387 protein-coding genes, 3 tRNA genes and 19 pseudogenes (1 of these 409 only partly in view) are annotated in these 461,373 nt (G+C 65.6%); 223 read left to right on the forward strand and 186 right to left on the reverse strand.

The window, feature by feature from the left end; translation table 11 throughout:
* The 7 genes in view from E1742_RS01435 to E1742_RS01465 are tightly spaced (at most 10 nt apart) and all read right to left on the reverse strand, a layout consistent with a single transcriptional unit that may run on beyond the window.
* Positions 1-260, reverse strand: the 5' end (the start) of a protein-coding gene (locus E1742_RS01435; protein WP_229466423.1) for a hypothetical protein. 1,330 nt of this gene lie to the left of the window's left edge; the window shows 260 of its 1,590 coding nt (coding positions 1-260); it begins with the start codon at positions 258-260; its stop codon lies off the left edge, out of view.
* 1 nt (position 261) lies between these two features.
* Positions 262-1,476, reverse strand: coding sequence for a type II secretion system F family protein (locus E1742_RS01440; protein ID WP_134383064.1), 1,215 nt, complete (start codon positions 1,474-1,476; stop codon positions 262-264).
* Position 1,477: 1 nt separating this feature from the next.
* The gene (locus E1742_RS01445) at positions 1,478-3,172 is read right to left on the reverse strand and encodes a GspE/PulE family protein (RefSeq protein WP_134383066.1); all 1,695 of its coding nucleotides are present in this window, start codon (positions 3,170-3,172) and stop codon (positions 1,478-1,480) included.
* A 10-nt stretch (positions 3,173-3,182) separates the two neighbouring features.
* Complete coding sequence (locus tag E1742_RS01450) at positions 3,183-5,030, reverse strand: tetratricopeptide repeat protein (RefSeq protein ID WP_134383068.1); 1,848 nt, start codon at positions 5,028-5,030, stop codon at positions 3,183-3,185.
* Positions 5,027-6,979 carry a pilus (MSHA type) biogenesis protein MshL gene (gene mshL, locus E1742_RS01455; protein ID WP_134383070.1) on the reverse strand — a complete coding sequence of 651 codons (1,953 nt, stop codon included), beginning with the start codon at positions 6,977-6,979 and terminating at the stop codon, positions 5,027-5,029. The genes E1742_RS01450 and mshL (E1742_RS01455) overlap by 4 nt, the downstream gene beginning before the upstream one ends.
* Positions 6,972-8,018: an ExeA family protein gene (locus tag E1742_RS01460; RefSeq protein WP_229466425.1), complete on the reverse strand. Its 1,047-nt coding sequence runs from the start codon at positions 8,016-8,018 to the stop codon at positions 6,972-6,974. The genes mshL (E1742_RS01455) and E1742_RS01460 overlap by 8 nt, the downstream gene beginning before the upstream one ends.
* On the reverse strand, positions 8,015-8,764 hold the full coding sequence (locus tag E1742_RS01465; RefSeq protein WP_134383072.1) for an ABC transporter ATP-binding protein: 750 nt from the start codon (positions 8,762-8,764) through the stop codon (positions 8,015-8,017). The genes E1742_RS01460 and E1742_RS01465 overlap by 4 nt, the downstream gene beginning before the upstream one ends.
* Before the next feature lie 127 nt (positions 8,765-8,891).
* Here E1742_RS01465 and E1742_RS01470 point away from each other — a divergent pair.
* The 19 genes and pseudogenes from E1742_RS01470 (at position 8,892) to E1742_RS01560 (ending at position 27,268) form a co-directional block, all read left to right on the forward strand.
* Positions 8,892-10,594 (forward strand): annotated as a pseudogene (locus E1742_RS01470) (GspE/PulE family protein).
* A gap of 26 nt (positions 10,595-10,620) precedes the next feature.
* Positions 10,621-11,847, forward strand: a complete 1,227-nt coding sequence (locus tag E1742_RS01475; RefSeq protein ID WP_134383074.1) for a type II secretion system F family protein — start codon at positions 10,621-10,623, stop codon at positions 11,845-11,847.
* A gap of 2 nt (positions 11,848-11,849) precedes the next feature.
* Positions 11,850-12,359, forward strand: a complete 510-nt coding sequence (locus E1742_RS01480) for a hypothetical protein (RefSeq protein ID WP_134383076.1) — start codon at positions 11,850-11,852, stop codon at positions 12,357-12,359.
* A gap of 75 nt (positions 12,360-12,434) precedes the next feature.
* Positions 12,435-12,890: a prepilin-type N-terminal cleavage/methylation domain-containing protein gene (locus tag E1742_RS27135; RefSeq protein WP_134383078.1), complete on the forward strand. Its 456-nt coding sequence runs from the start codon at positions 12,435-12,437 to the stop codon at positions 12,888-12,890.
* Between the two features lie 14 nt (positions 12,891-12,904).
* Entirely contained in the window at positions 12,905-13,501 is a 597-nt protein-coding gene (locus E1742_RS01490) for a prepilin-type N-terminal cleavage/methylation domain-containing protein (RefSeq protein ID WP_229466427.1), read from the forward strand.
* On the forward strand, positions 13,491-14,027 hold the full coding sequence (locus E1742_RS01495; RefSeq protein ID WP_134383080.1) for a prepilin-type N-terminal cleavage/methylation domain-containing protein: 537 nt from the start codon (positions 13,491-13,493) through the stop codon (positions 14,025-14,027). The genes E1742_RS01490 and E1742_RS01495 overlap by 11 nt, the downstream gene beginning before the upstream one ends.
* Positions 14,028-14,029: 2 nt before the next feature.
* Positions 14,030-14,857 carry a prepilin-type N-terminal cleavage/methylation domain-containing protein gene (locus E1742_RS01500; protein WP_134383082.1) on the forward strand — a complete coding sequence of 276 codons (828 nt, stop codon included), beginning with the start codon at positions 14,030-14,032 and terminating at the stop codon, positions 14,855-14,857.
* Positions 14,854-15,291 (forward strand): PilX N-terminal domain-containing pilus assembly protein, encoded by a 438-nt coding sequence (locus E1742_RS01505; RefSeq protein WP_134383084.1) that lies wholly within the window; start codon positions 14,854-14,856, stop codon positions 15,289-15,291. The genes E1742_RS01500 and E1742_RS01505 overlap by 4 nt, the downstream gene beginning before the upstream one ends.
* Positions 15,288-17,744 (forward strand): DUF6701 domain-containing protein, encoded by a 2,457-nt coding sequence (locus tag E1742_RS01510; protein ID WP_134383086.1) that lies wholly within the window; start codon positions 15,288-15,290, stop codon positions 17,742-17,744. Before E1742_RS01505 ends, E1742_RS01510 begins: the two co-directional genes overlap by 4 nt.
* Positions 17,699-18,433 (forward strand): DUF6701 domain-containing protein, encoded by a 735-nt coding sequence (locus E1742_RS01515; RefSeq protein ID WP_134383088.1) that lies wholly within the window; start codon positions 17,699-17,701, stop codon positions 18,431-18,433. Before E1742_RS01510 ends, E1742_RS01515 begins: the two co-directional genes overlap by 46 nt.
* A 161-nt stretch (positions 18,434-18,594) precedes the next feature.
* The gene (locus E1742_RS01520; RefSeq protein WP_134383090.1) at positions 18,595-19,560 is read left to right on the forward strand and encodes a type IV pilus biogenesis protein PilM; all 966 of its coding nucleotides are present in this window, start codon (positions 18,595-18,597) and stop codon (positions 19,558-19,560) included.
* Positions 19,557-20,243 (forward strand): PilN family protein, encoded by a 687-nt coding sequence (locus E1742_RS01525; protein WP_134383092.1) that lies wholly within the window; start codon positions 19,557-19,559, stop codon positions 20,241-20,243. Before E1742_RS01520 ends, E1742_RS01525 begins: the two co-directional genes overlap by 4 nt.
* Positions 20,240-20,980, forward strand: coding sequence for a type II secretion system protein M (locus E1742_RS01530; RefSeq protein WP_134383094.1), 741 nt, complete (start codon positions 20,240-20,242; stop codon positions 20,978-20,980). Before E1742_RS01525 ends, E1742_RS01530 begins: the two co-directional genes overlap by 4 nt.
* Positions 20,977-21,396, forward strand: a complete 420-nt coding sequence (locus E1742_RS01535; protein ID WP_189569276.1) for an MSHA biogenesis protein MshK — start codon at positions 20,977-20,979, stop codon at positions 21,394-21,396. The genes E1742_RS01530 and E1742_RS01535 overlap by 4 nt, the downstream gene beginning before the upstream one ends.
* Positions 21,397-21,410: 14 nt before the next feature.
* Positions 21,411-23,174 (forward strand): pilus (MSHA type) biogenesis protein MshL, encoded by a 1,764-nt coding sequence (mshL, locus tag E1742_RS01540; RefSeq protein WP_229466429.1) that lies wholly within the window; start codon positions 21,411-21,413, stop codon positions 23,172-23,174.
* On the forward strand, positions 23,174-24,064 hold the full coding sequence (locus E1742_RS01545) for an ExeA family protein (protein WP_134383098.1): 891 nt from the start codon (positions 23,174-23,176) through the stop codon (positions 24,062-24,064). The genes mshL (E1742_RS01540) and E1742_RS01545 overlap by 1 nt, the downstream gene beginning before the upstream one ends.
* Before the next feature lie 17 nt (positions 24,065-24,081).
* Positions 24,082-25,194 (forward strand): tetratricopeptide repeat protein, encoded by a 1,113-nt coding sequence (locus tag E1742_RS01550; RefSeq protein ID WP_134383100.1) that lies wholly within the window; start codon positions 24,082-24,084, stop codon positions 25,192-25,194.
* 139 nt (positions 25,195-25,333) lie between these two features.
* On the forward strand, positions 25,334-25,798 hold the full coding sequence (locus tag E1742_RS01555; RefSeq protein WP_134383102.1) for a hypothetical protein: 465 nt from the start codon (positions 25,334-25,336) through the stop codon (positions 25,796-25,798).
* Between the two features lie 144 nt (positions 25,799-25,942).
* Positions 25,943-27,268, forward strand: coding sequence for an ATP-binding protein (locus E1742_RS01560; RefSeq protein WP_134383104.1), 1,326 nt, complete (start codon positions 25,943-25,945; stop codon positions 27,266-27,268).
* A gap of 6 nt (positions 27,269-27,274) precedes the next feature.
* Here E1742_RS01560 and E1742_RS01565 read toward each other — a convergent pair whose 3' ends face one another.
* The 11 genes and pseudogenes from E1742_RS01565 to E1742_RS01605 form a co-directional block, all read right to left on the reverse strand.
* The gene (locus tag E1742_RS01565) at positions 27,275-27,793 is read right to left on the reverse strand and encodes a response regulator (RefSeq protein ID WP_134383106.1); all 519 of its coding nucleotides are present in this window, start codon (positions 27,791-27,793) and stop codon (positions 27,275-27,277) included.
* Complete coding sequence (nosR, locus tag E1742_RS01570; protein ID WP_134383108.1) at positions 27,790-29,115, reverse strand: response regulator c-di-GMP phosphodiesterase, NosR family; 1,326 nt, start codon at positions 29,113-29,115, stop codon at positions 27,790-27,792. Before nosR ends, E1742_RS01565 begins: the two co-directional genes overlap by 4 nt.
* Positions 29,112-30,158, reverse strand: a complete 1,047-nt coding sequence (locus tag E1742_RS01575) for an ATP-binding protein (protein WP_229466432.1) — start codon at positions 30,156-30,158, stop codon at positions 29,112-29,114. The genes nosR and E1742_RS01575 overlap by 4 nt, the downstream gene beginning before the upstream one ends.
* A gap of 15 nt (positions 30,159-30,173) precedes the next feature.
* Positions 30,174-30,281: pseudogene (locus E1742_RS27320) on the reverse strand (hypothetical protein); the annotation flags it as partial.
* Positions 30,282-30,430: 149 nt separating this feature from the next.
* Positions 30,431-30,559 (reverse strand): annotated as a pseudogene (locus tag E1742_RS27325) (hypothetical protein); the annotation flags it as partial.
* Positions 30,556-31,401 (reverse strand): HDOD domain-containing protein, encoded by an 846-nt coding sequence (locus tag E1742_RS01580; RefSeq protein ID WP_134383110.1) that lies wholly within the window; start codon positions 31,399-31,401, stop codon positions 30,556-30,558. The pseudogene E1742_RS27325 and the gene E1742_RS01580, both read right to left, overlap by 4 nt.
* Positions 31,398-31,724: a hypothetical protein gene (locus E1742_RS01585; protein ID WP_134383112.1), complete on the reverse strand. Its 327-nt coding sequence runs from the start codon at positions 31,722-31,724 to the stop codon at positions 31,398-31,400. The genes E1742_RS01580 and E1742_RS01585 overlap by 4 nt, the downstream gene beginning before the upstream one ends.
* A complete protein-coding gene (locus E1742_RS01590; protein WP_134383114.1) occupies positions 31,721-33,358 on the reverse strand; it encodes an EAL domain-containing protein in 1,638 nt (545 codons plus the stop codon). Before E1742_RS01590 ends, E1742_RS01585 begins: the two co-directional genes overlap by 4 nt.
* A gap of 229 nt (positions 33,359-33,587) precedes the next feature.
* Entirely contained in the window at positions 33,588-34,556 is a 969-nt protein-coding gene (locus E1742_RS01595) for an HD-GYP domain-containing protein (RefSeq protein ID WP_134383116.1), read from the reverse strand.
* A 2-nt stretch (positions 34,557-34,558) separates the two neighbouring features.
* Positions 34,559-35,740: a pyridoxal phosphate-dependent aminotransferase gene (locus E1742_RS01600; protein ID WP_134383118.1), complete on the reverse strand. Its 1,182-nt coding sequence runs from the start codon at positions 35,738-35,740 to the stop codon at positions 34,559-34,561.
* A gap of 63 nt (positions 35,741-35,803) precedes the next feature.
* Complete coding sequence (locus E1742_RS01605) at positions 35,804-36,262, reverse strand: putative toxin-antitoxin system toxin component, PIN family (RefSeq protein ID WP_134383120.1); 459 nt, start codon at positions 36,260-36,262, stop codon at positions 35,804-35,806.
* Positions 36,263-36,303: 41 nt separating this feature from the next.
* Between E1742_RS01605 and yaaA the strand changes: the two genes are divergently transcribed.
* Both yaaA and E1742_RS01615 read left to right on the forward strand, forming a co-directional pair.
* Positions 36,304-37,071: a peroxide stress protein YaaA gene (gene yaaA / locus E1742_RS01610; protein WP_134383122.1), complete on the forward strand. Its 768-nt coding sequence runs from the start codon at positions 36,304-36,306 to the stop codon at positions 37,069-37,071.
* Between the two features lie 19 nt (positions 37,072-37,090).
* Positions 37,091-37,495: an energy transducer TonB gene (locus E1742_RS01615; protein ID WP_229466433.1), complete on the forward strand. Its 405-nt coding sequence runs from the start codon at positions 37,091-37,093 to the stop codon at positions 37,493-37,495.
* Positions 37,496-37,706: 211 nt separating this feature from the next.
* Here E1742_RS01615 and E1742_RS01620 read toward each other — a convergent pair whose 3' ends face one another.
* A complete protein-coding gene (locus E1742_RS01620) occupies positions 37,707-38,510 on the reverse strand; it encodes an outer membrane protein assembly factor BamD (protein ID WP_134383124.1) in 804 nt (267 codons plus the stop codon).
* 65 nt (positions 38,511-38,575) lie between these two features.
* Here E1742_RS01620 and E1742_RS01625 point away from each other — a divergent pair, with 65 nt between their 5' ends.
* The gene (locus E1742_RS01625; protein ID WP_371860193.1) at positions 38,576-39,688 is read left to right on the forward strand and encodes an RluA family pseudouridine synthase; all 1,113 of its coding nucleotides are present in this window, start codon (positions 38,576-38,578) and stop codon (positions 39,686-39,688) included.
* 2 nt (positions 39,689-39,690) lie between these two features.
* On the forward strand, positions 39,691-40,488 hold the full coding sequence (gene pgeF, locus E1742_RS01630) for a peptidoglycan editing factor PgeF (RefSeq protein WP_134383126.1): 798 nt from the start codon (positions 39,691-39,693) through the stop codon (positions 40,486-40,488).
* Here the strand turns inward: pgeF and E1742_RS01635 are convergent.
* Positions 40,481-40,672: a hypothetical protein gene (locus E1742_RS01635; RefSeq protein WP_307721902.1), complete on the reverse strand. Its 192-nt coding sequence runs from the start codon at positions 40,670-40,672 to the stop codon at positions 40,481-40,483. The two genes, pgeF and E1742_RS01635, sit on opposite strands and share 8 nt — an antisense overlap.
* 61 nt (positions 40,673-40,733) lie before the next feature.
* Between E1742_RS01635 and phaC the strand changes: the two are divergent.
* Both phaC and phaR read left to right on the forward strand, forming a co-directional pair.
* Positions 40,734-42,451, forward strand: a pseudogene (gene phaC, locus E1742_RS01640) (class I poly(R)-hydroxyalkanoic acid synthase).
* Between the two features lie 239 nt (positions 42,452-42,690).
* Positions 42,691-43,254, forward strand: coding sequence for a polyhydroxyalkanoate synthesis repressor PhaR (phaR, locus tag E1742_RS01645; RefSeq protein WP_134383130.1), 564 nt, complete (start codon positions 42,691-42,693; stop codon positions 43,252-43,254).
* Positions 43,255-43,338: 84 nt separating this feature from the next.
* On the opposite strand, the gene E1742_RS01650 is transcribed toward phaR, so the two are convergent.
* Entirely contained in the window at positions 43,339-43,959 is a 621-nt protein-coding gene (locus E1742_RS01650; protein ID WP_134383132.1) for a hypothetical protein, read from the reverse strand.
* 185 nt (positions 43,960-44,144) lie between these two features.
* Here E1742_RS01650 and E1742_RS01655 point away from each other — a divergent pair, with 185 nt between their 5' ends.
* The 9 genes from E1742_RS01655 (at position 44,145) to E1742_RS01695 (ending at position 56,708) form a co-directional block, all read left to right on the forward strand.
* Complete coding sequence (locus E1742_RS01655; protein WP_229466435.1) at positions 44,145-45,518, forward strand: GH1 family beta-glucosidase; 1,374 nt, start codon at positions 44,145-44,147, stop codon at positions 45,516-45,518.
* Between the two features lie 75 nt (positions 45,519-45,593).
* Positions 45,594-46,868 (forward strand): ABC transporter substrate-binding protein, encoded by a 1,275-nt coding sequence (locus tag E1742_RS01660; RefSeq protein WP_134383134.1) that lies wholly within the window; start codon positions 45,594-45,596, stop codon positions 46,866-46,868.
* A complete protein-coding gene (locus E1742_RS01665) occupies positions 46,862-47,767 on the forward strand; it encodes a carbohydrate ABC transporter permease (RefSeq protein WP_134383136.1) in 906 nt (301 codons plus the stop codon). The genes E1742_RS01660 and E1742_RS01665 overlap by 7 nt, the downstream gene beginning before the upstream one ends.
* On the forward strand, positions 47,764-48,669 hold the full coding sequence (locus tag E1742_RS01670; protein ID WP_134383138.1) for a carbohydrate ABC transporter permease: 906 nt from the start codon (positions 47,764-47,766) through the stop codon (positions 48,667-48,669). Before E1742_RS01665 ends, E1742_RS01670 begins: the two co-directional genes overlap by 4 nt.
* A gap of 14 nt (positions 48,670-48,683) precedes the next feature.
* Complete coding sequence (locus E1742_RS01675) at positions 48,684-49,745, forward strand: ABC transporter ATP-binding protein (RefSeq protein ID WP_134383140.1); 1,062 nt, start codon at positions 48,684-48,686, stop codon at positions 49,743-49,745.
* Between the two features lie 100 nt (positions 49,746-49,845).
* The gene (locus E1742_RS01680) at positions 49,846-52,275 is read left to right on the forward strand and encodes a TonB-dependent receptor (RefSeq protein WP_166793384.1); all 2,430 of its coding nucleotides are present in this window, start codon (positions 49,846-49,848) and stop codon (positions 52,273-52,275) included.
* Positions 52,276-52,465: 190 nt separating this feature from the next.
* The gene (rimO, locus tag E1742_RS01685) at positions 52,466-53,881 is read left to right on the forward strand and encodes a 30S ribosomal protein S12 methylthiotransferase RimO (RefSeq protein WP_134383144.1); all 1,416 of its coding nucleotides are present in this window, start codon (positions 52,466-52,468) and stop codon (positions 53,879-53,881) included.
* Between the two features lie 114 nt (positions 53,882-53,995).
* Positions 53,996-55,168 (forward strand): cystathionine beta-lyase, encoded by a 1,173-nt coding sequence (locus E1742_RS01690; RefSeq protein ID WP_134383146.1) that lies wholly within the window; start codon positions 53,996-53,998, stop codon positions 55,166-55,168.
* A 130-nt stretch (positions 55,169-55,298) separates the two neighbouring features.
* The gene (locus E1742_RS01695; RefSeq protein WP_134383148.1) at positions 55,299-56,708 is read left to right on the forward strand and encodes a cytochrome B6; all 1,410 of its coding nucleotides are present in this window, start codon (positions 55,299-55,301) and stop codon (positions 56,706-56,708) included.
* Between the two features lie 103 nt (positions 56,709-56,811).
* Here the strand turns inward: E1742_RS01695 and E1742_RS01700 are convergent, their stop codons facing one another.
* The 3 genes from E1742_RS01700 to E1742_RS01710 all read right to left on the reverse strand — a co-directional run bounded on the left by E1742_RS01700 (position 56,812) and on the right by E1742_RS01710 (position 57,909).
* Positions 56,812-57,168 carry a DUF4870 family protein gene (locus tag E1742_RS01700; protein ID WP_134383150.1) on the reverse strand — a complete coding sequence of 119 codons (357 nt, stop codon included), beginning with the start codon at positions 57,166-57,168 and terminating at the stop codon, positions 56,812-56,814.
* A gap of 85 nt (positions 57,169-57,253) precedes the next feature.
* On the reverse strand, positions 57,254-57,490 hold the full coding sequence (locus E1742_RS01705) for a hypothetical protein (RefSeq protein ID WP_134383152.1): 237 nt from the start codon (positions 57,488-57,490) through the stop codon (positions 57,254-57,256).
* A 23-nt stretch (positions 57,491-57,513) separates the two neighbouring features.
* Positions 57,514-57,909 carry a c-type cytochrome gene (locus E1742_RS01710; protein WP_134383154.1) on the reverse strand — a complete coding sequence of 132 codons (396 nt, stop codon included), beginning with the start codon at positions 57,907-57,909 and terminating at the stop codon, positions 57,514-57,516.
* Between the two features lie 76 nt (positions 57,910-57,985).
* Between E1742_RS01710 and E1742_RS01715 the strand changes: the two genes are divergently transcribed.
* On the forward strand, positions 57,986-58,486 hold the full coding sequence (locus E1742_RS01715; RefSeq protein WP_134383156.1) for a TspO/MBR family protein: 501 nt from the start codon (positions 57,986-57,988) through the stop codon (positions 58,484-58,486).
* A 78-nt stretch (positions 58,487-58,564) separates the two neighbouring features.
* Here E1742_RS01715 and serB read toward each other — a convergent pair whose 3' ends face one another.
* The 5 genes from serB to E1742_RS01740 all read right to left on the reverse strand — a co-directional run bounded on the left by serB (position 58,565) and on the right by E1742_RS01740 (position 66,230).
* Positions 58,565-59,407, reverse strand: a complete 843-nt coding sequence (gene serB / locus E1742_RS01720) for a phosphoserine phosphatase SerB (RefSeq protein WP_134387922.1) — start codon at positions 59,405-59,407, stop codon at positions 58,565-58,567.
* A gap of 45 nt (positions 59,408-59,452) precedes the next feature.
* Positions 59,453-62,890 carry a transcription-repair coupling factor gene (gene mfd / locus E1742_RS01725; RefSeq protein WP_134383158.1) on the reverse strand — a complete coding sequence of 1,146 codons (3,438 nt, stop codon included), beginning with the start codon at positions 62,888-62,890 and terminating at the stop codon, positions 59,453-59,455.
* 128 nt (positions 62,891-63,018) lie between these two features.
* The gene (locus tag E1742_RS01730; RefSeq protein WP_134383160.1) at positions 63,019-64,035 is read right to left on the reverse strand and encodes a 5'-nucleotidase; all 1,017 of its coding nucleotides are present in this window, start codon (positions 64,033-64,035) and stop codon (positions 63,019-63,021) included.
* Between the two features lie 3 nt (positions 64,036-64,038).
* Entirely contained in the window at positions 64,039-65,238 is a 1,200-nt protein-coding gene (locus tag E1742_RS01735; RefSeq protein ID WP_134383162.1) for a GAF domain-containing protein, read from the reverse strand.
* Positions 65,235-66,230, reverse strand: a complete 996-nt coding sequence (locus E1742_RS01740) for a serine/threonine-protein kinase (RefSeq protein ID WP_166793385.1) — start codon at positions 66,228-66,230, stop codon at positions 65,235-65,237. The genes E1742_RS01735 and E1742_RS01740 overlap by 4 nt, the downstream gene beginning before the upstream one ends.
* 102 nt (positions 66,231-66,332) lie before the next feature.
* Here E1742_RS01740 and E1742_RS01745 point away from each other — a divergent pair, with 102 nt between their 5' ends.
* The 17 genes and pseudogenes from E1742_RS01745 to tagF (E1742_RS01825) all read left to right on the forward strand — a co-directional run bounded on the left by E1742_RS01745 (position 66,333) and on the right by tagF (E1742_RS01825) (position 88,794).
* A complete protein-coding gene (locus E1742_RS01745; protein WP_134383166.1) occupies positions 66,333-67,157 on the forward strand; it encodes a protein kinase domain-containing protein in 825 nt (274 codons plus the stop codon).
* A 114-nt stretch (positions 67,158-67,271) separates the two neighbouring features.
* The gene (gene tssA / locus E1742_RS01750) at positions 67,272-68,297 is read left to right on the forward strand and encodes a type VI secretion system protein TssA (RefSeq protein WP_134383168.1); all 1,026 of its coding nucleotides are present in this window, start codon (positions 67,272-67,274) and stop codon (positions 68,295-68,297) included.
* Positions 68,298-68,363: 66 nt separating this feature from the next.
* Positions 68,364-68,864, forward strand: a complete 501-nt coding sequence (gene tssB, locus E1742_RS01755) for a type VI secretion system contractile sheath small subunit (RefSeq protein WP_134383170.1) — start codon at positions 68,364-68,366, stop codon at positions 68,862-68,864.
* A 19-nt stretch (positions 68,865-68,883) separates the two neighbouring features.
* Positions 68,884-70,374 (forward strand): type VI secretion system contractile sheath large subunit, encoded by a 1,491-nt coding sequence (gene tssC / locus E1742_RS01760; RefSeq protein WP_134383172.1) that lies wholly within the window; start codon positions 68,884-68,886, stop codon positions 70,372-70,374.
* A gap of 102 nt (positions 70,375-70,476) precedes the next feature.
* The gene (locus tag E1742_RS01765; RefSeq protein WP_134383174.1) at positions 70,477-70,968 is read left to right on the forward strand and encodes an Hcp family type VI secretion system effector; all 492 of its coding nucleotides are present in this window, start codon (positions 70,477-70,479) and stop codon (positions 70,966-70,968) included.
* 64 nt (positions 70,969-71,032) lie between these two features.
* Positions 71,033-71,860: a type VI secretion system accessory protein TagJ gene (locus tag E1742_RS01770; protein ID WP_134383176.1), complete on the forward strand. Its 828-nt coding sequence runs from the start codon at positions 71,033-71,035 to the stop codon at positions 71,858-71,860.
* Positions 71,853-72,269 (forward strand): annotated as a pseudogene (tssE, locus tag E1742_RS01775) (type VI secretion system baseplate subunit TssE); the annotation flags it as partial. The gene E1742_RS01770 and the pseudogene tssE (E1742_RS01775), both read left to right, overlap by 8 nt.
* A 79-nt stretch (positions 72,270-72,348) precedes the next feature.
* Positions 72,349-74,250, forward strand: a complete 1,902-nt coding sequence (gene tssF / locus E1742_RS01780; protein WP_134383178.1) for a type VI secretion system baseplate subunit TssF — start codon at positions 72,349-72,351, stop codon at positions 74,248-74,250.
* Positions 74,235-75,269, forward strand: a complete 1,035-nt coding sequence (gene tssG, locus E1742_RS01785; RefSeq protein WP_189569288.1) for a type VI secretion system baseplate subunit TssG — start codon at positions 74,235-74,237, stop codon at positions 75,267-75,269. Before tssF (E1742_RS01780) ends, tssG (E1742_RS01785) begins: the two co-directional genes overlap by 16 nt.
* A 45-nt stretch (positions 75,270-75,314) precedes the next feature.
* Complete coding sequence (tssH, locus tag E1742_RS01790) at positions 75,315-77,978, forward strand: type VI secretion system ATPase TssH (protein WP_134383180.1); 2,664 nt, start codon at positions 75,315-75,317, stop codon at positions 77,976-77,978.
* Positions 77,979-78,002: 24 nt separating this feature from the next.
* On the forward strand, positions 78,003-78,392 hold the full coding sequence (locus E1742_RS01795) for a DUF4280 domain-containing protein (RefSeq protein WP_134383182.1): 390 nt from the start codon (positions 78,003-78,005) through the stop codon (positions 78,390-78,392).
* Positions 78,393-78,419: 27 nt separating this feature from the next.
* Entirely contained in the window at positions 78,420-80,393 is a 1,974-nt protein-coding gene (locus E1742_RS01800) for a type VI secretion system Vgr family protein (protein ID WP_134383184.1), read from the forward strand.
* A gap of 10 nt (positions 80,394-80,403) precedes the next feature.
* Entirely contained in the window at positions 80,404-81,888 is a 1,485-nt protein-coding gene (gene tagH, locus E1742_RS01805; RefSeq protein WP_134383186.1) for a type VI secretion system-associated FHA domain protein TagH, read from the forward strand.
* 11 nt (positions 81,889-81,899) lie between these two features.
* On the forward strand, positions 81,900-83,231 hold the full coding sequence (gene tssK, locus E1742_RS01810) for a type VI secretion system baseplate subunit TssK (RefSeq protein ID WP_134383188.1): 1,332 nt from the start codon (positions 81,900-81,902) through the stop codon (positions 83,229-83,231).
* A gap of 9 nt (positions 83,232-83,240) precedes the next feature.
* Positions 83,241-84,548 (forward strand): DotU family type VI secretion system protein, encoded by a 1,308-nt coding sequence (locus E1742_RS01815; RefSeq protein ID WP_134383190.1) that lies wholly within the window; start codon positions 83,241-83,243, stop codon positions 84,546-84,548.
* Entirely contained in the window at positions 84,545-88,096 is a 3,552-nt protein-coding gene (tssM, locus tag E1742_RS01820) for a type VI secretion system membrane subunit TssM (RefSeq protein WP_134383192.1), read from the forward strand. The genes E1742_RS01815 and tssM (E1742_RS01820) overlap by 4 nt, the downstream gene beginning before the upstream one ends.
* The gene (gene tagF / locus E1742_RS01825; RefSeq protein ID WP_206076723.1) at positions 88,093-88,794 is read left to right on the forward strand and encodes a type VI secretion system-associated protein TagF; all 702 of its coding nucleotides are present in this window, start codon (positions 88,093-88,095) and stop codon (positions 88,792-88,794) included. The genes tssM (E1742_RS01820) and tagF (E1742_RS01825) overlap by 4 nt, the downstream gene beginning before the upstream one ends.
* On the opposite strand, the gene E1742_RS01830 is transcribed toward tagF (E1742_RS01825), so the two are convergent.
* Complete coding sequence (locus tag E1742_RS01830; protein WP_206076724.1) at positions 88,763-89,635, reverse strand: PP2C family protein-serine/threonine phosphatase; 873 nt, start codon at positions 89,633-89,635, stop codon at positions 88,763-88,765. The genes tagF (E1742_RS01825) and E1742_RS01830 overlap by 32 nt on opposite strands.
* Before the next feature lie 250 nt (positions 89,636-89,885).
* Positions 89,886-92,300: a penicillin-binding protein 1A gene (locus E1742_RS01835; protein WP_229466437.1), complete on the reverse strand. Its 2,415-nt coding sequence runs from the start codon at positions 92,298-92,300 to the stop codon at positions 89,886-89,888.
* 185 nt (positions 92,301-92,485) lie between these two features.
* Between E1742_RS01835 and glpD the strand changes: the two genes are divergently transcribed.
* Together glpD and E1742_RS01845 are read left to right on the forward strand one after the other, a co-directional pair.
* Positions 92,486-94,018, forward strand: coding sequence for a glycerol-3-phosphate dehydrogenase (gene glpD, locus E1742_RS01840; RefSeq protein WP_134383196.1), 1,533 nt, complete (start codon positions 92,486-92,488; stop codon positions 94,016-94,018).
* A gap of 150 nt (positions 94,019-94,168) precedes the next feature.
* The gene (locus E1742_RS01845; RefSeq protein ID WP_371860220.1) at positions 94,169-95,368 is read left to right on the forward strand and encodes an ISL3 family transposase; all 1,200 of its coding nucleotides are present in this window, start codon (positions 94,169-94,171) and stop codon (positions 95,366-95,368) included.
* 56 nt (positions 95,369-95,424) lie between these two features.
* On the opposite strand, the gene E1742_RS01850 is transcribed toward E1742_RS01845, so the two are convergent.
* Positions 95,425-96,930 carry a peptide MFS transporter gene (locus E1742_RS01850; protein WP_134383200.1) on the reverse strand — a complete coding sequence of 502 codons (1,506 nt, stop codon included), beginning with the start codon at positions 96,928-96,930 and terminating at the stop codon, positions 95,425-95,427.
* A gap of 205 nt (positions 96,931-97,135) precedes the next feature.
* Between E1742_RS01850 and ppnN the strand changes: the two genes are divergently transcribed.
* From ppnN to E1742_RS01870, 5 genes are all read left to right on the forward strand, one after another.
* Positions 97,136-98,509 carry a nucleotide 5'-monophosphate nucleosidase PpnN gene (gene ppnN, locus E1742_RS01855; RefSeq protein WP_134383202.1) on the forward strand — a complete coding sequence of 458 codons (1,374 nt, stop codon included), beginning with the start codon at positions 97,136-97,138 and terminating at the stop codon, positions 98,507-98,509.
* A 9-nt stretch (positions 98,510-98,518) separates the two neighbouring features.
* Positions 98,519-99,025: an SLATT domain-containing protein gene (locus E1742_RS01860; RefSeq protein ID WP_134383204.1), complete on the forward strand. Its 507-nt coding sequence runs from the start codon at positions 98,519-98,521 to the stop codon at positions 99,023-99,025.
* Positions 99,026-99,056: 31 nt separating this feature from the next.
* Positions 99,057-99,206, forward strand: a complete 150-nt coding sequence (locus tag E1742_RS26035; RefSeq protein WP_166793386.1) for a hypothetical protein — start codon at positions 99,057-99,059, stop codon at positions 99,204-99,206.
* Positions 99,207-99,322: 116 nt separating this feature from the next.
* Positions 99,323-99,619: a hypothetical protein gene (locus tag E1742_RS01865; protein WP_134383206.1), complete on the forward strand. Its 297-nt coding sequence runs from the start codon at positions 99,323-99,325 to the stop codon at positions 99,617-99,619.
* A 200-nt stretch (positions 99,620-99,819) separates the two neighbouring features.
* A complete protein-coding gene (locus tag E1742_RS01870; RefSeq protein ID WP_134383208.1) occupies positions 99,820-100,938 on the forward strand; it encodes a PEP-CTERM sorting domain-containing protein in 1,119 nt (372 codons plus the stop codon).
* 70 nt (positions 100,939-101,008) lie between these two features.
* Here E1742_RS01870 and lysS read toward each other — a convergent pair whose 3' ends face one another.
* The 3 genes from lysS to prfB form a co-directional block, all read right to left on the reverse strand.
* Positions 101,009-102,538, reverse strand: a complete 1,530-nt coding sequence (lysS, locus tag E1742_RS01875; RefSeq protein ID WP_134383210.1) for a lysine--tRNA ligase — start codon at positions 102,536-102,538, stop codon at positions 101,009-101,011.
* 2 nt (positions 102,539-102,540) lie between these two features.
* Positions 102,541-103,251 carry an HAD family hydrolase gene (locus tag E1742_RS01880; RefSeq protein WP_134383212.1) on the reverse strand — a complete coding sequence of 237 codons (711 nt, stop codon included), beginning with the start codon at positions 103,249-103,251 and terminating at the stop codon, positions 102,541-102,543.
* A protein-coding gene (prfB, locus tag E1742_RS01885; protein WP_134383214.1) for a peptide chain release factor 2 occupies positions 103,252-104,356 on the reverse strand; the annotation gives its coding sequence in 2 pieces (ribosomal slippage) (positions 103,252-104,274 and positions 104,276-104,356; 1,104 coding nt in all).
* 132 nt (positions 104,357-104,488) lie between these two features.
* Between prfB and E1742_RS01890 the strand changes: the two are divergent.
* A pseudogene (locus E1742_RS01890) lies at positions 104,489-106,479 on the forward strand (bifunctional 2',3'-cyclic-nucleotide 2'-phosphodiesterase/3'-nucleotidase).
* 90 nt (positions 106,480-106,569) lie between these two features.
* Here the strand turns inward: E1742_RS01890 and E1742_RS01895 are convergent.
* Positions 106,570-107,004, reverse strand: coding sequence for a PACE efflux transporter (locus E1742_RS01895; protein WP_134383216.1), 435 nt, complete (start codon positions 107,002-107,004; stop codon positions 106,570-106,572).
* Between the two features lie 150 nt (positions 107,005-107,154).
* Here E1742_RS01895 and E1742_RS01900 point away from each other — a divergent pair, with 150 nt between their 5' ends.
* Positions 107,155-108,048, forward strand: coding sequence for a LysR family transcriptional regulator (locus E1742_RS01900; protein ID WP_134383218.1), 894 nt, complete (start codon positions 107,155-107,157; stop codon positions 108,046-108,048).
* A gap of 725 nt (positions 108,049-108,773) precedes the next feature.
* On the opposite strand, the gene E1742_RS01905 is transcribed toward E1742_RS01900, so the two are convergent.
* The 4 genes from E1742_RS01905 to E1742_RS01920 are packed head-to-tail and all read right to left on the reverse strand — an operon-like array spanning position 108,774 to position 111,131.
* The gene (locus tag E1742_RS01905) at positions 108,774-109,613 is read right to left on the reverse strand and encodes a DUF817 domain-containing protein (protein ID WP_134383220.1); all 840 of its coding nucleotides are present in this window, start codon (positions 109,611-109,613) and stop codon (positions 108,774-108,776) included.
* Positions 109,614-109,621: 8 nt separating this feature from the next.
* A complete protein-coding gene (locus E1742_RS01910) occupies positions 109,622-109,954 on the reverse strand; it encodes a DUF2288 domain-containing protein (protein WP_134383222.1) in 333 nt (110 codons plus the stop codon).
* Positions 109,944-110,693, reverse strand: coding sequence for an RES family NAD+ phosphorylase (locus E1742_RS01915; RefSeq protein ID WP_229466439.1), 750 nt, complete (start codon positions 110,691-110,693; stop codon positions 109,944-109,946). The genes E1742_RS01910 and E1742_RS01915 overlap by 11 nt, the downstream gene beginning before the upstream one ends.
* Positions 110,694-111,131, reverse strand: coding sequence for an antitoxin Xre/MbcA/ParS toxin-binding domain-containing protein (locus E1742_RS01920; RefSeq protein WP_134383224.1), 438 nt, complete (start codon positions 111,129-111,131; stop codon positions 110,694-110,696). It abuts the gene before it with no gap.
* 139 nt (positions 111,132-111,270) lie between these two features.
* Between E1742_RS01920 and E1742_RS27010 the strand changes: the two genes are divergently transcribed.
* The 7 genes from E1742_RS27010 to E1742_RS26565 all read left to right on the forward strand — a co-directional run bounded on the left by E1742_RS27010 (position 111,271) and on the right by E1742_RS26565 (position 117,621).
* Positions 111,271-111,777, forward strand: a complete 507-nt coding sequence (locus E1742_RS27010; RefSeq protein ID WP_166793387.1) for a type VI secretion system baseplate subunit TssF — start codon at positions 111,271-111,273, stop codon at positions 111,775-111,777.
* Between the two features lie 26 nt (positions 111,778-111,803).
* Positions 111,804-113,030, forward strand: coding sequence for a type VI secretion system baseplate subunit TssF (locus E1742_RS01930; RefSeq protein ID WP_166793362.1), 1,227 nt, complete (start codon positions 111,804-111,806; stop codon positions 113,028-113,030).
* A complete protein-coding gene (gene tssG, locus E1742_RS01935) occupies positions 113,027-113,881 on the forward strand; it encodes a type VI secretion system baseplate subunit TssG (RefSeq protein ID WP_166793388.1) in 855 nt (284 codons plus the stop codon). Before E1742_RS01930 ends, tssG (E1742_RS01935) begins: the two co-directional genes overlap by 4 nt.
* A 254-nt stretch (positions 113,882-114,135) precedes the next feature.
* Positions 114,136-114,603, forward strand: a complete 468-nt coding sequence (locus E1742_RS01940) for a YybH family protein (RefSeq protein WP_134383232.1) — start codon at positions 114,136-114,138, stop codon at positions 114,601-114,603.
* A gap of 53 nt (positions 114,604-114,656) precedes the next feature.
* Positions 114,657-116,252: a ligand-binding sensor domain-containing protein gene (locus E1742_RS26555; RefSeq protein ID WP_229466441.1), complete on the forward strand. Its 1,596-nt coding sequence runs from the start codon at positions 114,657-114,659 to the stop codon at positions 116,250-116,252.
* On the forward strand, positions 116,222-116,971 hold the full coding sequence (locus E1742_RS26560; protein ID WP_229466443.1) for a triple tyrosine motif-containing protein: 750 nt from the start codon (positions 116,222-116,224) through the stop codon (positions 116,969-116,971). The genes E1742_RS26555 and E1742_RS26560 overlap by 31 nt, the downstream gene beginning before the upstream one ends.
* Positions 116,972-116,979: 8 nt before the next feature.
* Complete coding sequence (locus E1742_RS26565) at positions 116,980-117,621, forward strand: sensor histidine kinase (protein WP_229466445.1); 642 nt, start codon at positions 116,980-116,982, stop codon at positions 117,619-117,621.
* On the opposite strand, the gene E1742_RS01950 is transcribed toward E1742_RS26565, so the two are convergent.
* The 4 genes from E1742_RS01950 to E1742_RS01965 all read right to left on the reverse strand — a co-directional run bounded on the left by E1742_RS01950 (position 117,615) and on the right by E1742_RS01965 (position 121,283).
* Positions 117,615-117,914 carry a hypothetical protein gene (locus E1742_RS01950; protein WP_134383234.1) on the reverse strand — a complete coding sequence of 100 codons (300 nt, stop codon included), beginning with the start codon at positions 117,912-117,914 and terminating at the stop codon, positions 117,615-117,617. The genes E1742_RS26565 and E1742_RS01950 overlap by 7 nt on opposite strands.
* A gap of 106 nt (positions 117,915-118,020) precedes the next feature.
* On the reverse strand, positions 118,021-118,461 hold the full coding sequence (locus tag E1742_RS01955; protein WP_134383236.1) for an FKBP-type peptidyl-prolyl cis-trans isomerase: 441 nt from the start codon (positions 118,459-118,461) through the stop codon (positions 118,021-118,023).
* A 54-nt stretch (positions 118,462-118,515) separates the two neighbouring features.
* Positions 118,516-120,210, reverse strand: coding sequence for a single-stranded-DNA-specific exonuclease RecJ (gene recJ, locus E1742_RS01960; protein ID WP_134383238.1), 1,695 nt, complete (start codon positions 120,208-120,210; stop codon positions 118,516-118,518).
* Between the two features lie 56 nt (positions 120,211-120,266).
* Positions 120,267-121,283: a hypothetical protein gene (locus E1742_RS01965; RefSeq protein WP_134383240.1), complete on the reverse strand. Its 1,017-nt coding sequence runs from the start codon at positions 121,281-121,283 to the stop codon at positions 120,267-120,269.
* Positions 121,284-121,410: 127 nt separating this feature from the next.
* Here E1742_RS01965 and E1742_RS01970 point away from each other — a divergent pair, with 127 nt between their 5' ends.
* The 5 genes from E1742_RS01970 to E1742_RS01990 all read left to right on the forward strand — a co-directional run bounded on the left by E1742_RS01970 (position 121,411) and on the right by E1742_RS01990 (position 127,019).
* Positions 121,411-122,673 (forward strand): lipoprotein-releasing ABC transporter permease subunit, encoded by a 1,263-nt coding sequence (locus E1742_RS01970; RefSeq protein WP_134383242.1) that lies wholly within the window; start codon positions 121,411-121,413, stop codon positions 122,671-122,673.
* A gap of 14 nt (positions 122,674-122,687) precedes the next feature.
* Positions 122,688-123,950, forward strand: coding sequence for a lipoprotein-releasing ABC transporter permease subunit (locus E1742_RS01975; protein WP_134383244.1), 1,263 nt, complete (start codon positions 122,688-122,690; stop codon positions 123,948-123,950).
* Positions 123,951-123,963: 13 nt separating this feature from the next.
* Positions 123,964-124,668: a lipoprotein-releasing ABC transporter ATP-binding protein LolD gene (gene lolD, locus E1742_RS01980; protein ID WP_371860194.1), complete on the forward strand. Its 705-nt coding sequence runs from the start codon at positions 123,964-123,966 to the stop codon at positions 124,666-124,668.
* 13 nt (positions 124,669-124,681) lie between these two features.
* Entirely contained in the window at positions 124,682-125,497 is an 816-nt protein-coding gene (locus E1742_RS01985; protein WP_134383248.1) for a TatD family hydrolase, read from the forward strand.
* 121 nt (positions 125,498-125,618) lie between these two features.
* A complete protein-coding gene (locus E1742_RS01990) occupies positions 125,619-127,019 on the forward strand; it encodes a T6SS phospholipase effector Tle1-like catalytic domain-containing protein (protein ID WP_134383250.1) in 1,401 nt (466 codons plus the stop codon).
* A 201-nt stretch (positions 127,020-127,220) separates the two neighbouring features.
* Here the strand turns inward: E1742_RS01990 and gudD are convergent, their stop codons facing one another.
* Positions 127,221-128,564: a glucarate dehydratase gene (gene gudD / locus E1742_RS01995; protein ID WP_134383252.1), complete on the reverse strand. Its 1,344-nt coding sequence runs from the start codon at positions 128,562-128,564 to the stop codon at positions 127,221-127,223.
* A gap of 322 nt (positions 128,565-128,886) precedes the next feature.
* Between gudD and E1742_RS02000 the strand changes: the two genes are divergently transcribed.
* A complete protein-coding gene (locus E1742_RS02000; protein ID WP_166793389.1) occupies positions 128,887-130,242 on the forward strand; it encodes an MFS transporter in 1,356 nt (451 codons plus the stop codon).
* Positions 130,243-130,278: 36 nt separating this feature from the next.
* Complete coding sequence (locus E1742_RS02005; RefSeq protein WP_134383256.1) at positions 130,279-131,307, forward strand: LacI family DNA-binding transcriptional regulator; 1,029 nt, start codon at positions 130,279-130,281, stop codon at positions 131,305-131,307.
* 4 nt (positions 131,308-131,311) lie between these two features.
* Here the strand turns inward: E1742_RS02005 and E1742_RS02010 are convergent, their stop codons facing one another.
* Positions 131,312-133,738: a membrane-bound PQQ-dependent dehydrogenase, glucose/quinate/shikimate family gene (locus tag E1742_RS02010; protein ID WP_134383258.1), complete on the reverse strand. Its 2,427-nt coding sequence runs from the start codon at positions 133,736-133,738 to the stop codon at positions 131,312-131,314.
* A 125-nt stretch (positions 133,739-133,863) separates the two neighbouring features.
* Here E1742_RS02010 and E1742_RS02015 point away from each other — a divergent pair, with 125 nt between their 5' ends.
* The 4 genes from E1742_RS02015 (at position 133,864) to E1742_RS02025 (ending at position 137,406) form a co-directional block, all read left to right on the forward strand.
* Positions 133,864-134,523: a TetR/AcrR family transcriptional regulator C-terminal domain-containing protein gene (locus E1742_RS02015; RefSeq protein ID WP_134383260.1), complete on the forward strand. Its 660-nt coding sequence runs from the start codon at positions 133,864-133,866 to the stop codon at positions 134,521-134,523.
* Positions 134,524-134,564: 41 nt separating this feature from the next.
* Positions 134,565-134,885 (forward strand): EthD family reductase, encoded by a 321-nt coding sequence (locus tag E1742_RS02020; protein WP_134383262.1) that lies wholly within the window; start codon positions 134,565-134,567, stop codon positions 134,883-134,885.
* A 92-nt stretch (positions 134,886-134,977) separates the two neighbouring features.
* On the forward strand, positions 134,978-135,724 hold the full coding sequence (locus E1742_RS27200; protein WP_307721903.1) for a ComEC/Rec2 family competence protein: 747 nt from the start codon (positions 134,978-134,980) through the stop codon (positions 135,722-135,724).
* Positions 135,649-137,406, forward strand: coding sequence for a DNA internalization-related competence protein ComEC/Rec2 (locus tag E1742_RS02025; protein ID WP_307721923.1), 1,758 nt, complete (start codon positions 135,649-135,651; stop codon positions 137,404-137,406). The genes E1742_RS27200 and E1742_RS02025 overlap by 76 nt, the downstream gene beginning before the upstream one ends.
* Positions 137,407-137,496: 90 nt before the next feature.
* Here the strand turns inward: E1742_RS02025 and E1742_RS02030 are convergent, their stop codons facing one another.
* Entirely contained in the window at positions 137,497-139,035 is a 1,539-nt protein-coding gene (locus E1742_RS02030; protein WP_134383264.1) for a hypothetical protein, read from the reverse strand.
* Between the two features lie 444 nt (positions 139,036-139,479).
* Here E1742_RS02030 and E1742_RS02035 point away from each other — a divergent pair, with 444 nt between their 5' ends.
* Both E1742_RS02035 and dcd read left to right on the forward strand, forming a co-directional pair.
* On the forward strand, positions 139,480-140,337 hold the full coding sequence (locus tag E1742_RS02035) for an alpha/beta fold hydrolase (protein WP_134383266.1): 858 nt from the start codon (positions 139,480-139,482) through the stop codon (positions 140,335-140,337).
* Positions 140,338-140,452: 115 nt separating this feature from the next.
* Positions 140,453-141,019 carry a dCTP deaminase gene (dcd, locus tag E1742_RS02040; protein WP_134383268.1) on the forward strand — a complete coding sequence of 189 codons (567 nt, stop codon included), beginning with the start codon at positions 140,453-140,455 and terminating at the stop codon, positions 141,017-141,019.
* A 23-nt stretch (positions 141,020-141,042) separates the two neighbouring features.
* Here the strand turns inward: dcd and E1742_RS02045 are convergent, their stop codons facing one another.
* Entirely contained in the window at positions 141,043-142,479 is a 1,437-nt protein-coding gene (locus E1742_RS02045; RefSeq protein WP_134383270.1) for a sensor histidine kinase, read from the reverse strand.
* 14 nt (positions 142,480-142,493) lie between these two features.
* Positions 142,494-143,183: a response regulator transcription factor gene (locus E1742_RS02050; protein WP_134383272.1), complete on the reverse strand. Its 690-nt coding sequence runs from the start codon at positions 143,181-143,183 to the stop codon at positions 142,494-142,496.
* Between the two features lie 192 nt (positions 143,184-143,375).
* Here E1742_RS02050 and E1742_RS02055 point away from each other — a divergent pair, with 192 nt between their 5' ends.
* The 11 genes from E1742_RS02055 (at position 143,376) to E1742_RS02110 (ending at position 153,636) form a co-directional block, all read left to right on the forward strand.
* Positions 143,376-143,927, forward strand: coding sequence for a periplasmic heavy metal sensor (locus E1742_RS02055; RefSeq protein ID WP_166793390.1), 552 nt, complete (start codon positions 143,376-143,378; stop codon positions 143,925-143,927).
* Positions 143,928-143,940: 13 nt separating this feature from the next.
* Entirely contained in the window at positions 143,941-144,804 is an 864-nt protein-coding gene (locus E1742_RS02065) for a dioxygenase family protein (protein ID WP_166793391.1), read from the forward strand.
* A 179-nt stretch (positions 144,805-144,983) separates the two neighbouring features.
* Positions 144,984-145,547: a hypothetical protein gene (locus E1742_RS02070; protein ID WP_134383276.1), complete on the forward strand. Its 564-nt coding sequence runs from the start codon at positions 144,984-144,986 to the stop codon at positions 145,545-145,547.
* 61 nt (positions 145,548-145,608) lie between these two features.
* Positions 145,609-146,313, forward strand: a complete 705-nt coding sequence (locus tag E1742_RS02075; protein ID WP_134383278.1) for a hypothetical protein — start codon at positions 145,609-145,611, stop codon at positions 146,311-146,313.
* 5 nt (positions 146,314-146,318) lie between these two features.
* A complete protein-coding gene (locus E1742_RS02080) occupies positions 146,319-147,596 on the forward strand; it encodes a hypothetical protein (protein WP_134383280.1) in 1,278 nt (425 codons plus the stop codon).
* 24 nt (positions 147,597-147,620) lie between these two features.
* On the forward strand, positions 147,621-149,807 hold the full coding sequence (locus E1742_RS02085) for an 8-amino-7-oxononanoate synthase (RefSeq protein WP_134383282.1): 2,187 nt from the start codon (positions 147,621-147,623) through the stop codon (positions 149,805-149,807).
* Positions 149,808-149,809: 2 nt separating this feature from the next.
* A complete protein-coding gene (locus E1742_RS02090; protein ID WP_229466768.1) occupies positions 149,810-150,871 on the forward strand; it encodes an aminotransferase class I/II-fold pyridoxal phosphate-dependent enzyme in 1,062 nt (353 codons plus the stop codon).
* Between the two features lies 1 nt (position 150,872).
* On the forward strand, positions 150,873-151,703 hold the full coding sequence (locus E1742_RS02095; RefSeq protein WP_134383286.1) for a GIY-YIG nuclease family protein: 831 nt from the start codon (positions 150,873-150,875) through the stop codon (positions 151,701-151,703).
* 43 nt (positions 151,704-151,746) lie between these two features.
* Positions 151,747-152,343 (forward strand): hypothetical protein, encoded by a 597-nt coding sequence (locus E1742_RS02100; protein WP_134383288.1) that lies wholly within the window; start codon positions 151,747-151,749, stop codon positions 152,341-152,343.
* 12 nt (positions 152,344-152,355) lie between these two features.
* On the forward strand, positions 152,356-153,087 hold the full coding sequence (locus E1742_RS02105; RefSeq protein WP_134383290.1) for an amidohydrolase family protein: 732 nt from the start codon (positions 152,356-152,358) through the stop codon (positions 153,085-153,087).
* Positions 153,088-153,147: 60 nt separating this feature from the next.
* Positions 153,148-153,636, forward strand: a complete 489-nt coding sequence (locus E1742_RS02110; protein ID WP_229466448.1) for a DUF4265 domain-containing protein — start codon at positions 153,148-153,150, stop codon at positions 153,634-153,636.
* 31 nt (positions 153,637-153,667) lie between these two features.
* On the opposite strand, the gene E1742_RS02115 is transcribed toward E1742_RS02110, so the two are convergent.
* The 4 genes from E1742_RS02115 to E1742_RS02130 all read right to left on the reverse strand — a co-directional run bounded on the left by E1742_RS02115 (position 153,668) and on the right by E1742_RS02130 (position 158,769).
* A complete protein-coding gene (locus E1742_RS02115; protein WP_134383292.1) occupies positions 153,668-155,029 on the reverse strand; it encodes a sigma-54-dependent transcriptional regulator in 1,362 nt (453 codons plus the stop codon).
* Positions 155,030-155,212: 183 nt separating this feature from the next.
* Positions 155,213-157,465: an arginine/lysine/ornithine decarboxylase gene (locus E1742_RS02120; protein ID WP_134383294.1), complete on the reverse strand. Its 2,253-nt coding sequence runs from the start codon at positions 157,463-157,465 to the stop codon at positions 155,213-155,215.
* A gap of 187 nt (positions 157,466-157,652) precedes the next feature.
* Positions 157,653-158,267, reverse strand: coding sequence for a DUF4337 domain-containing protein (locus E1742_RS02125; protein ID WP_134383296.1), 615 nt, complete (start codon positions 158,265-158,267; stop codon positions 157,653-157,655).
* Between the two features lie 7 nt (positions 158,268-158,274).
* On the reverse strand, positions 158,275-158,769 hold the full coding sequence (locus E1742_RS02130; protein WP_134383298.1) for a dihydrofolate reductase: 495 nt from the start codon (positions 158,767-158,769) through the stop codon (positions 158,275-158,277).
* 189 nt (positions 158,770-158,958) lie between these two features.
* Between E1742_RS02130 and E1742_RS02135 the strand changes: the two genes are divergently transcribed.
* The 3 genes from E1742_RS02135 to E1742_RS02145 are packed head-to-tail and all read left to right on the forward strand — an operon-like array spanning position 158,959 to position 162,574.
* On the forward strand, positions 158,959-160,491 hold the full coding sequence (locus tag E1742_RS02135) for a M48 family metallopeptidase (RefSeq protein WP_134383300.1): 1,533 nt from the start codon (positions 158,959-158,961) through the stop codon (positions 160,489-160,491).
* A 36-nt stretch (positions 160,492-160,527) separates the two neighbouring features.
* Positions 160,528-161,883, forward strand: a complete 1,356-nt coding sequence (locus tag E1742_RS02140; RefSeq protein ID WP_134383302.1) for a hypothetical protein — start codon at positions 160,528-160,530, stop codon at positions 161,881-161,883.
* A gap of 49 nt (positions 161,884-161,932) precedes the next feature.
* Complete coding sequence (locus tag E1742_RS02145; protein ID WP_134383304.1) at positions 161,933-162,574, forward strand: DJ-1/PfpI family protein; 642 nt, start codon at positions 161,933-161,935, stop codon at positions 162,572-162,574.
* Between the two features lie 128 nt (positions 162,575-162,702).
* On the opposite strand, the gene E1742_RS02150 is transcribed toward E1742_RS02145, so the two are convergent.
* From E1742_RS02150 to wrbA, 10 genes are read right to left on the reverse strand one after another with little or no spacing between them, the layout of a single operon-like run.
* Positions 162,703-163,674, reverse strand: coding sequence for a thymidylate synthase (locus E1742_RS02150; protein WP_134383306.1), 972 nt, complete (start codon positions 163,672-163,674; stop codon positions 162,703-162,705).
* Positions 163,675-163,733: 59 nt separating this feature from the next.
* Complete coding sequence (locus E1742_RS02155; RefSeq protein ID WP_134383308.1) at positions 163,734-165,128, reverse strand: DEAD/DEAH box helicase; 1,395 nt, start codon at positions 165,126-165,128, stop codon at positions 163,734-163,736.
* Entirely contained in the window at positions 165,125-166,240 is a 1,116-nt protein-coding gene (locus E1742_RS02160; protein ID WP_134383310.1) for a threonine aldolase family protein, read from the reverse strand. Before E1742_RS02160 ends, E1742_RS02155 begins: the two co-directional genes overlap by 4 nt.
* Positions 166,237-168,135: an ABC transporter transmembrane domain-containing protein gene (locus tag E1742_RS02165; RefSeq protein WP_134383312.1), complete on the reverse strand. Its 1,899-nt coding sequence runs from the start codon at positions 168,133-168,135 to the stop codon at positions 166,237-166,239. The genes E1742_RS02160 and E1742_RS02165 overlap by 4 nt, the downstream gene beginning before the upstream one ends.
* Before the next feature lie 45 nt (positions 168,136-168,180).
* Positions 168,181-169,275, reverse strand: a complete 1,095-nt coding sequence (locus tag E1742_RS02170) for a lipocalin-like domain-containing protein (protein WP_229466450.1) — start codon at positions 169,273-169,275, stop codon at positions 168,181-168,183.
* The gene (locus E1742_RS02175) at positions 169,275-171,833 is read right to left on the reverse strand and encodes an FtsX-like permease family protein (protein ID WP_134387933.1); all 2,559 of its coding nucleotides are present in this window, start codon (positions 171,831-171,833) and stop codon (positions 169,275-169,277) included. The genes E1742_RS02170 and E1742_RS02175 overlap by 1 nt, the downstream gene beginning before the upstream one ends.
* Positions 171,834-171,871: 38 nt before the next feature.
* Complete coding sequence (locus E1742_RS02180; protein WP_134383314.1) at positions 171,872-172,294, reverse strand: DUF4124 domain-containing protein; 423 nt, start codon at positions 172,292-172,294, stop codon at positions 171,872-171,874.
* Complete coding sequence (locus E1742_RS02185; protein ID WP_134383316.1) at positions 172,291-173,709, reverse strand: FAD-binding oxidoreductase; 1,419 nt, start codon at positions 173,707-173,709, stop codon at positions 172,291-172,293. Before E1742_RS02185 ends, E1742_RS02180 begins: the two co-directional genes overlap by 4 nt.
* A gap of 8 nt (positions 173,710-173,717) precedes the next feature.
* On the reverse strand, positions 173,718-174,134 hold the full coding sequence (locus E1742_RS02190; protein ID WP_134383318.1) for a DUF2069 domain-containing protein: 417 nt from the start codon (positions 174,132-174,134) through the stop codon (positions 173,718-173,720).
* Positions 174,134-174,748, reverse strand: coding sequence for an NAD(P)H:quinone oxidoreductase (gene wrbA, locus E1742_RS02195; protein ID WP_134383320.1), 615 nt, complete (start codon positions 174,746-174,748; stop codon positions 174,134-174,136). The genes E1742_RS02190 and wrbA overlap by 1 nt, the downstream gene beginning before the upstream one ends.
* Positions 174,749-174,825: 77 nt before the next feature.
* On the opposite strand from wrbA, the gene E1742_RS02200 reads away from it, so the two are divergent.
* On the forward strand, positions 174,826-176,196 hold the full coding sequence (locus E1742_RS02200; RefSeq protein ID WP_134383322.1) for a YihY family inner membrane protein: 1,371 nt from the start codon (positions 174,826-174,828) through the stop codon (positions 176,194-176,196).
* On the opposite strand, the gene E1742_RS02205 is transcribed toward E1742_RS02200, so the two are convergent.
* The gene (locus E1742_RS02205; protein ID WP_134383324.1) at positions 176,193-176,921 is read right to left on the reverse strand and encodes an alpha/beta fold hydrolase; all 729 of its coding nucleotides are present in this window, start codon (positions 176,919-176,921) and stop codon (positions 176,193-176,195) included. The genes E1742_RS02200 and E1742_RS02205 overlap by 4 nt on opposite strands.
* A gap of 288 nt (positions 176,922-177,209) precedes the next feature.
* Here E1742_RS02205 and E1742_RS02210 point away from each other — a divergent pair, with 288 nt between their 5' ends.
* On the forward strand, positions 177,210-177,677 hold the full coding sequence (locus tag E1742_RS02210; RefSeq protein ID WP_134383326.1) for a CBS domain-containing protein: 468 nt from the start codon (positions 177,210-177,212) through the stop codon (positions 177,675-177,677).
* A gap of 115 nt (positions 177,678-177,792) precedes the next feature.
* Positions 177,793-179,118 (forward strand): IS4 family transposase, encoded by a 1,326-nt coding sequence (locus E1742_RS02215; protein WP_134383328.1) that lies wholly within the window; start codon positions 177,793-177,795, stop codon positions 179,116-179,118.
* Between the two features lie 57 nt (positions 179,119-179,175).
* Here the strand turns inward: E1742_RS02215 and E1742_RS02220 are convergent, their stop codons facing one another.
* Positions 179,176-181,431 carry an EAL domain-containing response regulator gene (locus E1742_RS02220; RefSeq protein ID WP_134383330.1) on the reverse strand — a complete coding sequence of 752 codons (2,256 nt, stop codon included), beginning with the start codon at positions 181,429-181,431 and terminating at the stop codon, positions 179,176-179,178.
* Positions 181,432-181,683: 252 nt separating this feature from the next.
* On the opposite strand from E1742_RS02220, the gene aroC reads away from it, so the two are divergent.
* Complete coding sequence (gene aroC, locus E1742_RS02225) at positions 181,684-182,790, forward strand: chorismate synthase (RefSeq protein ID WP_134383332.1); 1,107 nt, start codon at positions 181,684-181,686, stop codon at positions 182,788-182,790.
* A 12-nt stretch (positions 182,791-182,802) separates the two neighbouring features.
* On the opposite strand, the gene E1742_RS02230 is transcribed toward aroC, so the two are convergent.
* Together E1742_RS02230 and E1742_RS02235 are read right to left on the reverse strand one after the other, a co-directional pair.
* The gene (locus E1742_RS02230; RefSeq protein ID WP_134383334.1) at positions 182,803-184,293 is read right to left on the reverse strand and encodes an HDOD domain-containing protein; all 1,491 of its coding nucleotides are present in this window, start codon (positions 184,291-184,293) and stop codon (positions 182,803-182,805) included.
* Complete coding sequence (locus E1742_RS02235; RefSeq protein WP_134383336.1) at positions 184,290-186,041, reverse strand: putative bifunctional diguanylate cyclase/phosphodiesterase; 1,752 nt, start codon at positions 186,039-186,041, stop codon at positions 184,290-184,292. Before E1742_RS02235 ends, E1742_RS02230 begins: the two co-directional genes overlap by 4 nt.
* Here E1742_RS02235 and E1742_RS02240 point away from each other — a divergent pair.
* The 5 genes and pseudogenes from E1742_RS02240 to E1742_RS02260 all read left to right on the forward strand — a co-directional run bounded on the left by E1742_RS02240 (position 186,022) and on the right by E1742_RS02260 (position 189,625).
* Positions 186,022-186,267 (forward strand): hypothetical protein, encoded by a 246-nt coding sequence (locus tag E1742_RS02240; RefSeq protein WP_134383338.1) that lies wholly within the window; start codon positions 186,022-186,024, stop codon positions 186,265-186,267. The genes E1742_RS02235 and E1742_RS02240 overlap by 20 nt on opposite strands.
* A 32-nt stretch (positions 186,268-186,299) precedes the next feature.
* Positions 186,300-187,987 (forward strand): annotated as a pseudogene (locus E1742_RS02245) (isovaleryl-CoA dehydrogenase).
* 111 nt (positions 187,988-188,098) lie between these two features.
* Complete coding sequence (gene upp / locus E1742_RS02250; RefSeq protein WP_134383340.1) at positions 188,099-188,749, forward strand: uracil phosphoribosyltransferase; 651 nt, start codon at positions 188,099-188,101, stop codon at positions 188,747-188,749.
* A gap of 12 nt (positions 188,750-188,761) precedes the next feature.
* Positions 188,762-189,100 carry an Hpt domain-containing protein gene (locus tag E1742_RS02255; protein WP_134383342.1) on the forward strand — a complete coding sequence of 113 codons (339 nt, stop codon included), beginning with the start codon at positions 188,762-188,764 and terminating at the stop codon, positions 189,098-189,100.
* Between the two features lie 321 nt (positions 189,101-189,421).
* Positions 189,422-189,625 carry a cold-shock protein gene (locus tag E1742_RS02260; protein ID WP_134383344.1) on the forward strand — a complete coding sequence of 68 codons (204 nt, stop codon included), beginning with the start codon at positions 189,422-189,424 and terminating at the stop codon, positions 189,623-189,625.
* A gap of 580 nt (positions 189,626-190,205) precedes the next feature.
* On the opposite strand, the gene E1742_RS02265 is transcribed toward E1742_RS02260, so the two are convergent.
* Positions 190,206-191,129 carry a LysR family transcriptional regulator gene (locus tag E1742_RS02265; protein WP_134383346.1) on the reverse strand — a complete coding sequence of 308 codons (924 nt, stop codon included), beginning with the start codon at positions 191,127-191,129 and terminating at the stop codon, positions 190,206-190,208.
* Positions 191,130-191,264: 135 nt separating this feature from the next.
* Between E1742_RS02265 and aceB the strand changes: the two genes are divergently transcribed.
* A complete protein-coding gene (gene aceB / locus E1742_RS02270) occupies positions 191,265-192,854 on the forward strand; it encodes a malate synthase A (RefSeq protein WP_134383348.1) in 1,590 nt (529 codons plus the stop codon).
* Between the two features lie 77 nt (positions 192,855-192,931).
* Here the strand turns inward: aceB and E1742_RS02275 are convergent, their stop codons facing one another.
* Positions 192,932-193,579 (reverse strand): 2-hydroxychromene-2-carboxylate isomerase, encoded by a 648-nt coding sequence (locus tag E1742_RS02275; RefSeq protein WP_134383350.1) that lies wholly within the window; start codon positions 193,577-193,579, stop codon positions 192,932-192,934.
* Between the two features lie 24 nt (positions 193,580-193,603).
* A complete protein-coding gene (gene gloB, locus E1742_RS02280; RefSeq protein ID WP_229466452.1) occupies positions 193,604-194,449 on the reverse strand; it encodes a hydroxyacylglutathione hydrolase in 846 nt (281 codons plus the stop codon).
* 18 nt (positions 194,450-194,467) lie between these two features.
* On the opposite strand from gloB, the gene E1742_RS02285 reads away from it, so the two are divergent.
* The 7 genes from E1742_RS02285 (at position 194,468) to E1742_RS02315 (ending at position 201,129) form a co-directional block, all read left to right on the forward strand.
* A complete protein-coding gene (locus tag E1742_RS02285) occupies positions 194,468-195,292 on the forward strand; it encodes a class I SAM-dependent methyltransferase (protein WP_134383352.1) in 825 nt (274 codons plus the stop codon).
* A gap of 52 nt (positions 195,293-195,344) precedes the next feature.
* Positions 195,345-195,785 carry a ribonuclease HI gene (gene rnhA, locus E1742_RS02290; protein ID WP_134387937.1) on the forward strand — a complete coding sequence of 147 codons (441 nt, stop codon included), beginning with the start codon at positions 195,345-195,347 and terminating at the stop codon, positions 195,783-195,785.
* 65 nt (positions 195,786-195,850) lie between these two features.
* Positions 195,851-196,552: a DNA polymerase III subunit epsilon gene (dnaQ, locus tag E1742_RS02295; protein ID WP_134383354.1), complete on the forward strand. Its 702-nt coding sequence runs from the start codon at positions 195,851-195,853 to the stop codon at positions 196,550-196,552.
* A 46-nt stretch (positions 196,553-196,598) separates the two neighbouring features.
* Positions 196,599-196,673: transfer RNA gene (locus E1742_RS02300), tRNA-Val, on the forward strand.
* A gap of 249 nt (positions 196,674-196,922) precedes the next feature.
* Positions 196,923-198,524: a glycosyl hydrolase family 18 protein gene (locus E1742_RS02305; RefSeq protein ID WP_134383356.1), complete on the forward strand. Its 1,602-nt coding sequence runs from the start codon at positions 196,923-196,925 to the stop codon at positions 198,522-198,524.
* Positions 198,525-198,672: 148 nt separating this feature from the next.
* On the forward strand, positions 198,673-200,130 hold the full coding sequence (locus E1742_RS02310; protein ID WP_134383358.1) for a Gfo/Idh/MocA family protein: 1,458 nt from the start codon (positions 198,673-198,675) through the stop codon (positions 200,128-200,130).
* Between the two features lie 72 nt (positions 200,131-200,202).
* Positions 200,203-201,129, forward strand: coding sequence for an alpha/beta hydrolase (locus E1742_RS02315; protein ID WP_134383360.1), 927 nt, complete (start codon positions 200,203-200,205; stop codon positions 201,127-201,129).
* On the opposite strand, the gene E1742_RS02320 is transcribed toward E1742_RS02315, so the two are convergent.
* The 9 genes from E1742_RS02320 to tssK (E1742_RS02360) all read right to left on the reverse strand — a co-directional run bounded on the left by E1742_RS02320 (position 201,121) and on the right by tssK (E1742_RS02360) (position 211,353).
* A complete protein-coding gene (locus tag E1742_RS02320) occupies positions 201,121-201,624 on the reverse strand; it encodes a hypothetical protein (protein ID WP_134383362.1) in 504 nt (167 codons plus the stop codon). The genes E1742_RS02315 and E1742_RS02320 overlap by 9 nt on opposite strands.
* A complete protein-coding gene (locus tag E1742_RS02325) occupies positions 201,621-202,154 on the reverse strand; it encodes a hypothetical protein (protein ID WP_134383364.1) in 534 nt (177 codons plus the stop codon). The genes E1742_RS02320 and E1742_RS02325 overlap by 4 nt, the downstream gene beginning before the upstream one ends.
* Positions 202,151-202,912, reverse strand: coding sequence for a sterol desaturase family protein (locus E1742_RS02330; protein ID WP_134383366.1), 762 nt, complete (start codon positions 202,910-202,912; stop codon positions 202,151-202,153). Before E1742_RS02330 ends, E1742_RS02325 begins: the two co-directional genes overlap by 4 nt.
* 64 nt (positions 202,913-202,976) lie before the next feature.
* Positions 202,977-203,549: a hypothetical protein gene (locus E1742_RS02335; RefSeq protein WP_134383368.1), complete on the reverse strand. Its 573-nt coding sequence runs from the start codon at positions 203,547-203,549 to the stop codon at positions 202,977-202,979.
* A gap of 368 nt (positions 203,550-203,917) precedes the next feature.
* The gene (locus tag E1742_RS02340; RefSeq protein ID WP_134383370.1) at positions 203,918-204,955 is read right to left on the reverse strand and encodes a hypothetical protein; all 1,038 of its coding nucleotides are present in this window, start codon (positions 204,953-204,955) and stop codon (positions 203,918-203,920) included.
* Positions 204,952-206,415, reverse strand: a complete 1,464-nt coding sequence (locus E1742_RS02345; RefSeq protein WP_134383372.1) for a hypothetical protein — start codon at positions 206,413-206,415, stop codon at positions 204,952-204,954. Before E1742_RS02345 ends, E1742_RS02340 begins: the two co-directional genes overlap by 4 nt.
* On the reverse strand, positions 206,415-209,186 hold the full coding sequence (locus E1742_RS02350; protein WP_134383374.1) for a type VI secretion system Vgr family protein: 2,772 nt from the start codon (positions 209,184-209,186) through the stop codon (positions 206,415-206,417). The genes E1742_RS02345 and E1742_RS02350 overlap by 1 nt, the downstream gene beginning before the upstream one ends.
* Complete coding sequence (gene icmH / locus E1742_RS02355) at positions 209,186-209,950, reverse strand: type IVB secretion system protein IcmH/DotU (RefSeq protein ID WP_134383376.1); 765 nt, start codon at positions 209,948-209,950, stop codon at positions 209,186-209,188. Before icmH ends, E1742_RS02350 begins: the two co-directional genes overlap by 1 nt.
* Positions 209,951-210,009: 59 nt before the next feature.
* Positions 210,010-211,353 carry a type VI secretion system baseplate subunit TssK gene (tssK, locus tag E1742_RS02360; RefSeq protein ID WP_134383378.1) on the reverse strand — a complete coding sequence of 448 codons (1,344 nt, stop codon included), beginning with the start codon at positions 211,351-211,353 and terminating at the stop codon, positions 210,010-210,012.
* 268 nt (positions 211,354-211,621) lie between these two features.
* Between tssK (E1742_RS02360) and E1742_RS26570 the strand changes: the two genes are divergently transcribed.
* The 9 genes and pseudogenes from E1742_RS26570 to E1742_RS02405 all read left to right on the forward strand — a co-directional run bounded on the left by E1742_RS26570 (position 211,622) and on the right by E1742_RS02405 (position 221,647).
* Positions 211,622-212,221, forward strand: coding sequence for a tetratricopeptide repeat protein (locus tag E1742_RS26570; protein ID WP_229466454.1), 600 nt, complete (start codon positions 211,622-211,624; stop codon positions 212,219-212,221).
* A gap of 106 nt (positions 212,222-212,327) precedes the next feature.
* Entirely contained in the window at positions 212,328-212,831 is a 504-nt protein-coding gene (gene tssB, locus E1742_RS02370) for a type VI secretion system contractile sheath small subunit (protein WP_134383380.1), read from the forward strand.
* A 2-nt stretch (positions 212,832-212,833) separates the two neighbouring features.
* Positions 212,834-214,330: a type VI secretion system contractile sheath large subunit gene (tssC, locus tag E1742_RS02375; protein WP_134383382.1), complete on the forward strand. Its 1,497-nt coding sequence runs from the start codon at positions 212,834-212,836 to the stop codon at positions 214,328-214,330.
* Between the two features lie 43 nt (positions 214,331-214,373).
* Complete coding sequence (locus E1742_RS02380) at positions 214,374-214,865, forward strand: Hcp family type VI secretion system effector (protein WP_134383384.1); 492 nt, start codon at positions 214,374-214,376, stop codon at positions 214,863-214,865.
* Between the two features lie 43 nt (positions 214,866-214,908).
* A pseudogene (tssE, locus tag E1742_RS02385) lies at positions 214,909-215,396 on the forward strand (type VI secretion system baseplate subunit TssE).
* Between the two features lie 2 nt (positions 215,397-215,398).
* Positions 215,399-217,243 carry a type VI secretion system baseplate subunit TssF gene (tssF, locus tag E1742_RS02390; RefSeq protein WP_134383386.1) on the forward strand — a complete coding sequence of 615 codons (1,845 nt, stop codon included), beginning with the start codon at positions 215,399-215,401 and terminating at the stop codon, positions 217,241-217,243.
* Positions 217,207-218,289, forward strand: a complete 1,083-nt coding sequence (gene tssG / locus E1742_RS02395) for a type VI secretion system baseplate subunit TssG (RefSeq protein ID WP_134383387.1) — start codon at positions 217,207-217,209, stop codon at positions 218,287-218,289. The genes tssF (E1742_RS02390) and tssG (E1742_RS02395) overlap by 37 nt, the downstream gene beginning before the upstream one ends.
* Positions 218,290-218,302: 13 nt before the next feature.
* Positions 218,303-220,972, forward strand: coding sequence for a type VI secretion system ATPase TssH (tssH, locus tag E1742_RS02400; RefSeq protein WP_134383388.1), 2,670 nt, complete (start codon positions 218,303-218,305; stop codon positions 220,970-220,972).
* A gap of 99 nt (positions 220,973-221,071) precedes the next feature.
* Positions 221,072-221,647: a hypothetical protein gene (locus E1742_RS02405; RefSeq protein WP_134383389.1), complete on the forward strand. Its 576-nt coding sequence runs from the start codon at positions 221,072-221,074 to the stop codon at positions 221,645-221,647.
* 220 nt (positions 221,648-221,867) lie between these two features.
* On the opposite strand, the gene tssA (E1742_RS02410) is transcribed toward E1742_RS02405, so the two are convergent.
* From tssA (E1742_RS02410) to E1742_RS02440, 7 genes are read right to left on the reverse strand one after another with little or no spacing between them, the layout of a single operon-like run.
* A complete protein-coding gene (tssA, locus tag E1742_RS02410) occupies positions 221,868-222,896 on the reverse strand; it encodes a type VI secretion system protein TssA (protein WP_134383390.1) in 1,029 nt (342 codons plus the stop codon).
* A gap of 32 nt (positions 222,897-222,928) precedes the next feature.
* Complete coding sequence (locus E1742_RS02415) at positions 222,929-223,726, reverse strand: OmpA family protein (RefSeq protein ID WP_134383391.1); 798 nt, start codon at positions 223,724-223,726, stop codon at positions 222,929-222,931.
* Between the two features lie 2 nt (positions 223,727-223,728).
* Positions 223,729-224,715 (reverse strand): type VI secretion system-associated protein TagF, encoded by a 987-nt coding sequence (gene tagF / locus E1742_RS02420; protein WP_134383392.1) that lies wholly within the window; start codon positions 224,713-224,715, stop codon positions 223,729-223,731.
* On the reverse strand, positions 224,712-228,599 hold the full coding sequence (gene tssM / locus E1742_RS02425; protein ID WP_134387939.1) for a type VI secretion system membrane subunit TssM: 3,888 nt from the start codon (positions 228,597-228,599) through the stop codon (positions 224,712-224,714). Before tssM (E1742_RS02425) ends, tagF (E1742_RS02420) begins: the two co-directional genes overlap by 4 nt.
* A gap of 43 nt (positions 228,600-228,642) precedes the next feature.
* Positions 228,643-230,055 (reverse strand): hypothetical protein, encoded by a 1,413-nt coding sequence (locus tag E1742_RS02430; protein WP_134383393.1) that lies wholly within the window; start codon positions 230,053-230,055, stop codon positions 228,643-228,645.
* Between the two features lies 1 nt (position 230,056).
* Entirely contained in the window at positions 230,057-230,320 is a 264-nt protein-coding gene (locus E1742_RS02435; protein ID WP_134383394.1) for a PAAR domain-containing protein, read from the reverse strand.
* An 11-nt stretch (positions 230,321-230,331) separates the two neighbouring features.
* The gene (locus tag E1742_RS02440; RefSeq protein ID WP_189569250.1) at positions 230,332-231,180 is read right to left on the reverse strand and encodes a M15 family metallopeptidase; all 849 of its coding nucleotides are present in this window, start codon (positions 231,178-231,180) and stop codon (positions 230,332-230,334) included.
* Positions 231,181-231,384: 204 nt separating this feature from the next.
* Between E1742_RS02440 and E1742_RS02445 the strand changes: the two genes are divergently transcribed.
* The 19 genes and pseudogenes from E1742_RS02445 (at position 231,385) to E1742_RS02530 (ending at position 261,494) form a co-directional block, all read left to right on the forward strand.
* Positions 231,385-232,245 carry a hypothetical protein gene (locus tag E1742_RS02445; RefSeq protein WP_229466456.1) on the forward strand — a complete coding sequence of 287 codons (861 nt, stop codon included), beginning with the start codon at positions 231,385-231,387 and terminating at the stop codon, positions 232,243-232,245.
* Positions 232,242-235,547 (forward strand): type VI secretion system Vgr family protein, encoded by a 3,306-nt coding sequence (locus tag E1742_RS02450; RefSeq protein ID WP_134387953.1) that lies wholly within the window; start codon positions 232,242-232,244, stop codon positions 235,545-235,547. Before E1742_RS02445 ends, E1742_RS02450 begins: the two co-directional genes overlap by 4 nt.
* Complete coding sequence (locus E1742_RS02455; RefSeq protein WP_166793392.1) at positions 235,513-236,358, forward strand: phospholipase D-like domain-containing protein; 846 nt, start codon at positions 235,513-235,515, stop codon at positions 236,356-236,358. Before E1742_RS02450 ends, E1742_RS02455 begins: the two co-directional genes overlap by 35 nt.
* Before the next feature lie 8 nt (positions 236,359-236,366).
* Entirely contained in the window at positions 236,367-236,975 is a 609-nt protein-coding gene (locus E1742_RS26325) for a phospholipase D-like domain-containing protein (RefSeq protein WP_503826305.1), read from the forward strand.
* A 127-nt stretch (positions 236,976-237,102) separates the two neighbouring features.
* The gene (locus E1742_RS02460; RefSeq protein ID WP_206076726.1) at positions 237,103-237,927 is read left to right on the forward strand and encodes a phospholipase D-like domain-containing protein; all 825 of its coding nucleotides are present in this window, start codon (positions 237,103-237,105) and stop codon (positions 237,925-237,927) included.
* A gap of 693 nt (positions 237,928-238,620) precedes the next feature.
* Positions 238,621-241,257 carry a type VI secretion system Vgr family protein gene (locus E1742_RS02465; protein ID WP_371860196.1) on the forward strand — a complete coding sequence of 879 codons (2,637 nt, stop codon included), beginning with the start codon at positions 238,621-238,623 and terminating at the stop codon, positions 241,255-241,257.
* A gap of 273 nt (positions 241,258-241,530) precedes the next feature.
* Complete coding sequence (locus E1742_RS02470) at positions 241,531-243,258, forward strand: hypothetical protein (protein WP_134383397.1); 1,728 nt, start codon at positions 241,531-241,533, stop codon at positions 243,256-243,258.
* Between the two features lie 568 nt (positions 243,259-243,826).
* Positions 243,827-246,582, forward strand: a pseudogene (locus E1742_RS02475) (type VI secretion system Vgr family protein); the annotation flags it as partial.
* A 2-nt stretch (positions 246,583-246,584) separates the two neighbouring features.
* A complete protein-coding gene (locus tag E1742_RS02480) occupies positions 246,585-247,505 on the forward strand; it encodes a DUF4123 domain-containing protein (protein ID WP_134383398.1) in 921 nt (306 codons plus the stop codon).
* 133 nt (positions 247,506-247,638) lie between these two features.
* Positions 247,639-247,983 carry a DUF3304 domain-containing protein gene (locus tag E1742_RS27330; RefSeq protein ID WP_166793393.1) on the forward strand — a complete coding sequence of 115 codons (345 nt, stop codon included), beginning with the start codon at positions 247,639-247,641 and terminating at the stop codon, positions 247,981-247,983.
* Between the two features lie 299 nt (positions 247,984-248,282).
* Positions 248,283-249,998 carry a T6SS phospholipase effector Tle1-like catalytic domain-containing protein gene (locus tag E1742_RS02490; protein WP_371860197.1) on the forward strand — a complete coding sequence of 572 codons (1,716 nt, stop codon included), beginning with the start codon at positions 248,283-248,285 and terminating at the stop codon, positions 249,996-249,998.
* Between the two features lie 212 nt (positions 249,999-250,210).
* Positions 250,211-252,871 (forward strand): annotated as a pseudogene (locus E1742_RS02495) (type VI secretion system Vgr family protein); the annotation flags it as partial.
* Positions 252,871-253,728 (forward strand): DUF4123 domain-containing protein, encoded by an 858-nt coding sequence (locus tag E1742_RS02500; protein ID WP_134383401.1) that lies wholly within the window; start codon positions 252,871-252,873, stop codon positions 253,726-253,728. The pseudogene E1742_RS02495 and the gene E1742_RS02500, both read left to right, overlap by 1 nt.
* A complete protein-coding gene (locus E1742_RS02505; protein ID WP_134383402.1) occupies positions 253,725-254,363 on the forward strand; it encodes a DUF3304 domain-containing protein in 639 nt (212 codons plus the stop codon). Before E1742_RS02500 ends, E1742_RS02505 begins: the two co-directional genes overlap by 4 nt.
* Before the next feature lie 2 nt (positions 254,364-254,365).
* Positions 254,366-256,006 (forward strand): T6SS phospholipase effector Tle1-like catalytic domain-containing protein, encoded by a 1,641-nt coding sequence (locus tag E1742_RS26040; RefSeq protein ID WP_166793395.1) that lies wholly within the window; start codon positions 254,366-254,368, stop codon positions 256,004-256,006.
* An 85-nt stretch (positions 256,007-256,091) separates the two neighbouring features.
* Positions 256,092-257,348 carry a type VI secretion system Vgr family protein gene (locus E1742_RS02515; RefSeq protein WP_307721904.1) on the forward strand — a complete coding sequence of 419 codons (1,257 nt, stop codon included), beginning with the start codon at positions 256,092-256,094 and terminating at the stop codon, positions 257,346-257,348.
* Complete coding sequence (locus tag E1742_RS02520) at positions 257,345-258,226, forward strand: lysozyme (protein WP_134383403.1); 882 nt, start codon at positions 257,345-257,347, stop codon at positions 258,224-258,226. Before E1742_RS02515 ends, E1742_RS02520 begins: the two co-directional genes overlap by 4 nt.
* 54 nt (positions 258,227-258,280) lie before the next feature.
* Positions 258,281-258,940, forward strand: a complete 660-nt coding sequence (locus E1742_RS02525) for a hypothetical protein (RefSeq protein ID WP_134383404.1) — start codon at positions 258,281-258,283, stop codon at positions 258,938-258,940.
* A gap of 253 nt (positions 258,941-259,193) precedes the next feature.
* Positions 259,194-261,494 (forward strand): hybrid sensor histidine kinase/response regulator, encoded by a 2,301-nt coding sequence (locus tag E1742_RS02530; RefSeq protein WP_134383405.1) that lies wholly within the window; start codon positions 259,194-259,196, stop codon positions 261,492-261,494.
* Here E1742_RS02530 and E1742_RS02535 read toward each other — a convergent pair.
* Entirely contained in the window at positions 261,491-262,621 is a 1,131-nt protein-coding gene (locus tag E1742_RS02535) for a sensor histidine kinase (RefSeq protein WP_134383406.1), read from the reverse strand. The two genes, E1742_RS02530 and E1742_RS02535, sit on opposite strands and share 4 nt — an antisense overlap.
* A 451-nt stretch (positions 262,622-263,072) precedes the next feature.
* Between E1742_RS02535 and E1742_RS02540 the strand changes: the two genes are divergently transcribed.
* Entirely contained in the window at positions 263,073-263,657 is a 585-nt protein-coding gene (locus E1742_RS02540; protein ID WP_134383407.1) for a hypothetical protein, read from the forward strand.
* Position 263,658: 1 nt separating this feature from the next.
* Here E1742_RS02540 and fdhD read toward each other — a convergent pair whose 3' ends face one another.
* Entirely contained in the window at positions 263,659-264,498 is an 840-nt protein-coding gene (fdhD, locus tag E1742_RS02545) for a formate dehydrogenase accessory sulfurtransferase FdhD (RefSeq protein ID WP_134383408.1), read from the reverse strand.
* Positions 264,495-266,783, reverse strand: a complete 2,289-nt coding sequence (locus E1742_RS02550; RefSeq protein ID WP_134383409.1) for an FdhF/YdeP family oxidoreductase — start codon at positions 266,781-266,783, stop codon at positions 264,495-264,497. Before E1742_RS02550 ends, fdhD begins: the two co-directional genes overlap by 4 nt.
* 168 nt (positions 266,784-266,951) lie before the next feature.
* On the opposite strand from E1742_RS02550, the gene E1742_RS02555 reads away from it, so the two are divergent.
* The gene (locus tag E1742_RS02555; protein ID WP_134383410.1) at positions 266,952-267,716 is read left to right on the forward strand and encodes a hypothetical protein; all 765 of its coding nucleotides are present in this window, start codon (positions 266,952-266,954) and stop codon (positions 267,714-267,716) included.
* 45 nt (positions 267,717-267,761) lie between these two features.
* On the opposite strand, the gene E1742_RS02560 is transcribed toward E1742_RS02555, so the two are convergent.
* Together E1742_RS02560 and E1742_RS02565 are read right to left on the reverse strand one after the other, a co-directional pair.
* Positions 267,762-268,232, reverse strand: coding sequence for a cyanophycin metabolism-associated DUF1854 family protein (locus tag E1742_RS02560; RefSeq protein WP_134383411.1), 471 nt, complete (start codon positions 268,230-268,232; stop codon positions 267,762-267,764).
* A complete protein-coding gene (locus tag E1742_RS02565; protein WP_134383412.1) occupies positions 268,219-270,504 on the reverse strand; it encodes a cyanophycin metabolism-associated ABC transporter in 2,286 nt (761 codons plus the stop codon). The genes E1742_RS02560 and E1742_RS02565 overlap by 14 nt, the downstream gene beginning before the upstream one ends.
* Positions 270,505-270,757: 253 nt before the next feature.
* Between E1742_RS02565 and E1742_RS02570 the strand changes: the two genes are divergently transcribed.
* Positions 270,758-272,953 (forward strand): cyanophycin synthetase, encoded by a 2,196-nt coding sequence (locus tag E1742_RS02570; protein ID WP_134383413.1) that lies wholly within the window; start codon positions 270,758-270,760, stop codon positions 272,951-272,953.
* 38 nt (positions 272,954-272,991) lie between these two features.
* Complete coding sequence (cphA, locus tag E1742_RS02575) at positions 272,992-275,562, forward strand: cyanophycin synthetase (protein ID WP_134383414.1); 2,571 nt, start codon at positions 272,992-272,994, stop codon at positions 275,560-275,562.
* 181 nt (positions 275,563-275,743) lie between these two features.
* On the opposite strand, the gene E1742_RS02580 is transcribed toward cphA, so the two are convergent.
* Positions 275,744-276,853 (reverse strand): LacI family DNA-binding transcriptional regulator, encoded by a 1,110-nt coding sequence (locus E1742_RS02580; protein ID WP_134383415.1) that lies wholly within the window; start codon positions 276,851-276,853, stop codon positions 275,744-275,746.
* 116 nt (positions 276,854-276,969) lie between these two features.
* Positions 276,970-277,155, reverse strand: a complete 186-nt coding sequence (locus tag E1742_RS02585) for a hypothetical protein (RefSeq protein WP_134383416.1) — start codon at positions 277,153-277,155, stop codon at positions 276,970-276,972.
* A 157-nt stretch (positions 277,156-277,312) separates the two neighbouring features.
* On the opposite strand from E1742_RS02585, the gene E1742_RS02590 reads away from it, so the two are divergent.
* The 4 genes from E1742_RS02590 (at position 277,313) to E1742_RS02605 (ending at position 281,328) form a co-directional block, all read left to right on the forward strand.
* Complete coding sequence (locus E1742_RS02590) at positions 277,313-278,563, forward strand: Hsp70 family protein (protein WP_134383417.1); 1,251 nt, start codon at positions 277,313-277,315, stop codon at positions 278,561-278,563.
* 9 nt (positions 278,564-278,572) lie between these two features.
* Positions 278,573-279,199, forward strand: coding sequence for a 3'-5' exonuclease (locus tag E1742_RS02595; protein ID WP_134383418.1), 627 nt, complete (start codon positions 278,573-278,575; stop codon positions 279,197-279,199).
* 165 nt (positions 279,200-279,364) lie between these two features.
* Positions 279,365-280,732, forward strand: coding sequence for a tetratricopeptide repeat protein (locus E1742_RS02600; RefSeq protein ID WP_134383419.1), 1,368 nt, complete (start codon positions 279,365-279,367; stop codon positions 280,730-280,732).
* A 206-nt stretch (positions 280,733-280,938) separates the two neighbouring features.
* Positions 280,939-281,328, forward strand: coding sequence for a PEP-CTERM sorting domain-containing protein (locus tag E1742_RS02605; RefSeq protein WP_134383420.1), 390 nt, complete (start codon positions 280,939-280,941; stop codon positions 281,326-281,328).
* Between the two features lie 6 nt (positions 281,329-281,334).
* Here the strand turns inward: E1742_RS02605 and E1742_RS02610 are convergent, their stop codons facing one another.
* Positions 281,335-283,125, reverse strand: coding sequence for a GGDEF domain-containing protein (locus tag E1742_RS02610; protein ID WP_134387955.1), 1,791 nt, complete (start codon positions 283,123-283,125; stop codon positions 281,335-281,337).
* 262 nt (positions 283,126-283,387) lie between these two features.
* On the opposite strand from E1742_RS02610, the gene E1742_RS02615 reads away from it, so the two are divergent.
* On the forward strand, positions 283,388-285,592 hold the full coding sequence (locus E1742_RS02615) for a prolyl oligopeptidase family serine peptidase (protein WP_134383421.1): 2,205 nt from the start codon (positions 283,388-283,390) through the stop codon (positions 285,590-285,592).
* A gap of 177 nt (positions 285,593-285,769) precedes the next feature.
* Positions 285,770-287,479 (forward strand): DUF4214 domain-containing protein, encoded by a 1,710-nt coding sequence (locus E1742_RS02620; protein ID WP_134383422.1) that lies wholly within the window; start codon positions 285,770-285,772, stop codon positions 287,477-287,479.
* Here E1742_RS02620 and E1742_RS02625 read toward each other — a convergent pair.
* On the reverse strand, positions 287,476-288,414 hold the full coding sequence (locus E1742_RS02625) for a sensor domain-containing diguanylate cyclase (protein WP_371860221.1): 939 nt from the start codon (positions 288,412-288,414) through the stop codon (positions 287,476-287,478). The genes E1742_RS02620 and E1742_RS02625 overlap by 4 nt on opposite strands.
* Positions 288,415-288,565: 151 nt before the next feature.
* The gene (locus E1742_RS02630) at positions 288,566-289,630 is read right to left on the reverse strand and encodes a sensor histidine kinase (RefSeq protein ID WP_134383424.1); all 1,065 of its coding nucleotides are present in this window, start codon (positions 289,628-289,630) and stop codon (positions 288,566-288,568) included.
* Positions 289,631-289,812: 182 nt separating this feature from the next.
* Between E1742_RS02630 and queE the strand changes: the two genes are divergently transcribed.
* The 8 genes from queE to nadC all read left to right on the forward strand — a co-directional run bounded on the left by queE (position 289,813) and on the right by nadC (position 297,518).
* On the forward strand, positions 289,813-290,448 hold the full coding sequence (gene queE / locus E1742_RS02635; protein WP_134383425.1) for a 7-carboxy-7-deazaguanine synthase: 636 nt from the start codon (positions 289,813-289,815) through the stop codon (positions 290,446-290,448).
* Between the two features lie 7 nt (positions 290,449-290,455).
* Positions 290,456-290,902 (forward strand): 6-carboxytetrahydropterin synthase QueD, encoded by a 447-nt coding sequence (gene queD, locus E1742_RS02640; RefSeq protein ID WP_134383426.1) that lies wholly within the window; start codon positions 290,456-290,458, stop codon positions 290,900-290,902.
* The gene (gene tadA, locus E1742_RS02645) at positions 290,892-291,464 is read left to right on the forward strand and encodes a tRNA adenosine(34) deaminase TadA (protein WP_259772421.1); all 573 of its coding nucleotides are present in this window, start codon (positions 290,892-290,894) and stop codon (positions 291,462-291,464) included. The genes queD and tadA overlap by 11 nt, the downstream gene beginning before the upstream one ends.
* 55 nt (positions 291,465-291,519) lie before the next feature.
* Complete coding sequence (gene ldcA / locus E1742_RS02650; RefSeq protein ID WP_134383428.1) at positions 291,520-292,455, forward strand: muramoyltetrapeptide carboxypeptidase; 936 nt, start codon at positions 291,520-291,522, stop codon at positions 292,453-292,455.
* 2 nt (positions 292,456-292,457) lie between these two features.
* Positions 292,458-293,756 (forward strand): NAD(P)/FAD-dependent oxidoreductase, encoded by a 1,299-nt coding sequence (locus E1742_RS02655; RefSeq protein WP_134383429.1) that lies wholly within the window; start codon positions 292,458-292,460, stop codon positions 293,754-293,756.
* A gap of 79 nt (positions 293,757-293,835) precedes the next feature.
* Positions 293,836-295,434, forward strand: coding sequence for an ABC-F family ATPase (locus E1742_RS02660; protein WP_134383430.1), 1,599 nt, complete (start codon positions 293,836-293,838; stop codon positions 295,432-295,434).
* Between the two features lie 52 nt (positions 295,435-295,486).
* Positions 295,487-296,599: a quinolinate synthase NadA gene (gene nadA / locus E1742_RS02665; protein ID WP_134387956.1), complete on the forward strand. Its 1,113-nt coding sequence runs from the start codon at positions 295,487-295,489 to the stop codon at positions 296,597-296,599.
* Positions 296,600-296,627: 28 nt separating this feature from the next.
* Positions 296,628-297,518 carry a carboxylating nicotinate-nucleotide diphosphorylase gene (gene nadC, locus E1742_RS02670; protein WP_134383431.1) on the forward strand — a complete coding sequence of 297 codons (891 nt, stop codon included), beginning with the start codon at positions 296,628-296,630 and terminating at the stop codon, positions 297,516-297,518.
* 219 nt (positions 297,519-297,737) lie between these two features.
* On the opposite strand, the gene E1742_RS02675 is transcribed toward nadC, so the two are convergent.
* Positions 297,738-299,444 (reverse strand): MFS transporter, encoded by a 1,707-nt coding sequence (locus E1742_RS02675; protein ID WP_134383432.1) that lies wholly within the window; start codon positions 299,442-299,444, stop codon positions 297,738-297,740.
* A gap of 250 nt (positions 299,445-299,694) precedes the next feature.
* Here E1742_RS02675 and E1742_RS02680 point away from each other — a divergent pair, with 250 nt between their 5' ends.
* The 5 genes from E1742_RS02680 to E1742_RS02700 all read left to right on the forward strand — a co-directional run bounded on the left by E1742_RS02680 (position 299,695) and on the right by E1742_RS02700 (position 303,654).
* Entirely contained in the window at positions 299,695-300,861 is a 1,167-nt protein-coding gene (locus E1742_RS02680) for an acetyl-CoA C-acyltransferase (protein WP_134383433.1), read from the forward strand.
* Between the two features lie 10 nt (positions 300,862-300,871).
* The gene (locus E1742_RS02685; protein ID WP_134383434.1) at positions 300,872-301,174 is read left to right on the forward strand and encodes a Dabb family protein; all 303 of its coding nucleotides are present in this window, start codon (positions 300,872-300,874) and stop codon (positions 301,172-301,174) included.
* Positions 301,175-301,176: 2 nt separating this feature from the next.
* Entirely contained in the window at positions 301,177-301,980 is an 804-nt protein-coding gene (locus E1742_RS02690) for an SDR family oxidoreductase (RefSeq protein ID WP_134383435.1), read from the forward strand.
* A gap of 26 nt (positions 301,981-302,006) precedes the next feature.
* The gene (locus E1742_RS02695; protein WP_134383436.1) at positions 302,007-303,002 is read left to right on the forward strand and encodes an NADP-dependent oxidoreductase; all 996 of its coding nucleotides are present in this window, start codon (positions 302,007-302,009) and stop codon (positions 303,000-303,002) included.
* A gap of 226 nt (positions 303,003-303,228) precedes the next feature.
* Positions 303,229-303,654, forward strand: a complete 426-nt coding sequence (locus tag E1742_RS02700; RefSeq protein ID WP_134383437.1) for a GNAT family N-acetyltransferase — start codon at positions 303,229-303,231, stop codon at positions 303,652-303,654.
* A gap of 1,305 nt (positions 303,655-304,959) precedes the next feature.
* Here the strand turns inward: E1742_RS02700 and E1742_RS02705 are convergent.
* Complete coding sequence (locus E1742_RS02705) at positions 304,960-305,883, reverse strand: LysR family transcriptional regulator (protein WP_134383438.1); 924 nt, start codon at positions 305,881-305,883, stop codon at positions 304,960-304,962.
* 101 nt (positions 305,884-305,984) lie between these two features.
* Between E1742_RS02705 and E1742_RS02710 the strand changes: the two genes are divergently transcribed.
* The 3 genes from E1742_RS02710 to nfsB are packed head-to-tail and all read left to right on the forward strand — an operon-like array spanning position 305,985 to position 308,774.
* Positions 305,985-306,998 carry a zinc-binding alcohol dehydrogenase family protein gene (locus E1742_RS02710; protein ID WP_134383439.1) on the forward strand — a complete coding sequence of 338 codons (1,014 nt, stop codon included), beginning with the start codon at positions 305,985-305,987 and terminating at the stop codon, positions 306,996-306,998.
* Positions 306,995-308,110 (forward strand): L-dopachrome tautomerase-related protein, encoded by a 1,116-nt coding sequence (locus E1742_RS02715; protein ID WP_134383440.1) that lies wholly within the window; start codon positions 306,995-306,997, stop codon positions 308,108-308,110. The genes E1742_RS02710 and E1742_RS02715 overlap by 4 nt, the downstream gene beginning before the upstream one ends.
* Before the next feature lie 10 nt (positions 308,111-308,120).
* Entirely contained in the window at positions 308,121-308,774 is a 654-nt protein-coding gene (nfsB, locus tag E1742_RS02720) for an oxygen-insensitive NAD(P)H nitroreductase (RefSeq protein WP_134383441.1), read from the forward strand.
* A 79-nt stretch (positions 308,775-308,853) separates the two neighbouring features.
* Here the strand turns inward: nfsB and E1742_RS02725 are convergent, their stop codons facing one another.
* From E1742_RS02725 to ygfZ, 3 genes are read right to left on the reverse strand one after another with little or no spacing between them, the layout of a single operon-like run.
* Complete coding sequence (locus tag E1742_RS02725; protein ID WP_134383442.1) at positions 308,854-309,675, reverse strand: NRDE family protein; 822 nt, start codon at positions 309,673-309,675, stop codon at positions 308,854-308,856.
* Positions 309,675-309,950, reverse strand: a complete 276-nt coding sequence (locus tag E1742_RS02730; protein WP_134383443.1) for a DUF4936 family protein — start codon at positions 309,948-309,950, stop codon at positions 309,675-309,677. Before E1742_RS02730 ends, E1742_RS02725 begins: the two co-directional genes overlap by 1 nt.
* Complete coding sequence (gene ygfZ, locus E1742_RS02735) at positions 309,950-310,990, reverse strand: CAF17-like 4Fe-4S cluster assembly/insertion protein YgfZ (protein ID WP_229466463.1); 1,041 nt, start codon at positions 310,988-310,990, stop codon at positions 309,950-309,952. Before ygfZ ends, E1742_RS02730 begins: the two co-directional genes overlap by 1 nt.
* Positions 310,991-311,106: 116 nt before the next feature.
* On the opposite strand from ygfZ, the gene mltG reads away from it, so the two are divergent.
* The 9 genes from mltG to E1742_RS02780 all read left to right on the forward strand — a co-directional run bounded on the left by mltG (position 311,107) and on the right by E1742_RS02780 (position 317,671).
* The gene (gene mltG, locus E1742_RS02740; protein WP_134383444.1) at positions 311,107-312,105 is read left to right on the forward strand and encodes an endolytic transglycosylase MltG; all 999 of its coding nucleotides are present in this window, start codon (positions 311,107-311,109) and stop codon (positions 312,103-312,105) included.
* 2 nt (positions 312,106-312,107) lie between these two features.
* Positions 312,108-312,725 carry a dTMP kinase gene (gene tmk / locus E1742_RS02745; protein ID WP_134383445.1) on the forward strand — a complete coding sequence of 206 codons (618 nt, stop codon included), beginning with the start codon at positions 312,108-312,110 and terminating at the stop codon, positions 312,723-312,725.
* Between the two features lie 56 nt (positions 312,726-312,781).
* Entirely contained in the window at positions 312,782-313,753 is a 972-nt protein-coding gene (holB, locus tag E1742_RS02750) for a DNA polymerase III subunit delta' (RefSeq protein ID WP_371860222.1), read from the forward strand.
* A 10-nt stretch (positions 313,754-313,763) separates the two neighbouring features.
* The gene (locus tag E1742_RS02755; protein WP_134383447.1) at positions 313,764-314,141 is read left to right on the forward strand and encodes a PilZ domain-containing protein; all 378 of its coding nucleotides are present in this window, start codon (positions 313,764-313,766) and stop codon (positions 314,139-314,141) included.
* An 8-nt stretch (positions 314,142-314,149) separates the two neighbouring features.
* Entirely contained in the window at positions 314,150-314,665 is a 516-nt protein-coding gene (locus tag E1742_RS02760; protein WP_134383448.1) for a GNAT family N-acetyltransferase, read from the forward strand.
* Positions 314,666-314,787: 122 nt separating this feature from the next.
* Positions 314,788-315,570: a TatD family hydrolase gene (locus tag E1742_RS02765; protein WP_134383449.1), complete on the forward strand. Its 783-nt coding sequence runs from the start codon at positions 314,788-314,790 to the stop codon at positions 315,568-315,570.
* The gene (locus E1742_RS02770; protein WP_134383450.1) at positions 315,570-316,286 is read left to right on the forward strand and encodes an ankyrin repeat domain-containing protein; all 717 of its coding nucleotides are present in this window, start codon (positions 315,570-315,572) and stop codon (positions 316,284-316,286) included. The genes E1742_RS02765 and E1742_RS02770 overlap by 1 nt, the downstream gene beginning before the upstream one ends.
* A 130-nt stretch (positions 316,287-316,416) precedes the next feature.
* Positions 316,417-317,352 carry a class I SAM-dependent methyltransferase gene (locus E1742_RS02775; RefSeq protein WP_134383451.1) on the forward strand — a complete coding sequence of 312 codons (936 nt, stop codon included), beginning with the start codon at positions 316,417-316,419 and terminating at the stop codon, positions 317,350-317,352.
* Positions 317,353-317,473: 121 nt separating this feature from the next.
* Positions 317,474-317,671, forward strand: coding sequence for a hypothetical protein (locus E1742_RS02780; RefSeq protein WP_134383452.1), 198 nt, complete (start codon positions 317,474-317,476; stop codon positions 317,669-317,671).
* An 8-nt stretch (positions 317,672-317,679) separates the two neighbouring features.
* On the opposite strand, the gene E1742_RS02785 is transcribed toward E1742_RS02780, so the two are convergent.
* Positions 317,680-318,690 (reverse strand): phospholipase A, encoded by a 1,011-nt coding sequence (locus E1742_RS02785; protein WP_229466465.1) that lies wholly within the window; start codon positions 318,688-318,690, stop codon positions 317,680-317,682.
* A 220-nt stretch (positions 318,691-318,910) separates the two neighbouring features.
* Here E1742_RS02785 and fusA point away from each other — a divergent pair.
* Both fusA and E1742_RS02795 read left to right on the forward strand, forming a co-directional pair.
* Positions 318,911-321,027: pseudogene (gene fusA / locus E1742_RS02790) on the forward strand (elongation factor G).
* Between the two features lie 163 nt (positions 321,028-321,190).
* Positions 321,191-321,754, forward strand: a complete 564-nt coding sequence (locus E1742_RS02795; RefSeq protein WP_134383454.1) for an SRPBCC family protein — start codon at positions 321,191-321,193, stop codon at positions 321,752-321,754.
* Between the two features lie 71 nt (positions 321,755-321,825).
* Here the strand turns inward: E1742_RS02795 and E1742_RS02800 are convergent, their stop codons facing one another.
* On the reverse strand, positions 321,826-324,213 hold the full coding sequence (locus tag E1742_RS02800) for a sensor domain-containing protein (protein WP_134383455.1): 2,388 nt from the start codon (positions 324,211-324,213) through the stop codon (positions 321,826-321,828).
* Positions 324,214-324,230: 17 nt separating this feature from the next.
* The gene (locus E1742_RS02805; RefSeq protein ID WP_134383456.1) at positions 324,231-324,713 is read right to left on the reverse strand and encodes a hypothetical protein; all 483 of its coding nucleotides are present in this window, start codon (positions 324,711-324,713) and stop codon (positions 324,231-324,233) included.
* Between the two features lie 172 nt (positions 324,714-324,885).
* On the opposite strand from E1742_RS02805, the gene E1742_RS02810 reads away from it, so the two are divergent.
* Positions 324,886-325,752: a M48 family metallopeptidase gene (locus tag E1742_RS02810; RefSeq protein ID WP_166793396.1), complete on the forward strand. Its 867-nt coding sequence runs from the start codon at positions 324,886-324,888 to the stop codon at positions 325,750-325,752.
* On the opposite strand, the gene E1742_RS02815 is transcribed toward E1742_RS02810, so the two are convergent.
* Positions 325,725-326,219 (reverse strand): arsinothricin resistance N-acetyltransferase ArsN1 family B, encoded by a 495-nt coding sequence (locus E1742_RS02815; protein ID WP_134383457.1) that lies wholly within the window; start codon positions 326,217-326,219, stop codon positions 325,725-325,727. The two genes, E1742_RS02810 and E1742_RS02815, sit on opposite strands and share 28 nt — an antisense overlap.
* A gap of 109 nt (positions 326,220-326,328) precedes the next feature.
* Here E1742_RS02815 and E1742_RS02820 point away from each other — a divergent pair, with 109 nt between their 5' ends.
* The gene (locus tag E1742_RS02820; protein ID WP_134383458.1) at positions 326,329-326,832 is read left to right on the forward strand and encodes a hypothetical protein; all 504 of its coding nucleotides are present in this window, start codon (positions 326,329-326,331) and stop codon (positions 326,830-326,832) included.
* Between the two features lie 121 nt (positions 326,833-326,953).
* Here E1742_RS02820 and E1742_RS02825 read toward each other — a convergent pair whose 3' ends face one another.
* Entirely contained in the window at positions 326,954-328,018 is a 1,065-nt protein-coding gene (locus tag E1742_RS02825) for a M35 family metalloendopeptidase (RefSeq protein ID WP_134383459.1), read from the reverse strand.
* A gap of 279 nt (positions 328,019-328,297) precedes the next feature.
* The gene (locus E1742_RS02830) at positions 328,298-330,265 is read right to left on the reverse strand and encodes a peptidase U32 family protein (protein WP_134383460.1); all 1,968 of its coding nucleotides are present in this window, start codon (positions 330,263-330,265) and stop codon (positions 328,298-328,300) included.
* Between the two features lie 166 nt (positions 330,266-330,431).
* On the opposite strand from E1742_RS02830, the gene E1742_RS02835 reads away from it, so the two are divergent.
* Positions 330,432-330,695, forward strand: coding sequence for a hypothetical protein (locus E1742_RS02835; RefSeq protein WP_134383461.1), 264 nt, complete (start codon positions 330,432-330,434; stop codon positions 330,693-330,695).
* 155 nt (positions 330,696-330,850) lie between these two features.
* Here E1742_RS02835 and E1742_RS02840 read toward each other — a convergent pair whose 3' ends face one another.
* The 4 genes from E1742_RS02840 to E1742_RS02855 form a co-directional block, all read right to left on the reverse strand.
* Positions 330,851-331,072 carry a hypothetical protein gene (locus E1742_RS02840; protein WP_134383462.1) on the reverse strand — a complete coding sequence of 74 codons (222 nt, stop codon included), beginning with the start codon at positions 331,070-331,072 and terminating at the stop codon, positions 330,851-330,853.
* Between the two features lie 188 nt (positions 331,073-331,260).
* On the reverse strand, positions 331,261-332,034 hold the full coding sequence (locus E1742_RS02845) for an XrtA-associated tyrosine autokinase (RefSeq protein WP_134383463.1): 774 nt from the start codon (positions 332,032-332,034) through the stop codon (positions 331,261-331,263).
* Between the two features lie 10 nt (positions 332,035-332,044).
* A complete protein-coding gene (locus E1742_RS02850) occupies positions 332,045-333,574 on the reverse strand; it encodes an XrtA system polysaccharide chain length determinant (RefSeq protein WP_134383464.1) in 1,530 nt (509 codons plus the stop codon).
* A 171-nt stretch (positions 333,575-333,745) separates the two neighbouring features.
* Positions 333,746-334,690 (reverse strand): EDSAP-1 family PEP-CTERM protein, encoded by a 945-nt coding sequence (locus E1742_RS02855; protein WP_134383465.1) that lies wholly within the window; start codon positions 334,688-334,690, stop codon positions 333,746-333,748.
* Positions 334,691-334,909: 219 nt separating this feature from the next.
* Between E1742_RS02855 and E1742_RS02860 the strand changes: the two genes are divergently transcribed.
* Entirely contained in the window at positions 334,910-335,656 is a 747-nt protein-coding gene (locus E1742_RS02860; protein WP_134383466.1) for an N-acyl amino acid synthase FeeM domain-containing protein, read from the forward strand.
* Position 335,657: 1 nt separating this feature from the next.
* A complete protein-coding gene (locus E1742_RS02865) occupies positions 335,658-337,295 on the forward strand; it encodes an FAD-binding oxidoreductase (RefSeq protein ID WP_134383467.1) in 1,638 nt (545 codons plus the stop codon).
* A gap of 133 nt (positions 337,296-337,428) precedes the next feature.
* On the opposite strand, the gene prsT is transcribed toward E1742_RS02865, so the two are convergent.
* The 6 genes from prsT to E1742_RS02895 form a co-directional block, all read right to left on the reverse strand.
* Positions 337,429-340,176, reverse strand: a complete 2,748-nt coding sequence (gene prsT, locus E1742_RS02870; RefSeq protein ID WP_166793397.1) for an XrtA/PEP-CTERM system TPR-repeat protein PrsT — start codon at positions 340,174-340,176, stop codon at positions 337,429-337,431.
* Positions 340,177-340,335: 159 nt separating this feature from the next.
* On the reverse strand, positions 340,336-341,004 hold the full coding sequence (locus E1742_RS02875) for a LuxR C-terminal-related transcriptional regulator (protein ID WP_229466467.1): 669 nt from the start codon (positions 341,002-341,004) through the stop codon (positions 340,336-340,338).
* Between the two features lie 171 nt (positions 341,005-341,175).
* A complete protein-coding gene (locus tag E1742_RS02880) occupies positions 341,176-341,652 on the reverse strand; it encodes an SEL1-like repeat protein (RefSeq protein WP_189569226.1) in 477 nt (158 codons plus the stop codon).
* Between the two features lie 285 nt (positions 341,653-341,937).
* Positions 341,938-342,336: an Hpt domain-containing protein gene (locus E1742_RS02885; protein WP_134383469.1), complete on the reverse strand. Its 399-nt coding sequence runs from the start codon at positions 342,334-342,336 to the stop codon at positions 341,938-341,940.
* A gap of 11 nt (positions 342,337-342,347) precedes the next feature.
* Positions 342,348-343,640, reverse strand: a complete 1,293-nt coding sequence (locus E1742_RS02890; protein ID WP_134383470.1) for an alpha/beta hydrolase — start codon at positions 343,638-343,640, stop codon at positions 342,348-342,350.
* A 59-nt stretch (positions 343,641-343,699) separates the two neighbouring features.
* Complete coding sequence (locus E1742_RS02895; protein WP_134383471.1) at positions 343,700-345,865, reverse strand: TonB-dependent receptor; 2,166 nt, start codon at positions 345,863-345,865, stop codon at positions 343,700-343,702.
* Positions 345,866-345,975: 110 nt separating this feature from the next.
* Here E1742_RS02895 and E1742_RS02900 point away from each other — a divergent pair, with 110 nt between their 5' ends.
* Both E1742_RS02900 and E1742_RS26045 read left to right on the forward strand, forming a co-directional pair.
* Positions 345,976-347,142: a PepSY-associated TM helix domain-containing protein gene (locus tag E1742_RS02900; protein WP_134383472.1), complete on the forward strand. Its 1,167-nt coding sequence runs from the start codon at positions 345,976-345,978 to the stop codon at positions 347,140-347,142.
* Positions 347,139-347,315 (forward strand): hypothetical protein, encoded by a 177-nt coding sequence (locus E1742_RS26045; RefSeq protein WP_166793398.1) that lies wholly within the window; start codon positions 347,139-347,141, stop codon positions 347,313-347,315. The genes E1742_RS02900 and E1742_RS26045 overlap by 4 nt, the downstream gene beginning before the upstream one ends.
* A gap of 117 nt (positions 347,316-347,432) precedes the next feature.
* Here E1742_RS26045 and E1742_RS02905 read toward each other — a convergent pair whose 3' ends face one another.
* The 4 genes from E1742_RS02905 to E1742_RS02920 are packed head-to-tail and all read right to left on the reverse strand — an operon-like array spanning position 347,433 to position 351,474.
* Complete coding sequence (locus E1742_RS02905; RefSeq protein ID WP_134383473.1) at positions 347,433-348,275, reverse strand: proteasome-type protease; 843 nt, start codon at positions 348,273-348,275, stop codon at positions 347,433-347,435.
* Between the two features lie 50 nt (positions 348,276-348,325).
* The gene (locus tag E1742_RS02910) at positions 348,326-349,129 is read right to left on the reverse strand and encodes a transglutaminase family protein (protein WP_134383474.1); all 804 of its coding nucleotides are present in this window, start codon (positions 349,127-349,129) and stop codon (positions 348,326-348,328) included.
* A gap of 9 nt (positions 349,130-349,138) precedes the next feature.
* Entirely contained in the window at positions 349,139-350,071 is a 933-nt protein-coding gene (locus E1742_RS02915) for an alpha-E domain-containing protein (RefSeq protein ID WP_134383475.1), read from the reverse strand.
* Positions 350,072-350,085: 14 nt separating this feature from the next.
* On the reverse strand, positions 350,086-351,474 hold the full coding sequence (locus E1742_RS02920) for a circularly permuted type 2 ATP-grasp protein (protein ID WP_134387964.1): 1,389 nt from the start codon (positions 351,472-351,474) through the stop codon (positions 350,086-350,088).
* Between the two features lie 259 nt (positions 351,475-351,733).
* On the opposite strand from E1742_RS02920, the gene E1742_RS02925 reads away from it, so the two are divergent.
* Both E1742_RS02925 and E1742_RS02930 read left to right on the forward strand, forming a co-directional pair.
* Entirely contained in the window at positions 351,734-352,246 is a 513-nt protein-coding gene (locus E1742_RS02925; protein WP_166793399.1) for a chemotaxis protein CheD, read from the forward strand.
* 64 nt (positions 352,247-352,310) lie between these two features.
* On the forward strand, positions 352,311-353,030 hold the full coding sequence (locus E1742_RS02930; RefSeq protein WP_134383477.1) for an SDR family oxidoreductase: 720 nt from the start codon (positions 352,311-352,313) through the stop codon (positions 353,028-353,030).
* An 82-nt stretch (positions 353,031-353,112) separates the two neighbouring features.
* Here the strand turns inward: E1742_RS02930 and E1742_RS02935 are convergent, their stop codons facing one another.
* The 3 genes from E1742_RS02935 to E1742_RS02945 form a co-directional block, all read right to left on the reverse strand.
* On the reverse strand, positions 353,113-354,237 hold the full coding sequence (locus E1742_RS02935; protein ID WP_134383478.1) for a hypothetical protein: 1,125 nt from the start codon (positions 354,235-354,237) through the stop codon (positions 353,113-353,115).
* Entirely contained in the window at positions 354,234-355,010 is a 777-nt protein-coding gene (locus E1742_RS02940) for a pentapeptide repeat-containing protein (RefSeq protein WP_166793400.1), read from the reverse strand. The genes E1742_RS02935 and E1742_RS02940 overlap by 4 nt, the downstream gene beginning before the upstream one ends.
* A 229-nt stretch (positions 355,011-355,239) precedes the next feature.
* Positions 355,240-357,381, reverse strand: coding sequence for a TonB-dependent receptor (locus E1742_RS02945; protein ID WP_229466469.1), 2,142 nt, complete (start codon positions 357,379-357,381; stop codon positions 355,240-355,242).
* A gap of 104 nt (positions 357,382-357,485) precedes the next feature.
* On the opposite strand from E1742_RS02945, the gene E1742_RS02950 reads away from it, so the two are divergent.
* Positions 357,486-358,721, forward strand: a complete 1,236-nt coding sequence (locus E1742_RS02950) for a PepSY-associated TM helix domain-containing protein (protein ID WP_134383480.1) — start codon at positions 357,486-357,488, stop codon at positions 358,719-358,721.
* A 155-nt stretch (positions 358,722-358,876) separates the two neighbouring features.
* Here E1742_RS02950 and E1742_RS02955 read toward each other — a convergent pair whose 3' ends face one another.
* Both E1742_RS02955 and E1742_RS02960 read right to left on the reverse strand, forming a co-directional pair.
* Positions 358,877-359,464 (reverse strand): hypothetical protein, encoded by a 588-nt coding sequence (locus E1742_RS02955; protein WP_134383481.1) that lies wholly within the window; start codon positions 359,462-359,464, stop codon positions 358,877-358,879.
* Positions 359,461-359,901, reverse strand: coding sequence for a hypothetical protein (locus E1742_RS02960; protein WP_134383482.1), 441 nt, complete (start codon positions 359,899-359,901; stop codon positions 359,461-359,463). The genes E1742_RS02955 and E1742_RS02960 overlap by 4 nt, the downstream gene beginning before the upstream one ends.
* A 535-nt stretch (positions 359,902-360,436) precedes the next feature.
* On the opposite strand from E1742_RS02960, the gene E1742_RS02965 reads away from it, so the two are divergent.
* Positions 360,437-361,534 carry a DNA-binding protein gene (locus E1742_RS02965; protein WP_134383483.1) on the forward strand — a complete coding sequence of 366 codons (1,098 nt, stop codon included), beginning with the start codon at positions 360,437-360,439 and terminating at the stop codon, positions 361,532-361,534.
* A gap of 36 nt (positions 361,535-361,570) precedes the next feature.
* On the opposite strand, the gene E1742_RS02970 is transcribed toward E1742_RS02965, so the two are convergent.
* The gene (locus E1742_RS02970; RefSeq protein WP_134383484.1) at positions 361,571-362,758 is read right to left on the reverse strand and encodes a tyrosine-type recombinase/integrase; all 1,188 of its coding nucleotides are present in this window, start codon (positions 362,756-362,758) and stop codon (positions 361,571-361,573) included.
* A 919-nt stretch (positions 362,759-363,677) separates the two neighbouring features.
* On the opposite strand from E1742_RS02970, the gene E1742_RS02975 reads away from it, so the two are divergent.
* On the forward strand, positions 363,678-365,603 hold the full coding sequence (locus tag E1742_RS02975; RefSeq protein WP_134383485.1) for an acyltransferase family protein: 1,926 nt from the start codon (positions 363,678-363,680) through the stop codon (positions 365,601-365,603).
* A gap of 360 nt (positions 365,604-365,963) precedes the next feature.
* On the opposite strand, the gene E1742_RS02980 is transcribed toward E1742_RS02975, so the two are convergent.
* The 3 genes from E1742_RS02980 to E1742_RS02990 are packed head-to-tail and all read right to left on the reverse strand — an operon-like array spanning position 365,964 to position 369,441.
* A complete protein-coding gene (locus tag E1742_RS02980; protein ID WP_134383486.1) occupies positions 365,964-366,317 on the reverse strand; it encodes a hypothetical protein in 354 nt (117 codons plus the stop codon).
* Complete coding sequence (locus E1742_RS02985) at positions 366,308-368,032, reverse strand: hypothetical protein (protein WP_134383487.1); 1,725 nt, start codon at positions 368,030-368,032, stop codon at positions 366,308-366,310. The genes E1742_RS02980 and E1742_RS02985 overlap by 10 nt, the downstream gene beginning before the upstream one ends.
* Positions 367,951-369,441 carry an exonuclease/endonuclease/phosphatase family protein gene (locus tag E1742_RS02990; RefSeq protein ID WP_134383488.1) on the reverse strand — a complete coding sequence of 497 codons (1,491 nt, stop codon included), beginning with the start codon at positions 369,439-369,441 and terminating at the stop codon, positions 367,951-367,953. Before E1742_RS02990 ends, E1742_RS02985 begins: the two co-directional genes overlap by 82 nt.
* 519 nt (positions 369,442-369,960) lie before the next feature.
* Here E1742_RS02990 and E1742_RS02995 point away from each other — a divergent pair.
* Complete coding sequence (locus E1742_RS02995; protein WP_134383489.1) at positions 369,961-371,178, forward strand: YeeE/YedE family protein; 1,218 nt, start codon at positions 369,961-369,963, stop codon at positions 371,176-371,178.
* 147 nt (positions 371,179-371,325) lie between these two features.
* Here E1742_RS02995 and E1742_RS03000 read toward each other — a convergent pair whose 3' ends face one another.
* On the reverse strand, positions 371,326-371,754 hold the full coding sequence (locus E1742_RS03000) for a VOC family protein (protein WP_134383490.1): 429 nt from the start codon (positions 371,752-371,754) through the stop codon (positions 371,326-371,328).
* A 165-nt stretch (positions 371,755-371,919) separates the two neighbouring features.
* Between E1742_RS03000 and E1742_RS03005 the strand changes: the two genes are divergently transcribed.
* The 4 genes from E1742_RS03005 to arsH all read left to right on the forward strand — a co-directional run bounded on the left by E1742_RS03005 (position 371,920) and on the right by arsH (position 375,140).
* A complete protein-coding gene (locus E1742_RS03005) occupies positions 371,920-372,567 on the forward strand; it encodes a cation efflux transmembrane domain-containing protein (RefSeq protein WP_134383491.1) in 648 nt (215 codons plus the stop codon).
* A gap of 88 nt (positions 372,568-372,655) precedes the next feature.
* Positions 372,656-373,138 carry an arsenate reductase ArsC gene (locus tag E1742_RS03010; RefSeq protein WP_134383492.1) on the forward strand — a complete coding sequence of 161 codons (483 nt, stop codon included), beginning with the start codon at positions 372,656-372,658 and terminating at the stop codon, positions 373,136-373,138.
* A gap of 4 nt (positions 373,139-373,142) precedes the next feature.
* Positions 373,143-374,423 (forward strand): arsenic transporter, encoded by a 1,281-nt coding sequence (locus E1742_RS03015; RefSeq protein ID WP_134383493.1) that lies wholly within the window; start codon positions 373,143-373,145, stop codon positions 374,421-374,423.
* Positions 374,424-374,432: 9 nt separating this feature from the next.
* On the forward strand, positions 374,433-375,140 hold the full coding sequence (arsH, locus tag E1742_RS03020) for an arsenical resistance protein ArsH (RefSeq protein ID WP_134383494.1): 708 nt from the start codon (positions 374,433-374,435) through the stop codon (positions 375,138-375,140).
* On the opposite strand, the gene E1742_RS03025 is transcribed toward arsH, so the two are convergent.
* Both E1742_RS03025 and E1742_RS03030 read right to left on the reverse strand, forming a co-directional pair.
* Positions 375,141-375,593, reverse strand: a complete 453-nt coding sequence (locus E1742_RS03025; RefSeq protein ID WP_166793401.1) for a nuclear transport factor 2 family protein — start codon at positions 375,591-375,593, stop codon at positions 375,141-375,143.
* 31 nt (positions 375,594-375,624) lie between these two features.
* A complete protein-coding gene (locus E1742_RS03030; protein WP_134383496.1) occupies positions 375,625-376,794 on the reverse strand; it encodes a glycosyltransferase in 1,170 nt (389 codons plus the stop codon).
* 239 nt (positions 376,795-377,033) lie between these two features.
* Here E1742_RS03030 and E1742_RS03035 point away from each other — a divergent pair.
* Both E1742_RS03035 and E1742_RS26050 read left to right on the forward strand, forming a co-directional pair.
* Positions 377,034-378,173 (forward strand): annotated as a pseudogene (locus tag E1742_RS03035) (putative O-glycosylation ligase, exosortase A system-associated); the annotation flags it as partial.
* 160 nt (positions 378,174-378,333) lie between these two features.
* The gene (locus tag E1742_RS26050) at positions 378,334-378,972 is read left to right on the forward strand and encodes an ABC transporter permease (protein ID WP_166793363.1); all 639 of its coding nucleotides are present in this window, start codon (positions 378,334-378,336) and stop codon (positions 378,970-378,972) included.
* Positions 378,973-379,007: 35 nt separating this feature from the next.
* Here E1742_RS26050 and prsR read toward each other — a convergent pair whose 3' ends face one another.
* Genes prsR through E1742_RS03050 form a run of 3 tightly spaced genes read right to left on the reverse strand, consistent with a single transcriptional unit; the run spans position 379,008 to position 383,843 of the window.
* A complete protein-coding gene (gene prsR / locus E1742_RS03040) occupies positions 379,008-380,366 on the reverse strand; it encodes a PEP-CTERM-box response regulator transcription factor (protein ID WP_134383497.1) in 1,359 nt (452 codons plus the stop codon).
* Between the two features lie 10 nt (positions 380,367-380,376).
* A complete protein-coding gene (gene prsK / locus E1742_RS03045) occupies positions 380,377-382,449 on the reverse strand; it encodes an XrtA/PEP-CTERM system histidine kinase PrsK (protein WP_134383498.1) in 2,073 nt (690 codons plus the stop codon).
* A 14-nt stretch (positions 382,450-382,463) separates the two neighbouring features.
* The gene (locus tag E1742_RS03050) at positions 382,464-383,843 is read right to left on the reverse strand and encodes a TIGR03013 family XrtA/PEP-CTERM system glycosyltransferase (protein ID WP_134383499.1); all 1,380 of its coding nucleotides are present in this window, start codon (positions 383,841-383,843) and stop codon (positions 382,464-382,466) included.
* 178 nt (positions 383,844-384,021) lie between these two features.
* On the opposite strand from E1742_RS03050, the gene nadB reads away from it, so the two are divergent.
* Positions 384,022-385,635, forward strand: coding sequence for an L-aspartate oxidase (gene nadB / locus E1742_RS03055; protein WP_134383500.1), 1,614 nt, complete (start codon positions 384,022-384,024; stop codon positions 385,633-385,635).
* A 1-nt stretch (position 385,636) separates the two neighbouring features.
* The gene (locus E1742_RS03060; protein ID WP_134383501.1) at positions 385,637-386,176 is read left to right on the forward strand and encodes a GNAT family N-acetyltransferase; all 540 of its coding nucleotides are present in this window, start codon (positions 385,637-385,639) and stop codon (positions 386,174-386,176) included.
* An 88-nt stretch (positions 386,177-386,264) separates the two neighbouring features.
* On the opposite strand, the gene E1742_RS03065 is transcribed toward E1742_RS03060, so the two are convergent.
* Entirely contained in the window at positions 386,265-388,358 is a 2,094-nt protein-coding gene (locus E1742_RS03065; RefSeq protein WP_134383502.1) for a 3-hydroxyacyl-CoA dehydrogenase NAD-binding domain-containing protein, read from the reverse strand.
* A gap of 64 nt (positions 388,359-388,422) precedes the next feature.
* Positions 388,423-390,153, reverse strand: a complete 1,731-nt coding sequence (locus E1742_RS03070) for a 3-(methylthio)propionyl-CoA ligase (RefSeq protein ID WP_134383503.1) — start codon at positions 390,151-390,153, stop codon at positions 388,423-388,425.
* Positions 390,154-390,204: 51 nt separating this feature from the next.
* Here E1742_RS03070 and E1742_RS03075 point away from each other — a divergent pair, with 51 nt between their 5' ends.
* The 6 genes from E1742_RS03075 (at position 390,205) to E1742_RS03100 (ending at position 395,028) form a co-directional block, all read left to right on the forward strand.
* A complete protein-coding gene (locus E1742_RS03075) occupies positions 390,205-391,785 on the forward strand; it encodes a protein adenylyltransferase SelO (protein ID WP_134383504.1) in 1,581 nt (526 codons plus the stop codon).
* A 13-nt stretch (positions 391,786-391,798) separates the two neighbouring features.
* Entirely contained in the window at positions 391,799-392,206 is a 408-nt protein-coding gene (gene msrB, locus E1742_RS03080) for a peptide-methionine (R)-S-oxide reductase MsrB (RefSeq protein WP_134383505.1), read from the forward strand.
* An 8-nt stretch (positions 392,207-392,214) separates the two neighbouring features.
* Complete coding sequence (locus tag E1742_RS03085; protein ID WP_307721905.1) at positions 392,215-392,847, forward strand: septation protein A; 633 nt, start codon at positions 392,215-392,217, stop codon at positions 392,845-392,847.
* On the forward strand, positions 392,844-393,131 hold the full coding sequence (locus E1742_RS03090; RefSeq protein ID WP_134383506.1) for a BolA family protein: 288 nt from the start codon (positions 392,844-392,846) through the stop codon (positions 393,129-393,131). The genes E1742_RS03085 and E1742_RS03090 overlap by 4 nt, the downstream gene beginning before the upstream one ends.
* Before the next feature lie 186 nt (positions 393,132-393,317).
* Positions 393,318-394,106 carry a peptidylprolyl isomerase gene (locus E1742_RS03095; protein WP_134383507.1) on the forward strand — a complete coding sequence of 263 codons (789 nt, stop codon included), beginning with the start codon at positions 393,318-393,320 and terminating at the stop codon, positions 394,104-394,106.
* A gap of 142 nt (positions 394,107-394,248) precedes the next feature.
* Complete coding sequence (locus E1742_RS03100; protein WP_134383508.1) at positions 394,249-395,028, forward strand: peptidylprolyl isomerase; 780 nt, start codon at positions 394,249-394,251, stop codon at positions 395,026-395,028.
* Between the two features lie 49 nt (positions 395,029-395,077).
* Here E1742_RS03100 and E1742_RS03105 read toward each other — a convergent pair whose 3' ends face one another.
* Positions 395,078-396,403 (reverse strand): IS4 family transposase, encoded by a 1,326-nt coding sequence (locus tag E1742_RS03105; RefSeq protein ID WP_134383509.1) that lies wholly within the window; start codon positions 396,401-396,403, stop codon positions 395,078-395,080.
* 276 nt (positions 396,404-396,679) lie between these two features.
* Between E1742_RS03105 and E1742_RS03110 the strand changes: the two genes are divergently transcribed.
* The gene (locus E1742_RS03110) at positions 396,680-397,180 is read left to right on the forward strand and encodes a VOC family protein (RefSeq protein WP_134383510.1); all 501 of its coding nucleotides are present in this window, start codon (positions 396,680-396,682) and stop codon (positions 397,178-397,180) included.
* Between the two features lie 113 nt (positions 397,181-397,293).
* On the opposite strand, the gene E1742_RS03115 is transcribed toward E1742_RS03110, so the two are convergent.
* Positions 397,294-398,208 (reverse strand): LysR substrate-binding domain-containing protein, encoded by a 915-nt coding sequence (locus E1742_RS03115; RefSeq protein ID WP_134383511.1) that lies wholly within the window; start codon positions 398,206-398,208, stop codon positions 397,294-397,296.
* 303 nt (positions 398,209-398,511) lie between these two features.
* The gene (gene purL, locus E1742_RS03120) at positions 398,512-402,537 is read right to left on the reverse strand and encodes a phosphoribosylformylglycinamidine synthase (RefSeq protein WP_134383512.1); all 4,026 of its coding nucleotides are present in this window, start codon (positions 402,535-402,537) and stop codon (positions 398,512-398,514) included.
* 378 nt (positions 402,538-402,915) lie between these two features.
* Between purL and E1742_RS03125 the strand changes: the two genes are divergently transcribed.
* The 3 genes from E1742_RS03125 to E1742_RS03135 are packed head-to-tail and all read left to right on the forward strand — an operon-like array spanning position 402,916 to position 405,149.
* Positions 402,916-404,553, forward strand: a complete 1,638-nt coding sequence (locus tag E1742_RS03125) for a tetratricopeptide repeat-containing response regulator (protein ID WP_134383513.1) — start codon at positions 402,916-402,918, stop codon at positions 404,551-404,553.
* Between the two features lie 60 nt (positions 404,554-404,613).
* Positions 404,614-404,811, forward strand: coding sequence for a hypothetical protein (locus E1742_RS03130; protein ID WP_134383514.1), 198 nt, complete (start codon positions 404,614-404,616; stop codon positions 404,809-404,811).
* On the forward strand, positions 404,808-405,149 hold the full coding sequence (locus tag E1742_RS03135; RefSeq protein WP_134383515.1) for a hypothetical protein: 342 nt from the start codon (positions 404,808-404,810) through the stop codon (positions 405,147-405,149). The genes E1742_RS03130 and E1742_RS03135 overlap by 4 nt, the downstream gene beginning before the upstream one ends.
* Before the next feature lie 171 nt (positions 405,150-405,320).
* Here E1742_RS03135 and E1742_RS03140 read toward each other — a convergent pair.
* Positions 405,321-408,925, reverse strand: a pseudogene (locus E1742_RS03140) (hydantoinase B/oxoprolinase family protein).
* 193 nt (positions 408,926-409,118) lie between these two features.
* On the opposite strand from E1742_RS03140, the gene E1742_RS03145 reads away from it, so the two are divergent.
* On the forward strand, positions 409,119-410,549 hold the full coding sequence (locus E1742_RS03145; protein WP_307721906.1) for an NAD(P)H-hydrate dehydratase: 1,431 nt from the start codon (positions 409,119-409,121) through the stop codon (positions 410,547-410,549).
* A 5-nt stretch (positions 410,550-410,554) separates the two neighbouring features.
* Here the strand turns inward: E1742_RS03145 and E1742_RS03150 are convergent, their stop codons facing one another.
* Positions 410,555-411,307, reverse strand: coding sequence for an ABC transporter ATP-binding protein (locus tag E1742_RS03150; protein WP_134383516.1), 753 nt, complete (start codon positions 411,305-411,307; stop codon positions 410,555-410,557).
* Between the two features lie 47 nt (positions 411,308-411,354).
* Between E1742_RS03150 and E1742_RS03155 the strand changes: the two genes are divergently transcribed.
* The gene (locus tag E1742_RS03155) at positions 411,355-411,993 is read left to right on the forward strand and encodes an arylesterase (RefSeq protein ID WP_229466776.1); all 639 of its coding nucleotides are present in this window, start codon (positions 411,355-411,357) and stop codon (positions 411,991-411,993) included.
* Complete coding sequence (gene mnmH / locus E1742_RS03160; protein ID WP_134383518.1) at positions 411,990-413,045, forward strand: tRNA 2-selenouridine(34) synthase MnmH; 1,056 nt, start codon at positions 411,990-411,992, stop codon at positions 413,043-413,045. The genes E1742_RS03155 and mnmH overlap by 4 nt, the downstream gene beginning before the upstream one ends.
* A 219-nt stretch (positions 413,046-413,264) precedes the next feature.
* On the opposite strand, the gene E1742_RS03165 is transcribed toward mnmH, so the two are convergent.
* The 10 genes and pseudogenes from E1742_RS03165 to E1742_RS03210 form a co-directional block, all read right to left on the reverse strand.
* Positions 413,265-415,166 (reverse strand): SurA N-terminal domain-containing protein, encoded by a 1,902-nt coding sequence (locus E1742_RS03165; protein WP_229466471.1) that lies wholly within the window; start codon positions 415,164-415,166, stop codon positions 413,265-413,267.
* 536 nt (positions 415,167-415,702) lie between these two features.
* Positions 415,703-415,779: transfer RNA gene (locus E1742_RS03170), tRNA-Asp, on the reverse strand.
* Between the two features lie 61 nt (positions 415,780-415,840).
* Positions 415,841-416,113, reverse strand: coding sequence for an HU family DNA-binding protein (locus tag E1742_RS03175; protein WP_134383520.1), 273 nt, complete (start codon positions 416,111-416,113; stop codon positions 415,841-415,843).
* Positions 416,114-416,521: 408 nt separating this feature from the next.
* On the reverse strand, positions 416,522-418,933 hold the full coding sequence (lon, locus tag E1742_RS03180; RefSeq protein WP_134383521.1) for an endopeptidase La: 2,412 nt from the start codon (positions 418,931-418,933) through the stop codon (positions 416,522-416,524).
* A gap of 293 nt (positions 418,934-419,226) precedes the next feature.
* Positions 419,227-420,494: pseudogene (gene clpX / locus E1742_RS03185) on the reverse strand (ATP-dependent Clp protease ATP-binding subunit ClpX).
* A gap of 251 nt (positions 420,495-420,745) precedes the next feature.
* On the reverse strand, positions 420,746-421,363 hold the full coding sequence (clpP, locus tag E1742_RS03190) for an ATP-dependent Clp endopeptidase proteolytic subunit ClpP (protein WP_371860224.1): 618 nt from the start codon (positions 421,361-421,363) through the stop codon (positions 420,746-420,748).
* Positions 421,364-421,459: 96 nt separating this feature from the next.
* Positions 421,460-422,799: pseudogene (gene tig, locus E1742_RS03195) on the reverse strand (trigger factor).
* A gap of 31 nt (positions 422,800-422,830) precedes the next feature.
* Positions 422,831-422,917 (reverse strand) — tRNA-Leu (locus E1742_RS03200).
* Positions 422,918-423,279: 362 nt separating this feature from the next.
* The gene (locus E1742_RS03205; protein WP_134383522.1) at positions 423,280-426,366 is read right to left on the reverse strand and encodes an efflux RND transporter permease subunit; all 3,087 of its coding nucleotides are present in this window, start codon (positions 426,364-426,366) and stop codon (positions 423,280-423,282) included.
* Positions 426,366-427,490 (reverse strand): efflux RND transporter periplasmic adaptor subunit, encoded by a 1,125-nt coding sequence (locus E1742_RS03210; protein ID WP_307721907.1) that lies wholly within the window; start codon positions 427,488-427,490, stop codon positions 426,366-426,368. The genes E1742_RS03205 and E1742_RS03210 overlap by 1 nt, the downstream gene beginning before the upstream one ends.
* 255 nt (positions 427,491-427,745) lie before the next feature.
* Here E1742_RS03210 and hpnC point away from each other — a divergent pair.
* From hpnC to E1742_RS03245, 8 genes and pseudogenes are all read left to right on the forward strand, one after another.
* Positions 427,746-428,563: pseudogene (hpnC, locus tag E1742_RS03215) on the forward strand (squalene synthase HpnC).
* Positions 428,564-428,740: 177 nt separating this feature from the next.
* Complete coding sequence (gene hpnD / locus E1742_RS03220) at positions 428,741-429,574, forward strand: presqualene diphosphate synthase HpnD (RefSeq protein ID WP_134383523.1); 834 nt, start codon at positions 428,741-428,743, stop codon at positions 429,572-429,574.
* Positions 429,575-429,587: 13 nt separating this feature from the next.
* On the forward strand, positions 429,588-430,892 hold the full coding sequence (gene hpnE / locus E1742_RS03225; protein ID WP_134383524.1) for a hydroxysqualene dehydroxylase HpnE: 1,305 nt from the start codon (positions 429,588-429,590) through the stop codon (positions 430,890-430,892).
* A 246-nt stretch (positions 430,893-431,138) separates the two neighbouring features.
* A complete protein-coding gene (locus E1742_RS27020; RefSeq protein ID WP_259772422.1) occupies positions 431,139-431,270 on the forward strand; it encodes a hypothetical protein in 132 nt (43 codons plus the stop codon).
* Between the two features lie 41 nt (positions 431,271-431,311).
* Positions 431,312-432,082 carry a DUF1700 domain-containing protein gene (locus E1742_RS03230; protein ID WP_134383525.1) on the forward strand — a complete coding sequence of 257 codons (771 nt, stop codon included), beginning with the start codon at positions 431,312-431,314 and terminating at the stop codon, positions 432,080-432,082.
* A 1-nt stretch (position 432,083) separates the two neighbouring features.
* Entirely contained in the window at positions 432,084-432,896 is an 813-nt protein-coding gene (locus E1742_RS03235) for a head GIN domain-containing protein (protein WP_307721908.1), read from the forward strand.
* 13 nt (positions 432,897-432,909) lie between these two features.
* Positions 432,910-433,623: pseudogene (locus E1742_RS03240) on the forward strand (IS3 family transposase); the annotation flags it as partial.
* 26 nt (positions 433,624-433,649) lie between these two features.
* A pseudogene (locus E1742_RS03245) lies at positions 433,650-433,981 on the forward strand (SDR family oxidoreductase).
* Between the two features lie 50 nt (positions 433,982-434,031).
* Here the strand turns inward: E1742_RS03245 and E1742_RS03250 are convergent.
* The 22 genes and pseudogenes from E1742_RS03250 to kbl form a co-directional block, all read right to left on the reverse strand.
* Positions 434,032-434,760 (reverse strand): EamA family transporter, encoded by a 729-nt coding sequence (locus tag E1742_RS03250; protein WP_166793403.1) that lies wholly within the window; start codon positions 434,758-434,760, stop codon positions 434,032-434,034.
* Between the two features lie 202 nt (positions 434,761-434,962).
* Positions 434,963-435,286 carry a hypothetical protein gene (locus E1742_RS03255; RefSeq protein ID WP_134383527.1) on the reverse strand — a complete coding sequence of 108 codons (324 nt, stop codon included), beginning with the start codon at positions 435,284-435,286 and terminating at the stop codon, positions 434,963-434,965.
* Positions 435,287-435,377: 91 nt separating this feature from the next.
* Complete coding sequence (locus E1742_RS03260; RefSeq protein WP_134383528.1) at positions 435,378-435,644, reverse strand: hypothetical protein; 267 nt, start codon at positions 435,642-435,644, stop codon at positions 435,378-435,380.
* A gap of 12 nt (positions 435,645-435,656) precedes the next feature.
* Positions 435,657-435,788 carry a hypothetical protein gene (locus tag E1742_RS27025; protein WP_259772423.1) on the reverse strand — a complete coding sequence of 44 codons (132 nt, stop codon included), beginning with the start codon at positions 435,786-435,788 and terminating at the stop codon, positions 435,657-435,659.
* 134 nt (positions 435,789-435,922) lie between these two features.
* On the reverse strand, positions 435,923-436,123 hold the full coding sequence (locus E1742_RS03265; RefSeq protein ID WP_134383529.1) for a hypothetical protein: 201 nt from the start codon (positions 436,121-436,123) through the stop codon (positions 435,923-435,925).
* Positions 436,123-436,353, reverse strand: a complete 231-nt coding sequence (locus E1742_RS03270) for a hypothetical protein (protein ID WP_134383530.1) — start codon at positions 436,351-436,353, stop codon at positions 436,123-436,125. The genes E1742_RS03265 and E1742_RS03270 overlap by 1 nt, the downstream gene beginning before the upstream one ends.
* A gap of 72 nt (positions 436,354-436,425) precedes the next feature.
* Positions 436,426-436,614 (reverse strand): hypothetical protein, encoded by a 189-nt coding sequence (locus E1742_RS03275; protein WP_134383531.1) that lies wholly within the window; start codon positions 436,612-436,614, stop codon positions 436,426-436,428.
* A 24-nt stretch (positions 436,615-436,638) separates the two neighbouring features.
* Positions 436,639-436,875 carry a cadherin repeat domain-containing protein gene (locus tag E1742_RS03280; RefSeq protein ID WP_134383532.1) on the reverse strand — a complete coding sequence of 79 codons (237 nt, stop codon included), beginning with the start codon at positions 436,873-436,875 and terminating at the stop codon, positions 436,639-436,641.
* Positions 436,876-436,880: 5 nt separating this feature from the next.
* Entirely contained in the window at positions 436,881-437,132 is a 252-nt protein-coding gene (locus E1742_RS03285) for a hypothetical protein (protein ID WP_134383533.1), read from the reverse strand.
* A 94-nt stretch (positions 437,133-437,226) separates the two neighbouring features.
* Positions 437,227-437,622, reverse strand: coding sequence for a hypothetical protein (locus E1742_RS03290; protein ID WP_134383534.1), 396 nt, complete (start codon positions 437,620-437,622; stop codon positions 437,227-437,229).
* Between the two features lie 98 nt (positions 437,623-437,720).
* Positions 437,721-438,668, reverse strand: a complete 948-nt coding sequence (locus E1742_RS03295; protein ID WP_229466474.1) for a hypothetical protein — start codon at positions 438,666-438,668, stop codon at positions 437,721-437,723.
* An 84-nt stretch (positions 438,669-438,752) separates the two neighbouring features.
* Positions 438,753-438,908: pseudogene (locus E1742_RS27335) on the reverse strand (DUF4236 domain-containing protein); the annotation flags it as partial.
* 222 nt (positions 438,909-439,130) lie between these two features.
* Entirely contained in the window at positions 439,131-439,814 is a 684-nt protein-coding gene (locus tag E1742_RS03300) for a hypothetical protein (protein ID WP_134383536.1), read from the reverse strand.
* Positions 439,815-439,979: 165 nt separating this feature from the next.
* A complete protein-coding gene (locus E1742_RS03305) occupies positions 439,980-440,237 on the reverse strand; it encodes an AbrB/MazE/SpoVT family DNA-binding domain-containing protein (protein WP_134383537.1) in 258 nt (85 codons plus the stop codon).
* Positions 440,238-440,312: 75 nt separating this feature from the next.
* A complete protein-coding gene (locus E1742_RS03310; RefSeq protein ID WP_134383538.1) occupies positions 440,313-440,984 on the reverse strand; it encodes a tyrosine-type recombinase/integrase in 672 nt (223 codons plus the stop codon).
* Between the two features lie 278 nt (positions 440,985-441,262).
* On the reverse strand, positions 441,263-442,525 hold the full coding sequence (locus tag E1742_RS03315; RefSeq protein ID WP_134383539.1) for a TIGR03862 family flavoprotein: 1,263 nt from the start codon (positions 442,523-442,525) through the stop codon (positions 441,263-441,265).
* A gap of 55 nt (positions 442,526-442,580) precedes the next feature.
* On the reverse strand, positions 442,581-442,838 hold the full coding sequence (gene moaD, locus E1742_RS03320; protein ID WP_134383540.1) for a molybdopterin converting factor subunit 1: 258 nt from the start codon (positions 442,836-442,838) through the stop codon (positions 442,581-442,583).
* Between the two features lies 1 nt (position 442,839).
* The gene (locus E1742_RS03325) at positions 442,840-444,030 is read right to left on the reverse strand and encodes a molybdopterin molybdotransferase MoeA (RefSeq protein WP_134383541.1); all 1,191 of its coding nucleotides are present in this window, start codon (positions 444,028-444,030) and stop codon (positions 442,840-442,842) included.
* Between the two features lie 22 nt (positions 444,031-444,052).
* Positions 444,053-445,549 (reverse strand): threonine synthase, encoded by a 1,497-nt coding sequence (gene thrC / locus E1742_RS03330; RefSeq protein ID WP_134383542.1) that lies wholly within the window; start codon positions 445,547-445,549, stop codon positions 444,053-444,055.
* A gap of 114 nt (positions 445,550-445,663) precedes the next feature.
* The gene (locus E1742_RS03335; RefSeq protein ID WP_134383543.1) at positions 445,664-447,040 is read right to left on the reverse strand and encodes an L-serine ammonia-lyase; all 1,377 of its coding nucleotides are present in this window, start codon (positions 447,038-447,040) and stop codon (positions 445,664-445,666) included.
* Positions 447,041-447,078: 38 nt separating this feature from the next.
* Complete coding sequence (locus tag E1742_RS03340) at positions 447,079-448,041, reverse strand: NAD-dependent epimerase/dehydratase family protein (RefSeq protein WP_134383544.1); 963 nt, start codon at positions 448,039-448,041, stop codon at positions 447,079-447,081.
* A gap of 18 nt (positions 448,042-448,059) precedes the next feature.
* Positions 448,060-449,265 carry a glycine C-acetyltransferase gene (kbl, locus tag E1742_RS03345; RefSeq protein ID WP_134383545.1) on the reverse strand — a complete coding sequence of 402 codons (1,206 nt, stop codon included), beginning with the start codon at positions 449,263-449,265 and terminating at the stop codon, positions 448,060-448,062.
* Positions 449,266-449,469: 204 nt separating this feature from the next.
* On the opposite strand from kbl, the gene E1742_RS03350 reads away from it, so the two are divergent.
* Together E1742_RS03350 and E1742_RS03355 are read left to right on the forward strand one after the other, a co-directional pair.
* Positions 449,470-450,042 carry a helix-turn-helix domain-containing protein gene (locus E1742_RS03350; RefSeq protein WP_134383546.1) on the forward strand — a complete coding sequence of 191 codons (573 nt, stop codon included), beginning with the start codon at positions 449,470-449,472 and terminating at the stop codon, positions 450,040-450,042.
* Positions 450,043-450,106: 64 nt separating this feature from the next.
* Positions 450,107-450,685, forward strand: a complete 579-nt coding sequence (locus E1742_RS03355; protein WP_134383547.1) for a hypothetical protein — start codon at positions 450,107-450,109, stop codon at positions 450,683-450,685.
* A gap of 51 nt (positions 450,686-450,736) precedes the next feature.
* Here E1742_RS03355 and E1742_RS03360 read toward each other — a convergent pair whose 3' ends face one another.
* Positions 450,737-451,009: a hypothetical protein gene (locus tag E1742_RS03360; RefSeq protein ID WP_134383548.1), complete on the reverse strand. Its 273-nt coding sequence runs from the start codon at positions 451,007-451,009 to the stop codon at positions 450,737-450,739.
* Positions 451,006-451,794 carry a DNA/RNA non-specific endonuclease gene (locus E1742_RS03365; RefSeq protein ID WP_134383549.1) on the reverse strand — a complete coding sequence of 263 codons (789 nt, stop codon included), beginning with the start codon at positions 451,792-451,794 and terminating at the stop codon, positions 451,006-451,008. The genes E1742_RS03360 and E1742_RS03365 overlap by 4 nt, the downstream gene beginning before the upstream one ends.
* A 227-nt stretch (positions 451,795-452,021) precedes the next feature.
* Between E1742_RS03365 and E1742_RS03370 the strand changes: the two genes are divergently transcribed.
* On the forward strand, positions 452,022-452,207 hold the full coding sequence (locus E1742_RS03370) for a hypothetical protein (protein ID WP_134383550.1): 186 nt from the start codon (positions 452,022-452,024) through the stop codon (positions 452,205-452,207).
* A 272-nt stretch (positions 452,208-452,479) separates the two neighbouring features.
* On the opposite strand, the gene E1742_RS03375 is transcribed toward E1742_RS03370, so the two are convergent.
* The 3 genes from E1742_RS03375 to E1742_RS03385 form a co-directional block, all read right to left on the reverse strand.
* Positions 452,480-452,821, reverse strand: a complete 342-nt coding sequence (locus E1742_RS03375) for a hypothetical protein (protein ID WP_134383551.1) — start codon at positions 452,819-452,821, stop codon at positions 452,480-452,482.
* 91 nt (positions 452,822-452,912) lie between these two features.
* Positions 452,913-453,884 carry a response regulator gene (locus tag E1742_RS03380; protein WP_134383552.1) on the reverse strand — a complete coding sequence of 324 codons (972 nt, stop codon included), beginning with the start codon at positions 453,882-453,884 and terminating at the stop codon, positions 452,913-452,915.
* Between the two features lie 11 nt (positions 453,885-453,895).
* Positions 453,896-455,242, reverse strand: a complete 1,347-nt coding sequence (locus tag E1742_RS03385; RefSeq protein ID WP_134383553.1) for a sensor histidine kinase — start codon at positions 455,240-455,242, stop codon at positions 453,896-453,898.
* Between the two features lie 204 nt (positions 455,243-455,446).
* Between E1742_RS03385 and E1742_RS03390 the strand changes: the two genes are divergently transcribed.
* Complete coding sequence (locus E1742_RS03390) at positions 455,447-456,538, forward strand: flavodoxin family protein (RefSeq protein WP_134383554.1); 1,092 nt, start codon at positions 455,447-455,449, stop codon at positions 456,536-456,538.
* Positions 456,539-456,541: 3 nt separating this feature from the next.
* Here E1742_RS03390 and E1742_RS03395 read toward each other — a convergent pair whose 3' ends face one another.
* The 6 genes from E1742_RS03395 to E1742_RS03405 form a co-directional block, all read right to left on the reverse strand.
* Positions 456,542-457,732, reverse strand: a complete 1,191-nt coding sequence (locus E1742_RS03395) for a nucleotide disphospho-sugar-binding domain-containing protein (protein WP_134383555.1) — start codon at positions 457,730-457,732, stop codon at positions 456,542-456,544.
* A 157-nt stretch (positions 457,733-457,889) separates the two neighbouring features.
* Positions 457,890-458,021, reverse strand: coding sequence for a hypothetical protein (locus E1742_RS27030; RefSeq protein WP_259772425.1), 132 nt, complete (start codon positions 458,019-458,021; stop codon positions 457,890-457,892).
* A 61-nt stretch (positions 458,022-458,082) separates the two neighbouring features.
* On the reverse strand, positions 458,083-458,745 hold the full coding sequence (locus E1742_RS26055; protein WP_166793404.1) for an ATP-binding cassette domain-containing protein: 663 nt from the start codon (positions 458,743-458,745) through the stop codon (positions 458,083-458,085).
* A gap of 11 nt (positions 458,746-458,756) precedes the next feature.
* The gene (locus E1742_RS26060; RefSeq protein WP_166793405.1) at positions 458,757-459,533 is read right to left on the reverse strand and encodes a hypothetical protein; all 777 of its coding nucleotides are present in this window, start codon (positions 459,531-459,533) and stop codon (positions 458,757-458,759) included.
* A complete protein-coding gene (locus E1742_RS26065) occupies positions 459,530-460,345 on the reverse strand; it encodes a hypothetical protein (RefSeq protein WP_166793406.1) in 816 nt (271 codons plus the stop codon). The genes E1742_RS26060 and E1742_RS26065 overlap by 4 nt, the downstream gene beginning before the upstream one ends.
* A gap of 74 nt (positions 460,346-460,419) precedes the next feature.
* Positions 460,420-461,301 (reverse strand): HEAT repeat domain-containing protein, encoded by an 882-nt coding sequence (locus E1742_RS03405; protein WP_134383556.1) that lies wholly within the window; start codon positions 461,299-461,301, stop codon positions 460,420-460,422.
* Positions 461,302-461,373: the final 72 nt, after the last annotated feature.

Below are 461,373 nucleotides of genomic sequence, written 5' to 3' on the forward strand. Positions count from 1 at the left end.
TGCTGGGCGAGCCGGCGTGCCCGCAGCTTGCGCCCGGCGCGTCCGCCCACGTGCGGCAGCAGGTGGCGCGTGAAGTCCTCCTCGATCAGGTCCGCGACGAGATAGGCCGGACGGGCGCCGTGTTGCTCCAGATAGCCGAGAAAATCGTCGACGCCGGTCCGGGTGGGAGGGAACACGGCGGCGTGCGACAGCGCGCCGCCGTGCCACTGCCAGGCCTGCAGTCCCTCGCTGGTGAGATAAAAGAGCTGTTTCGGCAGCATGTCAGATCCTGATCGCGCTGATCGTATCGTAGATGGGGCCCAGCACGGACAGCATGATCCAGCCCAGCAGCAGCCCCAGGACCACCGTCATGGCCGGCTCGATCATGGCCTGCACACGTTCGATCTGCTCGCGCACCTCGCGATTATAGAAATAGGCGACGTTGCGCAGCGCGCCGTCCAGAGCGCCCGTCGCTTCGCCCACTTTGAGCATGCGCACCACCAGCGGCGGGAAGATGCCCGTCGTGGCGAAGGCCGCTGTGACGCTGTGGCCCTCCGAGATCAGCTGCGCCGCGCGGCGCAGCGCCGCCGCCACGACGCGGTTGCCGACGATGCCCTCGGAGAGCCGGATGCAGTCGAGGATCGTGATGCCGGAAGCGTACATCAGTGCGAAGAACGTGGCAAAGCGGGCCAGGATGATCTTGTGCAGCACGGGGCCTACGGGCCAGGCACGCAGCTTGATCCGATCGAACGAGAACGCGGCGCGTTCGCTGCGCCCGAGCCACCAGCGGGCGCCGAACCAGACGGCGAATGGCAGCGCAAGCAGCACGAACCACCAGTCGATGAACACGTTCGAGACGGCGATCAGCACTTTCGTGTGCAGCGGCAGTTCGCGCCCCATGTTGCCGATGAAGTTCGTCAGCTGGGGCACCAGGTAGATCATCAGGAAGAACGTCACGGCCGTGACGACGACCAGCACCACGGCCGGGTAGGTGACGATCTTTTTGGTCTGCGCCGCCAGTTCGTCCTGCCAGCGCAGGCCGCTGGCCAGGTCGCGGAACACTTCGTTGACCTTGCCGCTTTCCTCGCCGGCCTTGACGAGGCTCGTGAACGTGGGGTCGAACACGTCGGGATGGCCCGCCAGCGCATCGGACAGTTGCAGGCCGCCCTCGATCTTCTCGATCAGGTCCGTGACGATCTCGCGAAAGCGCAGATGGTCCATGCTGTCGCGCAGGTCGTTCAGCGCGTCCAGGATCGGCACGCCCGCGCTGGACATCTGCTCCATGTGGAAGCAGAAGTTGATCAGTTCGCGCCGGCTGATGGCGCGCCGGCCGATGGCACCGAGCGGCACCTTGCGCTGGCGTGTCTGGCGGAAGTCGATCAGGTCCAGGTCCATGCGCGACAGGCGCATTTCCAGGTCCGGCAGGTTGAGTGCCTCCATGTCGCCAGGGACGATTTCGCCCGTGGGCGTCATGGCGCGGTAGATAAACTTCGGCATGTCAGGCCAGCCTGTCGGTCAGGTCGACGACGCGCGAGACCTCGTCCAGCGTGGTCGCGCCTTCCAGCACGCGGCGCATGCCGTCGTCCACCAGCGAACGGAAGCCGCTGGCCGCCGCCGCCGCGCGCAGCTCGCGCACCGAGGCGCGGCGCGCCACCAGTTCATCGAGCTCAGCGTTCATCTTCAGCAATTCCATGATGGCCAGGCGCCCTTTGTAGCCTTGATGCGCGCAGCGCTCGCAGCCCACGGCGCGATAGATCACCGCCTTTTCGCCCTCCGCCTCAAGCCCCAGCAGGCGCCGCTCCAGCGCGTCGGCCGTGAACGGCGCGCGGCAATGCACGCACAGGCGCCGTACCAGCCGTTGCGCGATGATGCCGATGATGTTCCCGGCCAGGACGTCGGCCACCACGCCGATGTCCAGCAGCCGCGAAACCGAACCGACGGCGGAATTGGTGTGCAGGGTCGAATACACCTGGTGGCCCGTCATCGCGGCGGCCAGCGCCATGTCCGCCGTCTCCTTGTCGCGGATCTCGCCGACCAGGATCACATCCGGGTCCTGGCGCAGGATCGAGCGGATGCCGTCGGCAAAGCCCAGCTTCGTCGATTCGTTGACGGAGGTCTGGCGGATCATGCTCATCGGGTATTCGACGGGATCCTCCAGCGTCATGATGTTGACCGCTTCCGTATTGATGTGGTTCAGGATCGAATACAGCGTGGTCGTCTTGCCGGAGCCGGTCGGGCCGGTGACGAGAATCAGCCCGTCGGGCCGGGCGATCATCAGCTTCAAGAGGTCCAGTTCGCGCTCGGCCAGGCCCAGGCCGTCGAGCGGCACGAGTCCTTTCTGGCGGTCCAGCACGCGCAGCACGAAGTTCTCGCCATGCGTGGTGGGCTGGGCGCTGGCGCGGAAATCGATCTGCCGGCCGGAGAACTTGATGGCAATGCGGCCGTCCTGCGGGGCGCGCGTCTCCGCGATGTTCATGTTGCTGATCACCTTCAGGCGCACAGCCATCGCCGGCCAGTAGGATTTGTGCAGGCTGCGGATCTGGCGCAGGATGCCGTCGATGCGGTAGCGGATGCGCAGGAAGCTGTGCTCCGGCTCGAAGTGGATGTCGGAGGCGCCGTTCTGCACGGCGTCCGCCAGCAGCGCGTCGATCAGCCGCACCATCGGGTGGCTGTATTCGTCCGACGTACCCTGGTACGACACCTCGCCCGTCTCGATCTCGTGCAGGATGCCGTCGATCGACAGCTCGAAGCCGTAATACTGGTCGATCGCCTTGACGATGTCCGATTCATTGACCAGCAGCGGCGTGATCGTGATGCCCTTGACCAGCATGGCGTGGATCTGGTCCAGCGCGACGATATTGCTGGTGTTGGACATCGCCAGCACGAGGTTGTCCGTATCGCGCTCGTAGACGATGGGGAAGACGCTGTAGCGCTTCGCCACGTCCTTCGGAATGAGCTGTAACGCGATGGCATCGACGACCAGGCTGTTCAGGTCGGCCGACTGCGTATTCAGGTTTTCCGACAGCGCTTCGCGCACCGTGGCTTCGGTGACGAAGCCCAGCGTGATGAGCAGGCGCCCAAGCGGTTCGTTGCCGCGTTTCTGCTCGATCAGCGCGATGCGCAGCTGGTCTTCGCTGATGACGCCTTTTTCGATCAGCAGTTTGCCGAGCGGGAGTTTTACGGGTTCTGCCATGTAGTCGTGTTCAGTTGCCCCGGTCCGGCCAGGCGGCGGCCGGCGCCGCCACCGCGGACGATGTGGACGGTGAGGGCGCAGGCGCGGCGGCGTCGCGCAGCTCGCGCACGCGCCGCTGCACGGCCGCGCGGTCGAAGCCGGCAGGTCCCGTGGCCGCCAGCGCCTGCTGGTAATACGTGACGGCGAGCTTGCCCTGGTTGAGGCGGTCCAGCCCGACCGCCAGGTTGAACGCATAGTCCGCATTGCCCGGCGCGGCCGTATAGGCGCGGAAATAGGCCTGCTGCGCCTCGGGCCAGCGGTTCTGCCGCGCGTACAAGTTACCCAGCGCGAACAGCACGGGCGCCGCGTCGGGGCGGCTTTTCAGCACGTTGCGCAACTGCGCTTCGCTGCGCGCCAGGTCGCCTGGCCGCAGCGCCACCAGGGCGGCCAGTGCATCCGGGTCGGCCGGATCGAGCTCCAGCAGCCGGGCATAGGCGGCCGCGGCCGCGACACCGCGGCTTTCACGCTGGGCGACGGCGGCGCTGCCCAGCAGCGCGTCGCGGTTGTTCGGGTCCTGGCGCAGGGCGTTGTCGTATTCCCGGCGCGCCGTTGCGTAATCGCCCGCCACGAACGCGGCATAGGCGGCGCTCACGGCGGGGGCGATGGCAGGACTGCTGCCGCGGGCGATGTGCACTTCGCCGCCAGCCGTTCCCCCGGACGGCGGCGCATACGCCGGAGGGGGGCGGGGGGCAGCACCGTTGCCGTTACCGCCGCCGGCGGCGTCGGGCGGCGCGAAGCCGCCCGCCGCGGCGCGCGCGCGTTCCTCGCGCATCATGCGTTCGGCTTCGTCCGGCTGGCCGGCACGCTGCAGCGCGGGATCGTCGGTCATGTAGCGCTGCTGCTGCGGCGGCGCTTCGGCGGGGGGCGCGGTAGCGGCCTGGGCTGGTACACCGGGGACAGCCGGCATCGAGGAAGGCGCGGTGAAAGGCGCGCCCCCTGCGGGCATCTCGCCGGCAGGCGGCGCCGTCGCGCCCGCCATGTCGCTGCCGGCAGTGGCCGGCGCAATGGGCGTGCCGGAACCGAACGGCGGCCCGGCTGGCGGGACGGCGATGCCCGTCGCACCCGTGGCGCTCGGGGGCGGCATGGGCACCATCGGCAACGCGGCGCCGGGGCCGGGCGCGGTGGTGGCGCGCCAGTAGACATAGCCAAACGTGGCGAGGATCACAAGCGCGATGCCGGACAGGCCGGCCACGCGCATCCGGGCCATGTCCATCCCCGGCGTTTCGGCCGCTGCGGCCCGTGCCCTTGCGGCCGCGCCGGCACGGGCCGCAGCCGCTTCCGGCCGCGCCGCGCCGGCCATTGGCGCCTTCGGCCGCGCCTCGGGCGGCGTGGCGCCTGTCCGGCCCGGTCCGGCCGGCGCACGGTTGCGCGCCGGTTCGTGGCGCGCCTGCGGCGGCACGGGATCGTGCACCGCCTCGGTGGCCGGTTCCAGCGGGATGGTCGGTTCGATATGGCCGCGCGTCCTGAGCGGTGCGGCGGCGGGTGCGGGCGGTGGCGGAGCCGGCTCCAGCGCCGGCTCCAGCCTGAGTTCCTGGCCGGCTTCCGGCAGCGGCTCGCGCCGTGGCCCGGACGCCGGCACCGCCGCATTGCCGGACGGTTCCGACGGCTGCAGCGGCTCCAGGCTCAGCTCTGCCAGTCCCGGCGACGGGCGCGGCGCGGGCTCGACGGCGGGAGCGGACACCGCGGCATCCGGCAAGCCGGGCGCCGGCCCGTCCGCGCGCGGCTCGAGGCCCCAGTCGTCCGGGGCGGCGGGTTCTTCCGGCAGGCCGTTCTGGCGCGCCCGTTCCGCTTTCTTCAATGCCTGCATCAGTAAGCTCATGGCTGTCCCTTGGCTGCCGGCGTACCGCCCGGCATGCTGTAAGGCTGCTGGTTCAGCGGGTCCTTGCCCGGCAGCAGATAGCGCAGGTCGCGGTAGTCGCCTTCCATGCTGGCGTCCTTGACGACGACGGCGCGCAGGAAGATCACCAGCTCCGTCTTGGCCGTGCCTTCGTTACGGTAGGCAAACAGGTCGCCCAGCACGGGAATGCGCGACACCAGCGGCACGCCGTCCTTGCGGTTGTCGACGGAATCCTGCATCAGGCCGCCCATGACGGCTGTCTGCCCGCTGAACAGCTTCATCACCGATTCGACCTCGCGCGCCTGGATCACGGGCACCTGGCTGACGACGTTCTGGCGCGCCAGTTCCGGATTCGGATCCTGCACATAGCTGACGATGCGGGTGATGGTGGGGCGCACGTTGATCGTGACCTCGTCATCTTCCGAGATCTGCGGCGTGACGCTCATGACAAAGCCCACCGGCACCGTCTCCACGCGCGACTCGTAGGTCGCCTGCGCGGCAATGCCGCCGGACGAGTTCTGGACGGCCGGCGTCACCTTCAGGGTAAAGAAGACGTTGTTGTCGACCACCTTGAGCAGCGCTGTCTGGTTGTTCAGCACGCTGATCTTCGGGCTCGACAGCACCTGCACCTTGCCGAACGACTCGAGCAGCTGGACAGCCGCCCGGACATTGCCGAGACCGCTGAGCGGGTTGGCATAGTTAAACGTGAACACGCCCGGCGTCGACGTGATGGGCGTGCCTGATGGCATGTTCGGCGTGTCGACGCGGCCTTGCCCCAGCGTCGACATGCCATTGGAAGAGACGCGCGACCAGTTGATGCCCTGCTGGTACTGGTCCGACAGCTTCACTTCCAGGATCGTCGCCTCGATCATCACCTGCCGCTTCGCGGCAGACTGGATGATGTCGAGGAACTCGCGCACTTTTTCATGCTGCCGGCCCGTCGCCCGGACGGCCACCAGCCCGCTCTCGGCATTGACGATGACGGACGGCGCGTTGCGCTGGGCCGCGCGGGCCGTCTGCGCCGCACTGGCCTGGGCACCGGGGAACGCCGTTTCCGGCGCCTGGCCCGTCGCGCCTGCGGCTGGCGTGAATGCGCCCTGGTAGCCGCCCTGGTAGCCGCCCTGGCCCGGCTGCCCGCCCTGCGGACCGGGCTGACCGGGCTGACCGGGTTGGCCCGGGATGCCCTGCGCCGCCTGCGTGACGGCATTGGCCTGCTCGCGCAGCTGCGCCAGCGGGTCCGTCAGCGGATCGTTCAGATTGGTAGGGCGCAGCATGTCGCGGATGTTCTTCTCGAGGCTGTACCAGAAGTTGTTGTCGGCCCGGTTCGACACGGCCGTCGTCGAATTGTTGTTGGCGCCGGACGACAGGCTGGTGCCGGCGCTGCCAATCGTGCCTTGCCCAGTGTTCGAGCCGGTCGTGCTGGTGCTGCTGTTGGCGCTGGAACCGCCCGTCGTCGAGATCTGCGTGGCGATGTTGACGCTGCTGTTGGTGCTGCGGGCGATATTGACGTAGTCGATGCGGTAGTTGCGCCAGTGCGGCTGGTCCGGCAGGACCAGCAAGGTGCCGCCCTGGATTTCGTAGCGCATGTCCACCTGGCGCGAGATCCGGTCGAGCAACTGCGGCAGCGTCTGGTCCAGCGCGTTCAGCGTGACGGTGCCTTCGATCGACGGGTGGATGTCCACGTTCAGGCCGGCATCGCGGGCCAGCGCGAACAGCACGGATTCGACGGCTACCTTGTGCACTGTGACGCTGTAGGTTTCCACCCGTGCGCCGGCGCGCGGCGGCGGCAGCGCCGGGCTGGCCTGCACCGGTTCGGGAATGGCGCCGGCCGGCCGGGGCGCCTCGGTGACGTGGGCCGGCGAGAGCGGCAGCTTCGGTGCAGCGCACCCTCCCAGGAGGGAGCAGAGCAGGGTTGCCGCGACTTTATTCATGGGATGCCGACAGGGGTTGTTTTGCTGGGTTAGCAAGGATCATCGTATAAATCCGGTCAAACTTCAATTGTGTTCGGGGCAGTGCCGCGGCTGGCGGGGCCGCCTTGCCTGGCTGCTGCTGCCGCGTCAGCATGTCCGGCAGTTGCGTTGCGGCCCATACCGCCAGCGCCAGCAGGCCCGCCGCGCCCGCGGCCACGGCCAGCCAGCCGTGCCGGCGCGGCAGCGGCCGGAACGGCGTCTCGGCAACCGCCTGGCGAGCGTGGCGCGCCGTGACCGCGACGGCATCCTCGGCATAGGCGGCCATCAGCGCCTTGTCGGCCAAAATATTGATGCGGCGGACAATGCCGCCGGACGTGCGCGCGATCAGCCGCACGGCGGCCGGGCTGAACAGCGGACCGCCCGTGTAGCCGGCCGCGCGCAGCCGGAACTGCAGGAACGCGGGAATCAGCTTCGGTGGCAGCGGCGGCACGAAAAAGCTGTGCGTGATGCGCTCGGCCAGCTGGCGCATGCGTGGCAGGGCCAGGTGCTCGTCCAGTTCGGGCTGGCCGAACAGCACGATCTGCAGCAGCTTGTACTGTGCCGTTTCCAGGTTCGTCAGCAGGCGCACGGCTTCCAGCGTCGCCAAAGGCATCGCCTGCGCTTCCTCGACCAGCAGGACGACCTGGCGGCCTGCCGCATGGCGCGCGATCAGTTCGCCGTTCAGCTGGCGCAGCACCTCGTCCGGGCGCCAGCCGCGCGCGTCCAGGCCCAGCTCGGCGGCAATGGCATACAGCACGTCGTCCGGCCCCAGGCTGGGGTTGACGAGGTAAATGGCGTCGATATGGGGCGGCAGCTGGCTTTCCAGCATGCGGCACAGCATGGTCTTGCCGCTGCCCACTTCGCCCGTCACCTTGACGATGCCTTCGCCATGCATGACGGCATACCGCAGCGCGGCCAGCATGTCGCCGCGCTCGTGGCCGCCGTAGAAAAACGCCGGGTTCGGCGTGATCGAAAACGGCGCCTGGCGCAGGCCGAAGTGCTGCAGATACAAATCGCTCATGACGGCAGCCCCATGGCACTCGCGCCGATGGCGCGCAGGAAGGCCGTTTCCAGCGTATCCGTGCCGTACCGGGCCCGGCAGGCCGCCGGGCTGCCGTCGAAGCGCACCGCGCCGTCGTGCAGGATGGCGATGCGGTCGCACGTCTCGTCGATGTCGGCCAGCGCGTGCGACGTCATCAACACGGCCGAGCCTGCATCGCCGCGCCGGCGCAGCGCCGCCTTGAACAGTGCACGCGCGTGCGGGTCGAGCCCGCTGGCGGGCTCGTCCAGTACATAGAGCGGCTTGTCCAGCAGCAGGCAGGCCGCCAGGCCCAGTTTCTGTGTCATTCCCTTGGAATACTGCCGCACGCTGCGCTTCAGCGCCGCCGGTTCCAGCTGCAAGGTGTCCAGCATGCCGGCGCACGATGCGTCATCGCGGCGCTGGCCGTGCAGTGCCAATGTATAACGGAGAAATTCGCCGCCCGTCATGTAAGCCGGCGGCAGGAAACGTTCCGGCAGGTAGGCCAGCGGCGCGCGCGCGGCGGGCCGGCGGTGATCGACCCCGAAGATGGCGATGCTGCCGCCGTCCAGCGGCACGAAGTCCAGCAGGCACTTGATCAGCGTTGTCTTGCCGGCCCCGTTGACGCCTGCCAGCCCCACGCACTCGCCCGCCCCCACGGCCAGCGACACGCCGTCCAGCACGGGGCGGCCGCGACGGGCGGCAGCGTGTCCGGTGACGGCGGTAAAGCGCAAAGCGGGTTCAAGCATGTCCACAATCGAAATATTGGCAGTCCGCCACTGTAGCAAAGATCAGACGGAGTGCGCTAGGGCACGCTGCGGATCGGGCACAATGAGCATACAATGCGCCGACACTTGACTTGAGGGAAGATTTGTTATGGCAAGGCCGGAGAAAGTAAGGCTGGGCGAGATTCTCGTCCAGCAGAAGCTGTTGTCGGAAGACCAGCTGGGCCTTGCCCTGGCCGAGCAGAAACGCAGCGGCCGCAAGCTGGGCCGCGTTTTCGTCGACAGCGGTTATGTCACGGAAGAGCAGATTGCCGGCGCGCTGGCGCGCCAGCTGAACATTCCATATATCAATCTCAAGTTCTACAATATCAACGCGGACCTGGTGCGGCTGTTGCCGGAGACGCAGGCCCGCCGCTTCCGCGCGCTGGTGCTGGAAGACCGCCACGGCACTTTGCTGGTCGGCATGTCCGACCCGACCGACCTGTTCGCCTACGACGAGATTGCCCGTCTCGTCAAACAGAACATCGAGCTCGCTGTTGTCAACGAAACGGAAGTGCTGGCCGCCATCGACCGCATCTACCGCCGCACCGAGGACATCACCGACCTTGCCCGCGAGCTTGAAGAGGAGATGGGCGACGCCTCCGTCGACTTCGGCGCACTGGCCGTCAATCCCGGCCTGGAAGAAGCGCCGGTGGTGAAACTGCTGCAGTCCGTGTTCGACGATGCGGCCCAGGTGCGCGCCTCGGACATTCATATCGAGCCGCAGGAAAACCGCCTGCACATCCGCTTCCGCATCGACGGCGTGCTGCACCTGCAGACGCAGGCGGACATCAAGATCGCGCCCGCGCTGGCGCTGCGCCTGAAACTGATGTCGGACCTGGACATTTCGGAAAAGCGGCTGCCGCAGGACGGCCGCTTCGCCGTGCGCGTGAAAAACACCCGCATCGACGTGCGTATCTCGTCGATGCCCACGCAGTTCGGCGAATCGATCGTCATGCGTCTGCTGAGCCAGGGCAGCACCAGCCTGCGCCTGGACGCGATCGGCATGCCGAAGGCGATGGTAGAGAAATTCCGCGCCATCGTGCAGCGCCCCAACGGCCTGGTGCTGGTGACGGGCCCGACGGGCTCGGGCAAGACCACGACGCTGTACAGCGCGCTGGCCGAGCTCAATTCCGTGGAAAAGAAGCTTATTACGGTCGAGGATCCCGTCGAATACCGGCTGCCCGGCATCAACCAGGTGCAGGTCAACGAAAAGATCGAGCTGGACTTCGCCCGCGTGCTGCGCTCGGCGCTGCGCCAGGATCCCGACATCGTGCTGGTGGGCGAGATGCGCGACCAGGAAACCGCGCAGATCGGCCTGCGCGCCGCCATGACGGGCCACCTGGTGCTGTCGACCCTGCACACGAACGACGCCGCCAGCACGCCGCTGCGGCTGATGGACATGGGGTGCCGCGCTACATGGTGGGCAGCTCGCTGCAGGCCGTGCTGGCGCAGCGCCTGGTGCGCGTCATCTGCGAGAGCTGCACGACGCCCTACACGCCGACGCCGACGGAAATCGAATGGCTGCGGCTGGAACTGAACGACAAGGCAGGGATGGCGCATTATTTCCATGGCAAGGGCTGCTCGCATTGCAACGGGATGGGCTACCGCGGTCGTACCGGCGTATATGAACTGCTGGAAATGACGAGCGCCGTCGTCGACGCCGCCAACGACCCCGATCCTGCCCATTTCCTGAAGGCGGCCTACGGGCAGATGGCCGGCGAGACGCTGCGCCGTCACGCCGTGCAGCTGGTGGTGCAGGGGCGCACGACGGTGGCCGAAGCCATGCGCATCAGCAATCAGCAAGACGAATAAACAGACAAACAACGGGACAACGGACGATGCCATTCTTCGCGTACAAGGCCAGGAACGGCCGCGGCGAACTGCTGCAGGGCGTGCTGGAAGGCGCCGACCCGGGCGCGGTGGCCGACCAGCTGATGGGCACGGGTGTCACGCCCGTCGAGATCACGTCCACGCGCGGGCAGACCGGGCAGGGCGGCGAAGGGTGGTGGGAGCGCCTGACGGAAAAGAGGGTCACGCCGCTGGACGTGCAGCTGTTTTCGCGCCAGATGTATACGCTGATGAAGGCCGGCGTGCCCATCATGCGCGGCCTGGCGGGCCTGCAGGAGTCGGCGATCTCGAAGTCGTTTGCCAAGGTCATCCGCGACCTGCGCGAATCGCTGGACGCGGGCCGCGAGCTGTCCGCCGCCATGCGCCGGCACCCGGCCGTATTCAACAGCTTCTACCTGTCGATGGTCAAGGTCGGGGAGATGACGGGCCGGCTGGACGACGTCATGCTGCGCCTGTTCGATCACCTGGAATTCGACCGGGAAATGCGCGCACGGGTCAAAAGCGCCGTGCGCTATCCCGTGTTCGTCATCGCCGCCATGGTCCTGGCAATGATCGTGGTCAACGTGTTCGTCATTCCCCAGTTCGTCAAGGTTTTCGAGAGTTTCCGTGCCGAGCTGCCTTTGATGACGCGCATCCTGATTGGTTTTTCCAATTTCACCGTTAACTACTGGTATCTGCTGCTGGGCGGCATGATCGCGGCCGTGCTGGCGCTGCGGGGCTGGATCAGGACGCCGGACGGACGGCTGAAATGGGACCGCTGGAAGCTGCGCATGCCGGTTGCCGGCAAGATCGTGCACAAGGCAACCATGGCGCGCTTTGCCCGCAGCTTCGCGCTGTCGTCGAAAAGCGGCGTGCCCATCGTACAGGCGCTGACGGTGGTCTCGCAGACGGTGGACAATGCCCACCTGTCGCAACGCGTGGAAGGCATGCGCGACAGCGTCGAGCGGGGCGAAAGCATCCTGCGCACGGCCGTGGCCGCCGGGATCTTTACCCCCATCGTGCTGCAGATGATCGCCGTGGGCGAGGAGTCGGGGTCGCTGGACGACCTGATGGACGAGATCGCGCAAATGTATGAGCGGGAAGTGGACTACGAGCTCAAGACGCTGGCATCGCAGATCGAGCCGATCCTGATCGCCTTCCTGGGCGTGATGGTGCTGGTGCTGGCGCTGGGCATCTTCCTGCCGATCTGGGACCTGGGCCGCGTGGCCCTGAAGTAGGGATGAATCGCCTTGCTGTAAGAGCACCAAGGGGCGCATCGCTGTTCGAATTTGCTCTTTGCGCGATCGTCTTTGCCGTGCTGACGGGGCTGCTGCTGGAGCGCCTGCTGCGTTACCGGGCCGATGCGGAGCGCGAGGGCGTCGTGCGGCAGGTGGAAAACATTCGCAGCGCGCTGCTCAGCCGGGTCCTGCAGACGGAGATTGCCGGCGACAGGACACAATTGCGCGCTCTCGTCGGCAGTAATCCGGTAGCGTTGCTGGTTCATGCTCCAGTCGGCTACCGTGGAGAATTTGACAATCCTTCTATGGGGAAAATACCACCCGGCAGCTGGTATTTCGACAGAAAACAACGGAAACTTGTCTACGTATTCACGCGAAATAAAAGTTTTCACGCGGGAAGTCCGGAGCGGTGGGAATTCCGGATAGAATTCATTCGCTTGCCCACAAACAACGCCAAGCCGTCAGGAACGCCGCCAAGCGCCGGTGTCGCCCTGCAAAAGATAGACGGTTGACCAGAATGCAAATCCTTCTCGTGTAGCTGCCGTCACAAACTTCTCAATTTCGTTTTGTCACGCCGGAGATTTAAAATGCAATTCAAACAAGTGGGTTCGCTGACTTCTTCCAAGCAGTCGGGTTTTACGCTGATCGAACTGATCGTTGTGATCGTTATTCTGGGCATTCTGGCTGCCACTGCGCTGCCGCGATTTGCCGACCTGGGTGCTGATGCGCGCTTCGCAAAGATGAAGGGTGCCCGTGGCGCCGTCCAGAGCGCGGCCGGTATTGCGCACGGCCAGTGGCTTGTCGACGGCACGAAAGCAGCCACGGTGACGCTGGAAGGCAAATCCATCTCCATGAGCGCCGCCGGCTTCCCGGATGCCAGCGGGATCGCCGCTGCGGCAGGCCTGTCCTCGACCGATTATGTAATCTCCGGCACTGCTCCGGTCGTGATCGCGACCGACAGCGCCCACGCAACCTGCGCATTTAACTACGATCCCGCGACCGGCACGGTCACTGAGGGTCCTGCCACCAAAGCCGCCTGCTGATACCTCAGCACGACGTGAGAAAGGCGATCAAGCAAGGTTCGCCAGCCACCCGACTGCCTGGCCGCCGCGCCGGGCAGTTTGGGTTTACGCTGGTGGAACTGATCATGGTCATCGTCATCGTCGGCATCATCGCCGCCGTGATGGGGCCACGTTTCTTCAGCCGCACCACGTTTGACGCTTCCGGCTACAACAATCAGATGGTGGCACTCCTTCGCTACGGCCAGAAGCTGGCGATCGCGCAGAACCGCAATGTCTTTGTCCGGCTGAACGGCAACAGCGTCGCGCTGTGCTACAACGCCACGTGCTCCGCCGGCGCCCGCGTGCTGGCGCCCGGCAGCACCAACACCGCCAGCGCCGCCACGCGCCAGCGCTGTGTCGATCCCGCCACCAATGTGTACGACGCGGGCTGGGCCTGTGAAGGCGTGCCGGACGGCGTGGCCATGACGGCCGCGGCCACGTTTTATTTCGATGCCGCCGGGACGCCATTCGCGTCGGCGGACGCGCAGCCGACGCTCGTCTCGACATTCCCGGACCGGCTGGCGCTTTCCGTCACGGGCGCCGGGGTCGCGCTGACCACCGCCATCGAAGGCGGGACGGGCTATGTGCGCTGAGCGTCGCCGCCGCCAGCAGGGTCTGACGATGATCGAGCTGATCGTCTTCATCCTGATCGTTACGATCGCCGTCATCGGCGTGCTGCAGGTCGTTGCGCTGAACACGGCGCGCAGCGCCGATCCCATCCGCCAGAAGCAGGCGCTGGCCATTGCCGAAGGGCTGATGAACGAGATCCGCTCGGCCGGCATGGCGCAGTGCGATATCAGCGATACCGTCAACTATGGCGTGCCGGGCGCCACCTGCGCCACGCCAGACAACGTGGGCCACGAGGGCACCGGCGCGCGGCCGTACGACAACGTCAACGACTACGTCACGGCGTGGAATACGGCGACGCCGTATGCGGCCGACGCTTCGAACAACGCCTTCCCGGCAGGTTACGTGGCAACCGTGACGATCCCCAACCCGGCCACCCAGACCGCCCCGTTTCCCGGCGTGCCCGCCAGTGCGGCGCTGCAGGTCATCGTCACCGTCAACTATGGCGGCAACAACAACGTCGTGCTGTCCACCTGGCGCACGAGGTACTAGCCATGAACGCTCCCCGCTACCGCCGTGCCGCCGGCTTCACACTAGTCGAGGCGATCGTCGTCATCGTCATCACGGGCATCGTCGCGTCGTTCGTGGCCGTCTTCATCCGGCTGCCCGTGCAGAGCTATGTCGAGACCACGGCGCGCATCGCGCTGGCCGACGCGGCCGACACGGCGTTGAGCCGCATGAACCGCGAGCTGCGCCTGGCACTGCCGAACAGCGTGGTCGTCCACAACCCGGGGGCCATCCAGTTCGTGCTGACCAAGGCGGGCGGGCGCTATGTCGATACCAGCAACCTGCCGCCGGCCACGATCCAGCCGCTGCAGTTCAATGTCGCCAATCCTTCGTTCGACATGGTCGGGCCGGCACCGACAGGCCGCGCCGCCATCCTGGCGGGGGACCTGGTCGTCATCAACAACACCGGTGCGGCGCCGGCCAACGTCTACGCGACCACGCGCGACAACGTGGCGACGGTAACGTCGGTCACGACCACGGCGGTGGGCGCGACGCGCATCGCGTTGAACGGCACCCTGGGCACGTCGGCACCGGCGCCATTCCGCTTCCGCGTGGCGATGGGCACGGTGACGTACCTGTGCCAGAACAACCAGCTGGTACGCTATTTCACGCCGTCGATTCCGACCACGGGGTTGACGGAGGCCGGCCTCGGCAAGGCTTCCGTGCTGGCGGACCGTGCCGCGTGCGTATTCAACAGCGTGGTCCTGCCGACGCAGCTGGGCACGTCGCTCGTTACCGCGTCGTTGCGGCTGTCGTCGCCCACGGGCGAGACCGCGTCCCTGATACGCCAGACCCAGGTGGAGAATTTACCTTGACCGCTTCCATTGTCCGCCGTGTGCGCCGCAGCCGCGGCGTCAGTATCGTCACCGCCATCTTCCTGCTCGTGGTGCTGTCGGGGATCGGCGCCGCCGTCGTCACGCTGTCCACGGCGCAGCACGCCAGCGCCTCGTACGACGTGCTGGGCGCCCGCGCCTACGAGGCGGCGCGCTCCGGGGTCGATTTCGCCATGTACGAGCTGGCCATCAACAAGCGCTGCGCGGCCACCAACCTGGCGCTGCCGGGCGGGCTGTCCGCTTTCACTGTCACCGTGCAGTGCGTCCAATCCTCGATGGTGATGAGCAACGGTACCGACCTGACGCCCGTGCGCATCACGGCCACCGCGTGCAACCAGCCGGCGCTTGGCGGCGGCTGCCCCAATCCCGCGCCGGGCCCCGATTACGTACAGCGCGTCGTGCAGGCCACCTTATGACAATGCGCGCACTTGTCACCTTCGTTCTGCTGTTTGCCCTGGCGCCCTGGGCGGCGGCCGACACGCCCATCACGCTGTTCAAGAGCTACGCCGGCTACGTCAACTTCACGGGCACGCAGGAAACGCTGCGCTCGCGCTCGAACGACAAGAATCCGTGCGCGATGCTCAATTCCGTGACGATGACGCTGTCCGGCATACCGAGCGGCGCCACGGTGCTGGCCGCCTACCTGTACTGGGCGGGTTCGGGCAGCACGCCCGATTACACCGTGACGTTCGACGGTGTGTCGTTCACCGCGCCCACGAGCCGCCAGTACGCGTCGTCCACCGTGGGCTACAACTATTTCGCAGGTGCCGCCGACGTCACCACCAGGGTACGTTCGCGCGGCAACAACACGTACACGGCCAGCGGCCTGGACGTCAACAACGGTGCCCCGTTCTGCGCCGTGCAGGGAGTGCTGGGCGGGTTCCAGCTGCTGGTCATCTACACCACCAACAACAGCAAGGATACGTTCCGGGTGCTGAACGTGTACGAAGGGTTCCAGTACATCCGCAACTCCCGCGTGGAGCTGACACTGGCGAACTTCCTGACGCCGTCGCCGGTCGGCACGGGGCGCGTCGGCCACATCACGTGGGAAGGCGATGCAACGCTGGGCCAGGATGGGGAGAACCTGGCGTTCAACAGCGTGCCCATGGCGGACAGCCTGAACCCGGCCGGCAACCAGTTCAACTCGATCAGCAACATCAACAACGACCAGAGCTCGTACGGCATCGACTTCGACGCCTACACGATCGCCGAACCGACCATCAACAGCGGCCAGAGGTCGGCCAAGACAGTCTACGAATCCGGCAGCGACCTCGTGCTGATGAATGCGGAAATCATCGCCGCGCCCAATGTGCCGGCCACCGACCGGGCCATTGCGATGACGGTCGACGGGGCACTGATCGAATCGACCACGACGAGCTACCGCATCATCGTCTCGAACAACGGACCGTTGCCGGAACCGGGGCCGATCGTCGTCAACGACCTGCTGCCGGCGTCGCTGATCGTCGGTACGCCGGGCGGCACCGGCTGGACGTGCACCAAGGATGGCCAGAAGGTCTCGTGCACCTACGACCGCTCGCTGACGCTGGCGGTGGGTGCCAGCCTGCCGCCCATCGTCATTCCCGTCACGCCCGTGCGCGGCGCATCCGGCCTGATCTCCAACAGCGCCACCGTCGGCGGCCCGCTGTTCGACTACTACGATGCCAACAACACGGCCACCGTCAGCGTGCGCACGGGCGCAGCGGACTTCATGCCGGTGTTCATGTTCACGGATGCCGTCTGCGCGCACAACAAGCCATTCGGCGACCCGGAACAGCCATGCAATCCCGTAAGCTTCGATCCTTCGCTGGCGAACACGGACCTGCGCATGTACATCTCCTATGTCGTCAAGAACGTGCCGACGGCCATGTCGAACGCCGACCTGACATTGCCGATGAAGTTCGCGTTGTCGTGCCATAACCCGACCGCCAACGCCGGCGTGCGGGCCACGTACAACATCCGCGCCACCACGCTGACGCTGCCGCTGTGCGAGTCCAGCGGCGCCATCCCCGTGCAGACGTCGGGCACCTGGAGCGCCCTCAACAACATTGTCTTCGGCGCCAACTCGCCCAGCACGATCCCGCCGACGCACCCGAGCGGACTGGGCGGCGAGTTCCTGCTGCGCTACCAGGACGTGGGCCGGGTCGAGCTGTTCGTCAGCGACAAGGACGCACGCCTCGGTTCCACCGGCTCGTTCGTGTCGCGGCCGGAAAAGCTGGTACTGCTGCCGTCGTCGATGAACGGGGCGAAAACGCCCGCCAGTGCCGGCGATGCTGCGTACGTGGCCGCCGGCGCGCCGTTCCAGCTGTCGGTGCAGGCACGCATGGTGGGCCTTGCCACGCCCGCGCCGAACTTCGGCCGCGAGACGGAAGATCAGCGCGTGACCGTGCAGCTGGTGGCGACGCCGGCCAAGATCGCCGGCGGCGGCGCCATGCCCGCCATGGTGGCGGACCGCATCCGGGACGACTATTTCAAGCCGGTGGACTTGCGCGGCGCATTCGATCCGTTCGTGGGCGGCGCGGCGACGGGGAGCAGTTTCGCCTACGACGACGTGGGCATCCTGCAGCTGGACGCGGCGCTGACGCCGCGTGCCGGCGAGAAGGAAGGCAGCTATCTTGGCAGCGGCAACGTGTACGCGGCTTCCGTCAACGTGGGCCGCTTCTTCCCCGATCACTTCGACGTGGCCGTGACGGGCCCGATGGGATGCGTGGACGGCGCCGGCTGCCCGGACAGCGGGACGGCCGTGCCGTCGCAGACCATCAAGACCATGGCGTATTCGCGGCAGCCGTTTGCCGTCAAGGTCAGCGCGATGGGGTGGCCAACAATGTGCTCAGGAACTACCGGCTGGAACTGGCGCACAACGTCACCCTGAGCCCGTACAAGGCGGCGAACGGCGGCTCGACGCAGGCGCAGAACCTGCCGGCGACCTCCACACTGAACGGCACGAAGATTCTCGCCGCCGCGGCGTTCGAGGCCGGCGTGGGCAACACCAGCGTGCAGTACGACTTCCCGACCGTATTCAGTGCCAGCTCCACGTCCAGCAGCTGGCCTCTGCCCGTCTCGGTGTACCTGCGTGCCAGCGAATCGCTCGACGACGACGGGGTGACCTCGAAGCGTGCCGCCGCCGTGGAAGGCGGCGTGCGCGTCGTCCTTGGCCGCGCGTACATCCCCAGCAAGCAGGGCGCGGCCGACCAGTCGCTGTCGGTGCCGGTGAAAGCGCAGTTCTACGGCACGTTCAATACGTTCAATGGCTGGTACGACAGTACGGCTGATTCAGCCAGCAAGATCAATGCGGCCACGCAGATCAAGTTTTCGGACCCATGTACCAACCTTGTCGGTGCCACGTCTTGCAACCTGACACTGAAGGTCGACGCCGCCACGACCGGCGCGTATACGGCCGGCATCAGCACGGTCAAGCTGGCCGCACCGGGGACGGGCAGCAACGGTTCCCGCGAAATGTACACGGAGGGCCCGCCGTGGCTGCCCAGCACGCGAGGCGTAATGACCTACGGCACCGTACGCTCGCCAACTATTTACACATATATACGTGAAATGTACTGACGGGAACGCTTTGACCCGCCATTGTTGCGACGCACAAGCGAAAGTGTCGCGCACGCGGCACGATGTGCCCGGCCATTCGAAACTTCTTGAATATAATCAAGCCATTGCGGCACAACCTGCAGGCGGCGTTTCAACCGCGGTTCAACCATAAACGGAGTGGCATGGCGTTCTGGCACAAGGCGAAGACGAAGGACGGCTGGCTGGCCATCGTGCCGGCGGGCGACGGCGTGCATGCCGCCGTGGTGCGCCGCGGTGCCGCGCCCGCCAGGCCCGCCGTGCTGGCCTGCGCCTGGCACCCCGGCAGCGTCGAACAGCTGGCCGCGCTGCTGACGCGCGTCGGCCGCGAGCTGCACGCCGGCCAGCATCATTGTTCCAGCCTGCTGCCGTTCGGCGCCTACCAGCTGCTGTCGCTGGAAGCGCCCAATGTGCCGGCGGCGGAAATGAAGACGGCCATCGGCTGGCGCCTGAAGGACATGATCGATTTTCCTGTCGCGGAGGCGACCGTGGACGTGGCCGATATTCCCGCGAATGCCAACGGCCCCGTGCACAACCGCCACGTGTTTGCCGTGGCGGCCCGCAATGCCGTCATCGAGGCGCACCAGAACCTGTATGCCGAGGCCAGGGTGGCGCTGGCCGCCATCGATATCGGCGAAATGGCCCAGCGCAATATTTCCGCGCTGCTGGAGCCGGAAGGCCGCGGGCTGGCAATGCTGTCGTTCGATCCGGGCGGCGGCCTGCTGACGGTGACGTTCAAGGGCGAACTGTACCTGGCCCGACGCATGGACGTTACGCTGGCCCAGGTGGAAGGCGACCCCGAGGGGCGCCAGCAGTATTTCGACCGCATCGCGCTGGAAGTGCAGCGCTCGCTGGACAATTTCGAGCGGCAGTTCCAGTACGTGGCTGTGTCCAAGCTGGTGCTGGCGCCGACCGGTTCGGACAGCCTGCACAACTACCTCTCCAGCAACCTGTACCTGCCCGTGGACATGCTCGACCTGGACACCGTGCTGGACCTGGACGAGGTGCCGGACCTGCGCGACGCGAAAGCCCAGAACGGCTTTTTCCTGGCGCTGGGCGCGGCGCTGCGTACGGCCGATGGCAGCGGCGCAGGCGCAGGGGGTGGCAAATGAGCCAGCAGATCAACCTGTACAACCCCCGCTTCGAGAAGCAGAAGCGTTACCTGACGGCGCCTGCGCTGGTCGTCGTGTTGGGCGCCGCGCTGTTCGGTTCGCTCGCCTTTGCCGTGGCGGCGCGGGCCCGCGTGACGACGCTGGAGGCGGAAGCGGCCCAGGTGAGCGGGCAGTTGCAGTCGGCCGAGAGCCGCAAGCAGTCGCTGCTGGGCGCGCTCGTGCCACGTACGAAGGACCCGGCCGTCGCGCAGCGGCTGGCGCAGGTGGAAACGGAAAACCGCGCACTGCATGGCGTGGCGAATATCCTGGAGCAGAACCGCGTGGGCAACCCGCACGGCTATTCCGCATATTTTCAGGCGCTGGCACGGGGCCGCGTGGGCGGGCTGTGGCTGACAGGCGTGCAGATCGACGGTCCGCAAGCCGACATCGGCCTGCGCGGCCGCGCCTTGCAGGCCGAGCTGTTGCCCGGATACCTGAACGGCCTGGCACGCCAGCCCGTCCTGCAGGGCAAGGCGTTCGGCCACGTTGAAATTGCGCGTCCGCCGGCTCCGGGTACGCCCGCGCAGTCCACGCTGGCCGTGCCGGCCGCGGCGCCAACGCAGTCTGCTGTCGAGCCTGCCATGGTGCCGTACGTGGAATTTTCGCTGCAGGCGTCGGGCGCGCGCCCGGGGGGCGGGGCATGAAGGCGCTCTGGCTGAAATACGCTGCACGCATCGACGCGCTGTCCGTGCGCGAACGGGTCATGATCGCGCTGGGTGGCGCCGCGGCCATCGTGTTCCTCGTCTATTTCGGGCTGATCGATCCCGCCCATGCCCGCGAGCGCACACTGCAGGCGACCATCGCCCAGCAGCGCAGCCAGCTGGCCGCCATCGACGTCGAAGTGGTCCAGAAACAGGCCGCGGCAATGGCCGACCCCGATGCCGACGCGCGCAAACGGCTCGTCACGCTGACGGCGGACAACGAGGCCCTGCGCGGTTCGTTGCGCGCCACGCAGAAGGCGCTGGTGCCGCCAGCGCGGATGAGTGCGCTGTTGGGGCAGATGGTGCAGCAGAACAGCCGGCTCAAACTGGTGTCGCTCAAAACGCTGCCGCCGGCAGGCACGACGGATGGCAACTTCGCCGACACCCCGGCCGACGCCGCTGCGCCCGTGCTGCCGCCCACGCCGCTGACGCTCGCGGCGCCCGGCACCGCGCCCGCGACGACGGACGAGGCCGCGCAGCCACTGCTGTACCGCCACGGCGTGCAGGTGGTGCTGCAGGGCGCGTATGCCGACATGGTCGCTTATATGGAGGCACTGGAACGCATGCCGGCGCAGGTATTCTGGGGCCGCGCCGTGCTGGACGCGACGGAACACGACAAGGCCACCTTGACGCTGACCCTGTACACCCTGAGCCTGGACGAAAAATGGATTGCGTTATGACCCCCCGACGCGGCGTAAGATGGGCCCTGGCGCCGTGGCTTGCGCTGCCCGCGTTTGCGCTGGCGCAGGCCGTGGCCGATCCGACGCTGCCGCCGCCTTCGTTGCAGGCGCCCGGTGCCACCGCGCCCGTCGTCGCACCGGCTCTGCCGGAGCTGCAGTCGATCCTCGTATCGCGCGAGGCAGGCGGGCGCCGCGTGGCCGTGATCAGTGGCGAAATGGTGCGGCAGGGCGGCCGCTACCGAGGCGCCGTCGTGGAAAGCGTGGGAGAAACGTCTGTCGTGCTGCGGCGCGGGCGCACCCGTGAAACGCTGCGCCTGTTCCAGGGCCGGGCGCCGAGCGCGTTGGCGCCGACGGCCGAGGCGGCGCCCATTGCCCCTCCGGCCAGGCCTGCCGATATGAAAAAAGAGACACAATGAACCAGCGGAGTACCATGCAAACACTCAAACGAACGGCGGCAATCGCTGGCCTGCTGGCACTGGCCGGCTGCGACACGGCGGCGCGGCGCGACACGTTCGATGAAATCAACCGCGAAATGCACACGGCGGCCAGGAAGAGCGCGGCGCGGCCGGCCACGCCCGATGCCGTCGAGGCGGCGCTGCTGCCGCCCGTGCCGGCGCTGGCCGCGCAGTTGCCGAAAGCCCGGGCCGTGCTGGAAGAGCGCTTCAACGTGGCGTTGAACAACGTGCCGGCCCAGCAGTTCTTCAATTCCATTGTCGCGGGCACCCGCTACAACATGCTGATCCACCCGGAAGTAACCGGCACGATCACGGCCAACCTGAAGGACGTGACGATCGCCGAAGCGCTGGACGCCATCCGCGAGCTGTACGGCTACGACTACCGCATCGAAGGCAACCGCATCTCGATCCGCCCGCTGACGATGCAGTCGCGCATGTTCCAGGTCAATTACCTGACGGCCAACCGCAAGGGCAGTTCCAACGTGCGGGTGTCGTCCACGTCGATCAATACGGTGGCGACGAACCAGAACGCCAGCGGCGCGGGCGGCACGGCCACCCCCACCAACAACAGTAACAACGGCCAGACGCAGAACGGCATGCCGGGCGGCGCCCAGGCCGTGCAGGAGGACGCCAGCAACGTCAGCACGTCGTCCGACACCAACTTCTGGGGCGAGCTGCGCGCCGCGCTGGAGGCGCTGGTGGGCGGCACGGAAGACGGCCGCAGCGTCATCATCAGCCCGCAGTCGGGCGTCATCGTCGTACGCGCGCTGCCCGAGCAGCTGCGTGCCGTCGAACACTACTTGCGCGCGACGCGGCTAGCGGTGGAGCGCCAGGTCATCCTGGAAGCGAAGATCCTCGAAGTACAGCTGAACAGCGGCTTCCAGTCGGGCGTCAACTGGGCAGCCTTCCGCCAGGGCGGCAACAGCCGCGGCTCGGCCGGCATCATCCAGCCGGGCACGACATTGTCCGGCCTGAACGGCGGCAATCCGGTCAGCCAGAGCAGCGGCGTCACGGGGATCGGCGCGCTGCCCGGCAGGACGCTGAACAGCGCCATCGACGCGGCCGGCACGATGTTCGGCCTGGCGCTACAGACGAGCAACTTTTCCGCGATGATCTCGTTCCTCGAATCGCAGGGCACCGTGCACGTGCTCTCCAGCCCGCGCATCGCCACCCTGAACAACCAGAAGGCCGTGCTGAAGATCGGCACGGACGAGTTCTATGTGACGGGCATCAGCACGACGACGAACGCCAACGTGGGCGGCAACACGACGACGCCGAACGTGACGTTGCAGCCGTTCTTCTCCGGCGTGCTGCTGGACGTGACGCCGCAGATCGACGAGGACGGCCACATCATGCTGCACGTGCACCCGTCGGTCAGCGAAGTGACCACGGTGAACAAGACGATCAACCTTGGCAGCGCGGGGTCGCTGAACCTGCCGCTGGCCGCGTCCAGCACGTCGGAGATGGACAGCATGGTGCGCGGCAAGGATGGCCAGATCGTCGCCATCGGCGGGCTGATGCGCCAGGCGACGAGCAGCGACCAGTCCCAGTTGCCGGGCGTGGGGGGCGTGCCCGTGCTGGGCGCGCTGTTTCGCAACAAGGACAGCGTCACGCAGAAGCGCGAGCTGGTCGTGCTGATCCGGCCGACCATCGTCGATGGCGCCGGCAGCATGACGCAGGACATGCAGGAGGCGGCGCGCCGCATCCAGTCGCTCGATCCGGCGCTGCGGAGCAACTGATGTATGAATCCCACTTCGGCCTGCGCGAGGTGCCGTTTTCCATCACGCCGGACACCAGCTTCTTTTTCGGCAGCCCCCACTCGCAGGAGGGGCTGAACACGCTGCTGGTGGCCGCCCGCAGCGGCGAGGGCTTCATCAAGATCACGGGTGAAGTGGGAACCGGCAAGACGCTGCTGTGCCGTAAATTCATGGCGATGCTGGGCGACGATTTCGTCACCGCCTATGTGCCCAATCCCTACCTGGAACCGCGCGCGCTGATGCTGGCGCTGGCGGACGAACTGGAAATCGCGTTGCCGCGCGACGTGGGCCAGCACGAACTGGTGAAGGCGTTATCGACACGGCTGCTGGAACTTGCCGCGCGCGGCAAGCACGTCGTGCTGTGCCTGGACGAGGCGCAGGCGCTGCCGATCGACAGCCTGGAAGCGCTGCGCCTGCTGACGAACCTGGAGACGGAGAAGCGCAAGCTGCTGCAGATCGTGCTGTTCGGCCAGCCGGAACTGAACGCCCACCTGGCCAGCCCGCAGATCCGCCAGCTGGCGCAGCGCATCACGTTCCACTACCACCTGGGCGCGTTGCGGCGCGACGACCTGGATTTCTACCTGGCGCACCGCCTACGCGTGGCCGGTTTCACGGGCGCGCGGCTGTTCGACAAGCGCGCCGTCAACGCGTTGTTCCGCGCTGCCGGCGGCATTCCCCGTCTGGTCAACATCATCGCCCACAAGGCGCTGATGCTGGCGTATGGCGAAGGGCGCCAGCAGGTGGCGAAGCGGCACGTGGCGCTGGCGGCGCGCGACACCGTCGGCACGACCCGGCGCGCCTGGCCATGGTTTGCCGGCCTTGCCGTGGCGGCCTCGCTGGCCGGCGGCATAACGATGGCGCTGACGCGCTAGAACGAGAATAAGCGACGATGAGCCTGATAAACAAGATGCTGCAGGACCTGGACGCGCGCGGCGGCGGTGTCGCCCGTGGGCCCGGGCCGTCCGTGCGTCCGGTGGACAAGGCGCCGCGCCACAGCCGTGCCGTTATCGTGGCCGGCGCCGGCGCCGGCGTGCTGGTGGCCGCGCTTGGCGGCGTCGCGTGGTATTTCCTGCACACGGTGCCGCCCGCGGCGCCCGTGCCGCTGCAGGCAAAGGTGCCCTTGGCGCCCATGCCCGCGCCGCCAGCCGCAGCGCCTGTCCCCGCACCGGCAGCGCCGGAACCAGTGGAGGCGCCGGCTCCGGCCGCTGACATGCCGGCCGCGGCGCCAGCGGCGTCATTGCCTGCCAGCGCGCCAGCAGCCGATGCGCCCGTGACTGCCGCCGCTGCCGCCCCGGCCGGCTCGCTGGATGCGCCGGTACCGGCTCCGCGGCTCCGTGTGGCGCGCGAGCGCCAGCCGGCCCGCACAACGCTCGCGGAAGGCCCGGCGCAGAGCGTCGCGCCTGCGTCGCCGGCGGCATCGGGCGACGCGGGCCAGAATGCCCAGGGGCAGGCGGAAAACGCCTACCGCCGCGCGCTGGCGGCGCTGCAGGACGGCCGCGTCGCCGACGGCATCGCAGGGCTGGACCGGGCGCTCTACCTGTACCCCCGCCATGAAGCGGCGCGCCAGACGCTGGTAGGGCTGCTGCTGGAAGCGGGCCGTGCCGGCGAGGCGCAGCAACAGATGGCGCTGGGGCTGTCGCTCAATCCGAACCAGCCGCAGGTGGCCATGCTGCTGGCCAGGCTGCAACTGGAAAGCAATGGCACGGCCGCGGTCGAGACGCTGCGCCGCACATTGCCCTTCGCGACTGGCAACGCCGACTATAGCGCCTTCCTGGCAGGCGCACTGCAACGCCAGCAGCGTCACCACGAAGCCGTCGAGCAATATGAAGCCGCTCTGCGGCTGGCGCCGCAGAATGGCGTCTGGTGGATGGGCCTCGGTATTTCACTGCAGGCGGAGCGGCGCAACACGGAAGCCCGCGCGGCCTTCGCGCGCGCCCGCCAGGCCGGGCTGAGCCCGGAGCTGCAGGGATTTGTCGAGCGCAGGCTGGGGCAGCTGGAGTAAGCGGCGCAGCCGGGAGCGCGCACCGGGCAGCTGTTTCACCGCCTTGACGGCGGCGCGGCATGCCGGCGCCAGCGTGGCGTCACAAGGATGGGCAGGTTGCTATAGTTCAGTGACCTTCTATCCATACAGGCTATCACCCATGAACCTGCGCAACCTGCTTCCCTCGATCCTGATCGGCGCCGTCGCCAGCGCCCGCTCCATGACCCCCATGGCCACCATCGCCACCGCACGCCTGGTCGGGCGCCAGACGTCGGGCAACCTGCTCCTGCTGGACCGGCCCCTGTTCAGGTACGGTGCGCTAGCGATGGGGGCGGGCGAGCTGGCGGGGGACAAGATGAAGTCGGCGCCCGACCGCACCGTCTTCCTCGGCCTGCTGGCCCGGATGATGAGCGCGGGCATCGCCGGAGCGGCGTTGGCGCCGCATGGCGAAGAAAAGGCAGGTGCCGCGGTCGCGGTTGCCACGGCCGTGCCGCTGGCGTACATCACCCTGGCCGGCCGCAAGCAGGCCATGGCCCGCATCGGCCAGACCCGCAGCGGTCTGATCGAAGACGCGCTCATCGTTGCCGCGGGTGCGGCGATCGTGGCGCTGGCAACGCGGCGCTGACACGCATTGGACACACGCAGCGGAGGACATGCAGCGGTGCGCGCTGCGCGCCCCTCAACGCAGCCATCGCGCGGTGGACGGCTGCGGCCCAAGGCATCATAATTGCCTCAAGCAAGGTGCTCCACCGCTCGACAAGGCTCCCTCATGCAATTTGAAGAGTTCGAATCGTTTTCCGACGCCATACCCGCGAACGCGGCGGCCGCGCCGCGAGGCGACGCGTCGCCCGGCGAAGCGTCGCCGCTGGTGCGCCTGCAATACCTGGTCGACAACACGCCGGCCATCATCTACTGTACCGTTCCAAGCGGCGACTTCAAGATGACGTTCGTCAGCAACAACGCCTACAACCTGCTGGGCTACCGGCCGGAGCAGATGGTGGCCGATCCGAACTTCTGGTTCGACCACATCCATCCCGACGACGCGCCGCACATTTTTTCCAGCCTGGCCAAGGTGTTTACGGAAGGCCAGCGCGCCTATGAGTACCGCTTTCGCATCCACGACGGCAGCTACCTGTGGATGCACGATTCGCTGCGGCTGATCCGCGACGAGCAGGGCAAGCCGCTCGAGGTGATCGGCTCGCTGACGGACATCACGCAGCGCAAGCGCATGGAGGAAACGCTGAAGGCGCGCGGCATCGAGCAGCGCCAGCTGATCGGGCAATTGCGCAGCGCCCACGAACAGCTGCTGCAGGCGGAGAAGATGGCGTCGATCGGCCAGCTGGCGGCGGGCATCGCCCATGAAATCAACAATCCGGTCGGCTTCGTCAATTCGAACATGGGTGCGCTGAAGAATTACGTCGGCACCTTGCTCGACGTGATCGACAGGTACGAACAGGCTGCGGCCGGCCATCCCGCGCTGGCGGCGCAGCTGGCGGCGCTGCGGGCCGAGGCGGACCTGGCGTTTCTGAAGGACGACGTGGTGGATCTGGTGCGCGAGTCGCTTGACGGACTGAAGCGGGTCAGGGATATCGTCCAGGCACTCAAGGATTTCTCGCACGTGGGCGAGACGGAGTGGCAGGTGGCCGATCTGCACCAGGGGCTGGACAGTACCCTCAACATCGTCGCCAACGAAATCAAGTACAAGGCCACCGTGGTCAAGGAATACGGCACGCTGCCGCCCATCAGGTGCCTGGCCTCGCAGCTGAACCAGGTCTTCATGAACCTGCTCGTGAACGCCGCGCACGCGATGCGCGAGCACGGCGTGATCACCTTGCGCACGGGGGCGTCGGACGACTGGGTATGGGTGGAGGTGGCCGACGACGGCGTCGGCATCGCCCCGGAAAACCTGAAACGCATCTTCGAGCCGTTTTTCACGACCAAGCCCGTCGGCAGTGGCACGGGGCTGGGACTGTCGCTGTCCTACGGCATCGTGCACCGGCACGGTGGCCGCATCGACGTCGCTTCCGTGGTGGGCAAGGGAACGCAGTTCAGGGTGCACCTGCCGGTCCAGCCGCCGGGGCAGCCCGACACGTAGGCGACGCTACAGGATCACCGAGCCGTTGGCGTCGCGCCGCACGGTCAGCAGGCCCGGCTCCTCCGCCTCGAGCCGGCGCGCCTCCAGCTCCTGCGGGGTCGGCGGCGCGCGATCGGCTGCCCGTGCCCTGGCCGCCAGCAGCGCCTCGCGCTGCGCCAGCCCGAGGCGGACACTTTCGGTCAGCTCGGCGCTGTCCCACGGCTTGCTCAGGAAACGGAACGCCTGCGCCTCGTTGATGGCGCTGAGGACCGTATCGAACGTGGCGGAGCCGCTCAGCATGATGCGCACCGTGTCGGGCGCCACGTCACGCAGCGCCTGGAGCAGCTCGCCGCCGCTCATCTGCGGCATCATGTAGTCACAGATGATCAGGTCGAATTCACAGACGCAGATGCGGTTGAGGGCGTCGAAAGGATTGGTAAAGCTTTCGATCTGCGGCGCGGCGGGGCCTTGCCATCCCTGCAGCAGCGCACGCTGCAGCGCGCTCAGTATGTTGGGGTCGTCGTCGACCAGCAGGATCTTGCTCATGGTGTCTTCCTTGGCACGCGCACGTGGATGGCCAGGCGGCGGCCGCTTTTCGTTTCGAAGTCCTGAACCTGCTGGATCATACGCGCATCCAGCACGTGGTCAACCGAGAGCAGCATCAGTCCGTCCCGGCTGACCAGGTCGCGCGCGAGCACCATGCCGGGCACCAGCTCGCCGGACAGCAGCTCGACCCCGGCAGCGTCGGCGCCGCTGCCGCCTTCGACGATCTGGCGGAACGCCACCACGACGTGCGGATCGTAGCGCGTGCCGCTGGCGCCGATGATCAGCGACTTGGCGCCTTCGGCGCTGACGTGGCGCTGCACCATCGCGCCCTGCTGCAGGTTGTAGTAGTCCGCCGCCAGCGCCAGGATGCGGGCGCCAACCGGAATGGCCAGGCCGGCCACGCCGTCGGGAAAGCCGGTGCCGTCGAAACGCTCCAGCTGGCCTCGCAGGATGGCCGCGCTGCCGCGCAGCTCTTCCAGCGGCATCAGCAGCTCGGCCGCACGCACGGGATGCTTGCGGAACTGGCCCAGCGCTTCGCCGTGCAGCTGCGTCAGCGGCGCGCCCAGCAGCGTGTCGGGAAAGCCGATCTTGCCGATATCGTGCAGCAGGGCAGCGATGAAGATGTCCTGGGTTTCCCGCGCATCGAGCGCCAGGTTGATGGCGATCTGGCGCGCCAGATCGGCCACGAGGCGGGCGTGGCCCGGCCGGTTGTGTGCGCGCAGTTCGATCATGCTCGACAGGATCTTGATCGTTGTCACGAAATTCTGCTTGAGCTTGCTGTTGGCCGCTACGGTGGCCTCGTGCTCGGTCTTGAGCTGGCGCGTGCGGGCCTCCACCTTTGCCTCCAGGCTCTGGTTGAGCGCCTTCAGCTCCTCGTTCTGGCGCACCGTCAACGCTTCCAGCCGCGCCTTTTCCAGCTCCAGCTGGCGCCGTTCCAGCCCGTGGCGCACCAGCAGCACGATATCGTGGTCTTCCCACGGCTTGGTGATATAGCGGTAGATCTCGCCGCAGTTGATGGCGTCCTGGATCGACCCGATGTCGGAGTAACCCGTCAGCAGCATGCGCAGCGTGCCGGGCCAGCGCTCGCGCACGCGGGCCAGGAAGCGGGCGCCATCCATGTGCGGCATGCGCATGTCGGAAATGACCAGGTCGACGGGCTCGCGCTCGAGGATTTCCAGGCCCAGGGCGCCGCTTTCCGCCGTCAGCACGCGGTAGCCGCTGGCGCGGAACAGGCGTCGCAGCGCCGACAGGATGTTCGGCTCGTCGTCCACGCACAGCAGCGTGGCGACGGGGTGTGCAGATACACCGATGGCCGCGCTCATGGCGCGCTCTCCTGTGCCGGCGCATGCTGGTGGACGGGCAGGACCACGCGGAACCGGCTGCCTTCGCCGGGCGTGGACACCACGTCGATGTGCCCGCCATGGCGCTGGACGATGCCGTAGGACAGCGACAGGCCCAGGCCCGTGCCCTTGCCCACCTCCTTGGTGGTGAAGAACGGGTCGAAAATGCGCGGCAGTACATCGGCGGGGATGCCGCAGCCCGTGTCGGCGATCTCGATCCAGACGCGATCAATGCCTGCGCGGCCCGTCGCCACCGTGATGCGCCCGCGCCCGGCGCGGAGCGCGTGCGCGGCGTTGACGACGAGGTTCATCACCACCTGGTTGATCTGCACCGGCAGACACTGGATATCGGGAATGTCGCCATACTCCTTGACGACGTCGGCCCGGTACTTGACTTCGTTGCCGACGATGTTGAGCGTCGAGTCGATGCCCTGGTGCAGGTTGGCCCAGACCCAGTCCTGGTTGCCTTCGGCTCGCGAGAAGTCCTTCAGGTCCTGGACGATATGGCGCACCCGCACGATGCCCTCGCGCGACTCGGCCATTAACGCCGGGATGTCCCCGCGCAGGAAGTCGAGATCGATCTGCTCGCGCATGGCCCGCAGCGCGCCCGCATCGGCCATGTCCGCTTCGGCGCGCGCATATTCGTCGAGCATCGCCAGCAGTTGCTCGAAGTAACCCTGCAGCGTCGTGAAGTTGGAGAAGATGTAGCCGATCGGATTGTTGATTTCATGGGCGACGCCGGCGGCCAGCTGGCCGATCGATGCCAGCTTGTCGGCCTGGACCAGTTGCTGCTGCGCGTGCGACAGGCGCTGGTTCAGTGCCGTCAGTTCCAGGTTGCTGCGCCGCAGTTCGGCCTCTGCCACGTGGCGCTGGCGGATGTCCTCCTGCAGCTGCTCGTTCATTTCAGCGAGTTGGGCAGTGCGCTGCTCCACCAGGTGGCCCAGGTTGTCGTGGGCACGGCGCAGCTCGTTCTCCGCGACGCGGCGGTCGGTCACGTCGCGCATCGTCTCGATCGCACCCACCACGCGGCCCGCCTGGTCGCGCAGCGGCGCGGCGGTGAAATGCAGCCAGTGACCGGCCGCGCCGATATTCGGAAAGAAGTCCTCCGCCTCGTAACCCCGGGGATCTGCGCCGAGCGGCGCCACTTGCCGGCATAGTGCTTTTCGATGGCCGCCTCGCCACCTTCGACGATCAGGTCGGCCAGCAAAGGCTGTTTATAACGGTACAACGCCTGCCAGTGGCGGTCCGTGCCGACCATTTCCACCTTGCTCCAGCCCAGCAGGTGCTCGCAGGCGCGGTTCCACTGCGTGATCACGTGGTCGGTGTTGATGGCAAACGTCGGCACCGGGTGGCCGTCGAAATAGTCCGACAGGGCCACGTCGCTGCCGTCCGGCAAGGTAGTGGAAAGGGGGGCGTGCCGGGTCATGACGCCAGGGCCCCGCACATTTCCCGGTACAGCTGCTCGGCTTCGCTGAACACGCCGTCCCAGGCGGCCTCGTCGAGAGCGAAGGCCCGCCAGACGGCCAACGACAGCGGCGGCGCCTGGTCATTTTCCGGGCCGCCCAGATCCAGCGCGTGCGCAAGCACGTTGGCCGCCTGCACCACGGTGGTCAGGTCGGCCGGCGCCAGGTCGTCATCCGGCAGCACCGTGTGATGCCCGGCCACGGCCGCCTGGATCTGCTGGGGAAATTTCCAGTGCGCAGCAAGGGCCGCGCCAACCGCGGCGTGGTCCGTGCCGAACAGCGCCTGCTCGGCCGTCGCGGCGGTGCAGTCATGCTCGCGCTGCCATGCGACCACCTGCGTGTACTCGTCCGGGAGGCGGGTCACCAGTACCAGCGTCCCCAGGTCGTGCAGCAGGCCGGCCGTGAATGCCGTTTCGACGTTCACGCGCAGGTGCCGCGCCAGCACCCGCGCGCAGACGGCGCTGGCGATGGCGTGGCGCCAGAACGCGGGAAAGTCGAACTGCCCGCCGGGGCGCGGCGCGAAACTGGCCGTGACGGAGCACGCGGTCACCAGCGTGCGGATGGCGTGAAAGCCCAGCACCGAGACCGCCTGGGCGATGCTGGTGACCTTCGACTGCAGGCCATAGAACGACGAGTTGGCCAGGCGCAGCGTCTTGGCCGTCAGCGCCTGGTCCTGCGTGATCCGGGCCGCCAGCGCGTGCGTGTCGATGTCCTCCTGCTCCATCGTTGCGAGCAGCTCGGCCACGATTCCGGGCAGCGAAGGCAGGTCGCGCACGCTGCGGATGATGTCTTCCGGTCTTTTCATGGCGCCACCTCGTCGCCGCCGCGGAATGCGCGCAGCCGGGCCAGCAGCAGGGCGCCGCCGGGTGTCGTGCCGACGTGGCGGAACAGCTGTTCCAGCCGGCGCAGCCGGCGCTCGCGTTCCCGTCGCAGCTCGGCGTCATCGACCGCCGCTTCCATCACGACCACGCAGCGCTGCACCCCGCGCCGGCGCAGCGCGCCCAGCAGGCTGTCCGTCAACGTGGCATTGCGCGGCACCAGTACGGCACCACCGTCGTCGAGCAGATCCTGCGCCAGCGTCATGCCGGCCGTGGCCTCGTCGAGGTCGATTTCGCTGGAACTGTTCATGACGCCTCCGTCCGGCTCAAGGTAATCAGGCTGCCGCGCGAGGCCGAGTGCTCGCCCATCGGATAGACGACGACAGCGTAGCGCTGGCCGTCGATCTCGGCCATGTGCGTGCGGCTGCTCTGGCCGGCGGCGCTGCCGGCATCGTCCGGCGGGAACAACTGCGGCAGCACGATGCCGGCCTCGTTGCCCAGCAAGGCGCTCTCGTGCCGGAACAGCGTCTCGGCCGCGCCGTTGATGAAGGCGATCATGCCGGCGTCGTCCATCCCGATCACAGGCAGTGGCAGGTGGCGCAGCAGCTCGCGGGCCACGTTCAGGCTGATCTCGTCGCGGCTGATCTGGCGCTGCTTCTCCGCCAGCAGCTGTTTCATGCGACGGTTGGCCGCGGCCAGCTCCTGGTTGGCCGTACGCACCTCCAGGTTCAGGCGCAGGTTTTCGTCGGCGATTTCCTTGACCCGGAATGCTTCGGCGATGTGGCCGCGCAGCTGCTCGTCGTCCCATGGCTTGGTGAGAAACTTGTAGATCGCCCCTTCGTTGACGGCATCGGTGACCGATTGCAGCTCCGTGTAGCCGGACAGCATGATGCGGATGGTGTCCGGATACCGTTCCTTCGCCTTGCGCAGGAAGTCGGCGCCCATCATTCCGGGCATGCGCTGGTCGGAGACGATGACGTCCACGGGCTGTTCGGCCAGCAGATCCAGGCCCTGCTGGCCGCTGTGGGCGGTATGAATCTGATATTGCTCGCTGCGCAGCAGGCGCTTCAGTGCGGACACGATATTCGCCTCGTCGTCCACCAGCAGCAGGCGGCGCAGCGGCTTATGCATGCGCAGCAGGTGCGGCGGCAGTGCGCGTCCCTCCGCCAGCAGCAGGTCGATGCCGTCCGGCGTCAGGGGCCGGGCAAAGAACCAGCCCTGGATGAAGTCGCACATATTGCGGCGCAGGAAGTCGCACTGGCTTTCCGTTTCCACGCCCTCGGCCACCACGTGCATGCCCAGGTGGTGCGCCATCGCGACGATGGTGCGGCACATGGCCGCGTCGTCGCTGTCGGTGACGACGTCGCGAACGAAGCGCGCATCGATCTTGAGGGCATCGAAGGCATAACGCTTCAGGCTGTTCAGCGACGAGTGGCCGGTACCGAAATCGTCCAGCGTCAGGTGCAGGCCAAGCACGCGGCAGCGCGCCAGCAGGGCGTCGCAGTCCGCGCCCGCCTCGGTCAGGGCCGTTTCCGTGATTTCCAGCGCCAGTTGCGACGGGTCGATGCCGCAACGCTGCATGGTCTGCGCGACGAACGTGCCGAACTCCGGGTCGCGGAACTGGACCGGCGCCACGTTGATGGCCAGCTTGACCGCACCGCTGCCGTGATCGCGCCAGTGCCGCGCATCGTGGCACGCGCGTTCCAGCACCCAGCGGCCAACGGCCGCGGTCATGCCCGCGGCGTCGATCGCGGCCATGATCTGGCCCGCTTCCAGAAGTCCATGGCGCGGGTGCTGCCAGCGCAGCAGCGCTTCCAGGCTGGCAATGGCGCCGGTTTGCAGGTCGACGAGGGGTTGATACAGCAGGGTCAGCTCGTCCTCGGCGATGGCGCGGCGCAAGGCGGCGCCGACATCCTCGCCGGCAAACGACGGTGGTGCGGACATGCCGCCGGCGGCGCAGAGAGCGGTAGGGCCTGCCGGGGAGCGCTCGGCTGGAAGCATCGGAGTCCCGTGATCGGTTGACGGAACAAGCGCAGCGGCTCCACCATGGAACCGCTGCCTTGCAGGCCGATTATATGCCCGTGTCGGAGCCGCGTGCGCCAGTCCGGCACCATGCCGACATAAGTGTTGCTGGGTGGAAACGGAATGTTGGCAGCGTGCTACCGGTGTGCCTTCAGCGTGCTGCCAGCGCGCCCCAGATGGCCTTCATCGCAAAGCGCAGGTCGGCGTCGTCCTCCGTCAAGGCACGCACGATATCGTCCTCCGAGTCGAGGCGGCGCACGTCCGGCGGCACCAGCGTCTGCCCGGCGCCGTTGCGCAGGCAGGCCACTTCCGGGCCTGTGCCGGCCAGTGCCGGACGGTAGGTGACGACGCCCGTTTCGCCGCATTGCAGTTCCACCAGCGTGCCCGGAGGGTAGCTGCCGATATGGACGGCGAATGCGGTTGCCAGCACCGTATCGTGGGCCACGGCGGCGCTCGTCAGTTCGGCCAGCGCCAGATCGGGCGACTGCGAGCGGCGATAGTTGCGCGCCGAGACGCGGGCGCACCACCGGTCGGCCAGACGAAGCAGCCGTGCGCCGCGCGGGATCTCGTGCGCACCCAGGCCATGCGGATAGCCGCTGCCGTCGTCGTCCTCGTGGTGGTGCAGTACGCTGGCCAGCCACTCCTCGTCGCCGATGCCGGCGCAGGCCAGCAGGCGGGCGCCATCCTCGGGATGGCGACGCAATCGGGCGCGCTCCTCGCCCGTCAGGCCCTCGCCCGCAAGCGACACGCGGCTGTTGAAGGTGTCGTGCGCATCGAGCATCGCGCAGTTCATCGTCAGCGCGGCGCCGGCCACGGCGGCCAGGCTGTCCTCCCCCAGGCCGATACCGCGGCCGACGATAGCGACGACGACAGCCGTCTCCACGCAATGGCGCACGGCATAGCTGCCGGCGATCTGGTTCAGCAGCACGCACGCCAGCGCCACGTCCTGGCCCATGTCGACGGTATGCAGCAGGTCGCGCGCCAGTTCGCGCAGCGCCGGTGCGGCCTCGCGGGCATCCTCGAGGCGTGCCAGCTGATGCTCCAGGCGGCGGTGCAGCTCGTTCAGCCCGCGCAGCACCGACGGCGCGGTCCCGGTGACTTCGGCGTGGCGGGCATCCATCGCTACACCCGGGCCAGCCGGTCCAGGGCGAGGCGCAGCGTGTCGTCCTGCTTGGCAAAGCAGAAGCGCACGACGCGCGACTCGACGCCGCCCCGGTAGAACGGCGCGACGGGAATGGCGGCGACCTTGATCTCCGCCGCCAGCCATTCGGCAAACGCCACCTCCGGCAGGTCGGAGATGGCCCCGTAACGCACGCACTGGAAATACGTGCCGTCCGCCGGCAGCAGCTCGAAGCGGCTGGCCGCCAGGCCGGTGCGGAACAGGTCGCGCTTGCGCTGGTAGAAATCCGGCAGCTCGCGCCAGGGCCGCGGGTCGGCCATGTAGGCGGCGATGCCGTGCTGCATGGGCGCGTTCGTGGAGAACACGTTGTACTGGTGGACCTTGCGGAACTCCGCCATCAGCGGCGCCGGTGCCGCCACGTAGCCGATCTTCCAGCCCGTGACGTGGAACGTCTTGCCGAAGCTGGAGACGACGAAGCTGCGCGCGGCCAGCACGGCATGGCGGCTCATCGACTCGTGGCGAGCGCCGTCATAGACCATGTGTTCGTAGACTTCGTCGGCCAGGATCAGGATGCCGGTGCCTTGCACGATGGCGCTCAGGGCGTCGATATCGGCCTGGCGCAGCACCGTCCCGGTGGGGTTGTGCGGCGTGTTGATGACAAGCAGGCGCGTTTTCGGCGTCACGGCCGCCGCGATCCTGTCCCACGGGATGGCATAGCAAGCGTCCGTGAGCGTCATCTGGACCAGCACGGGCACGCCGCCCGCCAGTTCCACGGTGGGCAGGTAGCTGTCGTAGGCCGGTTCGATGATGATGACTTCGTCGCCCGGATGCACGCAGCACAGGATGGCCGTCGTCAGCGCCTGCGTGGCACCGGCGGTGACGGTGATTTCCGTGTCGGCGTCGTACTGGCGGCCGTAGGTGGCGGCGATCTTGGCGGCGATGGCCTGGCGCAGCGCCGGTACACCCGTCATCATCGGGTACTGGTTGAAGCCGGCGCGCATGGCTTCGGTGACGGCGTCGACGAGCCGCGCGTCGCAGGCGAAGTCGGGGAACCCTTGCCCCAGGTTGACGGCGCCATGCTGCGCGGCCAGCATCGACATGTGCGTAAATACGGTGGTGCCGACACTGGGCAGGCGGGAGACGATGGCCGGCGTTACCGGGCCGGCGGGGGAAGTCGTGGACATGGGTTGTCGTAATGTGGCTGGTGGTCGTTCCATTCTAGCGCAGCCGGCGGGCGCCGGGCCGCATCAGACGGCCGTTGCAGGCGGCGTCCATTTTTCCGGCAGGATGACCCTGAACATGCCGGCTTTTTCCAGCCGTTTTGCCAGCTTGAGCAGGGCCTTGTCCTTCGTGATCAGCGTGCCGGCGCCCGCGTCGCGCGCCAGTTCCAGGAATTTCTGGTCGTCCGGGTCGGTGCAGACGGGCAGCCGCACGCCCGATTCGGGCGGTTGGACCACCTTGATCAGCGCGTCGAACCTGGCCGCCGCCAGCGGACGCGTGCTGTCGTCCAGCGGCAGGTGAGGGTAGTGCAGCACGATGTTGTATTCGTCGCGGCAGTCGGCGCGGGTGATCGCCTCGACCGTGCCGCTTTCCAGCGCGGCCAGCAGGGCGGCCCAGCGCGGGTCGTGGAACACGAACAGATCGAGGCAGACGTTCGTGTCGATAACGATGCGGTCCGGCAAGCTTTGGGTTGAAGCGGGTATCATGTGGGAATTCTTGTTTTCAAGTATGTCTGGTTCCGAATCATATGCTGATAGTGCTTTCCCCCGCAAAAAGTCTCGACCTGGAGACGCCTTCTCCCACCCCCCACGCCACCGAACCCGCGTTTCTCGATCATTCCGAGCAGCTGATCGCCCGGTTGCGCGACTTCTCGCCGGCCCAGCTGGCCGAGCTGATGGACCTGTCGGACGCGCTGTCCGCGCTGAACGTGGGCCGTTATGCGTCGTGGACGAAATCCACCGCCGAAGGCCGCCAGGCCGTGATGACGTTCAATGGCGACGTGTACGACGGCCTGGCGGCCCGCACGATGGCGCCATCGCAGCTGGACTATACGCAGTCGCGCGTGCGCATCCTGTCGGGCCTGTATGGTCTGCTGCGTCCCCTGGACCTGATCCACCCGCACCGGCTGGAAATGGGCACGCGACTTGCCAACCCGCGCGGCAAGGATCTGTATGCGTTCTGGGGCGACACGATTACCGACGCGCTCAACGCCGCGGCGAAGGAACAGGGCGCGCAGTACCTCGTCAACTGCGCTTCCGAGGAGTATTTCAAGTCCGTGCGCAAGGCCAAGCTGGCCGTGCCCGTCATCACGCCCGTCTTCGAGGAATGGAAGAACGGCAAGTACAAGATCATCTCGTTCTATGCCAAGCGCGCCCGCGGCATGCTGGCCCGCTATGCGGCCGATCGGGGCATCACCGAGCCGGAGGGGCTCAAGTCGTTCGATGTGGAGGGGTATGGGTTCGATGCGGGCGCTTCGAACGACACCACGTGGGTGTTCAGGCGCAAGGTGGCTTGAGGAAACGATCGGAGAGAAGATGATGTTTCGATTCGATTTACGCTTGCTCGGGATTGCGCTTCTGTGCGGCTCATTCGCGGGGCGGACTGCGTTTGCCCAGGAAGCCGAGCATCCGACGCATCAAGCGGACAGATCGGCTCGTGTCAACCTCCCAGGGTGCGCCAGGCCCCAATATCCCCGTTCCGCGCTGTTGTTAGAAGCGGAGGGTACCGTCACGCTGTCCTATTTGATCGGCGCCGATGGCACGGTAAAGGAGTCGAGAGTATTTCGGTCGAGTGGCAATGCAGAACTTGACGAGGCCGCCCGTATTGCGCTGGCAAAATGTCGATTCGATCCGGCGGTAGTTGATGGCCAGCCTGTCGAGGCATGGACAAAGATGCAATATCTCTGGAAGCTCGACGCAAGGCCGATGTACTCTTTCTAGGCATCGGTGGCACGGCTGTGGCCCTGAGACACACGGGGCGTCTCAGCGCACTGTGCGCGTGAGCAGGCCACCGAGACTGGATGGCTTTCGGCGCCAGAAAGTCGGGGACAGGCACCAATCTTCGCGTCTCCCGACTCGGAGATTGGCGCCTGTCCCCAGCTATCGCAAGTGCCGCAGGCTCATTTTTTGATCGCCGCGCACTGCGCGACGATCACCCCCAGAACTTCCACCACTTGCGTTCGGGCTTCGGCGCGCCTTCCTCGATGAATTTCGAGTTCGGGAAGTTCTGCTTGAAGACGCGCATCGCGTCGTCGCGCAGGGCGGTGTTGCCCAGTTTGTCGTAGCTGCGTGCCATGATCCACAGCGCTTCCTCGATCGACGGCGAGTCGCGGTAGTCGCGCACGGCGTCCTGGGCGCGGTTGGCGGCGGCCAGGTAGGCGCCGCGGCGGTAGTAGTAGCGCGCCACGTAGACTTCGTACTTCGCCATCGCGTTGATCAGGTACTTCATCCGCTCGACGGAGTCCGGCGCGTATTTGCTGTTCGGGAATTTGTCGACCAGCGCCTTGAACGCGGCAAACGCTTCGCGCGTGGCTTTCGGATCGCGCTCGGCCGGATCCTGTTCGTAGACGAAGTTCAGCAGGCTCAGCTGGTCATTGAAGTTGACCAGGCCACGCAGGTAGTACATGTAGTCCACGTTCGGGTGATTCGGGTGCAGCTTGATGAAACGCTCCACGGCGGCCAGCGCCTGGGCCTGGTCCTGTGCCTTGTAGTAGGCGTAGGCCACTTCCATCTGCGCCTGTTGCGCGTACACGCCGAACGGATAGCTCGCTTCCAGCTTCTCGTACAGCTGAATTGCACGCTCGTAGTGCTGGCCGGCCATTTCTTCCTTGGCCTCCGAGTATAATTTCGTTGCGGACCAACCTTTGGTCTCATCGGTCTGCTCAGGTAACAGGCCGCAGGCCGACAGACTGAGCAGTAAAACCGATGCTGCCACCACCTTGATTTTTTTTTGCATGTTCTCGTGCAAGAAGACGTTTAACAAGATACTACACTAGGCTGATTATAGCCGATGGGAATGCCGTGAAATTGAACACTGTGCCGAATCCGGCCGACGAACTGCCCGATCACGATTTTGACGCCGATTTCGATGGCGAGTTCCCGGCCGAAATCGCCGCTGAATTACCGGGCTTTGCCGCGCCGCTGGCCCCGATCGAACTGGAGCTGACGCCGGAAGCGTGCGGCGAGCGCCTGGACAAGGTGATCGCGAAACTCGTCCCGCAATTCTCGCGCGGCCGGCTGCAAAGCTGGATCGAGGAGGGCTTCGTCACCGTGGACGGCAAGCCGGCCAAGGTGCGTGCCACCGTTTACGGTGACGAAAAAATCGTCGTGCTGCCGCAGGCGGCGCCGGAAGACGTGGCGTTCACGCCCGAGGAAATGGACCTGAACGTCGTGTTCGAGGACGACCACCTGATCGTCATCAACAAGCCAGCCGGGCTTGTCGTCCATCCGGGCGCGGGCAACTGGTCCGGCACGCTGCTGAACGGCCTGCTGCACCGCTGGCCGCAACTGGGCGGCGTGCCGCGCGCGGGCATCGTCCACCGTCTCGACAAGGATACCTCCGGCCTGATGGTTATCGGCAAGGACCTGCCGACCCAGACGGACCTCGTCCGCCAGTTGCAGGCGCGTACCGTCAAGCGCGAATACTGGGCGCTGGTGTGGGGCACGCCGCGCCTGTCGGGAACCATCGACGCGTCGATGGGCCGCGATCAGAAGAACCGGGTCAAGATGGCGGTGTCGACCAGCCTGGGCTCGAAGCCGGCCATCACGCACTACCAGCGCCTCGAGTCGGGCGAGCTGGACCGCCGTCCAGTGACGCTGGTGCAGTGCCGCCTGGAGACGGGCCGCACGCACCAGATCCGCGTCCACATGGCGCACCTGGGTTTCCCGCTGGTGGGCGATTACGTCTACGGCAAGCCGCACCTGACGGGCGTGTTCCACCGCCAGGCGCTGCAGGCGCGCCGCCTTGGGCTGACGCACCCGGCCACGGGCGCAGCCTGCGAATGGATCATCCCGCTGGCCGACGACTTCCGCGCGCTGCTGGATCAGGCAGGCATCGAGGAGCCGCCCGAGACGGTCATCGGCGACGACTACGAGGATGCCGAGGACGACTACGACTACGATGACGAGGCGTGATCATGCGCAATCGCAACAGCGTGCAGTTCCTGGACCCGGACTGGCCCGACCTGCCTGAATCGGTCGGCGTGCTGTGCACCACGCGCCGCGGCGGCGTCAGCCCCGCGCCGTATGACGACGGGCAGGGCAAGGGCGGCCTGAACCTGGGCGTGCATGTGGGCGATTCGCCTCGCTGCGTCGAACGCAACCGCGATATCGTGCGCGCCGAGCTGCCGGCCGAACCCGTCTGGCTGTCGCAGGTGCACGGCACGGCGGTCATCGACGCCGGTACCGTCGACGTGCTGGCCCATGCGCCCGCGCCGACAGCGGATGCCAGCTATGCGCGCGAGCGCGGCGTCGTCTGCGCCGTGCTGTCGGCCGACTGCCTGCCGGTGCTGTTCTGCGATGCGGCCGGTACGATGGTGGCTGCGGCGCATGCAGGCTGGCGCGGTCTGGCCGAAGGCGTGCTGGAAAACACGGCCACTGCGATGTACGGGGCCGGCGCACGCGATTTGCGAGCGTGGCTCGGGGCGGCCATCGGTCCGGCCAAATTCGAGGTCGGCTCGGAGGTGCTGGCGGCGTTTCTGGTACGCGCCGAAGGGCATGAGGATCTTGTCCGCGCCGCGTTCGTGCCCGTGCCCGAGCGTCCCGGCAAGTATCTGTGCAACCTGTATGCACTGGCCCGCATCGCGCTGCAGCGCGCAGGCGTGCACCGGATTACCGGCGGCGACTTCTGCACCGTCTCGAACTCCGGCCGCTTTTACTCCTACCGCCGCGACGGCGTGACGGGCCGCCAGGCCAGCCTGATCTGGCTCAGGTAGTCGTGTCGTCGGCAGCCCGCGCCGCGGCCGCGCGCTGCCGTTTGCGCCGTTTGCCACCGGTCACATAGAATAGAATGCCCAGTGGCAGGGCACAGTACAGCAGGAACGTCATGATGCCCGCCACCACGGTGGGTTCGGTCAGCGCCATCAGCAGCACGACATAGATCCAGGCAAGCGCAGTCATCAGAAGCATAGATTCAGATTGTAGTCTTCGGTAACAAAGATCAATTCTAAATGGAATGCACATGAACAAGCCCGACCCGCAAGCGATCGCTTCCGCATGGATGTCCCAGCTCAGCGATCCGAATCACTGGCAGTCCTGGTTCCGCATGATGCCCGATATGAATGCCATGCCGGGCGCCGCGCTGCTGCGCGACGCCGGCGCCGCCATCCGTCCGGATGCGCTGGAGGCACTGAAGAACCAATACATCGCCGAGTTCGGCGCGCTGTGGCAGGAGTTCCTGGCCGGGCGCGCCCCGCAAGTGAAGGACCGCCGGTTTGCGGCGGATGCGTGGACAGCCAATCCCGTCTCCGCCTTCAATGCGGCCGCCTACCTGCTCAATGCGAAATTCCTGATCGCGATGGCCGACGCCGTCGAGGCGTCGCCGCACCAGAAACAGAAGATCCGCTTTGCCGTGCAGCAACTGGTCGACGCGATGTCGCCCGCGAACTTCCTGGCGACCAACCCGGAAGCGCAGCAGAAGCTGATCGAAACGAAGGGCGAAAGCCTGACCAAGGGGCTGGCCAATATGCTGGCGGACATGCGCCGCGGCCATATTTCGCAGTCCGACGAAAAGGCGTTCGAGGTGGGCCGCAACCTGGCCACGACGGAAGGCCAGGTCGTGTATGAAAACGCGCTGTTCCAGCTGCTGCAGTACAAGCCGCTGACGGCCAGGGTGCGCGAACGGCCGCTGCTGATGGTGCCGCCGTGCATCAACAAATACTACATCCTCGACCTGCAGCCGGACAATTCCCTGGTCCGCTACGCCGTCGAGCAGGGCAATACCGTGTTTCTGGTCTCGTGGCGCAATCCGGATGCGTCGCTGGCGCAGAAGGGCTGGGACGACTACACGGAGGAGGGCGTCATCGAGGCCATCCGTGTCACGCGGGAAATCAGCGGCGCTGACCAGCTCAACACGCTCGGTTTCTGTGTAGGCGGCACGTTGCTGGCTGCCGCGCTGGCCGTGCTGGCGGCGCGGGGCAGCAGCCAGCCGCCAGCGTGACGTTGCTGACGACGTTCCTGGACTTCTCCGATACGGGTGTGCTGAGCGTATTCGTCGATGAAGCGCAGGTGGCGCTGCGCGAACAGGCGCTGGGGCGGGGCGGGATCATGCCGGGGCGCGACCTGGCCAGCACGTTCTCCAGCCTGCGACCGAACGACCTTGTATGGAATTACGTGCAGTCGAACTACCTGAAGGGCAACGAGCCGCCGCCGTTCGACCTGCTGTTCTGGAATGCCGATTCGACCAACCTGCCGGGGCCGATGTTCTGCTGGTACCTGCGCAATACGTATCTCGAAAACAACCTGAAGGAGCCGGGCAAGCTCACCGTTGCCGGCGAGAAGATCGACCTGGGTGCGATCGATGCACCGGCCTTTGTCTACTCGTCGCGCGAGGACCATATCGTGCCGTGGCAGTCGGCGTTCGCCTCGACGGCGATCATGAATCCCGGCCGGCGCGAGCGCAACCGCTTCGTGCTGGGCGCTTCCGGCCATATTGCCGGCGTCATCAATTCGCCGGCAAAGAAAAAGCGCAGCTACTGGATCAACGATACGCCTGGCATCGGGGTGGACGGCTGGCTGGCGGGTGCTACCGAGCATCCCGGCAGCTGGTGGCCTGAGTGGGCCGCCTTCCTGGCGCAACATGGCGGTAGCGAGGTCAAGGCGCCCACGAAATTGGGCAACGCGACATACAAGCCCATCGAGCCCGCACCTGGCCGTTACGTCAAGGAAAAGGCCGAGTAAGGCGGGAAATTCCGCCATTTGTCCAGCGCTTATGTTAGTTGCGTTGTAATAAGCGCCGGGCGGGGGTTCCGCTGGGGGGAAACTTGTATCGATGCCACCATCCGGGGTTTTTTTCGCACTATAATAAGGTGATTCGTGGAAAGCGAACCGCCGTTCGCTTTTTTTACGATGATTTACCCTGGCAGTATTAACCCGGTGCGCGCGACAGGCGCCGCATTTAGTGGATGAGTGGACTTGTGATGAGTAGTGCAAAGAAAAGTGCTGAACGCCTGATCAAGAAGTACCCGAACCGCCGTCTCTACGATACGCAGACCAGTTCCTATATCACCTTGACCGACGTCAAGCAGCTCGTGCTCGATGCCGATCCGTTTACCGTTGTCGACGCGAAGTCGAACGAGGACCTGACGCGCAGCATCCTGCTGCAGATCATCCTGGAAGAGGAAGCCAGCGGCGTGCCGATGTTCTCCACCGATGTGCTGGCGCAGATCATCCGCTACTACGGCCACGCGATGCAGGGCATGATGGGCTCGTACCTGGAGAAGAACGTCCAGGCGTTTACCGACATCCAGCGCCGCCTGACGACGGGCGCCACCAATTTCGAAGGGAAGCCGTTCAGCCCCGAGATGTGGACGCAGTTCATGAACGTGCAGGCCCCCATCATGCAGGGCATGATGAACAACTACATCGACCAGAGCAAGAACCTGTTCGTGCAGATGCAGGAACAGATGCAGAACCAGAGCCTCAGCCTGTTCGGCGCGTTCCCGTTCGCGGTGCCGCCGACGGCGCCGCCCGAAAAGAAGTAAGTTTTACCGTCAGTTGCAGCGAAGCCGGCCTCGTGCCGGCTTTTGTTTTGTCGGCCGCGGGTTGCGCCGCCGGCGCATGGGCAGTCAGTCCGGCCCCGCCAGAATCGCCGCTTGCCTGTCTTTCAGGTAGGGATGCGCCTCCAGCAGCCTTGCGACCTCCTGTTCGATCCTCGCGATCGCACCATTCATCCACTCGAGATGGTCTTCGACATCTTTCGCCAGCTTTGCCGATCCGTCGCGCCGCAGCTGATCGAGATGCCTCGCCTCCGATTCCCGCAACTTCCGATACGCCGTCAGAGACTCGAGCGACACCTTCAGCAGGCGCTCCTCCAGCGGAGGCGGAATCCATGGGCCGGGGTTATTGGCGGCACAGTAGCGGGCAAGGGCCTTGGCGTCCGCCGCCGGGCTCGTCGCGGTCCTGGTGGCCGGTGTGGCCAATCCTTCCACAGCCGCACGATCCACCCGGCTGACAGTGGCGCCACTGTCGTGTAACGCCATTGCAAAGGCGCGCGCGTGGTCATCCGCCGCCTCGACACACACGTGCAGCGCGCCCGGTACGACACCCTGCTTGTCCAGCCAGGTCGTCAGTTCAGCCAGCGGCTTCTGCTCGCCCGCGAGCGCTTTCGTCTTCATCTTGCCATCGACAAGGAGCGCGACATTCCACTTGCACGCCGTGCCTTTGATCCCCAGGGTTGCTCCCGTCATCTCGTCTCCTGCAAGCCATCGGTTTCGCATGATGATAGCCGACGCCCCGGTCGCCACGCCAACTGTCGCGCAGGTGGAAACGTCACCACACTTCCGCGATATTTGTTGACCGGACAATTTTGTCGCTGTTACTATCATTTGAAACGACTGGAATCGTTTCCAGTGACGACAGCAAAGGAGACCCTGTGGCGCCAAGTACCCTGCCAAGTACCTTCAACCCGCCCGCGGATTCGATCCTGTGGCGGCCGGACTTCCTGCTCGGCGCGGCGACAGCTGCCTACCAGATCGAAGGGGCGGCACAGGAAGATGGCAGGCTGCCGTCGATCTGGGACACGTTTTCCGCCACACCCGGCAAGGTACTGCACGGCGACACCGGCGAGATTGCCTGCGACCATTACCACCGCTGGGAAAGCGACATCGATCTGCTGGCCAGCCTGAATGTCGATGCCTACCGGCTGTCGATTGCCTGGCCGCGCGTCATGGACGAAGCCGGACGGCCGAACGAGGCGGGCCTGGCGTTCTACCGCAAGCTGCTGCAGCGCCTGAAGGGCAAAGGCATCAGGACGTCCGTCACGCTGTACCACTGGGACCTGCCGCAGCACCTGGAGGACGAGGGCGGATGGTGCAACCGCGCTACGGCATACAGGTTTGCCGAGTACGCGGACCTGGTCAGCCGCGAGCTGGCCGGCCTGGTGGACTTCTGGTCCACGCTGAACGAACCGTGGTGCTCGGCGATGCTGGGTTACGGCACGGGCCATCACGCACCTGGGCGCAGCGACCTGCGGGCGGCCAACGCGGCGATGCACCACCTGCTGCTGGGGCACGGGCTGGCGCTGCGGGCGCTGCGCCGCAATGATCCGGCGTCGAGCAAGGGCATTGTCGTCAACGTCGGCCGCGGCACAACGGATGGTCCGACGCGGGACGACGAGCGTGCGGCCGAACTGTTTGAGCTGCAGCACAACGACTGGGTGCTGGATCCGCTGCTGCGCGGCCAGTATCCGGCGCGGCTGTACGAGGAGCTGTGGCCGGGCGCAAGGCCCGACATCGCGGAGGGCGACATGGCCATCATCGGCGCGCCGCTCGACTTCATCGGCATTAATTACTATTTCCGCACCAATGTGCGCAGCGACGGTGCCGGCGGGTATGTCGAGGTGCCGCTGGCCGATGTCGAACGCACGCAGATGGGGTGGGAGGTCTATCCGGATGGGCTGTCCGACCTGCTGGTCGCCTTCGACCGCCGCTACCCGAACCTGCCGCCCGTGTACATCACGGAAAACGGCATGGCCAGCGACGACGCCGTGATCGACGGTGCCGTCGTCGACGACCAGCGCATCGCTTTCCTGAACCGCCACCTGGCCGCCGTCGACGAAGCGGTGAGGGCGGGCGTGGACGTGCGCGGCTACTACATCTGGTCGTTTCTCGACAACTTCGAGTGGGCCTTCGGCTACGAGCGGCGCTTCGGCATCGTCCACGTCGATTACACGACGCAGCAGCGTACGCCCAAGCGCAGCGCGGAGCTGGTGCGCGATTTCCTGGCACGCCGCCGCGAGCGAGGCTGAACCATCGGCGTCCCCGTTTCACTTATCATTGGCAAGTAAAAAATACATAAGGCGCCACAGGCGCCAGGAGACAAGATGAACGATGCAAGCAGACGGACGCGCGCCATTGCGGCCGCCGTCCTTGCGGCCGCGTGCGCGGGCACGCGGGCCGCGCCACCCGTGCCGTCAGCGACAGCGCCGCTGAAGGCCACGGTATCGCATTGGTGGACGTCAGGGGGCGAATCGGCCGCCATCCGCCAGTTCGCCGACGCATTCAATGCGGCCGGCGGCCAGTGGATCGACCAGGCCGTCGCGGGCGCCGAACAGTCGCGCGCATCGACGATCAACCGCATCGTTGGCGGCAATGCGCCCGTGGCGGCGCAGTTCAACACGTCGCGCCAGTTCCGCGACATTGTCGACCAGGGCCTGCTGAACAACGTGGACGAGGTGGCGGCCAGGGGCAACTGGGACCGCATCCTGCCGCAGACGATCATCGACGTCATCCGCATCAATGGCCATTATTACGCAGCGCCCGTGGACATCCACATGCCGGCGTGGTTCTTCTATTCCAAAAAGGCATTCGCACAGGCGAAGATCAAGGACGAGCCGCGTACGTGGGAAGAGTTCATCGCCGCGCTCGACAAGCTGAAGGCGGCCGGCCTGATACCGCTTGCCTTCGGCGGCCAGGTCTGGCAGGAGAAGATCGTGTTCGACGCCGTGTTCGCCCAGCTCGGCGGACCAGAGCTGTTCCTGAAGATCTACCGGGACCGGGATGTCAAGGCGGTGGCGTCGCCGGCGTTTCGCAACGTGCTGGTGGCGTTCCGCCAGCTGCGCGCGTACACCGACCCGGGCGCGCCGGGACGCAACTGGAACGATGCCACGGCGCTGGTGGTGTCGAATCGCGCCGGCGTGCAGATCATGGGCGACTGGGCCAAGGGCGAATTCTCCGCCGCCGGCCAGGTCGCCGGGCGCGACTTCGGCTGCTTCCCCGGCTTCGGTCCGAAGGCGCCGTACATCGTCGCCGGCGACGCGTTTGTCTTCCCGAAAACGGCCAAGCCGAACGTCGTCAGGGCGCAGAAGCTGCTGGCAACCGTGATGACGGCGCCCGGCCCGCAGGCCGCGTTCAGCGCCCGCAAGGGCTCGATCCCGATCCGCCCCGACGTCGACCTGTCCCAACTCGACATGTGCGCCCGCATGGGCATCGCCATCATGCAGGACAAGTCGCGCCAGCTTCCCAACGCGGAAATGCTGGTGGAGCCGGACCTGAACGGCGCACTGCAGGACGTGCTGACCAACTACTGGAACCGCAAGCAGACGCCGGAGCAGGCGCAGGCCGCCTTTGCCCAGGCGATGAAGGACAACACATGGTAGCCGCCCGCGCATCGAGGACCAGAAGCCGCGCTGCCTGCTGGTCCGCATACATCGCGCTGTTGCCGATGGTTCTGACGGTGCTGGGCGCGTACGTTGGCACGATGCTGTGGACGGCGCGCGTGTCCGTCAGCAGCGCGCGCATCTTCCCGACGGGCGACTTCGTCGGTATCGGGCAGTACGAGCGGCTGTTCCGCAACGCGCGCTGGCTGCTGTCGCTTGAGAACCTGGCCGTCTACGGCGTGCTGTTCATCGCCGGCTCTCTGGTGCTGGGTTTCCTGCTGGCCGTCTTCATCGACCAGAAGGTGATGGGCGAGGGGACGCTGCGCACGGTGTTCCTGTATCCGTACGCGATGTCGTTTGTCGCCACAGGCCTGGTCTGGCAGTGGATCCTCAATCCCGAGCTGGGCATCCAGCGTGTCGCGCGCCAGCTCGGCTTCGAGGACTTCACGTTCGGCTGGATCGTCGACCAGGACAAGGCGCTGTATACCATCGTGCTGGCGACTGTCTGGCAGGCGTCCGGCCTCGTCATGGCGCTGCTGCTGTCCGGCCTGCGCGGCATCGATGACGAGTTGTGGAAGGCCGCCCGCATCGACGGCATTCCCGTCTGGCGCGTCTACATCAACATTGTTCTGCCGCTGCTGTGGCCCGCGCTGTCCACCGCGCTGATCCTGCTGTTCGCGCTGGTCGTCAAGCTGTTCGACGCGGTGGTGGCGATGACGCAGGGCGGCCCAGGCACCGCCACCGAAGTGCCGGCCAAGTTCATCATGGACTACCTGTTCGGACGCGCCAATATCGGCCTGGCCTCGGCCGCGTCGATCGTGCTGCTCACCACCGTGGTGGCCATTGTCGCGCCGCTGTACTACGCCCGCGCCAGGGCCGTGCAAAGGGGGCTGAAATGAAGCGCGACGCCATCCGCGACATCGCCGCCGTGCCGGTCCGACGCAAGCCCCGCAAGCTCACGCCGGCACGCATCGGCGTCTATGGCTTCCTTGTGATGGCGGCGCTGTTCTTCCTGGTGCCGCTGTACGTGATGCTTGTCACGTCCGTCAAGCCGATGGACGAGATCCGGCTGGGCAACCTGTTCGCGCTGCCGGCGTCGCCCACGCTGGCGCCGTGGCGCAGCGCCTGGCAGACCGCCTGCACGGGACTCGAATGCGAAGGCATCCGCGGCGGCTTCTGGAATTCCGTCCGGATCACGCTGCCCAGCATGGTGCTGTCGATCGCCGTCGGCGCCGTCAACGGCTACGCGCTGTCGTTCTGGCGGCCGCGCGGCGCCAACGCGCTGTTTGCCGTTCTGATGATGGGGGCCTTCATTCCGGGCCAGGTGATGCTGTATCCGCTGGTGCGGGCGCTGGCCGCGGTAGACCTGTACAGCACACTGCCGGGCATCGTGCTGGTGCACGTGATATTCGGCATGCCGATGATGACGCTGTTGTTCCGCAATTACTACGCCAGCCTGCCGGAGGAGCTGTTCAAGGCGGCGCGCGTGGACGGTGGCAGCTTCTGGCGCATCTTCCTCGAGCTGATGCTGCCGATGTCCACACCCGTCATTGTTGTCGCCGCCATCATGCAGGTCACGAACATCTGGAACGACTTCCTGCTGGGTCTTGTCTTCGCCGGCAGCGACAATCTGCCGATGACGGTCCAGCTGAACAACATCATCAACACGACGACGGGCGAGCGCCTGTACAACGTCAACATGGCGGCCACGATCCTCACGTCGCTCGTGCCGCTGGCGCTGTACTTCCTGTCGGGGCGCTGGTTCGTGCGCGGCATCGCGGCCGGCGCGGTCAAGGGATAACAAGGAAAACCATCATGGCCAATGTCTCCATCCGCAACCTGGGCATCCAGCTGGGTGCCAACCGCATCATCGAAGCACTCGACCTGGAAGTGCGCGCCGGCGAATTCATCGTGCTGCTGGGGCCTTCCGGCTGCGGCAAATCCACCCTGCTGCACAGTATCGCGGGCCTGAACGACGCCGCCGCGGGCAGCATCGAAATCGGCGGGCGCGACATGACGTACGCGGACCCGAAGGACCGCGGGATCGCCCTGGTGTTCCAGTCCTATGCGTTGTACCCGACCATGAACGTGGAGAAGAACATGTCGTTCGGGCTGCGCATTGCCGGCACGCCGAAGGCGGAGATCGAGCGGCGCGTCAACCGCGCGGCGGACATGCTGCAACTGGGCCCGCTGCTCAAGCGCAAACCGGCCCAGCTCTCGGGCGGGCAGCGGCAGCGCGTCGCCATCGGCCGCGCCATCGTGCGCGAGGCCGACGTGTTCCTGTTTGACGAACCCCTGTCCAACCTGGACGCCAAGCTGCGCACCGAACTGCGGCGCGAGCTGAAGCTGCTGCACCGCCAGCTGGGCGCCACGATGATCTACGTGACGCACGACCAGGTGGAAGCCATGACACTGGCCGACCGCATGGCCGTCATGAAGGGCGGCGTCATCCAGCAGTTCGATACCCCGGATGCGATCTACCGCCACCCGGAGACCCTGTTCGTCGCCACGTTCCTCGGTTCGCCTGGCATGAACCTGTTCCGCGGCCGCATCGCGCGGCGCGAAGGCCGCACGCTGTTCACGGACGGGCACCTGACGCTGGACGTGACAGGCTATCCGTTCCGCCAGTCTCCGGTCGACGGCCTGGCGTGCGTGCTGGGCGTGCGTCCCGAGGACGTCTCCCTGCGCGCGGACGGGCCGTTCCACGGCGGCGTCACGCTGGTCGAGGCGATGGGCGCGCATCGCGTCGTCTGGCTCGATCATCACGGCACCCAGCTCGCCGCCATCGTGCCGGATGGCCAGCCCGGCGGCGGGGCGTTCGCGCTGCGCGCGGACAACGTATCGCTGTTCGACGAGGCCAGCACACAGCGGCTCTGATTCGACGCTTCACCGATTGACGTGACACGGCCGCACGCAGCCGGGACCCGTCACGCCTGGACCACTGCAACCACGAACGATGGACGAAAGGGGAATACCGATGAAGAGACTGACCAGGACCACTCTGGCGCTGTGCATCGCGGCGCTGGGCAACGACGCCCGGGCGCAGGCGGGCGCGCAGGCAGCAACGCCAGCGCCGGACGGGCAGGGCGGCACGATGGAGCGCATCGTCGTCACGGCCAACCGGCGCGACCAGCTGGTGCAGGATACGCCGCTGGCCGTCACCGCGTTCACGCAGGACACGCTGCAGAACAACCAGGTCAAGGACCTCGCGTCGCTGACGTCGATGGTCCCCAGCCTCGTCGTCGAGCCGCACAGCGACTCGGGCGGCGTGCACGTCTACATGCGCGGCGTGGGCTCGGCCAATCACACGGAGCTGGGCGACCCGGCTGTTGCGTTCTATGTCGACGGCATCTACCTGCCGCGGCCGCAGGGTGCGACGGCGCTGATGTACGACTTGTCGCACGTGGAGGTCGCGCGCGGTCCCCAGGGGACCCTGAACGGCCGTAACTCGACGGCGGGCGCCGTCAACCTCGTCTCGGCGGCACCCAACACGACAAAGACAATGGGGTCGTTCAGCGTGACGGCAGGCGACCGGCACCGCATCCAGGCGCAGGGGATGATCAATATCCCGTTCGGCGACAACGTGGCGCTGCGCGTGGCCGCCATCAAGGACAGCCACGACGGCTACGTGGATTTCGCGCGCGGTTCGAACGTGCCGCCCGGCGCCGACAAGTACGGCGCGCAGGACCAGGCGGGCGCCCGCGCCACGCTGCTGTGGAAGATCACGCCGAATCTGCGCGCGAACCTCATCGCCGACTATTACGAGGACAAGGGCGCCGGCAATATCTACCTCGCACAGGAACCGGCGGCGGGGCAGGACCGCTGGAGCGCCGTCATCGACACGCCCGGCACGCTGAACCAGTCGATCACGACCTACAAGACGAAGTGGAACTGGGCCGCCAACGACTGGCTGGACGTGCAGTACCTGGGCAGCTGGAGCCGACTGAAGCGCAGCAACGCCAGCGACGCGGATGCCGGCATGTTCCTGGGCTTCAAGGCGGAAAACCGCACGGAGTGGGGCCAGTTCGACAGCCATTCGAACGAGCTGCAGTTGCGCTCCGCCGGCACCGGGCCGGTGGAGTGGGTGGCCGGCCTGTTCGAATTCGGCGAGAAGAACCGCATCCGCTTCGATATCGACCGCAGCCAGATCTCCGAGGCGGCGCTGCGCCAGGATCTGGCGGCGGGCAACGTCATCTTCGTGCAGCCGACGGTGGGCGAGTATGCGTCCGCGATGTCGTTCATCCAGGGCGACCGCCAGCTGAAATCGAAAGCCGTGTTCGCGCAAGGCAGCTACAGCTTCAACGAGCAGTACAAGTTCACGGCCGGCGCCCGCTACACGAAGGATCACAAGTTCGACAAGGGCGGCCAGAACTGGGCCTGCCCGAACTGGCCGGACAATGCGCCGCGCGGCACGACGGTCCTGACCCCGAACCAGATCGCCCAGCTGGTCACGCCCGGGACGGGGTTGATCAACACGCACAATATCGGTCCGGGCGGGCAGGTGGCGGTGGCGAACTGCGGCAATACGCCCGGCGACAACACGGCCGACCTGAAATACGGCCAGGCCACGTGGCTGGGACGCGTCGAGTACAAGCCTGCGAAGGACATCCTGGCCTTCGCTTCCGTCACGACGGGCTTCCATTCGCCGGCCATCGGCGACGGCGGCGCCACGACGAAGCCGGAGAAGCTGACCAGCTACGAGATCGGTTTCAAGTCCGATCTGCTGAACCGCGCACTGACCCTCAATCTCGACGCGTTCTGGATGAAGTACAAGGACAAGCTGGAATCGCAGGTCGTCAACAACACGCTGCAGAACTTCAACGCGGCCGGCGCCACCGTCAAGGGCATCGAGGCGGAGTTCGCGTGGCGTCCGCTGGACGCGGCCCGCATCAGCGGCAACGTGACGTGGCTGCGGGCAAGCTATGACAGTTTCCTGTCGTGCGACATCGACGCGGCGCGTGCCAACGGCCAGACCTGCGGCACGACTGCGCCGACCGAGGACGTAGGCGGCTCCGTGCTGAAACACGCGCCCCGGTTCGCGACGACCTTGATGGCGGAGTACGACCTGCCGTTGGCGGGCGGGCGGCTCACGCCGCGCATCCAGGCGCACCACGAGACGAAATCGTTCGTGGCCGCCGGCGCGTTCAACCGCGACGTGCCGGGCCACCCCGGCGTCAAGCAGCAGGACGCGTACACGACGCTCGACGTCAGCCTGCGCTACGAGCCGGCCAACAAGGCCTACACGGCCGAGCTGTTCGTCAACAACGCCACTGACAAGGAGGTCAAGTACGACGCGGTGGAAGTGTGTACGCAGGTGGGGGCGCCGTGCCAGCCGAACCAGCAGATCTGGGCCGCTTACTACAACCAGCCGCGCACGCTGGGGGCGCGGTTGTCGATGAAATTCTGAGCAGGCCGCAGCCTGGGGTCAGTCCCTCGACACGCCAACGGCAAGCGCCGGAGGTATCGCTTACCGGGACAGACCCCATGCCAACGGCAAGCGCTACGAGTATCACTTACCGGGGACAGACCCAACCCGCCGCAATCCGGTACAATGGCAGATTGGTCCGAACATTCGTTGCTACAAAAGCTAATCTGACATGCAATCCCAGCCACTCTCCCGCCTCAACAAGCCAGCCGCCGCCCCTGGCGCGCCCGCCAACATCTCCACGCCCGCCCCGAAGGTCGGTTTCGTTTCGCTCGGCTGCCCGAAGGCGCTGGTCGACTCGGAACAGATCCTGACGCAGCTGCGCGCCGAAGGCTACGAGACCGCCAAGTCGTATGAAGGCGCCGATCTCGTCATCGTCAACACGTGCGGCTTCATCGACGCGGCCGTGCAGGAATCGCTGGACGCGATCGGCGAGGCGCTGGCGGAAAACGGCAAGGTCATCGTCACCGGTTGCCTGGGCGCGAAGAAGGACGCGGACGGCAGCGACCTGATTCAGAAGGTCCACCCGAAGGTGCTGGCCGTGACGGGCCCGCACGCCGTGGCCGAAGTGATGGCGTCCGTGCACACGCACCTGCCGAAGCCGCACGAGCCGTTCATCGACCTGCTGCCGCCGCAGGGCGTCAAGCTGACGCCGAAGCACTATGCCTACCTGAAGATTTCCGAAGGCTGCAACCACCGCTGCTCGTTCTGCATCATCCCGTCGATGCGCGGCGACCTGGTGTCGCGTCCCATCGGCGAGCTGATGATGGAAGCGGAAAACCTGTTCAAGGCCGGCGTCAAGGAACTGCTGGTGATCTCGCAGGACACGTCGGCCTACGGCATCGATGTCAAATTCCGCTCCGGCTTTTGGAACGGCCGTCCTGTCAAGACGCACATGACGCAGCTGACGGAAGCGCTGGGCCAGCTGGCGGCGCAGTACGGCGCCTGGGTGCGCCTGCACTACGTCTATCCGTACCCGCACGTGGACGAGATCATCCCGATGATGAGCGGCGGCCACGTGCTGCCTTACCTGGACATCCCCATGCAGCACGCCCACCCGGAAGTGCTGAAGCGCATGAAGCGTCCCGCGTCCGGCGAGAAGAACCTGGAGCGCATCCTGAAATGGCGTCAGATGAACCCCGACCTGACGATCCGTTCCACGTTCATCGCCGGCTTCCCCGGCGAGACTGAAAGCGAGTTCGAATACCTGCTGGACTTCCTGAAGGAAGCGCAGATCGACCGCCTGGGCTGCTTTGCGTACTCGCCGGTGGAAGGCGCCACCGCCAACGACATCGCCAATCCGGTGCCGGAAGCGCTGCGCGAAGAGCGCCGCGGCCGCGTCATGCTGCTGCAGGAGGAAATCTCGAAGAAGCGCCTGCAGGCCAAGGTCGGCAAGACCGTCAAGGTGCTGATCGACGAGCTGACGCCGTCCGGCGCCATCGGCCGCTCGGCCGCGGATGCGCCGGAGATCGACGGCGTCGTGTACGTCAAGAAGCCGTTCGAGCCGCACAAGAAGCTGGCGGTCGGGCAGTTCTACGATGTCGAGATCACCCGCGCCGACGCGCATGATCTGTGGGGCGCTTCCTGAGCCTGGGGGCTCGGGAAGCGTCACACGACCAAGGGCGCGGCGTAAACGTCCCCCGCAAGCGCCAAGGTACAATGAAGGCGGACCAACCGGTCCGCCTTTTTTATTGTGCCCGCCATGACCGATCGTAAAACCCTGCAGACCGCCCTGATCCACCACGACTACGAAGCGCCGGGAGGTTTTGGCGCGTTCCCGCCCGCGATCCACCATGCTTCGACCGTCCTGTTCGAGAACGTGGCGGCGCTGCGCTCGGGCGACTGGAAGGACAAGAGCGGTTATACCTACGGCCTGCACGGCACGCCGACAACGTTCACGCTGGAAGCGCGGCTGGCCGCCATCGAAGGCGGCACGCACTGCCTGCTGGCGCCTTCCGGTCTGGCCGCCATCTCGATGGTCGATTTCGCGCTGCTGAAGACGGGCGACGACGTGCTCTTGCCGGACAACGTCTATCACCCCAGCCGCGTGCTGGGCAACTGGCTGCAGGAGTCGATGGGCGTCTCGGCGCGCTATTACGATCCGCTGGTCGGCGCCGGCATCGCGGAACTGATCGCGCCCAATACACGGCTGATCTGGACAGAGGCGCCCGGTTCCGTGTCGATGGAAGTGCCCGACCTGCCGGCCATCTGCGCCGCCGCGCACGCGCGCGGTGTCGTCGTTGCACTGGACAACACCTGGTCCGCCGGGATTGCGTTGCGCGCGTTCGACCTTGGTGTCGATATCGTCGTGCAGGCGCTGACCAAGTACCAGTCGGGCGGTGCGGACGTGCTGATGGGCGCCGCCATCACGCGCGACGACGTGCTGCACGCGAAGCTGTCCGGCTCCCATATGCGCCTGGGTCTGGGCGTGGGCGCCGACGACGCCTATCTCGTCATGCGCGGGCTGCCGACGCTGAAGCTGCGCTTCGACGCGCACGATGCTGCCGCGCGCAGGGTGGCCGCCTGGCTCAAGGCCCGGCCCGAAATCGTCCGTGTGCTCCATCCGGCGTTCGAGGACTGTCCCGGCCACACCACCTGGAAGCGTGACTTCACGGGTGCCGGCGGCCTGTTTTCCGTGCTGTTCGACGCCCGCTACAGCGAGGCCCGGACCGACCGCTTCGTCGACAGCCTGAAGCTGTTCCGTATCGGCTACAGCTGGGGCGGCCCGAACAGCCTGGCCGTGCCGTACCGGATGGCGGGCATCCGGCGCGACTGGATGGACGCCGGCACGCTGGTGCGCTTCAATATCGGCCTGGAGGACCCCGCCGACCTGATCGCCGATATCGAACGGGCCCTGTCGACACTGACGGATTGAAGGGGCCTATCGTGGCGATTGCGCAATACAATCGCGACCCTGAGGGCGAATTGCTTTTGTTTTATGGCCGCCGGTGCTTTAATGAACGAAGGAGATTGCTGAGTCCACTTTAAAACAAAGGGGGGATGTCATGAAAGCTTCGAGGATGGCCGCAGCCATCGCGCTTGCCGTGTTACCGGGCCTGGTCTGGACACAAGAGGGGGCGCCGAAGCGTCCCGCCGACCCACCCACTCAGCCGACCAGCTACGCCAAGGTCGACATCACGGAACCGTTCAACGTGACGCTGGAGCGCATGCGCGCGGCCCGTCCCGTGATCCAGAAACGGCAGCAGGACCTGCTTGCGCAACGCTACGATCTGTCCAACCGCCCCGCACCCGGGGTCACGATGTTCCGCGGCAAGCCCGTGCAGGAAGGCGTAAGGGTGAAGCTGCCGCGCGGCGTCACCTGGCAGGGGCTGGCCGCGCTGAGTCCCGACGACATCCGTAACCGCGACCTGTTCCCCGCCGGCTTCCTGCCGCTGCCGCACCCGAATCATCCGGAAGGCGGCATGCTGTTCCCCCAGTTCCACATCGACGAGATCATCCGCCAGGAAGCGCGCGACCTGAACCGCTTCGACCTGGCGTTCGACCTGCCGGACCACGTGCTGCCCGAGTTCCCGGCGCCCATTTTCCTGACGACGCATCCGGAACTGGGCGACGTGTCGAAAGGGAAGCTGATCACCATCGACAATTTCTACGACACGTTCAACGGCATCCTCAATCCGAAGCAGATCGAGGGCCTGCGCCTGCTGCTGACGCCTTTCGCGCAGCAGCAGTTCAACCAGACGGAGGACCGGCGTTCGATAAAACCCAGCCGCGGCGTGACCTGCTTCGACTGCCATGCCAACGGACACACGAACGCGTCGACACACCTTGCCGGCGACATCCGCCCGCAAGAGCTGCGCCACCGCATCGACACGCCGTCGCTGCGCGGCGTGAACGTGCAGCGCCTGTTCGGCTCCCAGCGGGCGCTGAAGACGGTGGAGGATTTCACGGAGTTCGAACAGCGCGCCGCCTACTTCGACGGCGACCCGGTCATCGCCACGAAGAAAGGCGTCAATATCCTGGAGCGGGGCAGCCAGGTGCACTTCATGGGCGAGTTCCAGGCGCTGCTCGACTTCCCGCCCGCGCCCAAGCTGAATGTCTATGGCAAGCTCGATGCGAAAAAAGCGACCCCGCAGGAACTGCGCGGCGAGGCGGTCTTCAACGGCCGTGGCCAGTGCGTGTCGTGCCACGCGGCGCCGTACTACACGGATAACCTGATGCACAACCTGAAGACGGAGCGCTTCTACAAGCCGCGTGTGGTTAACGGCATGAAGGCGGTGGGCGATGGCCCCATCAAGACGTTCCCGCTGCGCGGCATCAAGGAGTCGCCGCCGTACCTGCACGACGGCCGCCTGCTGACGTTGGAGGACACGGTGGAGTTCTTTAACCTCGTGCTGGAGACGAAGCTGACGGATGCCGAGAAGTCGGACCTGGTGGCGTTCCTGCGGGTGTTGTGACGAATGCAAAACCGGGGACAGCCACCTATTTGCCGGCAATATTGCCTGGAAATAGGTGGCTGTCCCGATTTCGGTTCTTGCGATTTTCGAAAAAGAGGCGCGGTCAGATCGGTTGGTTGTTGTTCAGGGTGACCCAGCCGCGGATCAGGCGATACGCCTTCCACAGCCACGCGCCGCACCAGATCAGCCATGCCAGCGGGATGCCGATGATCGTGGCGAACAGCACCCAGCCAAGCGCCATCCAGGCGACATACCACCAGAACGAGCGGATCTGCCAGCTGTGATGGCTGTGCACGAAGGTGCCTTCCGTCTCGGGACGCTTGACGTAGTTGAGGATCAGCGGAATGAACGAAAACGCCCCCAGCGTGAAGAGGAAGCTGATGCCGTGGGCGACATACAGCCACCACGCCCAGTTCTTTTGCGAGTCGGTCCGCGCGTCGAAAACGAGTTCCTGTGTCATATGCGCTCCTGTGTTGGCTCTTGTGTCGATTGATGCCCATACTATAGCAATTTTGCCAAGAGCCACACACAACAGGAGCGGACGGTCACCCCCCGCTCGACGCGAACTCGGCCGCCGCCTTCGCGGCCCACAGCGCTTCCTGCTGCGACGGGTACGGTTCCTCGTAGCCGTCCATCGCACCGTCCTCGCCGACGAACCAGACGGACCAGCCGTCCGCGTCGGGCCGAATGGCGATATCGTCCGGCTCGCACAGCGCGGCGATCTCTTCGCCCGGTTCCAGCGTGACGATGCGGGTGCGGCGGTGCAGGATGGTGGTGGACATGGCGGGCTCCTTGACTGGAAAGGCTATTTGACCGGAGGATACTGGCGCAGATAGGCCAGCAGGTTGGCGATCTTGCGCTCGTCGCCGATGCCCCACAGGCGCATCTTGGTGCCTGGCACGGTGTCACCGGGATCGCGCAGGAAGCGCGCCAGCGTCTGCTCGTTCCAGACAATACCGGATTTGCGCATCGCCGGCGAATAGGCGTAGTCGGCGAGCGTGCCGGCACGCCGGCCGATGACCCCGTTCAGCTGCGGCCCGAACACGCTGTGCGCGGACGGTCCCACCTGGTGGCACGACGCGCACATGCGGAACGCAGCGGCGCCGGCGGCGGGGTCGCCAACCGGGGACGCGGCGTGGCTCGACAACGTAGTGGCGAGCAGCATGGCGACAACAGGGCCTTGGCGAGACGATCGGTTCATGGCCGCATTATAGGCGCGTGTACGACGCACCGGAGCACGCGCTGCTATAGTCGGGTTTTCAACTTGCCGTTACATCATGAATACCAATCGACTCGGTGCCAGCGTCCGCAGCCTGGCCGCCTGGCTGCTCGTCACTTTCGTCGCCGCCGCGCTGGGTGCATGGGCATCGCGGGATGCGCCGGAGTTTTATCGGGAGCTCGTCAAGCCCGACTGGGCGCCGCCGGCGGGCGTGTTCGGCCCGGTCTGGACAGTGCTGTACCTGCTGATGGGCATTGCGGCATGGCTCGTGTGGAAGGTGCGTGGCTTCGCCACCGCGCCGCGCACGTTGACGTTGTATCTCGTGCAGCTGGCCGCCAACGCGTTATGGAGCTGGCTGTTCTTCGGCTGGCACCTGGGTGCCGCCGCGTTTGTCGAGGTGCTGATCCTGTGGCTGCTGGTGGGGGCAACCGTCGTCACGTTCTGGCGCGCGCGTCGCATCGGCGGCGTGCTCCTGCTGCCTTACTTTGCGTGGGTGACATTCGCCGGCGCGCTGACGTTCGCAGTCTGGCAGCGCAATCCGGGCTTGCTGGGTGGGTGAGGATCTAATGTCGGGGACAGGCACCGTTCTGCAGCGCGGTGATCCGCAGATCGATGCCTGTCCCCCGAAATTGCGCGCTTATGCCAGCAGGTTGAGGATGCCATCCAGCCCCGCGAAGTTCAGCGCGACAGTCGCCTGTTCCCGTACGACCGGCTTGGCGCGGAACGCCACCGACATGCCGGCGATCGCCATCATCTTGAGGTCGTTGGCGCCGTCGCCCATGACGATCGCTTCCCGGGGCGTGATGCCCAGTCCCGCGCAGACGTGTTCCACGGCGGCGCGCTTGGCATCGGCGTCGACAATCCCGCCCAGTACCTTGCCCGTCAGCTTGCCGTCCACGATCTCCAGCTGGTTCGCCTGCGTGTAGTCCAGGCCCAAACGCGTCTTCAGACGGTCGGTGAAGTAGGTAAATCCGCCCGACACCAGCAGCGTCTTCAGGCCGGCCGCCTGCACGGCCTGCAGCATCCGCTCGGCGCCGGGCGACAGGCGCAGGCGCTCGTCATAGACCCGTTCCAGGGCCGACGCGTCAAGCCCCTCCAGCAGCGCCACGCGGCGGCGCAGGCTTTCGGCAAAGTCCAGTTCTCCGCGCATCGCCGCTTCCGTGATGGCGGCCACCTGCGGTTTCAGGCCCTGCATGTCCGCGATCTCGTCGATGCATTCGATCGTGATCAGGGTGGAGTCCATGTCCATCGCCACCAGGCGGAATTCGTCCAGGCTGTGGCGGCCCATCATGTAGGTGGCGTCCAGCTGGGCCGCGTGGGCCGCCACTTCGATCGTCTGGCGCAGGGCAGGGGAGAAGGCAATGCCCTCGCAGCGCACGGCGCTGCTGCCGATGCGGGTAACGGTCCGCGGCGCCGTCAGCGCGGCAATGCGCTCAGCGCGGTCCAGGCAGTCGCCCGCGCCCTGCAGCACGAGGTTCATCGTGAATTGTTGTGCTTCGGTCATCGGAAATGAATCAGTTATGCGTCAATTGAGCAGTTGTTTGATGGCGGTCTTGATCTGCGCCACGCGGGCCGGCAGGTCCGGCATGGCGGCAGTGATCTTCAGTTTGTCCTGCCCATTGAGTTTGATATGGCGGTTCTTCTGGATCAGGGTGATGATGCGCATCGGGTCGATGGGCGGTTTCGGCATGAACTGCAGGTTGGCTGCTTCGCCATGCGCGTCGATTTTAACAATTCCCACGGTCTTCGCGGCAATGCGCAGCCGGTGCGTCTCGATCAGCGCCTTGGCGGGATCGGGCAGCTTGCCGAAACGGTCGATCAGCTCTTCCTGCAGGCCGTCAATGGCTTCCTGCGATGTGCAGTTGGCCAGGCGCTTGTAGATCGACAGGCGTTCGTGCACGTCGCCGCAGAAGTCGGCCGGCAGCAATGCCGGCACGTGCAGGTTGATTTCCGTCGTGGTGGACAGCGGCGCGGCCAGGTCGGGCTCCTTGCCGGCCTTGAGTGCCCGCACGGCCTCGTTGAGCATGTCGGTGTACAGCTGGAAGCCCACTTCCAGCATTTCGCCGGACTGGCTTTCGCCCAGCACTTCTCCCGCGCCACGGATTTCCAGGTCGTGCATGGCCAGGTAGAAGCCGCTGCCCAGTTCCTCCATCTGCTGGATCGCGTCCAGGCGGCGCTGCGCCTGCTTCGACAGGCTTTGCACGTCGTTGACCAGCAGGTAGGCATATGCCTGGTGGTGCGACCGTCCCACGCGCCCGCGCAGCTGGTGCAGCTGCGCCAGGCCGAACTTGTCGGCGCGGTGCATGATGATCGTGTTTGCCGTCGGCACGTCGATACCCGTCTCGATGATCGTCGTGCACAAGAGGATGTTGTAGCGCTGCGCCACGAAGTCGCGCATGACTTTTTCCAGGTCGCGCTCGTGCATCTGCCCGTGCGCCACGGCGATGCGCGCTTCCGGCAGCAATTCCGTCAGCTGTGCCAGGCGGTTCTGGATCGTCTCCACCTCGTTGTGCAGGAAGTAGACCTGGCCGCCCCGTTTCAGCTCGCGCAGCACGGCCTCGCGGATGATCGACTCGCCCTCGCTGCGCACGAACGTCTTGATGGCCAGGCGCTTCTGCGGCGCCGTGGCGATGACGGAGAAGTCGCGCAGTCCTTCCAGCGCCATGCCGAGCGTGCGGGGAATCGGCGTGGCCGTCAGCGTCAGCACGTCCACCTCGGCGCGCAGGGATTTGAGCGCCTCCTTCTGGCGCACGCCGAAGCGGTGCTCCTCGTCGATGATGACGAGCCCCAGGCGCGTGAACTTGACGTCCTCCGACAGCAGTTTGTGGGTGCCGATGACGATGTCGAGCGTGCCGTCCGCCATGCCCTTGATGGCGTTGGCGATCTCCTTGCCCGTGCGAAAGCGCGACATTTCCGCGATCTTCACGGGCCAGTCGGCGAAACGGTCGGCAAACGTCTGCGCGTGCTGCTCGGCCAGCAGCGTCGTCGGGGCCAGGATGGCCACCTGCTTGCCGCCCATGACGGCGATGAACGCGGCGCGCAGCGCCACTTCGGTCTTGCCGAAGCCGACGTCGCCGCAGACGAGGCGGTCCATCGGCTTGCCCGAAGTCATGTCGCGGATGACGTTCAGGATGGCCGCGGCCTGGTCGGGCGTCTCGTCGAAGCCGAAGCTCTCGGCGAAGCGCTCGTAGTCGTGCGACGAGTATTCGAACGCGTGGCCCTGGCGCGCGGCACGGCGCGCGTACAGGTTCAGGAGTTCGGCCGCCGTGTCGCGCACCTGTTCGGCCGCCTTGCGCTTGGCTTTCTCCCACTGGCCGGAGCCCAGCGCGTGCAGCGGCGCATCCTCGGGCGCACCGCCTGAATAGCGCGAGATCACGTGCAGCTGCGAGACGGGCACGTACAGCTTGGTGTCCTTGGCATACTCCAGGTGCAGGAACTCCGTCTCGCCTTCGCCCAGGTCCATGCTGACGAGGCCCATGTAGCGGCCGATGCCGTGGTTGATGTGGACGACGGGGTCGCCGATCTTCAGTTCCGACAGGTCGCGCACCATCGACTCGACCTGCGTGACCGCTTCCTGCTTCTTCTTGCCGACACGCCGGCCCGAGCCGGCGTACAGCTCCGTCTCCGTCAGGAACGCCAGCGGCGTGTCCAGCGACAGCTCGAACCCTTGCTGCAGCGGCGCCACGCCCAGCGCGAACGGCGCGTCCGACGCCAGGAAGCCCTGGTAGCCTTCCACCAGCGCCGGTTGCAGGCCGAATTCGCCGAAATACTGCTGCAAGGTCTCGCGCCGGCCGTTCGAATCGGCGCACATCATGACGCGCCGGCCCGGCTGCATCAGGTAGGCGCGCAGGTTGATCAACGGGTCGTCCAGATGGCGGTTCACGGCCACGTTCGGAATCGGTGCCGAGATTTCCGACGGCAGTCCGTCACCCTCGCGGGTGATCGCCACGCGTGCATGCTGCTTGGCGCACGTGAAGAACGCCTCGTCGCGCAGGAAGATCGATTCGGGCGGCAGCAGCGGGCGTTCGCGGTCGGACTTGAGGAATTTATAGCGCGATTCCGTGTCGGCCCAGAAGCGGCGGATGGCGCCGTCGATGTCGCCGATCAGCGCCAGTGCGGCGCCATCGGGCAGGTAGTCGAACAGCGTGGCCGTCTCGTCGAAGAACAGCGGCAGGTAGTATTCGATGCCGGCCGAGGCGATGCCGCTGCTGATGTCCTTGTAGACGACGGTGCGCGAAGGGTCGCCTTCGAACGTTTCGCGCCAGCGGCTGCGGAACGTCGTGCGCGCGGCTTCGTCCATCGGGAATTCACGGCCGGGGAGCAGCCGCACTTCCTTGACGGGATACAGCGAGCGTTGCGTATCGGCGTCGAACGTGCGGATCGTCTCGATCGTGTCGCCGAACAGGTCGAGGCGGTACGGCAGCGCGGACCCCATCGGGAACAGGTCGATCAGGCCGCCGCGCACGGAATATTCGCCCGGCGACATCACCTGCGTCACGTGGCTGTAGCCGGCCAGCGTCAGTTGCGACTTCAGCGCCGCCTCGTCCAGCGATTCGCCCTGCTTGAAAAAGAACGTGTAGGCCGCCAGGAACGACGGCGGCGCCATGCGCACCAGCGCCGTGGTGGCGGGCACGATCATCACGTCGCACTGGCCGCTGCGGATCTCGTGCAGGGTGGCCAGGCGCTCGGACACCAGGTCCTGGTGCGGCGAAAACGCGTCGTACGGCAGGGTTTCCCAGTCGGGCAGCAGGTGGCAGCGCAAGGTGGCGGCGAACCACGGGATCTCGTCCAGCAGGCGCTGGCCGTCGCTGGCCTGGGCGACGATCACGGCCAGCATCTGGCCGCGGCTCTTCAGTTCCAGTGCCGCCTGGGCCAGGGCCCAGGCATCGGACGAACCATATAACGCCGGCAGCACGAAGCGGTTGCCGGGCTTGGGAAGGGCTTTTTTTAAGTCGAAAGGCATGCAGGCGAAAGCGGCAGACGAGAGAGCGGTAAGTGGGGCAAGCCCCGGAGACAAACCCAGGGCGCAAACCATGGGCAAAATCGGGGTGGATCACCGCGGCGGACACGGTTCCCGGCCAGTTGCCCTCATTATAATCGAAGCGGTTTTTCCGCGTCGTCCGGCGCGGCGGTGGCTGCGCCAGGGCCGGCAACGTCCCGCGGCGCGTTCGCAATACCGAACGGCACGTGCACCATCGCCACGCGCTCCACCGGCGTCGTCAGATGGTCGCGCTGGTCGTCGAAGAAGATGTGCGGCTTGAACACGGCCAGTACGCGCGCCTTGTCCATGCCGCCAAGGAAAAACGTCTCGTCGGCGGAAACGCCCCAGCTTTTCAAGGTCGTCACGACTCTTTCGTGCGACGGCGCGTTGCGGGCGGTGACGATTGCCACGCGCAGCAGCTTGCGGTAGCCCGGCTGCCGCCGCGCGAACCGCGCCTCGATCCGCTGCATCGCGTGCAACTGGCGAAACAACGTGGCAAATGGGCCGGGGCCGTGCGGAACGGCCACGTGCCGGGTTTCATGGGTATGAAACTCGTTGACGTCATTATTGCGCTTGTAGACCGCCTCTGCCTCGTCATTGGCGATCACGCCGTCGTAGTCGAATGCGATGCGTAGTTCGTCGCCCGGTTCCTCCACCGCCCCATGGATGTCGCCGACTTGCGGCCCGGCGGGCAGCACCAGGCCGGCCGGGTGACCCGCAGCCAGCGCCTGGCGCACGTCGTCGTCGTTCGCACTGAGGAACAGGGCGGCATTGAACGCAGGCAGATAAGGATAAGGGGAGCTGCCCGTGACGAAGGCCGCTCGCGAGATGGCCAACTGGTAATGGGCGATCGACTTCATGACGCGCAGCCCCGTTTCCGGTGAATTGCGCGACAACAGCACCACCTCGACGGGCAGGCGGCGCCGGAAGCGCCCGTTGATGCCCAGGAAACCACGGATGAAGGGGAACGCTACGCCGGGTTTGAGCAGTACGTCCAGATGTTCTTCCTGGTAGCGGCGATACCCGTCTTCGCCGCTGTCCAGGAACACCCGGTGCGACTCGCGCAGGTCGAACAGCGCGCTGGAAGCGACGCCGATCACCAGTTTGCGTTCGATCGGGAAGGGCATCCGTCAACCCCTGCCGTGGGCGAGCACGCCCGTCACCGTGAACCGGATTGTCCCATCGGGCCCGCTTTCGGTGGCGATGTGCAGCTCCCGCACGCCCTGGCGCAGCGCCCCTTCCAGCAGCGGCAGGACGGCGCTGCCGACCAGCGCTTGCGACACGTCGGGGCGTGCCGGGCCGGGGCCGGGCCGGATCGTCGTCGCTTCGGCGCCGCCGTCGCTGTCCGCGCCAAAGAACTGCGTCGTCATCCAGCCGAATTCGCGCCGCGTCGTGACGCACCAGATGGGCGTGGCGTCGGGGAAGACGCGGGCGAAGGCGCCGCTGGCGCGGGCCGCGTCGGGATCGACGGCCAGCACGAACAGCCCGTTGCGGCCTTCCTCCAGCGGCATCCAGCCGTGGCGCACGACGAAGTCGCGGTTGAACGCATCCAGCAGCCGCTGCGGCCGGCGTCGCTCGACCTGGAACGTGAAGTAGGGGACGCCGTAGAATTGCGCCAGCGCCCGGCCGACGATGCCGATGCGGATACCCAGTTCGTCCAGCAGCACGTCCTCGATGTCCAGGCCGCGCGCCGCCGCGCTGCGCATTGCCGTCTCCAGCTGCGCGCGCGGCAGGACGGCATCGGGCAGCAGCAGGGCGAAGCGGCTCCGGTCGCGCTCCGGCGCCCCGGCGGCGCGGGCAAAGGCGGTGGCGATGGCATCGCACAGGATGCCGGTCGCCTCCTCGACGACGGCGCTGAACGGGCAGTTGCGCGTATTGTTGATCAGTTGCACGACGCCCAGCAGGCGCTCGCCGTCCAGGATGGGTGCCGCCAGCATCTGGCGCGTGCGGTAGCCGGTGCGGCGGTCGACACCCTGCTGGAAGCGCAGCGCCGGGTCGATGGCGCGCAACCCGGCTTCGTCGTAGACGTCCGCCAGGTTGACCATGCGCCGTGCCAGCGCCGCGTAGCCGGCCACGCTTTCTTTCGAAACAGGCAGCTTGAGCTGCTTGAACGATGCGAGCCCTGTCTTGAGCTTCGATTCCAGGCAGGCGCCGTCGGGCGACAGCGCATAGATCGTGATGCGGTCGGCGCAGAACAGGTTGCACAGCTCGGCCGACATCTCCAGCATGATGTCGTCCGCCTCCGGCGTGGCGCGGATGCGGCCGGTCAGCTCGCCCAGCCGCTGCAGGAAATGCAGCCGCTCCTGCGCCTCGCCGGCCGCCGCGTTCACCGCCGCGCTCCCGGCGGTGCCGTGCCGGCGACGATGGTGGCATCGGCGTCGGCCGCGTCGGCGTCCGTGGCCGCGGCACCGGCCGGCATGATGCGTACCGGTGCCCGCGCCGGCGCGGAAACGGCCGGCGCGGCATCGGCCAGTACCGGCTCCCCGGCCAGCGCCCGCAGCAGGTCCTCCTTGAAGGCAGGGGCGCTGGAATAGCGGTCGGCGGGACGCTTGGCCAGCGCGCGCAGCGTGACGCGATCGAAGGCGGGGCTGACGAACGGATTGACGGTGCTCGGCGGCGCCGGCTGGTCCGTCATGATTTTCTGCTGGATCGTATACAGATTCGGGCCTCGGAACGGCTTCTCGCCCGTCAGGAACTGGTACAGGATGATGCCGACGGCGAAGATGTCGCTGCGCGGCCCCGCCACCTGGCCGGCGATCTGCTCCGGCGACATATAGCTGGGCGTGCCCACGACGGTGCCCGCTTCGCCATGCTGCGCCGCGCTGTCGTGCATGCGCGCCACGCCGAAGTCCGTGAGCTTGACGCGCAGCTGCGCCGACAGCATCACGTTGGCAGGCTTGATGTCGCGGTGGACGATGCCATGCTGGTGGGCGTAGCCGACGGCGTCCAGCAGTTCGCACGTCATGCGCACGGAATCCTCCAGCGTGAATTCGAGCTGGAACGCCTGGGTTTCGTCGAAATAACTGGACAGTTCTTCGCCCTCGATCAGCTCCATGACGAGGTAGGCGACGCCGTTTTCCTCGCCGAAGTCATAGACGGTGACGATGTTCGGGTGGTTCAGGCGCGCCACGGCCTGCGCCTCGTGCGTGAAGCGGGACGAGTATTCGGCGCGCAGCGCGTCGTCGAGGCGGTGCGTCAGGATGACCTTGATGGCGACGCGGCGGTTCAGCTTCGGATCGACACCCTCATAGACGAGTCCCATCGCGCCGCGACCCAGCACGCGCAGCAAACCATAGCGGCCCAGCTGTTTGGTATCGTTCATCGTTGTCAGCGGTGGCAATCGGATCGATGCCCAAGTGTAAAGCAGAAATGCCCGTCGTATCATGAACCGTCCGAAATCTTGAGGGCATATCTATGCAAACCCATGCAGCATGAACACTGGTGGCCCCGCCCGTACCGGTTCGACGCCCTCCTGGCACCCGGCGTGGCGCGGGCGCGCGATTGCGCCGGCGGTATCATCGTCGTCAAGCAGGGCGGCGTGCCTGCGCCGCTGCTGCGCCTGCGTCACCCCCATCTTGCGGCTGTCGTCGCGGCCGACTGCCATCACCATGTACTGGCCTGGGCCGGCGGCGTGCCGATGGCGCGACTGGCGGGCCGCGTTCCCGTGGCCGCCGCGGTGCGCTGGACCGGCCAGCTGCTGGCCGCGCTGGCGTGCCTGCACGATGCGGGCGTCGTGCACCGTGACGTCACCGCGGCCAACGCGATGGTTGTCGGCACCGATGCGGTACTGATCGACTATGGACTGGCCGCGCCGCCGGGATCTTGCGCCGTCGCCGGCACGCCGGCCAGCACTGCGCCGGAGGGGTGGCGCGGCCATGCCGATGCGCGCAGCGACCTGTTCGCCGTCGGCGTGCTGCTGTACCGGCTGCTGACCGGACGTCATCCGTTCCCCGGCCCGCCGTTCGCCGCCCTGCAGCGCATCCTGCACGGGCCGGTGGCGGCACCGTCGACGCAGGCGCCGCAGTGCGGTTCCGCGTTCGATCCGCTGCTGGCGCGGGCGCTTGCGGCGCGGCCATCGGACCGCTTTGCCAGCGCGGCCGCGATGGCCGCCGCGCTGGACGCCGCGCAGGCGGCTTTCAAGCTGCATTGCGCTGCAAACGGGGGGCTGGCGCGCGTTGCAGGCGAGTGTCGCAAAAACGGTAATCGGAACGATAAATATCGTGAGAGGGAGCGCAAATACCGCGTATAGTCTTCCTAAAACCGATAGTAAAAAAACAGCGGATTGCGAGGGGGCGGCGTTCCGGCGCCCGGGTTGGTAACCTTCCTCGCACGCCTGAACGGGAGTCCTGTGGATATCGATGCAATGCTTCTGGACGTGAAGCAGGAGGACCCTTGCGGCCCGAATCTTGAATACGATCCGGAGTTTCTCGCGCTGGAGGCGGCCATCCTCGGCAAGCCCGAGGTCCAGTACGGGGATACCGTCACGCCTGCCGTGCCGCCCGAATGGAAGGTCGTGCGCCGCCTGGCCAACAGCCTGCTGGAGCGCAGCCGCGACCTGCGCCTGGCGATGGCGCTCACGCGCGCCGAGCTGGCGCTGGGCGGCATCCCGGGCCTGGCGGCAGGGCTGGCGCTGATCGAGCGCCTGCTGGCCGAGCGCTGGGACCACGTGCACCCGCAGCTCGATCCCGACGACGACATGGACCCCATGTTGCGGATCAACTCCATCGCCACCCTGACCGATCCGGCTTTCCTGGCCGAAGTGCGCGAAGTGACGCTGCTGGCCTTGCCCGGCCTGGGGCCGTTCAGCCTGCGCGACCTCGATATCGCGCGGGGCGAACTGCCTGCGCCGGAAGGGCTGGCCGCTGTTTCCGTCGCCTCCATCGAGTCGGCATTGCACGACGCCGCGCTTGACGCCGTGCAGGCCGTCACCGCCGCGCTGAACGGGGCGTGTGCCAGCGTATTGCAGATCGAAATGACGCTGGTGCGCCAGGTCGGCAGTTCGCAGGCGCTCAACCTCGATGCACTGACGCGCATGCTGCGGCGCGGCCGCGATTTCTTCAACGAACAGGCCGCGCCTGCGACCGCTGCTGTCGCCGCGGACGCGCCCGCCGACAGCGCCGTCGCGGTTGCCGCGCCGGCCCCGGCCGCCACACCCGCAGCAGCCATGGGCGGCGAAGTCGCCAGCCGCGAGGACGTGCTGCGCATGCTCGACAGGATCGCCGCGTACTACCGGCAGCATGAACCGTCCAGCCCGGTGCCGCTGCTGCTGGAGCGGGCGCGCCGGCTCGTGACCAAGGATTTCTTCGAGATCCTGGAAGACCTGGCGCCGGACGGCATGAACCAGCTGCTGGTGGTCAGCGGCCCGCGCCCGGAGGCGCCACCGAAATAAACGGCTCGCCGCCGCCACGTACTACAGATTTTTTCCGAGGGTCATGCCTAACTGGAGGAGTCAATCGTGGGTAAAGAGAGTAGCCAGAAGTTCATCGCGCGCAACCGTGCACCGCGTGTCCAGATCGAGTACGACGTCGAGGTCTACGGCGCGGAAAAGACCATCCAGTTGCCCTTCGTGATGGGCGTCCTGGCCGACCTCTCGGGGCAGCCGGCCGATCCGCTGGCTCCCGTGTCGGACCGCAAATTCCTGGAGATCGACGTCGACAACTTCGACGAGCGCCTGAAGTCGATGAAGCCGCGCGTGGCCGTGCAGGTGCCGAACACGCTGACGGGCGAAGGCAATCTGTCGGTGGACATGACGTTCGAGAGCATGGACGACTTCACGCCGGCCGCCGTGGCGCGCAAGGTGGAATCGCTGAACAAGCTGCTGGAGGCGCGCAGCCAGCTGTCCAATCTGCTGACCTATATGGACGGCAAGACGGGCGCGGAAGAGCTGATCGCCAAGCTGCTGCACGAGCCGGCCCTGCTGCAGGCGCTGGCATCCGCACCGAAGCCGCAGGCTTAACCCATCCGGAGGAGATACCATGGCGCAGACCCAGGAAGTGAGCGGGGGCGCGGCCGGCACGCTCGAACTGAGCGATTTCGGCAGCCTGCTGCAGAAAGAATTCAAGCCGCAGTCGGACAAGGCGAAGGAGGCCGTCGAGACGGCGGTGAAGACGCTGGCCGAGCAGGCGCTGGCCGGCGCCAATGTGGTCTCCGGCGACGTGCTCGGCACCATCGAAAGCCTGATCGCCGCGCTGGACCGGAAGCTCACGGAGCAGATCAACCTGATCATGCATACCGAGCAGTTCCAGAAGGTGGAAGGGGCCTGGCGCGGCTTGCACTACCTCGTCAACAATACGGAGACGGACGAGACGCTGAAGATCCGTGTCATGAACGTCTCCAAGAACGACCTGGCGAAAACGCTGAAGAAATACAAGGGCACGGCGTGGGACCAGAGCCCCATCTTCAAGAAGATGTACGAGGAGGAGTTCGGCCAGTTCGGCGGCGAGCCGTTCGGTTCCATCGTGGCCGACTACCACTTCGACAACAGCGCGCCGGACGTCGAGCTGCTGACGGGGATGGCGAAGATCGCCGCCGCCGCGCATGCGCCACTGATTGCCGGCGCGGCGCCATCGGTGATGCTGATGGAATCGTGGCAGGAGCTGTCCAATCCGCGCGACCTGACGAAAATCTTCCAGACCCCGGAACACGCCGCGTGGCGCTCATTCCGCGAATCGGAAGACGCGCGCTATGTCGGCCTGGCGATGCCGCGCTTCCTGGCCCGCATCCCGTACGGTGCGAAAACCGATCCGGTCGAGGAATTCGACTTCGAGGAAGATACCAGCGCGCCGGGCAGCAAGGGCTACACGTGGGCCAACGCGGCCTACGCGATGGCCGTCAACATCAACCGCTCGTTCAAGGAATATGGCTGGTGCTCGCGCATCCGCGGCGTCGAATCGGGCGGCGCGGTCGAGGGCCTGCCGGTGCACAGCTTCCCCACCGACGATGGCGGTGTCGCCATGCAGTGTCCCACGGAGATCGCCATCTCCGACCGGCGCGAAGCCGAGCTGGCGGCGAACGGCTTCATGCCGCTGGTGCACAAGAAGAACACGGACTTTGCCGCCTTCATCGGCGCCCAGTCGCTGCACAAGCCGGCCGAATACGACGATCCGGATGCCACCGCCAACGCCAACCTGGCCGCGCGGCTGCCCTATCTGTTCGCCACCTGTCGCTTTGCGCACTACCTCAAGTGCATCGTGCGCGACAAGATCGGCTCGTTCAAGGGCCGCGAGGAGATGGAGCGCTGGCTGTCGAACTGGATCAACCGCTATGTCGATGGCGACCCGCTCAACTCCAGCGAAGGCACCAAGGCGAAAAAGCCGCTGGCCGCCGCCGAGGTGCAGCTGGAGGAAGTGGAAGGCAATCCCGGTTACTACACATCGAAATTCTTCCTGCGCCCGCACTACCAGCTGGAGGGGTTGACGGTGTCGCTGCGGCTGGTGTCGAAGCTGCCATCCGCAAAGGGCGGGTAAAACGCCGCCCGGCGGCCGCGTATTCGGTCGTCAAAGCTTCCGGGCGGCTATGCCCGGCCTGCGCAGTCCCATAACTCGGTAGCACCAAACTAGGAGAACGAAATGGCAGTCGACATGTTCCTCAACCTGGGCAAAACCATCGCCGGCGAAACGCAGGACTCGGCACAGAAGGCCGCAGGCGATATCGACGTGCTGGCATGGAGCTGGGGCGCCTCGAACGCCGGCAGTTTCCACGCGGGCGGCGGCGGCGGGGCCGGCAAGGCCAATTTCCAGGACATTTCCATCACCAAGTACCTCGACAAGTCGTCGCCGGCCATCCTGATCGCGCTGGCGAAGGGATCGCACATCCCGACCGCCACGCTGCTGGTGCGCAAGGCGGGGGAGGGCCAGCAGAAGTACCTGGAAGTGACGATGAACAAGGTGCTGATCACGTCCGTGTCGACGGGCGGCAGCGGCGGCGAGGACCGCCTGACGGAGAACGTCACACTGAACTTCGCCGAGATGAAATTCGAGTACTTCCTGCAGAACGAGAAGGGCGTGACGGCGTCCGGTGGCGTGTTCGACTGGGATATCGCAGGGAACGTCTCCAAGTGACGACAGGGAGCAGATCGCAGTGGCCGGAACCGCGCGGTTCCGGCAGTTCTCTTCGGGAGCGGGCATGGACGCGCAAGAGCTGATTGGACAGGGCCGGCTGCACGACGGGCTGGCGGCGCTGCAGGAAAGGGTGCGCAAGGAACCGGGCAATGCGCGTTACCGCACTTTCCTGTTCCAGCTGCTGTGCGTGCTGGGTCAGTGGCAACGCGCGCTCACGCAGCTGAACGTGGTGGCCGAACTCGATGCGGGCGCGCTGCCGATGGTGCAGACGTACCGCGAGGCGATCCAGTGCGAGGTGTTACGTGGCGAAGTCTTCCTCGGCAAGCGGCAGCCGCTCGTCTTCGGCGAACCGCGGCCGTGGCTGGCGCAGCTGATGGCGGCATTGCAGTGCGATGCGCGGGACGACCTGGCGCGCGCGGCCGACCTGCGCGCCGAAGCGTTCGACGCGGCACCGGCGCACGGCGGCAGTATCGACGGCAACGCTTTCGCGTGGCTGGCCGATGCCGACATGCGCCTTGGGCCCGTGCTGGAGGCGGTCATCAACGGCAAGTATTTCTGGGTGCCGATGCACCGCATCGCCCGCATCGAGATCGCGCCGCCGGCCGACCTGCGCGACGCCGTCTGGACACCGGCCACCTTCACGTGGATCAACGGCGCCGCCACGGTCGGCCTGATCCCGACCCGCTATGAGCGCACGACCGGGCAGGCCGACGAAGCGCTGCTGGCCGGGCGGCGCACGGAGTGGGTGGAACGGGGCACAATGAGCGGGTTCGGCCTGGGCCAGCGCATGCTGGCCACCGACAGCGGCGAATACGCACTGCGCGACGTGCGCCTGGTCGATTTCGAACCGGGCGAGTTCGAACCGGACGAGCAAGGCACTGCCAATGGCTGAACTGGCGACGCGGGAGCGGCTGCAGCCATCGCTGCTGGACCGGCTGACGGACGACGAGCCCGACGCGAATGTCGAGGCGCGCGAGCGGCGCGTGATGTCGCTGCGCACCCTGCGCGAGTCCGTGCTGCGCGACCTGGGCTGGCTGCTCAATACGACGAACCTGTTTTCCACGATCGACGGCGGCGGCCTGCCGTACCTGTCGGGCTCCGTCGTCAATTACGGCATGCCCGACATTTCCGGCATCACCGTGGCGGGGCTGAACCTGGCGGACATGGAGCGCGGCATCCGCCAGGCCATCTGGGACTTCGAGCCGCGCCTGATCCGCGCCTCGGTGACGGTGCGCGCCGTGTCGTCCACGGCACACCACAACAAGATCACGTTCGAGATCGAAGCGGACATGTGGGCCCAGCCCTATCCCGAGCGCCTGTACCTGAAGACGGAGCTGGACGTGGAACGTGGCACGGTGCGGCTGCGCGAGGGACGGGCGCATGAATCCCCGCTTCCTGCGGTACTACAGCCAGGAGCTGCAACACCTGCGCGAAGTGGGCGGCGAGTTCGCGCGCGACTATCCCAAGATCGCCGGCCGTCTCGGGCTGGAAGGCTTCGACTGCGCCGACCCGTACGTGGAACGGCTGCTCGAAGGCTTCAGCTTCCTGGCCGCGCGGGTGCAGATGAAGATCGATGCCGAGTTTCCCCGTTTTACCCAGCACCTGTCGGAGCTCGTCTACCCGCATTTCCTGGCGCCGACGCCCTCGATGGCCGTCGTGCAGCTGGAGCCGGACCTGTCGAATCCGGCGCTGAAGAGCGGCTATGAGATCCCGCGCGGCAGCGCGCTGCGTTCCGTCCTCGGCAAGGGCGACACGACGCCGTGCGAATATCGCACCGGGCATGCGGTCACGCTGTGGCCCGTGGAGCTGGTTGGCGCGGGGCTGTTCGCGCACAGCGGCACCGCACCGGGCGTGGACGTGGCGCTGCCGTCCGGCGTGCGGGCCGGGCTGCGTCTGCGGCTGCGCACGGCCGGCGGCGTGCCGTTCCGCGAACTGGCCCTGGACCGGCTTGCCATTCATCTGCGCGGCAGCGACGAGCTGCCCGTGCGCATCCTGGAAAAGATCCTGGCCGGCGTGGAAGGGGTGCTGGTCACGCCGGCGGACGCGGCGCCGAAGCGGCCGGCGCGCTGGCATGGGCTGCTGCCGAAAACGGCCGTGGCGCCGCTGGGCTTTGCCGACGATGAGGCGCTGCTGCCCGTCGGGCGCCGCACGTTCCAGGGTTACCGCCTGTTGCAGGAATACTTTGCGTTCCCGCAGCGGTTCCAGTTCGTCGAACTGCGCGGCCTGCGCGCGGCGCTGGCCCGCTGCACGGCGGATGACAATACCGACAGCATCGACGTCACGCTGCTGCTGAACCGGGGCGACCCGCTGCTGGAACAGGTGCTGGATGCGAGCCACTTCGCGCTGCACTGCACGCCCGCCATCAATCTGTTCCTGCGGCGGGCCGACCGCATCGATGTCGATGGCGAGCGGTTCGAACACCACGTGCTGGTCGACCGTACCCGCCCGCAGGATTTCGAAGTGTTCCAGATCGACGAAGTGCGTGGCTACGGCACGGGTGTCGAGGCCGAGCAGGTATTCCGCCCGTTCTACACGGCGAAGGACCTCGGCAGCCTGCATCAGGACCAGGCGTTCTACCAGATCCGGCGCGAGCCGCGCCTGGTCTCGCAGCGCCAGCGCCGCGTCGGGCCGCGCTCCAGCTACATCGGCAGCGAGATGTTCGTCTCGATTGTCGATGCGGCGGAAACGCCGTACCGCGGCACGTTGCGTCAGCTCGGCCTGGGGGTGTGGTGCACCAACCGCGACCTGCCGCTGACAATGCCGCTGGGCGTGGGCAAAACCGACTTCATCCTCGATGGCGGGGCGCCCGTGCGCGCCGTGCGCTGCGTGGCCGGACCCAGCCAGCCATATCCCTCGTTCGCCGAGGGCAGCGTCGCCTGGCGCCTGCTCAATCATCTGTCGCTGAACTATCTGTCGCTGGTCGATACCGAGGGCGGCGCGGGGGCCGACGCCTTGCGCGAGCTGCTGCTGCTGTATTGCCCCGCCGGCGACACGAATGCCCAGCATCAGGTGGAAGGCGTGCATTCGATTCGGGCGGCGCAGGTCACGCGGCGCATGCCATCGCCCGGACCGATCACGTTCGGCCGCGGCCTGCAGGTGACGCTGACTCTGGACGACAGCGCGTTCGAGGGCACGGGCGCGTTCCTGCTGGGCGCCGTGCTGGCGCGCTTTTTTGCCCAGTACGTGTCCGTCAACTCGTTCGCCGAGACGGTCGTGCGCACGGTGGCGCGGGGCGAAATCATGCGCTGGCCCGCGCGGGAGGGTGTATGGTCGACCCTGTAGACCTGGCCCTGCGGCTGGAGCGCGACGTGGCGCGCATGGACTTCTTCCAGGTGCTGCGCCTGATCGAAAACGCTCATCCGCATCTGCCCCGCATCGGCGCCTCGCTGCGCCCGCGCGACGATGCGGTGCGCTTCGGCCAGGAGCCGTCGCTGACGTTCAATCCCACTCAGCTGGCGAGCTTCCTGCACGCCGACGGCGCGGCGCGCGGTCGGCTCGCGGTGCATTTCTTCGGGCTGCTCGGGGCCAACGGCCCGCTGCCGCGTCACATGACGGAGTACGTGCGCGACCGCCTGCGCAACGGCGGCGATGGCACGCTGCTGGCGTTTCTCGACGTGTTCCACCACCGCCTGCTGTCGCTGTTCTACCGCGCCCGTGCCCAGGCCGAGCCGGCGATCAGCCTGGACCGGCCCGACAGCGACCGCTATGCCGATTTCGTCGGCAGCCTGTTCGGCATCGGCGCGCCGGCGCTGCGCGGGCGCGACGAGATCGGCGACTTCGCCAAGCTGCACTTCGGCGGCCTGCTGGCCAACAACGCCCGGCCGGCGTCGGGGCTGGCGGCCATCCTGCGCGAATACTTCGGCCTGCCGGTAGCCATCGAGCAGTTCGTCGGCCACTGGATGCGCCTGCCCGAGGAAATCCGGACGCGCATCGGCCGGGGCGAAAACGGCAACCGCCTTGGCATCTCGGCGGTGCTCGGACGGAGCGTGTGGGACAGCCAGAGCAAGTTCCGCATCGTCATCGGTCCGATGGATCTGGACGATTATGAGCGGCTGCTGCCCGGCGGCGTCAGCCTGCGCCGGCTGCTGGCCTGGGTGCGCAATTACGTGGGCCTGGCCCTGGAATGGGACGTGCGCCTCGTACTGCGCAAGGAAGAAGTACCGGCATTGCGGCTGGGGCGCGGCCTGCGCCTCGGCTGGACGGCCTGGCCGATGAGCGCACCGCCCGCGCGCGATCCCGACCAGCTGCTGATCGACACGAACCGGCGCGGGCTGCGCGCCGGCCCGCAAACGCAGTCCTGACTACGCAGTTTGAAACAGTATGCCCTCACGGGCGGAGGAGCCGTCATGGCAGAAATCAGCCGCGTAGCCCTGTTCGGCAAGCTCAATGGCGTGTGCTACCGCGCCATCGAAAGCAGCACGGTGTTCTGCAAGCTGCGGGGCAATCCCTACGTCGAGCTGGTGCACTGGCTGCACCAGCTGCTGCAACTGCGGGATAGCGACCTGCACCGCCTGGTGCGCCATTACGAACTCGATGCGGCAACCCTGGCGCGGGACCTGACGGCGGCACTGGACCGGCTGCCGCGCGGCTCGACGTCCGTGACGGATCTGTCGTCGCAGGTCGAGGAAACGGTGGAGCGCGCGTGGGTGTACGGCACGCTGATGTTCGGCGAGGCGCAGGTGCGTTCCGGCCACCTGGTGGTCGGCATGCTGAAAACCTCAAGCCTGCGCAACGGCCTGTATGGCATCTCGCGGCAGTTCGAGCGGATCCGCGTGGACGATCTGAGCGAGCGCTTCGCGGCACTCCTCAAGGACTCGCCCGAGTCCGCGCTGGCGGCCACGGACGGCTTCCAGGCGGTCGCGCCCGGCGAAGCCAGCGGCGCCGTCGCGCCGGCGGCCATGGGCAGGCAGGAAGCATTGAAGAAATTCACCGTCGACCTGACGGCGCAGGCACGCGAAGGCAGGATGGACCCGATCGTGGGCCGCGACGACGAGATCCGGCAAGTGGTGGATATCCTGATGCGGCGGCGCCAGAACAATCCAATCCTCGTCGGCGAGGCCGGTGTCGGCAAGACGGCCATCGTGGAGGGCTTCGCCCAGCGCATCGTGCGCGGCGACGTGCCGCCCGCATTGAAGGAGGTGCAGCTGCTGGCGCTAGACGTGGGCCTGCTGCAGGCCGGCGCCAGCATGAAGGGCGAATTCGAACAGCGCCTGCGCTGCGTCATCGACGAAGTGCAGGGCAGCGCCCAGCCGGTAATCCTGTTTGTCGACGAGACGCATACGCTGGTGGGTGCCGGCGGCGCGGCCGGCACCGGCGATGCGGCCAATCTGCTCAAGCCCGCGCTGGCGCGGGGCACGTTGCGCACCATCGGCGCGACCACGTTCGCGGAGTACAAGAAGCACATCGAGAAGGATCCCGCGCTGACCCGGCGCTTCCAGACAGTGCAGGTGGAGGAACCGGGCGAGGAACGGGCCATCCTGATGATGCGCGGCGTGGCCTCGACAATGGAAAAGCATCACCAGGTGCAGATCCTGGACGAAGCGCTGGAAGCGGCCGTGAAGCTGTCGCACCGCTACATCCCGGCGCGCCAGCTGCCCGACAAATCCGTCAGCCTGCTGGACACGGCTTGCGCCCGCGTCGCCGTCAGCCTGCACGCAACGCCAGCCGCGGTGGATGACAGCCGCAAGCGCATCGAAGCGCTGGAGACCGAAATGCAGATCATCGGCCGCGAACAGGCCATCGGTATCGATACGGCAAAGCGCGCGGAACGGGCCGAGGGCTTGCTGGCGGTGGAGCGCGAACGTCTGGCGGCCCTGGACGACCGCTGGCAGCGCGAGCGCAGGCTGGTCGACGAGCTTCTGGGTTTGCGGGCGCAATTGCGCGCGGGGACGCAACCCGTGGAGGGCGCCGCCGCCACGGCCGACCGCGCCGCGCTGATCGGGCAGCTGCACGCCGTGCAAGGCCGGCTGGCGGCCTTGCAGGGTGAATCGCCGCTGATCCTGCCGACGGTGGACTACCAGGCCGTGGCCGCCGTCGTCGGCGACTGGACGGGCATTCCTGTCGGCCGCATGGCGAAAAACGAAATGGAGACGATCCTCAACGTGGCGCGGCTGCTGGGACAGCGTGTGATCGGCCAGGATCACGCGATGGAGATGATCGCCCGGCGCATTCAGACGTCGCGCGCGGGGCTGGACAACCCGTCCAAGCCGATCGGCGTGTTCATGCTGGCCGGGACGTCCGGCGTCGGCAAGACGGAAACGGCGCTGGCGCTGGCCGAGGCGCTGTACGGCGGCGAACAGAACCTCATCACGATCAACATGAGCGAATTCCAGGAGGCGCACACGGTGTCGACGTTGAAGGGAGCGCCGCCGGGGTACGTGGGCTATGGCGAGGGCGGCGTGCTGACGGAAGCGGTACGGCGCAAGCCTTATTCGGTGGTACTGCTGGACGAGGTGGAAAAGGCGCATCCGGACGTGCACGAAATCTTCTTCCAGGTGTTCGACAAGGGCTTCATGGAGGACGGCGAAGGCCGCCACATCGACTTCAAGAATACCCTGATCATCCTGACGACCAATGCGGGTACGGCGCTGATCGCGGAGCTGTGCCGCGACCCCGACCTGATGCCCGATCCGGAAGGAATGGCGAAAGCGCTGCGCGAGCCGATGCTCAAGGTGTTCCCGCCCGCGCTGCTGGGAAGGATGGTGACGATTCCGTACTACCCGCTGTCGGACGAAATGCTGGGACGGATCGTGCGGCTGCAGCTGGATCGCATCAGGGACCGCGTCGAGGCACGCTACGGCATCCCGTTCGGCTACACCGAGGAGGTCGTCGCGCTGGTCGTCTCGCGCTGCACGGAAAGCGAGTCGGGCGGGCGGATGATCGATGCCATACTGACCAACACGATGCTGCCGGATATCTCGCGCGAATTCCTGAACCGGATGATGGCCGGTACGCCGATCGAACGCGTCGAGGTGAGTGTCTCCGGTGCCGATTTCGACTACGCGTTTTGACGACCCGTTCCGACGGAGGCTGCGATGGCAAAGCAGGTGGCGATGGGTGCGATGATGAAATGCAGCTTTGGCGCGGCGCCCTCCGCGCTGGCGGTGCTGCCGGCGAACAAGGTATTGGCCGAAGGACCGCCGGCGGCCAACATCATGGATCATGTGCCGATGGTGAACATCCTGCCGTTCGGCGCCTGCAAGTCGCTGGCCAATCCTGCCGTAAAGGCCGCGACGATCGCCGCGAAAGGGGTGCTGACGCCGATGCCGTGCACGCCCGTCACGCCGGCACCGTGGACGCCCGGTGCGGCCACCGTGACGATCGCAAACGTACCGGCGCTGGACGACGTCTCGAGCTGCATGTGCCAATGGGGCGGCACGATCAGCTTCACCAGCGCCGGCACCGTCAAGACGATGATTCCCTAGCCAACCCGTGTAATCGCCAGGACCGATATGCCCGTCACACAAGCGCACCACGAAGTTACCGTCAGCACGGCGCTGGCCGACGATACGCTGCTGTTCGAGCGCATGAGCGGCGCCGAGCAGCTGGGGCGCCCGTTCGAGTACCACGTGCAGCTGGTGAGCACCCGGCAGGACGTCAAGATCGCCGACGTGCTGGGCAAACCAATGGCCGTCAAGGTGGCGCTGCCGGGTGGCGGCACGCGGGTCTTCCACGGCATCGTCACCCGCTTTGCCAGCGGGGGCTGGAACGGGCGCTTCTCCCGCTACGAGGCCACGCTGCGGCCCTGGCTCTGGCTGCTCACGCGTTCCTCCAACTGCCGCATTTTCCAGCAGAAGAGCGTGGTGGACATCGTCAAGGCCGTCTGCACCGGCGGGCCATATGGCGGTAGCGTCAACCTGGATGTGGGCGCCCTGACCGGAACGTATCCTGAGCTGGACTACTGCGTGCAATACCGGGAGACGGACTTCGCCTTTGTCAGCCGTCTGCTTGAAGGCGCGGGCATCTACTATTTCTTCCGTCACGAGGCCGCACGTCACACCATGGTGCTGGCCGATGCGTATGGCGCGCACGCGACGGCGCCCGGCTACGACACGATACGCTTTGCCGGCGAGGAGGGCCGGGGCATCGTCGACGAAGAGGCGGTCTACGAGTGGCTGGCCGCGGGCGAGATCCAGCCGGGCAGCTATGTGCTGGACGACTTCGATTTCGCCAGAGCGGTCGCCTCCGGCAGTGGCGCGCTGCGCGTCAGCGCCGTCATTGCGGCGCCGTTCTCCCAGCCCGACTACGAAATGTACGACTACCCCGGCGGCTACGTCGAAGCGGGCCACGGCGCCGCGCTGGCGCGGGCGCGCATGGAGAGCCTGCATGGACAGGGCGAGGAGATCACGGGCCAGACCAATGCCCGCGGCGTGGCAGCTGGCGTGCCGTTCACGCTGTCGGATCATCCGCGCGACGACCAGAATCGCGCGGTCCTCGTCACCGGCGCCAGCGTCGACATCACCGACGCGCCATACGCCAGCGGCAGCGACGGTGCCGTGTTCGACTTCCGCTGCAGCTTTACGGCTGTGGGCAAGCAGTACAGCTACCGCCCGCCGGCCGCGACGCCGAAGCCGGTCGTGCGTGGGCCGCAGACGGCGATGGTGGTCGGCAAGGCCGGCGAGGAAGTATGGACCGACCAGCATGGCCGCATCAAGGTGCAGTTCCACTGGGACCGCGAGGGCAAGGATGACGCGACCAGCTCGTGCTGGGTGCGCGTACAGCAGGCCTGGGCCGGGAAGGGCTGGGGCGCCGTGTTCCTGCCGCGGGTTGGCATGGAGGTCGTCGTCAGCTTCCTGGAAGGCGATCCTGACCGCCCTTTGGTGACGGGCTGCGTGTACAACGGCGATGCACCGCCGCCGTATGCGCTGCCGGCCAACCAGACGCAGTCCGGTGTCAGGACGAACGTCTCGAAAGGCGGCGCCGGTTTCAACGAGATCCGCTTCGAGGACAAGCAGGACGCGGAGGAGATCTTCATCCAGGCCGAGCGCGATCACACGCGCATCGTCAAGAACGACGACGTGCTGAAGGTGGGCTTTGAAAAGGCCGCCAAGGGCGACCAGACGATCGCGATCAAGAACGACCAGGGCACGGAAGTCGGCAACGACCAGACGCTGGCGGTGAAGCGCGACCGCACGGTCAGGGTGACGCGCGATCACGTGGAGACGGTGGAGGGCAGGCAGACAGTGACGGTCACGGGCGACCAGAAGATCACGGGCCGGGCCAAGATCGAGATCGCCGCCACCACGTCGATCGAACTGACGGTGGGCGGCAGCAGCATCAAGATCGAACCGGCCAAGGTGACCATCAGGACGGCCGTGCTGGAGGTGGTCGCGGACGGCAAGGCCAGCATCAACGCGAACGGCATGCTGGAACTGAAGGCGGGGGGCGTCGCCACGCTGGCGGGCTCGCTCGTCAAGGTCAACTGACGGAGCGCCCATGCCGCTGACCTTACGCATCCAGTCCTATCGCAAGGAGCCCCCCGCCGCGCCGGTGGAACGCCGCTTCGATCACCTGGGCGGCACGATCGGACGCGCGGCCGCCAACGACCTGGCGCTGCCCGATCCCGCCAAATATATCTCGCGCAACCACGGCCGCATCGATTTCACGGACGGGCGCTACACGCTGACGGACCTCGGCGCAAACCCCAGCTGGATCAACGACCGGCCGCTGGGCACGGGCAAGACGGCGCCGCTGGCCCATGGCGACCGCCTGCTGATCGGCGACTACGAGCTGGCGGTGACGATCGACGAACCCACGGCCGCGCCGCCGGCCGACGTGCCGCTGTTTGCACCCGAGACGTCGGCGGCGCTGCCGTTCCAGCCGCAGCCGGCGGCGGCGCCGTCGCCGTGGGCCGGGCCGTCGTTCGATGAGCTGCGCGACACGCTGGCGGAAGAACGTATCCTCGACGCGGCCGGCGCCGGCCATGCCGCGACGGCGCTGGCAGCGCCGTCGGCGTCCGACCCGCTGGGTCTGGGCCTGCTGGACGCGCAGCAGGCGCCCGTGATCATGTCCCGCGAGCCGCTATTCCGAGGCTCGGAACCGGATCACGTGGCGCCGCAGTTCCACGCGCTGCCGGGCGCGCGGGTAGCGTCGCCGGCGCCCGACGTCGATGCGCGCTGGCTGCCGCCACCGGAACCGACCATCATGACGTCCGTCGCGGCGCTGCACGGCGGCGCGGCGCCGCGGCCGGCGCAAGCGGCGGCGCCTCGTCCGGCCGCACCGCAGCCGATCCCCGACGACTACGATCCGCTGGCCGACTTCCTGCCGCCGCCGTCCAGGAACACCGCGTCGATGCCGGCCACCCAGGCGCCGGTGGGCAGCGGCGATGTCGTGCTGCGGGCGCTGTTGCGTGGCATGGGCGTACCTGGACTGCGGCCAGTCGGCACACCGGAGGAAACGGCCGAACTGGCGGGGGCCATCCTGCGCGAGGCGATCGCCGGGACCATGTCCGTGCTGCTGGCGCGCGCCATGACGAAGCGCGAGAACCGGCTGGACATGACGGTGCTGGGCGTCGGCGCGAATAACCCGCTGAAGTTCTTCCCGGACGCCGAGAGCGCGCTGGCGCAACTGCTGACGGGGGCGATGGCCGGCTACATGACCCCGCTGAAATCGGTAGCCAACGCATTCGACGACCTGCGCGCGCACGAGCTGGCGATGGTGGCGGGCATGCGCGCCGCGCTGGCGGGCGTACTGGCCAGGGTCGATCCCGCCCTGATCGAGGCGCGCGTCGAGCCCGGTGGCGTGTTCGACCGCATGCGGTCAACGAAGCGCAAGGCGAGGATGTGGGACGCCATGGTCGCGCTGTACGGCGACATCGTGCGCGAGGCGGACGACGACTTCGGCCATCTGTTCGGCGACCGCTTCGCCGAAGCCTACGCGGAGCAGGTCGAACGGCTGCGGCACCACCAAGAACAATCCTGAACGAGGCTGGCATGACGTGGAACCGCAAAGTGATCTGGTCGGAAGGCATGCTGCTGCAGCCGCAGCACCTGCAGCAGCACGACCGCTGGGTGCAAACGCAACTGGAAAGCCGCGTCGGCCGCGTCCGTCCCTATGCATGGGGCTTCTCGACGTTGCGTATCGACGAAGGTGCGCTGGCGCTGGGCCGGCTGGCGCTGACAGCCGTTGATGCCGTGCTGCCGGACGGCACGCCGGTCCGGCTGCCGGACGACGACGACCTGCCGCTTCCCCTGGCCATCCCGGAAGATGCGCGCAATGGGCTGGTGGTGCTGGCACTGCCGCTGCGCCGGCCGGGGATCGTGGAAACCGGGGATGGTGCCGACCCGGGCGAGCATGCCCGCCATGGCATCGTCGATCATGAAGCGTGGGACAGCAATGGCCTCGACAATAGTGCCTTGATGCAGGTGGGCCGGCTGCGCCTGCGCCTCGCATTCGAGGCCGATGTGGCCAACGCGTATGCCTGCCTGGGCGTGGCACGCATCGTCGAGCGGCGGCCGGACAACCGTGTCGTGCTGGATCCCGCGTATTGCCCGCCGTGCCTGGATTACCGCGTGGCGACGCGGCTGGCCGGTTTCGTCGATGAACTGGTGGGACTGCTGCACCAGCGCGGCGACGCGCTGGGTAACCGGCTGGCGCAGCCCGGCGCCGCCGGCGCGGCGGAAATCGCCGACTTCCTGCTGCTGCAACTGCTCAATCGCGCCGAGCCCCTGTTCGCCCACCTGGCCACGATGACGGGCCTGCACCCGGAAGAGCTGTTTCGCGAGGCGGTCCGCCTGGCCGGCGAGCTGGCCACGTTCAGCCCGGCCCACAGGCGCGCGGTCCAGTACCCCGTGTACCGTCACGAACACCTGCGCGAGACGTTCGAGCCCGTGATCGAGGATCTGCGCCGCCACCTGTCGCTGGTGATGGATGCGGCGGCCGTGCCGATCCCGCTGGAGGAACGCCAGTTCGGCATCCGCGTGGCCGTGATGCGCGACCCGGAGCTGCTGAAGTCCGCCACGTTCGTGCTGGTCGTGCATGCGCAGCTGCCGGCCGAAACGATCCGCAATGTCTTTCCGCGCCAGGTCAAGGTGGGATCGATCGAGAAGATCCGCGACCTCGTCAACCTGCAGCTGCCCGGCATCGCGCTGCGTCCCTTGCCGGTGGCGCCGCGCCAGCTGCCGTTCCATGCCGGCCACACGTATTTTGAGCTGGACAAGAACAGCGAGTCCTGGCAGCAGCTGTCGTCGTCGGCCGGCTTCGCGCTGCACGTGGCCGGGGAATTTCCCGGGCTGACGCTGGCGTTCTGGGCGGTGCGCCGCTAGGACCGGGCGATGGCGGACGACGGCCAGCAGGGCGGTGAACGCACGATCCTGGTCCCGCGACCGGGACGGCGCCCGGCCGCGCCGGCGTCCGAAACGCCAGCCGACGCGGTCGCGCCGCCGGCGCCAATGCCGCTACCGCCGGTCGCGGCGGGCGGCGTCAACCCGCTGGTGGCGGCGGCCACTCCGTTGCTGGATCTCGTGGTGCCGTTGCGGATCATGGTCAGCCACCCGGACGTGGCCGGCCTGCGCAGCCAGCTGGTCACTGCCATCCGCCAGTTCGAGGCGCTGGCACGAACCGCCGGCTACAGCCCGGAATCGGTGGCCGTGGCACGCTACTCGCTGTGCACCTTCCTGGACGAGACGATATCGGCGACGCCGTGGGGCGGCGGCGGTGTCTGGGCCAGCCGCAGCCTGCTGGTGGCATTTCACAACGAAGCGTTTGGCGGCGAGAAGTTCTTCCAGTTGCTCCAAAAGCTCAGTGGCGACCCGGCCGCCAATCTGCACCTGCTGGAATTGATGTACCTGTGCCTGGCGCTGGGACTGGAGGGGCGCTACCGCGTCATCGACAACGGTCGGGCCCAGCTTGAGACGTTGCGCGAGCGCCTGCAGCAGCTGATCCGCCGTGAGCGCGGTACGGTGGAACCGGAACTCTCGCCGCACTGGCAGCCGTCCACGGAAAAACGGCCCGGGCTGGCGCGTTTCGTGCCGCTGTGGCTGATCGCGTTTGCCGCGCTGCTGCTGCTCGTGGCCGTGCAACTGGCGCTGTCGTTCCTGCTGAACCGCCAGTCCGACCCCGTCTATGCGGCGCTGAACCGCATCCGGCTGGCCGGTCCGGTGCCGGCGGCACCTCCGGTCATTCCGCCCGTGCGCGTGGCGCGCTTCCTGGCGCCGGAAATCGAACGGGGCCTCGTCAGCGTCACGGAAACGCCGGACCGTTCCACCATTGTCCTGCATGGCGACGGCGTGTTCGCCTCCGGCAGCGCCGAGGTTCGCGCCCAGTTCGAGCCGCTGCTGGCACGCATCGGCGACGCGCTGCGACCCGTGCCGGGCAAGGCCATCGTCATCGGCCATACGGACGACGTTCCGAGCGCGTCGGCGCGCTTCCCGTCCAACTGGGCGCTGTCGAAAGCCCGAGCCGCCACCGTGGTGCGGCTGCTTGCCGAGCGCGCCGGGCCGGCCGCCCGCTACAGCGTGGAAGGCCGGGGTGAGACCGAGCCGCTGGTGCGCAACGACTCGGCGGCGAACCGGGCGCGCAACCGGCGCGTCGTCATCGTGGTGCTGACGCCACCCCCTTCGTCGCTCCGGGCCGCGCCATGAAGCGCCTGCTGCACTGGCTGGTGAAGCCCGCCGTCTTCTCGCTGCTCGGCGTCCTGGTGCTGTCGCTCGTCGTCTGGTTCGAGGCGCCGCTGCTGGCGTTCGACGGCGCCGAGCCGTTCGCCACCGACCGGGCGCGCTGGATCATCATTGCCGTCCTGCTGCTGGCGTGGGCGGGCTGGTTCGGCTGGAAGAAGCTGGCGCTGCGGCTGGCGGAGCGGCGCTTGGCGCGTGCCGTCTCGGCCGACGCAAAGGCGGCCACCACGCAGCCGGAACATAGCAAGAGCAGCGAAAACAGCGTCGAGGTGGCGTTGCTGTCGCAACGCTTCCAGGAAGCGCTGGCAACGTTGCGCAAAGCGCGCAAACCGGGTGGGCTATATGGCCTGCCGTGGTACCTGTTTGTCGGCGCGCCCGGGACGGGCAAGACCACCGCGCTGGTGCACTCGGGGCTGAAATTCCCGCTGGCCGACACGCACGGCCGCGGCCCCGTACAGGGTGTGGGCGGCACGCGCAACTGCGACTGGTGGTTCACGGACGAAGCCGTGCTGCTCGACACGGCGGGGCGCTATACGACGCAGGACAGTCACGCGGAAATGGACAACGCCGCGTGGCTGGGCTTCCTGCGGCTGCTGCGGCGCCAGCGCCGGCGGCGCCCCGTCGATGGCGTTATCGTCGCGCTGTCCGTCGCCGACCTGCTGGAGCGGGACGACGCGGCGCGCCGCGCCCAGGCGCGCACGGTGCGCGCCCGCATCCAGGAGCTGCACAACGAACTGGGCGTGCGTTTTCCCGTGTATGCGGTCGTGACGAAGTGCGACCTGCTGGCCGGATTCGTCGAGTATTTTGACGGGCTGACCCGCGAGGAGCGCATGCAGGTGTGGGGGGTGACGTTCGCGCACCAGGCGGGCGACGCGCCGGATGCGGGCCTGAAAAGCTTCCCGGCCGAGTTCGCGGCGCTGGCGGCGCAGCTGCAGGCGCCCCTGTTCGAGCGCATGCAGGGCGAGCGCGACGTGCAGCGGCGCGCGCTGATCTACAACTTCCCCCAGCAGTTCGCCGCCGTCGAGGCGCCGTTGCAGGCATTCCTGGACGATGTATTCGACACCACGGGATACGAACAGGCGGCGCTGCTGCGCGGCGTCTACTTCACCAGCGGCACGCAGGAAGGCAGCCCGATCGACCGCGTGATGGCCGCGCTGGCGGCCAGCTTCGGCCTCGATCGCAAGGTGCTGCCGCCCGCAATCGCCACGGGCCGCAGCTATTTCCTCACCCGGCTCTTGCGCGACGTGATCTTCGCCGAGCAGGGGCTGGCGGGGTCGAACCTGGCGATCGAGCGCAACCGGGGCCGGCTGCAATGGGCCGCCATCGGCGCCGCCGCACTGGCGCTGCTGCTGGCCACCGCCGGCCTGGCGACGAGCTACGTGCACAACGCCGGCTACGTGGCCGACGTCGCGGCACGGGCGGCGGAGATCGATCGGCTGGCGCGGGCAGTGCCGGACGATCTGTCGCCGCTCGTCACGCTGCCGCTGTTGAACGCTTCGCGCGACGTGCCGGGGGGATACCGTGACCGCGCGACGGACGTGCCGCTGCTGATGGGCCTCGGCCTGTACCAGGGCGCCAAGCTGGGCGACGGCGCAGTGCGCGCCTACCAGCGCTTCCTGCGGGCGGCGCTGCTGCCGCGTTTGATGACGCGGATGGAAACCCAGCTGCGCCGCGGTAACGCCAACAGCCCGGACTACCTGTACGAACTGCTGCGCGTCTACCTGATGCTGGGCCAGCCGAACCATCTGGATGCGCAGGCCGTCGGCGCGTGGCTCGACCTGGACTGGCAGCGCAACCTGGCCGCCGCCAGCGAGCCGCAACGCTCGGAACTGGCCGACCATGTCGCGGCGCTGCTGGATGAATCGTATGCACTGGATGCGCCGCCCCAGCTGGACACGGCGCTGATCGAGCGTACCCGCCTGCTGCTGGCGGCAGCGCCGCTGGGCGAGCGGGTGTATCGCCGCCTGCAACGCGACCTCATGACTGCCGCACCGCCCGACTTCGACGTGGCCGCTGCGGCAGGACGCGATGCGCCGGTAGTGCTGAAGCGCCAGAGCGGCCAGCCGTTGACGCGCGGCGTGTCGGGGCTGTACACGGTGGCAGGCTACAAGCGCTTCATGGCGGCGATCGACGCCGGTATCGCCGACATCGTGCGCGACAGCTGGGTGCTGGACCGGCGCGAGGCCGTGGACGGACTGGCGGCGGCCGCGCAGATGAAGGCTTCGGTCCAGGAACTGTATTACGACGACTACATCCGCCAATGGGATGGCTTGCTGGCCGATGTCGTGCTGGTACCGTTCGACAGCCTCGATGGGGCGGCGCGCGTACTGGCGCTGGCCAGCGGTGCCAATTCACCGCTGCGTCGCTACCTGCAGGCCGTGGCCTTCCAGACCGCGCTGGAGAAGCAGGCCGCGCCACCGTCGGCGCTCGATGCGGCGGGCGCAAAGGTGAAGGGGCTGGGCGACGCGGCGCGCAAGCGTCTTGCGTCCGCGCTGGGCGGTGGCGCCGCGGCGCCGGCGCCGACGGCCCGGCCGATGAATCCTGTCGATGCGCACTTCGCGCCGCTGCACCGGATGCTGGTGGCCGGCGCGGCAGGTACGCCGGCCCCCCTGGAGACGGTGCTGGCGCAGCTGAAGGACGTCGCTGTCTACCTGGACGCGGCCAATGCGGCGCGTGCCGCGGGCCAGCCGCCACCGCCGGCGGATTCGCTGGCCAGGCTGCGGCCCGTCGGGGCCGACCTGCCGGCGCCGCTGGCGGCACTGGTGAGGGAGGTCGAGGGCGCTGGCAATGCGCTGACCCTTGGCACGGAGCGCGAGCGCATCAATGCGCTTTGGCAGGCCGGCCCTGCGCCGTTCTGCCGCGGCGCCATCGCCGGCCGCTACCCCGTCGTCCGCGCATCCGCACAGGATGCGCTGCCCGAGGACTTCGGCCGTTTCTTCGCGCCCGGCGGCATGATGGACGACTTCTTCCAGAAGTATCTGCTGGCGTACGTGGACATGTCGGCCCCGCAGTGGCGCTGGCGCATTGTCAACAACGTCGAACTGGGCATCGATGCGGAGGTGCTGGCGCAGTTCCAGCGCGCCGCCACCATCCGCGACCGCTACTTCGGCGCCGGCGGACGGCAGCCGTCGATCCGCTTCGACCTGCGCCCCGTCGCGGCCGATGCGGCGCTGACGCGGGTGGCGCTGGATATCGACGGCCAGGTGCTGGCCTTCGCTCCCAAGGCCCCGTTGACCGGCGTGTCGTTCCAGCTCCCCAGCGGCAAGAACGTCAACGCGGTGCGCTTCGACGTGGCGCCGCCGTCGACGCTGGAACTGCGCACGGAAGGGCCGTGGGCTTGGTTCCGCATGCTGGACAAAGCCGTCGTCGAACCGAGCCCGCAACAGCCGGAGCGCTACAAGCTGACCTTCGACCTGGAAGGACGCAGGATGATCTACGAGCTGGTAGCCAGCAGCGTCAACAACCCCTTCCGGCGCGACGGCACCGATGGCTTCCGCTGCCTGGAGGGACTGTGAGCGACGGGGACGATGGCGCGCCAGGCTTCTTCGGCAAAGTCATGACGCACGGCGACTTCGTCGCGCGGCGCCTGCCGGCGGGGCCGCAGGCGATGTGGGATGCCTGGCTGCAGACGGCGCTGCAGGGCAGCCGCCAAGGGCTGGGTCGCGCGTGGATGGAGACCTATCTCACCAGCCCCGTGTGGCGCTTTGCGCTGGCCGGCGGCGTGGTCGATGGCGGCGCATGGGCCGGCGTGCTGATGCCCAGCGTCGACCGGGTAGGGCGTCACTTTCCGTTGACGGTGCTTGGCCCCATCGCGGACGGTCCCGCGTTGGCGGAATGGCTCGCCTCCGGCCAAGGTTGGTACGAAAGGGTGGAGGCGCTGGCACTGTCGTCGCTGGACGAGGGCTTCAGCCTGGAAGCGTTCGACGCCGCGCTGCTGGCGCTGGCGCCGGCCCTGGACGGATTGAGCGCGGCAGCGGGAGCGCATGGCGCCGCGGGCTACTGGCTGCAGCTGGGCAGCCTGGACGAACTGGCGGCAGCGCTGCCGCAGTTGCTGGGCGCTGCGCTGCATGGGCACAGCCTGTGGTGGACGGACGGCTCCGAGGCGGTGCAGCCATGCGCGCTGCTGTGCCGGGGGCTGCCTGCGCCAGCGGCGTTTGCGGAGATGCTGGGCGGCGCGCCGGTCAGCCCGGGCAGCGTACCAGCACCGCCGTGATATTGTCCCGTCCCCCGTCGCGCTGCGCCATTGCCACCAGCCGGGCGCAGCAGGCGTCCAGGTTGTCGGCGCGGGCCTGGCCGACGATGGCGGCGATATTCTCCTCGGAGGAATCGCCATACAGGCCGTCGCTGCACAGCAGATAGACGTCGCCCGGTGCCGTCGCATGGATCGACAGGTCCGGCCTGATGTCGGCCGCGGGCCCCAGCGCCTGCAGCAGCAGGTTGCGCGCGGGCAGGGGCCCGGGCCTGCCGCGTTCAAGCGCCTCCTGGTACAGGGTCTGGTCGCGCGTCAGCTGCGTCAGCCGGCCGTCGCGGTACAGGTACAGGCGGCTGTCGCCGACGTGGAACAGGAAGACGGGGCCGCCGGGCGCCGGCTGCCACATGCCCGTCAGCGTCGTACCCATGCCCGTGCCGTCCGGCCGGGCTTGCGCCACGTTGGTCAGGTACATCCGCTCGTTGGCGAATTCCACGGCGTCGTGCAACGCGATCATCGCCTTCATCGTCGCATCCGTCCACGTGGCGTCGGGGTCGAGGCTGGCGGGATCGAAGTCGCTGGCACGAAAGACCGGCAAGGTGGCGTCCCCGTCGCGGTCGGGCGCAGGCGCGCGGCCGGCCGCGGCCAGATAGCCGCACAGCAGTTCGATGGCGTCGGTACTGGCGATTTCGCCGGCGTCATGGCCGCCCATGCCGTCGGCCACCGCCAGCAACCCCAGCTCCGGCGAAATGAAGAAATTGTCCTGGTTCGACTCGCGCAGCAGGCCGGTATCGGTGACGCCGAACGCCACCCCCAGGCCCAGGGTGAAATACTGCGACGGCGATAGCGGCTTCCAGCTGGCCAAAGTGTCTCCTGCGGTGGACAACGGTCCTGAAGTTGCGCAGCGACGCTGCAAGCGCATGCTAGCACGGGCCAGGGGCAACGCATAACGAAACCGCCACGGGCGACGACGACCGGGCCCGTGCTTCGGCGCGGCTGGGGCAGGAGAAGACGCGTACCGTCGACGTGTGCGCCAGTATGCGCGAGCAGGACAGGAAGGTGCGCCGGCGCGGAGCCGGCGGCACGTAGGGGGCAGACAGGCGGGCAGGCAGGCGTCAGTCGCCCGGTGGCGGCGGCAGCCGTGGCGCCGCCGTTGGCGGCACCGGCACGATATTGGACGCCGGCGCGCCCGGTGTCACAGGCACGACCGGCGGCGCGGCCGGGGATGTACCCGGCGGTGCGTCGGCGGGCACGACGCCTTCGGGCACTGCTTCGTTCAGGTCGATGCCCTTGACGGTCGGATCGTTGGCGTACTCCTCGTAGACCCAGTCGCCGTCCATCTGCACGACGCCTTCCGGCACCGGACGTTCGACGACGGGGCGCCTGGCCAGCGCCACCTTCATGTAGTCGATCCAGATCGGCAGCGCCAGCGACGAGCCGAACTCGCGGCCGCCCAGCGATTTCGGTTCGTCGTAGCCCATCCACGCCACGGCCACGATACCGCCGCCGTAGCCGCCGAACCAGCCATCCACCGCGTCGTTGGTCGTGCCGGTCTTGCCGGCCAGGTCGTTGCGGCCGATGCGCTGGGTTGCCGTGGCACCCGTGCCGCTGCGGGTCACGTCGCGCAGCATGCTGTCGACGATGAACGCGTTGCGCGCGTCGAGCACACGGCTGGCTTCATCCAGCCTGCCCGGCGCCGGAGTTGCCTTCAGCACCTTGCCGGTCGCATCCTCGATGCGGGCGATCAGGTAAGGCTGCACCTTGTAGCCGCCGTTGGCGAATACCGAGTACGCGCCGGCCAGCTGCTGCGGCGTGACGGCGCCCGTACCGAGCGCCATCGTCAGATTGGTCGGATGGCGTGTCAGGTCGAAGCCGAAGCGGCCCAGGAACTCGTGCGCATAGGGAACCGTGACGGCATTCAGGATGCGTACCGACGGCACGTTCTTCGATTTCGACAGCGCTTCGCGCATCGGGATCGGGCCGTCGAACTTGAAGTCGTCGTTCTGCGGACGCCATGGCTCGCCGTTGGCGCCGCCCGGCAGTTCGATCGGCACGTCGTTGATCAGCGTGCCCGGCGAATAACCCTTTTCGACGGCGGCCGAGTAGACGAACGGTTTCAGCGACGAGCCGGGCTGGCGCCATGCCTGCGTCACGTGGTTGAACTTCTGCAGGTTGTAGTCGAAGCCGCCGACCATCGCGTGATACGCGCCCGTGACGGAATCGATGGCGACGAACGCCGCGGCCACCTGCGGCACCTGCGTGACGGACCAGCGCTCTTTTGCGTCTTTCGCCACACGGATAATGGCGCCCGGACGCAGCCGGATCGATTCCTTCGCCTTGGACGACAGCGCGCCGGCCGCCAGTTTCAGTCCGTCGCCCTTGATGACGATGTCCTCGCCATCGGCCGTTTCGGCGCGCACTTCCTTCGCGCCGGCTTCGAGCACGACGGCGGGAATCAGGCCGTCGCTCGTGGGGCGCTTGCCCAGCGCGTCGTCGATGGCTTCGTCGCGCTCCTCGCCGTCTTCCGGCAGCGTGATGAACGCTTCCGGGCCGCGGTAGCCGTGGCGCTGGTCGTAGGCGATGACGTTGCGGCGCACCGATTCATAGGCCGCGTTCTGGTCGGCGCTGACGATGGTGGTGCGCACGACGATGCCGCGCGTGTAGGCTTCCTCGTTGAATTCGGCCACTGCCGCCTGGCGTGCCAGCTCCGCCACGTACTCGGCGTGCGTATCGAATTCCTGGCCGCGATGGTTGACGCGGATGGTTTCCTTCACCGCCTTGTCGTATTGCTCCTGCGTGATGTACTCCAGGTCCAGCAGGCGGCGCAGCACCACTTCCTGGCGTGCCTTGGCCCGCTTGAAGTTGACAACGGGGTTATGGCGCGCGGGATTTTTCGGCAAGCCGGCCAGCATCGCCATCTCGGCGACCGACACTTCCTTGAGCGACTTGCCGAAATAGGTCTGCGCGGCGGCCGCGAAACCGAACGAGCGCTGGCCCAGGTAGATCTGATTCATGTACAGCTCGAGGATTTCGTCCTTGGCCAGGGCGTCCTCGATCTTGTAGGTCAGCATGACCTCGTTGAGCTTGCGCGACAGGATCTTCTCGCGCGTCAGGAAGAAGTTGCGCGCGACCTGCATCGAGATGGTCGAGCCGCCCTGGCGGAAGCCGCCGGTGAGGTTGGCCTTCATCGCGCCCATCATGCGGATCCAGTCGATGCCGTCATGTTCGTAGAAGCGGGTATCCTCGATGGCCAGCACCGCCTTCTTCATCATGTCCGGAATCTGCGCGATCGGCACGAAGTCGCGGTGCTCCTCGCCGAATTCGCCGATCAGCACATTGTCGGCCGTGTAGATGCGCAAGGGGATCTTCGGCTTGTAGTCGGTGACGGCTTCCAGCGAGGGCAGGCGCGGTTTGACGATCAGGAACAGGTAGGCCAGCAGCGCAATCGCGGCCAGCAGGCCGGCGACGCCGAGGAACAACAGGGCGCGCAGCGCGTTGCGGCGGTTAATCCAGGCAGCGGTAGTCTTCAATGGTGTTCTCGCGGTTGCAAAACCGGGCCATTATAGACCAGCGACGTGCACGGTTTGTCGTGGCCGGTCTCCAGCGGACGGTTGGCGCTCTTGCGTAAGACTCTGTAATTGTCGTATCTTGATAGAATTTTTTTTTGGCCGGGGTGGGACAGATGGCAGCGGTGGACGGAGTGGCGGAACAGGGAATGCGGGCATGCGGCGGCCGCGACGTCGATTGCGACGTGCTGGTCGTCGGCGGCGGCATCCACGGTGCGGGCATCGCCCGCGACGCGGCAGGGCGTGGCCTGTGCGTCGTGCTGTGCGAACGGGACGACCTGGCCTCGCATGGCCCGTCCGCGTCCTCGAAACTGCTCCACGGCGAACTGCGCCAAGCCGGGTATGCCGAGTTCGCGCTGCTGCGCAAGGCACTGGCCGAGCGGGAGGTGCTGATGCGCGCGGCGCCGCACCTCGTCGTGCCGTTGCCCTTCATTATGCCGCAGGAGCCGGGCCAGGGCGCCGCGTCGCTGGTGCGCGCCGGGTTGTTCCTGTTTGACCGCCTGGCACGGCGCCAGTTGCTGGCGGGGTCGCATGGCGTGCGCCTGTCGTGCCATCCGGCGGGGCGGGCGTTGCAACCGCGCTGCCAGCAGGCGTCGGTCAATTCGGACGGGTGGGTCGACGACAGCCGGCTGGTCGTGCTGAACGCGATGGACGCGGCGCAGAAGGGCGCCTATGTGCTGACGCGTACCGCATGCACGGGGGCGCGGCGCGAGGGCGACCTCTGGCACGCGACGCTGCGCCGGCCCGACGGCAAGGAGAAAACCATCAAGGCCCGCAGCATCGTCAACGCCGCGGGCCCATGGACGGCCGCACTGCTGGCGGCGCTGGACCGGCCCAATCCCGAGCGGCTGCGTCTTGTGAAGGGGAGCCATATCGTCGTGCGCCGCCTGTTCGAGCACGACCACGCCTACCTGTTCCGGCACCGCGACGGCCGCACCGTCTTCGCCGTACCGTATGAGCGCGAATTCACTCTGATCGGCACGGATGAGGTGCCGTACGCGGGCGATCCCGCCGACGCAGCCGTTGGTGCGACGGAAATTGCATACTTGTGCGATGCGGCCAGCGCGTATCTGCGCACGCCGGTAACGCCATCCGACGTGGTATGGAGCCACGCGGGCGTGCGGCCGGTGTCCGACAACGCCGGGCGCGACGCCGCAGCACGCGACTACCGGCTGGCGCTGGACGATGCGGGCGCGCCGCTGCTGTCTGTCTTCGGCGGCAAGCTGGCGACCTACCGCAGGCTGGCCGAGGAGGCGGGCGACCTGCTGTGCCGCAAGCTGGGTCGGCCCGCGCCGGCATGGACGGCCGATGCCTGCCTGCCGGGCGGCGACCTGTTCGGCGCGCAGCCACAGGACCGTTCCGTGCTTGAATTCGACTGCTGGAGTTCCAGCATGCAGGTGCATTACGCCTTCCTTGACCCGGCGCTCGTGCGCCGCTACGCGCGCGCCTATGGCACGCGGATTCACACGCTGCTGCGCGGCCGTACGGACATTGACGCGATGGGAGAGGAGATCCTGCCCGGATTGTTCGAGGCGGAGGTGGCGTACCTGCGCCAGCACGAGTGGGCGCAGACGGCCGAGGATATCCTGTGGCGCCGGACGAAGCTGGGATTGCATCTGGGGGCCGGCGCAACGGCGGTGCTGCAGCGCTGGCTGGAGGCACGTCCGCCCCTGGTCAGCTGAACATGACCACTAAAAAAAAAGGTTCTACGCGGAATACGGGGAAAGACGGGCTTGACGATCTAAGCAGGAGGTGGCGGCGGAGGTTTGAAGTTGGTAGATTGATAGTCGCCAAACAAGTCAATCTTTCAAACCACCGCCATGCTCAATGCTATGTCGTCTCTCCCGTTTTGGGAAGGCCATATTGTTCGTTCCGTCGAAGACCTTGAGGACGGGGCCCTGCTGATCATTCTCGATACGTGCCCTGCAAGCGAGCCCCAGTGCGGGGCATGTCGGCGGCCCTGCTCGCTGGTCCATGAGCGGCGCAGACGCAAGGTGCGCGACCACGACTGCCTGGACAGACGGGTATGGCTTGATTTGCCGATCCGGCGGCTGGACTGCCATCACTGCAATGCCCGCGTCACTGAGCATATCTCGTGGCTTGACCGGCGCGCACGCATCACACATCGTGTTCGCGTGTGGGTTGAGGCCTTGGCGCAGCTACTGCCCATAGCGCATGTGGCTCGGCTGACGGGACTGCACTGGCATACCATCAAGGACATTGATCATCAGCGGCTGCAGCGCTTGCATGGCGACTTCTCGGCGAACGATGTTCGGCGCCTGGTCATGGACGAATTCGCCTTGCACAAGGGCCATCGCTATGCCACCGTCGCACTCGATGCCGAACGCATGAAAGTGCTATGGGTCGGGGAAGGCAACAGCCGGGAAGCAATACGGCCGTTCTTCGAGAAGCTAGGGCCCGAAGGCTGCCAGCGGATTGAAGCCGTCGCGATGGATATGAATAGCGCTATGGATCTCGAGGTGCGGGCGCAATGCCCGAATGCCGAGGTGGTCTACGACTTGTTTCATGTTGTGACGCGCTTTGGCCGGGAAGTCGTTGATCGAGTCCGGGTCGATCAGGCCAATACGCTGCGGGCAGAGCCTAAGGCCCGACAGGTCATCAAACGCAGTCGCTGGCTTTTGCTGCGTAACCGTGACAACCTCAAAAGTGAACAGGCGATCAAGCTCGAAGAACTGCTTGCTGCCAATAAGCCATTGTCAACGGTCTATCTGCTGAAGACCGAGCTGAAGGAAATCTGGTACGCGCCAACAGTCAGGGAAGGTGCCCGCCGCTGGAAATCCTGGCTGAGGCTTGCCCTGGACAGCCAGATCGCCCCCTTGATCCAATTTGCCAAACGCCTGGCTAAATACCGACGGGGCATCCTCGCTTCAGCCATCTACCCGATGAGTTCATCTACCCTCGAAGGCGTCAACAACCGCATCAAAGTGATCAAGCGTATGGCCTATGGGTTCCGCGACTCCGCGTACTTCTTCCTGAAAATCAAGGACGCGTTCCCCGGTAAAGTGCGATGAACCAAAAAAAAGGGCGGCCAGCCGGCCGCCCTTTTTTCATTGCATTACCGTGTGAATCACTTCACGCCGTGCATCAGCTTCTGGATCAGCGGTGCAACCAGGAACAGCACGATGCCGCCACCCACGAGCGACCAGAAGCCGAACGTGTAGCCGGACAGCGCGGACGCCACCGACATGCCCGATTCGCCACTGACGTGCGAGGCGAAGATGCCGGAGAGGTTGTTGCCGATACCGGTGGACAGGAACCAGCCGCCCATGCCCAGCCCGACCAGGCGCACGGGAGCGAGCTTCGTCACCATCGACAGGCCGATCGGCGACAGGCACAGCTCACCGATGGACTGGATCACGTAGACCATGAACAGCGTCCAGAACGGGATCTTGCCTTCGCCGGACACCAGCGACGACAGCGCGAACATCAGCAGCGCGAACGCGACGCCGTTGAAGATCAGGCCCAGGCCGAATTTGCGCGGGATCGACGGGTCGGCATTGCGCCGCGCCAGCCAGATCCACGTGGCGGCAATGATCGGCGCGCACGTGATGATGGCGATCGAGTTCACGCTCTGGAACCAGGCCGTCGGGAAGATCCAGCCGCCGAAATCGCGGTTGACGATGTTCTCGGCCAGGAAGGTGAACGAGCTGCCGGCCTGTTCGAAGAACATCCAGAACAGGATGTTGAAGGCGAAGATGATCAGCATCGCGAACACCTTGTCGCGCGCGACGGGGCCGTTGCGGAAGCCCTCGACGATCAGCATGATGGCCAGCAGGATGAACAGCACCGTCAGCACGACCTGCAGTTGCTGGGCACCGACGGCCAGCAGCGCGAACACGATGGGGATGACGACGAAGGCGCCGACGATCACGTACACCACGCGCGCCATGCTGCCCGCTTCCGCTTCGGGACTGCCGATGCCCTTGAGACCCTGGCGGCCGAAGAAGAACCACACAAGGCTGATCAGCATGCCGACGCCGGAGGCGATAAAGACGATCTTGTAGGCCGGCGTATCGCCCGTGTTGAACACGTACTGCGCCAGGTACTGCGTCAGGATCGGGGCGATGAAGGCGCCGCCGTTGATGCCCATGTAGAAGATCGTGAAGCCGGAATCGCGGCGCGTGTCGGCGGCGGAATACAGCTTGCCGACCATCGTCGAGATGTTGGGTTTGAACAGGCCGTTACCCGTGATGATCGTGGCCAGGCCCAGCTTGAAGACGGTCGGATCGGGGTAGGCGATCATGAACAGGCCGGCCGCCATGAAGGTGGCGCCGATCAGGATGGAACGCTGGTACCCCAGCACGCGGTCGGCCACGTAGCCGCCGAACAGCGCCGCCGCATACACCAGCGCCAGGTAGGAACCGTAGGTGAGGTTCGCGTCGGCCTCGCCGGACGCGGCGCCGCCGTGAAACTGCGCGACGATATAGAGCACAAGGGCCCAGCGAATGCCGTAGAACGCGAAGCGTTCCCAGAATTCGGTCATGAACAACATCCAGAGTGGGGCCGGATGTCCCATGATCTGGCGGAATTCCGGGATCGCCGTTTCTCGCGCCGCGTTGGTTGCACCGCTCATGCGGATACCTCCTGAAAAAAAGTCGCCATTGTAATGTACCGGGCCCGATTGTCGATCATTTCAGGTGGTGCACCGCAGCAATGTGGTAGATTTGCAAGTATTGCAACACTGTTTGCCCGCCAGAGTGCGGCGGGATGTCGTATATTGACGGTTCGTCCGGCTCCATTGACGAGCACGGCGGCAACTGAATAAGGATTCATGCACCATGGAACAAGGCTTTGTCGATACACTGATTTCACCAGAGGGCAAACTTGAGGTCTTGTCCAAGGCGGAGGTCAACAAGCTGCTCGATTCCGGCAAGGGCGGCCTCTATAATATGTTCCGCAACTGCGCGCTCGCGGTCCTGAACTGCGGCAGCACCATCGACGATGGCAAGGAATTGCTGGAGCGCTACAAATCGTTCGAGATCAACATCATCCAGCGCGAACGCGGCATCAAGCTGGAGATCAAGGGCGCGCCCGCCATCGCTTTCGTCGACGGCAAGATGATCAAGGGCATCCACGAACACCTGTTCGCCGTGCTGCGCGATATCGTGTTTGTCAGCAACGAGGTAACAGGCAATCCCAAGTTCGACCTGGCGTCCACCGAAGGTATCACGGACGCCGTATTCCACATCCTGCGCAATGCCAATATCCTGCGTCCGCAACTGAATCCGAACCTGGTCGTCTGCTGGGGCGGCCATTCGATCAATCGCGCCGAATACAATTACTCGAAAGAAGTGGGCTACCAGCTGGGCCTGCGGGGCCTGGACATCTGCACGGGCTGCGGTCCGGGCGCGATGAAGGGCCCGATGAAGGGTGCCACCATCGGCCACGCCAAGCAGCGCTTTGTCAATGGCCGCTACCTGGGCATCACGGAGCCGGGCATCATCGCCGCCGAATCGCCGAACCCGATCGTCAACGACCTGGTCATCATGCCGGACATCGAAAAACGCCTCGAGGCATTCGTGCGCACGGGCCACGGCATCATCGTGTTCCCCGGCGGCGCCGGCACGGCCGAGGAGATCCTGTACATCCTGGGCATCCTGCTGCATCCGGATAACGCGGACATCCCGTTCCCGCTGATCTTCACGGGCCCGGAATCGTCGCGCGACTACTTCGTGCAGATCAACGAGTTCCTCGGCACCACGCTGGGCGAGGCGGCGCAGGGGCGCTACAAGATCATCGTCGACGACCCGGAAGCGGTCGCGCGCGAGATGCAGGAGGGGATCAAACAGGTGCGCGAGTACCGCAAGGGCCGCAGCGATGCCTACTACTTCAACTGGGCCCTGAAGATCGACCAGGAATTCCAGCGCCCGTTCGCGCCCACGCACGAGAACATGCGCAACCTGAAGCTGCACAAGAACCAGCCCGTGCATCTGCTGGCGGCCAACCTGCGACGCGCCTTTTCCGGCGTCGTCGCGGGCAACGTCAAGGACGAGGGCATCCGCGCCATCGAACAGCACGGCCACTTCGAGATCCACGGCGACCTGGAGATCATGGAGCCGATGGACGGGCTGCTGGCATCGTTCGTCGCGCAAAGCCGCATGAAACTGCCGGGCAAGGCATACACGCCGTGCTACCGCGTGGTCAAGGGTTAAGCACGGACCGTGGTCGAACCGCACTATCATCCGCCGGGCAATCCCGATGAGCTGATCCTGGCGTGGCTGCGCCGCGCCAGGGAGTCGCAGCTGGGCCACTACCAGATGGCGACGATGCTGGAGCGGCGCAGCTATTGGCTGGGCGTGCCGGTGATCGTCATTTCAGGCATTGTCGGCACGTCCGTGTTCGCGTCCATTGCCGCCGAAGTGGTGTCGGTCGAAGCGAAACTCATCGTCGGCGCGCTCAGCGTCGTCGCCGCGATCCTGTCCAGCCTGCAGACGTTCTTCAAATTTGCCGAACGGGCGGAAAAGCACAAGACGTTCGGCGCCCGCTACGGGGCCATCCGGCGAGAGCTGGAATCGATGCATGCCGGGGGCACCGCTGCACACGAACCGAACTACATCAACGTGCTGCGCGACAAGCTGGACCGGCTGGGGCAGGAAGCGCCCGCTGTCTCCAGTGCCGTGCATGCGCACGTGCTGAAGGTGATGCGCGAGGAAGCCGGCGCCGGCTGAGCGCCATTGTGCACCGGGCCGTTCGCAGGCCGTGATCGAATTCGGCCTGCGCGTCAATGTGCTGGCGGCAGACAGGAACTTCCTGCGCGCGCGAGGTTACGTGGCCGAGGCGCAAGGCGTTGGCACGCGCAGCGTGGCGTCCCTGCTGAGCGACCTGCAAAGCGCGGCGACGGCCGGCTGATATGACGTGCCCGAACGTGCCGGCGACGCTGCGGCGCCTTGCGCTTGTCACCATCGGCAGCGTGAGCGTCGGGGCCGATGTCGCCTGCGTCGCGCAGGCGTCGTCAATGCAGCGGTGTGCTGGTACCCGTGGCCGACCTGGCGCGCAGGGTCGAGACGGGGCCGCCGACGGTCGACAGTGCCGCGCGCCGCGTCCTGGTGTTGCGCGCGGACGGACGCTCGATCGGCCTGCCGGCGGCGGCCGTCGCACGGCTGCACCATGACGACGATCCCAACGAGGTGTTCCAGCCCGGCGTACAGGTGCCGGATAGCGGGACGGCCGTCGGCATCCTGGAGGCCGCACGCCTCGTGGCGCCTGGCCTGTGCGTGGCGCGACGCACCCCAATCCCCAGGCGCAGCTGGTTTTTGCGCTGAGACACGGCATTGCACGCCGAACGGCGGCCACGAGTTGCGGGCCGCGCCGCAGGGCGTTCCGCAACTAGCGGGATGAAAGTTATCATTATTATCACATACTGCGTAAATTCGTTTATGATGAGCGCGCCCTGGCCGCGCCGCGCGGACCTGGACCCCACTTTACCGGCCGACTTCACGGCGTCAACACGAAGGAACGCACTATGACAATGAAACCGCTGTATGCAATGCTGCTGGGTCTCGGACTTGCCTGCGCCAGTGCGCAGGCGCAAGGCCGTTACACCATTACCGACCTGTCCACCCTCACGCCGGGCGACCGGACCGCGCGATGGGAGGGCATCAACAATGGCGGCGATCTCGTTGGGCAGGGAGGCGCCGGGGTGCTGTCCTATATCGGCGGCAAGCTGGCCGCCGAGTCGTCGTATGGCGGCGTGGAGAACGCTGCTATCGGCAACAACGGTACCATCACATTCAATGCGCCGACATCCATGGGGGCAGGGTTTGTCTACATGGCTTACACGATCAGGAACGGCGTGACGGCGCAATTGCCCTTGACCGCGCCGGAGGGCCTGAACTACGTCACCGCGATCAACAACGCTGGCGTGGCCGTCGGCGGCGCCGCCGACGGGGTGTACTGTGGCGGATGGGGCACGTGCGACGGTATAAATCGCGCGGTTATCTATAGCGATGGCACCCCCACTGTGCTCGGTACGCTCCCCGGCCATTACGAAAGCATGGCTACCGGGATCAACAACCGCGGCGCCATCGTCGGCTGGAGCGGCAACGAAGGCTGGGGCGGCGCCTCGTTCATCTACGAGAACGGCACGATGCGCAACCTGAACGTGGGCGAGCACAACACGGTGCCGGTCGCGATCAACGACGCTGGCTGGATCGCAGGCACGGAGTGGCTCGGGTTGGGTGGCGACGGTTCCTGGCTGATGATGAACGGCCAGGTGGAGCATATCTCCCTGCCCGGCAAGGGCGCCCGGGCCATTGATCTGAACAACGCAGGCGAACTGATCGGCGATTCCGGTTCCATCGGCGAGCATCGCGCGTGGATTCGCGTCGACGGCACGATCACGATGCTCGACGAGCTGCTGCACGAGGAAGGCTGGTCGGTGCTGAGGGTGTACGACCTGAACGACATGGGACAGATCGTCGCGGAAGTGCGCCGCCCGGACGGCGAATATGTGTTTGCGGTGCTGACGCCGGACGAGCCGCCAGTGCTGCTGCCGGTGCCCGAACCGGGCACCTATGCAATGCTGATGGCGGGCCTTGGCGTGATGGCATGGATGCGGCGCCGGCGCGACATCGGGGGGTGACGCAGCAAGCGGGCGTAAAAAAGCGCGGCGGATGCCGCGCTTTTTTTCGTTCGATCGGTCTTTCGACCGGTCAGTCTTCCTTGCGCAGGTGCGGGAACAGCAGCACGTCGCGGATGTTCGGCGAATCCGTCAGCAGCATGATCAGGCGGTCGATGCCGATGCCGCAGCCGCCGGCCGGCGGCATGCCGTATTCCAGCGCGCGGATGTAGTCGGCATCGTAGTACATCGCTTCGTCGTCCCCGGCTTCTTTCGCGGCCACCTGGGCCAGGAACCGGGCCGACTGGTCTTCCGCGTCGTTCAGCTCCGAGAAGCCGTTGGCGATCTCGCGGCCGACCATGAACAGCTCGAAGCGCTCCGTGATGCCTTTACGCGTGTCCGATGCGCGTGCCAGCGGCGAGACTTCCTCCGGGTAGTCGATGATGAACGTCGGCTCCCACAGCTGCGCTTCCGCCGTTTCCTCGAACAGCGCCAGTTGCAGCGCGCCCAGGCCCGAGTGGGCGTGCGGCTTGACGCCGAACTTCTTCAGTTCCGCCTTGATGAATTCCGCATCGTTCAGCTGCGCGTCCGTGTAGTGCGGCGCGAACTTGTTGATGGCGCCGACGATCGTCAGACGGTGGAACGGCTTGGACAGGTCCAGCTCGCGGCCGCCGTACGTCAGCACGGCCGAACCGTGGGCGTCGGTCGCCGCCTGGCGGATCACGGCTTCCGTGAAGTTCATGATCCACTGGTAGTCCGTGTAGGCCGCATAGAACTCCATCATCGTGAATTCGGGGTTGTGTCGGATCGACACGCCTTCGTTACGGAAGTTGCGGTTGATCTCGAACACGCGGTCGAACCCGCCGACGACAAGGCGCTTCAGGTACAGCTCCGGCGCAATGCGCAGGAACATCTGCATGTCCAGCGCGTTGTGGTGCGTGATGAACGGCTTGGCCGCCGCGCCGCCCGGGATCGTGTGCAGCATCGGCGTTTCCACTTCCATGAACTCGTTGTCCTGCATGAAGCGGCGGATCGAGGCGATGGCGGCGGTACGGGCCTTGAACGTGCGGCGCGTTTCCTCGCTCATGATCAGGTCCACGTAGCGCTGGCGGTACCTGGTTTCCTGGTCGGCCAGGCCGTGGAATTTGTCCGGCAGGGGGCGCAGCGACTTGGTGATCAGGCGCAGCTCGGACACCTTGATGGTCAGTTCGTCCGTCTTGGTCTTGAACAGCGTGCCGACGACGCCGACGATGTCGCCCAGGTCGAACGTGCGGAACGCTTCCATCGACTCCTCGCCCGTGACGTCCAGCGTAACGTAGATCTGGATGCGGCCGTCGCACCTGACGCCCGACGAATCCTGCAAGGTCGCGAAGGCGGCCTTCTTGCCGGCTTCGCGTTTCAACATCATGCGGCCCGCCAGGACCACGGAGACGGGGTTGGCTTCCAGGTCCTCGCGCGACTTGTCGCCGTACTGCAGGTGCAGGTCGGCCGCCTTGTGCTCGGGGCGGAAGTCGTTGGGGAAGGCGACGCCTTTATCGCGGATTGCCGCCAGCTTGGCACGGCGTTCGGCGATGATCTTGTTGTCGTCCTGGCCTGGCGCCTGGTCTTGGGTTTCCGTAGTCATGATTATTCTGCTTCAGTAGGGGAGGTGGCGACGGCGCCGCTGGCGAACAGCGCGTCTATATTGAGTTCGGTGAAGTCGCGCGCGACGAGGATGACGTTGTCGAATTCGGCGAACGCCTCGGCCGGCAACGTCGTCGTCAGCACGACGGCGCGCATGCCGGCGCGACGGGCCGCTTCCACGCCCAGCGGCGCATCCTCGAACACGATGCAGTGCTCGGGCGGCACGCCGCAGCGCTCGGCGGCCAGCAGGAATACGTCCGGATTCGGTTTGCCGCGGGCCACGTCGGCTGCGCCCACGACGGCGTCGAAGTGACGGCGCAGGTCGAGGCCGTCGAGCGTGAAGACGATGTTGGCGGGCGGCGCGGCGGTGGCCACGGCCAGTCGCACGTCTGCCTCCTGGGCGGCGGCGATGAACTGCTCGAAGCCGGCCACCGTTTCAAGATGCGGGGCGTACAGCTCGCGGTACAGCTCTTCCTTCTCCGCGTCCAGCAGCGCCGTGTCTTCCTTCGTCAGGTGCTCGCCCAGGTAGGTGCGCATGATTTCATGGCCCTGGCGGCCCGCGGTGGCGCGGAAGAACTCGTCGCCATCGATCGCCTGGCCGCGGCGCTCGAAGAACGCCAGCCAGGATTTCGTATGGAACGCCATATTGTCGACAATGGTGCCGTCCATGTCGAAGATGAAAGCACGCCCGCCAGCCTTGATGGTTGCCGTCATTTATACACCCTGTTTCAGCGAGGCGGCAATGAAGTCGTCCAGATCGCCGTCCAGCACGTTTTTCGTATTGCCCGTTTCGAAGCCGGTCCGCAGGTCCTTGATGCGGGACTGGTCCAGCACATAGGAGCGGATCTGGTGGCCCCAGCCCACGTCCGTCTTCGAGTCTTCGAGCTTCTGCTGCTCGCTCATGCGCTTGCGCAGCTCGGCTTCGTACAGCTTCGCCTTCAGCATCTCCATCGCCTCGGCCTTGTTGCGGTGCTGCGAACGGTCATTCTGGCACTGCACGACGATGCCCGACGGCGCGTGCGTCAGGCGGACGGCGGAGTCGGTCTTGTTGATGTGCTGACCGCCGGCGCCGGACGCGCGGTAGGTATCGATGCGCAGGTCGGCCGGGTTGATCTCGATCTCGATCGAGTCATCCACTTCCGGATAGACGAACAGCGACGTAAACGACGTGTGGCGGCCGTTGGCGCTGTCGAACGGCGACTTGCGCACCAGGCGGTGCACGCCCGTTTCAGTGCGCAGGTGGCCGTAGGCGTAGTCGCCCTCGACCTTGATCGTGGCCGTCTTGATGCCGGCAACCTCGCCATCGGACTGTTCCATGACTTCGACCTTGAAGCCCTTGCGTTCGCAGTAGCGCACGTACTGGCGCAGCAGCATCGATGCCCAGTCCTGCGCCTCGGTCCCGCCGGCGCCGGCCTGGATGTCGATGAAGCAGTTGTTCGGGTCCATCGGGTTGTTGAACATGCGGCGGAATTCCAGGCCTTCGATGACTTTCTGGATTTCCGCCGTGTCGCCGATGACCGATTCCAGCGTCTCGTCGTCGCCTTCTTCCTTGCCCATCTCGAACAGCTCGGCCATGTCCGCGAGGTCGCTCTGCGCCTTCGTCAGCGTGTCGACGATGGCCTCCAGGGCCTTCTTCTCGCGGCCCATTTCCTGGGCCTTCTTGGGATCGTTCCAGACCGCCGCGTCTTCCAGCTCGGCGTTCAGCTGTTCCAGTTTCTCCGACTTCTTATCGAAGTCAAAGATACCTCCGAAGTTCGGCTTCGCGGGTCGTCAGATCTGCGAGCTGGGCGGAGAGGGCGTTAATGCGTTCGGCTTCCATGATTTTTAGTTCTCTGTAGAGTGCGATCAAACCTCGGATTATACTCTACGAGCCGCGCCGGCGCGGGCCGTCTTGCTGCCGCCAGGCGGGGTGCGTATGATGGCGCCCGTCCCGTCTTTTTCGCCGCCTGCCATGAAAAACCTCCGCCTGCTGGGCCTTCCCCTGCTGCTTGCCGGCTGCGCCGCGCTGCCACCGGCAAGCCCCCTGGCAACCAGGCCCGGCACGACCGCCACGCTGGCGCTGCTGGAAACCACGGACCTGCACGGCAACGTGGCCAGCTATGACTATTACAAGCTGTCGCCCGACCCGACCCTGGGGCTGGAACGCACGGCGGCGCTGATCCGGGCCGCGCGGGCGCAGTATGCCAACACGCTCCTGCTGGACAATGGCGACACCATCCAGGGTACGGCACTCAGCGACTACCAGGCGGTTGTCGCGCCGCTGCCGTGCAGCGAGACGCTGGGCATCTACAAGGTGTTCAATGCGCTGGGCTATGACGGCGGCGGCATCGGCAACCACGATTTCAACTACGGACTGGCATACCTGAACCAGGTCACGGGCAGCCGCTTCGACGTCGAAGGCGTCGATCCGGAACGCAGCGGCTGCGCGGGGCCGCGCTTCCCTCTGGTGCTGGCAAACGTCATCAGCGTCAAGTCGGGCAAGCCGTTGTTCCGGCCCTATGCGATCCTCGAGCGCAAGATCGCCGTGACGGGCCCGGACGGCAAGCCGGCGCAGGCCGGCATCAAGGTCGGCATCATCGGCTTCACGCCGCCCGCGATCCTCACATGGGACAAGCGCCACCTGGAAGGCAAGGTGACGACGATCGGCGTGCGCGAAGCGGCCGAGCGCTATGTTCCCGAGATGCGCGCGCAGGGCGCGGACCTGGTCGTGGCGATTTCGCATGGCGGCCTGGATGACAGCCCGTACACGCCGGCACTGGAGAACGGCAGCTGGCAGATCGCCCGCGTGCCCGGTGTCGATGCGCTGCTGATCGGCCACTCGCACCAGGTCTTCCCGAACGCGGCCAGCAAGGCGGCGCAGTTCAACCTGCCCGGCGTCGACAAGGTGAGGGGCACCGTGCATGGGGTGCCGACGGTAATGGCCGGGCTTTGGGGCAAGCAGCTGGGCGTCATCGCACTGCAACTGAAGCACGATGGCGGCAAGTGGATCGTCGACAGGGAGCGCACGACGGTCGAGGCGCGCTCCATTGACGCGGGGGCCGCCGACACGACGGTGCCGCAGCTGATTGCGGCCGAACACGCAGCAACCATCACCTACGTCAGGACACCCATCGGCAGCACGGACTTCCGCATGTCGACCTACTTCGCCGACGTGGGCGACGTCAGTGCCATCCAGGTCGTCAATCAGGCGCAGGCCGACTACCTGGGCGCCTACGTCAAGGCCAACCTGCCGCAGTACGCCGCGTTGCCGGTGCTGTCGGTGGCGTCGCCGTTCAAGACGGGGTCAAGCGGCGCCACCGATTTCACCGACGTCGCCCCCGGCAGCATCGCGCTGAACAACGCGGCCGACCTGTACCTGTATCCGAACTCGCTGTCCGGCGTGAAGGTGGATGGCGCCGGCCTGAAAGCCTGGCTGGAAAAGGCGGCCGGGCGGTTCAATACGATCGATCCGCGGCGCCAGGACGAGCAGGAGCTGGTCAATGCGTCATTCGCCGGCTTCAATTTCGACATGCCGACCGATGCCCGGCTGCGGTACGAGATCGACGTCACGCAACCCGTGGGGCGGCGCATCGTCAACCTGCGCTTCGAGGGCAAGCCAGTCCCGTCCACGCAAGCGTTCCTCGTCGCGACGAACAACTACCGCGCCGCCGGCGGTGGCGGGTTTCCTGGGCTCGATGGCGGCAATATCGTCGTCGCCGCGCCGGACAACAACCGCGACGTGCTGATCGCTTACATCAAGCGGCACAAGGAGTTGCGCCGCGCAGTCAACGGCAGTGCGCGCAGCTGGCACTTCGCCCCGGTGCGCACGGCAGGACCGGTCGTGTTTCATTCCGCCCCGGGAAGGCCGCGCTGGCGGCCGGGCTGGCCGGCGTGCGCGAACTGCGCGCGGACGACGGAGCCGGGAGGGGGCTGGCCGTGTATGCGATCGATCTGGCGCCGTAAGCGACCGGTGCGGAGTCGGGTCGTTGGCCACGCGATGACGCTGCAACAGGTTATCGGCACCGCCGCGATCCTGGCGAGGCGCCAGTCCGGTTACGCGCCACGCGGCATCGCCGCTGGCGCGACGGGAAACAGCCGGTCGTAGGCGATATTGAACAGGAATCCGTACACCAGGTAGAAGATGACGATGGCCACGTCCATCAGCAGCGCCGCCCACAGGCCGATGCCCAGGTACCACGCGATCATCGGGATCAGCATGACGACCAGCCCTGCCTCGAACAGCAGCGTGTGCGCGACGCGGATCGCCATGGTCTTGGCCACGCTGCCCCGCAACAGCACCATGGCGCGGTCGAATCCCACATTGAACACGAAGTTCCACAGGGTGGCAATCGTCGCCGAGGCAATGCCGATCACGCCCATGTGATCGACGGGCTGGTCGAACACGGCGGCGGAGCCGGGTATGAAAATGGCGAGGGCCACGGCCTCGAACATGAGCGCGTGACGCACGCGGTCGCGGAAGGTACGCATTGGAAGTCTCTTTCTGCGAGCCGTCGGGAGCGCAGTGCTCGGACGGCCGTCGGTTGGGGTGCATGGCACCGAATTACGTTAGCGGACCGCATCATCGCATACGCGTTATATGTATGCATACAGGTAAAATTGAGGCATCATGCTTCAAATATGAAACACGCAAACTGGGATGACTTACGCCTGTTGTTGCTGGTGGCGCAGGAGGGCACACTGCGCGGCGCCGGGAGGAAGGCCGGACTGAGCCCGGCAACGCTGTCGCGCAAGCTCGATGACCTGGAGGAAGCGCTGGGCCAGAAGCTGGTCGAGCGCTTCCAGGGTGGCTGTGTTCCCACCGCGTTCGGGGCGGACATCATCGCCTGGGCCGGCCAGATGGGCGAGATTGCGCTGGAAATCGAACGCACGCGCGACCGCCAGGACGCCCATGGCGCGTCCGGCCTCGTGCGGATCAATACGGACGAGTGGCTCTCGTATTTCCTGACCACGCGATTCGCGCGCTTTCATGACGCCTATCCCAACGTCGAGGTGGAGATTGTCACGTCGCACCGGCCCTACAGCCTGACGCGACGCGAAGCCGACATCGCCGTGCGACCGTATCGTCCGGAACAGCTAGACCTCGTCACGCGCCGCATCGGGACGTTGTCCTTCGGGCTGTATGGCAGCCGGGACCTGGTGCGGCGCCACGCGGCAGACCTGGCGCAGCAGGATTGGACAAGGATGCCGTTCGTGGGATTCGACGAGCCGCGGGCGGAATTCCAGTCCGACCGCTGGCTGCGCGCCCTGCCCGGGGCACCGGCGCCGTGGCTGCGCTGCAGCTACGGGCTCGGCATCCTGGACGGTGTCGCCCATGGCGCCGGGCTCGGCGTGCTGGCGACCTTTCTTGCGGCGGACCACGAGGGCATCGTGCCGGCGATTCCCCGTATCCCCGAGCTGGACCAGGAAATCTGGCTGTCCATGCACCGCGGCCTGCGCACCACGGCGCGCGTCCGGGCCGTGGTTGACTTCATGGAGCAGGCCTTTGCCGAGTATAGCGAGACTGGGCGCTGAGGTCACAGGGAGGCATCTTCAACGGCATGATGGCCGTGCTGGCGGCGCGCGAGAAGGCAATGGCCCGGCTGGGTAACCCGCAGGTGCCGAAAAACGAGGCGTGCATCGCGACGATGCGTCATCCGGGGGGGCGCTGTCGTGTGGAGGCAGCCTGCCGGGAGCCTCGGCCGGACGACGCGCCGGCCGTTGCTATGGTGGTGCCACATACTGGAAGGACGTTCATGATGAACCGTCGGCTTGCGGCATTCTTCCGGTGCGCCTCCAATTGCTGCGGCCTGGGTGCCGCAGCCCAGGCGGCTGAGCAGGGCACGGCGGCCGACAGCGCGCTCCAGGCACAACTGGTGACGTTGAAAAGCAGCGCGCGGATGCCATCGTGCGGCGCGATACGCCCGCCCTGGGCCGGCCGATGGACGACTACTACCGCCACGTGGGAAGCTGCGGGCGGGTGCGCAGCAAACCGCGCTGCGGACGGCGCTGGAGCGCGGCGACTACGTGTTCCCGACGTACGAAACCGAGTCGGTCGACGTGCAGGTACTCGACGGTGGTCAGGCGGCCGTCGTCGCGGGCGTGTTTCGCAGCCAGCAGAAGGACGGCAAACCGTTTCGCGCACGCTACGTGCACGTCCGGGGCACAAGCCGGACGGCTGGAAGAACACTTTTCACCAGAGTACCGAGATCTGGGCCGCCGCGGATCCCCCCGCGTTGCGTCGATAACCTTGCGGCGGGCTATTCCGGCACGTGGATCCGTGCCTTGACGTGCTTCAGGTTCGCGACAATGGTAAACGTCATCACGACCAGCAGCGACCAGGCGCTCCACTTGCCGACGTGGACGGCGGACCACGCCCCCAGCTGGTTCGGGTAACGCCAGACGCCGAAGAACGTCGAGATATTCTCGGCCAGCCAGATGAAGAACCCGATCAGGACAAACGCCAGCAGCAGCGGCATGCGCCGGTCCCGGTCGAGCGGGCGGAAGATGACGGTCGTGCGCGCGTACAGCCCGAGCGCGCAGGCGGCCAGGTACCAGCGGTAGTCGCCGATATAGTGATGCGTGAAGAAGTTCGCGTAGATCAGGATGGCGATGATCGCCGCGAGCGCGTGCGGCGGATGGTGGCGGATGCGCAGGTCGAACAGGCGCCAGGCCTGGATGATGTAGCTGCCCACGGCCGCGTACATGAAGCCGGCGAACAGCGGCACGCCGAAGACCTTGGTCACGGCGGCGTCGGGATAGCTCCATGAGCCGATGGCGCCGGAGGTCTTGAACACCTCCAGCGCGAAGCCGACGACGTGGAACAGGCTGACGGCTTTCAGTTCGTCCCACGTCTCCAGCTTCATGGCGACCATGGCGAACTGGATCGCCAGCGCGGCGACCAGCAGCACATCGTAGCGGGCGATGCCGAACAGGCCCGCGCGCGGCACGAGGAAGACGGCCGCGAAAAACAGGCCGACGAACAGGCAGGAACGGGCCTCCTTGATGCCGAAGTAGAGGAACTCGGTGACGGCGCGACGCCAGCCCGCCAGCGTGCGGGGACGATCGTCCGTCAGGTGGTCATCCAGTGCCGCCAGCATGGCAGCCTTCAGTGCGGACGTTTCTGCTGCTGCACCAGGATGAACGGGCTGACGACGCACGCCCACAGCTGGGCTTGCGTTTCCAGCCAGCCCTGCGCCTGCACGTCCGATACCTTGGCGATCTGGCCGGCGGCCATCCACTGGCCCACGCTCGCCTTGTCGTCATGGGCGATGCGCACGGCCACCTCGACCAGATCGAGTTCGTCCGCCACCCACACCACGTTGCCGGAGGCGAAATGGCGCATCAGCTCCGTCCACGGCAGCCGCGCCGTTTCGCGGTTGACCTTCTGGCGCAGTTCGACGTCTTTGTCGGGATTCAACGGGAGGGAGTTATTGGGCATTGCCGGCCTGATTCTGCGTATTCTGATGGGGGATGGGTATGGGTTCGACGGTCGGTTCCGCCGCGCCCTGCCATGTTAACCGATAGGCGGCCCCTTTGCGAACATTGCCGACCAGCGCCGGGCGGAAACAGGCCAGGCACGTGCCGCCGGGATGGCGCACGCTTGGGTAGAGGATGCCCGTCGAGCCGCCGGCCAGCAGCCGTTCGGCCAGCGCCTGCGACTCGACGTAGCTGGCCGGATCGAGGCAGCCGGCGAATTCGGCCAGGCCGCGGATATCGTGGAACGGCGCCGTGAAGTCGGCCAGCATGGCCTGGTACGTGACGCTGTCGTCGAAGCGGTCGATTTCGGCGTATTCCACCGTCTTGTGGAATACCACTTCGGCCAGCGCCGTTTCCATGGCGAAGCCGCAGTACCAGGCACCGCGCTCGCCGTCGTTGAAACGGCTGCCTTCCGGACGGGCGTACGTGTACGCCGCGTTGACAATGCGGTAGTTCGGCACGGCGAACAGCAGCTCGTCGATGCCGATGCCGGCCGCGCCGCCGTGCTCGGAGAGCAGGCGCGCATTGGTGGCGTTATCGAGCTCGAACAGGTCGCGCAGTTCGGCGTCGCTGTCCGCCAGCGGCGCCAGCACGGAGTCTTCGACATCGGCAAAGCGGGACGGAATCAGGCGGCAGGTATCGAACTGGCGCAGCTGCCGCAGCGGTGGCGCGACAGCGGGTAACGTAGGCAAATCAGGCAATTACAGACCTCCACGCCGCGCATCGAGCAGTTTGCGGACGGTTTGCATGGACAGCAGGCCGCCCGCCAGCATGTAGGCGAGCGGCGTGCGGCCGGCGAAGATGATGTTGCGGTTCGGGAGACTGACCCACTCGTCGGCCAGCTTGTCGCCATAAATGATGTGCAGCGTCTTGTAAATGCCGAGCAGGTAGGAGATGCGGGTAATGCGGTCCACTTCCAGCACCCGGTCCGGGTTCTTCTTCCATTCGTAAAAAGCACTGCTGGACAGGCCGCCAAGCAGTTCACGGGCGTCGTCGTCGCGCAGCTTCCAGGCGGCCGTCAGCCTGAAAAAACCCTTCAGTGCGGACTTCGAGAGCCGTTCCCGCTCTTCGCGGGCGTTCAGGTCGACGGGATTCTGGGGCAGGTAGCGACTCTTCGGATAGGCGTAGGCGGAATGCATAGATCCTCCATATATGTAGTCTTTATACTCCGTATCAGGATAGAAGACAAGTATTTGTTGTTACGCCGGGTCAACTGAGCCGTGTCAATGCCTTAAACATGCCATGTGGCAAGCTTCCCGGGTGTCATGGAGGAGCCACATGGAAGCACTATTACCCTATATCGAACGGGAGCTGGGCGAGTTGCGCCGCCAGGGGGCGGCCTTTGCGCAGCGCTACCCGCGCCTCGCCGGCGCGCTGCCGGAGCACCAGCCGGGCGCGGACCCGCACGTCAATCGACTGATCGATGCGGTCGCCGTGCTCAACGCCCGCGCCACCCGGCGGCTGGACGATGAATATCCGCTGTTCGCCCAGAGCCTGCTGCGCCAGCTGTATCCCGTCTATCCAAGGCCATTTCCCGCCTGCGCCATTGTCCGCTTCGGCGCGGGCGGCTCAGGTACCACTGCCGTGCCGCGCGGGACGGCGGTGCGGGCCGCTCCGGTGCGCGGCGTGACGTGCCGCTTTCGCACGACGGCCGACGTGGACCTGGCCGATGCCCGCGTGGCCGCTGCACGTTTCGAGCCGGCAGGAGCGGACGGCTGCTGCGCCATCGTCCTGGCGCTGGAGGGCATCCCGGCGGGGGGGCGGGCCGGCTGCGGCTGTTCCTGAACGGCGCGCCATCGTTCTGCGCCGCCTTGCGCGACGCGCTGTTCCTGCACGCCACGGGCGCCACGGCTGGCGTGTCCGGCAACCGCGTGGCGCTGCCGGCGGTGCCACTGCGCCAGGCCGGCTTCGATGCGGGAGAAGCCCTGTTGCCGCACGGCCCGCGCGGTCCCGAGCCGGCGGGGATCCTGGCCGAATACTTTGCCTTTCCGGCGCGCTTCGACTTCATCGACGTCGAGCTGTCCGTGCTGGCGCCGTACGCCGTCGCCGGCGCCGTGACGTTGCGCGTCGCGCTGGCGGGCATTGACGGCGACGGCGCGACGGCGCAGGCACTGGCGCCGCTGTGCGCCGACCACCTGCTGACGCATTGCGTCCCCGCCGTCAACCTGTTCGACTGCGCCGGCACGCCGCTGACGCTGGGTCCGGAAACCCACGGCGGCAGCGTCACACCAAACGGGCTGGCGCCGGCCGCACACGAGGTGTTTGCCATCGGCCGCGTCGATGTGCTGCCGGTCGATGGCGCGGCGCCGTCCCGCTACGAATCCTGCTACACGCGCCGCGCCGACGAGGCAGGCAGCCTGCACGGGCGCTGGTGGACGTTGCGGCGCGACGAGCGGCTCGCCGCCGTCAGCCCCGGCCACGAGACGGTGCTGGCTCTGGTCGACGGCACGACCCCGCCAGTGGCCGGTATCGTATCGTTCGACATCACCTGTACCAACCGTGACTATCCGACCTTCCTGATGCCGGGCGAGCTGCGCGGCGAGGGTGCCGCCGCATCCTGTGTCGTGCAGCTGCTGCGCCAGCCTTCGCCGCCGCGTAGGGTGGCGGCGGGACGCGCCGCGCACTGGCGCCTGCTGGCGCATCTGGCACTGGCCCGCGGTGGCTTGATGCAGGGCGACGGGGCCAGTCTGGCGGCGTTGCTGGCGCTGTACGACGTGGCCGGCACTGCCGTCTCGCGCCGCCAGATCGCGGCGGTGGCGGGACTGCGCCGCAAGCCGGCCAGTGCATGGCTGCGCGACCGCCACGGCACGGTGGCGGTGCAGGGTGTCGAGGTGACATTGCTGGTCGACCCCAGTGCGTTTGCCGGCACGGGGCTGCATCTGTTCGCGCGGGTGGTCGACCACGTACTGGCCCACACCGTTCAGCTGAACGGTTTCGTGCAGACCGTGCTGACAGCCGCCAACACGGAAGAGGAGCTGCTGCGATGCGCACCCCGCAACGGAAAATACTTGTTGAACCAGACCGCCCGGCGCACGTGAAGCGTACCGGCCGCGCGCTGTTCCCGGCGCTGCGGGCACGCGCGGCCACGGCACAGGTGCGCGGCAGCGTCACGCTGGCGTTCCCGTCGGCCGACGTGGAAGCTTCCGATGACACCGCCTTCGTGCCGGCGGCACTGGGCCTCCTGGGCAGCGCCGGCACGCTGCCTTACCACTACACGGAGCGGGTGGCGGCCGGCGGCGCCGGCGCGCGCTCCTTCCTCGACATTTTTTCCGCCCGCGCCCTGGCGCTGCATGACCGCGCCTGGCGCAAGCACCGCCACGACGCCGGCGTCGGCGATCCGGTCGGCGATCCGTGGTGCGGGGCCCTGCTGGCGCTGGGCGGGGACGGCGGCGGCGCTGATGCGGCCGGTCTGGCGCGGCACGCGGCGGCAGTCGGCAGCCGCACGGTGCCGGCGCACGCGCTGGCCGGCGTGCTGGCCGCGCAGCTGGGCATACCGGTATCGGTCGAACAGTTTGTCGGCGAGTGGGACTGGCTGCGGCCCGAGCACCGCAATGGTCTCGGGCGCACCAATTGCGCGCTGTCCGGCGGCGCCGTGCTGGGCGACCGCATGTGGCGGCGCGACCTGCGCGTGCGCATCCATCTCGGACCGCTGGACCGTCAGGCGTTCGAGCGCTTCCTGCCAGGCGGCCCGGGCGCCGCGTCGCTGCGCGCACTGTTGCGGCGCTTCGCCCTGGAAGGCATTCAGTGCGAAGCACGGCTGCACCTGCGCGTGGGCGACGCACGGGCGGGGCAACTGCACGCGGCGGCCGGCGCACGGCTGGGCTTTGATTCGTTCCTGCAGCCCGACGGCACTGCCCGCGACGACGTGGCGTACGTTGTCGATTGCTAGGGAAGCGATGATTCATTCATCGCGGCGATCGCGGCCATGAGAAAACGCGTCCGGCTGCGCCACAAATTTCCCGCCATACCGGTATGACAGGGAATTTGCGTCTTGCCGGACACGTTTTTCAGGACTAATCTCATCCACGATCAATAATCAGCGCTTCCCTGGATAAGCTTTTCCGTAGGCTTTTCACAACAGCGTATTTCACTGCCCGGAAGCGCGGCGTACGATGGTTATTCCCGACCTCGAAAGGAGTGACGATGAACCAAGCCTGTCGCGCGGCGCCCGTGATCGCCGCCATGCTGCTCGGAGGCTGCAGCACGCCCCCTCCCGTCGATAACGCCACCCTGGTGCGCCAGGTCACGGCAACGGAACGGGCCTTCGCCGCCACGATGGCGCGACGCGACTTCGCCGCATTCCAGGCGTTCCTGGCCGAGGAAGCCATTTTCGATGGCGGGCGCGAGCCGCTGCGCGGCAAGGCGGCCGTGGCTGCCGCGTGGCAGGGCTACTTCAAGGGAGAGCAGGCGCCGTTCTCGTGGGACCCCGACCGGGTCGTCGTGCTCGATTCGGGCACGCTGGCCCAGTCGGGCGGGCCCGTGCTGGACCCCCAGGGCAAGCTGACCGCCCGCTTCAACTCGATCTGGCGGCAGGAGGCGCCGGGCGTATGGCGCATCGTGTTCGACAAGGGCGAGCCCGTGTGCGACTGCATCGTGCAGCCGCGGAAGTAGGGGCCGCTCGATGAATTATCATTCGGGGCCCTGCCGTCGATTAGGTCCCCCGGATGCCACTGCCCGCGCTGCAAACCCTGCTGCTTCTGCTGATCACCCTCGCCTGGCCTGCATTCGCCGTTGCGGCGCCGCGCCCGCTGTTGAACGACTACACGCACCAGGCATGGACGGAGCTCGATGGCGCCCCCGTCAGCGTCACCAAATTCGCGCAGGGCTCTGACGGCTGGCTGTGGATCGGTTCCCCGACGGGCCTGTACCGCTACGACGGCGTGCGTTTCGAGCGAGTCGACAAGGTGCATGGCCATCCGCTTGAATCGGGCAACATCATGGGACTGACGACTGCGCGGGATGGCGCGCTGTGGGTGGGCTACCGTGTCGGCGGCATCTCCGTGTTCCGGCCAAACGGTGCGCGCACGTACGGCGAAGACGACGGCCTGCACCCGGCCGGCGTCATGCACCTCGAAGCGGCGCCGGACGGCGCGCTCTGGGCGGCGATGCGCGATGGCGTGGCCGTGCTGGCGCCGGGCGCCACGCGCTTTCGCTACCTGGGCGAGGAGGTCGGACTGCCGTCGGTGGGCGTGTTCCAGATCCTGTTTGCGCGCGACGGCACCACCTGGGTGGGCACTAATACGGGCGCCTATTTTCGTCCGCCCGGCGCGGCCCGCTTCAGCCATGCATGGCCGCGCCATGCGCTGGTCTGGCTGTGCGAGGCGCCGGACGGCACCGTGTGGGGCAACGATTTCAAGCAGGGCTATTACCGCATTCGCACGGCGCCTCCCGCCGCCGCAACGCCCGCTGCGCCGGAACTGCAGGGGTTCGGCATGCGCTTCGACAGGCGCGGCACGATGTGGCTGATGCACCCGGACGGTATCGAGCGCGTGGCCGATCCGGCCAACCCCGGACTGCAGGACCAGCGGCTGTCGAAACTGAACGGCATCAGCGGCGGGATGCTGAGCGCCAGTTTCGAGGATCGCGAAGGCAATCTGTGGTTTGGCACACTGGGCGGCATCGACCGGCTGCGGCCGAACCGCCTGCGCACCATGCCGGTGGACCGCGAACTGGAATATCCGGCGCTGGTGGCGATGCCATCCGGCGAGATCCGGGTCGGGGACTATACGGACCGCCCCTGGCGGCAGGGCCCGGACGGGGCCACCGTGCCCGGCATGTCCGGCGCGCTGACGGCCAGCTACACGGCCCCGGACGGCACCCTGTGGCTGGGCGGGATGGAAGGCGTGCAGCGCCGCGACCCCGATGGCGCGTGGACGACCATCCCGTTTCCGCACCAGGGCATGCGGGTGCACGCGATGCAGCAGGACCGGGACGGGGCCCTGTGGGCATCGTTCAACGCCGCCACCGGCGTGCACAAGCTGGTTGACGGCAAGTGGGGGTGCAGTCGGGTGGCGTGCCCGGCATACCCGAAGTCCTCACAACGTCGATGGCGCGCGACGGCGCGGGCCGGCTGTGGATGGCCCATCTGCGCAGCCGCATTACCGTCGTCGACGGCACCACGGTACGCGTCCTGGGCCCGGACGAGGGTCTGCAACTGGGCACCGTGCTGCTGGTGTACGCTGACGCCGGTCCCGGCGCCGGCACGGTGTGGGCGGGCGGCGAGACCGGCGTGGCCCTGTACCGTAATGGCCGCTTCGTGAGCCTGCACGGCACCTACGACGAACGTTTCCGGGGCGTCTCCGGCATCGTGCGGCTGCCCGATGGCGACCTGTGGCTCCACGGCGCCGATGGCCTGTACCGCATCGCCGCTGCGGACGTCGGCCGGTGGCTGAAAGATGGCACGGCCGTACCGTTCGAGCGTTTCAACGCGCAGGACGGCATGCGCGGCCACGCACCACAGCTTCGCCCCGTGCCGTCGTTGCGGCGCGACCGCGACGGGCTGTTGTGGTATGCGACCACCGGTTCCGTCGGCAGCATCGATCCGGCCAGAATCCCCCGCAACCGGCTGGCGCCGCCGGTGGAAATCGTCGGTGTCAGCGCCGAAGGGCTGCGCCATGCCATACCGGCGGGTGGGTCGCTGGCCCTGCCGCAGGGCACCCGCAACGTGCAGTTCGACTTCACGGCACTGTCGCTGTCGATCCCCGAGCGGGTGCGGCTGCGCTACCGGCTGACGGGGTTCGAGCGCCAGTGGCAGGAACCGGTCGGTCGCCGCCAGGCGTACTACACCAACCTGGCGCCCGGCCGCTACCGCTTCGAGGTGACCGCCGCGAACGAGGACGGCTTGTGGAACAGTGGCGGGGCCGCGCTGGAGATCGTGATCTTGCCCACGTTCGTGCAAAGCGTCTGGTTCAAGCTGCTGCTGGCCGCGCTGACCCTGTTGCTGCTGTACGGGTCTACGCGGCACGGATCCGCTATCTGACGGCATTGATGCAGCAGCGCCTGCACGAACGCCTTGCCGAGCGGGCGCGCATCGCGCGGGCCTTGCACGACACGCTGTTGCAGAGCATCCAGGCGCTGCTGATGTCGTTCGACGCGCACAGCCGGCATCTGAAGGAAGGCACGCAGGAACGGATCCGCCTGGACCAGACGCTCAACCTGGCCGAGCAGCTGCTGGTGGAAGGGCGCGACGAAATCATGGTGCTGAGGGGTTCCGTCTCGGCGCAGGCGCTGGAACTGGCGCTGGCGCAGTTCGGCAAGGGGCTGGCGGAACACCGGCCGCACGCGTTCGAATTGAAGGTGAGCGGCACGCCGCGCCGGCTGCGTCCCGACGTGCAGGACGAGATCTATGCCATCGCGCGTGAAGCCCTGTTCAACGCTTCGCGCTACGCCGACGCCACGCGCATCGAGCTGGAACTGGGCTATGGCGCCGCCGCGTTTCTCGTACGCGTGCGCGACAATGGGCGCGGGCTGGACGAAACGGTAGCCGCCGCCGGCCACCGGCCGGGCCACTGGGGCCTCGTCGGCATGCGCGAGCGGGCCGGCGGTATCGGCGCCGTGCTGGCGATCGACAGCGCACCGGGCACCGGCACGGCAATCACCGTGACAGTGCCGGGCAAGATGGCCTACTGACCTTTCACGTCGCGGGGGCTGCGAGGGCGTGCGGCTTGCTGGCTGTCCCCGCGTAAACCGGTGGCGCGTTCGCTGTCCTGCTGCTGCGTGCCGCCGGTGCTGTGCTGCGTGGCCTGGCTGCCGCTGACGGCCGTTTGCTGCTGGCTGCGGCCATCGCCCACTTCACCGGACGTGGCGCCCGTTTCCTGGTCGCCGTAGCGGTCGCGGTTGGGCTCCTGCGGGTTGAGCTGGGTCTGCGGGTTATTGAACAGGACGCGTTGCGCGCCCTGCTTGTCGTTCGCTCGTTGCGTCATGATTCCTCCTGATTGACGGATGCAGGCAACCATCGTAGCCCTGCGGGATCGGGGAGGGTGTCAGCGCACGCGCCGCGGCGATGTAGGAAGCGTTGCGGCGGCGGGCTCAGCGCACGTCGAGGAGTTCGACGTCGAAAATCAGGGTGGCGTTGGGCGGGATCGGTCCGGCGCCGTCGGCGCCGTAGCCCATGCTGGCCGGGACGATCAGCGTGCGCTTGCCGCCCACCTTCATGCCGGCGACACCTTCGTCCCAGCCGCGGATCACCTGGCCGGCGCCCAGCTGGAAGCTGAACGGGCCGCGGCCGATGGAGGAGTCGAACTTGTCGCCGTGCTGTTGCGGCGCGGTCGGTACGTACAGCCAGCCCGTATAGTTGACGACGGCCGTCGTGCCGGCCGTGGCTTCCTTGCCGGTGCCCATGGCCGTGTCGAGCTTCTGGAAGGCGACCGGCGTCGCTTCGACGGCTGGTTGCGCCTTGTTGCGGTCGCAGGCGGCCAGCGAGAATGCCAGTGCCGCGGCCAGGGTGCTGGCGGTCAGGAGTTTTTTCATGTCTTCTTTCGTGGTTGTTTGGTTGGTTGCGGCAGGGCGGCGATGCCGCCGGCATCAGCAGGGCTCGGCGTGTTCGACCAGCAGCTGCACCCTGGTCGTGCCGTTGTATTCGTTGGCGTCGAGCCGGAACGCGACGCGTGCGCGGTCGCCCAGTGCGTCCGTGTGGCCGAACCAGATGGCGTCGTAGCGCGTGCCGTTGCGTTCCAGGAGGAGCTTCAGGTGGCGCTCCTTCAGGATGCGCTGGCTGACGACGCGGAACTCGTCGCAGAACACGGGTGGCGGAAAGCCTTGCCCCCATACGATGCCGTCCATCAGCTCGATGAACTGGGTGGTGTAGTGCGCATCTTCCAGCGGCCCGTCCGTCTCGACGATGCGCTCGAGCTGGCCGTCGGTCAGCCAGGAGCGGCCCACCGTCTCGAATGCTTCGGCAAAAGCGTCGAACGCATCGGCGCGGATCGACAGGCCGGCCGCCATCGAGTGGCCGCCGAACTTGTCGATCAGGCTCGGCGCCTTTTTCGACACCAGGTCCAATGCGTCGCGCAGGTGGAAGCCGGCGATGGAACGGCCCGATCCCTTGATCCAGCCGTCGCCGGCCAGAGCGAACGTGATCGCCGGCCGGTAGAACTTCTCCTTCAGCCGCGACGCGACAATGCCGATGACCCCCTGGTGCCACGATTCGTCGAACACGCTGATGGTCGTGCTGTCGCGCGGTTCGAACGCGTCGAGGTGCACCAACGCCGCGTCCTGCATTTCCGCCTCGATCTCGCGCCGGCGGATATTGATTTCGTTGAGCTGCTGCGCCAGCGCCCAGGCCCGCTCCTCGTCGTCCGTGATCAGGCACTCGATCCCCAGCGACATGTCCTGCAGCCGGCCCGCCGCGTTCAGGCGCGGGCCGAGGGCGAAGCCCAGGTCGAACGGCGTGGCGCTGCGCGCCTGCCGGCCCGCCACGCGAAACAGCGCCGCCACGCCCGCATGCATGCGGCCCGCGCGCATGCGCTTCAGGCCCTGCGCGACAAGGATGCGGTTGTTGGCATCGAGCTTGACGACGTCCGCCACCGTCCCCAGCGCCACCAGGTCGAGCAGGTTGTCCAGCTTGGGCTGCGTCTGCTGGTCGAACACGCCGCGTCGGCGCAGTTCCGCCCGCAGCGCCAGCAGCACGTAGAACACGACGCCGACACCGGCCAGGTTCTTCGACGGGAAGCCGCATTCCGGCTGGTTCGGATTGACGATGACGCGTGCATCCGGCAGCCGGTCGCCCGGCAGGTGGTGGTCGGTGACGACCACTTCGATGCCGCGCCTTTTCGCCGCCTCGACCCCTTCGATGCTGGCGATGCCGTTATCGACGGTGATGATGATGTCCGGCGACTTCTCGCGCGCCGTCAGCTCGACGATTTCCGGCGTCAGCCCGTAGCCGTATTCAAAACGGTTCGGCACGATGAAGTCCACATTGGCGCCCATCGCGCGCAGGCCGCGCAGCGCGGTGGCGCAGGCGGTGGCGCCGTCGCAGTCGTAGTCGGCTACGATGACCATGCGTTTATTGGCCGCGATGGCGTCGGCCAGGAAGGCGGCGGCCACGTCGATCTGCAGCAGGCCGGACGGCAGGATCAGGGCGCCCAGCTCGGACGACAGTTCTTTCGGGTCGAGCAGGCCGCGCGCTGCAAACAGGCGCGCCAGCACAGGGTGGATGCCGCCCTGGCGCAGCATTTCCGATTCGCGGAACGGGCAGGGACGGGTGGCGATGCGGGTCATGGTGCTGCTTTCGGTAAAACGTATCAGTTGGCGCCGGCACGGCGGGTTTCAAGCCGTCAGGCCAGCAGCGCTGCGAGGCTGTACCCGCGCCAGAAGCGGTATTGCGCCATTTTACTCGTGCGCGACTCAAGCCAGCCTTCGCGGTTCGACAGGATCAGGGTCAGTTCGCCCAGCGTGCCGGCGCGCAGCGCGGCCAGCAGGGGCGCGAACCAGTCGCGCTCGAGCTGCGCCATCGCGGCGAGCCATTGCGACCAGTCTTCCGCCAGGCCCGCAGGCAGCGCGTGGCCGACGACGGCCAGCTCGCCCGCGCGCAGTTGCGCCGGCGTGACGGCGCGCCGATCCGGCGCGGCCAGCATTGCCAGCCAGTCCGGCGCTTGCGCCGTCGCCAGCGTGCCCTGGGGCTGCTGTGCGGCGGACGCACCACCCCACAGCCAGAACGAATTGATCGGCGCCAGGCCACGGGCCTGGCGCTCATCGTTCAATGGATGGCTGAACCACAGTATCTGTACTTCGTTCTGCAGGCGGCGGAACGCGCGCGCCGTGTCGCCCGTCGGCATCCATGGGTGCAGATTGTCGCCGCTGGCCGCGTCGGGCGATGCGGTCGCCAGCCCGGCCCAGGCGTCCGCGCGCATGAACCACGTCAGCGCGTCGCCGTACACCAGATCATGACCGTCTTCCCGGAACAGCGGCAGCACGGCGTCGAACAGCGTACGCGCCTCGGCCTCGGGCAGCCGCGTGGCGCGCAGGTCCGTCATCTGCAGGTGCGTGCCGACCTGCACGTTGATCGGATGGACGATGAACCAGTGCCCGGCATCCGGCCGTTTGCCGAAACCGGCCATCACGGCCGTGGCCACTGGCGCATCCTGCGCCGCCAACCCGAGCGCGCGGGTGACCAATGCCTCGTGCGGCAGCACGCGGTGGTCCGCGGCGTCAGGATGGTACTGCTGCGCGACGTGGCGGGACAGCAGGGCGGAGAGAGCAGGCGCGCCGGACGTGTTCAGTGCACGGATCAGATCGGGCGCCATCGGCGCGGGCGGCAGGGCGAACGGAAAGACGACGGTGGTGGAAGACATCCCGTCATTGTACGGTTTTTCCGGCCGCGGCCCCAAGCTGCCCCGCCACGAATGGTGGTGTTTCCCAGCATGAAATGCTGTTTATATGGCAAACTGCGCACTTTCGCGTCGGGATCACGTCCGTCATATGAGTTTTTTCAGGAACCTGCCGTTCGAGTGGCTGGTCGGGCTGCGCTATACGCGCGCCGGCAAGCGCAGCGGCCGTAACAGCTTCATCTCCTTTATTTCCGCCATCTCGATGGCCGGTATCGGCCTGGGCGTGGCCGCGCTGATCATCGTCCTGTCGGTCTACAACGGCTTCCAGAAGGAAGTCACGACCCGCATGCTGTCCGTGCTGGGGCACATCGAGATCTACCAGATGGGTGGTCCGATGGAGGACTGGCACGCCACCGCGCGCGAGGCCATGCGCAATCCCGAGGTGCGCGGCGCCGCCCCGTTCGTCGAGACACAGGCGCTGCTGGCGCATGGCGGCGACGTGCTGCGTCCGGCCATCGTGCGCGGCATCCTGCCCGACGAGGAGCCGAAGGTGTCGGATATCGTCAAGGAAATCCGCCAGGGCAGCTTCGCCGAACTGAAGCCGGGCGCGTTCAACATCGTGCTGGGGATCGAGTTGGCCAGGGCACTGGAAGTGAAGGTGGGCGGCAAGGTGGCGATGGCGCTGGCCGAAGGCGGCCTGTCCGGCAGCGCGCCGGGCATGCGCACGTTTACCGTCGTCGGCATTTTCGAGGCCGGCCACAACGAATTCGATTCCACGCTGGCGTACGTGCACCTGGAAGACGGCCAGCGGCTCCTGAAAATGGCGGGCCCGTTCGGGCTGCGCCTGCGCGTGCAGGACATGCAGCAGGCGCCGGAGATCGCCATGCGGTTGAAGCAGTCGATGCCTGGCGAACTGCTGATCCGCGACTGGTCCAAGCTGAACGTCAACTGGTTTGCCGCCGTGCAGACGCAGAAGCACATGATGTTCGTCATCCTCACCATGATCATCGCCGTGGCCGCATTCAACCTGGTCGCCACGCTGGTGATGACGGTCACGGACAAGCAGGCCGATATCGCCATCCTGCGCACCCTGGGCGCCTCGCCCCGTTCCATCATGAAGGTCTTCATGATCCAGGGTGCGCTGGTCGGGGTGCTGGGCACCGCCCTGGGGGTGGCGGGCGGCGTGGCGATCGCGCTGAACGTGGGCGTCATCGTACCTGCCATCGAATCGCTGTTGGGCGTCAAGTTCCTCGCCAAGGATATCTATTTCATCAGCGCCGTGCCGTCGGACCTGCGCTGGCCGGACGTTGCCGCTATCGGCGCCACCGCCGTCGGCCTGGCGTTCCTGGCCACGATCTATCCCAGCTGGTGGGCCGCCCGCGTCAAGCCGGCGGACGCGCTGCGGTATGAGTAACAAGGATTAACCATATGGTCAAGAATCTGCCGTTCGAGTGGCTGGTCGGCCTGCGCTATACGCGTGCCGGCAAGCGCAGCGGCCGCAACAGTTTTATCTCGTTCATCTCGCTGATTTCGATGGCCGGCATCGCGCTGGGCGTCGCGGCGCTGATCATCATCCTGTCCGTCATGAACGGCTTCCAGAAGGACGTCACGGACCGCATGCTGTCCGTGCTGGCCCACGTCGAAGTATTCGACACCCACGGCGGTATGCCGGACTGGCAGCGGCAGGCGAAAGTGGCCATGACGCACCCCGAAGTGCGCGGCGCCGCGCCGTTCTCGGAAAGCCAGGCGGGCCTGATGCATGGCGGCGAGGCGCTGCGTCCCGCCATCGTGCGCGGCGTGCTGCCGGAGCAGGAGGCGCAGGTGTCGAGCGTAGCCAGGCAGGTGCGGCAGGGCAGCTTCGAGGCGTTGCGGCCTGGGCAATTCAATATCGTGCTGGGTGTCGATCTGGCGCGTGCGCTGGGCGCGAGCCTGGGAGAAAAGGTAACGATGGTGCTGCCGCAGGGGACCGTCACGCCGGCCGGCCTGGTGCCGCGCATGCGCTCCTTCACGGTCGTCGGCATCTTCTCGGCGCAGCACCAGGAGTTCGATGCGGGCATGGCCTTCATCCACCTCCAGGACGCCGAGCGGATGCTGCGCATGACGGCGCCAATGGGCCTGCGCCTGCGTCTGGCCGACATGCACCGCGCGCCTCAGGTGGCCGAGGAGCTGAAGAAGCTGATGCCGCCGGACGTGACGGTGCGCGACTGGTCCAAGCTCAATGCCAACTGGTTCGCGGCCGTGCAGACGGAGAAGCGCATGATGTTCATCATCCTGACGCTGATCGTCGCGGTGGCGGCGTTCAATCTGGTGTCCACGCTGGTCATGACGGTGACGGACAAGCAGCCCGACATCGCCATCCTGCGGACCCTGGGCGCGTCACCCCGTTCCATCATGAAGATATTCATCATCCAGGGCGCGCTGGTGGGCCTGCTGGGCACCGTGCTGGGCGTGACCGGCGGCGTGCTGGTGGCGCTGAACATCGACGTGATCGTGCCGTTCATCGAGCACCTGTTCGGCGTGCAGTTCCTGTCGCGCGACATCTACTACATCAGCACCGTGCCGTCCGACATGCGCTGGCCGGACGTGACGAAGATCGGCATCGTGTCCGTGCTGCTGGCGTTCCTCGCCACGATGTACCCCAGCTGGTCGGCCGCGCGCGTAAAACCCGCCGAGGCGCTGCGCTATGAATGAGTCAACACAAACTATGAACACCATGAACACCGCATTGAACAACCAAGCGGTCCTGTCGTGCCGCAACCTGGGCAAGACGTTCACCCAGGGCAGTTATGCCGTGGACGTCCTGCGCGGCATCGACTTTGCCGTCCATCGCGGCGAGCGGGTCGCCATCGTCGGCGCTTCGGGCTCCGGCAAGTCCACCTTGCTGCACCTGCTGGGCGGCCTCGATACGCCGACCACCGGCAGCGTGACGTTGCAGGGCAAGGACTTCGCGGCGCTGTCGGAAACGGCGCGGGGCGACCTGCGCAACGCCTCGCTGGGATTCGTCTACCAGTTCCATCACCTGCTGCCGGAGTTCTCGGCGCTGGACAACGTGGCGATGCCGCTGATGATCCGCCGCGTCAAGCGCGCCGTGGCGCAGGAGGCCGCGCAGGCGATGCTGGCCCGCGTCAACCTGGCCAAGCGGGTCACGCACGTGCCGGGCGAGCTGTCCGGCGGCGAGCGCCAGCGCGTGGCGCTGGCCCGCGCGCTCGTCACGCAACCGGCCTGCGTGCTGGCGGACGAGCCGACGGGTAACCTGGATCATGCGACGGCGGAAGGGATCTTCGACCTGATGCTGGAGCTGTCGCGCACCCTCGGGACGGCGTTCGTCATCGTCACGCACGATCCGGAGCTGGCGCGCCGCTGCGACCGCATGCTGCGCATGACGGACGAAGGGCTGCGCCCGGCATAACGGAGAGGCTGCCATGTGGATCGATACGCACTGTCACCTCGATGCCCGCGAATTCGGCGGCGAATCGCTGCGCGTGGCGGCGGATGCGGCAGCGGCCGGCGTATCGATGATCGTCATCCCGGCCATCGACGTCGGCAATTTCGACGCCGTCGCGCAGCTGGGCGCCGGCGCGCCGAACGCTTGTTACGCCCTGGGCATCCACCCGATCTGCGTGCCTGCCGCAACCGACGACCATCTGGTGGCGCTGCGCCAGCGCGTGGCGGCGGCAATGAGCGATCCGCGTTTCGTCGCCATCGGCGAGGTGGGACTGGACTTCTTCCTGCCGCACCTGGCCGAGCCGGCCATGCGCGAAAAGCAGATCCGTTTTTTCCGCGAACAGCTCAAGATTGCCCGCGAGTTCGGCCTGCCGATCCTGACGCACGTGCGCAAGTCGCAGGACCAGGTGCTGAAACACATCCGCCAGATTCCTCCCGCCGGCGGCATCGCGCACGCTTTCAATGGCAGCTTCCAGCAGGCGCAGGGCTATCTCGACCTCGGCTTCAAGCTGGGCTTCGGCGGCAATCTGACCTTTACCCGCGCATTGCAGATCCGCCGGCTGGCGGAGCAATTGCCGCTGTCGGGCATCGTGATGGAAACGGATGCGCCGGATATCGCCCCGCAGTGGGTGCATCCGGGCGTGAACACGCCGCGGCAGGTGCCGGCAATCGGGGCGGCGCTGGCACAGCTGCGCGGGATCGGCGTCGACGAGGTGCGTGACGTGACGACGGCGAATGCGCATGTTGTGATGCCGCGCCTGGCTGCACTGATGCCGCCTGGCGCCGACGGCTGACGTGGCGGCGCGACAAACTAGTACCCCTTCCTTCGCAATGCGGCTAAACTTACCTGAGGTTACGCACGGGTCGTAACTATCAAGGTGCCTCACGCGCGGCCATCGAAAGCGTGGAGGCCGCATGATCAAGAATATCGTCCTGTTTATGGATGGCACCTGGAACGGCGCAGGGGACGATTACCCCACCAATGTTCGCAAGCTGTATGAACGCGTGTTGGGGCAGGAGTCGCCCAAGCAGCATGTTCACTATATCCGCGGCATTGGCACCAGCGCCGCGGGGCCGGCGCAGCTGCCAGGCTGGCATCGCGCCGCCAACCTGCCTGCTGAAAGCAACTCATGGCTCGGCAGGACGAAGCGGCGCTATCTTGGTGGCGCGTTTGGCCTGGGGATGAGCGCCAAAATCCGGGAAGCGTACGCGTTCCTCGTCCAGCACTACCGGCCGGGCGACCAGGTATTCCTGTTCGGCTTCAGCCGGGGTGCCTTCGCGGCCCGTTCGCTTGCCGGATTTGTCGAGGAAGTGGGCCTGCTGCTGCGGGAAGATATCGCCATGGTGCCGCAGGCCTATGCTTTGTACGAGTCGAAAAGGAAAGCCGACCGTGACAAGCTGCCGGCGCTGATGCAGCGGTTGACGGGCATTCGCCGGCCTGGGCCGGAAGGCGAGTATGTGCTGAAAGTGCACATGATCGGCGTCTGGGACACGGTGGGCGCGCTGGGCGTGCATGAGCGGCAGAAGACAATGCCGATCTTTAATACGGGCTACCACAACACCCGTCTGCCGGAAAATATCGCGCATGCGCGCCATGCACTGGCCTTGCACGAATTGCGTGCGCAGTTTGCACCGCTGCTGTGGGACCATTGCCGGCCCGCGCAGTCGCTGCTCCAGGTGTGGTTCGCCGGGGCGCATGCGGATGTGGGCGGCGGATATGAGGACACGACATTGTCCGACATCGCGCTCGAATGGATGGCCAGCGAGGCGGCGCATCTGGGACTGCGCGTGTGGTCGGACCCGCGAGGCGTAAGCGCTGCGATTGGCGCACAGGCCGTGCACAACCCGCTGACCGGATGTTTTGTCCTGGCCAAGCCGGCAATCCGTGGGGCGATCGCGCGGCTGGCGGAGCTGCCGGATGGCGCATTGCCGCGCGATCTGGCGTCGCATGCGGTCCACCAATCCGCGCTCGACCGGTTGAGCATCGTACTCCACTACCAGCGGGGCAAGGAGATTGCCGAGGCATGGCGGCGCATCGACGACGACACGGCCAGGATGGCAATCAATCTGCTTTGCCAGGGGCGGCCGCCGGTCCAGCCTGGCGAAGTCACGCTGCAAGCGCCGGCCCTGACGCCGCGACCCGTACCCGCCGTGCTGCGCACGGGCACCAGCGCAGCGGCGCTGGCGGCGCTGGACGATACACAGGCATCCTGGCTCAAGGTTTTTCCCACGACGCCCGCGGCGCTCGTGCTGCCGCTGCTGCTGAACGCAACGCTGCGGGGGGGGAGCGCGGCCGCGAAACCATCGGCAGGCTGACCGGTATTCTCTCGCAGCGCATCACCGAAGGCACTCCCGCCGTCCAGGCGCAGGCGATTCGCGATGGCAGCGTGTTGGCGGCGTCCCTCGGGCAGACTCGCGCCACGCTGCCCGGCCAGTGCGACGCGTTGTTCGATGCCTGCAGCAGCAGGCTTGGCGTCAGCGCGGCGGTGGTGCGTTAGGTCCGCCGGGCGGCCGGCCTCAACGCACGAACGCCGGCCGCTTCGGATCGAACGTCCAGCCCGGGAAGAAGTACTGCATGGCGACGGCATCGTTGCGCGCGCCCAGCCCCATATTGCGGTACACCTGGTGCGCCCGCTCGACGGCATCCATGTCCAGCTCGACGCCGAGGCCGGGCGCCGTCGGCACGTCCACCTTGCCGCCCACGATTTGCAGCGGATTTTTGGTGAGGAACTGGCCGTCCTGCCAGATCCAGTGCGTGTCGATCGCCGTGATCCTGCCCGGTGCGGCGGCGGCCACGTGGGTGAACATCGCCAGCGAAACGTCGAAGTGGTTGTTCGAGTGCGAACCCCACGTCAGGCCCCATTCCTTGCACAGCTGCGCCACGCGCACGGAGCCCTGCATCGTCCAGAAATGCGGGTCGGCCAGCGGAATGTCGACCGACTGCAGCTGGACCGCGTGGCCCAGCTGGCGCCAGTCCGTGGCGATCATGTTGGTGGCCGTCGGCAGGCCGGTGGCGCGGCGGAACTCGGCCATCACTTCGCGGCCCGAGTAGCCGTCCTCCGCGCCACACGGGTCTTCCGCGTACGCCAGCACGTGATGCTGGTCGCGGCACAGACGGATGGCGTCCTTCAGCAGCCAGCCACCGTTCGGGTCCAGCGTGACGCGCGCGTCCGGGAAACGCTCGGCCAGTGCCGTGACGGCGGCGATCTCCTCTTCGCCGGCCAGCACGCCGCCTTTCAGCTTGAAGTCCTTGAAGCCGTAGCGGGCGTAGGCCGCTTCGGCCAGCCGCACCACCGCTTCCGGCGTCATGGCCTTTTCATGGCGCAGGCGCAGCCAGTCGTCCGGCTCGTCCGGGGCGCTGTCGTAGGGCAGGTCGGTTGCCGCGCGGTCGCCCACGTAGAACAGGTAGCCCAGCATTTCGACCTGGTCGCGCTGCTGCCCGTCGCCCAGCAGCGCGCAGACGGGTACGCCGAGGAATTTGCCGAGCAGGTCCAGCAGCGATGCTTCCAGCGCCGTCACGGCATGGATAGCGATGCGCAAGTCGAACGTCTGATTGCCGCGGCCGCCCACGTCGCGCTCTGCAAAGGCTGCGCGCACCTTGTTCAGGATGGCCTGGTAATTGCCGATCGACTGGCCAATCACAAGCGGGCGCGCATCCACCAGCGTGCCGCGGATCGCTTCGCCGCCAGGCACCTCGCCAACGCCCGTGTTGCCGGCACTGTCCGTCAGGATCACCAGGTTGCGGGTGAAGTAGGGGCCATGCGCGCCCGACAGGTTCAGCAGCATGCTGTCGCGGCCGGCAATGGGAATGACGCGCAGTTCGGTAATCACGGGCGTGCTGGTGCGGGTGGTCTGCTGCATGGTATCTCCTGCTGTGCGAAAATGATAGAAAATGATTTGCTGGGCGACGGCAATGCTTCCGCCGTTGCGAACGATGTTAGCCGATCAATGCACTTGGCGCAACCGCAGGACAAATATTTACCCTCCAGATTCTCAATAGTTAGATAACCGATTGATTGTAATGAGCAAAGAGGATTTCTCGACAGTTTGCACAAAAGCAGGACTCATGGCTATACTGTTGCAAAGCTTATGACAGAAACTGATGCATCATATCAGTCGCGCCTAGACCCGCGTGCCGAAAGTACAAAGCGGGCGTCCAACCATCATGCAAACAGGAGACAGCATGCCCACACAGCAACTGAAAAGCCCGGCCGCGGCGCCAGCAGGCGTTCGTGCCAAACCCACCCGCGTGCGCTGGACCATCCTGGCGATCCTGTTCATCGTTACAACGATCAACTACGCCGACCGCGCCACGATCTCGATTGCGGGTCCGGAGCTGAAGAAGCTGCTGGATTTGTCCGCCGTGGAGATGGGTTACGTGTTTTCCGCTTTTGGCTGGTCGTACGTGCTGGCACAGTTGCCCGGCGGCTGGCTGCTGGACCGGTTCGGCTCCAAGATCACCTATTTCTTCAGCATCTTCCTGTGGTCGCTGTTCACGCTGCTGATGGGTGGTGTCGGCTTCCTGGCGGGCGGCTCGGCCGTTGCCGCGCTGTTCTGCCTGCGCCTGCTGGTCGGCGCGGCCGAGGCGCCGTCGTTCCCCGGCAACAGCCGCATCGCGTCCGCGTGGTTCCCTACCGCCGAGCGGGGCAGGGCAGCCGCCATCTTCAACTCGGCCCAGTATTTCGCCACGGTGCTGTTCGCTCCCCTGATGGGCTGGCTCGTGCACAGCTTTGGCTGGCAGAGCGTGTTCTACGTGATGGGGGCGCTCGGCATCGGCATGTCCGTGGTGTGGTTGTATACGATCCACGGCCCGCGCCAGCATCCGCGCGTCAACGCGGCCGAGCTGGCCTACATGGAGGCGGGCGGCGCCCTGATCGACATCGAAGGCGGCCCGCGCCTGGCCGACAAGATCGCCACGTGGCCCAGCATCCGCCAGTTGCTGGGCAGCCGGATGCTGCTGGGCGTGTACATCGGCCAGTACTGCATCACGACCCTGACGTACTTCTTCCTGACGTGGTTCCCCGTCTACCTGGTCCAGGAACGGCAAATGACGATCCTGAAGGCCGGCTTCGTGGCCGCGCTGCCGGCCGTCGCCGGCTTCCTCGGCGGCATCCTGGGCGGCGTCATTTCCGACCGGATGATCAAGAGCGGCGCGTCGCTGTCGGCCGCCCGCAAGACGCCGATCGTGGCCGGCATGCTGCTGGCGATGAGCATGATCATCTGCAATTACGTGGAGCAGGACTGGCTGGTCATTGCCGTCATGTCACTGGCATTCTTCGGCAAGGGCATCGGCGCGCTGGGGTGGGCCGTTGTCTCGGACACGTCGCCGAAGCAGGCCGCCGGCCTCAGCGGCAGCCTGTTCAATACGTTCGGCAATACGGCCGCCATCACGACGCCCATAGCCATCGGCTATATCCTGGACGCGACGGGTTCGTTCGCCGGCGCGCTGGTCTTTGTCGGCGCCAACGCGCTGGTGGCGATCCTGTGCTACCTGTTTGTCGTGGGCGACATCCGCCGCTTCGAGTTCCGCCAGGACTGAACACGGTAAAATTGTCGTTTCGCCACACAAACGACCATGGAACCACTGCAGCCCGACGAGCCTTACATCACCAGCGCGACGCTGAACGACGTCGCCCGCGTTGCCGGCGTTTCGCCGATCACGGTGTCGCGCGCGCTGAACCAGCCGCAGCTGGTGCGCCCCGGCACGCTGGCGCGCATCCAGGCGGCGGTGCGAGCAACAGGGTATGCGCGCAGCCGGCCACCGGCCGCCCCCGCGGGCGACCGCAGCAAGCTGGTGGCGCTGATCCTGCCGACGGTAGCCAATCCCATCTTTGCCGACATGGTGCAGGCGGCCAGCGACAAGCTGACGGCGGGCGGCTACCAGCTGCTGCTGGGCCTGGCCGGCTATGAAATCTGGCGCGAGGAAATCCTGGTCGAGACGGTGCTGAGCCGCCGTCCCGACGGCCTCATCCTTACTGGCACGCTGCATTCCGATAACACCCGGCGCCGGCTGGAATCGGCCGGCATCCCGATCGTGGAAACGTGGGACATCACGCCGCACCCCATCGACATGCTGGTGGGTTTCTCGCATGAACAGGTGGGGCACACGGTGGCCGCCCGGATGCTGCAGAAGGGTTACCGCCGGATCGCCATCCTGACTGCCAACGATCCGCGCGCCGCACGCCGCAACCTGGGGCTGCAGGCGGCGCTGGCGCGCCAGGGCGTCGGCGTCGTGGCGACGGAGACGGTGACGACTCCCGCCAGCCTGCAACTGGGACGCGAAGGCTGCGCGCGCCTGCTGGCGGCGCATCCGGATATCGAGCTGGTGGTTTGCAGCTCCGACACGCTGGCCCAGGGCGCGATGACCGAAGCGGCCAGCCGGGGGATGCGCGTGCCGCAGGCGCTGGCCGTGCTGGGCTTCGGCGACCTGAATTTCGCCGCCTACACGTTCCCGCCCATGTCGAGCGTACGGGTGGATGGCGTGGCCATCGGCGCCATTGCCGCCCAGGCCATCCTGGAGCGCCTGGGCGAATCGACGAACGGGCCGCGCGTACCGAAGGTGACGGACACCGGCTTCGAGCTGATCGAGCGGGGCAGTACCTGACGGCTTATTTCTGCTTTGCCGCCGGCGCGGCGACACCGTCCGGCAGTGCGAACGCCACCAGCTCGTCGCTCATTTTCGTGCCCAGCGAACCGTGGCCGCCGGCCATGACGACCACGTACTGCCTGCCCGTCTTGTCGGATACGTAACTCATCGGCGTGGCTTGGCCGCCCGCGGGCAGCCGTGCTTTCCACACGACCTTGCCGTTGCTGACGTCATAGCCGCGGATGTAGTAATCCAGCGTGCTGCTGAGGAAGGCCACGCCGCCGCCCGTGGTGGCCATGCCCCCCAGGCTCGGTACGCCCAGCGGCAGGGCGATCGGTACCGGTGCGCTGTCGCGGGTCGTGCCGTTCTTGTGCATCCACACTTTCTTCATCGTGCGCAGGTCGACGGCGGCCACATAGCCCCATGGCGGCGCCTGGCACGGGAAGCCCAACGGCGACAGGAACGGCTTGATCTCGACGGCAAATGGCGTGCCGTGCTGCGGCTGCAGGCCCATCTCGGAACCGGTACCGCCCTTGGCGTTGGCCTGGGCGCGCGGCACGAGGCGTTCCAGGAAGCCCATATAGTCCGGATTGACGATCAGCAGCTGGCGCACCGGGTCGACGGCGGCGCCGCCCCATTCGAAAATGCCCAGCGGACCCGGCGAGATGATGGCGCCGCGACCGGCCGTCTGCGGCGTGAACGGACCTTCGTAGCGGTGCTGGCGGAAGATCACGCGGCAGGCCAGCTGGTCGAACGGCGTTGTGCCCCACATGTCCGTCTCGCTGATATTGCGCTCGGGCAGGAATGTCAGCGCCGAGAAAGGCTGCGTCGGCGAGACGTGGTCGCCTGCCGCCACATTGCCCGTGGGGACAGGCTTTTCTGGCGCCGGCACGACCAGCGAGCCGTCGCGGCGGTCGATCACGTAGATGTCGCCGCGCTTGGTTGTCGCCACGACGGACGGCACCTTGCCCCTGGGCGTGTCGATGTCGACCAGCGTGGGCTGGCCGCCGATGTCCATGTCCCAGATGTCGTGGTGCACCGTCTGGTAGACCCAGCGCAGCTTGCCCGTCGCCAGGTCGAGCGCGACGATGGCGCTGTTGAAGCGTTCGCCATTCTTGTTGCGCCGGCCGCCCCACGTGTCGGGCGTCTCGTTGCCCATCGGGATGTACACCATGCCCAGCTTCTCGTCGACGCTGGAGACGCCCCACGAGTTGGGCGAATTGTTGACATAGGTCTGGCCGGTGCCGATCGGATTGGTTTCGTCCGGACGGGCGGCATCCCAGTTCCACAGCAGCTTGCCGGTGACGGGGTCGAAACCGCGGATGACGCCGGACGGCTCGTTGGTCGAGTCGTTGTCCGTCACGCTGGCGGCCATGACGATCGTGTGCTGCGACACGGCCGGCGGCGACGTCGGCATCAGGAAGCCGCGCTTTTTCATCGCCATGCCGTGGTACAGGCCGATCACGCCGTTGTCGCCAAAGCTCTTGCAGGGCCCGCCAGTGTCGGCGTTCAGGGCAATCAGCGTGGCGTCCATCGTCGGCGCAAAGATGCGGCGCGGGCATTCCATCGCGGCCGTATCAGGCACGGGCTTGCCGGGCGCGGCGCTTGCCGCGTTGGCATCCCAGTACGACACGCCGCGGCAGATCATGTGCTGGTAGCCGGCGGCATCGCGGTTGATCTTCGGGTCGTGGCGCCAGATTTGCTTGCCGGTATCCGGATCGAGCGCGATGACGATATTGTGCGGCGTGCACATGTACAGCATGCCGTTGACCTTGATCGGCGTGACTTCGTTGGCAATCTCGGTGGGATCGTTCGGGCCCTTGATGTCGCCCGTATGGAAGCTCCAGGCCTGCTGCAGTTTGCCCGCGTTGGCCGGCGTGATCTGCGCGGCGGGGGCGTAGCGGTCGCCCAGGCCCGAGCGGCCGTACGCCGACCAGTCGTTCGGTGCGACGCCGGCCACGTCCGGCACCGTGCGCGCGGACATGTTCGCCGCCGGCACCTCGCCGTGCAGGTCATGGTAGTCGTGGAACAGCGCGGCGAGGCCGACCAGCACCGTCAGCACGGCCGAGCCGAACAGGGCAACGCGGCCGCTGTCCCTGCCTTGTGGCGCCTTGCCCAGCCGGCGATTTACAAAAGGCAACAGTAGCCAGACGGCGGCGGCGAACCAGATGTCCAGTCGCGGCAGCAGCTGCCACCAGTCGAAGCGAACTTCGATGACGGACCAGACAACGGTGCCCAGCAGGACAAGCGCCAGCAGGCTCTGAGCGGCGCGGCGGCCCTTGAACACGAGCACGCCGGTGGCCAGGAGGCCAAGGCCGGCGAGCACATAGTAGGGCGAGCCGCCAAAGCTCATCAGGTAGGCGCCGCCGCCAAGCAACACGAGGCCGAGCAGCGCGAAAATGAATCCGGTAATGGCCAGAAGCGGCCCGGGGCGGGATGCGGAAGACATGGAATTCCAATCGGTTGAAAGCTACAGTCGGTATGATATGCTCACACTTGGACTTTGTAAACTTATGGGTTTCTTAACTGCGCGTCACGTCCCGGGCGGGAAATGGCGCTTCTTGGAAGGTGCGGATGGAGAAGATGGAGGGGACTGGCACGGAGCGAACGAAGATGGGCCGCCCTGCGCTCCACACGCCGGCCCAGCTGATCGACCGGCTGGTCAGCGCGGCCGGCGCGATTCTGGACGAGCAGGCGGCGGACGCGGATTTCAGCATGGCGCAAGTGGCCGAGCGGGCCAAAGTGTCGAAACGCACGGTCTATACCGTCATCGCCAGCAAGGAGGAACTCATCGGGCACATTGTCCGGCGCGGCGCCGAATCGGTCACGGCGATCCTGGAGCAGCCGGTGCCGGACCCGGCCAGCGTACGGGACGTACTGTCGCGTTTCCTGCATCAGTGGGAAACCTTCGCCTGCGGCCCCAGGGCCGTGGCCATCTACGTGATGGCCATCCGCGAGCGCAGCCGCTACCCGGCCATTGGTGCCGCCTACTATCGGTCGCGCAACGAGCACGGCCTGCAGCAGCTGACGGCCTGGCTGGCGCGCATGCACGCCAAGCGCTTCTTGCGCATCGAGGATCCCGCCATGACAGCCGAATTCGCGCTGACCATGGTGGCCAGCGAGCGGCAACGCATGCTGGCGCTCGGCATGGACGCGCCGCAAACGCCCGAGCAGCTGGCGCAGCGCGTGGCTGCCGTCGTGCGCCTGGTCCTGCCGGAATCTTCGGTCGCATGACCCACTCGCCCCAAGCGGGCCAACTTTTTGGAGAACACACCGTGATCAAACTGAGCGTCATGTATCCCTACAGCCCCGAAGCGCATTTCGACCATGCCTACTACCGCGACCGGCACCTGCCCATGCTGAAGGAGCGCATGGGCGAGCATTGCCGCTATTACACCATCGACCAGGGAATCAGCAGCGTCGCACCCGGCAGCGCGCCCGCGTTCATCGCCATGTGCCACGTCTACAGCGACTCCCTCGAATCGCTGATGGCCGGGCTGGCACCGCACAGCGCGGAGCTGGCCGCGGACATTCCGAACTTCACCAATATCACGCCGGTGCGGCAGGTCAGCGAGGTGGTGGTCGACCGCTCGTGATGCATCGCTAAAATGCCGTGCGCCTGATCTGGCGCAAGGCACCCTTGCCTGCTGCCGGCCTATCGTGAGGGTTTTCCTCGCCGGGACGGTCCATGCGCTGCGCGATACTGGCATTTGTGGGCGGTGCCGCGCTGCTGCAGACGCGGGCCGCCTTGCCGACGCTGGCGGTTCTGCTGGCGCTGGCGGGGCTGGCACTCGCGGCGGCGGCGCTTGCAACCCTGTTGCGTCATGGGTGGCGGACGGCGGCGACCGCGATTGCCGGCACGCTGGCCGGCTTCTGCTGGGCGGCGTTCGTGGCGGGCCGGGCACTGGCACCGGCGCTGGCGCAGGCCGACGAAGGCCGCGACGTCGTGGTCGTCGGCACCGTGGACAGCCTGCCGGGCGCGGGCGAGCAAAGCGTCCGTTTCCATTTCGCCATCGAGGAAGTCATCGCACCGCGGGCAATGCGGGTGCCGCCGCGCGTCGTCCTGTCGTGGTATGCCCACGACGCACCCGGCAAGGTCCGCCCGGGCGAGCGCTGGCGCCTGAAAGTGCGCCTGCAGCGGCCGCACGGCAACGCCAACCCGGGCGGCTTCGATTACGAACTGTGGCTGCTGGAGCAAGGCGTGCGCGCGACAGGTTACGTGCGCAAGGAGGGGACAACGTCCGCCTCGATGTGTTTGTCGCCACGCCGCATAACCTGGTCGAACGCGCCCGCGCCGTGCTGCGCAATCGGATCCGGCGTGCCCTGGCGGGGCGGGAGTATGCGGGCGTCATTGTCGCCCTGGTTGTCGGCGACCAGCGCGCTATCGGCCAGTCCGACTGGCAGGTATTCAACCGCACGGGCATCGGCCACCTGATTTCGATCTCCGGGCTGCACATCACGATGATCGCCGGGCTGGTCGCCTGGACCGTCTCCTGGCTGTGGCGTCACTCGTTCTTCGTTCCCGGTGCGGCGCTGCCGCTGCGGCTGCCCGCACAGAAGGTCGGGGCGCTGGGCGGTACGCTGGCGGCACTGCTGTACGTGCTGCTGGCCGGCTTCGGCGTACCGGCGCAGCGCACCTTATATATGTTGTGCGTCGTTGCGCTCGCGCTGTGGACCGGCCGCCTCGCCGGCGTCCTGCACGTGCTGGCCCTGGCCGCCGGTGTCGTCGTGCTGGTCGATCCGTGGGCCGTGCTGTGGCCGGGATTCTGGCTGTCGTTCGGCGCCGTTGGGCTCATTCTGTACGCGACGGTCGGCCGCACGGCCATCCACAAGCAGGCGCCCGCGCCGGATGCCGGCGACGATGAGACGCGCCGCGGCCGGCCGCTGACCCGGCGCCAGCGGCTGGCGCAGGCCGTGCGCGCGGCGGCGGTCACGCAATACGCCGTCACGCTGGGCCTCGTGCCGTTGACGATGCTGCTGTTCGCGCAGGTGTCGATCGTCAGCCCGCTGGCCAACGCCATCGCCATCCCCGTCGTCAGCCTGCTGGTGACGCCGCTGGCGCTGGCCGGCGGCATGCTGCCCGAGCCGCTGTCGACGCCGTTGCTGGTGGGCGCACACGAGATTGTAGCGGCCTTGGCGGCGCTGCTGCGCTGGGTCAGCGCCAGCCGGCTGGCCGTATGGACGGCACCTGCGCCGGCAGGGTGGACGTTCGCGTTGGCTCTGTTCGGTACGATATGGCTGCTGGCGCCGCGCGGCTGGCCGGCGCGCTGGCTGGGCGTCGTCACGTGGCTGCCGCTGCTTGGCGGCCAGCCCGATTTCGCGCCGCCGGGAACGTTCCGGGTCGTCGCATTCGACGTCGGGCAGGGCATGGCCGTGCTGGTCGAGACGGCCGGCCACCGGCTGCTGTACGACACCGGGCCCGCCTACGGCCCGGACGCCGATGCCGGCAGCCGTGTCATCGTGCCATACCTGCGCATGCGCGGCATCGACCGGCTCGACGGTGCGATCGTCAGCCACGGCGATGCCGATCATGCGGGCGGCGCGCTGTCGCTGCTGGCGGGCGTGGAGGCGGGCTGGCTGCTGTCGTCGCTGCCGCACCATCATCCGGTCGCGCGCGCGGCGCCGCGTTATCTGCATTGCGCGGCGGGCCAGCGCTGGGAGTGGGACGGTGTGCGCTTCGAGATGCTGCACCCGCTGCCGGCCAGCTACACGGACCGGCAGCCGAAAGCGAACGCGCTGAGCTGCACGCTACGCATCACGAACGGTGCGAAATCGATCCTGCTGGCGGGCGATATCGAAGCCGCGCAGGAGGCGCGGCTGGTTCGGGAAAATGCGGACGCGCTGCGCGCCGATGTGCTGCTCGCGCCTCATCACGGCAGTGGCACCTCGTCGACGCCGGGTTTCCTGGCAGCCGTGCAGCCGTCCGTGGCCGTGTTCCAGGTCGGCTATCGCAACCGCTACAAGCATCCGCAAAAAAGAGTCTACGAGCGCTACGGCCAGCTCGGCATCGAACGCCTGCGTACCGATGTATCCGGCGCGGTGATGCTCGACTTCGGCGACGAGGTACAAGCGCACGAATACCGCCGCGAGCACGTGCGCTACTGGTACGGCCAATAGACTCCGGCCAATGAGGGCGTCAGCGCAACCGGCAGCCGGATACGCCGTCTGCCCCGTCGGTGCTGATCGCCACGTCTGCGCGGTTGATGCCTAAGGCCGGGCAACGCATTGGAACGGAGCGTGCAGGTACTCCCATTCGCGCGAGACAGGACGGACGTTTTCCCCTTGCAGCTCACTGCCTGCAGGGCAGAGACCGGCCGGTGCTTTCCGGTTCGATTGATGGCGCATGATCTTGGTTGGCTTGCCGTTTGCACTGAAAACCGAGATGCTGTCCTTCGGCAGGGGCAGGATGACGACCTTCTGGGTCCGCGCGTGGAAGATTTCGGCTTCAGGATTGTAGTGCTGCGGGAAATGGCTGAGAACCCAGCGTGCCGGCTGCAAGTGCTCGTAGTAAATGGTCTTCCCGCCCAGCAGGCCGGTACTGAAGAGCAATATCGTCTGCAGCACCGCGCCACCGAGCAGCAGCGCCACGGCGGACTTTGGCGACGACAGCCTTGCCGCCAGCAAGGCCACGGCCAGTAGCGGCATGCCCAGCCAATAGGAATAGCGTGCCATGACCACGCAGCCCGAATTCCAGTTGATGGTACTCAGCGCGGGCAATGCCATCAGGATGACGACGCCGAGCACCAGTACAAATACGGCCAGCCATGCGGATCGCATTTGTCTGGGCAACAGGAATAAGCCGAGCAGGAGTGCAAGCGCGATGCCGGGGCTGCCGATCACCATTCCCTGGTTCAGGTCGAAAAACAATGAGAACAGGCGGGCGCCGGTGATGAATCCCGGATCGTTGAAATCGCGCGCAATCACGCTCGGCGTCCCAAACACCCATTGGAAGAACGCATATGGCGCCAACGCCAGCAATACACCGGTCGCGGCCAGGATCAGTTCGCGCTTGTCCACGGCGGAGGCAACGCTGTCCGGCCATTGCAGCTTTGGATACCTGGCCATCAGGATGCGGTAGGCGACCGCAAACGGAATCAGCAAAAATAATGGCGGATTCTGGCTGGCCGCCAGACCGGCGAGGAGGATCGCCAGCCCCGTCTGGCCCCGGAGTATCGCCAGGCCGGCAATCACTACGCAGCTTGCGGTCATCACTTCGGGGCCGGTCCAACTCAGGTAAAAAGTGGTTCCCGAGAGCAGGAAGAGCAGCATCGCAAGCGAGGAACGGTCCGGCATTGCGCGCCTGATATAAAGGCATGCAACCGCACAAAAAGTCAGGTTGAGCAGAGAGAAGGCGTAATACGGATGCGCGCCCAACGCCTTCAGCAGGGCATAGAACGGCAGCGCCAGCAGCGAATACAGACCGAAATGAATGCCATAAAACTCGCCCCGGTCGTTTGGCATGATCGTATAAGTATAAGCGGGCGTCTTTTCAGGGGCGAGAAGATGCTCATGGATCAGAGGCATCAGGTCAGCCAGTGTCGCACCGTAATTCGGCATGCCTCCGGCACTTTGCTTCAGGGAGTCGACGTCGGCCAGCGTGATATTCGGCGACGCGTGCTCGAACAGGGCATGCATGGTCAGCATGTACTCATAGCCATCGCCCGTCAGCGACGTATTGACCAGGACGACACCGGCGATCGCCAGAAAAAGAGGGAGAAACCAATAGGTAGAAAGGCGTTTTAGCAAGCTTGCTCCTGATGTTGCTAACTTTCTGGACCTTCAGTGATGTCTCATCACAGGAAGCAAGGCGACGTTTCTTACGAGAAGGTTAGCAGTTAATGTAATGGCCGCCCGGGTCGGGAACGCTGTGTATTCTACCGGCGCAGTTGTTTCCAGTAAATATCGTTGCCGGTATCGCCAGATCCGGGGCAAAAACCGCTGTATTCATAGCTGCCCGGTCCCCATCGCCGGGCTGCACAGCACGGTGATCGTCGGGCTGGTTGCCTGGAGTGCATCCTGGCTGAGGCGACGTGGCGGAAGCCGCTCCCTGGATATAGGTGCCGGGATCGTGGTGAGCGAATGCCGGGCATGCGTCCGCGCTACTGGTATCGGCACTGAACGGTACCGGGGGGCGTCGATTAGAATGCCCCCACCAACATTCCAACGCCATTGCCCCTACAATCGGCGCTCATGAAGAAACCAACACTGCACTTTGCCCACGCCAACAGCTACCCGGCCGGCACTTATCGCCAGTTGTTCGAGCTGCTGGGTGCCCATTTCGACGTGGCGGCCCTCGACATGCACGCCCACAATCCCGCATTCCCGGTGCGCGACGGCTGGGAGACGCTGGTCGACGAACTGATCGCGGAGCTGGAGGCGCGTTACAAAGGCGAGCCCGTCATCCTGGTCGGCCATTCGCTGGGCGGGATGTTGAGCCTCATGGCGGCGGCGCGCCGGCCGGAGCTGGCGCGCTGCGTCGTCATGCTCGATTCGCCCGTCGTGGCGGGGTGGCGCGCGCGCGTCTGGCACCTTGCCAAGCTGCTGGGATTGCGCGAGCGCCTGTCGCCCGCGCGGCTGTCGGCACGCCGGCGCAATACGTGGCCGAGCTTTGACGACGCCATGCGCCACTTCGCCAGCAAGCCGCTGTTCGCGGCGTGGGCACCGGGCGTGCTGCAGGACTACCTGGAGGCGGGCCTGGCGCCATGCGCGGAAGGCATGCGCCTGCGCTTTACGCGCGAGACCGAGACGGCTGTGTACCGCACCTTGCCGCACCATATCGGCAGCCTCTTGCGCCGCGGGTTCACGGTGCCGGTTGGCTATCTGGCCGGCCGCACGTCCGAAGAGAACCGCCAGGCCGGCCTGGGCGCCACGCGGGCGCTGGTGGGCAAGCACCTGCGCATGATGCCCGGCGGGCACCTGTTTCCGATGGAGTCGCCTGCGCTGACGGCGCGCACGATCCGCGACATGATCGCCGAACTGCTGGGCGAAGCGCCGTCGGAGCATGTAAATCCGTCAAAATTTTCAGGATTGCACGCGCCGATCGCGTAAAATCGCGGGCGACGCGGCGGGGACTACCCGCTGCACGGGCAAACCGGCAGATCAACTTCCAGTCATCGGTTCCCGATGACGATGGCACGCCGCCTTCGAAGCAGAGAGCAAAACAATGACGATTAAAAGCGATAAATGGATCCGCCGCATGGCGGAGGAACACGGGATGATCGAGCCGTTCGAGCCCGGCCAGGTGCGGGCCGAGGACGGCCGCAAGGTGATTTCGTACGGCACGTCGTCGTACGGCTACGATATCCGCTGCGCCGACGAGTTCAAGATCTTCACCAATATCAACAGCACGATCGTCGATCCGAAGAATTTCGACTCGAATTCGTTCGTCGACGTCAAGAGCGATGTCTGCATCATTCCGCCGAACTCGTTCGCGCTGGCGCGCACGATCGAATATTTCCGCATACCGCGCAACGTGCTGACGATCTGCCTGGGCAAGTCGACCTATGCGCGCTGCGGCATCATCGTCAACGTGACGCCGTTCGAGCCGGAGTGGGAAGGCTACGTCACGCTGGAGTTCTCCAACACGACGCCGCTGCCGGCCAAGATCTACGCCGGCGAAGGCTGCGCGCAGGTGCTGTTCTTCGAGAGCGACGAAGTGTGCGAAACGTCGTACAAGGACCGCAACGGCAAGTACCAGGGCCAGCACGGCGTCACGCTGCCGAAGGCCTGACGTCGTTGTAGGGCCCCTGCCGTTCAGTCGAGCGGCAGGACGATCTCCACGCACAGGCCGCCGTCGTCGCGATTCGTCGCGCCGATGCTGCCGCCATGCTGCTGCACCACCTGCTGCGCGATTGCCAGCCCGAGGCCATGGCCTTCGACGTCCTTTTCCGTGCCGCTGCTGCGGAAGAACGGCTGGAAGATCGTCGCCAGGTCGGCCGCTGCCACGCCCGGTCCCCGGTCCAGCACACGCACGTACAGCCTAGCGCCGACGGTGCGGACTTCGACCACCACGATCCCGCCGTCGCGACTGTGCTTGATCGCATTGCGCACGACGTTCTCGATGGCGCGCGCCAGCAGGTCCGGTTCGCCCAGCAGGGTGACGTCGGCCTCGCCATGGCGGACCACGCTGCGGCCCTGGGCCGCAGCCTCGAACTGCGCGTCCGCCACGATCTGGTCGATCAGCTCCGCCACGTCGATCTCCTGCCGCTCCGCCGCCAGCGCGCCCGCCTCCAGCCGGGACAGCGTCAGCAGCTCGCCCACCAGCTTGTCCATCCGGATGCTCTCACGCTCGATGCGCTCCAGCGACGCGGCCATGCGTTCCGGCCGCTGGTGCGCCAGGCCGATTGCGGCCTGCAGCCGCGCCAGCGGCGAGCGCAGCTCGTGCGATACGTCGTGCAGCAGGCGGGTCTGTCCGTCCATCAGGCTGCGCAGGCGCGCCGTCATGCGGTCGAAGTCCCGTCCCAGGTCGCTCAGTTCATCGCCGCCAATGCGCGCGTGATGGAAGCGGGGCGCCAGGTCGCCCTGCGACGCGGCCTCGAACGCCTGGCGCAGCGAACGGATGGGACGGGCGAAATACCAGGCCAGCAGCGCCGCGAACAGCAGGCTGGCCAGCACGGCGGCGGCCAGCGGAATGAAGGGCGTAAGCGGGCGCGGGCGGCGTCCCGGGTCGCGCGGCTCGCGCGTGCCAGGATCGCCGGCGCGGGGCTGGCGTGCTTCCGGTGGCGGCGGGCGGCGCGACGCCATGCCGGGCAGCAGGGGAGCCGCGTCGCGCGCGTCCAGACCGCCCTGGCGCTGGCGTGCGGGCAGGAACAGCAGGAACTGTCGGCCGTCGGGCATCGTGACCTTGCGCACGACGCGGATATCGCCCTTGCGCAGCAGCGCGCGCGCTTCGGCCAGCATGGCGGGATCGACGATGCGCCCGAGCAGCTCCCTGCCGGCGCCATCGACGGCGAACACGCGGTGGCGTCCCATCGTATCGAGCAGGCGGGACAGCGCGGCCGGTCCGCCCGCGTCGAGCGTGGCGGCGGCCGCCTCGATGGCCATTTCCGCAGGCGGACCCGTATCGATGTCGAGGCGGCGCTCCTGGGCGCTGGCGCGGTTCTTCAACCAGATGGCGCCGCCGATGCCGACCGTGGCGGCGATCTGCGCTAGCAGGATCGAGAGAAAAAACTTCCAGAACAGGCGGCCCATGGTTGTTCGCGGCCTCAATCCCTGATCAGCTGATAGCCCATCCGGTAGACCGTCTGCAGGCATGAGCGGCCGTCCGCCAGGGTACCCAGCTTGTGGCGCAGGCTGGAAAGGTGGACGTCGATATTGCGGTCGAAGCGCGCCATCGGCCGTCCCAGTCCCTGTTCGGACAGCGCATTCTTGGACACCGGCTTGCCCGCGTTGCGCGCCAGGACTTCGAGCAGGTTGAACTCCGTGCTGGTCAGCTCCAGCGTGCTGCCCGCCCAGGTGGCGCGGCGCTGCTCGGGCCACATCGTCAGCTGTCCGACCACGAGCGGCGCGGACGCCAGCTGGTCCATCGGCGTACCCTGGGTGCGGCGCAGGATGGCGCGAATGCGGGCCGTCAGCTCGCGCGGCGTGCACGGCTTCGTCACGTAATCGTCCGCGCCCAGTTCCAGGCCGACGATGCGGTCAGTGTCGTCGCCGCGCCCTGTCAGCATCAGGATCGGCATGCGGCTGGCCGCGCGGATCCGGCGCAGCGTCTCCAGGCCGTTCATGCGCGGCATCATCACGTCGAGAATGGCGATGGCGTATTCGCCCGTCAGCGCGCAGGCCGTACCGGCCACGCCGTCGTTGGCGGTTTTCACTTCGAAGCCTTCCTGCTCCAGGTATTCCTGGAACATGGCGACCAGTTCGACATCGTCGTCTATCAGCAGAACCTTGCTCATTGCGGGGTTGGGTGGTGGTATCGACTTCCATGATAACGCAGCGCCCCGGCGGCCGAAGCGTTTTTACGCCGTTTTACCGCATCGGCCGGATGCGCTCGAGGATGCCGATTTACCTGGATTTACACGGCGCTAACGGCGCTTTACGGATGCCGCCGCAACAATGGCCGCTCCACCGTAATCGAAGGAAGCACGATGATAAAGACAAACAAGAACCTTCTCTGTGCCCTGGCCGCCGCGATGCTCGCGCTGCCCCTCGCCAGCCATGCCGCCGTTGACGGCGACGATGCGGGCGGTCCGCCGCAAGCACCGAAGCATGCGCCATTGCGCCCAGCTCCGGCCGATCTGCGCGACGACGAGAGCGACGGACCGCGCGGCCCGGGCCGCCCCGGCCCTCGCGGCCCCGCGTTCGGCATGCCGGGCGACCTGCCGTTCCTGCGCGGTGTCGACCTGACGGAGACGCAGCAGGACAAGGTCTTTGCGATCCTGCACGGCCAGGCGCCGTACCTGCGCGAGCAGCACAAGGCCCGCGAGAAAGCCGAGCGCGCCCTGTTCGACCTGCACGGTTCGGCGAAGTACGACGATGCGGCCGCCGCGAAGCTGGCGCAGGCGGCGGCGCAGGCGATGGCCAATGTCACGCTGCAGCACCTGCGCACGGAGCAGAAAGTGCTGGCCGTGCTGACGGCCGGGCAGCGCAAGCAGGTCGAGGACGCAAAAGCACGTCCGCCACGCATCCCGAACCGATAACAGAGGAGAGACCATGAATCATCACGACCACAGCCTGGAGCAGGACCTGCAGGCAATGCTCAATACCCAGACGGGCCGGCGCCAGTCGCTGCGCTGGCTGTTCGGCGCGGCCGCCGTGCTGCCGATCCTTGGCTGCGGCGGCTCGTCCGACGGCGATACCGCGACTACCGCAACGACCGGTAGCACGGGCACCACGGGCACGACCGGAACGACTGGCACCACGGCCGGCAGCTGCAGCGTGATTCCGGAGGAAACCGGCGGTCCTTACCCGGCCGACGGTACCAACAGCAACAGCGGCGGCGTCGTCAATGTGCTCAGCCAGAGTGGGGTGGTCCGCAGCGACATCCGCTCCAGCTTCGGCACCCGCACGACGACGGCGCCAGGCGTGCCATTGACGATCAGGCTGCACATCGTCAACGCCAATAGCGGCTGCGCGGCCGCTGGCCAGTTCGCCGTCTACCTGTGGCACTGCGACCGCGACGGCAACTACTCGCTGTATTCGAACGGCGTGACGAACGAGAACTACCTGCGCGGCGTGCAGGAGGCGGACGCCAACGGCGACGTCACGTTCATGACGATCTTCCCCGCCTGTTACGCGGGGCGCATGCCGCACGTGCACTTCGAGGTCTACCCGACCCTGGCCAAGGCTTCCAGCGCGGCCAACCGGATCCGCACGTCGCAGTTCACGTTCCCGCTGGCGACCTGCAACGAGGCGTATGCCAGCAGTGGGTACAGTGCCAGCGTGCGCAACCTCGCGCAGATGAGCTTTGCCAGCGATAACGTCTTCTCGGACGGCTATTCGCTGCAGCTGGCCACGATGACGGGCAATGCCACCGACGGCTACGTTGCCACGTTGACGGTCGCCGTCGCGGCCTGATTGTCCCCTCGCGGCGAAATCCCTTTCGCCCGTTTGCGCCCGGTTGTCGTGCCGGGCGAACCCTGTTTCGCCATCGCTTGGCCATCCGCGCCGATCCCGCCCTTCGCCGCACCTGGCACACCGCTTGCACTACTCCGTCCAGGGGCCGCATTTCGCGGCGCCGCCCGCCGGAGAATGCCATGGACCGCCGCCTGATCGACTACAAGCCCGAGCTGGAACTCGGCAGCGTCCCAGCGGCAACGCAGAAAACGCGCGACGAGTACGGCGAAATGTCGTTCGCGGCGCAGCTGCTGGAGGCGCAGACGCCTGGCGCGCTGGCGGTCGTGCTGAAGGATCTGGTGGCGCGCGGCGGCCCCGGCGCGGCGCTCGCCGAACCGATTGTCGGCGTGCTTCAGCGGGCCGCGCGCATGGTCTTCCCGCTCAATGCCACGCGTGCGCCCGGCGACCTTAAACGCAAGGCCGCGGCCATCTTCGGCATGGAGCTAGAGGGGCTGAGCCCCGAGGACAAGGAATTCGAACTGGCACGCCGCTTCGTGCGGCTGGCCGTCGACGCGGTGGCGCGCGCGCGCAGCCGTGCGGGTCAGGAGCCGGGTCGTGCCGTGCAACTGGCGCTGCTGCAGGCGGCACGCAAGCATGCACCTGGTCTGCTGCGCCAGCGCGCTCGGACGGCCCCAATGCCGCAGGCCGCGTCCGCGGGAATGTGGCATCGGCAGGAAAACCGTATCGAAGTGCTGGATTGCTAGGCCGGGCGGCCACAGCGCCTGCCCATCATTTTTATCGTTGGACTTTCACTGGGAGCACATCATGCATGACATCGATCGCACGACCCTGGAATTTGGCCAGGAAACCGGCCTTGAAATGGAGCAGTACGAATTCGGTCAGGGCGAATGGACCGGGGAGGGCGGCGGCCTGCTGTCCGAAGCGGATGAAATGGAACTGGCCAACGAGCTGCTCTCGGTCAGCAACGAACAGGAACTGGACCAGTTCCTCGGCAACTTCCTCAAGAAGGCGGCATCCGTGGCGGGCAGCGTGATCAAGTCGCCCGTCGGGCAGGCCGTTGGCGGGGTGCTGAAAGGCGTCGCCAAGAAGGCGATTCCGCTGGCAGGCGGCGCCATCGGCGGCTACTTTGGCGGCCCGCTGGGCGCCAAGATCGGCAGCGGACTTGCGTCGGTCGCCGGCAGCGCGCTGGGCCTGGAGGCGGAAGGCGAACTGTCCGGCGAGGACCGCGAGTTCGAAGGCGCGAGGACGTTCGTACGGCTGGCCGCCGACACCGTCAACAAGGCGGCGCAGGCACGCGGCGGCGATCCGCGCCAGATCGCCCAGCAGGCCGCGACGGCAGCGGCGCGCCAGTTCGCGCCGGGCCTGCTGGGCCAGGGCGGCCAGAACGGCAAGCAGGGCGCGCAGGGCGGGCAGGGCCGCCAGCCGGGCATGGCTGGCGCGGGCGGCCCTGGCGCAAGCAGCGGACGCTGGATGCGCCAGGGCCGCAAGATCGTCCTGTACGGCGTCTGACGGTCATGCGTCCGTACGCTGCGTGGCTGCTGGCCCAGGAAGCGCGTTCGCTGCTGAACCGCGTGGACCGCATGCAGCCCTTCGTGCTGGTCGAGCCGATGGTGCCGGCGGCAGCGCTGCCGGATGCGGCGCAGAGCGCGATCGAACGCCACCTGACCCTCGGGCGGCGCACGCTGCGCACGCTGGTGCGGCAATTCCTGGCCTGGTTGCAGGGGCCAGGCGGGCGGCGCGCCACGGCGGCGCAGGCGCAGCGGCGCTTCACGTTCGTGCGGCTGCAGTTCAACGCCGCGCTGACGCAGTTCGACCTGTTCATCGACGTCGTCACCCAACGCAGCGAGCACGGTAACGGCATCTGGCTGGCGGGGCTGGACGTGGCCTCGGCCGACGCGCTGCGCCTGCCCGGCCGCTATTTCGAGGCGCCGCCGCTTGTGTGCTACCTGGACCGTGGCCCGGGTGCGGCAATCCGCCGGGCCCGCACCCGGTTACCGGGCGGTGGCGAAAATCCCGTCGCCATCATCCGCGTACCGCGCGAACGGATGATCGGCAGCAGCATCGCGTCGTCGCTGGTGCACGAGGTGGGGCACCAGGGCGCGGCGCTGCTGGACCTGGTGGCGTCGCTGCGGCCCGTGCTGCAGGCGCTGCAGCACGGTGGCAGCGGCCCGCCGCACGTGTGGCGGCTGTGGGAGCGCTGGGTGTCCGAGGTGGTGGCCGATTTCTGGGCGCTGGCGCGGGTCGGCGTGGTGGCGACGCTGGGACTGATCGGTGTACTGAGCCTCCCACGCGTGTTCGTCTTCCGCCTGAACGGGGACGATCCCCATCCGGTGCCGTGGCTGCGGGTGAAACTGAGTTGCGCGCTGGGGCGTCTGCTGTATCCGCACCCGCAATGGACCCGCATCGAACGGACGTGGGACGCCTACTACCCCCTCGACGGCCTGCCGGGAGCGGACCGGCGCCTGATGGGTGAGCTGACGGCCAGCCTGCCGGCGATGGCGGGGCTGCTGGCGAACCATCGGCCGCGGACCCTGCGCGGGGCCTCGCTGGCGGAGGCGATGGTCGTGCGGGAGCGGCAGCCGGCCGTGCTGGCGCGGCTGTTCCGCTGGTGGCACGCGGCGCCGCAGCGCATGTACGACAGCGCGCCTTCGCTGGTGCTGGCCGTGATCGGCCAGGCCCGTGCCGACGGCCTGCTGGCGCCGGAAGACGAAAGCGTGCTGCTGGAAAGGCTGTTGACGCAGTGGGCCATGCGCAGCGCGCTGGGCGCCCGGGCTAGAGAGATGGCAGCGTGATGATCAACCTTTGAGGAGAGCGAAATGAGTACGAGGAAAATGGCCAGGGCAAGCGCGGAGGGCCCCGCGCAGCAGCATGGTACGGTCAAGGTGACGGTGCGCGACCGGGCCAGCAGTATCCCCCTGGTGGGCGCGGCGATGCGCCTGTACCAGGGCATGGACCCGCAGGGCATCGTCCTGCAGACGTCGGGCGAGGCGCACCTGGTGAACTGGGATCCGACCCTGCATCGGAAAATGAAGGTCGACCGCACCGGCGCCCACGGCATCGTCACGTTCACCAACCTGGATCCGGGCGTGCACTTCGTGCTGTTCGACCACGTCACGCCGTTTGCCGGCAACCAGCCGATCGTGGCGACGGTGAAGGTGGACCAGGGCGGCTTGCATGAGCTGTTCTTCGACCTCGACATCGACCCGGAAATGCATCTGTCGTTCGAGGCGCCCGGCCAGAGCACGCGTACCGACGGCGCGTATGTCGGCAAGCGTGCCATCGTCGACGTGGTATTCCGCGGCCTGGACAAGGCTGTCGGCAACGACGTCGTACTGGAAGTGGACGACATCTGGCAGCCCAGGGCCGGGCAGGCCTATTCGGCGGCGCAACTGATCCGCAAGCCGGGACGCTACCGCTTCTCGGGCGACCTGGTATTCGCGCGGCGCAGCGGCGTCATCGTCTCGACGCCGGGCATCCTGGCCGTGCCCGCGGTGCCCGGCGGCGGCGACGGCGCGCGGCTGGCGCTGTCGTCGACGTTCGACGCCGAAGAGCGTACGCCGCAGCCCATCTCGGGCAATATCGGCGTGTCGCTGTCGCGCACGGAGACGGAAGCGACACCGGACCTGGCGCTGTGGACGCTGATCCGCAACAGCACGGAAGCGCTGTCGTTCAACAACTACATGGACTTCCTGGACCAGCTGTTCTGCCAGCCGGCCGGGGAGAACGGCGTGGTGCCCTTTGAACGGGCCCGATTCGGCGCCAAGACGGCCGCGTACCAGACGTTGAAGGCCCAGCGCGCGCTGCCGTTCACCGATTCGGAAGCGTATCGGGTGCTGAAGGCGGCGACGGAAGCGTTTGTGATGGTCAACTGCGGCGTGTTGCGCGCACCGTTCGCGTTCGATCCGGTCAACGACAACGCCTACCTGGACCGGCGCGACATTCCCGCCAACGGCAGCCTGGAGGACGCGCTGGTGCAGGACTACCTGGAGTCCGTGGGCGGCGCGAAAATGCTGCCGTACCTGGCCGTGATCCGCCGCAAGCTGCCGGACGTGCCTGTCCTCGTGCCGAGCCGGAACGAAGAGGCGGAGCTGTGCTTCGGCATCATCCAGGACCGCCTGACGAATCCCTGCCTGATCGAATTGATCTGGAACTACTGGCAGGAGGAGGGCATGCTGGTGCAGACGATGAACGCGATCACGCAGCGCTTCCAGAACCTGCGCGGCCCCAGCGTGACGGACCCGCTGGCGAACACGGAAATCGACATGCTGCGGCCCCTGAACAACCTGCTGTGGGGCTATACGCAGGACGAGCAGCACCGGCTGACGGTGGTGCGCCGCAACTACGAGTATGACCATCACTATGGCATCCGCCTCGACGGCAAGGCGGTGCGCGGCATGCGCCCGGCCGACAGCCGCTCGAAGTTCCTGGAGGCGTTCCATCATCTGCTGCGGTTGCTGACGACGTTCTACCGGCAGGACGACGACACGACCGTCAAGGCGGACGCCTTCCCCATCCTGAATGCGCTGAAGGAAGTGCACCTGATCCTGTCGCAGGGGGCGCACAACCAGTACGGCGACCTGCCGTCCACGGCCCGCATCGAGATGCTGATGCAGCAATGGCTGCTGGCCCGGCCGGAGTTCCGCGAGTTCCTGCCGACGCGCGTGATGGTGGCCTATCCGGAACCGTGGATGGACCGCGTCGATGCGATGAAGAGGCTGCAGACGTGGAGCGACACGAGCGTCATGCACTTCCGTAACCTGGCCATCTTCGGCGAGCAGCTGCTGCTGTCGGTCCGCTTCGGGCACTGGAGCGACGTATACGAAGCCACCCAGGCGTTCAACTGGGCGCGCTTCTGGCGGCCGCAGGCCCAGGGCTATATCCACGCGTACCGGGCGGCGACGGGTGTCGACCTGTCCGTCGATTCGGGCAACCCGGCCGGCGAAGCGACACTGCCGTCCGTGCTGCTGCGGCAGCGCCTGGCGCAACAGCAGCGCAGTGCGTGAGCATGCGCGAACCGGCCGACTTCACCAGCGCACTGTATCTCGGCATGCGGCATCCCGGTCATGCGCTGGAAGGCTGGGATGCGCTGACCTTGGGTAAACCGGCGGCGCTGTACGACGTGCCGGGTGCGAGGGCCGTAGCCGAATCGTTGGCCCGGTTGCAGGGTAGTGCGGCAGCGACATTGCTGCCGTCCACGCTGCACCTGTTCTGGGACCTGTTCGGCATGCTGGCGCGCGAGCGCTGCGCCGTGCTGGTGGACGATGCGGCTTATCCCGTGGCGCGCTGGGGCGCCGAACGGGCCGCGGGACTGGGCCTGCCGCTGCGCGCGTTCCGCCATGGGGACACGGCGGCGCTGGCCCGGCTGGTGGGGTACTGGCGCGACGCGGGCCGCTGGCCGCTGATTCTGGCGGACGGCTACAGCCCCGGCGGCGCCGACTGCGCTCCACTGGGCCAGTACGGTGCGCTGGCCGAGCGGGACGGCGGGCTGCTGGTGCTGGACGATACGCAGGCGCTTGGTGTGCTGGGCCGGCACGGCGGCGGCTCGCTGCGGCGACACGGCATTGAGCATCTGCCCGTTCTGGTCGGCGCGTCGCTGGCCAAGGCGTTTGGCGTGCCGTTGGCCGTGCTGGCGGGCAGCGCCGCCTGGGTGGCCCGATTCGAGCGCGTCAGCGATACGCGGCTGCATGCCAGTCCGCCGTCGCAGGCGGTGGTCGCGGCAACACGGCGCGTCCTCCGGCTGAACGCCTTGTGCGGCGATGGCTTGCGCCGGCTGCTGGCGCAGCGGATCGCGTGCTTTCGCGCCGCGCTGCGGCAGGGCGGACTGGCCTGCGACGGTGGCCGCTTCCCGGTGCAGTCGGTGCCGCTGCCGGGGCGGCTGGACCTGGCGGCGGCCCACCGGGCATTGCGCCAGGCCGGCGTGCTGGCGCTGCCGCAGTCCAAGGGCGGCAGGGCGCGGCTGACGTTCCTGCTGCGGGCTGACCACACACAAGCCGATATCGCCAGGGCGGCGACGGCGCTGCTGGACTTGAGACATGACTTGAGACATGAGCGGATATCCGGGGGCTGACATGAGAGAGCAATACACCAATGAAGGCGAGGCCTTTGAAATTGTGCCGCTGGCGAGTGAAAGCGCAGCGGAAACGGACGGGGAATGGGACAGCGAACGTGGGCGATCCGGGGGACGCGGCAGGGGCGGCGGTGCCGGCGGGCCGCGTCCTGGCGCCGGGCGCACGGGCAACCGTCCGGCGGGCGGACGCGGCCCGGGCAAACGTCCGTATCCCACGCCACCCCGGCCGGGCTATCCGCGCTACCCGCGCGGCCCGTACTGGGGCCCGAGCTACGGCGGCAGCCCGTATGGCCTGATGGTCAGCGATCCGGGCGGCTACGCGCCGCCGCGCGCGGGCGACCCCTGGGAGCCACCGGGTGGCGCGTCGTTCGAGCCGGTCGACTTCCCGTCCGGCGCTGGCGATGGCCGGCCCGACGACACGATGCCGGACGAGGAAATTCCGCCCAAGCTGACGCTCGTTCTGACGCAGAAGGCGCCGGGTGTGACGTTCCAGGACGCCGGCACGCTGGCAGCGGTGCGCAAGGCCGGCAAGGTTACCGGGCCTGCCCTGTACATCATCACGTTCCGCAAGGGCGGCAAGCCGATGGCTTATGTGGGCGTGACGAAGGAGCTGCAGAACCGCATCAGGAAGCACATGCTGTGCGGCGCCGTGCTGGGCGTCCCGCTGCGCAACTACCGGGTGTTCGTGGCCCAGCCGACCGGCGATGTGAAGAAACTGCGGGCCATCGAGTCGGACATCAACGCGGCCATGCTGCTGCCCACCAACCGCGGCGAAACGACCAACCAGCGCAGCGAACTCGAAATGGAAGTGATGGGACCGGCCTGGGTCTGAACGCCCGCCGGCGAACCGATGGAGTGAAGTAAAGGAGACGATCATGCATGCGAAACAGTGCAGTTGCGGCCAATGCCGCGCCAGTGGCGAAACGTTCGAGATCCTGCCGTTCGGGCAAGGCGAGGGCAGTGGGTTCGCGGGCGAATTCGCCAACGAATTCGAGGGCGGATTCGGCCAGCAGGAAAGCCCGTTCAGCCAGGCGGAGGAGATGGAGCTGGCGATGGAGCTGCTGGCCGTCGCCAGCGAGGAAGAGCTGGAACAGTTCCTCGGCAACGTCTTCAAGGGTGTCTGGAAGGGCATCAAGAAAGTGGGCTCGGTGGTCGGCAAGGTGGCCAAGCCGCTGGGCGGCGTCCTGAAGGGCATCGCCAAACAGGCGTTGCCCTTCGTTGGCGGCGCGCTGGGGTCGATGATCCCGATCCCCGGCGTCGGCACGATGATCGGCCGCGCCGCCGGCACGGCGCTGTCGAAGGCGCTGGAGATGGAATTCGAGGGGATGGCGCTGGATCAGCAGGAGTTCGAGATGGCGCGGCGCTTCGTGCGCATCGCCGGCAGCGCGGCGCAGCAGGCCGCGCAGGACGGCCAGGTCGAACCCGCCGTGCTGCAGGCGCTGCGCCAGCACGCACCCGGCATCCGCATCTGACGGTGATGCGCCATGATCGTCGACAGCCACTGTCACGCGGGACCGGGCGACGGCCTCACCGGCCCGCGGGACAGCAACCTCGCACTGGGCCGCTACCGCCGCCGCGCCGTGGCGGCAGGCATCGAACGCAGCGTGCTGCTGGCCGCATTCCATTCCGACTACGCCGTCGCCAATCAGGCGCTGGCCGGCATCGTGGCACGCTGGCCGGAACGCTACTATGGCTTCGCATTCGTCCATGCGGCGCGCGACCGCGGCCGCATCGGGGCCATGGTGCGGCTCGCCGTGGAGCGCTATGGCTTCGTCGGCATCAAGGTGCATCGGCATGACGCGCCGATCAGCGGCGAGATCTGCGAAGCGGCGCGCGCCTTCGGCGTGCCCGTGCTGTACGACCCGATGGGCGACGTGCACGTGGCCGAACTGCTGGCGGCGCAGTACCCCGACGTCAACTTCATTCTGCCGCACCTGGGCAGTTTTGCGGACGCGTGGCAGGCGCAGCTCGCGATGATCGACCATCTGGTACGCCACCCGAACATTTGCACGGACAGCTCCGGCATCCGTCGCTTCGACCTGCTGGCCGAAGCGGTGCGCCGCGCCGGAGCGCACAAGGTGCTGTTCGGTTCCGACGGCCCCTGGCTGCATCCGGGGCTGGAACTGCACAAGATCCGGCTGCTGCGATTGCCGGCCGCGGACGAGGCCTTGATCACGGGCGGCAACCTGCTGCGGCTGATCGGGCGGGGCAGCTGACAGCCGGCATTGGCGTATCATTTGCGCTCAGGGACAATCGTCCCGCACTGAAAGGAAGTCGTGGCGCACCACGTGGACGAGAAGGGAACGACGCTGATCGCACTGTTCGTGGCGATGCGCGAACATGGGCCGGTATGCGAACAGGTGCCCGCGCGCGACCTGGGCGGCGACCGGTACGAACTGTTGTCGTCGCCGGGGCTTGCGCTCAACCTGGCGCGCGGCGATATCGTGGCGATCGGCGATCCTGCAGCACCGGCAACCGTCCTGCAGCGCGGCGGCAATTTCTGTATCCAGATCTACGCGGACGAACTGTCGCCGCCGGCCGTGGCCGAGCTGGAAAAAGACGTCGGCGCGCAGCTGGGCGGCACGCTCGACGGCATCCACGGCGGCAACCTGGCCCTGACGGTGCCGGCCGCCGCGGGCATCGGGCATATCGCCCGGGTGTTCGACGCCTACACGGCAAGGACCGGTATCGCCTGGTACTTCGCCAACATCTACCGCAATTTCGAGGACGTCGACGACGAGACGCTGCTCGACTGGTGGCAGTGAGGCCTTGTCGCGGGCAAGCCGGCGCTCGCGATCAGTCCGCCCCGGTCGGCCGCTCCTCCCGCGCCGCCTTCCTGCGGATCTGCAACGCCCGATCCGTCACTCCCAGCCGCTGCGCCGCGCGCTGGTTATTGTCGCCTTCCTGCTCCAGCACGACCCGGATCGCCAGATCGGCGGCGGCCTGTCCCAGGCGGGACAGTGTGACGCCACGGTCGACAGCGTGCCGGATCGCGTCGCAGAACGGCTGGTCCGGCCAGACGGGCGCGCCGTGCAGCCGTTCGTCCGGCGGCACGTCGCCGATCGTGATGGGGCCGGGGCCCGTGTGGCGGTACCAGATCCGTGCCACCGTCTGGCGCAGGTCGCGCACATTGCCGCGGTAGTCGCGCGACAGCAGGTATTCGCGCACGGCCGGGTCCAGCGGCCGGCCTTGTCCTTTCGGGTCCAGCTGGCGCAGGAAATGCTCGACCAGGGGCAGGATGTCGCAGCGGCGTTCGCGCAGCGGCGGCGGGCGGCAGCGCCACGCGGCGATGCGGTAATACAGGTCGGCACGGAAGGTGCCGTTGGCAACGTCCGCCTCTAGGTCGCGGTTGGTCGCGCAGACGAGGCGGAAATGGCTGGGGTTCCAGATATTGCTGCCCACGCGCTTGTACTTGTGTTCCTGGATCACGCGGAGCAGTTGCGCCTGCAGGGGCAGCGGCAGTTCGCCCACCTCGTCAAGGAACAGGATGCCGCCATCGGCCATCGCGAATGCGCCGTCGCGCGCATTGGTGGCGCCGGTGAAGGCGCCGCGCTCGTGGCCGAACAGCTCCGAGCCGGCCAGTTCCGGCGACAAGGTCGTGCAGTCGAGCACCGTCAGTTCGCCCGTCGTGCCCGAGAGCTTGTGAATCAGCTGGGCGATCAGGTCCTTGCCGGTGCCCGTCTCGCCCGTGATCAGCACGGGCGACTGCGTGAACGCGGAAACTTCCACGACGCTGTGCACGAGGGAGCGCCAGATGGGGCTGTCGCCCACCAGCCAGCCCTGCACGGCGGTGGACGCCATCAGGCGCTGCACGGCATCCCATCGTTGCAGGCGCGCGGCGATCTGCTGCGCACACAGTTCGGCCGAACTCCATGGCAGCAGGTCGGTGGCGCCGGCATCGAGCAGGCCCCACATGGCGCCCGGTGGCAGCGGTTGCGCGGCGCAATCGACTGCCAGCACCGCGGCCTGGGTGGACAGCGTCTGTATGGCGTCCAGCGTGTCGCCCGTGCGTTCCCGGGCGCCGCACAGCAGCACGCCGAAGCCGCGCGCGGGACTTTCCTGTACCGCGATGCCCGCCGCATCGAGCGCGCTGCGCAGCATCGGCTCGGCACCCGTGGCCACCGCACCCATGGTCTGCATCCAGATCGACAGCGCCATCGCCACCTCGCATACGCTAAGACTGCCCGTTCAATATAGCAGCGCCGCCGCGGCGGTGCCTGGATAGTTTGATACCGATCATGTCGTGAATTTGTCGTGGAATGTATCGCTGCCGGCGGGTGCGTTGCAGCCGATGAAAAAAAAGGCGACCGAAGTCGCCTTTTTTGTCGGAGCCGAAAACAATTACTGGCGTACGCAGTCGACGAAGTAGTCGCGCTTGCCATTGACTTCGCGCTTGACGAGGCCGTGCACGTCCGTCTCGAAGCCGGGGAAGCGTTCGTTGAAGTCGCGTGCGAAGCGCAGGTAGTCCACGATCGTCTTGTTGAACCGCTCGCCCGGGATCAGCAGCGGTATGCCCGGTGGATACGGCGTCAGCAGGATCGACGTGATGCGGCCTTCCAGGTCGTCGATCGCCACGCGCTCGATTTCGCGGTGCGCCATTTTCGCAAACGCGTCCGATGGCTTCATCGCCGGGATCATGTCCGACAGGTACATCTCCGTCGTCAGGCGCGCCACGTCATATGCCTTGTAGAAGTCGTGGATCTGCTGGCACAGGTCGCGCAGGCCCATCTTCTCGTAGCGCGGATTGGCGGCGGAGAATTCCGGCAGGATGCGCCACAGCGGTGCGTTCTTGTCGTAGTCGTCCTTGAACTGCTGCAGCGCGGTCAAGAGCGTGTTCCAGCGGCCTTTCGTGATGCCGATCGTGAACATGATGAAGAACGAGTACAGGCCGCACTTCTCGACGATGACGCCGTGCTCGGCCAGGTATTTCGTGACGATCGACGCGGGGATGCCGGAGTCGGCGAACTGGCCTTCCAGCGACAGGCCCGGATTGACGATCGTGGCCTTGATCGGGTCCAGCATGTTGAAGCCCGGCGCCAGCTTGCCGAAGCCGTGCCAGTCGTCCTCGGCGCGGATGATCCAGTCCTCGCGCGAGCCGATGCCTTCCTCGGCGAACGTGTCCGGCCCCCAGACCTTGAACCACCAGTCCTGGCCCCATTCCTCGTCGATCTTGCGCATGGCGCGGCGGAAGTCGAGCGCTTCCAGGATCGATTCTTCCACCAGCGCGGTGCCGCCCGGCGCTTCCATCATGGCGGCGGCGACGTCGCACGAGGCGATGATCGAATACTGCGGCGACGTGGAGGTGTGCATCAGGTACGCTTCGTTGAACGCGTCCTTGTCCAGCTTGACGGACTCCGATTCGCGCACCAGCACCTGAGATGCCTGCGACAGGCCTGCCAGGAGCTTGTGGGTCGACTGCGTCGAGAAGATCATCGACTCCTTGGCGCGCGGACGGTCCTTGCCGATGGCGTGCATGTTCTTGTAGAAGTCGTGGAACGTGGCGTGCGGCAGCCACGCTTCGTCGAAGTGCAGGGTGTCGATTTTCCCGTCCAGCATTTCGCGCAGGGTTTCGACGTTGTAGACGACGCCGTCGTACGTGGACTGCGTGATCGTCAGGATGCGCGGCTTCTTGTTGGCGGCTTCGCGGGCGAACGGATTGTTCTCGATCTTCTTCTGGATCGACTCCATCGTGAATTCTTCCAGCGGAATCGGGCCGATGATGCCCAGGTGATTGCGGGTCGGCATCAGGAACACGGGAATCGCGCCGCACATGATGATCGAGTGCAGGATCGACTTGTGGCAGTTGCGGTCGACCACGACGATGTCGCCCGGCGCCACCGTGCTGTGCCAGACCATCTTGTTCGACGTGGACGTGCCGTTGGTGACGAAGTAGCAGTGGTCCGCATTGTAGATGCGCGCCGCGTTGCGCTCGGAAGCGGCGACGGGACCCGTGTGGTCGAGCAGCTGGCCGAGTTCCTCGACGGCGTTGCAGACGTCGGCGCGCAGCATGTTCTCGCCGAAGAACTGGTGGAACATCTGGCCGATGGGTGACTTCAGGAACGCCACGCCGCCCGAGTGGCCGGGGCAGTGCCAGGAATACGAGCCGTCGTTCGCGTAGTGGACCAGGGCGCGGAAGAACGGCGGCGACAGGCCGTCCAGGTAGGACTTCGCTTCGCGGATGATGTGGCGCGCCACGAACTCCGGCGTGTCCTCGAACATGTGAATGAAGCCGTGCAGCTCGCGCAGGATGTCGTTGGGGATGTGGCGCGACGTGCGCGTTTCGCCGTACAGGTAGATCGGGATGTCCGCATTCTTGTAGCGGATCTCTTCGACAAACGCGCGCAGCGACTTCAGCGCGTGGTCGGTTTCCTCCACGGAGCCGCCGCCGAATTCCTCGTCGTCGATGGACAGGACGAACGCCGAGGCACGCGACTGCTGCTGGGCGAACTGCGACAGGTCGCCATAGCTGGTAACGCCCAGCACTTCCATGCCTTCCTTCTCCATGGCCGCGGCCAGGGCGCGGATGCCCAGGCCGGACGTGTTCTCGGAACGGAAGTCCTCGTCAATGATGACGATGGGGAAACGAAATTTCATGATGTCTCCAAAAAGAAGAACCGCCCCGGGTTATCGATGACCGGAGCGGGCTGGGCGCGCCGCACATGTGCGACGGTGCCGAAAGGGGATGTCCCCGAAAAAAAGAACCGGGATTCTCGCAGAAATTGCGCCGATCCGGTGAAAAAATTCCGATACGGTCTTTTGCCGGGCAGCGGCGCCGCGCATGTCAGTGTCCGCCCGCCGTGCCGGCGCCCAGCACGGCACCCAGCGGATCGACGTGCAGCCATGCGAACGCGCCCAGCGCGATGCCGGCAACGGCCACAGCGTACGTCGACAGCAGCAGCCAGCGGCGGTTGGTCAGCAGCGTGATGGCGGCAAGCGCGATGGCGATCTGCTCGGCCGTGGTGGCCAGCGCCCACTGGTGATGCTGATGCAGGAGGGCATCGGATTTCCTGTCCCAGTCCAGCGACGTGGCTTCCCACTTTTCCGCTTCCTTGCGAATGTCTTCCTTTTCCGCCTTGTAGCGGGCCACCTCGGCGCGGTACTTCTCGGGATCGACGTTCGGCAGGGTCTGGGCCAGTTCGGCCAGGTTCTGCTTGTTCGACTTCGCCTGATAATGATTCCACCGGTTGGCGGCCTCCGTCTTGGCAATGGCGGCGTTATTCTTGAACATCGCCGCATCGTTCTGCGTGGCGCCGCCCTGGTAGCCGAACAGCGCGCCGATCGTGGCGAGGATGGCCGTGGTGACGGCGATGCGGCCGGAAAATTTGTCGCTGTTGTGGGCCGCATGCTCGACCGCGTGGTCGTGCGGACCGTGGACGTGAAAACCGTGTCCTGACATCTGCTGGCTATTCCTTGACGGGTGATTGACGAATATAGGTAACGATCGTGTAGGCCAGGCCGCTGGCCGAATCATACGCCTGACGCTCGTTTTCCTGCCACACGGACCGGTCGATGGCGGGGAAGAACGTGTCGCAATCGAACGCCTGGTCGATATGCGTGACGATCAGCCGGTCGGCGATCGCCAGCGCTTCGGCGAAGATCTGCGCGCCGCCGATGATGAAGGCGGGGGCGTCGCCCACCAGCGCCACGGCGTCCGCCAGGGACGTCACCGCCTCGACGCCGGCATGGCGCCAGCCGACGTTGCGCGTGACGACGATGCTGCGCCGGTTCGGCAACGGCCGGCCGATCGAATCGAACGTCCTGCGGCCCATGACGATCGGGTGGCCCGTCGTCAGGCGCTTGAAGTGGGCCAGATCCTCCGGCAGGTGCCAGGGCAGCTGGTTGTTGACGCCGATGCCGTTGTTGCGGTCGACGGCGACGATGATGGCAAGTTGCGTCATGATGTAGGTTCCTTTGCGGGCCGTATTATAGGGTCTCGGCTGCTGTCATGTGCCTGTCATCGGGCGCGCGCCGGCACGCCGGTTGAAATATTTCCGAAAATAAATGCCCGCTGTGGAATTTGGAGAGTTTTGCCGGGGGGTATTTCCTTTATCGTAACGGCTTTTATCGGTGCGGCAGAGGAGAGCGGCTTGAACCAGCAGCAGTATGTGGCCCTGATCGAGCGGCTGGAGCGGGCCGCGCGCGCGCATCCCGGGCGCTTTCGCGCCCGTGTCGTGCTGGCGGGACTTGCTGTGTATGCCGTGGAAGCCATCGTCCTGCTGGCGTTGGCAGGCTCCGCCGCCGTGCTGCTGCGCTGGGCTGGCGCGCCGCTGGTGAGCAGCGAGCCGTGGCGCTCCGTCCTGGGCGCCGCCCTCGGTGCGGCTGTCGCGCTGCTGCTCAAATGGCTGGCGTGGCCGCGCGTGCCGGCGCCGCAGGGCCGTCATCTGACGCGCGCGGAGGCACCGGCACTGTTCGACGCGCTCGACCGGATGCGCGTGCGGCTGAAGGGGCCCGTCATCCACCGCGTCGTCGTCGATGCACGCTATACCGCCGCCATCGCGCAGCGGCCAGCGCTGGGCGGCCTGTGGGGACCGCGCACGAATACGCTGATGCTGGGCTTGCCATATCTGCTGGGTGTCCCTACGCGCGAGATGCTGGCCACGATCGCCCACGAATATGGTCACCTGCGTGGCCACCTGCGCGCGGGCGCCGCGCCGCTGGATGCGTGGGTCTACCGCCAGCGCCGCCTCGTCGGCACGCTGCATGAACAGATCCAGGACCGGTCGGCCCGTGGCGTGCCGCATCGCCTGTTCGTGGCGCTGCTGGAGCGCGTGCTTCCTTATTACAACGCCTGCACGTTCGTGCTGGCCCGCCGCAACGAATACGAGGCCGATGCCGTGGCGACTGGCCTGGTCGGCGCCGCCGCCAATGCCCAGGGTCTCGTGCGCGACGCACTGCAGATGCGCTGGATGTACGAGACGTTCTGGCCCACGTTGCTGCGCCATGCGGACCGCGCCGTGCGGCCGCCGTTCATGCCGTACGCGGCCATGCGCACGGCGTTCCGCGCCGGCCACGAACAATGGTCGCGGCCGGACCGGCTCGAGGCGGCGCTGGCGCAGCGCTCCGGCCCGCACGACACGCATCCATGCCTGCGCGAGCGCCTGGCCGCCGTCGGCGTGGCGGCAACCCTGCCGCGGCCGGTGGAGCGCACGGCGGCCGACGTACTGCTGGGCGTCGCCACGACCCGCCAACTGATCGCCGAGTTCGACGCCCAATGGTGGCGGCGCGAAGGGCGGCGCTGGGAGGAACGCTATCGTCAGTCGCGCCAGTCGCGCCAGCGCCTCCAGGCACTGCAGGCTTGCGACATGACGACGCTGCCCGTCGCGCAACTGGAAGAACTGGCGCTGCTGACGACCGAATTCGACACGCCGCAGGCCGCGCGTCCCGTGCTGGAACGGCTGCTGGCCCAGCCGGGCGGCCCGCACGCGCAGGCGGCATTCCATTACGGCCGCCTGCTGCTGGATGCGGATGACGTGCAGGGCCTGCGCTATCTGCAGGTGGCCGCTAGCGCCGACCGCGCGCTGGCGCAGCCGGCGGCGATGCAGGGCCACCAGTTCCTGCTGCGCACGCAGGACGAGCAGGCCGCGCGGCGCTGGACGGAGCTGGTGCTGCCGCCGGCATGACTGGCAGCGCTTTCATTTTTCATTCAAGACAATCCCATGAACAGTACTTCCTCCACGCCGCTGGCGACGCTGCAATGCGCCGGCATCATCACGGCCGACCAGCACATGCAGGCATTGTCCCATCGCGGCTACAGCGAGCTTGCCGGCAACGACAGCCTTGCCGATCACCTTGTGTGGCTGCGCGGCGAAAAGATCGTCGACGAAGCGCAGCTGGCGCAAGCCACCGCGCACGTGAAGGCCACGTTTACCGGCGCAGAGCAGGCGCGTTACCTGGCCGCGATCGAGGGCGCATCCGGCATGCTGGTAAATGTCGAGGAGCTGCAGAAGGCGTGTTTCCGGCGGGTCCTGAACGGCGGGTGGATCACGCAGGCCGAGTGCGACCGGGCGCTGGCCGCCATCGGCCCGAACGAAACCGTGGTGACGGGACCGGCCGGCATCCTGGCGTGGATGATCGACCGGGGCATCATCGAGATCGAGAGGCTGAACACTGTCCGAGCGGCCGGCAACCCGGATGGCGATCCGGAAAAGGCCGCGATGCTGGCGGACCTGGAAGAGATGCTCACCCGTCCGGCGAGGCTCGCAAGACGGCGCTGGGCGTGGGGCGCCGGCACATTGCTGGTAGCAGGCTTCGTCGCGTGGCTGGTGTTCTGGCCCGCCTCGGTGCCCGGATGCGCGACGGGAGGCACGCGAAGCACCATCGAGCGGCTGTTCCTCGAATCGAGCCTGGGCAGGATCGATGAGATGAAGCCGGATGAGGCGATACCCCGGCCGGAGGTGGGACGTATCACCGAGGTGGGCTACGCCAGCGCGTCGCGCGTGCGAGCCTGCAAGACCACCGTCAAGCTCGATGGCGAGAGTATCCCGTATGCCTTTACGATTGCCGCCGCGCCGGAAGGCAGGAGCGGCTTCGTCATCACGGGTGCGCAGCCGACGATCGTGGAGGCACGCTTTGGGCATATCGACGCCGACGGCCATTACGGCAACAAGGCCGAACCGCTGGGACGCGCCGAGGTCGAACGGGCCTTCCGCGCCGGCATTGAGGGCAGCCATGGAGGCCTTGCAGGTCCGGCGCCCGGGAAGCCTGCATTCGATGTGGAGAACGCCGCCCGCCGCAAGTTCGGCCTGTCCTACGACTCGGCCGAACGCAAACGGGAAATCGCCGAAGTGGAGCCGTTGGGACCGTGCCGCCCCGTCGAGGGGGACAAGGTATACCGCTGTCGCCTTCTGGTCGAGCACAACGAGCCCCTGCTGGCGGCTCTGGGGCGCGACGCGGGCATGGTGCTGGACGGCGAATTCACGTTCGTACGGGATGGAACGGCGGGGCAGTGGTGCGCGACGGAAGGCTTGCGGGGCGAGCTGCGCCGGGCGAGTATCGCTGCCGCGGCGAAGTAGCGCCGCGGCAGCGTTATACTGAAGACCCGCCCGAACGCATGGAGGCTGCATGAAGGTCTATCTGACAGTGGTCGATACGATGGCCGACTGGGAAGTCGGCTACCTGACGGCGGAACTGCACAGCCGCCGCTTCTTTGCCAATCCGCTGGCGCCGTTCGAGCTGGTCAGGGCCGGCCTGACGGATGCGCCGATCCGCACGATGGGCGGCATCGAAATCGAGCCGGACGTGCGCCTGCACGAGATCGCGTGGCAGCCGGATGACCTGCTGGTCATGCCCGGCGCGGAAGTGTGGGAGGAGCCGCGGATGACGCCTGCGCTGGCGTTCGCCCGCCACGCATTGGAACACGGCCGGAACGTGGCCGCCATCTGCGGCGCAACGATTGGCCTCGCGCAGGTGGGCGTACTGGACGGCTACGAGCACACCAGCAACGATTTAAGCTACCTGAAGGATACGTGCCCCGGGTACGCCGGGGCGGCGCGCTACCGCAACGAACCTACCGTGCGCGACCGCAACCTGATCACCGCCACGGGGCTGGCGCCGCTGGAGTTCGCGTACGAAGTGTTCAAGCTGCTGGAGGTGATGCGGCCGGAGACGCTGGAGGCCTGGCTGCAGTTGCATAAAACGCGCGAGGCGCGCTGGTTTCATGCGCTGGTGGCGTCGATGGGGACACAAACCGCTGGCGGCGCCTGAAATGAAACACCGGAACTCCGGGGTCGTGGCAGCGGCTGCGAAGGGCCGGGGCAGACCTGCCGGGCCTGGCGCCGGATCTCATCAGCGGCCAACGCGGCGCCGGCACCAGAACCTGTGGCGGGTGGAGCTTACACCGCCATCGGCGCCGTAATCGGTGCGTGGTGCCGGTAACCTTCAAGGCTGAAGTCCGATGGCTCGATTTTCTCCAGCCACTCCGGCTCGTAGCGGCCCGTTTCGGCAAACGCCGGTATGCGCTCCGAGATGACCAGCTGCGGCAGGGGGAACGGCTCGCGCTTGAGCTGTTCCCGCACCATGTCCAGGTGATTCTCGTAGATGTGCGCGTCGCCGACGAAATAACTGAACCAGCGCGGGGTATAGCCCGTCAGGCGGCCGACAAGTGTCAGCAGCACGGCCGCTTCGGCGATATTGAACGGCGTGCCCAGGCCGATGTCGTTGCTGCGCACGTACAGGCACAGCGAAATTTCTCTCGTGGTCGCGTTGGGAATGAACTGGTAGAGCAGGTGGCAGGCGGGCAGCGCGACTTCGTCCAGCACGGCCGGATTCCAGCCGTGGAACAGGATGCGGCGGCTGCCGGGGTTGTTGACGATCGTGTCCAGGCAGTCGCGCAGCTGGTCGACGGCCTTGTACAGCAGGATCTTGTCCACGCCGTTTTCCACCAGCGGGGCGACGACCGTGAAGCCGCTGGCTTGCGCGGCGGCGAGCTGCGCCGTGGCCGATGCGTCCAGCACCTTGAAGGCCGGCCACTCGCGCCACTGCACGCCGTAGACCGGGCCCAGGTCGTCGGTGCCGGCGCGGAACGGGTTGTCCAGCCACTGCCGGTTCTCGTTGGCGTTCTGGTCCCATACCTTGCAGCCCAGCGCGCGGAAGTCTGCAGCGCTGCGGGAAGCGCGCAGGAACGCGCACAATTCACCGACGACCGACTTGAAGGCCAGCTTCTTGGTCGTCACGGCGGGAAAACCCCTGGCCAGATCGAAGCGCATCATCGCGCCCGGCACCGACAAGGTGCGGATGCCGGTGCGGTTGTCCTGCCATGAGCCTTCGGCCAGGACGGTTTCGATCAGTTGCTGATACTGCTGCATGCGGTTCTCCGTAAAGCGTGCGCGAGGCGCAAAGCCCGCGATTTTATCATGTGCTCCCGCTACCGTTTGGCCTTCGCCCTGGCTCCCGCCTTAGCGCCGGGCTGCGGCCCGTACGTCTTCGGCGCCGCGCCCGGAGGCGCCGGCTTGCGTGGCTTGCGGGCCGGCGCGGGGGGCGCCATCGGCGCCTTTTCAAAGCCGCCGGCGGGGCGGGGCGCGTTGTCCGGCACGCGCGGTTTCGGCACTGCGGGACGCGCGGCCTTCTTTGCGGGCCCGGTAGCGGGCGGCTTGACGACCGGCGCGGTACCTGTCGAGGGCACGCGGTGGCTGGCCTCGAAGCCCGGCTCCTCCACGCGCGGCAGCACCTGCCGGATCACCGTCTCGATGGCGCGCAGCAGCTCCACCTCGTCCGCCGCCACCAGCGAGATCGCCTCGCCGGAGCTGCCGGCGCGGCCCGTACGGCCGATGCGGTGCACGTAGTCTTCCGCCACCGTTGGCAGGTCCATGTTGACGACGAGCGGCAGCGCCTGGATGTCCAGCCCGCGCGCGGCGACGTCGGTGGCGACGAGGATCTGCACCTGCTGTCCCTTGAAGCGGTTCAGGGCCTGCAGCCGTGCCGGCTGCGGCCGGTCGCCGTGGATGGCTTCGGCCGTAAAGCCTTCGTCCTGCAGCATGCCGACCAGCTGGTCCACGCCCTTCTTGGTCTTCGCGAACACCAGCACCTGGCCCCAGCCATGCTGGCGCGCCAGGTGGACCAGCAGTTCCGGCTTGGCCTTCTTGTCCGTCGTGTAGACCAGCTGGCGCACCGTCTTCGCCGCCGCGTTGGCAGGACTGGCCTGCAGCGACAGCGGATCGCGCAGCAGCTTTTGCGCCAGCGCGCGGATGGTGTCGGAGAACGTGGCGGAGAACAGCAGCGTCTGGCGCGTGGCCGGCACCGCGGCCAGCACGGCGTCCAGCTCCGGCGCGAAGCCCAGGTCCAGCATGCGGTCCGCTTCGTCCAGCACCAGCGTTTCCAGTTGATCGAACGTCAGCGCGCCTTGCCGGTGCAGGTCCAGCAGCCGGCCCGGCGTTGCCACCAGCACGTCCAGGCCCTTGCGCAGCTTGTTTACCTGCGGCTCGATCGGCACGCCGCCGTAGGCGACGAAGGAGCGTAGCGGCACGTTGGCGCCGTAGCGGCGGAAGCTGTCGTAGACCTGCTCGGCCAGCTCGCGCGTGGGCACGAGCACAAGGCAGCGCACGCCCAGCGGACCGACGGCACCGGCCAGCGTCAGGCGCTGCAGCAGGGGCAGCGCGAAGCCCGCCGTCTTGCCGGTGCCGGTTTGCGCGGCCGCCATCAGGTCGCGGCCCGCCAGCACGGCGGGGATGGCCTGTTTCTGGATCGGCGTCGGCGTGTCGTAGCCGAGCGATGCCAGGGTGCGCAGCAGCGGATCGATCAGGTTCAGGGACTGGAAGCTCATTGCGCCGCCTCCAGTGCCGCCTGCCATGCACGGAGCGCCGCATGGACGGTGGCGTCCGGCAGGTCCAGCAGGTTGTCGCCCACATACCATTCCGTATAGCTGTGCTCCGGCAGCATCGCGTGATACACCTGGTTGTGCAGCCAGACGCGCCGCTCGCCGGCAATGCGGTTGCGGATTGCCAGCGCCGTCTCCCGCGGCACGGGCAGGTGCAGGTGCAGCATGTTCGCGTGCGGCGCGGCCGGGTTGGGACGCAGCAGCGGATAGCCGCGCAGCGCCTCGAACAGCCATTGCGTGCGGCGCAAGTATGCCGGCATGGCGGACAGGCGGGCATCCAGCTGCATCGCCGCGGCCACGACGTACGGCGAGCGGTGAATTACATTGCCGCCTTGACGGCGGTACCATTCGCGGGCCCGTTCGACAAAGGCGTGGCTGCCGGCCAGCACCGCGCCACCGAGGCCGCCGATGCCCTTGTACAGCGACACGTACACGCTGTCGAAGCCGGCGGCAACGTCCGCCAGCGGCCGTCCATAGCCGGTGGCTGCTTCCCACAGCCGGGCGCCATCCATGTGCAGGTGTACGCCCATGCGGGTGCAATGCGCCTTGATGTCGTCCAGCTCCTGCCACGACGGGCACTGTCCGCCGATCTCGCGCGCCGGCAGTTCCACCGACACGGCGCCGAGGCGGTCGGGGATCGCCTGCACATCCTCTAGCGTAAACGGCCGATGCGGGCTGCCCACCTGCAGCGCGGCGAAGTGGCCGAACAGCTGGTGGTTGCCGCGTTCGTGCTTCAGGATGTGTGCGGTCGGATGCAGCGCCACCAGCTCGCTGCCCCGGTCCGCGCAGGCCAGGCGCAGCGCGGTGGCCTGCGCCATCGTGCCCGTGATGCAGAACACGGCCGATTCCATGCCCAGCAGCGCCGCAACCTTGCGCTCCAGCGACGCGATCAGCTCACCTTCGCCATAGACGTCGTGCTCGATGCCGTTTTCCTCGCACCAGCCGGCCATGGCGGCGTACAGCCGCGCCGGCGTAACCTGGCGATGGCCGGGCAGCACGACATTGCAGGCGCGGCGCAGCTCGACTTCGCTCGCCGTCACGTTGGCGGTCGCGTTCATTGCGCCACCTCGGCGACCGGCGGATGCGTCACGTGGACGCTGTGGAACTGCAGCGCCGCCAGGTTGGCATAGATGCCTCCCAGCGCCACCAGCGAAGCGTGCGTGCCCGTTTCGACGATGCGGCCATCCTCCATGACGATGATGCGGTCGGCGCGCTGCACGGTGGCCAGGCGGTGCGCGATGATGACGGTGGTGCGGCCCACCATGGCTGCCTCCAGCGCCGACTGCACCAATCGTTCCGATTCCGCGTCGAGCGCGCTGGTGGCTTCGTCCAGCAGCAGCAGCGGGGGATTTTTCAGCAGCGCGCGGGCGATGGCGATGCGCTGCCGCTGGCCGCCCGACAGGCGCACGCCGCGCTCGCCGAGGAACGACTGGTAACCGTTCGGCAGTCGCTCGATGAATTCGTGCGCGGCGGCCAGTTTCGCGGCCTGGATCACTTCCGCGTCGGTGGCGTTGGCCCGGCCGTAGCGGATGTTTTCCATCGCGTTGGCGGAAAAGATCACCGTATCCTGCGGCACGATGCCGATGGCGTCGCGCAGGGTATGCAGGTCGAGCTGGCGGATGTCCACGCCATCGAGGCGGATGGCGCCACGCTGCGGGTCGTAGAAGCGCAGGAACAGCTGGAACAGCGTCGTCTTGCCGGCGCCGGAAGGACCGACGACGGCGACCGTTTCGCCGGGACGGATGTCCAGGTCCAGATGCGTCAGGGCCGCGCTGTCCGGCCGCGACGGATAGTAGAACGTCACATCGGCCAGCGTCAGCGCGGCACCGTTGGCGGCTCGCGGCGGCAGGGCGACAGGGTGCGCGGGCGACTGGATTTCCGATTTCACCGACATCAGTTCCAGCAGCCGCTCCGTGGCGCCGGCGGCGCGCTGCGCTTCCCCCATCACTTCGGACAGGGCGCCGATGGCGCCGGCCACGATCGACGCGTACAGGATGAACTGCCCCAGCTCGCCACCTGTCATCGAACCTTCCAGCACGGCGTGCGCGCCCAGCCACAGCACGAACACGATGGTGCCGAACACCAGGACGATGGCCAGCATCGTCAGCAGCGCGCGGGCGCGGATGCGCCGCATGGCCGTGACGAAGGCGCTTTCGACGGACGCGCCGAAGCGGTCCGTTTCGATCTTCTCGTGCGTGAACGCCTGCACGGTGGGCATGGCGTTGAGGATTTCGCCGGCCACGGCCGACGCGTCGGCAATGCGGTCCTGCGAATCGCGCGACAGCTTGCGCACGCGCCGGCCGAACATCACGATCGGCAGCACCGTCAGCACCAGCAGGCCGATGATGATGGACGACAGTTTCGGGCTCGTCACGAACAGCATCACCAGGCCGCCCGCGAACAGCAGCATGTTACGCAGCGCCATCGAGATGCTGGTGCCCACCACGGCCTGGATCAGGGTCGTGTCGGTGGTGATGCGCGACAGGACTTCGCCCGTCTGCGTCGTCTCGAAGAATTCGGGACTCTGGTTGACCACGTGGCGGTAGACGGCGCTGCGGATGTCCGCCGTCACGCGCTCGCCCAGCCAAGACACCGTGTAGAAACGCGCCGCGGTGGCCACCGCCAGCACGGTCGCCACGCCGAACAGTGCCAGGAAGACGACGTTCACGTGTTCGGCGCTGTCGATGCCGGCCTTGCCGCCCGCAGCTGCCCCGAACCCCAGGTCGATCATCTGCTTGAAGGCGTAAGGGATGGCCAGCGTGGCGCCGGCGGCAACCGTCAGCGCGATCCCGGCCAGCACGAACTGCAGGCGATACGGCGTCAGGAACGGTGCCAGGCCGCGCAGGGCGGCCAGGCTGCCTTTCTTCTGTTCGCGCTGGGATGGCGTCATGTGCTGCGCGCCGCTGGCGTTGCCGCTGGCATTGTTACTCTTACTGGTGGTGCTGTTGCTCATTATGGTGGCCGCCCCGCGGGCGGTGTCGTTGATTGCATTAGTGTTCTACAGCTTCATCGGCCGTTCGTAGCCCGACAGTTCCATATACGCGTGGCCGACCCGGCGACCGTCACGCGCGACCGTCATGGCGCCTTCCCAGTAGACGGCGCCCGTCGAACGGCGCGAGTCCAGCTCCTGGTCGTCCTGCAGCGGCGCGAGCTCCCACGTGATCGGGCCCGTGACGAGCGTCTGCGCGACCGGATACGTCGTGTTCGTGCGCGGCGAACGCCAGCGCCGGCGCGGCGTGAAGTTCACTTCGCCGGGCGCGTAATGGCTCATCTTACCGGATGGGTCGCGCCATGTCGCGTGGGCCCACAGTTTAGCACCCTGCCTGTCGCGGATCGTGAAGGCCATCAGGGCGCCGCCGTCGTCCAGGTTGGCGCCGACCCAGTCCCAGCCCGCCGCGTCCTGGCCGAGTACCTGCGTCGACCATTCGTGGTCCAGCCACGTCGTGCCGCCGACCGCCGTGCGCGTGCCGTCCGCACGCGTCACGGTGCCGCTGGTGCGCAGCTGCGGCTTGCTGTAGTAATAGCTGGCCTGCTCGGGGCGCGGGCCTTTCTGCGAATAACCGCCGCGGCCTTGCAGCAGCACCGGCTGGGTGGGCGTCAGCGTCAGGGCGAGCGCGAATCCGGCGCCCTTGACGACGATGTCGTAGCTGCCGTCGGCCTTGCGGACCATATGCCAGTCGTCCAGTCTGACGTCCGTGTCGCCCGTTTTCGCATAGGCCAGGCCGAAGCCGGCGCGGGCAACCCGCTGGTCGTGCAGCAGCTTGCCGTGGGTGGGGTCGGACAGCGCCGCATGGCCGATGATCATCTGCTTCGGCGCAAACTGGCTGGGATTGTCCGCGTCCGCGCCGGTGGCGCTGCGGAAGAATGTGACCTGGTAGCCCAGTTGCCGGCCGTCCTTCGTGGTCAGCCAGCCGGTCGCGTACCACCATTCCGTCTTGTAGTCGGGGTGGGCACCGAAGTCGCGCGGAAAGGTCAAGGTGGCGCCGGGCGGCAGCGCGGTCACCTGCTTCAGCGCTGGCGGCGCGGCCAGCGCTGGCACCGCCGCCAGCAGGGCAATCATTACCGCACGGCGCTGCATCACCAGTTTTCCCATCACCAGTCCTCCCTCACCGCGCGGATCGGACCGCCGGACAGCGCCTGCCGGCCCGACACCAGCGCCGTCAGCATCGCCGCGACCAGGAGCACGGCCGCGACGGCTGCCAGCAGCGGCCATGGATAGTGCATCTCCATCGTCCAGTGGAACGACTGCGGATTGACGACGTGGACAAGCACCAGGCTGATGGCCCAGCCCAGCACGAATCCGGTCACGATCCCCAGCGCCGTCAAGGCGCCGCCTTCCCACGCGAGGATGCCGAGGATCTGCCCGCGCGTGACGCCCACGTGGCGCAGCATGCCGAATTCCTTGGAGCGTGCCAGCGTCTGGGCGGAGAACGTGGCCGCCACGCCGAACAGGCCGATGACGATGGCGATGGCCTCCAGCAGGTAGGTGACGGCAAAGCTGCGGTCGAAGATCTTCAGCGACAGCGCACGGATTTCCGTGGGCGCCGTGATGTCGAGCGCCGCGCCGAACGGCAGGCCCTTCAACGCCGCCTGGGCGTCGCCGACCTTCGTGCCTTTCGTCAGCCACAAGGCGGCATCGCTGACGTCGGCATCGCCCGTGAGGCGGCGGTAGTCGTCGCGGCCGATCTGCACGGCGCCAGTGGAGCGCGCGTAGTCGCGCCAGATTCCTGCGACGAAGAACGGCCGCGGCGCACCGCGCAGGGGCAGGTGCAACGTGGTGCCGGGGCGTATGGCATACAGGTCCGCCATCGCTTCCGACACCCACGCCGCGGGCAGCGCATTGTTGGCCGGGCGCGCGGCCACGGGACCGACCAGCACCAGCGCCTTTTCCGGCCGGGCCGGATCGATGTCGCGCGCCAGCAGTGCAACGCTGGGGCGATCCGGCGCCAGCGACACGGCGCCCAGGCGCATGAATTCGGCGCGGGCGATGCCGGGCGCCGTGCGGATGGCTTCCTGTTCGCGCGGCGTCAGGCCGGCCGTGGCGCCGCCGGCCGCCGTGCGCGCATACAGGTCGGCCGGCAGCACCTGCAGAATCCAGTTGTCGACGGAGATGCGGAAGCTGGCGACCATGATTCCCATCGCCACCATCAGGCTGAAGCTGGACAGCACGCCGCCCAGCGCCACGCCGGCCTGGCTGGAGGCGTTGGCCAGCCGCGCCAGGGTCAGCGACGGCACGGCCGGCGCCGCCGGACGCGTGCGCGCATACGCCTGCCAGCGCCGGTGCAGCATGCGGAACGTCAGCGATGCGATGCGGGGCATCAGTGCGATGCCGCCGATCAGCAGCAGCGCGATGGACAGATAGCCGAACACCGGCAGCTCGAACACGGGCGGCGCGAACGCCATGCACGCGGCGATGCCGATGCATGCCAGGGCGGGCCATGCGGGCGCCAGTCGCGCCAGCGCCACTTCGTCGGAGCCCGATTTGAGTGCGGCTGCGGGCGTCGCGCGCGCCGCTTCCCATGCCGGGGCGGCGCAACCGAGCAGCGCGACGCCGATCCCCAGGGCGAAGTAGACCAGGGCGGCGACGGGCGTGAACCGCACTTCGGGCTCGACGCCGGCAAAGTAGCCGGCGCCGAGGTCCCCGCCGAAGAAGCGCAGCGCGGCCGCTGCGATGCCGTAGCCGCCGGCGATGCCGAGGACCGCGCCCACAACGCCGAGGCTCAGCCCTTCGGCCAGCACCTGCAGCAGCAGGCGGCGGCGCTCCATGCCCAACACCCGCAGCAGCGCGAACTGGCTGCGCCGGCGCATGACGGACAGCGCCTGCGTGGAAAAGACGAGGAAGGCGCCGGTGAACAAGGCCACCAGCGCCAGCACGCCGAGGTTGACGCGGTAGGCCCGGCTCAGGTTACTGTTGCGGCTTTCCTGGTCGGCGTCGTTCGGCTGGCCCACGCGGAAGCGTCCCGGGTAGTCGCGCTGCAGCCGGGCGCGCAGGGCGGTGAGAAAGGCGTTGCGGTCGATGCCGTCGCGCAGCTTGAGGTCGACCCGCGACAGCTTGCCGATCCGGTCGAAGCGCCATTGGGCCGCGGCGATGTCCATCACGCCGAGGCGCTGGCCCACGCGGGCGCGCTGCAGCGAACCGGCCACGCGCAAGGCGAGCGGACGCGTGCCGACCTGGAACGCGACGCGCGCTCCCGGCTGCACGGCCAGCCATTGCAGCGCGGCGGGCGACAGGAAAAGCGCGTCGTCCGCCAGCACGTCGGCGCCGTCGCCACTGGCGGGCGCACCGACAAGGTCGGGCGAGATATGGCCGGCCCGGAACACGTCCAGGCCGATGATCTTCAGGGGCGGCAGACCGCCCGGCATCGATGCGGCAAATTCCAGCACGGGGGAGGCGACGGCCACTTGCGGCAGTTGTGCCAGCACGGGATAGATCGCTTCGTCGAACGTCAATTCCGTACCGCTCACCTGTACGTCCGCCTGGCCGGACAGGCTCTTGATGGCCGACGAGAACTCGTTGAATGCGGCCGCGTTGATCAGGTGGATGGCAAAGCCCAGCGCGACGCCGACGGCAATCGCCGCCCCCGCCGTCAGGGCGCGCACGGGGTGGGCGCGCCACTCGCCCAGCAGCAGCCAGCGCGCCAGGAGGCGCATGCCGGCGCCGGGGTGCTGCCTTGCCGCCGTGTGGTTTGTCAAGCCGCACACTCCAGTGCGGCCCGGTCGGCGGCGCGGCGTGCTTTCAGCCGTGCCGCCTCCTGCGCTTGCGGCTGGGCGCGGCGGGCGTCTTCGTCCATCCATCTGGCCTGCAGGCGCAGCTTGTCGCAGCGCTGGCGGCGGGTGGCGGCGGCACGGTCGGCGCGGGCGTCGATGCGCTCCTGCGCCGCAGCGCGGGCAACGCGCTCCTTTTCCAGCTGCGCGCCCGCGCGGCGCATCCGTTCCAGTTCGCGCGGGTCGTCGCGTGTGGCTGCCGGCGCACCCGGCACCGTCAGTACCGTTTCGTTACCGCGCTCGCAGGGCGCCTGGCTGTACGTGACCTTGCCGTCCACGGTGCATTTGTAGACCTGGGCATGCGCCGTCACCGCGCAGCCGGCCAGCAGCAGAGCGGCCAGTCTCACAGGACCTTCCCGGGGTTCATGATGCCCTGCGGGTCCAGCGCCGCCTTGATCGCGCGCATCAGCGTCAACGCGACAGGGTCCTTGTAGCGCGCCAGCTCGTCGCGCTTCAGCGCGCCGATGCCGTGTTCGGCCGAAATCGAGCCGCCGTAGCGCGCCACGGTATCGTGCACGACGCGGTTGACGGCATCCTGGTTGACGAGGAAGGCTTCGTTGGCGATGCCTGGCGGCGGCGCCACGTTGAAGTGCAGGTTGCCGTCGCCCAGGTGGCCGAAGCACACCAGCTGGCAGCCGGGGAAGGCTTCCTGCAGCAGCGGCTCCGTCTCGGCGATGAAGTCGGCGATGCGCGAGACGGGCAGCGAGATGTCGTGCTTGATGTTCTTGCCGGCGGCGGCCTGCGCCAGCGGAATGTGCTCGCGCAGTTGCCACAGGCCCCTCGATTGCGCGACGGAGCCGGCAACGACGGCGTCCAGCACGATCTCCTGCTCCAGTGCGGCGCCGATGGCGCTTTCCAGCAGCCCGACAGCGTGTTTTTCCGACTCGTTGCTGGATAGTTCCAGCAGCGCATACTGAGGAAACGGCGGCGGAGACGGCTGCGCGAAAGGGCGAGGCAGTTGCGGAAAGTGCTCAGCCACCAATCGCAGGCAGAATGAGGAGATCAGCTCGAAGCCGGTCAGGCTGGCGCCGGCGCGGTCCTGCATCAGCGACAGCAATCGCAATGCGTGCGCGGGCGAGGGCAGGGCCGCCAGCGCCGTGACCGACGCTTTCGGCTGCGGGAACAGCTTCAGCACGGCGCCCGTGATGATGCCCAGCGTCCCTTCGGCGCCGATATACAGGTCGCGCAGGTCGTAGCCGGTATTGTCCTTGCGCAGCCCGGACAGGCCGGACCAGACCTCGCCTTGCGGCGTGACGACCTCCAGCCCGAGGCACAGCTCGCGCGCGTTGCCGTAACGCAGGACGGCCGTGCCGCCCGCATTAGTGGCCAGGTTGCCGCCGATGGTGCAGCTGCCTTCGGCAGCCAGCGACAGCGGGAACAGGCAATCGTGCGCGGCCGCCGCTTCCTGCGCGCGCTGCAGGATACAGCCGGCATCGACCGTCATCGTGCGATTGACGGGATCGACGGCGCGCACGGCATTCATCCGCGCCAGCGACAGCACGACGGCCGTGCCGGAGGCGTCCGGTACGCCGCCCAGTACCAGGCCCGTGTTGCCGCCCTGCGGCACGATGGGCACGCGCGCATCGGCGCAGGCGCGCACCAGCGCCGCCACTTCCGCCACACTGCCAGGGCGCAATACGGCCAGCGCGCTGCCGGTGAAGCGTCCGCGCCAGTCGCGCAGGAACGGCACCATGTCGTGTGCCGCGTCCAGCACGTGGGCGGGGCCGATCAGGTCGCGGCAGGTGTCGAGGAAAGTGGACATGGACGCGCTCATGGATGATCGTTGCGGCTGTTCGAGCCCTTGGTGACTTTCGCCAGCAGCTCCTGTGCGGCCTTTTTCGCGGCCCGTTTATACGGCTGCACGTACAGCAGCGCGCAGCAGAAGAAGACAAACACGAGGGCCGCTTCGCCCCAGCCCAGCCACGGCATCGTGCGGTCGCTCCAGCCACGAACGACGCCTTCGGTGAAATACAGCAGGATCATCATCGACGTCCACTGCAACGTGTACAGGTCGCGCTTGATGACGGCGATCAGCGGAAACAGCAGCGGCACGGCCTTCAGCGCCAGCCACGAGCCGCCCGGGTGCAGGGGCGCGAGCCACAGTTCCCACAGCAGGCACCAGGCGATCAGCACGGCGGTACTGAGCAGCGCTCCCCACCACGCGATCTTCTGGCGCAGGCCCGGCATCACGCGCCTCCGCCCGCCAGCCGAACGGCGGTTTCCGCCAGGCGCCTGCCCATGGCGACAGCCAGGCGCCTCTCCTCGTCCGTGACGGGCTTCTTGCCATCCAGGCCGGACCAGTGGCTGGCGCCGTACGGCGTGCCGCCGCTGGCGGTCGTCATCAGGTCCGGGTTGGTGTAGGGCAGCCCCATCACCATCACGCCGTGGTGCAGCAGCGGAATCATCATCGACAGCAGCGTCGATTCCTGGCCGCCGTGCAGGCTGCCGGTGGACGTGAACACGCAACCGGGCTTGCCCGCCAGCGTGCCGGCCAGCCACTGGCTGGACGTGCCGTCCCAGAAATACTTCATGGCCGATGCCATGTTGCCGAAGCGGGTAGGCGAGCCGACGGCAAGGGCGGCGCATTGTTCCAGGTCTTCCAGTTCCACGTACGGCGCGCCGTCGGCGGGTACTGCGGGGGCTGTCGCTTCGGTCACGGTGGATATGGCCGGGACGGTGCGCAGGCGGGCGTCGCAGCCGGGCACGCTTTCGATGCCCTGGGCGATGAATTCGGCCAGTTTGCGGGTGGCGCCGTGCCGGGAATAGTACAGCACGAGGATAGTCAGGTTGGAAGCGTTCATCGTTGGTATTATATGGCCCTTTATGGACGTTCAGGCAAGGGCGTGCGGCGCCATGCCCGCCGTTGCCGTTACACCGCATGCATTCAAGCTTCCTGCAGACCTTTTACCGCCGCCTGGCGCGCAGCTGCCGCAACGGCATGGCCGAGCTGCGCGACCTGTCGTGGAGCGAAATCCGCGACCTTTTCCTGTTTGCCCGGCGCCGCCTGCGCGAAGAGAGCCTGCCGCAGGTGGCCGGCGGCCTGACCTTCACCACCGTGTTCGCGCTCGTGCCGATGCTGACAGTTGCACTGGCCGTGTTCACCACCTTTCCGATGTTCATGTCGTTCCGCACGGCGCTGGAGGCGTATTTCATCCAGAGCGTGATGCCGAAGGCGATCTCGAACACGATCCTAGGGTACCTGACGACGTTCGCCGCGCAGGCCACGGGCCTGTCAGCCATTGGCGCCGTTACGCTGGTCTTGACGTCGGCCGCGATGATGCGCATGATCGAGCGCGTGTTCAACCGCATCTGGCGCGTCAAGGCGGAGCGGCGCTGGACCCGGCGCATTCTCGTCTACTGGGCGCTGATCACCCTGGGACCGCTGGTGGTGGGCGTCTCATTGTCGCTGACGACGCAGGTGTTTACCGCCACCACTTCGCTGGTGGGCAATGTGGCGGGCGCGCTGTTCTACACCGTCCTGTCGGTGGCGCTGACGACGGCCGGCTTCACATTCCTCTACATGGCAGTGCCGAACCGCTGGGTCGACTGGCGCGACGCGCTGGCCGGCGGCATGGTGGCCGGCATGGCGTTCGAGCTCGCCAAGCGCGGCTTCGCCGTCTTCATCACGCAATTCCCCACGTACTCCAAGATCTACGGCGCGCTGGCCGCGCTGCCGCTGTTCCTGCTGTGGGTCTACCTGTCCTGGGTGATCACCCTGATCGGCGCGCTGCTGACGGCGGCGCTGCCGGTCGTCAAATACGAACGGTGGTGGCACGAGCCGGCGCCGGGCAGCGCCTTCGTGGATGCGATGGCGGTGCTGCACGTGCTGCACATGGCCTGCCGCTGCGGCGACACGGCGCTCGTCAACGCGAACGCGATCCGTGCCCGCACGCGGCTGGGATTCGACGAGATGGACGTGCTGCTGGAGAAAATGCAGGCGCAGGGGTGGGTCGGTCGCGTCAGGCAGGACGCGCCGTCGCGGGTGGAATGGCGCAAGCACGTGGGCGGCGATGCCGACAGCTGGGTGCTGCTGGCCAACGCCGATCGCCTGACGCTGGCGGAAGTCTATCGGCTGTTCGTGTTCGGCGGCATGGCCGTCAACGCAGGCGTGGCGTCCGACTCGGACGATGCGCGCGACATCCAGGCCAGCCGTGATGCGGCCCGGTTGGCGCGGCAGGTCGAGGCGGCCGTGGAAACAGGGCTTGGCAAGTCGCTGGCCGCGCATTTCGGGCCGCTGGACTGCCGTTAGGCGGAGACAAGGAACGCCGCCAGCGCCGCGGTGACGGCTTCCGGCTGCTCGGCCATCATCTGGTGCCCCGCATCGACGGACACCATCCGCGCGCGGGACAGGGCTGGCAGCAACTGGCCGCCGTCGGGAGGGGTCATCATGTCGTGCGCGCCCGACAGGAACAGCACGGGACACGCAATGGCCGCCGCCGCGGCCGCGCCGTTCGCATAAGCCTTGCACGCAGCCAGATCATTGTGCAGCAGCCCGTCGGGATTGCGCGCGGCCACGGCCTGCATCAGCGCCCGCGAGTCCCCGGCGGCGGGATGCCCGGGCGTGTGCGACCAGCGCGCCACGGTGTCGATGGCGGCCGGCTCGTCCTCCAGCGCCGTCTTGAGCAGCGCGCCCGACACCTTCATCGGCCACGTACTGCCCAGCAGCGCAACGTGCGTCACGCGGCCTGGCGCGCGGGCTGCGGCCTCCAGCGCGATCAGCGAGCCCATGCTGTGTCCGGCCAGAGCCACGTGGCCGATATTTTGGGCGTCCAGCATCGCCAGCAGCCATTCGGCCATGGCTTCGACCGTCGACAGCGCGGGGGCGCCGTCATGACCATGGCCGGGCAGGTCGATTGCCGGCACGTGCCTCCCGGCACCGTCGAAGTGCCGTGCCTGGTGGGCCCAGACGCTATGATCGTTCATGGCGCCATGGATCATGATGATGGCGGGCGCGTTTGCGGCTGGTAGGGTCATCCGGGTCTCCGTGGTTGTAAATGGCTGGGTTCGATGCTACAGCGATATCGGACGCCGTCAAGACCGTTGCAATTCGATTATGTAGAAGGCTGGATTTTTCGGCGGGCATAGGCTACATTCGCCTATAACGCTGACAAGCTGTTTCAAAATGGGCATGGCAATACGCCGCCCGGGCCACTTTGAGACAGTTTCCTGGCACAAACAATGCGATGCGGCGCGACCCCGGGCCGCTGTTACGCTTCGCTCCCACTATATAAACGGTTTTTTCCCGCGGACAGGACGGCCACCATGAAAGTCTCAGAAATCCTTCAAGTCAAAGGCAATATCCTTTACACGATCAGCCCCGACCAGCCGTTGTCCGAGGCCGCCGACACGATGGCGGAAAAGGACATCGGCTCGCTTGTCGTCATGGAGTACGGCGACCTGGTCGGCATGCTGACATTCCGCGAAGTGCTCAAGGCGCTGCACGACAACGGCGGGTCCGTGGGCGCGGGCACCGTGCGCAAGCATATGGAAGACCATCCGATCACCGTCACGGCCGACACGGAAGTGAACGAAGTGCGCCGCATCATGCTGGAGAAGCATGCCCGCTACCTGCCCGTGATGAACGCCAAGACGATTCTTGGCGTGATCTCGTTCTACGACGTGGCGCGCGCCGTGCTGGAGGCGCAGAGCTTCGAGAACCGCATGCTCAAGGCGTATATCCGCGACTGGCCGGCGGAAGAGGATGAGTTTGCGGCGGCGAACCAGCGCTGATCCGCGCCCCGTCATGAAAAACGCTGCCCTGGCAGTAATGCCGTTCAGTTAAGACTGAACGGCATTTCTATTTTGCGGTTGTAAACGCCCCGCATCACTGTTAACCTTCGTCGCCATGTTCGACGACACCCTGCATTTCCTAGCGAATCATCTCGAGTCTCCTGATTGGGCGAGGCTGGGAGAGCATTTGCCGTATGAATGGGTCGAGCAGGCGGTGTTGAGCACGGAGGCGGCCAGTATCCGACATCGGCGTCTACCCGCTGAGCAGGTCGTGTGGCTGATGGTCGCGCTGGCTTTGTATAGGCACAAATCCATCAGCGAAGTGCTCGATGATCTTGGTTTGGCGGTACCGGATTCACAGACGCCATTCGTCAGCAAGAGTGCTGCGGCACAAGCCCGCCAACGCGTCGGACAAGCACCTTTGAAATGGCTATTCGAGCGTTCGGCCAGGCACTGGGTTGCGCAGGACAAGAAGGCCTATCTGTTCAAGGGGTTGCAGTTGTTCGCCATGGACGGAACAACCTTGCGTACGCACGACACGGTGGAAAATCGCGAGCATTTCGGGGCGCAAAGCTACGCGAGCGATACGGTCGCAAGCTATCCTCAGGTGCGAGGTGTCACCGTGACATCGCTCCCTACGCACTTGGTACACAGCGCCGTGTTTGGGCCGTACTCGACCAATGAAATGCTGTATGCAAAGCAGCTGCTTGGCGCCATTCCGAATGAATCACTGACGGTTTTCGATCAAGGTTTTCTGTCAGCCGAGATCTTATGTGGCCTGACAGGCAGCGGCGCTGAACGGCACTTCATCATCTCGTCCAAATCGAATACCAAGTGGGAAGCAATCGAGGGCGAAAGCGAAGATATGCTGGTGCGCATGCGCGTCTCGCCCCAAGCCAGGGCCAAGTGCCCAGAGTTGCCCGAGTTCTGGGAAGCGCGGGCAATCACCGTCGTTGACGCCCAAGCACGCAAGCGCATCTTGCTGACGTCGCTACGCGACCGCCGTCGCTACAAGCCAAGTGATATCGCCCTCTGCTACGACAAGCGCTGGGGAATTGAGACGAGTTACCGGGAGCTCAAGCAGACCATGCTCGGCACAGCGCTGACGCTGCGCTCGAAAACCGTGGACGGGGTATATCAGGAAATCTGGGGCACTCTTATTGCTTACAACCTAATCCGGCTCGAAATAGCCAAAGCCGCACTGGCCGTCAAGTGTGAACCGACCGAGGTAAGCTTCATCCGCGCTTTTCACCTAATCCAGTTTGAACTGCACTGGGCAGGGGTCACCAGGTCGTACGGAAAACTGCCTGCATCAATGAAGCACCTACGAGAAAGGTTGGTTAGCCTCCTGAACGACGAACGGCCCGGCCGCAAATGCGACCGGGCCGTCAAGGCAACGCCGAAGCGTTACGCCGTCCGGAAGGTCAAGAAGCTACCTTAACTGAACGGCATTACTGCCCTGGCAGCGTTTTTTTATAGGTGGTGAAAGTCGGGCACATCATGCCGGATGGAGCGATTCGCGGGCCAGCCAGTGGCCCAGGTCCTTGGCCGGCATTGGCCGGGCAAACAGATAACCCTGTGCCAGCGGGCAGCCCAGGTGATACAGCACCTGCGCCTGGCGTTCGTCCTCGACGCCTTCGGCCACGATCGACAGCCCCAGGTTCGTGCCCAGCTGAATCACCATTTCGGCGATGCTGCTGCCGCGCGACGAGCCCGTGATCTCGGTGACGAACGCGCGGTCGATCTTGAGGCGGTCGACCTGCAGCCGCTGCAGGTGCGACAGCGACGAGAAGCCCGTGCCGAAATCGTCGATCGCCACCTTGACGCCCGTGCGGCGCACCTGGTTCAGCATTTCGATCAGCATGTCCGGCTCTTCCATCGCCATCGATTCCGTGATTTCCAGCTCCACGTATTCGGGCGGCGCGCCGGTATCGTCCAGTGCCCGGCGCAGCATCGACAGGAATTGCGGATGGCGGAACTGCACCTGCGAGACGTTGACGGACATCGTGAACGCCCGGTGTCCGGCCGTACGCAGGCGCACCAGTTCCACGCAGGCCGTGCGCAGCACCCATTCCCCCAGCTCGATGATCAGGCCCGAATATTCGGCGATGGGGATAAAGCGGTCCGGCGGCACGAACTTGCCGTCCGGCGTGCGCCAGCGCAGCAGCGCTTCGGCGCCGACGGGGCGGCGCGTGGCCAGGTCGATCTGCGGCTGGTACATGACGAACAGCTCGTTGTGGCTGAACGCGGTACGCAGCGCGTGCATCATGCGCACCCGTTCGCGGATCTCGACGCCCATATTGCGCGAGAAGTAGAAGTAGCCGGCGCGCTGCTGCGACTTGGCGCGCTTGAGCGCGATGTCGGCGTCCTTCAGCGCGTCGGAACCGCTGCCGTCATGCTCGACCAGCCGCACGAGGCCCAGCGTCGCCGTCTGTTGCACGTCCTGGCCTTCGATATTGAACGGTTGCTGGAACAAGGCCAGGATATGCGCCGGATTGACCTCCTGCTCGTCGCCCAGCACGCAGAAGATGTCGCCGCCGATGCGCGCAACCGTCATCTCGTGGCCCAGCCCCTGGCGCAGCCGTGCGCCCACGGCCGCCAGCAGCTGGTCGCCGAACTCATGGCCCAGCGCGTCGTTGGTCTCCGCGAAGTGATCGAGGTCGACCAGTGCCAGCACGGCTTCCTCGCGTCCCGGCCCTGCCACCGTGGCATCGAGGATCTCGACCAGGCGCGTGCGATTCGGCAGTTTCGACAACGTGTCGTAGAACGCGGCGTCGTGCAGGTGCGCCAATAGCTCCACGTTGTCCAGGCCCACCGCCACATTGGCGGAGAAGACGTCCAGCAGGCGCTCTTCCAGTTCCGTCGGGGCGCGTGCCACTTCCAGTTGCGCGACAAACGTGCGACAGGCCTTGCCGGCGAAGTACAGCGCCACGCCGTGCCCGGTGTACAGGTTGCGTTGCGCTGCCAGTGCCTGCGCTGCCAGCGATGCGGGCAGCGTATCGCGTTCGAATGCGCGGCCCTCAAAGGCCAGCCAGGCGCCCGTTGCCGCCATCACGTGCAGCGTTTCGCCGTCGCAGCCTTCCAGCGCGCACAACAGGCCGCTGCACGGCTGTCCCAGCAGCGTCGCCGCCTGCGCGAGCACGCCGCCAGCGAAACTGCCCACGCCGTGCAGCGCCATCAGCTGCGTGCTGGCGTGGACGATCTGGTTCAGACCACGCCGGCCGTCGCTGATCTTGCGGATCTGTTCATACGAGCGGATCGCCGCCGTGACGGTGGTGTACAGTTTGATGCGGGTGAGTTCGGACTTGGTCTTGTAGTCGTTGATGTCGAAGTCGCGGATGGCGTCGATCTCCGGCGCGTAGCCGGGCTGGCCGGTGCGCAGGATGATACGCACGTCCGCCAGCTTCAGCGTCTCGCGGATGTGCCGCACCAGATGCAGGCCGGCGTCGTCCTGCTCCATCACCACGTCGAGCAGGATCACGGCGATGTCGGGTTCCACGCGCAGCAGCTCGCGCGCCTGGGCCGCCGAGTAGGCATGCACGAACTGCAGCGGCCGCCCCTGCATGTCCAGGCTGCCCAGCGCGAAAGTGGTGGTGGAGTGGACGTCCGCGTCGTCGTCGACGATCATCACGCGCCATACGCTGCTCGGGCCCTGCTGCGCCGGACCGGCGGCGGGCACCGGCGCTTCGTCCAGGAAGATCAGGTCGTCCTGGTCGTCCCCGGCATGCGCGGTGGGAGTCATCGATGAGGGCATGCGTCCTTCTCCAAATATTGCCTTGAGTGCCTTGGTTTGCCGGCCTAAGTATATAGTGATTTGAATAATATTCGGGAGAAGACTGCTGCAAGGAGCCGAATGTGGCCTGAAATCATGAAATTACACCAAGGAAACGATGTTTTTCTGCAATACGCAGGCGCCGCCGCGCGCGGTCCGGCGCTGGCAGAGACGATGCCAAAGCGGTAAAATTGACGATTCCTTCCTCAGTTACCTGTTCTCAGATCCCACACTATGTCCGGCAATTCCTTTGGCAAGCTGTTCACCGTCAGCACTTTTGGCGAATCCCACGGACCGGCGATCGGTTGCGTCATCGATGGCTGCCCGCCGGGCCTGGCGTTGTCCGAAGCCGACATTCAGCCCGAGCTGGACCGGCGCAAGCCCGGCACATCGCGCCATGTGACGCAGCGCCAGGAGCCCGATGCCGTGCAGATCCTGTCCGGTGTCTACGAGGGCGTGACGACCGGCACGCCGATCGCGCTGCTGATCCGCAACGAGGATCAGCGCAGCAAGGATTACGGCAATATCGTCGACAGCTTCCGTCCGGGCCACGCCGACTACACGTACTGGCATAAATACGGCGTGCGCGATCCGCGCGGCGGCGGCCGTTCGTCGGCGCGGCTGACCGCGCCCGTGGTGGGCGCCGCCGCGATTGCCAAGAAGTGGCTGAAGGAGAAACACGGCACGGAATTCCTGGGTTGCATGAGCCAACTGGGCGAGATCGAGGTGCCGTTCCAGGACTGGGGGCACGTCGGCGCCAATCCGTTTTTCGCGGCCACGGGCGACGCGGCCCTGATCGCGCGCATGGAAACCTACATGGACGACCTGCGCAAGGCCGGCGATTCGATCGGTGCCCGTATCGACGTCGTCGCCCGCAACGTGCCGGTGGGTCTGGGCCAGCCGATCTACGACAAGCTCGATGCCGATATCGCCTATGCGATGATGGGAATTAACGCCGTCAAGGGCATCGAGATCGGCGCCGGCTTCCGCTCGGTGGCGCAGCGCGGCTCGGAGCATGGCGACGAGCTGACGCCGCAGGGCTTCGTCGGCAACAACGCGGGCGGCATCCTGGGCGGCATTTCGACGGGCCAGGACATCACGGTCTCCATCGCGATCAAGCCGACGTCGTCGATCCGCACGCCGCGCCGCTCCATCGACAAGGATGGCAATCCCGTCACCGTCGAGACGTTCGGCCGCCACGATCCGTGCGTGGGCATCCGCGCCACGCCGATCGCCGAGGCGATGCTGGCGCTGGTGCTGATGGACCACGCGCTGATGCACCGTGCCCAGTGCGGCGACGTCAGCGTGCGCACGCCGGACATCGCCCGCGCCGGGCGCTGAGCCAACGCAGCACTAAGCGGCCCGGCTCGATTCGACGTCGAGCTGGTGGCGCCGCTCGACGGCCCGCACCACCAGCGCGCGCATGTCGTTGAGCAGCGCGAATTCCGGCTGCGACAGGTCGATGGGCGGGAACGTCTCGTCCCAGTCGCCGTACAGGAAGCCGGCCGGCTGTCCGTGCGACGTCAGCGGCAGGATGACGAAGCTGCGCGCCTCGGCCAATGTGCTTTTCCACCATTGCGGCAGCTTGGCCGCGAACTTCGGATCGCGCGCGTTCTCGATGAAGATGACGCGGTCGCTGGTGAGCGCCGCGTGGAACACGTTGGGCTGGTAGCTGTCCTCGAACGACATGTCTTCCAGCTGGTCCTTCAGCGACTCGCCGAAGCACATGCGCGCCGAGTAGCGGTTCTCGCGGCGGTTGCGCACGAACGCGACGGCGCGGGAAAAATCCAGACCCTTGTAGACGGTTTCCAGCGCGATCGACACCATCTGGCCGGGACTGGCGTTGTCCGCCATGTCGCGCATTTCCGCCAGTCCGCTTTGCAGGATGCGGTTGCCGGCCGCGCGCTGGCGCGTACGCGCCATCTCCCTGGCGCGCCGTTCGGCGGGCTTCGACAGCGGTGCGACCGACAGGTCGGCGGCGCCGGTCTGGCGCGCGCGGGCGATGGCGCCGGCGGCCAGTTCCGTGTCCAGGCCCAGCATCGGCGCGTAGAGTTCCGTGACGCGCCGCACTTCGGCCGCGCCTTCCTCGCTGTCGTGCCATAGCGATTCGGCGCAGCGGCGCGCCAGGGTCGAGATGGCGGCGATCCAGTCGGCGTGGCTTACAGGCGTATCCGGGTCGATTGGCTCGATGCTGCGCATGCCTGCCAGCAGGTTGGCCGGCAGGCCCCAGTGCAACGCCGTGGCGCGGCCGATGTCGGGCAGCCCGATGCCCAGCAGCGCTTCGGCCGCGGCATCCTCGTTGCCCACACCTCCCAGCTGCTGCAGGCGCGGCCACGCCTCCGGCATGTAGAAGGTCACCATCATGCGTCCCAGCGTGTGCAGCATCGAGCACACCACCGCCTCCTCGGCGTGCAGGCTGTGCACGCTGCCAGCCAGTTCGCGCGCGACCAGACCGGCCAGCAGCGCCTTTTCCATTTCGATGTGGGCGTGGGCCGAGTCGGGCCGCGCCACCGACAGTTCCTCGATCAGTTTCAGCCCCAGTGCCAGATGGCCGATCGCCTCGGTGCCCAGCACCAGCACGGCCTTCGTCACGGTGCTGACGTGCTGGCCGAACGCCGAATACATGCCGCTGTTGGCGAGGCGCAGCACCTTCTGCGTCAGCACCGGGTCGCCCAGCACGGTCTCCGTCATGCTGAACTGGCTGTCCTCCTCGCCGCGCATGGCGCCCAGGATGGCGCCGATGGCCTTGGCAAAGCCGGGCATGTCGCCCTGGCGGCGGTTGCGCTCCCATAGCAGCGCAAGGGTCTGTTCGCCGGCGCTGCCGGCCTTGATCTTTTCCGTCATCCTGCCACCCGTTGCGGCTTTTCCGGCATCGCGTCCCGAGTCACGTCTTTACGCACGTCCCGAATCACATCCCTGTAATGGCGCTCCGTCAGCGCGGCAACAGCGACGTTGGCCGCCATCGGCTTGCCCGTCAGGTAGCCCTGAACATAGCGGCAGCCCCGCTCGCCCATGTACTGCATCTGTTCTTCCGTCTCGACGCCCTCCGCGACGACGGACAGCGACAGGTGCCGGGCCAGGTCCAGCACCGCGTTGCAGATGGCGCCGTCCTTCTGCGAGCCGGGCAGGTCGCGGATAAAGGCGCGGTCGATCTTCAGCACGGAGATGGGGAAATTCTTCAGGTAGGCCAGCGACGAGTAGCCGGTGCCGAAATCGTCGATTGCGATCCGGGCGCGCCGCTCGGCCATCTTGCCAAGTATCGCCTCGGCGTGTACGGGGTCGGTCATCAGGGTACCTTCGGTGATTTCCAGGACCAGGCGCTCGCCCGGCAGGCCGGAATAGGCCAGCGCGTCGTCCAGCACGTCGAGGAATTTGTCGCTGCGGAACTGGCGCGGGCTGATATTGACGGATATATACAGAGGCCGGCGGGCCGCGTCCTCGAAGTGTCTGAGCTGCACGCAGGCTGCCTTCAGCGCCCACGCCCCCAGCAGGTTGATCAACCCATTGGCCTCGGCGAGGGGGATGAAACGGGCCGGCGGCACCATGCCGATCGTCGGGTGCTTCCAGCGCATCAGTGTCTCGAAGCCTTCGATCTCGCGCGTGGCCGCATCCACGATGGGCTGGTAGTACAGCATGAACTCGCCCTCGCGCACGGCCTTGAACATGGCCGCCTCCAGCGAGATGTCGTCTTCCGTCGGACCGCTGGCGCGCGGTGTGTAGACGACGCAGCGCGCCTTTCCCGTCTCCTTGGCGCGCGACAGGGCGGCGTCGGCCAGTGCCACCAGGCGTATCTCGTCCTCGGCATGCAGCGGATAGACGGCCACGCCGACGGACGCGCCCACATAGACCGTGTGCTGCTCCACCTCGAACGGCGCCTGCAGCGCGGCCAGCAGACGGCCCGTCACGAGCCGGATCTGCGCCTCGTTGAAGGTGCCCGGCAGGACGGCGACGAACTCGTCGCCGCCGATGCGGGCCAGCGTGTCGCTGTCGCGCAGCACGCGGCGCAGGCGCGCGGCGGCCGTGCGCAGCACTGTATCGCCGGCCGGATGACCGAGGCCGTCGTTGACCTTCTTGAAGTTGTCCAGGCCGACGGCGGCGACGGCGAAACCCAGGCCCGTGCGGCGCGCATGGGCGATTGTCGTGCGGATCCGGTCGGACAGCAGCAGGCGGTTGGGCAGGTCCGTCAGTGCGTCGTGCGTCGCCATATGGCGCAGGCATTCCTCGCTGGCGTGCTGCGCAGACAGGTCGCGGCCCACTACCAGCAGCCCGTCCGCGGCGAACGACGAGACGCGCAGCGCGAACGGGATGTCCGTGTCCGGCGCGCGCAGGCGCACGTTGACGCACGCCAGGCCGCCGCCAAGGGCCGTGCCCGGGGCCCCCGCGAGGCGTTCATGGTCGGACTCGCACACCAGCGAACGCAACGTGCGGCCTCTCAGTTTCGGCACGTCGGTCAGCGCCGCGCTGCGGCGGCTGGCAAAGCGGATGACGCCGCGCGCGTCGACGCGGAACACGACGTCGCCCGCTTCCTCGAGCAAGGCGTCGAAGGCCGGCGGCACATCGGGTTGCAGGGCGATGGCGGTACTGGACTGCATCGTGGGCTCGTTCTTTCAGGTCGGCTACGGAACGGCCCGCACGCACTCTCGTCCGGGCCAGCAGGAAATGTATCATCTCCCCGTCAACAATTACATGGGAATAGGCAACATTTACTGCGATAAACATGAAAATGGCCGGATCCGGTCAGGATTGCTGTTCCAGGTCAATCTTTCGTCGGCATTGCACGGACCCGCCGAGCTTGCGGTAGCGGAGCCTTTCCGCTAGCCTGCAACGACAGCGCAATCGGGGAGGGCAGCGTGAACGGATTCGACACCCATGAAGTCCTGAACCAGGTAGAACCGTTCGGCGACGTCAACCTCTTTACCGCCGACCCCGCGCTGGGCGAGGCGCTGGTGCGCGAAGGCGGGGCGGACGCGGTGAGGTCGCTGACGGCGCTGGGCGAACGGCTCGGACGCACCGCCACGCTGGACCTGGCTCGCCAGGCCAACGGCAACGAACCGGTGCTGCACCATTTCGACCGGGCCGGTCGCCGCATCGACGACGTCGATTTTCATCCCGCCTGGCATGCGCTGATGGCGCTGCTGATCCGCGAAGGCGCGCATTCGTCGCCACGGGAAGCGCCCGGCCCGGCGCCCAGGTGGCGCGGGCCGCCCGTTACATCCTCTTCGGCCAACTGGAAAACGGCTCGCAGTGCCCTGTCACCATGACGTATGCCAGCGTGCCGGCACTGCGCCACTCGCCGCGGCTGGCTGCGCGCTGGCTGCCGAAGACCCTCTCGCGCGAGTACGATCCGCGCCCGCTGCCGGTGTCGGCCAAGCATGGCGCGCTGATCGGCATGGGGATGACGGCGAAGCGGGGCGGCTCGGACGTGCGCAGCAATACCACCCGCGCCGAACCCGTGGCGCCGGCGGCGGCGCGTGCCGTGTTTGGCGACGACGGCGAGGACGTCTACCGGCTCGTCGGCCACAAGTGGTTCTTCTCGGCGCCGCAGGCGGATGCCCATCTGGTACTGGCGCGGACGGAAGACCGTGGCAGTGCGGGCCTGTCGTGCTTCCTCGTGCCGCGGTTCCTGGACGACGGCACGCACAACGGCGTGCGCGTGCAGCGCCTGAAGGACAAGGTGGGCAACCGCTCGAACGCGTCGGCGGAGGTGGAGTTCACCGGCGCCTACGGCTGGCTGCTGGGGCAGCCGGGACGGGGCATCCCGACCATCCTGGAAATGGGCAGCCACACCAGGCTGGACTGCGTGCTGGGCAGCACGGGCATCATGCGCGCCGCGCTGACGCAGGCGCTGCACCACGCGCGCCACCGCTGCGCTTTCGGGCGGACGCTGGCGGACCAGCCACTGATGCGCAACGTGCTCGCCGACCTGGCGCTGGAATCGGAAGCGGCAACGGCCTTCGCGCTGCGGCTGGCGCGCTGCTTCGACGCCCCAGGCGATCCGGCGGCGGCGGCGCTGGCGTGGATACTGACGCCTGCGGGGAAATACTGGATCTGCAAGCGCGGTCCGGCGTTCGGCGCGGAGGCGATGGAGGTGCTGGGCGGCACCGGCTACGTCGAGGACAGCTCACTGGGACGTCTTTACCGCGAACTGCCCGTCAATTCGATCTGGGAAGGGTCGGGCAACGTGATGTGCCTGGATCTGCTGCGCGCATTGAGCAGGTCTCCCGCTCCGGCGCAGGCGCTGGCGGCGGAGCTGACGGCTGCCGCCACGGCCAATGTCGACTACACGGCATTCGTCCGGCGGCTGCTGGCGGATCTGGCGCAACCGCCAGCCGGACCGGAAGCGGAGTTCGGTGCCCGACTGCTGGCCGAGCGCATCGTGCTGGCCGTACAGGCGGGCCTGCTGCTGCATGCGCCGGCGTTCGTCTCGTCCGCGTTTGTTGCGTCGCGGCTGGCGGATGCTCCCGGCGGCGCGTACGGGCGGCTGCCGGCGGGCACGGATTGCGAGCACATTCTGGCCCGGGCGCTGGTCGCGGCATAGGGAAGAGGGCAGCCCGGCACGGCAGACATGGACAGCGCTTGCCTGCGGCTGGGATAATGCGGCACAAACGACACAACGATCGCACAACGCAGATAGCAAAGAAACAATCAAATGAAACAAGATCCCCGTTTTCCCAACCTCTTCATTACCGACCATCCGCTGATCCAGCACAAGCTCAGCCACATGCGCGACAAGGCCACGTCGACCCGCACGTTCCGCGAGCTCCTGAAGGAGATCACACTGCTGATGGGCTACGAGATCACGCGCGACCTGCCGTTGACGACGCGCGAAATCGAAACCCCGCTGATGACGGTGGACGCCCCCGTTATCGCCGGCAAGAAGCTGGCCGTCGTGCCGATCCTGCGTGCCGGCATCGGCATGAGCGACGGCCTGCTGAACCTGGTGCCGTCGGCCCGGGTCGGCCATATCGGCGTGTTCCGCGATCCGGACACCCATCAGCCCGTCGAATACCTCGTGCGCCTGCCGGACCTGGTCGACCGCATCTTCATCCTGTGCGACCCGATGGTCGCCACCGGCAACTCCGCCGTGCACGCCGTCGACGTGCTGAAAAACCGCGGCGTCGGCGACGACCAGATCATCTTCCTGGCCCTGGTGGCCGCGCCGGAAGGCATCGAGGTATTCCAGAAGTCCCACCCGAACGTCAAGATCTATTGCGCGTCGCTGGACTCCCACCTGAACGAGCATGCCTACATCGTGCCGGGCCTGGGCGATGCGGGCGACCGCATCTTCGGCACGAAATAAGACGGCGACAGGATGGCCACGCCCGCCGATCCCGGCTACCGCCAGCATTTACAGGTGCTGGCCGACAAATATCGTGCCTCCGTCCCGCAGCGCATGGCGGCGATCGAGGCGGCGCTGCTGGCGGCCGGCGATACGCCGGGCCCGGGCGCACTGGAAGCGCTGCACGAAAGCCTGCACGCGGTGGCCGGTTCCGCCGGCTCGTTCGGGCTGCGGGCGCTGGGCGACGAGGCCCGCCGGCTGGAGGGGTTGCTGCGCGAAGCGATGGCGGGAGCGTGGGAGTGGACGGCGATTGTGCCGCAAGTGCGCAGGTATCTGGCGTGGGCGCAACAGGACCCTGCCGAGCCTTTTTAGTCTGCGCACGATTGACATATGTCAAACACGGGACATGATTATTGTCTATAGTTACACACATGCCGGGCGAAGCAGCGACGGAGAGCAACAATAGTGATTCACGGAGGGAATTTTCTTGCCGGGGCTCCACATTTAGCTCGACTTTCGCAAATATTTTCGCAAAAACGTGCTGAAACCGTGACTCGTGACGTGCTTTTGGCGCCGTATTCGGTATAATGCGGGATCGTTTAGATTCAAGGGTAGTGCAGTTAGTCTGCCATTGCATACTTGCTTCAAACGATATCACGGGCGCAAGCTCATTTAACTGTAATAGGAATTGTAATGGCAACTGGTATCGTAAAATGGTTCAATGATTCGAAGGGTTTTGGCTTCATCACCCCTGACGAAGGCGGCGAAGATCTGTTCGCTCACTTCTCGGCGATCCAAAGCACCGGCTTCAAATCTCTGCAAGAGAACCAACGCGTATCTTTCGAAGTGACCGCTGGTCCGAAAGGCAAGCAAGCTTCGAACATTCAGCCTCTGTAATACGCTGGATCTAACGAAACAAAAAATCCTCGGTTCCCGGGGATTTTTTTTGCCCCGACGCCTCCCGCCGCCGCGCCCGTGACAACATCGGGGTCAGGCACAAAAACTGTCACAACCTCGACAGTAACATCGGGCGGCTGACGAGGTATCTCTCCCGTTGCCGTCGCCGTACAGAACGCCGTGCCCAGGGGCTGCCGATGCGTCGCGCACCGATGCCCATACCAACAGCCGAGCCCCTGTCCACCCCCGGTCACACGCCGACATGTGCACAAACTCAGCTATAAGACATCGGCCCGACAGCAAGCATGCCGATTGGCACCAGTGACTTGCCCTCGCGCGTCAACTTCTCCACCGCCCTCGCGTCGTGGATATCTCCTGCATACGTTCGCAACAGCGTCCACCCGCGCCAGTCAGACGAGCAACGTAACAGCCGTGCTTGCGAGCGCTCCGGCATGTGCCCACGCCCTGGAACCTGGCGCGGCGTTACAGCCAGGTGAAATCAGCCGTTAAGCGGCCGAGTTCCTGTCCCTGTCGGGTGTGACCCAACGTGGACACAGACTCGACAATGGGCATGCGCTTCTCAAGTGGCACGTATGCCGTCGCCGGCGCCCCAGTACCCGGGCTGCCCATAGGTGCGCCGCAGGAAGTCGACAAACGCCCGGATGCGTAGCGGCAGGTGGCGTCGTTGCGCGAACACCGCATAAATATCGTTGCCGGGCGCGGCGTAGCTGTCGAGCACGGTTTGCAGGCGGCCCGCCTCGATATCGCCGCCCACCTCCCACATGGAGCGCCATGCCAGGCCCTTGCCGGCCAGTACCCAGTCGTGCAGCACGGCGCCGTCGTTGCAGCTCATATTGCCGCCTACCTTCAACGTGACGGTCTTATCACCGTCGAGAAACGTCCAGCCACGCTGGCTGCCGTCGCTGCTGATGGCCATGCAGTTGTGCCGGGCAAGGTCGTCCAGTGTCGCCGGCACGCCGTGCCGCTTCAGGTAGGCGGGCGTGGCGACGACGACGCGGTGGTTGTCCGCCAGCTTCACGCTGACGAGGTTCGAGTCGGAGAGGCTGGCGATGCGGATCGCCACGTCGACGCCTTCGCCGATCAGGTCGACGACACGATCGTTCAGATTCAGGGTAACGGTCACGTCGCGGTGCTCGGCCACGAACGACGGAACCAGCGGCGCCACGTGCTGGCGCCCGAAGCCGGCCGGTGCGGAGATCAGCAGGTGTCCGGTGGCACGCGCGCTGCGTTCCGACACGGCCGCTTCGGCCGACTCCAGCTCCGCCAGGATGCGCTGACAATCCTCCAGGAAGGCGGCGCCCTCGTCGGTTAGCGCCAGCTTGCGCGTGGTACGCTGTAGCAGCTTGACGCCCAGGCGCGCTTCCAGCGCGTCCAGGCGGCGGCCGATCATGGCCGGCGCGATGCCCTCGGCGCGGGCGGCGGCAGACAGGCTGCCGCGGGCCACGACTTCGACGAATGTGGAAATCTGTCTGAACTGTCCCATGCGATACGGCTCCATCTATGACAAAAACGCACAGATGAAGTGATTAATTGTCTTGTTTACATAAGTGTTTAGTCAATATACTGGAAAACAAGTGCATTGCACATCCGGATTGCAACCCCTCTTCAGGAGAATGACATGCGTATTACCTTACCGCCAGGAATGGAAATTATAGGTGACATCGCGCCTAGCTACGAACGCGTGCTGACGCCGGAAGCGCTGGCGCTGGTGGCGAAGCTGTCGCGTGAATTCGAGCCGCGCCGGCAGCAACTACTGGCGGCCCGCACCGAACGTGCCCGCCGGCTGGATGCGGGCGAGCGGCCCGACTTCCTGCCCGAGACGGCGCATATCCGCGCCGGTGACTGGAAGATCGCGCCGATACCGGAGGCGCTGGAATGCCGCCGCGTCGAGATCACCGGGCCCGTCGAGCGCAAGATGGTCATCAATGCGCTCAATTCTGGTGCGGACAGCTATATGACGGACTTTGAGGACTCGAATACGCCGAACTGGCGCAACCAGATCGACGGCCAGATCAATATGATGGACGCCGTGCGCAAGACCATTGCGCTGGAACAGAACGGCAAATCGTACAAGCTGAACGACAAGACGGCAACGCTGGTCGTACGTCCGCGCGGCTGGCACCTGGACGAAAAGCACGTGCTGGTGGATGGCAAGCGCGTCTCCGGCGGCGTCTTCGATTTCGCGCTGTTCATGTTCCATAACGCCCGCGAGCAGCTGGCCCGCGGCGCCGGCCCGTACTTCTACCTGCCGAAGATGGAGTCGCACCTGGAAGCGCGGCTGTGGAACGATATTTTCGTCATGACGCAAGAGGAGCTGGGCCTGCCGCAAGGCACCGTCAAGGCCACCGTGCTGATCGAAACCATCCTGGCCGCTTTTGAAATGGACGAGATCCTGTACGAGCTGCGCGAACACAGCGCCGGCCTGAACGCGGGCCGCTGGGATTACATCTTCAGCTGCATCAAGAAGTTCAAGCTGGACAAGGAGTTCTGCCTGGCCGACCGGCCGAAGGTGACGATGACGGCGCCGTTCATGCGCGCCTATGCGCTGCTGCTGCTCAAGACCTGCCACAAGCGCGGCGCGCCGGCGATCGGTGGCATGTCCGCGCTGATCCCGATCAAGAACGATCCGGAGAAGAACGAGGTCGCCATGGGCGGCGTGCGCAACGACAAGGCACGCGACGCCACCGACGGTTACGACGGCGGCTGGGTCGCCCATCCGGGCCTGGTCGAGCTGGCGATGACGGAATTTACGAAAGTGCTGGGCGATGCCCCGAACCAGATCGGCAAGCAGCGTCCGGACGTCGAAGTGACGGCCGCCGACCTGCTGAACTTCCAGCCGGAGACGCCGATCACGGAAGGGGGCCTGCGCTACAACATCAATGTCGGCATCCACTACCTGGGCAGCTGGCTGGGTGGCAATGGCTGCGTGCCCATCCACAACCTGATGGAAGACGCGGCGACGGCGGAGATCAGCCGTTCCCAGGTATGGCAATGGATCCGCTCCGACAAGGGCGTGCTGGAAGACGGCCGCAAGGTCACGGCCGGGATGGTGCGCGCCATGATCGCGGAAGAGTTGCCGAAAGTGCAGGGCGCCGCGCCGGATGGCGCCAGCCCGAACTATGCCCGCGCCGCGACCATCTTCGAGCAGATGTCCACGTCCGACCAGTTTGCCGAGTTCCTCACGCTGCCGCTGTACGAGGAGATCTGACAGGACCGGCGCCTGAGCTGCGCCGTCAGGTGCCTGTCCGCGATCGTCTGCCGCCGGTCTCTGTCGCCGGCGGCGCCTCAGAGGCTGCGCTGCGCCAGCGCCGGCCGCGCCAGGAACTCCTTCAGCCGCGCCTCGTCGACGCGATGCCCGCCGATCCGGCGCAGCAGCGCGTCGATGCGGTCGGCCCCCCAGAACAGCTCGTTCTGGTAGGCAAATGTCGGCACGCCGAAGACGCCGCGGGCGATGGCCTCGTCGGTGGCGGCGATCAACGCCCCCTTGATGTCGGGCGTCGCGGCGGCAGCCTGCAGTGCCTCGCCGTTCAGGTCGCATTCCTTCGCCACCTGGCGCAGCACGGCCGCGTCCGAAATATCCAGTCCCTTTTCCCAGCAGGACTGCGCCAGCCCGAAGGCAAAACGCTTGCGGCTCGACGGTGATGGAATGGCCGTGCACATGCGCAAGGCCAGCAGGGGATTGAAGGGGTGGCCGGGCGGACCCTTGAACGTCAGTCCCTGCACATCGGCAAGGCGCATCACGTCGCGGAAGGTCTGCTCGCGCTTGGCCGGTATCTCGGCCGGGCCCTTGGTGCCGTGCGCCTTCAGCAGGCCGGCAAACAGCACGGGTTCGACCGATACGTACACGCCCGTCGCTTCGATGCGGGCTATCTGTTTGGTTGCCAGCCAGACGAACGGGCTGACAGGATCGTAGTAAAAAGGGACGGTCTCCATGATGTCCTTCGTGTCATAAGTCAGTCAGAAGGTATTTTTCCACTGGCGTAGTGCGGCAAAGACGGCCAGCGGCGGCGCACCCGGTGCCACCTTGTCGGCCTGCGCCAGCGTCTCTGCAATACTGTGTTCGCGGTAGCGCACGAAAGGATTGGTCGCGCGTTCCAGCGCGATGGTGCTGGGCACCGTCGGCAGGCCCCGCTCGCGCTTGGCCGATTCCGCCACGATACGGTCGGCCAGCGCCGCGTTGCCCGGATCGACCGCCGCGGCAAAGCGCAGGTTCGACAGCGTGTATTCATGCGCGCAGAACACCTGCGTGGACGGCGCCAGGGCGGCCAGCTTGTCCAGAGACGCCGCCATCTGTTCCGGCGTGCCTTCGAAAAGACGGCCGCAACCGCCTGCAAACAGCGTGTCGCCGCAGAACAGCATCGGCGCCGCACCGTCGCACGCGTAAGCGATATGGCCGCGCGTGTGGCCCGGCACGTCCAGCACCGTCAGCGTCAGGTCGAGGCCCGGCACATCGACAACGTCGCCCTCCGCCAGCGGCCGTGTAACGGCGGCAATGCCGTCGCCGGCCGGCCCGAACACGGGAATCGGCGCGTGGATCGCTGTGGCGTCGCCCGACAGCTGCGATGCGTGCTCCAACAACTGCGGAACACCCCCAATGTGGTCAGCATGGTGGTGGGTGAGTAGAATGGCGGTAAGGGTCAGGCCGTGACGCTCGAGGGCGGCAAGGACCGGGGCGGCGTCGCCGGGGTCGACGATGGCCGCGTGGCGGCCATCATGGATCAGCCACAGGTAGTTGTCGTTGAACGCCGGAACGGCCAGCACTTGCAACGGCGTTTGCACGGGCATCTGCAGGGGTTTTGTCATCGGTTCTGAAGGGAACGCATGGATAGCGCAACATCTGAAAAATCCATTATAGCGCTGGACAGCTGGCTGCAAACGCCGGCCGGTGCGTACGTGCGCGCCTGGGAACAGCGCCTGCTCGATGAGCTGACGGCCGACATCTTCGGCTTCAACGCGCTGCAGATCGGCACGCCGCAGATCGACGCACTGGCCGCCAGCCGCATGCCCAACAAATGGCTGGCGGACACCCGGCTGCAGCGGGGGACGCCGCCAGCGACGGCCCGGTCCGCCACGTTGTCGTTCGACGCCAGCGAGCTGCCGTTTGCCTCGCAGAGCCTGGACCTGGTCGTATTGCCGCACGTGCTGGAGTTCGCCGCCGAGCCGCACCAGGTGCTGCGCGAAGTAGAGCGCGTGCTGATTCCCGAAGGCCAGCTGATCATCTGCGGCTTCAATCCGGCCAGCCTGTGGGGGCTGCGCAAGATGACGGCGCGCATCACCGGCGCCCACTATCTGCCGGAGGCCGGCGAGCTCATTTCCATGCCCCGCATTAAAGACTGGTTAAAATTGCTGAACATGGGCGTCAGCCACAGCCATTTCGGCTGCTACGCGCCCGCCTGCCGCACCGAGCCATGGCTGGCCCGTTACGCGTTCATGGACCGGGCGGGCACGCGCTGGTGGCCATATTTCGGTGCGGTCTACGTTGTCCAGTCCATCAAGCGGGTCAAGGGCATGCGGCTGATCGGGCCGGCATGGAGCAAGAAGTCGGGCAAGGCGCCTGTCGCCGTACCGGCCGCGAACAAACATGAAGAGCCCGTTGCACGGGGAACCATTTCCGTTTTAGAGAGTCAGAAGTCAAGCGATGGGTAAAGAAGCGATGCAAGAAGAGATGAACGCCGCGATGCGCGCAGTGGACACGGTATTGGACCGGGTCGAGATTTTCACGGACGGCGCTTGCAAGGGCAATCCCGGCACGGGCGGCTGGGGCGCCCTGATGGTGGCCGCCGGCGCCGAGAAGGAATTGTTTGGCGGCGAACTGAACACCACCAATAACCGCATGGAGTTGCAGGCCGTGATCGAATCGCTGAGGGCGCTGAAGCGTCCGTGCGAAGTGGTGCTGCACACGGACAGCCAGTACGTGCAGAAGGGGATCAGCGAATGGATCCACGGCTGGAAAGCCCGTGGCTGGCGCACGTCCACGAAGGAGCCCGTCAAGAACGCGGACCTGTGGCAGGCGCTCGACGCGGCGCAGGCCGTGCACCGCGTGGACTGGCGCTGGGTACGCGGCCACAACGGTCACCCGGGCAACGAACGGGCCGACATGCTGGCCAACCGCGGCGTCGAGCTTGTGCGTCGCAAATAACCCGCCCGGTTTCCCGTGCCGCGCTTTGCTATACTGCGCGGCTGTTTTCCTTACTTCAAGAATCCATGCGTCAGATCGTTCTCGATACCGAAACCACCGGCATCAACCCCAAGCTGGGCAACCGCGTCATTGAAATCGGTTGCGTCGAACTGGTCGACCGCAAGCTGACCGGCAACAACTTTCACCGCTATATCAACCCGGACCGCGATTCGGAAGAGGGCGCGCTGGCGGTGCACGGCCTGACCACCGAGTTCCTCAGCGACAAGCCGCGCTTCCATGAAATCGCCGCGGAGCTGCGCGACTACATCCAGGGCGCCGAAGTCATCATCCACAACGCGCCGTTCGACCTGGGGTTCCTGAACCACGAGTACCGCGCGCTGAACATGCCGCCGTTCGACGACTACATCAACGGCGTCATCGACACGCTGGTGCAGGCCAAGGAGCTGCGCCCCGGCAAGCGCAACTCGCTGGACGCGCTGTGCGACTTCTACGGCATCTCCAACGCCCACCGCAAGCTGCACGGCGCGCTGCTGGACGCGGAGCTGCTGGCGGACGTCTATCTCTCCATGACGCGCGGCCAGAACAGCCTGGGCATGGACATCGAGGAAGAGCAGTCCGCCGGCGGCATCGAGCTGGAACAGGTGGCACTGGCTGAGATCCTGGTCGTACGCGCATCCGGCGACGAACTGGCCGCGCACGAGGAATTGTTGAACGGCCTCGACAAGGCAATGAAAGGAACTTGCATCTGGCGTACGCCGGTTGCCTGATCGCCCTTGACGCGGCGCAAGTCGGTCCCTATAATAATGCTTCTTCGGGAGGTTAGCTCAGGGGTAGAGCACTGCATTCACACTGCAGGGGTCGCAAGTTCGAAACTTGCACTTCCCACCAGGATTCATGAAAAAGCCCGCAACGGTTGTTGCGGGCTTTTTGCATTGGAGCGGCGCACCGTCCGCTCGAAGTTCCGGTGCGGCGGGATCTTCAGGCCGCCGAAGCGGCTGCCGGCGCACGCGGCCCATCCGCAATTGGCCCGGCAAGAGGCCCCCGCCGCCGATGGAACCGCCCCGGGGCCGACGGCGACAGAAGCGTGAGCTCAACTTTCAGGGACCGCGGGTCTTGCTCATCTTCCGGAAGACCACCATGCCCACTGCAAATCCATTCCCCTCCCTGCGCGCGCTGGCGCTCGGCACCATCCTGGCAACCGCCGCGATGGGCGCCGGCGCCGCCGATGCACCCTTCGTCCTGGCGTACACCGACGGCCAGATTGCCCAGTCTTATGTGAACCTGCAAACCCACCACGCCAGCCTGTCCGCTGTCGGCCTGGGCTCGACGTATGCGCTGCAGCCGGACGGCCGCATCGACAGCAGCGCCATGACGCCCACCACGGCGAACATCATCCGTTTCGCCAGGGGCAAGGGGCTGCCGGTGTATCCGACCGTGTCGGACTACAGCAACAGCTATCGCGGCTTCGATCCGGCCGTCAGCAATGCGGTGCTGAAAGACGCCGCCAGCCGCGCCAACGCGGTGGCCAATCTGGTGGCGCTGGCCCATGCCGACGATTTCGCCGGCATCAACATCGACCTGGAAGCGGTGCAGCCCGGGATGAAGACGCAACTGTCCGGCTTCATTCACACGCTGGCGGACGCGCTGCATCGCGGGGGCAAGAAGCTGATCATCAGCATCCCTGCCAAGAGCGGCGACAGGGAGCCGTCCTACCTGGACGGCTACGACTACGCGGCCCTGGGCAGTGCTGTCGACTATTTCCAGGTGATGACCTACGACGAGGTCGGCCCCGGCTGGTCGTCGTCGCCGTCGGGGACGTGGCCGGGGCCGCAGGCGGGGCTGGACTGGATGAAGACGAAGCTGGCCTACGCGGTCTCGCGCGTACCATCGGCCAAAATCCTGCAAGGGCTGCCAGCCTATGGCTATGACTACAGCACGGGCAAGCAGGCATACTGGAAGGGCACCAACGGCACACCGGGCTACAACGATATCCTCGGCGCCCGCAACGTGACGCGACTGCGCGACGGGGACGCCGCGACGCCGTATGCCACGTGGGGCACCGTCACGCCCCAGCCCGACGGTACCGGGTGGGACACGACGACCCGGCAGCCGGTGCTGTGGTACGACGATGCGCAAAGCATCGGCGCCAAGGCGTCCCTCGTCGGGGCGTACAAACTGGCGGGCACCAGCGTGTGGGCGATGGGCTACGAGGATGCCGGCTTCTGGAGCGCGGTGGCGACAGGGCTGCGCGTCGGCGGCGGCGACACCGGCGGCACGATCGGCACCGCGGGTGCGGGCTACGTGTGGAAGTCGAACGCCAGGGCCACTGACAACGGCAATCGGGTGGCCACCGCTGCCGTCCACGACGGCAGCGTGAACGCCTCCGTTACCCTGAATACGTACGGCGAAGGCGGCTCGCGCAAGTGGCAGGCGGCCGGCATCGTGTTCCCGGCCGCCAGGACCGTGTCGTCGGTGACGTTCGTCAACGGCGTCATCGACACCCACGGCAACGGCTTCTTCGAGTCGGGCGTCACGCTGCAGTACACCACCGATGGCGTCAGGTGGCTCGAATCCGGCTGGGCCGTATCGCAGGCCTATCCGGGCGGCGCGGCAGCGGCCGATCAGTCCTACACGTTCACTGGCGCGCTGACCGGTGTGCTGGGCGTGCGCGTTTCCGGCCGCACCGGGCCGACGTCATGGAGCGGTGCCGTCAAGGAAATCCGCGTGCAGGGCCTCTGACGGCAAACGGCGCGGCGTGTTGCGCATGCGCCCGAGTGTTTGCATACTGGTCCAGCCAGATACAAAACTGGTCTTGCCAATTGGATCCGTCAACTCTACCATCGTCCGGAATGCGCCGCATCGTGCGCATGCCAACGAGGAGACGGGAATGGATGAAGCTTCGCAGGACAGGGCAGCGGCGGTCAACCGCCGCACGGTATTGAAGGCGGCCGGTGCCGCGGGGCTGCTGCTGGCCACGGGCGCCTATGCGGCCACGCCGCGCACGCGCTATGCCATCGTCGGCGTGGGCTCGCGCGCGCGCATGTTCACCGCTGCGATCACGGGCAAATACCGCGACCGCAACGAGATTGTCGCGGTTTGCGATACCAACCAGGGACGCGGCGCGCTGGCGACCCGGCTCATCGCCGCCACGGGCGCCAGCGAACCGCGCGCCTACGCCGCCGCGGACTTCGAGCGCATGATCCGCGAGACAAAGCCGCAATACGTCATCGTCACGACGACGGATGCGGCGCACGACGACTACATTGTCCGCGCGCTGGAAGCGGGCTGCGACGTCGTCACCGAAAAGCCGATGACGACGACGGCGGCCAAGGCGCAGCGCATCCTCGATGCCGTGAAACGCACGGGCCGGCACGTGCGCGTCACGTTCAACTACCGCTATTCGCCACCGCGCACGCAGGTCAAGGACATCCTGATGAGCGGCGAGATCGGCGACGTGCTGTCCGTCGATTTCACCTGGCTGCTCAACACCGTGCACGGCGCCGACTACTTCCGCCGCTGGCACAGCGACAAGGCCAATTCCGGCGGCCTGATGATCCACAAGTCCACGCACCACTTCGACCTGGTCAACTGGTGGCTTGGCGCCCAGCCCGAGCAGGTGCACGCGTTCGGCTCGCGCCAGTTCTACACCCCCGCCACGGCACGGCGCATGGGACTGCAAAGCCACCATGAACGCTGCCTGACGTGTCCCGAGAAGGCGAAATGCAGCTTTTACTTCGACCTCGCCGCGGACCCGGGCCTGAAAGCGCTGTACCTGGACAACGAGAAGCACGACGGCTACTTCCGCGACCAGTGCGTGTGGCGTCCCGAGATCAATATCGAGGACACGATGAACGTGATGGTCCGCTACGACAACGGCGCTCAACTGAATTACGCGTTGTCCGCCTACGATGCGTGGGAGGGCTATCACATTGCCTTCAACGGCACCAAAGGCCGGCTGGAACACCGCATCGTGGAGCAGGCCGGCGCGGCGGGCGCCAGCGAGGTGCAGAGCAAGAGTGCCGGGGTCTCCACGCGCATCATCCCGTTGCGCGGAGCGCCACGCGATATCGAGCCCTGGACGGGGACGGGCAGTCACGGCGGCGGCGACGATGTCATGCTGGGCGAAATCTTCGGCGACGCGCCCGTCGACAAGTACCGGCGCGCGGCCGACGAACGTGCCGGCGCCTGGTCGATCCTCGTCGGCGCCGCCGCCAACCAGTGCTTCGAGACGGGACGGACGGTTCGCATCGGCGACATGGTCACGGGATTGACCGCGCCGGACGTGGCGCCCATGCCGGATCGGACGGCAGCGGTGCCGATGCCGCTGCGGGTGCGCATACCCTGACGGGGCGACAAGGACATGACGCCGGCGGCGTCCGCGTATAGAATGAGAAGTATTCTCATCCATAAGGACGCCATGAGTCTTCCATCAGGTACCACTCGCCGCCGCGTACTGGGCGCCGGTCTCGCGCTTGGCACCCTGGCGCTGGCGCCAGCCCGAGCCGCGAGCGGATGGCAGCCAGCCGGTCTGCAGCAGGCACGCCAACGCGATATCGCCTCCGCGCTGACCGGGGGACATTACCGCATCCTTGTCAGCGTGCCCGATGGGCCGCGCCCGGACAGGGGCCATCCGGTGCTGTACGCGCTCGACGGCAATGCCACGTTCCCCAGCCTGGCGCTGATGGCGCGCATGGTGGGTTGGCGCGCCGGCTTGACGGGGCAGGATCAGCCGGTTGTTGTCGGCATCGGTTACGCCAGGGAGCGCGACTACGACCCGGCCCGTGGCCGCGATTACACGCCGCCTGGCGCTGCCGCGGCAGGAAACGAAGGAGGCGCCGACCGCTTCCTCGATTTCATCGAGCGGGAACTCAAGCCGCTGATTCGCGGGCTCGCCCCCATCGATAAGGCGCGGCAGGCGCTGTTCGGCCATTCGTATGGCGGTCTGTGCGTGCTGCATGCGCTCTTCACGCGTCCCGCATCGTTCCAGACGTATCTCGCCGCCAGTCCGTCGATCTGGTATGGCGAGCGCGTCGTGCTGCAAGGTATCGAGGGGTTTCGCCAGCGCGTGGCGACGCTGCCGGACAAGCCGTCCCTGATGCTGACGGTTGGCGAGCTGGAACGGGGGACCATCAAGCCGGGAGCCCCTGGTAATCCGGACCCGCGCGCGGCGCAGCGGCGCATGGTGGAGGAAGCCGACGAACTGGCAGCGCGGCTGCGCCAGATGCCCGGCGCGCTGGCGCGCGTGCAGTACCACCTGCTGGCACACGAGAACCACGGCTCGGCGATGTTCCCGGCGATGGCGCGCGGGCTGGAGTTCTTCGTCGGCGGCGGGACCTCAGTCTGAGGCGTCCATGGTGGCGACGATGCGCCACATGCCGCCCTCGAAACGCAGCGTGCGGCTGCGCACCGACGCTTCGTCCGACCAGAAGCGCACCGTGACATCTTCAGGGTAGGCGTCGATCTCGGCTTCCCAGGCCCAGCCCTTCTGCTGCAGACTGTTCACCAGGCCGGCGTCAACGGCAACAATCGACGTTTCGTCCTCGATGCCGGTCGCCTGCACTAGTTGTTCGACCGTCTTGCCCATGTGGCTGCGCAGGTACGCCCGGGACTGCGCGGTCGCGGGAGCGCACAGCAGCGTATGCACGAGGCGCCACGCATCCTCCGGCCTGACGACGGCGGCTTTTGGCGCCATCAGCTTGCCGCGCAGCGCGGCCTGTCCCACTCTGGTGCAGGAGTTGGGCAGCACCTCGCCGTTGGTGTGCAGCGGCTTCAGGGCCTCTGCGGCCGTCGTGGCACCGGCCACCAGCAGGGCGAGCGCCGCGAACAGTGCGCGCCTCATGGCTTGCTCCGCTGCGCCGGCGGCACGACCGCTTCCTTCTTCAGCACCGCTTCGACGCTGGTCCCGCGCGGGTAAGGCACACGCGCGACGCGCTTGAGCACGACCGACGGGCCATCGATGTACGCCGGATCGTCCTTCGCCAGCCGGTACCAGGTCGCGTCCACGCCGCCGCGTTTTTCGTCCAGTGCCGCTTCGACCAGGAAGACGTCGTTACCGCGCGCCGCGACAAAGCCGTCGCGCACGGTGGTCTCGCCCCGGCCAACGTGGTTCCAGCTTTCGCTCAACGAGGCGGGACCGTCGGCGATCGGGACGACGTTCCAGTCGCCGCTCGACTTGTCCTGGAAATAGAACGTCATCGTGCGCTGGTAGCGCAGCACGTCGGCCACGGTACCAGCCACCATATACAATTTGCCGCCCAGCGCGGGCCACTGATGCAGGCCCTGGCGCGTGGAGGCGACGTCGGCGAGGGCGGTACCGGCAGCGGCAAGGCACAGCGCTGGCAAGAGGAGGAATCTGGTCAGGATATTCATGGGGTTTCAGGTGGTGTCGATTGCGCTACGCTGCGGTGCACGTCGCGGCACAGCAGCATGTCGGTGATGCGGTCGGACTTGTCGCCGTCGAAGCCCAGGACCATCGAACGCTCGCGCGGATTGGTCCACGTGCCGAACAGCAGGTCCCAGATCGGCAGCCCATAGTTCTGCGCATGGTGACCGAGCTGGTGGTGCACAGTGTGCATTTCCGGCCGCTGGATGATGAACCCCAGCCAGCGCGGCGTGCGCAGATCGCTGTGCAGGAACAGGTCGAACAGCCCGGTGAGCAGCAGCGCGATGGCCGCCGCCGTGGGGCTGGCGCCCAGGATCAGATAACTGACGCAACCGCTCATGCAGATGGCCGCAGCGCTTTCGAGGGGATGCGCGTAAAACGCCGTCAGCGCCTCAACGCGGCGGGCGCTGTGGTGCAGCTGGTGAACCACGCGCCACAGCAGGTCGGACTTGTGCGTCAGCCGGTGCCACCAGTAGAAGACAAAGCTGTTCAGCAGGAAGCTGGCCAGGCCCACCATCGGGTCGGACAGCCAGGCACCCGCGTCGAACAGCGCGACGTCGTGGATGACGGTGCTGAAGACGTAGCCTGCGACCAGCATGACGACAACGGTCGCAAAGCCTGACGCGCTGGCGAGCAGCAGCCAGCGCCGGTCGCAGCGGTTGCGCGATGCCGGTGCGATGACTTCGCGGCAGAAGAGGGCGACGAAGGCGAGGCCGATGATGGGGAGGGCGAGGAGTTCGGTCATGTGGTAATCGGGACATTGGGCCGCCAGCCCGGCAGTATCGGGGTGGGTCGTGGGGATGTCAACATCACGGCGTCGGCGCTTCCTCGAAGGTGCCGGACCGTAGCCGGATCACGGTGTCCTGCGCTGCAAATTCGCGCCGGAAGCTGATTTGCCGGCACTCGCTATCGACCATAAGCGCCTTTACTACATTGTCGGGCCGCCCGCGGTCCAGCGTGAGCGATGCAAGGCAGCTCTGGAACAGCAGCCGGTCAGTCAGGTGGAGTGTGCCGCCATGGATCCGCGCGGACACGAGGCTGTCTTCATAGCCCGCCCCGCAATGGCTGGCGCGCTGCGCTGGATTCGACGGAACGCTGACGAGAAAGACTAGGTAGCTTTTGCCGTCGTCCTGATAATGCAGGACGACAGTTGTCTCGTCCGCGCCGCGCATGGCTCGCGCGAGAGGACGGTCCTGCTGTGCCGGACCGTATCGCTTGGGGCACGGCGTGGCCAGCTTCGGCGCACCTGGCGCGTTCACGCAAATGGTGCCGCGGCCTTTCACGTCGAATGTGACCAAGTGCGATGAGGGGGCGCCGGCTGCCGCCTCGCAGCAGCCAAGCACGATGTGCACCAAGACGGCGAAAAGCAGCGACGCGCGCATAAGTTCCTTCATTCCCGGCCGGCGCGCCGGTCTTGTCCTGCGGGGTGAAAAGCGCATGCCAATAGAGAGGTCTAGTTGTCAAGTCCCGTGTGATCATAAACGCGTTTAACGAATAATTCGGGTTTGCGCTTCTGCCAGTCCTTGAGCGCCTGGATTGCTACGACGGGGAATATGATCGCACGAGACTGAACAGTCTAGTAGCATCCTTACATTCCCTCTGTATCGCAACGCTATAAAATGTAAGATAGCGAAGAAAGAATGTCTGCGATTAGTATTAATGTGGTGCCTGGCCATGCTGCTGGTATCGTTGCCTTGCAGATTCCAACCCTGAGAGGCGGCACATAGCACGGCCATAGCCTGCGCATTTGCTACCGCATATGGTGAGGGTAAATTACGTCAGCGGGGAGATCAGGTGTTGGCCCATCAAAGGCCGCTCCGATCTTTTGTACGCAAAACTGCTCGGCGGCAGCCCAGTCCGCATGCTTCACGGGATTGTAAAGCAATCTCTCGTCTGGGAAATTATATCGCAGCGCATCTAATGCCGCGTATCGAACTGAGCGTTCGTTTACATGAGGCACATAGGCCTTAAGTGTTGAGCGCAGATATCCACATATAAAGACAAGGCTCTCTTTTGTCCCAACTAAACCCAATACAGCAATTTTCTTTGCTACCTCTGTTCCATCCCTTGCGGAGCCGACATCATAAAATCGATTTGGGGGTGCGGGTGGCATAGTTTGCTCGGCATGTCGTACCTCTTTCATGAGCGCATCTTCAACTTCTGAATTTCCCAGCGCCGCTTGCGCAACTTGAACGGCCCTTACGTTACGTGGATGTGCCTGCCACTCAGGTTGCCCTGCCATTTCGTTAACGTATGGCAGAGCTTCTAAGGTTTTGGCCTTGGCGGCAATATAAAGATAGTCTCCCTGGAGTCGTTTCAGAGAATTTAAATATATGCCGCCAAATGCGGCCAAATCTCTGGGTGTGCAATGGTCAGCCAGGGTCTTCGCAGCTTCTGTCGCTGCTGCATCATTTTTTGCGAAACCTTCGACGAGTAAGGCGCGTATAATCCGGGGATCCCTAATTAAGGGAAATTTCTTTGCGGATGCAGTATCAGCCTGGAGCCCGACCTCCGCAAGCAGCTGAACAATGTTTAGCCGTACCTGGGGCGCGCCTACCCTCAACTCCCGAGTTAGAAGAGAAAGGGAAAAGGGGTCAATACCACCTTCACGTACTAGCGCTGAAAGCGTGCTGCGCGTGTTGAAATCTCTGCCATCGCGAAATTGCGAAATAAAATCCCTTGCGGTGGTATGCACGTTGCTGTCTCCGAATACTGACGTTGAGGACGATAAGGCAGTTGTAACAAGAATTAACGAAAACACGTAGGCCCGGGTGTTGGATTGTGTCATTTCTGTTCGATCCTACGGGGGATTGCTTCCCACTGGCTTTGTGTCACACCGGGCGTATATCGAAGTTTCCGAGGGCAAAAACGCAGCCGCTGGTCCTCTGGCCCGACTTCGTGATTCATGATATTTTCTGTATCTTCAACATCAGGCAAATTCAGCGCTACATGACCAACTTCGTGAAAGATGGTCTTCTTAACTTCCTCTAACGTCAACTCGCCCTCTGCAATAATGATAGGGTTGCTTGCCCAGGCTGCGGCACCAAACTCGAGGATAGATCCCGATGGATAGGCTGCCGTTAGCGGCTTAGCCAGCTGAGCAATATTCCCGGTTCTGGAAATGACCTCAACCTCCTCCGTAGTTTCTCCTGATCGCAGGGTCATTGGACCGAGAAAGATGTGATTGCCCCTGACAGCAACAGATAACTGACCTTTATAGGTCGGGCTCTGCAAATAGTATACTGAGCGCATTGATCGCACAACAACCACTCTAACTGTATCGGCTCTAGCGGGCATCGCGCTATTTATCACCTCAAACTCTGGGCCGCCGTTTTTGTTTATGTCATATATCAGCTCGCCATTCCCATCAATGTCGTACGGGACATCCGTGACTTCGTTTTTGCCGTCATAGCTCCGTAATTTGAAGCTGACTACACCTTCTTTTAGCCAGTCATTCGCACGGTCCTGCACTTCGGGGTAATCGGCCTCAGGATACTTAAGCATTGTGGCCTTATGGCGCCGATCAACCACTTTCGCCACAGATATATTGATTACCGTCTCGGCGTAAATGTGAATGGTCACTGAAGCAAAGATATCTTCGGAGGGGCATTTAACTTTCGCATGCAGGTTAGTACTATCCTTCTCAAAGGTTCCGGCCTTAATGCGTAAATCAAAGGCATTTTTCTCAAGCACTTCGTCAGCTTTACACAAGCTTGAGTCATCGCACACGAACGAGAAGTCAGTGCCAACCGCGCCACCCAAGATGGCGACCCTGATAAATGTCTCGCCGCCACTTTTAACGCTGACATGGTCATCTGTATAGTCCGTTGGTGTGTCAAAATCGTCGAAGCCGTATTTCTGCTTTTTCGACGGAAAGAACGCTACGCGGGCAACTGTCAGTGTAACGGTTTTCGTGCTGATCACACCATCGCTGCCTGTCCTGGTGCAAACGATTGTCTCGCTATCTCGTGCGCTGCCAAAGTCAATACCTTCAACCGCCAAAGTTCCGCCAACCGAGTTAATCAAACGGATCTTAGTGCTGTTGGTGGTCCAGTTAAACACGCCACCGGGCTGCCCGGGCAAGTCTTTTGCCGAAATCGCAATCCTTGATCCCACGTTTAGAATGCGACATTTTGCGGTCAAGATAAAGTCCTTCGATCGTGCCCCAGGTAATATAACCTCTTTTCGTCTCTTATTGTCAATCGGACTTTTGCTTGAGCGTCCCAGTAAAACAGCGTTTTCGCCCATCAGATATCACCTCGATTTACATAGAGCTCCAGCTCGTCAGGATCCGCGCCTGACACCACATGTGTCCGGCCAAATTCATCAGTTATACCTGCCTCGAATGATCCGTCGGGCAGCTTGATGCGATAGGGGAGCCCAGCTACAGGTTGCCCATCGGGATCTTTGACAATGAACGCCTCATCAAATAGCTTCAGCCGCGAATCCGGCAACTTCGCCATCGCCGCCGGCTGACTCGCGCCACCATTAAACACATGCTGCCCACCCTTCACAGTGAAGTTCCCAGGACAAGCAAAAGTAATATCCCCGCCTTCCAAAGTGATGGAAGACTGCCCAGCCTGAAGCACGATCTTCTGGTTCGCCTTGATCTCGATGGAATCGTTGACGGAAATGACGGTCACCGATTTGTCGGCAACGATCTCCAGCTGATCGGTATGCGCCTGCAACGACACCGGCCCATTCGCGGCAAACGCCTGGATCCCGCCCGAGTGCGTGAAGAACGACGCGGCATTGGCGGCGACGGACGACACCGTGTGCGCGGCTGTCATCTGCATGTCGCTCTGCGACACCCAGCGCAGATGCTGGCCGGCGAACAGCACAGTCGATGCGGGCGTGGCCCAGTTGATGCTGGCGGCAGAGTCCATGACGACGAGCGGACTGCCGAACTTCTCCACTGGTTGCGCAGCGTCCAGCGAGCGTGAGCCTGGCGTCGCTTTGGCGGCCTGCTGGCCATTGACGGCGCCGGCGTGCTTGCCCTTTTCCTTAGGATCGAGCAGCGAGATAAACTCTTTGTGCGCGGTGGCGGCTTCCTTGCTGGTCAGCGCGTTCTGCGCGGTGGCCGCGTCGCCGATGGCCTGTGCCAGTTCCTGCGCCGACTTGAGCGACTGGAGCGCTTCGGCGGAATCCATCTGCGTTGACGTGACCCCGCTGCCTTGTGCGGCGCGGGCGGAGGTTGTCAACAGCACGCCTTCGCCGCCGCGCACGACGGCCCAGGCGTCCGTGCGCAGCTCGAAGCCGGCGCCGCGGTAGGCGCCGCGCGACGAGGAGGAGGGCGCCTGGTGGATCAAGTAGCCGAGGTTCAGTTGCGTCGCAGCACTGCTGGTGGCCAGGCGCATGCGCACTTGTCCCTGCGTGTCGTCCAGCTGCCACTGGTTGTAGCCGCCGCCGTCGAAGTTGTGGCTGTGGATGCCCGACAGCGTGCCGGGGTGGTTGGCGCCCGAGTCGACGCCGGCCGAGAAGGGCGGCGTGTCAGCGCCCGTGTACAGCTGCGCGACGACGACGGGGCGGTCCATGTCGCCTTCGATGAAATCGACGAGGACCTCGGTACCGATGCGTGGCCCGAACTGGCTGCCCCAGTTCGGGCCTGCCAGCGCTTCGGCCACGCGCACCCACGTGCCGGAGCGTTCGTCGCCGGGCGCGTTACCGTCTTCGTCGGTGTTGTGCGTCATGCCGCCGGCGTTGGCGCCGGCGCCACGCTGCCACGCGAACTGGATGCGCACGTGGTGGTCGCGCGTGGTGTGCGCGACGGCGTCGGCGATGCCGACCACCAGTGCCGTTTGCGGGCCCAGGGCCGTCGATGGCGTGGGCTTGGCGGCGGCCTGCGGGACGATGGCGACGGTGTCGCGCACGCAGCCGAACGTGTTGCGGTAAGTGCCTTCCGCTAAAACACTACCAACAGATTTGATCTGCGGCTGGAAGTTGTTGCGTGCCTCGTGCTCGACCCACAGCACCGTGAAGCCGTTGTCGCCGTCGGGGTAGCGGTCGTGCTGCGTCAGCGCGAACTTGTGGCCCGCTGCCAGGCGGCGCACGGCGCCGGCGCCTTCGAACAGTTTGTTGTCCAGCTCCAGCGCCTGCAGCATCAGGCGGCTGTGCGGATCGGCTGCCGCGCCGGTATCGGTACCGCTGGCGATTCTCTCTCCGCTGCCGTCGTAGATGGCCAGCGTGGGCAGCTCGCCGGCGTCCAGGCTGGACGTCTGTTCGGCCGACGGCGCTAGCAACTGTGCCGGATCCCAGCTGCTGATGGAAACGGCGTTGGCCTGCACGCGGCGCCTGGCCGCGAAGCGGTCGATGGCGTCGTCCGTGTCGGTGGCACGCATGCCGTGGAAGCGCAGCTCCGCGCCGCCCGGTGTGTCCGGTGCCTGCGCGGCCGCGTCGAAGATGACGAGCTTGTGGCGCGCGTGGCCGTCCTGGCTCGCGTCATCGGGCTGGTCGTGTTCGAAGCGCCAGTTCAGGCCCTCGGAGGCCAAGAGGCGGGTGAGGAATTCCAGGTCGCTTTCGCGGTACTGCGTGCAGATGGTGCGCGGCAGCTGTTCCTGCGTGACGTCGAAGTCGAAGCGCAGCTGCGGATAATCGGCCAGCAGTTCGGTGACGATGTCCTGCACCGTCTTGTCCTGGAAGATGTAGCTGTCGCGGCGCAGGCGCAGCAGCGACAGCGCCGGCTCCAGGCGCAGGCGGTAACGTGCCACGCCGCCGTCCGCGCCGAGCCAGGCCGCTTCCGTGCACAGGCCGTGCCATGCGCGGCGGCTGCCGTCCGGCTGCAGCACGGTGATGGTCAGCTCTTCGCCGATGAATTCATCCAGATCCAGGTCGGTCGATACGCTCAGCGCGTCGACGTCGAAGGCATACAGTTCGTTGACGGCTTCGCGGCCCGTGAAACGCTCCGCCATCAGCGATTCCGGCAGCGCGCCTTCCTGCGCGCTGGCAAGCGTGATCAGGCGGGCATGCTGCGAGAGCCCGGTGCCGAACAGCACCGAGGTGATTTGTGCCAGCAGTTCCATCAGGGCAGCGTAATGGTCAGGTTGGCGGCGCGCGGCGCCATTTTCACGACGTCGCTATAAGCGTTCATGCGGTTTTCAGTGTTGTGCGACAGCGTCGTGCGCAGACCCAGGTAGCCCAGCACCGAGATCAACGCGAAGACCGAGCACATGACCCAGACCGGCAGGTCGCTGCGCAGCTTGTGCCTGACCTGGTCCGGCCGCTCCGCGTGCGGCGCGAAGCCGCCACGCTTGCCCTTCATGTGCGCGATCTCGTCGCCGAGGCGCGAGGTCAGGTAGTTCAGCTTTTCCGAGCCTTCCAGGATGTAGCGGCCCTGGAAGCCCAGCAGCAGGCACATATGGAACACTTCCAGCGCCTGTACGTGCGCACTGCCGCGGGCGCGCAGGTTTTCCAGGCGGTTGAAGAAGTTCTCGCCGGCCAGCTGGTCGCCGAACAGCACCAGTTGCAGCGGGCGGCGTTCCCACGCATCGCGCACGGCAAACGAGGAGCGCAGGATGATCTCGTCCACGGCGGCGCAGAACGCATACTTTGCGGCGTCGATATCGTCGGCGGCGATGTCCTGTTTTTTTGCGGCGCGGCCGAAGTCGTCCAGGAACTGCGTCATCTTGCGGGCGAACTCACCGTCGTCGGCGGGGCCGTTGCCGTTCTTGAGCATGAACAGCGCATAGAAGCCGTCATACATCAGGTCGAGCAGGGTTTGCGGCGCGGCGTGCGCCGCGGCTGGGGCGGCGCCCCCCATCAGGGAAGGTGCTGTGGTGGTACTCATCTTGTCAATATTCCTCTATGCGTAATTCAGTGCGGCTTGCTGCGGTCAGCGTGCACCGGTCATGACGTTACCGCCACCAGGTCCAGTTTCAGGTCCTGCATCCCGCCCGGGACGTAGATCGAAATCGACTGGGCCTGCAGCATGCGCTCGTACATCTGGCCGCGCGCTTCGATCGAGAAGTAAACGGCATCGGGACGCACCGGCACGGCGGCGGGCACTTGCGGCGCGTGCTGCAGACGCACGCCGGGCATTGCCGACAGCACGAACTTTTCGACGTCGTCGGGTGCGCCGATCTTGAAACGCAGCGGCACCAGGTCGACGATCTCGCTGGCGGGCAGCTCGGCCGAGACGGCCAGGTAGAACGTCGTCTTGTCGTCAATTTTCTGCGAATCGAGCATCCCGTGGTGGTACGAAGGTTTGACCTCGCGCAGCGCAATGGCGAAATACTTCGAGGAAATCACGGTATCCAGCAGCTCGCGGATGATTTGGTACAGCGTGTCGAAGCCTGGCCCCGGGTCGGTATGGCTGTAGGCCGGCAGGTCGCCCAGGGTCCAGCTTTTCGAGAACGTCATCAGGCCGCCGGCCAGCGACAGCAATTGCTCGTACAGCCGTTCCGGATGCAGCGACGGATGCTGGTAGTAATGCGACAGCGACGCATACGCGGTACTGGCCGTGTGCAGCAGCCAGAACGACGACATGTCGCCGGACCGGAATTCGATCACGTTCTTGCTCGGCTCGCGGTGGTGGCCATACAGCGCGCTGACCTTGGCCTGCAGCGCGTCCAGCAGGCGGCGCAGCTGATGGAACAGCGGCGGCGCGCTCCTGACGGACAGGCTGGGCGCCAGGAAGGAGGCATCGAGCTCGAAGCCGCCGGTGGCCGCACGGCGCAGCCGCAGCAGGGGGAAGTGTACGTAGGAGTCGCGCGGTTCGAATTCCGACACGAGGCGCACCGTCTTCTTGAGATAGGACAGCTGGGCCGACGCCGCGTGCGTATATAGATCAGGCGTGTCGCGATTCGTCTGCTGGAAGCGCACGGCATTGCCGCCGGGGGCACTGGCATCGCCGAAGTTGCCGCCGAATGGCTTGAAGGCGGGCAGGGCGACATAGAACGTGACGCTCTGGCCACCGGCCGGCAGCTGGCTCAGGTCCACCGTGTCAGGCAGGTCGTCCAGGCCCGGTGCGCTGTACAGCTCGCCATCCTGGAAGCGCAGCGACAGCTCGAGCAGGCGCAGGGCGTTGTTGCCGAGCGCATCGCGGTCGATCTGCAGCGTGTCGACACCCCAGGCATATGGATGCAACACCTGCACGCTTTCATGCAGGCGGTGTTCGTGGTACTGGTCCTGCTGCTGGAAGTGCTGCGGGCGCAGGAACAGGCCATCACCCCAAAGTATTTTGCTACTCATGCGTCGTCGCATCCTTGTCGGTCGTGTGCATCGTTGACTACTACTATCAGAAGGGTAACATTTCCACCCAGATTTTTGGGCAATGCCTGCAGCGCATCGGTTGCGCGGGCCATTAAAAAATCTGTGGTTTCCGTGATTATTGGAGAGAATTGAAGGGGCTCCGGTCATATACCCTTATGACCCTTCAATAATAAATTACTGATAAGGTTGAGTCTCTTGGTTATAATTATATAATAAGCATTCTTGATGAGCTAGTTTGAGGGCAGCAATGACAACCGTTACACAGTTTGGCCGCATCGGCCGTTTTATCGGCGCAGCAGTTTGCGCAGCAACCCTGACCGCCTGCGCGACCACCGATCCGGTGAGCGCCACCAAGGCCGCAGTCCCCACCATGGATGAGCTGCTAAGCAAAGCCACCGCCGCCAGCACGACTGGCCAGAAGGAACAAGCCGTTGCCCTGTGGAAGCAGGCTGCGGCAGCGTACCCGACCGACAAGGCGCCGTGGGCCAGCATCGCGCAGACCCGCTTCGATGCGGGCCAATACGGCGATGCGATCGTTAACGCCCAGGAAGTGCTGGTGCGCGACCCCAACGACTTGCTGGCCAACAGCATCATCGCCATCAGCGGGCTGCGCCTGTCGACCAGCGCGCTGGGCGTGCTGAGCCGTCAGAACAACCTGAGCGGCACGACGCGCACGGACGCGACCGAGCTGGCCAAGCTGCTGCGCGAGACGCTGGGCGAGACCGTACTGGTGGCCACGCCGGCAACGCCGGCCGGCCCGCCGCCGCGCAACACCAAGGCAGTCAAGCCTTCGAATACCAAGAACACCAAGAAGAAGGTCGAGACCCCGTTTGACCTGCTGCAGTAAATGTTTGGACAACCCGCGAATACACGGCGCGCTGGCTACTCTGCCTGGCGTCGCCGGTGATTTCGCGGGGCCCCGTTTGAATTCAACCGAAAGATAGGGACATCCCATGTCAAAAAACTCCAGCGTCCAGAAAAAACTGCAGAAGGTTCGTCCGCCGCGGGTCCAGATGACCTATGACGTGGAAATCGGCGATGCGATCGAAAACAAGGAACTGCCCATGGTCGTCGGCGTCGTCGGCGATTTCGGCGGCAATTCCGAAGTGGCGCAGAAGCGCCTGAAGGACCGCAGCTTCGTCGCCATCGACCAGGACAACTTCGATGAAGTGCTGAAAGGCGTCGAGCCGCGCGCGGCGTACCGCGTCAAGAACGAACTGACCGGCGAGGGCGGCGAGTTCGCCGTCGATCTTTCGTTCAAATCAATGAACGACTTCCGTCCCGAGGCTATCGTGCAGCAGGTCGAGCCGCTGAAAAAGCTGCTGGAAGCGCGCACCAAGCTGGCCGACCTGCGCAACAAGCTGGCCGGCAACGACAAGCTGGAAGACCTCCTCAACGACGTCCTGAACAGCACCGAGAAATTGGCCGAACTGGGCCAGCAAACCACGAAAGAGTGATCATGTCCGCACAAGCCACTCAAACCGCCGCCACTTCCACCACCGACGCGCAGTCCGCTGAACTTGGCCTGCTGGACCAGATCGTCGAGCAGAGCAAGGTCGCCAAGTCCAGCGCCGAACACGCGCGTGCCAAGGACCTGATTTCCGAACTGGTCAGCCAGGTCATGGAGGGCACCGTTGTCGTTTCCGATAACCTGGCCGCCACGATCGACGCCCGCGTCGCCGAACTGGACCGCCTGATCTCGGCGCAGCTGTCGGCCGTGATGCACGCGCCCGAATTCCAGAAACTGGAAAGCAGCTGGACGGGCCTGAACTACCTGGTGCGTAACAGCGCCACGAGCCAGAACCTGAAGATCAAGATGCTCAACGCGACCAAGCGCGAACTGGTGAAGGATTTCCAGAGCGCGCTGGAATTCGACCAGAGCACGATGTTCAAGAAGGTCTACGAAGAAGAATTCGGCACCTTCGGCGGCGCACCGTTTGGCGCGCTGCTGGGCGATTTCGAGATCACCCGCCAGCCCGAAGACATGTACTTCATCGAGCAGATGTCGCACGTGGCCGCGGCCGCGCATGCGCCGTTCATCTCGTCGGCCTCGCCCGAGCTGTTCGGCCTGGAGAGCTACGCCGAACTGGGCAAGCCGCGCGACCTGTCGAAGGTGTTCGACACCGTCGAATACGCGAAGTGGAAGTCGTTCCGCGAATCGGAAGACTCGCGCTACGTCGGCCTGACCCTGCCGCGTTTCCTGGGCCGCATGCCGTTCAACCCGGCCGACGGCGCCACGACGGAAGGCTTCAACTTCGTCGAGGACGTGGACGGCACCGACCACCACAAATACCTGTGGTGTAACGCCGCCTACGCGTTCGGCACGAAGCTGACGGCCGCGTTCGAGGACTACGGCTGGTGCGCGGCGATCCGCGGGGTCGAAGGCGGCGGCCTGGTCGAAGACCTGCCGACCCACACCTTCAAGACGGACGAAGGCGAAGTCGCGCTGAAATGCCCGACCGAGATCGCCATCACCGACCGTCGCGAGAAGGAACTGTCCGACCTGGGCTTCATCTCCCTGGTCCACTGCAAGAACACCGACTACGCCGCGTTCTTCGGCGCCCAGTCGGCGCAGAAACCGCGCAAGTACAACAACGATGCCGCCAACGCGAACGCCGTGCTGTCCGCGCAGCTGCAGTACATCTTCGCCGTGTCGCGCATCGCGCACTACATGAAGGCCATGATGCGCGACAAGATCGGCAGCTTTGCCGCCGCGTCCAACGTCGAGGACTTCCTGAACCGCTGGCTGACCCAGTACGTGCTGCTGGACGATAACGCCAGCCAGGAACAGAAGGCCCAGTTCCCGCTGCGCGAAGCGTCCGTACAAGTTTCCGAAGTGCCTGGCCGTCCCGGCGTGTACCGCGCCGTGTCGTTCCTGCGTCCGCACTTCCAGCTCGACGAGCTGTCCGTTTCCCTCCGTTTGGTCGCGGAGCTTCCAGCATCGACCAAGACTTAAAAAGACCAACGTTTTAATTACCATCACAACTGAAAGGAACACCATGGCAATCGACGTCTACCTGCAAATCGACGGCATCAAAGGCGAATCCGCCGACACCACGCACAAGGACTGGATCGAGGTCAAGAGCGTTCAGTGGGAAGTCCTGCAACCGAAATCGGCCACCGCGTCGACCGGTGGCGGCCACACCGCCGAGCGTACCGAGCACAAAGACATCGTCGTCTCGAAGCTGGCTGACCTGGCAACCCCAGTGCTGCTGCAAACCTGCTCGTCCGGTAAAACCATCCCGAAAGCAAAGCTGGAATTCATGCGCGCTGACGGCCAGGGCGATCGCGTCAAGTATTTCGAGATCGAACTGGAAAACGTGCTGATCAGCAACGTTTCTCCATCGGTCGAGCAAGGCAACATCCTGACCGAAGAAGTCTCGATCAAGTACTCCAAAGTCAAGTGGAAGTACACCCAGCAGAAAGTCGGCGGCGGCACGGGCGGCAACACGTCCGGCGGCTGGGACCTGTCGGCAAACAAGGTTGCTTGATAGCGCACTCGCGCTGTTGACAATCTGATCTGAAGGGATACCGATGAAGGGGTTTACGCCGGGTCTGTTCGACCGGCTGATGGATACACGGGCCAACGCTGGGGTGGGACGGTCTCGCGCATGTCGATCGAGGAGTTGAAAGACTCGGTTGCGCGCGATCTGGAAGCGCTGCTCAACACGCGGACCGTGATTCCGGAAGGACTCCTGAAACAGTATCCCGAATGCGGACGCTCGATCGCGACGTATGGCCTGCAGGATTTCGCAGGCTTGTCGCTTTCGAGCGCCGACGACCGTGCCTATATCTGCCGCTGCCTGGAACAGTCCATTGCGCGCCATGAGCCGCGCCTGCGCAACGTGCAGGCCAGCCTGGAGCTGCGCGCCGATTCCGTCAACCGCCTGAACTTCGCCATCACGGCGCTGCTGGTGGTCAGCACGGCCCATGAGCCGGTCAACTTCGATGCGGTGTTGCAGCCGTCCAGCCTGCACTACACCATCAGCAAGGCACGCCGCGTGGCGGCGCCGGGAGCTTAACGTTGGACCAGTTATTACCGTATTACGAACGGGAGCTGGGATTCTTGCGCCGCTATTCGCGCGAGTTTTCCGAACGCTATCCGAAAATCGCCGGTCGTCTGCTGATCGGCGGCGAGGTGTGCGAAGACCCGCACATCGAACGCATGATCGAATCGTTTGCGCTGCTCAATTCGCGCATCGCCAAGCGGCTCGACGACGATTACCCGGAATTCACCGAAGCACTCTTCGAGGTGCTGTACCCGCATTACCTGCGGCCGTTTCCCTCGTGCTCGATCGCCCGGATGGACTTCTCCGGCGCCGCGGCGCAGCTGACGGCCGCGAGCGAGATCCCGCGCGGGACGCAGCTGACGACGCGCCCCGTGCGTGGCGCCGTCTGCACGTTCCGCACCGCTTACCCCGTCACCATCGCGCCGCTGGCCCTCACCGCCGCATCGTTCGCCGCGATCATCGATGCGCCCGAAGCGACGCGCACGCCGCCGAACGCCACGTCGAGTATCAGCCTGACGATTTCCAGCACGTCCGCGCAGGTCTCGGTGCCGCAACTGAATCTGCCGAAGCTGCGCGTGTTCATCGACGGCGAACCGTCGTTCTGCGCCGCACTGCGCGATGCGCTGTTCATGCGCGGCGTCTGCGCCTATGCGGAAGCGGACGGCAACGGCCGCTGGATCCCTTTGCAGAAGATCCCCGTCACGCCGGCCGGCTTCGACGAAGACGAGGCGCTGATCGATTTCTCGGCGCGCTCGCACACGGCCTACCGCCTGCTGACGGAATATTTTTCGTTCCCCGAGAAGTTCAACTTCTTCGACATCGACCTGCGCGCGCTGGCCGCGCTGCTGCCGTCCGGCTGCCGTTCGATCACGCTGCACCTGGCGTTGTCCGGCATGCGCACCGATTCGAACACGGCCCGCATCCTGGGTACGCTGTCGACCAACAACGTGCTGCTGGGCTGCACGCCCGTCGTCAACCTGTTCCGCCAGCGCGGCGAACCGATCCGGCTGACGCATGCCACCGCAAGCTATCCCGTGCTGGCCGATGCGCGCCGCGCGTTCGCCTACGAGGTACAGTCGATCGATTCCGTCAAGCTGGTGCGGCAGACGCCCCAGGGCGAGTCGATCCAGGAGTTCCGCCCGTTCTATTCGCTCAAGCACGGCCAGACGCCGGAAAAGAACGGCCATTACTGGATCGTGCGGCGCGACGATATCGTGGCGGAGAAGAGCCCCGGTTATGAAACGCAGCTGTCGATCGTCGACATCGACTTCGATCCGGCGGACGTGGAGACCGATACGCTGTCGATCGAACTGACATGCACCAACCGCGACCTGCCGGCGATGCTCAGCTACGGCCTGCGCGGCGGCGACCTGTTCCTCGAAGGCGGCTCCAGCGTGCGCAGCATCTCCTTCCTACGCAAGCCGACGCCGTCGCACCGCTTCGAACGCGGGCGCGGCGCGCACTGGCGCCTGATCTCGCACCTGTCGCTCAACCACCTGTCGCTGACCGATGGCGGCATCGACGCGTTCCGCGAGATGCTGACCCTGTACGACCTGCCACGCTCGCCGGCGTCGCAGCGGCAGATCGGCGGCATCATGTCGGTGGCGCACAAGGCCGCGACGGCATGGCTGGCGGGGAATCCGTTCGCCTGCCTGGTACGCGGCATCGAGGTGCGCCTGACGATCGACGAAGAAGCGTTCGTCGGCAGCGGCATCCACGCGTTCGCCCATATCGTCGAGCGCTTCCTGGGCCTGTACGTGCACGCCAACAGCTTTACCCAGCTGGTGATCGTATCGAACAAAAACGGAGAGGAGCTGTTGCGATGCACCCCGCGAAGCGGCGATTTGAGCCTGCTGTAATCGAGCGGCTGTTCGCCGAGCCGTACCGCTTCGAATACTTCCAGGCGGTGCGGATGCTGGAACTGTGGCTGAAGCGCCGCGGCGCCCCGGGCGAGGGGGCCGTCGCCAACTTCCTGCGCTTCCAGAATTCCACGTCGCTGAGCTTCCCGCCCAGCGAACTGGAAGCGCTGCAGCCGGAGCCGCGCGACGTGGCGACGGATCGCCGCGCGCTGGCCGCCGCGCTGCAGTCCGCGCAGCTGAAGTACATTCGCATCACGCCCACGTTCATGGGTTTTTTGGGCAGCAGCGGCACCCTGCCGGCGCACTATACGGAGCGCATCGCCGCCCACGGCCTGTATGAAAAGGACGAGGGGCCGCGCGCTTTCCTGGACACGTTTTCCAACCGCGCGCTGGCCCTGTTCTACGAAGCCTGGCGCAAGTACCGGCTGGAGCTGAAGTACGAGATCGACGGCAAGGACAACTTCCTGCCGCTCCTGATGTCGCTGGCCGGCATGGGCAATTTTTCGCTGCGCAAGCGCCTGTCGGATCACGGCGAAGGTGTGCTGGACGAATCGCTGGCGTATTTTGCCACGGCGATTCGCCAGCGGCCCGCGTCGAGCGTGCAGATCGCCCGCGTGCTGTCCGAGTACTTTAACCAGGACATCCGCGCCGAGCAGTTCGTGGGGCACTGGTATGACGTGCCGCAAGAGCAGCAGACCATGCTGGGCATGAACAATGCCGTGCTGGGTGCGGGCGCAATGGCGGGCGCGCGGGTGTGGCAGCGCGATTTGCGCCTGCGCCTGAGAATCGGTCCGCTCGACCTGGCGGCGTACGAGTCGTTCCTGCCGGGCGGGCGCGCCGCGCGCGCGCTGCGCGAGATGCTGACGATGTTCACGGGACTGTCGCTGGAATATGAAGTGGAGCTGATACTGCGCGCCGCCGACGTCTGCGGCGTGCGGCTGGAAGAACACCGCGTCGGCGGGCGGCTGGGATGGGACAGCTTCCTCGTTGCCGGTACCGAAACACAGGATCGCGCCGACGTGCGCTACGAAATTCACGCGCTATAAACTAGGGAAAAACATGAGCATCAACCTGAAAACGCTGATCGGAAAACTGAACGACACGAGCCGCACGGCCGCCACCCGCGCGGCCAGCATCTGCGTCTCGCTGGGTCATTACGAAGTCGATATCGAGCACTTCTTCCTGGCCCTGCTCGAGCAGCCGGCCAGCGACTTCGTCGTCATCGCGCGCCAGAACGGCATCAGCCTGGCGATGCTGGAAGCGGACCTGCAGTCGGAAGTGTCGCGCTTCAAGAACGGCAACAGCCGCACGCCTGTCTTCTCCGAGCGCATGCCCAAGCTGTTCGAGCACGCCTGGCTGATCGCCTCCCTGGACCTGCGCGCGGGCCAGCAGGCGCAGATCCGCAGCGGCCACATCCTGCAGGCGCTGCTGACGGAGCCGGAACTGTCGCAGCTGGCGGCACGCAGCTCGAAGCTGTTCGCCAAATTCGACCTGGAACAGATCAAGCACAAGCTGGACAAGGTTACCGCGGGCTCGCAGGAAGCCGTCGCCATGCCGGCGGCCGAAGGTTCGGCCGATGCGGGCGGCGACCCGGTCGGCGAACTGCAGGCCAAGGCGGGCACGAAGACGCCGGCACTGGACCAGTTCACGACGAACCTGACGCAGCGCGCGCGCGACGGCAAGGTCGATCCCGTCATCGGCCGCGACCTGGAAATCCGCCAGGCCATCGACATCCTGATGCGCCGCCGCCAGAACAACCCGATCCTGACCGGCGAGGCGGGCGTCGGCAAAACGGCCGTGGTCGAGGGCCTTGCGTTGCGCATTGCCCAGGACGACGTGCCGGACGTGCTGCGTGGCGTCGAGATCCACACGCTGGACATGGGCCTGCTGCAGGCCGGCGCCAGCGTCAAGGGCGAGTTCGAGAACCGCCTGAAGAACGTCATCGACGAAGTCAAGAAAAGCCCGCAACCGATCATCCTGTTCATCGACGAGGCGCACACGATGATCGGCGCCGGCGGCCAGGCCGGCCAGAACGACGCGGCCAATCTGCTGAAACCCGCGCTGGCGCGCGGCGAGCTGCGCACGATCGCCGCCACCACATGGGGCGAGTACAAGAAGTATTTCGAGAAGGACGCCGCACTGGCGCGGCGCTTCCAGGTCGTCAAGGTGGAAGAGCCGAGCGAGGAACTGGCCTGCGCCATGCTGCGCGGGATGGCGCCGCTGATGGAAAAGCACTTCAACGTGCGCGTCTACGACGAGGCGATCACGGAAGCGGTGCGCCTGTCGCACCGCTACATCTCCGGCCGCCAGCTGCCGGACAAGGCCATCAGCGTGCTCGATACGGCCTGCGCCAAGGTGGCACTCGGCCAGAACGCCACGCCGGCGCTGATCGAGACGCTGGCCCGCAAGCTGGAGCGGATGGATGCCGAGGCGGCATCCCTGCAGCGCGAGCAGGCCGGCGGTGGCAGCGCCCACACGGCGCGCCTGAAGGAGCTCGATGCGGCCCGCAAGGCAGCGCAGGAAGAGCACACGGCGCTGGCCGTGCGCTGGGAGAAGGAAAAGGAGCTGACCGAAAAGATCAAGGCGGCCCGCGTGGTGCTGGAAGGTGGCGAAGGAGCTGACAATAAGGTCGATCCGAGCGTGCGCAAGGATGTCGACGCGCTGCAGGCGGAACTGCGCGCGCTGCAGGGCGAGACACCGATGGTGCCCGTCCAGGTGGACGGCCACGTGGTCGCCGAGATCGTCGCCGGCTGGACCGGCATCCCGCTGGGCAAGATGGTTAAGGACGAAATCAAGACGGTGCTGAACCTGAAGGACCTGCTGCAGCAGCGCGTGCTGGGCCAGTCGCATGCGATCGAAGCGGTGGCGCAGCGCGTGCGCACGTCGCGCGCCAACCTGGACGACCCGAACAAGCCGAAGGGCGTGTTCCTGTTCGTCGGCCCGTCCGGCGTCGGCAAGACCGAAACAGCGCTGGCCCTGGCGGACGTGCTGTACGGCGGCGAGCGCAAGCTGGTGACGATCAACATGAGCGAATACCAGGAAGCGCACAGCGTCTCCGGCCTGAAAGGCTCGCCACCGGGCTACGTGGGCTATGGCGAAGGCGGCGTGCTGACGGAAGCGGTGCGCCGCAATCCGTACAGCGTCGTGCTGCTCGACGAAGTGGAAAAGGCCCATCCGGACGTGATGGAGCTGTTCTTCCAGGCGTTCGACAAGGGCGTGATGGACGACGCCGAAGGCCGCGAGATCGACTTCAAGAATACGATCATCATCCTGACGTCGAACATCGGCTCGTCCCAGCTGATGGGGGCATGCCTGAACAAGCCGGTCGAGGAGATGCCGACGCCGGAGCAGCTGGAGGAACTGGTGCGCCCGGTGCTGATGAAGCAGTTCAAGCCGGCGTTCCTGGGCCGCCTGAAGGTGATCCCGTATTTCCCAATCAGCGACGACGTGCTGGTCGAGATCATCGAACTGAAGCTGAACAAGATCAAACAGCGCATCGCCGTCAACCACAAGGCCGAATTCAGCTACGACGAGGCGCTGGTGGAAGCCGTGCTGGCACGCTGCACGGAAGTGGACTCGGGCGCCCGCAACGTCGACAACATCCTCAACGGCACCTTGCTGCCGGAGGTGGCGGAGTCGGTGCTGGCGAAGATGGCCGAAGGCGCGGCCATCGCGAAGATCAAGGTCGGCGCGGGCAAGAACGGACAGTTCAAGTACACCGTGAAGTAAGCCGTAATCCGGCAGCGTGCGTCGGGCTTTCCGGTAGCGTATAGTCGAATACAGTGTCCGGCGCATCGCCGGACACGTTCATTTGACGGAGGTACTGCGATGGATACCCTTTTCATCCCGTTTTCCCAGGGTGAGCAAAACGCACAGCTGATCAGCATGGCGGCCCGGTGGCAGGCGGCCTACCGCAATCAGGCGTGGGCCACGCAATGCGAGAACCGGGTGTACAGCCCTGGCTCTCCCGTGCTCGACGGCCTAAATTGCGCCGACACGCTGTATATCCTGGCGCATGGACAGGGCACCGACCTGATCATCAATAATCCGGGACTGACAGGTTATGTGCTGGACGCGTCGGCCCTGGCCATGCGCCTGCTCGACGCGCACCTGCCGAGCAGGCACCGCAACATCGTCCTCAGCATCTGCAATACCAATGGTTCGCTGGACGCTTTCGCCACCGAATTTCGCGATGAGATGCTCCGCCTGCACTACCTTGCGGTCCAGGTACATTACTTCGGCGCCAGCGTATCGATACCCACGCTGCTCGACGCCGCCACGGGAGAGGTGGGACAGACGGTGCTGTTCCTGAGGCCCGGCGCACATTTCATCAGCACGCCCAGCGGACTGGCGCCCACCGGTGTGCCGCTGAAGGCGGAGCACTATAAATATCAGGTGCAGTAACGGTCCAGTCAGGAATCGGATCTGCGCCTGTCGGCCGTGCTTTCAACCACTGCGCGATATCTGCCGCACGCAGGCCGCCCGGGGCGAAGTGAAACCCGTGCCGGCCCAGGCACGAGAAATTCGCAGCAGCGCTGAGCAAAGCGACAAGAGCCGCTGGTGCGGCTCTTGTGCAGATGTGAAGCGCTTGCCTGGCGGCGCGCAACCGCGGCCATGGCTGCGATCAGGAAGCCGGCGGCACGCCCAGCAGCTCCTCGATATGCGCCAGCGAAGCCTGGTCCTTGACGACGGTACGCAGCCACGTATGCAGGTCCTGCTCGCCCACGGCGGCCGCTTTTTCGGCAAAATACGACACGGGGCTGTGCGGCTCCGTCTCGCGGAAGTACTGCGCCACGGCGCGCAGCTGGGCAATCGCCTGGGCGCGCGTGCGGATCGGGCCATTCTGGCCCTGGCCGCCGCTCGTCTGCTGCGCAGCGACGGCGCCGGCATTGTCATCCTGGGGCGCGGGGCTGTCCGCGACTTCCGCCTGCACGGTTGGTGCCGGCATCACGTGCAGCATCGTTTCGACGGCGTCGCGCGCCTGCGAGAAGCCCGGGCTGTCCTGGCCGAGGCGGGCATCCGCGGCTTTTTCCAGCTGGAGCAGCGCGTCCATGCAGTACTGCGCGTCCTGCGTGAACTGGGTGCGGAACGACGGCGAGCTGCGTGCCTTGGCCGCTTCCATATCGGCCAGCTTCGGCAGGCCGGACTGGTCGTTCTCGTCGCCGGCACGCTTGCGCGCCGCTTCGAAGTCGATCGTCGAATAGCCGGAATTGCGGCCTTCCGTCAGCGGCATTTCACGGATCAGGGTGCGCGTGCGCGCCAGGATCCACGACAGGTTGCCGATGCGCTGGTCGTTGTCGCCGCCTTCGGCTTCCGGATACAGGCCCAGGTCCCAGAACTGCTCGCACAGGCCGGCCAGCAGGCGGTAGCCCTCTGCCAGGCCGCGCAGTTGATGCTGCTTCGCGGCGGCCTCGGTCAGCCAGACGGCCAGGCGCAGGTCCTTGCTCTTCTCGGCCAGCAGCTTGACGCAGCGCGTGACAACGAAGTCCCAGTCGGCTTCCTTCAGGTCCGTCTCCCAGGCGCCTTGCGCCAGCGACGGATCGTCGAACTTGCGCGCGTGGGCGATGGCGTCCAGCTCGGCGGAGAACGCCATATCCTCGCCGCATGGCTTGCTGTCGCTGATGGGGATTAATAGCTGTTCGGCTGTGAACATGGGTCCTCTGCAAAGTAAACGATGGATGCGATTTATTGGGAGACGCGGAACTCGATGCGGCGGTTGCGCGCACGGCCGTCGGCGGTGTCGTTGCTGGCGATCGGACGGTCCGGGCCCTGGCCCGTGGCCGTCAGCAGGTCGCCGTCCAGGCCATGGCTGGCAAAATAAGCCTTGACCGTGTCGGCGCGCGCCTGGCTCAGCGCCAGGTTCGACGTGCGCAGACCGGCGCTGTCCGTGTGGCCGATGATCTCGACCTTGCGGCCCTTCATCTTCAGCAGCGCAGCCAGCATCTCGTCGACGATGGCCTTGCCGGCCGGCGTCAGCGTCGCCTTGCCGCTTTCGAATTCCACCGTGCGGTTGGCCAGGGTGTTGTCCAGCAGCGCCTGGTCGGCGGCCGAGACGCGCAGCCCGTTGTTGACGGTGTAGGTGGGATTCAGGCTGGTGGCGACATTGCTGGCGATGCGCTGGCGCAGCGCCTCGTTGGCGACCTCGCCGCGCAGGCTGACGGTATTGCCGTCGATTTTCAGCTGGCCCTTGGTGATCTGCTTCAGGTCCGGGGTAATCAGCTTCTGCACGTAGCCGTTCCAGTTGGCCGGCATCGCGACGGGGCCGACGGCGATCTGGTCGACGACCCTGTCGGCGCCGTACAGTTCGCGCAGCTTGCCCAGCACGGCGGCCTTGCTGGCCTCGTCGGGCACGGTGCCGCTGACGGTGACCTGGCCCGGCTCGGGCGTGGCCAGGGCAGGGGCCACGTTCTGCGCAACGGCGGCGGCGCCAAAGCCGCCCAGTCCGAATGCCGCGGCGGCGGCAATGGTAGGGATGAATCGCATGGTCATGTTCCGATAAACGCCGTGCCGACGGAATCGAGCGCGGACTTGAGTGACAGGTTGCCTTGCGCCAGATACGTGGACAGCTTCTTGACGGCGTAATCGCTGTCGGTCTGCTCTTCCACCCAATCCAGCTGGTCGAAATCGATGTGGTGCTCGAGCGCCACCTGCGGGTCCATGATGGCGCGCAGCGTCTGCGCCGAAGCGCCGGAGAAGCCCAGCACCATGGCCGGTTTGTCGCCGATCTTCGTGACGAACAGCGCCAGTTCGAAGTCGGCCCGCGCCAGGAACGGCGTGATCAGGTGCATCCAGAACGCGGCCACCAGGTTGCGGTACATCGGGTCCACCGGCAGCGGCAGCAGCAGGCTTTTCTCCAGGCGGCTGGAACTGCTGGCCATGACGGGCTGCAGCAGCATCCCCAGCGCGAGCAGGATCTGGCGCGCAGTGGCCTGGTAGCCCGCCTGCGTCAGCATGGCATCGAGGGCCGATACCGTCTGCAGCTCCAGGAAATCCTCGAACGCGGCATCGTACGCGGCGGCGCGCAGATCCAGTTCGATCTGCTGGGCCGTGGCGTTCTGCAGCGACTGCGCGGCATCGACCGACGCGCGCACGCCAGACGTCAGGATTTCCAGGCGATTCCACAGTCGCGTCAGGACCATCGGCGCGTTCGGCACGAACGACGCCGGGTCGCCCACCTCCATCGCGCTCATCATCATGAACGGATAGCGGCGGTGCGACTGGTCCGTGCTGGCGACGATATGCCCGCCGATCGCATGGCGACGGCGCGTGCCGACGAACGCGAAGTGCAGCGGCGCGACGGCGTCGTAATTGAGGCGCCAGCGCGCGTCGGTGCTCATCAGGTCCATTGCCTGCGACAGCCAGTCGTCCAGCACCTTGATCAGCGCCGGGCTGTCGCTGGCCTTGACGAAGTCGCCACGGCTGGGGATCTTGCCGAAGTAGCCGACGGTGATCGGGGTTGCGCCGCGGGTCATTGCAGCGCTCCCACGGCGGCGGCGGCCGTACGGGCCGGTGCCCCTGGCGCGGCCGGTGCCGGTGCTGCCGGCGTGCCTGGCGCCGGGGCAGGAGCCGGTGCAGGCGTTGGAGCCGGGACCGGTGTCGTGGCCGGCGCCGGCGGCGTGGCGTCGATGATGGTCTCGGGCAGGCGCAGGCGCTTGAAGTTGGTGCCCGACTGCGGCACGGCGGCGGCCGGCGGCGGGGTTACCGTGCCGACGATCTTCAGGTTGGCCGTGACGGTCACGCCGCCGTTGTTCCAGGCCAGCTCGAACACGCCATTGTCCTTGCGGGTGCGGCGGGCCGCGTCGATCATCTTCTTCAGGCCGTCACGGCCCGATTCGTTCAGCAGCGAGACGACGGCGCCGGACGGCGTGATCGCCGAGATGCGCGCGCCCGGCGTGCCGGTCGGATTGGGCCAGCGCATCTTGACCCAGGGCTGCGGCTGGCCGCGCCAGCGCAGCGCCTGGCCGTCGATCTCCAGCGTGAATTCGGTGGCGCCCGTGGCGCCCAGCGCCTGCACGTCGAACATCGTCTGCGTCTCGCTCGGGCCGGCCGCTGCCGCGCTGGCGACGCCATTGGCCGACAGCGGAGCGACCCAGCCAGGGAAGTTGGCGATGACGGACGGCTCGAGGTGGATGCCGATTTCCGCCCACGTCTTCGGTTTCAGCACGTCGCCATAGCGGTTGACCAGCGGGCCGATCGTCGTGTTGAAGAACTTGGCGATGGCGCCGTCCGGGCCGAACATCTCGGCGATTTCCGCATTCGTCGCTTCCAGTTTCGACTCGGTCGAGAACGGATACTTCAGTGCCAGGTTCTTGTTGAACGGCTGCACGATCTGCAGCTGCCAGACCTTGTCGATCTCCGCTTCCGTCGGCTTGACGATGACGGCGAACGTCTGCATCAGCGGACGCACCAGCACCGGGCGGATGGCCGCCTTCTGCGCATCGGTCATCCCGACCAGCATCTGCTCGTCCACGTACTTCAGCGCTTCGGCCAGTTCCGAACCGGTGCCGTCCAGCGTCTGCTGCATCAGCTGCTTGGCGCCCGGGCCCGGGTCGCCCTGGTTCTTGATGGTATTCAGGCGCGTGCGCAGCTTCGACATCTGCTCGATATAGCCCTTCATCAGCGATGCGTTGTCGCGCGTGACGACCAGGCGTGCCACACCGGCGAATTCGCGGCCGACAGGCCCCAGCGGCAGGGCCGCGTTCTGCACGGGATTGGTGGTCGGCAGGTTGACGTTGATCTGCGACGGCTTCTGGCGCAGGATCGTCTCGCGGAACCAGCCCGTGATGCCGCGCTGGGCGCGCTGGATGCCCGCGTCCAGCAGCGACGGATTATCCCACGACGTCTGCTCGTACACGGTGGTAATGAGCTTGTTCAGCGGCGACGTCTGCGGATCGCCCAGGCGGTTCATCGCCGCCGTGGCCGTCGGGAAGCCGTCCAGGTCGCGGATCGTCACGCCCTGCAGGAACCGGCTCCATTCCTTCGCATAGTCGTTCTTGTACAGTTCCACCAGCGACTTCTGGATCTGTTCCGGGCTGCCTTCCAGCGTCAGGTCGTCCTTCGACGATGTCTTGAGCACCCAGTCGGCGCTTTGTAGTTCCTTGTTGGCCGCTTCCTTGAAGGCCTCCTGCACGAAGCCTTCCCATGCGGCGCGGGTGAACGTGCCGGGGATGGCGTAGCTGCCCAGGACGAGGTCCTTGTCCTGCTCGCCCACGATGCGGGCCACCGTCATCGACGGGAAGCGCGTGGCGGCGCGGGCCTTGACGTCGGCATACACACGCTCGCGCGCCGGCATGCCGCGCACGACGCGGCGCAGGTTGTCGCGGGTCTGGTCGATCAGCGCCAGCTTGCCTTGCATCTGCGGCCAGGCCGGATCGCTGACCTGAGCCAGGTAGAACGTGATCATGCGTTCGGCGCTGCGGATCATCTGCTCGCGCGGCATCGCGCCCCGGTTTGAATCGAGCCAGACGCGCCAGAAGCGGGTCAGCTGGTCATTCAGGTGGGCCGGCTCCGCCTTCGATTTATCCGTCAGCATCAGGTACGTCTTGAGCGCGTTGTACGCGTCTTCCGCGCTGGCCGGCGATGCGTCCTTGAACTGCGTGGCGCCGTTGTTGACGGCGGCGCTGTCGGCCGTGCCGGATGGGGCGGCCGAAGCGGTGACGGGTTTCGCCATCGGCTGCAGCTGGCCGGCGCTGTTGTTCACTTCGGCCAGGAACGACTCGAGCGACTGGCCGACCGGCTTGAGCATGACTTCGCGCACGCCGTTGAAGTATTCCTCGCGCAGCTTGCGGTTCAACACGTCGCCCTGGTACAGGCCGAAACTGAGCGACAGCGGGCGGCTTTCCTCATAGCGGTCCAGCTGCTCGATGCGGTCCTGCAGGATTTCCAGTGCCTGGATGCGCGACTGCAGGTCGAGGCTCTTCTGCTGCACCTTGATGGCCTGGTCCAGGTCCGCCTGCACGTTGGCCACCAGCTGGCGGTTGTTCATGAACGACCAGCTCCAGCCACCGAGCGCCAGGCCGACGAAGGCCATCGCCGCGAAGAACATGGCGTAGCGCGTGCGGGTCTTGGCCGGGCTGGCGTATTGCGCCACCAGGTCCTTGTCGGCGAAGATCACCTTGCGGAACAGGTTGAGGAGGAAGTAGCCCTGCTGCTCGTGCAGCTCCTCATGGTGCTGCGGCTGCAGCTTCAGGTCGAAGCGCTGCGCCACGCGATGCGACGAGGCGGACACGGTCTCGCCTTCCTGCAGCGCGCTGGTGAAGTAGAAGCCACGGAACACGGGCTTGAACTGGTACGGATTTTCCTCGAACAGCGTGGCGATGAACGAGCGCAGCGCCGGTTTCACCGATGAGAATTCGAGCGGGAAGGTGAACACGCCGGGCGGCATGCGTTCGCGCCACTGCAGCGACATATTGGCCAGGCTCAGGTCCTTCAGGCCGTCGTACAGCTCGTCGAAGCGGGCGTCGAACTGGTCGAGCAGCTGTTCGCTTGTCGCATTCTGGCTGTAGGGCAGGGTGGCGCCCCAGACGCGGTCGCGCTCCGCGCGCTCGCTATCCTGGAAGAATTCGTTGAACCCGGTGATCAGGTCGGCCTTGGTAAACACGACGTACACGGGCGCGTGCACTTCCAGCCGCTCGGTCAGCTCCTGTACGCGCTGGCGCAGGTTCTTGGCCAGTTCGATGGCGAATTCCGGGCGGTTGCGCGTCAGCTCGGCGATGCTGACGGCGATGACGACGCCGTTGATCGGCGCCTTCTTGCGGTATTTCTTCAGCAGGTCGAGGAAGCCGAACCACTCGGCCCGGTCTTCGTCCACGACCGAGTAGCGGCCGGCCGTGTCGAGCAGGATGCCTTCGGTGGTGAAGAACCAGTCGCAGTTGCGGGTACCGCCCACGCCATGCACGACCTTCGTGTCGGCAAACGGGAACTGCAGGCCGGAGCTGGCAATCGCCGTGCTCTTGCCGGCCGCGGGGTTACCGATGACCATGTACCACGGCAGCTCGTACAGCGCCGCGTCGCCGGACAACTGGCCCAGCTTCGAGCTCTTGATGGTGCCAATGGCTTCCAGCAGCCGCTTGCGGATGACTTCCGTCTCCTGGCGGTGCACGGCATCCTGTCTGGCGGGCACCTTGGCCTGCTGTTCGAGCATGTCGCCCAGCTGGCCGGCGGCCTTGCGGCGCCGGTGGCGGCGCCACAGCCAGACGATGGCGCCGAACGCCAGCGCGACGGCCAGCACGGTCCATGGCACGTTCGCCGGCCACTGCAGCAAGGCCGCGGCGATGAACAGTGTGATGGCGAACGCCAGCCAGCCGATCACGATCAGGCTGCGCCGCGACGTCAGGAATTCCCAGGTTTTTTGCATCATATGAGACTCGGTTTCAGGGGTGTGCCAGGCACGGAGGATATCAAGCTTGGGCGGCCGGCGCGAGCAGTGCGACGTCGCGGCGGTACGGATCGAGGTTGCCGATGCAGAGCACGGGGGCGGATTTTTCCAGTGCCGCGTGGCGTGCCAAGGCCAGTGCGGTCAGATACGTGACGGCGCCACAGCTGCCGCAGGCGGCGCCCACGCTGGCCAGGTCGGCGGCCGGGTCGAGCTCCTTGAACTGATCGGCAACGAGGTCCATCACTTCCATCACGCGGCTTGTGCGGTGGTCGGTGTCGGCGGTCAGCGCGGCGACGTCCGCGGCGGCGACTTGCGTATGCTGCAGCAGCGCTTCGGTCGTGCGGCGCAGAACGCTGCCGTCCACGCGTTTCGCCACGTCGGCGGAGCCGGGCAGTTCGGCGCTGGCGGCGCCACGCAGCAGCACGGCCTCTTCGCCCGGTGCCAGCAGCGCGGCCTGCGCGGCATCCGCAATCAGCAAGCCGGCCGCACCTTCGCCCGGAATCTCGCCTTGCGCGGTGCGCGCGGTGAACAGCCGGCCGGCGCCGCTCATGGCGTCGATGGCGCCTTCGCTCAGGTGCGAATCGCACGCGATCACCATGGCCAGGACAGGCGCCGACGGATCCGTGGCGGCGTGCGCCAGCAAAGTGTTCAGCAGGCCGTTGACGTGTGCCGAGGCCTGCGTGGCCGTCGGTGCCAGGCGATCCTGCGGCCAGCCGGCCTGCACGAGCAGGTGGCGCAGCCATTCGTCCGCCAGTGCGCGCGTTTCGGTGGGCCAGCCGGCGGACCACACTGGCAGCAGGTGCAGCAGGGGCAGCGTGGTGGGCGAGCGCATGTCGGTGCGGGCAGTGTGTTCGGCGATGTGCGGGTGCGTGCCGAGCCAGCCCGCCAGTTCGGCCAGCACGGCGCTGCCGGCATTGAGCGCGCGCCATTGCTCGTCGCTGAACGAGGCTGCGTCTAGGCCGCGCGTGGCCAGCCATGGTTCCAGTTCCTCGCGCAGCGCGGCGGGATCGTTGTCCGCTACACGCGCCGTCATGACAGGGAAACCGTGGTCGTCGTACAGCTGGTCGTCCAGCGCCGGGCGGGCCGAGCCTTCGGCCAGCGCGGCATACAGTTCGTCCGTGGACTGGCCATGCGGGGCGCGCACGGCGGCAGCGACGATCGTCAGCGATGGCGCGGCCAGCGCGGGGGCGGCTTCCGTTTGCGCCGCGGCCACCGGGGCGGCGGCGCTGGCCGCGGCCGCGGCGCTCATCCGAGTGTGAATCTTCTTGCCGATCCAGACCAGCAGCAGCAGCGCGAGCGGCAGCATCAGCATGAACACGATCAGATCGCCGGTGGCGGGCATGCGGTTGCTCGCGCGCCAGTACCAGATGGCGCCGATCCAGCACGCGCCAAACGCGCCCGCAACGATCCCCAGGGGTTTGAGCCAGGCCAGCATGTCAGACGTTGTCGACGGTTGCCTGCTGGCCGGCGACCAGCGTCGCCCCGCAGGAAGTTTTATCGCCGTGGCGGGCGGCCGGCTTGCCGTCGACGATCAGCGTCTGGTCGCCGCTGACGATCGTGCCGTTGCCGTGGCGCGGGCAGGTGACCTTGTCGCCCACGCGCGCGATACCCTTGCCGCCGGTGTCGGACAATGTGGATGCTTCCACGACCGTGCCGCCATGCGATGTCTTGTCGCCCAGTGTGATCAAAGGTCCTGCCATAAAATCGACTCCTATCGTTTTTTCATTACGCCGGGCAGACGCAGTTCCGTATGCCCGAAATCCATCATTTTCCAGCGTCCACCCCAGGTGAGGCCAAGCGACTCCGCCACTTCGCCATACAGCTGATATCCGCGCATGGCCCACGGATCCTTTTCCGTGATAACCAGTTTGCCATCGCGCAGGAACGCGCAGTCGGCCGCGAGACCATACTGGTGCCAGCTCTGGAATGCCGCCGCGCTGGTCACGTTCGAGCCCATTGCCGCCAGGCGGTTCTGCCGCTCCGGACTGCGATAGCCTTCCAGGATTGCCATGTCATACCCGTGTTTTTCCTTCATGATCTTGAAGACCATCAGCAAACGCTGCGTATAGTCGGCATGCATCTGGTTCCAGTCACGACTGGCCGATATCAGCATCGGCCGCTCCTGCGCCACTTCCGCCTGGGCCTGGGCAAATACCATCGGCGGCAACGCCGGCGGCGGCACCAGCTGTTCGCCCTGCAGCAGTTCGGCGACCTGCGTATTGACTTCGCGGGTGGAGGTTTCGAACCCGCTCAGGGTGGCGCGTGCGCCCAGCACCACCGCCAGCAGCGGCGGCAGGCAAAGCAGCACGATGCCGCCCGCGCATAGCAGGTAATGCTGCCGCAGGAATGCGCCCAATGCGTTGGCCGAGGCGCTGCCGTTCTGGCGCAGGGCCTCGGCATCGCGCCGGCCGCGCTGCGCGACCTGGCCAACGCGGCGGTGCAGGCGCTGCGCGGCCGCACTCAGCCCGTTCAGCATGAACTCCCGTCCGGCGGGGAACAGGATCATCCAGCTGACGAGACAGGCCAGTAAAAAGTAAAGAATTATCGCCAGCAGCCACACAGCCACTTCTCCTGTAAGCAACTGAGTATCGTTCGTATCTTCAGAGCATTGCTCTCCAGTATAACTTACCGATATGGCAATGTCTCGCATATTTGAATAAAATTACGAACTTGCACAAAAAATTATTGTCTGAATATAGGCAAGTTGTTCTTGACTCCTGTAAAGTAATCGAAAAAGTAATAGAAAATAAGCAAGGAGTTAATCTTGATCAGTAAAGACGATCGCCCTGCGGGCGGTGGCCGGCCCAGCCTGCTGTCAACGCAGCAGCAGGGTGCGGCGGACGGGCGCAGTGTGTTGGGTGCCCTGGACGGCAATGCGGCCAAGGCGCCGAAAGCGCCGAAAGCCGCGAATAAACCGGCCCAGGCGCAAGCCAGGGCGGAGCGGCCAAAGCGGGGTCGCGGCCTGGCCATATGGGGCTCGATGGGCGTCGGCGTGCTGGTCCTGGCCGGTGGCGCCCTGGCATGGATGGCCAGCGTGCCGGACGATGAAAGCGTTGCCGCGGCCGAGCCGGTCGTGGCCGCGCAGCACGCTGCAACACCCAGTGCGGCATCGGTGACGAACGACTCGGACGTCTCGACGGCTGCCATCCTGAACGATACCGTCTCGCCCAAGGCGCCGGTGGAAAAGCTGCCATCGCTCAAGGAGATGCTGGCCGCGCCCGTGGCGAAGGCCGCGCCGTCCCACGATCCGCTGACGCAGGCGCTGGAGCAGCCGAGCCCAAAGGCGGTACCGCCTCAGCCGGAGAAGCCGCAAGCGGCACAGAAAGTGGCGAAGGCGGAACCGAAGAAGAAGCCGGCGAAGGAAAAGGCCAGGGAAAAGCCGAAGGCAGCTCCCCAGCCGAAACCCCATGACAAGGATGCGGCCGTGCTGGCCGTGCTGATGGCGAATGCGCAACCGAACGGGCCGATTCAACGAAAAAGCACTCCAGCGCAACAACTGAAAAGCTGTCGCCAGTACAATGCGGCGGGAGCGGAGCAATGTCGTGCGCGACTTTGCTCGAATACTGCAAAGAACGAGCCTGAGTGCAAGGGCAGAAACAAAGGGAAAGCTGCGTCGGACTCATGAGTATTGCACTGATCGAACGAATTACTGCCGCGCTGGCCCAGTTCACCAGCGCCACCCGGTTGTACGAATTCACGCTGAAGGACGAGGACGACGAGGCCGACCTCGGCTCGGGCGGCCTGCTCGTCGAAGCCTTCGCGGCGGACGACATCGTGCACGCCACCGGCGCGCGCGACGTGATCGTGCTGTCGACCAACGCCCATATCGACACGACGTCGCTGCTGGGGCGCGAAGCAAGTCTCGCCATCAGCCTGGCCGACGGCACCCGTACCACGTTCTCGGGCGACATCACGCAGGTGGCCATGCTGGGCAGCGAAGGCGGCCTGGCGCGCTATCGTGTCCGGCTGACGCCGTGGCTGTGGCGCCTGACCCAGGTGCGCAACAGCCGGGTATGGCAGGACAAGAGCGTCATCGACATTGTCGACGACGTGCTGGGCGCCTACTCGCCGCTGGCGCAGTGGCGCTGGAGCGGCGAGACGGATGCCTTCATGGCCGACATCCCGCCGCGCAGCTACTGCTGCCAGTACCGCGAAACGGACTACGAGTTCGTCGAGCGCCTGCTGACAGAAGAAGGTCTCGCCTGGCGCGTCGAGGAAACCGAAGACGGCCACGGTCTCGTCCTGTTCGCGGACAGCAGCCAGGAAACGGCAATTGCGCAGGACGCCAGCAGTGAGCAGGGCGGCGGCATCCGCTTCCACGGCGCCCGCGTGGGAGAAAAGGGCGACACGATCCAGGCGCTGCAGGCGCGCCGCCGTGTCGTCTCGACCCTGACGACCTTGCTGAGCTACGACTACAAGGCAAAGAAGGCGGTGGCGGCCAGCGCGCCGTCGCGCCAGGGGTTCGGCAAGCTGCCGACGCTGGAGAGCTACGACGTGCCAGGGCAGTACGCCTTCGCCAGCGGCGCGGTGGCCGATCACTACGCGGAACTGCAGATGCAGGGCATTGAGGCGCGCAGCCGCGAGTGGCACGGCCGCTCGACGGTCCGCACTTTGGCGGCCGGCACGCGCATCGACGTCACGCAAGGTCCGCTGGCAGCGTTTGGCGACGCCGCGTCGGCCTACACCGTGCTGCGCGTGACGAGCGTCGGCGTGAACAACCTGCCGTCGCCTGCGGTACAGGCGCTGGCCGAACTGTTCGGCCCCATTCCGGAGCTGCTGGAGGAGGCACTGCACGAGCGCGAGCTGAATGGCGAGGACATGGCCCTCGTCATCGACCAGGCTCGCAAAAGCGGCTACGCCAACCGTTTCGAGGCGATCCCCGCGGACGTGATCTGGCGCCCGCAACTGCCTGGCAGCGAAGGCCGCAGCCATCCGAAGCCGACGGCGCCGGGGGCGCAAAGCGCCATCGTCATCGGCCCGGACGGCAACGACCAGCCCAGCGGCGCGGATGAGCTGTATTGCGACGCGCTGGGTCGCGTGCGCCTCCGCTACCACTGGCAGGACAGCGGCGACGCGTCGTGCTGGGTGCGTGTGGCGCAACGCACGGCGGGCGGCGGCATGGGCAGCCAGTTCCTGCCACGGATCGGCCAGGAAGTGCTGGTGCAGTTCATCGAAAACGACATCGACCGTCCGCTCGTCATTGGCGCGCTGTACAACGGCCAGGGCGAGGGCGGTCACGCCCCGACGCCGGGCGGCCAGCCGGCCGAGGGCGACGATCCGGCTGCGCTGTTCAAGCCGGCGTCGGACCATACGCCTTCCGCGCAGGGCAATCTTGCCGCTGGCAACAGCCCGGTGTGGCATGGGGCTTCTTCGGGCACCGAAGGGCACTCGAATGCTGCCGCGCAGTGGGGCGTACGTACGAAAGAGTTTGGCGGCAGCGGTTACAACCAGCTGCTGTTCGATGATACGGATGCGCAAGGGCGCGTGCAGTTGCGCTCGACGTATGCCGGTTCCGAGCTGACCCTGGGTCATCTGATTCACGCTGCCGACAACTATCGCGGCAGCTTGCGCGGGCAAGGGGCCGAGTTGCGGACCGACGCCTATGGCGCCGTACGTGGCGGGGCCGGGTTGCTGGTGTCGAGTTATGTCGTCGCGCATTCGGCCGGGTTGCGCGATCCCGTCGGGGATAACGCTGCCGGGATTGCGTTGATGAAGCAGGCCGTGAAGCTGGGCGAGACGTTCAGCGAGGCGGCGGTGACGCACAAGACGGTCGCCCTGGCTTCGTCGGTCGGTTCCGTCAAGGCAGGTGCTTCGTCGATGTCAGAGAAAGAAGCACCGCTGGCGGCGATGCTGACCGCCGTCTCCGGCATGGTCGGCGCTGCCGACCTGGACACCGCGCGCGCCGATGCCGGCGCGCGCAAAACCTTGCCTGAAGACGGCTCTCTGCCGCATTCCAGCGACCCGATCATCGCTATTAGCGCCAAGGCAGGCCTGGGAGTTACCGCCGCTGGTGCGGTGCAGATGTCGAATGGCGAGACCCTCACCTTGATGAGCGGTGCGGATACGCAATTTGTCTCTGGTGGGCAGATGCGTGTCAATTCCGGACAGGCGATCGGCGTGCTCGGTGGCGCGGTGGCACCCGGCGCCGATGGCCTGGGTGTGCAGATGATCGCTGCCAAGGATGCGATCGATGTGCAGGCGCAGGCCGATACGCTGACCGTTCAGGCGCGCGATGAGGTCAATGTCATCAGTGCTAACGCGTTTGTCGACTTTGCTGCTGCCAAGAGTATTTCGTTGTCCACGGCTGGTGGGGCGAATATTACGATTGATGGTGGGAATGTTACGGTGCAATGTCCCGGGAAAATGGTCGTCCGAGCCGGGAAAAAGTCATTCTCGCCAGCTACGCAACTGTCTTATGCATTGCCCCAGCAGCCTCAGTACGAACGGCATGAGAGTATGGATTTTGCGATCAAGCTGCTTGACATTTCGGCTAGATCCGGAATTGCACTCGCTGGAGAGGCGTGGCGTATCGTAGTGTTAAGTCATCCGCCTGAGCTGACAGACGGCAGAATCCCCGACTACATTTTTTCAGACGAAGAGTGGCAGGAAGTCATTGTTGAAGGGGCCGTTGAGGCAGACGGATCCGCGTCACTGAGTAGCAGCGACAAGGAGCGAGTAGTGAGTGCCTCCCGCCTGTACCCTGGTAGGGTATGGGTCATTTGTGGCTTAACTGCTATGCCCGTCGGCCTGTCGAATTGGACAGATCAGGGATCGCCGGGTAATGTTCGGCAGATATTGGACTCTTTGAACGTCGCGCCGGACGGGCGTATTGCCGATCAGAACCATATTGATTTTCTCGCGGAGTGGGCGAAAGATGCATATGAAGAAATGCATGCAAGCACCTTATACAAGAAAATCAAACTATAAACTCTTTTTACTGCTTCTCATGAACAGCTCCGCACATCGCGTCCAACTTGCCCCCGATTCAATCAGTACCGTAACCGCTAAATATTTTGATAGCCAAAAGCCATTCGCGTTTCCGCGATATGGAAATGCCTGTAAGTACTTCGAGAATGGGCGGGACTATTTAGGAGCTGTGGCTCAGTCTTTTAGGGAAGCCCGTTCCTTCATAATGATTACGGATTGGCAGCTGGACTATGACGTAGAGCTAGATCAGCGGGGCACGTCCGAGCACAAGGGCAGACTGTCGGCTCTTCTAGCCGACGCGGTTAAGCGCGGGGTGCATGTTCGTATTATGCTATACGATGCGGTAAATCCTATGCTCGATACGCACGAGGAAATTGCGCAGGAGGTGTTTGGAAAAATTCCAGATGGAAGAGGGTCGGTTGAGGTATTGCTGGCGAATCCCAATACTGGACGCTCCGCCATTGGGGCTTATAATATCCCCCGCAATGGAAAGCGAATCGTAAAGCACATGAACTGCTTTTTTTCGCACCACCAAAAGTCTGTTGTCGTAGATGGCCATATTGCCTACGTTGGGGGGCTCGATCTTGCCTATGGCCGTTGGGATACCAATTCTTTTGATGTCGTTATCGACCGGAAGATTCACGTATTAAATGATGCTTATAACTCTCAGCTTGTCCCTGGGCGCGAGATGTCAAGTCAAGAATTGCAACTGGTCGGGCCATATCGCTCGTACCGCACATTCGAAAAGTCATTGAGCGGGGGAAGTTATTCGACGAGACGTGCCAGCCGCGTCAGCCTTGGCAGGATGTAGCCGTCCAGATTTTAGGGCCAGCTGCCTTTGATGTTTTCAATAACTTCGTCCTACGTTGGAATAGTTTTGCTGGAACCGACACAAATTTTCTTGATGGATCGATGCGCGCGGGCTGGTTCAAGCGCGCTAACGGGCCCGACCTGCTCGCCGATCCGCTGCAGCGCGGGCAAGGGACTGCCGCAGTTCAAATATGTCGCTCTGCATCATCGCAACAACTGCGGGATGAACTGAAGCTTTGGGGCGATCGCTACGAGTTCATCAATGATGACTGGAATACGAGAAACACTGAGCGACGCAAGATAGTACAAAAAGCTCGACAGGATTGGTGTACAGAACATCAGACTAGCATCCTTGATGCTATGGTTAACTCTATTCGTTCCGCGCGGGGATTTATCTACATTGAAAACCAGTTTTTCATGTCGGAGTGTGGTGTTGACAGGAATGGCAGGAAATGCCCTTCGGAAAATAAAATTATCGCTGAGTTGGCGAATGCTGTGGGACAAGCGATACATGCCGGACGCCCATTTCACATCTGGTTGGTTTTGCCCGAGCACCCAGAAGGTCTCATGGAAGCTGCGGCAACAAGTTCCCAGACGTGGTGGGCTCTTCAGGGGTGATGGGGCGAGTGGTAGTCTTGTTAAGAGGATCAATAATTCGATCGTTAGAAAGAACTCTAAGAAGTGGGGTCTGGATTCTGGCCCTGTCCCGCTGGCGGCCCAAGAAAGCCTGCTCGCAAAATATGGTATGACTAATGAATGGAAAAAATATTTAACCGTCCTGAATTTAAGGAACTACGGGTGCACGGATCGATGCGTGCTGACAGAAATGGTCTATGTGCACAGCAAGTTGCTGATAGTCGATGATGCCGTGGCAATTATTGGTAGCGCTAATATAAATGATCGGAGCCTTTTAGGTAACGGCGATACTGAGCTGGCTGCGGTTATCGTTGACGAAGCAGAAGCAAAAATGACGGATGTAGGCGGTGGAATCCGCCTGCCTACGCGTAAATTTGCTAGGGATTTGCGGATGTCTCAATGGCGAAAACATTTGGGGATGCTCGTTGACGTCAAGACTACCGGAGTTCAACGGGCGAGGACTGCTCCGAGTGGAGTCGACATTGAGAAACCGCTGTCAGATTCCAGTATCACAGGCATCAGAAGGCTTAGTGAAGCAAACCGGAATGCATATAGTGAGGTCTTCCTGCACACGCCCAGGGATAGCCATAAGACCTTAACTGAGGGAAGAGAACTTGCGTTTCCGTTAAAGATCGGGTCAGTTGAACGCGACTTCTCGACGGTCCCTAAACTGCAGCCTAAGTATATGGTTCATAAAAGAGTCCGGCTCCCCTCAGTTATTCCGAGCGCGACCAGCGAACAATCCAGCCACGACGTCATACTGTCTACACATAACGTAGCGGACGCTATCCGTTATCTTCGAGATAACGTGCACGGATTTTTCGTCGCTATGCCTCTACATTGGGCTAGCTATCAAACAGAAACGCCTCTGGCGCCCGCGGCAGACTCAATGATTGCCGCGAATGGCCTAGAGGCAAAGGAAGCGATAGTATGATCAGTAGAGATACGCTTGATATCATCATGTATCCAATTGGCGTCTTGACTGAACTGGCGCCGTTAACCTGGCCAGTATTATGGTTCGGCGTAGCTTGGCTCTGCTATAGGCGGTGGGCAAAGTCTGACGCCGCGCCAACTTTTTCGTTAGCGCTATGGCGGGTTAATCTTCTGGTAGCAGTAGTTGTATTATCGTCGTTATCACTATTGGCGGTGCTTACACCTAAGGGACTCGATTACTTTCAAGTGTTAGCTGGCGCTGCATCCTCTGTTCCTCTTGTACTTCCAGCGATAGTTGGCTTTTGGGTTCGTCCCGTTCGGCAAGCAGGAGTTCGCAGGTGATTGCTTTCGCTGGCAGCTGAAGCGGCAGGAACGTGCATCTTAAGCGCTGCGCTAAGCGTCGTAGAACTACTATCGACCAGCGCGCTGGACGGGCTCTACGATGACGTTGAACTTACAGTGTCAAACTGCGGGTGTCTTTCTGGCTTTCGTTGAACACAGCGGGCGCATTGCGCGGCAGGGATTACAATGTTTTAGAAAAGATCTTTGCTGGTGACGCAATGACAAGGAAATTCACCTATGCCGGGCGCGCTAGTGGAAGTGTCGATTTCGACAAGCCCGTCTGTTCGTCTGGCCCACGCCACCATCGTCCAGTCGACCAACCCCATCGACACAACGTCGCTGCTGGGCAAGGGTGACGAAGACGGCAACCCTGGCCATCAGCTTGGCCGACGGCACCCGTACCACCTTCTCGGGCGACATCACGCAGGTGGCAATGCTGGGCAGCGAAGGCGGCCTGGCGCGCTATCGTGTCCGGCTGACGCCGTGGCTGTGGCGCCTGACCCAGGTGCGCAACAGCCGCGTATGGCAGGACAAGAGCGTCATCGACATCGTCGACGACGTGCTGGGTGCCTACCAGCCGCTGGCGCAATGGCGCTGGAGCGGCGAGACGGATGCCTTCCTTGCCGACGTCCCGCCGCGCAGCTACTGCTGCCAGTACCGCGAAACGGACTACGAGTTCGTCGGGCGCCTGCTGACGGAAGAAGGTCTGGCCTGGCGCGTGGAGGAAACGGACGACGGCCACGGCCTCGTGCTGTTTGCCGACAGCAGCCAGGAAACGGCGGTCCCGCAGGACGCCAGCAGCGCACAGGATGGCGGCATCCGGTTCCACGGCGCGCGCGTGGGCGAAAAGGGCGACACGATCCAGGCGCTGCAGGCGCGCCGCCGCGTCGTCTCGACCCTGACGACCTTGCTGAGCTACGACTACAAGGCAAAGAAGGCGGTGGCGGCCAGCGCCCCTTCTCGCCAGCAGTTCGGCAAGCTGCCGACGCTGGAGAGCTACGACGTGCCAGGGCAGTACGCCTTCGCCAGCGGCGCGGTGGCCGATCACTACGCGGAACTGCAGATGCAGGGCATTGAGGCGCGCAGCCGCGAGTGGCACGGCCGCTCGACGGTCCGCACGCTGGCCGCAGGCACGCGGATCGACGTGACGCAGGGGCCTCTCGCCGCCTTTGGCGACGAGGCAGCGGCGTACACGGTGCTGCGCGTGACGAGCGTCGGCGTGAACAACCTGCCGTCGCCTGCGGTACAGGCGCTGGCCGAACTGTTCGGCCCCATTCCGGAGCTGCTGGAGGAGGCACTGCACGAGCGCGAGCTGAATGGCGAGGACATGGCCCTCGTCATCGACCAGGCTCGCAAAAGCGGCTACGCCAACCGTTTCGAGGCGATCCCCGCGGACGTGATCTGGCGCCCGCAACTGCCTGGCAGCGAAGGCCGCAGCCATCCGAAGCCGACGGCGCCGGGGGCGCAAAGCGCCATCGTCATCGGCCCGGACGGCAACGACCAGCCCAGCGGCGCGGATGAGCTGTATTGCGACGCGCTGGGTCGCGTGCGCATCCGCTACCACTGGCAGGACAGCGGCGACGCGTCGTGCTGGGTGCGTGTGGCGCAACGCACGGCGGGCGGCGGCATGGGCAGCCAGTTCCTGCCACGGATCGGCCAGGAAGTGCTGGTGCAGTTCATCGAAAACGACATCGACCGTCCGCTCGTCATTGGCGCGCTGTACAACGGCCAGGGCGAGGGCGGTCACGCCCCGACGCCGGGCGGCCAGCCGGCCGAGGGCGACGATCCGGCTGCGCTGTTCAAGCCGGCGTCGGACCATACGCCTTCCGCGCAGGGCAATCTTGCCGCTGGCAACAGCCCGGTGTGGCATGGGGCTTCTTCGGGCACCGAAGGGCACTCGAATGCTGCCGCGCAGTGGGGCGTACGTACGAAAGAGTTTGGCGGCAGCGGTTACAACCAGCTGCTGTTCGATGATACGGATGCGCAAGGGCGCGTGCAGTTGCGCTCGACGTATGCCGGTTCCGAGCTGACCCTGGGTCATCTGATTCACGCTGCCGACAACTATCGCGGCAGCTTGCGCGGGCAAGGGGCCGAGTTGCGGACCGACGCCTATGGCGCCGTACGTGGCGGGGCCGGGTTGCTGGTGTCGAGTTATGTCGTCGCGCATTCGGCCGGGTTGCGCGATCCCGTCGGGGATAACGCTGCCGGGATTGCGTTGATGAAGCAGGCCGTGAAGCTGGGCGAGACGTTCAGCGAGGCGGCGGTGACGCATAAGACGGTGGCGTTGGCTTCGTCGATCGGTCCTGCGAAGGCTGGTGCTTCTTCGATGTCGGACAAGGAAGCGCCGCTGGCTGCCATGCTGACCGCCGTCTCCGGCATGGTCGAGAGCGATAGCCTTGGCAGCGCCAAGGGCTCCGCCAGCGCGAAGAAAACATCACCGGATGATGGCTCTCTGCCGCATTCCACGGACCCGGTTATCGCCATCAGCGCCAAGGCGGGCCTGGGCGTGACCGCCGCCGGTGCCGTACAGATGTCGAATGGCGAAATCGTCACCTTGATGAGCGGGGCGGACACCCAGTTCGTCTCCGGCGGGCAGATGCGGGTGCATAGCGGCCAGTCGATCGGCGTGCTCGGTGGCGCCGTCGCGCCCGGCGCCGATGGGCTCGGGGTGCAGATGATTGCGGCAAAGGATGCCATCGACGTGCAGGCGCAGGCCGATACATTGACTGTCCAGGCGCGCGATGAGGTGAATGTCATCAGTGCTAATGCGTTTGTAGATTTTGCCGCCGCCAAGAGTATTTCGTTGTCCACTGCTGGTGGCGCGAATATTACGATTGATGGTGGGAATATTACGGTGCAGTGCCCTGGTAAAATTGTAGTAAATTCTGGAAGAAAGAGTTTCGCCAGCAATGAAAAGGTTAAGTACGTCATGCCTGCGCTGCCTAGAGCCGAGCTAGAAGTAAAAAAAAGGTTCGCGTTTTCGTCATAAAGTTTATGATTTCAAAGATTTATGCTAATTAGCCCTCCATTTCTGCCCGTTCGCTCAGCATCAATAAATGACGAGACGTATGTCGGCTCCGCAATGCCTCATAGCACTACGAACTGCTCAGGAACCTCCGTCCCGGAAGGGAGCTTTCCGGTCAGTCTCAAGCTCGGCTGGCATGGCGGAACACACTTGCATGCCGCTTCTCCAGCGGGAGGCGCCATGCCTGTACGGTGTATCGCAGACGGGGAAATCGTTTTCGCGCGACGTCCCATTGCGATGAACTCGGACGTCAACCACGCACAAAATTATAATCCATACGGAACTTCGGCCAAATGGACCGACAATGGAATGGTCATCATCCGGCATACGACCGATATCGGAATTGGCGTGGATGCGACTAGTATTGTCTTTTATAGCCTAATCACGCATCTATCTGAGCTTAGAGGTAGTTTCTTGCGGGTAGCTGCGGGAAGTGCAACAGCCGACGACTATCGCGTATCGCGTAAGGATATAATTGGCTTGCCAGGGAAAGTCTACGGGGTCGCTGACCACATTCATATGGAGATCGTATGCGATGATAATCATTTGCGTAGATTGACAGGTCGTACTAGTGGCGGTCTCGCTACAGCGACTAATGGGCGTAAAGATGCGGTATATGGTGAAATCTATTTTCACTTGCCGGCGGGCACTCAATTTTATGCCGAGAGGCCCGCGGACAATATAATTACTCCCACTGCGCCGGTGACACATACCATCGGCGCACGCATCGTCGTAGGTGTTACCTATGGCGGTGGTTTCGGTCCCACTCCTGGCAGTGCAAGCGTACGTAGTTACCAGTTGGACGGTACAGAGATCGGGACGACACTCGTCGAGGCGGACGCTGAATCGGCAGCACTATCGTCGGAAGCTGTCCGCAGAGCGATGACAAGGATTGTGTGCAAATTTCCTGGGGAATGGAATTCTGACGGCATAGATCAACGTTACGGATGGCTTAAGTCAGATCAGACATACAAACTTGAAGGTCAGAGCTGGGAGAAGTTCCGCGCACATGTGGCCGCATTGGCAGTCGCAAGCGAAAGTTTGCCGTCCGATTTGGTAGCTCCACACTGGCATTTCCACCCCCGAACAATCCTTAAGCATCTGTCTCAGAATCTATGGCTTAGCCTGTCGGAATTCAAGCAAATCGTCCCTAGGACTATAGTTCGGAAAAATGGTAATTCATATAGCTGGGAGAACGTGATTCTTTCAACGGGTGCGTCCTCGATTCTCGCCACTCAGCGGGTGGCGCTAAATCGAATGGCTCGGCAGTATGGAATTAATTCACCGTTGCGATTAGCATCGTTTTACGGGAACTCTATTCAGGAGACGACTTGGTTAAGTGGCCTACGTGAAGGTGGCGCAACGGGTACATGGTATTCTCCGTGGTACGGACGAGGCTTTCTACAGCTAACGTCTCCTGGCAACTACTTCAACTATTGGCGCTTCAGAGGGAGGCAGGTTCCAGATTCTTTGTATAATGCCTTAACCAATGCTTACAATGTCGAGTATGGTAAGAGCCCCGGAAGCCGTAGTAATACTGTGTTCGTTGACGGCAACTACCCATTACTTACTTTGCAGATGCGGAACTGGAGGAATGCGATAGAGGGAGCCACGAACGCTGGGGCTGAAGAGAGCGCCTATGCGCCAGCCGATAGTGCGGGTTTCTATTGGTCTAGCCTTCGTATGGCAGCGTATGCTGACGGCAACCACACAATGGAAAGAAGAGTTGTAGCTACTCAAGCAGGCTCAAAGGTTTTTTATCGTAGTATTGCGTTCTGGCGGGCGTCCGCCTCAGTAAATTTGCCGAGTCGGGTGGATCAGCCTTACCATAATTCGCTAAATGGATTCGAGGCCAGATGTGTGGCTTACATGTACGCGTTATCGGTTCTTTCGGACGTGCGTTTTCCTGATGCGACAGGGCAGCTCACATTAGATTTCCCAGAAGGTTATCAACCTAGGAGATAAAATGCTGAAGAAAATCGCGACGGGTATTCTGTCACCATTGTTTTTTTTAGTTGCGTGCGCAGCTGAGCCTTTGCACAACATTAATGCTGCGCGGCAAGTGATTGAGGTGCCCAATTTTCTCCCAACTCAACCTCACTGTCGCCTTAGCGTGCCGTCAGAACCGATGCGGTGTATAGATAATACATGCGTTATGCCCGCCCTGCCGGGGGCAAAATTACACAAGGTGACGTTAACTTTCAGCTGCATCCCGTTAACTTCACCCACTGGATTTGAGAACCCTAGTGCAACAACGCGTGTGCAAGTCCTAAAAGTGCAAAACGCTAGCGGACATTTAAGCGTTACAGATGATATAGATGGGATGACAGATGAGTCTGTGCGAGAAGTGTCATTCTGCATAACTGGTAGAGGTGCATACGTGTGTGGCTCTGCTAAGACTCTACATTTATCAGACTCCAAAAAATTAGATGCAGCGCCGACAGTGATTAGATTTATCAAAGGAATAGAAATTAGGTAAGGATTAGGTCATATATGTTAGGCACGTTGGGCGTTCCCTCTACGTAAAGGCAACGACGAAATCGATCATGCCGCGAACGCGCGAGACGTCTTCGCCCTGTCGACCAACGCCCACATTGACACGACGTCGCTGCTGGGCAAGGGTCACGAGAAAGGGCAGCCTGGCAATCAGCCTCGCCGACGGCACCCGCACGACCTTTTCGGGCGACATCACCCAGGTGGCGATGCTGGGCAGCGAAGGCGGCCTGGCGCGCTATCGTGTCCGGCTGACGCCATGGCTATGGCGCCTGACCCAGGTGCGCAACAGCCGCGTATGGCAGGACAAGAGCGTCATCGACATCGTCGACGATGTGCTGGGTGCCTACCAGCCGCTGGCGCAATGGCGCTGGAGCGGCGAGACGGACGCCTTCATGGCCGACATCCCGCCGCGCAGCTACTGCTGCCAGTACCGCGAGACCGATTATGAACTCGTGTTGAGGCTGCTGACAGAAGAAGGTCTCGCCTGGCGCATCGAGGAGACGGAAGACGGCCACGGCCTCGTGCTGTTTGCCGACAGCAGCCAGGAAACGGCGGTCCCGCAGGACGCCAGCAGCGCACAGGATGGCGGCATCCGCTTCCACGGCGCGCGCGTGGGCGAAAAGGGCGACACGATCCAGGCGCTGCAGGCCCGTCGCCGCGTCGTCTCGACGCTGACGACCTTGCTGAGCTACGACTACAAGGCAAAGAAGGCGGTAGCGGCCAGCGCGCCGTCGCGCCAGGGGTTCGGCAAGCTGCCGACGCTGGAGAGCTACGACGTGCCAGGGCAGTACGCGTTCGCCAGCGGCGCGGTAGCCGATCATTACGCGGAACTGCAGATGCAGGGCATTGAGGCGCGCAGCCGCGAGTGGCACGGCCGCTCGACGGTGCGCACTTTGGCGGCCGGCACGCGCATCGACGTCACGCAAGGTCCGCTGGCAGCGTTTGGCGACGCCGCGTCGGCCTACACCGTGCTGCGCGTGACGAGCGTCGGCGTGAACAACCTGCCGTCGCCTGCGGTACAGGCGCTGGCCGAACTGTTCGGCCCGATCCCGGAACTGCTGGAAGAAACGCTGTACGAGCACGCGGTGGCGGACGAGGACATGGCCCTCGTCATCGACCAGGCGCGCAAGAGCGGCTACGCTAACCGCTTCGAGGCGATCCCCGCGGACGTGATCTGGCGCCCGCAACTGCCGGGCAGCGACGGCCGCAGCCATCCGAAGTCGACGGCGCCGGGGGCGCAAAGCGCCATCGTCATCGGCCCGGACGGCAACGACCAACCGAGCGGCGCGGACGAACTGTACTGCGACGCGCTGGGCCGCGTGCGCATCCGCTACCACTGGCAGGATGCCGGTGATGCCTCGTGCTGGGTGCGCGTGGCGCAACGCACGGCGGGCGGCGGCATGGGCAGCCAGTTTTTACCGAGGATCGGCCAGGAAGTGCTGGTGCAGTTCATCGAAAACGACATCGACCGCCCGCTCGTCATTGGCGCGCTGTACAACGGACAGGGCGAGGGCGGTCACGCCCCGACGCCGGGCGGCCAGCCGGCCGAGGGCGACGATCCGGCTGAACTGTTCAAGCCGGCGTCGGACCACGCACCGTCCGCGCAGGGCAATATCGCTGCCGGTAACAGCCCGGGTATGGCATGGGGCTTCCGCAGGCAGCGACGGCCATTCGAACGCGGCCGCGCAGTGGGGGGTGCGGACGAAAGAGTTTGGCGGTAGCGGTTACAACCAGCTGCTGTTCGATGATACGGATGCGCAAGGGCGCGTGCAGTTGCGCTCGACCTATGCCGGGTCCGAGCTGACCCTGGGGCACCTGATTCATGCTGCCGACAACTATCGCGGCAGTTTGCGTGGGCGGGGGGCCGAGTTGCGTACCGACGCTTATGGTGCCGTTCGCGGCGGGGCTGGGTTGCTGGTGTCCAGTTATGTCGTGGCGCATTCGGCTGGCTCGCGGGATCCTGTCGGGGATAATGCTGCCGGGATTGCGTTGATGAAGCAGGCGGTCAAGTTGGGCGAGACGTTCAGTGAGGCTGCGGTGACGCATAACACGGTGGCGTTGGCTTCGTCGATCGGTCCTGCGAAGGCTGGTGCTTCTTCGATGTCGGACAAGGAAGCGCCGCTGGCAGCGATGCTGACCGCTGTGTCGGGCATGGTCGAAGGCGACAGCCTCGGCAACGCCAAGGGCTCCGCCAGCGCCAAGAAAACATCACCGGGTGATGGCTCTCTGCCGCATTCCAGCGACCCGATCATCGCCATCAGCGCCAAGGCAGGCCTGGGCGTGACCGCCGCCGGTGCCGTGCAAATGTCAAATGGCGAAACTGTCACGTTGATGAGTGGCGCGGATACGCAGTCCGTCTCCGGCGGCCAGATGCGGGTGCACTCCGGGCAAGCCATCGGCGTGCTCGGCGGTGCTGTCGCGCCCGGAACCGATGGGATTGGTGTGCAGGTGATTTCGGCCAAGGATGCCATCGATGTGCAGGCACAGGCCGATACGTTGACCGTCCAGGCGCGCGATGACGTCAACGTGATCAGCGCGAACTCGTTTATCGACTTTGCCGCTGCCAAGAGTATTTCGTTATCCACTGCTGGCGGGGCGAATATTACGGTCAATGGCGGGAATATTACGGTGCAGTGTCCGGGCACGATATTGATCAAAGCTGGAAAGAAGAGCTTTGTAGGTCCACATTCTATTGACTACCCGCTGCCTGCCATGCCTAACGACGTCTGTAAGCCGTGTCTCTTAGCCGCCTTGCGCAGCGGTAGCGCGTTCGTAGCGCCTGCGGGAGCCTGATTATGTATTTCGCTTTTGAAAAGCTATCAGGTACCGCGTTGGAGGAATTGATTATAGCGGTGTCCACTCAGATGGCGTATTCGCCAGGGGCTCCGCACTACGCTTACGCATTGGTTGATTGCGCTTTTGATGAAAATCTACTAAGTCACGCGGGACTTAAAAAGCTACTGCGTATTTCTCTCTACGAGGGGACCCGGCTGAGCGGATTTGGTGCGGCAAGTCCCTTCCTTATTAGACTTCCTGACGGCGGTCGCGAGAAAGCAGACTCAATTAAATTACTGGCAAGACTTTGCAGTGGACGACCGATGTGGAGCATAATCGTAGCTGGCATTAGCTTGGATGAGCTAAAATCACACTTTGAGCCGTTCTTATTGGCCCGTTGCACCGACGGTTTAGCGTGGCCGGTACGTTGGGCAGACTCACGGGTAATTCGACCATTGTTAAATGCAATCAAGGAGATTTATAGCAAGGACTTGACGGACCCTTTCCACGCATGGCTGTTGCCTACGCGCAGCGGCACTGTGCAAATCCTTCCCGGCGCTGCGGCTCAGCGACCTGTGCTCAACTATGTGGAAATGTATCTGACGGATAGCCAAATCAATCTAATAGTCGAAGAATGCGAGCCTGATGCCGTTATAGCACAGATATCAAAGACGCAGCCAGACATTTTAGCTAAACATGCACCAGGTGTGTTGTATGATTTGGTCGAACAGCAGTTGAGACAGGGTTCGCAGATAGGCTTATCAGCGGCGCCCTTAAGACTGCATTTTTCTATATTCCCACTTATATTGAATCCTGGCTTTGAAAAACATCCCGAATTCCTGAAATTTCTCGAGAACATAACTAAAGGAGCAGCATATTATGATGAGATCGAAAAATTGTCGACGGAATTTTGGCAAGCTGCAAGCCTTCCCAACACGTGAGAATATTGTGGTTTGTAAAGTCAAGACCTGAAAGGTTGGTTTGTTGGGGGCGGGGCTGGCGGTTTCCTTTTTGGCGGGGTGCGCTGTGAACGCGAGTGAAAAGACAGATACGTACGGTGCCCAGATCGGACTAGTGAACCACACCGATAGATATATATATTCTGCCGCCGTGGGTAACGGTGGCGGGGGTAGCTCATTTCCATATCATGCGGGGATTGCGAATATCTGTTGCGTAATGTTGCCGAAAGTTTGGCGCCCCGGACTAGAGTTTGTTGTCCGATGGGATGTTCCAGAAGGTAGGAAGCATAACGTCAAAGAGAAGCTTGTGAAGGTCGAACGTTATGATGAAACCGGAAGCCTCTATGTCCATTTCTTCCCGAATGACGAGATCCGTATAGTCGTCACCGAGTGGTACGGCGCGAGTAAGAATCACCCGATTCCTCCGCCGCCACAAGATGCGTATAAATGGCCTAAGTAAACTTTTCATGTTGCCCAATGATACTTCCTACACCTAAACAAGCGCCTTTTCCGGTAGAGAGCTTTTTCGCGTTGTCCTCTGAGGAGAAATCTAAGCGCGCGCTATCGATTGCGCGATATGCTAGCTCTGCCCCATGTGCCATACCCATACGTATCAGCATTTTTTTTGATGGAACGAATAATAATCTTTTGCGTGACCGGGATGGGCAGCGAATTCCAGTGTTGGGAGTTGATGGGAGCGACGCTACTATAGCTGGCGGCACGGAGCGTCTGCCTACCATTGAGTGCAGCCACAGTAACGTGGCGCGTCTGTTCGGTGCGCATACGCCGACCAATTTGGAAAGCGGCATATTTTCGTACTATATTCCTGGCGTGGGGACGCCGTTTCCTGAGATCGGCGAGTTAACTGAGAGCGCGGGAGGTAAAGCGTTCGCTGCAGGCGGGGAGGCTAGAATTATCTTCGCGCTATTGCAGGTCATTAACTCTGTACACGGTACGCTGAAAGGCAAGCCGCGTCTCAAAGACGACGCCGTGGGCGCGCTGGCTAAAAGTTATCGGCGAGCCGTCGCCACGCCGCCCCCACCAGGCGACGATAGAATGCGCGGCAGTCCTTTGGTCGAGTTTTTCTCGGAGCACATTGAGTTGTTGAGGCAGATGCTTATCGCTGCCGCGAAACCACACATCCCGTCAATTACACTAGATGTTTTTGGGTTCTCGCGAGGCGCAGCTGAGGCAGTTGCGTTTTGTCACATGTTCGACGAATTATTGGAGAAGGGAAAATTTGCAGGTATTGCCGCGAGCATTAACTTTCTTGGTATATTCGATACTGTTGCGTCTGTTTTTATTGGTGACTCAGTGGCGAAGACGCTTCCCATACCTGACCGGGCGGCTGATGGCCACTGGGCATGGGCAAGCAGAATTTTGGACGACTTACCGGGCTGTATTCGGAGCGGGCGTCATTATATAGCTGCGCATGAGCAACGAATGAATTTCCCCGTGACAACTCTAAACGGCTCAAGGGAGTTCAAGCAAGTATATTTCCCAGGCGTTCACTCTGATGTGGGCGGCGGTTATGCGCCAGGCGAGGGCGGAAAGGGGCGAGGTGCGCAATCCGAAATGTTATCGCAGATCCCATTGGCGTACATGTACAAGGAAGCGCTATTGGAGGGCGTGCCATTGTTATTGTATGATGAGTTCCCCCTAGCATTGAAGGACGACTTTTCTGTGAGCAAAGGCCTTGCATCCGCATGGGAGGCATATACCGAGGCGCTTATTGATCGATCGGACGGCACTGACCACGGTGACCGCCTGAAGCGACACATGAAGTTGTACTACGACTGGAGAGCGGTTAGACTGGAGAGCATGCGCCAATGTCAGTTCTTTGTCTCCGCGAGTAAGCAGTCTCAGCAAGATCTTGATGATTCTAACCGGCTGTTAAAAGGGGATCTCGTGCTCATGCGGCGTCGACGGCTGCCGCCCGATGCGCGCCCCGAGTTAGACGATCGCCAGAAGCAGAGCGCTAACCAATGGGTATGGGTGCACGCTAACGATCCACTGGACGCTTGGGAGGTGTTCGCATTGAATTGTTTTTTGTACCCAGATCCCCCTAATTCGCGTGTGACCGCTTTTTTTGATGATTTCATGCACGATTCCATTGCAGGCTTCTACCTTGCAGGAGAAGTGACGGAATACGACAAGCGTGTAAAAATTGCAGAGGTACTCAAAAAGCCTCCAAACAGTCTAAAGGGGTTTAATAAGAAGATTGTCGAGCATTGGAATCTGTGCCATTCGCTCGCGAAGAGGAAAAAGTTAGGCGAATCGTTAAATGAAGAGGAACTGCTGTTAGCAAGAGAAGCTGAGACTGGCACGCCCTATCCCATAATGACGGATGAGGATACGAAAGATATGAGGAATGGTATGATCACTACGCAGACTTCTACTCGAAGAGAGGGGGCGGTTATTTCCTGCGTCGCGGCTACTTCCCTCGGGATGGAATCATCTTCAAAAAGCACTTGACATACCCTGACAACCTATCACGTTCCGCTCAAGTTATCCGTGTCCAAAGGGCTGGGAAACCTGATGAGTTATATGAAGCATACTGGAGTAATAGTGTCGAATCGGACGTCAGCCGCAACGGCAGATTAGCTGTTGTTTAGTGCTTGCGTTGCGTAGATAGTCGTGCAGCGACGCCCACACCGACACGACGTCGCTGCTGGGCAAGGGTCACGAGAAAGGCAAGTCTCGCCATCAGCCTGGCCGACGGCACCCGTACCACGTTCTCGGGCGACATCACGCAGGTGGCCATGCTGGGCAGCGAAGGCGGCCTGGCGCGCTATCGTGTCCGGCTGACGCCGTGGCTGTGGCGCCTGACCCAGGTGCGCAACAGCCGGGTATGGCAGGACAAGAGCGTCATCGACATTGTCGACGACGTGCTGGGCGCCTACTCGCCGCTGGCGCAATGGCGCTGGAGCGGCGAGACGGATGCCTTCCTTGCCGACGTCCCGCCGCGCAGCTAATGCTGCCAGTACCGCGAAACGGATTACGAATTCGTCCAGCGCCTGCTGACGGAAGAGGGCCTGGCCTGGCGCGTCGAGGAAACCGAAGACGGCCACGGTCTCGTCCTGTTCGCGGACAGCAGCCAGGAAACCGCAATCGCGCAGGACGCCAGCAGTGAGCAGGACGGCGGCATCCGCTTCCACGGCGCGCGCGTGGGCGAAAAGGGCGACACGATCCAGGCGCTGCAGGCGCGCCGCCGTGTCGTGTCGACATTGACCACGCTGCTCAGCTACGACTACAAAGCGAAAAAGGCGGTGGCGGCCAGCGCTCCCTCTCGCCGGCAGTTCGGCAAGCTGCCGACGCTGGAGAGCTACGACGTGCCGGGCCAGTACGCGTTTGCCAGCGGCGCGGTAGCCGATCATTACGCGGAACTGCAGATGCAGGGCATTGAGGCGCGCAGCCGCCAATGGCACGGCCGCTCGACGGTCCGCACTTTGGCGGCCGGCACGCGCATCGACGTCACGCAAGGTCCGCTGGCAGCGTTTGGCGACGCCGCGTCGGCCTACACCGTGCTGCGCGTGACGAGCGTCGGCGTGAACAACCTGCCGTCGCCTGCGGTACAGGCGCTGGCCGAACTGTTCGGCCCCATTGCGGAGCTGCTGGAGGAGGCACTGCACGAGCGCGAGCTGAATGGCGAGGACATGGCCCTCGTCATCGACCAGGCGCGCAAGAGCGGCTACGCTAACCCCTTCGAGGCGATCGCTGCGGACGTGATCTGGCGCCCGCAACTGCCGGGCAGCGAAGGCCGCAGCCACCCGAAGCCGACGGCACCCGGCGCGCAAAGCGCGATCGTCATCGGCCCGGACGGCAACGACCAACCGAGCGGCGCGGACGAACTGTACTTCGACGCGCTGGGCCGCGTGCGCATCCGCTACCACTGGCAGGATGCCGGTGACGCCTCGTGCTGGGTGCGCGTGGCGCAACGCACGGCGGGCGGCGGCATGGGCAGCCAGTTTTTACCGAGGATCGGCCAGGAAGTGCTGGTGCAGTTCATCGAAAACGACATCGACCGCCCGCTCGTCATCGGCGCGCTGTACAACGGACAGGGCGAGGGCGGCCACGCGCCGACACCGGGCGGCCAGCCGGCCGAGGGCGACGATCCGGCTGCGCTGTTCAAGCCGGCGTCGGACCATGCGCCGTCCGCGCAGGGCAATATCGCTGCCGGCAACAGCCCGGTGTGGCATGGGGCTTCCGCAGGCAGCGACGGCCATTCGAACGCGGCCGCGCAGTGGGGGGTGCGGACGAAAGAGTTTGGCGGTAGCGGTTACAACCAGCTGCTGTTCGATGATACGGATGCGCAAGGGCGCGTGCAGTTGCGCTCGACCTATGCCGGGTCCGAGCTGACCTTGGGGCACCTGATTCATGCTGCCGACAACTATCGCGGCAGTTTGCGTGGGCAGGGGGCCGAGTTGCGTACCGACGCTTATGGTGCCGCTCGCTGCGGGGCTGGGTTGCTGGTGTCCAGTTATGTCGTGGCGCATTCGGCTGGCTCGCGGGATCCTGTCGGGGATAATGCTGCCGGGATTGCGTTGATGAAGCAGGCGGTCAAGTTGGGCGAGACGTTCAGTGAGGCTGCGGTGACGCATAACACGGTGGCGTTGGCTTCGTCGATCGGTCCTGCGAAGGCTGGTGCTTCTTCGATGTCGGACAAGGAAGCGCCGCTGGCTGCCATGCTGACCGCCGTCTCCGGCATGGTCGAGAGCGATAGCCTTGGCAGCGCCAAGGGCTCCGCCAGCGCGAAGAAAACGTCACCAGACGGTGGTTCGCTGCCGCATTCCACGGATCCGATTGTCGCCATCAGCGCAAAAGCGGGTTTGGGCGTCACCGGCGCTGGTGCCATGCAGATGTCGAATGGCGAAACTATTTCTCTGATGAGCGGGTCGGACACGCAGTTTGTGTCCGGCGGCCAGATGCGTGTGCATTCCGGTCAGGCGATCGGTGTGCTCGGTGGCGCCGTTGCGCCCGGAGCTGACGGGCTTGGCGTGCAGATGATTGCGGCCAAGGATGCCATCGATGTGCAGGCGCAGGCGGATACGTTGACCGTTCAGGCGCGCGATGAGGTCAATGTCATCAGTGCAAATGCGTTTGTCGATTTTGCTGCTGCGAAGAGTATTTCGTTGTCCACTGCTGGTGGGGCGAATATTACGATCGATGGCGGGAATATTACGGTGCAGTGCCCGGGGAAGCTCGTCGTCTTGGCCGGGAGTAAGAATTTCGATCACGCCGTCAAAGAACAATATGTTCTCCCTGTATTGCCGAACTCGGTTTGCCCCGATTGCCTGCTTCGGGCTGCTGCGGTTGGTTCGCCCTTCGCAGCGAGAGGGGGGCGCTAATGAGATGCACTTCGCTATTGCCGCTGTTGGATTTCGGCACGGACTTCTCCACGTATTCTCTCTTGGATGGCGCCCAGGCACCTGGCATCTGGGATGCTCTTCGCCGAGACGAAGAGATAGAAATCTATCCGTTGCTGGGTGATTCCGACGTCACACTTGTTGGTCCAATACTTGTGTTCCATAAAATGGGTCCCGCTTGCCGAACGCTCTCCAGTATGGCAGAGGCTGATAGTAGCAGCTTTTACCTTTCTATTTTGCAAGCTCATGGTAACAAAGACCTGCTTATTGCGCATCTTACGACGCTAACCCAGGTGTCTCATGCGGACGGGTCACAATGGATTATGCGGTATTACGATCCTCGTGTACTTCCACACTGGGCCGGCGTCCTAAATTCATCGCAGCGTGCTTTGGCTTTATCGCCGATTCGGGCTTGGCATTATATGACTGCTGATTGTTCGCCGGAGAGAATAACGGGCGAAGGCTCGCAGCAACTAGCTTTTGGACATTTCGAGCAGATTTGTCTTTCCGAGGAACAGAGCGTCGAACTTCTATGTAGGTGCGCCCCATTGATGCTGATGAGCATAATATCTCAGGAGAGGGGCGGTGATATCTGGTGCAGAGGTGAGTGCGAACGGTCCGAATTCGTTCATCAGGTACTCGCGAACGCGAAAAATCTTGGGATCATCGAGTTCTCAGACCAAAAGACTTTTATTCTTCTAGCGTTGGCTTACGGTGAGAATTTTCATGAATCCGCTGCGTTTCTAGAGATGTGGAAGGCGGAAAGTGGCGGGGGGCTTAATGCCATGATTTTGAAAATGCCATCGCAGCTTCTTAGTGGGTTTGGATTAAATAAATGAGAAATGCACTTCCATATTTTTTTACTTTAATGGCGACGATGTTGGCGGCGGGATGTTGGAATGGCTCAGCTGCGCAAACTATGTCCATTAGCACTTATAATTACACGGGAAATAGCCTTTACAGTATCCATGTTCAGGAGGCGTCGAGTAAATTTAATATCGATTCAGCCGCGGCTGGAGGCTCAATATTTCTCGACAATGCAGACGCTGCGACTTTCGAGGATGGCCGGCCATACACTTCTAAATCAGATGTCTGCTGTTTTGCAATGTCCGCAACCGCTGCAAAATCAGACATACGCGTCGTTTGGAGCGAAGTCTACGACTTAAGTGCATTCAGGAGCAATGAGCCGTCTGCGGAAGACGAACGAAATAATCGGGGAGCACCGCCGGGCGCAATTTGGTGTACGGCAATCGTAAAAGTTCGCGGCGAGCTAACTCCGCTTACGAATAAGTTGGTATTGCATTTCTTGCAGGATGGCGTCGTGATCGCGGTGTTGGGTGACTCTACGGCTAACCGTCCTTTGGACGAATCGGAAGTGGCGGGCCATGTGGTAGACCAAGCCAAAGGGAAGACTTGTAAGATTCAAGCGGATAATCCTTGGTACGGCGCAGCGCCGAAAAAACATCAGGAGTAACTATGGGAAAGCCTACGGTATGGCGACTTACTGACTGGACAGAAGCGGACAGTATTAAGCGTGATTTTGTGCGGCAGGACCTTGGGGAAATTAAAGATATTAAAGATTGCCAAGAATGCCCCAAACCTGTTTGGGTGACTGTATTTTTTGATGGTACCGGAAATAATTTTGTCGCGGATGGCGACGGGAAGCTGGATCCAGAAAAGGTAAGCTATAGCAATATTGCCAAATTCGCTGCATTTGCACACGCGGGCAATGACAAGACTAACCGAACGCACGGCATATATGTGCCGGGCGTTGGTACGAAATTCGCCGAGATCGGCGATTCAGGCGATGGGATTGATAAGGCGGCCGGTATGTCTACCGCGAAGCGTGGTGAGGATCGCATTAACTGGGCATTCCAAGTAATGTCGGAGCGCGTTGATTCCCATTTGCCATTGGTCAGCCAAATCAATATTGCTGTGCTTGGATTTAGTCGCGGAGCTGCTATGTCCCGGGCGTTTGTTAGGAGGTTGAGTGAGCGATATGGGACTCTGGGTGGCGAGATGCATTGGCCTCGTGGGAACAATCCTACTATCAACGTTTATTTCCTCGGAATTTTCGATACGGTCGCGTCGGTCGGGTATGGTGGTAGTAAGTTAGAATCAGCGATCGCGAGCCTGCCAAGCGTGCCTACTCAGGTACTCAGGATCGCCGCTGACTATGGTGGCCATGCAGGATGGGCTAGCGATCTCCGTATTCCAAGCTACGTAAAGAAGTGCGTACATTATGTTGCTTCCCACGAAGTAAGGGAGAAGTTTCCTAGCGACTCTGTCAGGGAGTCTCTGCTTGTTCCTGATAATTGTGAGGAGTACTTCTACCCCGGTGCGCACTCAGATGTAGGCGGAGGATATGCGTACGGAATCCAGGAGTGGCGTAGCGCGGAGCTTTCTAGAATTCCTCTCTGCAACATGTTTCGAGAAGCGTACGCAGCAGGAGTGCCATTTTTCCCGCCAGCAAAGGTGATTAAAAAATCCGGCACGCTTTTTGAGATCACGACCGATTTGGAGGAATGTTTTAATTCATATATATCATGGATGCCAGAGAATTATAGCCTCGAGAAAAACATTATCGTCAACATGAATTTCTATTATCATTGGCGTTGGGGACGGTCCCAGCGAATGCAGAAACTCGCGAAATCTACTGCGGGCGTTGGCAGCTCCAGTCAGCACAACCTTGGTTCATCGGATCCATATATGCGTATCACCGACGAGGAATGGAACAAGGATGTGCAGAATATTGCTGAGAAGAAAACTGGGAGCTGGGTCAGCTCGACCACAACCCTCGAGGACGCAATATTTGATGCTTGGCGAGGTGGCTTGCGAAAGATGCTGCCTCCCGACCGGCTTAGGTTGTTCGATAGATTCTTTGATTATTATGTTCATGACTCTGTCGCTGGCTTTAAGCAGCAGATGAGTGAGAGTCATATCGGATTTGTTGAGTCGAGCAGGTGGACAAAGAATCGGCGCTACTTTTTAGGTAAGCGTGGGAAGAAGTTCCTGTATTGGACTTACGAGGGTAACCATCCTGAATCGCAGCGCCCGAGGGTCGCTGTACTGCGCCCAGATGGCCCGTCTGATCACGACTCCATAGCATCTGCTTGATATCTGCTCTAGCACACTGGCGACATCGTTGTTCTGTCCACCAACACGCACATCGACACGACGTCGCTGGTGGGCAAGGGTCACGATGAGAGCCAGCCTGGCCGTCAGCCTGGCCGACGGCACCCGTACAACGTTCTCTGGCGACATCACGCAGGTGGCGATGCTGGGCAGCGAAGGTGGCCTGGCGCGCTATCGTGTCCGGCTGACGCCGTGGCTGTGGCGACTGACCCAGATACGCAACAGCCGCGTATGGCAGGACCAGAGCATCATCGACATTGTCGACGAGGTGCTGGACGCCTACCAGCCGCTGGCGCAATGGCGCTGGAGCGGCGAGACGGATGCCTTCATGGCCGACATCCCGCCGCGCAGCTACTGCTGCCAGTACCGGGAAACGGACTACGAGTTCGTCGGGCGCCTGCTGACGGAAGAAGGGCTGGCCTGGCGCGTGGAGGAAACAGCAGACGGCCACGGCCTCGTGCTGTTTGCCGACAGCAGCCAGGAGACGGCGATCCCGCAGGACGCCAGCAGCGCACAGGATGGCGGCATCCGCTTCCACGGCGCGCGCGTGGGCGAAAAGGGCGACACGATCCAGGCGCTGCAGGCGCGCCGCCGCGTCGTCTCGACCCTGACGACCTTGCTGAGCTACGACTACAAGGCAAAGAAGGCGGTGGCGGCCAGCGCGCCGTCGCGCCAGGGGTTCGGCAAGCTGCCGACGCTGGAGAGCTACGACGTGCCAGGGCAGTACGCGTTCGCCAGCGGCGCGGTGGCCGATCACTACGCGGAACTGCAGATGCAGGGCATTGAGGCGCGCAGCCGCCAATGGCACGGCCGCTCGACGGTCCGCACCCTGGCGGCGGGAACGCGCATCGACGTCACGCAGGGCCCGCTGGCCGCCTTTGGCGACGCCGCATCGGCCTACACGGTGCTGCGCGTGACCAGTGTCGGCGTCAACAATCTCCCGTCGCCGGCGATACAGGCATTGGCCGAACTGTTCGGCCCGATCCCGGAACTGCTGGAAGAGACATTGTACGAGCAAGCGGTGGCCGACGAGGACATGGCGCTCGTCATCGACCAGGCTCGCAAAAGCGGCTACGCCAACCGTTTCGAGGCGATCCCCGGGGACGTGATCTGGCGCCCGCAACTGCCGGGCAGCGACGGCCGCAGCCATCCGAAGCCGACGGCGCCGGGCGCGCAAAGCGCCATCGTCATCGGCCCGGACGGCAACGACCAGCCCAGCGGCGCGGATGAGTTATATTGGGACGCCCTGGGCCGCGCACGTAGGCGCGGACCAAAATCTGCGCGACGCTTACCGCGGCCATTAAACCGAAGTATCCCGCAGTGAAGAACGGTATTACGGCCGAGCAGGCGGACGCCATCTTCCTCGACGACCTCGCGGAGACATTGAATATTGTCCGACTCTGCATCCAGGCGCCGCTGTATCAGCATGAGTACGATGCCATCGTATCGATGGCCTGCACTGCCGGTGGCAAGTTCGTGAAATTTAAGAAACTGATCGCAAAAGCGAATGCGGGGCAGTACAGCGCCTGTTGCGCGGAATTTGCCGATATTACGTCGAAGGACTGGCCGGTCTGGTCCTGCGTCGACAGCGTGAAATGGATATCCTCAATCACGCGGTATACAACTCGCAACATTAAAGGAAATACGATGAGCCGCAACTTTATCTTTCTTACGGCAGCTGTGACGCTTGCGTACGGCAGCGCCTGTGCCGCCCCACATGAGCTGTCCGGCACCTGGAAGTTTGCCAAAAATGTTGCCTACTTTGGCGACGCGAAGGCCGTTCCTTCGCCCCAGTACCCGACCATTCAGCTCGTCGATGGCAAGCTGTTTCTGCAGCCGCGGTGCGATACGCCGATCGATTACAGCAAGGTGAAGTACGACTACGACGAGTTGTTCCAGATGGCCTTGAAAGCGGGCGCCGATGACAAGGCGATGGACAAGTTCACGAAGAAGTTTCTCGGAGCGCCACTGTCCAGCGTAAAGTATTTTTACCAGGGCAATAAGGCCCTGGCCCAGTGCAATTTCGAGCATGCCAACGTCTTCATATTGAATGACAAACTCGTGCTCGTGAATGGCGGAGGCATTTTCAGCGCCTACAATCGTGTCCCCGCACCGGTAGCGGCGGAGTCCGGACCGAACCTGTACGGACGCAAGTTGAGCCAATTGCCTTACAACGGCGGGCTCTTCAATGTGGTCTGCTAAGGCCTGATCGGCCAGAAAAAAGGCGTTCCGCAGCCGACGGACGCGTGCGCGCCCGTGTTTTATCCTTACGCCGCGACGAAAGACGACGCCGACCCGCTGGGCAAGCTGATCGGTTCGCATCAATACAAGAAGTTCGGCGCCGACGCCGATAAGGATTACAACAACCCGGTCGGCCACGGCCTGCATCCGGTTTATATGCTGTTTCAGCCTCTGAAGGACGTGACGATCGCTGCCGTCGAGGATATCGAACAGGGCGATTCCTCGGGCCGGGCGGGCATGACCGGGGTTTATCTGTCGATCAAGGGCGGCAAAGTCGTGGACCAGAGTACCGGGGAATGCCTGCTGCAGCCCGACTATAGCTGCACCTATATCAATGGAGAAAAGGTCTATCAGCTGTTGGATACCGGCAAATTTGTCAAAGTGCGCAAGTGGATCAGGCGGGCCCATTTTCGAGTCGTCAGAAGTCGGGTCGCATTCAATGCGGTTTCGGTCCATTCAGATGATGCGATTGTTGCTGACGTTCTGCCTGATTGTCACGTTACTGGCGGGTATGAATGCACGTGCCGCCTCGCCGGAAGGCATGTGGAAGTACGAGCGCACGATGGATTATTTCGCGCGGACGGCCAATATGTCGCTGCCCGCCGCAACGCTGGTCGTGCGCGCAAACGAGGTAGTGTTGTCCGGTTCCTGCGTTGCCCGATTCAGCGCAGATGACTACTTGTTCTCCGAGGTCTTCCAGCCGTTGAGCAAGCAAGGGATCTCGGACAAGCAGCTGGACCGGTTCCTGATCCGGCACTTCAAGCTGTCGCTGGCGCCGCGTGCATAAGCGGCAAACCGTCGGCAACCTGGGCCGTCGGCGCGCTACCTGCGTGAAAGCATCGCGGCACACTGCCTCCGAGCGCTAACCGCCCGCCGCGCCCCGCCTCGCCAGAGTACAATTTCCCCACCGAATCCCTGAGGAAGTTTCATGTTCAGAAATCGCGGCCTGCTGCGGGCGATTGCCGCGCTGTCGCCTGGTTCGCGCTATGCGTGGGCCGCCGTGCTTGCATTGTCCGTGCTGGCGGTGCAGACGTTGCTCCGCACGGTTGACGGCGGACGCGTGCCGTTTCTTGTGGTCAATCCGGCCATTGTGTTCGCGGCGGCGGCGTTTGGCAGCGGGCCGGCGCTGCTGGTGTACTTCACCGGGCTGCTGTATGGCCTGCACCTGTTTGCGCCCGATGCCAATCCCGTGCTGATGGATGGCCCGGAACGGGCCGCGATGCTGGCCTACGCGGCGATGGGGTTCGTGTATATCTACCTGGGCCACCTGGGGCGCGTCTACGCGGGCCGCGCCTTGCGCGCGGAGCGTCAGCTGGTGGCGGACCGGCTGGCGGAAAGCGAAGCGCGCCGCCGCTATCTGCACGACCTGCTGCTACAGGCGCCGGGTTTCGTGGCCGTGCTGCGGGGACCGGAGCATGTCATCGAACTGACCAACGAGGCGTTCGACGAACTGGTGGGCCGCAGCGACCTGACGGGGCGTGAGTTCGGGGCCGCCGTGCCGGAGCTGGCAGGGCAGGCGTTGATGGCGCATCTGGACCGTGCCTTCCGGACGGGCGGTCGATACAGCGCCCGCGATACGCAGGTATGGGTGCGGCTGAACGCCAGCGAGCCTGCGCAGCTGCGGTATATCGATTTCGCGCTGCAGCCGACGACGGCCGGCGCGGACGTCACCGGCGTCTTTATCGCCGGCGTCGACGTCACGGCGCGCAAGCTGGCGCGCGACGCGCTGCTGCTGAACGAGGAAAGGCTGGAGGACGGCATGCAGGCGGCGCGCATGACCGTGTGGGACTGGGACCTCGCCTCGGACGAAATGCATTTTTCCGACAGCGCGGTAGCCATCTTCGGCGCCAGCCTGGAAGCGCTGCGCCGGCCCTGGCACCTGCTGCATCCGGACGACGTGGCGCGCCTGCGGCTGGCGCAGGCGCGCGCGCTGGCCGAGCGGGGCGGCTATCTGGAAACGGTGCGCGCGCACCGGGCCGACACGGGCGCCGAGCTATGGATCGAAGTGCGTGCCCGCGTGCTCAGCGGGGACGACGGCGTGCCGCGCAGCTTCCGCGGCGTGACGCTGGACGTCACCTTGCGCCACGTGGCGGAACTCGCGCTGCGCGAGGCCGAGCGGCGCAAGGACGAGTTCCTGGCGATGCTGGCGCATGAGCTGCGCAATCCGCTCGCGCCGATCAGTGCGGCTGCCACGATGCTGCAGCATCCGGGGGTGCAATCTTCACAGGTCGAGCGCGCCAGCGCCATCATCGGCCGCCAGGCGGCACACATGGTGCGGCTGGTGGACGATCTGCTCGATGCCGCGCGCATCAGCCGTGGCAAGGTGGAGCTGCGCTACGAGGTGTTCGACTTCGCCGCCGCCGTGGAGGATGCGATCGAACAGGTCAGGCCGCTGGCCGAACGCAAGCGTCAGACGCTGGCGGTACAGTGGCCAGGCGAGGTCGCGCTGGTCGATGGCGACCGCGCCCGCCTCGCGCAGGTCGTGTCGAACCTGCTGAACAACGCGGCGCGTTACACGCCCGATGGCGGGCGGATCGACGTGATGCTGGAGGTGTCCGGCCCGACCATCCGCCTGGCGGTCAGCGACAACGGCTGCGGCATCGCACCGGCGCTGCTGCCCGGCGTGTTCGACCTGTTTACGCAGGGCCAGCGTGGCCGCGACCGCACGCAGGGCGGCCTTGGCATCGGGCTGGCGATCGTGCACGGCCTGGTGCGGATGCATGGCGGCAGGGTGCGCGCGCACAGCAACGGGCCGGGGCAGGGTGCCCGGTTCGACGTAACACTGCCGCTGTCGCGAGAGAAAGCCGCGGTGACGGCAGCACCCACGTCAAGCCCGCGCGACGCATTGGCAAGCCTGGCCGTGCTCGTGGTGGATGACAACCAGGACGCGGCCGACACGCTGGCCGCATTGCTGGGGAGTGCCGGACTGCGCTGCGCGGTCGAGTATGGGTCGGAAGCGGCGCTGCAGCGTGCGCTGCGCGAGCGCCCGGACGTGTGCGTCCTCGATATCGGTCTGCCCGGCCTGGACGGACTGGAACTGGCGCGGCGTCTGCGCGCGGGACTGGGTGACGCCGTGCTGCTGATCGCCCAGTCGGGCTACGGCCAGTCGCAGGACCGCGCAGCCGGCATCGCGGCGGGGTTCGACCACTATTTCGTCAAGCCGGTGGAGGCCGATGCGCTGTTCGGCGTGCTGCGCCAGGGGCGCGGCACGGCGGCGCTGCCGTCCTAGGCCGGCTCGCGGCGCGTCGGTCCCACCACGGGGCGCGGATCGACGGGCATGTCCATCACGACGGTGGTGCCCCGTTCGGCCGAGCTGTCCAGCGTGACGGTGCCCGCATGGCATTCGGCGACGCGGCGTACGAAGTGCAGGCCCAGGCCCCAGCCGTCCCCCGCGGTGCCGCGGTGGAACGGCAGCAGCACCTGGTCGAGCCGTTCCGGTGGAATCGGCGCTCCGCCGTTGTGGACCGATAGCAGCACGGTGCCTCGCGTCATGCTCACCTGCACCGACACCTTGCCGCCATCTCCATACTTGACAGCGTTTGCCAGCAGATTCGCCAGCGCGCGGCGCAGATGCGGCGGCGACCAGAATCCCATTACCGGCTCGCCCGCCACGCTGACCCGATCGCCCGGAACCGAGGCGGCGACGTCGCGCGCCAGTGCCAGCATGTCCAGCTGCGTGAACTCGATGGTGGCCTGGTCCGCGCGGCACGCCGACGCGTCGTCGAGGATCTCGCGGATCAAAGTGTCCGTGGCCGCCACATTGGTGGTGATCCGTTCGGCCAGCTTGTGTATTTCGGGCGCAGGCTGGTGTGCCTGGATCAGCTGCGCTGCCATGCCGATATTCTGCAGCGGGTTGCGGATATCGTGCGCCAGCGCCATGACATAGCGTTCGCGCTGGTCGGACTGGCGCCGCACATAGGCTGCCAGGGCTTCCTGCACCGCGTCGTCGACGATGTCGTTGACCGCGGCAATGTCGCTGGGCTGAAGCGCGATGCCATCGGCCACGCAGACGGCCAGCAGCACATTGCGGAACAGCTGGTACTCGCGCACGACGTCGCCCGGCGCATAGCGGGTCAGCCGCGCACGCTCGTCACCGTGCATGGCCGCCACGTTGTTGCTGTGGTCGGGCGTGCCGCGCGGGAAATCCGGCGACAGGCTTTCCACGAGGTTGTCGTAGAACGCGGGCATCGTATCGATGAGCAGCGGGTCGTACAGCACCCGCGCCGGTGGAATCAGCAGCTGGACGGCGTTGGCCCAGCTGGTCAGCACCGTCTCGCGCACACGCATCAATTGCAGCGCGAGCGGTGACAGCGTTGGCGCGCGGGATGCCGTATCGGACAGGCCAGGGATGTTCATGGGGTGTTCCGTTCCGGGATCATGGTCGATGGGCGGACCTTAGCAGCCTCCGGCCACTCGTTCCGTGCGGCGGACCACCAAGACGCCGGCACGCGCCCTTCTGCTATCGCGCAATCATCGCTTGCGGGACCGGGCAGGGGGAGCGTCACAAGAATGCTGCCCGCATCGCAGCGCGGCCAGCTGCGCTTCCTGACGTACGACATCGCGAGCCGGCGACTTCCGCATCATGGGGGCACCGTCGCTCGTCAGGGCGCTATCATGCGCAGGTGGTGCGCCAGCGGTACGCGACGTGCCGCGGGCCATCACCTGCGCCCCTGAGTGCGCAACAAGACTGGCTGGCCCCCGATGGCGCACAGCTCACGGAGACAGTCGAGCCGCGCGGCTGCTGCCGGGCGCGCACTATTGCCGCGAAACATTGCCTTGATATCACCGGAAATGCCATACTGCCGTCATGGCAGACTCTACCGATACAACCGACAGCGCCGCGCCGGACGGCCTGCCCGACCCCGTCGCGGCCGGTGGCCATCTGGCTTCCGATGCGCGCCGCGTCCTGTGGCTCGTTGGGCTGGCTGTCGCGGGCGCGGTCATCCTGCTGGCGGTCTGGCTGTTCCGGATGGTGTCGACCGAGCGCACGCTGCGGGCCGTGACCAGCAGCGTGACCGTGCCTGCAACCCCGCCGCCAATGCCGTCAACGCCGCCAACGCCGCCCGTGCCCGCCGCGCCGGTTGCGCCGCCGGTGCCTGTTGCGCCAGCGCTGCCGCCAGGTCCGGGGGCGACGCCGGCGCCGCCGTCATCCGGCGCCGCAGCCGGGGCAGCAGCGCCTGACGCGGAACCCCGCAAGGTCGCGCGCACAGCCAAGTCCAGTAAGAAGGCGAAGCGTGCCGCAAAGCGGCGCGAGACGGCGGCGGCGCGCGGCACGTTTGCCCGCTGCCCGTCCCTGGGCAAGCCGGGCGCAGTCATGTGCCGTTGGCACATCTGCAATGGCGGCGCCGGCAAGGAAGCGGCGTGCCGGCCATATCTGGAGCGCCGGCCCTGATTTACGCCGTGGCGGCCACTCGCTGCGGATGCGCATACAGCACGTGGCGGCCGTCGCGCACGAAGCCGGCCAGCGTCACGCCCGCACGGTCGGCCATGCGCACTGCCATGGCCGTGGGCGCCGAGACGGCGGCCAGCACGGCGATGCCCGCTTGCGCCGCCTTCTGGACCATCTCGTAGCTGGCGCGGCTCGTGACGACGGCAAATCCGTCCGAACACGCGCTGCCGGAGTGCTGCAACGCGCCAACCAGCTTGTCCAGCGCGTTGTGGCGGCCCACATCCTCGCGCACCAGGCGGATCGCGCCGTCGCTGCCGGCCCAGCCCGCGGCATGCACGCCGCCGGTGGCGTGATGCAGGTGCTGGCGTGCGGCCAGCTCCGCCATCGCCCGATGCAGCGCCGCGGGCGCAATTCGCATCGGCGGCGCCGTCACCTCGGGCAGGTCGGCGCAGTCGTCGGCAAAGCGTTGCAGCGTATCGACGCCGCACAAGCCGCAGCCCGTCCTGCCCGTGCGCGCCTGGCGTGTGCGCTGCAGCCGCGCCATCGCGCCCGACGCGATGCGCAGCTCGATGGCGATGCCGTCGCCATGGCGAGCGACGTCGATATCGTAGACGTCGCGCGCCTGGCGCACGATCCGCTCGCTCAGCGCGAACCCCAGCGCGAAATCCTCCAGGTCATTGGGCGTCGCCAGCATGACCGCATGGGTGATGCCGTTGTAGACAAAGGCGACGGGCACTTCCTCCGACACCACCTCGTCGACCGTCTGGAGGCGGCCGTCGAGCCAGCGCTGCGCCGTCAACGTGCCGGCACCGGCCGGCTGCAGGAACACCTGCCCGGCGTTCACAGACCGCTCCGTTCGACCAGCACGGCCACCGATTTCACGGCCGGCACCTTGCTGTCCTTGGCGTGGTGCCACAGCGGCACCAGCGGATTACATTCGGGGAAGTAGCCCGCCACGCAGCCAACCGGAATATCGTAGGGCACGACCGCCAGGCCGGCCACGCTGCGCTCCGTGTCGTCCTGCGTGGCCGCGCGCAGCGTGACGACGTCGCCTGCGACCAGTGCCAGCCGCGCCATGTCGGCATGGGCCATGAACAGGACCATGCGGCTGCCCGAGACGCCGCGGAAGCGGTCGTCATTGCTGTAGATCGTCGTGTTGAATTGTCCGTCGCTGCGGATCGTGAAGAGCGTCAGCGCGCCCGGATCGGCCGGCATGTCGGGCGCACCCGGCAAGCCTTCCGGTACCGTGAAGCCGGCCTTGCCGCTTTCCGTCTGCCAGACCCGTTGCGCGGCGGGCAGCGCCCGGCGAAAGCCGCCCGGCTGCCACATGCGCGCCTCGAAGCCGTGGAAGATGTCGGGCCAGGTCGCAGCGATCGCCGCACGGATGCTGGCGTAATCGGCGGCCCAGCCGTCCCAGTCGACCAGCCGATTGGGTGGCAGCGTGGCGCGGGCGATGCCTGCCACGATCGCCGGCTCCGAGCGCAGCGTGGCTGCCACCGGTTCGGCCATGCCGCGCGAGCCATGCATGCATGCGGTGCTGTCCTCGATCGTCACGGCCTGCGGCATGCCGCGCTGGCGGTCGATCTCCGTGCGGCCAAGGCAGGGCAGGACATACGACGCCTTGCCGTGGATGACGTGGCTGCGATTGAGCTTGGTGGAGATCTGCACCGTCAGCGGCAGTTCGCGCCAGGCCGCTTCCATCAGCGCCGTCTCCGGCACGGCGCGGACGAAGTTGCCGCCCAGGCCGATGAACGCCTGCACCCGGCCGGCCAGGATACCCTCGCAGGCTTCCACCGTGTTCATGCCTTTCTCGCGCGGCGGCTCGAAGCCGTACAGTTCCTTCAGCCGGTCCAGCGGCGCCAGCTCGGGCTTTTCCGTGATGCCGACGGTGCGCTGGCCCTGCACGTTCGAATGGCCGCGCACCGGGCAGACGCCGGCGCCCGGCTTGCCGATATTGCCGCGCAGGAGCAGCAGGTTGACGATCATCGCCACGTTCTGCACGCCGTTTCGATGCTGCGTGATGCCCATGCCGTACACCGCCATGACGGCGCGCGCGCGGCAGTATATCGCGGCGGCGCCTTCCAGCGCGGCCTGCGTCAGGCCGGATTCCCGCTCGATGTCGGCCCACGGGCAGGCCCGCACGGCGGCCTCCAGTTCGCCGAAGCCGTCGGTGTGCTCGGCCAGGAAAGCGGTGTCGAGGACACGCGGCCTGCCGTCGGCGCGGGCGCTGTCGTCGGCGGCGAGGATGGCCTTGCACAGGCCCATCAGCGCGGCCGTGTCGCCGCCCGCCTTGAGCTGGTGATACTGCGTGCTGATGGCCGTTTCCGCGCGCGTCAGCATTTCCAGCGGCGACTGGGGATTGGTGAAGCTGACGAGGCCGCGTTCGCGCAGCGGGTTGAAGGTGATGATCGGCACGCCGCGGCGCCGCGCGGCCTGCAGCTGGTGAAGCATGCGCGGGCTGTTGACGCCCACGTTCTGGCCGAAGAAGAAGATACAGTCGGTGCGCTCGAAGTCGTCGAGCGTGACGGTGCCGACGGGTACGCCGATGGTCTTCTGCAGCCCGACCGACGTGCTTTCATGACACATGTTCGAGCTGTCCGGCAGGTTGTTGTTGCCGTACATGCGCGCCAGCAGCTGATACAGGTACGACGTTTCCAGCGACGCTCGCCCGGAGCTGTAGAACACGGTGCCGTCACGCCGGCAGTCCCGCAGCGCGGCACCGATCTCGGCGAACGCCGTGTCCCACGATACCTCCACGTATTGGTCCGTTGCCGCGTCCCAGCGCAGCGGTACCGTCAGCCGGCCCTGGTCTTCCAGCGCGTGATCGCTCCAGCTTTCCAGTGCCGTGACGGTGTGCCGCGCGAAGAAATCCGCGCCGATTGCCTTGCTGGTGGTTTCCCACGCCGTGGCCTTGGCCCCGCTTTCGCAGAATTCGAACGGGTGCGGATGGGCCGGCTTGGCCCACGCGCAGCCCACGCAGGCAAAGCCGTCCGGCTTGTTCTGGTGTGCCAGCAGCCTGGCATCCTTCAGCGGCACATGCTGGTCCAGCAGGATGTTCGCCACTTCGCTTACCGAGCCCCAGCCGCCGGCCGGCATCGTCGCCCGTTCGATTTTCAGTTCTTCGCTCATTGCATCCCCTTCACTGTCGAAAGACGACCGTAACGCGCAGGCGCCCTGGCAACGGTGCGGGCGCGCACACAGCATGGGACTCGAGACAACAAGGCCGGGACAGGGGCGGGTCGCGGTGCTATCATGGTCCGCTTTACAGTATTGCCAACCGCATATCCCACAGACGCAATGGACGAAGACCGACCATCCCAGCCGACCGCCGGCACACCTTCCGACGAATCCTTCCGCTCCCACGATGCTCAGGCCGGACCGGGCGGGGACAATGACGGCTATGAGCCCGGGCTGTCCCGCAAGGTGGTATTCGGTGTGCTGGGCCTGCTCGTGGTGATCTTCGCACTTGGCTCGGCGTGGATGGGCTACCAGTATGCCAGCACCAGCGCGATTGCAAAGCTGGGCAAGTCGGTGGCGGTACCCGTGCCTGGCGGGGCCGGGCCAACGGAGGTTGCGCCAACCCGCGCGCCGGCCCCCGCACCGGCGCCTGTGCCGGCGGCTGCCGCAGGGCCGGCCGAGCCTGCCAGCGCCGTTACGGCAGGTCCGAGCGCACCGCCCACGCTGCCCTCTGCCGAGGAACTGCTGGCGGACAAGAAGCGGCAACCGGCGCCACAGGGCCCACCAGCAGCGCTGATGCGCGACCTGCCGGATTGGCTGGCCACAGAGGTGAGTGGCGGGCGCACGCCAAGGGCGGCAGCGCAAGCGGCTGCCAGCGCGCCGGTAACGGCAGGCTCCTCAGCGGATGAGTCAGCGGAACTGGCGGCCAGGACATCGGCAAAGCCATCGACCCGGCCTGGCCGACGGGGCGAGGCGCAGGAACGGGCCGCGGCCGTATTTGCCCGCTGCCCGAAACCGGGCGAATCGGGCGCCGTTGAATGCCGCCGTGCCGTGTGCAGCGGGGCTGCACGCAAGCAGGGCGCCTGCTCAGCCTATCTGAACTGACGACGTGCGGGGCGGTTGAAGAGGCCATCCCCCGTCGCCTGGAGGCTACAGGAAGCGGTCCAGGATTTTCTTGCTGTGCTTGTCCAGGCCGTACTGGTCGCGGATCAGGAAGTGGATGCCGTGCGTGTCCGACACCAGCAGCGACGTCGCACCGATGCGGCGGATGTCTTCCTCCCCCCGCAGCACAAATTCCGTCAGCCCCCGATTCGTCTCGACCGTCCACGTGCATGGCGTCGCGAAGCTCGTCACGTCGACGATGCGGGCGATCTCCGGCATGAACTCGCGTCCCGCCAGCTCCTCGCGGATCAGCGCCGCGGTCGCCGCCGGCAGGTCTTCCAGCCGTTCGATCCATGCCACCTCCTTGCCGTCCGCACTGACAAGGGCCAGCCCTTCGTCGGGCGCCTGCACGGGAAAGGCCCGCACCGGCGAGACATTGGGGTGGACGGTGCCGGCGGCGTCCGTCATGTTCAGGCGGCCGAAGGCGTCGCGCTGGAGCTGAAAATCAATTGTCGTCATGGCGTTTCGTGTTGTTGTCATCGAGGTCGGTATCGACATTGCGGGCCTGCGCCTGGTACAGGCGGTAATACGCGCCTTCGCGCGCCATCAGCTCCTCGTGCGGGCCTTCCTCGACCACCATGCCGCGGTCCATCACGACCAGGCGGCTGGCCCGCTGCAAGGTCGACAGGCGGTGCGCGATGGCAATCGTCGTGCGGCCTGCCACCAGGTTGTCCAGCGCCTTCTGGATTTCCTTCTCCGTTTCCGAGTCGACCGATGCGGTCGCTTCGTCCAGGATCAGGATCTTCGGATCGATCAGCAGGGCGCGGGCGATCGAGATGCGCTGGCGTTCCCCGCCGGACAGGCCCTGGCCCCGCTCGCCCACCATCGAATCGTAGCCCTGCGGCAGGCGCAGGATGAAGTCGTGCGCATGGGCGGCGCGGGCGGCGGCAATGATCTCGGCGCGCGTCGCGTCCGGCTTGCCGTAGGCCAGGTTTTCGGCGATGGTGCCGAAGAACAGGAACGGCTCCTGCAGCACGAGGCCGATATTGCGGCGGTAATCCGACACGGCAAACGAGCGGATATCCGTGCCGTCCAGCAGGATCGCGCCTTCGGCCACGTCATAGAAGCGGCAGATCAGGTTGACCAGCGTGGATTTGCCGGAGCCGCTGTGGCCGACCAGCCCGATCATCTCGCCCGCCTTGATCTCCAGGTTGACGTTGCGGTTGACCGCCCGGTTACCGTAGCGGAAACCCACTTCGCGCAACGTGATATTGCCTTCGATCTTGCCGACCTTGACGGGATTGGCGGGCTCCGGCACGGACGATACGTGGTCCAGGATGTCGAAGATGCGCTTGGCGGCCGAGGCGGATTTCTGCGTCACGGAGACGATCCGGCTCATCGAATCGAGGCGGCCGTAGAAGCGGCTGGAGTAGGTCAGGAACGCCGTCAGCACGCCAACGGTGATGTGCGACTTCGACACCTGCCAGATGCCGAACACGTAGATCACCAGCAGGCCGATCTCCGTCAGGAACGAGACGGTGGGCGAGAACAGCGACCACACCTTGTTCAGCTTGTCGTTCACGGCCAGGTTGTGCCGGTTCGCCACGCGGAAGCGGTTGGCCTCGCGGGTCTCCTGCGCGAACGCCTTTACCACGCGAATGCCGGGAATCGTATCGGCCAGCACGTTCGTCACTTCGCCCCAGACGCGGTCGATCTTCTCGAAACCGGTGCGCAGCCGGTCGCGCACCAGGTGGATCAGCCAGGCGATGAACGGCAGCGGCACCAGGGTGACGATGGCCAGCCAGGGGTCGATCGAGAACAGGATGACGCCCGTCATGATGATCATCAGGCAGTCGGAGGCGAAGTCCAGCAGGTGCAGCGACAGGAACACGCAGATGCGGTCGCTCTCGCTGCCGATGCGCGACATCAGGTCGCCGGTGCGCTTGCCGCCGAAGTATTCCAGCGACAGCCGCAGCAGGTGTTCATACGTGTTGGTACGCAGGTCCGCGCCGATGCGCTCGGACACGAGGGCCAGCACATACGTGCGGCCCCAGCCCAGGATCCACGCCAGCACGGCGGCGCCCAACAGGCCGGACATGTAGAGGATGACGAGGTCCGTGTTGACGGGCTGGCCGTTCTGGTACGGAATCAGCACGTTGTCCATCAGCGGCATCGACAGGTACGGCGGAATCATGTGCGCGCCGGTGGACAGCAGCATCAGCGTAAAGCCGCCCAGCAGCTGCCAGCGGTAGGGATGGGCGAAGCGCCATAGCCGGAACAGCGTCCAGGTTGACGGCGGCGTGTGCACGACCTTGGTGCAGATGGGGCATTCGTCCTGGTCGGCGTCCAGCGGGGCCTTGCAGGTGGGACAGGCGTGATCCTCGATGCGAACGGGCGGCACGCCCGTCAGCGCCGTCTCCAGCAGCGGTCCGAACTGCTCGGTCAGGCGGATCGCGTGCAGGTTCTGGCCCAGGGTGAAACGCCACGCCGCCAGGCGGCCCCGGTCGTCCACGAGTTCCAGGTGCCCCACGCCGGCGTGGTCGTGCAGGCGCAGCGCCAGGCCGGCGCGGTACGGCCAGGATTGCCAGGCAGTTGCAGAGGGTGAGCGCGACAGTATGCGGTGCTCGGTCAAAAGGATGATACCTTTGGCGAAATGGAGTTTCGCATCGAGGTCAACCTCCAGAGCACTCAGCACGTTTTCCCCAGGAGCAAGCTGTAAATTCGCTTCGGAATGCCACAGTTCTGGCAGTTCGACCCGGGTCTGCCCGGAGGGGAAGTCGGTTGTGATCATTGTCGGCAATACTCCGGTGATTCCTTTGCCAAGTGGCAAGAATGTGGATTCGGTGGGAAAATAGGGATAGTTGTTACAGCAACGGATCAGGCCCCTGTTGCGCTGACACGTTTTTAGCGTAGCCGGGTAAACACGGCGTTTATTGTATTCTTCGCCTGCGGCCGGATCGAAGCCGGCCACACGCGATGAACTGAACAAGAAGAGGAAGCTCTGCTTTTGCGGAGTATAACGCAAGAGGTTGTAGAGCAAAAACATGACAAAGAAGAAAGACATCGAACTTCTCCGTGTAACACATCTGCGCGGACCGAATATCTGGACGTATCGCCCGGTCATCGAAGCGTGGCTGGACATCGGCGAGCTGGAACAATTCCCATCGAACAAACTGCCCGGCCTGACGGAACGGCTGACCGCATGGCTGCCCAGCCTGGTCGAACACCGCTGCGGCGTGGGCGAAGTGGGCGGGTTCATCGAGCGCCTGCGCGACGGCACCTATGCCGGCCACATCCTGGAACACGTCGTGCTGGAACTGCAGAACCTGGCCGGCATGCGCACGGGCTTCGGCAAGACGCGCCAGACGTTTGATGGCAGCGGCATCTACAAGATGGCCTTCCGCACCCGCCAGGAACAGGTCGGACGCCGCGCACTGGTGCTGGGCCGCGAACTGCTGATGGCCGCCATCGAGGACCGCCCGTTCGATCTGCCGGCCGCCGTGACGGAGCTGACCGAAATGGTCGAATCGCTGTGCCTGGGCCCCAGCACGAACAACATCGTCGATGCCGCCACGGATCGCGGCATCCCGCATATCCGCCTGACGGACGGCAACCTGGTGCAATTGGGCCACGGCACGCGCCAGCGCCGCATCTGGACGGCCGAGACGGACAACACCAGCGCCATTGCCGAGGGCATCGCCAGCGACAAGGACATGACCAAGGACATCCTGTCGTCCTGCGGCGTGCCGGTGCCGGAAGGCGCGCTGGTCACCAGCGCCGACGAGGCATGGACAGAAGCGCAGGACATCGGCCTGCCCGTCGCGGTGAAACCGTACGACGGCAACCATGGCCGCGGCGTCTCGCTGAACCTGTCGACGGAAAGCGACGTGCGCGCCGCGTACGACATCGCCGTGGAACGGGGCGGCAGCCGGTCCGTCATCGTCGAAAAATTCATCGTTGGCGACGAGCACCGGCTGCTCGTTGTCGGCCGCAAGGTCGTCGCGGCATCGAAAGGCGAATCGCTGTGGGTTACCGGCGACGGCGAACTGACAGTGCAGGAGCTGGTGGACACGCAGATCAATACCGATCCGCGCCGCGGCACGACGGAGGAATTCCCCCTCAATATCGTCGAACCGAAAAAATCGCAGGAAGTGCAGCTGGACCTGCAGCGCCAGGGCCTGACCCCCGATTCCGTGCCGGAAGCGGGCCGGAAGGTGCTGATCCAACTGAACGGCAACGTGGCCAACGACGTGACGGACCTGGTGCATCCGGCCGTGGCGGAAATGGCGGCGCTGGCCGCCCGCGCGGTAGGCCTGGACATCGCCGGCATCGACATGGTGGCCCAGGATGTCTCGCAGCCGCTCGAAGCGCAGGGTGGGGCGATCATCGAAGTCAACGCCAGCCCCGGGCTGCTGGCCCACCTGAAGCCCGCCGCAGGCGGTGCGCCGCGCAACGTGGGCGCCGCCATCGTGGGCGAACTGTTCGCGCCGGAGCAGGACGGCCGCATCCCGATCGTCGGCGTCTCCGGCACCCGCCACACCGCACTGATCGCCCGGCTGACGGCATGGCAGCTGCAGGTCTCGGGGCGCTACGTTGGCGTCGCCTGCGAAGAGGGCGTCTACCTGAACGGGCGCAAGATCGCGCGCGGTCCGTTGTCCGAATGGGAGTCCGGCCAGCGCCTGCTGCTGAACAAGAACGTGGAGTCGGCGGTATTTGCCAACGGCAACCGCATGATCCTGACCGAAGGTTTCGCCTATGACCGCTGCACCGTGGGCGTCGTCACCGATACCGCCGGTCATGAGGACCTGGACGAGTTCTATATCGACTCGCCGGACAAGATGTTCAACGTCGTGCGTACGCAGGTGGACGTGGTGCTGCCCGAAGGCGTGGCCGTGCTGAACGCCGCCGACGAAGGCGCTGCCGCGATGGCGGACCTGTGCGACGGCGACGTCATCTTCTACGGCATCCACGCCGGGGTGGCCCCGCTGGCGGCGCACTGCCAGGCCGGGGGACGCGCCGTGTTCCTGCAGGGCGGCGGCTTCGTGCTGGCCGACGGCCAGGATACGGTTGCCGTGCTGCCGGCCAGCTGCCTGCCGACGGACGAGGAAGAGTGCCGCGAAGCGGTGCTGGCCGCACTGGCCGCCGGCTGGGCCCTGGGCCTGTCGCCGGACCTGATCGCCGCCGCGCTGCGCACCTTCGAGTGGAAAACCCGGCGTGCCGCAACCGGCCGCGCCGCGTAAGCACGCACGCCCCAAGAATAACGAAACAGGACTAGTACATGGAAGTCATCCGCACCCGCGCGCTGCGCGGCCCGAATCTCTGGAGCCACCACACCGCGATCGAAGCGATCGTTTCCTGCACGCCGGAAGAACTGGCGGCCGACAAGCTGCCGGGCTTCGAAGTGCGCCTGCGCGCGCGCTTCCCCCGCATCGGCCAGTTCCAGCCGCACGGCCACGCCGACGCGGTGCCGATGGCCCACGTGCTGGAGCTGACGGCGCTGGCCCTGCAGGCCGAAGCCGGCTGCCCCGTCACGTTCAGCCGCACGACGGCCACGATGGAAGACGGCATCTTCCAGACGGTGGTCGAATACACGGAAGAGGAAGTGGGCCGGCGCGCCGTCGAACTGGCCGAGCAGCTGGTCAACGCCGCCATGGCGGACGGGCCGTTCGACCTGACGGCCGCGCTGACGGAACTGCGCGACCTCGATGAGGACGTGCGTCTGGGCCCGAGCACGGGCGCCATCGTGCAGGCGGCGGTGGCCCGCAAGATCCCTTACCGCCGCATGACGAGCGGTTCGATGGTGGCCTTCGGCTGGGGCAGCAAGCAGCGCCGCATCCAGGCCGCCGAGATCGACTCGACCAGCGCGATCGCCGAATCGATCGCCCAGGACAAGGAGCTGACGAAGAAGTTGCTGGACGCGGCCGGCGTGCCCGTGCCCGTGGGGCGCTCCGTCACGAGCGCGGAGGACGCGTGGGCGGCGGCCCTGGAGATCGGCCTGCCGGTCGTCATCAAGCCGAAGGACGGCAACCAGGGCAAGGGTGTCACCGTCAACGTCACGACGGAAGAAGCGACCCATGCGGCGTACCACACGGCGCGCGAGTTCCGCGACGATATCCTGGTCGAGCGCTTCCTGGCCGGGCACGACTTCCGCCTGCTCGTCATCGGCAACAAGCTGGTGGCGGCGGCGCGGCGCGATCCGCCGCACGTCGTCGGCGACGGCAAGCACTCCGTGCGCGAGCTGGTCGACATCGTCAACGCCGACCCGCGCCGCGGCAGCGGCCATGCCACGTCGCTGACGAAAATCCGCTTCGACGATATCGCCCTGGCGCGCCTGAAGATGCAGGACCTGGACGCCGACTCTGTTCCGGCGCAGGGCCAGCGCGTCATCCTGCGCAACAACGCCAACCTGTCCACGGGCGGTTCGGCGATGGACGTGACGGACGACGTGCATCCGGAAGTGGCGGCGCGCGCCGTGGAGGCCGCGCAGATGATCGGCCTCGATATCTGCGGCGTGGACGTGGTGGTCGACAGCGTGCTGCGCCCCATCGAGGAGCAGAATGGCGGCGTCGTCGAAGTCAACGCGGCGCCGGGCCTGCGCATGCACCTGTCGCCATCGTACGGCAAGGGGCGGCCGATCGGCGAAGCCATCATCGGCACCTTGTTCGACGAGGGGGAGGATGGCCGCATTCCCGTCATCGCCGTTACCGGCACCAACGGCAAGACCACCACCGTGCGCCTGGCCGCGCACCTGCTGGCATCGAGCGGCCTGCGCGTGGGCATGACGAATACGGACGGCGTCTACGTCAACGGCCGCCAGATCGACAGCGGCGACTGCTCCGGTCCACGCAGCGCGCGCAACGTGCTGCAGCACCCGGACGTGGACGCGGCCGTGTTTGAAACGGCCCGCGGCGGCATCCTGCGCGAAGGCCTGGCGTTCGACCGCTGCAAGGTGGCCGTCGTCACCAATATCGGCGCGGGGGACCACCTGGGCCTGAATTACATCACGACCGTGGAAGACCTGGCGGTGCTCAAGCGCGTCATCGTCCAAAACGTCGATGAGAACGGCATGGCCGTGCTCAACGCAACCGATCCGATCGTTGCCGCGATGGCTGCAAACAGCAAGGGCAAGGTGACCTTCTTCGGCGCGGACAAGTACCACCCCGTCGTCGCCACGCACATCGCACAGGGCCGCCGCACCGTCTACGTCGAAAACGGCGATCTGGTCGCGGTGGAGGGCAAGTTCATGGAACGCATCGCGCTGGCGGACGTGCCGATCACGCGCGGCGGCCAGATCGGCTTCCAGGTGGAGAACGCGATGGCCGCCGTCGGCGCCGCGTGGGGCGCCGGCATCGACTGGCAGGCGATCCGCCTGGGCCTCAAAACCTTCACGACGGACAGCCATAACGCGCCTGGCCGCTTCAACGTCTTCGACTATCGCGGCGCGACGGTGATCGCCGACTACGGCCACAACCCGGACGCGATGCTGGCACTGGTGCAGGCGGTGGAGGCGATGCCGGCCAGGCGCCGTTCGGTGGTGATCTCCGGCGCCGGCGACCGGCGCGACGAGGACATCCGCCACCAGACGGAAATCCTGGGCAAATCGTTCGACGACGTAGTGCTGTACCAGGATCAATGCCAGCGCGGCCGCGCCGACGGCGAAGTCATCGCACTGCTGCGCGAAGGCCTGCGCGGCGCCAGCCGCACCGAGAAGGTGGACGAGATCGACGGCGAATTCATCGCCATCGATGCGGCGCTGGACCGGCTGGGGGAGGGCGACCTGTGCCTGGTGCTGGTCGACCAGGTGGAGGAGTCGCTGGCGCATATCGCCAGGCGGATTGCGGCCGGTTGATGGCTCAACATTGAGCAGCAGAAGACCGCTTCCTGTCGCGGGCCGCGCGCCCTAGGACAGGAACCTGCGGCGGAGGTGCGGCTTCCGCCATCCGCCCCAGACGTTGCTCACGCCGACGAGAGCGTCCGGAGACAGGCGCCTCACGGCACTTCGGTCCGGTGGCGTCAGCCCCCGGCGTTGCCTACGCCGCCAGCGACGCCGGCAACGCCGCCAGCCGCGCCGTCGCCCCCTCGACAAACTGCGGCGCGAACAGCCGTTTCTCTCCAGCACAGCCGTGCAATTCCTGCGCCTCGATCATCGACGTCAGCAGATCCGCCGCGGCCAGCGCCATGTTGTGGATGGGCTGGCGCAGCGTCGTCAGGTTGTAGCTGAGCCAGTTCGATGGCTCCACCGCGTCGAAGCCCGCGACCGACATCCGGCCGGGCACGTCGATGCCCAGTTCGTGGCGGGCGCAGTCGAGGCAGCCGATCGCCATCACGTCGTTGCCGCAGATGACGGCATCCGGTACGTCGCCCAGGGCGGCGATGATCTGGCGCAGGCCGTGCGCGCCGCTGGCGTAGTCAAACTGGCCGGACGCGATGCTTGGGGCCGGCAAGCCCAGTTCATGCAGCCGGTCGACGGCGCCGTTGCGGCGTTCGGTTGCCACGGGCGAGTCGGCCGGGCCGGCAATGATGCCGAACCGGCGGTGGCCCGCGCCGGCCAGCTTCGATGCGAGCAGGCGGCCGGCGTCGTACTGATCGCACAGCACGCTGCTGACGCTGGTTCCGCGCAGGTTGCGGTTGAAGACGACCAGTGGCAGGCGGCGCCGTTCGAATTCGCCGATCTGCGCTGGCGTCAGGGCGGCCGCGACGATGGCGCCGTCCACCTGGTACTGCCAGATGTCCGCCAGGATGGCATCCACGTCGCTTTCGTTCTGCATCGTAAACAGCAGCACGCGCTTGCCGCGCCGGGCGATCTGCTGCGACAACTCGGCCAGCGCTTCGGGATAGTACAGGTTGGCCAGCTGCGAAATCACGACCGCCACCATGTTCGAGCGGCGCGTGATCAGGCTGCGGGCGGCGGCATTGGGAATGTAGTCGAGTCCGGCCGCAGCTTTCATGACGCGGGCATAGGTTGCTTTTGATACGCTGGCGCCCGGCTTGAAGCAGCGCGACACGGCGGACTGCGAGACGCCGGCCAGCATTGCCACGTCGTATGAAGTAACGCGGCGGTCGGCACGGGCGATGGGCGCCTTGTCCTGAGCGGCGCTGTCGGTTGCTGCGCAATCGATGGGTGTTTTGGTTTTTCTCATTGTCTCTCTTGGGTAGCCGTAGGGCACCTGTTGTGAGTCTGAGGATAACTGCAAAATTTCCATGTGGCAATTTTTGCCATCGCGAACACGCGGGTCTGTCGCGCAGGGGCCACTCGTCAGCCGAAGACGACGGCAGTTGCAATGGCCAGTAACAGCGGGATAGCCGCACCGGCCCGGCGTCGCCAGACAGCGTTCGTGCGGGTCAGCGCGTCGCGGTGACGGTACAAACCGGCAGCGGCATCTGCGGACGACCCCATGGCGGATGTGCGCCGGCGTTGCAATGGTGCTTGTTGGTCTTTCATCGCACGCTCCTTTGACTGGATGAATTTCCCAGCGTAATTACTTTGCCGGTGCGCTTTTTGATCTGGCGCAAACCGTTCTCTGCTAAAATACCGCCCCTTCGGCCGTCGTGGCCGCGCCGCGACAACCCCGCGGCCCCTGCGTAAATGAAAGGTAGTGATGGCAAATGCTTGCGGTGTCGACTTCGGCACATCGAACTCCACCGTAGGGTGCGTACGCCCCGGCCAGCCCGTCATGCTGGCACTGGAAGAAGACAAAACCACATTGCCATCCGTCGTGTTCTTCAATGCCGAGGACGACCAGGTCAGCTTTGGCCGCGCCGCGCTGGCGGAGTACCTGGCCGGCTACGAAGGCCGCCTGATGCGCTCGCTGAAAAGCCTGCTGGGCACAAGCCTGATGGATGGCCAGACCGAAGTCGGCGGCCGTGCCGTGTCGTTCCGCACGCTGCTGGCGCAGTTCATCGGCGAGCTCAAGCGCCGTGCCGAGGCGCAGTCCGGACAACGCTTTTCGTCCGTGGTGCTGGGCCGCCCGGTCCACTTCATCGACGACGATGCCGCGGCCGATCAGCTGGCCCAGGACACGCTGGCGGACATCGCCCGCTCCGTCGGCTTCCAGCACATCGACTTCCAGTTCGAGCCGATTGCCGCCGCGTTCGATTACGAATCGCAGATCGACCGCGAGGAACTGGTCCTGATCGCCGACATCGGCGGCGGCACGTCGGACTTCTCGCTGGTGCGCCTGTCGCCCCAGCGCGCCACGCGCCCGGACCGGCGCGACGACATCCTGGCCAACGCCGGCGTGCACATCGGCGGCACCGACTTCGACAAGTACCTCAGCCTGGCGGCCGTCATGCCGTTGCTGGGCTACGGCAGCCAGCTGAAGAACAACAGCGAGATCCCGTCCAGCTATTACTTCAATCTGGCGACCTGGCACACGATCAATCAGGCGTACACGAAGAAGATGTGGACGCAGCTGGGCGAGCTGGTACGCGACGCGAAGGACCAGGGGGCGCTCAAGCGCTTGCAGGACCTGATCGAGGACCGTGCCGGCCACTGGCTGGCAATGAAGGTCGAGGAAGGCAAGATCGCCCTGTCGGCGGCGGACAGCGTGCAGCTGTCGCTGGAGCGGCTGTCGCCGCCGGCGCTGCTGGACGTGCGGCGCGCGCTGTTCGAGTCGGCCATCGGCCACCTGGTCGACAATGTCGGCGTCACCGTCGGCAAGCTGCTGGACGACGCCGGTGTCAGGCCGGAACAGGTGGACACGGTATTCTTCACGGGCGGTTCGTCCGGCGTGGGCATGCTGCGCGAGCGCATCGGCGCGCTGGTGCCCGGCGCACGCAAGGTCGAGGGCGACCTGTTCGGCAGTATCGGCGCCGGCCTGGCGCTGGACGCCGTCCGCAAATTCGGCTGAGGCAGACCCATGCTGTCAAACCCGGTGGTGATGATCGACTTTGAAACGACGGGGCTGTCGCCGGCCATGGGCGACCGCATCACGGAAGTGGCGGCGCTGCGCATTGTCGACGGCCGCATCGTCGAACGCTTCGTGTCGCTGGTGAACTGTCACGTGCGCATCCCGCCGTTCATCACAGGGCTGACCGGCATCACGCAGGCGATGGTGGACAGTGCGCCGCCGGCCGCGGAGGTGGTGCCGCGGCTGCTGGAATTCATCGGCACGGACACGCTGTCGGCCCACAACGCCAGCTTCGACGAAAAATTCCTGCGCGCCGAAGGCGGCCGGCTGGGCCTGGCACCGGGACACGCCGGCACGGTCTGCTCACTGAAGCTGTCGCGCCGCGTGTTTCCCCAGCTTGGCAGCTACAAGCTGGGCACGTTGAGCGGCAGCCTGGGCATTCGGTTCCGCGGGACGGCCCACCGGGCCGAGGCCGATGCGGAAGTGGCGGCCGAAGTGCTGCTGCATATCGGCCGCCACCTGGCCAGCAGCTATGGCATCGCCCGGGTCGACGCGGCGCTGCTGCATTCGGTCAATAAACTGGCCGCCGCCAAGGTCCACACCTTCCTGCAAAAGCACGCCGCCGCCGCGGCCTGAACCATTTCACTCCCTCCCCAGGGCACGCCGCGCCGTCACACTGACCGCGCGGCCGCCCTGGTGCGCCCATCGCCTATGGTCAACCCATCCGGCAGTTGAGAAAGATCAATTGGATTGCGCAACCAGTTATTAAACTTCTTACAACATAGCTGCTGGAGGGCTGGCATGAAACACCGATATTCCGACAAGGAAGCGGGCACGGCAGCGTGGTTCCGCAGTGCCGCCGAGAGCGGCAATGCCTATGCCCAGTTCAACCTTGCGCTGCTGTACAAGCGCGGCAAAGGCGTCGAGCAGGACGAGCAGCAGGGGTTCGTCTGGATGCGCCGCGCCGCGCTGGCTGGCATCGCGTTTGCCCAGAATCACCTGGGTGCCATGTACTACAACGGCTGCGGCACCCCGCGCGACGACGCCGAAGCGGTTTATTGGTTCCGGATGGCAGCCGGGCAGGGCGATGCGTCGGCGCAGCAGAATCTGGGCCTGATGTACCGGAAAGGCCGGGGCGTGCCGAAAAGCGACGATATGGCGCTGACGTGGTTCGGCCGCGCGGCCGAGCAGGGCGTGGCCAGCGCACAGACGCTGCTGGGCGAGGCATATGCCCAGGGCCTCGGCACGCAGCGTAATTTCCCGCTCGCGCTGGCCTGGTTTCGCAAGGCCGCGCTGCAGGGGGACGCCACGGCGCAGCTGAACCTGGGCCTGATGTACCGGCGCGGCCACGGCGTGCTGCAGTCTGACACGCAGGCCGTGGCCTGGTACCGCCAGTCGGCCGCGCAGGGCCATGCGGCGGCGCAGCGCCACCTTGGTGTCGCGTATGCGGAAGGGCGCGGCGTCACGGTCGACCTGGAGCGGGCCTGCTCGTGGCTGCGGCGGGCGGCGGAGCAGGGCGACGTCGATGCCCGCTTCAATATGGGCGTGATGCTGGCGAACGGCTATGGCGTGCCGAAGGACGAGGCACGGGCGCTGGAATGGTACCGCGGCGCGGCCACGGCGGGCCACGTGCTGGCCCAGTACAATCTGGGCACGATGTATGCGCACGGCCGCGGCGTCGAGCGCGACCCGGGCCAGGCTCTGGAATGGTATCGGAAGGCAGCCGAGCAGGGTGCGGCCAATGCCCAGTTCAACGTTGGCGTCATTTATGCCAATGGCCACGGCGTGGCCAGGGACGAGACGCGCGCCGTGGCGTGGTACCGCCACGCGGCCGAGCAGGGCGATGCCAGCGCGCAGAACAACCTGGGCGTCATGCTCGCCAACGGCCAAGGGGTGCCGCAGGACGACGTCGAGGCAGTGCGCTGGTACCGCAAGGCGGCCGAACAGGGACACCCGCTGGCGCAGTACAACCTGGGCGGCATGTACAACAGCGGCCGCGGCGTCGAGCAGAATGCCGTGCTGTCGTATATGTGGATATCGCTGGCGGCGGAGGCCGGCGATGAAACAGCGTCGGCCAACCGCAAGCTGATGGGCAAGCGGCTGACGCGGGAGGAACTGGGCTCGGCCGAGCTGATGACGCGGCGCTGGCATGAAGCGCACCGGGCGTAAGCCGGCTGTTCCGCGACCAGCCGGCGATCACGATACGGGTTGACTTGCTGTCATGCAGCGACTACCTTGAAGCCAGCGACATCCGATGCGCAACCCGTCCACCGCCAGGAAGGTACCCGCCATGAGACTGCTGCAGCAATTCCTTCTCCTGATCCTGGCGGCTCTCATGCCGCTCGGCGCTGCGCCAAGCGCAAGTGCGCGCGGCAATGGATTTGTACCGCGTTCCCGGGACGCCGGCCGCAAGCGAACTGCAGGGGTCCATATCGCTGCGCATCTCGCTGTTGAACCTCACCACCGGTGAGGAAATCATCCAGTTCGCCGACCCGGCGCTGAACCGGGCCCTCAGGTTTGCCGATGGGCAGTCGGACACGAGCATGATCTACGACCCGGGCACCCTGTCCTTCGCTATCGACCTGGGAACGCTGCTCCCCGCTTACGACTATGAGCTGCGGGTAGTACATGGCGCGCATGCGTGGGCGGTACTGGCGGTGCCGGAACCCTCAAGCGGCAACCTGTACCTTGCAGGGGTGCTCGTGGTAGGGGCATTCGCCCTGCGACGGCGAGTGGCGCCGGCAGGCGTGGACAACGCTGCCTGAGCGCCCTCAGCGCGCCGGCTCCAGGCGCCGGTCCAGGAACAGGCTGTTGCCATGGATTTTCTTGGCCTGCTTTTTCGCCTCCGCCGCGCTGGCTGCGATCTGGTGATGCGTGTAATACTGGCGCGGCTCCACCTTGATGACGCCCAGCGAAAGGCTCATCAACGAATAAAACACCTTGCGGCCTTGTCGGTCCTCGCTGAAGTAGCCGCCCCGCTCGCAATCCTCGATGCTGTAGAACTCCGTGACGGCCGCCTCGAAATCGGCCAGGATGGCGCGGCAGCGCGTTTCCCAGTCCTCGCTCTGAAACAGCAGCATGAAGTCGTCCCCGCCGATGTGGCCGACGAAGTCGCGGTCCGGATCGCAGTGGCGCGTCAGGATATTGCCGGTCAGCTGGATCACGTCGTCGCCGCGCCGGTAACCGTACACGTCGTTGAACGGCTTGAAGTGGTCCAGGTCGCAGTAGCAGACCCAGAAGCGCGTGCCGCTTTCCAGCAGGCGGTCGATGTGCTCGTTGATAGGCACGTTGCCCGGCAGCTGCGTCAGCGGATTGGCATAGCGCGCCGCGTGGATCTGCAGCTGCGTGATCTCGCGCATCAGGTCGTGTCCCGTGCCCATGCCCAGGTAGCGTCCGCCGTCGGTGATGATGAAACCGTTGAACAGATGGTGGGCATCCGACTCCACCATCCGGTACGACAGGTCCTGCAGGCTGGTGTCCTTGTCGGCGATCAGCGGTTTGGCGTCCATGAACTGGAGACACGACTTTTTACCGTACAGTTCGCGCTGGTAGGGGCGGGCGAAGTGGTCGATCATTTCGAAGCGCGAGATCAGGCCCAGCGGCACGCCATTGTCCACGACGGGAATGATCAGCAGCTTCGGATCGTTGACGAAGATTTCGTAGACGTCGTTGTTCGTCATCGCCGGCGGCACGGCCGACACGCGGTGCAGCAGCTTCTGGATGCTCACGCCATGCTTCTCACGTTGCGGATAGACGGCCACGCCGTTGCGCGACAGCGCCTTGGCCACCTCGGCCGGCAGGGCCCGGGCCGGCGTGGCGTGCGGACGGCCCAGGTGATAGCCCTGGGCGAACGCGATGCCCAGGTCGCGCAGCACCAGCAGCTCGGGCTGCTTCTCGATGCCTTCGGCGATGACCAGCGTATTCGATTTTTCCGCGATCTCCTGGATCGAGCGGACGAACTGCAACTTGACGGGGTCGTTGTTGATGCCCTGGATGAAGTGCATGTCGATCTTGACGTACTCCGGGCGCAGTTCGGACCACAGGCGCAGGCTGGAAAAGCCTTCGCCCAGGTCGTCGATGGCGATGCCGAAGCCCAGCGCACGGTAATGCAGCACGGCGTCGCGCATCTGGCCGTAGTCATAGGTCGGCTGGTTTTCCGTCAGCTCAATGATTACCCGTTCCGGCGCCAGGCCGATCTCGCCGATGTAGTCCAGCGTTTCGCCCTGGCCGCCTGCGCCGCGCGGCAGCAGGCATTCCGGGCTGACGTTGAGGAACAGCTTGCCCGGCAGCGCCAGTTCCGCGAAGCGCTCCAGGACGACGCGTCGGCACAGGCTCTCCACCTGGCGCATCAGGCCGTTCTCGCGGGCGGCACGGAACAGGTTCATGGGCGCGTGCAGCGGGCTGTCGGATGGGCCGCGGATCAGCCCCTCGTAGCCGATGATGTCGCCCGACTGCATCTGGATGATAGGCTGGAACAGCGCGGTCAGCTGGCGCCGCGCGAGGATGTCGCGCAGGTGGGCGGCAGTGGCACTGTCGCGCTCGGGCGACCCGTACAGGTACATCACGTTGGCGGGCAGGTCGGCAGGGGCGGTGGCGGCGTTCACGATGGTTCCGAAAGCATGAAAGGAACACATCATATGCTTGCTATATGACAACTTGATGAAACATATTGCAACATTGTTACGTTTTCGCGGCAGCTGTACCAAATAAAACACGCCCGCTGCCCCGCCGTAACCTTTCTTATTTGCCATGCTTCACGCTATGATCGTTGCGGTCCGGGCACAACGACCGCGGGCGACATCACACTACAGGACACAGCACAACATGGCATTCCGACGCGTTTCCCTCGTACTCCCGCTGCTGGCCGCACTCGGCGCAGAAGCCTTCGCACTGCCTTGCGCGCCCGGTGCCGCGCAGGGTAACCCGCTGACTTATCCGGCAACGCAGAAGGTCGACCAGCGCGACGACTATCACGGCACCACCGTGGCCGATCCTTACCGCTGGCTGGAAGACGCCAACAGCGCGGAAACCAAGGCGTGGGTCGAGCAGCAGAACAAGCTGACGCAGGGCTACCTGGCACAGATCCCGGAACGGGCCGCGATTCGCGCCCGGCTGACCCAGCTGTGGAACTACGAGCGCTTCTCGGTGCCGTTCAGGGAAGGCGGCCGTTATTTCTACAGCCGCAACGACGGCCTGCAGAACCAGGCCGTGCTGTACACGATGAAGACGCTGAACGACACGCCACGCCTGCTGCTCGACCCGAACAAGCTGGCGGCGGACGGCACGGTCGCACTGGCCGACACGACGGTCAGCCCGGACGGGAAGTATCTGGCCTACAGCACGGCGGCCTCCGGCTCCGACTGGAACGAGATCCGCGTGCGCCATATCGACAGTGGCAAGGACACGAACGATCACATCAAGTGGGTCAAGTTCTCCAACACGGCCTGGGCCCACGACGGCTCCGGCTTCTACTACAGCCGCTACGACGAGCCGGACGAGGCAACCAGGCTGGCCGGCGTCAACTACTTCCAGAAGCTGTACTTCCACAAGCTGGGCACGAGCCAGGACAAGGATGTGCTGGTGTACGACCGCCCGGACCAGAAGGAATGGGGCTTCTCGGCCGAGGTGACGGACGATGGCCGCTGGCTGGTGATCAGTTCGTCGCAGGGCACCGATCCGAAAAACCGCGTGTTCGTCAAGGACCTGACGAAGAAGGACAGCAAGGTCGTCGGCCTGCTGGAAGCGTTCGATGCGTCGTACAGCTTCATCGACAATATCGGTTCCGTGTTCTACTTCGTGACGGACAAGGAGGCGCCGAAGTCGCGCATTGTCGCCATCGACGTCAGGAACAGCGCGCCCGGTGCGTGGCGTGAAATCGTGCCGCAGGGCGCGGCCACGCTGACGGGCGCCAATATCGTCAACAACGGGCTGGTGGCGCAGTATCTGACGGACGCGCGCAGCGCCGTCAAGGTATTCGACCTGCAGGGCAAGCTGCTGCATGACGTCACGCTGCCCGGCATCGGTTCTGCAGGCGGCTTCGGCGGCAAGCGCGGCGACACGGAAACGTTCTATTCGTACACCAGCTTCACGACGCCGACCACGATCTACCGTTACGACCTGAAGACGGGCAAGAGCCAGGTGTACCGCCAGCCGAAGGTCGACTTCGATCCGGACGCTTATGAAACGCGCCAGGAATTCTTCACCAGCAAGGATGGCACGAAGGTGCCGATGTTTATCGTGGCGAAGAAGGGCGTCAGATTCGATGGCAGCAATCCGACCTACCTGTATGGCTATGGCGGCTTCAACGTCTCGCTGACGCCGGCGTTCTCCGTGGCCAATCTGGCGTGGGTGGAAATGGGCGGCGTCTACGTGATGGCCAATCTGCGCGGCGGCGGGGAATACGGCGAAGCGTGGCACAAGGCCGGCACGAAGCTGCAGAAGCAGAACGTCTTCGACGACTTCATCGGCGCGGCCGAATGGCTGATCGCCAACAAGGTGACGGCGCCGGCAAAGCTGGCCATCGGCGGCGGCAGCAACGGCGGCCTGCTGGTGGGCGCGGCGATGACGCAGCGTCCCGACCTGTATGCCGCCGCGCTGCCGGCCGTGGGCGTGATGGATATGCTGCGCTTCCACAAGTTTACGATCGGCTGGGCGTGGACGTCCGATTACGGCTCGTCCGACAATCCCGAGCAATTCAAGGCGCTGCTGAAATACTCGCCGCTGCACAACCTGAAGCCGGGCACGTGCTATCCGGCCACGATGGTGACGACGGCCGATCACGACGACCGCGTCGTGCCGGCGCACAGCTTCAAGTTCGCCGCGACGGCCCAGGCGAGCCAGGCGGGTGCGGCACCGATTCTGATCCGCATCGACACGAAGGCGGGCCATGGCGCCGGCAAGCCCACCTCGAAGCAGATCGAGGAAGTGGCCGACAAGTGGGGCTTCCTGGCGCGCACCCTGAACATGAAGCCAAGCCTGGCGCCGGTGGCTTCGGCACCGCCGCAGCCCGCGGCGGCAGGCGGTCAATAAGGGAGACGGGATCGGTGCCGAGGCGCCGATCCCGGCAGGAGAATCTGGCAACTACTTGCAGCGCCGCTACCAAAACGTGGCGCCGTGCACGCATGGCGGGCGAAGCGGCGCCCCGCGAGATGCAACCCGGCAATCAGCATGCTACCATCCGGGTGACCTCACTTCCCCTGCGCTATCATGAGTCTCAACACCGGTAACAACACCCTCGATTCACTGATCTACAGCAGCTGGTATGGCGCCCGCGGCACCCCGGTGCAGCTCACCTACAGCTTTCTGACACGATCGCCCGGCAATGCATCGGCGGACGACCGCAACGGCTTTCGCGCGATGACCGCCACGCAGGAAAGCGCCGTGCGCGACGCCCTGTCGAAGTGGAGCGCGGTGGCCAACATCACCTTCACGGAAACCGTCAGCAACAGCGGCAACCTGCTGTTTGGCACGAACAACCAGGGTACCGGCAGCAGCGCCTACGCCTATCTGCCGACCTCGGGCGTGACGTCGCTGGCGATGTATACCAACACGCAGAACAACTACAACTACGTCTTCACGCCGGGCACCTATGGTCCCACCGTACTGGTCCACGAGATCGGCCACCTGCTGGGGCTGAAACATCCGGGCGACTACGATTCCACGGGCGCGACGACGGACGGGCCGTTCCTGCCGGCCGCCACCGACAACGGCGACTACACGCAGATGTCGTATAACCATCCGACCAGCTGGTCCATCAACCGCACGTACGCCACCACGCCGATGCTGTACGACATCCAGGCGATCCAGTACCTGTACGGTGCCAACATGAGCTACCACGCGGGCGACGACACGTATGCGTTCACCAGCGGCAGCGCGCCGCTGTGCGTGTGGGATGGGGGCGGCAACAACACCTTCGACTTCTCCGCCTGCTTCGGCGGCACCACCATCAACCTGAATGCCGGCGCGTTCAGCGAGACATCGTACGGCATGAAGAATGTCTCCATTGCCTACGGCGTCGCGGTGCAGAAGGCGATCGCAGGCAGCGGCGGCAGCACGATCTACGCCAATGACCTGGGCAACACGCTGGTAGGCGGCAACGGCGCCGATGTCTTCCACGAAGGCGGCGGCAACGACACCATCGCCGGCGGTGCGGGCAGCGACACGGTCGTCTTCGAGGGCACGTTCGCCCGGTACTCCATCACCAGCACGGCCGCCGGCCTGACCGTGAGCGGCGACGGCATCGACCTGCTTACCGGGATCGAAACGCTGCGCTTCGACGACCGTACCGTCCTGGTCAGCGACCTGGCCGGGGCGCTGGCGGGCGGCGCCGGCAACGACCGCCTGACGGCGCCGCTGGGTAACGTCTCCATCGATGGCGGCGCCGGTCTGGACACCGTGGTCTTCGGCGGCAATGTCGGCGCCTACCAGGTCACGGCCAAGGCGGGCACGGTGACCGTCAGCGGCAATGGCGTTACCGACCTCCTGGTCAATGTCGAGCGTTTGGCGTTTGCCGACGGCGCGCTGGCGCTGGATACGCAGACCGGCACGGCCGGCCAGGTCTACCGTCTGTACGAGGCGACGCTGGAACGCGCGCCCGACGCGGGCGGGATGGGGTTCTGGCTCGCCGCGCGCGACAACGGCGTGCCGATGGAGTCGCTGGCGCAGTCGTTTATCGCCAGCCCGGAATTCGTCGGCAAATACGGCAATCTCGACAACAGTGCGTTCGTGCACCAGTTGTATCTCAACGTGCTGGACCGCGAACCCGATTCGTCCGGCTTCGCCTGGCACGTGGCCAACCTGGAGCGCGGCGTATCGCGCGAGACGACCGTGCTGAACTTTTCGGAGTCGCCGGAATTCATCGCGTCGCTGGTCGGCGAGATCCCCGTCGGGGTGGCCTATACGCCGTTTGCCGGCTAAAGCCCGGCAGCGGCGGCAGGCGCCGCATCCAGTGTCAGGCCGATGCGGTTGCGGCCCATGTGCTTGGCCCGGTACAGGGCGGCGTCGGCGGTGGCGATCAGCCCGGCCGGGTCCGTATCTGGCGCGGCCAGCACCGTGGCGGCGCCGATGCTGACCGTGACGCACTGGTTGCCCACCCCCAGATTGGGCAGGCGCAGCTGTTCAACGCGGCAGCGGATGCGCTCGGCCACGATCGCCGCGCCTTTCAGTGCCTGGTTCGGCAGGATGACCGCGAACTCCTCGCCGCCATAACGGGCCACCAGGTCGTTCGCGCGCATCTCGTTGGCGACGGCCCCGGCAATGCGCTGCAGGCAGGCGTCGCCGCCCACGTGGCCGTAAGCGTCGTTGTATTGCTTGAAATTGTCCACGTCGACCATCAACAGCGACAGCGGCTGGCCCTGGCGCAGGGCGCGCTGCCATTCCGCATGCAGCGTGTCGTCGAAACAGCGGCGGTTCGCCAGGCCCGTCAGCCCATCGCGCGTCGCCAGCTGCTCCAGCGCGATCTGCGCCTGCTTCTCCGCCGTCATGTCGCGCAACGTCTCCACCACGGCGACCAGCGTGCCATCCTCCGAATGGATGGGGCTGACGTCCACCGCCAGATAGCGCCGCCTGCCCGCGCGCGGCATGTCGCACCAGCTTTGGGCCGACAGGTTGCCTTCGTCGTCGCACAGGCGCTGGTGATCGTCGTACAGCGCCGACAGTTCGGCCGTGCGGCCCTGGACGACAAGGTCCGCCAGCGTCGGGCGGGGGTGCTTGTAAAAGCTGCGCCACGCATCGGACGAGCCCAGCACTTCATTGGCGGGTACGCCCGTGAGCCGCTCGCAGGCACGATTCCACACCACTACGCGGCAGCGGGCGTCCAGCACGAATATCGGCACCACGAGCGATTCCAGCAGCGCGAAGCCGAGGCCATCGGGGCCGGCGGAAGCTGCGTCAGCGGCTGGACTTTGTGGGTGTTCATGGCGATCCTGTCGGGTCGAGGAGGTGAAGGGACAGCGTTCCCGGAGGAAACGATATTCTGCATGGCGGGACTGACCATACTGTTGACTACGCGCAATAGTCAGCGGGGGTTGTGGCCAGCAGCGCGCCTGCGTGCGGTTCCGCTTCCGATGCTGGCCGCGGTGCGGTGAGCGGTTCGGGGCGCCCGACAGCGGCCGGCAGCGCGATCGAGAGCGTGGTGCCCTGGCTCGGCCGGCTTTCCAGGGTCATGCGGCCGCCTGCGGCGGCCACCCGGTCCGCCATCCCCGTCAGGCCCATGCCGCGCGGGGCGCCATCCGTGGCAAGGCCAACGCCGTTGTCGCGCACGACCAGCCGGAAACCCGACGTCTCGCGCGCCAGCGTGACTTCCACGACGCTGGCACGGGCATGGCGCACCACGTTCGACAGCGCCTCCTGCAGCAGCCGGAACAGTGCATTCTCCGTGGCGCCCGCGGGTTGCCCGTCCAGGCCGGCCGTGTGCAACTCGCAGCGCAGCCCCGCCAGCCGGGCGATATCGTCCAGCTGGCGTTGCGCTGCACGGCCGAGGCCACCGTCGAGCGCGGCGGGGCGCAGGTCGTTGATGACCGTGCGCAGCGAGCGGATGCTCAGGTGGATATGGTGTTCGATATGCGCCGTCTGCTGGCGCAGGCCTGGCGGCAGCTGGCCGTTATTGTGCAGGCTGCCGATATCGAGCTGCAGGGCTAGCAGGTGTTGGCCCAGGTCGTCATGGATGTCGCGGCCGATGCGGCGGCGTTCCGCGTCGCGCGTGCTGCGGCGTTCGGCGGCCAGATGCGACATGCTGGCCTGCGTTTCGCGCAGTGCCCGCTCGGCCTGCGCGCGGTGGGCGCGCTCGCGTCCCAGCTCGGCAGCAAGCATGGCGCAGCGCCTGGCGGCCTGTCCGGCGTGACGCCACCAGAAGGCAACCAGGATGGCGAGCACGGCAGCCGCCAATAACAGGGGCAGCATCAGCGACGCCGACGCCGACGCGGCCGGCGGCGGGGACCCGGACAGGGCGCCGCCCGGAGGCAAGCCGTAGCCCGCACCCTGGCCGAAACCGGCCAGGGCAAACATGGCAGGACGTAGCGGGTACCGTATCGGCACGGATGGCGGCAGGAATTCCACGCTGCGATTCATTATTGCCCCTGATAAATCCAAGTGGCATGACCTTAGCGGAATCGGCTGTTACGAGTGTTGGCCTGGATCAAATTGCCCCGGCGGCGCACGCGGCGGTCCGATGGCTTATAATTGAAGGTTGCCCCGGATGGCCCGAGCTCCTTGTAGCGCTCGGGCCCGTGGGATCGCCTTCAGGAATTATAGTGACTTACAGTATCAAAGAGATTTTCTACACGTTGCAGGGGGAAGGAGCCCATGCCGGGCGTCCCGCCGTGTTCTGCCGCTTCGCCGGCTGCAATCTGTGGACCGGCCGCGAAAGCGACCGCGCCAGCGCCGTCTGCCAGTTCTGCGACACCGATTTCGTCGGCACGGACGGCGAGCGCGGTGGTAAATTCGCCACGCCCGAGGCGCTGGCCGCCGTCATCGACGGGCTCTGGCCCACCACGCATACCGCCAGCAAGTACGTCGTCTTCACGGGCGGCGAGCCGCTGCTGCAGCTGGACGGCGCGCTGATCGACGCCATGCACGCGGCCGGCTTCACCATTGCCATCGAGACCAACGGCACCATTGCCGTGCCGCCCGGCGTCGACTGGATCTGCGTCAGCCCGAAAGCGGGCTCGAAGCTGGTCGTGCACAAGGGCAGCGAACTGAAAGTCGTGATTCCGCAGAAGGACCAGAACCTGGCCGACTACGAAGGACTCGATTTCGACCATTTCTTCGTCCAGCCGATGGACGGCCCGCTGGCCGCCTTCAACACCACGCTGGCCATCGACACCTGCAAGGCCAATCCGAAATGGAAGCTGAGCCTGCAGACCCACAAACTGCTGAACATTCCGTAAGTACCCCATGCTGACCATTACCCGCAAACTCGAATTCGACGCCGGCCACCGGATCCCCGACCATAAGAGCCAGTGTCGCAACCTGCACGGCCACCGCTACACGCTGGAGATCACGCTGACGGGCCAGGTCATCACGGCGGAAGGCAATTCCGACAACGGCATGATCATGGATTTTTCCGACGTCAAGGCCATCGCCAAGGCGCACCTGGTCGACGTCTGGGACCACGCCTTCCTCGTCTACGAGAAGGATCACGCGGTCAAGGAATTCCTGGCCTCGCTGCCGGACCATAAAACCGTCGTCATCGACCGCATCCCGACCGTGGAAAACCTGGCTGCGGTCGCGTTCGGCATCCTGAAAGCGGCGTTCAAGGACCGCTACGGCACCGGCCTGCACCTGCACAAGCTGGTGCTGCACGAAACGCCGAACTGCTGGGCTGAAATCGTTGAAGACTGAGCCTGTCCCGACGCCTGCCGCCACGCCGGAGGAGGCGTTCATGCGTGCCGCCCTGGCCGAGGCGCAGCGCGCATGGGACCTCGGCGAAGTGCCCGTGGGGGCCGTCGTCGTCAAGGACGGCGTCGTCATTGCCACGGGCTTCAATCAGCCCATCGCCGGCCACGATCCGACGGCGCACGCGGAAATCGTCGCGCTGCGCGCCGCGGCCAGGGCGCTCGGCAACTACCGGCTGCCTGGCTGTGAGCTATACGTCACGCTGGAGCCTTGCGTCATGTGTTCCGGCGCGATGATGCACGCGCGCCTGGCCCGCGTCGTTTTCGGCGCGCCGGATCCGAAGACGGGCGCCGCCGGTTCCGTCGTCAACCTGTACGAATCGGCACAACTGAACCACCACACGCAGGCCGTCGGCGGCGTGCTGGCCGGCGACTGCGCGGACCTGCTGCGCGGCTTCTTCGCTGCGCGGCGGGCGGCCGCCAGGGCGGCCCGGGGCGAAGGGGCGGTTGCCGGCGTCATCGACAACCCCGTCGACGATCTCGTTCAGGGTCCGGCCGGCCAGCCTTGATGCCTGCCCCGCGCGGGGTTAAGATGGGCGGTCACGGATACTCCCACGGGCTAACTTGAGCACTTCACATTTTCCCAAAGGCGTCGGCATCGCCATCGCCGCGCCGGGTGGCTACGCGCTGGACGACGCGCTGCTGGCGCGCGGCATCGAACGGCTACAGCAGCAGGGCTGCATCGTCCATAACTATTACGACAGCGCGCACAAGCACCTGCGTTTCGGCGGCACGGACGCGGGGCGCCTGGCGCAGCTGAACGCGGCGGCCGCCGATCCGGACGTGCAGGTCGTCGTCGCGCTGCGCGGCCAGTACGGCCTGTCGCGCATCCTGCCGCACATCGACTTTCGCGCGATGGCCGACAGCGGCAAACTGTTTGTCGGCTACAGCGACTTCACGGCGTTCAACTGCGCACTGCTGCAGGCCACAGGCCGCAAGAGCTTCGCCGGCCCGATGGTCTGCGACGATTTCATCCGCGACGAGCCGGTCGACTACACGCTGTGCCAGTTCTGGGACTGCCTGCGCGGGCCCACGCACCGCGTGCGCGGCGAGGCCTGCGGCAATCCCCGCGTCGACATCGAAGGCACGCTTTGGGGCGGCAACCTGGCCATGCTGACGCATCTGGCCGGCACGCCGTACTTCCCCCGCATCGAGGGCGGTATCGTCTTCCTGGAAGATATCAACGAGCACCCGTACCGCGTCGAGCGCATGGTGCTGCAACTGCTGTACTCCGGCGCGCTGGCCGGCCAGCGGGCGCTGGTGCTGGGCGACTTCTCGGGCTACCGCCTGGCGCCGGCCGACAATGGCTACGATTTCGACACGATGCTGGCCTACCTGCGCGAGACGCTGCCGCTGCCCGTCCTGACGGGACTGCCATTCGGCCACGTGCGGCACCGCTGCACCCTGCCGTTCGGCGGCCGGGCGCATCTCGTCTCGGACGAATCGGGATTCGACCTGACCGTCAGCGATTACCCCACGCTGGACCACCCGGGCCTGTAGCCATGGGCACGCCGCCGTCCACCCTGACTTACTACCAGGCGACGGCGGACAATGCGGCCTGGCCGCCATTGCAGGGCGACACCACCGCCGACGTCTGCATCGTCGGCGCCGGCTTCGCGGGCCTTGGTACCGCGCTGTCGCTGCTGGAGCGCGGCGCCGCCGGTACTGTCGTGCTGGAAGCGGCAACCGTCGGCCACGGCGCGTCCGGCCGCAACGGTGGCTTCGTCTTCGGCGGCTTCTCGCTGGGCGAGGACGCGCTGCTGCGGGCGCATGGCCCCGCCGACGGCAGAAAGCTGTACCGTCTGACGCTCGATGCCGTGGAGCTGATCCGCCGCCGCATCGACCGCCTGGGCATCGCCTGCGACGCGGTGCATGGCGGCGTTTATCTCGCCAACTGGTTTCCGGATGAGCGCATCCTCGACGCGCGCCGCCGCTTCATGCGCGAGCAGCTGGGCGTGGAGTGGACCTACGTCGGCAAGGCCGGCTTCGCCGCGCTGGCCCGCACCGACCGCTATCACGGCGCGCTGTACGAACCCGATGCCTTTCACTTTCATCCGCTGAAGTACACCCTTGGACTGGCCCGCGTACTGACCGATGCCGGGGTCCGCGTGCATGAACGCAGCGCCGTTACGGGCATCGTTCGGGAAGGCGCCGGCTGGCGGGTGCGCACGCCGCAGGGCAGCGTCGCCGCGCGCGACGTGGTGCTGTGTGGCGGCGGCTACCTGGGCCGCCTGCACGGCAGGCTGGCGGCGGCCACGCTGCCGATTGCCACCTACATCATGACCACCGAGCCGCTGGGCGGGCGCCTGGCCACCGTGCTGGCGACATCGGCCGCCATCTACGACACCCGCTTCGCTTTCGACTACTACCGCCCGCTGCCGGACACGCGGCTGCTGTGGGGCGGACGCATCGCCGTGCGCGAACGCAGCGCCGCCGACGTGGCGCGGCTGCTGTACCGCGACATGCTGCGCGTCTATCCGCAACTGGCCGGTACCCGCGTCGACCATGCGTGGAGTGGCTTGATGAGCTACGGGCGCCACCGCATGCCGCAGATGGGCCGCCTGCCCGACGGGCTGTGGTACGGCAGCGGCTTTGGCGGCCACGGCGTGGCGCCGACGACCTTGTGCGGCGAACTGCTGGCGGCGGCGCTGCTGGGCGATTGCGCTGCGCTGGAAGGCTTCCGCCGCTGGGGGCTGCCGCATGCGGGCGGGCCGTTCGGCCTGGGCGCGGCGCAACTGACGTATTGGTATGAGATGTTGCGGGACCGGCTATGCGAACGTCGGCTCGCGCGACCGCGCTGACGCGAACGGACCGCGCCCTGCCTGCGCAAGAATGGTAAAATGCCCGGTTACTTGCAACCTCCGTCTTAAGGGCTCATCAGTGCTATCCACCGCTAACATCACCATGCAATTCGGCGCCAAGCCGCTGTTCGAGAATATCTCCGTCAAGTTCGGCGACGGCAACCGTTACGGCCTGATCGGCGCCAACGGCTGCGGCAAGTCCACGTTCATGAAAATCCTCGGCGGCGACCTGGAACCGTCGGCCGGTAACGTCATGCTGGACGTGAACGAACGGCTGGGCAAGCTGCGCCAGGACCAGTTCGCGTACGAAGAGATGCGCGTGCTCGATGTCGTCATGATGGGCCACACCGAGATGTGGGCCACCATGGCCGAACGCGACGCGATCTACGCGAATCCGGAAGCGACCGACGACGACTACATGAAGGCGGCCGAGCTGGAAGGCAAAGTGGCGGAATACGACGGCTACACGGCCGAAGCGCGCGCGGGCGAACTGCTGCTGGGCGCCGGCGTGTCGATCGACCTGCACCACGGTCCGATGAGCGCCGTGGCGCCGGGCTGGAAGCTGCGCGTGCTGCTGGCGCAGGCGCTGTTCTCGAATCCGGACATCCTGCTGCTCGACGAACCGACCAATAACCTGGACATCCACACGATCCGCTGGCTGGAGGACGTGCTGAATCAGCGCAATTCCACGATGATCATCATTTCCCACGATCGTCACTTCCTGAACCAGGTCTGCACCCACGTGGCCGACATGGACTACGGCACGCTGAAGATCTATCCGGGCAATTACGACGACTACATGCTGGCGTCGACGCAGGCACGCAACCAGCAGCTGGCCAACAACGCCAAGGCCAAGGATAAGGTCGCCGAACTGCAGGACTTCGTGCGCCGCTTCTCGGCCAACAAGTCCAAGGCACGCCAGGCCACGTCGCGCGCCAAGATGATCGACAAGATCAAGGTCGAGGATATCAAACCATCCTCGCGCGCCTATCCGTTCGTGCGCTTCGACGGCGAGAAGAAGCTGCACCGCCTGGCGGTCGAGGTGGAAAACATCTCGAAAACGTATGACAAGACCCTGTTCAAGAACTTCTCGATCATGGTCGAAGCGGGCGAGCGCATCGCCATCATCGGCGCCAACGGTGCCGGTAAAACGACGATGCTGCGCTGTATCGCCGGCGAAATCGCCAACCTGCAGCCGGACACGGGCCGCGTCAAGTGGGCCGAGAACGCCAACGTGGGCTACATGCCGCAGGATCCGACCGAGGAATTCGCCACCGACGCCACGTTGACGGACTGGATGGGCAACTGGACGCAGGAAGGCGACGACGACCAGGCCGTGCGTTCCATCCTGGGCCGCCTGCTGTTCGGCGGCGACGAGGTGAAGAAGTCCGTGCGCGTGCTGTCGGGTGGTGAGAAGGGCAGGATGATGTATGGCAAGCTGATGCTGGGCCGTCACAACGTGCTGCTGCTGGACGAACCGACCAACCACATGGACATGGAATCGATCGAGTCGCTCAATATCGCGCTCGACAAGTATGCCGGCACCCTGATCTTCGTTTCGCACGACCGCGAATTCGTGTCGTCGCTGGCGAACCGCATCATCGAGATCAAGGAAAACGAAGTCGTCGACTTCCGCGGCAACTACGAAGAGTATCTGACCAGCCAGGGCATCGACTAAGGAGCATCGCGTGACTGCCACAGCCATTCCCATCAAGACCGTTGAATATGAAATGCCCCTGCTGGAAGAGAACCGGCAGGGCGGCAGCTGCGTGGCGCATGCATGGGCGCGCACACCGGCACCTGTGCCGGCCGACGAAAAGATCCTGCTGAAGGAACGCATCCGCACGCTGCTGCGCGAACGCGAAGCGGTGCTGGTGGCGCATTACTATGTCGACGCGGACCTGCAGGACCTGGCCGAGGAAACGGGTGGCTGCGTCTCCGACTCGCTGGAGATGGCGCGCTTCGGCCGCGATCATCCGGCAACGACGCTGGTCGTCGCCGGCGTGAAATTCATGGGCGAGACGTCAAAAATCCTCAGCCCGGAAAAGACGGTCCTGATGCCGGACCTGGACGCGACCTGCTCGCTGGACCTGGGCTGCCCGCCGGAGGAGTTCGCGGCATTCTGCGACCAGCATCCGGACCGCACCGTCGTCGTCTACGCCAACACCAGCGCGGCCGTGAAGGCCCGCGCGGACTGGATGGTGACGTCCTCGATCGGCCTGGATATCGTGCAGCACCTGCACGAGCAGGGCAAGAAGATCCTGTGGGCGCCGGACAAGCACCTGGGTTCCTACATCCAGAAGAAGACGGGCGCGGACATGCTGCTGTGGCAGGGCTCCTGCCTCGTGCACGACGAATTCAAGGGCGTGGAGCTGGACCTGCTGAAGGCCGAATACCCGCACGCGAAAGTGCTGGTGCACCCGGAGTCGCCCGCCAACGTGGTCGAGCAGGCGGACGTGGTCGGATCGACGTCGCAGCTGATCGCCGCCGCGGTGTCGATGGACGCGGACACCTTCATCGTTGCCACCGACAACGGCATCCTGCACAAGATGAAGAACGCCGCGCCGGGCAAGACGTTCATCGAAGCGCCGACGGCGGGCAACAGCGCCACGTGCAAGAGCTGTGCGCACTGCCCGTGGATGGCGATGAACGGGTTGCGCAACCTGGTGGACGTGCTGGAAAACATGAGCAACGAGATCCACGTGGATCCGGAAGTGGGCCGCCAGGCGCAGCGCTCCATTAACCGCATGCTCGATTTCGCGGCGGCGAAAAAGGCGAAGGTTGCGCCGGGGGCCGACCTGGCGCAGGAATCGAAGCTGTTCTCCGGCATCGGCCCCGCCTGATACGGGCGCTCCATCACAAGGACAAGAAATGAGCACGTTGTTGAATCCCTATGCCCCGTTTGACGCGGCGTTGACGAAGGCGTATGAATCGAATCTGCTGGCCGCATTGCTGGAAGATGTCGGCACGGGCGACCTGACGGGCCAGCTGGTGCCGGAGGGCGCCCGCGCGACGGCCCGCGTCATCGTGCGCGAGGAAGCGGTGCTGTGCGGTGCGCCGTGGTTCGAAGGCATCATGCATGCGCTCGACCCGGCCATCGGCATCGAGTGGCATTACGCCGAAGGCGACGTGATGACGGCCGATTCTCCCGTCTGCACGATGGTCGGTCCGGCCCGCGCCATCCTGACGGCCGAGCGCTCGGCGCTGAACTTCATGCAGCTGCTGTCGGGTGTTGCCACGGCCACGCGCCGTTATGTCGACGCCATCGCCGGCACCACCGCCGCCATCCTCGACACGCGCAAGACCTTGCCGGGCCTGCGCCTGGCGCAGAAGTATGCCGTGCGCGTCGGCGGCGGCCAGAACCAGCGACTGGCGCTGTACGACGGCATCCTGATCAAGGAAAACCATATCGCGGCGGCGGGCGGCATCACGGCTGCACTGGCGGCGGCGAAAAGAGTGGCTGCCGATAACCGCGCGCAGGTGTCGATCCAGGTCGAAGTCGAAACGCTGGACCAGCTGGACGAAGCGCTGGCCGTGGGCGCCACGTCGATCCTGCTGGACAATTTCAGCCTGGAGAACATGCGCGCGGCCGTCCAGATCAACCGCGGCAGGGCATTGCTGGAAGCCTCCGGCGGCGTCAACTTCGATACCGTGCGGGCGATCGCCGAAACGGGCGTGCACCGCATCTCCATCGGTGCATTGACGAAAGACGTGCGCGCGACCGACTTCTCGCTGCGGATCGTCGGATCCGCGCTGGGCTAGCGTGGGAGTGTCATCGGCCGCTGCGCCGCTGGGGTCTGTCCCCGGTCAGTGGCGACATTTGATGCATCCGCAGGCGTGACAAGGGGACTGACCCCGGTTTCTTGCCCGCGCCGTCGAGACGCTGGCTGAAAACCGGGGTCAGTCCCCTGGTGACGCTGACAACCAGCGTCTGAGCCGCCACTTAGCAGGGACAGACGCCAGCTGCCTCAGCCGCCCCCGTCAATCCCCCGCGTAGATATCCCGGTCCTTGGTCTCGCGGATGAAGATCGCGCCGATCACCAGGGTGATCAGCGCAACGCCGATCGGATACCACAAGCCGAAGTAGATATCGCCCTTGAACGCGACCAGCGCGAACACGGTGGTGGGCAGCAGCCCGCCGAACCAGCCGTTGCCGATGTGATACGGCAGCGACATCGACGTATACCGGATCTTGGTGGGGAACATCTCGACCAGCATCGCGGCGATCGGGCCGTACACCATCGTCACGTACAGCACCAGGATGAACAGCAGCAGTACCATCATCGGCTTGTTGATCTGGTCCGGGTCCGCCTTGGCGGGGTAGCCGGCCGCCTTGATGGCCGCACCCACTTCCTTCTTGAACGCTTTTTCTCGCTCGTTACTGGCCGCGTCGAAGTCGCTGCCGGTCGGCTGCATCACGGCGTCGAACGACGTGACTTCCTTGTCCCCCACTTTGATTTTCGCGATAGCGCCGGCCGGCGCGTCCTGGCGCGTGTAGTTGACGGATGCGGCCGACAGCGCTGCCGTGGCGATGTCGCACGACGACGGGAATTTCTCCGTGCCCGTCAGCTTGAACTGGAAGTGGCACGACGCGGGATCGGCCACGACGACGACCGGGGAGTTCTGCAGCGCCGCTTCCAGTGCCGGATTGCCGTAGTGGGTCAGGCCCTTGAACAGCGGGAAGTAGGTGGCCGCCGCGATCAGGCAGCCGCCCAGGATGATCCATTTGCGCCCGATCCGGTCCGACAGGGCGCCGAAGAAGATGAAGAACGGCGTCGCCAGCAACAGGGCGATGGCGATCAGGATGTTGGCCGTTGCCAGCTCGATCTTCAAGGTCTGCTGCATGAAGAACAGTGCGTAGAACTGCCCCGTGTACCAGACCACTGCCTGGCCCATCGTCAGGCCGACCAGCGCCAGGATGACGATCTTCAGGTTGCCCCATTTGCCGAACGCTTCCGACAGCGGGGCCTTGGACGTCTTGCCCTCGGCCTTCATCTTGGCAAAGGCTGGCGACTCCTGCATCGACATCCTGATCCACACCGAGATACCCAGCAGCAGCACGGAGAGCAGGAACGGAATGCGCCAGCCCCACGCCGCGAAGTCTTCCTCGCCGACGGCAAGGCGGGTGCCCAGGATGACCAGCAGGGACATGAACAGTCCCATTGTGGCCGTGGTCTGGATCCACGACGTGAACAGCCCCCTTTTGCCATGCGGCGCGTGCTCGGCCACGTAGGTGGCCGCGCCGCCGTATTCGCCGCCCAGCGCGAGGCCCTGCAGGATGCGCAGGGTGACGAGGATGATGGGCGCGGCGACGCCGATCGACGCGTGGCTCGGCAGCAGGCCGACGATGAACGTGGACAGGCCCATGATCAGGATCGTCACGAGGAACGTGTACTTACGGCCGATCATGTCCCCCAGGCGGCCGAAGACGATGGCGCCGAACGGCCGCACGATGAAACCGGCCGCGAAGGCCAGCAGCGCGAAGATGAAGGTGGTGGTGGGGTCGCCGATGAAAAACTGCTTGGCGATGATCGACGCCAGCGCGCCGTACAGGTAGAAGTCGTACCACTCGAACACGGTGCCCAGCGACGACGCGAAGATGACCTTGCGCTCTTCCTTCGTCATCGGTGTCGCCTTGCCTTTGCTCCCCAGGTTCCGCGCGTCCGCGGCGCCATTTGTGATAGCCATTTTTTGTCTCCTTGACGGCGCTCACCTGCCGGTGGCCCCATTGCTATTGGAAGGGTGCCGCCCGATTCTGCTGCATGATGGTCGTTCGGCCCGATCGAGTCTGGTCCGTGAAACTTACGTCATTCTTGCTTGAAACTTACGCGAAACTGACGGGCTGTAAGGCCAAAAAAGTTTAACGAACGACCGTGCTTAATTGCCGGGGCTTGTGCTATGCTGGAATGATTACAGTCCAATAACAAAGGAGACTTTCATGCCAGATGCCGTTATCGTATCGACCGCCCGCACCGGGCTGGCCAAGTCCTGGAAAGGCGCGTTCAACATGACGCATGGCGCCACCCTGGGCGGCCATGCGCTGGCGGCGGCCATTGCCCGCGCCGGTATCGAACCGGGCGAAGTGGAAGACGTGCTGATCGGTTGCGCCAATCCGGAAGGCGCCACGGGCGGCAATATTGCCCGCCAGATCGCGCTGCGCGCCGGCTGCCCCGTCACCACGGCGGGCATGACGATCAACCGTTTCTGTTCCTCGGGCCTGCAGACCATTGCCACGGCCGCGCAGCGCATCGTGGCCGGCGAGGGCGACATCTACGCAGCCGGCGGCGTCGAGTCGATCTCCTGCGTGCAGCAGGAGATGAACATGCACATGTACCGGGAAGTCTGGCTGAAGCAGAACAAGCCGGAAATCTACCTGCCGATGCTGCAGACGGCGGAGATCGTGGCCAGGCGCTACAACATCGGCAAGGACCGCCAGGACGAATATGGCGTGCGCAGCCAGCAGCGCGCCGCCGCCGCCCAGGCCGCGGGACTGTTCGATGCGGAAATCGTGCCGATGACAACCGTCATGGGCGTGGCCGACAAGCTGGGTACGCGCGAGGTCACGATCGCCGCCGACGAAGGCATCCGCGCCGACACGACGCTCGAGGCGGTGAGTAAAATCCGCACGGCGCTGCCGGGTGGCGTCGTCAGCGCCGGCAATGCCAGCCAGTTCTCCGACGGCGCATCGGTGGCCATCGTGATGAGCGCGCAGGCCGCCGCCGCGAAAGGCCTGCAGCCACTGGGGATCTTCCGCGGCTTTGCCGTGGCGGGCTGCGAACCGGACGAAATGGGCATCGGTCCCGTCTACGCCGTGCCGAAACTGCTGAAGAAGGCCGGCCTGACCGTGGCCGACATCGGCCTGTGGGAACTGAACGAGGCCTTCGCCGTTCAGGTGCTCTATTGCGCCGACAAGCTGGGCATCCCGATGGACCGCCTGAACGTGAACGGCGGCGCCATCGCCGTGGGCCACCCGTACGGTGTTTCCGGTGCCCGCCTGACGGGGCATGCGCTGCTGGAAGGCAAGCGGCGCGGCGTGAAGTATGTCGTCGTCACCATGTGCATCGGCGGCGGCCAAGGTGCCGCCGGCCTGTTTGAAATCGTCTGACGGAGGGCATGTGATCAAGCATATCGTGATGTGGAAGCTCAAGGACGAGGCGGAAGGCGCGGGCCGCGCCGCCAACGCCCGCAAGATGAAGGAACTGCTGGAAGCCTGCGCGGGCATCGTGCCGGGCATCCTGAAGCTGGAGGTGGGACTGGCGACGCCGGACCTGGAAGCGACGTACGACGTCGTGCTGTACTCCGAGTTCGCGGACAAGGCCGCGCTGGACGCCTACCAGGAACACCCGCAGCACGTCGCACTCAAACCCTTCTTCGCCGCCGTACGCGAAGGCCGCCAATGCATGGACTACGAGGTATGACGATGACCGCATTTGAAAACACCACTGTACGCACGACCCGCGAGCTTTTCAGCCTGGAAGGCAAAACGGCACTGGTCACGGGCGGCTCGCGCGGCCTGGGCCTGCAAATGGCGCTCGCCCTGGGCGAACAGGGGGCAACGGTCGTCGTGGCCGCGCGCAAGCAGAACGAACTCGACGATGCCGTCGCCACCTTGACGGCACGCGGCATCACGGCCTACGCCATCGCCGCGGACCTGGGCCAGGATGGCGCGGCCGACGCGCTGGCGCAGGCCGCCATCGGGAAGCTGGGCCATATCGACATCCTCGTCAATAACGCAGGCGCCAGCTGGGGCGCGCCGGCCGAGGACATGCCGAGCGAGGCTTGGGACAAGGTGATGAACCTGAACGTGCGGTCCGTGTTCCTGCTGTCGCAGGCCGTGGCGAAACGTTCGATGATCCCGCGCGGCCAGGGCCGCATCATCAATATCGCGTCGATCGCCGGCCTGGCCGGCAACCCGCCGGGCACGATGAAGACGATTGCGTACAATACCAGCAAGGGCGCCGTCATCAACTTCACGCGCGCCCTTGCGGGCGAGTGGGGCGCGCACGGCATCAATGTGAACGCCATCGCGCCGGGCTTCTTCCCGTCGAAGATGAGCGCGGGCGTGCTGCAGGCGATGGGCGACCGGCTGATGGCCGAAGCGCCGCTGGGCCGCCTGGGTTCCGACGAGGACCTGAAAGGCGCCGTGGTGCTGTTCGCCTCCGATGCCGGCCGCCACATCACCGGCCAGATCCTGGCCGTCGACGGCGGCGTCTCCGCCGTTTAACCTTGTTTAACCTACCTAGGACAACAATGACGACATTCCAACGCATGGTACTGGCCTCCCGCCCGCAGGCGGAGGTCACCCCCGACAACTTCCGTCTTGAAACGGCGGATGTGCCGGCCCTGGCCGATGGCCAGGTCCTGGTGCGCAACCATTTCCTGTCGCTCGACCCGTACATGCGCGGGCGCATGAGCGAGGCGAAAAGCTACGCGGCGCCGCAGCCGCTGGACGAGACGATGATCGGCGGCACCGTCGGCCAGGTGGTCGAATCGAAGCATCCGAAATTCGCCGAAGGCGACTTCGTCGTCGGCATGGGCGGCTGGACCGAAATGTCCGTCTCCGACGGCAGCGATATGCGCAAGGTCGATACGACGCACATTCCGCTGTCCGCCTACCTTGGCCCCGTGGGCATGCCGGGCATGACGGCGTGGTACGGCCTGACGCAGATCATGCAGGCCAAGCAGGGCGAGACGATCTGCGTCTCGGCCGCCAGCGGCGCCGTGGGCAGCGTTGTCGGCCAGCTGGCGAAGCTGCGTGGCTGCCGCGCCATCGGCATCGCCGGCGGCAAGGAGAAATGCGATTACGTCGTCAATGAGCTGGGCTTCGACGCCTGCATCGACTACAAGGCCGGCAACCTGCGCGCCGACCTGAAGGCGGCGGCGCCGAACGGCATCGACGCGATCTTCGAGAACGTCGGCGGCGAAGTGTTCGACGCGGCGCTGGCCCGCACCAACGCGTTCGCCCGCATTGCCCTGTGCGGCATGATCGCCGGCTATAACGGCGAGGATATCCCGCTGCGCAACGTGCGCCAGCTGCTGACCAATCGCATCTCGTTGCGCGGCTTTATCGTCAGCGAGCACATGGAGCTGTGGCCGGAGGGATTGAAGGAACTGGGCATGCTGGTTGCACAGGGCAAGCTAAAATTCCGCGAGTCCGTGGCCGACGGCCTGGCCGCCGCGCCGGACGCGTTCATTGGCCTGCTCAAGGGCCGCAATTTCGGCAAGCAGCTCGTCAAGCTGGCCTGAAACGGGCTTGGTCGGGGCTCGATTCGGGCTCGATGCGGGCTCAATGCGGGCTTGATACGCGCTCGATACGAGCTCGATACGCGCTCGATACGCGCTCGATACGGGCTCGATGCGGGCTTGATACGCGCTCGATACGGGCTTCTCTTCGAGCTCGATTCGGGCGTTGCAGTAGCGGCCATCGGTGTGCGAGAATCGTTTCTTTCGCTGAAAAGTTTTCGAGACGATCATGAGCACACATGAAATCCGCTACGGCGACTGGGCCACGCTGGGCCAGGACGCCGCCGCCATCCGCACCGAAGTCTTCGTGCGAGAACAGAACGTTCCGGCCGAACTGGAAATGGACGACAAGGACGCCGTCTGCCTGCATGCCGTCGCCTACGATGACGCCGGCACGCCGGTCGGCACGGGCCGCCTGCTGCCGGACGGGCATATCGGCCGCATGGCCGTGCTGCCGCAAGCGCGCGGCACGGGCGTCGGCGGCGCGCTGCTGCAAGGACTGATGGCCCAGGCGCGCAAGCGCGGGCACATGGGCGTGGCACTGTCCGCGCAAACCCACGCGGCGCCGTTCTATTCGGCGCACGGCTTCCGCCAGGCTGGCGACGAGTTCTTCGAAGCGGGCATCGCGCACGTCGAGATGCGGCACGGGTTCTGACGGCCTGCTGGCCATCTGGCTGTCAGACGGCCGCGAAACCCCAGGAAGATATCTCCCTCTTAGTAAACAACAACGTCGACGCAGCACGGAACTGAGCGCAGCCTTGTCAGGCTGGCGCGTCGGAGGGCCGGAGATGGGCTGCATGTGGTCCGCTAACGGCCAGAAGCGGACTGTCGCGGGGACCGCCGGTTAGACTCGCCTTCTTTCTACAACTAGCCCATGCTTATAAAAGATTCTTCCCAAGTCGAGAAAGAGTTTCGATCTTTCCTCCGCGCCAAATCGCTCAAACTTTCATCCTTAAATTTGCCGATTGCGTTCGACGCCATGGCAGAGTTTTGGGCCGCCACTAGGTTCTCCAATGTACTTGCTGAGGATGGAGATGGGATCGCGTGCTATGAGGACGTCACGGACCACGGGCGCGGAACCCGTCTCGAGATCGGCTTAGTCAGACTTCTCCGGCTTCCATCCGACGCTATTTCGGCGCCTTCACCAGTTCATAGGCTACGGCTGCGTATTTGCTATAAATGGGACATGGACGTTATCAAAACCGTACTTCCTGCAGGAACCTGGTCCTTCGCTTGTTGGAACGCGAGAGAGCTTAGCGCCTTCAAACAGGCGATTTTCGAAACTGCGGGATTTTCTTCGATGCGCGAGAAAAAACCAGCGGAAGTAAGCACTTTGCTTGACACGGTGACATCGATGCCGCACCAGCTCAAGCCAGAGCCTGGAGCCCGGCAAATGTGGTGGGGTGTCATGTAGTTTCGCTGTCCGAACAGCTGCAATGGGCGGTTTCGGTCTGTCGCAACACATATGGTTTTCATCAATCTAATCAAAAAATGCTCAAGCATGTAAAGCGACACTGGAACGAGACACGCGGCGACCAGCACGATGATTGGGGTACCTCATGGTGGTACTTTGAAGTCGCGGCGGATGGTCGAGTAATTAGACAAGTTGAGCAGTACGAGTCTGGTACGTTGCTTCACTACGATGCTAAGCGCGACATCGATACCTGCGGTGGGCTTGCATTGGAGCCGTTGGACCTGTCCGAGTCCGGGTACCAAGAAATCTTGGATAAGGAATTCGAGCATGTGTGGGAACTCGCAAGCAAGGCCGCGCCCTTAAGATCTCAGCAGTGAACGGCAGCTATGGGGCGACAGCCGACCGTCGTATAGTCAGTGCAGCACCGTCGGAGGGTGCCAGCCCGATCGGCACAGGACGAAGCCGCGCAAATCGTCGTGCGCTGTCGCCGCCCACCCAGTTGCATGCGTGGCGAACCCGCCCCGCGCCGGCAGCGCGGCGCTCACGTCATTCACTCCCGGCCGCCGGCACCTGCGCCAGGCGCGCCAGCAGGAACGCATGCAACCCCCGCACGGCAGGAGAAAACTGCCGCCGGTGCGGACAGATCAGCTGCAGCGGCGCCGCCTCGCCGGGCTGCTCCGGCAGCACGACCATCAGCCGGCCCGCCGCCACGTCGGCCCGCACGTCGAGCCAGGATTTGTAGGCGATGCCTTCGCCCGCCACGGCCCAGCGCCGCACCACGTCGGCATCGTCGCTGGCCAGATATCCCGACACCTGCACGGTCTGCTTCCCCTTGATGCCCGCAGTATCGGCCGGGAAGCCCCATTTGTCGTACAGCCGCCCGCCCAGCTGCCACAGCAGGCATGAGTGGTTCTTCAGGTCGTCCAGCGATCGCGGCATGCCGCACTGTTCCAGGTAGGCGGGTGACGCGACCAGCACGCGGCGGTTGTCGGGTGCCAGCGGCAGGGCGACGAAGCTGGCGTCGTCGATCGTGCCGTAGCGGATCGCCACGTCGACCGGATCGCGGAACACGTCCGCATTCTGGTCGGACAGCTGCAGCCGCACTTCCAGCCGCGGATGCGCGCGGCGGAACTCGCCCAGCCACGGCAGCAGCACGTTGCGGCCCAGGTCCGACGGCGCCGCGATCAGCAATGTGCCGCTCAATGCCCCGTCGTTGCGGCGCAGTTCGTCGCGCCCGGCGTGCAGCAGGTCGATGGCTTCGCGCGCGTAGGGCAGGTAGCGCTCGCCCTCGTCGGTCAGGCGCAGGCTGCGCGTGGAGCGGGCGAACAGGCGGATGTCGAGGTCCCGTTCCAGCCGCTGGATGGCGGCGCTGACCTGGCCCGGCAGCAGGTTGGCCTCGCGCGCCGCCTTGGTAAAACTGCCGCACGCCGCCGTGCGGATGAACAGCGCCAGATCCTCGAAGCGGACCATTTTCACTCCGCGAGTGAAAGTGCTAACCGATTACCGGTCTTTTTCAGTAGCCGGCCCCGCCCTATCATTGCTGCATCTCCACTCACTTCACGAGGAATACGATGAAAGCAGTAGTCTACACGCAACACGGTTTGCCGATCGACGGGGCCGAGGCCCTGATCGACATGGACCTGCCGGTGCCGCAGCCGGGCGCGCGCGACGTGCTGGTGCAGGTGCGTGCCGTTTCCGTCAATCCCGTCGACACCAAGGTGCGCCGTGGCGCGGCCGTGACGGCGCCACGCGTGCTGGGCTGGGATGCGGCCGGCGTCGTTGTCGCGACCGGCGCGGAAGTGACCGGCTTCAAGGCGGGCGACGAGGTGTACTACGCCGGCTCGCTGACCCGTCCCGGCTCGTACAGCGAACTGCACGTCGTCGACGAACGCATCGTCGGGCACAAGCCGGCATCGCTGGACTTCGCCGACGCCGCCGCGCTGCCGCTGACGTCCCTCACGGCCTGGGAGCTGCTGTTCGACCGCCTGAAAGTGGCCGAGGGCGAGGGCGCCGGCAAGACCGTGGTGATCGTCGGCGCGGCCGGCGGCGTCGGCTCGATCCTGACGCAGCTGGCAGCGAAGCTGACGGGCCTGACGATCGTCGGCACCGCGTCGCGCAGGGAGACGCGCGCGTGGGTGCAGGCGCTGGGCGCGCACCATGTCATCGACCACAGCCAGCCGATGGCGCCGCAACTGGCCGCGCTGGGCATCGCCCATGCGGACATCGTCATCAGCCTGACGCACACGGACCAGCATTACGCCGACATCGTCGAGATGCTGGCACCGCAGGGCCAGTTCGCGCTGATCGACGACCCGGAAACGCTGGATGCGATGCCGCTCAAGCGCAAGAGCATCTCGCTGCACTGGGAGCTGATGTTTACCCGCTCGATGTACGAGACGCCCGACATGGCGCGCCAGCGCGATATCCTCGACAGCGTGGCCGCGCTGATCGACAGCGGCGCGCTACGCACCACCGTCGGCGAGAACTTCGGCGCCATCACGGCGGAGAACCTGCGCCGTGCCCATGCCCTGGTGGAAAGCAATGCGGCGCGCGGCAAGATCGTGCTGGCCGGGTGGAGCGCATGATGAACGCGAAGACTGTCTTTGCCGCCGCCGTGCTGGCACTGGCCGCCGCCGGCGCGGGCGCTGCCAACGTGGAGCGTGTGGCCGCGTTCACGGGGGCGATGCCGACCGGTGTCACGGTGGCCGAAAGCGGCCGGATCTTCGTCAACTTCCCGCGCTGGGGCGACGACGTGCCGTACACGGTGGCGGAACTGAAGGGCGGCAAGCCGGTGGCGTATCCGGACGCCGCGTTCAACCGCGCCGACGCGAACGATCCGGCCAAGGGCCTGATCAGCGTGCAAAGCGTCGTCGCCGATGGCCGCGGCAGGCTGTGGATCCTCGACACGGCCGCGCCGAAGTTCGCGCCGCCGCTGGCCGGTGGCGCCAAGCTCGTAGCGGTCGACCTTGCAACCAATCGCGTCGTGCGCACCGTCGTGTTCCCGGCGGACGTCATCCTGCCGAGCACTTACGTCAACGACGTGCGGTTCGACTTCCGGCAGGGCGACGGCATTGCTTACGTGACGGATTCGTCGCTGTCCGGTCCCGGCGCCATCATCGTGCTGGACCTGGGCACGGGCAAGGCGGTGCGGCGGCTGAACGGCCATGCCAGCACGGCCGCAGATCCCGCCTTCAAGCCCGTGGTCGACGGCAAGCCGCTGCTGCAGCGGGGCGCGGACGGCCGCACGGCGCCGTTCAGCGTGGCCTCGGACGGCATCGCGTTGTCGCCGGACGGCGAGACGCTGTACTATTGCGCGCTGTCGAGCCGGCACCTGTATGCCGTGCCGACGAAGCTGCTGCGCGATCCGGCGGTCACGGAGGCGCAACTGGCGGCCGCCGTGCGCGACCTGGGCGAGAAGGGCGCGTCGGACGGGCTGGAGACCGATGCGGCGGGCACGGTTTACGCGGGCGACTACGAGCACAACGCGCTGCGGGCCTTGAGCCCGGGCGGCACGTGGCGCACGATCGCGCAGGACGCGGCGCTGTCGTGGCCCGACACGCTGTCGGTGGGGCCGGACGGCTATCTGTACGTGATCGCCAACCAGCTGCACCGCCAGGCCAACTTCAACGGCGGCAAGGACGCGCGCAGGAAACCCTACCGGCTGCTGCGCGTGAAGACCGGCACCGGACAACAATAAAGGAAAGCATATGAACATCGTGGAAAAAGCGGCCCAGCGCCATACCGTCAAGGCCTTCGATCCGGCGCGCAAGGTCCCGGACGAAATCGTCGCGCAACTGCGCATGCTGCTGCGCCTGGCGCCGTCGTCCGTCAATTCGCAGCCGTGGCACTTCGTCATCGCGGCAACGGAAGAGGGCAAGGAAAAGATCGCCCGTGCGGCGGAGGCGGGCTTCCAGTACAACGCATCGAAGATCCGCACGGCGTCGCACGTCGTCGTGCTGGCCACCCGCGTGGCGGCCGACGACGCGTATCTGGAAACGCTGCTGACGCAGGAAGAGCGGGACGGCCGCTTCGTCAACGAAGCGGCGAAGACGTCGGGCCGGGGTGCGCGTACCCTGTTCACCGACATCCACCGCTACAACCAGAAGGACGTGGCGCAGTGGTACGAAAAGCAGACGTACCTCGCGCTCGGCACGCTGCTGCTGGGCGCGGCCACGCTGGACGTGGGCGCCACGCCGATGGAAGGCTTCAACGCGGAAGTGCTGGACAAGGAACTGGGCCTGCGCGAAAAGGGCTATTCGGCCACCGTCATCGTCTCGCTCGGCTACAGCGGCGCGGACGACTTCAACGCGAAACTGCCGAAATCGCGGCTGCCGGCCGAGATGCTGTTCACCGACATCTGAGGCAGCGCAGGCTCACCAGGACTGGCTTCTCACGGACCGAAGGGCCCGTGCGGAGCCACACCCCAGCACGCCGGTCCGTCTATTGCACCGCCACCTCATGCAACTCCGCCGGCCCGCCGGCATACAGCTTCACCACCGTCGACGTGCGGGTGCCGTAATCGGGCGACTCGATCTTCACGGCCGACAGAATGCGTTCCCGCTCGATCGGCACGCCCGTCTCGGGCAGCCGCTGGTCGGGCGCCAGCGTGGTATCGGCCAGCATTTCGAAATACGCGTCCTCGGGAGCGCCCAGGCACAGCAGGCTGGCGAATTGCGCCTTCGTGCGCAGCACTTTCGGCCAGGGCGAATCGAGCAGCGCGTTGGACAGCCCGTAGATGCCCGGCGCCAGCGGCTGGCCGTTGCGCGGGTCGGCATCGCCGCGGTTGGAAAACCACACCAGCTCCGCGCCGTCGCACAGCACCAGGTTGAAGCCGTTGTAGGCGTGGGCGCCGGGACGGATCTGCTCCACGTACTCGCGTGCGCTCATCGTGGCCGACAGGAAGTTCGAGACCAGCATGCCGCGCGACGGCGCGTCCGGATTGAAATCGTGCGGCGCGCGGATATTGGTGATGGCTGCGAAGCGCGCGGGCGCGCTTTGCAGCGCTTCGGCCAGCGGCGCACCGGCGGGACAGCGTGCCCGCAACGGAGTGATGTTGGGCGGGTAGTGATCGTCCGCACACTCGGGGCGCGTAATACCCATCCAGCTGCCGCCGGCCTTCAGGTCGCGTCCCGCGACGATCCGCGGGTTTTCCTCCCACGGGCCGGCGGGGGCGCTGGCGCGCGCAAAATACTCATCGCGGTTGGCGGCGGCAATAAGGGGGACGCCCGGCACGACCTGCCAGGCAAAGACGATAAGGCACATCAGCTCAGATCCGTGAAGACTTCGGTATGGCGCGGGCCGGCCAGTGCGGCCAGCCCGGCGGTGGCGCAGGCCTCGTCCAGCGCGGCGGCAAAGCCGGCGCCGACATCCGGATAGACTTCCATCCATGTCTGCAGCCCGTCCTGCGCACCGGGCCGCCGTTTCAGTTGTGGCGCGACGCCATGCGCGTCCGCCAGTTGGCGCTGCAGCGAGGCGATACGCTCGCGCAGCGTTGCCGCATCTTCGTCCCGCACCTTGTAGTACACGTACAGGTCCATCAGACGTCAAGCTTGTCCAGCACGTACGGCAGCGGCAGGAACCGCAATGCCGGCCCGCTGGCCGAACCGGCGTGCACCACACCCGCCTCCAGGGCGTCCAGCTTCATTTCCACCAGCGCGTCGACCCCGCCCGCGCCATTCGGCGCCGCGTTGACGACCATGCCGCAAGGCTGTTCCGGGTCGGCCGGCGTAAACACTTCCGTGCCCGCCGTGACGGCCGCGTCGTCGATCGAGACCAGCGCCGTGCGGCGTTTCAGCTTGCCCAGATACTGGCTGCGCGCGACGATCTCCTGGCCGGGATAGCAGCCCTTCTTGAAACTGACGCCGCCCAGCAATTCCAGGTTGACCATCTGCGGCACGAACTGTTCCTGCGTGGCGGCCGTGATGACGGGCACGCCGGCGTGGATGTCGGAGAGGCGCCAGGCATTCACGCCTGCCACCGTCAGCCGCGCCGCCAGTTCCGGCGCCACTGTGTCGGCCGTCTCCGGACTGGCCAGCCACAGGTAGCGCGGTGCGCCGAACGCGTCGGCCACGCGCAGCAGGGTGCCCAGCGGATGGTCGAGTTTCGTGTAGGGCGCTTCCGGCAGCACGTCGAACCACGTGCGCAGCACCGCTTCCGCGTCGCCGCCGCCAAGGCCCAGCAGCACCCGGCTTTCGCTGACGTCGGCGGCTTTCGTTTTCGCACGCAACACGAACATCTGCAGGCGCTTTTGCACGGCCGCCTGCAGCTCGCGCGGCAGTTGCAGGTAGACCGATTCGCTGTCGCGCCACATCAGGAAGCTGGCCAGCAGGCGGCCCTTTGGCGAGCAGTAGCCCGCCAGGCGGACCTCGTTCTCGCGCAGGTGTTCGACGTCATTGGTCAGCTGCGAGTGCAGGAAACTGGCCGACTGCTCGCCGGTGAAGGCGATCAGCCCGAGGTCGTCGACGTGGGCGACAAAGCCGGTGGCAAGGGCCGTGGTGGACGCGACCTGCGCCGGATTGGCCGCTGCGGGCGTGAGGGTTTGATTCCAGGTGTTCATATTGTTGGATACTTTGGCCATGAAAGCATTATCATTACGGGCTCATTATAAAGATCCCGGACAAAACGCGCCGGGCGCGCCGAAATATGCCGGCTAGCGCGCCGCGAGACCCTTCAGCACAGGACTGCACGAACACGATGGCACTGATAACAAGAACGATTGCGCTGGGCGTGCTGGCCGCCTGCGCCGGGGGCGCCGGCTTCGCCTGGTGGGCCCAGGCTCCCATTACGCTTGACGGCGAACCGATACCCTTCACGATCAGCAAGGGCAGCGGTGCCCACGCGGCCGGCCAGCAGATCGCCGACGCCGGCGTGCCGATGCAGCCGCTGCTGTTCAACTTCCTGGCCCGCGCCACGGGCAAGAGCGCGCGCCTGAAGGCCGGCTCGTACGAACTGAAGCCGGGCACGACGCCGTTGCGGCTGATCGACCAGCTGGCGCGCGGCGAGTATGCGCAGGAGTCGCTGACGATCATCGAAGGCTGGACGTTCCGCCAGATGCGCCAGGCCATTGCCGCCCACAAGGGCCTGAAGCACGATACGGTCGGCCTGTCGGACACGGACCTGATGCGGCAGGTCGATGCCGACTACCGCCATCCCGAAGGCCTGTTCTTCCCTGACACGTACCTGTTTGCCAAGGGCTCGTCGGAACTGGCGATCTACAAGCAGGCCCACACGGCGATGATGCAGCATCTCAAGGCCGCCTGGGACAAGCGCGTGGCGGACCTGCCGTACGCCACGCCCTATGAGGCGCTGACGATGGCGTCGATCGTGGAAAAGGAGACGGGCCAGAAGTCGGAGCGGTCGATGATCGCCGCCGTATTCGTGAACCGGCTGAAGCAGGGCATGATGCTGCAGACCGATCCCACCGTCATCTATGGCATGGGCGAGCGGTTCGACGGCAATATCCGCAAAAAGGACCTGGAAACGGACACCCCGTACAATACCTATATGCGTATGGGACTGCCGCCCACGCCGATCGCGCTGCCGGGCCTGCAATCGCTGGCGGCCGCGCTGGCGCCGGCACGGTCCAACGTGCTGTATTTTGTCTCGCGCGGCAACGGCACGAGCCATTTTTCGGATAACCTGCCGGAACACAACCGGGCAGTCAACCTGTATCAGAGAGCAGCCAAGCAATAACAATGACAGTACCACGCGGCAAATTCATTACGTTCGAGGGCATCGACGGCGCCGGCAAGTCCACCCATATCGGCTATTGCGCCGACCTGATCGCCGGCCGGGGCATCGAGCTCGTCAGTTCTCGCGAGCCGGGCGGCACGCCGCTGGGCGAGAAGCTGCGCGAACTGGTGCTGCACGAGCCGATGCACCTGGAAACGGAAGCGCTGCTGGTCTTCGCCAGCCGGCGCGAACATATCGCCCAGGTCATCGAACCGGCGCTGGCGCGCGGCGCATGGGTCATTTCCGACCGTTTCACCGATGCCAGCTTCGCCTACCAGGGCGGCGGGCGCGGGCTCGACCTGATCAAGATCGACACCCTGGCGAACTGGGTCCACCCGGAACTGTGGCCGGACCTGACCATCCTGTTCGACGTTCCCCTGGAAGTGGCCCGCGCACGCCTGGACGCCACCCGCCAGCTGGACAAGTTCGAGCAGGAGAAGGCCGACTTCTTCCTGGCCGCGCGCAACGAGTACCTGCGCCGCGCGGCGCAATATCCCGAGCGCTTTCGCGTCATCGATTCGACGCAGACGATCGATGCGATCCGCCTCCAGCTGGCCGGGATCGTGGGCCGGCTGACATGATGGAGGCGGGATTGAATCCGGGCGTCTATCCGTGGCAGCAGGACGCCTGGGGCCAGATGCAGCAGTTGCGCGCGCGGCTGCCGCATGCGATCCTGTTCCATGGCTCGGCCGGCATCGGCAAGGCCGATTTCATCGAGCATTTCGCCCAGGCGCTGCTGTGCGAGAACGTGCGTCCGGACGGCCATGCATGCAACGCCTGCGCGTCGTGCGGCTGGTTTGTCCAGCAGAGCCACCCGGACTACCGGCGCATCCGTCCGGAAGCGCTGGAGGACGAGACGGCCGAAGACGATGGCGAGGAAAAGAAGGCCAAGACCAAGACGCCGTCGAAGGAAATCAAGATCGAGCAGGTGCGCGCGCTGGCCGACTTCATGAACATCTCGACGCACCGGCAGGGCTTGCGCGTGGTCGTGCTGTATCCGGCCGAGGCGCTCAACATGCCGGCGTCGAACGCGCTCCTCAAGACGCTGGAAGAGCCGCCCCCGGGCACCGTGTTCCTGCTGGCGTCGAACTCGCTGGACCGGCTGCTGCCGACGATCCTCTCGCGCTGCCGCAAGTTCGCGCTGCCGCTGCCGGCGCATGCCGACGCGCTGGCGTGGCTGCAGGCGCAAGGCGTGGCCGATGCGGACAGCTGGCTGCGCGAGCAGGGCGGCGCACCGCTGGCGGCGCTGGCGCAGTCGGAGGCGGGCAACCGCGCGGACATGGATGCCCTGCTGGGCTTCCTGGCCAGTCCGGCCGTCGACAGCGCGCTGCGCACGGCGGACAAGCTGCAGAAGGTGCCGTTGACTTCCCTCGTCGCGTGGCAGCAGCGCTGGCTGTTCGACCTGTTCTCCTGCAAGCTGACGGGTCGCATCCGCTATTATCCCCGTTACGGCCGCGAGCTGAAGGCGCTGGCCGGCAAGGTCCACGTCAGCCGCCTGCTGGCCGCGATCAAGGGCACGGCCGAGCGGCGCGCCACGTCGGACCACCCGCTCTCGCCCAAGCTGTTCATCGAGGATATGCTGCTGGACTATACCGCCTGCTGTGCCTGAAAGGATGCCGATGAGCGCCGCCCCGCCCGATCCCAACGCCATACAGCCGCCGCGGCCCACGGTGCTGTCGCTGGCGATCCGGGAAAAGGCGGCGCTGTATGCGGCCTACATGCCATTCCTGAAGAACGGCGGCATCTTCGTGCCGACCCAGAAAGCGTACCGGATCGGCGACGAGATCTACCTGATCCTGACGCTGATGGACGACGCCAACAAGTACCCGATCGCCGGCAAGGTCGTGTGGATCACGCCGGCCGGCGCTCACAACAACAAGGCGCAGGGTATCGGCGTCCATTTTCCGGACGACGAAACGGGCCAGCGCACCCGTGCCCGCATCGAGGAAATCCTCGGTGCCGCCCTGCGTTCCTCGCGCGCCACCCATACCCTCTGACTTCCCGAATGTCCTTTCGCCACCGCATTGCATCGCTTGACGATCTGCCGACCATCGTCGCCATCTACAACAGCACCATCGCCTCGCGCGAAGTCACGGCCGACACGGAGCCCGTCTCCGTCGAGTCGCGCCTGAACTGGTTCCACGAGCACCAGCCTGAAAAGCGCCCGCTGTGGGTGATCGAGCGCGCCGACGACACGTCGGCCAGTCCGGAAATCCTCGGCTGGATCTCGTACTCGAATTTCTACGGCCGCCCCGCATACTCCGGCACGGCCGAAGTATCGATCTACATCGCCGAACAGTGGCGCGGCAAGGGCATCGGCCGCTACGCGCTGACGCAAGCCATCGCCCACGCGCCGCGGATCGCCGTGCACACGGTGCTGGGCTTTATCTTTGGCCACAACAACGCCAGCCTGGCGCTGTTCCGCCAGTTCGGCTTCGAGGAGTGGGCCAACTTCCCCCGCGTGGCCAACCTGGACGGCGTCGAGCGCGACCTGATCATCCTCGGCAAGCGGGTCGGCTGAATCCGAAAACCGGAGCCTGTCACCGGTTTTTCCGCAAAACCGGTGACAGGCTCCGGTTTTGACCCGTTTCAAATCCGGCCTGCTTTCCGGCAGCATTTGCGCCACTCCGTTACAATCCCATCATGTTTATCGATTCACATTGCCATATCGACTTCCCCGAGCTGGCCGCTCGCATGCCCGAGCTTCGCGCGAAGATGGAGGAGAACCGGGTGACGCACGCGCTGTGCGTCTCCGTCGACCTGCCGGACTTCCCCCGGGTGCTGGCCCTGGCCGAGGAATATCCGAACATCTTTGCCTCCGTCGGCGTCCATCCCGACTACGAGGACACCCCTGAGCCCACCGTCGGGCAGCTGGTCGAGCTGTCCAGCCACCCGAAAATCGTCGCCATCGGCGAGACGGGGCTGGATTACTACCGCCTGACGGGCGACCTGGAATGGCAGCGCGAGCGCTTTCGCACGCACATCCGGGCATCGCGGGAAGCCCGCAAGCCTCTGATCATCCACACCCGCTCCGCCAGCGAGGACACGATCCGCATCATGCGCGAGGAAGGTGCTGGCACGGCGGACGGCGGCGTGGCCGGCGTCATGCACTGTTTTACCGAGTCGCTGGAGGTGGCGCAGGCGTCGATGGCGCTTGGTTTTTACATCTCGTTCTCCGGCATCGTCACGTTCAAGAGCGCGAAGGAGCTGCAGGCCGTCGCGCTGGCCGTGCCACTGGAGCGCATGCTGATCGAAACCGATTCGCCGTACCTGGCGCCGGTGCCGTACCGGGGACGGATGAACGAGCCGGGTTATGTTGCCCACGTGGCGGAGTTCATCGCCAACCTGAAAGGCATCTCCGTCGAGGAGGTGGCGGCGCGTACCAGCGCCAACTTCTTCGACCTGTTCCAGGGAGCGCGCGCCTGATGGGTATTCGAGTTCGCCTGCGGCTGGTGCGTCGCCGCATCTTGCTGCGCATCGCGGCCGCGGCAATGGCCGTCGCGTCCATTGCGGGGGCGCCGCATGTGGCGGCAGCCGACCAGACGGCGCGGAATGACGCCGTCACCTTGTTCCGCGCCGCCCAGATGAACGACGCCGGACGCATCAAGCCGCTGCTGGCGCGCGGACTCGACCCGAACGTGCGCGAACCCGAGCGGGGTGAGACGGGCATGATCGTCGCGCTGCGCTACGACGCGATGGCCGTGTTCGACCTGCTGCTGGCCCAGCCGAAAATCCAGCTGGACGCGCAGGCGGCCAACGGCAATACGGCACTGATGATGGCCGCGTTCAAGAAGAACCTGCCGGCCGTCGAGAAGCTCGTTGCCAAGGGCGCCCAGGTCAACCGCCCCGGCTTCACGGCACTGCATTACGCCGCGGCGGCCGGCGCCATCGACATCCTGCGCTATCTGCTGGAGCACCATGCCTACATCGACGCCGAGTCGCCGACCAAGGTGACGCCGCTGATGCTGGCGGCGCGCGAAGGCCAGGAGGAAGCTGTCAAGGTGCTGCTGGAAGAGGGGGCGGATGCCACCTTGCGCGACAGCGGCTTTCACCTGACGGCAGCCGAGATGGCGGAAAAGGCCGACAAGCCGTGGATCGCCCAGGCGATTGCCAGACATCTCGCCACCAGGGTCAAGCGCTGACGAAAAATCGTGCCACCCGCGGTCCATCGCCGGAACTGGACCGTTTTTCCCGCCAACCTCGACGTTTCAACCGGTGTGGTTGATCCCGATAATAGCTTCATTGCCTGAGGCAAATATCAAAGGATCTGCAATGCTGAACGAACGCGAAATCGAGAGCTGCTACCTGGGCCAGTTCATCCCGGTGCACTACCATCACAATATGCTGATGGATAACAACCGCATGCACAGTTTCAAGTCGGCCATCGCCCACGCGGTCAAGCCGGGCATGAAAGTGCTGGAACTGGGCGGCGGCACGGGCGTGCTGTCGTGGTTCGCGGCCGCCAACGCGGCCAAGGTGTACTGCGTCGAATTCAATCCCGACATGGTGCAGGAAGCGCGCAAGTTCATGGCCATCAATGAAAACGGCGACCGGGTCGAAGTCATTCATGCCGACGCGTTCGAGTACCTGCCGCCGGAACCCGTGGACATCGTCATCTGCGAAATGATCCACGTGGCAATGCTGCGGGAAAAACAGGTCGAGGTGATCGAGTCGTTCAAGCGGCGCTACCGGCAGAAGTTCGGCGACAAGCTGCCGGTCTTCATGCCGGAAGCCGTGCTGATGGCCGCCCAGCCGCTGCAGCAGGAATACGATTTCGAAGGCTTTTATGCGCCGATCGTCCAGTTCCAGGAAACGGCCGTCGTGCACAATAACTCGGCCGAGCTGGCGCAGCCCGCCGTCTACGCGGTCATCGACTTCACGCAGCCGAACGGCATGTCGTATGCGTGGCAGGGCAAGTTCGTCGTCGAACGGGACGGTACCGTCAACGCGATGCGCTTCATCACGAAGAACATCCTGTCCGTCGTGGAGGAACGCGCCACGACCATCGACTGGCTCAATCACTACATGGTGCTGCCGCTGGCCCGCCCGGTGCGTGCCCGCGCTGGCGACGTGCTGGAAGTGAGTTTTGCCTACCGTGCCGGCGGCTCGATTCCGTCGCTGGAAGCCACGCTGGAGGCGGCCGTGGTGTTCGAGGCAGGGCAGGATGCCGTGGCGGCACCATCCGACGCCGTTCCCGCCTATGCCTGATCCCGCGTCCGGGCCCGTATCGCACCGTTCATCCCCGGTATTCGACGGCCCGTCGCATCCACGCCCCGCGGCGGCCCGGCCGCGCTAAAGTAGCGTCATTCAACCAACGTTGGAGGACGCGATGTTCAGTTTCATGCTGTGGCTGGTGCTGCTGATGCTGTGCTGGCCGCTGGCACTGCTGGCACTGCTGCTGTATCCCGTGTTCTGGCTCCTCACGCTGCCGTTCCGGCTGATCGGCATCGGTGTCGAGGCCATCTTCGAGACGTTGCGCGCCATCGTGCTGCTGCCGGCGCGCGTGCTGAGCGGCGCGCGCCGGTAAGCGTCGCCTCAGAACTCCACCAGTACGCCACCGCCCAGCGACATCTGCGAGTAGTTGTAGTCGATCAGGCTCTGGCCGTAGCCGGAGAAGAACTGCAGATAGCCCTTCAGGTTGGCCCGCACGGGTACGGCCATGCCCAGCTGCAGCGCGCCGTGCTTCGTGTGGAAGTTGCGGCGCGCCAGCAGCGAGTATTCGGTGCCGTCGTCGCGGTACGTCACCCGCACGTCGCCGTGGCCCATGAAGTCGGCAATGTCGATGTTGTCGTTGTCGGACTTGTCGTTGTCGAGCCGTTTCCAGACGCGTGCCGTGACGCCGAACTTGCCGTACTCTCCACCCACCTCACCATACAAGCGGTTCCAGCTGCGCGACAGCGTGCCCGTCTGGCCGTTCGATTGGTGCACCAGGCCCAGGCTGGCATAGCGGAAATCGAAGCCGCCGATGCGCTTGCCGATCGGCGCCACTGCCATCACTTCCGGCTGGTAATTGGTCTCGCGGAACGGGCTCGACGCGCTGCGGTTGTACGCCTGCCAGAAGCTCTGCTGCGTGTAGCCGAACCACAGGTCGATGGGCGTATTGCCGATCGATTCCAGCGCCTTCATCTTGAAGCTCAGCTGGTACATCAGTTCCACGTGCTTGGACTTGATCCCCGCCGGGGTGTACTCCTCGAAGGGCGTATCGTTGGTGGTGTTACTGTAATTGGCCAGCAGCAGATAGGTGTCGCGGTGCGGGCGGAAGTTGAAGACGCCCCGCTTGCTGCCCGGATCCAGCTCCCACAGCGGCACCATGCGCGACACCTGGGCCTGGTTAGCGGCCGGCGTGGCCGCGTTTGCTGCGGTGCGGGGCGCATCCGGGTCGACCAGGACGCCGCTGCGGGCCGGCGCGGCCTGGCCGGCAGGCGCGACGACAACGCCCTCGGCGGCCGGCGCCCGTTTCGCCAGGGCGTCATAGCACGCCAGGCGGTTGGTCGGGTCGCCCAGCAGCGCGCAGCGCTCCAGCGTCTGTTCGATCGGTTGGGTCACGGACGCCGGTGCATCGGTCGCGATCTGCGCCAGCGCGAAAGAAGGGGAAAGACCGGCTATGGCCAAAAGGAGAGGGGAAGGGCGCAGTTTCATCGTCATCATATTGGTTAGTAAGTATTAACCTGCCAGTATAAGGCAGCCGGCCGATGACCGGTCGCACGACAGCGCAGGCGCTGCTAGAATGAATCGAGAACCCGTGCTGCAGTCCAAGGAGACCGTCATGAGCCGCAAGACCCCCATCGAGCGTTACCGCAATATCGGCATTTCCGCGCACATCGATGCCGGCAAGACAACCACCACGGAACGCATCCTGTTCTACACGGGTGTCAACCACAAGATCGGGGAAGTGCACAACGGCGCGGCCACGATGGACTGGATGGAGCAGGAGCAGGAACGCGGCATCACCATCACGTCCGCCGCCACCACGGCGTTCTGGCGCGGCATGGCCGGCAACTTCGCCGAGCACCGCATCAATATCATCGACACGCCCGGCCACGTCGACTTCACCATCGAAGTGGAGCGCTCGATGCGCGTGCTGGACGGGGCGGTGATGGTGTACGACGCCGTCGGCGGCGTGCAGCCGCAGTCGGAGACCGTGTGGCGCCAGGCGAACAAGTACAAGGTGCCGCGCATTGCCTTCGTCAACAAGATGGACCGCGTGGGCGCGGACTTCTTCCGCGTGCAGCAGCAGATCCGCGACCGCCTGAAGGGCAACGCGGTGCCGATCCAGATTCCGGTGGGCGCCGAGGACCACTACCAGGGCGTCATCGACCTGGTCAAGATGCGTGCGATCATCTGGGACGATGCCAGCCAGGGCCTGCATTTCACCTACGAGCCCATCCCGCGGACCTGCTGCCGCTGGCGCAGAAGTGGCACGACGCAATGGTGGAGGCGGCCGCCGAGGCGACGCCGGAGCTGACGGAAAAATACCTGAACGGCGACATCCTGACGGAAGAGGAACTCAAGGCGGCGCTGCGCCTGCGCACCATCCGCGGCGAGATCGTGCCGATGCTGGCCGGCAGCGCATTCAAGAACAAGGGCGTACAGGCGATGCTCGATGCCGTCGTCGAGTACCTGCCGTCGCCGGCGGACGTGCCCGCGATTGCCGGTCATGACGAGAGCGACAACGAGATCGAGCGCCATCCGACCGACGCCGATCCGTTTGCCGCGCTGGCGTTCAAGATCATGACCGACCCGTTCGTGGGCCAGCTGGCGTTCTTCCGCGTGTATTCCGGCGTCGTCCACTCCGGCGACAGCGTCTACAACCCGACCAAGGGGCAGAAGGAGCGCCTGGGCCGTATCCTGCAGATGCACGCCAACGAGCGCAAGGAAATCAAGGACGTGTACGCGGGCGACATCGCCGCCGCCGTCGGCCTGAAGGCGGTGACGACGGGCGACACGCTGTCCTCCCCCGAACACGTGATCGTGCTGGAAAAGATGATCTTCCCGGAACCCGTCATCTCGCAGGCCGTCGAGCCGAAGACCAAGGCCGACCAGGAAAAGATGGGCATCGCGCTGAACCGGCTGGCGCAGGAGGACCCGTCGTTCCGCGTGCACACGGACGAGGAATCGGGCCAGACCATCATGTCCGGCATGGGCGAGCTGCACCTGGAGATCCTGGTGGACCGGATGCGGCGCGAATTCGGCGTGGAAGCGTCGGTGGGCAAGCCGCAGGTGGCCTACCGCGAGACCATCGTCAAGCCGGTGTCGGACGTCGAGGGCAAGTTCATCAAGCAGTCCGGCGGCAAGGGACAGTATGGCCACGTCGTGCTCAAGCTCGAGCCGCTGGAACACGGCAAGGGCTATGAATTCGTCGACGCCATCAAGGGCGGCGTGGTGCCGCGCGAATACATTCCGGCTGTCGACAAGGGGATCCAGGAAACGCTGCGCAGCGGCGTGCTGGCCGGCTACCCCGTCGTAGACGTGCGCGCGACGTTGACGTTCGGCTCGTATCACGACGTGGATTCGAACGAGAATGCGTTCCGCATGGCCGGCTCGATCGCGTTCAAGGACGGCATGCGCCGCGCCGATCCGCAGTTGCTGGAGCCGATGATGGACGTCGAGGTGGAAACGCCGGAAGAGTTCATGGGCAACGTGATGGGCGACCTGACGGCGCGGCGCGGCATGGTGCAGGGCATGGACGAGATTCCGGGCGGCGGCGGCAAGCAGATCAAGGCGCTGGTGCCGCTGGCGGAGATGTTCGGCTACTCGACCACGTTGCGCTCGCTGACGCAGGGCCGCGCCACATACACGATGGAGTTCAAGCATTACGCGGCCGTGCCGAAGCACATCCTCGACCAGATCGCCACGGGCCGGCGTCCGGACGCGCAGCACTGACACTTTGACGGAGAGGGACTACAGCAAGAGTGCAAAACGACCTATATCGAGGACCGCCGGATGCGCTTACCATGCGCTCTGGCCCTTGGTTGCAAGGGACTATTACGCAACAGCTGAAGTCATCATGAACCTGTCGTTAACACTGTCAAAGAAGGAGGACCAGATGAACCGATTAGTCACTCTCGCCGCGCTTGCCGTCGGCGGCGCCCTGATTGCCAAGCAGCTCAAGCGGAACGGCGCGCAGAAGAACAGCTCGTCCGTGAAGGAATCGATCACCGTCGATGTGCCTGTACGCACGGCCTACGATCAGTGGACGCAGTTCGAAGATTTCCCGTCGTTCATGGACAGCGTCCATTCGATCAAGCAGCTGGACGACAAGCGCCTGCACTGGAAGGCGGACGTCATGGGCAAGCCGATCGAGTGGGATGCGGAAATCGTCCAGCAGATCCCGGACAAGCGCATCTCCTGGCGCAGCACCACGGGCACGCCCAACAGCGGCACCGTGAGCTTCGAATCGCTGGGCGGCAACCGCACCCGCATCACCCTGGAGATGACGTACACGCCGGAAAGTACGGTCGAATCGATCGGCGACGCGCTGGGCGCCGTGCGCATCGAAGCCGTGGGCAACCTGAAGCGCTTCAAGGAAATGATCGAGTCGCGCGGCCATGAAACGGGCGCGTGGCGCGGCACGATTGCCGGGCAGGGCAAGCCCGCAGTGACGCACTGAGCGATGCAGTAATCCGGGACAGCTCCCTGTTCCGGGCAATGTTGCCATGAAACCCGGGTCTGTCCCGGGTTTTATTTTTTCAACAGCAACGCGAATTCCTCCGCCGGCACCGGCTTGCCGTACAGATTTCCCTGCCCGTATTCACATCGCAGCAGCTTGAGCAGCTTGGCTTCCTCCGGCTTCTCGATGCCCTCGGCCACGACTTCCAGCTCCAGGTTGTGCGCCAGCGAAACGATCGTCTGCACCAGCCCCATGTAGCCCGAGTCCTGCGCCATCTTGATGACGAAGGAGCGGTCGATCTTGAGCACGTCCACCGGCAATGTGACGAGGTAGGCCAGCGACGAATAGCCGGTGCCGAAGTCGTCTATGGCGACCGGCACGTCGAGATTGCGCACGCGCGTCAGGATATCGACCACGCGGCGGTGGTCCGACACCAGGCTGCTTTCCGTCACCTCGATCGACAGCGGACGCATGTGCGCCTCGGCCGTGTTCAGCGCCTTTTCGATGTCGTCGAACAGCGTGTCGCAGCGGAACTGGGCGGGCGCGACGTTGACGGCGATCTGCGGCGGCGTCAGGCCGGCGTCGTGCCACGTGCGCCAGTCCTCCATGGCCTTCTGCATGACGATCCGGCCCACCTCGATGACGAGCCCGCTGCGTTCCAGCACGGGCACGAACTCGGCGGGCGGTACGATGCCGCGCGTCGGGTGGTTCCAGCGCACCAGCGCCTCGGCGCCGGCGATCTTGCCCGTCTTGAGGTCCACCTTCGGCTGATAGTAATTGACGAACTCGCCGCGCTCCACGGCATCGCGCAGCTCCGCTTCCATGCTGATCTGGCGCGCCAGCGCATGGTCCGCATCCCGGTCGTAGAAGCCGATGTGCTCTTCCATATGGCGCGCCCCGGCGAGGGCGTCCCATGCCTTGACGAGCAGCTCGTCCGCCGTCGTGCCATCTTCCGGCAGCATGGCGGCACCCACATTGACCGTGCACCAGATCCTGTGCTGGTCCACCTGGTACGAGCCTTCCAGCAGCGGGATGATGACGTCATGCACGTAGCCGCGCGGCGAGCGTGCCTCGTCGACGGGATAGAACAGCGCGAAGCGGCCGATCCCGACGTGGGAGAGCACCATGCGCTCCGCGACTTCGCCCCGCAGGCGCTGCGCCACCTGCCGCATGAGGCCGATGGCGGCCGTGTTGCCGTAGGCGGAACTGATCTCGTCGAAACGGTTGATATTGATGAGGAGGACCGTGCCGCTGGCATTTCCGGCGGCCAGCGCGGCCACTTCCTCGTCGAAATGCAGGCGGCTGGGCAGGCCGGACAGCGCATTGGTACGCGCCAGACGGTGCAGTTCCTGAGCGTTGAGCAGCCGCTCGAGGCCGAAGCTCAGTTCCGTGCCCAGTTCGCCGGCGCGCTCGCGATAGAAGCTGTCGAAGAATTCGGGGCGGGTCGAGTAAAAGGAGATGACGCCCCAGCACTTGCCATTGACAAGCAGCGGAATGGCCATGCACGAGCGGATATCGCGCCGCGTGCAGCCGTGGTTGACGTCGTTGGAGAACTGCAGCGTGCCCGACGCCGCCGCGGCGACGGCCAGTTCGTGCATGAACCAGTCGGCGTGCGCCGCGCTGTCCTCGTCGCTGCGCCACTCGTGTTCGCTGCCGTCGCGCAATGCCGAGGTGAACAGCCGGATGGCGCCCGTGGCTTCGTCGCGCCGGCTGATGTCGACGATTTCCAGGCCCGGCTGATGGGCCGCTTCGCGGCACGTGTCCAGGCACAGGGCTTCCAGCGAGCGGGCGCGCGAAATGATGGCGGACAGGCGCGACAGCAGCACATAGAAATTGTCGTGCCGGATCAGCGCACGCTCCTTGGCCACTTCCTCCGTCATGTCGATGGCGGAGCCACCCAGGAATGGTTCGCCGTCCACGTCGATCGGGAATTTATGGACGAGCCAGTGGCGCGCGCCGTCGTGCGACGTTTCCATCGTCTTGATGACCTCGCCGTTGTCCAGCACGGCACGATCCTGCTCTTCCAGGCTGCGGCGCACGTCTTCAGGCCAGAAGTGGCTGTCGTCCTTCCCGACGACGGTGGGTACGCCAAAGAAGCCGTGCAGCGCGGCATTGCCCATCACATAGCTGCCGGAGCGGTCCTTGATCCACAGCGGCGAGGGCGAATGCTCGGCAAACCCGGACAGGAAACTCTCGGCCCGCGACAGCTTGCGGCGCAGCTCCTGCCGGGCGCGCGCAGCGGCCGCCAGGTCCGACAATGCCTGCCGTTGCGCCGGGCTCATGGCGGGCGGCGCCAGGGCCAGCAGGCGGACCTCGTCCGCCAACGCCTCGCGCGGCACGGGACGGCCGACGATGTAGCCGGCCAGGCGTGCCAGCTCGGCGCAGCCATCGTCCGGCTGCCCGGTGTCGTCCCCGGGCCGCACCAGCTGCGCTTCTTCTTTGCTTGCGATGTGATTCATGATGGTCGGAAGGCCGCTCAGAACAGCTTGAATTTCAGCTGGACGGCAAGTGCGCCATGCAGGCGGTCCTTGTACGTCGGTACAATAGCAAAGTTCACGCCAAACCGGTTGTACTCCACGCTCACGATGGGAATCACGGCCGGGAACCAGCCGCCGTCGCGCATTTTCGGATACCCGTCAAAGGCGCCGACAACCGCGCCGATGCGCACGGGCCCGATCGCCACAGGCTGGTAATACACGCCGATGTAATTGGAAATGGCGCGGTCGCTGTTGTGGAAACGCCCCACCGTGGCCGAGGCCACCGTGGAAAAGCGGTATTCGGCGCCGATGCCGGGGTTGGTGTTGTCGAGGTCCTTGTCGCTCTGGACATGGTACGAGTAGAAGCCCGGATTGACCCACAGTTCGCTGCGCGGCTGCGAGTCGATCAGCTCGAACGGGTTGGCCTGGGCCCCCATCGACAGCGTCGCCATGGCGGCTCCCAGCAGTGCAATCCTGTTCATTGTTGTCCTCGTCCGTATGTTCTGTTAATAGCGCGGCAATTATAGCGACAGATCAACGCGAATTGTTATTTCATCCTTAACGTTTGATCCGCGTTCAACAATTGCCAGTTGGCATTTGACTGTCCTGCAGGCATCACCGACAGTGGAACTCCACCACCTCCGGAGAAGCAAGATGAACGCATCCACGACCGCAAAACCGAACCTGACTGGGGCCGCCGTACTGACAATCGCACTGGCGCTGGCGGCATGCGCGACCACCACCAAGCCTGGTGTCGTCGGCGTGCAGCGGCAGCAGATGATGCTGGTGTCGGCCGACACCGTCGAACGCATGGCCCTGGTGAGCTACACGCGCCAGAACCGCGACGCGCAGCAGGCGGGCAAGCTGGTGACGAAGGGCCCGGAGCTGGAGCGGCTGAAGCGCATCGCCACGCGCCTGCAGGCGCAGGTCGGGACGTTCCGCGACGACGCCGTCAAATGGAACTGGCAGGTCTCGCTGATCGACGCACCGGTGCAGAACGCCACGTGCGCGCCCGGCGGCAAGATCACGTTCTATACCGGGCTGGTGCGCCAGCTGAAGATGACGGACGACGAGATTGCCATCGTCATGGGCCACGAGATCGCCCACGCACTGCGCGAGCACGGCCGCGAGCGCGTGTCGCAGGCGTACGCGCAGAATGCGCTGACGACGACGGCGCTGGCGGCAGCACCGAACAGCGCCGCGCAGATCGAGGCCGCCAACACGGTGGCCCACTACCTGTACATGCTGCCGAACTCGCGCCAGAACGAATCCGAGGCCGACGCGATGGGGCTGGAGCTGGCGGCGCGGGCCGGCTACAGGCCGGAGGCGTCGGTCGCTGTCTGGCGCAAGATGCAGGCTCAGGACAAGGGGCGCCAGCAGGCGCAGTTCACGTCCACGCACCCGTCGCACCAGACGCGCATCACGGAACTGACGGCCATGCTGCCGAAGGTGACGCCGCTGTACCGCGCGGCGGCGACAGTGCCGCCGGCGGCTCAGTCGTCCAGCCGCCGCTCCCAGTAAGCCACGTCGATCCACCTGCCGAACTTGAAGCCCACTTCGCCGAAGTGGGCAACCTTGCGGTACCCCATCTTCTCATGCAGGGCGACGCTGGCGGCATTCGGCTGCGCGATGCCGCCGATCGCCAGGTGGCAGCCGGCCGCGCGCAGCATTTCCAGCAGCGCCGTGTACAGCGCAGTGCCCGCACCCTTGCCGGCATGCCGCGGCGCCAGGTAGACCGACGTCTCGACGGAAAACCGGTAGGCATGGCGCACGCGCCATTTCGTCGCATAGGCATAGCCGGCAATCTCGCCATCGTGTTCCAGCACCAGCCACGGCAGGCCGCCGTCCTGCACGGCCGCGATGCGCCCGCGCATGTCGTCGGCACTGACCGGCGCTTCTTCAAAACTGATCGTGGTATCGGCGATGTACGGGTTGTAGATGGCCGCGATGGCGGCGGCGTCGTGCGGGGTGGCGGGGCGGATGGTCAAGCTGGGGCTCCTTTGGACCGGGTTGCCCGACTATAACGATGGGCCACGCTGGCGTCAACGCGGCAGTGCCTGGCATATACTGTCCATGGTTCGAAAACGGGAGGCGATCATGGAAAAGCGCGCTTTATCGATGGCCCTGCTGCTGGCGGCGGGCATGGCGGGAGGAACGGGCATGAACGACGTAGGCACGGATAACGTGGCGATGGCACTGGCGGTGGACGCTGGCGAAGGACGCGTGCGCGTCACCGTCCAGCTCGAGAACAAGGGGGCGCGCCCCGTCTACGTGCCGCGCGCGATTGCCGCCGCGACGCAGCTGGACGGTCGCGTGTTCGACGTGCGCGACGCCCGCACGGGGCAGGAGGTGCCGTACCAGGGCCGCATGGTCAAGCGCGGGCCGCTGACGGCCGACGATTTCGTCGTGCTGGCGCCGCACGCGACGCACCGGCATACGATCGACATCACGCCCGCCTATGGGTTCCAGCCCGGGACGCACGACTATCACCTTTCGTACGGCGGCAATTACGGCGCCGATGTGCAGGCGCTGGCCGGCGGTGCGCCGTCGGGCCGGCTGACGGCGCCCGCGGTGCGTTTCAGTTTCACGGCACGGCCATGAGGTGAAATCAGGACGTGCGATAACAATGTTCGATCGCCGGCGCCGGCCCCGTGACGGGTGTCGGCGCCAATGAAAAGGCCGCCCGCAGGCGGCCTCAAATCTCCCCTTCGCGTGACCGGTCTTATGGCAGCGCCGGCGTGTTTTCGCTGAAGTATTCGTGCGAGTCGGCGTTGTCGACGGCGCGGGCAGGGTTGCTCGTCGCCAGCGATGCCGCGGCGGACTGGCCGTACGCCCAGTCGTCCGTGCCGGCCACCACAGTGAAGTGGCTCAGCTCGTGCACCAGCGTGCCGCCTTTCGAATCCGTGCCGGACGTCGGCGCGCTCCAGAAGGCATTGCAGACATAGATCTTGTACGGCTGGTTCGGATACACGTAAGCGTAGTAGCTGTCCGTGCAGCTGCAGTCGACGTTGACGGGCTTGGTGTCCAGCGCGTTCTTGATGTTGGCGAAGTGCGTCTTGACGGTGTTGTAGCGGGTCGCGTCGTAGGTGCCGAACCATTTCGTGTAGCGCGTGCCGCGCGTGCCGGCGTTCAGGTAGCTGACGGAGCCGTTCGCCATCGTCTTGGCCGCCGTGAACGCGGAATTGATCGACGACTGCTGCGATGCGCTGCACGACGTGAACGTCAGGCCTTCGCCTTCCGGTGCCGGGGCCGACTTGCGCAGGTTCGAGCCTTCGATCCACACCTGCACGGCTTCGGACTTGACCAGGTCGTCGTCCTCGCCAGCCGGGGCCGACTTGGCCGCGCTGCCACCTTTGGTGGTCGGCGCGCTTTCCGGGCCGATGGCCACGAAGCGGATCGCATAGTCGCCGGTGGCGGACAGGTCGTACAGCGACGACAGTTCGACGGATGCCGTGTGCGACTTGCCTGGCTGGATGACGAAGTAGTCGGAGGCGCGCGGTGCCGGACGCTTGACGTGCTTGCCCTCGTAAGCCACCGGCACGCCGTCGCGGGTCACGTCGAACAGCGATTCCGTGATCGGGCCGAACGGCGTCTGCCATTTGAGCAGGCGCTGCGGCGTCGACGTCGTGTTGGTCAGCGTGACCTTGACAACCAGGTCGTCTGCCGGACCCAGCGACTGCTTGTCGACGCTGATGTTTGCCACGACACCGGATGCCGCGTAGGCCGACATGCAGAGTGCCGTTGCCGCGACCGTACCGCCAAACCTGACCATGTGATTCCAGCTCATGCAGTTCTCCTGAAAAGAGGTGATGAAGGGTGAAAACTGCCCGGCCGATCGGCGCGGGCGTGATCTCATCCTCACATGAGGTTAGCGCGGCGTCAACATTGTCACATCGAGGCGGAATTGTTCGCGCGGTTTTGGCGCAACATCTTGAAGATTCTGGACATTTTGTCGCGGATTGTTAAATCTGGGACATTTCTGTCGAGTAGCAACCGGAACTGGAAGGAAAACATCGGGAAAAGCCGCCGGCGCAGCGGCGGAATCTTTGCCCGATGACTCGGCAGCTCAGCCTGGACGCTGGCGGTGGAAGGTCAGCGGGCTGTACGGCACCGCCGACGGTGGCGCCGAGCGCAGGATGCCGGGTTTCATGGCGCCCACGACGTGCATTTCGCACGGCTTGCAGTCGAAGCGCAGCATGTATTTTTCCTCGCCCGACACCAGGGTCATCGGCTCGGCCTTGACCTGGCCCTGCACCCCTTGCACCCCCTTGGCCTGCTTCGGGCACAGGTTGAACGAGAAGCGCAGGCAGTGCTTGGTGATCATCAGCGACACTTCGCCCGGTTCCTGGTGCGCCTCGTACGCCGCGTCGATCAGCTGCACGCCGTGCTTGTGGTAGAACGCGCGTGCCTTTTCGTTATAGACGTTGGCGAGGTACGACAATTGCGTGTCGGGATAGCTAGCGCGCGGTTCGGCCGGGGCCTTGCGCTCGGGGCGCTCCCACGCCGCCAGCCGGGCCGCCTCGTGTGCCGCCACGGCGTCGCGCCGCAGCGCGTTGATGGCGGCGGCCGGCACGAACCACGGCTGCGACAGGGCCAGCTCGATGCCGTCCGCCTCGAACATCGTGTTGCCCAGTTTTGCCAGGCTGTTACGCAGCGCCGCATCCGCCTGCTCGGCCTGATGCGCCGGCTGCAGCGCCAGTTGCGCGTGCGTGACCGTCTCGATGCCGTCCTCGTCGCGTAGGGTCAGCGCGAGGCCGCCGTCCGCTTCGGCCAGCGCCAGGTGCAGCGCCACCTTGCGGTCGGCCGAGCGTTTTGTGAGCGCCGCTTCCCATTGATGGTCGCGGTTGCGGTGTACCTGCGTGCCCGGTTTCAGGCCGGGCAGGGCGCTGACGGGCTCGTTCGGGAAAACGCGCCAGCGCTGGCCGTCGTCGCTTTCGCCCAGCTTCTGCACGGTATTCGCCTGGATGCCGACGGTGGTGCGCTTGTTCATGTAATTGAGGCCGTCGCCATTGGCCAGCGCCGCGTCCGTCATCATGTCGAAGTGGTCCATGCCTACCTTGCTGACGGTGCCCACCTGCACGCCCAGGTATTTGGGTGAATCGAAGGCGCCGATGTCTTCCTGGCGACCCGTGGCGAAATAATCGGTGTGGCCTCGGTTAAAATTCTTGTCCACGTCGGGGGTGAAGAAGATCTGCGTGTGGCCGCTGGCCGCGCGCACATAGCCGGCGCGGCGCTCCAGGATCTCGTCCAGCAGCAGGCGGTAGTGGGCCGTGATGTTCTTCACATAGCCCATGTCCTTGTAGCGGCCTTCGATCTTGAACGAGCGGATGCCCGCGTCGATCAGCGCTTCCAGATTGCGGCTCTGGTCGTTGTCCTTCATCGACAGCAGATGCTTGTCGTACGCGACCACGCGGCCCTGGCCGTCGGACAAGGTGTACGGCAAGCGGCACGCCTGCGAGCAGTCGCCGCGGTTGGCGCTGCGGCCCGTGTCCGCGTGCGAGATGTAGCACTGGCCGGAAAAGGCCACGCACAGCGCGCCGTGAATGAAATACTCAAGCGGCGTATCGACTTCGGCGCGGATCTTGCGGATCTGCTCGATGGTCAGTTCGCGCGCCAAGACCAGTTGCGAGAACCCCACGTCGCCCAGGAATTTCGCCTTCTCCACGGTGCGGATGTCGCACTGCGTGCTGGCATGCAGCTGGATCGGCGGCAGGTCGAGTTCGAGCAGGCCCATGTCCTGGATGATCAGCGCGTCGACGCCCGCTTCGTACAGCTGCCAGATCTGCTTGCGGGCCAGGTCCAGCTCGGCGTCATGCATGATCGTGTTCATCGTCACGAAAATGCGGGCGCGGTAGCGGTGGGCAAACTGCACCAGGCCGGCGATATCCTCGAGCGGATTGCTGGCGTTGTGGCGGGCGCCGAACGCGGGGCCGCCGATATAGACAGCGTCGGCGCCGTGCAGGATGGCCTCGCGGCCGATCTCGGCGGTTTTCGCGGGCGACAGCAGTTCGAGCTGGTGATCAAGTAAAGACATGGCGCATTCCCTTCGACGAAGGCGGAGATTATAGCTTCGCGCGCACCGCCTGTCATGATTGCCGGTGCAAGAAGGTGCTGGCTTTCAGCGAAAAGCTTGCTTGCAAAAAAACACCAAGCTCATGTGTAATACACGACTAAAAGTATATTTTGAGCAACACGCGCCCATGTCCGCATCTCCCCATGCGCACGTGCTGCCGACGGCCCTGGAGGCGTTGATCCGCCTCGATAGCGCCAATATCCGGACCTACGGCCCCGCAGCGATGACGTGCAAGGCCACCGCAAACGAGCTGGCCGAACCTGCCAGCGGCGAGCCCGCACTGCCGACCTTGCCGCGCGAGCAGTACCGGTCCGACGACAGTGCGGCCAAGGGCAGCCAGGGCATGCGGCTGGCGCACGAGTCCTCACGATGCATGTGGCCACCAGCATGAAGTGCGCGGCAAGATTGACGCACAGGGCCTGACGAGTTCATCCACACGGAGCACACCGGGAGCACCTGCACTATGAGGAGAAGAGCGACCTGAAGATCGGCAAGGCCGGCAAGTTCACTGCATTTCCCAGCATTTGTAGTTCGCTCGGCGCAGACTCACCAGCCCGACGGCGCGCTGTCGCCATCGTCGTCATCGCGACCCTCGTCACATCCGGCCACGCCCACCAGCGTATCGCGCCGCAGCCGCACTCTGGCATGCGGCGTGCGGATGCCGGAGGCCATGCCCCACGCGGCGGCCCAGCGCAGGGCCCGGTCTGTGACGGTGCCGAACGGGCGCTCGGCGGCGGCGCGTTCCAGTGCCCGCGACATGCGCTGCATCGCGTAAATTTTTCTCGTTGATACGTTTCGCATTGGCAGACGATAAACCGGTGCGCCAGATAGCTGTGTGACGCACTTAACGGATTGCCGACATTGCAGGGGGAGCCCGCAGGGGGGGCCGCCGCGCGCGTCATGCTTGCGGCAGGCCGTACCGCCAGTGCGCCCGCCGGGGCGGCAGGCGTTGGCGGTCAGTCGTAGTACCCGTAATAGTCATTGCCGCTGAACGACCTGGTCTTGTTGTAGATGAGGTTGACGTTGGGGCAGTGCTCCAGCTGGCGCAGTGCTTCGCGCACGGCGCTGTGCGTGGTGCGCTCCGCTTCGACCACCAGCACGACCTGCCCCATCTGGGCTGCCAGCACGCTGGCCTCGGTGGTGATCAACAGGGGCGGCGAGTCGAAGATGACGATGCGGTCCGGGTAGCGCGAGGCAATGTCTTCCAGCAGGCGCATCATGCCGCGGCCGGCCAGCAGTTCCGTGGCGTGCTTGTTGCGCCGGCCCGCCGGCAGCAGGCTCAGTGCCGGCACGTTTGTTTTCAGGATCACGTCCCCGAGGTCGAGCTCATCGTCCAGCAGGACGTCCATCAGGCCGGCGCGCGGCGGCAGGCCCAGCGCGGACAGCACGGACGGCCGGGCCACGTCGGCATCGACCAGCAGCACCGTGGTGTCGCGCTCCATCGCCATGCTCATTGCCAGATTGATGGCACAGTAGGTCTTGCCCTCGGCGGGCATGGCGCTGGTGACGACAATCAGGTTGCCGTTGCGGATGGGTTGCCCGTCCATGCCGCGCGCGCTGCGCAGCAGCGGCCGCTTGATAATGCGGAAGTCCTCCGCCACGGCCGTGCGACCGCCGTCGGGCGTCACCATGCCCAGCTGTTGCAGCCGCGCCAGGTTGATGTCGGCACTGCGCCCGTCCGGGCGAGCCACGATTGGCTCGCTGCGCTGCGAATCTTCGAAAGGAATCATGATGGCTCCGCTAGGAATGAAGCAGCGACATGGCCATTACGCCACCGTATGACGCAAACAGGCAGGCGATCCCGGCACCGAAGCCGACCTGGCCCCGCCGGCGCTTGCGCCGTTCCTGCTCCGTCCAGTTCATGGCCACCGCACCGAGCACTCGCAGGCCCGTGGCCTCGCGCAGCTCGGCAGGGCTGAGGTAAGTAGGGCGTACCTGGCTGACCAGCAATGCGAACGCGGCGCCGGACAGCACCGCAATTGCCAGCACGATGCTGTACAGCAGAGGTCGGTTCGGTCCGATCGGGCGTAGCGGCGCGGTCGGCGGGTCGATGATCTTGAACGTCATCATCTCCGTCGTCGTGGCCAGATCGCCGGAGAGCTTGGCCGCTTCGCGCCGGCCGATCAGCTTTTCGTAGTTGTCCTTGTTGATCTCGTAATCGCGGTTCAGCTGCGCCAGCTGGGATTCCACCTCGGGCACAGCCTTGCTCTGCTCCAGCAGGCTGGCGTGCCGGGCCTCCATTTCGGCGGCCCGGGCGCGGATCGATGCGACCTTCGCATCGGCCTCGGCCAGGGCCACCTTGAGCTGCTGCAGCATCGGGCTGTAGTTCTTGCCGGGGTCGCCCGGCGCGACGCGGGTCCTGGCTTCCTGCACCTTGCGCTCCTGCAGCAGCGCGATCAGGCGCCTCGTCGAAATGATGTCCGGATGGGCTTCGGTGTACTGCAGCAGCAGCGCGTCAAGCGACTTGTTCAGCGCGGCAATGCGGCTGTCCAGCTCAGGATTGTCGATCGTGCCCGGGTCGAGATCGGCGCCCACGATCGGCTCGTCGCCGGAGATCTGCGCATTAATGGCGTTGCGGGCCTGTTCCGCCTCGACCAGCTCCAGCTTCGCATTGTTCAGTGCATCGGTCGACATCAGCAGCTGCGAACCATAATCGACGCCCTGGCGCGGCAACAGCGTGGCGTTCTTCATCTTGAATTCCTTGAGGGAGTTCTCTGCCGCGACCAGCTTGTCCTCGTAGGCGCGGATCTGGGCGTCGATGAACTGCACGGCTTTTTCCGTTTCGCCTTTCTTGCCCTTGAAACTGCCTTCAAGAAAAATCGTCAGCAGCGACTGGACGACGTCGCGGACCAGCTTCGGGTTGCTGTTGCTGTAGCTGATCGAATAGATGTCGTAGGTGGCAGTGCCGCTGATCCGGATCTTCTGCAGCAGCTCGTCGACAGCGTTTTCGCGCTCCCGCGGCGTTTTGCTGACAACGTCGAGATCGACCATACGCATGACGCGTTCCAGGTTTGGCCGGCTCAGCAGGGTGCGACTCATGATGGCGACCTGCTGCTCGACATTGGGAACCGTCGTCATGCCGGACAGCAATGGCTTGAGGATGCTCTGCGTATCCACATAGACGCGTGCCGAGCTCTGGTAGTCGTCGGGCAGCGTCAGCACGCGCAGCCAGCCCAGCGTCGCCACCAGCCACATGAGCGCGACGGCGTACCAGCGGTACTTCCAGATCCCCTTCAGGGCGGACTGCACCTGGGCGATGATTTCTTCCATATGTCGATTCTCCAGGGAAACGCGGCAAGGGCGTTTCGATTATATGGCTGGGGTTATCGACCTCGACGGCAACCTGACGTGGCGTTGCGTCGCATCAATCGCGGCGCACCGTCAAGTATTCCGACGGTGCGCCCCCTGTGTGCCGCATTGCAACGCCCACAACCTGCACGTTCAGAACTTGCGGCGGCGGCTGACCAGCGACATGCTTAGCAACCCGGCCGCTACGATCGCCAGCGTGGCCGGTTCCGGCACTTCCTGTTGCAGCGCATTGGCCAGCGTGTTGTGCTGGATGGTGATCTGGTACGTCGTGCCGGCGTTGAGCAGCGGCGTGGTGGCGAGGAACGAGAAGACCGTACCGGCCGCGTTGTACTGCAGCAAACCAGGGCTGCCGTCGGTACGGCTGACGGACGCCAGGCCGTTGATCTCGTTCGGTGCGAAGTTGAACACCGAAGTGCCGGTGGTCAGGTCCACGATATTGATGCTCCACGACAGGCGTGCATTCGCGTTCGACGTGGCGCCGGCACCGTTCGACACGAAAGCTGCGGTGTAGGGATTCGCATCGAACGACACCGTCATCGTGTCGGACTGGCCCAGCGTGAACGCGAAGGTGGTCGACGTGCCGACATCGGAATTGCCCGACGCCACCTGGATGTTCTGCGACGTGGACGCGTCCGCACGGGTGGTGGCGTGCGCCCCGGCCGGGGTGGCCCCGATGGTGATTGCCGAGCCGATCTGCCGCTGGTCGGCGTAGCCGAAGTTGCCGGGAACGGGTGGCGGGGGGGCGAAGCGGGCGTAGTTGTTCTCACCCAGCGCCGGGCACGGCACGCCGACGCACTGGTGCGCCACGTCGGGCTGGACGCCCGACAGGATCGGGCGCGAATCGGCCGAGTTGGCAAACACGCCGTTCAGCGACGCCGTTGCGTGGGCATCGTTGGTCCCCGTCAGTGTCGCGAAGTCGGTGGCCGCATAGGCTGTGCCAGTCGAGTGCAGCAGACGGAAGTTGTTGATGTCCAGAATGGCCGACGCAAACGTGGCCGCCCGTGCGCTGCCCATTGCTGCGATACCGAGAGTCGCGGCGGCTGCCGTGACCAGAAGACCTTTTCGGAGGATGTTCATGGCGTGCTACTCCTTGATAGTGGTTACGGCCGCAGTTATTCGTGCCGACAAGCACCATTCAGCAGCAACCGTGCCAGGCTTGTGTACCCTTAGGAATCAAACACTTGCGGCTGCTGCGGCCGAGATTCGGGGAAGTTGAAAAAAAGTCCGACGTTTGGGGAACTTCGCGCCCGGAACAGCGGTCTGAAGAGCATTACCCACCAAACACCAGGAGTGACTGTGCATCCTCTGGACGACACAATCGTTTCATTCGAAGCCGCGGCGAAGCTGCGCGACCTCGTCATTCGCGAGCACGAGATCGCAACGGCCCACACGCACCCGATCGACACGCAGGTCTTTCATATCCGTATGGCGAGCACGGCCGGCAAGCGCGAAGCGGCCAGCCTGCTGCTGCGCAAGATGTACGGCTGGCGCGGTTACGACGTGGACCCGGAAGCGGCACACGTGCCGAACCGCATCACGCTGTATGCGGAAACGGCCGGCGCGACGGTCGGCACGATGGCCCTGTGCCTGGACGACGCGAAGCTGGGCCTGCCCGCCGATGACAATTTCCGCGACAAGCTCGACGAGCTGCGAGCGCAGGGGTGCCGCCTGTGCGAGCCGTCGCGCCTCGCGATCGACCGGGACGTAACGAAACGGGTGTTTGCCGCGCTGATCCACATCTCCTATATTTACGCGCGCAATATCCACGGTTTCACCGATTACGTGATCGAGGTCAATCCGCGCCATGTGATGTTCTACAAGCGCATGCTGGGCTTCAGCGACTTCGGTGGCGAGCGCCAGTGCTCGAGGGTGGCCGCGCCGGCCGTGCTGCTACGCCTGGAACTGTCGGTCATGGGCGAGCAGATCGAGCGCTTCGGCGGCCAGATGGAAGCGGCGCCGGGCGAACGTTCGTTTTACCCCTACTTCTTCCCGCTGCGCGACGAGCCAGGCATCACCGGCCGCCTGATCCAGGGCAGGGACTGAAATGGCGACTGCAGCCTCGCCGGTGGACGCCGCGCTGGCGGCATGGCGCAGCGTGCTCGGGCCGGACCGTGTCGTAACGGATGCCGCCGTGCTTGGGCGCTATGCCGCCAGCACGTCGTCGTGGAGCACGCAGCCCGTCGCCATCCTGCACCCGCATAATACCGATGAGGTGGTCCGTATTGTCCAGGGGGCAACCTCTGGCCGCGTCCCGCTGTACCCGATCAGCGCCGGCCGCAACTGGGGCTATGGCGACGCATGCGCGCCTGGCGACGGCCATGCGATCGTCGATCTTACGGGCATGAACCGCATCCTGGAGGTGAACGCCGAGCTGGCCTACGTCGTGATCGAGCCAGGCGTCACGCAGCAACAGCTGTCGCGCTATCTGCTGGAACACGATTTGCCGTTGTGGATGGACTCGACGGGCGCCGGCCCCGATACAAGCCTGATGGGCAATATCCTGGAGCGGGGTTTCGGCCATTCGCCCTACGGCAACCGGTTTCAGAACGTGGCCGGCATGCGCATCGTGCTGGCCAACGGCGAGGTGGTCGACACCGGCTTCGGCCACTTTCCCACCGCCGGCAATCACCGCGTCTATCCTTATGGTGTGGGGCCGTTCGTGGACGGACTCTTTACCCAGTCGAACATGGGGATCGTCACAAGCCTGGGGCTGTGGCTGATGCCGAAAACAACCGCGCTCAACCATTTCCTGTGCACGGTGGAGGAGCATGCCGACATCGCGCCCGTCATCGACGTGTTGCGCCCGCTGCGCATGGACGGTACCCTGCGCAGCATCGTGCACATCGGCAACGACCTGCGTGTGCTGTCGGGCGGGAGCACATTTCCGCGCCAGCTGGCCGGGGACGCTACACCGCTGCCGGAGGCGCTGCGTGCGCAGATGCGCCGCGCCGCTGGCGTGGGCGCCTGGACGGTATCCGGCGCGCTGTACGGCAACCCGGACCAGGTGGCGGCCGCCCGGCGTGCCGTGCGCCGCGCCTTGCATGCCACGCGGGCACGGGTCCGGTTTCTCGACGAACGCAAGCTTGCGGCAGGCGCCCTTGTCGCGCGCCTGCTGGGCCGCACGCGACTCGGCAGACAGCTGACGGCCAAGGTCGCGCTGGGACGTTCGCTGTTCGAGATGAACCGCGGCATTCCGAACGGTCGCTTCCTGGCAGGCGCGTACTGGCGCCGCCGCGGCGGCCTGCCGGCGGATTTCCCGGTCAACGCCAACCCCGCGCTGGACAACTGCGGCATGCTGTGGGTGTCGCCCGTGCTGCCGATGCGCGGCGCCGACCTGCTGCGGGTGCATGCGCTGGCCGAACCGATCTTCGGCGCGCACCGCTTCGACCTGTTTGTCACGTTCAGCATGATCAACGAACGGGCGCTGGGCGGCGTGCTCACGGTAACTTATGACAAGGAGGATCCGGAAGAGGCCGCTCGCGCCGGTCGGTGCTACCGCCAGCTGTTCGACACGCTGGTGGGCGCCGGGTACATCCCCTACCGCGTGGGGCTGCAGTCGATGGCCGATCTGGACAATGGCAACGACACGTACTGGCAGATGATCGGCCGCATCAAGGCCGCGCTCGACCCGCATGGCGTTATCGCGCCCGGGCGGTACGCGGGGAAGGGCGTATCGGACTGAGCCGTTGTGCCGGGGCGGCCGCGGCGTTCCGGCACATCGCGCTGTGCCGGTCTGCCAGCGCGGCGGCGCGGCGCGCCGGTAACTGCCCGGCGCCGTCCGCACCGGTCTCCGGCAAGCCTGCACGCCACCGTCCTTACAGCTGGGCCAGCATCTGCCGCACTTCATCGCGCCGTTTGAAGTCGTGCCGGGTCAGCAGCTGCTCGCACTGGGCGCGCGCGGCTTTGCGGTCGCCCGCCTTGTACAGTGCCTGCGCCAGGTGGAAGCGGAGGTCGGCGGCCTGCGGCGCTCCCTGGACGGCTTTCTTCAGCAGCGCCAGTGCGCGTGCCGTGTCGCCTTTGTCCAGCAACACGGCTGCCAGCGTGTCGGCGACGGCCGCGTTGCGCGGCGCCAGTCGATGGGCTTTCTCGGCGTAGGTCAGCGCACGCGCATCCTTGCTCTGCAACAGCGCCCAGGCCAGGTCGTTCAGCGCCACGACGTTCTCGGGCGAGCGCTTGACGACTTCCAGGTACTGCTTGCTGGCGCTGTCGAACTCGTTTGCCGACAGCAGGGCGCTAGCAAAATACATCCGCGTCGGCAGGTCCCCCGGCTGACGGTCCAGCCATGCGGTCATGCGTGTCCTTGCCTCCGGCGCACGGTGGGCGGCCACCAGTGCGCGGTGCATGGCGATCTGCAGCGGGCCCGAAGGCATCAGGCCAAACGCCTTTTCATAGCGTTGCAGCGCCTCCAGCGGCTTTTGCTGCACCATCAGCAAGTCGCCTTCAAGCTTCCAGCCCGTTGGCGAATCGGCGCGCCGGGTCTGCCAGCCATGCGCCAGCGAGCCGGCTTCGCTCAGCAGGTTCTTCTCGATCAGCAGGCTCGATAGCAGTAACGCCGCTTCGTCGTTGTCCGGCTCCAGCCTGGCCGCCTTGCGGGCCGCCAGCAAGGCGTCGTCCAGGTGGCTGGCGACGAGGTGCAGGGTCGCAATGCGCAGCTGGACCGCCGCCGATGTCGGCTGCAGCACGGACAGTTTGTCGTAGCTCTCCAGTGCCGCCTCCGTCTGGCCGGATGCCGCCTGGGCCTGGGCCAGCACGGCCAGCGCCCTCGCGTCGCCCGGGTCGGTGGCTTGCAGTTTCTGCGCCAGCGTGACGGCCTTCTGTTTCTCGCCGGCCTGCAGGTAGTAAGTCGCCAGCAGTTGCGCCGGCGCCGCGGCCCCCGGATTTTCCTTGCTGGCCCGCTCCAGCCAGCGCATCGCCTCGTCCGACTTGCCCTGCAGCGTCGCCAGCCGGGCCAGCGCCGTCATCAGCGCGGCATTCTTCTTGTCGCGTGCCAGCGCCGCTTCGTAGCGCTGCCGCGCATCGTCGGGCTTGCGCGCGACGATGTCCAGCTGGGCCAGATTGTCCAGGGCGGGCTGGTACAGTCCATCCTTGTCCAGCGCGTGCATGAAGCCGGCTCGGGCGCCATCGACGTCGCTGCGGGCCAGCAGTACGCCGCCGCGCAGGTTGCGCAGCATCGCCGTGTCGTCCTTGCGGAGCATCTCGTCGACGGTTGCCAGCGCCTTGTCGAACTGTTGTTCGCGCAGATGCGTCAGCACCAGCAGCACGCCGGCGCGGCCGGGATCGCCGGCGGCCTGGCTGGCCTGCTCCAGTTCCGCGATCGCACGGGAATTGTCGCCCAGGCCCAGCCGGCTGACACCGTGCGCCAGCCGCAGGCCGGCCACGTCCGGCTTCAGGCTGCTGGCTTTCTGGAAGTGGGCGGCGGCCTCCGTGAACCGCCGGGCCCGCATTTCCGCCTCTCCGGCCAGGGCCAGCAGCTCGACGTCGTCCGGCGTACGCCTGAGGAGCGGCCGGACCAGCTTGAGTACGTCGTCGGGCTTGCCGTTGCGCAGCGCTACAGTGGCCAGCAGCTTGACGGCGTAGGCATTGCCGGGATCGGCCCCCAGGAATTGCAAAAGGTAGCGCTCGGCCTGCGTGTCGGCACCCAGCGCCACCTCGACGGCACCGGCCAGCAGCACGCTCGGCATATGGTCCGGTACGGCCCGCAGCACCTGCTGCAACTGCTCCCGCGCCGTCTTGAAATGGCCCTCGCGGAAATCCAGCAATGCCTGCGAATAGAAGATCGGCAGGCTGTGCGGCTGCGCCTTGCGCGCCCTGGCGATGTGTTCGCGCGCTTCGGCGAAGCGGCCCGTCTCGATATCGAGGTTGGCCAGATCCACCCGCGTCTGCACGTTATCCGGTTTCAGCGCAAGGATGCGTTCGTAGGTGGCACGCGCGCCATCCGGTTCGTTGGCGGCGCGCTGCATCTCGCCCTGCAGCCGCAGCGATTCGATATCGCCGGGACTGGCGGCCACGGCCTGTTGCGTCAGCTGGTGGGCCTGCGCCGCATTGTCCGCCGCCAGCGCCACACGCGCCAGGCCCAGCGTCGCTTCCGTCATTCCCGGCTGCTTGCGCAGTGCGTCGTCGAACGCGGCGCGGGCGTCGTCCACGCGACCCAGGCCCAGCATTGCCTGGCCGCGCAAGGCCAACGCCGGCGCGTCCGTGGCATCGGCCGTTGCCGTCAGGGTCCCTTCGAATTGGCCCTGTGCCAGCAGCGCCTTGCCCAGCGCCGGCAGCACGTCGGCGCGCGGCGCCCCCGCGTCCCGCGCCCGCCGCAGTTCCTTTTCCGCCGACAGCATGTCGCCGCTTTCCAGGTACATCTGGCCCAGCATCAGGCGCACGTCGGCCAGCTCCGGCTGCTGCTGGACGGCATTTTTCAGCTGGATGATCGCTGCCTTGACGTCGCCCTTGTCGCGATAGCGGCGGGCGTCGGCCAGCAGGTCGTCGGTGGGCGGCTGGCGATGGCAGGCGCCCAGCGCAAGCAGCAGGGGCAGGGCGGACAGGACGGTGCGAAACGGATACGGACGCATGGCGATCTCCATTGCATGGATGAACTACCAGCGTAGGAACTCGCCATGGTTGGCCATTGACGGTGCTCAAAACTGCTGAGCTTTGAGACGGGAATGGATCAGGGAATGGACGGAGGAGCCGGAACCGTGGCACAGTGCGCGGCGAACCGCTGACAGGGCCTACTGCAACGACTGCCGGGCAACCCCCCGCTGCACCGGTTCGCCCGTGATGAATGGCGCGGGCCGGCGCCCGGCGTCGATCAGGCCGCGCTGCGTGGCAACCACGACGGCATGCGTGCGCGCCGTGGCGTCCAGCTTGCTCATCAGGCCCTTGACGTGCGTCTTGACGGTGCCGACGCCAATGCCCAGCTCGCGCGCGATCGACTTGTTGCAGCACCCCTTGGCCAGCAGCTGCAGCACGTCGGTTTCGCGGCCCGTCAGCGTCTCGCGGCTGAGGCTGTCGGCAACGCAGCGGGTGACGGCTTCGCTCAGGTAGCGCATCCCCTGGCTGAGCTGCCGCACGGCGCGCACCAGTTCGTCCGGCGAGCAGCCCTGCAGCAGGTAGCCGTGCACGCCGGCATCCATGGCCGTGCGCACTTCCCATTCCTTGTCCCGCTGCGTCACGATCAGCACCCGCGCCGCCTGGCCGAAACGGCCCTGCGGCAGCTGGCGCGCCAGCTCGATGCCCGTGTCATAGTCCGCGACGACCACCTGCGCTTGGGCCGGCGGCTGGCAACCATGAGCCGTGAGCGCGAATTCGGCTGGCGTGGCAAGCAGAGCGTGCAGGCCCGCCGTCATCACGGCGTCGCGGTGCATGATGTGAACGTTCGGCTGAGTAAGTGGCATCATGGTTCTCCCGTGGTGCAGCGGCACCAGCGCCGTTGCTTTCCAGGCATTCATGATGCAACGGCAACGCCCACGTGACAAGTTAAGCCGTGTTAATTTGCTTTAACAGCGGGGAGAGAAGGGTGGCACACGCGGGTCGTGTGCCGGGGATGGCTGTACGGCGGGCGGGCGACTTTACTTCATGGCGGCCGGCTGCGCCGCCGCCTCGCCGCCGCGCACCAGCGATGCCAGCCGCAACGCGGCCTTCGGATGGCTGCTCTCGGCCGCCTGCTGGTACAGCGTGGCGGCACGGCCGGGACCGTCCGCACCATCGCCGCGTGGCGTGCGCACCATTTCCGCCAGCTGGAAGGCGGACTCCGAGTCGCCGGCCCTGGCCGCCTCTTCAAACAGGCGCATCGCCTCGTTGCGATGCTGCGTCTTGCTCTGGTAAATCATGCCCAATTCGCGCTTGGCGACGACGGAGCCCTGATCGGCCCATTCGCGCAGACGGCGCTCGGCGGCCGCACCGCCATGAACACTCAACTTCTGTGCAACCGCCTCGATCACGGGTGCCGGCGGCACCGCGTCTTCCTTGGCCTGACAGGCTATCAAAGCGCCCACCATGACGAGTACGGACGCAATAAGCGCGCCCGACTTGTTAAATAATTCCATATTCTTCTTCTTGCCTCATTCAAACCTGCGTAACGCGGTTGATAGGGTAACACAACATTGCTCTTATGCAATGTATCGAACGCCACACCCATGCCGAAACACTGTCGAGCAGCATCAGCGCGCGCCATTCTAGTGGCTTTGATGCCACAGCGGCGCACGCCCGGATGGCGCGCTGACGGGTAAGGCAGTGGTGGCGATATTAGCATGTCAACTTTGCGCGGAACCAGACCATGTTGGGCGACTGGCGGATTAATTGTAACCATTCGTTAGCAATGCCGGGGCTGCTCAGCGGGCGGCGGCGCGGCCCTCATGCTGGTCCAGCCAGGCGCCGGCATGCTCGATCAGGACCCGCAGTTCCGACTCCGCCGCGGAAAACAGCAGGGGAATCTGTAACACTTTCCCTTCCGCCAGCGCCAGTTCCAGTCCCAGGCAGGCGGCCACGAACCGCTTGGCGCCCAGCTCGGTCACGCTGTCGCGCAGTTGATGAACGATGCGGCGCGCTTCCATGAAGCGGGCCTGCTGCACGGCCTCGCCCGCCATGTTCAGCGGTTCGATGCCGAGGCTGATACAGTCGCGCACGATGCGCACCACCCTGCGCACCGCACGTTCGTCGTTGCCGAGCGCTTCCACCAGCTCGTCGACGCAAAAAATCGTTTCGTCATGGGCACTTGCATAGGCCGTCATTGGGAACTCCGTCATTCGTTGAACGTCCAGTAGCGCCCGCCGGGCGCCTCGACCGGATGCAGGCCGAAGCGCTGGTTCGCGCGCAACCGCTGATTGATCAGGTAATACATGTCGCCCAGGGCCGAACGGCCTTGCGCGTAGTACGAGTGACCGATAAAACTCGTATCGACCCCGCTCGCATCGATCGTCTCCAGCCCCGCCGCCACGACCAGTCCATCGCCGCCGTCGCCGGCGCGGGGGTAGCCGTGCATCTTCTTCGATACCTGCATCGCCTCGTCATTGGACGACGCATACAGCGTGACGGGACTGCCGCCGGCGGTCAGCGCAGGCACGATATCGCGGCGGAACACGTCCGCATCGATATCCGGCGCCGTCAGGATGATTTCACGCAGCCGGCTCGCCAGGTCGGGACGGCCGGCGATCACGGCCGCCGCGGCGCGCGTCAGCGCGCGATTGCCCATGCTGTGGGCCAGCAGATAGACGTGCTCGGCCTGCGTGTCCGCCAGGAAGTCCGCCAGGAACGCCGTCAGTCCCGCCTGGGCCCATTCAACATTGGTTTCATCGACCAGATAGCCGGACAGCCGCCCCTGCGATGGCCAGCTGTAGAACAAGGGCACGCCGGCAAAGCCCAGGTCGTAGGCGATCTGGGCCGTGCGCCGCGCCGCGTCCTCGAAGCTGACGCGAAAGCCGTGCACGAACAGCAGCGCCGCACGGTTGGCGCTGGCGGCGATAGCCTGGGAAACGGTGGGGAAGAATTGTTCGCGGGTGGCCAGCTCGGTGCGCATCAGCACGACGTGGCGGTCCGGATCGGGCCGGAACTGCAGGCGCAGCAGCGACGGCGACTCGAGCTCGCCCATGCGGTGGTCGCGCGGGATGCCGACCTCGCAGCTGCCGTAACTGACGGGGCCGCGTGCGACCCCGAACTGGCGGGCCGGATGGCGGTCGCCCGTCTGCTGGCGGTCGGTGGCGAAAAACACCTGCATGACGGCATGGCTCGGTACGCCTTCCGGGTCCACGTGCGCTCGCGCCTCATGCGTTGCCACGCGCGCCTGGCGCCGCTCGACTTCGTCCAGCAGGTTGCGTGCCGCGGCGCGCAGGTAGCGGTCGCCCGCCAGGCCCGCCGCCGCCAGCGCGTCCGACAAGGCGAACTGGCGCGACAGGGAACCGGGATCCTGCTCCAGGTCGAGCAGGGCTTCCGCGACGCGCGGCGACTTGGCCGCAAGACGGCTTTTGAGCATCTGGTAGGCAGCGCTGCCGCCGCCCTCGGCGATTGCCGCCGTCACTGCGGAAGTGATGACATCCATGGTTCTCGCTCCGGGCTGTGGTGATGCATAGTTCACCACAGCCTGGGAGCCAAGTCCAGTCAGAACTCAAGCGTGCCGGACAGGACGAACGTGCGCGGCGCGGCCAGCACCAGATAGCCCTGGCCGGGGTAGCCGCCGGCGGACGCCCAATAGTCGCGGTCGAAGGCGTTGTCGATGCGGGCACGCACGGTCAGCGTACGCTCGCCCAGGCGCGTGATGTAGCGCGCGCCCAGGTCCGTGCGGGTCCACGACGGCACGCGCTGCAGGTTGGCCGCATCGGCATACTGCTTCGAGGTGTAGTTGACGCGTCCTGTCAGCGCCAGTCCCGGCACGCCCGGCACGTCCCAGTCGGCGCCCAGGTTCATTTGGGTATGCGGTACGCCGATGACGTCGTTGCCGTCCGTGGCGCCGCCCTGCGTGCGCCGCTGTTCCGCGTCCAGCAGGGTCAGGCCGCCCAGCAGGCGCAGGCCCCGCAGCGGCTGCCCGAACACGGAGAATTCCACACCCTGGTTGCGCTGCTCGCCGTTCAGGCCGAACACGCGGTCGACGATCGTCGCCTGCGGCTGGGCCGTGGTAAACAGGGCCGCCGTCAAGCCCACCGTGCCCGCATCGTATTTCGCGCCGATCTCCTTCTGGCGCGACACGGTCGGGGCGAACGTCTGGCCGATATTGCTGACGTCGCCCGCCGCCACCTGGCCCTTCTGCAGCCCCTCGATATAGTTGGCGTACAGCGACAGGTTCTTCATGGCCTTGAAGACCACGGCGGCCACCGGCGTATTGCGACTGGCGTCGTAGCGCGATTCCTGCACGCCCGTGTCGTAGTGGTAGCTGGCATCCTTGATGCGCTGGTGGCGCAGGCCCACCGTCAGCAGCACGCGCTCGTCGGCCAGTGCCAGCGTGTCGGCCACCGCATAGCTGGACAGGATGGTTTTGGCCGTCGTGCGTGGATCGTCCAGGCGGCCGCCCGTGAAGAACGTGGCGGCAGGGGCGGGCGCATCGACCGGCGCGTACAGGTTCGTTGCGATCGCGCCGGCGCCGAAGTCGCTCATCGCATAGGCATTGCGCGAATCGCTGGAGAAGCCGCTGGCCGTGGCCGACAGGCTGTGGCCGACGGTCCCCGTGCGCAATTTCGTGCGGATGCCGATTTCGCCGGTCCGCACCGTGTCCTTGCGCTCGTTGTCGAAGCGGTACATCGACGCCGCGCCGCCAGCGCCCGTGGCGGTGGTGGTGTTCAGCACGTTCGATTCGTGCCCGGAGCGGGCGCCGAACGCGGCCCAGCCCACCGTGCCGGCAGCCAGGTCCAGCTCGCCGCGCAATGTGCCGAAGGTGTCGCGCTCTTTCGAGACTGTCCACGGCTGCGAAAAATTGCGGCCGGCGTCCGGCGCGGACGGAACGGGGATGCCGGCGGCCAGCGTCACGCTGGTGCGCGGCGCCGTCAGTTCCTGATCCTGGTAGCCCACGTCGGCCGACAGACGGTAATGGCCGCCATTCCAGTCGAAGCCGACAGAGGCAACGGACAGTTCGCGGTCTTCGCGGTCGACGGCCGTGCCGCCATCGCGCCGGACGCCGTTGACACGGATGCCGGCGCGGTTGTCCGGCCCGAAGCGGCGGCCGATGTCGACGGCGCCGTATTTCTGCCCGCCGGACTCGATGCCGGCCGTGGCCGACGTCAGCGCCGCGTTGCCGGCCCGCTTCGGCACCAGGTTGATGGAGCCGCCGATGCCGCCGCCGCCCGGCGCGGCGCCGTTCAGGAAGGAGTTCGCGCCGCGGAACACTTCCACGCGCTCCAGCAGTTCGGAGGCGACGAACTGGCGCGGCAGCAGGCCGTACAGGCCGTTATACGCCAGGTCGTCCGAATTGACGGCAAAGCCGCGGATCACGTAGAGCTCCTGGAAGTTGCCGAAGCCGCGTGCGATGCGCACGGACGGATCGTTCTGCAGCACGTCGGCCACGCCCCGCGCGCCCTGATCCTGGATCAGCTGCTGCGTGTAGCTGGTGGCGTTGAACGGCGTGTCCATCACGTCGACATTGCCCAGCAGCCCGAGCCGGCCGCCACGGGCCACCTGGCCGCCGGAGTAGGCGCGCGACAGGCCGGCGGCGGAAGCGTCCGCCGACGCGCTGACGATGACGGTGGCGACGGGCTCGTCGGTGTTCTGGGCGGAGGCCGCGCTGCCAACCAGGACGAGAATCGCCGCAGCAATGGGGGAATGGAGAGGCTTGGACATGATTTTTCTGAAAAAAAATTCGACCAGGCAATTATATAGTCGCGCAAGTCGCTGGTAAATGAGAATAGTTTCCATTATCATCTACTGACCTTAGCCTATATCGTTCCATCATGACGCCTGTCACCATTCGCCGTTGGGCCTGGATCCACAAGTGGAGCAGCCTCGTCTGCACCGTATTCATGCTGCTGCTGTGCATAACCGGCTTGCCGCTGATCTATCACCACGAGATCGGCCACCTGCTGGGCACGGAGGTCGAGTCGGCGCCGATGCCGGCCGACACACCCAAGGCCGAACTGGACCGCGTGATTGCTGCCGCCAAGGCAACATTCCCCGGCAAGCAGATGCTGTACATGTCGCAGGAACCGGACGACGACACGATCTGGAACATGACGTTGGGCGACAACGGCGCCGACACGAATTTCAAGTTCACGGTGGTGGATGCGCGCACGGCGCAAGCCCTGCCCACGCCGCAGTTCGAAGGCAGCTTCATGTCCGTCATGTTCCACCTGCACGTGGACCTGTACGCCGGCCTGTGGGGCAAGCTGTTCCTCGGCCTGATGGGTCTGTTGCTGCTGGTGGCGATCGTTTCCGGCGTCGTGCTGTATGCGCCGTTCATGCGCAAGCTCGATTTCGGTACCGTGCGCCGCGAGCGCACGCCGCGCACCAAGTGGCTCGACCTGCACAACCTGCTGGGCATCGTCACGCTGACGTGGCTGTTCGTTGTCGGCGCCACCGGCATGATCAACACGTGGGCCGACCTGCTGTTCAAATACTGGCAGTCGACGGAGATGGCCGAAATGGTCGCGCCGTACAAGAACGCGCCGCCGCTCAAAACCTTCGGTTCGATGGACCGGGCCGTGGCTGCGGCGAAGGCGCTGGAGCCGGACATGAAGATCGGCTTCATCGCGTTCCCCGGCACGCCATTCACGAGCGAGCACCACTATGGCGTCTTCATGACCGGCGATACGCCGCTGACGTCGCGCCTGTACAAGCCCGTGCTGATCGACGCGCAGACCAGCAGGATCACCGACAGCCGCGACCTGCCGTGGTACCTGACGGGGCTGCTGCTGTCGCAGCCGCTGCACTTCGGCGATTACGGCGGGCAGCTGATGAAGTTCCTGTGGGCCGCGCTGGATGTGGCGACGATCGTCGTGCTGGGCAGCGGCCTGTACCTCTGGCTCAAGCGCGGCGTGCCCGTGCCCGCGCGCGCCGGCAGGCCGGAGCTGGACGAGGCGGGCATGGCGCCTGCGCTGGCCAGCCAGGGAGACGCGCGATGAGCCCGGCGTTCATGCGCCTGTGGGGCGCACCGATCCTGCTGGGCGTGCTGACCGCGATCGGTCTCGTCGCCGCGCTGTTGGGCGATGGTTTGCTCGATTACGTGTCGGCCGTGGCGCTGGCGATTCCCGTGGCGCTGGGGACGTGGCACAGCTTGCGGCGGCAGGACTGCTAGCGGTCGAGTCCCCAGGTCCCGGCATCCGCAAGGCGGGCACCGCCAGCACTGTTGGAAGCGGCACATCGGGGACGGGCCGCGCGCCTTGCCGGCCCGAAGGTTCCGGCGCCCACTGCGCTACTGTTGTTTGTTCTCGAACTGCTGCGCCACGGACTGCAGCGACGCCGGCGCGGCATGCGGTGCCACGTTCAGCGGCAGCGGCATGCGCATCGGCTCGTTGCGGTTGCCCGGCATCGACTGCCATTCGGGCGCCGCGATGCCTTCGAAGATGCATTTGAGCTGGCTGCTCCACGTCGTGTGCAGCATGCGGAAGTATTCGTTCTTCTCGTCGATGGTGACGAAGCGCGTGACGGCCAGCGCGTTGTTCTCGTACACCAGCATGTCCAGCGGCAGGCCCACCGAGATGTTCGAGCGCAATGTCGAATCCATCGAGATCAGCGCGCACTTGGCCGCTTCGTCCAGCGACGTGTCGTGCGTGATGACGCGGTCCAGGATCGGCTTGCCGTATTTCGATTCGCCGATCTGGAAGTAGGTGTTTTCCGCGTGCGATTCGATGAAGTTGCCGGCCGAGTACACCTGGAACAGGCGGCAGCGCTCGCTGCCGATCTGGCCGCCGAAGATGATCGACTGGTTGAAGTCGATGCCGAAATTGGCCAGTGCCTGCGCTTCGCGGTCGTGCACGGTGCGCACGGCCTCGCCCAGCACGCGGGTGGCCTCGTACATGTTCGGTGCCGTCCAGATCGTATGGCCGCCCGCGCCGACGAACTCGCCGATCATTTCGCGGATCGTTTGCGAAATCGACAGGTTCCCGGCCGTCATCATGACGATCACCCGGTCGCCCGGGTTTTCGAACACGTTCAGCTTGCGGAAGGTGCCGATGTGGTCGACACCGGCGTTCGTGCGGGAATCGGACAGGAATACGAGGCCTTCATCGAGGCGCACGCCAACACAGTAGGTCATTGCAGGTCAAAATCGGGTGGTCAACGCCTCCGATTGTACACAGCATTTTTTCACTGCGGAACTATCTGTACGTCCACCGTCATCGATTCCTCGCCGCCGCCGTTGCGGATACCACGGATCGGCGCCGCCGCTTCGTAGTCGCGCCCGATGGCAAGGCGACAATAGGCGTCCGTCATCAGGCGCGCATGGGTGACGTCGATGCTGACCCAGCCTGTAAAGCCGTCGTCGTGCACCCATGCGTCGACCCACGCATGGCTGGCCGCGTGATTCGTGTCGCCCGGATCGATATAGCCGGACACATAGCGTGCCGGTATGCCGATCGCATGGCAGCATGCGAGGAAGATATGGGCGTGGTCCTGGCAGACGCCGCTGCCCAGCCCCAGTGCCGCACTGGCCGTCGTCGTGACCTCCGTGGCGCCGGTCTGGTACAGCACGAGGCCGACAATGTGCTCGGCCAGGTTCAACAGGTCGCGCGTGCCGGCCTGCTGGCTGGGCAGGCAGGTGGCGGCCAGCGCGCGGATGTTGTCGGCCGGTGTCGTCAGCCGCGTGGGCACCGTGTAGACCAGCGGCGACAGCGTATCCTTCGTCTGCACGCGGCCCTGGTAGGGCGTGGTCGTCTCGATGACGCCCTCGGCGACGATCAGCAGGTTGTCGTGCGGCTTGTCCAGGGTGAGCATGTGCGACAGGTTGCCGTAGGCGTCCGTGTAGCCGTGCAGGTGGCCCGGCGCGCCCAGGTGCCACTGCAGCACGTGCTGCTGGGGCTCGCCGCGCGGCGTCAGGTGCAGCTGCTGGATCGTGTAGCCCAGCGAAGCGGAATAGGTGTAATGGGTTTCGTGACGTATCGACAGTTGCATGGTGTTCTTTCAGGCGGCCAGAGGCACAAGGAAGTCGCGGCTGACGCCGTTGCCCAGTTCATAAATGCGCCGCAGGAATTCCGTCAGCGTGTCGTGCAGGCCCGCTTCGAGAATATCCTCGATGCGGGCGAACTGCAGCTCCGCGTGCAGCTTGCCGGCCAGGCGCTCGGTATCGGCCGAGACGTCGTTGCGTACTTCGCGCAGGTTGGCGACGACTTCCTCCATGCAGGCCAGCAGCGAACGGGGCATGTCGGCCCGCAGCATCAGCAGTTCGGCCACGCGTTCCGGCGTGATGACGTCGCGATAGACCTTGCGATAGATCTCGAAGCCGGACACGGAGCGCAGCAGCGCCGCCCAATAGTAAAAATCGCGGCGCGCCTCGCCGTCGTCCCCGTGGAACTTGACGTCCAGGATACGCGCCGTGTTGTCGGCGCGCTCGATGAACGTGCCCAGGCGCAGGAAGTTGACGGCCTCGTCGCGCAGCATCGTGCCCAGCGTAACGCCGCGCGACAGGTGCGAGCGGTACTTGACCCATTCGAAGAACTGGCTGGGGTCCTTGTGCAGCTGGCCGCCGTGCAGGCGCCGGCGCAGGTCCAGGTAGGTCTGGTTCGTCACTTCCCATACTTCCGTCGTCAGCGTGCCGCGCACGGCGCGGGCGTTCTCGCGCGCCTCCGTCAGGCAGGCGATGATCGACGACGGGTTGGACGGATCGCACACCATGAACTCGATGACGTCGCGCTGCGTCACCGCATCGTGCTTCTGGTCATACCCGTGCTGCAGCTCCGAGATGCCCAGCAGGGCGCGCCACGCATGGCGCGCCGCTTCCTCGGACTGAGGCAGCAGGGCGGTCTGGACGTTTACATCCAGCATGCGCGCCGTGTTCTCGGCGCGTTCGGTATAGCGGGCCATCCAGAACAGGTGGTCCGCGGTACGGCTCAACATAGCTCCCTCCCTCATTACGACTCCAGTACCCATGTGTCCTTGGTGCCGCCACCCTGGGACGAGTTGACGACCAGCGAACCCTCGCGCAATGCCACCCGCGTCAGCCCGCCCGGCACCATCGAGATGGTCTTGCCGGACAGGACGAACGGGCGCAGGTCGATATGGCGCGGCGCCACGCCGCTCTCGACAAACGTGGGGCAGTTCGACAACGCCAGCGTCGGCTGGGCGATATAGCCGTCCGGCCGGGCGATCAGGCGCTGCCGGAAGTCGTCGATCTGTTCCTTCGTCGACGCGGGCCCCACCAGCATCCCGTAACCGCCTGCGCCATGGACTTCCTTGACGACCAGGTCCGGCAGATTGGCCAGCGTGTAATCGAGCTCGGCTTTCTTGCGGCACTGGTACGTGGGAACATTGTTCAGAATAGGCTCTTCCGACAGGTAGAAGCGGATGATGTCCGGCACGTACGGATAGATCGACTTGTCGTCGGCCACGCCGGTGCCGATGGCGTTGGCCAGCGTGACATGGCCGGCACGGTAGACCGACAGCAGGCCGGGCACGCCCAGCGCCGAATCGGCGCGGAAGGCAAGCGGATCGAGGAAGTCGTCGTCCAGGCGGCGATAGATGACGTCGACCCGCTTCGGGCCGTGCGTCGTGCGCATCCAGACGGCATTGTTGGTGACGTACAGATCCTTGCCTTCGACCAGCTCGACGCCCATCTGCTGGGCCAGGAACGCATGTTCGAAATAGGCCGAGTTGTACATGCCCGGCGTCATGACGACAACCGTCGGGTCCAGCACGCCCATCGGCGCGACCGAGCGCAGGTTATCGAGCAGCATGTCGGGATAATGTTCGACCGGCGCCACCTTGTGGCTGGCGAACAGTTCCGGATACAGCCGCATCATCATCTTGCGGTCTTCCAGCATGTACGACACGCCGGACGGCACCCGCAGGTTGTCCTCCAGTACATAGAACTCGCCGGCGCCCGCGCGCACGATGTCGATGCCGGCGATATGGGCATAGATGTCGTTGGCGACCTTGATGCCCTGCATTTCGGGGCGGTACTGGGCATTGCGGTAGATCTGCTCGGCGGGAATGATGCCGGCGCGGATGATGTGCTGCTCGTGATAGATGTCGTCGATGAACATGTTCAGCGCGCTGACGCGCTGCACCAGACCGGCCTGCATCTGCTCCCATTCGGATGCCGGAATGATGCGCGGAATCAGATCGAACGGGATCAGGCGTTCGGTGCCGGCACCGTCGCCGTACACGGCAAACGTGATGCCGACGCGGCGGAACGTCAGGTCGGCTTCCATGCGCTTGCGCTCGATGGCGTCCGGCGTCTGCTGCGCCAGCCAGTCGGCAAACTGACGGTAGTGGTCGCGCACGATGCCGTCGGCGGACATTTCGTTGTAAAAATTCGGGTTGTGCTGCACAGTGTTGCTCCTCCAAGAGATTTGTCATTATGCAAATAATGTACCAACGCTGTCGCACAGTTGAGTACAAGACACATATTGTGAAATCCTTAGGGCAATATTTCTTTACAGTGTTACGGAATGCATGCATCATGGCAACGCTGACCCAATCAATGTCCGGCACCACGTCCCCGCGCGACACGCGGTCTTCCGTTCCGTCCAGGGTCCATCCATGCCGCACTTACCGCCGATGCCTTCCCCTATCGCGATCCCGCCGGCGACGGCCGGAACGGCCTCGATCCGCCACATCTGGGCCGGCGCCTTTGAAGTCGGCTGCGGCGATATCGTGCTGACGTCGCTGCTGGGCTCATGCGTGGGGATCGCCATCGTCTGGCGGCGCAAGCGACGTGCTGCGCTGGCGCACTGCCTGCTCGGCGAGGCGCCGCCGCACGAAGCGAACGCGGGCGCGCGCTACGTCAGCACGGCCATTCCGGCGATGTTACGGGCGCTGGGCGCCCGGCCCGACGACTATGCGCAGCTGGAAGTCATCGCAGCCGGCGGCGCCAGCCTGTTCGGCAAGGCGCAATTGCCCGTTACCGTGGGCGACAAGAACATCGTCGCGCTGGAGCGTGCCGTGCAGGCGCTGGGCCTGCGCGTCGTCCATCAACGGCTGGGCGGACGGCAGGGCTGCCGCATCACGCTGCGTTGCAAGGACATGAGCTTCGACATTCACGACGTGGGCAACCGGGCCGCCGAACGCTAGCCGTGCGCGCGTTGGACCAGCCGGCGCGCGGTGGTACGATGCCGGCTCGACAACAGGAGAGCTCATGATCAAGGCTATCGTAACCGGCCACAGCCGTGGCCTGGGCGCCGGCATCGCCGCCGCACTGCTGGCACGCGGGGCGGCCGTTCTCGGCGTGGCCCGCGGCACCAATCCGGCGCTGACGGGCATGCAGGAAGCCGCCCTCGACCTGGCCGATGCGCAGGCCGTCGCGGGCTGGCTGGACAGTGGCGCGCTGGCGCGCTTCCTCGCAGGCGCCACGCAGGCGGTGCTGGTGAATAATGCGGGCGTCGTCACGCCCGTGGGGCCGCCCGGACGGCAGGGCGCCGGCGCGCTGGCGCAGGCCGTCGGCATCAATGTGACGGCGGCGCTGATGCTGTCCGACGCTTTCGTTGCCGCCACGGCCGGCTGTCCCGACCGGCGCATCGTCCATGTTTCCAGCGGCGCCGGCCGCAACGCGTACGCCGGCTGGAGCGTCTACTGCGCCACCAAGGCCGCGCTCGACATGCACGCGCAGGCCGTGGCACTGGACAACGTCCCGAACCTGCGCATCGCCAGCGTGGCGCCCGGCGTCATCGACACGGGCATGCAGGCGCAGATCCGCGGCACGGATGCCGCCGATTTTCCTGCACTGGAGCGCTTCGTCCAGCTGGATCAGACGGGCGCTCTGGCGCCGCCTGAGTCCACCGGCGCGCAACTGGCCGGGTACGTTGTCGGCGCCCGGTTCGGCATGGAGCAGGTAACGGACCTGCGGACCCTGGGGTAGAAGTCCAGGGTCCGCCACCAGTTTTCTCGAAACTTCGCTCCACAACAGATGGCTTTGCCGGTTCTGCGGTGTTGGCTGCGCGCTATTTTACTTCGGACGTCGTCTTCAGCCCCAGATACGTGCCGGCACTGATCCCCATCAGACCCAGCAGGGTTGCATCGAAGTCCGGCATGGCGAGCTCCCGGTACACCTGCTGGATGAAGACGATGCCCAGCACGAGAGTCCAGGACGCCATCTGGAAGCGGTGGAAGCTGACGCCGTACTGGTCGCTGAGGATGTCGGCCAGCCAGCCCTTGCTGACGGACGGATCGGCCACCTGCGCCGTGCCGGGCGGCCGGTCGATCAGCGACGAGCCGATCACCGTGCCGGCGCTGATGCCCATCAGGGCCAGCACCGTCGGCGTGATCGTCGTCGCGTAATCTCCCGTGATCATGCCGATGAACAGGTACGAGGCAAGAATCAGGCCGAACCAGACGGCGCCTTGCGTGCGCGCCAGGCTGTAGGGCTTGCGCCGGCCCGGTCCAGGCGGAGGGCCCGGATCGCGCAGCACGTCGCTGCGGCGCGCCAGCACGATGAACGTCACGGCAAGCAGGGAAAACAGCGATGTCCACAGCGCGAACCAGCCCATCGGGATAACGCGCATGGGGATGGTCTGCTGCGAAGCGACAGGATACTCGTCTTCGATGCCCACGCTGACGGCCAGGTCGCGCGGCCGGAAGCTGGGCTTGCCCAGCAGATGCGTCCAGACATCGCGCGACGTTTCCGTGCGGTTCAGCACAAAGTTGAGCGTGTTCGCGACGGGGTTGCTGGGCGGGTAAGGACGGATGTCCGCCAGCGGGCGCCCGTCCAGGAACAGCACGATGCGCTTCTGCCGCGGCGAGCATTGCTCGCGCGCCAGCAGCGGCGCCAGGTCGTTGACGGTGACGACGATGCCGTCCCGCAGCGACACTTCGCGCACGGGCGGGCCGGCACTGTTGGGCACATAGGCGCTGACGCGGGTGACGGTCACCGCGCCATACTGCTGCGGCGTGGGGCAGGCCATCGCGCCTTGCGCGGGCGTGGCGCCGGGGCTGGCCGGCGCCGGAGCAGGGGCTGCAGCGGGAGCGGGGGCAGTGGGAGCGGCAGGAGCACCGGGCTGGGCGGCAATATCGCGCGCCAGCAGCCAGAACAGCAGTACGGACGCCCAGACGGCGATACGGCCGGTCACGAACGGGGCCCGATCGTCACGCGTCCGCCTACGACCGTCAGCGCAGGACGCCCGGATGGCGTCGGCCGGCCGCTGCCGGCGAGTGTCGCACCCGCGAGCGCGATGGCGCGCGCGTCGCATGCGTCGAACTGCACCGTCGCCATGACCGCGCCGCGCAGCGAGATGCCGAACCCGAGCGTGACGCGGCACCAGCGCGCCGCGTCCCACTGGCTGTCCGGCAGCCGGGTGCTGTCGAGGGTGCAATCGGCCAGGCGGCTCTGGCGGAAGTCCGCCCGCGTAAAGGTGGTGTCGCACACGGATACATGGTCCCAGCGGGCGGCGCGCCAGCGGCTGTAGTCCGCACGCACGTCCTGCAACGTCATGCCCCGTGCGCGGCTGCGGTCCAGCACGGCATGGGTCAGATCGAGCCCGGTTGCCGTCAGGCCCGCCAGGTTTGCATCGCTGAGGTCGGCGCCGGGCCAGCGGGCGCCGTTGGCCGTGCCGCCCGTCAGATCCGCGCCTGCCAGCCGGCAGCACTCGGCCACCGTGCCGTCCAGGCAGGCGACGGCGAAGCGGGCACCGCTGCAATCGGCATCCGTCAGTACCGCGCCGCGCAGCATCGCGCCGCCCAGGTTGGCACGGCGCAGACTGGCGCCCGTCAGGTTGGCGCCTGCCAGGTTCGCGCCGCGCAGGTCGGCGTCGTCCAGCACCATGCCGTGCAGATCGCAGCCGCGCAGGTCGCGTCCTGTCAGTCCGCCCGGCTCGCGCGCCCAGGCCGACAGCTGGTCGGCCATGTGGGGCTCGTCGGCGGCGAACCGGGTGGGACGGACCTGGAGTGGACGGGCTGCAATGCGCTGGAAGATCATGGTCGGCCTCGGAAAGAAGGGCGGCTGCCCCTGCCGGTTGATTATGATCCTCTTGTTAAGCCCGGTTAAGGGGTACGCCATATTAACTGCGTGCTATTTGATACTGCGCAATGACAACTGGACAATAGAAAGGCTGGCGACTGCCAGCCTGCAAGGGTCAGAACGTGCGGGCCACGCTGGCCGACAGGGTCCGGCCGCGCCCGGCGAAATACGACACCGGCTCCTTGAAGCTGGCCGATTGCGGGTAGTAGCCGATGTACTGCCGGTCGGTCAGGTTCTCCACGCCGATGCCGAACTTGCCGTAGCGCGTGTCGAACGTGGCGGCCAGGTCCGCCAGCGTATAGCCGCGGAAGTGTTCTTCCAGGTTCGAGGTGCCGACGGTACGGCCCAGGTTGATGTCCCGATCGCCCAGCCGCGTCGCCTGCAGGCGCAGTTGCGTGCCCGCGACAGGTTGCCAGTTGGCACCGAGGACCAGCTTGTCCGGACCCTGCGAGCGGGCGCCCAGAGCCAGGTCCATCGGCGCGCCGGCCGTGGCGGCCGTCTTGCCCATCGTCCTGGCATAGCTGCCGAAAGCCGACAGCGCCTTGTTTGCCCGCAGTTCGCCGGACACTTCCCAGCCGCGCACCGTGGTCGGCACGCGGTCCAGCACCCCGATGCCCTGGCTGTTGATGCGCAGCACCGTGCCCAGCTTCGAACGCGAATCGTAGGCGGATGCACCGATGTTGCCCAGCGCACCGCGCCAGTTTACGCCGACCTCGTTGTTGCGCGTGACGACAGGCTCCAGGCTGAACAGCTGTGCGACGGACTGGCCGGGTCGGTTAACGCCGCGCAGCACCAGTCCGACGTCCGGCAGGCCGAAGCCTTCCGCGCTGGATGCAAACGCCGACCAGCCGGGGGCGAACCGCCAGATGGCGCCCAGGTTGCGTACATTCTTCGAGAACGAACGTTCGCCGCCTTGCACCAGGCGGCTGCCGTACGCCGCCAGCGTCGTGTAGGTGTCGACTTTCAGGTCGGCCGACTCGTGGCGCACGCCGCCCCGCACGGTGACGGGCCCGATTTCGTATTCCAGCTGCAGGAAGGGCGCCGTGGACGTGAAGTCCAGGGTCGGCACCCACGTGCGGCCCGTGCCAGCGAGCTGCTGGCGGCTGCGGTCGTGCAGGTGATCGACGCCAACCGTCGCTTCCAGACCCGCCACCAGCAGGTCGGGTCGCACGTACGTCAGCTTGGCGCCATATTTGTCGGCCACGATTTCGGACTGGTCGTAGAACGTGCCGAGGGGTGCCAGCCGGATGTCCTGGAACGTCGCGGTATTGGTGGCGCCGTACAGCGACGAGAAATCCTGGCTGAATAACTGGGCGCTGAAGGCGCCGCCGAACAGTGCGTTGTGGCGATACTCCAGGCTGGCCGTCGTGACGTCGTTGCGCGGCGGCGCACCGGGTGGCGTGCCGGGTGCGGACGACGTGGGAATGCCGGCGGCGAAATCGGCGGGGACCGTACGATAGTCGCCGTCGCCGTCGAACTTGAAGCGGTTGACGGTCAGTTGTACCCGTTGCTCACCGAAATTGCGGCCCATTTTCAGAAAGAGGTCGCTGCCTTCGGTGTCCATGGTGTCGCCCTGCACGGCGTCGATACCCAGCAGCCTGCCGCTGCCGTCATAGCCCATGCCACGCGCCTGCACGCTGGCATACGCCAGCAGGTCGAAGTCGCCGGCCTTGTGCGCCACCGTCAGGCCCGTCTTCCAGTCCACGTTGTCGTGACGCAGCTGCGACGCGGTGCGGGCGTTGACCGTTACCGTCGTGCCTTCCGTGCGAGGCGTCTTCGTGATGTAGTTGACGATGCCGCCCGTCGCGCCCATGCCCTGGATGGCCGACGCGCCATTGATGACCTCGATACGCTCGATGATGGCCGTGTCGGCGAAATAACCTTCGCGCATGCCGGCACGCAGCGGATTGGACTGGGGCACGCCGTCCAGCAGGATCAGGGTGGCGCGGCCGCGCATCGACTCGCCCGTGGACGTCATCTTCTGGCGGCTGGGCGCGTAGCCCGGAATATAGGCGGCCAGGGCGGCGGACGGATCGTCCGCGACCAGATATTGCGCTTCCAGTTCGCGCTGCGTGATGACGGACACGGCGCCGGGAATCTTGTCCACCGCCTTGGCCGTGCGGGTGGCGGTGACGATGACTTCGCGCATGGCACCATCGTCGGCGGCCTGTGCCAGCGTGGCCGCGTGCGCCATCAGCAGGCAGGCGCCGGCAACGGCATGGGCGAGGGGAACGGGCAGCGGCGCGGCCTTGATCACATGAGCTCCAGTCAATGTTGCAGAAAATAGCCACGAATGATAACTATTATCATTTACATTTGCAATCGGGTAGAATCCTTGCTTTGTCATCCCGTCCAAATCGCATGGTTACCGGCTTTTCCCGCAAGCTGCTGCGCAGCATTCACCTGTATCTGTCGCTGGGGTTCGGACTGCTGCTCGTGCTGTCTGGCCTGACGGGCACGGCATTGGTGTGGGTGGAAGAGCTCGACGTGGCGCTGAATCCCGCGCTGCTGCGCGTGGCGGGCAGAACGGAGCCGCTGGCGCCGCCCGGCATGATCGCCGAACGGGTGCTGGCACGCCTGTCGGCCGACCCGCTGTACGGCAGGCCAAGCCAGCTGGGACTGCCGCACGTGGCCGATGGCGTGGTGGTCGCGTCGTACCGGCAGCCCAAGGGCGAACGCGGCGCGCTGGCGATGCCGGTGACGCGCCAGGTCATGGTCGACCCCGTCACCCTGGCAGTGCTGGGCGAGCGCAACGACGGCGAGTTCGGCCTGACGCGCCCGCTGCTGATGTCGACGCTGTTCCACGTGCACCGCTACCTGTTTGCGGGCGACGTGGGCAAGCTTGTCATGGGGCTGGCGGGGCTCGCCCTGTTCCTGATCGGCGCCATCGGCATCGCGCTGTGGTGGCCGAAGGCGACCTGGCGCGCGCTGGTCAAGTCGTTTACCGTCGGCGGCCACTGGAAAAGCCTGAAGTTCCATTTCAGCCTGCACCGCAGCGCCGGCATGATCTCGGCGCCCGTGCTGCTGATGCTGGGCTTTTCGGGCATGTATTTCAACCTGCCGGAGTGGATCCGGCCTGCTGTCGCCAGCGTCGCAACGGTCACGCCGACGGAGAAGCTGCGCAATGCCCACGTGCGCGGCCCGCGCGGCGAGCCGATCATGGTGAGCGAGGCGGTGGAGGTGGCGCAGGCGGTCAATCCAGCCGGGCGGATCACCCGCGTGGCGCTGCCGACGGACAAGAAGACCCCCTACGAGATCCGCATGCGCCAGCCTGGGGAGGTGCGCCAGGGCGCAGGCAGCACCCGCATCACGGTGGACGCCTACACGGGCGCGCTGCTGCGCGTACGCAACCCGCTGACGGCGCCTGCCGGCGACACGTTCCTGAACTGGCAGTTCCCGCTGCACACGGGCGAAGCCTTCGGGCTGGCCGGACGCATCGCGATTGCGATTGCCGGCTTGCTGCCGCTGGGCTTCATGGTGACCGGGCTGGTGCTGTGGCTGGGACGGCGCCGCGTCAGGGCGGCCGCCAATGCCCGGCGCAGCGCTGCCGGCATTGCGCCGCCGCCATTGCGCCGGCGCAATGGAGAAGCGGCCTAGCCGCAGGCTCAGGGGTCCTATGGACCGCCGGACCGCCGGCGGACGTTTCGCGTCGTTGACGGGAAAAGCGCCGTGCAACCGTGTCCCAGACGAGGGCGCAGGACGGATGGGGCGCTTGTGCAGTGGCGACCGGGAGAGAGCTCGCAACCGTGGTGTCAATGCGGCAGCAGCGTGGACAAGGCACCGGAAAACCCGCCCAGCAAAGCGGCGAGACGCCGCCGTCGCCGATGGGAGGCGGGCGCGACGGCGCCTTTCGGGAACCGTGCCGCAGCCGCGCCGGCCATGATCCAGCACGCCCCGATCGGCAGCAGCAGTGCCGTTAGCATCAGATAAGCCGACGACACGTCGGCTGCCGCCGCCCCCAGCGGCGGAAACACGATCGCCGCGCAAAACAGCGTGGCTGCGTCGACCATCGCAACGGAAAACATCGCGGCGACGCTGCCTTCGCACCGCGGCGCCTTGCGCCACCATCTGGCGGCCGTCCACAGCACGTAGCCGATGGCGCACACCTGCGCTGCCGCCATGGCCGACGGCAGGGTGCGCGCCAGCAGGCCAAGCGCGGTGCACCAAGAGCCGATCGCAAGACAGCATGCCAGCCAATGCACCGCCAGCAACGGCAACGCGTTCCACACGCCGCGGCGGGCGCCGGCCAGCAGCAGCCGGCGGTTGGCCGGTCCGGGTGCCAGCAGGACGGCCGCCATCGCCAGCGCCGCCGCCAGCGTGCTGCCTGTCGCGGCACTCATCGTCCCGTCCCGTCGCGGGCGGCGGCGGGCATGCCGTCGCAAGGGCTGTGCAGTTGCCACCGTGAGCCGCCGCCGGCCGCACGCGCGGGTCGCGGCCCGGCCCGGTACGGCGCGACGCTGGCGGGAGCGCGGCCGATGCGACGCACGACGTGTCGCGCAATGTAGCGCACGATGTCGGCCAGCGTTTGGTCCAGGGTCGCATGGGCGACGCCTCCCGTCGGGCCCGACTTGGGCAAGTGCGCCGCTCGCGGGCGCAAGGCGCGCCAGAGGCGGCAGATGAGCGTCACGCGGTAAGGTTGCAGCCGGCGCAGGCCGGGCGCGCGACGGCCGCCGCGGTGCATGGTCCGCCAGCCGATGGCGGGCGGCGTCGGTGCGCCGTCGTGCGGCGCCTGCCGCGTCTGTGGCGCCTGCGGAATGGAATCGATCTGCCGTTTCATGGAACCCCCGTTCTGCCCGAGGTTGCCGATCCGGCAATGCCGGCTTCGGGGCGCCTCGCGTTTGTGTTCTGCCTGGCTGCTCTGGTGTTTCGTTCGTTCCGTTCGTTTTCGTCGTGATGTGCGTCCGGGCCATCCGTCTATGGATCGGTCTGCGCGGCTGTCATGCGGCGGCCGTTGCACACGCCGCAGTTGACGCCGCAGCCATGCGACGACCGGGTCCTGCCGATGTTTTCGACGAGTCTTTCGCCGCGGTATCAAGGCTGCTGGAGAAGGGCACCGCAGTGAAGCCATGCTACGCGCACCGGCTTTATAAGGCTGCCATTGAAGTGCGTGAAAATGTCGTCGATTTGTAACGCATCGCCGTCGGTCCGCACATGCGGCGACGGGTAGCGCTTGCGGCGCACCGATCACGACAACGTGGCCGGCATGGGACCCGGCACGTCCTGGGCGATTTCTTCCAACATATTGGCCGCACAGTGTTGCGAATACAACGCTTTACGTTGTAGGATCGACCATCACTATTCGACACCGACCTATGGACACTGCGCTGACTGCCGAAGCCCAACTGCAAGCCGATATCGACGCCCTGCGCCCCACCTATCCGAACACCCAGGATCTGTATCGGGAAGTGTGTGCGCTGATGTTCTTCCGTTACGGCATGACGCCGACGGCAAACCGGCTGTACCAGCTCGTCCGCAAGGGCAGCATGTCGGCACCGGCCGAGGCATTGAACCGGTTCTGGCGTCAGCTGCGCGAGAAAAGCCGGGTTGTCATCGGTCATCCCGATCTGCCCGAGGATCTGAAAAATTCCGCTGGGGAACTCGTGGCCTCGCTGTGGAAGTCGGCGCAGCAGGCTGCCGCCGAGTCGCTGGCGAGCTTGCGCGAAGAGGCCGAACGCGCTGTGGATGAGGCGCGCGCGGGCGAGCAGACCGCCAGGATGGAGCGCGACACGGTGACCGAGACGCTGACAGCCGTCCGCGAGCGCCTTGCACAGGAGTGCGCAATCACCGCCGACCTGCGGCGCGAGCTGGCGGAGCTCGGCGCGCTGCACGCCAACCAGGCGGCAAAACTGGACGAGGCACGCAAGGAAATCAACGCGCAACACGCCTGGCTGAACAGCGTGCAGCGCGAGCACGAGGCCGAGCTCAACAAGGTGCGCGACAAGGCACGGCTGGACATCGATGCCGCCGAAGCGGCGCGCCGTCTGGCCGGTGCGGAGGCCGAGCGCGAGCGGGCGGGTGCGGCACGTCTGCAGCAGACGCTCGACACGCAGCGCGCGGCGGCCGCCACCGCGGCGGCGCAGCATCGCGCCGAGCTGCGCGAGACGCTTGCCGCCGTGGCGGACCTGCGCCAGCAGGTCGGCGCCTTGCAGGCCGCCGCCACGGCCGCCATCGCATCGCGCGACGACGCCCGCCAGCAGCTCGATACGCTGCGCGCCGAACTGGCATCGGCGACTGCACGTGCCAACGATGCCGATGGCCGCGCGATGCGGCTCGAGACCGAACTGCGGCACGCTGGCGAGCTTTACGAGGCCAGGCTCGCGGCAGCCACGGTCAAGGCGACGCCGGTGCCGGTGACGCCGGCGCGGAAAAGCCGGCGAACGGACAAGGGTGCCAGCGGCAGCGACCAATAGGCCGCTGCCTTGTCGGCTCGCCGCCGCAGCCGTCGGCTACCAGTCGATGCGGTGCTTGCTTTCGGTTTCCGTATGCCGGCTGTCGTCCGGCGAGTGCAGGTATGTGTTGGTGGTGCCGATCGACACGTGACCCAGCGTATCGCGCACGTGGCGCAAATCGACGTCGCCGTTGACCATGTGCGAGCCCGCCGTGTGACGCAGCCAGTGCGCCGATGCCATCATCACCCGGGCCGCCTCGGTGGCATAGTCGTCGCCTTTGGCACGGAAGCGCTGCGCCGTTTTCTCGAAGACCTGCTTGACGATCTCGTGGACGCCGCCGCGCGTCATCTGGCGTTCCTTGCCGCCCAGCGGCAGCACCAGCGGCGCCGTCTCGTGCGGCAGCGGAAACGGCGTCATGCCCAGCTCGCGCCGGTAGCGTGCCAGTTCCGTCATCAGTTCGGACGTTGCAGGCACGATACGCGGCTTGTTGCCCTTGCCGACGACTTCCAGCCACCAGCGCTGCACGCCAAGCTTGTCACGGCGGGCGAAAAACGCCCCCATGGTTGTGCCGATCACCTCGGAGACGCGCAGGCCGCACAGATACAGCAGCGTAAACAACCAGCGCAGCCGCAGATACTGTTCGCGCTCGCGCGGCGTTTCGCGCGGCAGCGCTTCGATGGTCGCCTTGACCTCGGCCCATACTTCATCGTCCAGATAGCGGGTAATCCGCGGCGCCGCGCGGCCCTTGCGTTCGCGCGACAGGGCCAGCGGATTGCCGGCCAGGTAGCCCGCCTGGACCAGCCATGAAAAGAGGGCGTTCAGGATGATCGCCGCCTGACGCTGGCTGCTGGGCGACAGCGGACCGGCAAACGGCCGCCATTGCGGGTGCGCCCGCGGAAATTTGCGGCCGGCAGGCGAAATCCACCGCTCGGCCGGCTGCGGGTCCTGCAGGAATTTGCGGTAGCGCAACCAGTCCTCGTGCACCAGCGACGACAGCGGCTTGCCCAGCTCCACGGTCGCCCACAGCAGCAGGCGCTCCGCCTCCTTGCGGTAGCTGTCGAACGTCGTGCGGGTGTCGATAAAGCGGGCCAGCCAGGCCTTGATGGCATCGATATCGTTGTCGGCGGCAATCTGCGCCCGGTCGTCGCCGCCGCGGTTGCTGCCGGAGCGGCCGTCCAGGTGGGCAGGGAGTCGTAGCGCCTCGATGGCGGCGGGGACGACGGCGCGGTTGGTGGTGTCGGTCATGGCGTGTGGGCGGTTGGCGGGCAGGGGGCAGTTGTTCGACGGCGTATGTGGAGAATGCAATGGCTGATTTCGTTCCGGACTGAGGCGATGCGTCGCCGCCTGCGCGCTTTCCTCACTTGAGTCAGGCGCTGGGTTGAACGCGTCAGCCGGAATTTTGGATAAGTATTGGGTCACTCGCTCGGTTGGACACTTCCATCAGGCGCTTCGGTTGGCACTTCGGTTTGGCATTGCAGTTTGCCGGCTTGCTTGTCGCGCCACGTTGGATCCGTAACAGGGCAGGCCGCATCAGCAACCTCGCGCCAGGCCGAACAGGGATAAGCCGGCAAACGCCTGGCCGCGGCCCAATCGGAAATAGCGGCCGGACTTCAATCGCCGCCAGATGGCATGCCGGCAACACGAAGCTCCACATTTCACGAACTGGCGCAAGTCAGGCGGGCAGGGCGACAAAACAGCCAATTCCGCAAGAGACGCACACCATGCCATGCGATACGACATTATACAAGTAATGTCACATTCCGCAAGTTCTCGGTTTCAAACGCTACGTTTTACGTTGTATTATTTCGAGCGAGCTGCCGCAATTTCTGGTCGTACGCCTTCTGCCTTTATCTGTCGGCCGCAAGTTCGCACTCGTCTCCTGTGATGCGCAGCGCAAAGACACTGCCCCGCCCGGACAAAGCGGAAGAGGGCGGCTGCAGGGTGAAGGCTGTCCACGGCTGGAGCCTGTCCCAACCGTGGGCTACCCGCAACGGTGACTCGCTTCCGGACCGGATCCTGCCTATACTGTTCGTGAGCAAAGTATCAACGGATGGACAAGCGGGCCGTACCTGACTGGCTTATCTGTAAGGTCGATCGTGCGTCTGTTGATGAAGCGATGACGTGGGCCGCCCCAGTGGCCAGACATCCCGGAGACCGAACCGCCATGCGTTATCGCGCCGAAATCGACGGCCTGCGCGCCGTTGCCGTGCTGCCCGTGATCCTGTTCCACGCCGGATTCGGCCTGTTCAGCGGAGGCTTTGTCGGCGTCGACATCTTTTTCGTCATCAGCGGCTACCTGATCACGACAATCATCGTCGCGGAAATCCACGAGGGCAGCTTCAGCATCGTCGATTTCTATGAGCGCCGCGCCCGCCGCATCCTGCCGGCACTGTTTTTCGTACTGTTCTGTTCGCTGCCGTTCGCCTGGTTCTGGCTGGTGCCGGCCGACCTGAAAAGTCTGTCGCAGAGCCTGGTCGCGGTCTGCCTGTTCTCGTCCAATATCCTGTTCTGGCAGACCAGTGGGTACTTCGACGCGTCCGCCGAACTCAAGCCGCTGCTGCACACGTGGAGCCTGGCCGTCGAGGAGCAGTTCTACGTGTTTTTTCCGCTGGCGTTGATGCTGGCATGGCGATTCTGCCCGCGCCGCATGTTGCCGCTGCTGGTCCTGGCGACGGCAGTCAGCCTGGGCATTGCCCAGTGGGGCTCCGTTACCCGGCCGGAAGCAGCGTTTTATTTGCTGCCCACCCGCGGCTGGGAGCTGCTGATCGGTGCGTTTGCCGCGCTGGTACTGCTGAACGAGCGCGCCTGGCAGCCTTCGAGACTGATGGCCGAAGCGGGCAGCGCTGCCGGGCTGGCGATGCTGTTGTACGGCATTTTCATCTTCGACAAGACTGTCCCGTTTCCCAGCCTGTACACGCTGGTGCCGACGGCCGGCACGGCGCTGATCATTCTGTTTGCCACGCCGGCAACGGCCGTGGGCCGGCTGCTGGCCCGTCCACTGCTGGTCAGCATCGGCCTGATCAGCTTTTCCGCCTACCTGTGGCACCAGCCGCTGTTTGCGCTGGCCCGGCACCGCAGCCTGGACGAACCCGGCAGGGCGCTGTTTGCCGCGCTTGTTGTTGCGTCGATCGTGCTGGCGTATTTCAGCTGGCAGTACGTGGAAAAACCATTCCGCGACCGCCGGCGCTTTGGCCGCGCGCAGATATTCCTGTACGCCGCCGCAGGCAGCGCGCTGTTCCTGGCCATCGGCGTGGCCGGCCACGTCACGCACGGCTTTGAAGCCGCGCGCACAACGCCGGCGCACCGCACTGTACTGAAAACCGCGACCGCCAGCCCGCTGCGCGACCAGTGCCACACGGGCGGCGCCGGCTACCGCAAGCCGGCCGATGCCTGCGAATTCAACTCGGGACAATTGCGCGTCGCGGTATTCGGCGACAGTCACGCCGTCGAACTGGCGTACGCGATGGGACAGGCGCTGCAGCCGCGCGGGGTTAAAGTGAAACAGTTCACGTTCAGCGGCTGCAGCCCGGCCTTTGGCCGGCAGCCCGCCGGCCCCGACACGCACTGCGCACAATGGACCGCCGAGGCCGCGGACTACATTGGCCGCAACCCCGCGCTGGCGCACGTCGTGGTGACTTACCGGATCCATTCGGCATTGTTCGGCTCGCACGAGCGCAGCTACCCGGGCTGGCCCGATACGATCGGCGCGGCCGAGCGCGAACGTCGCTGGGCAGCCTATGTCGGCGTGATCCGGTATTTCGTCGAACATGGCAAGCAGGTCCGGCTCGTGCTGCAGGCGCCGGAACTGCCGAAACAGGTCGATGCGCTGATCCTGCGCGCCACCGATCCGATGGCGCCCATCGACGGCGTCAGCCGAGCCTGGTGGGACCGACGCAGCGCCTGGGTCAAAGCGCGGCTTGGCGATCTGCCGGCGGGCGTCACCGTCATCGATCCCGCCGCGACGTTCTGCACGGCGCAAAGCTGCCTGGCCGCGAAGGACGGCGTCGCCCGATATTTCGACGACGACCACATGTCGGTAGGCGGCGCACGCATGATTGCGGACGAGACCTTGCAGACGATGAAATTCTGAGACGTCGACAAGCCAGCAGCAATACAGGGTCAGCTCGCTGACGGCGCGCTATCCAGGAGCCCGAGGGCCTCGGTGCATTCAGTACGATGGCACGCTGGCGCAAACGGCTTGCCTGGGCGTGCCGATCTGGGTGGTACGGCTGTACCGAAGCAGCCCAATGACCATGCTACATACATCGCATAATCTATATTATGTCAAATATCATGCGTAGAGCGCTGTGCGCAGCTCCACCTTCACACAGGACGCTTCCGGTACACCAACCCGGGTCCCTTGTCCTTGCATTACACCAGCACACATAACACGGCACACCTCCGTCAGCAGCACGCCCATCGATCCACGCTGCGCCATTCCCGGCACGCCTCACGAACGACGCATCGTCGGAATGTCCGTGGCGCCAATCTCATCGGCGTGCGCATCGATGACCGCCAGTCGCTCCGTCTCGGTCAGGCCGGGCTCGCTAATCCAGTCGCGCACGGCGGCGTGCCGGTAGTACCCAGTGCCGAGCACAAACAGGCGGCGCACGAAGCCGCGGATGCCTTCCGGCGTCTGGAACCCGCAGGCCATGGCTGACGCTATCCCGGCCAGCACGACCGGCCGCCGTGCGCCTTCGGTCGGGTCACGCGCAACTTCTGCAACCAGCTCGTCGACAAACACATCGGCCTCCTTCTGTACGAATGCCGCGAGCTGCTGCGAACGGATGATGATCACTGCCATGGGTTGCCATAGTAGCTGTGAAGCAATTTCCACCACTCCGCCATGACCGCCTGCAGCAGCTGTGCCGCGTTGTATTGCCGATGCGTACTGCACCGTGCCCGCACGTCGTCAACAAGCAGGACCATCTCCTTCTTGAGGATGATGTCGTCGCGACAGCGCGGCTGGATGTTGAGCATTGCCGTCATGATCCTGGGCTCGCTCCACGGGGCCTCCGAGTCGGTCGCCCGCCCCGCGATGCAGCGGCGCTTGCCGTAGAAGTTCGCGCGATCGGACGATGCAAGTGGAAAGAGTCCGAGACTGCCGGCCAGATTGCAGACGTTGCCCGGGTCGACCTGGTGGAACACTTCGCCAACCGTGTAACGCTGCGTCGCAATACCTTCCAGCATCAGGATGCCTGTCAGATAGGTCGAGTTATCCTTGTTCGCCTCCACGCCGAACATCGTCACCAGGAGCCCGGCGAATGCCTGTCTGAGTGCGGGATCGTCCGCGGGACAGTGGCCGGTTCGCAGGAACCGGAGCATGCCCTCCGCAAACCAGACGGGGTCATGGCTGGCGAATTCTTTCGCGATCCTGGGGTAGCTCCAGTCGTGCTTGTCATCGCCGCCATTGTCGTTGTCGTCCTGAACGTCGCCGAGGTCCTCGTCGCCCATGTCGGCGTCCGCGTCCGCTCCGACCTGCGCCCGGATGGTCCCGGGCCGGCGCGTGGACCTCGCGAAAAGTATTCGCGGATGCTTGCGGGCCGCGAGCTCCTTGTGCACCGAGACAAGCTCGCGCTCGACCTCGATGCCGTCGCGGCCAATGAGGATGCTCGGATTGCGCCAGAAGTACTCGGTGCCCTGCCCCACCGCAAAATCGTCGCTGCGTGCCTTGACGTAGAGCAGGTGGCCGGCCATGGCCGTCCACTGTTGGCCGCCGACGATGTGCAGCGCTGGACCTGCAAGCATCCGCTTGCCTAGTGCCTGGTGCTGGGCGATGAATTGTCGGCAGACGTGCGCGGCGGCCCGCACGAGGTGGTAGCCCGTAAGGCACCCGTCCGCCGGCGGCAGCGACGTCCGCTCGTCGCACGCGCCACAGCAGTTCGCCAGATTCCGGCAGGGGTCGGGGCCGCTCGCGCTTGTGCAGACCACGATCGGCGAAAACGCCCGCAATCCAGGGAACGAGGGGATGGAAGGCGGCACCGGCTGCACCAGCGGACGGTTGCATGTCGGGGCGACCATCTCGATCTCGACGATGACGGGAAGGTGGTCGCTCAGCACGTTCGCCAGTGCAAGGTAGACGTTGATTTCGAACAGGCGTGGGCGCTGCCCGTCCGCTACGTACTTGACCGCGTTTCGCGCGGACCGGTTCTGCCAGATATTGGCCTTGCTTAAGAAGTTCGCAATCGGATCCGGCGTCGCGACCGACGCCCTCGCCTCGCGACGCACCACTTCGATGTGCGGATCGCTGTTGTTGATGTCCACGAAACGCTTGAAGGCGGCCTCGAGCGCCCACGCAAACACTTCCGGTTCTTTGAGGTAGTTTTCGAGATACGGGGCCGCGATCGGCCCGTAATCGCGCGCCACCGGGTCGGGATCGTCCTCCTCGATGGCGTCGTCGGACGTCTCGACGATGATGTCGGCGGGATCGATGTCGGTCAGGTTCTCACCGAATTCGGCCTCGAGCTCGGCGAGCAGCTGTCCCTTGCCGCCGTAAGCGCGCGCCAGCAACCGGTCCACTGCTCTGTCGACATCACGGCAGGCACCGGTGCCGTCGCTGTCGCCGGCGTCGTGCCCACGTTCAGCCTTGTGCGGACGGCCTCGGGCATCACCGCGCCCAGAAGATTGATGACTCCGGGCCTGACGTCGCCCCACGCGGCGCCCTCGACCGCGCGCACCAGCACCTGGTCGAAGTTGGAGTAGACAAAGTTTTCCAGCGTCAGTTCCTCGTCGTAGTGCTTCGCGCGCGGCTGCCTCGTGCACGCCATGTGAACCGACATGCGCAGCGTCGTGCGGAAGTCGTCCGAATAGCTGAGGTTCGAGAACATGCCGCTGTTCTCCAGCGGCTCAAATGCTGCTTCCGTGGCCTCCAGCAGCGCCTGCTCGAGCCGGTCGTGGTCTTCCAGGAACGCCTTCCCCGTCGCCGGCATGTCCACGCCTGCCAGCCGCGTTTGGATCTCTTCTATCTGCTGTGCCGCCGCCAACTGTCTCGGCTGGCTCTTCTTGCCCTTGCTCTTTTCTGCTGCCGCCAGCTCAGCCTGCCACTTGCGCAAATCGAGCACGTCTTGCACGCACTGCGCAACCGGATCCCGCTGCGCCACTGCTTCCGTCAGCGTCTGCCGGTGCGCGGTCAGGACTTTTTTCGCTTCCGTGTACTTGTCGTACGCAAGGTCGTAGCGTTCGATGTCGCGCGCAGCCTGCTCGCTGGATTTGGCCACGATATCGTCGAAGTCCTGGCCCTCGCGCGGGTGAACGTGGTTGGCGGCTTCCTCGTCGATGTTGAGGTCGGCGCAAAGGATCGTGTAGGGATAGTTGCCCGGCGCGGCAAAGACCGGCAGCGTCCCAAGGGCGCCAATGGCGTGGCACGCCAGACCGTAGTCCTTGTCCGCAACCGACGGCGCGTGAAAGATAATCACGCGGAACTCCGGATAGAACGCCCAATGCGCGAAGCTGGACCGGGGCCGGAACACGGCCTGCGCAGGTCGGCGGGTCACGACGGTTGAATCCGCATTGAGCTGGCGCTTGCCCGCTCCGTCCTTGGCGTAGCCGAATTCCTCACCGACAAGATCAAAGCTGGTCAGCTCGAAGAGATCCGCGTCGTAGACGACGGCGTAGGTCTCCAGTCCGTTGCGGCCGCCGGAGCCGGTGTATTTTCCAGGGAAACGCACGCGCCAGCGCGTGACCGACATCTGCTTCATTGCCTCGACGATGCCGACGGTGTGCTTGAGCCCGAAGCCCTCCATGACCTCCATCAGACAGATGACATGGGCGTTCATGCGCAGCATGATGGCGGCCAGGAGCCGGATGACGGCGGGCTCCTTGTGGTGAAACTGCTTGCCGAGCGTCTTGATATTCCACGACGCGACACGCAGCGGTATCACGTTGGCGGCATTGCGCCGGCAGGCTTCGCACGCGCAGATCGAACACATGGGCGCCCCGCATGCCTGGCACAACGCCAGGACCATGTTTGGGTGCCGGGGACAGGACATCGCGGCAGCCTAATGCATCGCCACGGTGCCCGCGGGCCCAGCATGCGTGACGCAAAGGCTGCGGCAGCCGGCGCAACGGCCTCGCCCATGACCCGTCCAGACGGGCGCCGGCAAGATGGCGAACAGAGCTTTACGAGTGACGAGCATGAACTCCTCCAGAGCAGCGCGTAGCCTCCGGCGTCGCGGGCAATGCGCAGGTTGCCCGGCAACACCCAGGGATGAACGGACGGGGCAGCCAGTTGCCGCCGCTTGGCCGCCAGGAGCCGCCGTCCATGCATTGATGTTAAACCTTGCCGAGCCAAAAATTATGCTTTGGCCATCAAGAATCAACCTGATTGTTGTAACTCCGAACCGGTGTGCCAGGGTACGACGCGCCATCCGGCCACCCGTCAGCGAAAAATTCCAAAACAGGCGACAATATCGGGCTTCGTCTTTCAAGCATCCGTTTATATCCTGCCAATGTCCCATTACGCTTCCCTCCCCGCCCGCCCCGGCCAGCTCGTCAATCCGCGCCCGCTGGGCATTGCGCTCCTGCTGATCCTCCTCGGCGCCTGGTATCTGGCGACAGCCGTTGGCTCCGGCCAGGCCGCGCTGTACGTGGTCGGCGCCCTGCTGGGCGTCACCTTGTATCACGCCGCTTTCGGCTTCACATCCGCCTGGCGCGTCTTTATTGCCGACGGCCGCGGTGCCGGCCTGCGTGCGCAGATGATCATGCTGGCCATCGGCGTGGCCCTGTTCTTCCCGGCCCTGTCCGCCGGGGAGCTGTTCGGCACGCCCGTGCGGGGCCTGGTTTCGCCGGCCGGCACGTCCGTCATCGTCGGCGCATTCATCTTCGGGATCGGCATGCAGCTGGGCGGCGGTTGCGCTTCGGGCACGCTGTACACCGTGGGCGGGGGCAGCACGCGCATGGTCGTCACGCTCGTCGCCTTCATCGCCGGCTCGCTGATCGGCACGGCGCACATGCCGTTCTGGACGTCGCTGCCGCAGCTCGAGCCGATTTCCGTCGTCAAGACGCTGGGTCTGGTGCCCGCGCTGGCCCTGAACTGGCTGGTTTTTGCGCTGATCGCGGCCGTGACCATCTACGTCGAGAAGCGCCGGCACGGCCGCCTGGTTGGCGAGAACCTGCGGCCGGCGCACGCATCGCCGTGGCTGCATGGCCCATGGCCGCTGGTGGCGGGCGCCGTCGCGCTGGTCCTGCTCAATTTCGCCACGCTGGCACTGTCCGGCCGGCCCTGGGGTGTCACGTCCGCCTTCGCGCTGTGGGGCGCCAAGGCCGCGTCGCTGCTGGGTGTCGACGTGGCCAGCTGGACGTACTGGTCCACCAAGGCCAATGCCGCCGCGCTGGCGGCGCCGGTCACCCAGGACGTCACGTCGGTCATGGACTTCGGCATCGTGCTGGGCGCGATGCTGGCCGCCGCGCTGGCCGGCCGCTATGCACCCGTGTGGCGATTGCCGCTGCGCTCGCTGGTGGCGGCCGTCGTCGGCGGCTTGCTGCTCGGTTATGGTGCGCGGCTGGCGTACGGCTGCAATATCGGCGCGTACTTCAGCGGCATCGTCTCCGGCAGCCTGCACGGCTGGCTGTGGCTCGTGTTCGCCTTTATCGGCAACGTGCTGGGCACGCGCCTGCGTCCGCTGTTCGGCCTCGAGGTCGAACGCGTCAGGCCGACGGCGTGCTGAACGGCCGCGCCCACTACGGCGCCGTGTCCTGATCGGCTCGTAGCTTGCGTCTTTTTGCAGGCCTGGCGCCGACGATGCTTGCCCCGGCCGTAGCCCGCTATCGGGCGCCGGCGCTGCGCTACAGGTTCGACAGCAGCGCGGCGCCGCTCAGAACGTGATGTGCACGGAGGGCGCGCTGCGTCTGGCGTCGCCGTGGAACACCGCTTCGATGTTGTTGCCGTCCGGGTCCAGCACGAAGGCCGCGTAATAGCCCGGATGATAGGGCCGCTCGCCCGGGGCGCCGTTGTCTATCCCGCCGGCGGCCAGCGCGGCCCGGTGGAACGCGTCCACGGCGGCCCGGTCGCGCGCCTGGAACGCCAGATGATGGCGGCCCGTCAACGCTCCCTGGGCGGCCTGGCTGCCGGCGGTCGAGACGAACAGTTCGTCCGCCCAGAAATAGTCGTCGCCGGTGCCGCCCAGCGGGATGTCAAGCACGTCGAAAATGGCGCCGTAGAAGCGCTGCGAAGCCGGCAGGTCGCGCACCACCAGTTGCAGGTGGTCGATCAGGCGGCCGCGGTGAAGTTCCTGCGTTTCCATGAGTCCTCCGGTTCGATGTCGGGCACAGTGTAGAAGCAAACGGGACAGTGTTCAACCGACACCTGAACCGCGAACCGGACACCTGCCGATACCGGCCGGTCGTCAGTTCCGTCGCCCCCTGGCTGCCGGCAGTAAAATATAGGTCCAACGCCAACAGGAGCTGCCATGTCCGATTGCTGTGCCGGCGGTTGCGCCGCCGCGCCCGCCGATCCCCGCTACCGCCGGGTGCTCTGGATCGCGCTGTGCATCAATGCCGTCATGTTCGGCGTGGAACTGGCGGGCGGGCTGCATGCCGGCTCCGTCTCGCTGCTGGCCGACGCCGTCGATTTCTTCGGCGACGCGGCCAATTACGCCTTGTCGCTGTTCGTGCTGGGGCTGGCGCCGATCTGGCGCACCCGGGCGGCCTTGGTCAAGGCGGCGATGATGGCCGGTTATGGCGTCTTCGTGCTGGGCAAGGCCGGCTGGAGCGTTGCCGCCGGCACGGTGCCGGAGCCCGTGACGATGGGCGCGATCGGCGGTGTCGCGCTGTTGGCTAACGGCAGCGTGGCCGCCCTGCTGTACGCATTTCGCACCGGGGACGCCAATATGCGTTCCGTGTGGCTGTGCTCGCGTAACGACGCCATCGGCAATATTGCCGTCCTTGCCGCTGCGCTGGGCGTATTCGGCACGGGGACCAGCTGGCCCGACCTGGCCGTCGCGACCGTCATGGCCGTGCTGGGGCTGACGGCGGCGCGCTCGGTGCTGGCGCAAGCGCGCCGCGAACTGGCGGCGCAGGCGGCGCCGTCGTTTGCTGCCGTGGAGCGGCGCCGCTGATCGGCGCCCACGGGTCTGGTTCCGCGCTTCTGGTTCGACTATACTTCGACTATACTTGAACTATTAAACTCTACTTGACGAGCGCCCGATGAATGTCCTGTTCCTGTGTACCGGCAATTCCTGCCGGTCGATCCTGTCCGAAGCCGTGTTCAATCGTCTGGCGCCTGTCGGCCTGGGCGCCATCAGCGCCGGCAGCCAGCCGACCGGGCAGCCCCATCCCCGCGCCATCGCGCTGCTGCGCAGCAAGAATATCCCGACCGATGGCCTTTCCAGCAAGTCCTGGCACGACCTGCCCGTCACGCCCGATATCGTCATCACCGTCTGCGGCAGCGCCGCCGGGGAAACGTGTCCGGCCTACCTGGGCCCTGTCCTGCGCGCGCACTGGGGTCTGGAAGACCCCAGTCACGTCACCGGTTCGGAAGAGGACATCGCGGCGGCCTTCGAGCGCACGTATGCCATCATCGTCGCGCGCATCGAAGCCTTCCTGGCCCTGCCGCTGGCGCAGCTGCGTGAAACGCCGGCGGCGCTGAAGGCGGAGCTGGACCGGATCGGCAACCTGCTGCCGGCGTGACGGCGTGCTGACCGCATTTTCCATTTTTGCCGGCACGCTGGCGCTTGTCATCTGGCAGCCGCGCGGGCTGGGCATTGGCTGGAGCGCTTCCCTTGGCGCGCTGGTCGCGCTGCTGGCCGGCGTCATCCATCCGAGCGATATTCCTGCCGTCTGGCACATCGTCTGGAATGCAACGGGCACGTTCGTCGCCGTCATCGTCATCAGCCTGCTGCTGGACCGGGCCGGCTTCTTCGAGTGGACGGCGCTGCACGTGGCGCGCTGGGGCGGTGGCAGCGGACGCCGGCTCTTTGTCCTGCTCGTGTTGCTGGGCGCCGCCGTGGCCGCACTGTTTGCCAATGACGGCGCGGCGCTGATCCTGACACCGATCGTCATCGCCATGCTGCGGGCGCTGCGCTTCGATGCCCGCGCCACGCTGGCGTTCGTCATGGCGGCAGGCTTCATTGCCGACACGGCGAGCCTGCCGCTGGTCGTGTCGAACCTCGTCAATATCGTGTCGGCGGATTATTTTGCCATCGGCTTTGCCGAGTATGCCGCCGTGATGATCCCCGTGGACCTGGTCGCCGTCGCCGCCACCCTGGCGGTGCTGACGTGGTACTTCCGCCATGACATTCCGGGCCATTACGACGTGGTCCAGCTCAAGGCCCCCCGTGAGGCCATCGTCGACCGCGCCACGTTCACTGCCGGCTGGTGGGTGCTGGCCGCGCTGCTGGCCGGCTTCTTCCTGGCGCCGGCTGGCGTGCCGATCAGCGTTGTCGCCGCGCTGGGCGCCCTGGTACTGCTGGCGGTGGCCGCGCGCGGGCAGCGTATTTCCACGCGCACGGTGCTGCGTGAGGCGCCGTGGCAGGTTGTCATCTTTTCGCTCGGCATGTATCTGGTCGTGTACGGGCTGCGCAACGCCGGGCTGACGAGCTATCTGACAGCATGGCTGGAAGCCTGCGCCCGCCACGGCGTCTGGGGCGCGGCATTCGGCACGGGTTTCGTCACGGCGCTGCTGGCGTCGGTGTTGAACAATATGCCGACCGTGCTGGTCGGTGCCCTGTCGATCGAGCCCACGGGCGCCACGGGCGCCGTGCGCGAGGCGATGATCTATGCGAACGTCATCGGCAGCGACCTGGGACCGAAAATCACCCCGATCGGCAGCCTGGCCACACTGCTGTGGCTGCACGTGCTCGACCGCAAGGGCGTGCATGTTGGCTGGGGCTACTACTGCCGCGTGGGCATCGTACTGACCTTGCCCGTACTGTCGATTACGCTGGCCGCGCTGGCTCTGCGCCTGACCTTCTGAGAGGACATCATGACCGACACCCCGAACATCCGCCCCGGACAGTTCGACGTTCCGACGCCGGTAAAGCTGGCGCCGGTCGCGGGCTTCGACCACCCGCCCCGCATTCTGTTGCTGTACGGCTCGCTGCGCGAACGTTCCTTCAGCCGCTTCCTGACCGAAGAAGCGGCGCGCATCCTGCAGGCGTTCGGCGCCGACGTGCGCATCTTCGATCCGACGGAACTGCCGATGGTGGGCAGCGTGCCCGAGGATCACCCGAAGGTGGCGGAGCTGCGCGCACTGTGCCTGTGGTCGGAAGGCCAGGTGTGGTGCAGCCCCGAGCGGCATGGCGCCGTGACGGCCGTCATGAAGAACCAGATCGACTGGATTCCGCTCGAACAGGGCGCCGTGCGTCCCAGCCAGGGCCGTACATTGGCCGTCATGCAGGTATGCGGCGGGTCGCAGTCGTTCAACGTCGTCAATACGCTGCGTCTGCTGGGACGGTGGATGCGCATGCTGACGATCCCCAACCAGTCGTCCGTGCCGATGGCGTACAAGGAATTCGACGACGCCGGGCGCATGCGGCCGTCGGCCTATTATGACCGCGTCGTCGACGTGATGGAGGAACTGGTCAAATTCACCCTGCTGACGCGCGGCAGCAGCGCCTACCTGACGGACCGCTACAGCGAACGCAGCGAGCGTGCCATGAAGGCCATCGACCGCCAGATCGCCCGTCTGTAATTACTCCGCCGGGCCGGAAAACACCTTCATCGTCTGCACGGCCAGCAGGCGGCATTCGCCGGCCACCGTGACATAGGTGCGCAGGAAGCGGTAGCGGTTGACCCGCGAGGCGCTGCCGTCGGGATTGAACTGCTGGACGCTGCTGAGTCCCCTCAGCACGACGGTGTCGCCGGACGCGTGCGCCTGCACGTCGCCCGTCGTGCGCGACGTCATGGAGACGCGCTGCCTGGCCAGCCGGCCCAGCAGCTGAGCCCTGTTTTCCGTCTGCACGGCGAGGTTGTGCACCCAGACGTAATCGTCGGCCAGCCAGTTCTCCAGGTACGCGACGTCGGCACGGCGCAAGGCGTCTTCGTAGCGGCGGTCCTGTTCGATCAGGGCGGCGTCGGGCCGGCATGGCGCGGCATGCGCTGCCAGCGCCAGCAGGCAGGACATCGGAAAGGCGGTGCGTATCATGGCGGCAGTGTAACCCGCCTGGCGCCGCGCGTCAGGCGCGCTGCTCGTGCTGCCGCTTGTGTTCCCGCTCGGGCCGGGCGATGGCGCGCTCCCCGGCAAGCAGCGCCTGGCGGGTGCGCGCCCGCTCGGGTGGCCCGTCGCCCTCGGCGGCCAGCCGGGTGGCAAGATCGACATAGCAGTTGGCAATCTGCGACGCGGTGCGCTGCCACGTGTAGGCCTCCACGAGCGCGCGTACCGCTTGCCGCTCCGGCCGCTGCCGGACGAACTGGCAGATGGCCTCCCGCAGGGCGGAGGCGTCGTGCCACGGCACCTTGCGCAGCGCGAACGCGCTTTCGCGCAGATCCGGCGCGTTTTCATCCGTCATCACGACGGGGGTGCCGCTCGACAGCGCTTCCAGCACGGCCAGCGGGAACACTTCGCCATGGCTGGGCAGCGCGACCACGGACGCCGCGCTGAACGCGGCGGCCAGCAGCGGATCCTGCTGCCGCAGCTCGCCCAGCCAGCGCACCTGCGGCGAACGCAGCACCGCTTCCAGGTAGCCCTGGTCATCGCGTCCGCAGCGGCCGATCAGCACAATGGGCAGGTCCAGCCCTTCCAGCGCCTGTACCACACCCAGCTGATTCCTGTACGGCCCGATCGGCCCCGCCATCAGCACGAACGGCCCCGTTACGCCGGTGCAATGCCGGAACAGTTCCGGTCGCGCATGGAGGAAGTGGCGGCTAATGCCGTTGGAAAAGACCCGGATCTTGGCCGGATCGACCATGAAGCCGGCGGTCAGGGTCTCGCGCTCCTGGTCGGCCAGCGCCAGGACGAGGCGGGCCAGCTGCAGCGCCTTCTTCGTTTGCGCGTGGTGCGTCTGCACGTGCCAGGCCGTCAGCCGCCCGGCCAGCCGGTCCGCCACGCGGGAGCGGAAGCCCGCGGCCTGGTCCCGGCCCGGCGACAGCAGCGGCGACAGCACGACCGGGACGCCCATTTCCGTCGCTGCCTCGACAATGCGGTAATTGCCGTGGGCTGCCGAGAAGACGTGGATCATGTCGAACGCGTCCAGGCGGTCGCGGTTCGGATCGAGGGGTTGCGCCTGCAGCGGATGCGCATCGGTCTGGCCCAACCGATTCAGGGCGGCGATGGTTTCACGCACCTGCGCCTGCAGCCCACTGTCGCGCTGAAACAGCATCGGGTACGACAATATGCCTACTCGCATGATCCACTCCTCGTTTGCTGTCTTCGATGCAGTGCGCCCATTTGGGGACATGCTACCGGGCGCGGGTGGGCAGAACATGATGCAAATCAACAGGCAGAGACAGCGCCGAGCCAGAAGCCGACCGCCGCCGGCGATGCAACGCAGCCGTGCATGAGCGCAGTCAACAGCGGCGGGCCGGCCACGCGCTACGATGAGCGTCCCGCCCGCACATTGCGGAGGTCCTCCGTGACAGGTCGTCCATGCGCGATATCGTTGTTTTCCTGCTCGTCTTCGGCGGCCTGCCCTATGTGCTGAAGCGGCCCGTCTACGGCGGCCTGATGTGGGTCTGGATCAGCGTCATGAATCCCCACACGCAGGGCTGGGGCTACGCCACCACGTTCCCGTTTGCCTACATCATCGCGCTGGCAACCTTCGCCAGCCTGCTGAAATCGCACGAAAAGAACAGCTTTCCGATGACGCCGATCAGCCTGACCCTCGTGCTGTTCGTCATCTGGATGAACCTGACGACGCCGTTCGCCATGTTCCCCGACGGCGCGTGGAGCCAGTACGCCAAGGTCATGAAGATCATGCTGATGACGTTCGTTATGATGATGGTCGTGCACAAGCGGGAAGACGTCCAGCGCCTGATCTGGGTGCTGGTGATTTCGCTGGGCTTCTATGGCGTCAAGGGCGGCATTTTCACGCTCCGCAGCGGCGGCAACGACCGCGTCTGGGGACCCGTCGGCACATTTATCGGCGACAACAATGCACTGGCACTGGCGCTGATCATGACGATCCCACTGATGTACTACCTGATGCACGACCTGAACAAGCGCTGGATGCGGCACGCCATGCTGGTCGCCATGGCGCTGTCCGGTATGGCGGCGCTGGGCAGTTATTCGCGCGGCGGCCTGCTGGCCATCGTCGCCATGCTGTTATTCATGTGGATCAAGAGCCGCCGCAAACTGGCCGGCGGCGCGGTGCTCGTGCTGCTGGTCCCGCTCGCGCTGCTGTTCATGCCCGAGCAATGGGGCGCGCGCATGGACACGATCGGCCAGTACCGGGCCGACCAGTCGGCGATGGGCCGCATCAACGCCTGGCACATGGCGTACAACCTGGCAAGGGACCGCTTCATGGGCGGCGGCTTCGCCATCTACGAGCCGCTGCCGTTCGCCATGTACGCGCCCGACCCCACCGACGTGCACGCTGCCCACAGCATTTATTTCCAGGCGCTGGCCGAACACGGCTTCGTGGGCCTGTTCATTTACCTGCTGCTGGGCTGGTTCACGTGGCGATCCGCTGCCGTAATCGTGCGGCGCTGCCGCGGCCATGCCGAGCTGGACTGGGCATCGCGGCTGGCCGCGATGATCCAGGCCAGCCTGATCGGCTTTGCCGTGGGCGGCGCGTTCCTGAGCCTGCTCTACTGGGACGTACCCTATTACCTGATGGCCGCGATCATCGCAGCCCGTGTCCACGTGACGCTGCACCTCGGCGCGGAGCATCGGGGCGCCCGCCGGCCGGCCCTCCCCCCCGCGTCGTCCCCAACCGACAGGAGATATAATGACACCCGCCAAGCTAGCCCACGTCGCCGCCTGCGCTGTCGCACTGGCCTCCACGGCGGTCCCGCCCGCCCGTGCCGCCGGCAACTGTCCGCCGCTGGTCGTCAACAACGTCACGGGCGGCGACTATACCAGCGCCGCCGACCGCGAGCGGCTGGGTGTCGTCGAGCAGTTCCACTTCACGCCGCAGGTGGAGCGTCTGGAACGGGGCCAGTCCGGCCATATCGGCGGCGACATCGGCTACACGCTCGACCACTTCGCCAACCATCACCGCGCGCTGGCGGCACTGGCCCGCCTGGCCCTGCGCGAAAAGACCGCGACGCCGAAAGGCGCGAAGCATTCCGTGCACTGCTATTTCGACCGCGCCATCCGGTACCGCCCCGACGACGCCCGCGTGCGCGCCATCTTCGGCGGCTACCTGCTGGCGCTGGGCCAGGAGGCGGCGGCGCTGTCCCAGCTGGAGGAAGCGGCCCGTATCGACCCGGGCAATGCGACCAACCAGTACAACCTGGGATTGCTGTACGTGCGCCAGAAGGACTACGGCAAGGCGCTGGCCGCGGCGAAGCAGGCATACCAGCTGGGCTTTCCGCTGCCAGGCCTGAAAAACAAGCTGGTTGCGGCGGGGCAGTGGAAAGAATGACCTGCGCTTAACGTTCGGCGGCGGCCGCGGCGCCGCTATTTGATGCCGTGGTGGTTCATCAGGTCGTACAAGGTCGGGCGGCTGATGCCCAGCATCTCCGCGGCCCTGGCGATATTGCCGCCCGAACGGGCCAGTGCCTTGACCATGACGCGGTATTCGGCCGCCTCGCGCGCCTCGCGCAGGTCGATGCGCTCCTCGACCCGTCCGCCCTCCTCCGGTTCCAGCGGCAAGCCCAGGTCCGCCACCATGATCTGGCTCCCGTTGCACATGATGACCGCGCGCTTGATGCAGTTTTCCATCTCGCGCACATTGCCCGGCCAGCCATAGGCTTCGATGGCGGCCAGCGCCTCCTGGCTGAAATGCAGGCCCGAGCGGCCTTCGCTGGCGCAGAAGCGGTGCCTGAAATGCTGTGCCAGCAGCACGCTGTCGCCGATCCGGTCGCGCAGCGGCGGGATCAGCAGCACGATCTCGCTGAGACGATAGTACAGGTCCTCGCGGAAACCTCCCCCGTCCACCAGCGCTTTCAGGTTGCGGTGCGTGGCGCAGACGATGCGCACGTCCACGGCGATCTCGCTGCGCCCGCCTACCCTTTCGATGACGCGCTCCTGCAGGAAGCGCAGCAGCTTGGCCTGCAGCGCCATCGCCATATCGCCGATCTCGTCGAGGAAGAACGTGCCACCGTGCGCCAGCTCGATCTTGCCCGGCGTCTGGCGCGCGGCGCCCGTGAATGCGCCCTTTTCGTAGCCGAACAGTTCGCTTTCCAGCAGGTTCTCGGGGATGGCGGCACAGTTGATCGCCACGAAGCGTTTGTCGTGCCGGCCACTGAGCCGGTGCAGGCCGCGCGCCAGCAGCTCCTTGCCGCTGCCGGAGGCGCCTAGCAGCAGCACCGTGGCCGACGATGCCGCTACCTTCTCCACGCTGCGGCATACCTTCAGCATGCCCGGATCGCGGCTGATGATGCCGGCCAGCGGCGAGTCGGCCTGCGTCTGCAGCATGCGCCCGTTCTCCTGCTGCACCTGCCGCAGGAAGCAGGCGCGCTCCATCACGAGCCGCAGCAGGTCCGCATCCAGCGGTTTCTGGTGGAAGTCGTACGCTCCCATGGCGATGGCCCGCAGCACGTTGCCGCGGTCCTTGTTACCGGAGAGGATGACGACCTTCGTATCGGGCGCGATCGCCAGGATCTGCTGCAGCAGCGCCAGCCCTTCGCTGGCGCCTTCCGCGTCCGGCGGCAGGCCAAGGTCCATCGTCACCAGCGGGGGCTGATGGCGGCGCAGCAAGGCCAGCGCCGTCTCGCGGTCGCCGGCGACCAGCACGTCGTAGGCGTCCAGGCTCCAGCGCAATTGCTTCTGCAGGCCGGCGTCGTCCTCGACCACCAGCAGTTTACGTTTCGGCATGCGGTTCTCCTCAGGCGGCCACGGCAACGTCGCCGGTCGCGCGGTGCAGCGGCAGGATCAGGCGGAACGTGGTGCCGGCGCCGGGACAACTGTCCACTTCCAGGCGGCCTCCCAGTTCGCGCACATACTCCCGGCTTTCGTAGACGCCGATGCCCATCCCCACCGGCTTGGTCGTCTCGAACGGGCGGAACAGGCGGTCGCGCATGAACGCCTCGCTCATGCCCATGCCGGTATCGCGCAGCTCGATCAGCGCCGCATCGCCTTGGCGGCGCAACGCAACGCGGATGCTGCCCTGCGGCGGCGTCGCCTCCACGGCGTTCTGCAAAAGGTGGGCCAGCACGCGCTCCAGCCGCTGGCCGTCGGCCAGCGCGCACAGTGCCTCGTCGGCCGCTTCGACGACCGGGTGCGGCTGCGCCGTCGCGTACGCCTGCACGGCCGCCCGAACGACGCCGGCCAGCGGCAGTACCGTGGCGGTTTCGCCCCCGTGGCCCATGTCGCTGCGGACAAGCCGCTGCAGCAGGCCGCTCATCTTCTGCACGGAGTGCGCCAGCGTGGCCAGCATGTCCTCCTGAAAGGCGGGATTGTGCTTGTGGCGTTCCGCATTGGACAGCAGCAGCGAGTGCTGCGACAGCAGGTTTTTCACGTCATGCACGACAAACGTCGACATCCGGTTGAACGACTCGAACTGGCGCGCGTCCGCCAGCCGTTCGGCCAGCTCGCCATGCGCCAGGCAGCTGGCTGCCTGGCTGCCGGCCAGGCGCAGCAGGTCGTACACTTCCCAGTTCAGCGCGACGGCCGTGCGCGGCCGCGCCAGCGCGACAAAGCCGAACAGGCGGCCGTGCAGCAGCAGCGGCACGACCAGCCACAGTTGCGGGATCTCGTGCAACCATGCCGGCATCCGGCTGGTGCCCGGCAGCGGCCGGCCCGCCTCCGCCACCCACTGGCGCGCGCGCAGCAGCCTGCAGAAATCGCCGTCGACGCTTTCCGTGCCGTGCTGCGGCGGCATGTTCCAGCGCGCCGCCGGCTCGCAGACACCGCTGTCACGCGCGATCCACAAGGCGCCGGCCGGACTTTCGGCCAGCGCGGCGATGGCCTGGATGGCGCGTTCGCCCGGTACCGGTCCGCCTTCCGACAGCGCCTGCGTGAAGCGGCGCCACTCGTCGCGGTAGTCGAAGCGGGCCTGGTAGAAGTGCTTGCTGATGAAGACGCGCACGCGCGCACGCGCCGTCCCGGAGAACAGCACGCCGACCAGCAGCAGCGCCGCGCCGACGAGGCAGGCCAGCTGCATGACGGGGCCCCAGGCGCCGCCCACGCTGCGCAGATACCAGCCGCCGGCCGCCATGGCCAGCAGATACAGGGCGCAGCCCACCAGCGCGGCCGAACGCATCATCATCTTGCGCGACAGGGCCAGGCCCAGCTTCCAGCCGGGGTTGCGCGCCGCCGTGATCGCCAGGAGCGGCACGCACAGCGCGTCCACGATACCGCGCGCGGCCCAGATATCGGGCTGCACGCGGCGGAACAGCATCGCATCGCTGAACAGATAGAAGTCATAGACGAACAGCGTGCCCAGGCCCAGGCAGGCGAACTTGATGCCCCAGCGCTCGCGCGGCGGCGTACCGCGGTACAGCTGCTCGACCAGCAGGATGCCCAGCACGGACAGCAGCAGCCGTACGACAATGGCCGCCAGGACTGGCTGGTTGGCCGGCGTCGGCGCCCACAGGTTCATCGTCACGTCCCCCATTGCCAGCTGCAAGGTGGCCAGCGCCGCGATCCCGCCCAGCAAGCGCTTCACCGGCAGCCCGGCGGGCGCCAGCAGCAGCGCCAGGAACACGAGCCACGCGGCGCTGCGCGCCACTTCCAGCGCAAAAGCCACCTGCGCCATGTCCAGCCCCCACGGCTGCCAGCCGCGCAGTGCCACGGCGCCGGCCCACATCCCCGTGGCCGCGCACCCGGCCAGCATGGCACGCTGCGTCTCGCGCACGCGGCGACCGGCCAGCAGCAGCGCAGTGAACGCCAGGAAGGCCGCGGCGCACAGCCCATGGCTGACGGCTGCGATCAGCAGCGGTATTGGCATGGTTGACATCGGCATCGCCCCCATCAGCGCGCCCCCTTGCCGGAAATGACCACCTGCACGGTATCGATCAGGATCAGCAGGTCCAGGAATAGGCTGTTGTTCTTGACGTAGTACAGGTCGTACTGCAGCTTGCGAATGGCGTCGTCCACCGACGCGCCGTATTGATAGCGCACCTGCGCCAGGCCAGTGATGCCCGGCTTGATGCTGTGGCGCACGTCGTAATAGGCGATCTCCCGGCCCAGCTGTTCGACGAAGTAGGCGCGCTCCGGCCGCGGCCCGACAAAACTCATCTCGCCGCGGAACACGTTGATCATCTGGGGCAGCTCGTCGATGCGCAGCTTGCGCAGCCAGTGGCCCACGCGCGTAACGCGTGGGTCCCCGGCCGTGGCCCAGCGGGGCTGGCCGTCGCGTTCCGCATCCGGCCCCATGCTGCGAAACTTCAGCACCTGGAAGCGCCGTCCGTCCTTGCCCACGCGCTCCTGGCGGAAGATGACGGGGCCGCCGTCTTCAAGCACGATGCACAGCGCCGCCACCAGCATCACGGGCAAGGCGGCGAGGCAGATCGCGGCGCTGGCCGCGAGGTCGAACGTGCGCTTCACGGTGGCGCGCAGGAAGCTCTGATCGAAGCCGCCGCCGAAGATCAGGTAGCTCGGTTGCAGCGAATCGACGCGGATCTGGCTTGCCTCGCGCTCAAAGAACTTGGCCGCATCCGTGACGCGCACGCCACCGAGCGCGCAATCGAGCAGTTCGCGCACGGGATAGGCGCCGCTGCGCCGGTCGCTGACGGAAACCACCAGCTCCGTGGCGGCGTGACGGCGCGCCAGCGACAGCAGCGACTCGCCCGGCGGCAGAACCTTTGCCGCCGGCACGCAACTGGCCTCGCCGGGGACGGCAACGCAGCCGATGACGTCGAACCGGCGCGGTCCGCACGGGCTGGCCGCCAGGTCGAGGCATTCGCGCGCCAGCGCTCCGTCGCCGACCACGATCAGGCGGTCGGCCATCATGCTGGCGCCCGACGACTTGAGCATCACCATGCGCGTCAGCAGCACGCCGACGCCGCCCAGCACGAAGGCCAGCCCGCCGGCGCGCCCGAACTGGATGGTGGGGATCATGTGCATCAGCAGCGACAGCAGCGCGAAGCCCAGCACGAACGCGGGCGCCATACGCGCCAGCACCGTGCGCAGGTCTTCGCGGCCCTGCTGCTGATACAGGCCGAGAGTGCTCATGCAGAACACGTTGATCAGCGCGAATGCCAGCGCGGAAAAATACAGGTCGAGCGGCCGATGCGCCTCGCCGACCCAGATCAGCGACGTCATCGCCGCGGCAGCCTGCAGGATCAGCATCTCCATCAACAGCAGGATAATGCCCACCCGTGACACATAATGGTTGAAGATCCGGATCACGTTTCGCCCCCTGCCCCTGTCTGCCAGCGCGTGCCCGGCACCGCTGCCGATGGCTCAGCCATGATGCCGGACCGACGCGGCCGCCATCTTGTGCGCCCTCAAAAGGGGGCCGAGGCCTGACGGTTCTTTGCCAAATAGACTATAGTCATGCTTCCTTAGCGCGAACCTCATACAGATCATGAAATTTGACGTAGCGATCGTCGGCAGCGGACTGGCCGGCCTGTCGGTGGCCCTGCATCTGGCCGAAACCCGTAAAGTAGCCATCATCTCCAAGCGCCAGCTGCTCGATGGCGCCAGCAACTGGGCCCAGGGCGGCATCGCCGCGGTGCTCGACTCCGGCGACAGCCACGAGCAGCACATCGCCGACACGCTGGTCGCCGGCGGCGGCCTGTGCGACGTGGGCGCCACGCGATTCATCGTGGAACACGGCCGCGAAGCCATCGAATGGCTGATCGACCAGGGCGTGCCGTTTACGCGCGACACCAGCGCGGAGCTGGGCTTCCACCTGACGCGCGAGGGTGGCCACAGCCAGCGCCGCATCATCCACGCGGCCGATGCCACCGGCAACGCGGTGCAGACGACGCTGGAGGCAAAGGTGCGCTCGCATCCGAACATCAGCCTGTTCGAACACCACTGCGCCATCGACCTGATCACCTCCGACAAGCTGGGACATCGCCCGCATCACGGCAACGCGCAGCCGAAGTGCCACGGCCTGTACGTGCAGGACACGCAGACGGGCGAGGTGCACACTTTCGCCGCCGAGCACACGGTGATGTGCACGGGCGGCGCCGGCAAGGTCTATCTGTACACCACCAATCCCGACACGGCCAGCGGCGACGGCATCGCGATGGCGTGGCGCGCCGGCTGCCGCGTGTCGAACATGGAGTTCATCCAGTTCCATCCGACCTGCCTGTACCACCCGTATGCGAAATCGTTCCTGATCACGGAAGCGATCCGCGGCGAAGGCGGCGTGCTGAAGCTGCCGCCGGAAGCGGGTGCCGCCGCCGGCCAGCGCTTCATGCTGGCGCACGACGAGCGCGCCGAGCTGGCGCCGCGCGACGTCGTCGCCCGCGCCATCGACTTCGAGATCAAGAAACGCGGCCTCGACTACGTCCACCTCGACATCAGCCACAAGCCGGCCGAATTCCTCATCGAGCACTTCCCGACGATTTACGCGCGCTGCCTCGAACTGGGTATCGACATCACGAAGGAGCCGATCCCCATCGTGCCCGCCGCCCACTACACCTGTGGCGGCGTCGTCACGGACCTCGTCGGCCGCACCGATCTGCCCGGGCTGTATGCCGTCGGCGAGACGGCATGCACCGGCCTGCACGGCGCCAACCGGCTGGCAAGCAATTCGTTGCTGGAGTGCGTCGTCGTGGGACGCGCCTGCGCGCAGGACATCGTCTCGCAGGAAAAGAACGGCACGCCGTATCTGCCGGACTGGGACGAAAGCCGCGTCACGGATGCGGACGAGGAAGTCGTCATCGCCCACAACTGGGACGAGCTGCGCCGCTTCATGTGGAACTACGTGGGCATCGTGCGCACCAACAAGCGCCTGGAACGTGCCCAGCACCGCATCGCGCTGCTGAAAGAGGAAATCGACGAGTATTACCGCAACTTCCGCATCACGGCCGACCTGCTGGAGCTGCGCAACCTGGTCGACGTGGCCGCGCTGATCGTCAACAGCGCGCTGCAGCGGCGCGAAAGCCGCGGCCTGCACTACAGCCGCGACTACCCGGCGACGCTGCCCAAGGCGCTGCCAAGCATCCTGACGCCGAAGCGGCGCTGACATGCCTGCCGCGCCCCGACTGCGCCCCGCCCGGCCGGAAGACGTGCCGGCGCTGGAAGCGCTGATCGCACGCTCCGGCCTGGGACTTTCGGGCGGTTTCTATACGGACGAACAGGCCGCAGCGCTGACGCGTCACGTGTTCGGCGTCGATACGCAGCTGATCGCCGACGGCACGTATTTCGTCATCGAGCGCGACGGCGTGCCGGTGGCGTGCGGCGGCTGGAGCAGGCGGGCGACATTGTTCGGCGGCGACCGGGCCAAAGGCGCCGTCGATCCCTTGCTGGATCCCGCCACGCAGGCCGGACGCATCCGTGCCTTCTTTGTCGATCCCGCATGTGCGCGCCAGGGTCTGGGGCGGATGCTGCTGGCGCATTGCGAACGCATGGCCATGGCGGCAGGTTTCGCGGAACTGGAGATGGCGGCGACAATGCCCGGCGTGCCCTTCTATCGGGATGCGGGCTATCGGACGGTCGAAGAATTCGTGACCGCGGCCGGGGCGACCGTCGTGCCCCTGGCAAGAATGCGCAAACGCATCGGCTGACCGCGCCGCGCTTAAAACGGGACAGCCACCAATTTCCAGGCAATATTGCTGAAAACAGGTGGCTGTCCCCGGTTTTGGTCCGCCGATATCAGCGCGAGTTGAAGCCTTTTCCTTCCGCCGCCAGCTGCACCAGCAGCGGCGCCGGCTGCCACGCCTCGCCATGCCGGCCCTTGGCCAGGCGCTCGATGGTCGCCAGCACGTTCGGCAGGCCGACCGTATCGGCGTAGAACATCGGGCCGCCGCGGTACAGCGGGAAGCCGTAACCCGTCAGGTAGACCATGTCGATGTCCGATGCGCGCAGCGCGATGCCCTCTTCCAGAATGTGCGCACCCTCGTTCACCAATGCGTAGACAAGCCGCTCGACGATCTCCTGGTCGTTGATGGGGCGGCGCTCGACGCCGATCTCATGCGAGTGCTGCACGATCATGTCGTTGACCTGCTGGTTCGGATACGGCTTGCGGTCGCCCGGCTTGTAGTCGTACCAGCCGGCGCCCGTCTTCTGGCCGAAGCGCCCCAGTTCGCACAGCAGGTCGGCCGTCTTCGAATACTTGATGTGCGGCTTTTCGACGGCACGGCGCTTGCGGATATACCAGCCGATGTCGTTACCGGCCAGGTCGCCCATGCGGAACGGGCCCATGGCGAAGCCGAAGCGCTCCATCGCCCCGTCCACCTGCTCCGGCAGGCAGCCTTCGTCCAGCAGGAAGCCGGCCTGGCGCACGTACTGCTCGATCATGCGGTTGCCGATAAAGCCATCGCACACGCCCGACACGACACCCGTCTTCTTCAGCTTTTTCGACAGCGCCAGGGTCGTGGCCAGCACGTCGTTCCCGGTGGCCTTGCCGCGCACGATCTCCAGCAGCTTCATGACGTTGGCGGGGCTGAAGAAGTGCGTGCCGACCACGTCGTGCGGGCGGCTGGTGAACGAGGCGATCCGGTCGACGTCCAGCGTGGACGTGTTCGACGCCAGGATCGCGCCTTGCTTCATCACTTCGTCGAGCTTCCTGAACACCGTCTCCTTGACACCCATGTCCTCGAACACGGCTTCCACTACGATGTCGGCCGAGGCGATGTCCGCATAGTCCAGCGTGCCGGTGATGAGGCCGACGCGCTGATCGAACTTCTCCTGCGTAAGCTTGCCTTTTTTCAGCGTGTTCTCGTAGTTCTTGCGGATGGTCGCCAGGCCCTTGTCCAGCGCTTCCTGCTTCGTTTCCAGCACGGTGACGGCAATACCGGCATTGGCGAAATTCATGGCAATGCCACCGCCCATCGTGCCGGCGCCGATGACGGCCGCCCGTTCGATCTTGCGCGCGGGCGTATCGGCCGGCACGTCGGGCACCTTGCTCGCTTCGCGCTCGGCGAAGAACGCGTGGCGCAGCGCCTTCGACTCCGTCGTCTGCATCAGGTGCATGAAGCGTTCGCGCTCGAACGCGAGGCCGTCCTCGAACTTCATCGTGACCGACGCGGCCACCGTTTCCAGGCACTCCAGCGGCGCCGGGAACGGGCCCGCCACCGTCTTCACGGTATTGCGGGAAAACTGCAGGAAGGCCTCATGGTTCGGGTAGTCCACCTTGCGGTCGCGTACCTTCGGCAGCGGCCGCACGTCGGCGATCCTTTGCGCGAACGCGATCGCGCCCTGCACCAGTCCGGCGAAATCCGTCCCGGCCGGGTACACCTCGTCGAACAGCGCCGGCAGCTTTTCCGACGCCACGGGTGTGCCCGAGACAATCATGTTCAGTGCCGTCTCCAGGCCCAGCACGCGCGGCAGCCGCTGCGTGCCGCCGGCGCCCGGCAGCAGGCCCAGTTTCACTTCCGGCAGCGCGACCTGGGCGCCCGGCAGCGCCACGCGGTAGTGGCAGCCCAATGCGAGTTCCAGGCCGCCACCCATGCAAACACTGTGGATGGCCGCGACAACCGGCTTGCTCGCCTCCTCGGCGGTGCGGATCAGCGTGTGCAGCGTCGGTTCCGTCAGCGCCTTGGGCGAATTGAATTCCTTGATGTCCGCGCCGCCCGAAAAGGCCTTGCCGGCGCCCGTGATGACGATGGCCCTGACCGTCTCGTCGTCCTGCGCCTTGCGGATCCCTTCGACGGCGGCCGTGCGGGTCACGAGACCCAGGCCGTTGACAGGCGGGTTGTTCAGGGTGATCACGGCGACGCCGTCGTGTACTTGGTAGTCGGCACTCATGTCTCTGTTCCTCTTTTCGGTTGTCGGGGATGCAATCACTATACCGGATAAAAGTTCGACCGTGCTATTTTCTCGACACGTCCGCCATGCGGTGCGTCGCGAAGCGCGTGCGCAGCTCGGTCTTGCGCACTTTGCCCGTCCCGCCCACGGGCAGGCTGTCCGTGAACACCACGTCGTCCGGCAGCCACCAGCGGGCGACCTTGCCTTCATAGAAATCGAGCAGCTCTTCGCGCGTGACGCTCATGCCGGGGCGCGGCACGACGACCAGCAGCGGTCGCTCGTCCCATTTCGGGTGCGGCATGCCGATGCACGCTGCCTGCAGCACGGCCGGATGCGACATGGCGATGTTTTCCAGGTCGATCGTGCCGATCCACTCGCCGCCGGACTTGATGACGTCCTTGCTGCGGTCGGTGATCTGCATATAGCCGTCCGCGTCGATGGTGGCCACGTCGCCGGTCGGGAACCAGCCGTCCTGCAGCGCGCTGTGCTCCTCGCGGAAGTATGATTCGATCACCCACGGCCCCTTGACCTGCAGGTGCCCGAACGTGGTGCCGTCCCACGGCAGTTCGCTGCCGGCATCGTCGACGATGCGCATGTCGACACCGTAAATCGCGTGGCCCTGCTTGCGCAGCACCTTGCGCTGGCTCTCCGGCGACAGCCCCGTGTGGCGGGACGTCAGGCCGCACGTGGTACCCAGCGGCGACATCTCCGTCATGCCCCAGGCGTGCACCACCTCGACATCGAATTCGTCGATCAGCGCATCCATCAGCGCCGGCGGGCATGCCGCGCCGCCGATCACCGTGCGGCGGAACGTCGAGAAGCGCAGGGCGTGCTCCTTCATGTAATTGACAAGGCCCAGCCAGACCGTCGGCACGCCGGCCGAAAACGTGACGCCTTCCGCCTCGAACAGCTCGAACAGCGACTTGCCGTCCAGCGCCGGTCCGGGAAACACCAGCTTCGCGCCCGACAGCGGTACGGAATACGGCAGTCCCCACGCGTTCACATGGAACATCGGCACCACCGGCAGCACGACGTCGCGGGCGGCCACGTTCAGCCCATTCGGCATCGCCGAGCCGTACGCGTGCAGGACGGTCGAGCGGTGCGAGTACAGCGCCCCTTTCGGGTTGCCCGTCGTGCCCGACGTGTAGCACAGCGATGCGGCCGAGCGCTCGTCGAACAGCGGCCAGACATAATCGTCTAACTGCGCGTCCAACTGCGCGTCCAACTGCGCGTCCGGCTGCGCCGCAAGCAGCGCCTCGTAGCTGGACAGGTTCGGGATGCGCGTCTCGGCCGGCAACCGGTCCGCATCGGCCAGCAGCACCCACCCCTTGACCCCGGGGCACAGCGGCGCGATGGCTTCGACGATGGGCAGGAACGTCAGGTCGAACAGCAGGTACTGGTCCTCGGCATGGTTGACGATCCACGCGATCTGGTCCGGGTGCAGGCGCGGGTTGATCGTGTGCAGCACCGCGCCGATGCCGGAGACGCCATAGTACGCCTCCAGGTGGCGGTAGCCGTTCCACGCCAGCGTGGCGACGCGCTGGCCCATCGTCACGCCCAGGCTCGTGAGTGCATAGGCCAGCCGGCAGGTGCGGCGGCGGCAGTCGCGCCAGGTATAACGGTGCAGGTCGCCCTCCACGCGGCGCGAAACGATCTCGCTGGTGCCGAAGTGACGCGCGGCGAATTCGAGGATGCCCGAGACGAGCAGCGGCTCGTCCATCATCCGGCCCAGGACGGGACTGACCGGCAGGTCAGGCGACTGCGGTGGCTTACTGGCGACGTTACTGGCGTACATATGGCCTCCTATGTTTTCATTTATTTAACGGGCGGCGGCGCCGGACGGTCAATGACTTTCGATGTTGCGCTGCAGCACCCGCGCCCGTTTGCGCCGGCTGCCGCTGCATTCCCGCCGGGTGCGTTAAAATCGGCATCGCTCCGCAATCAACCAGGAAAAGCCATCGCTGCCATCGCCCTGCCACTGGAGAATTCGTTCGCCAGTCTGCCCCCCGACTTTTATACCCGGCTGATGCCGACGCCGCTGCCGGCGCCGTATCTCGTCGGTATCAGCGCACCGGCCGCGCGGCTGATCGGCCTCGATCCCGCGCAGGTGGACGACGACACCGTCGCCGTCCTGGCCGGCAGCCGCGTGCCCGAACGCGCGCAACCCGTGGCCGCCGTCTATTCGGGCCACCAGTTCGGCGTCTGGGCCGGCCAGCTGGGCGACGGCCGCGCCATGCTGCTGGGCGACGTCGCCACGGCGGAAGGCCCGATGGAGCTGCAGTGGAAAGGCGCCGGCATGACGCCCTACTCGCGCATGGGCGACGGCCGCGCGGTGCTGCGCTCGTCGATCCGCGAGTTCCTCTGCTCCGAAGCGATGCACGCGCTGGGCATTCCGACGACGCGGGCACTGTCCGTGGCGGGCTCCGACCAGGGCGTCGTGCGCGAGACGATCGAGACGGCGGCCGTTGTCATCCGCATGGCGCCCACGTTCATCCGCTTCGGCTCCTTCGAGCACTGGTTCCACCGTAACAACGAAGGCAATCTGCGCATCCTGGCCGATTACGTCATCGACCGTTTCTATCCGGCCCTGCGCGACGAGGACAACCCTTACGCGGCGCTGCTGGAGGAAGTCACGCGGCGAACGGCGCGCATGATCGCCCACTGGCAGTCGGTCGGCTTCATGCATGGCGTGATGAACACGGACAATATGTCGATCCTGGGCCAGACGCTGGACTACGGCCCGTTCGGCTTCATGGAAGCGTTCAACGCCCAGCATATCTGCAATCACAGCGACCATCAGGGCCGCTACTCGTATGCGATGCAGCCGCAGATCGGCCACTGGAACTGCTATGCGCTGGCCCAGGCGCTGGTGCCGCTGATCGGCGAAGTGGAAGAAACGCAGGCCGCGCTGGACGTCTACCAGGGCGAGTTCGCCACCACCGTGGACCGGCTGCTGCATGCGAAGCTGGGCCTGAATCAGCTGCCGGAGCAGGCGGATGCGGACCGCGCGCTGCTGGACAGCCTGTTCGGCATCCTGCAGGCCAACCACGCCGATTTCACGCTGTTCTTCCGCCGCCTGTCCGGCCTGCAAGCTGGTTCCAACGCCGGCGACGAGCCGCTGCGCGACCTGTTCATCGACCGCCCCGCGTTCGATGCGTGGGCGCAGCAGTACCGTACCCGCCTGCTGCTGGAAGGCAGTGTCGATGCCGAACGCAAGGCCGCGATGAATGCCGTCAATCCGAAATACGTGCTGCGTAACTACCTGGCGCAGGGCGCCATCGACAAGGCGCAGCAGAAGGACTTTTCCGAAGTGGCGCGGCTGCTGCAGGTATTGCAGAGCCCGTTCGACGAACAGCCGGAAAACGAACAATACGCCGCGCTGCCGCCCGACTGGGCGGCGGAGTTAGAAGTCAGCTGTTCTTCCTGAAACTTAAATCACCATGAGCGATCAAACCAATAAAGTTGTCAAACCGGATGCCGAATGGCGCAACCAGCTGGACCCGATCGAGTACCAGGTCACCCGTCACGCCGCCACCGAGCGGGCGTTCACCGGCAAATTCTGGGACCACCACGAAAAGGGTATTTATACGTGCGTGTGCTGCGATACGCCGCTGTTCCGCTCCGACGCCAAGTTCGATTCCGGATGCGGCTGGCCCAGCTATTTTGAAGCGCTGGACCCGGCCAACGTGATCGAGAAAGTGGACCGCAGCCATGGTATGCTGCGCACCGAAATTATTTGCGCCGTGTGCGATGCCCATCTGGGCCACGTATTCCCGGACGGCCCACCGCCGACGGGCCTGCGTTACTGCATCAATTCGGCGTCGCTGCGTTTTACTCCGGAAGACTGATAATAAACATGATGAAATTCCTGTTCGATATATTCCCGTTGCTGGTCTTTTTCGGCAGCTATCGCTGGGCCGGCGGCAACGAGGAAGCGGCGGCGGCCATGGTCAACGGCCACCTGTCCGGCATTATTTCCGGTGGCGCCATTCTGGCCAGCCAGGCGCCCATCATTATCGCCACCATTGCCGGCATCGTCGCCACGGCACTCCAGATCGCCTATCTGCTGCTGCGCGGGCGCAAGGTCGATGGCGCGCTGTGGGTATCGATGGTGGTGTTCCTGTTCTTCGGCGGCCTGACGATCTATTTCCATGACGACGATTTCATCAAATGGAAACCGACAATCATTTACTGGAGCTTTGCCGCGGCCATGATCGTCGCATCGCGTTTCTTCAACAAGAACCTGATTCGCGCGGCAATGGAGAAACAGATTGCGCTGCCGGATGAAGTCTGGAGCCGCCTGAATACGGTCTGGGTACTGTTCTGGGTCGCGCTGGGGCTGCTGAACCTGTTTGTGGCCTTCGTGCTGTTCAAGGCCGATACCAATGCGTGGGTCAGTTTCAAGGCATTCGGTGTTACCGGCCTGATGCTGGTGTTTTTCGTGGCACAGGGCTTTTATCTGTCGCGCCACATCAAGGATGAAGCATGAACGATCCCCGTCTCGACAAGATCCGCCAGCGCCTGGAAGCGGCGCTGGGACCCGCCGAAATCGTGCTGGACGACGAGTCGGCACTGCACGCGGGCCATGCCGGCGCCGCGTCCGGCGGTGGGCATTACCGCTTAAGTATATCCTCAGCGAAATTCGAAGGCCTGAACCTCGTCATGCGTCATCGTCTGGTGTATGATTCCGTGGCCGATATGATGCATAAAGAGATTCATGCATTGGCCATTACCGCGATGGCCCCGTCGGAACGGAACGCCGGCACGCCGTAACGCGTCAGGTTTTCGGGCGCCGGTCCTGTGGCTGTGCGCCCGCCGTGCTTTCAAAGAAGTATGAATGCTGCAGTTTAAATGCGTGTTGTGTTGGGAACCATCAAGAATTGAATAGTCGAGACATCTTCCGTGATTTAGTCCCTTCCCTGCCGCTTTTTGCTATCACTTTTCCCGTAGGAAATAATAATGACTTTTAAGCCAGCCCCGCTGCTGATTGCACTGCTCGCATCGCTCGCCGTCACCACGGCTCCGGCATACGCCCAAAACCTCGCTGTGGTCAACGGCAAGGCCATCCCGACCGCGCGCGTGGACGCGATCGTCAAGCAGGTCGTCGCGCAAGGCCAGCAGCAGGATTCGCCGCAGCTGCGGGACATGATCAAGAAAGACCTGATCAGCCGCGAAGTGCTGATGCAGGAAGCGGAAAAACAGGGTTACAGCAAGGATGCGGCCGTCAAGGCGCAGCTGGAGAACGCGCGCCAGGCCATCGTCGTCAACGCCATGGTGGCCGACTACATGAAGAAGAATCCGGTCAAGGATGCCGATGTCAAGGCCGAGTATGACCGCTTCGTCAAGGAAACGGGCGACAAGGAATACCACGTACGCCACATCCTCGTGGACACGGAAGCGCAGGCGAACGAGATCATCACCAAGCTCAAGGGCGGCGCCAAGTTCGAGGACCTCGCCAAGGGGTCGAAGGACGCGGGGTCGGCAAATAACGGCGGCGACCTGGACTGGGCAACCCCGTCCTCGTTCCCGCCCGTGTTCTCGGACGCGTTCGTGAAACTGCAGAAGGGCCAGGTCACCGACAAGCCGGTACAGACGCCAAACGGCTTCCACGTGATCAAGGTCGATGACGTGCGTGCCGCCAAGCTGCCGTCGCTGGAGGAAGTCAAGCCGCAGATCGAAGAGGCGCTGACCCAGAAGAAACTGCAGGCTTACCAGGAAGAGCTGGTCAAAAAGGCCAAGATTCAGTAAGGTACGCAGTCTGGTAGGTATTTCAGGTCCGGCGCCGGGCATCGCCAGCGCCGGGATGAACATGTGAAAGCACCCTGACGGGTTCGGTATCCCTTACGGATTCGACGACCCTTACGGTTCAGTATTTTTATAGGATGTGATAATGATTTTGAAGCCAGCCCGCCTGTTGTTAGCATTGATCGCCGTCGTCGCCGCTCCGGCGTTCGCCCAGAACGTCGCCACCGTCAACGGCAAGGCGATCCCTGCCTCCCGCCTGGACACCGTCGTCAAGCAGGTGACCGCCCAGGGCAAGCAGCCGGACAGCCCGCAGCTGCGCGAAGCCATCAAGAAAGACCTGATCGCCCGTGAAGTAATGGTGCAGGAAGCCGACAAACAGGGTTACAGCAACAAGCCTGACGTCAAGCAGGCCCTGGAAAACACGCGCCAGAGCATCGTCATCAACGCGATGCTGGCCGACTACGTCAAGAAGAACCCCGTCAAGGACGCCGAAGTCAAGGCCGAGTACGACAAGTACAAGGCATCCGTGGGCGACAAGGAATACCGCGCGCGCCACATCCTGGTCGGTACCGAGAAGGAAGCCACGGACATCATCGCCAAGCTGAAAGGCGGCGCCAAGTTCGAAGAGCTGGCCAAGCAGTCGAAGGACACGGGCTCGGCAGCCAACGGCGGCGACCTGGACTGGGCCAGCCCAAGCAACTTCGTCAAGCCGTTCTCCGACGCGATGATCGCGCTGAAGGATGGCCAGGTAACGGACAAGCCGGTGCAGTCGCAGTTCGGCTACCACGTCATCAAGCTGGAAGGCTCGCGCGCCGCCAAGGTGCCGGCGCTGGACGAAGTCAAGGGCCAGATCGAACAGGCCCTGACGCAGAAGAAGATCGCCGCCTACCGCGACGAGCTGGTCAAGAAAGCCAAGGTGCAGTAAGCCTGCGGCTTGCCATCAAAAAGCGCCCCGCGGGGCTAATGCCGTTCAGTTAAGGTAGCTTCTTGACCTTCCGGACGGCGTAACGCTTCGGCGTTGCCTTGACGGCCCGGTCGCATTTGCGGCCGGGCCGTTCGTCGTTCAGGAGGCTAACCAACCTTTCTCGTAGGTGCTTCATTGATGCAGGCAGTTTTCCGTACGACCTGGTGACCCCTGCCCAGTGCAGTTCAAACTGGATTAGGTGAAAAGCGCGGATGAAGCTTACCTCGGTCGGTTCACACTTGACGGCCAGTGCGGCTTTGGCGATTTCGAGCCGGATTAGGTTGTAAGCAATAAGAGTGCCCCAGATTTCCTGATATACCCCGTCCACGGTTTTCGAGCGCAGCGTCAGCGCTGTGCCGAGCATGGTCTGCTTGAGCTCCCGGTAACTCGTCTCAATTCCCCAGCGCTTGTCGTAGCAGAGGGCGATATCACTTGGCTTGTAGCGACGGCGGTCGCGTAGCGACGTCAGCAAGATGCGCTTGCGTGCTTGGGCGTCAACGACGGTGATTGCCCGCGCTTCCCAGAACTCGGGCAACTCTGGGCACTTGGCCCTGGCTTGGGGCGAGACGCGCATGCGCACCAGCATATCTTCGCTTTCGCCCTCGATTGCTTCCCACTTGGTATTCGATTTGGACGGGATGATGAAGTGCCGTTCAGCGCCGCTGCCTGTCAGGCCACATAAGATCTCGGCTGACAGGAAACCTCGATCGAAAACCGTCAGTGATTCATTCGGAATGGTGCCAAGCAGCTGCTTTGCATACAGCATTTCATTGGTCGAGTACGGCCCAAACACGGCGCTGTGTACCAAGTGCGTAGGGAGCGATGTCACGGTGACACCTCGCACCTGAGGATAGCTTGCGACCGTATCGCTCGCGTAGCTTTGCGCCCCGAAATGCTCGCGATTTTCCACCGTGTCGTGCGTACGCAAGGTTGTTCCGTCCATGGCGAACAACTGCAACCCCTTGAACAGATAGGCCTTCTTGTCCTGCGCAACCCAGTGCCTGGCCGAACGCTCGAATAGCCATTTCAAAGGTGCTTGTCCGACGCGTTGGCGGGCTTGTGCCGCAGCACTCTTGCTGACGAATGGCGTCTGTGAATCCGGTACCGCCAAACCAAGATCATCGAGCACTTCGCTGATGGATTTGTGCCTATACAAAGCCAGCGCGACCATCAGCCACACGACCTGCTCAGCGGGTAGACGCCGATGTCGGATACTGGCCGCCTCCGTGCTCAACACCGCCTGCTCGACCCATTCATACGGCAAATGCTCTCCCAGCCTCGCCCAATCAGGAGACTCGAGATGATTCGCTAGGAAATGCAGGGTGTCGTCGAACATGGCGACGAAGGTTAACAGTGATGCGGGGCGTTTACAACCGCAAAATAGAAATGCCGTTCAGTCTTAACTGAACGGCATTACCCCGCGGGGCGCTTTTTTTATTGCACATCGGGGTAAGGTCCGACGTTTGGACACGGGCCCAGCCTTGCGCGTTACGTTTGTCCGATTGTCGGACCTGCCCCCGGCCTTGCCTCCCGGCCTCCCTCTTTCGTCGGAGTTGCGGTCGCGTGCGCGCCGTGCCAGCATGGACGTCCACCTTTACGCCAGGAGACTGTCATGGCAAAGCTGAGCAAGATCACCCCCTGCCTGTGGTTCGACAGCGAAGCCGAAGAGGCCGCACAGTTCTACACGTCGGTGTTCCCGGATGGCCGCATCACCGGCACCTTGCGCTACAGCGAGGCGGGCCAGGAACACCACGGCCGCGCCCCAGGCTCCGTCATGACGGTCAGTTTCGAACTGGCCGGCCAGTCCGTCATCGCCCTCAATGGCGGCCCGGCCTTCAGATTCAACGAGGCGGTGTCGCTGATGATCCTGTGCGACACCCAGGAGGAGATCGACCACTACTGGACAACGCTGGGCGAAGGGGGCGACCCGACCGCGCAGATGTGCGGCTGGCTGAAGGACCGATACGGTCTGTCATGGCAGGTCGCGCCGGCGATGTTCCCGGAGCTATACGCGGACGAGAACTCCGCCGGTGCCCAGCGCGCCATGCTGGCGATGATGGGCATGAAAAAGCTCGATATCGCCGCGCTGCAGGCGGCGTTCAAGGGCGAGTAAGACGGAGTTCCTCAAGCGTTTCGACGCCACTTGCCGAGGGCTGGGGTCAGACCCTCCGGGTGACCCCGGAATTCCTCATGCGTTTCGACGGTATTTGCCAAGGGCTGGGTTCCTCAAGCGCCAGCCTGGCCCTGCTCCAGTGCCCGCCGCATGATACCCATCTGCCCCTGCAGCCACGCGCGGAACCGCCGGATCTTCGGCCGCTCGGCCTTGTGCGCGGCCACGACAAAACAGTAGCCGCGCGGGTACGGCACGCTGTTTGCCCGCATCAGGCGCAGGGCGCCTTTCTGGATATCGTCGTACGCGATCGAGTAGGCCACCAGACCGATGCCCTGCCCGGCCGCTGCGGCCTGCGTCAGCACGCCATAGTGGCTGAAACTGCGCGAGAAATCGTATGGTCCTTCCAGCGTGGCGTTGGCCTGCAGCAGGCGCGCCCAGTATTCTGTCGTGTCCTCGTACAGCAGCGGGAAGCGTCCCAGGTCGGCCAGGGTCAGCTCGGTTTCGCCAGGGCCCAGCAGCGCCGGGCTGTAGGCGACGACCATGCGTTCCTCGAACAGCACGGCCGGGTGGTCGCGCGTGACGCAGTGGCGAATCGCCACATCCACGTCTTCGCGCTCCACGTCGACGAGGCGGTCGCTGGAGTCGAGCCGGATGTCGAGCTCGGGGTGCAACTGGGTGAACTGGCCCAGCCGCGGCGCCAGCCATTTGAGCGCGAACGAATGCGTGGTCGAGATACGCAGCACGTGCTCGTCGTGCCCGCCGCGCAGCAGATCGACCTTTGCGCGCAGCTCGCGCAGCATCTGCGCCACCGTCACCGCCAGGTCCTGGCCCTTGTCCGTCAACGTGATATGGCGCGGGTGGCGCACGAACAGCGCAAAGCCGACCGATTCCTCCAGCTGCCTGACCTGCAGGCTGATGGCCGCAGGCGTCTTGTGCAGCTCCTGCGCGGCCAGCGTGAAGCTGCCCCAGCGCGCGGCGCAGTCGAAGTCGATCAGCCCCGACAGGCTGCGCAGCGGTCTATCCTGCATAAGCTTTCCTTGGGCTTCCCCGCATTATTTCTCGTTTGAGCGTCGTCAATGACAAGCGGACAATATAACTCACGCGGCCGATAAAAACACCGGCAGGTCCGCCCACTTCAAGGAGATCGACATGTCCAGCCCAACCTGCGCCGCCCCCGGCGCCCTCGGCAACCCCGGCAGCCAAACCGTTCGTGACCGACGTGGCCGCGGAAGTGCGCCGCATCTACGCGCACCTGGTCTTCGTGCGCTGAGACGTAAAAAAGCCGGGCAAGCCCGGCTTTCATTGCTCCCCTCGGCGTCAGCCGACGTGCATCAACCTACGTATTTGCGTGCGTTGCGGAACATCCGCATCCAAGGCGATTCCTCGCCCCACGACTCTGGCGCCCACGAGTTCTGCACCGTGCGGAACACGCGCTCGGCGTGCGGCATCAGCACCGTAAAGCGCCCGTCCGGCGTCGTCACCGACGTCAGCCCGCCCGGCGAGCCGTTCGGGTTGTACGGATAGGCCTCCGTCGCGTTGCCGTGGTTGTCGACGAAACGCATGGCAGCAATTGCCGTGGCGATGTCGCCCGTCTGGCTGAAGTCCGCGTAACCCTCGCCGTGGGCGATGGCGATCGGGCTCTGCGTGCCGGCCATCCCCTGGAAGAAGATCGACGGCGAATCCAGCACTTCGACCATGGCGAAGCGGGCCTCGAACTTCTCGGATTTATTCGTCGTGAACTTCGGCCATGCCTGCGCCCCCGGGATGATGGACTTCAGGTTGCTCATCATCTGGCAGCCGTTGCAAATGCCCAGGCCAAACGTGTCGGTGCGGGCGAAGAACTGCGCGAACTGGTCGGACAAGGCAGGATTGAACAGGATCGACTTGGCCCAGCCTTCGCCGGCGCCCAGCACGTCGCCGTACGAGAAGCCGCCCACGGCGATCACGCCCTGGAAGTCCGCCAGCTTTACACGGCCGGCAATCAGGTCGCTCATGTGCACGTCGATGGCGGCGAAGCCCGCCTGGTGCATGACCCATGCCGTCTCGATGTGCGAGTTGACGCCCTGCTCGCGCAGGATCGCCACCCGTGGGCGCGCGCCCGTCGCCAGGAACGGCGCCACGACGTTGTCCGCCAGGTCGAACGTGACCTTCGGCGTGATGCCGGGATCCGTTTCGTCCAGCACGCGGTCGTATTCCGCGTCCGCTGTGGCCGGGTTCTCGCGCATGCGCGAGATGCGCCAGCTCGTTTCGCTCCACAGGCGGTGCAGCGCGCTGCGCGCCTGCGTGTAAATCAGCTTGGCATCGCGGGTAAACTCGATCACGCCGCGGTCGTTTGGTTTGCCGATGATATGGCTGCAGGCGCCCAGGTTGAACGAGCGCAGCACGTCCATGACAGCCGACTTCTCTTCCGCCCGCACCTGGATGACGGCGCCCAGTTCCTCGGCAAACAGCGCGCGCAGCGTCAGCTCGTTGCGGCGCTCGGCCACCTGGCCTGCCCAGTTCTTGGCGTCGCCCCAGTCGGCCGCGTGCTCGCCTTCCAGGGTCAGCATGTCGAGGTTGATCGACAGGCCGGCGCGGCCGGCAAACGCCATTTCCGTCAGCGTGGCATATAGGCCGCCGTCCGAACGGTCGTGGTAGGCCAGCAGCTTGCCGTCCTTGTTCAGTTGCTGGATGGCGGCGAAGAACCCTTTCAGGTCTTCAGGATTGTCGACGTCCGGCGCCGCATTGCCCAGCTGGCCCAGCACCTGTGCCAGGATCGATGCACCCAGGCGGTTCTTGCCGCGACCCAGGTCGATCAGGATGACGGCCGTGTCGCCGGCGTCCATGCGGATCTGCGGCGTCAGCGATTTGCGCACATCATAGACGGGCGCGAAGCCGGAGACGATCAGCGAGACGGGCGAGACGACCGCCTTGGCTTCTCCGTCGTCGCTCCATGTCGTGCGCATCGACAGCGAATCCTTGCCGACCGGGATGCTGATGCCCAGCGCAGGGCACAGCTCCATGCCGACGGCTTTGACCGTGTCGAACAGCGCCGCGTCCTGGCCCGGCTGGCCGCAGGCCGCCATCCAGTTGGCCGACAGCTTGATGTCGGAGATGTCCGCGATCGGTGCCGCGGCCAGGTTGGTGATCGTTTCGCCGACGGCCATGCGGCCCGAAGCCGGTGCGTCGATGACGGCCAGCGGCGTACGCTCGCCCATCGCCATCGCCTCGCCCAGGTAGCCTTCGTACGACAGCGTGGTGACGGCGCAATCGGCCACCGGCACCTGCCATGGTCCCACCATCTGGTCGCGCACGGAAGTGCCGCCCACGGTGCGGTCCCCAATGGTGATCAGGAAGCTCTTGTCGCCAACCGTTGGCGACAGCAGCACGCGCTGCGCCGCGTCGACGAGGTCCACGCCGGTCAGGTCGATGGCCGGGAATTCGCGGGCCACGTGCGTGACGTCACGGTGCATCTTCGGCGGCTTGCCCAGCAGGACGTCCATCGGCATGTCCACGGGTGCGTCGTCCGATTCCGGATCGATCAGCTTGAGCTGCCGTTCCTCGGTGGCCGTGCCGACGACGGCGAACGGGCAGCGCTCGCGTTCGCACAGCGCGCGGAACGTGGCCAGGTCGTCCGGGGCGATGGCGAGAACATAGCGTTCCTGCGACTCGTTGCTCCAGATTTCCTTCGGCGCCAGGCCGGATTCCTCCAGCGGCACCTTGCGCAAATCAAAGATGGCGCCGCGCCTGGCGTCGTTGGTAATCTCGGGGAAGGCGTTCGACAGCCCGCCCGCGCCCACGTCGTGGATCGAGATGATGGGGTTTTTCTCTCCCATCTGCCAGCAGCCGTTGATGACTTCCTGGGCGCGCCGCTCCATTTCCGGATTACCGCGCTGGACCGAGTCGAAGTCCAGGTCGGCCGTATTGGTGCCCGTCGCCATCGACGACGCGGCCGAGCCGCCCATGCCGATGCGCATGCCCGGGCCGCCCAGCTGGATCAGCAGGCTGCCGACGGGGATGTCGTTCTTGTGCGTGTGCCGACCCGAGATATTGCCGATGCCGCCAGCGATCATGATCGGCTTGTGATAGCCGTACACGGCATGGCCGGCGTTCTGCTCGTAGCTGCGGAAGTAGCCGGCCAGCACGGGACGGCCGAATTCGTTGGAGAACGCGGCGCCGCCCAGCGGGCCGTCGATCATGATCTGCAGCGGCGAGGCGATGCGTTCCGGCTTGCCGTAGATTGTCGACGTATCCCGGCCGGCCAGCGGCGCAGTCACGTTCGCGGCATTCTCCCACGGCCGCACGGCGTCCGGCAGGTACAGGTTCGAGACGGTGAAGCCCGTCAGGCCGGCCTTGGGCTTGGCGCCGCGCCCCGTCGCGCCTTCGTCGCGGATCTCGCCGCCCGCGCCGGTGGAGGCGCCAGGGAACGGCGAAATGGCCGTCGGGTGGTTGTGCGTTTCCACCTTCATCAGCGTGTGGATCAGTTCATGCGACGCGCCATACTCGTGGCCCTCGCCGCGCGGGTAGAAGCGCGTCACTTCAGCGCCTTCCATGATCGACGAGTTGTCGGAATACGCGACGATCGTGCCCTTCGGCTGCTTCTCGTGCGTGTTCTTGATCATCTTGAACAGCGAGCGGTCCTGCGCCACGCCGTCGATGGTCCAGTCGGCGTTGAAGATCTTGTGGCGGCAGTGCTCCGAGTTCGCCTGGGCGAACATCATCAGCTCGACGTCGGTCGGGTTGCGCTGCGCGGCCGTGAAAGCGTCGTTCAGATAGTCGATCTCATCGATCGACATCGCCAGGCCCAGGTCCGCGTTGGCCTGCACCAGCGCGGCGCGGCCGGCCCCCAGCACGTCGATCGACTCCATCGGCTTGCCGACGAGGGTGCGGAACAGGTCCGCCGCCTGATCGGGGTGGCGCAGCACCGATTCGGTCATGCGGTCGTGCAGCAGGCTCGCGATGTCCTGCGCCTGCAGCGCGTCCAGCTTCTTCGCCGCGCCGATGCTGCTGCCCAGGATGCCGCCCTTGAGGATCACGCGATACGCCACGCCCCGCTCGACGCGGTGGATATGCGTCATGCCGCAGTTGTGCACGATGTCCGTGGCTTTCGATGCCCAGGGCGAGATCGTGCCGAAGCGCGGGATCACGATGAACTCTTCCACCACGCCGTCGCCGGCGTCGGCCTGGGCCGGTTCGCCATACGTCAGCAGGCCTTGCAGGCGTGCTTCGTCCTCGGCGCTGACGGGGGCGCCAGCGTCGACAAAGTGGACGTACCGGGCTTGCACGGCCGTCACGGCAGGCAGTACGGCTTGGAGTTGGGACAGGAGACGCTGGCTACGGAATGCGGACAGGGCGTTGGAGCCCGGGAGTATCAACATGGTTGGGAGCGAGTTGATGCAGCGAGGCTGCGGATTGAAAAGAAATGCACGAGATGGGGCACGGGATTCTGGCAAAGTCTTGCAGCAATCGGCCGGCAAACTTCAGCATGCAAACATAAGCCTGCAGACGTGAGTCGGGCGCTGCACAGGACCGACGATATTCCTTTTGCCGGCATTATACTCTTTTCAGTATTGTCTTCCCAGCCTTTCAAGGGCCTTGCAAGGGGCTTGCAAGGGGTGCGGATGCGACGGATGAGGTCGATTCACGTCGAAATGCGTTTGCGCCAGGGCAAGAATGCGCGTTTTCCGCTGGAAATAGCATATTCTTGGGGTAATCTCCTTGTCCGCCGTCCTCTATCCTTCGCAGCAACGTCCGCCATGCCCGAATTTAGCGATTTGTCCGTGCTCATCGTCGATCCCAGTCCCGGGATGCGGGGCAATCTGCACAATATGCTGAATGGTTCGGCGATCACGAAGATCGATTATGCGCTCGGCTCAGGCACGGCGATCCGGCAACTGGCAAAAAAGAGCTACGACATCATCCTGTGCGAATACGACCTCGACGGCGGGGGCGAGAACGGCCAGGACGGCCAGCAGCTGCTGGAAGACCTGCGTCACCACCGGCTGATCGCCGCGGACACGATCTTCATCATGCTCACCTCCGAAGGCACGGACACGAAGGTCATCGGCGCCGCCGAACTGACGCCTACCGACTACGTGCTCAAGCCGTTTACCGTCGACGCGCTGATGGGCCGCATTGGCCGCGCCGTCGACCGCCGCAACACGCTGCAGCCGGTGCACCGCTGCATCGCCGAGGGCAATCTGCGCGAGGCGTTGCGGCTGTGCGTCGTCGGACCGGATCGCAAGCCCCGCTACGCGACCGACTTTGCCCGGCTGCAGGCGGAGACCCACGGGGCACTGGACGAATGGCGCGAGGCGGAGGGCGTGTATCACACCGTGCTGGCCGTGCGCCCCACCACCGGCTGGGCACAGCTGGGCGTGACGCGCTGCCAGTTCGCACTGGGCCGTTACGACGACGCCCGCCTCATGCTGGAGCGGCTGATCGCGCTGTATCCGCGCTTCATGTCGGCCTATGATCTGCTGGCGCGCACGATGCAGGCGCTGGGCCAGGACATCCAGGCCAAGAAGGTGCTGGAAGATGCCGTGGCGATCTCGCCGCACATGGTGCGCCGGCTGCGCCACCTGGGCGAGCTGGCGTTCGCCACCGACGATGTCGGCGTCGCCGAGCGGGCCTTCCGCGCCGTCGTCGGCAAGGCCCGCTATTCGGAGTTCCGTTCGCCGGAGGACCACGTCAATCTGGTGCGCACGCTGGTGCGCAAGGGCGACGGCGCCGGCGCGGGCGGCGTGATACGGGACATGGAGCGTTCGCTGCGCGGCAGCGCCGAAGTGGAAACCTGCCGCGCGCTGTCGGCCGCGCTGGTGCTCGACCTGGCCGGCAGCGAGACGGCGGCGATGGCCGAACTGACGCGAGCGGCGGCGGCGGCGGCCGATGCGCCCAACCTGTCGAGCGCCCTGAGGATCGGCCTTGTCAACGCCTGCCTGCAGCACCGGCTCGACACCCAGGCGTCGGAACTGGTGCTGGACATGATGAACGACGGCGTCCGCGGCATCACGGCCGAACAAGCCGTCGACGTTTTTGAAAAGGCGGGGCGCCACGATCTGGCCGTCAGCGTCGGCCAGCGCGCCACGCAGCAGGTGGAGGAAGCGCTCAGCGACACGGCGGCCAAACTGGGTCAGGGGGAGCACCGCGCCGCCGTCATGGCCATCACCGCTGCCGTGCGGCGCGCGCCGCGCAACGTGCCGGTGCTGCTGACGGCGGTGCAGGCGATCCTGCGCCAGCTGGACGAACTGGGCTGGGAAGCGCCGCTGGCCGAGCAGGCGGCGCAGTTGATGGTGCGGCTGCGCAAGCTGGACCCGTCGAACGGCGCGCTGGAGCACCTGGCGCAGCAATACGGCGCGACCCAGCGCAAGTACGGTATTGCGGCCGCGGCCTGACGCCCTCACATGCCACGCAAGATTGGCGTAAAATCCACGCAAACGTTCAGGAGATTTACCATGGCATCGTCGTTCACCATCGATTCAAAGCTCGACAGCACGCTGGAAGACCTGAAAAAGCACTATGGTGCCACCTCGAAGGCCGAGATATTGCGCAAGGCCGTCGCGCTGCTCAATATTGTCAGCCGTCACGAAGAGGCGGACGGCAGCGTCACCCTGCGCCAGGACGGTACCGATACCAAGATCGTGTTGCGGTGACGGAGAACGTCCTCGACGTCGCCGCCGAGGAAGGCCGCGTCGGCAACGCCGTCGAAACGGCCACGGCGAGCAGCATCCGCGCCGACATCTGGCTGCGGATCGGTATGGTCGTGGTCGTCTGCGGCATCTTCATCTGGCTGAACTGGCGCGTCATCGAATTCGTCCAGGAAGCGCTGCGCCTGGATATCGCCCGCATGAACGCCACGCCGCCCCTGCCACCCGAACACCGGCTCGTCACGTCGCAAGTCGTCATGGCGCTGATCGGCGCGACCGTCGTGCAGACGGGGATCGGGTTTATTGCGATTACTTCCTACCTGTTCCCCAGGCGCGGCGGCTGAGGCTGTGCCCGACCGTGTTGCGGCCTCACGCCGCGGCACACCGTCAACATGACACCCACGTTGACGAGCGGGACCATGAGGAGCGCTGCCGGGCCGCGGTGCTTGCCGCTTCTACTCTCGAGCCCGTGACAGTTTTTGTGCCTGACCCCGATGTTGTCACGAGCCCGGCAGTCAGGGCTTTTCGCCGTAGCCCCCTCCCCCTGGCGTCTCGATGACGAACACGTCGCCCGGCGCCATTTCCGTCTTGCCGATATGTCCCAGTTCGTCGACGCTGCCGTCCGCCCGTTCGACGCGGTTGCGGCCCGTGGCGCCGGGCTGGCCGCCGGCCATGCCGAATGGCGCGTGCAGGCGGTTGTTCGACAGGATCGCGGCCGTCATCGGTTCCAGGAAGCGCACGCGCCGGATGCCGCCGTTGCCGCCGTGCCAGCGCCCGGCGCCGCCCGAGCCGGCGCGGATGGCGTAGCCGTCCAGCCGGACGGGGAAGCGGAATTCCAGGATCTCCGGGTCGGTCAGGCGCGAGTTCGTCATATTGGTCTGCACCACGTCCGTGCCGTCGTAGCCGTCGCCCGCACCGGAGCCGCCGCTGATCGTTTCGTAGTACTGATACCTGCTGCTGCCGAACGTGAAATTGTTCATCGTCCCCTGGGATGCTGCCATGACGCCCAGCGCGCCGTACAGCGCATTGGTGATGCATGTCGACGTTTCCACATTGCCCGACACGACCGAGGCCGGATAGTGCGGATTGAGCATCGACCCCGGGGGATGACGACGGACAGCGGCTTGAGGCAACCGGCGTTGAGCGGGATCTCGTCGTCCACCAGCGTGCGGAACACGTACAGCACGGCTGCCATGCAGACGGCCGACGGCGCATTGAAGTTGTTGGGCAGCTGGCTTGAGGTGCCGGTGAAATCGATCGTGGCGCTGCGCGCCGCGCGGTCCACCGTCACGGCCACCTGGATCTGCGCGCCGTTATCGAGCTGCACCGTGTAGCTGCCGTCATGCAGGGCGCCGATCACGCGGCGCACCGCTTCCTCCGCGTTGTCCTGCACGTGGCCCATGTACGCCTGCACCACGTCCAGCCCGAAGTGCGCCACCATGCGGTGCAGTTCCTCCACGCCCTTCTGGTTGGCGGCCACCTGCGCGCGCAGGTCGGCCAGGTTCTGGTCGGGATTGCGGGCCGGCCAGGGCGCGCCCGTCAACAGCGCGCGCGTCTCGTCCTCGCGCAGCCGGCCGCCCGCCGCGCCGTCGACCAGCTTGAAGTTGTCGATCAACACGCCCTCTTCGTCGATGTGCACCGAGTCGGGCGGCATCGAGCCGGGCGTCGTGCCGCCGATGTCCGCGTGGTGGCCGCGCGAACCGACGTAGAACAGGATGGTGCCGCCCGCCTCGTCGAACACCGGCGTGATGACGGTGACGTCGGGAAGGTGCGTGCCGCCGTTGTAGGGGTCGTTCAGCATGTAGACGTCGCCCGGATGCATGCGGCCGGCGTTGCCGCGCATGACGCGCTTGATGCTCTCGCCCATCGATCCCAGGTGGACGGGCATGTGCGGCGCGTTGGCGATCAGGTTGCCGTCCGCATCAAAGATGGCGCAGGAGAAGTCGAGGCGCTCCTTGATGTTGACGGAATAGGCCGTGTTCTGCAGCCGCAGTCCCATCTGCTCGGCGATCGACATGAACAGGTTGTTGAAGATCTCCAGCATGACCGGATCGGCGCTGGTGCCGATGGCGCGCCGCTCCGGTAGTGCCTCGATCCTCGTCAGCACCAGGTGATCCTGCGGCGTGACGACGGCCTGCCAGCCCGGCTCCACCACGGTCGTTGCATTGGCTTCGGCGATGATGGCCGGCCCGGCGATAACGTCGCCGATGCGGGTGTCGGCCCGTGTGTACAGGCCCGTCGGGCGCCACTGCCCGGCGCTGTACATGCGCACGGTGCGGTGCGGGACCAGCGCCCCGGCCCGCGGTGCCTGGCCGGGTGCCACGGGTGGCGGCGCATCGGATGCGCCGATCGCTTCGACGGACACCGCCTCGACGATCAGCGCCTTGTGCGGCATCAGGAATGAAAAGCGCTTCTTATAGGCCGCCTCGAACTGTGCCACCATCGCGGGCAAGTCGGCGTGCAGGACGAGCAGCGCGGAGTCCGTGCCTTCGTAGCGCAGGTGCACGCGCCGCACCGCCGTGGTACGTTCGGGCGCGACGCCTTGCGCGCGCAATGCGCCGGTCGCATCGATCGCCAGCGTGTCCAGGCGTGCCGCCAGCGCCGGCAGATTGTCCGGCACCAGCTTCAACTCGACGGCCGCTTCGCGCATCGCCGTCTGGTCGGCCAGGCCCATGCCGTAGGCCGACAGCACGCCGGCCAGCGAATGGATGAACACCGTCTTCATGCCCAGCGCGTCCGCCACCAGGCAGGCGTGCTGGCCGCCGGCGCCGCCAAAGCTGGTCAGCGCGTAGTCCGTCACGTCATGGCCGCGCTGGACGGAGATCTGCTTGATCGCATTGGCCATATTGCCGACGGCGATATCGATATAGCCGGCAGCCACCTCCTCCGGCGACGTCGGCTTGCCGGTGGCCGCGGCGATCTCCCCGGCCAGTGCGGCAAAGCGCTCGCGCACGATGTCCGCATCGAGCGGCGCATCGCCGTCCGGCCCGAACAGCGCCGGGAATTCCTCCGGCTGGATCTTGCCCAGGCAGACGTTGCAGTCGGTGACGGCCAGCGGGCCGCCACGCCGATAGCTCGCCGGCCCCGGATTGGCGCCTGCGCTGTCCGGGCCCACGCGCAGCCGGCTGCCGTCGAAGTGCAGGATCGAGCCGCCGCCGGCGGCCACCGTGTGGATGCTCATCATCGGCGCGCGCATGCGCACGCCGGCCACCTGCGTCTCGAACACCCTTTCGAACTCGCCGGAATAATGCGACACGTCCGTCGACGTGCCGCCCATGTCGAAGCCGATGATCTTCTCGAATCCGGCCAGCCGGCTGGCACGCACCATGCCGACGATGCCGCCGGCCGGGCCGGACAGGATGCTGTCCTTGCCCTGGAACGCGCGCGCGTCCGTCAGCCCGCCGTTCGACTGCATGAACTGCAGGTTCACGCCCGGCAGCTCGCCCGCCACCTGGTCGACATAGCGGCGCAGGATCGGCGACAGATAGGCGTCGACGACGGTCGTGTCGCCGCGCGCGACGAGCTTCATCATCGGGCTGACCACGTGCGACACGGAGACCTGCGTGAAACCGATAGCCCGGGCGATGGCGGCCACCGCCGCCTCGTGCTCCGTGTAGCGGTAGCCGTGCATGAAGACGATGGCCAGCGAACGGTAGCCCGCGTCCCACGCGGCCTGCAGCCCCGCCCGTGCGGCGCCTTCGTCCAGCGGGGTGGCAACGTCGCCATGCGCGCCCATGCGTTCGTCGATCTCGATCACGTGGCCGTACAGCAGCTCCGGCAACACGATATGGCGGTCGAACAGGCGTGGGCGGTTCTGGTAGGCGATGCGCAGCGCGTCGCCGAAGCCGCGCGTGATGGCCAGCGCGGTGCGCTCGCCTTTGCGCTCGAGCAGCGCGTTGGTGGCCACCGTCGTGCCCATCTTGACGGCCGCGATCCGTGCCGCCGGGACCGGATCCGCCGGCGCGACGCCCAGCAAATGGCGGATCCCGGCGATGGCGGCGTCGGCATACTGTTCCGGGTTCTCCGACAGCAGCTTGTGCGTACCCAGCGTGCCGTCGGGCCGGCGCGCGACGATATCGGTGAAGGTGCCGCCACGGTCGATCCAGAATTGCCAGTCCATCCCTATCTCCGGTGTCAAAATGGCTATTGTAGTGCGGCGAGCCTCGCATGGGCGCGGCGGTGCTAGAATCGGTCGTCACGACAGCAGCCGGCCCGCAGCCGGCCTATCCGCCGCCCATGCACGCCCTGTACACCGTCCGCGAGCTCCGTGAAATCGAAGCCGATGCCGCCCGGCGCCTGCCCCCGGGGCACTGATGCAGCGGGCCGGCCAGGCGGGCGCGAACGTGGCGCTCGATCTGCTGCCCATGTCGACGAAAAATGCACGGGTGCTCGTGCTGGCCGGTCCCGGCAACAACGGCGGCGACGCGCTGGAGTGCGCGGCGCACCTGGCCCATGCCGGCGCCCAGGTTACCGTCATGTATTTCGACGGCGGCGCATCGCCCGAGCGCACGCGGGCCCTGGAACGCGCCCGCGCCAGCCCCGCCGTGTTTACCGACCTGACGCGGGACGAGATCGCCGCCAGCCAGTGGCAACTGGCCATCGACGGCCTGTTCGGCATCGGCCTGACGCGTCCCGTCACGGGGCCGTTCGCCGCGCTGATCGACGCCGTCAACGCCCTCGCCTGTCCGATCCTTGCGCTGGACGTGCCCAGCGGCCTGGATGCCGATGGCGGCTGCGTCGTCGGCCCCGGCGGGTGCGCCGTGCGCGCCACGCACACCCTCACCTTCATCGGCGACAAGCCCGGCCTGCACACTGCCGATGGCCGCGACCATGCGGGCAGCGTGACCGTGGCCACGCTCGAGATCGACGCGGCGCATTTCCCGCCTGCGGCCATGCGGCTGGGCGACGTGGCGCTGTTTGCCGGCGCGGCAAGGCAGCGCCGGCAGAACACGCACAAGGGCAGCTTCGGCAACGTGGCGGTGCTGGGCGGCGCTCCCGGCATGAGCGGTGCGCCGATCCTGGCGGGACGGGCCGCGCTGCATGCCGGCGCCGGCCGTGTCTACCTGTACTTTGCGGGCCCCGCGCCGGCGACCGACCCGGGACAGCCGGAGCTGATGTGCCGCGCGGCGCACGGCGCCGATTTCGGCGCCGCCGTCACCGTGGCGGGCCCGGGACTGGGCGGCAGCGACGAGGCGGCGCACCTGCTGGAAGCGGCCCTCGCCAGCCCGCAGCCGCTGGTGGCCGATGCCGACGCGCTCAACCTTCTCGCCGCGCGACTGGCGCTGGCGGCGCGGCTGCGTGGGCGCAAGGCCGCGACCATCCTGACGCCCCACCCGCTCGAAGCGGCACGCCTGCTCGGTGTCGGCGCCGGTGCCATCGGGCGCGATCGCATCGACAGCGCGCGCCGGCTTGCCGCCGGGCTGCATGCGATCGTGGTCCTGAAGGGCTCCGGCACCGTCATCGCGGCGCCCGACGGGGCCATCGTCATCAACCCGACCGGCAACCCGGCGCTGGCGACGGCAGGCACGGGCGACGTGCTGGCGGGGCTGTGCGGGGCACTGCTGGCGCAGGGCTGGCCGGCCTGGGAAGCGGCACTGGGCGCGGTGTGGCTGCACGGCATGGCCGCGGACGTGCTGGTGGCAGATGGCGTCGGCCCCATCGGGCTGACGGCCGGCGAGCTGATACCGGCCATCCGCACGGCGCTGAACCGGCTGGTGGCGCAGCGCGCACGCCAGCCCAGGTAAAACGGCTAGACCAGCCGGCCGGCCGCGATCGTGACGGTGCGTCCGCAGCGGGCGGCAATGCCCGTATCGTGCGTGACAAGAACCAGCGTCGAGCCGCGCTCGCGATTGAGCTCGAACATCAGCGCGATCACGGCCTCGCCGGTGGCGGCGTCGAGGCTGCCGGTCGGCTCGTCCGCCAGCAGCAGCGGCGGCTCCGTGACGAAGGCGCGCGCCAGCGCCACGCGCTGCTGTTCGCCGCCGGACAGGAATTTCGGATAGTGTCTGAGGCGGCTGGACAAGCCGACGCGGCCCAGCATCGCCTCGGCCTTGGCGCGGGCGTCGCCGTCGCCGCGCAATTCCAGCGGCAGCATGACGTTCTCCAGCGCCGTCAGGTGCGCCAGCAGCTGAAACGACTGGAACACGAAGCCAAGCCGCTCCTTGCGCAGCGCGGCGCGGCCGTCCTCGTCCAGCGCGAAGATATCGATGTCTTCGATCAGCACCGTGCCGGCGCTGGGCGTGTCGAGCCCCGCCAGTAATCCCAGCAGCGTGGACTTGCCGGAGCCGGAGGCGCCCACGATGGCAACCGTCTCGCCCCGTTGCACGGTAAAATCGACGCTGTGCAGGATGGTCAGCTCGCCGCTGGCATCGGCCACGCGCTTGGTCAGGCCGCGTACGGCAATGGCGTCCGGCCTGGCGGCGCCCTGCACGGCAGGCTGCTGGCGCGCCGTCGCGGGAGAATCGGGAACAAAACTGCTGGTGGCGCTGGAGAAATCTGGCATGGTCGAGGATGTGCGGAGTTGAGCTTATTTTGAACCGATTACTGAGGATGGACGTGCTGACGAATTTCAGAAACCTGGTGGCCCTGTGCGCACTGCTCGTACTGGGCGTCGGCGCGAACGCCTATTCTGCCCCAAAAACGCTGCTCGTGGTGGGCGACAGCCTGTCGGCCGAATATGGCATCGCCCGCGGCACCGGCTGGGTTGCCCTGCTGGAGCGCAAGCTGCAGGCACAGAACATCGCCGCCAGCATCGTCAACGCCAGCGTCAGCGGCGAAACCACCAGCGGCGGGCGCACCCGCCTGCCCGCGCTGCTGACGAAGCACAAGCCTGACATCGTCGTCATTGAACTGGGCGCCAACGATGGCCTGCGCGGCCTGCCCGTCACGGCCGCCGATGCGAATCTGCGCGCGATGGTGAGCGCGGCACGGAAGGCCGACGCGCAAGTGCTCCTCGTCGGCATGCAGATCCCGCCGAACTACGGCCGCGACTACGCGGATAAATTCTCGGCCATGTACGGCGCCATCAGCCGCGACGAGAAGGTGGCGCTGGCCCCGTTCATGCTGGCTGGCGTGGCGGAAAAAGCGGACCTGTTCCAGGCCGACCGCCTGCACCCGCTGGCGGCGGCGCACCCTGTCATCCTGAATAATATCTGGCCCTCGCTGGCCCCACTGTTGAAAGCCAAATGAAGTATCCCGAAATCCTCCGCATCGACGACGTGCTGGCCCGCCTCGACGACTTCGACACGATCATCGACGCGCGCACGCCGGACGAATTCGCGCTGGACCACCTGCCCGATGCGATCAACTGCCCCGTGCTGGACAACGAGCAGCGCATCCGCGTCGGCACCATGTACAAGCAGGTCGGCAGCTTCGAGGCGAAGAAGGTGGGCGCCGCATTGGTGGCGAAGAACATCGCCCACCATATCGAGACGCTGTGGCAGGACAAGCCGCGCGAATGGAAGCCACTGGTCTACTGCTGGCGCGGCGGCAACCGCAGCGGCTCGATGGCGCATATCCTGGCAAAGATCGGCTGGCCCGTGGTGCAGCTCGAAGGCGGCTATAAAGCCTTCCGCAACCGCGTCAACGCCGACCTGGAGCGAACGCCCGAACTGGATTTCCGCGTCATCTGCGGCACCACGGGCAGCGGCAAGACGCGCCTGCTGGACACGCTCGAATCGATCGGCGCGCAGGTGCTCGACCTGGAACAGCTGGCCGCGCACCGCGGCTCCGTGCTGGGCAACCTGCCCTGCCAGCCGCAGCCGACGCAAAAGGGCTTCGAGACGTCGATCTGGAACCGGCTGCGCCGCTTCGATCCGCAGCGGCCCGTCTTCGTCGAATCGGAAAGCAGGAAGGTGGGCGACCTGCGCGTGCCGGCCGCGCTGATGGAGCGCATGCGCGCGTCGCCCTGCGTCGCGCTGCAGGTGGCGCGTGCCGAGCGCGTCAAGCTGCTGATCGAGGACTACCAGCACTTCGCCTGCAACGCGCCGGCGCTGAACGCGCAGCTCGAATACCTGACGGACCTGCACGGCAAGGCGAGAATCGCCGCATGGCAGGAGATGGCAACGGGCGGGCGCATGCCGGAACTGGTCGACGAACTGCTGGTGAACCACTACGACCCCGCCTACACCCGCTCCATCCATCGCAACTTCAGCCAATACGAACACGCGCAGGCGGTGGCGCTGGCCGACATCTCGCCCGCTTCGTTCCTTGCGGCCGCGCGGACGTTGCACAACGACTGATTGCCACTCGGGGACCCGCACCTTCAGGCGCCAGTCCCCGGCGTCCGCATCGCACACCCGCGGTGCACGCCGGCCTTCCATTCGATACGGCAGTCTGGTGCGCCACCACATCGGGGCCAGGCACCGGCCGCCGCGCAAGTCTCCGTCACCATTTCCTGCCCTCATAAAAAAAGCCGCCCGGCGCAACCGGGCGGCTTTCCGCATTCATGGGGTCGTGAATTACTCGGTGCCGTCGGCCTTTGCGGCCGTCACCGGCTTGACGATCTTGACCTTGGCCTTTTCCTTCAGCACTTCGACGTAGTTGACCATGTCCTGCTGGGCCACGATATTGTCGATCTGCTCGGCGTCGGCCTTGCGGCGTGCCTCGTCCGGCGCGGCCGGCTGGTGCACCTTGCCGATGCGGTAGATGCCGTAGCCCATGCCTGGCAGCTCGATGCCCACGTAGGCCGGCAGCTTCGACGTGTCGGCTTTGAGCACGGCGCGGGCAGCCAGCGGGTTGATGCCGTCGATCTTCGCACGCGAGATCGTCAGCGGCGCGCCGAAGCCGGTCGCGTCGCCCGACGCCTTCAGCGCGGCCAGTTTGGCGTCGCCCGCCTTCTTGGCGGCGGCCAGCGCTTCCTGGGCCGTCACGCGCTGACGGATCTCGTCCGCCACTTCAGCCAGCGGACGCACGGATGCCGGCTTGAAGTCGACGATGCGGCCGGAGACCAGCGTGCTTGGCGCCACTTCCACCGCTTCCGTGTTGCGCTTGTCCTTGATCGCCTCGCCGGAGAACAGCGCGGTCAGGAACTTGGCGTTGTTGTACGGCGCCGCGCCCAGGGCGGGATTGGGCGTGCGGGTCAGACCGGCGGCCGTCTGGATTTTCAGACCCAGCTTGTCGGCCACGGGCTTGAGCGAATCGGCCTGTTCGTACACGGTGTTGGTGAACGTCTCGGCGGCTTCCGAATACTTCTTCGCAGCCTTCTGCTTTTTCAGTTCCGCGGCGATGTCGCCCTTGACGGCTTCCAGCGGCTTCAGCACGGCCGGCTTGAGCGCCGTCACGGTGATGATGTGATAGCCGAACTCGGACTCCACGACGCCGCTGACTTCACCCTGCTTGAGCTTGAAGATGGCCCCTTCCACGGTCGGTACCAGCGAACCTTTTTCGATCACGCCCAGGTCGCCGCCCTGCTCCGCCGAACCCGGATCTTCCGACTTCGCCTTGGCGATGGCCGCGAACTGGCTTGGGGCCTTGCGCACGTCGGCCAGGATCGCTTCTGCCTTGGCCTTCGCGGCCGTCTTGGCGGCGGCGTTGGCATCCTTCGCGGCGGCGACCAGGATATGACTGGCGCGGCGTTCTTCCGGCGCCGTGTAGCGTGCCGGAGCGGCGTTGTAGACGGCGGCGACTTCGTCGTCGCTGACGGTGATGCCGCTGGCGATTGCGTTGGCATCGAAGACAACGTACTCGATGCTGGCCTGTTCCGGCACGGCGTACTGCTTGGTGTTCTTGTCGTAGTACGCCTTGATCATGGCGTCGGTGACCTTGACGTCGGCGGCGAAGCCGGACAGCGGCAATACCAGCTCCTGCACGTCGCGTTCCTGCTCCGTCAGATTGGCGACCAGCTGCGACACGGTGCGCGGTGCGAACGCGCTGCCCTGCACGCCGGCAGCCATCTGCTGGATCGTCAGATCGCGCTTGAGCGACTGGAAGTAGCCTTCGGGCGACAGGCCCGTCTGGCTGGCGATCAGGCTGGCGGCGCGCTCTTCATCGAGCTTGCCGTCGGCTTTGAACATGCCGGGAATGTCCTGCAGGCTCTCGGCCACGGCGCGCTGCACGGCGGCGTCGGCCACGCCCAGGTGGCTGCGCGACGCCTCGGCGACGATGGCGCGCTGAGCGATCAGGTTATCGAGCACGCTCTGGCGGAATTCGGGGGTGTCGAACAGCTTCTGGTCGAACTGGGCACCGAGGCGCTGGCGGTACTGGTCCAGCTGCCGACGCAGCGCCTGCTCGTATTCCTGCTGGGTCAGCGCCTGGCCGCCGACCTTGGCGACCGTATTGGCGCTGTCGCCGGAGCTGTTGTAACCGCTGACGCCGACGAAGACGAACGACGGCACAATGACGATCGCCAGCAAAATCTGCATCAGTTTTTGATGCGTACGAATGAATTCAAACATGGTCGGCCAATTTGATGAGTGGATCACTTCAAGGCACCGGCGCATGCCGCACGGCCCCTGTAAAAAAGGCGAACCCGAGTTCGCCCTCTGCTGCTCACGCGATTATAGGGGGCGGGTACTGGTATAGCAAGGCAACGGTTTGAATAATTGGCAAGACTGGCAGATCGAACCAGTGCGCTGCGCCGTGTCATTTCATGCCATGGTCATGCCTGCCCCGCACCGGAAAACAAAAAACCCCGCAGCCTCAGCTTGCGGGGTTTTTGATATTCTGGCGGAGCGGACGGGGCTCGTCGACGTTCCGCCGACCGCGGTTTCGCTGGCAAGCGAAACCCTTCGAGCCCTGGGCTCGTGCTCCCCGCAGGGGGAGCACTTCTACAACGATGTTCTGGCGGAGCGGACGGGGCTCGTCGACGTTGCGCCGACCGCGGTTTCGCTGGCAAGCGAAACCCTTCGAGCCCTGGGCTCGTGCTCCCCGCAGGGGGAGCACTTCTACAACGATGTTCTGGCGGAGCGGACGGGGCTCGAACCCGCGACCCCCGGCGTGACAGGCCGGTATTCTAACCAACTGAACTACCGCTCCAGGACTTGCAACGTCGCTCGGTGAGCTTGCGACCGGACAGTTGCCGGCTCACCGAAGTCAATTAGTTTACAGCATCTTTCAGTGCTTTACCAGCTTTGAATTTCGGCACTTTGGCGGCCTCGATCGTGATCTCTTCCTTGGTGCGCGGGTTGCGGCCGGTACGGGCTGCGCGCTCGCTCACCATGAAGGTGCCGAAGCCGACGAGGGTCACGCTGTCGTTCTTGGCCAGAGTAGTGGTAACGCCATCGATCATCGCGTCCAGCGCGCGTGCCGCGGCCGCTTTCGAGATGTCAGCGGAAGTGGCGATATGGTCGATCAGTTCAGTCTTGTTCACAGCTTGTTCCCCGTCACAAAGGTTTAAATCGTTTATACCGTTTCTGCACCCTTGCGGGGCGGCCCGGCAATTGAAAGGGGCTTCGAAAAATCGTCGCGGACAGAACCGGCGGCGCCGCGCAAGGGCGGCGGGCAAGGCGGCGATGAAACGCAGGGGATTTTTCGAGGCTCCTGAAGGGCAGAGAAAAATCTCAGGCCGTATTAAACAGGCGACGCTTGCTCTGTGTCAAGGCGTGAAGTTGTAAATTATGCGTGAATTCCGGGGCTGGCGACCCCGCTCTCACGAAAGAGGCGTCGTACGAGTGAAAAACTGCCGCGCAAGTAGAAAAACGGGCACCCGAAGGTGCCCGTCCGTGACCGATCGCACAGGGCGCGCCGCGCTTAGCGCTTTACGCTCGGTGCTTCACGCTCAGTGCTTCACGACTTCGGTCGCACCTTCCGGCTTGGCCGTCGACGCAGCCACCGCGTCGACCGCCGGCACGTCCGCCAGCGCTTCCGGCTGACGTTCCAGGGCGATTTCCAGCACCTTGTCGATCCAGCGTACCGGCACGATTTCCAGCTTGTTCTTCACATTGTCCGGAATCTCGGCCAGGTCCTTGACGTTCTGCTCGGGGATCAGGACCGTCTTGATGCCGCCGCGATGCGCCGCCAGCAGCTTCTCTTTCAGGCCACCGATCGGCAGCACTTCGCCGCGCAGCGTGATCTCGCCCGTCATCGCCACGTCGGCGCGCACCGGGATGCCCGTAAACACCGACACCATCGCCGTCGTCATCGCGATACCGGCGGACGGACCGTCCTTCGGCGTCGCGCCTTCCGGCACGTGGATGTGCATGTCCTGCTTCTCGAACACCTCGCCCTTGATGCCCAGGCGTTGCGCACGGCTGCGTACAACGGTGCGGGCGGCCTCGATCGACTCCTTCATCACGTCGCCCAGCGTACCGGTGCGGATGACGTTGCCCTTGCCAGGCATGCTGACCGCTTCGATCGTCAGCAGGTCGCCGCCCACTTCCGTCCAGGCCAGTCCGACCACCTGGCCGACCTGATTTTCCTTTTCCGCCACGCCGAAGTCGTAGCGGCGCACGCCCAGGAACTTGTCCAGGTTTTTCGGCGTGACGGCAACCTTCTTCTCGGTCTTCTTCAGCAGCAGCAGCTTGACCACCTTGCGGCAGATTTTCGAGACTTCCCGTTCCAGCGAACGCACGCCTGCTTCACGGGTGTAGTAGCGGATCACGTCGCGGATGGCTGCTTCGCTGACGGCGATCTCGCCCTCGTTCAGACCGTTGTTCTTGATCTGCTTCGGCAGCAGGTAGCGCAGCGCGATGCTGGTCTTCTCGTCTTCCGTGTAACCGGACAGGCGGATCACTTCCATCCGGTCCAGCAGCGCCGGCGGGATGTTGTACGAGTTCGACGTCGCCACGAACATCACGTCCGACAGGTCGAAGTCCACTTCGATGTAGTGGTCCGAGAACGTGTGGTTCTGTTCCGGGTCCAGCACTTCGAGCAGGGCCGACGACGGATCGCCGCGGAAGTCCGCGCCCATCTTGTCGATCTCGTCCAGCAGGAAGAGCGGGTTGCGCACGCCGACTTTCGCCAGCGACTGCAGCACCTTGCCCGGCATCGAGCCGATGTAGGTACGGCGGTGGCCGCGGATCTCGGCTTCGTCACGCACGCCGCCCAGGGCCATGCGCACGAACTTGCGGTTCGTCGCGCGGGCAATGGACTGGCCGAGCGAGGTCTTGCCGACGCCCGGAGGGCCGACGAAGCACAGGATCGGGGCTTTCAGCTTGTCCACGCGCTGTTGCACCGCGAGGTATTCCAGGATGCGTTCCTTGACCTTGTCCAGACCGTAGTGATCGCCTTCCAGCACCTTCTCGGCGTTGGACAGATCGTTGTTGACCTTGGACTTCTTCTTCCACGGCAGCGATACCAGCGTGTCGATATAGTTGCGCACGACGGTGGCTTCGGCCGACATCGGCGACATCAGCTTGAGCTTCTTCAGCTCGGCGTTGGCCTTGTCCAGCGCTTCCTTCGGCATCTTGGCCGCGATGACTTTCTTCTCGAGTTCGTCGAAATCGGCACCCTCTTCGCCCTCGCCCAGTTCCTTCTGGATGGCCTTGACCTGTTCGTTCAGGTAATACTCGCGCTGCGACTTCTCCATCTGGCGCTTGACGCGGCCACGGATGCGCTTCTCGACCTGCAGGATGTCCAGTTCGCCTTCCAGCTGGCCGAGCAGGTGCTCGAGGCGCTTGGCGACGTTGAAGATTTCCAGGATGACCTGCTTCTGCTCGAGCTTGAGCGGCAGATGCGCGGCAACGGTGTCGGCCAGGCGGCCGGCGTCGTCGATGCCGGACAGCGAAGCCAGGATCTCGGGCGGAATCTTCTTGTTCAGTTTTACGTATTGATCGAACTGCTGCACGATGGCACGGCGCATCGCTTCGATCTCGGAGTCGTCGCCGATCTCGGAGTCCAGCGGCGTCAGGTCGGCCACGAAGTGCGTCGGTGCGTCGGTGATCTTGCGGATGCGCGCGCGCTGGGCGCCTTCGACGAGGACCTTGACGGTGCCGTCGGGCAGTTTCAGCATTTGCAGGATATTGGCGACGCAGCCGATTTCATAGATGTCGGCAGGAGAAGGTTCGTCCTTGGCGGCAGCTTTCTGGGCCGCGAGCATGATGCTCTTGCCCTGCTCCATAGCGGCTTCCAGCGCCTTGATCGATTTCGGACGCCCCACGAACAGGGGTATCACCATATGCGGGAATACGACGACATCCCGTAAAGGCAACAACGGCAGTTGAGTCTGCTCAGTTAATTTGGAAGTTGTCATGGCGTACCTTATGTAAAAGCATGTTTATGATGTAGGCACTTGCAGCCGAATCACAAGACCAGCGGTCATAATATTTATTGGCAACACATAATATTGCCCAAATATTAGGCGACTTGCATGGCAATGGACATTGTCCTTGCCCGATAAAAGAGCCGTTCCCGAATGAAAAAAGCCACGCGCGACAGGCGCCGCGAGTGGCTTTTCGAGTGAAGCCTGCTTCTCTTATTGGTTTCGATTGTACTGCCTTGCCGTACGGATGCAAAACGCTTTTTGCGGAAGTGTGCAACCCTTATTTAATTTTCACCGGACGCTTTTGGCGACTCCTGGTAAATCAGCAAAGGTTTTGCACCCTGCGTAATCGTGTTCTCATCGATGACGACTTTGGTGACGTTCTGCTGGTTCGGCAGATCGTACATGATGTCCAGCAGCGCGTGTTCCAGGATCGAACGCAGGCCGCGGGCGCCGGTCTTGCGGGCCAGCGCCTTCTTGGCGATGGCATGCAGCGCGGCCGGGCGGATTTCCAGCTCGGCGCCTTCCATCTCCAGGAGCTTGCTGTACTGCTTGATCAGCGCGTTCTTCGGCTCCACCAGGATCTGGATCAGTGCCTCTTCCGTCAGTTCCGCCAGGGTCGCCACGACCGGCAGACGGCCCACCAGCTCGGGATCAGGCCGAACTTGATCAGGTCCTCCGGCTCCGCTTCCATCAGAATATCGCTGTTGGTGCGCTGTTCCTTGCTCTTCACGGTGGCGGAGAAGCCGATGCCGCTCTTTTCCGAGCGGTTCGAAATGATCTTCGCCAGGCCGTCGAACGCGCCGCCGCAGATGAACATGATGTTGGTCGTGTCGATCTGCACGAAATCCTGGTTCGGATGCTTGCGCCCGCCCTGCGGCGGCACCGACGCCATCGTGCCTTCGATCAGCTTCAGCAGCGCCTGCTGCACGCCTTCGCCGGACACGTCGCGGGTAATCGACGGGTTATCGGATTTGCGCGAGATCTTGTCGATCTCGTCGATATAGACGATGCCGCGCTGGGCTTTCTCGACATCGTAGTTGCAGCTCTGCAGCAGCTTCTGGATGATGTTCTCGACGTCCTCGCCGACATAGCCGGCTTCCGTCAGCGTGGTCGCATCGGCGATCACGAACGGCACGTTCAGCATGCGCGCGAGGGTCTGGGCCAGCAGCGTCTTGCCGGAGCCCGTCGGGCCCACCAGCAGGATGTTGCTCTTTGCCAGCTCGACGTCGTCTTTCTTGCCCAGGTGTTTCAGGCGTTTGTAGTGGTTGTACACCGCCACCGACAGGATACGCTTGGCCGTCTGCTGGCCGATCACGTACTGGTTCAGCAACTCGGCGATCTCGTGCGGCGTCGGCAAGTCCGACTTGGCGCCCGTGACGGATTCGATGCTGGACGTCTCGTCGCGAATGATGTCATTGCACAAATCAATGCACTCGTCGCAGATGAAGACGGAGGGCCCGGCGATCAGCTTCTTGACCTCGTGCTGGCTCTTGCCGCAGAACGAGCAGTACAGAAGTTTTTCACCGCTGGAAGATTTTTTGTCGGACATGGGACGTTTTCTTTAGTTGCCAATATATTGCCGTTATGGTGCCGGGCGCCAGCGCGTAGCGTGACGACCGTGTTGCGCTTCCAGCCGCCCCGGCCTGTCGCGCGGATCGCTCCGCGCCACTAGCGCCATGTAAGGCGGCAAGAAGTCCTGCACACAACCACCATGCTACCCGAAATAAAAATAAAACGCCCGGAACGTTGTAGCGTCCGGGCGGATTTTTACCGATTTCGCGGGGACGCGCTTGCGCCGTATCAAGCGCGGGTCGTTAACACCTTGTCGATCAGGCCATATTCTGCTGCCTCGTCGCCGGACATGAAACGGTCGCGGTCCGTGTCCTTGGCGATCTGGTCGATCGATTGACCCGTGCGCTCGGCCAGGATGCTGTTCAGACGGTGGCGCAGATACAGGATTTCCTTCGCCTGGATCTCGATGTCGGACGCCTGGCCTTGCGAACCGCCGGACGGCTGGTGAATCATGATGCGGGAATTGGGCAGCGAGAAACGCTTGCCCTTGGCACCGGCCGCCAGCAGGAACGCGCCCATCGATGCGGCCATGCCCGTGCACAAGGTCGACACGTCAGGCTTGATGAACTGCATCGTGTCGAAGATCGCCAGGCCAGCCGAAACGGAACCGCCAGGCGAGTTAATGTACAGCGAGATGTCCTTGTCCGGATTTTCGCTTTCCAGGAACAGCAGCTGGGCGACGATCAGGTTGGCCATCTGGTCGTTGACCGGACCGACCATGAAGATCACGCGCTCTTTCAGCAGACGCGAGTAGATGTCATACGAGCGCTCGCCGCGACCGCTCTGTTCGATCACCATCGGCACCAGGCCGAGCATTTCCGTATCGAGTGCCGGATTACGGTTCATTCCGATCATTCCCATTCCTTTGTCTTGTGAAACAGCGCCGGGAGCCGCAGCGCAACGCACTGCGGCGGCCGGCGCCGGGATTTAAGCGCTAGGGGATCAGCCCTGCGCCTGGCTTCCCATCAGTTCGTCGAACGGCACTTCCTTCGTCGACGTTTTCGACAGGCCCAGGACGTAGGTGACGACGTTTTCTTCCAATACAAGGGCTTCCACTTCGGCCAGGCGGCGACGGTCGCTGTAGTAGTACTTCAGCACTTCGCGCGGATCTTCGTAGCTCTGCGCGAAGTCTTCGATCTGCGCCTTCACCTGTTCCGGCGTGGCAGCCAGTTCGTTGTCGCCGACCAGCTTCGACAGGATCAGACCCAGGCGTACGCGACGCTCGGCCTTGTCCTTGAACAGCTCCGGTGGGAATGGTACATCTTTTACGTTCATGCCGCGCTGCGCCATGTCCTGGCGGGTCATCTCGGCCAGGCGTTCCGTATCCTGGGCGATCAGCGCCTGCGGCACTTCCAGCTTGGCCGTCTTGACCAGGGCGTCCATCACGGCTTCCTTGTTGCGTGCCTTCACGCGGCCCGCGACTTCGCGTTCCAGGTTGACCTTGATGTCTTCGCGCATTTTGGCCAGGTCGCCGTCGGCAACGCCCAGCGATTTGGCGAACTCGGCATCGACTTCCGGCAGGTGTGCCCATTCCAGCTTCTTCAGCGTGATGGTGAACTCGGCGGTTTTGCCGGCCACGTCCTTGCCGTGGTAGTCCTCGGGAATGCCAGCGGGAACGTCTTCGACTCGCCCACTTTCAGGCCGACAGTCGCGGCTTCGAATTCCGGCAGCATGCGGCCTTCGCCCAGCACGAACGTGTAATCGTCGGCCTTGCCGCCAGCGAACTCGACGTCGTCGATCTTGCCGACGAAGTCCACGGTCACGCGGTCGCCGTTGGCGGCCACGGCTGCGCCGCCGTCGCCATGCTCGCCGGCCTCGCCCTTGGTGTGGAAGTGCACGCGCTGCTTGCGCAGGATGTCGATGGTCTTGTCGATTTCAACGTCGGTGACGGTCGACTTGACGGTTTCGATTTCAACGGCCGTCAGGTCGCCGACTTCCACTTCCGGGTAGACTTCGAACGTGGCGTCGAACGTCAGCTGGCCTTCCGGCGAGCCGTCTTTTGGCTCGATCTTCGGGAAACCGGCAACGCGCAGGTTGTTTTCGTTGGCGGCGTCGTTGAACGCGCGGCCGACCTTGTCGTTCAGCACTTCCGTTTCAATCTGGTAGCCGTACTGCGCCGCAACCATCTTCATCGGTACCTTGCCAGGACGGAAGCCTGGAGCGCGGGCGGACTTGGCCTGCACTTTGAGGCGCTTTTCCACTTCGGAACGGACGTCCGACAGCGGGAAGGAAATCGTGATGCGGCGTTCGAGTGCGCCCAAGGTTTCGACAGCAGTTGCCATGTAAAAATCGTCCAAAAAATGTGAATTCTGTTGGTGCGAGGAGGGGGACTCGAACCCCCACACCATTGCTGGCGTCAGGACCTAAACCTGGTGCGTCTACCAATTTCGCCATCCTCGCGCATCTGATTGCCCGGGAACCTGCGACATGTCGCGGCGGCTCTCCGGCCATTCATCTCTTTATGCAAAAGCAAAGGGCGACCATTCAGTGAAAACGGGTCGCCCTACCCTGCAAAAACCCCAGGGGCTTTCAACTTCAACACGGTATTTTACTGGGTTTTCATCCGAATGGGGATGGAATTTTGGCGTTTCGCCAACGGGGCAATAAATCGCCTGATGTTCGACTGCCTGGCTCCTGTCCATGTCGGGGTGCGACCACGAGGCGGACACAAGCTGGGCAGTCTATGCGCGTCCGCTTCGGACTTTGCGCCAACCCTTGCCGCGGTGGGAAGCCGGAGTTTCATCTTCCCCCCCGGACGGTCATCAGCGCACCGGCTTTTTCACGCGGAACCAGGCCGCATACAACGCCGGCAGGAACAGCAGGGTCAGCGCCGTCGCCAGCACCAGGCCGCCCATGATCGCCACGGCCATCGGCCCCCAGAAGACGGAGCGCGACAGCGGGATCATGGCCAGCGCGGCCGCCGCGGCCGTCAGCAGGATCGGCCGGCAGCGCCGCACGGCCGACTCGACGATCGCGTCCCACGGCGCCGCGCCCGCCTTGATGTCCTGCTCGATCTGGTCGACCAGGATCACCGAGTTACGGATGATCATGCCGAACAGCGCGATGATGCCAAGGTTGGCAACGAAGCCCAGCGGCCGGCCCAGCAACAGCAGCGCGAACGCGGCGCCTGCCACGCCCAGCGGCCCCGTCAGGAACACCAGGAGGGAACGGGAGAAGCTATGCAGCTGCAGCATCAGCAAGGTAAAGATCAGGAACAGCGCCAGCGGCAGATTCACCGCGATCGACTGCTCCGCCTCGCCGCTGTCGGACGCCGCCCCCTTCTCGACGATGCGGTAACCCGCCGGCAGCTGCGCACGCAACTTGTCCAGCTGCGGATTGATCTGGCCCGACACCGTCGGCCCCTGGATGCCCTCGGCAACGTCGGCCTGCACCGTGATCGCCCATTCGCGGCCCAGGCGCCAGACGACACCAGGCTCCCAGACGAAGTGCACGCGCGCCAGCTGCGAGATCGGCACCGACCGGCCGGACGCGGTCGGCACGTTGGTGTTGTTCAGCACCTCCATCGTGCGACGCTCCTCGACCGGCTGGCGCACCTGGATGTCGATCAGGCGGATGCCTTCGCGGAACTGGCCGACCGTCGTGCCGGACAGGATCGTGTTTGCCACCCGCATCACCGTCTGCGACGTGACGCCCAGCGCGCGCATCTTGTCCTGGTCCAGGTCCAGGCGCAGCACCTTGACCGACTCGTTCCAGTTGTCGTTGACGCCGACGGCGTTCTGGTTGGCGCGCACGATGTCCTTGACCTGGTCGGCGATCGCCCGCACCTTGTCCACCTCCGTGCCGGTGACGCGGAACTGCACGGGGTACGGCACCGGCGGCCCGTTCGGCAGCAGCTTGACGCGCCCGCGCACCTCCGGGAAATCCTCCCTGAACGCCTGCGTGATTCTCTGGTACAGCTGCGCGCGCGCCGCCAGGTCCTTCGGCAGCACGACGATCTGCGACACGTTCGTCTGCGGGAAGATCTGGTCCAGCGGCAGGTAGAAGCGCGGGCTGCCCGTGCCCACATAACTCGTCACGCTTTCCACGCCGGGCTGGCGGCCGATGAACGCCTCGAACTTCTTCACCTGCGCCTCGTTGGCCGCGAACGCGGTGCCCTCGGGCGACCACATCTCGACCATCAGCTCGGGCCGCGACGAATCGGGGAAGAACTGCTTCTCGATGAAATTGAAGCCGTAGATCCCCAGCGCGAAGACCAGCAGGGTCGAGCCGATCGTCGCCCAGCGCCATTCGACGCACCACGTGACGACGGCGCGGAAGCGGCGGAAGCCGGGCGTGTCGAACACGTCGTGGCCATGCTCTCCTTCCCCGTGCGGCGTCACCTTCAGCAGGATATAGCCGATGTAGGGCGTAAACATCACGGCCACGACCCACGACGTGATCAGCGCGATCGCGTTCACGGAAAACAGCGAGAACGTGTACTCGCCGGCGGCCGACTTGGCCAGGCCGATCGGCAGGAATCCGGCTACCGTGATCAGCGTTCCCGTCAGCATCGGCAGCGCCGTCGAGGTGTACGCGTACGTCGCCGCCTCGAAGCGCGACATGCCCTCCTCCATCTTGCGCACCATCATTTCGACGGCGATGATGGCATCGTCGACGAGCAGGCCGAGGGCGATGATGAGCGCGCCCAGCGAGATCTTGTGCAGGTCGATGTCGAGCATGCGCATGAACAGGAACGTCACCGCCAGCACCAGCGGGATCGTCAGCGCGACGACAAGGCCGGGCCGCACGTCGAGCCGCAGCTTCGGTTTCGTGTGCAGGCCCAGCGCCAGGAAGCTGACGGCAAGCACGATCAGTACGGCCTCGATCAGCGTGTGGACGAATTCACCCACCGAAGCCGTGACGGCCTGCGGCTGGTTCGACACCCGTTCCAGCTCGATCCCGACCGGCAGCTTGCCCTTCAGTTCCGAAACGGTCTGCTCCATCGCCTCGCCCAGCGCGATGATGTTGCCGCCCTTCTCCATCGAGACGCCCAGGCCGATGACCTCCTTGCCGTTGAAGCGCATCTTTTGCGCCGGCGGGTCCTCGTAGTCGCGCCGGACCTTGGCGAAGTCGCCCAGCCGGAACGTCGTGCCGTTGGCGCGCAGCTCCAGGTTTTCCAGGTCCTTCGTCGTTACCAGGGCGCCCGTGACGCGCACCTGCAGATTGTCGGTCGGCGTCACCAGCGTGCCGGTCGATTCGATCGTGTTCTGCGTGGCGATCTGGTTGACGATCTGGTCGAAGCCGATGCCCAGCTGGGCGAACTTCTGGTGCGAGAACTCGATGTAGATCTTCTCTTCCTGCACGCCGAACAGCTCCACCTTCGCCACGCGCGGCACGGCCAGCAGCTGCTGGCGCACGAAGTCGGCGTAGTCCTTCATCTGCGCGTACGTGAAGCCGTCGCCGGACAGCGCCAGGATCGAACCGTAGGTGTCGCCGAATTCGTCGTTGAAGACGGGGCCCTGCACGCCGGCCGGCAAGGTGCTGCGGATGTCGCCGATCTTCTTGCGCACCTGGTACCACGAAGCCGCCGTTTCCTTCGGCGGCGTCGATTCGCGCAGATTCAGGATGATCAGCGTCTGGCCCGGCTTGGAGTAGCTGACGATCTCGTCGATGTACGGCGTCTCCTGCAGCTTCTTTTCCAGCTTGTCGGTGACCTGGTCGGCCATCTGCAAGGCGGTGGCGCCCGGCCAGAACGCCTGCACGACCATCGCCCGGAACGTGAACGGCGGATCCTCGTCCTGCCCCAGGTTCTTGTAACTGAGCATGCCGCCGATCAGCATCACGGCGATCAGGTAGCGCGTCAGCGGGATATGCTCCAGCGCCCAGCGCGACAGGTTGAAATCCTTCATTATGCCGCTCCGCCCGGCGCCGTCTGTGGCGCCGTCTGTGGCGCGCTTTTCGGTACGTCGTCCCCCAGGATGCGCACTTTCTGGCCCGGCTTGAGCAGGTGCACGCCGGCCGTGACGACCGTCTGCCCCGCCGTCAGGCCACTGCCGACGACGATGTCGTTGCCGTCCGCACCCGCCACCGTGACGGGCACGAGGCGCACCGCGCCCTTTTCAACGACCCAGACGGACGTGGCGTTCTTCTCGTGATACAGGGCGCTCAGCGGGACCTTGACGCGCGGCTCGGCCGAGCGCGACTCGAACTGCGCGACGGCCGTCATGCCCAGCTTGGCAGCCGCCACGTCCGGCGGCAGCGCCACCTTGAACGTGTAGGTGCGCGTGGCGGGATCGGCCACCGGCGACACCTCGCGGACGCGCCCCTTGAACGGATGCTGCGGATCGGCCCACAGCCGCACCGTCACCTCCTGCAAGCGGCGCAGCTGTTCGACCTTGTCCTCGGGGACGCCGAATACGACCTCCTTCTCGTCCGTGCGGGCCACGCGCACGACAGGCGTGCCGGCCGTCACGACCTGCCCCGCCTCCGCATCGATGGCCGTGACGACGCCATCCACGTCGGCCACCAGGCTGGCATAGCCGGTCTGGTTGGACTGGCCGCGGTATAGCGCGCGCGCCGCCTCCACGTTGGCCTGGGCCGATTTGTAGGCCGACTCGCGCTGATCGAGCACGGCCTGGCTGACGAAGTTCTGTGCGCGCAGCTCGCGGTAGCGCTTCAGCTCCGCATCGGCCAGGTCGCGGCTGGTTTCCGCCGCGCGCAGCGAAGCCAGCGCCTGCGCCTGCGACAGCTGAAGGTCCTGCGGGTCCAGCTGCATCAGGACCTGGCCTTTCTTTACCGTACTTCCTACCTCGACCTTGCGCGCGACGATCTTGCCCGCGACCCGAAACCCCAGGCGCGACTCGTAACGGGGCCGCACCTCACCGGAAAACTCGGCATCGACATCGACATTGGAACTGGCCAGCACGATGGCCCGCACTGGACGGATGTCTTCCGTCTTCTCGGCGGGCCTGGAGCACGCCGCCAGCAACGCGGCGGCGGCAACCAGCATAATGGGGGATTTCAGGACAAACACTTTCTTCTCCTTCGGCTCTTTATTTTGACTTATCGTAAAAGCTGCAGAACACGTGCACTGGCGCAACACAGACAAAGCGCGGACGAAGCGCAGATGAAACTGGCGGTGATAACGAATTGCCACTATGATTGTCGCCTGAAAATTAAATGACTTTCCGTTAAGTTAAAAATTATAGTCGTGGTGGTACCATTTGGAAATGACTTTGGCGTCATTTAGATGGCGCGCACCACTTCCGCAAGCATCGCGTTCCCTCCTATGCCCGTCGAGCACTACGAAAATTTTCCTGTCGCGTCCTTCCTGCTGCCGAACCGCCTGATTCCCGCTGTCGAGGCCATATATGCCTTTGCCCGCAGCGCCGACGATATCGCCGACGAAGGCGATGCCACGCCCGCCCAGCGCCTGGCTGCCCTGCAGGAATACGAGGCGGCTCTGGTTCACATCGAAATGGGGCAAGGCAAGCTGGCGCCGATGTTCGAACGGCTGGCGGCGGCCATCGCGGCGCACCAGTTGCCATTCAAACCATTTCACGACCTGCTGTCGGCATTCCGCCAGGACGTGACGGTGACGCGCTACCAGACCTACGAGGACCTGCAGGATTACTGCGCCCGCTCGGCGAACCCCGTCGGCTTGTTGATGCTGCACCTGTTCGACGCGGCCTCCGAAGACAACGTGCGCGACTCGGATGCGATCTGCACGGCGCTCCAGCTGATCAACTTCCTGCAGGACGTGGCCATCGACGAAGCGAAGGAACGCATCTATATACCGATGGACGACCTGGCCCGCTTTGCCGTGCCCCGGCGCACATGGGCGCCGCCGAGGCACGCGGCAAATGGCGCGCGCTGATGCGCTTCGAGGTGCAGCGGGCCAGAGCGCTGATGCTGCAGGGCGCGCCGCTGGCAGTGCGCCTGCCAGGGCGCATCGGGCTCGAATTGCGCATGGTCGTGCAGGGCGGACTGCGCATCCTCGAGGCGATCGAGGAAGTGGACTACGACGTGTTCCGGCGCCGGCCGAAGCTCGCGCGGCGGGACTGGCTCAAGGTTTTCTGGCGCGCGCTCAGGATGAAAGCGGGATGAACGCAGGATCAACGCAGGATCAACGCAGCACTACCGCAGGACTGACGCACGACTAACGCAGGATCCACGCAGGATCAACGCAGGATGAACGCTGGGGTTGAATCCGTCTGAATTAGAGCTTGCGCCCGGTTCGCTATAGAATAGCGCCTTTTATCGCTTCGCCCTCCCTATAATAATATGTCTCCCGACGAATACTGCCAGCAGAAGGCCGCGCAAAGCGGCTCCAGTTTCTACTACAGCTTCCTGTTCCTGCCGCCGGAACGCCGCCGCGCGATCACGGCACTGTATGCCTTCTGCCGCGAAGTGGACGACACCGTGGACGAGACCAGCGACGAGGGTCTGGCCCGCATCAAGCTGGCATGGTGGCGCACGGAAGTGGCCGCGATGTACAACGGCACGCCAACGCACCCGGTCACGCAGGCGTTGCAACCGCACCTGGCGCCGTACACACTGAAACAGGAACATCTGCAGGCAATCATCGACGGCATGGAGATGGACCTGAACCAGACCCGCTACCTCGATTATCCGGGGCTGACGAAATACTGCTGGCACGTGGCCAGCGTCGTCGGCATCCTGTCGGCCAGCATTTTCGGCAGCACGCGGCCGGAGACGCTGCAATACGCGGAAAAGCTGGGCCATGCCTTCCAGCTGACGAACATCATCCGCGACGTCGGCGAGGATGCCCGCAAGGGCCGCATCTACCTGCCGATCAACGAGCTGCAGCAGTTCGGCGTGACGGCGGCGGACCTGCTGAATGCCCGCCACACGGAGAACTTCACGAAATTGATGGCGTTTCAGGCCGCGCGCGCGCAGCAGGCCTACAACGATGCGTTCGCGCTGCTGCCGAAGGAAGACCGTCGCGCGCAGCGTCCAGGCCTGATCATGGCCGCCATCTACCGCACGCTGCTCGACGAGATCGAACGCGATGGCTACCACGTCCTGACGCAGCGCATCTCGCTGACGCCGCTGCGCAAGCTGTGGCTGGCGTGGAAGACCTGGGTGCGCAGTTGACCGCCCGCTGTTTATGACCTTGTCCGTGGCCGTGGTGGGCGGCGGCTGGGCCGGTTGTGCCGCTGCCGTCGAACTGGCGCGCGCCGGCAGCGCCGTGACGCTGTTCGAAGCGGCCCGCACGCTGGGCGGCCGGGCACGGCGCATCGAGGCTGGCGGCCGCACGCTGGACAACGGCCAGCACATCCTGCTGGGCGCCTATGCGTCCACCCTGCGCCTGCTGGCCACCGTCGGCGTCGACCGGCGCCGCGCCTTCCTGACGCTGCCCCTGCAGATGCGCTATCCCGACGGCGCCATGGATTTCGTGGCGCCGCGCCTGCCCGCGCCGCTGCACCTGGCCGTAGCGCTGCTGCGCGCCCGGGGCCTGGACCGCGAAGACAAGCTGGCCATGGCGCGCTTCTCGACCGCGGCGCGCTGGATGGGCTGGCGTCTCGACGCCGATTGTCCCGTGACGGAACTGCTGGCCCGCTTCGGCCAGACCGAACGCCTGTACCGGCTGATGTGGCGGCCCTTATGCCTGGCCGCCCTGAACACGCCGCCGGAACGGGCCTCCGCCAACGTCTTCCTGGCCGTGCTGCGCGACAGCCTGGGCGCCCGGCGGCACGCTTCCGACATGCTGGTGCCGCGCGCCGACCTGTCCGCGCTGTTTCCGGACGCGGCCGCGCAGTGGCTGGCGGCGCATGGCGCCACCGTCCGGACGGGCGTGCGTATCGACGCGCTGGCGCAGGATGCCGGCAAGTGGCGTGTCGGCGATGCGCTGTACGACCGCGTCGTCGTCGCGACCGCGCCGGCCGGTGCCGCTGCATTGCTGGCGCCCCTGGGGGATTCGGCTCTGGCGGCGCAACTCGATGCCCTGACTGCGGAACCCATCACCACCTGCTACCTGCAATACGACGCCGGCGTGCGGCTGGCGCAGCCGTTCTTCGCGCTGGAGGACACGCCGGCGACGGGCCACTGGGGCCAGTTCGTATTCGACCGCGGCCAGCTGGACGAGCGCCAGGCCGGCATGCTGGCAGTGATCGTCAGCGCATCCGGCGACGCCGCCGCGCTGCCCCGGCAGGCGCTGGCCGCCGCCGTCGCGGCGCAGCTCGCATCCACCCTGGGCCGCGCGGAGCTGGCCACGCCTGCGTGGAGCAACGTCGTCACGGAAAAGCGGGCCACGTATGCCTCCACGCCCGGCCTCGTACGCCCCGCCAACGCGACGCCGTGGCCCGGCCTCGTGCTGGCCGGCGATTACACGGCCGGCGAGTATCCCGCCACGCTGGAGATGGCGGTGCGCAGTGGCGTACAGGCGGCCGGACTGGTACGGCGCAACCGGTAGAGCGTACGCTGTGGCCCCGGCAGCGTGGCCCGGCCTGGGTGGCCCCGCCAACGTGGCCCGGCCTGGGTGGCCCCGCCAACGTGGCCCGGCCTGGGCGGCCCCGCCAACGTGGCCCGGCCTGTCCCCCCGCTGTGCGCTCTGCTCCTCCATTTCCGCATTCTGTCGCCGGCAGCTGGCGCGTGCCGGCCAACCCCGGTAATGTCGCATCATGGGCATCGTGGCTAGCGACGTGAAAGGAACTTTGGAATGAAAGCGGCACTGGGCAGTATCATCACGGCCGGACTCGTGTTGGCGGTCGTGCTGGGCAGCGTGGCGGTTCTCGTCACCTCCGACGACACGCTGGCGCCGCACTATTTCGCTGTACTGCAGCGCTACTAAGGCAGCGGCCGGGCGGCATATCAGGCAGGACAGGAGAATCAATGGGCAAGCAGGACTACCTCGACGCACTCGCGAAGGCCATGGCGGGCCTGCCGCCGGAAACGGCGGCCCGGACGCTGGCGTACTACGAGCAGCGCTTCATCGATGGCCTGACGGTGGGCCGCAGCGAAGCGGAGATCGCGGCCGAGCTGGACGAACCGCGCAAGATCGCCATGACGTTGCGGGCCAACGCGCACCTGGCCGCGCTGGAGCCGCGCAAGGCGCCCGCCGGTTTTGCCCGGGCCGCCTTCACGTTTGTCGGGCTGGCCGTGTTCAACCTGTTCATGGTGGTGCCGGCCGCCGTCTGTGCCGCGTTGCTGATGGCGCTTTACTTCAGTTCCGCCGGATTCTACGTGAGCGGCATCGCCATCACGTCCAGCGGCCTGGCCGGCGCCAACGAGATCGTCCTGTCCGGTCCGCTGCACAATATCGTCGGCGTCACCACCGACAACGACGATGAGCGGCATGCGCAAACCCGCATCTCCATCGGCGAGGACGGGATTCACGTGGAAGAGGAAGCGCTGGGGGAACAGAGCCGGGCGACGACCCGCTCCGGCCGCATCTTCGACGGCGCCGAGGCGATGGCCGACGGCAGCGTCAGAATCGAAATCGACCGCGAAGGCTCGTCGCGCGCCGCCCAGACGACACTGGGCACCGGCCTGATAGTGGGCGGGATCGCCCTGTTCCTGCTGTCGCTGGTGCTGACGCGCTACGCGGCGCTGGGTCTGAAGCGCTACGTGCAGATGAATTACGCCCTGCTGCAGGGCCGCTGACATGAGACTGCGCACCCTTGCCCGGATCGGCATGTCGCTGCTGGTGCTTGCCTTCCTCCTCGTCGGCATCTCCTACAGCATGCTGCGCGCCGAGGGCGTCGCCAACCCCTCCAGCACTGCCGGCCGCGTCACCCGCACGGAAACACGCGAGATCGGCCACGGCATCCGCGCCATCGACCTGGAAGGCCCGATCGACCTGATCGTGCGCCAGGGCGCCATTCCCGCGCTGAAGGTGCGCGGCGAACAGCGCCTGCTGGGCAACGTGGCCGCCAGCCAGGACGGCGACACGCTGCGTATCGGCACGACCGGCATGGTATTCCACCACCGCCGCCCGCTGCAGGTCGAACTGACACTGCCATCGCTGAACGAAGTCACGGTGCGCGGCAACGGCGACAGCAGCGTGCAGGGCTTCTCCGGCGAACATCTGACGATAGAACTGAACGGCTCCGGCAACCTGAGCTTCAATGGCCGCTACCGCCATGTGACGGCCACCGTACGCGGCTCGGGCAACCTCGACCTCAAGTCCGGCAGCAGCGACGAAGTAAAACTGGACGTCGTCGGCTCGGGCGCGATCAGCACCTCCGGCAGCTGCAAGGCGCTGGCCGCCGACATCACGGGATCGGGCAATATCGACGCCCAGCACATGGCTTCCGACGACGCTGTCATCAACCTGCAAGGCTCCGGCTCCGCGCAGGCATTCGCCCGCAAGTCGGCCACCGTTACCGTGGCGGGCAGCGGCGATGCAACCGTGTATGGCAATCCCGATGAGCGGGTGGTCAGTCGGACAGGGTCGGGGTCGGTGGGGTTCGAGTAGCGGCTCGGCATTCCCGGTGCGCCGGCTGTGCAAAGTGCTCGAAGTGCATCCGAGTGGCTTTTATGCCTGGCGTCTGAATCCTGAAAGTATGCGTGCCAAGGAAGACAAGCGTCTGCTCGCGCCTATCAAGCAATCGTGGCTTGAAAGCGGCAGCGTGTACGGCTACCGCAAGGTAAGCGACGATCTGCGCGAGCTTGGCGAGCAGTGCGGCATTAACCCCGTCCATCGGCTGATGCGCTCGGCTGGGATTCGCTTGCAGACAGGCTATGCCAAGCGCAAGTACAAACGCGGCGGCGCACCATCGCTGGTGGCACCAAATCACTTGCAGCGCCAATTTGATGTAGCAGAACCGAATTGCATCTGGGTGACGGACATAACATACATCCGCACGCATGAGGGTTGGCTGTATTTGGCCGTGGTGCTTGATCTGTTCTCGCGTCAGGTGGTCGGCTGGTCGATGAGTTCCCGAATCGATCGCGAGCTGGCGATGATCGCGCTCTTGATGACTGTCTGGCGTCGGCAGCCCAAGAATTCGGTGATGGTGCATGCCGATCAGGGCAGCCAGTTCAGCAGCTACGACTGGCGTGACTTCCTGACCGAGCACAACCTGCAGCAGAGCATGAGCCGACGCGGAAACTGCCACGATGACGCCGTAGCAGAGAGCTTTTTTCAGCTCCTGAAACGAGAGCGAATCAGGCGCAAGACCTACGGCACTCGGGAAGAAGCAGCTCCGCCGGTACCGGCGGCGTGCTTGTGAATTTATCGTCTGCCGCCGCACAGACGGGCAGCACGGGCGAATACGTGCACTATGCGGCGAGCAAAGCTGCTGTCGAGGCGTTCACATTGGGGCTGGCGCGCGAATTGGCCACCGTGGGCATCCGCGTGTGCGCCGTATCGCCGGTTCCACGCTGACGGATATTCATGCCGCGGCCGGTGAACCCGGGCGCCCGGCACATATAGCTCCCCGCATTCCGATGCAGCGCCTGGCCACGCCGGAAGAGATCGCGGAACCGGTAGTGTGGATGTTGTCCGATGCCGCGTCGTACGTTGCCGGCGCCACGCTGCGCGTCACGGGCGGGCTGTAGGGGCACGGTCCGAATCCATCGGTACGGCGCACGTCGTGATGCGCGTCGGACTAACGAAACAGACGCATCGCCGCAGCGCCACAGACGATCAGTCCTGCGGCCATGGTGCGTCGCCGGCCCACGCGTTCTTGCAGGAAGCAAGCAGCGATTAACATTGCGAACACGATCGACGTTTCACGAAGGGCTGCCACCACGGCCACCGGGGCAAACGTCATTGCCCATAGCGCCAAGCCATAGGACGCCATCGTCCCCACACCGCCGGCCAGCTCTGCTTTCCAATGCTGCTGCGCATACATCAGTAGCGCATGGCGCCGGCCGATCGAGCATATGAGCATGCCGGCTGCAGTGAGCACGAACAACCATAGCGTATAGGCAGCGGCGGAACCGGATGCCCGTACGCCCATGCCATCGACGATCGTGTAGGCGGCGATGATGACTGCATTGGACATTGCAAAAGCGGTCGCAGTGCGGGACGCGACATCGCGGACTGTCATTGCCAGTATACCCGCAACGATCAATGCTGCAGCGGCATACTGCCCGACCGACAATTCTTCGCCAAGAAGCGGGGCGCTTGCCAGGAGCACTATCAAAGGGGCCGAGCCCCGCATCAGCGGATAAGTCTTGCTGATGTCGCCATGTTGATAGGCCTGCGCGAGCAAGAGGTAATAAATGACCTGAAGACAAGCGGAGGCGCCAAGCCATGGCCAGCTGTCCGCGGCAGGTGTTCCTGCCAGGGGCAGGAGGGGAAGTGCAAACAGCGCCGCGCCGACTGTAACCATGGTTGCCGAAAGGCGCTTGTCGGGGCTAGGGGAATGTACATAAGACCACGCCAAGATAGGTGCACTCTGGCGGTGCGAGCGCTGCCAAACCATTGTGCCCTTGCCTTGTCGAAACTTGAAGCCCGCCTTCGTGAGTAAACCCGCGAAGTAGGAGCTGAGGAACGTAATGATTACCTATGCGTTTTCCGGGAGATGTAATGGATCAGTCGAGACGGCGGTACTCGGCCTGACCGTTCGTCAGATGCCCACTGGATTTATCCACCGCCAACGTCGAAATACCCATGCCCGTCTGTACTTGCAGAGTGCCGTCTTTGAGCGTGGCAGGAATGTTTTTGGTTTCCATTTTGCCATCGATGAAGCTTGGGCCGGTATCACGGATCATGTAGCTGTCGCCGTTTTTCACGATCTCGACCGTGCGTTTTTCACTCTTCACGTTCACCCACTTCCCTAGGAAGTCTTTGCCGCCATCGTTGCCGCATCCAGCGATCAGGGCTAACACGGCCACGCCACAAATCCAGTTCCTCATCACGATCCTTTCACATATTGCCTGCGACCGGCAGGCTATCGGGCGCACGCGGCGCGTTTTCCTATGCGCTAGATGTTGGTTTCTCCAGCGCTTACTCCTGTTCAGTGGACTTGCGAGAAATCCATTTAAAATTCTCGATGTAGTCGCCTGTTATATCGTGCGGGATGCCTTCGTCGCCAACGATACGCACCATCAGCCCCGACTGTGTGTCATACGCCGCCACCGGATATTGCTTCCCTGCCGTTACGGACTGACGAGGATGCCCTTCTTCATCGGGGATCTCGATGGTGGTCTTCGCTTCGATCTTGTCGCCTGTACGGATCTGCTCCCAGATTTCCGATGAAATAGTCGATTTCATTCTTTTCCTTGTTCAAATGGCCGCGCTTGGTGGGGCAGCGAACCGAACCTCGTTGTACTGCCGCAGCGCGATCTTCAGTGCCCCAATACGGTCGACCAACTCAGGCGCAACATCGGCGTCTTGGAGGTCCAGCATGATGGTCATGAGGCACATGGCCAGTATGTCCGCGAAATCAGCAATGCCTACTTGTTGGAGCGTGCTCCAGCACATCGACCTGGGCTTCCAGGCCCAGCCCTTCCATGCCGTCGATGACGTCTTCTTTCGGGAACATGGTTTTCCTAGCGCAGATGGCTAAAAAAGTGCTTCTCGAACTGAGCAGCTTTCAGTGGATTGGTTTTAGTCATTTCGTGGTGAACAGCGTACATGAGGCGAGTAGGCTCGCTCGTGTCGAAGCCTTCGCACAACTCTTTTTCGATCACCGTCGCGTACAGCGTCCATGTGTCAGCAAGACGCTTCACTTTTTGTTCGTATGATTCCATTATTCTGCTGCCTTGCGGGTCATGTCGAGGTGAGTGTCATCGTACTCGACCGTATCCCCGGCCGTGTGATGTTTGTAGAGAACCGCAGCAACAGCGCGATAGAACGATCCCACGTCCGAGTTCGACAGAAGTGGGCCAGAGCAATCGGTGAACATCATTTCATTCTGCGTGCGCTTCTTGAGGGTCCTTCGGCCGGACGGATGGTAATCAACCTTCAATTGGATCTGCACAATTCCTCCTAGGTGTCGCGTTTAGTGACTGGCTTCCGGCCAGGGATCGGGCGCACTTGGCGCTTTTCCTTTTCAGTTCGCGAGCCGCCACCCGGCCTTGCTCGATACAAGAGCGTTGCGCTTTGTGAGGACGTTCAAACGTTCGGCGACCACCAACCAGGTCCTATGCCGCAGCGCGTCGATCTTCATGAGCTTCTCGCGCGTTCCGTGTCCTGCGCGGATCGCCGCAAGGATTTGCTCGTCGAGCTGGTTGTCGTTCATTGCGATTTTTCCGTTCTGTTTATCTTAGGACGCCCACTTAGCAAACTCTGGCAGCGGTCCTGTCTTCCAAGCACGCATGATTTTTACTGCCGCCCTCTCGAAATGACGTCCGGCGTCGTCGTCCGGCATTTGATTTACCAGCGTGATGTTGCCTGTCGACTTGTCGATCTCAAAACTCCCGGACCTCTCAGCACTGGTGAACCGATACCGAGCAGCCGCAGGGTCTTCGTCTATCTTGTCAATCGTGATGTAGAAAGCCATTTTTCCTATTCGGTGACGCGGGCGCCGGCGGGCAGCTCGAAGGCCAGTTCGCCGAGGCGCATGTGCTCAGACTCGTGAACCTCACGCAGCGTCAAGCCTCTCGCTTCCTCGTACCATGCCTTCACGACGGCCAGAGCGATGGCTTCACGAATCTTCAGTTCTGCTACAGGGAGAGGATCGTCGTTCGCGAACAGCTCGCGAATAAAGTTCTCTGTAGCGTCCGTCACATCAGCGTAGGTTGTGTTCATGGTGCTCATGGTTTTCCTGGTGACTTAGGCCGTCGCCGTAGCGGGCCGGTTGTACGCCTTCTCCACGTCGCTCTCGAAGATTCGTTCGCCCGTTACGGCATGCTCAACCCACACGCGCCAACCGTTCGCCGCGACCTTGGCAGCGGCTTCCAAAATCTCCCTGCGTCGGCCTGGGCCGTCCGCATACGTCGTCGTCCGTTTGGACGTCTCCGGGTTCCCGACGACGTATTTCAGGGACCAGCACATGTTTGTAGCCATCATTTTTTCCTCGATCAATGGTGGACAACGTGTTGCGTCGCCAGTTCCACCAGCTGCTCCGGCCGTCAGGAGCCGTTACGGTATAGCTCCAGTCAGGACCAGGAGCAATCGACCATACGTCACCGTTTTCCAGAATGACATGCAATGCTGGCCCAACATCGATGTGTTGGATTTCGCGGATCGCCACATCGCCGGCACCTGCGGCGCTGATGATCTGCTGTTCGTTGCTCTTCATCGTCATGATGTTTTCCTTGTCGATCAGGCCGTAGCCTCGTCAAGCGCGCTCTGCGCCTCTTCCAACGATCGACCCACGCACAATGCTGCCGACCCCATACGCTGCTAGCCTGCAGGGATTGGGACGACTGGTTTGAACACTCCCGTCGCAGTCATATTCCGTCGCAGCTCGAAACGCGTAAACGCTTCCACCGGATCCACCTGGTCGAGGGCGGCGAAGTTGATCCCGGACCATTGCCCGCGGTCGATGCGCGCCGAATAGAGGTATTCGTCGCTCACCGTGCCAGTGGCTTTATCGGCCCGCTGCGAGTAACCCGAAACCACAACGGTATGGACGGTCGGTAGGGCCGCGAAAGCCTCGCCGACGACCCGAAACCCGAGCGAGTGGATGTGCGCCTGGTATAGGCGCCGGGTGGCCACCTCGCCGACGTCGCGCAGCGCTAGTTCCCAGCTGCGGGCCGGCAACGAGGCACGCTTCGTTGGCATATCCTCCACCTCCGGCAAGTCTACATCGAGAAACAGCACGCGCCCATTGGGGCTCACGTCGATGGCGATAAGCGTCTCTTTGGGCCAGACGATCTCACCGAGCCGCTGTTCCAGCAGCTGCTGCATCGGTTCTGGGTTGCCGGCGATCGCACCGCTGAACAGGATCCGCTTCTCGACTCGCCAGCCGTCATGTGCGGACTTTTCTTTTTCGAACTGAGAGAGCTGAGCTTCGTACTCTGCACGGCGCCGACTGTTTTCGCCGTCGACAGCTTGGCGCCGACCAGGGATGAGGCGTTCCGCAAACCCAACTACGGCTTTTTCCGGCTCCGGCGGCGGAGTCTGAGCGAAAGCCGGCGGGACGAACGCGACAGGGGCCGCGGGATCAGGCGTGTCCCAATGCAGCTGGCCTAACGCAGTGATATTGGCGTTCATCTCGTCGCACTTCGTCTCGAGCATCTGTCGAATCTTGTCGCCCTGCTGCCGTCGAGCCTCGGCGATGATCTGTGCTGGTACTTCGTTGCCGGCCTGGTCGAGGTAGCGCATCTCGCCTTCGTCGCTCAGGTCCAACGTCAATTTCATTGTTACCATTGGCGCCGGCGCGCGGGATGGCGTCGCCGCACTTGGGCGGTCAAGTCTCGTGCGCGACGACAAGCCAGTGCCTGGCAGGCTCGCGTTTAGGTATGTGCCCCTCTTCCCGATACTGACCGAGGCGCCGCGCGGACCGAGGTTCCACGACATACCGCTGGAGCTAACATTCATCCGCACGCCAGGTGCAAGCTTGAACGACTTTCGAAAACGCAATGCCATTTGCCCTCCGGGCTAATTCTATCGAGTCGATTTGAAGCCACGCCGCGCACGCAGATGGGCCGACCCAGCTAGTGAGGCGCTTAGCGCTTCCCCTATAAGGCGTTGAACGCTTCGCGTACGTTTTCCTTGATATTCATGCTCTTTTTTCGCCTTAGACAAAACGCCCATCCCACCGCTACACTTGCAGTCCGATCGGCACCGCTTGTCGAAATATCGAACAATCTACTCCGCAACCTCCGGCGCGGAGCGAGTCCGACGTCGAGAGAACGTCCAGTGCACATCGTCTAGGCTTACCTCGCCGTTAACAAAGATGAAATTCTTTGAAAAACTATTTCCGTGGAACAGCACCATCATTCGCTTGACCAAGCACGATGCCTCTAAGCAGTCCATGATCAAGTCATCAAAGCCTTCGCGCGTTCGGCTTATGTTGGTGTGCGCCACACCTTCCTTCGTGTTCTTAGGCTTAAATCCTGAAGCAGTCGAGAAGTCGGACTGCTCAGCACTTGCCCATCCGAAAAACCAAGTGCCGTGAACAATCTCGTTTCGCTTTTCGGTGAGAGTTTGAATGCGTTTGGTTATGGACCGCAGGACTTTTTGCCCAACCGCCTTTTCTTCCGCGGACAGTGCTGACTGATCGATTGCGATCGCCATTGTGGAGCCGAACACTCGGCGCAGCGGGTCGGCAGTAAGTTCAGCGTATGCCGGTGCGATCAATGCGTTTGTCTCTCGTCCGCCGCCAAAAGCCATAGGAAGGATATATCGCATAGCGAATATCAGCTGTTCAAACTGAGCGACGAACTCGCCTAGTCCCGCATATAACTGCGCCGTCTGCGTCTCGTATTTTGCCTGGCGGTCGACCGCCGGATTGGGGGGGACATCACCAAGTGCACCGGTTGGAGTTTGCATAGCGTTTTCCTTAGTCTGGACGGTATAGCGAACGCATTTCGGTGAGCGCCAATACTCCAGCACTGATCGCGTCGTCTACTGCTTTTGAGGCCGCAGCATCGTCAAAACCGGCTTGACGCAACCACTTCGACCACATCTTGAATCGTAGACATTTGTATTTGCCTTCTATTCGGCGCCGATTATGCGGCGCACCTTGTTCAAAGCAGCTTCACCAGACTTCGAATCTAGTTTGCCAGTGGCGAGAGCTTTTGCCTCTGCCGTTGTGAACGAAACAGTTACGCCGCTGACGACTGCTGGGACGATTTTGATTTCGCCCGGCGAGACAAGAACGTCAAGCTCCTGACCGTCCTCGAACCCTGCCCGATTGAGCGTATCGCGGCTAAACGTGGTGCCTTGCGAATTGCCGATTTTTCTAAGCTTCATTCCGTCCTCGATGTGATTACATGGTAATCACTGGTGTTCAGGTTGTCAAGAAGAATGTTATCACATGTATCCACACTAGAGCACGACGGCGAACATCTCTTCGAGCCCTTTTTTCGACACTTGAAGGTACGGGCGAACATGGTCGAGCTCCGCATGTCCAAGGAGCAGCTGCACAGTCTCCACATCCTCCCCTTGCTGGATGAGCCGTGATGCCATCGTGCGCCGGCCACTGTGCGACGAGCCACCGCATATGCCGGCGTCGCGGTATAGCTTCGTGACGTGCGACTGAAGACTGTCGCACGCTAAGTACTCCACGGGCTCGCCGGTCCAGCTCACGCGGCGCTTAGTGTTCAGGTGGAATTTGTAGCCCTTGTGCGTCAGGATCAGCTTGCTGGCCGGCTCCAGGCCTCTGTATCGGCCAGGCTCGCCGGTGATACGCCGGCCGCGCGCTACTCGGTAGGCCAGGTATCGATCTAACGCTTCGATGGCCTTCGCATGGGTAAGGTAGATGCACCGCTGCCGGCACCCCTTCGTGATCGCCGCGCGCAGGCTGATTTCGTCGCGAAGCGCGCCGGACGGGAACAGCACGTCTTGGACCTCGATCTGTGCGATTTCGGTGACGCGCATGCCGGCCGTCAGGCCCAGCAGCAGGACCAGGCAGTCTCGCTCTGGATGCCTGCTGGTAGCCGCCGTTACGCGGAGAAGGTGACGGATTTGCCCGGGCTGGAGCGATGTGGCTTGTGCCATACGAACCTCTGAATAGGATGGATTGGAGACGATTTCAGAGGGAGAACCGTTCAGGCTCTTTTTCCAGCATACCACGGCCTGTATTCAGCGGTCCTCGGAAAAGACGGCGAAGAAAATTTCGCCGCGGCTAGGTCGTCTTGACCGCATAGACGACCGCACTAATTCGCGGTGATGGCGTGACGACAAGCGGGCGGGAGGTTGGAAAGCCGAACGGAATCAGCTCTTATTGCACGGTGCAGCTGGTCGCGGCAATTGTCTGACGAACCGAAGATTCAGCCCTATAGAGTTATGCGGTGGCCGAGCCATTGCGCCACGTCGCGTCCCGCCGCCACGCCAGACGCCAGGCACGCCGTCAGCAGATACCCACCCGTAGGCGCCTCCCAGTCCACCATCTCGCCCGCGACGAACACGCCCGGCAGCGCGCGCAGCATCGTGCCATCCAGCGCTTCGAAGGCTACTCCGCCGGCACTGCTGATCGCCTCGTCGAGCGGCCGCGGCGCGCGCAGCGTCAATGGCAGCGCCTTCAAGCCCGCGGCCAGTTGCGCAGGATCGTGGTAGGCCTCGCGGCTCAGGCATTCGTGCAGCAGGCCCGCCTTCACACCCTTGACGTGCAGGCGGCCTTGCAGGTGCGACGCCATCGAACGGCTGCCGCGCGGTTTGGTGACTTCGTCGAGGACGCGCTGGAGCGACAGGTCCGGCAGCAGATCCAGTTCGACCACGGCGCTGCCGTGCGCCGCGATGGTGTCGCGCACCGGGGCCGACATGGCGTAAATCAGGCTGCCTTCGACGCCCGTTGCCGTGACGACGAACTGGCCCTGCCGGCGTACGCGCTGGCCGGCGCTGTCCGTCCAGGTGGCGGCGACTGTCGTCAGCGGCTGGCCCGCGTAGCGGCTGGCGAAATGCTCGCTCCAACCGACGTCGAAGCCGCAGTTCGATGGCTGCAATGGCGCGACGTCGATACCGCGCTCCCGCAGCAGCGGCACCCACGTGCCGTCAGATCCTAGGCGCGCCCAGCTGGCGCCGCCCAAAGCCAGGATGACGGCATCCGCATTGACCAGCGTTTCGCCCGCCGGCGTATCGAAGCGCAATGCGCCTTCATGCCAGCCGGTCCAGCGGTGGCGCTGGTGCAGGTGCACGCCCCCTTCGCGCAGCCGGTGCAGCCACGCGCGCAGCAGCGGCGCGGCCTTCATTTCGGTAGGGAAGACGCGCCGGGAGGTGCCGACGAACGTTTCGACGCCCAGGCCGTGCACCCAGGCGCGCACGGCGTCCGGGCCGAAGGCATCCAGCATCGGTCGCAGTTGCGCGGCGCGCGCGCCGTAGCGGGTCACGAACTGCTCGTAGGGTTCGGCGTGCGTGATGTTCATGCCGCCGCGGCCGGCCAGCAGGAACTTGCGGCCGCTCGAGGCCATGGCGTCATAGACGTGGATGTCGAAGGCGTGCGTGGCAGTCCGCATGGCGGCCAGCGTTTCGGCCGCCATCAGGCCGGCCGGGCCGCCGCCGACGATGGCGATGACGGGACGGGAATTGGGTTGCGAATTCATAGGTGCGGCATTGTAGTACAAAGCCGCAGTGCGACCGAATCGACAGCCGGTCGGATCAGCCGCCCGTCACGGGCGGGAAGAAGGCGACTTCGGCGCCGTCGGACAGCACCGTCGATGCGTCGCACATCTGCTGGTTGCACGCCATGCGCAGTGCGCGGCCTTCGGCCAGCGCCTGCGCCCAGGCGCCGCCGCGGGCGACAAGCAGAGCGCGCAGTTCGCCGACGGTCGTCACATCGGCCGGGACATCGACGGTCTCGCCGCCCACACCGACGGTTTCGCGCACGCTGGCAAAGAATTTCAGGTTGATACGCATGTCAGTGCAGCAGTGCGTTGAAGGGGATGAAGCGGACGATGTCGCCCGGTTGAATCGCCTGGCCGGGCGGGTTGTCGATCAGCCCATCGCCCCAGACGGTCGACGTCAGCACGCCGGAGCTCTGGTTCGGGAACAGGTCGAGGCCACCGGCGTCGTTGATGCGCGCGCGCAGGAACTCGTTGCGGCGATCGCCCTTGAACGCGAAGTCGGCGCGCAGCGCGTAAGAACGTGGCGGCGCACCCGTTGCACCCTGCAGGCGCAGCATGAACGGCCGCACGAACAGCAGGAACGTCACAAAACTGGAGACGGGATTGCCGGGCAAACCGAGGAAGAACGCCTGGCCCACTTCGCCGAACGCCAGCGGCTTGCCCGGCTTGACGGCGATCTGCCACATGTTCAGCCTTCCCTCGGCCTCGACGGCCGGCTTGATGTGGTCCTCTTCGCCGACCGAGACGCCGCCGGACGTGATGATCAGGTCGTTGCCCGCCGCCGCTTCGCGCAGCACCGCGCGCGTTGCATCGAGCGAGTCGGGCACGATGCCGTAATCGGCGATCTCGCAGCCCATGTTTTCCAGCAGTGCGCGCAGCGTAAAACGGTTCGAGTTGTAGATGCCGCCGGGTGCCAGCGGCTCGCCCGGCATCGTCAGCTCGTCGCCCGTAAAGAAGACGGCCACGCGCAGCTTGCGGCGCACGGGCAGTTCGGCCAGGCCCACGGAGGCGGCCAGGCCCAGCTCCTGGCTGCGCAGCCTCGTCCCGGCCGGCAGGATGACGCTGCCCGCCGTGATGTCCTCGCCGCGCCGGCGGATCCATTCGCCCGCCGCCGGTGTGTGGCGAATCGTCACGCTGTCGCCGGCCGCTTCGCACTGCTCCTGCATGACGACGGCGTCCGCCCCTTCCGGGATGAACGCCCCGGTGAAGATGCGGGCGGCCGTTCCGGGCTGTAGCGGCTGGCCGACGTGGCCGGCCGGGATGCGCTGCGATACCGTCAGCGTTGCCGCGCCGCCGGCACAGTCGGCCGAGCGCACGGCGTAACCGTCCATCTGCGTGTTGTCGAAACCGGGGACATCGATGCCCGACACCTGGTCGGCCGCCAGCACGCGGCCGTTGGCGGCCAGTGTCGCGACCTGCTCGACATCCTGCACGGGGCGCGCGGCGGCCAGCAGGAAGTCCAGCGCTTCGCGCACCGTCAGCATGGGTTTCTTCTGCGGCTCCACGTCACAGCCCCGTATTGGCGGCGATGTACGCCTTCATCTTGTCGACGTCGGGCGGCATCACGGTGAACTTCTGCGGCAGCGCTTCGATGTTCTCGAAACCGGCCGGTCGCTCGGCATCCTCGCCCAGCGCTTCCAGGATCGTCTCGTTGAACTTGGCGGCCAGCGCCGTTTCCAGCACGATCATCGGCACGCCCTCTTCCAGGTTTTCCTTCGCCACCTTGATGCCGTCGGCCGTATGGGTATCGATGACGATGCCGTAGTCGTCGGCCGCGTCGCGAATCGTCTGCACGCGCTCATCGTGCGTGGATTTGCCGGACTTGAAGCCGTACTGCGCGACCTTCGCGAACTCGTTGCCATCGCTGCCCGGCTGGCCGGACAGGTCGAAGCCGCCATCCATCTCCACTTTCGTGAACAGCTCGCGCACGCGGTCCGGGTCGCGCCCCACCAGGTCGTAGACGAAGCGCTCGAAGTTCGATGCCTTGCTGATGTCCATCGACGGGCTGCTCGTGTGGTACGTCTCGGCCGATTTGCGCACGCGGTAGACGCCGGTGCGGAAGAATTCGTCCAGCACGTCGTTCTCGTTGGTGGCCACCACCAGCTTGTCGATGGGCAGGCCCATCATGCGGGCGATATGGCCGGCGCAGATATTGCCGAAGTTCCCCGACGGGACCGTGAACGACACCTTCTGGTCGTTCGACTGCGTGGCGGCCAGGTAGCCGCGGAAGTAGTAGATCACCTGCGCGACGACGCGGGCCCAGTTGATCGAATTGACGGTACCGATCTTGTGGCGCGCCTTGAATTCCAGGTCGTTCGACACGGCCTTGACCATGTCCTGGCAGTCGTCGAACACGCCTTCGACGGCGATATTGAAGATATTCGGGTCCTGCAGCGAGAACATCTGCGCCGTCTGGAAGGCGCTCATCTTCTGGTGCGGCGACAGCATGAAGACCTTCACGCCACGCTTGCCGCGCATCGCGTATTCGGCCGCACTGCCGGTATCGCCGGACGTGGCGCCGAAGATGTTGAGCTGGGCGTCCTGCTTTGCCAGCGCATATTCGAACAGGTTGCCCAGCAACTGCATCGCCATGTCCTTGAACGCCAGCGTCGGACCGTTCGACAGCGCCTGCAGGATCAGCTTCCTCCCGCCTTCTTCCTCCAGCACGCGCAGCGGCGTGATGTCGGCCGCCCGCTCGTCCGGACGCGCGTTGCGGTACACCTCGGGCGTGTACGTCTTGCGTGCCAGCGCCTCGATGTCCGCGGCCGGAATGTCGGTGGCGAATTTTTTCAGGATCTCGATCGCCAGGTCGGCATATGACAGCTTGCGCCATGCATCGAGGTCGGCGCCCGTTACTTGCGGGTAGTCGGCGGGCAGATACAGGCCGCCGTCGGGGGCGAGGCCGCCCAGGAGAATGTCGGAAAACTGCGCTGGCGAGGAGGAAGCCGGGGATGCGGCCGACGAGGTGGCAGAGGCGGCGGCGCGGGTGGACACGTAATGCATGGTTCAGAAAATCCGGTTAAGCACTGCGAAGGGGAGTTCTATTATAGTGCGACCGGACATTCTGCGTATATTCTGGCAAGAATCAGAATTTTATGCTGCATGCGGCCAGCTGCATCAGCAAGCCGCATGGTTGACGGTGACGACGTGGATGGCCAGCCCGCCCAGCGATGTCTCCTTGTACTTCGCCTGCATGTCGGCGCCCGTCTGGCGCATCGTCTCAATCACGGCATCGAGGCTGACGAAGTGGGTGCCGTCGCCCTTGAGCGCCAGCGACGCGGCCGTGATGGCCTTGACGGCGCCCATGCCGTTGCGTTCGATGCACGGGATCTGCACCAGGCCGCCGATCGGGTCGCACGTCATGCCCAGATGGTGCTCGATGCCGATTTCCGCCGCATTCTCGATCTGTGCGTTGGTGCCGCCCAGTGCCGCCACCAGTCCGGCGGCGGCCATGGCGCAAGCCACGCCCACCTCGCCCTGGCAGCCCACTTCCGCGCCGGAGATCGAGGCATTGCGCTTGCACAGCATGCCGATGGCGGCGGCCGTCAGCAGGAAGGTACGCACGCCCGTCACCGGGTCGAGCGGCTTGCAGTCTTCCGCATAGTATTTCAGTACGGCGGGAATGATGCCGGCGGCCCCGTTGGTGGGCGCCGTGACCACCCGCCCGCCGGCGGCGTTTTCCTCGTTGACCGCCATCGCGTACAAGGTCACGCCGTTGAGCGCGTCGTGCGGCAAGGCGTTGGCGCGGTCCGCACCCTGGGCGTGACGCCACAACGTGGCGGCACGGCGCTTGACGTTCAGCCCACCGGGCAGCTGCCCCGTGATTTCCATGCCGCGCGCGATACAGCTGCGCATCACGTTCCAGATGCGGTCCAGGCCCGCATCCAGCTCGGCCTCCCCCAGGCGCGCCAGTTCGTTCGCGCGCAACATCTGCGGAATCGTCTTGCCGGTGCGTTGGCCCAAGTCGAGCAGCTGCTCCATCGTGTCGAACGGGTACGGCACCGGTGTCGACGCCGCGGCCGGCGCGGCGCTCTCGCCCTCGGCGCGGATAAAGCCGCCGCCCACCGAGTAGTACACCTTGTGCGCCGTGCGGCCGTCGGCCCGGCGCAACGTGAAACGCATGCCGTTCGGGTGCTCGGGCAGGTTTTCCGTCTTGTGGAACACCAGGTTGACGGCGCGTGTAAACGGCACCGTCTTTTCGCCCAGAAGCCGCAGCTCGCCCGCCTCCTCGGCGGCCGCCAGCATGCGGTCGACCAGCTCGGGATCGACGTCCTGCGGCGTCTCGCCCATCAGGCCCAGGATGACGGCTTTATCGGTGGCGTGGCCGACCCCGGTCAGCGCCAGCGAACCATACAGCTCGGCGGTGATGCCGGTGACATCGTCCAGCGGAGCGTTTTCGACGAGGAAGCGGCGCGCCGCCACCATCGGGCCCACGGTATGCGAGCTCGAAGGCCCGATGCCGATCTTGAATAAATCGAAAACGCTCATGTCCATCGGATGTCTCTTTTATATAGTTGTGATGAATGCTGCGGTCAGGCGGTTTCGCCGACCTTGACGTCGACGTTGGCAAGCATGTCGCGCACCATCTCCTCCACGCCCACGCGTGGCTGCCAGCCCCAGTGCACGCGGGCTTCCTCGTCGTCCAGGCTTTGCGGCCACGTGTCGGCGATGCCCTGGCGGCTGTCCGGCTTGTAGGCAATCTGGAAGGCCGGCACTTCGCGCCGGATCGCGTCGGCCAGCTGGGCCGGATTGAACGACACCCCCGCCACGTTGTACGAGGAACGGATCTTTACTTTCTCGGCCGGCGCTTCCATCAGTTCGATGGTGGCGCGGATCGCGTCGGGCATGTAGATCATCGGCAGCGTCGTCTGCGGGCCCAGGAAGCATTCGTACGGCTCCCCACGCAGCGCCGCGTGGAAGATGGCGATGGCGTAATCGGTCGTGCCGCCGCCCGGTGGCGACTTGTAGCTGATGATGCCGGGGTAGCGGATGCTGCGCACGTCCACGCCGTATTTGAGGTGGTAGTACTCGCACAGGCGTTCGCCGGCCAGCTTGCTGATGCCGTAGATCGTCGTCGGGTCCATCACCGTCATCTGCGGCGTGTCCTGGGCCGGCGTGTTCGGGCCGAACGCGGCGATCGACGATGGCCAGAACACCCTCAAAGGCTTGCCCGCCTCGCCGCGCTCGCGCGCCACTTCCAGCACGTTGAGCAGCCCGTCCATATTGAGCTTCCATGCGCGCAGCGGCGCCGCCTCGCCGGTAGCCGACAGCATGGCCGCCAGCTGGTACACCTGCGTGATGTCCTGCGACGACACCAGCTGCGCCAGCGCCTCCTCGTCCAGCACGTTCAGCACCTGGTACTGCTCGGCGTTGTACAGGTTTGTCGGCGAGATGTCGGTGGCGAAGACGTTGTGCGCGCCGTGGCGTGCCGCCAGCGCTTCGACCAGTTCGCTGCCGATCTGGCCATTGGCGCCGATAACTAAAATGCGTTCCATCTGTGATTCTTTCGGCTTTCAGCCCTTGATGATGCCCAGTTCCTTGCCGGCCTGCGCGAACGCGGCCAGTACCTTGTCCAGCTGCTCGCGGGTGTGCGCGGCCGACAGCTGCACGCGCACGCGCGCCTGGCCCATCGGCACGACCGGGTAGAAGAACCCGGACAGCAGCACGCCCAGCTCGAACATGCGGGCGGCGAATTTCTGCGCCACGGGCGCCTCGAACAGCATCACCGGCACCACCGGGTGCGTGCCCGGCTTGATGGTGAAGCCGATGCGTTCGATCTCCTGGCGGAAGTACGCCGTGTTCTCGTGCAGCCGGTCGCGCAGTTCCGTCGATTCGGACAGGCGCTTGAGCACTTCCAGCGAAGCGCCGGCGATCGAGGGCGCCAGCGTGTTCGAGAACAGGTAAGGACGCGACTTCTGGCGCAGCGTTTCGATGACTTCCTTGCGGCCGGACGTGAAGCCGCCCATCGCGCCGCCCAGCGCCTTGCCCAGCGTGCCCGTGATGATGTCGATCCGGCCCAGCACATTGTGGTGCTCGTGCGTGCCGCGGCCCGTCCTGCCCATGAAGCCCGAAGCGTGGCATTCGTCGATCATCACCAGCGCGCCGTAGCGGTCGGCCAGCTCGACGATCCTGTCCAGCTGGGCGATGGTGCCGTCCATCGAGAACACGCCGTCCGTGACGATGATCTTGTTGCGTTTGTCGGCAGCGGCCTGCAGCTGCGCTTCCAGGTCGGCCATGTCGTTGTGGGCGTAGCGGTAGCGCGCCGCCTTGCACAGGCGGATGCCGTCGATGATCGAAGCGTGGTTCAGCGCATCCGAGATGATCGCGTCGTTCTCGTCGAACAGCGGCTCGAACACGCCGCCGTTGGCGTCGAATGCGGCCGCGTACAGGATGGTGTCTTCCGTGCCGAGGAATTTGCTGATGGCCTGTTCGAGCTCCTTGTGCACCGTCTGCGTGCCGCAGATGAAGCGCACCGACGACAGGCCATAGCCGTACTTTTCCGTCGCTTCGATGGAAGCCTGGGCCACCCACTCCTGCCCGGACAGGCCGAGGTAGTTGTTCGCGCACATATTGATCAGGGTGCGGCCATCCTCGCTGGTCACTTCGGCCCCCTGGCGCGAGGCCAGCACGCGCTCGGGCTTGTACAGCCCCTGCTCGCGCAGCGTGTCCAGCTTTTGTTGCAGGCCGCCGTAAAAGGCATTCTTCGCTTGTTCGCTCATGTTTTCCTCGGATCGTAAGGTGGGCGGTTTCCTGGCCGGCAGCTTGACCGCCTGTAACCTATGTTGTACCGTGACTCGCGGAGAACAGGGTATCGAAGTTCGCGCCTCTTTCGATACTTTCTCCGGAGTTCACTATCTTGAACGCAGATTCAATATACTGAATCCTACATAAACATACCGGACTTTGCAAGCAACTGCCCAAGAATGAAAGCCCTTGTCAACAATGCACCACCTGAAGTGGGCGCCGCGCTGCAGCGGCTGCGCCTCGCGCGCGGCCTGACGCTCGAAGACCTGTCGCGCATCGCCGGGGTTTCCAAGTCGATGCTGTCGCAGATCGAGCGGGAGAAAGCCAATCCTACCATCGCCATTACGTGGCGTCTGGCCAATGCGCTGGGCGTGCCGATCGGCGAACTGCTGTCCGACGAACAGCCGGCGGTGGACACGATCCGTGTCATCGAGGCGCACGAAACGCCCACCCTGCCCGGCCATCATGCCGGCTACGTGCTGCGCATTCTCGGGCCGATGGAGCTGGCGGGCCGCCACGAGTGGTACGAACTGACACTGGCCCCGGGCGGCGAACTGCTGTCGCAGCCGCACGATCCGGGCACGACCGAACACCTGACGGTGCTGCACGGTTCGATGGAACTGGAAGTGGGAACGCAGAAAAAGAAGATCAAGCTCGGTGGCACGGGACGCTATCCGGCCGACCAGCAGCACGCCATCCGCAATCCCGGCAAGACGGAAGCGAGGGCGCTGCTGGTCGTCATCCACCGCTGACGTAGCGTGCCCGGGATTTCGCGGCGGCGGGCTACACTGGCGTTTTGTCCACGACATCACGCTTATGCAAATCGCCGTTATCGCCTGGGGCTCCCTGCTGTGGAAGCCCGGCCCCCTGAAGCTCTCTTCGGGCTGGCATCCCGACGGCCCGCTGCTGCCGCTGGAATTCGTCCGCAACAGCGAGGACACGCCCGAACTGGCGATCGCGCTGTGCGAGGGTGCGCCACCGTGCCCGACGTACTGGGCCTATCTCGATGCGCACGATCTGCCGGCGGCGCGCACCATGCTGCGCGAGCGGGAGAAGATCGACCCCGCGCGGCCGGACTGGATCGGCACCGTGCCGGCGCCCGATGGCGCGCAATCGCCGGTGGCCGGCCGTATCGAAGCGTGGCGCCTGGCGCGGCGGATCGATGCCGTGCTCTGGACGGCGCTGCCGGCGCGTTCCCGTGGGTGCGAAGGCCGGGTGCCGGGCGCACAGGAAGTGCTGGACTGGCTGGCGGGCCTTGCCGGCGACGAGCGCGCGGCGGCGGAGCATTACATCCGCCGTACCCCGGCCCATATCGACACGCGCTATCGCCGGTTGGTCGAGGCGGCACTGGGTTGGCGGCCGCTGCGCGAGGCCCATGTGACGCGGATGGCGTGATGCCGCGGCAAGGCGTCGGGCCCAGGGGTCCGTCGGGCCCCGGCCCCGGGATTATTCGAACGGGTTGGCGGCCTTGGCAACCTTCGGCGCCGGCAGCCGGGCGGGCAGATCGCGCTGCGCTTCCAGTTTCGCCACCGCCTTGCCCAGCAGCTGATACAGCTCGCGCGCGTGCTGCAGGCCGGCCTGGTCCATCGTCAGGTCGATGTCGCCGTCGATCGTGATGCGATCAAGCCGGTTCTCGATCGTCAGCCCACCCACCTGCAGCACGTCCGCCTCGTTTGCATAGGGCGCGAAGCCCGCTTGGTTTTCTTTTGCCTTCGTCATTTTTCACCTCCTTTGCGCTTGCCCGCTTTCGTCTTCGGCAGTTTCAGCATCTCCTGCTTCTGGCGTGCCGACAGCGACGGTATCAGATTGATGCCAATCCTGCTTTCCAGTTGTGCGATCGTCATCGTCTGGATGCGCGCATCGGCCTCGTTGGCAACGAACCACGCGCCGCCGGCGCCCTTGCGCGGACTCCAGACCGCCTTGTAAAGATGGCTCGGCACCAGCACGTTGCCCACCTTGCGCAGTTCGCCGCCGATAAAGGCGGGCCCTGTGATCACGTAAAGATCGCCCTCCTTCTTCGCCATCTTGCGCACGGCGCCTTCGATGCCGGCCCAGATGTGGCGGTTGTTGTCCGCATCCTGGGGCACCATGTTCGCCAGCGTGAAGCTCTGGTACTGGCTGGCGCGATCGGGCATGTCGCCGTTCGGCGCCATGTGGCCGCGATCGAAACCGCTGCGGGCATAGTCGGCCAGTTCGGCGCGCTGGCCGGCGGGCAGCGCGAGCTCGGGGTGGAACGAATTCTCGCGCGACAGATCCCCGGCCGCCGCCAGGTTGTCGGCTGTCAGGTGCTCGGCGGACCAGAGCGGCGTGCGCGTCACGCCCGAGTGCATGATGCCGAACACGTTGTAGCACAGCTCGCGCGTGGCACGGGCCATCTTTTCGTTGACGATTTGCGGGGCCTGGCCGGACACGTAATGCTGCGGGCAGGACTGGGAAGCGTGGGCGCTGCAAAGCCCGGCGGACAGCGCGCCCGCCAGGGCCAGTTGTATCAGTTTGCGGAACATCGATGTCGATCAGAAATGAGGTGCCGCATTTTAGCGGACCGTGCCCGTTGTTGCGAGTGTCCCAACGCGGCCATTGTCCTGTTCCGAAAGGGCATGGGCGCTGTCTACCCCGACAATCCGCCGTTCGGCGTCTGGCATGGTCTTGCGGCTAGCCATGACGATTTGCCCTCTTCATACTGGACGAACCCATGACGCATCACATCATTCGGTCGCCGCGGCGGGGCGCCATGACCCCGCACGACCTGCGCCTGGCCTGGCGCGCGCCGCTGGCTGAACCGGGCTACACCGCCATCGGCATTGTCGGCCTGGGCATCGGCACGGCACGGCAGCATGCCTGCTGTTGCCGTGCTATGTACGCCACGCATGGCAGTACAACGCCGGCATCGCCGATGTCGACAGGCTGTACGTACTGAAACTGCGCAACAACATCGACCCCACCAGCCCCCGGTTCGATCAGGCGCCGCTGCTGCCGCGTGGCCGAACGGCGCGGGCATGTCCGCCCGCGCCGATGGCCGCATGCTGGAGCTGGCCGCGTTTGCCGTCATGGAGGTATTGCCGAGACTCCGGGCTGCGGGCGGTGGCCGGCGACGTGGCCGGCGCGCTGCGCCGGCCCGATCGTGCTGACGCTTGGCAGGGCTGTCACCTGGCAGCGACACACCCGGCGGCATCGTCCGCCGCCACTGCCCTAGAGCCGGTCCAGCGCCTCCAGCACGCCCTTGCGGTTCTTGTGCGCCGTCTCGTAGCTGCGCACCTTCTTGCGCTGGGCGGCCGTCAGTTCTTCCAGCGCGCTGCGCACCTGTGGCACCGTCATGTGCTCGTAGTTGGCGATGGGGACATTGCGGTCGGGGGACGTGCCGGCGCGGTCTTTCGCCTTCGCCGTCTTCGTCTCGCCGAACTGCTTGCGCTGCTTGTTGACGATGCGGGCGGCGACTTCCTCTTCGCGGCCCTTGTAGCGCCCTTCCTTTTCAAACTGCTTTTCAAGCTTGTCGTATTCGTGTTCCCGTTTCGGGCTGGCTCCGCGTGGCATACAAACCTCCCTTCGATAGTGTCGATGATGTCGATATGCGAATGTTATCGAAGTGACACCAGCGACGGCGCACGGCTGTCGTGCCGCCCGTTCAGAAGCGGGCAATCCAGCTGGCAAGGTGCGCGCGGGTGGGCGGCCCGGCGGTGCGCGCGGGCCGGAACTGGACGCCGTCCGCGCTGGCCGTCAACCGCAGCGTCAGGTCGTGCCGCGCCAGCCAGACCAGCAACGCCAGCCAGCGCGCGTGGCGGGGCGAGACGGCCGTGTCGGGCGCGCAGTCGAGGTATTCGGCCAGCACCGCCGGTTCGGCCAGCAGGCCGACGCCTTCCGCGCCGCGACGGAACGTTGGGCCGAACGTCTCCGCGGCCAGCGCCAGCGGATCGACCGGGCCGCCGGCGCCCGTCTCCAGCACTTCGACGCAGAGCCGTACGGCACGCGCCAGCGCGGCGGCCCGGAACGCGTCCGCGCTGGCCAGCTGCGCGCAGTCCTCCATCAGCCAGTCGGGCGCCGCGGCCACGCCGGCGCACAGGGCGCCGGACAGATAGGCGTCCAGCGCCGCGCTTTCCGTCGCGCCGGCCAGGCACAGCGCATACAGGGTGCCGATCCGGTTGGCCAGCACCTCGCGCCGGCGCAGCGACAGCTTTTCGCCCAGCAGGCGGTCGTGCCGGCGGCGCAGCAGTGCCAGGTCGACCGCCTGGGCCATTTCCAGCCGCAAGGTCGTGATGTCCCATGGCTTGGGCAGGTAGCGGTGGATACGGCCCTGGTTGATGGCCTCGACCGTCTGGGCCAGCTCGGAGTACGCCGTGGTCAGGATGCGCACCGTCTGCGGATATCGCTCCCACGCGTGGAACAGCAGCGCGTTGCCGTTCGCACCCGGCATGCGCTGATCCGACACCAGCACCGAGAGCTGGTCGCCGTGCCGCTCCAGCAGCGCCTTGGCCTCGTCCACCGAGGCGGCCGTCAGCACGTTGGCCTGGTCCTCCAGCGCGCGCTGGAAGTATTTGCGCGCGCCCGGCTCGTCGTCGACGTACAGGATCAGGGGTAAGGCGTTGGCTGGTTTGTTCATGGCCTGTTTGGTCAGCTTGCGTTGTCGGGAGGTGCCAGCGGCAGGTCGAACGTGAAGCGCGTACGCACGCCCGGCACGCTGTCGGCGCTCAGCTGGCCGCCGTGCCGCTGCACGACGCTGTAGCAGATCGACAGGCCCAGGCCGAGACCCTGGCCCACACCATTGGTCGTGAAGAACGGCTCGAACAGCCGCGCCAGGTGCTGCGGCGCGATGCCGGGGCCGTTGTCGGTCACGGTGATGCGCAGGCGCGTGCCCTCGACGGCGCTGGCGACGGCGATTTCCGGTGCCGTCGTGCCGCCCCTGGCCAGCGCGGCTGCCGCGTTGCCCAGCAAATTGATCAGCACGCCGACAATGGCCGCCTCGTCGCCCAGCACCCGCTCGGTGCCCACGCCGTCGCGCCGCAGTGCGACGCCGCGCAGTTCGTGCCGGGCCATCCGGACGGCCGTATCGACGGCACTGGCAACACAGAATGGCACGTCCGCCACCGCGTTGTCGCCACGGTAGGCGAACGTCTTCAGGTCCGAGACGATGGCTTGCACGCGCGCCATGCCCTGGCGCGCATCCGTCAGGCATTCGGCCAGGCGCGGGCTGGCCCGTGCGGCCGGGTCCTCCTGCGCGAGATCGAGAGCCAGCATGCAGTAGTTGACGGGGTTGTTCACCTCATGCAGCAGGCCGGCGGACAACGTGCCTAGCGCCGCCATCTTTTCCTGCTGCACCAGCTGCCCCTTGATCGCGGCCAGGTTGCGGTTGGTACGTTCCAGCTCGGCGTTCTTGTGCGCCAGCTCGTCCTTCAGCGCGAACAGCAGGCGTCGTCCCCGTTCGTTGAAATACGTGTAGACGGTGCTGCCGATCACGGCAAAGGCAATGATGGTTGCATGGAACAGCAGCTGGCTGGGATCGACCACACCGCCGGGCCGCGTCACGCAGGCCAGCAGGTACAGCAGCACCGTCAGCAGACCGAAGGCCAATGTATACAGATAGCCGACGGGGAACAGCGTGCCGACGGCGAAGATCGTCAGGATGATGCCGGCATAGAACAGCGACGTCTCGCCCTGCGTCACGTGGATCATCCACGCGATCATCAGCTGGGGGAACGTCAGCCAGACGAACGTGACGCCATGCACGTGACGGAAGCCGAAACGCGTGTACAGCAGCGCCAGTCCGGCCAGCACGCCGGCCGCCGTCACCACGCGCAGCGCGGCAAAGCTGGCCATGAGCTGCGGATAGACGGCGTAATCCAGTACGACACCGGCCAGCACGAGCGCCGTCACGGTGACGGCGCAGGCGCGGCTGGATGCAAGGTGGTGGCCGCGCATGTCCTGCGCATAGGTGCGGCGGCGCAATGCCGGCCGGCTCATTGCGGCGGGGCGGCGCGCGCCGTGTCGCGGGACAGGAATGAATAGCGTGTGACTTGCATGAATATTGTCGAGTGTACAGGCCGCGGGACGGAACTGCAATCTTAGCGCAGGCTGCCCCGGCAGGGCTGCGACGCAGTCTCGGTATGCCACCGTACAGAACGGTTGCCACTCAGGTGCCACAGTGCGGATCAACAAGGAGAACGCATGACTGACAAAACGGACAACCAGGTGGACGTGCGCACCGGCCAGGCGCCCGGCAAGCTGGCCCGCAACGAATTTCACCTGAAATTCGTCGCCAATTTCGCCGATCCCCGCTTCGAGCCGCTGCAGGCCGACATCGCCCGGCTGGAAGATGTGGCATGGCAGAACTACTGCGACAGCCGCAAGGCGCCCGTCACGCAAAAGGCCGGCCCCGGCTTTGCCGACCCGGACTACGACCTGTCGGTGGAATGGCGCGCCGCGCGCGACCGGCTGCTGGCGGCCGAAGCGGTGCAGAAGGACCCGGCGACGCGCGCCCGCGTGCTGGTCATCTGCGCATCGTCGCGCAACGACGGCACCTGCCCGGGCGAGATGTCGAAGTCCTTTCGCATGATCGAGTGGGCGCGCACGGCGCTGGAAACGGAGTCCGTGCAGGTGGACGTGCTGGATCTGAGCCAGGTTACGTCCACCTACGCGCTACACATTCACCCGTGCAAGGGCTGCGCGTCGACGGCGATGCCGCTGTGCCACTGGCCGTGCAGCTGCTACCCCAACCACAGCATGAACCAGGTCAACGACTGGATGAACGACATCTACGAGAAATGGGTCGCCGCGCACGGCATCCTGATCGTCACGCCCACGTACTGGTACCAGTCGCCCTCGCCGCTCAAGCTGATGATCGACCGGCTGGTGTGCGCGGACGGCGGCAATCCCGATCCATCCAGCACGCACGGCAAGAAGGCGGCCGAGGCCAAGGCGATCGAGCTGGAGGGCTGGGATTATCCGAAGCACCTGGCCGGGCGCGCCTATGGCGTCGTCGTGCACGGCGACGTGGCGGGCGTGGAAAGCCAGCGCCGCAACCTGGCCGACTGGCTCGACTGGATGGGGCTGATCGGCGCTGGGCCGCAGGGCGTGTTCGACCGCTATGTCGGCTATTACGAATCCTACGCGGAGAGCCACCAGACGCTCGACCGCGACACGGCGCTGCAGGAGGAAGTGCGCAATGCCGCGCGCGCCGTCGCTCAGGCCGTGCGCGACATCCGCGCCGGCTGCTTGCCGCGGCCCGACCGCAACCTGCGCAAGCCGCGCCCCAAATAGGGTTCAGGCCAGCCGGTGCTCCAGCCGCCGCACGACGCGGGCAACGCGGTCCTCCACCGTCGTCCCGCCATGGCGGCCGGCGAACGCCTTTGCCGCAGCGCGCCAGCGGCCGTCGCCCAGCAGCGCCTGCAGGGCCGGCGCCCAGTCGCCCAGCACGCGGGCACCATTGATGCCGCCGCCCCACCCTTCCACGCGCCGCGCCAGCAGGAACTGCTCCAGGCGCATCGGCAGCATCAGCACGGGCACGCCGGCCAGCAGCGCCTGCGTCAGCGTTGCTTCGCCGCCATGACAGACGCACAGCGCCGCCTCGGCCAGCACCGCCTCCAGCGCGACCGGGTGCGACACGTAGGCGATGGCCGGATCGATGACGGGCGGCGGGCGGCCTGGCGCCGTTTCCGGCATATGGCACACGATCCGGCAGCCCGCCTCCACCAGCGCGGACAGCACGGCGGCCTGGGCTGGATGCTCATGCTTCAGGCAGGCAAATACGGCCGGGCCGTCGCCGGCCGGCCATGCCGGTGCCGCAGCGCCTCCTTCCTGCCAGACGGGCCCGTACCAGTCGATGGCATGGTCGGTCCTGCCGTGCGGGTCCAGTTCCGGCCACGTGGCCAGCAGCGCGTCGTCGCCCCGCAGCAGCGCGGCCGCGCAGGGCAACGGCACGGCGCCGTGGTGTTCCAGCACGGCGTTGGCCACGTTCAGCACGTGCGCCTCCGCCCGGGCCAGCCGCTGCGGCGCGATCTGGTCCCAGTCGCGCAGGCATGGCAACGGCCGCGCGGCGGGCGGGCAGGCGAAGCCGCCGCCCAGCGCCACGGCCGGCAGGCCCAGGCTGCGCGCGGCCAGCAGGGCCGTTGGCGCGTAATCGGCCACGACGAGATCCGCTTGCACGGCCGCCAGGGTGGAGCGCCAGCCCTGCACCAGGCCGCACAGGCCCGTCAGCTCGAAATAGCCTTGCGGCAGCAGGATCTCGGCAAGGCTGGCCTCGTTCGGCGGCATGCCTTCCATGCGCCCCTGCCACACGGGCGACTGGAAACGCGGCGCGGGCACGTCCGCAAGCAGGTGCTGCGTGGTGCCCAGGTCGCGCAGGCTCAGGCTGACGCCATGGCCACGGGCCAGCAGTGCCCGGGCCAGCACGCCAAGGCGTCCCGCGCGCCCGAAGCCGCCCCCAAGTTCCAGCGCCAGATGCAGATGTGCCATGGGTCACCTCGTCAATCGGCCCCGCAAGGAGCGATGCTGTGCAGTGTAATCGCCCTGCGGGCGGTGCTCAAGTGACAATGCGGTGACAATGCGGTGACAACGTCTTGAGCACGACAGCAGCGCCGGCCGGGCACGCTGCCCGGCCGGCGCCCCTACGTCACCACCAGCTGATGATCGACGCGATTTCGCGGATCACGCTGGTCAGCACTTTCACGCTGACGCGCGTCTCCTCCAGCGCACCGGCCACGTCCGCCGTAAATTCCAGGCTGGCCACTTCCAGAGTCTCCATATACCCTCCCTTTCGATTTGGTGGAAAATCAGCGGCCCGGCGGGCCGCGCCATACAGCCCGTCAGAGCTGCAACCGCAGGGGCGCCGCCGGCGCACCCGTCAACCGCACGATGCCGCCCAGACGGTGCGCGAAGGCTTCGTCGTGGGTGGTCATCAGGACCGCGCCGCCAGCTGCGGTGTGGCCACGGACGATCGCACATAGAATATCCAGGGCGGCTGCGTCCAGGCCCAGGGTCGGCTCGTCGAACAGCCAGACGTCGGCGCCCGTCGCCAGCGCGGCGGCCAGCGCGAATTTTTGCTGGGTGCCGCGCGACAGCCGCCGCACGGGCACATTCTCGATCTGGCCGATCCGGAAGCGCCGCGCCAGGGCGCCGAACCGCTGGAGCGCCGCGGTGCCGTCGCAGCCTTTCACGCGGGCGAAGTAGACGGCATTTTCGGCCGGTGTCAGCCTTCCGTGAAGCGCCCGCGCGCCGTCGAACACTGCCGCCAGCCGTGCCCGCGCGGCCCCATCGGCGGTCGGATCGCGCCCGAACAGCCGGACCGTTCCGCTGTCCGGGCTGACGAGGCCGCAGGCCAGGCGCAGCAGCGTGGTCTTGCCGCTGCCGTTCGCACCCATCAGCGCCGTGCAGGCGCCGTCCGCCACCGTCAAGGTGAGGTTCTCCACCACGCTGTTGGACCGCCCGAATGCCTTGCAGACACGAGACAAGTGCAGTGGATATGTCATCCTGCCTCCCATCAGTAGTGCGCCAGCGAACCGATGGCGCGCGCGCGGCGGATGCACAGCGCCAGCGCTGCCATGCCGGTCGCGAGAATGGCAAGTGACCACGCGGCGGCAGCCGTCAGGGCCATCCCGGACAATGGCGTGCCGAACAGCGAACGGGCGAACGTCTCGATGGCCGACACCAGCGGATAGCGCAGCATGGTATCGCTGGCTGTGGTGGAAACGCCGCGCGCGATCAGCACGGCCAGCCCCAGCTGGACCAGCGGCGCGACCCCGGCCGCGCGCTTGAACAGGATGACGATGCCGGCCATCGCCAGGCCAATGCCGCCCAGTGCCAGCTCCAGCAGCACAAGGGCCAGCACGACGGACCCGCCCAGCCGCAGGTCTGCTCCGGACCAGGCCGCCAGCCCGGCCAGCATGGCGAAACAGACCAGCACACCCACGGCGGAACCGGAGAGCGCGCGTGCCAGCAGCAGCACCGCCACCGGGTAACGGCTGAGAAAGACGGGTTCCAGCAGGCCGGCCTTGATATCGTCCTCCAGCTCGCCGGGTACATGGCCGATGGCGCCGACGGCGACCACCCAGCAGACGAACGAGGCCACCAGCACCCGGCTGTCGCCGCCCTCGAACAGGTCGACGGACGGCGCATGCGCCAGGCCCAGCCCGATGGCGCCGAACAGGCCAAGCAGTATCAGCACGCCGCACAACGGTTGCAGCGGATAGCGCAACGTCAGAAGCAGGTTCTTCCTGAGCTCCGCGGCAAGCAGCCAGGCAAAGGATGACAGGCTCATTGTCCTGCTCCGTCCGCCGCCTGCGACCACAGCGCCAGCGCCAGCGGATCGCGCAGCATTCTTGTCGCGCTGGCGGGCGACAGGGCCGATGCGCCGGCGACATCGACCAGCACCCGGGCCGCCTCGACCCGCGTGCGGCTGCAGGGATGCGTCTCCAGGATCTCCTGCAGCAACGCCAGCGTCTGGGCGTCGTATATATGGCGGGCAAATCCCAGCGCATTGACGCGCTTGTGCGAGGACGACGCGACATAATCGCGGACGCGCCCCCTGGCGATGTCGAAATAAAACTGGTCCGTGAGTCCCGCATCGGGCGGCGTCATCATCAGATTCAGCGACGCCGACAACCGCGCCGGCGGCAACTGCATGTGAATGTCCCGGTATTGCTCGTACAGCAGCACGGTATTGGCGTCCAGCGTGTGGCGTCCGCGATAATCCAGGTCGACACGCTGGCCCGGATAAATCGCCCCCGTACCGCGCTGATAACTGTATATCTCTGTCTCATAACCGGGCCCAAAATAGTTCGCCGTGATAAACGAGAAATTATGGTCGTGGTAATCGTAATACGACAGGACGTCGGCAAGAATGGCGCGGCGGCGCGGATCGACCGGCAATAATGGCCACAGATTGATGCGGATGGCGAACGGACCGCTACTGGCGAGATGGCAGGACTGCGAACTGTAGAAGTGCGAGCTGCCCTGGCGCCAGTGCGTCAGGCTGTGATTGATACACCTCTGCAACAGTGCAGGGTCGCCAGCCAGCCCGTACAGGGGTTCGGCGAGCGCCAGCAGCGCGGCCGGATCGCGGGGATCCACTTGCTTCCTGGCAGTTTCCAGGAGTTCCTCCACACCCACCCGACGCGTGGGACGGCAGGCAAACTGCTGCTTTCTCATCGGGTACCTCCACAGTGCTGCAGCGTACGGCGGGCGGCATCGCGCACGAAGCGGTGCCGGTCGTGCGCCGCCATGTCCTGTACTACCTGCAGCGCCACGTGGCGGCTGTGCTTGCCCAGTGCGGTAGCGGCAGCCCAGCGTACGTGGTGGTCCGGGTGCCCCGTCAGGTCCGAAACGGCGGCCAGGGGATAGTCAGGCCGGCGCGCGTCCAGCAAGCCCAGCATTACGCACAGGACAGAATGCTCTTCCGACGCCATGCTGGCGCCCAGTGGCACCAGCGTGGCGGGATCGAACGACACGACCTGGGCATTGACCGGTGCACTGCCGAGCGCGACATAGATGGCGTCGCTGTCCTCGGGCAGCAGGGGAAAGCGGCGCCGCGCCTCGACCTGGATCAGCTCGCCATTGGCGACCGTTTCGCTGCCATCGGGGCGAATCTTCAATGTCGCGTCAAACACATCGAAATCGGCTCCCGGCACCAGGCAATACCACTGCACCGTAATCGGCCGCGGTGAAACGACCAGTATCAGTGTATTGGCCGGATAGTTCATCAGTGCCGCACGCCAGGATTTGCTGCTGAACGACGGAACGTCCGGCCGATCCTTGATGACGCGCAGCGTCATGACGGATGAATAGCACATCAGGAGCATGTCGCTATTCACCGCCGGATCGCCATTGTCCATCGCACCGGTCAGCACACGCCCCAGGCAGGCATTCACCAGCGCGGTCAGCAAGCCCGGTTGGGCGAACAACGCGTGAAAGCGCGGCGCCAGCGCTGCAATATGGTCGGGCCCATGCCGTTCCAGGGCCGCATGCGCCTCGTTGACGAATCCGGCAATTGCCGGCGGTGCCCAGTGCATTATCTGCGGATGTGCCATCGCGTGCTCCCCTGTTATTTCATTCGTTTCCGGTGTCCGTTCCTTCTGCCCGTTTCTCGTGCCCGTTTCTCG

This window comes from Pseudoduganella plicata (genome assembly GCF_004421005.1).
Classification (GTDB): domain Bacteria; phylum Pseudomonadota; class Gammaproteobacteria; order Burkholderiales; family Burkholderiaceae_D; genus Rugamonas; species Rugamonas plicata.

Bases quoted from the DNA above. Each gene is read 5' to 3' on its own strand.
- tssC (WP_134383172.1), top strand. From the start codon at position 68,884: ATGGCGCAGACCCAGGAAGTGAGCGGGGGCGCGGCCGGCACGCTCGAA.
- E1742_RS02505 (WP_134383402.1), top strand. From the start codon at position 253,725: ATGAGAAATGCACTTCCATATTTTTTTACTTTAATGGCGACGATGTTG.
- E1742_RS01555 (WP_134383102.1), top strand. From the start codon at position 25,334: ATGAACCTGCGCAACCTGCTTCCCTCGATCCTGATCGGCGCCGTCGCC.
- E1742_RS02810 (WP_166793396.1), top strand. From the start codon at position 324,886: ATGAACGCATCCACGACCGCAAAACCGAACCTGACTGGGGCCGCCGTA.
- E1742_RS01585 (WP_134383112.1), bottom strand. From the start codon at position 31,724: ATGAACAGTTCCAGCGAAATCGACCTCGACGAGGCCACGGCCGGCATG.
- E1742_RS02130 (WP_134383298.1), bottom strand. From the start codon at position 158,769: ATGACGCAACTTGCCATCATCGTCGCCGTCGACCGCAACAACGGCATC.
- E1742_RS02145 (WP_134383304.1), top strand. From the start codon at position 161,933: ATGAAGGTCTATCTGACAGTGGTCGATACGATGGCCGACTGGGAAGTC.
- E1742_RS01800 (WP_134383184.1), top strand. From the start codon at position 78,420: ATGCCCGTCACACAAGCGCACCACGAAGTTACCGTCAGCACGGCGCTG.
- E1742_RS02865 (WP_134383467.1), top strand. From the start codon at position 335,658: ATGGCGACTGCAGCCTCGCCGGTGGACGCCGCGCTGGCGGCATGGCGC.
- cphA (WP_134383414.1), top strand. From the start codon at position 272,992: ATGGAAGTCATCCGCACCCGCGCGCTGCGCGGCCCGAATCTCTGGAGC.
- E1742_RS02080 (WP_134383280.1), top strand. From the start codon at position 146,319: ATGCGTCCGTACGCTGCGTGGCTGCTGGCCCAGGAAGCGCGTTCGCTG.
- E1742_RS02210 (WP_134383326.1), top strand. From the start codon at position 177,210: ATGAAAGTCTCAGAAATCCTTCAAGTCAAAGGCAATATCCTTTACACG.
- E1742_RS01445 (WP_134383066.1), bottom strand. From the start codon at position 3,172: ATGGCAGAACCCGTAAAACTCCCGCTCGGCAAACTGCTGATCGAAAAA.
- E1742_RS27200 (WP_307721903.1), top strand. From the start codon at position 134,978: ATGCGCTGCGCGATACTGGCATTTGTGGGCGGTGCCGCGCTGCTGCAG.
- E1742_RS02155 (WP_134383308.1), bottom strand. From the start codon at position 165,128: ATGAGCTTCCAGTCCCTGAACCTGATCGATCCGCTGCTGCGCACCCTG.
- lolD (WP_371860194.1), top strand. From the start codon at position 123,964: ATGAACACCATGAACACCGCATTGAACAACCAAGCGGTCCTGTCGTGC.
- E1742_RS26570 (WP_229466454.1), top strand. From the start codon at position 211,622: ATGACAACCGTTACACAGTTTGGCCGCATCGGCCGTTTTATCGGCGCA.
- E1742_RS01620 (WP_134383124.1), bottom strand. From the start codon at position 38,510: ATGCAAAAAAAAATCAAGGTGGTGGCAGCATCGGTTTTACTGCTCAGT.
- E1742_RS02920 (WP_134387964.1), bottom strand. From the start codon at position 351,474: ATGTCCGCCGACGGCATCGTGCGCGACCACTACCGTCAGTTTGCCGAC.
- E1742_RS02380 (WP_134383384.1), top strand. From the start codon at position 214,374: ATGGCAATCGACGTCTACCTGCAAATCGACGGCATCAAAGGCGAATCC.
- E1742_RS02275 (WP_134383350.1), bottom strand. From the start codon at position 193,579: ATGGAGACCGTCCCTTTTTACTACGATCCTGTCAGCCCGTTCGTCTGG.
- E1742_RS01660 (WP_134383134.1), top strand. From the start codon at position 45,594: ATGAACGATGCAAGCAGACGGACGCGCGCCATTGCGGCCGCCGTCCTT.
- E1742_RS01700 (WP_134383150.1), bottom strand. From the start codon at position 57,168: ATGACACAGGAACTCGTTTTCGACGCGCGGACCGACTCGCAAAAGAAC.
- tagH (WP_134383186.1), top strand. From the start codon at position 80,404: ATGCCGCTGACCTTACGCATCCAGTCCTATCGCAAGGAGCCCCCCGCC.
- E1742_RS01460 (WP_229466425.1), bottom strand. From the start codon at position 8,018: ATGAGCGATTTGTATCTGCAGCACTTCGGCCTGCGCCAGGCGCCGTTT.
- E1742_RS02115 (WP_134383292.1), bottom strand. From the start codon at position 155,029: ATGGCGCTGTCGATCTGGATGCAGACCATGGGTGCGGTGGCCACGGGT.
- E1742_RS02255 (WP_134383342.1), top strand. From the start codon at position 188,762: ATGGCCACGCCCGCCGATCCCGGCTACCGCCAGCATTTACAGGTGCTG.
- E1742_RS02760 (WP_134383448.1), top strand. From the start codon at position 314,150: ATGTCCTTTCGCCACCGCATTGCATCGCTTGACGATCTGCCGACCATC.
- tssH (WP_134383180.1), top strand. From the start codon at position 75,315: ATGGCAGAAATCAGCCGCGTAGCCCTGTTCGGCAAGCTCAATGGCGTG.
- E1742_RS01690 (WP_134383146.1), top strand. From the start codon at position 53,996: ATGACCGATCGTAAAACCCTGCAGACCGCCCTGATCCACCACGACTAC.
- hpnD (WP_134383523.1), top strand. From the start codon at position 428,741: ATGTCTCCCGACGAATACTGCCAGCAGAAGGCCGCGCAAAGCGGCTCC.
- tssA (WP_134383390.1), bottom strand. From the start codon at position 222,896: ATGTTCACAGCCGAACAGCTATTAATCCCCATCAGCGACAGCAAGCCA.
- E1742_RS01955 (WP_134383236.1), bottom strand. From the start codon at position 118,461: ATGAAAAAACTCCTGACCGCCAGCACCCTGGCCGCGGCACTGGCATTC.
- E1742_RS01795 (WP_134383182.1), top strand. From the start codon at position 78,003: ATGGCAAAGCAGGTGGCGATGGGTGCGATGATGAAATGCAGCTTTGGC.
- E1742_RS02775 (WP_134383451.1), top strand. From the start codon at position 316,417: ATGCTGAACGAACGCGAAATCGAGAGCTGCTACCTGGGCCAGTTCATC.
- glpD (WP_134383196.1), top strand. From the start codon at position 92,486: ATGCGGGCATGCGGCGGCCGCGACGTCGATTGCGACGTGCTGGTCGTC.
- E1742_RS01975 (WP_134383244.1), top strand. From the start codon at position 122,688: ATGGTCAAGAATCTGCCGTTCGAGTGGCTGGTCGGCCTGCGCTATACG.
- E1742_RS02045 (WP_134383270.1), bottom strand. From the start codon at position 142,479: ATGGGCCGCCTGTTCTGGAAGTTTTTTCTCTCGATCCTGCTAGCGCAG.
- E1742_RS02895 (WP_134383471.1), bottom strand. From the start codon at position 345,865: ATGTCCAAGCCTCTCCATTCCCCCATTGCTGCGGCGATTCTCGTCCTG.
- E1742_RS02845 (WP_134383463.1), bottom strand. From the start codon at position 332,034: ATGATTCCTTTCGAAGATTCGCAGCGCAGCGAGCCAATCGTGGCTCGC.
- E1742_RS02205 (WP_134383324.1), bottom strand. From the start codon at position 176,921: ATGACCCTACCAGCCGCAAACGCGCCCGCCATCATCATGATCCATGGC.
- E1742_RS02450 (WP_134387953.1), top strand. From the start codon at position 232,242: ATGAGTATTGCACTGATCGAACGAATTACTGCCGCGCTGGCCCAGTTC.
- pgeF (WP_134383126.1), top strand. From the start codon at position 39,691: ATGCGCAATCGCAACAGCGTGCAGTTCCTGGACCCGGACTGGCCCGAC.
- E1742_RS02120 (WP_134383294.1), bottom strand. From the start codon at position 157,465: ATGAAATTTCGTTTCCCCATCGTCATCATTGACGAGGACTTCCGTTCC.
- E1742_RS02070 (WP_134383276.1), top strand. From the start codon at position 144,984: ATGGACCGCCGCCTGATCGACTACAAGCCCGAGCTGGAACTCGGCAGC.
- phaR (WP_134383130.1), top strand. From the start codon at position 42,691: ATGAGTAGTGCAAAGAAAAGTGCTGAACGCCTGATCAAGAAGTACCCG.
- E1742_RS27020 (WP_259772422.1), top strand. From the start codon at position 431,139: ATGAAAGCGGCACTGGGCAGTATCATCACGGCCGGACTCGTGTTGGCG.
- E1742_RS01695 (WP_134383148.1), top strand. From the start codon at position 55,299: ATGAAAGCTTCGAGGATGGCCGCAGCCATCGCGCTTGCCGTGTTACCG.
- E1742_RS01850 (WP_134383200.1), bottom strand. From the start codon at position 96,930: ATGAGCGGTGCAACCAACGCGGCGCGAGAAACGGCGATCCCGGAATTC.
- E1742_RS03395 (WP_134383555.1), bottom strand. From the start codon at position 457,732: ATGGCACATCTGCATCTGGCGCTGGAACTTGGGGGCGGCTTCGGGCGC.
- E1742_RS01450 (WP_134383068.1), bottom strand. From the start codon at position 5,030: ATGAGCTTACTGATGCAGGCATTGAAGAAAGCGGAACGGGCGCGCCAG.
- kbl (WP_134383545.1), bottom strand. From the start codon at position 449,265: ATGAGCGAACAAGCGAAGAATGCCTTTTACGGCGGCCTGCAACAAAAG.
- E1742_RS03105 (WP_134383509.1), bottom strand. From the start codon at position 396,403: ATGTTCGACGACACCCTGCATTTCCTAGCGAATCATCTCGAGTCTCCT.
- E1742_RS02325 (WP_134383364.1), bottom strand. From the start codon at position 202,154: ATGAATATCCTGACCAGATTCCTCCTCTTGCCAGCGCTGTGCCTTGCC.
- E1742_RS01880 (WP_134383212.1), bottom strand. From the start codon at position 103,251: ATGACGGCAACCATCAAGGCTGGCGGGCGTGCTTTCATCTTCGACATG.
- E1742_RS02700 (WP_134383437.1), top strand. From the start codon at position 303,229: ATGAGCACACATGAAATCCGCTACGGCGACTGGGCCACGCTGGGCCAG.
- E1742_RS02890 (WP_134383470.1), bottom strand. From the start codon at position 343,640: ATGGATGTCATCACTTCCGCAGTGACGGCGGCAATCGCCGAGGGCGGC.
- upp (WP_134383340.1), top strand. From the start codon at position 188,099: ATGAAACAAGATCCCCGTTTTCCCAACCTCTTCATTACCGACCATCCG.
- E1742_RS01965 (WP_134383240.1), bottom strand. From the start codon at position 121,283: ATGTCTTCCACCACCGTCGTCTTTCCGTTCGCCCTGCCGCCCGCGCCG.
- E1742_RS03305 (WP_134383537.1), bottom strand. From the start codon at position 440,237: ATGAAGCTTAGAAAAATCGGCAATTCGCAAGGCACCACGTTTAGCCGC.
- E1742_RS03070 (WP_134383503.1), bottom strand. From the start codon at position 390,153: ATGTACGCCAGTAACGTCGCCAGTAAGCCACCGCAGTCGCCTGACCTG.
- aceB (WP_134383348.1), top strand. From the start codon at position 191,265: ATGCGTATTACCTTACCGCCAGGAATGGAAATTATAGGTGACATCGCG.
- E1742_RS02570 (WP_134383413.1), top strand. From the start codon at position 270,758: ATGACAAAGAAGAAAGACATCGAACTTCTCCGTGTAACACATCTGCGC.
- E1742_RS02690 (WP_134383435.1), top strand. From the start codon at position 301,177: ATGACCGCATTTGAAAACACCACTGTACGCACGACCCGCGAGCTTTTC.
- E1742_RS03350 (WP_134383546.1), top strand. From the start codon at position 449,470: ATGAAAGCCCTTGTCAACAATGCACCACCTGAAGTGGGCGCCGCGCTG.
- E1742_RS03065 (WP_134383502.1), bottom strand. From the start codon at position 388,358: ATGAGTGCCGACTACCAAGTACACGACGGCGTCGCCGTGATCACCCTG.
- E1742_RS02995 (WP_134383489.1), top strand. From the start codon at position 369,961: ATGTCCCATTACGCTTCCCTCCCCGCCCGCCCCGGCCAGCTCGTCAAT.
- E1742_RS26555 (WP_229466441.1), top strand. From the start codon at position 114,657: ATGCCACTGCCCGCGCTGCAAACCCTGCTGCTTCTGCTGATCACCCTC.
- E1742_RS02140 (WP_134383302.1), top strand. From the start codon at position 160,528: ATGAACAGTACTTCCTCCACGCCGCTGGCGACGCTGCAATGCGCCGGC.
- E1742_RS01605 (WP_134383120.1), bottom strand. From the start codon at position 36,262: ATGATACCCGCTTCAACCCAAAGCTTGCCGGACCGCATCGTTATCGAC.
- E1742_RS01545 (WP_134383098.1), top strand. From the start codon at position 23,174: ATGTATGAATCCCACTTCGGCCTGCGCGAGGTGCCGTTTTCCATCACG.
- E1742_RS03380 (WP_134383552.1), bottom strand. From the start codon at position 453,884: ATGAACAAACCAGCCAACGCCTTACCCCTGATCCTGTACGTCGACGAC.
- E1742_RS02430 (WP_134383393.1), bottom strand. From the start codon at position 230,055: ATGCTGGCCTGGCTCAAACCCCTGGGGATCGTTGCGGGCGCGTTTGGC.
- E1742_RS01670 (WP_134383138.1), top strand. From the start codon at position 47,764: ATGAAGCGCGACGCCATCCGCGACATCGCCGCCGTGCCGGTCCGACGC.
- E1742_RS02605 (WP_134383420.1), top strand. From the start codon at position 280,939: ATGGATTTGTACCGCGTTCCCGGGACGCCGGCCGCAAGCGAACTGCAG.
- E1742_RS02875 (WP_229466467.1), bottom strand. From the start codon at position 341,004: ATGATGCCACTTACTCAGCCGAACGTTCACATCATGCACCGCGACGCC.
- E1742_RS02405 (WP_134383389.1), top strand. From the start codon at position 221,072: ATGGATACCCTTTTCATCCCGTTTTCCCAGGGTGAGCAAAACGCACAG.
- E1742_RS02535 (WP_134383406.1), bottom strand. From the start codon at position 262,621: ATGAACATCCCTGGCCTGTCCGATACGGCATCCCGCGCGCCAACGCTG.
- E1742_RS01510 (WP_134383086.1), top strand. From the start codon at position 15,288: ATGACAATGCGCGCACTTGTCACCTTCGTTCTGCTGTTTGCCCTGGCG.
- E1742_RS03325 (WP_134383541.1), bottom strand. From the start codon at position 444,030: ATGCTGACGGTGCGCGAAGCGCTGGACTTCCTGCTGGCCGCCGCGCGC.
- E1742_RS02820 (WP_134383458.1), top strand. From the start codon at position 326,329: ATGGAAAAGCGCGCTTTATCGATGGCCCTGCTGCTGGCGGCGGGCATG.
- E1742_RS02125 (WP_134383296.1), bottom strand. From the start codon at position 158,267: ATGTCAGGACACGGTTTTCACGTCCACGGTCCGCACGACCACGCGGTC.
- E1742_RS02770 (WP_134383450.1), top strand. From the start codon at position 315,570: ATGGGTATTCGAGTTCGCCTGCGGCTGGTGCGTCGCCGCATCTTGCTG.
- E1742_RS03030 (WP_134383496.1), bottom strand. From the start codon at position 376,794: ATGCGAGTAGGCATATTGTCGTACCCGATGCTGTTTCAGCGCGACAGT.
- E1742_RS02235 (WP_134383336.1), bottom strand. From the start codon at position 186,041: ATGCAGTCCAGTACCGCCATCGCCCTGCAACCCGATGTGCCGCCGGCC.
- E1742_RS02755 (WP_134383447.1), top strand. From the start codon at position 313,764: ATGAGCGCCGCCCCGCCCGATCCCAACGCCATACAGCCGCCGCGGCCC.
- E1742_RS01465 (WP_134383072.1), bottom strand. From the start codon at position 8,764: ATGCTTGAACCCGCTTTGCGCTTTACCGCCGTCACCGGACACGCTGCC.
- E1742_RS02990 (WP_134383488.1), bottom strand. From the start codon at position 369,441: ATGTGTTCGATCTGCGCGTGCGAAGCCTGCCGGCGCAATGCCGCCAAC.
- E1742_RS01715 (WP_134383156.1), top strand. From the start codon at position 57,986: ATGAATACCAATCGACTCGGTGCCAGCGTCCGCAGCCTGGCCGCCTGG.
- E1742_RS02345 (WP_134383372.1), bottom strand. From the start codon at position 206,415: ATGGGCGAAAACGCTGTTTTACTGGGACGCTCAAGCAAAAGTCCGATT.
- E1742_RS01705 (WP_134383152.1), bottom strand. From the start codon at position 57,490: ATGTCCACCACCATCCTGCACCGCCGCACCCGCATCGTCACGCTGGAA.
- E1742_RS02470 (WP_134383397.1), top strand. From the start codon at position 241,531: ATGAACTCGGACGTCAACCACGCACAAAATTATAATCCATACGGAACT.
- E1742_RS02965 (WP_134383483.1), top strand. From the start codon at position 360,437: ATGGACACTGCGCTGACTGCCGAAGCCCAACTGCAAGCCGATATCGAC.
- E1742_RS01675 (WP_134383140.1), top strand. From the start codon at position 48,684: ATGGCCAATGTCTCCATCCGCAACCTGGGCATCCAGCTGGGTGCCAAC.
- lysS (WP_134383210.1), bottom strand. From the start codon at position 102,538: ATGACTACGGAAACCCAAGACCAGGCGCCAGGCCAGGACGACAACAAG.
- E1742_RS02925 (WP_166793399.1), top strand. From the start codon at position 351,734: ATGCCTTCCCCTATCGCGATCCCGCCGGCGACGGCCGGAACGGCCTCG.
- E1742_RS03230 (WP_134383525.1), top strand. From the start codon at position 431,312: ATGGGCAAGCAGGACTACCTCGACGCACTCGCGAAGGCCATGGCGGGC.
- E1742_RS03355 (WP_134383547.1), top strand. From the start codon at position 450,107: ATGCAAATCGCCGTTATCGCCTGGGGCTCCCTGCTGTGGAAGCCCGGC.
- E1742_RS02480 (WP_134383398.1), top strand. From the start codon at position 246,585: ATGTATTTCGCTTTTGAAAAGCTATCAGGTACCGCGTTGGAGGAATTG.
- mshL (WP_134383070.1), bottom strand. From the start codon at position 6,979: ATGAATAAAGTCGCGGCAACCCTGCTCTGCTCCCTCCTGGGAGGGTGC.
- E1742_RS02655 (WP_134383429.1), top strand. From the start codon at position 292,458: ATGGGCACGCCGCCGTCCACCCTGACTTACTACCAGGCGACGGCGGAC.
- E1742_RS02620 (WP_134383422.1), top strand. From the start codon at position 285,770: ATGAGTCTCAACACCGGTAACAACACCCTCGATTCACTGATCTACAGC.
- E1742_RS03335 (WP_134383543.1), bottom strand. From the start codon at position 447,040: ATGGACATGAGCGTTTTCGATTTATTCAAGATCGGCATCGGGCCTTCG.
- E1742_RS03375 (WP_134383551.1), bottom strand. From the start codon at position 452,821: ATGCCACGCGGAGCCAGCCCGAAACGGGAACACGAATACGACAAGCTT.
- E1742_RS02005 (WP_134383256.1), top strand. From the start codon at position 130,279: ATGGAACCACTGCAGCCCGACGAGCCTTACATCACCAGCGCGACGCTG.
- E1742_RS02010 (WP_134383258.1), bottom strand. From the start codon at position 133,738: ATGTCTTCCGCATCCCGCCCCGGGCCGCTTCTGGCCATTACCGGATTC.
- E1742_RS26060 (WP_166793405.1), bottom strand. From the start codon at position 459,533: ATGAGCCTGTCATCCTTTGCCTGGCTGCTTGCCGCGGAGCTCAGGAAG.
- E1742_RS01710 (WP_134383154.1), bottom strand. From the start codon at position 57,909: ATGAACCGATCGTCTCGCCAAGGCCCTGTTGTCGCCATGCTGCTCGCC.
- E1742_RS03260 (WP_134383528.1), bottom strand. From the start codon at position 435,644: ATGAAATCGACTATTTCATCGGAAATCTGGGAGCAGATCCGTACAGGC.
- E1742_RS02840 (WP_134383462.1), bottom strand. From the start codon at position 331,072: ATGCAGCGCATGTCGCGGGCACTGGAACGCGCCGCCGCCGAGCGCCCG.
- E1742_RS01950 (WP_134383234.1), bottom strand. From the start codon at position 117,914: ATGACGCAACGAGCGAACGACAAGCAGGGCGCGCAACGCGTCCTGTTC.
- E1742_RS01910 (WP_134383222.1), bottom strand. From the start codon at position 109,954: ATGCCCAATAACTCCCTCCCGTTGAATCCCGACAAAGACGTCGAACTG.
- E1742_RS02610 (WP_134387955.1), bottom strand. From the start codon at position 283,125: ATGTACCTGTACGGGTCGCCCGAGCGCGACAGTGCCACTGCCGCCCAC.
- E1742_RS03385 (WP_134383553.1), bottom strand. From the start codon at position 455,242: ATGAGCCGGCCGGCATTGCGCCGCCGCACCTATGCGCAGGACATGCGC.
- E1742_RS01530 (WP_134383094.1), top strand. From the start codon at position 20,240: ATGAAGGCGCTCTGGCTGAAATACGCTGCACGCATCGACGCGCTGTCC.
- E1742_RS26055 (WP_166793404.1), bottom strand. From the start codon at position 458,745: ATGACATATCCACTGCACTTGTCTCGTGTCTGCAAGGCATTCGGGCGG.
- E1742_RS01615 (WP_229466433.1), top strand. From the start codon at position 37,091: ATGATGTTTCGATTCGATTTACGCTTGCTCGGGATTGCGCTTCTGTGC.
- E1742_RS01920 (WP_134383224.1), bottom strand. From the start codon at position 111,131: ATGCATTCCGCCTACGCCTATCCGAAGAGTCGCTACCTGCCCCAGAAT.
- E1742_RS02980 (WP_134383486.1), bottom strand. From the start codon at position 366,317: ATGGCAGTGATCATCATCCGTTCGCAGCAGCTCGCGGCATTCGTACAG.
- E1742_RS02330 (WP_134383366.1), bottom strand. From the start codon at position 202,912: ATGACCGAACTCCTCGCCCTCCCCATCATCGGCCTCGCCTTCGTCGCC.
- clpP (WP_371860224.1), bottom strand. From the start codon at position 421,363: ATGAACCGTAATCCGGCACTCGATACGGAAATGCTCGGCCTGGTGCCG.
- E1742_RS27010 (WP_166793387.1), top strand. From the start codon at position 111,271: ATGGAAGCACTATTACCCTATATCGAACGGGAGCTGGGCGAGTTGCGC.
- E1742_RS02970 (WP_134383484.1), bottom strand. From the start codon at position 362,758: ATGACCGACACCACCAACCGCGCCGTCGTCCCCGCCGCCATCGAGGCG.
- E1742_RS02900 (WP_134383472.1), top strand. From the start codon at position 345,976: ATGACGCCTGTCACCATTCGCCGTTGGGCCTGGATCCACAAGTGGAGC.
- E1742_RS01985 (WP_134383248.1), top strand. From the start codon at position 124,682: ATGTGGATCGATACGCACTGTCACCTCGATGCCCGCGAATTCGGCGGC.
- tssH (WP_134383388.1), top strand. From the start codon at position 218,303: ATGAGCATCAACCTGAAAACGCTGATCGGAAAACTGAACGACACGAGC.
- E1742_RS01870 (WP_134383208.1), top strand. From the start codon at position 99,820: ATGACAATGAAACCGCTGTATGCAATGCTGCTGGGTCTCGGACTTGCC.
- queD (WP_134383426.1), top strand. From the start codon at position 290,456: ATGCTGACCATTACCCGCAAACTCGAATTCGACGCCGGCCACCGGATC.
- E1742_RS02220 (WP_134383330.1), bottom strand. From the start codon at position 181,431: ATGCCCTCATCGATGACTCCCACCGCGCATGCCGGGGACGACCAGGAC.
- E1742_RS03205 (WP_134383522.1), bottom strand. From the start codon at position 426,366: ATGAAGGATTTCAACCTGTCGCGCTGGGCGCTGGAGCATATCCCGCTG.
- E1742_RS02170 (WP_229466450.1), bottom strand. From the start codon at position 169,275: ATGGGAAAACTGGTGATGCAGCGCCGTGCGGTAATGATTGCCCTGCTG.
- E1742_RS03300 (WP_134383536.1), bottom strand. From the start codon at position 439,814: ATGCAAACTCCAACCGGTGCACTTGGTGATGTCCCCCCCAATCCGGCG.
- E1742_RS03010 (WP_134383492.1), top strand. From the start codon at position 372,656: ATGAATGTCCTGTTCCTGTGTACCGGCAATTCCTGCCGGTCGATCCTG.
- ppnN (WP_134383202.1), top strand. From the start codon at position 97,136: ATGGAACAAGGCTTTGTCGATACACTGATTTCACCAGAGGGCAAACTT.
- mnmH (WP_134383518.1), top strand. From the start codon at position 411,990: ATGAAGTATCCCGAAATCCTCCGCATCGACGACGTGCTGGCCCGCCTC.
- E1742_RS02310 (WP_134383358.1), top strand. From the start codon at position 198,673: ATGGATGAAGCTTCGCAGGACAGGGCAGCGGCGGTCAACCGCCGCACG.
- aroC (WP_134383332.1), top strand. From the start codon at position 181,684: ATGTCCGGCAATTCCTTTGGCAAGCTGTTCACCGTCAGCACTTTTGGC.
- E1742_RS02315 (WP_134383360.1), top strand. From the start codon at position 200,203: ATGAGTCTTCCATCAGGTACCACTCGCCGCCGCGTACTGGGCGCCGGT.
- tssM (WP_134387939.1), bottom strand. From the start codon at position 228,599: ATGCAAAAAACCTGGGAATTCCTGACGTCGCGGCGCAGCCTGATCGTG.
- holB (WP_371860222.1), top strand. From the start codon at position 312,782: ATGCAGCAGTTGCGCGCGCGGCTGCCGCATGCGATCCTGTTCCATGGC.
- E1742_RS03390 (WP_134383554.1), top strand. From the start codon at position 455,447: ATGACTGACAAAACGGACAACCAGGTGGACGTGCGCACCGGCCAGGCG.
- E1742_RS02915 (WP_134383475.1), bottom strand. From the start codon at position 350,071: ATGTTGAGCCGTACCGCGGACCACCTGTTCTGGATGGCCCGCTATACC.
- E1742_RS02085 (WP_134383282.1), top strand. From the start codon at position 147,621: ATGAGTACGAGGAAAATGGCCAGGGCAAGCGCGGAGGGCCCCGCGCAG.
- E1742_RS02095 (WP_134383286.1), top strand. From the start codon at position 150,873: ATGAGAGAGCAATACACCAATGAAGGCGAGGCCTTTGAAATTGTGCCG.
- E1742_RS01680 (WP_166793384.1), top strand. From the start codon at position 49,846: ATGAAGAGACTGACCAGGACCACTCTGGCGCTGTGCATCGCGGCGCTG.
- E1742_RS02460 (WP_206076726.1), top strand. From the start codon at position 237,103: ATGACTAATGAATGGAAAAAATATTTAACCGTCCTGAATTTAAGGAAC.
- E1742_RS02565 (WP_134383412.1), bottom strand. From the start codon at position 270,504: ATGATCACAACCGACTTCCCCTCCGGGCAGACCCGGGTCGAACTGCCA.
- nadC (WP_134383431.1), top strand. From the start codon at position 296,628: ATGAGCACGTTGTTGAATCCCTATGCCCCGTTTGACGCGGCGTTGACG.
- tssM (WP_134383192.1), top strand. From the start codon at position 84,545: ATGAAGCGCCTGCTGCACTGGCTGGTGAAGCCCGCCGTCTTCTCGCTG.
- E1742_RS02580 (WP_134383415.1), bottom strand. From the start codon at position 276,853: ATGAGAAAAACCAAAACACCCATCGATTGCGCAGCAACCGACAGCGCC.
- E1742_RS02830 (WP_134383460.1), bottom strand. From the start codon at position 330,265: ATGTCTTTACTTGATCACCAGCTCGAACTGCTGTCGCCCGCGAAAACC.
- E1742_RS02885 (WP_134383469.1), bottom strand. From the start codon at position 342,336: ATGACGGCCTATGCAAGTGCCCATGACGAAACGATTTTTTGCGTCGAC.
- E1742_RS02335 (WP_134383368.1), bottom strand. From the start codon at position 203,549: ATGCGCGCGTCGCTGCTTTTCGCCGTCTTGGTGCACATCGTGCTTGGC.
- E1742_RS02905 (WP_134383473.1), bottom strand. From the start codon at position 348,275: ATGACCTACTGTGTTGGCGTGCGCCTCGATGAAGGCCTCGTATTCCTG.
- E1742_RS02200 (WP_134383322.1), top strand. From the start codon at position 174,826: ATGCATTCAAGCTTCCTGCAGACCTTTTACCGCCGCCTGGCGCGCAGC.
- E1742_RS02240 (WP_134383338.1), top strand. From the start codon at position 186,022: ATGGCGGTACTGGACTGCATCGTGGGCTCGTTCTTTCAGGTCGGCTAC.
- E1742_RS01740 (WP_166793385.1), bottom strand. From the start codon at position 66,230: ATGAACGATACCAAACAGCTGGGCCGCTATGGTTTGCTGCGCGTGCTG.
- E1742_RS02950 (WP_134383480.1), top strand. From the start codon at position 357,486: ATGGTTACCGGCTTTTCCCGCAAGCTGCTGCGCAGCATTCACCTGTAT.
- E1742_RS02340 (WP_134383370.1), bottom strand. From the start codon at position 204,955: ATGACACAATCCAACACCCGGGCCTACGTGTTTTCGTTAATTCTTGTT.
- E1742_RS02105 (WP_134383290.1), top strand. From the start codon at position 152,356: ATGATCGTCGACAGCCACTGTCACGCGGGACCGGGCGACGGCCTCACC.
- E1742_RS02160 (WP_134383310.1), bottom strand. From the start codon at position 166,240: ATGAACGCGACCGCCAACGTGACGGCGAGCGAAGTCGAGCTGCGCCGC.
- E1742_RS01580 (WP_134383110.1), bottom strand. From the start codon at position 31,401: ATGAAAAGACCGGAAGACATCATCCGCAGCGTGCGCGACCTGCCTTCG.
- E1742_RS01475 (WP_134383074.1), top strand. From the start codon at position 10,621: ATGCCATTCTTCGCGTACAAGGCCAGGAACGGCCGCGGCGAACTGCTG.
- yaaA (WP_134383122.1), top strand. From the start codon at position 36,304: ATGCTGATAGTGCTTTCCCCCGCAAAAAGTCTCGACCTGGAGACGCCT.
- E1742_RS02065 (WP_166793391.1), top strand. From the start codon at position 143,941: ATGAATCATCACGACCACAGCCTGGAGCAGGACCTGCAGGCAATGCTC.
- E1742_RS02675 (WP_134383432.1), bottom strand. From the start codon at position 299,444: ATGGCTATCACAAATGGCGCCGCGGACGCGCGGAACCTGGGGAGCAAA.
- rimO (WP_134383144.1), top strand. From the start codon at position 52,466: ATGCAATCCCAGCCACTCTCCCGCCTCAACAAGCCAGCCGCCGCCCCT.
- tssC (WP_134383382.1), top strand. From the start codon at position 212,834: ATGTCCGCACAAGCCACTCAAACCGCCGCCACTTCCACCACCGACGCG.
- E1742_RS01990 (WP_134383250.1), top strand. From the start codon at position 125,619: ATGATCAAGAATATCGTCCTGTTTATGGATGGCACCTGGAACGGCGCA.
- E1742_RS03365 (WP_134383549.1), bottom strand. From the start codon at position 451,794: ATGTTCCGCAAACTGATACAACTGGCCCTGGCGGGCGCGCTGTCCGCC.
- E1742_RS02230 (WP_134383334.1), bottom strand. From the start codon at position 184,293: ATGACGGAAAAGATCAAGGCCGGCAGCGCCGGCGAACAGACCCTTGCG.
- E1742_RS02710 (WP_134383439.1), top strand. From the start codon at position 305,985: ATGAAAGCAGTAGTCTACACGCAACACGGTTTGCCGATCGACGGGGCC.
- E1742_RS03280 (WP_134383532.1), bottom strand. From the start codon at position 436,875: ATGGCTTTCTACATCACGATTGACAAGATAGACGAAGACCCTGCGGCT.
- E1742_RS01500 (WP_134383082.1), top strand. From the start codon at position 14,030: ATGAACGCTCCCCGCTACCGCCGTGCCGCCGGCTTCACACTAGTCGAG.
- recJ (WP_134383238.1), bottom strand. From the start codon at position 120,210: ATGACCCGCATCGCCACCCGTCCCTGCCCGTTCCGCGAATCGGAAATG.
- gloB (WP_229466452.1), bottom strand. From the start codon at position 194,449: ATGACAAAACCCCTGCAGATGCCCGTGCAAACGCCGTTGCAAGTGCTG.
- E1742_RS02725 (WP_134383442.1), bottom strand. From the start codon at position 309,675: ATGTGCCTTATCGTCTTTGCCTGGCAGGTCGTGCCGGGCGTCCCCCTT.
- E1742_RS03025 (WP_166793401.1), bottom strand. From the start codon at position 375,593: ATGATACGCACCGCCTTTCCGATGTCCTGCCTGCTGGCGCTGGCAGCG.
- E1742_RS26045 (WP_166793398.1), top strand. From the start codon at position 347,139: ATGAGCCCGGCGTTCATGCGCCTGTGGGGCGCACCGATCCTGCTGGGC.
- E1742_RS02150 (WP_134383306.1), bottom strand. From the start codon at position 163,674: ATGCAGCAGTATCAGCAACTGATCGAAACCGTCCTGGCCGAAGGCTCA.
- E1742_RS01730 (WP_134383160.1), bottom strand. From the start codon at position 64,035: ATGCCCTTCCCGATCGAACGCAAACTGGTGATCGGCGTCGCTTCCAGC.
- E1742_RS01650 (WP_134383132.1), bottom strand. From the start codon at position 43,959: ATGACGGGAGCAACCCTGGGGATCAAAGGCACGGCGTGCAAGTGGAAT.
- E1742_RS03095 (WP_134383507.1), top strand. From the start codon at position 393,318: ATGACTTTTAAGCCAGCCCCGCTGCTGATTGCACTGCTCGCATCGCTC.
- tssA (WP_134383168.1), top strand. From the start codon at position 67,272: ATGCTTCTGGACGTGAAGCAGGAGGACCCTTGCGGCCCGAATCTTGAA.
- E1742_RS02595 (WP_134383418.1), top strand. From the start codon at position 278,573: ATGCTGTCAAACCCGGTGGTGATGATCGACTTTGAAACGACGGGGCTG.
- E1742_RS01665 (WP_134383136.1), top strand. From the start codon at position 46,862: ATGGTAGCCGCCCGCGCATCGAGGACCAGAAGCCGCGCTGCCTGCTGG.
- nfsB (WP_134383441.1), top strand. From the start codon at position 308,121: ATGAACATCGTGGAAAAAGCGGCCCAGCGCCATACCGTCAAGGCCTTC.
- E1742_RS03165 (WP_229466471.1), bottom strand. From the start codon at position 415,166: ATGCAGATTTTGCTGGCGATCGTCATTGTGCCGTCGTTCGTCTTCGTC.
- E1742_RS02765 (WP_134383449.1), top strand. From the start codon at position 314,788: ATGTTTATCGATTCACATTGCCATATCGACTTCCCCGAGCTGGCCGCT.
- E1742_RS02455 (WP_166793392.1), top strand. From the start codon at position 235,513: ATGCAAGCACCTTATACAAGAAAATCAAACTATAAACTCTTTTTACTG.
- E1742_RS03235 (WP_307721908.1), top strand. From the start codon at position 432,084: ATGAGACTGCGCACCCTTGCCCGGATCGGCATGTCGCTGCTGGTGCTT.
- E1742_RS02190 (WP_134383318.1), bottom strand. From the start codon at position 174,134: ATGCCGGGCCTGCGCCAGAAGATCGCGTGGTGGGGAGCGCTGCTCAGT.
- E1742_RS03110 (WP_134383510.1), top strand. From the start codon at position 396,680: ATGGCAAAGCTGAGCAAGATCACCCCCTGCCTGTGGTTCGACAGCGAA.
- mshL (WP_229466429.1), top strand. From the start codon at position 21,411: ATGCAAACACTCAAACGAACGGCGGCAATCGCTGGCCTGCTGGCACTG.
- E1742_RS01565 (WP_134383106.1), bottom strand. From the start codon at position 27,793: ATGAGCAAGATCCTGCTGGTCGACGACGACCCCAACATACTGAGCGCG.
- E1742_RS01550 (WP_134383100.1), top strand. From the start codon at position 24,082: ATGAGCCTGATAAACAAGATGCTGCAGGACCTGGACGCGCGCGGCGGC.
- E1742_RS02910 (WP_134383474.1), bottom strand. From the start codon at position 349,129: ATGCAACTGTCGATACGTCACGAAACCCATTACACCTATTCCGCTTCG.
- icmH (WP_134383376.1), bottom strand. From the start codon at position 209,950: ATGAGTACCACCACAGCACCTTCCCTGATGGGGGGCGCCGCCCCAGCC.
- E1742_RS01815 (WP_134383190.1), top strand. From the start codon at position 83,241: ATGGCGGACGACGGCCAGCAGGGCGGTGAACGCACGATCCTGGTCCCG.
- E1742_RS01520 (WP_134383090.1), top strand. From the start codon at position 18,595: ATGGCGTTCTGGCACAAGGCGAAGACGAAGGACGGCTGGCTGGCCATC.
- E1742_RS03085 (WP_307721905.1), top strand. From the start codon at position 392,215: ATGATGAAATTCCTGTTCGATATATTCCCGTTGCTGGTCTTTTTCGGC.
- E1742_RS02415 (WP_134383391.1), bottom strand. From the start codon at position 223,726: ATGCGATTCATCCCTACCATTGCCGCCGCCGCGGCATTCGGACTGGGC.
- E1742_RS01970 (WP_134383242.1), top strand. From the start codon at position 121,411: ATGAGTTTTTTCAGGAACCTGCCGTTCGAGTGGCTGGTCGGGCTGCGC.
- E1742_RS02000 (WP_166793389.1), top strand. From the start codon at position 128,887: ATGCCCACACAGCAACTGAAAAGCCCGGCCGCGGCGCCAGCAGGCGTT.
- thrC (WP_134383542.1), bottom strand. From the start codon at position 445,549: ATGCATTACGTGTCCACCCGCGCCGCCGCCTCTGCCACCTCGTCGGCC.
- E1742_RS02075 (WP_134383278.1), top strand. From the start codon at position 145,609: ATGCATGACATCGATCGCACGACCCTGGAATTTGGCCAGGAAACCGGC.
- tssF (WP_134383178.1), top strand. From the start codon at position 72,349: ATGAATCCCCGCTTCCTGCGGTACTACAGCCAGGAGCTGCAACACCTG.
- E1742_RS03125 (WP_134383513.1), top strand. From the start codon at position 402,916: ATGCCCGAATTTAGCGATTTGTCCGTGCTCATCGTCGATCCCAGTCCC.
- E1742_RS03005 (WP_134383491.1), top strand. From the start codon at position 371,920: ATGTCCGATTGCTGTGCCGGCGGTTGCGCCGCCGCGCCCGCCGATCCC.
- E1742_RS01560 (WP_134383104.1), top strand. From the start codon at position 25,943: ATGCAATTTGAAGAGTTCGAATCGTTTTCCGACGCCATACCCGCGAAC.
- E1742_RS02715 (WP_134383440.1), top strand. From the start codon at position 306,995: ATGATGAACGCGAAGACTGTCTTTGCCGCCGCCGTGCTGGCACTGGCC.
- E1742_RS02500 (WP_134383401.1), top strand. From the start codon at position 252,871: ATGAGATGCACTTCGCTATTGCCGCTGTTGGATTTCGGCACGGACTTC.
- E1742_RS03310 (WP_134383538.1), bottom strand. From the start codon at position 440,984: ATGGCACAAGCCACATCGCTCCAGCCCGGGCAAATCCGTCACCTTCTC.
- nosR (WP_134383108.1), bottom strand. From the start codon at position 29,115: ATGAGCGCGGCCATCGGTGTATCTGCACACCCCGTCGCCACGCTGCTG.
- E1742_RS02055 (WP_166793390.1), top strand. From the start codon at position 143,376: ATGATAAAGACAAACAAGAACCTTCTCTGTGCCCTGGCCGCCGCGATG.
- tagF (WP_134383392.1), bottom strand. From the start codon at position 224,715: ATGACCCGCGGCGCAACCCCGATCACCGTCGGCTACTTCGGCAAGATC.
- E1742_RS02165 (WP_134383312.1), bottom strand. From the start codon at position 168,135: ATGAGCAACAGCACCACCAGTAAGAGTAACAATGCCAGCGGCAACGCC.
- E1742_RS02940 (WP_166793400.1), bottom strand. From the start codon at position 355,010: ATGGCCGACCAGCTGTCGGCCTGGGCGCGCGAGCCGGGCGGACTGACA.
- mltG (WP_134383444.1), top strand. From the start codon at position 311,107: ATGGCACTGATAACAAGAACGATTGCGCTGGGCGTGCTGGCCGCCTGC.
- E1742_RS02305 (WP_134383356.1), top strand. From the start codon at position 196,923: ATGCCCACTGCAAATCCATTCCCCTCCCTGCGCGCGCTGGCGCTCGGC.
- ygfZ (WP_229466463.1), bottom strand. From the start codon at position 310,990: ATGGCCAAAGTATCCAACAATATGAACACCTGGAATCAAACCCTCACG.
- dcd (WP_134383268.1), top strand. From the start codon at position 140,453: ATGACGATTAAAAGCGATAAATGGATCCGCCGCATGGCGGAGGAACAC.
- E1742_RS02285 (WP_134383352.1), top strand. From the start codon at position 194,468: ATGGATAGCGCAACATCTGAAAAATCCATTATAGCGCTGGACAGCTGG.
- tssB (WP_134383380.1), top strand. From the start codon at position 212,328: ATGTCAAAAAACTCCAGCGTCCAGAAAAAACTGCAGAAGGTTCGTCCG.
- E1742_RS03255 (WP_134383527.1), bottom strand. From the start codon at position 435,286: ATGAGGAACTGGATTTGTGGCGTGGCCGTGTTAGCCCTGATCGCTGGA.
- tssG (WP_189569288.1), top strand. From the start codon at position 74,235: ATGGTCGACCCTGTAGACCTGGCCCTGCGGCTGGAGCGCGACGTGGCG.
- E1742_RS02680 (WP_134383433.1), top strand. From the start codon at position 299,695: ATGCCAGATGCCGTTATCGTATCGACCGCCCGCACCGGGCTGGCCAAG.
- E1742_RS03100 (WP_134383508.1), top strand. From the start codon at position 394,249: ATGATTTTGAAGCCAGCCCGCCTGTTGTTAGCATTGATCGCCGTCGTC.
- E1742_RS02600 (WP_134383419.1), top strand. From the start codon at position 279,365: ATGAAACACCGATATTCCGACAAGGAAGCGGGCACGGCAGCGTGGTTC.
- E1742_RS03075 (WP_134383504.1), top strand. From the start codon at position 390,205: ATGACTTTCGATGTTGCGCTGCAGCACCCGCGCCCGTTTGCGCCGGCT.
- lon (WP_134383521.1), bottom strand. From the start codon at position 418,933: ATGACAACTTCCAAATTAACTGAGCAGACTCAACTGCCGTTGTTGCCT.
- arsH (WP_134383494.1), top strand. From the start codon at position 374,433: ATGACCGACACCCCGAACATCCGCCCCGGACAGTTCGACGTTCCGACG.
- E1742_RS02015 (WP_134383260.1), top strand. From the start codon at position 133,864: ATGGAGAAGATGGAGGGGACTGGCACGGAGCGAACGAAGATGGGCCGC.
- E1742_RS03265 (WP_134383529.1), bottom strand. From the start codon at position 436,123: ATGGAATCATACGAACAAAAAGTGAAGCGTCTTGCTGACACATGGACG.
- E1742_RS03290 (WP_134383534.1), bottom strand. From the start codon at position 437,622: ATGACGATGAAGAGCAACGAACAGCAGATCATCAGCGCCGCAGGTGCC.
- tssG (WP_134383387.1), top strand. From the start codon at position 217,207: ATGCACCCCGCGAAGCGGCGATTTGAGCCTGCTGTAATCGAGCGGCTG.
- E1742_RS01940 (WP_134383232.1), top strand. From the start codon at position 114,136: ATGAACCAAGCCTGTCGCGCGGCGCCCGTGATCGCCGCCATGCTGCTC.
- E1742_RS02730 (WP_134383443.1), bottom strand. From the start codon at position 309,950: ATGGACCTGTACGTGTACTACAAGGTGCGGGACGAAGATGCGGCAACG.
- E1742_RS03090 (WP_134383506.1), top strand. From the start codon at position 392,844: ATGAACGATCCCCGTCTCGACAAGATCCGCCAGCGCCTGGAAGCGGCG.
- E1742_RS02260 (WP_134383344.1), top strand. From the start codon at position 189,422: ATGGCAACTGGTATCGTAAAATGGTTCAATGATTCGAAGGGTTTTGGC.
- E1742_RS01525 (WP_134383092.1), top strand. From the start codon at position 19,557: ATGAGCCAGCAGATCAACCTGTACAACCCCCGCTTCGAGAAGCAGAAG.
- E1742_RS02555 (WP_134383410.1), top strand. From the start codon at position 266,952: ATGGACGAAGACCGACCATCCCAGCCGACCGCCGGCACACCTTCCGAC.
- E1742_RS02880 (WP_189569226.1), bottom strand. From the start codon at position 341,652: ATGGAATTATTTAACAAGTCGGGCGCGCTTATTGCGTCCGTACTCGTC.
- E1742_RS02175 (WP_134387933.1), bottom strand. From the start codon at position 171,833: ATGCGCCTCCTGGCGCGCTGGCTGCTGCTGGGCGAGTGGCGCGCCCAC.
- E1742_RS27025 (WP_259772423.1), bottom strand. From the start codon at position 435,788: ATGACCATCATGCTGGACCTCCAAGACGCCGATGTTGCGCCTGAGTTG.
- E1742_RS02320 (WP_134383362.1), bottom strand. From the start codon at position 201,624: ATGAGGCGCGCACTGTTCGCGGCGCTCGCCCTGCTGGTGGCCGGTGCC.
- nadB (WP_134383500.1), top strand. From the start codon at position 384,022: ATGAAATTTGACGTAGCGATCGTCGGCAGCGGACTGGCCGGCCTGTCG.
- E1742_RS02515 (WP_307721904.1), top strand. From the start codon at position 256,092: ATGAGAGCCAGCCTGGCCGTCAGCCTGGCCGACGGCACCCGTACAACG.
- E1742_RS02825 (WP_134383459.1), bottom strand. From the start codon at position 328,018: ATGAGCTGGAATCACATGGTCAGGTTTGGCGGTACGGTCGCGGCAACG.
- E1742_RS02585 (WP_134383416.1), bottom strand. From the start codon at position 277,155: ATGAAAGACCAACAAGCACCATTGCAACGCCGGCGCACATCCGCCATG.
- E1742_RS03145 (WP_307721906.1), top strand. From the start codon at position 409,119: ATGCAGCGGGCCGGCCAGGCGGGCGCGAACGTGGCGCTCGATCTGCTG.
- E1742_RS03360 (WP_134383548.1), bottom strand. From the start codon at position 451,009: ATGACGAAGGCAAAAGAAAACCAAGCGGGCTTCGCGCCCTATGCAAAC.
- E1742_RS02050 (WP_134383272.1), bottom strand. From the start codon at position 143,183: ATGAGCAAGGTTCTGCTGATAGACGACGATGTCGAACTGGTCGCCATG.
- prsK (WP_134383498.1), bottom strand. From the start codon at position 382,449: ATGTCAACCATGCCAATACCGCTGCTGATCGCAGCCGTCAGCCATGGG.
- E1742_RS02630 (WP_134383424.1), bottom strand. From the start codon at position 289,630: ATGAATCGCAGCGTGGAATTCCTGCCGCCATCCGTGCCGATACGGTAC.
- E1742_RS26050 (WP_166793363.1), top strand. From the start codon at position 378,334: ATGACACCCGCCAAGCTAGCCCACGTCGCCGCCTGCGCTGTCGCACTG.
- E1742_RS03370 (WP_134383550.1), top strand. From the start codon at position 452,022: ATGACCCCGCACGACCTGCGCCTGGCCTGGCGCGCGCCGCTGGCTGAA.
- E1742_RS01495 (WP_134383080.1), top strand. From the start codon at position 13,491: ATGTGCGCTGAGCGTCGCCGCCGCCAGCAGGGTCTGACGATGATCGAG.
- E1742_RS02435 (WP_134383394.1), bottom strand. From the start codon at position 230,320: ATGGCAGGACCTTTGATCACACTGGGCGACAAGACATCGCATGGCGGC.
- E1742_RS01600 (WP_134383118.1), bottom strand. From the start codon at position 35,740: ATGTCCACGACTTCCCCCGCCGGCCCGGTAACGCCGGCCATCGTCTCC.
- E1742_RS02960 (WP_134383482.1), bottom strand. From the start codon at position 359,901: ATGAAACGGCAGATCGATTCCATTCCGCAGGCGCCACAGACGCGGCAG.
- E1742_RS02560 (WP_134383411.1), bottom strand. From the start codon at position 268,232: ATGACGACAATTGATTTTCAGCTCCAGCGCGACGCCTTCGGCCGCCTG.
- E1742_RS02850 (WP_134383464.1), bottom strand. From the start codon at position 333,574: ATGGAAGAAATCATCGCCCAGGTGCAGTCCGCCCTGAAGGGGATCTGG.
- prsR (WP_134383497.1), bottom strand. From the start codon at position 380,366: ATGCCGAAACGTAAACTGCTGGTGGTCGAGGACGACGCCGGCCTGCAG.
- E1742_RS03285 (WP_134383533.1), bottom strand. From the start codon at position 437,132: ATGAGCACCATGAACACAACCTACGCTGATGTGACGGACGCTACAGAG.
- E1742_RS03405 (WP_134383556.1), bottom strand. From the start codon at position 461,301: ATGGCACATCCGCAGATAATGCACTGGGCACCGCCGGCAATTGCCGGA.
- E1742_RS01590 (WP_134383114.1), bottom strand. From the start codon at position 33,358: ATGTCCGCACCACCGTCGTTTGCCGGCGAGGATGTCGGCGCCGCCTTG.
- E1742_RS02540 (WP_134383407.1), top strand. From the start codon at position 263,073: ATGGCAGACTCTACCGATACAACCGACAGCGCCGCGCCGGACGGCCTG.
- E1742_RS02800 (WP_134383455.1), bottom strand. From the start codon at position 324,213: ATGAATCACATCGCAAGCAAAGAAGAAGCGCAGCTGGTGCGGCCCGGG.
- E1742_RS02265 (WP_134383346.1), bottom strand. From the start codon at position 191,129: ATGGGACAGTTCAGACAGATTTCCACATTCGTCGAAGTCGTGGCCCGC.
- mfd (WP_134383158.1), bottom strand. From the start codon at position 62,890: ATGCCTTTCGACTTAAAAAAAGCCCTTCCCAAGCCCGGCAACCGCTTC.
- purL (WP_134383512.1), bottom strand. From the start codon at position 402,537: ATGTTGATACTCCCGGGCTCCAACGCCCTGTCCGCATTCCGTAGCCAG.
- dnaQ (WP_134383354.1), top strand. From the start codon at position 195,851: ATGCGTCAGATCGTTCTCGATACCGAAACCACCGGCATCAACCCCAAG.
- prsT (WP_166793397.1), bottom strand. From the start codon at position 340,176: ATGCGTCCGTATCCGTTTCGCACCGTCCTGTCCGCCCTGCCCCTGCTG.
- wrbA (WP_134383320.1), bottom strand. From the start codon at position 174,748: ATGAACGCTTCCAACCTGACTATCCTCGTGCTGTACTATTCCCGGCAC.
- E1742_RS02615 (WP_134383421.1), top strand. From the start codon at position 283,388: ATGGCATTCCGACGCGTTTCCCTCGTACTCCCGCTGCTGGCCGCACTC.
- hpnE (WP_134383524.1), top strand. From the start codon at position 429,588: ATGACCTTGTCCGTGGCCGTGGTGGGCGGCGGCTGGGCCGGTTGTGCC.
- E1742_RS01440 (WP_134383064.1), bottom strand. From the start codon at position 1,476: ATGCCGAAGTTTATCTACCGCGCCATGACGCCCACGGGCGAAATCGTC.
- E1742_RS02795 (WP_134383454.1), top strand. From the start codon at position 321,191: ATGAACCGATTAGTCACTCTCGCCGCGCTTGCCGTCGGCGGCGCCCTG.
- msrB (WP_134383505.1), top strand. From the start codon at position 391,799: ATGAGCGATCAAACCAATAAAGTTGTCAAACCGGATGCCGAATGGCGC.
- E1742_RS26040 (WP_166793395.1), top strand. From the start codon at position 254,366: ATGGGAAAGCCTACGGTATGGCGACTTACTGACTGGACAGAAGCGGAC.
- E1742_RS02930 (WP_134383477.1), top strand. From the start codon at position 352,311: ATGATCAAGGCTATCGTAACCGGCCACAGCCGTGGCCTGGGCGCCGGC.
- E1742_RS03130 (WP_134383514.1), top strand. From the start codon at position 404,614: ATGGCATCGTCGTTCACCATCGATTCAAAGCTCGACAGCACGCTGGAA.
- E1742_RS26565 (WP_229466445.1), top strand. From the start codon at position 116,980: ATGCAGCAGCGCCTGCACGAACGCCTTGCCGAGCGGGCGCGCATCGCG.
- nadA (WP_134387956.1), top strand. From the start codon at position 295,487: ATGCCCCTGCTGGAAGAGAACCGGCAGGGCGGCAGCTGCGTGGCGCAT.
- E1742_RS01905 (WP_134383220.1), bottom strand. From the start codon at position 109,613: ATGCTGGCGGCACTGGATGACCACCTGACGGACGATCGTCCCCGCACG.
- tssK (WP_134383378.1), bottom strand. From the start codon at position 211,353: ATGAGTAGCAAAATACTTTGGGGTGATGGCCTGTTCCTGCGCCCGCAG.
- E1742_RS01900 (WP_134383218.1), top strand. From the start codon at position 107,155: ATGAAACACGCAAACTGGGATGACTTACGCCTGTTGTTGCTGGTGGCG.
- serB (WP_134387922.1), bottom strand. From the start codon at position 59,407: ATGAACCTCGTGCTGCAGGGCGCGGGCGACTGCCTGGACCGCGCTGAG.
- E1742_RS03275 (WP_134383531.1), bottom strand. From the start codon at position 436,614: ATGAACGACAACCAGCTCGACGAGCAAATCCTTGCGGCGATCCGCGCA.
- E1742_RS03060 (WP_134383501.1), top strand. From the start codon at position 385,637: ATGCCTGCCGCGCCCCGACTGCGCCCCGCCCGGCCGGAAGACGTGCCG.
- tssK (WP_134383188.1), top strand. From the start codon at position 81,900: ATGACGTGGAACCGCAAAGTGATCTGGTCGGAAGGCATGCTGCTGCAG.
- E1742_RS01635 (WP_307721902.1), bottom strand. From the start codon at position 40,672: ATGACTGCGCTTGCCTGGATCTATGTCGTGCTGCTGATGGCGCTGACC.
- E1742_RS01770 (WP_134383176.1), top strand. From the start codon at position 71,033: ATGGACGCGCAAGAGCTGATTGGACAGGGCCGGCTGCACGACGGGCTG.
- E1742_RS01845 (WP_371860220.1), top strand. From the start codon at position 94,169: ATGTCGTCTCTCCCGTTTTGGGAAGGCCATATTGTTCGTTCCGTCGAA.
- moaD (WP_134383540.1), bottom strand. From the start codon at position 442,838: ATGCGTATCAACCTGAAATTCTTTGCCAGCGTGCGCGAAACCGTCGGT.
- E1742_RS03155 (WP_229466776.1), top strand. From the start codon at position 411,355: ATGGACGTGCTGACGAATTTCAGAAACCTGGTGGCCCTGTGCGCACTG.
- E1742_RS02090 (WP_229466768.1), top strand. From the start codon at position 149,810: ATGCGCGAACCGGCCGACTTCACCAGCGCACTGTATCTCGGCATGCGG.
- E1742_RS02350 (WP_134383374.1), bottom strand. From the start codon at position 209,186: ATGGAACTGCTGGCACAAATCACCTCGGTGCTGTTCGGCACCGGGCTC.
- E1742_RS03150 (WP_134383516.1), bottom strand. From the start codon at position 411,307: ATGCCAGATTTCTCCAGCGCCACCAGCAGTTTTGTTCCCGATTCTCCC.
- E1742_RS03340 (WP_134383544.1), bottom strand. From the start codon at position 448,041: ATGGAACGCATTTTAGTTATCGGCGCCAATGGCCAGATCGGCAGCGAA.
- E1742_RS02975 (WP_134383485.1), top strand. From the start codon at position 363,678: ATGCGTTATCGCGCCGAAATCGACGGCCTGCGCGCCGTTGCCGTGCTG.
- E1742_RS02955 (WP_134383481.1), bottom strand. From the start codon at position 359,464: ATGAGTGCCGCGACAGGCAGCACGCTGGCGGCGGCGCTGGCGATGGCG.
- E1742_RS02805 (WP_134383456.1), bottom strand. From the start codon at position 324,713: ATGAACAGGATTGCACTGCTGGGAGCCGCCATGGCGACGCTGTCGATG.
- E1742_RS02100 (WP_134383288.1), top strand. From the start codon at position 151,747: ATGCATGCGAAACAGTGCAGTTGCGGCCAATGCCGCGCCAGTGGCGAA.
- E1742_RS02035 (WP_134383266.1), top strand. From the start codon at position 139,480: ATGAAGAAACCAACACTGCACTTTGCCCACGCCAACAGCTACCCGGCC.
- E1742_RS27030 (WP_259772425.1), bottom strand. From the start codon at position 458,021: ATGGAGACTCTGGAAGTGGCCAGCCTGGAATTTACGGCGGACGTGGCC.
- E1742_RS03250 (WP_166793403.1), bottom strand. From the start codon at position 434,760: ATGGTTACAGTCGGCGCGGCGCTGTTTGCACTTCCCCTCCTGCCCCTG.
- E1742_RS02780 (WP_134383452.1), top strand. From the start codon at position 317,474: ATGTTCAGTTTCATGCTGTGGCTGGTGCTGCTGATGCTGTGCTGGCCG.
- E1742_RS02185 (WP_134383316.1), bottom strand. From the start codon at position 173,709: ATGTCCACTTTCCTCGACACCTGCCGCGACCTGATCGGCCCCGCCCAC.
- E1742_RS02855 (WP_134383465.1), bottom strand. From the start codon at position 334,690: ATGAACATCCTCCGAAAAGGTCTTCTGGTCACGGCAGCCGCCGCGACT.
- E1742_RS02215 (WP_134383328.1), top strand. From the start codon at position 177,793: ATGTTCGACGACACCCTGCATTTCCTAGCGAATCATCTCGAGTCTCCT.
- E1742_RS01535 (WP_189569276.1), top strand. From the start codon at position 20,977: ATGACCCCCCGACGCGGCGTAAGATGGGCCCTGGCGCCGTGGCTTGCG.
- E1742_RS02705 (WP_134383438.1), bottom strand. From the start codon at position 305,883: ATGGTCCGCTTCGAGGATCTGGCGCTGTTCATCCGCACGGCGGCGTGC.
- E1742_RS01765 (WP_134383174.1), top strand. From the start codon at position 70,477: ATGGCAGTCGACATGTTCCTCAACCTGGGCAAAACCATCGCCGGCGAA.
- E1742_RS03115 (WP_134383511.1), bottom strand. From the start codon at position 398,208: ATGCAGGATAGACCGCTGCGCAGCCTGTCGGGGCTGATCGACTTCGAC.
- E1742_RS03000 (WP_134383490.1), bottom strand. From the start codon at position 371,754: ATGGAAACGCAGGAACTTCACCGCGGCCGCCTGATCGACCACCTGCAA.
- E1742_RS27135 (WP_134383078.1), top strand. From the start codon at position 12,435: ATGCAATTCAAACAAGTGGGTTCGCTGACTTCTTCCAAGCAGTCGGGT.
- gudD (WP_134383252.1), bottom strand. From the start codon at position 128,564: ATGCAGCAGACCACCCGCACCAGCACGCCCGTGATTACCGAACTGCGC.
- tmk (WP_134383445.1), top strand. From the start codon at position 312,108: ATGACAGTACCACGCGGCAAATTCATTACGTTCGAGGGCATCGACGGC.
- E1742_RS02530 (WP_134383405.1), top strand. From the start codon at position 259,194: ATGTTCAGAAATCGCGGCCTGCTGCGGGCGATTGCCGCGCTGTCGCCT.
- E1742_RS01480 (WP_134383076.1), top strand. From the start codon at position 11,850: ATGAATCGCCTTGCTGTAAGAGCACCAAGGGGCGCATCGCTGTTCGAA.
- E1742_RS03315 (WP_134383539.1), bottom strand. From the start codon at position 442,525: ATGAATTCGCAACCCAATTCCCGTCCCGTCATCGCCATCGTCGGCGGC.
- E1742_RS02550 (WP_134383409.1), bottom strand. From the start codon at position 266,783: ATGAGCGAAGAACTGAAAATCGAACGGGCGACGATGCCGGCCGGCGGC.
- E1742_RS02695 (WP_134383436.1), top strand. From the start codon at position 302,007: ATGACGACATTCCAACGCATGGTACTGGCCTCCCGCCCGCAGGCGGAG.
- E1742_RS02835 (WP_134383461.1), top strand. From the start codon at position 330,432: ATGTCCGCATCTCCCCATGCGCACGTGCTGCCGACGGCCCTGGAGGCG.
- E1742_RS02590 (WP_134383417.1), top strand. From the start codon at position 277,313: ATGGCAAATGCTTGCGGTGTCGACTTCGGCACATCGAACTCCACCGTA.
- E1742_RS01745 (WP_134383166.1), top strand. From the start codon at position 66,333: ATGCAGCATGAACACTGGTGGCCCCGCCCGTACCGGTTCGACGCCCTC.
- E1742_RS01895 (WP_134383216.1), bottom strand. From the start codon at position 107,004: ATGCGTACCTTCCGCGACCGCGTGCGTCACGCGCTCATGTTCGAGGCC.
- E1742_RS01595 (WP_134383116.1), bottom strand. From the start codon at position 34,556: ATGGATGCCCGCCACGCCGAAGTCACCGGGACCGCGCCGTCGGTGCTG.